A 333,034-nucleotide genomic window follows, 5' to 3' on the forward strand; every position below is an offset into this window, starting at 1 on the left:
CAGTTGCCGTACGGGGCGGGCGCGGTGCGCCTGGGCTCGGTGAAGCTGGACGGCCGCGTCCATTCGATCTTGGCTTCCTTGAAGTTGATGGCGGACCCGCCGGTGGGCGCCAGGGTGGCCAGCTGCACGGCCGCGCCGGCGCCGAGGACGGCGGACATGATGTTGTTGGCCGCCTTCAGGAAGTCCATGACGGCGTCGACGAACATCCCGACCGTGACGATGCAGCTCACTCCCACGAGCATCTTGGCGATCCTGGCGGGAACGCTCACCGCGGGGTGGGGCACCTTGGCCAGCGCCCACAGCGAGAACACCAGCGGGAGGACGGCGATCACGAGGCTGCCGATCGACGTCCAGTAGCTCATGTACATCTTGGCGACGCTCTCGACCGACGAGCCGACCGCCTCCGCGTGCTTGCGGACGGTCTCCACATGCACGATGAACTCGTCGACGGCGCGGGCGAACGCCTCCTGGTCCTCGGCGATCCAGTCCTTGCCCGAGTCGGTCGAGATCCCGCGCATGAGCTGGTTGGCGGGCTTGTCAAGCGGCCCGGAGATGCCGGTCCGCCAGTTCGCCGAGGCCTGGTACATGTCGGGAATGTGCGCGATTCCCAGCGCGGCCATGGCGGCGGCGATGACGAGCAGGTACTCCTTGCGGGCCACCTTCTTGAAGTTCTTCATGACGTCGTCCACGACCGAGGCCGCGTTGCCGGGAGCGCTGGGAGCGCCGGTCGGCGCGGGTGGACGGGGCGGCGGCATGGGCGCGCGGGGCGGGGCGGGCGGACGCGGTGGCCCCGGCGGACGCCCACCTGGCGGCGCCGGCGGACGCCCACCCGGCGGCGGGCCCTGACCGGGCGGCGGTCCTTGTCCGGGCGGGCCATAGGGGCCCGCAGGCTGGCCAGGGCCCGGCCCATACGGGCCCGGACCACCGGGACCAGGCCCACCCGGACCGGGACCGTATGGCCCAGGACCGCCCGGCCCTGGCCTCGGACCGTATGGGCCGGGGCCGGCTGGGCCTGGCGGCGGCCCCTGCGGGGCGGGTTGCGGCGGGGGGTTGTACGGCACGCGCGGGTCAGGTGGCCGGCTCCACGGGACGCGGGGGTCGGGAGGCCGGTTAGGTGTCGTCATCTGCCTTCGCTTTCACGCATGGCCGGGACGGCTGCGCCGGTTCGGAACATAAGACCTGGGAGGTGGAGGGACCGGGAGACGGGAGGGGTCGGGGCGATCGCCCCGGCACCGGCGATCACTGATAGACCGCGGGCCCGGTGATGCCGACGTTCTGCCCGTCCGGCCCTTCCACGACGGTGGGCTTGCTGTAGTCCTCCGCCGCCCGCCAGACCCTCTTGATGTCCTCCAGGCCGCCGCGCCACGCCTCCAGCACGTCGGTGGCGTCCTGCATGAAGCGCCGCATCTCGTCCTGGACGCCCTGGTAGGTGGGCGCCATGGCGATCATCCCGAGAAGGCCGAACCCCGGGAACGAGACATCGGTGTCGTCAACCCTTTTCTTTACGTCCTGGAAAAACGGCTTCGCCTCCTCCTGGAGGGTCGTCCGGATCTTTTCGATCCCCTCGGACGTGACGTACTTATCCTGCCCGCCAGGGGCCATATCGGCACCTCTCCCCGATGAGTCCGCCCGCAGCGCGGGCTGCGTACCGTTTCCCCTTCTACCGCATCCGCGCACGTCCGAACAAGCGGGTCACCGGACCGGTCGATCTTTCCCGCCCGATTCAAGAGATCAACACGTGCGCTTCGAGGACTATTTTCCTGTTCTTCATGTTGGGTTGGTCTACTGTATTTTCACCTCCGGAAAGGGCAGGCATGTTCGACTTCGACCCCGCGAACTTCCGAATCGAGGACCTCCACCGCCTTACGTCGCAGGCCGACGAGATGATGAAGCGCCTCAACGCGTCCGGCGAGGAGGTCGCGGAGATGGTCGGCGAGGGCGAGTCCGCCGACGGCCTGCTGCGCGCCACCGTCGACTCGGGCGGCCGGCTCAAGGAGCTCACCATCAACCCGCGGGCGATGCGGAAGGACAGCCAGACCCTGGCCGAGGAGCTGACCGCGGCGATCACGGCCGCGCAGGACGACGTGCAGGGCCGGTCCGAGGGGCTGATCAACGGCCTGCTGGCCGAGTACGGAATGCCGGCCAATCCCGACACCGACGAGGTCCTCGACCAGATCGAAACCTTCGGGCAGGGCGCCCAGCACAGTTTCCGGGAGCACCATGACGAGCTCGGCGAGATCCGCCGGAACATTCCCTGACCGTCCCGGAAAACGGCTTCCTGAATGCGAGAAAACGTTCCGGGCCGGGAGGTGAACAGCCGATGACAGGCCATGGACGCACCGAAAGAGGATGGCGACTGTCGGTGAGCCCGGAACGGAGTACCTGGATCCTCACCGCCCTGTACTGCGCCTTTCTGCTGGCTGCGGCCGGATACTTCACGATCGCGGCGGTGGCCGTCCTCGACGACGGCGGGTATCGGCTTATCCCCGGAATGTGGCTGGCGCTGGCCTGTATCAGCGTGGGATTCGCAGTGCAGAGCGTCGTCAAGGCATATAACGGCGCCTTCTGGCTGGACGGGACAGTGCTCACCGCGCGGCGCGTCGGAGGCGCCGTCCGCTGCGACCTCTCCCAGGCGTCGGTCGCCATGCGGCCCGGGGCGTTGGGGTTTGGCAGCCCCAAACTGGTCGTGAAGTCGCCGGGCATCCGGACGATCACCATGCCGCTGGTGCCGAACGGGACGACCCGCGTCCTGCCCCCGCGGGAACTGCACGCCCTGGCCGACGCGGTCCGCCGGGCGCAAGGCGCGGAGCCCGTCGCCCAGGAGTTGCGCCGGCTCGCCGGCGCACCGGCGAGCGGCACGCACGATTCGCCTACACCACCAGGCTGAGCAGGCCCGCGACGGCGAATCCGGTCACCGACAGGATCGTCTCCAGCACCGTCCAGGTCTTGAGGGTGTCCCGGACCGACATGTTGAAGTAGCGGGACACGATCCAGAATCCGCCGTCGTTCACGTGCGAGGCGATGATCGAACCGGCCGCGATGGAGACCGCGATCAGCGCCAGCTGCGGCTGGGAGCCCCTCCCCCTGAACCAGCGGCGCCACGATCCCGCCGGTGGTGACGATCGCGACGGTCGCCGAGCCCTGTGCCAGCCGCAGCCCGCAGCTGATCAGGTAGGCCAGGACGATCAGCGGCAGCCCGGCGTCCGACAGCGTCCCGGCCAGCGCCTTGCCCACGCCGGTCGCGGAGATGACCGCGCCGAAGAACGCGCCGCCCCCGACCACCAGCAGGAGCATGCCGATCGGCCGCAGCGAGCGGGTGGCCAGCTCGGACAGCTCGGCGGCCGGGACGCCGCGGCGCAGCCCCAGCAGCCACATCGCCAGCAGCACCGCGATGATCAGCAGGACCAGGGACAGCGCCGGCTCGGGCCGCGCCTTCTGCCCGCGGGTGGAAGTGGCGGGTCAGGCAGTGGTGCCGTCGGAGCGGCGGCGGAGGCTGCGGCCGGGCAGGGCGCCGGTGTGACGGCCGTCCTCGATGACGGCCACACCGCCGACCAGGACGTGCGGGATTCCCTGGGCCTGCCGCTTGGGCTCGTCGAAGGTGGCCGCGTCCCGTACCGTCGCGGGGTCGAACAGCACGAGGTCGGCGCGGTATCCGGGACGGACCAGGCCGCGGCCGGCGAGCCGGAGGCGCCGGGCGGGGCGGCCCGTTAGGTGCGCAACGCATTCCTCCAGGGACAGGACGCCCAGCTCGCGCGTGTAGTGGCCGAGATAGCGCGGGAACGTACCCCACGCGCGGGGATGGGGTTTGGCAGGGGCGAGCAGTCCGTCGCTACCGCCGGTGTGCGCGGGGTGCCGCATGATGGCCCGCACGTTGTCCTCGTCGCCGACGTGCTGGAGGATCGTGGTACCCAGGTCGTCGGCGAGAAGCCGTTCGCAGAAGACGTCGAACGCGAGGCGTCCCGATGCGTCGGCCAGTTCGGCGACGGTACGGCCGACAGACGATGCGGCCGCCGGCGCCCCGGCGATCTCGATGGTCTGCCACTCCACCGGTACGCCGTGGCAGCCGTCGGAGCCCTCGACCTCCATGACGTGCCGGATCCGCTCGCGGACGACCGGATCGGCCAGCCGCTCCAGGGTCGCTTTGGGTCCGCCCTCGGACGCCCAACTCGGAAGCAGTGCGGCGAGCGTGGTGGCACCGGGCAGGTAGGGATAGGTGTCGAGGCTTATGTCGCAGCCACCGGCGATCGCCTCGTCCAAGAGGTTGAGCAGTTCTGCGGCACGCCCCCGGTTGACCCCGAAGTTCAGTGTGGCGTGCGCCAGGTGGAGCGGGCAGCCGGACCGCCGTGAGACCTCCACCATGTCGGCGTACGCTTGCAACGCTCCAGCGCCGTACGAGCGGTGATGCGGTGAATAGAAGCCGCCGAGCGAGGCCACGACAAGGCACAGCTCGGTCAGCTCGTCGTCGTCGGCGTACATCCCCGGCACGTAGGTGAGCCCACTGGACATCCCGACCGCGCCTTCACGCATGCCGGTCGCGACAAGCTCGCGCTGCCGGTCCAGCTCGTCGGGCGTGGGAGGACGGTCCTCCCAGCCCATCGCCAGCATCCGTACCGATCCCTGTGGGACGAGGTAGCACGCGTTGACCGCGATACCCGCACTGTCGAGGCGGTCCAGGTATTCGCCGACGCTCCGCCAGTTCCAGTCGAAGTCGGATGGGTTGTTGTTCCAGCCCGCGATCGCCTGGCGGGTGGCGTCAAGCGTGGTGTCGTCCACGGGTGCGTAGGACAACCCGTCCTGACCGATCACTTCGCATGTCACGCCCTGGCTCACCTTGGCGAAATGATCGGGTTCCGCCAGGAGCGCCAGGTCGGAGTGCGCGTGCATGTCGATGAAGCCAGGCGCTAAGACGAGCCCGGAGGCGTCCAGTACGCGCCGTCCTGTAAGAGGAGGCCCCGTGCCGGTACTTGCGATTTCCTCAATGGTTCCGTCCGTTATGGCGACGTCGGCGATCCGCCCAGGGGCGCCGGTGCCGTCGACCACCGTGGCCCCACGGACCACCAGGTCGGCCATCAGAACCATGTCCTGACGAAATCGACCACGACGGGCCGTTCGGCGCTCGCATCGTCCACGACCGGGATCAGCGTCCACTTGTCGAACGCCGTGCACGGATGGGACAGGCCCAGCCGTACGACATCCCCTACGTCGACATCGGCTCCCCTGAGGAAGGCGTGCTGGTCGTTTAGGGCGGTCACACGTGCTCCTGCGGCCGGACCCGCACCGGGTAGCCCGCGCACGAATTGCGGCTCGGGAAACCCTTCGTCGAACGGCAGATCGCGTTTGCCCGCGTCCAGCAACGCCAGCTCTGCCTCGGGTCGCGAGACGACCCTCGCCCAACCGTGGATCGCCGAGCGCAACCGCTCGTCACCGAAACGAAGGCGCGCGAAGGGAGAGATCTGCCGGTAGAAGCCGTCGTCGTGCGCGATGTAAGCCCCCGACCGCAGTAGAAGGTGGCCGTCCAGCCCGCCCAGCACGTCCACCACCTGGTCGAAGAACGCGCTCCCGCCCGCGGTCACCACTGGTTCGTCGGTCTCGTACGCAAGGCGCTGATGCAGGGCGGCGATCCGCCTGAGGTAGGTGTCGACCGCCCCGAGCCCTTCCGTGGACGCGTCGTGGGCGAGTGCGCCTTCATAGCCCGCGGTCCCGACCAGCCTCAAAGTCGGTGCCTTGCGCACGGCCTCCGCTACAACGACGGCGTCGTCCTCATCTCGGACACCCGTGCGCCCATGGGGACCACCCAGTTCGACGCACACATCGACCTGTCGCTGCGCCCGCGCTGAACGCAACGCCTCATCCATCAGCTCGACAGAGCGGACTGAGTCGACCCAGGACAGGAACTCGAATTCCGAGTTGTGGTCCAGTTCCCCTGCCAGCCAGGTGAGCCCTGCTTCGTCCAGCAGCGAGTTGGCCAGCAGTACACGGCGCACACCGAACGCCCGTGCGACACGCACCTGGGGGAGGTTGGCCAGGGTGATGCCCCACGCGCCAGCGTCGAGCTGTCGCCGCCACAGCTGCGGAGCCATCGTGGTCTTGCCGTGTGGGGCGAGCCGTACGCCTGCGGAACGCGTCCAGCCTGCCATCAGGGCGATGTTGTGGTCGAGCGCACCCGCGTCGAGGGTCAGCAGCGGGGTACCGAAGTCGTCGAGCGGCCGCCGGGCGTCCGCGCACTCCAGCATGGTCATACCATGCGCCCAGGCCGGAATCGCCTTGAAGCGCCAGTCGAGGATCTCCTCGCCCAGCCCGTCGACCGCGACGTTGTCAATGGCGTCGACCATCATGACCTCCTAGGTTGCGTGATACGCAATGTGCATTGCGTCACACGCTGCTGCGGTTGTAACATCGCGCTGCGCCCCTGGTCAACGCCCCTTCGTCTGCCCCGGCCTCCCCTTCGCCCCCGCCCCCTTGAGGAGCCCGATGAGCCAGAGCCTCGCGCGGGCGCTGCGCATCCTCGTCGAACTCGGCGAGGGCCCCCGCACCCTGGACGAGCTGGCGGCCACCCTCGGCGTGCACAAGACCACGGTGCTGCGCCTGCTCCGCACCCTCGAAACGGAACGGTTCGCCTACCGCGACGACGCCCACCGCGTCCATCTGGGCTCGCGCCTGTTCTCGCTCTCCGGGGCCGCCCTCGAACAGCGCGGCATACGCGACGTCGCCGCACCCCACCTCGCCCGCTTGAACGAGCTCACCGGCCAAACCGTGCACTTGGGCGTGTACGAGGGCGGCGAGGTCGTCTACCTCGACAAGTACGACTCCAAGCAGGCCATCCGCATGTACTCGCGCGTCGGCCTGCGCATGCCACTGCACGCCACCGCCATCGCGAAGGTGTTGCTGGCCGATCTGCCCGTACCGAGCCGCCACCGCATCGCCGCGGACATCGCCTACACGCCGTTCACCGCGAACACCATCACCGACGCAGACGCACTGCTGAACGAGCTGTCCCGTGTAGCAGAGCAGGGGTACGCCGTGGACGACGCCGAACACGAGACGTTCATCCGCTGCATCGCCGCGCCGATACGTGACGCCGGGGGGCGGGCGATAGCGGCGGCGTCCATTTCCGTACCCGATGTGGTGCTGGGCCGCGAACAGGTCATGGGCCTACTGCCCGGCCTGCAAGCCACCGCCCGCGCCATATCCGCAGACTGCGGCTACACGGTTCCCTCCTAACAGCCTCTCCCAAACAGCACCCCTAGCGGGATGCTTCCCCGTCCACGAGACGCCCCGTCGCCACCAGTTCCAAGGTGACGACCACCGCGGCGGCCTCGATCGCAAGCAACCCGATCAGGACCAGCAACTGCGTGGCGCCGGCCTCGACCGGATCCGCTCCGCCCAGCAGCACCCCCACGAAAGCCCCCGGCAACGTGACCAGCCCGACCGTACGGGTCTGGTCCAGCACAGGCACCAGCGCCAGCGCCGCGGCCGAACGGCACACCTCCAGAGCGGCGTCGCGCGGGAGCAGGCCCAGTGCCAGCCCGCCCTCATACTCGCCGCGCCGCGTCCGCAACTCGTCCAGCGCCCGGCGGCCGGTCAGCGACGTCGCCGTCATCGCCCCGCCGATGAAGATGCCCGCGATCGGCAGCACCGCCACCGGACGCGCCGGCACCACCGTCGAGGCCACGAGCGCCCCCAGCACGGGCGCCACCCCCGCGACGATCGGCAGCAGCGTCCACCACCCGCGTCCGCGGAACGACCCGGTGACGCGGCGGCCCGACGTCATCGCCGCGACCACCACCATTCCGGCCACGAACACGGCGGTCCAACCCGCGCTCCGCAGCACCGCCGCGATCAGCAGCGACACCGCGGTCAGCTGCACCGCCGCCCGCGCCGCGGCCACCAGCACCTCGCGCGAAAGTCCGAGCCGGCCCAGCCGCACCAGCAGCGCGGCGACGGCCGCGAGCGCCAGGAGGACGACGGCCAGCAAGGGGCCGACCGAAGGTGCCGCGTTCATGATTGCGTCCTCCCCCGTTCAGCGGACGTGCGCACGCGACGGAAACGACGGTCCTAATTGACTTATTGTGATCATTTCGCCCGCGTTGACCCCATCGACACCGATAGCGTTGCTGTCGTGGGGGTAGTCGATTCCAGCGTCGCGTCGCGGCGCAAGGCTCTGTGGTTGATGGGTGCGGCCGGCTTCGCCTGCCTGGCCGCCGACAGCACGGGCAGCAATTCGCCTTTGAGCGCACGTCCGGGAACGGTGGCGCGCACAAGACCCGTTGTGCACAGACCCCGGCCCAAGCCGACACCTAAACCGACGCCAACGCCGCGGCCCGCTCCCTGGACGCCGACAAGGCTCACCGCGCTCAAGCCCAAGGAGCCCATCCGCGACCTGAAGGAACTCGTACCGCCGCCACCCGAACAGACGATCGCGCTCACCATCGACGACGGGCCCCACCCGGAGTGGACGCCCAAAGTCCTGGACCTGCTCGCCGAACACCAGGTGCGCGCCACGTTCTTCATCATCGGCGCCCAGGTCAAGGAGTTCCCTCAGCTGACCCAGCGGATCGCGGCGGCCGGGCACCAGATCTGCAACCACACCATGACGCACCCGCTGTCCTTCGACGACCTCTCGAAGAAGGAACTGAGGAAGGAGATCGGTGAGGCGCACGACCGCATCGCCCAGGTCTCCGGAGTCGTCCCGGTCTTCTTCCGCGCCCCCGGTGGCGCCTGGTCGCCCGCCGTCGTGGACGTGGTAGCCGAACACGGCATGCTCCCCATCGACTGGGCCGTCGACCCGCGCGACTGGGCGCGTCCAGGGGTCGGCAGCATCCGCAAGACGCTGACGGCCTCCGAGTCAGGGAACATCCTGCTCGTCCACGACGGAGGCGGCGACCGTTCCCAGACCGTCAAAGCCCTCAAGGGCGCCATCCCCAAGCTCAAGAAGCGGGGACTCTCCTTCGTGGCCCTGTAACCCCGCGCATCCGCACGGGGGTGTAGGAAACTACACCTCTGTTCGGGCCTGGGGCACACTGTGTCTGCAGGGGATCCACCGAACACTGGATTCCGTACGAAATCCAAAGTGCGGAGGAAGCGGTGGAAGGCGAACTGACCAGACAGACCTGGTTCGTGGAACGGACCCGCGCGCCGTGGCGCGGCTTCCAGCTGTGGCTGCTCACGTTCCCCACGACGCTCGTGATGTCGCTTGTGACCAGCGCCCTCTCGGCGCTCAGCTTCGGTGTGGGCATATTGCTCGTACCGCCCGCCGTGAGGGCAGCGCGCCGGCAACTGGACGTGAACCGCAGGCTGATCGGTGAATGGACCGGCCACCACATCGAACGCCCGTACCTGCCCGTCCCCGCCGCGGATCGCGGCGCATCCGACAAAGTGTCGTGCTTCCAACGGTACATGGCCGATCCGGCCACATGGCGCGACCTCGCCTGGATGGCGGCAGACCCGTTCGTGGCGCTGTTCACGGTGGCCCTGCCCGCCACCATGATCCTTTACGGCTTCTGGGGCTGGAACCTGACGCTCTGGGCCGGCGAGGCCATCGGCATTCTGGGCTGGACCGAATTCTACGGCTTCATCGCAGTCGACGTCGACTATTCGGACTCCCAGGCCAGCAAGGTCGGCACCGCGGTGCTCGGCACCATGTTCATAGTCGTCGGCTTCCTCATCGGTCCGAAAATGCTCGACGTCTACGGCCGCTGGGGCCGCTCACTGCTGGGCCCCACCGAGAAGTCCGAGCTCGCTCTGCGCGTCCAGCACCTCACCGAGACCCGTTCCGACGCCGTGGACGCCTCAGCCGCCGAACTTCGCCGCATCGAACGCGACCTGCATGACGGCGCACAGGCCCGGTTGGTCGCGATGGGCATGACCCTCGGCGCGATCGAACACCTGCTGGACAAGGACCCCGACAAGGCCCGGCTGCTGCTCGCCGAGACCCGCGCCTCGTCCACCAAAGCACTGGCCGAACTGCGCGACCTGGTCCGCGGCATCCACCCGCCCGTCCTCGCCGACCGCGGCATAGGCGACGCTGTGCGCGCACTGGCGCTGGACCACCCGCTTCCGGTGGAGGTCACCGTCGAACTGCCCGGCCGTCCCGAACCACCCGTGGAGTCCGCGGTCTATTTCGCCATCTCCGAGATGCTCACCAACACCGCCAAGCACGCACGGGCCCAGCGCGTATGGGTCGATCTCGTCCACCGCGACGGGACGCTGAAGGCCACCGTCACCGATGACGGCCAGGGCGGCGCGTCATTCGAGGGCGGAACGGGGCTGCGCGGCATCGAACGGCGTATCGGTAGCTTCGACGGAGTGCTCGCCCTGAACTCGCCCCCGGGCGGCCCGACCATCGTGACCCTGGAGGTGCCGTGCGCGATCCCCTCGTCCCCCCACCCCTGACAGTCCGCTGATGCGCGTCGTCCTGGCCGAGGACCTCGCTCTCCTACGGGAAGGGCTGGTCAGCCTGCTGGAGTCGCACGACTTCGAGATAGCGGCGGCCGTGGACAACGGCCCGTCCCTGGTCAAAGCCCTGCTCGACCACCGCCCGGACGTGGCGGTGGTCGACGTGCGGCTGCCGCCGTCGTTCACCGACGAGGGCCTGCAGGCCGCACTGCAGGCCCGCCGCCAGGTCCCGGGCCTGCCGGTGCTGGTGCTGTCGCAGTACGTCGAGCAGCTGTACGCGCGCGAACTGCTCGCGGACGGCACCGGCGGCATCGGCTACCTGCTGAAGGACAGGGTCTTCGACGCCGCCCAGTTCGTGGACGCCGTACGGCGCGTTGCGGGCGGCGGAACCGCGATGGACCCGGAGGTGATCTCCCGCCTGGTCGCCCGCAACACCAAGCAGGAACCTCTGGGCCGCCTAACACCCCGGGAGCTGCAAGTGCTCGAGCTCATGGCGCAGGGACGTTCCAACAGCGCCATAGCCCAGCAGCTCGTCATCACCGAACGGGCCATCACCAAGCACACCGCCAACATCTTCGCGAAACTCGACCTGGCGGTCTCCGACGACGACAACCGTCGCGTCCTGGCCGTACTCGCCTACCTCAACCACTGAGCCCCCAGAAGGGGCCCTTCAGGCCCGCTTCCTGGAAGTACGCGGCCGCCGCGGCCGGTTCCCTGCGCGTGTACCCGTAGTCGAGCCGTCCCGCATACCAGTGCTGGGCCAGGCGCCAGAGCGTGGGCAGGTCCATGACGTATCCACGCTCGTTGCCGGTTCGCTTGAGCCAGGCGTCCACGCAGCCCTCGTCGCGGAACAGCCGCTGGTTTCCACAGGTGTGGATAACGTCGTCCCACATATGGGCGACCGGGGTGAGGAAGTGCGCGACCTGCGTACCGGAGGGGGCCTAGAGCACAGGAAAGTACTTGCAAAAGTGGAAAGTAGTTGCCACACTTGCAGGTACCCGAAGGGAGACACACATGGACGACACCGACCCCCCGACCGTCGGCTCCGCGGCCACGGCGCTCGCCGAAGCGGACAAACTGCGCGCCACGGTGCAGCAGAGCTCCCGCTGGCTGATCCGCTTCCACCTGGCGTACGGCGCGGCGGCCGCCGTCGCCGTGCTGCTCCTCGGCCTGGTCAGCAGCCCCGCCGGCATCATGACCGTGACCGCCTGCTGGCTGGTCGTGATCGCCGCCCTGATCGGCTACGCCGTGCGGCAGCCGGTCTCCCACCGCGGCATGGCCCGCACCCACGGCTTCATGATCGCCGGCTGGACGGTCACCTATATGGCCGTCCTGATCCCCGGAGTCAACTGGTTCGAAGGCGACCTGATGTGGTGGCTGCCCGGCGCGGCCGTCGTCGCGGTGCCCTCCCTGCTGAGCGCTTACGTGACCGCCCGGCACCAACTCCGACCGCGATCCGCGGACTGACGATGAACCACCCGCGCCACGACCTGGACGAGGTCATCCACGCACCGGTCAGGTTCTCCATCATGGCGACACTGGCCGCCGCGGAGAAGGCCGAGTTCGCCTACGTCCGCGACACCGTCGAGGTCAGCGACTCGGCCCTCTCCAAGCAGACCGCCACCTTGGAAAAGGCCGGCTATGTCAAGGTGAGCAAGGGCTACGTGGGCAAACGCCCCCGCACCTGGCTCTCACTAACCCCCCAAGGCCGCCGCGCCTTCGAAGCACACTGCAACGCCCTCCGCGCCATAGCCGACCACCCCACCCCAGAAACAGCCGCCTGACCAAGACCCACTGGTGCTCCCCGTTAAAGGCTCGGGGCGTTCCAAGTGAAGTGGGGAGGGCGGCGCTCCTGGAAAGCGGCGACGCCCTCTTCCATGTCACCGTTCGGGGCGTGGGCCTCGGCCAGCCAGCGTCCGGTGACCGCTCCCGGGTCGGCTCCCGTGGCGATGGTGTCGACGATCTCCTTGGTCGCGCGCTGGGTCAGCAGCGAGCGGGAGGCCAGCGTGGCCGCGAAAGCCTCGACGCGCTTGTGCACGTCCTCGACGACCTCGTTGAGTAGACCGATGCGCAAGGCGTGCTCCGCGGGAATGAGGTCCGCCGAGTAGATGAGGTACTTGGCCGCGGAGGCGCCGACCTGCCGTACGAGCCGCTGCGTCGCCGAAGCCGGGTAGACGATCCCCAGCCGGGCCGGCGTGACACCGAAGCGAGCATCCGCAGAGGCGAAGCGCAGGTCGCAGGCCGTCGCGAGCTGGCAGCCGCCGCCGACGCAGAAGCCCTCGATCGCCGCGATCGTCGGCTTCGGGAACGCGGCCAGGGCCTCCTCGGCGAACGTCGAAGGGTGGGCGTCGCCTCGGCGCCCGATCCCGGTCAGCTCGCCGATGTCGGCGCCCGCGCAGAAGTTGCCCCCGGCCCCGGTCAGCACCACCACGCGCACGGCCGGGTCTGCGGCGAACATCTCCAGCAGTTCCGGCAGGTGGTGCCACATGGCCGTGGTCATGGCATTGCGTTTGTCCGGCCGGTCGATCGTGATCGTCCCGACCCCGCCGGCGACCTCGCCGCGCAGCCACCGCTCGGCCATCCCGCCCCCTCGTGTCGACGCGCCGCAATCGTACGAGGTGGACGATCCCGGGCCCGACTCCGCCCTGGGGACGACCCGCCTCCTCCGTCCGTACACCCGCGAGTGGTGTGCAAGACACCACTTACGGGTGACGAATTCATCGAGCTCCCGGCGGATTCTTGTTGTACGGGCGGCCCCGAGGATCGGAGTTCGTGGTGCCACAGAACACACGCACCCTTCCCCTCGACGACGCCCGGGCCACCTCCGCCGCACGCACTGGCCCCAAGGCGGCCAACCTGGCCCGGGCCGCACTGCACGACCTGCCTGTGCTGCCGGGCTTCGTCATCCCCATCCGGCCCGGCGCCGGTGACCTGCACGCCGCGTGGGCACGGCTCTCCGCACATGGCGAACGCACCCTGGTCGTCCGCTCGTCTTCCACACAGGAGGACGGCGCCGTCTCGTCCATGGCGGGCCGGTTCGTCTCGGTGCTGGACGTGCACGGCTGGCCGCCCTTCCTGGCCGCGATCGACGAGGTCATCGCCTCGGCCTCGGCGCCCGGCACGATGGCGGTGCTGGTGCAGCCGCAACTGGACGCGGTGGCAGGCGGTGTGATGTTCGGCGCCGACCCGGTCGACGGGCGCACCGACCGCGTCATCGTCTCCGCCACGCCCGGTGGCCCGCAGGCGCTGGTCGGCGGCGAGGTGAACGGCACCCGGTACGCGCTGACCCGGCGCGGACGGCTGGTCGGCGTCGAGCACGACGACGGGCCCGCCGAGGAGGAGGGCGGCCCCCTCACCCGTGTGCAGTTGCGTGCTCTCGCCCGCTTGGCCGTCCGCGCGGCGACGGTGTTCGGCGGCCCGCAGGACATCGAGTTCGCGTTCGACGAGGACGGGCGGCTGTGGCTGCTGCAGAGCCGCCCGGTGACCGCGCTCGCGCCCGTGCCGCCGCGCCGCGCGCCCCTGCTGGGACCGGGGCCGGTGGCCGAGACCCTGCCCGATCCACTCGCCCCGCTGGAGGAGGACCTCTGGCTCGTCCCGCTGAACAGCGGACTCGGTGAGGCCCTGGCCACTGCCGGGGCCGTGTCGCGAAGCGCGTTGCGCAGCAGGCCGACGGTCCTGACGGTCGGGGGCCGGGCCGCAGCTGACCTGCGCAGGTTGGGGGCTGCGCCCGGCAAGCGCTCACACTTGCAGCTGCTCAACCCCGCGCCCGCGATCCGCAAACTGGCGGTCGCCTGGCAGGTGGGCCGCCTCCGCGCCGACTTCCCCGACCTCGCCGCACGTACCGGCGACGAAGTGGACGCCGAACTCTCGGCTGTCCCGCCACTGGCGGAGCTGGCGGACGCCGAACTGGCCGCCGCGCTGCGGTGGACCCGCGCCGCCCTCACATCGCTCCACGGCCTTGAGGCCCTCGCCGGATCCCTGCTGACCCCAGAGGACAGCACGACCGCCGCCGCCCAGGGCCTGACCGCACTCACCGAAGCCCGCGCCCTCGGCCTGGAAGACGCCCAGATCCTCGCGGCCGCCCCGTCCGTCCTCGCCCTGATCCCACCGTCCATAGGCCCGACCCGCCTGCCTCCCACCCCCCTGCACGAGCCAGAAACGAGTCCGGCCTCAGCCGGCCCCCACCCACCCAAGCCATCAACGCCCCTCGCAGAACGACCAGGCACCGGGACGCGAGGAACGACGTCCGGACAGACGCGAGCAGTCACCAGGACTCAGCGAGTGGAGACCGGGGGAAGGGGGGCGGTTTCTGGGGTGGGGGCTGGGTTGGGGGCTCGGGAAGGGTTGCGGTTGCGGGTTCGGTGGGTGCAGGAGTTGGGGGCGCGGCTGGCCTGGGAGGCGGGTTTGCGGCTGGTGTCGGACGGTGCGCTGCCGCGTCCCGAACTTGTTCGTGTGCTCCGTTTTGACGAGTTGGTGGCGGCGTTCGAAGGCGGTTCCCTCCCGGCCGGCCTGGAACGGCGTCCCGCTCCGCCGCGGACCGCTCCGCTGCCGTCGGTGTTCCGGCTGGCGGGGGAGCGGATCGTGGCGGAGTCCGGGCCGCCCGGGGACGGTGCGCGTCCCGCGGGCGGCGGACGGGGGTCCGGGCCGGTGCATGCCGGCCCGGACGCTCCCCCGGCGGGTTCGGTGCTGGTGGTGCGGACCCTCGCCCCCTCGCTCGCCGCGCAGCTGCCGTCGCTGGCCGGGCTGGTCGCCGAGACCGGAAGCCCGCTGTCGCACCTGGCGATCCTCGCGCGGGAACTCGGGGTGCCGACGGTGGTGGGCCTGCGGGGCGCTCTCGACCGGTTCCCGCCGGGCACCGAGGTGCTGGTGGACGGCGACGCCGGCACCGTCACGGAGGGGGCGGCATGACCGAGCGAAGCGAGGGCATGAGCGCCGCTCTTGCCGGGGGGTACGGGGGGTCGTCCCCCCGCAAGAAGTCGTCCCCCTACAAGGAGGCGGCATGAGGCGTCTCGCTTATCTGGGGCTGGGGCTGATGGTTCTGGCCACGGGCGGATACACCGTGGTCTATCTGGTGCGATGGGAATGGCAGCGGTCGTTGATGGCGGGCGAGCTGCTGCTGGTGTGCCTGATCGTTCTGCTCGCGGTGGCGGGGGCGCAGCGGTTGCAGCGGATGGAGCAGCGGCTGGCCGCGCTGGTCGAGGGGCGGCCCGCGCCGCGCGCCGCCGAGGAGGTGCCGCGTTTCCGCTGGCTGGAGCCCGAACCGCACTCGTACAAGGTGTTCATTCCGGTGCTGCTCGGGGCGGGGATCGTGGCGTCGGGGCTGGCCGCGCTGGTCGAGCGGGTGGCGACCGCTTTGGGACGCGGACGGGGCGACGTGCGGGTTCCGGAGGCGTTGCGGCTTCCGTCCGGCGGGGTGCTGGACGGGGCGGCGGAGCCGGTCTCGCCGGGCCGCGGACGGAACGTTGTCTGGGCGGTCGTGGTGTTGCTGGTGGCGGCGGTCGCGGTCGTCGAGCTGGCCGAACGGACCCAGGACCGTTCCGATCCGCCGATGCGCGCCGTCGCGAGCACGCTGATCATCAAGGCGGAGACGAACGGCCGCAGCGGGGCGGTCGATCCGCTGGCCACCCGGCTGTGGGAGTACTGCCGGGGGTCCACCCGGCCGTACCTGCCGCGCGGCGGGCTGGTGCCGCTGGACGGGGCGCGGTTCGCGCTGGTCGTCCAGCCGGCGCTGGGCGAGCACGCGCTGCGCAGGCTGCGGGGCTGTCTGGAGGACGCGGTCGTTGATCATGGCCGGTTCACCGTCCAGTCCGTGCGGCATGGTTAGCCGGGCCGCCCCCTCCCCGCTCGGGGGCGGCCCACCTGCGTTTATGGCCGTGGGGAACTCGGAGGAGGTTAGGGGAGTCATACGGGGTGTCAGAGGAGCGACTCGGGGGGCTCGTTCGATGGAGCACGGGCGGGAATGCGGAGCGGGCCTTGTGTGCTGTACTGTCGTGACAGCGCCTTTGGACGCTGCCTGGTCGGGCGGCGAGGGCGTTTCCTTCCCCGCCCGGGTCATCTGAGCGCCCGGTGATTGTGTTCCCCCATTCGACCGAGTCCGGGGGTACGCGCGGATCCGCGTCCCGGACCACCGCACCAAGGGAGCCGTCGACAGCCCGGTGAGCCGAGCTGTATCTCTCATTCCTTCCGCGTACGCGCCACGCGAACCGTACGCGGGAACCGACTCCAGGCGCCGCGCGCTCGACCGCGGCCGCGCCTGAGAAGGGATCTCCATGCCCACCAGTACCTTGACGACAGAACGCACGGCCGCGCCCAAGCGGACCACGCGCCGCCGGACGGCGCGGGCCCCGCGGCGGGTCTCGGCCGAGAGCACCACCACCGCACAGCCGCCCGTCGAAGAGGCGGTCGTCCCGTTCCAGGGCGTGCTGTCCGTGGAGGACAAGCACGCGTTCGTACGGACGAACGGCTACCTGCCCGGCCCGTCCGACGTCTACCTCTCGCCGGCGCAGGCGAAGGCGGCACACCTGCGGCCGGGTGACATCGTCGCCGGGACGGCGCGCCCGCCGCGTTCGACCCGCGAGAAGCACAACTCCCTCGTGCAGGTCGAGGCCGTCAACGGGGCCGCGCCCGAGGACGCCGCGGCGCGGCCCGAGTTCGCGAAGCTGACCCCGCTGTTCCCCGAGGAGCGGCTGCGGCTGGACACCGGCGCGCTCGCGACCCGCGTGATCGACCTGGTCACGCCGGTCGGCAAGGGCCAGCGCGGCCTGATCGTGTCGCCGCCCAAGGTCGGCAAGACGATGATCCTGCAGGCCCTGGCCAACGCCATCAGCATCAACAACCCCGAATGCCACCTCATGGTCGTGCTCATCGACGAGCGGCCCGAAGAGGTCACCGACATGCAGCGGTCGGTGCGGGGCGAGGTGCTGCACTCGACGTTCGACCGTCCCGCCGAGGAGCACACGGCGCTGGCCGAGCTGGCCGTCGAGCGCGCGAAGCGGCTGGTGGAGCAGGGCCGGGACGTGGTCGTCCTGCTCGACTCCATCACCCGGCTGGGCCGCGCGTACAACCTCGCCGCGCCGTCCAGCAGCCGCATCCTGGCGGGCGGTGTGGCGACGACCGCGCTGTACCCGCCGAAGCGGTTCTTCGGCGCCGCCCGCAACATCGAGAACGGCGGGTCGCTGACCATTCTGGCGACCGCGCTGGTCGACACCGGGTCGCGGATGGACGACGTCTTCTTCGAGGAGTTCAAGGGCACCGGCAACATGGAGCTGAAGCTCGACCGGGGCCTGGCCGACCGGCGGATCTTTCCCGCGGTCGACATCGAGGCGTCCAGCACGCGCCGCGAGGAGCTGCTCATCCCCGGCGAGGAGCTGGAGCTGAACCGGCGGCTGCGCCGCGCCCTGCACGGCCTCGAACGGCAGCAGGCCATCGAGATGCTGCTGGACAAGATGAAGGGCACCACCTCCAACGCGGAGTTCCTGCTGCGGGTGCAGCAGACGACCTGACCGCGCCTTGCGTCAGCCGGTTCGGAAGGTCTCCAGGATCCGGTCGTAGCGCCGTTGTGCCGGTGTCCATTGGGCGTCGGGGGCTTGGAAGGAGAATTCGTATCCGGGCGTCCGGCTGTGCAGGACGTGCTTGCGCCAGTCCCCTTCCCCCCACGTGAATTCCCATTCCGCGACCGTCTCGCGCAGCGCCGGGACGGTTTCGAGCCGCAGCAGGCGGTAGCCGGGATAGGCGCCGGACGCCGCCGTGTCGTGTGCGGTCGCGCGCAGTCCGGCGAGCGGGTCGCCGGTGACGGGGGTGACGCGCAGCGCCTGCTCCTCCAGCGGGTCCTGCCATTGGACGCCGCCGCCGTGCCGTTCCCGCCGCCAGTCCGGCGGGATGTCGATCAGGTAGCCGCCGGAGCCGGCGAACTCGTGATAGGTGATCATTCTGGCTTCGCGGTGCAGGAGCCCTTTGGGGCCGCCGCCGCCCGCGACCGGCAGCATCGCGAGGGCCTCGCCCTTGCCGACCGAGTTCCAGCGCGCGCTCCAGGCGCCCAGCACGACGGCCGTCACGGCGATGGTCACGAAGCAGGCCGCCGCGGTCAGCGCGCGGGAGCGACGGCCTTGCGGCGCGCAATCGTTCACCACGAGTCCGATACGCGCGGGCCAGGGCTTGGGCGGTTGGCGGCGCCAGAGCGGGACCGGGGGCTCGGCAGGGCGCCCCGCCTCACCGAGCAGCCGTGCCGCTTCGGCGCCTTGCAAGCGCAATGCGGGGTCCTCCTGGAGCAGCCCCTCGATGACGGGTGCGAGCCGTCCCGCGTGCACGGGTGGCGGGTAGTCGCCCAGGAGCACCGCCAGCATCGACGCCAGCGCGTGGCGGCGCAGAAAGGGCGACACCCCCTCCACGGCCGTGTAGAGCGTGGCGCCGAGCGACCACAGGTCCGATTCGCGCCTGCCGGGTTCGCCGCGGACGCGTTCGGGCGGCATGTACGCGGGGGAGCCTTCCAGTCCCGCGACGAGCGTCGCCTCCGGTTCCTGAGCCCGGTCCATGTGCACGGCGAGACCGAAGTCGGTGAGCAGGATCCGGCCGTCGTCGCACAGCAGCACGTTGCTGGGTTTGACGTCCCGGTGCAGGATGCCCGCTTTGTGCGCGGCACGCAGCACGGACAGGACGCACTGGCCGATCCGGGCGGCGCGCTCCACCCGTACCGGGCCGCATTCGGCGATCTCCTGGTGCAGCGAGCGGGCGTTCAGTAGTTCCATGACGATCCACGGCCGCCCGTCCTCGATGACGACGTCGTGCACGTCGACGACGCCTGGATGCCGCAGCGCCGCCGTCGCGCGGGCCTCTTCGATGAACCTGCCGCACAGGAGACGGCGCTCGCCGTCGGTGAACCGTTCCGGGAGGCGCACCTCCTTCACCGCCACGTCGCGGTCCAGCATCTCGTCATGGGCGCGCCAGACGGTGCCCATGCCACCCCTGCCCACCACCGAGAGCAGGCGATACCGCTCCGCCAGCGGAATCAACCGATCTCTCCCCATGGGGTGGTTATGCGCGCGAAGTGCCCCAAGGCATGCTCCGAGACGCCAAATCCTTTCTTGACCGATCCCCGACCCGCCGCAGAGCCTTCAGGACACCACCGACTGCGGCGAAACCGGTTGCGGGGCGGGCGTTGCCGGTGGCAGGGGCGGCGGTGCCGGTGTTTCCGCACGGCGCGGCGGCGCGGCCGGGACGGGCCACATGTCGAGCGGGTGTTCCAGGACGGTCCCCGGCGGCAGGTCCCGGCGTACGAACCATTCCGTGCCCAGGACGAGCCGGAACACCGAGCGCGGCAACCACGACAGCGTCGTGAACGTGCAGACCGAATCGCCGCACAGCCGGTGCCTGACATGCGCGGCCATGACGGCTCTCTTGGCCCTGCTGTACTTGCGGACCCGTACCCGATGCGTGATTTCCCCGCGGGACGCGTACGCGTTCTCCAGCCCGACCGTCCTCGCAGAGGATGCGGCACGAAGCCCATGCACAAGCGCGCGCGGAAGCACCCCCAGAAGTGCGATCGGTCTAAGCGCGCGCACAAGGAGGTCGCGGTCGACGGTCGCTTCCAGCACGACAGGTGTGCCCGCCAGTTCGGCGGCCCTGATTCCCACACGATGCACCTGGACGTGGTCAGGATGCCCGTAGCCGCCTGCAGGGTCGTACACGGTCAGCAGGTCCGCGTCTTCCTCGCGGAGCAGTTCGGCCAGCTCGGCCGCGGCGAGGTCGACCTTCGTCCGCGAGAACCCGCCGAGCGCGGCGCCGTCGGGACCGGAGTCCTCGTAGCCCAGAAGCACCACGCGCGCGCACCCGAGCACGTGCGCCGACGCGTCCAGCACGTCGGTCCGGAGCCGGCCCGGCACCGGCGCGTCCAGGTCCACCGGGGCGTGCGCGGACGCGGCGACGACGAGCACCACCCGATGGCCCTCGGCCGCCAGGCGCGCCATCGTGCCGCCCGTCAGCAACGCCTCATCGTCGCGGTGGGCGTGGAAGAAGACGCAGGTCCTTCGCACGGCCTGTAGATGCCCCGCACCGGTTGAAGATCATTCCTCCGGCACGTCAAACCTGCGCCATACCCGCCCCGCCTTGCACGACTCGGCCCCGCGCCCGGTGCTAGGGCGCGTTTTGCGAATCTACGTTCTGTTGCGCGACGAACAAGACCTGGAAAACGCGCCCTAGGGCTCGCTGAGGACGGACTTGGCCCACTTGTAGTCGGACTTGCCCACGGCGGTGCGCTGTACCTCGTCCACGAGCGTGATCTGGCGCGGGAGCTTGTACCCGGCCAGGCGGCCCCGGCAGTGGCCGACCAGTTCCTCCAGGGTCGGGGACGTCCCGGGCCGGGCGGAGACCACGGCCGCCACGCGCTGGCCGTAGCGCTCGTCCGGCAGGCCGACGACGACTGCGTCGTACACGTCGGGGTGGTCCTTGAGGGCCACCTCGACCTCCTCCGGGTAGACCTTCTCGCCACCGGTGTTGATGACCAGGGAGCCGCGGCCGAGCAGCGTGATCGTGCCGTCCTCCTCCAGCGCCGCGAAGTCGCCGGGGACGGACCAGCGGGTGCCCTCGGCGTCGGTGAAGAACGTCGACGCGGTCTTCTCCGGGTCGTTGTAGTAGCCGATCGGAATGTGCCCGCTGCGGGCCAGCCTGCCGATCCCGCCGGGCCGCACGACGTTGAGGTCGTCGTCCAGGACGGTGACGCCCGGTTTCATCATGAACCGCGCGGTGCCCTCCTTGCCGCCGCCGACCGACGGACCGCACGCGCCGGTCTCGGACGCCCCGTAGTTGTCCAGGAACATGATGTCCGGCAGGAGCGCTTGCAGTTCGGCCCTGGCGCCCTCGGTCAGCGGCGCGCCGCCGGAGCCGATCGCGAAGAGGGAGGAGGTGTCGTGGTCGCCGGAGGCCAGCTCCTCGGCGACCGGGCGCGCCATGACGTCGCCGACCAGCATCAGCACGTTGGCCTGCTCGGCGGCCAGTATCCGCAGCGCTCCGGCCGCGTCGAAGGCGTGGTCGGTGTAGAGGATGACCTTGGTCCCGCTGAACAGGCCCATGAACGCCACCCACTGCCCGGCGCCGTGCATGACGGGCGCGCAGTCCAGGACCGCCATCGGGGGCTGCTCGGCGTTGGCGGCGATCGCCTCGGGGCTGGTGACCGGCTCGCCCAGGACGTTCCCGCCGCCGAGCGCGGCGAAGAAGATGTCCTCGCAGCGCCACTCGACGCCCTTGGGATGGCCGGTTGTGCCGCCGGTGTACATGACGTACCGGTCGTCGTTCGAGCGCTGCGGGAAGTCGTCGTCCGGGGAGGCGGCGGCCAGGGCCTTCTCGTACTCGGTGGCGCCGGGGACCGCGGCGTCCGAGCCGTCCTCCAGGACGACCACGTGCCGCAGCCGCGGCAGGCCGGCCCGCACCTCCTCGACCCTGGCCAGCAGGGACCGTTCGCCGATCAGCGCGACCGAGTCGGAGTCGGACAGCACGTGGTGCAGTTCGGCGGCGACGTAGCGGTAGTTGACCGGGATGGGGACGGCGCGGACCTTGAAGACGCCGAGCATGCTCTCGATCCACTCGGCCCGGTTGTAGGCCAGGATCGCGACGTGCTCGCCGGGCCGGACGCCCGCGGCGGCCAGGTGGTGCCCGACCCGGCTCGCGCGTTCGTTCAGCTCGCGGTAGGTGCGGCGCTCGTCCCCGGCGACGAGTGCGGGGCGGTCCGGGCCGGCGGCGGCCAGGATCTCGAGAAGGTCGGCCAGGTTGTAACTTCGCGCCATGCCACGTCCTCGCGTTCGGGGCCCTGCGGGTCCGTTCGATAATCCCTGGCGGCCGTCCAGGGCTCAATCGCTGCTGACAGGTCGTCCAATGTCGGTCGTATGTCACGCTGTCGATGAGGGATCGGTCACATCGACGCACTACACTGTTCCGCCCATACTCGCTGAACCACGACAAAACACCAGGTAAAGTCCGGTTTTCGGGTTGCGAACGGCACGGCACCGGTCGCCGCATCCGGCCAGGCCGAACGGTTCTTACACGGCTCTTATCTGGGTACCGGCATGCTTGGCCGTAACGATTTCGCATCAGACGGGGGTAGCGGTGAGCGCAGGCGCGATGGCGTGGACGCCTCCGACCTGGGAGGAGATCGTCAGCGAGCACTCCACCAGGGTGTTCAGGCTGGCGTACCGCCTGACCGGTAACCGGCACGACGCCGAGGACCTGACCCAGGACGTCTTCATCCGAGTCTTCCGATCCTTGTCCTCCTACAGCCCGGGCACCTTCGAGGGGTGGCTCCACCGGATCACCACCAACCTCTTCCTCGACCGCGCCCGCCGCAAGCAGCGCATCAGGTTCGACGCGCTCGCCGACGACGCGGCCGACCGGCTGCAAGGCCGCGAGCCGACGCCCGCGCAGGCCTACGACGACCGGCACCTGGACGCCGACATCCAGAGCGCGCTGGACGCACTGGCTCCCGAGTACCGCGCGGCCGTGGTGCTGTGCGACATCGAGGGCCTGACCTACGAGGAGATCGGCGCCTCGCTGGGCGTCAAGCTGGGCACCGTCCGCAGCCGCATCCACCGCGGCCGGGCACAGCTCCGCGCCGCCCTGGAGCACCGCCGCCCGCCCGAGCCCGCGCATTCCCCCGACCCCGTCCCCCGGCTGGACGGCGACACCGTCCCCACGTACTGAGCAAGCCCCCGCTCGGCTGTGAGCTGACCGGCCGGCGACTTCCGACCTACCCACGCCCCGTGGACAACGTCTTCGACCGCTGCGGCGGCGGACCCCGCTGGTGCCGCCGCAGGGCATCGGCCACCGACACCAGGTCCGACGCCGCGCGGGGTCCGTCCGGTGACGACCGCGTGGGGCACGCGGGACCGGCTGCCGCGTATGAGCCAGCCGTCCGCGCGACGCCCCGGAGCGAGGCCACGGCCCGGCCTCGACCGGACATTCCACCGTCAAGATCCAGAGGTTTGACATACCATTGAAAGCTCAACTAATCTGCCTTCCAGGCAAGTCGTTGAAACTTCAAGCAAATCTGGAGTGACCATGAGCATCGCCACCGCCGCTCCCGGCCTGACCGCCGGCACCTACAACATCGACCCCGCGCACTCCGAGGTCACCTTCGCGATCCGGCACCTGATGACCAAGGTCCGGGGCAGCTTCACAGACTTCTCCGGCACCCTCGAGATCGCCGACGACCTGGCCGCCTCCACCGCCAACGCCGAGATCAAGATGGCGTCCCTGGACACCCGCAACGCCGACCGCGACGCGCACGTCCGCTCCGCCGACGTCCTCGACATCGACAACCACCCGACGATGACGTTCAAGACCACGGGCGTCCGCTCCGAGGGCGGCGACAACTTCCTGGACGGCGAGCTGACCATCAAGGGCGTCACCCGTCCGGTCTCCCTCGAGGTCGAGTTCAGCGGCGTCGGCGAGGACCCGTGGGGCGGCTTCCGCGCCGGCTTCGCCGCGTCCACCACGATCAACCGCAAGGACTGGGGCATCGAGTTCAACGTCCCGCTGAAGGGCGACAAGGCCCTCCTCGGCGACAAGGTCGACCTCCACCTGGAGGTCCAGGCCGTCCGCGCCTGAAGATCCGCATCGCGCGAGTTCCCGCCTCCGGCCGGAAACGAAGCGGTACACGCCGAAGGGCCGTCCACATCTTGGGTTCACGCGGTCGTCGCAACACCTCGATTTGAGGAGTTGCGACGACCGTGTCGTTTGCGGAGGAGTTGGCGGCGCATGGCGAGCGGCTGAGGCGGTCAACCGACCAGCAGGAGCACCACGCTGAACACGGCGAAGAACCCCTGTATCCACGCCCAATGCTGGATGGGGATGCCGTACAGAGTGTGCTCGTTGTAGGCCCTGTTCATGACCCGTCCCACAACGACCAGGAGGACGGTGCCGATCCCCAGGGCCACCGTGGCGCCGATGGGCCCGACCAGCCCCTCGAGCACGACCGCTCCGACGATCCCGCCCCCCATCAGCAGCGGCACCACAAGAAGCCCCAGCCCAGTCCAAACGATCAGCACTTCGCACCCTCCAGAGCCACGCTCACAAGATGGCCTCTGCGCCACCGGGGGAGCTGGATGCGCCCATCTTGCGTTGCGCCGACCGTCCTGGTCCAGACCGTGCACCCGCCTTGGCACGACAGGCGCCGCACGCCGCGCTCAGTGCCGCTCCATCGCCGCCAGCGGATGATGACCGCGGCCACGAAGATCGCCACCGCCATGCCGAGGCCGGTCTGCCGGAGCAGCCGTTCCGGACTGAGCATGAAGGCGCCGAAGATCAACTGACCACGAACCAGCGCACACCAAGTTGCGCAACGTCTTCCGGCCACGCCGCAAGCTCGACCGCTGCAAACCCGGTCAGGTCGGCAGGCCGCCGGAATCCCGGGCGCCGAACACGCCGTCCCGGCCCGCGGCTCCCGCAGTTTGACCGGGCCTGCGCGCCCGGGCTAGCCTCCTCAGAGTTTAGACCTAAACTCTGAGGAGGTTCAGATGTCGAGGGTGGTTCTGGTCAGCGGAGGCGGTACGGGTATCGGGCGCGCGGTGGCGGCCGAGTTCGCCCTCGGCGGCGACCAGGTCGTGATCGTCGGCCGACGCGCCGAGGTGCTGCGGGACACGGCCGAAGCGATCGGCAAGCAGGCTCCGGACATGCTCCCGGTCGACGTCGTGGCCGCCGATCTGAGCGATCCCATGAGCGCCGAAGGGCTCCGGGCGACGATCGCCGAACGGTACGGCAGGCTGGATGTACTGGTGAACAACGCGGGCGGCAACACCGACATGGGCAGTGACCGGCCCGAAGGGCTCGCCGGTACGGCCGAGCGGTGGACGGACAACTTCCGTGCCAACGTGCTCACGACGGTGCTGCCGACCGAGGCACTGGCCGATCTGGTCACCTCGCGGGTGGTACTGATCAGTTCGATCGCCGCCTTGCGGGGGTCGGGCACAGGTTCGTACGGGCCGGCGAAGGCGGCCCTGCATCCTTACGCGTTCGACCTCGCCGGATCGCTGGGCCCACGTGGCATCACCGTCAACGTGGTGGCGCCCGGCTATATCGAGGACACCGAGTTCTTCGCCGGAGGGCTGCCGGAGGACAGGCGCCGCACGCTGATCGAGGAGACCGACACCGGGCGTCCGGGGCGTCCCGAGGATGTCGCGGCGACGGTGCACTGGCTCGCCTCGCCGGGCGCCGCGCAGGTCACCGGCCAGATCATCCAGGTGAACGGCGGCGCCGAACGTGGCCGGTGACGGCGCGGACGCCATCCAGGAGGCCTGGCGGCGCGAGCTGCCGGACGTCCCCGTCGACTCGATCGGGGTCATCACCCGCATCTGGTGGGCTGCCAAGATCTTCGGCGACGAGCGTCGTCGGCTACTCGCCGAGCTCGGCATCGACATGGCGACGCTCGACCTGCTGTCGACCCTGCGCCGCAGCGGCCCGCCCTACCGGATGAGCCCGAGCGAGCTCGCCTCCGCCTCGCTGGTGTCGCGCGGGGCGATCAGCCAGCGGGTGGAACGGGCGGCCAGCAGCGGACTGGTCACGCGGGAGAGGAGCGGCTCGGGCTTCCATACACACGCCGTCAGCCTCACCGACGAGGGGAACGCGCTGGTCGAACGGGCCGTCGCCGAACTGCTCGATCGAGAGCAGCGGCTCATCGGCCACCTGGGGGCCACCGAACAGGCCCAGCTCGCCGACTTGCTGCGCGGCCTCCTCGCCGGACTCACCGCAGGCAGGGACACCACCCTCGGCCAGGTGGGCGGCTAGTTCTCAGCACGCACCTCGTCTCCGAGCCATCAGCGTCAACCTGCTGATCGGACAGCGCAAACGGCATGTGGGCCGATGTCCCCCGGGACCCCGCAAACCCCGAGGAGCGAACGCCGCCGTGCAACGGTCTCGGGCAGGCCGAGTCCGGTAACGGCCTGAGTGAGCTGTCGTGGTGGTGCCTCGCGGGCGGGCGGACGTCGAGAGGCGCGGCGAAGGCCCAGGCGATGGCCGCAGCCATCGACCGGTTCAAGACCGGCGACGCCGGGTCGACGTCGGCGCCTTGCAGAGCGTGTCCAACGTGATCCTGCCGCTGGTCGTACGCGGGCTTCGGGACGAGCACCCCGGCTGTTCGGAAAGGAAACCGACCAGCCACAAGTCCAGGAGCTCGACCTGATGTTCCTCGACGGCCACGTCGGCGGCGACGTCGAACACCGCAAACTGCTCGACGATCCCTACCGGTCGGTGGCCCGCCGCGGCGCCTTCCCCGACGGTCCGGTGCGCCCGGCCCAACTCGACGGCGCATTGATGGTGGCGCAGCCGCCGATCCGCGACCAGGCCCGGATGGAGCAGGCGCTCGCACGCCGAGGCGTTCGGCCGCGAATCAGCCCTCCCGTCGACCTCCTTTCGGCTATCACGCGGCCCGCCCGCAGGCGGATCTTGGCAGCGTTTGGTTTCTGTGTGCGGTGACCGCCCACGGAGTGGGGCGGCCCTTTGACCTACTCGTCCAGGAAAAGCAGCCCCGTGATATGCACCGCAGCGATTCTCGGTGCGCCGGCAACGCGCAAACGCGGGGGGAATTGTGCACGCGTGATCACTCCCGGCAAGTGAACGCCGAATGGTGTGAGGGCCGCCGCGCGGCCGGCATGCTGCGTAGACCCCAGAAAGGAAAGATGATGCCGACAGCCGCTTCCACACCAAGTGACAATTCCTTCTGCGATCGATGAGCCGGACGCGTCGACCATTGGGGGTGGGCTGCCGCCCAATGCCGTTGGCACCCCGCAGTGGCGGGCTTCGCTCGTTGGCCGACGGCCTGTGGTCGATAACAAGCCGATCGGTTGCGTCGTACTGCTGCTGTCGGACTGTCATGGCTGACACCTGACCGACAGGTGCAGTTACCCCGAGAAAGAGGTTCTCATGACGTCTGCCACGCCTTCCGGCGAGCACCAGGCCATCAAGAACAAGGAGATCGCCAAGGCCGTGGAGCGGCTGATCGCCGCTTCCTTCGACCTGTTCCGGGCGTGCTCCCTGGCCGCGGTTTCCGTGGAGGCCGCGGAGATCGCCAACAAGGCCCGGGAGGTCGCCGGGACCTGCGACGAGATCGGCGCCCGCATCGCCTCCGGCGAGCTCTCCGGCGACAAGCTCGTGGCCGCCCTGGGGTACCTCAAGGCGGCGAACGAGTTCGCCACGGCGCTCAAGAACCCGGTCAGCGAGCCCAAGCCGTCTCGCTGATCTGCTGTAACCCGAGCCGGTCCTGACGAGATCCCTTCTCCAGGACCGACTTCCAGCACCCCGAGCCCCCCGGCCGCGCACTGACCGGGGGGCTTACTGCTCCAGGTGGCAAGCGTGTAGCAGAGCACGGATCCCCAGTCGTGCCAGATCATCCCGGGAATCAGAGAAATCAGGCTGCCCCCGCAACCCCTTCAGCAGCCTGGGGACCTAGCCGACGTCACCTCGGCCGTCCAAAGCTCATCCCAGGCAACGTGCTCCAACCCCACCGAACGGAGAAGGGGCATCCCGAACCCTCCCCGCTGGGGACGGCCCGTCCGCAGCGCGCCTCCAGACGCGTCGCGATGGCAGGTCACGCGAGTGGGAGGACGGCGACAACCATGATCGCCCTGTCGGTGGTCTCGCCGACAAGACGCCTTACGAGCGACAGACCCAGGTGCGTAACGAGCATTGCCTGTCACACAAAAGCGTAAAACCGGTGGGACGGGTAGGGCCGTTATAGACCAAGGAACTCGAAGGGAGAGGATCGACGTGGCGGCCCATGTGGAGGTCGAGCGCAAGTACGAGGCCGACAGCGGGTTCAGCCTTCCGGACCTACGAGACGTCCCCGGTCTGAGCAACGCCGCCGAGCCCCGGCACCATACCCTCATCGCCCATTACTACGACACGCACGACCTGCGGCTGGCGCGCCAAGGCATCACACTGCGGCGCCGTACGGGCGATACCGACGACGGCTGGCACCTCAAGCTGCCCAAGCCCAAGGGCGGACGGGAAGAGATCCAGCGGCCCGCCGGAGCCCCCGGCGATCCCCCGCCCGCCGAGCTCGCCGATCTGGTCCTGGCCTACACCCGCGGCGGTCCCCTGGTCGCGGTGGCCGAGGTACGCACAGACCGTACCGAGCGCGCACTGCTCGGCCAGGACGGCATCGTGCTGGCCGAACTCGCCGACGACAACGTCACCGGTATCCGGCTTGTGCCGAGTCCGGATGGTGCGACCACCTGGCGAGAACTGGAGGTCGAACTCGTCGACGGCGCGGAGGACGTGCTGAACTCCGTCGGCGACCACCTGATCGGCTTCGGAGCGCACGCCAGCGAGGCGCCGAACAAGCTGTCGATCGTGCTTGGCGCGGATGCCGCCCCTGAGGACCATCCCGCCGAGATGCGTACCACCGCACAGGTGATGTCCGCTTATCTCGGCGCACAAGCCGCGCGCATGCTGTCCTACGACCCTTGGGTACGGCTCGCCGACCACGACGACGACTCGGTGCACAAGATGCGTACCTCGATTCGCCGGTTCCGGAGCATCTTGCGCACTCACCGCAAGCTGGTCGACCGGGCCCGCACCGAGTCGCTGGACGCCGAGCTCAAGTGGCTGGCCGACGTGCTCGGCGAGGTCCGCGATCTGGAGGTGCTGCGGGCCCGCTTGTACGCCCAGCTCTTCGACCTTCCAGTTCCGCCCGCCGAGCCCGGTTGGCTGGTCGAGATGGAGCACCAGGAACGCCTGGCCCGCGAACGGCTGCGTGACGTCCTCAGCAGCAGGCGTTATCTCGCCCTGCTGGACCGTGTCGACGGCCTGGTGACCAACCCGCCGCTCCGCAAGCAGGCGCACAAGGCGGCGCGCAAGCAGCAACGCAAGGTCGTGACCAGGGCCTGGCGCAAAATGGTGGGCGCCTATGCGGAGGCGGGAAAGGCGACACAGGAGAGTGACCGGAACGCCGCCCTGCACAAGACCCGCAAGGCCGCCAAACGGCTTCGCTACACCGCCGAGGCCGCCGAGCCCGTCCTCGGCAAACCGGTCGGCAAGATCGCCAACCGCGCCCAGAAGCTGCAGGACGTCCTGGGCGACAACCAGGACAGGGTCGTCACCGCTGAGCGTCTCGCGCAGATCACCCCGGAACCCGGCAGCACCTCCGGCGCGTACGCACTCGGTGCGCTGGTGACCCTCCAGCGGTGCGGCGACCCCCTGGCCGACCTGCCCAAGACCTGGCGGAAGGCGGCCGACCGCAAGCTGATCAAGCAGTTGTGAGCAGACCGTCCCGGGTCGGTCATCCGCGAATTCCAGCGAACGTTCACACTGTCCCCCTGCTTGCACAGACGAGCGCTCCCGCTTGGTCGGCGCAGCCGTCGGCCGTTGACCACGGGTCCGGCCAAGGGGCAGGCAACCGTGGACCCGTGATGGTCTCGTGGTCACTCCTCGGACGCGTCCGCCGCGGATGAGCACTACGGAGTAAGGAGCGCCCGAGTGGTGGAGGCGCTGCAGCCCAGAGCGTGGGCCACGTCAACCCAGGTCATGCACAGCAGCCTTGACCCGCCAGGGGAAGGCACGCGGTCGGCAGCGGCAAGAGCGACCATGGGCCCGTCCGGGTCCTTGGAATCGCGGACGCCGACCACGTTCCCGCAGCGGGCGCTGTCGAACGAGTCGCGCACCGCCCCCAGGGCCGCCAACCTGGTCAGCCCGTGCGAGTGCCGTCCGGTCGGCAGCGACAACGACTCGTCGGCCGGACAGGCGTTCGAATTCCCGGGGCGCCCCAGGCGCAGCAAGTCACGGTCACCGTCCCGAACACCGAGGCCGGCGGTAGGTGGTGATCGGTCTCCAGGCCCCGTCCATTCCGCCACCGGCGTCGCGGGTGCAGGCGGCGGCCTGGCGTCTGGTCGACGGCCAGGACGACGAGGCGGCGTGGACGGCGGCACCCTACACCGACCGTTCCCGCGTCACCCGTGTCGTCCCACACCACGCCATCACGCCGAACCCGGCGAGCAGGCCGCCGATTCTTACACCTCGGGCCTGCTCGTGCAGATGTTCCAACACGCCCGCCTGGTCGACAGCCTGAACGTCCTCGACGTCGGAACCGGGTCCGGATACGGGACCGCCCTGCCGGCCACCCGTTCAGGCGAGGAGCATGTCACCTCTGTCGACGTCGATCCCCACAGGGCACTCCGAGGGCTGATGAGTCACCAACAGAAGTGATCGACGTGTGGCGGCTCGCCACCGACACGGCCACGTCTGAGCGCGCCGGCCAGGAAGCAGCAACGCTCGTTCACGCGTTGGGTGAACGACGGTGGGGTGTCCGTCCTGAAGACGTCGACGCTCTTCAGTAACGGTGGCTCGGCATGTCGTCGCTGTGCATGACCGAGGTCGAACCCGTTGCGTTCTCGAACTGGAGACCACTCGCAGGTGCACGGCCGCGTGCCCGGGCTGCCACAGCAATTCCGAGCCGGTCGGCGGCACCGGGCCACAGGGGCGATCGAGAGAAGCTCGTCGAGATGGGCAGGAAGCAGTTCCTTCTCGGAGAAGGTACTCAGTCGATCGTTGGACATGACCCGACCAAGGAGAAGTTCTTCTGCCGCGACTTTCGTTATCAGCGGATCCGCCAAGAGCTGACACGGGATGGCGTGGAAGGACTGACGCGCCATAGTGGGACCATGCCGAACCTCGACCACGCCGAAAGCCTCCGCGCAGCCGAACGGCGCCTCCAGGCCGCCCAGCTGACCTCCGATATCGATGCACTGACCGAGCTGCTCGACGATTCGGTGCGGTTCACCGGACCGGACGGAAATCTCTACTCCAAGCAGGACGATCTACGTATGCACGAAACCGGTCACCAAGTGCTGACCCGCGTCGAAGAGGAGGACCTCCAGGTGCTGGCCACCCCGCACACCGGCGTCACCTGGTTCCTCGGCACGCTGGAGGGCACCATCGGTGGCCGGCCGCTGGTCGCCCGGATGCGCTACACCCGAACCTGGATCCACGACCAGGCGGGTTGGAAGATCATCGCGGCCCACGCCATGTTCCTCACAGACGACCCCTTCGACGTCGGCGGCGTTACACAGGACGGCTGAGCCCGAGGGAGCGAGTTGATCAGGCCGTGTGGTCGTGGGTGTGGTGCACCCGGTGGTGTTCACGTGCGAGGTAGAACGCCTATGCGCAGGTCCCAGGCGGCGGCCCAGATCTTTCCAGGGCGTGGACGAAGTCGATGTCGATATGGATCGACCCTGCTCTTGGCGATGCTCGCGATCTGCCTCATCGCCGCGCATCTGTCGCGCGTCCGGGAGCGCAGGACCGTGTGACTTCCTCGCCTCGTCCGGCCGGGCGGTCCGTTCACGGGGAGCCGTCGGTGGACGAGTTCCGGTGCGGAGCCGTCGCCTTCCGCCTGGCTCAACCGCGTGTTGACCTCGAGTCCGGTTGAGGTTGCATGATCGGGTCCACGTTGGCGGACGGATTGGAGCGGGGCGCTATGCAGGTGGTTCAGGTGATGCGTTTCGGCGGTCCGGAGGTGCTGGTGCCGGGTGAGGCGCCGGACCCGGTGGCTGGGGCTGCCCAGGTCGTGGTCGAGGTGGCGGTCGCGGGCATGTCGTTCGTCGAGACGCAGATCCGGCGTGGTGTCGACAAATGGCATGCCAAGCCGTCGTTGCCGTATGTGCCGGGTGGTCTGGTGGCCGGACAGGTGAGCTCGGTCGGGCCACAGGTGGATCCGGCTTGGCTTGGGCGGCGTGTTGTCGCCGGTACCGGGGAGACCGGCGGCTTCGCCGAGCGGGCGGTGGCCGAGGTCGGGGAACTGTTTCCGGTCCCGGACGGACTGGGCTTGCCGGAAGCGATCGCCTTGTACAGCGACGGCAGCACTGCGCAGGGGCTGGCCGAGAATGCCAAGATCGCCCCCGGTGACCGGGTGCTGGTCGAAGCGGCGGCCGGTGGCGTTGGCAGCCTGCTGTTGCAGCTCGCCCGTGCGGCGGGCGCTCAGGTCGTCGGGGCCGCCCGCGGTGCGCGCAAGCTCGACCTGATCCGGGAACTGGGCGCTGACGCCGCGGTCGATTACTCCGAGCCGGACTGGACCGAGCGGGTGCTCGAAGTGACCGGCGGAGTAGGGCCGGACGTGGTGTTCGACGGCGTCGGCGGACAGATCGGGCGCGCCGCGTTCGAGGTGACGGCCCGCGGTGGCCGGTTCTCGGTGCATGGCGCTTCCAGCGGTGAGGCCACGCTCATCGACCCAGCGGAGGCACGGTCCAAGGGCGTGGACGTGCTCGGCATTGAGCAGCTCTTCGACTTCGGGCCGAACCTGGTGCGGTGGGCGGAACAGATGATGTCCCAGGCCGCCGCCGGGCTCGTCCGGCCGGTCATCGGGCAGACCTTCCCGCTGGAACGTGCCGCCGACGCACACGCCGCGATCGAGAACCGCACCGCCGTGGGGAAGACACTGCTGCTGATCTAACGGATCCTCACAGGGCATCCAGCTCTGCACTGAAGCAGTATCCGACAGGAGCCGTCGCCCGTCCGGACAAGACCGGTCGTGTCAGCGTGGACGGCTTCCTGGATGCGGTCACGCAGGCCGAGTTCGGTGAGCATGCTGCTGACGCGTATCTTGACGATCCGCTCGGCCAGGACGAGCACAGCACAAAACACCTGACCTCAGGTCACAGCTCGTTGGCCTTGACCCGCCGGATGAAGGAACGCCAGTCGGCGGCGGTAACAGCCAGCATGGGCCCGTCCGGATCCTTGGAGTCACGGACGCCGACCACGTGGGCCAAGTCTGCGACCTCAACGCACTCGCCGCCGTGCTGATCGCTGTGGCTGCTCTTGCGCCACGGGGCGTTCACCGCGTCGACGGAAGTGAGATCCGCAACCTCGACGCAAGCGCCGCCGTGATCGTCGCTGCGGCTGCTTTTGCGCCATCGGGGAGTTGGGGAGTCCATGCGGCCATCTTCCGTCGGCCCACAGCCTCGGTCCAGACCGCGGGCCAACGCAACCACGTCAGCCCAGGTCGTGCGCACCAGCCTTGATACGACGGGTGAACGCATCCCAAGCACTGGTACCGAAGGTCAGCTTGGGGCCATCGGGGTCCTTGGAATCACGGACGCCGATCACGGGGGCAAGATCGGCGACCTCGACGCAGTCGCCGCCGTGCTGATCGCTGCGGCTACTCTTGCGCCATTCGGTGCCTGACAGGTCGATCGTGCTCATAGTTCCTCCATCACGTTCCTAATCAAGGCACGTGACTCCTCGACAGGCAGTCCGTGGCCTCGCACCAAGTCATACCGTACGAGGTGACTTGCGACGCGGGAAGGCCGATTGATGAGCATGCCCTCTCCCGCAGACTCGGTGTAGGCGACGCTTGCTCCGTCCTTGAACCCGAGGATGGTGAAAGTTCCTCCCAGTCCGTCGTGGAAACCGACGCTGAGGGGCACGATCTGGACCATGTTGGTAGGGCGCTCACTGAATTCCAGGAGGTGAGCGAGTTGCTCGCGCATGATCTCCCGGCTCCCGATGATCCGGCGTAGGACTGCTTCGTCCATGGTGAACCAGGTGCGCGGCGGGTTCTCTCGGGCGAAGATCTCCTGGCGCTTCATGCGCTCGTGTACTCGTCGCTCGACGCTGTCGGGGACCTGATTGCTCTCGAGGATAGTACGTGCATAACCCTCGGCTTGGAGGAGCCCGTTCACGAGCGTCGGGTTGAAGTTGCGGATGGTGTCGGCGCGGGACTCGCAGTCGAGGTATTGCGGGAAGCCGGGTGGGAGCGTGGAGAGGTGGCGGGTCTCGTCGATCTGCTTCCAGAGGCGTTGGAAGAGGCCGTTCGTCTTGAAGTACGTGTCGAGGTCCTGAGCGAACTTCTCTGAGGGGACGTTCTTGCACAGTTCGACCTGGCCGACGTACGAGTCGCTGTAGCCGAGGGCCTTGGAGAGGCCCACCTTGGTGAGCCCGGCCTCGTTTCGCCATGCCTCCAGCTCGTTGGCGAACGTCGTGATCGCGGGGACGTCGCAGGGCTCGGGACGTGCGGGCATGAGGGCCTCCCGTATGTCGAACCTGATCGCCCGGGTGCGGACGATCTTGCTTGAGGTTCGTTGCTGGTGGTATTTATTCGCTTCCTTAGCGTAATCGGGTCTGGAAGTCTGGTCGCAGCATTTCCAGCAGAAGCAACACGAAGGTCTCTCGATGGACAGGTACTCGAACACAGAAGAAGGGGTTCTCGAACAGCTACGTGAAGAGTTCGAGGGTCATCGGATCTGGCGATCGGTCCGGGCTGACGGCCGGCTCGGTGAATGGGTGGCCAGCCTGCACGATCCAAAGGCCGGTATTACACCGACCCTCATGCACCCTACGCCCGAGGCATTGCGAACGGCGCTCGTGCAAGAGCGCGCGCGGGCGGAGGGCAGGAACCTATAGGCCCGGTGGCGGATTCCTGTAGCCGCCTATAGGAGCTCCTCTGGAAAAGACGGCGCGGCCTTTGGGCGGCCCCTGCGCGCATTGGCCGCGTCGTCGCCATCAAGGAAGTGAGGTGGAGCGGATGAGGTTTCGTAAGGGGCGGCATGCGGCTGCGTCTGGGTGGCGGCGTCGGCCGAACAACCGGCGGCGTGAGCATCTGGAGAGGCTTGGGCGGGCTGTCGAGGCCAGGTCCAGGTATGAGTGCCGCGTTGTCGAGAGGCGCGGGGTGCCCGTCCTGCATGTGGAGGGCGGTGACGCGCTGGAGGTCCTGTGTGACTACCGGGATGGACGGTGGTGGTTCGTCTGGGCGGATGGACGGGAGATCGCGTCCGTGGCCGACTTCTACGGGGCGGTGCGGGTCATCTGCGGGGTGAGGGCGTGAGTCAGGTGCCTGGGCTGGGCGAGATGGTGTTGGGTCTGCTCGCTTATGGGGGTGTCTGCCTGGCGTTCGGGTGGGTGATGGGGTTCATCGCCAGCGGGCGTTAGGGCTCGATGGTGATGTTCATGGCGGAGGCCAGGGCGTAGAGGAGGGCGTGGGCGTCGGGGGTGTTCACTATGGCGCCTTCGAAGCTCTGGATGCCGTTGACCCCGTACAGGTCGCAGTTCGACAGGCGGGTGCCCTGCATCTGGGCGCCGCTGAACTGGGCTCCGGTTAGTTTGCAGTCCTCGAATCGGGCCGATTTCAGGTCTGCGCCCTGGAAGTTCGCCTCGGACAGGTTGCAGCCGCGGAACACAACGTTCTTGAAGCGGGAGAAGCGGAACGAGGCCAGGTCGGCGCGGCACTCGTCGAAGAGGACGTCGCGGAAGCCGCAGTCGGTCATGATGAGGCCGGTCAGGCGGCTGCCGGTGATCGCGGTGTTGAACATCCGCGAGTCGAACATCCGGAGGTTGGCCAGGTCGCAATCCTTGAACATCACGTCGGCCAGGCCGGCTCGGCGCAGGGTCGTGCCCGCCAGGCGGGTTTCGTCGAAGCGGCAGCGTTCGAACTCTACGGACTCGACGTCCAGGCCGGACAGGTCGAGGGGGCCGTAGTGCAGGGAGAGGTGGGCGCCGTCGTCGGCGGGTTCGTCGTCCGGGTACACCGCCCGGGTGAGGGTGGACGGGAGCTTCGGCGCCACGGGCTCCTTAACGCGCATGGGCCCGCACCTTACGCGAGCGGGAGGGAGAGGGCGAAGCGGGCGCCTCGGGGGTGGTCCTCTATGCGGAGGGAGCCTCCGTGGGCTTGGGCGATCTCGCGGGCTATGGCCAGGCCCAGTCCGGTTCCTCCGGCGCTGCGGCTGCGGGCGGTGTCCAGGCGGGTGAAGCGCTCGAAGACGCGTTCGCGGTCCTCGACGGGGATTCCGGCGCCGTCGTCGGTGATGGTCAGGCGGGCGTGGCCGTCCAGGCCGGCGACCTCGATCTCGACCTTGCCGCCCGCGTACCGCTCGGCGTTGTCGAGCAGGTTGCCCAGCAGGCGGACGAGCTGCATCCGCACGCCGCGCACGACGACGCCGGACGCCAGGCGGGTGTGGACGGCCAGGTCGGAGCCGCGGCGGCGCAGTTCGGCGTCGGCGAGTTCGGCGAGGTCGATGGGTTCCTGGGCGGTGCTGCCGCCGGTGCCGATGCGGGCGAGGAGGAGCAGGTCGGTGACGATCGACTCCAGCCGGTCGGTGTCGCGCAGCGCCGAGGTGATGGTGCGCTCCAGGTCGGTGTCGTCGGGGTGCATCGAGGCGTCCTCGAGGTTGGCGCGCAGGCCGGCGATGGGGGTGCGCAGTTCGTGGGACGCGTCGGAGGCGAACTGGCGTTGCCGGGCGACCGCGCGTTCGAGCCGGTCGAGGGTCTCGTTGGCGGTGCGGGCCAGCTGGGCGATCTCGTCTTCGCCGGGCGGCTCGGGCACCCGGCGGCTCAGGTCGCTGGCGCTGATCTCGGCGAGCTGGACCCGGATCTGCTCGACCGGGCGGAGGGTGCGTCCGACGAACCGCCAGGTGATCCGGGCGACCAGGGCGGACAGCAGCAGGACGGCCAGGGCCAGGAGGGCCTCCAGGAGGCCGGTGACGAGGATCGAGGGCATCGGCCTGGCCGCGTACACGACGACGGAGTCGGGCGCGGTGGTGGTGCGGATGATCTCCAGCACCTCGCAGCGGCCGCCGGGCCCGATGTCGTGGCACTGGGTCAGGTCGATGATGCGCTGGTCGCGGGACGGCCACAGGTCGCTGAGCGGGGGCCGTCCGGCGGCGGCGGGGGTGGCGCCGACGACCTCGCCGCCCGGGGCGACGACCTGGATGAGGACGCGGCCGTGGGAGTCGTCGTGGATCCGGGGGCCGGCGAGGGAGCCGTCGCGGACGCCGGCGCTGACCCGGCGGGCGGCGCTCTGGGTCTCCTGGAGCAGTTCGGCGCCGACGGCGTAGCGCACCGCGAGGTCGGCGCCGACCGCGATCGCCCCGAAGGCGAGCGTCGCCAGGACGGCGGCGATCAGGGTGTCGCGTGCCCGGATCGACCGTGGGCGCAGCCGCATTCGTCCCCCTCGCTGCACGGTCCCCGGTCAGAGTGACACGGCCGTTCCGATACCGCTCGGACTACTCGCAGGTAACGGGTGTCGGGTGAACCGGATTCCGCATTCACGCCGGTCCGAAGCCCAACGGCCGGCCCGAAAGCCACTTCGGGGGTTTCACAACCGCCCATCTGGACATCCGTCTCATAGCACCACCAACCAGGAGCAGGGCGGGACATATGGGTAAGGATGTGAGCCCGACCACCATCAGCGGTGAGGACCGGCGCCGGTATCGGGACAAGGTCCGGAGCTGTCTCGACGTGCTCGCCCGGATGCTGGGCGAGTCCCAATTCGACTTCGAGCGCCCGCATATCGGCCTTGAGATCGAGCTGAACCTCATCGACGCACTGGGCGATCCGCTGATGCGCAACGCCGACGTGCTCAAGGCGATCGCCGACCCGGCCTGGGCCACCGAGCTGGGGCAGTTCAACCTGGAGATCAACATCCCGCCGCGGGAGCTGGGCGGCTCGGGCACCGGCGAGCTGGAGGCCGAGGTCCGCGACCATCTCAACCTGGCCGACGCGCGGGCCCGCGAGGTCGGCGCCCATCTGGTGATGATCGGGATCCTGCCCACGCTGCGGCGCACCGACATCGGCGAGGAGGTGATCTCGGCCAACGCCCGCTACAAGATGCTCAACGACCAGATCTTCGCCGCCCGGGGCGAGGAGATGCGGATCGCGGTGGACGGCCCGGAGCCGCTGCGCATGCACGCCGACACGATCATCCCCGAGGCCGCCTGCACCAGCGTCCAGTTCCACCTCCAGGTCAGCCCCGACCACTTCGGCGACTACTGGAACGCCGCCCAGGCCGTGGCCGGGCCGCAGGTCGCGCTGGCCGCCAACTCGCCGTTCCTGTTCGGGCACCGGCTCTGGCACGAGACCCGCATCACCCTCTTCGAGCAGGCCACCGACACCCGTCCGGACGAGCTGAAGACGCAGGGCGTGCGGCCCAGGGTGTGGTTCGGCGAACGGTGGATCACCTCCGTCTTCGACCTGTTCGAGGAGAACGCCCGCTACTTCCCGTCGCTGCTTCCGCTGTGCGACGAGGAGGACCCGGTGGAGGTGCTGGAGAGCGGCGGCATCCCGGAACTGGGCGAGCTGAGCCTGCACAACGGGACCGTCTACCGCTGGAACCGTCCCATCTACGCGGTCGTGAACGGGCGGCCGCATCTGCGCGTGGAGAACCGCGTGCTGCCCGCCGGCCCGACCGTCGCCGACATCGTCGCCAACGGCGCGTTCTACTACGGCCTGGTGCGGATGCTGGCCGAGGAGGAATGGCCGGTGTGGACGCGGATGTCGTTCCAGACCGCCGCGGCGAACCTGCACCGCGCCGCCCGCGACGGCCTGGACGCCATGCTCTACTGGCCCGGCATAGGGGAAGTGCCCGCCGGCGAGCTGGTGCAGCGGACGCTGCTGCCGATGGCGTACGAGGGCCTGGACCGCTGGGGCGTCGACCCGGTCCGCCGCGACCGGCTGCTGGGGATCATCGACCGGCGCTGCGCGACGGGGCGGACGGGCGCCTCCTGGCAGATCCAGACCGTCGAGGCGATCGAGGAGTCGTTCGGCACCGAACGGCACGAGGCGCTGCGGCTGATGACGCAGAGCTACGCGCGGCTGATGCACACCAACGAGCCCGTGCACAACTGGCCCATCGGCCCATGACCGCCTTCACATGATCCACACATCTCCCCCCGAAGTCGGACACCGTTTCTGCGTACAGTTCGGGCTGTGACAGCGAACCAGCGCATCCTGGTCGTCGAGGACGAGCCCACGATCGCCAAGGCGATGGCGGACCGGCTCACCGCCGAGGGCTTCACGATCGAGATCGCCGCCGACGGGCCGTCCGCCGTGGAACGGGCCCGCACCGGCCGTCCGGACCTGATCGTGCTCGACCTCATGCTGCCCGGCTTCGACGGGCTGGAGGTCTGCCGCCGCGTCCAGGCCGAACGGCCCGTGCCGGTGCTGATGCTGACCGCCCGGGACGACGAGACCGACCTCCTCGTCGGCCTGGGCGTCGGCGCCGACGACTACATCACCAAGCCGTTCAGCATGCGGGAACTGGCCGCCCGGATCCGCGCCGTCCTGCGCCGGGTCGAGCGGTCGGAGCCGGCGGCACCGGACACGCTGCGCGCCGGGCCGCTGGAGATCGACCCGAAGGCGCGGCGGGTGCGGCGGGACGGCCGCGAGGTGCACCTCACCCCCACCGAGTTCGAGCTGCTGGGCTGCCTGGCCCGCAACCAGGGCACCGTCCTGACCCGCGCCGTGCTGCTGGAACAGGTGTGGGACTGGGCCGACGCGTCCGGCACCCGGGCCGTCGACAGCCATGTCAAGGCGCTGCGCCGCAAGCTGGGCGCCGACCTGATCCGGACCGTGCACGGCGTCGGCTACTGCCTCGAGATCCCCGCGTGAGCCGCCCCGAAGACGCCCCCGGCGGCACCGTCCACAGGCTGTGGACGATCCTGCCGCGCCCGCTCGACCCGCTCCGCTCCATCAAGGTCAAGCTGGGGATCGTGACGTCGGTGATGGCGTGCACCGCCATCCTGATGGTGCTGTGGGGGTACGCGCTGGACCTGCGCGCCCGGCAGACGCTGCCGGCCGGCGTGCTGGTCTCCCTGGTCGTGACCCAGCTCCTCGCCCACGGGATGACGGCGCCGCTGCGCGAGATGACCGCCGCGGCGCGGGCGATGGCGCGCGGCGACTACAGCCGCCGGGTCCGGGCCACCTCGCGGGACGAGGTCGGCGAGCTGGCCCACGCGTTCAACCGGATGGCCGCCGACCTGGGCGAGGTGGAGCGGCAGCGGCGCGAGTTCGTGGCGAACGTCTCGCACGAGCTGCGGACCCCGATCAGCGCGCTGCGGGCCGTCCTGGAGAACGTCGCCGACGGCGTCACCCCGGCCACCCCCGAGGTCCTGGAATCGGCGCTCGACCAGACCGAGCGCCTCGGCCGGCTGGTCACCCAGCTGCTCGACCTGTCCCGGGTGGACGCGGGCGCGGCCCGGCTCGACCTGGCCCGGATCGACGTCGCGGCCTTCATCGGGGACGTCACCGCGGAGGCGGCGGCGGGGCGTCCCGAGACGGGCTTCGACATCGACGTGACGCCCGGGCTGCGTGCGGTCGCCGACCGCGACCGGCTCCACCAGGTGGTCGCCAACCTCCTGGACAACGCGGCCCGGCACAGCCCACCGGACACCCCGATCACCGTGACTGCCGCGCCGCTCGACGCGTCCGGCGGGCTGATCCTGGAGGTCGCCGACAAGGGGCCCGGCATCCCGCCGAGCGAGCGGGCGCGGGTCTTCGAACGCTTCTCCCGGGGCGCGGCCGCCGGCGACGTCCGGGCCCGCGTCGGCACGCCGGGCGGCGGGACGGGCCTGGGCCTGGCCATCGCCCGCTGGGCGGTCGACCTGCACGGCGGCGGCATCCACGTCGTCGACACCCCCAAGGGGTGCCGCATCCGCGTCACCCTGCCGTCGCCGTCCGGTCCGCGGGACGAGGTCAGCGGCGAAGATTCGTGACGACGGCGGACGGGCCGGAGTCGCCGCCCACGGCCTCGCCGGCCGGGGGCGGCACGCGGCGGTCGGCCCCGTCCGGGAGCAGCGCCCGCGCACGCAGCACGATCTCCAGGTCGAAGCGCAGGTCGGGGTCCATCAGCTGGTCGCCGAACAGGTCCTCCAGCTGCCGCAGCCGGTAGCGGACGGTCTGCGGGTGGACGTGCAGCCGCAACGCGACCTCGTTGGCGTTGCGTCCCGACTGCAGCCAGGCCAGCAGCGTCTCGGCCAGCCGGTCCTGCTGGCCGGCGCGCAGGTGGTCCAGCGGCGCCAGGCGCAGCTCGGCCAGCGAGGTGACCAGCTCCTCGTCCTGGAAGAGGATCAGCGTGGACATGTGCTCCACGCTGCGGATCACCCCGGCTCCGGCGGCGATCACGCCGCGTTCCGCCAGGCCGAGGGTCTTGCGGGCCCACTGGATCGACCGGGCCGCCTCGGCGACCGGGACGGTCGGGCCGATCGCCGCCAGGCCGCCGCTCAGCGACCGGTCCACCACGCCGGCCCGGCCGGGGCCGTCCGGATCCGGGACGAGCAGGCTCGGGGTGCGCCGGGTGAGGTCGACGAGCACGTCCGGCGGGAAGGCGGGCAGCCGGGCGTCGCGCTGGTGGCGGCGGGCCAGCGCGACCGCGGCGACCGTCCGGGGCACCGGCCAGCGCGCCGCCGCGGCCAGGTCGGCGATCGCCTCCGCGCCGACCGGCGGATCGGCGAACAGCAGGTCGAGCAGGCGCTTGCGGCGCCGCTGCATCTCCCCGGCCACGGCCGACCTGGCCTGCGAGAAGCCCTCCGCGGCGGCGGCCGCCAGCTCGTCCTGGAACTGCATGAGGACCTCGCCGACCGTGCCGAGCGTGCGCGGTGAGACCTCCAGCGCCGCGGCGCCCTCGCTGATCCGCCGCCAGGCGACCATGCCGCCGACCCGCATCGCCGACTGCATGGCGTCCAGGCTGCGGCCCTCGGCGGCCTCGCCGCGCCCGATCCCGCGGAAGAAGTCGGTGACCGGCCCGGAGTCGTGGTCGGGGTCGGCCACCCGGTCCACGAAGTAGTGCAGGACGCGCTCGACCGCCTGGCGGGTCGTCCCGGAGTAGGCGCCGTCGGCCGGACGGTCGTACTCGCTGACCCTGGCCCGGATGGTCTGGATCATGTCGTCGGCGACCTCGTCGAGGTGCGGTCTCATGTGATCGGCCAGTTCCCGGGGCAGCTCGTGCCAGGCCCGGTCGAGCCCGCCGGATCGCTCCTCGGCCACTGGCGCCTCCCGCGACGACGATCCCCCGCTGTCGCAGCTCAGACACACGGGGTAATTGCCTGCTTATGTGCCTTATGTGGTGAAAATCATGTCCCTTGATGGCCTTCTACGCAAAGCCCAGGGCGCAGGTTCGACCAGATTCGGTCTGCCCGGATGCCGGATGTCACATCTCCGGTCCCCGACGTGTCTGTACGGGTAGTGCGACATTGATGACGTACCACCGATGAGCAGGGTGGTCCCGGCGGGCCGCCCGTGCGGGAGGGTCAGCGTGGCCACACACGACGACGGCGACGACCCCCGTCCCCTCAAGGCGCTGGCCGGAACGGGCCGCGCGATCGACGACCGCCTCGGCGGCGCCCCGTTCGCCAGGAAGGCCATGCGCAAGGCCTTCCCCGACCACTGGAGCTTCCTGCTCGGCGAGATCGCGCTGTACTCGTTCGTGATCGTCCTGCTGACCGGGGTGTTCCTCACCCTCTTCTTCAAGCCCAGCATGAACGAGGTCGTCTACGACGGCTCCTTCCAGGCCCTGCGCGGCGTCCCGATGAGCGAGGCGTACGCCTCCACCCTGCACATCACCTTCGAGGTCCGCGGCGGCCTGCTCATGCGGCAGATCCACCACTGGGCGACCATCCTGTTCATGGCGGCGATCGTCGTCCACCTGCTCCGCAACTTCTTCACCGGCGCCTTCCGCAAACCGCGCGAGCTCAACTGGCTGATCGGCATCGTGCTGTTCATGCTGGTCATGGTGAACGGCCTGTTCGGCTACTCGCTCCCCGACGACCTGCTGTCCGGCACCGGCATCCGCATCCTGGAAGGCGTCCTGCTGGGCATCCCGGTGGTCGGCTCCTACGTCCAGATGTTCCTGTTCGGCGGCGAGTTCCCCGGCGACCTGATCATCCCCCGGCTGTACGTCGTCCACATCCTGCTCATCCCCGGCATCCTGCTCGCCCTCATCCCGCTGCACGCCGTCGTCCTGACCTGGCGGCAGACCCACACCCAGTTCCCCGGCAGGGGCAGCAGCAACCGGACCGTCCGCGGCTACCCGTTCTTCCCCGTCTTCATCGCCAAGACCACCGCCTTCTTCCTGTGGGTCTTCGGCGTCGTGGCACTGCTCGCCACCTTCTTCCAGATCAACCCGATCTGGCTGTTCGGCCCGTACGACCCCGGCGCGATCAGCGCGGGCTCCCAGCCCGACTGGTACATGGGATGGCTGGAGGGCGCGCTGCGCATCATGCCGGCCTGGGAGATCAACGCCCTGGGCCACACCGTCACCTTCAGCGTGATCGTCCCCGCCCTGGTCGTCCCGGGGATCCTGTTCACCGGCCTGGCCGTCTACCCGTTCCTGGAACGCTGGGTCACCGGCGACCACCAGGTCCACAACCTGCTGGACCGTCCGCGCGACGTCCCCGCCCGCACGGGCATCGGCTTCGGCGGCGTCGTCTTCTTCGGCGTCCTGTGGGCCGCCGGCGGCAACGACATCATCGCCTACAAGTTCGACATCCCGCTCTTCTGGACGACCTGGTTCTTCCGGATCGCGATCATCATGGGCCCGGTCCTGGCCTACGTCATCGCCTACCGGATCTGCCTGGGCCTCCAGAGCCGCGACCGCGCCCTGATCGAGCACGGCCTGGAGACCGGCATCATCCGCCGCGCCCCCGACGGCGAGTACACCGAGGTCGAACGCCCCCTCGCCCCCGAAGGGGCGGCCCCCATCACCGACGAGCGCCCGCCCGCGGCCATCGCCATGGGCCGTCCCGAACACCAGGGTGTGCAACCGCCCGAAGCCCGCAGCCGTCTAGGGAAGGTCCGCATAGCCCTGAACCGCCGCTTCACAACCGACCTGGCCACCCCGCCTCCGCACCCCAACGGCCACGAAGAAGAGAAAAAGAAGGCCATCGAACCCTGACAGATACCCATGCAAGATGGACATAAGGTGGCCTGCCCCAATCAGCTGGCAGAACAAAGATGGACGCACCTGTCTGACCTTGTAGACTCCGGAGATTGCCCGCTTCGACCGGTTCCCCCACTGCGGAGGAGTGCATCCTTTTGGCGGACTTCTCGAGCGGTGAACTCGACCGCATGCTGTCCGAGGCCCGCAAGGCGCTGGAGTCGATGCGGCAGGGCGACACGGCCGGGCCACCACCGGAACCCGTGGAGGCCGTCGGCGAGTCCGCCGACGGCCGCGTCACGGTGACCGCGACGACCGGCGGACGCATCACCGGCGTGGAGATCAATCCGCGCGCCATGCGGTTGTCCTCCCAGGAGCTCGGCGAGCAGATGGTGATCGCGATCAATGCCGCCCTGGACGAGCTGCGCGCCAAGGCGCCGACCGCGGAGAGCGAGCCCGCCGTCGACCCGGCCGCGCTCCAGACGCAGTTGGAGGAACTGCAGAACCAGGGCGTCCGTCAGATGGAGATGATCCGCCACGCGATCGGCGACACCCTCGCCCGGCTGGAGGGAGGACGATGACCCGCGAGCACGAGGTCACCAACACCCACCTGACGTCGGTCTCCGGCCGACTCCGCACCATCACCGACCAGCTCTCCGAGGCGGTCCGCTCGTTCCAGTCGGAGGTCTCGGGCTTCGGCGAACCCTGGGGCGGCGACGACATCGGGATGATCATCGGCATGGCGCACGGGGCGATCTTCGGCGCCGCCATGGAATCCTTCAACGGCTCCGCCGGGGAACTGGCCGGGCGCGCGGGAGAGCTGGTCGCGGCCGCCGACACCCACCGGAGCGCAGAGGACACCAGCACCGCCGGCGTCAACAGGATCAAGGAGTTGCTCAATGGGTCTGCAACTCCCGCCTGAGCTGGCCGGCTGGCTGGGGGTGCTCGGCTTCACCTGGCCCGAGGCCGACGAGACCAAGCTGTTCGAGCTCGGCAACACCTGGACCGGGTTCGCCTCCACGCTGCAGACGGCCGGCGACGAGGCCGACGCGCTCGTCCAGCAGGTGTGGACGGAGAACAAGGGCGCCGACTTCGAGGCACTCCAGCAGGCATGGGCCGACCCCGACGCCGCGGTCGCCAACCTGCGCACGGCGTCCCGCAGTTGCCTGGCCGCCGGGATCGGCCTGTTCATCGCCGCCTTGGTGGTGCTGGCACTCAAGATCATGGTGATCGTCCAGCTGATCATCCTGGTGATCCAGATCGCGCAGGCGATCGCCACCGCCATCGCCACCTTCGGGGCCTCCCTGCTCCAGATCCCGATCTTCAAGATGATCACCAAGGTGATCGTCGACATCCTCGTCGACCAGGCCGTCGGAGCCCTCCTCGGAGGGTGAAGCGGGCCGACCGAAACGGGCGATTCGGTGCATCCAGCTTGATCAGCGACGCGACACGTCATAAGCAGTAGACCAATAAGTCCGACATCGCCTACGACAGGGTTGACCTTGATGACGTCGGTTTCGGAAGAATCCCGAGGTGGCGCCCGGTGACCAGACGCGGCCCAGGAAACTCCGGCGGGGGCTCCGGACGAAACAACAACCAGATACCGGGCAACTCCACTCTGGTCAGAGCAGTGAATTCGACCGGCAGCTTTCCCCGAACCGTCTGGAAACCATCGAAATACCCCGGCCTGGTGTCGAGCAAGCCCGGAAAGACACCCTCCACGAACGCGCTGCGCGGAAGAATCGGAAATGACCTCGCGGTCGCGTCGGCGAAGAAGCGCGGCGAAAGAATCGTCGCCTCGGAGGTCAACATCCGCAAACCGGGAACGAAACTCAAGGGCAGCAGCAACATCGACCAAGTCGTCAAGGGAACGGACACGCGCTACCATGGCGTCGAGGTCAAGTCCGGCGACGGCAAGTTGCGGAAGGCCCAGGAAGAGCACTATCCAAAGGTCCCGAAGGGCGGCCTGGAAGTCGGATCGGACTCCTTGCGGGGTGAGGGCATGCCAAAGGGACATGTTCTCCGAGCGGGAGACATCACGTCGATGCGGGTCGAACGATGGGACATCGACTCGCTGCCGGCGGACACCAAGACGGCACTGGAGAACCATACCGTCGCCGACATTCTCGATGGGGCGGCCGGACCCGCTCGGCAACAGGAACTCGACCAATGGATGAGTTCGCCCGGCAGCCGGACCGTGGACAAACTCTGGACCTAGACGCCGTGACGAACAGGAGAACGCATTGACCGTCGAAGATCCGGACAGCATCGATCAGATCACCGCGAGCGAGGACGGGTCGTCCTACACACTGGTGATGGTCGAGACACGTTCGTTCTCCGGCTCGGAGGAGCAAAACGACCAGATCCTGGACAAAATCAACCTCTATCTGGAGGTGATCCAGACCGGACAGCTCCTGGAGCAATTCCCGGACATGCGCGGCAAAGAAGTCAAGGTCCGGCTTGTGTGCATGGACGAGCCGGACGACCCCCCTCTGGTGGAACTTCTCACCAGCGGCGCCGGCCTGTTCGCGAAGCACGGCGTGGACTTCGCGGTCGAGGTCGTCCCCCGCGAGTTCATCGAGAGGAATTGACGCCCTATTCCCGGCCCGCACTGTCGAGAAGCTTCTGAAGCTCCACGGCGAATCGATTGTCCGGTTCGTCGATCTCCTTGATCCCGGTGTTCCCGAACTGCCGGGTGAACTCGTTCAAGAGAGCTTGCGCCCGCTCTCGTCCACCGCGGAGATGCTCGATGACGGCCAGCGACCGGAGTCGCCCGGCCTCGGCGCTCGGGGTGGCCTGGGGTGTGCTGAGACTGTCGGCGACCGCGTCCAGACTCAGCTTGGACCGCATCCACGGAATGATCTGCTTCTCGACCATTTCCGTGGTCCTGGCGACAGCCTCTTCGACGCCCGCAAGATTCCCTGGATTAAGTTCCTGAAGTTCGAAAACCGTCGCCGCGGAAGGTATGTCGTACCAGCCTCCCGGAAGCGTCACCTGCTCCGGGGCCTTGGAGCCGGCACCGCTGAGTTCGCGGATCAACTCCTGGGCCGGGACATGGGAAAGGGCACAGCCCGGCGGGTGATAGAACACCGTCGTGGAGCCCCGATCGGCCTTCTTGGGCAGCACAATGGTTCCGAGCCATTCGTCGCCGAAGACGAGGTCGTACCGGTTGCCCGGCCTGGACTTGAAACCGAACGTGCCGAGCGCCTTCTTTTCTCTCCGCACCCACTCCTTCTTCAGTTCGCCACTGGTTTCCGGTTCCGCACTGCTCACCGTCGTCCTCCCAACACCAGGCCCCTCACCAGGAGGCACCCGCCCAGGCTATCGCCGGGCCGTCCGAGTGAACGCCCGGCCGGCTCGTCGACCTCCGCGCGTGGGCTGAGGAACTCGCCGAGAGCAGCACACGCATAACGCGGCCGCCGCGTTCCTCGCCCGAGCCCGGACGGGACGTCGCCTCGGCCATGCTCGAGTTGGGCCCGCTCCTAGGCGAGATGCGCCACAGGGAAGCTCTACCGCCTAGGCACGGGTCGCGAACCTGGTCCTGGGCATCCGCCGCTGACCGGGACGAGTCCTCAATTCTCCAACTCCAAGCGGCGGCCACTGCCAATGTGGATCTTTATCGGCTCACGGCAGGTCGCGTGACGAAGAGGATTGGTTTACAGCTGACCCGATCCGGCCAGCACAGTATTACTTTTGCACCTTTTGCTTGTGTCGCACCAAAACGTCGCTAAGCTGCGGGCTCATCGTTCTCCTCCGTCACACCGGATCTCGTACGGCGAGCGCCACCTCGTGCCGACCGCGCCGACGCGCGGCTCCCCCGCCAAGACCGGGGCGCGTCTCCCGCCCGCTGGAAACGACGGAGAGTCCCCTATCAGAGGAGAAAGGCATGCGCGCAACTCGCCTGGCCGCGACAGGACTCGCTGCGGGGGCCATGGTCCTGGGAATGGCGGCCCCCGCACTCGCCACTCCCGTCCCCAGCCCGGTCACTCCCGGCGCGTTCTGCAAGGACGAGCACCTCGGCCAGCGCGGTAAGACCAAGACCGGCGAGCTCATGATCTGCGTCAAGAAGCCCGGCGAGAAGCAAGGCCGCTGGCGGGACGCCGTCCCCGGTGACGACACCCCCGCCCCCGCTCCGCCTAAGCCGCGCTTCACGTTCGGGTACGACAAGGTGAAGCTGTCCAGCCGCCGCGTCGTCCCCGGCGGCTCGACCATGTTCACGGTGACCTGCCCGAACACGGTGAGCATCACCGGCAACGGCTTCACCCGCAGCCCGCTGACGGTGAAGAAGGCCGGGGCGAACCGCTGGACCGCCACGGGCACCTTCCGGTCGAGCCTGCCCGACCCCACGACCGCCACGGTGGTCTGCAAGGGCTTCGGCTCGGTCAAGTTCAGCACCAGCCCGGAAAAGAACGACGGCGGCATGAAGCCCAGCAAGCCGAAGATCCCCACCGGCCGGATCGACACCGGTGACGGCAGCACCCAGCGGGGCGACGGCTCGGCGCTGCCCGCGGCCGGTCTGGGCGCGTTCGCGCTCGCCGGGTTCGGCGCCTTCGCGCTGCGCCGCAGGACGGTCCGGGAGCGGCCGTAAGGTGCCCGCCCCGACCTCGGGTCGCCGCGCCCTCGGCGCGGCGACCGGCGCACTGCTCACCGGACTGCTGCTCGCCGGCTGCGGAGGGGACACCGCCGGCACGGCGGCTCCCAGCCCCGGCGGCACCACCGTCGCCGCGGCGAACACCGCGTCCCTGGCCGAGTCCGCGCCCACGAAGATCACCATCTCGAAGATCGGGGTCTCGGCCCCAGTGGGGCGGCTGGGGCTGCGGCCCGACGGGCGCATCGAGGAGCCGCCGCTGAGCCGTCCCAACCTGACCGGCTGGTACAAGGAGGGCCCCACGCCCGGTGAAGTCGGCCCGTCGGTCGTGCTCGGCCACGTCGACGCCAACGGCAAGGCGGCCGTCTTCGCCCGGTTGAAGGACCTCAAGCCCGGCGACCGGATCCAGGTGGGACGCCAGGACGGCTCCACCGCCACGTTCGCCGTGGAGCGTTCGGAGCGCGTGGACAAGAACGCCTTCCCGCACCAGAAGGTCTTCGGTGCGGACCTGGACCACGCGTCCCTCCGGCTGGTGACCTGCGGAGGCGCCTTCGACCGCGCATCCGGCCACTACAAGGACAACCTCATCGTCTACACCCGCCTGGTCACCGCCTGACCCCACCCACCCGAGGGCCTGATCCGTGGCCGCGGATCAGGCCCTCGGGCGTGAACGACGGTTAGACCGGGGACGGGTTGAGGCGGGCGAAGCCCTCTTGCCGCTGGTAGGGGAAGTACGGGTAGGGCGCGGTGAGCGCGCTTGCCGCGTCGAGTCTCGCAATGTGCTCGGGGTCCGGCGTCCAACTCGCGGCGTCCAGGTTCTGGCGGAGTTGCTCCTCGTTGCGGGCTCCGATGATGACGGACGCCACGGTGGGGCGCTGGAGCAACCAGTTGATGGCGATCTGCGGAACGGCCTTGCCGGTCTCGGCCGCGATCTCGTCCAGGACGTCCAGGACCCTGAACAGAACGTCGTCGTCGACGGGCGGCCCGTAGTCGGCCGTCCGATGCAGGCGGCTCTGGGACGGCAGCGGCCGTCCGCGGCGGACCTTGCCCGTGAGCCGTCCCCAGCCGAGCGGGCTCCAGACGAGCGCGCCGACGCCCTGGTCGAGGCCGAGCGGCATCAACTCCCATTCGTAGTCGCGCCCGGCCAGCGAGTAGTAGACCTGGTGGGCGACGTAACGCGGATGCCTGTTCCGGTCGGCGATGGCCAGGGATTTCATCAGCTGCCAACCCGCGAAGTTCGAGACGCCGAGATAGCGGACCTTTCCGGCCTGCACCAGGGCGTCGAGTGCGGCCAGCACTTCCTCGATGGGGGTTCCGGCGTCGAAGGCGTGCAGTTGGAACAGGTCGATGTGGTCGGTCCCGAGCCGGCGCAGGGCGTCCTCGCATGCCTTGATCAGCCGGGAGCGGGCGGATCCCGCGTCGTTGGGGCCGTCGCCCACCGGCAGTCCGGCCTTGGTGGAAAGGATCACCTGGTCGCGGCGGCCCCTGACGGCCTCGCCGAGCACTTCTTCGGACGCTCCCGCGGAGTAGACGTCGGCGGTGTCGAACATCGTGACGCCGGCGTCGAGGCAGATGTCCACCAGGCGGCGCGCCTCCCGTGCGCCGGTGTCGCCCCAGGCGCCGAACAGTTCGCCGCGGCCGCCGAACGTCCCGGCGCCGAAGCTCAGCGCGGGCACCTTGAGCCCGGACGCGCCCAGCCTTCGATATTCCATGATCGACCTTCCTTAATGGAACTATGGTCCCGTTAGATGCACGGTAGCATCAGTCGAGAGCTAACGGAACTGGAGGCCCTTTTGGGTGAGGAGACACGGCCGGGAACGCTCCGGCCCGGTGGGCGCACGGCACAGGTACGCGCCGCGGTACTCCAGGCCGCGGGCGACGCCTTGGCCGAACAGGGCTTCGCCCACTTGGACCTCGCCGAGATCGCGCGTCGCGCGGGCGTGGGCAAGACCACGGTCTACCGCCGCTGGGGATCGGTGCCCGGCCTGGTGGCCGACCTGCTCATGGACATGGCCGAGCAGTCACTGCCACGCGCGCGGACCGGTTCGCTCCTCGGCGACCTGAAGGCCAACTCCCGGCTCGTCCAGCGGACCCTCACCGATCCGCGCCAGGGCATGCTGTTCAAGGCGGTGATCGCGGCGGCCGTGTGCGACGCCCGGACGGCCGAGGCCCTGCACCGCTTCTACGACGCTCGCATCACAGAATGGGCCCCTTGTGTGCAGGAGGCCGTCGACCGGGGGGAACTGCCCACGGGCACCGACCCTCGGGAAGTGATCCGGGCCGTCTCCGCCCCCCTCTACTACCGCCTGCTGGCCAGCGGCGACCCTCTCGACGAGGCCGCCGCCGACCAAGCCGCCGAAGCCGCCACGGCCGCGGCCCGCTCTGGTGCGTACATCACGCCCTGATGTGGTTCGCGTCGCTGCTGTGCGAGGACCGGCCGTGAGGCCGATGCCCGACACCGGTGTGGACACCGGCCCGATGTAAGCCACCGCCGATGCCCACTCCGAACGTGATGCAGATGTTGGGCAGGCCCGGACGGTTTCTGATGGTGGCCTGTGGTTCTTATGGCCTGTCCAGGAGCCTTAGGCACCGTAAAAAACAAGAGCAAGAGAAGGAGAGCTAATGACTAGGTCTCGCGAACAGGCGGAGAGGCTGCAACGCCTCGACAGGAGTGACGAGATCCACCGCCAAGTCCTGGCCGAGGGCGGGTCCGAGGACGAGGCCAGGGAGGAATCCGAGAAGGTCCTCCCGGAGAAGTGACCGGGGCCCTCGTGGCCTCAGAATGAACCGGCGGCCCTCCTCCACGGAGGAGGGCCGCTGTACGCATGCTTCGAGGAGGCGTTCCGAGTCGCCATCGTCGGAGTAGACCACGCGGAACTACAAGGGGTGCGACAGTCGGCCGTGTTCCAGAATGGGCAAGCAAGAGCACGGGGGCGTTCGTCGCTGGACTGCGTGTCTGGACGTTGCATAGTTGGGGCTTGTGGGTGTTGATTGGGTTCGGATGCGGGTTCGGGGAAAGGTTGCTCGCGGGGAGCTTGGTCGGTTGGTCGAGGCTGAGGCGGACGCTTACGCGGCGCTGGGGAACTGGTACGAGGGGGAGTTCGACCATCTGATCGGCGAGACGCGGCCCGGGGGTGCGGTTGGGCTGCGCGAGTTCGTCGAGGTCAATGACGGGCCGGACAACTATCGGCGGGTCATGCTCTTCACGTTGAGTCCGGTGTTTCCGGCTGAGTGGCGGCTGGCTGCGTATCGGAGTTACCTGCCTGATGAGCTGCCCCAGGTGCTGGGGGCGTGGATGTCGCATCTTGAGGCGGTGCGAGAGGGTGCGCATCGTGCTTACCTGCGCGCCTGGTACCGGTATGCGAGCAGCCGGCAACTGGCCGTTGAGTGGTCGGCGCTGCGCGAGCGGGCCCTGGGAACTCGGGGACGGTCCAATGCTTGGGCGGGACGGGCTGAGCTGGTCGACGTGCGCGAGCGGATTCTGGCTCGGCCGGTTCCCGAGGTGGCGCCGGTTCCCTATTGGGACGCCCCTCTGCCCGAGGATGGGACGGCTCCGGATTTCGGTGGGCTCGTGGCGTTGGCGCGGGAGTGGAATTATCGGGTGCCGCGGAATCAGCGTGTTCGTGTGACGGATCCGGAGAGTTTTGACGAGTTTCTCCGGGGCGCGTTGGAATCCGAGGGTCTGGCCGATCTCCTGGGGTGGGTTCGGCGGTCTTGCGATGAGGGTTTCGGGCTGCTGCTGGACTGGTAGTCAGCGGCGGAAGAGGTTGAGGCGCTCCTCGCCTACGCGGTCGCGGAGGGCGTGGTCGGTGACGCCTTCGCCTTCCTTCGGGGTGCCGCACAGGACGGCGACCTTGCCCACGTGCCGGTTCGTCTGGACGGCCCGGGTGGCCGCCCCCGCCTCCTCCAGGGGGAAGACGGTCGAGAGCGTCGGGTGGATCATGCCCAGCGAGATCAGCCGGTTGGTCTCGACGGCCTCGTGGTAGTTGAAGCCGTGCGAGCCGATGATGCTCTTCAGCCGCATCCACAGGAAGCGGTTGTCGTACTCGTGCTTGTAGCCGGTCGAGGAGCCGCAGGTGATGATGGTGCCGCCGCGTTTGGCGACGTACACGGAGGCGCCGAAGGTTTCGCGGCCCAGATATTCGAAGACGATGCCGGGGTCCTCGCCGACCAGGCCGCGGATGGCCTCGCCCAAGACCCGGCCTGCCTTGGGGTGCCGCAGGCCCTGCTCGCCGAGGCCGAGTTCGTTGCGGTTGATGACGTGTTCGCAGCCCTGGGCCTGGACGAGGCCGGCCTTCTCGTCGGAGGAGACGACGGCGACGGGGACGCCGCCGCCGTTCTTGACCAGCTGCGTCGCGAACGACCCCAGGCCCCCGGTGGCGCCCCAGATCAGGACGACGTCGCCCTGCCTCATGCGGGCGCCGTGCCTGCCGACGAGCATCCGGTACGCGGTGGCGGCGCACAGGGTGTTGGAGCCGGCCTCCTCCCAGGTGAGGTGGGCGGGCTTGCGGATGAGCTGGTTGGCCTTGGCGACGCAGAACTCGCCGAGGGCGCCGAAGTTGGTCTCGAAGCCCCAGGCGAGCTGGGACTCGCTCATCATGCCGTCGTCGTAGGAGCCGTGGTCCTCCTCGTCGACGTAGGACGGGGAGAGGACCACGCGGTCGCCGGGCTTCCAGCCCTTCACGCCGGAGCCGCAGCGGACGACGACGCCGGCGGCGTCGGAGCCGAGGATGTGGTACGGCAGGTCGTGCCGGGCGCCGTGCCAGCCCTGCCGGCCGAACTTCTCCAGGAACGCGAAGGTGGGGACCGGCTCGAAGATCGCCGACCACACCGTGTTGAAGTTGATCGCCGCGGCCATCACCGCGACCACGACCTCGTCCGGGGCCAGTTCGGGCATCGCGACCTCGCCCACGTGCAGCGAGCGGCGCACGTCCTTGTCGGCCTGGCCGTCGAAGATGCCGACCTCGTCCTTCAGCGTGTGGGCGGCGCGGAAGGTGGACGGGAGGTCGAGGTCCAGCAGCTCCTGCTCGCCGGCGCCCGCGCGGGCGGCTTCGAGCAGGTCACTGGGATGAGCAGGCTGAGCCATGGGTCTCCTCCGGGAGGGACGGGGTCACGCGGGCGAGCAGGTCCTCCAGGTGCGCGGCCATGAACTCGACGCCGGGCGGGTCGAGCAGGTCGAGGTGGTGCGTCCCGGGAACGGTGACGATCTCCAGGTCGGCGCAGAGGTTCCCGAAGCCGTTGGTGCCGTCCAGGACGTAGCGGGCATCCTGCACCGACCACGGCGTCTCCTCGGGCGCCCGGTAGAGGACGACCCGTCCGCCGTAGGGCGCGGGGCGGTACGCCTCCAGGGAGCGGGTGTCCTGGTGTGCGGTGAGCTGGTGGGTGAGGGCGGCCGGGGGGATGTGCTCGGCGAGCGGTTCCGCCCGTTCCATGAGCAGCGCGAACTGGGACTCCTCGTCCAGGCCGGCCAGCTCGTCATAGGTGAGGCGGACGTCGAGGCCGTAGGTCTGGTTGATGTAGTCGGCGAACGCGGCGAACCGGCGGGCGAGGGTGTCGGACTCGTCCTCGACGGGCCGGGGGAGCCCGGCGTCGAACAGCGCGACCAGTTCGACGTCGCGGCCGGCGGCGGTGAGCCGTCGGGCGGTCTCGTACGCCAGGACGCCGCCGAACGACCAGCCGCCGAGCCGGAAGGCGCCCTCGGGCTGCGCCTCCGCCAGGTGCCGGGCGTAGCGGGCGGCGCGTTCCTCGACCGGCGGCGCGTCCTCGAACCTTTCCAGCCCGAATACGGGCTGGTCGTCGCCCAGGAGCCGGGTGAGGCCGCGGTAGCAGGCGGTGGTGCCGCCCGCGGGATGCGCGATGAAGATCGGGCGGCGGGTGCCGGACGGCTTCAGCGGCCGGACGGTCCGCCGGGCGCCCTCCTCGTCGGCGGCGCGGACGAACCCGGCGACGTGCTCGGCGGTGGGCGTCTCGAACAGCTCGCCGCGGGTGATCTCGCGGCCGAGTTCGGCGGCGACCTGCGCGACGATCCGGTCGGCCTGGTGCGTGCGGCCGCCGAGGTCGGCGTAGAAGTCGGCGGTGACGCCGACCCGGTCGAGGCCGAGGACGTCCTCGAAGAGCCGGACGGCGCGGCGCTCGGCGGCGTCGCGGGGCATGACGTAGCCGGATCCGGCGGTGTCGGCCGGGGGTGCGGCCGTGCCGGACAGGCCCAGCTCGCCGGCCGCCCACTCCTCGAACGCGCCGGCGCTGGCGCCCTGCAGCAGGACGGCGGCGGGCACGGTGAGGCCGAGGTCGTGCTCGACGCCGCTCTTGATCCGTACCGCGACCAGGGAGTCGAGGCCGAGGTCGGTGAGCGGTACGGACGGGTCGAGCCGGTCGGGGGCGAACCCGAGCACGGCGGCGATCCGGTTCCGGACCTGGGCGGCGACCATGCGGCGGGCGGTGGCCTGGTCCAGGTCGGCGAGCGCGGCCATGCCCGGCCAGTCGCCGTTCGTGCCGTTCGCGGCGGCCTCGGTGAGCGAGGCGAAGTACGGGATCCGGCCGATCTCGGGGAACAGGCTCACCGCGGCGGCGGCGTCGAAGCGCAGCACCCCGGTGGCGGGGCGGTCGAAGGCCAGCAGCGCCTCAAGGGCCTCGGCGCCCTCGTCCGGGCTGATCGGGTCGATGACGGCCAGGTCCAGCCCGGCGGCGCCGCCGATCCGGGACCAGGTGCCCCAGTTGATGGTCGTCCCGGCGCGGCCGTGCGCGCGGCGGTACGCGACGAGCGCGTCGATCGCGGCGTTGGCGGCGGCGTAGGCGGCCTGGCCCGGGGAGCCGAGCAGCGCGGCGGCCGAGGAGTGGACGGCGAACCAGTCCAGGCCGGCGTCCCAGGTGGCCGCGCTGAGCCGCCGGGCACCCTCGACCTTGGCGTGCCAGACCCGGTGCAGGTCGTCCGGGCCCAGGTCGGCGATCAGCCGGTCGTCGAGGGCGCCGGCGCCGTGCAGCACGCCGGCCAGCCGCCCGCCGCCCTCCCGGGCCACCGCGATCAGGCGTTCGGCGACGCCGGGTGCGGCGATGTCGCCGAGCACGACCGCGACGTCCGTGCCGCGCTCGCGCAGCCGGGCGATCACCTTCTCGGCGTCGGCGTCCGGGCCGGACCGTCCCGACAGCACGATCCGGCCGGCGCCGCGGGCGGCCAGCAGCTCGGCGGTGACCAGCCCGATGCCGCCGTAACCGCCGCTGATCACGTAAGCGCCGCCGCGGCGGACGATCCGGCGCCGCGCGGTGGAATCCCCGGCGTGCCGTCCGTCCGCAGCGGTCTTCTGCACGGGCGGCACGCCGGGGGGCGCGGGGGCGGACGGGTCGAGCGCGGCGCGGGCGAGCCGGGCGGTGCGGCGGCGGCCGCCGCGCCAGGCGACCTCGCGGGCGTCGCCGTCGCCGAGGATCTCGGTGACCAGGTCGGCCGGGCGGTCGACGTCGACGAGGGTGGCGCGCTGGACGGTCCGTTCGAACGCCAGCACCCGGGTCAGCGCGCCGACGAAGCCCTGCGCGGGCTCGCCCGCCTCGCCGTCCGGGACGGGCAGCACGGCCCGGGTCGCGACCCACAGCCGGGGTCCGTCCGGCAGCGAGCGGCTCACTCCGGCGACGGTGAGGACCAGGTCCTCGTCGACCAGGTCGGCGGGCGGGACGAGGACGACCGCGTCCGGGGGGTCGGCCATCGGCGGGTGCCCGTCCGGTGGCCGCTCGGTGAGGCGGTGCCGGACGACGCGGCGCCCGCGGGCGGCGAGCTCGGCCGCGGTGGCGGCGGCAAGCGCGTCGTCGTCCTCGGCGAGCAGCAGAAACGCGTGGTCGGACCGGGTGGGCTCGGGCGGCTCGGTCTCGTCCCAGACGACCTCGACGAGCTTGTCGCCCAGCGGGACGGGCACGTCGGCGCGCGCGACGCGGCGCAGCACGATCCCGGTGGCCTCGGCCAGAACGGCGCCGTCCGGGCCGAGGAGCCACACCGCCCCGGCAAGGTTCCCGTCGTCCGGTTCGTTCCGGACGACCCGGGCGCGGACATGGCCGCCGCGGTGCGCCGGCCCGTGCACGCGCAGGCTCCCGATCGTCTCGGCCAGCCAGACGCCGGGGCCGCCGTCGAGCGCCTCCGCCTCGGCCGACAGCACCGCCAGGCAGCGGTCGAACACCTCGGGGTGCAGGCGGTAGTGGCGGCTGCCGCGCGCGACGCCGGCGACCTCGGTGGACGCCCCGGCCGGCGGCTCGGCGGACCGGCGCCGATCGGCGCCGACATCGGCACTGGCCAGCCGGACCCAGGCGCCGGCGGGGGTCCGCGCGTGCGTCTCGACGCGCTGCTCGTCCTCGTCGAAGGTGGTCGTGACCACGGTGTGCTCGGCGAGCGCGAGCGGCCGCTCCAGCCACAGGCCGTTGACGCGGACCGCGTCCAGGCCGAGCGCCTCCGCGCCGGCGGCCAGCGCGATCTCGGCGAACGCCGCGACCGGCAGCACCCGCAGGCCGTGCACGCGGGCGCCGGCGGGCCAGTCCCACAGGGCGGCGCCCAGGTCGGCGCGCCAGGCGTGCCGCTCCTCGGCGGGCAGCTCGACGTGCGCGCCGAGCAGCGGGTGCTCGTCGCGGCTCCCGGACGGCCGCCGGGAATGGTCGACCCAGAACCGCTCGTGCCGCCACGGCGCCGGCGGCACGTCGATCACCGCGCCGCCGTCGGCGGGCGCCGCGACCGGCACGCCGTGCGCGGCGAGGGCGCCGAGCCGGGCGTGGAAGGTCAGGGAGTCGTCGGTCTCCCGGCCCTTGGGGGCGCGCTTGAGCGTGTGGGTGACGAACGCGCCGGTGCCCTCCAGGGTCTCCGCGAGGCCGTGCGCGAGGATCGGGTGCGCGTTGACCTCGATGAACGTCCGGAAGCCGTCCTCGGCGGCGGCGGCGACCGCGCCGGTGAGGCGGACCGGGTTGCGCAGGTTCGCGGCCCAGTACGCGGCGTCCGGCCGGGCACCGCCGTCGAGGGCGCGCGGGTCGTCCAGGGCGGTGGTGTAGAGGCGGATGCCCGCGGTGAGCGGGGTACCCGGTTCGGTCCCGACCCCGTCCAGCTCCGCGCGCAGGTCCGGCAGCAGCGGGTCCACTTGCGGGGAGTGCCCGGCGCCCTCGGCCTTCACCATGCGCGCCAGCCGGCCCTCCGCCTCGGCCCGCCCGACCACCGTCGCGATCTGGTCGGCGTCGCCCGTGACGACCGTCTGCCGCGGCGACGAGTGCACGGCGGCGTACACCTCGGGCAGGTCGTGCGCCAGCCGCGCGACCTCCTCGGCGGACGCGCCCAGCACGGCCATCGCCCCGCCGCCGACCAGCCGGTCCAGCAGCCGCGAACGCCGGCAGATGACCCGCACGCCGTCCTCGACGGTCAGCGCGCCCGCAACGACCGCCGCCGCGGCCTCGCCCATCGAGTGCCCGATCACCGCGCCCGGCGTCACCCCGTACGACCACAGGGTGCGGGCCAGCGCGACCTGCACGCCGAACAGCACCGGCATCGTCTCCACCGGGCCGCCGGGCTCGTCGCCGCGCTCCAGGATCGTCCAGAGTGGCGGGCCGCCCTCGTCCTGGAACAGCGTGTCGAGGTCGTCGATCGCCTCGGCGAACGCGGGCTCCTCCTCCAGCAGCCGCCGCGCCATGCCCGGACGCTGCGCGCCGTACCCGGAGAACACCCACACGGGACGGCCGGGCGCGCCCAGCGCGGTCCCGGTGACGACGGCCGGGTGCGGGCGGCCCTCCGCGAGTGCCAGGAGACCGTCCACCAAGGCGGCCCGGTCGCGGGCGGCGACGGCGGCGCGTGCCCGGCCGCGGGCGGCGCGGCGGTGCAGCGTGACGGCCAGATCGGACAGCCGCACGTCGTCATTCTCGGCGAGCCAGCGGGCCAGCAGCCCGGCATGGTCGCGGACGCGCTCGTCGTCGACGTCCGACAGCGGGAACGCGCGGACCGCCGCCGGATCGTCACCGGCCTTCCCCGGCGGCGCCTCCTCCAGGACGACATGCGCGTTCGTCCCGCCGAACCCGAAACCCGACACGCCCGCGCGGGCAGGACGGCCGCGGTCGGGCCAGGGCGTCTCCTCCGCCACCACCGACAGCCGCAGCTCCTCGAACGGGATGTGCGGGTTCGGCTCCTTGTAGTGGACGCTCGGCGGGATCGTCCGGTGGTGCAGCGCCAGCACGGTCTTGATCAGCCCGGCGATGCCCGCCGCCGACTCCATGTGCCCGAGGTTGGACTTGGCCGAGCCGAGCAGCAGCGGCGCGCCGGCGTCGCGTCCCGAGCCCGCGCCCAGCACCTCGCCGACCGCCTTCGCCTCGATCGGGTCGCCCAGCAGCGTGCCCGTGCCGTGCGCCTCCACGTAGTCGACCTCGCGCGGATCGACCCCGGCGGCGGCGTACACCTCGCGCAGCAGCGTCTTCTGCGCGTCGGAACTGGGCGCGACCAGCCCGTTGGAACGGCCGTCGGAGTTGACGCCCGAACCGCGGATCACGGCCAGCACGCGGTCGCCGTCGCGCAGCGCGTCCGGCAGCCGCTTGAGGACCACGGCACCGCAGCCCTCTGCCCGCACCATCCCGTCGGCGGACGCGTCGAACGCCTTGCAGCGGCCGTCGGCGGCGGTGCCCCCGGCACGGTCGAACGTCATCGTGATCGTCGGCGACAGCAGCAGGTTCACGCCCCCGGCCAGCGCCACGTCCGCCTCGCCGCGGCGCAGCGCCTGCACCGCCAGATGCGCGGCGACCAGCGACGACGAGCACGCGGTGTCCACGATCATGCTGGGCCCGCGCAGGTCCAGCAGGTACGACAGCCGGTTGGCGATGATGCTGAGCGCGGCGCCGGTCGCGGTGAACGCCTCCAGCGCCACCGGGTCGGACGCGGTGAAGGCCGCGTACTCGGGCGCCGACACGCCCACGAACACGCCGGTGCGGCTGCCGCGCAACGCCGCCGGGGCCAGGCCGGCGTGCTCGAACGCCTCCCAGGCCACCTCCAGCACCAGGCGCTGCTGCGGATCCATGACCGCCGCCTCGCGCGGCGTGATGCCGAAGAAGCGCGCGTCGAACGCGGCCACGTCGTCCAGGAAGCCGCCGAGCCGGGTGGTGCGGGCCAGCAGGTCGCCGACCTCGGGCGAGCCGTCGTCGAAGGCGTCCCAGCGGCCCTCGGGGACGTCCCGGATCGCGTCGCCGGAGCCGGTGAGGAACCGCCAGTAGTCGCCGGGGCCGGTCAGGTCGCGGTCGCCGCCCGGAAAGCGGCAGCCGATCCCGACGACGGCGACGGGCTCGCCGTCCCGGTACGCGCCGCCAGTGGTGGCGGGCACCGCCGTGGCCGCGGGAGCGCTCGCGGCGGGCTTGCCCGCGGCGAGCTCGGCCAGCGCGACGGAGAGCTTGCCGATCGTCGGGTACTCCCAGACGAGGGTGGCCGGGAGCGCGCGGCCGAGCATCCGCTCCAGCCCGCCGGCGACGGCCACCGCGTCCCGGGAGCCGAGCCCGAACTCCTCCAGCGGGCGGTCCGGGTCGATCTCGGCGGCGGTGATCCCGGCGCGGCGCGCGATCTCCTCGATCAGGTGCCGGCGAATCGCGTCCTCGCTGATCCGCGTCTGGTCCCGCGCATCGTGCGCGGCTCCGGAACGATCGTTGCTCTGCATGCGTGCGGCTCCTCCTGCGAAACGAGGATCGAAACCAAGCAAGCGTTCGGCGGAGGGACCACTTTGTCCCAGGCCGACCGGCTCACGATGCGCACGCAGACCACTTTTCTCAGCGACGGCTTGTCACGGTGATGACAAGACTCAGAAGTAAGCAATGTGGCCTGATGGGGTGGTCGAGGATCCCGCGAAATGGCCGGAGACCGTGACAGAACGCGAGCGAAAAGTAACCCCGCACTGAGCACCGGCGAGCAGTTACGGCGAGCGGACGAGCCCACTCACGAATAGGGGGGGAGCGGCGAATTCCAGCACCGGGCGGAACGCGCCGCGCGAACAGGTGACCCGGGGCCGATACGGATGGGCGCTGACGGTGGTCGCCATCAGCGCGTTCATGATCACCATGGACAACACGGTGGTCGCCAACGCGCTGCCCACCATGATCCGCGAGCTCGGCATGTCGAACTCGGCCAAGGACTGGGTGGCCACCGGCTACATTCTGATGTTCTCCTGCCTGATGATCGCCGGCGGCCGGCTCACCGACGTGTACGGCTGCCGCGTCACCTTCACCACCGGCATGGCGGTCTTCACCACCGCGTCCGCGGTGTGCGGGCTGGCCCCGGACGACATGGTGCTGATCCTCGCCCGGATCGTGCAGGGCGCCGGCGCCGCCCTGGCGCTGCCCGCCTCCCTCGTCATGGTCACCGTCGGGCGCACCGACAAGCAGCGCTCGGTCGGCACGATCGTGTGGGTGGGCGCCGCGTCCGCCGCCACCGCGCTCGGCCCCGCCATCGGCGGGCTCATCGTCTCGCACTGGCACTGGGGCTGGATCTTCCTGATCAACATCCCGGCCGGGATCCTGGTGATCGCGCTCGGCACCGCGGTGCTGACGGCCGAGGCCCCGAACACCTCGGCGCGCGTCGACCTGCCCGGCGTCCTCATCTCCGCGACCATGGTGTTCGCGCTGGCCTACGGCCTGGAGTCCGGACGCAAGCACGGCTGGACCGACCCGTCGGTACTCAGCGTCTTCGCGCTGGCCGCCATCGCGCTGCCGTGCTTCGTCGTGGTGGAGGCCTGGGCCCCCGACCCGATGATGAACCTGCGGTTCTTCCGCAACCGGGTGTTCGTCGGCGGGCTGCTGTCGCAGATGCTCTGGGGCATCGGCTTCAACGGCATGGTCTTCTACTCGGCGACGTTCCTGCAGACCTACCTGGGCTTCTCCCCGCCCAAGGCCGGCCTGGTCATGTTCCCCTCGGCGATCGCGGTCCTGGTGATGACACCCGTCGCGTTCTGGCTGGCCGCCAGGGCCGGACCGCGCACCGCCATCGGCGGCGGGATGGCGGCGATGGCCTTCGGCATGGTGCTGTTCTCCATGCTGCGCCGAGACGACGGCTTCGCCGACCTGATGCCCGGCGTCCTCGTCGTCGGGATCGGCGCGGCCATGTGCATGCCGCTGGCGATGTACGTGCTCAAGGCCGTGCCCGACGAGCAGGCCGGGCTGGCCGGCGGCATCCTCAACGTGATCCGCGAGGTGTCCGGGGCGTTCGGAATCGCGATCATCGGGCTGCTGATCCACGAGGTGCCCCGGCAGGACGCCTCCGCCGCCGAACTGGAGGCGTTCCGGCAGGGCACCGCCTCCGGCCTCATCATCGGCGCCGCCCTGGTCCTGATCGGCGGCGTCATCAGCGCGATGACGCTGCCCGCCCGCCGACCCCCCACCGCTCCGGAGGGCACAGCCGGGGCGCCGCAGCCCGCCGCGCCCGAACCCGCCCCGCCCGCGCCGCACCATACGGATCTCCTCGGCTCTTTCCGCAACCCTTGGGAGGGACTGGCCGTGACCACCTCGGGTCCTGCCTACACCGGGCCGCCCCGCTACCCCGCCTACCCCGCCGACTCCCCGCCCCCTGCCGACCAGCCGTCCCGCGAGACTCGTTCCGAGCCGCCGACCGTCAAGCACACGCTTGCGCCGCACGAGGAAGGGCGCAGCGACGACAGCGCGTGGCACCCCCCGCCCCCGCCGAAGGGCTGGTACCAGCCGTACGTGCCTGAGGATTCCCATTGACCAGAGGTCGCGTGAGTCGAACGGTCGTCATCATCGCGGCGGGTTCCCGGGGCGACATCCAGCCGTGCGTGGCACTCGCCCAGGCCATGGTGTCGTCCAGGGGCGACCACGTACGGCTGGTCGCCAGCGGACGGTACGCCTCGATGGCGACGAAGCCTGGGATCGAGCTTGCGCCGCTAACAGCCGACCCCACCGAAATCCTCGATTCGGAAGCCGGTCAAGAGCTTCTGGCCGGAGGACGCAACCCGATCAAGTTCCTAGGCGGATTCAGGCGAATCCTGGGACCGATGGCCGAGCGCCTCCTCACCGAGTGCCTGGACGCCTGCAAAGGGGCCGACCTCATCATCGGCCCCACGTTGGGCATGCTTCCCCAGCATCTGGGTGAGCACCTGGGCGTCCCGTGGGCGCTCGTCCACTTCCAGCCGAGCCACCCGACCGGGGCGTTCCCGCACCCGTTCGTCCCGCACACACGGTTCCTGGGAACGTGGGGCAACCGGCTCGGGTTCCTGGCCATCGACCAGATCGCATGGCAGCTCTCCCGGCCGTTCATCAACCCGTGGCGGCGCGACGTTTTAGGCCTGCACCCGCTCTCCTTACGAGGCCCCTTGCAGGACATCCGCCGCAAGGGACACCCAGTGCTGGCAGCCTTCAGCCAAGCTGTCGTCCCACGGCCTCGGGACTGGCCGCAGTACGTGCACCTGACCGGCTACTGGTTCCTCGACGAACCCGACTGGGAACCGCCCTCCGTCCTGGCCGACTTCCTGGGCTCAGGCCCGCCACCGGTGTATGTGGGGTTCGGCAGCATGCGCCCTAAGGACCCAGAGGCGACCGGCCGCATGGTTCGTGCGGCACTACGGAAGGCGGGGGTCCGGGGGATCGTGCAAGGTGCCGCTACTGGAACGTCCGACGACGACGTGCTCGCCGTGCGGGACGTACCGCATGCCTGGCTGTTCCCTCGAATGGCTGCGGTCGTCCACCACGGAGGGGCGGGAACAACCAGTGCAGGGCTGCGCGCCGGCGTTCCAACGGTCGTCTGCCCATTCTTCGGTGACCAGCCGTACTGGGGCGAACGGATCGCGGCCCTTAGCGCGGGCCCGGCACCGCTGCCGTTCCGCGAGATGAATCCGCACCGCTTGGCGCACGCCATACGGCAAGCCGTTCAGACACCCGCGATAGCCGACCGTGCCGCCGCGCTAGGACGCCGCATCGCCGCAGAGGACGGCACCGCACGCGCCTGCGCCATCCTCGACAACCTCACGTAGGACCTGTTTCGACGTGGCCTCAAGTACGGCGCGAGCGCGCTACCTGGCCGGTGATGCGATGCCGAAGGCAAGCCTCACCGGCCAGATCGCGAAGCGATGTGTGCGCTCGCACCAAGCACGGTCAGGGTGCGAGCCGCCAGGCGAGCACCCTGGGCCGGGATTGAATAAACACAGCCCGCCAGGCGAGCACCCTGGGCCGGGACTACGAAGACACAGCGCCGAGGGTCTTCATCATCACCGGCCAAGCGGTGTGCATCTCCCGCTTCCAGTACGGCCAGGCGTGCCTGCCGTCGCCGTAGATGTGCGCGGTGACCGGAACCCCCACCTGCTTCGCCCGCGCGGCGAACTCCCGCACCGTCGGGCCGATCGCCCGCTCGCTCAGGTAGCCGACGTCCCAGGGAGCGACGTTCGGCGAGTCCAGCGGACCGCGCCGGCCCGTGGTGCCGGACGAGACGTACAGGCGCGTGCCCTTCATCCTGGGCAGCAGCTTGATGGGGTCGTGCGCGTCCCAGTTGGCCTTGTCGATCCAGGGCAGGCCCCAGATCGCGTACGGGTCGTTGCCGTTGCCGCTGTTGGTGTACATCAGCAGCGACGGGATGCCGGGGGAGCTCATGGAGAGAATGCCGCTGAAGCACGCCGCGTACCGGAACATGCCCGGCGCCCTGCCCGCGTACGTGCACGCCCCCTGCGCACCGGACGAGATGCCCATCGCGGCCCGGGAACCGCCCGCGTGATAATTGCGCTCGACCAGCTGGCGCACCTCACGCAAATGGAAGTCCTCCCATCGGGGAGTGCCGCCCTTACCGCTGTTCCACCAGTTCGTGTACGAGCCGTTAGCCCCTTCGGGCATCACCACCATGACGCCCCACTTGCGGGACAGCGCTTCGATATCGGTGCTGTTCTTACGCGTCCACGACGTGTAATTGTCGTTGCCTCCGTGGTATGCGTACACCACGGGCCAACTCTGGTTCGAGTTGGACTTCCAGCCCTTCGGCAATAGCACCCGAACGTTCTGGGAACTGCCCAGGGCCGGGGACTTGACCGTGAAGTCGAAGGCCGTCTTCCCCTTGTTCAGCCAGCGGTACCCGGTGATGCTCGCGCCGTTGTCGGCCTTCTTGAACCCGACGGTCGCGCCGGCCGGAACGGCGGCCAGCGGCACCGCCGCCGCCCCCACCGCCGCGACGGCCAGCACCGCCCCGCCGCGCCTCGCGACCCGGCTGCGTGCGTCAGTTGACATGCTCACCCTTCACTGTCTCTCCAGCGCCACCCCGAACCGTCGGGGCCGGGGACTATCTCGCGCTTGCTGATGCTGTTGCGTTGTGGTCTAGGCTGCGGCTGCCCATTCGCCCACGGCGCCCAGGGAGCGCTCTGCCCTTCCCCCTGGGGCCGGGGCTCGTCCGGCGGCCTGAACGTCACGTCCGAGTCGCCCTGCTCCTCAGGCACGGGCTTTTTCCATTGGAGCGCGTACGGAACGGGTGACGGTGCTGCCTTGGGCGCGGTCGACGGGACGCCGTGTTCCCTCAGGTCCATGCGGGCGTGGAGCCCGGCCAGCGGGCGCGGGAGCCACCAGTTGGCGGCGCCCATGAAGCGCATGGTGGCCGGTACGAGCAGCGAGCGCACCAGCAGCGCGTCCACGACCACGGCGACGAACATGCCGACGCCGATGAGCTTCACGACCGTGATCCCGGCCGTGCTGAACGCGCCGATGACGACGAGGAAGAGCAGCGCCGCGCTGGTGATGATGCCGCCGGTGCGCTGCATGCCGACGGCGACCGCGGCGCGGTTGTCGCGAGTGCGGTCCCACTCCTCGCGGATCCGGCTGAGCAGGAAGACCTCGTAGTCCATGGACAGGCCGAACACCACGGCCAAGATGAGGATCATGCTAGTGGCCTCGACCCCGCCGGTCGGGGTGAAATCCAGCAGGCCCGCCAGGTGCCCGTACTGGAAGCCCCACACGATCGCGCCGAACGAGGCGCCGATGGACAGCACGTTCATCACGATCGCCTTGAGCGGCAGCACCACCGAGCCGAAGAACAAGAACAGCAGCACGAACGTGACGATGCCGACGGCGGTCGCCATCACCGGCAGCGTGCGCGTGAGGCTGGACATCAGGTCCATCTGCGCGGCCGTGCCGCCCCCGACGTCGATGTGCATCGGGTAGCCGTCCTTGGACAGGTCCATCGCGCGGACGCGCTTGACGAGGTCCTGTGCCTGCGGGGCCATCGGCCGGTACCGGTGCGTGATGGAGATGCGCACGCCGCCGTAGGTTCCGGAGTATCCGGTGAACTTGGCGTCGGTGACGCCCGGCAGCGCGGCGAGCCGCTTGCGGAAGCGCTCCAGGTACGGCGGGATGTTGTCGCCCGCGCGGGCGGGCCGCCAGTTGCGCGGGACGAGGTCACCGGACACGACCACGTCGATCGGCTCGGCGGAGCCGTTGGGGAAGTCGCGCTGGACGGTCTCCACCACACCGCGGGTCGCGCTGTCCTTGGGCAGCACGCGCGCGTCGACGCTGCTGAACTGCACGTTGAGGAACGGTCCGAACAGCACCCCGAGGATGACCAGCACGACAGCGAAGTACGGCAAGGGATGCTTCATGACGCTGTGGCCGAGCCGGTACCAGAAGCCGCTGTCGGGGTCTCGCCGCGCGCGCTTGGCACCGGGCCGCCGCCACGGCATGCGGCCGCCCTCGACCTTGGGGCCGAGGACGGCGAGGAGGGCCGGGAGCAGGACGGTCGCGCCGAACACCGCCACCATCACGGTGGCGATGCCGGCCAGGCCGATGGTGCGCAGGAACAGCTGCGGGAACAGCAGCAGGCCGCCGAGTGCCGCAGAGACGGTGACGCCGGAGACGACGATCGTGCGGCCCGCGGTGCTCATCGTGCGGGCGAGGGCGTCCCGCCGCACCGGGTCGAGAGCGCGCCTGTACGCCTTCCGGTCCGCCCTGCGTTCCTTGCGGTCGGCGAGGCGTTTCCAGGGCTTGCCCTGCGGCAGGCCCTTGGCCTCCATGCCGCGCGCCAGCTCCTCCCGGAAACGGGACACGATGAACAGCGAATAGTCGATCGCGAGGCCGACGCCCATCATCGTGACGACCTCGAGGGCGAACGAGGTCACGCCCGTGACATAGGTGACCGCGTGCAGCACCGCCAGCCCGCCCACGATGGAGAACAGCGCCACCACCTGCGGCAGCAGCGAGGCCACCAGCGCCCCGAACAGGATGATCAACAGTGCCAGCAGCGGCACCGCGGTGATCGTCTCGGCCCGGACGATGTCGGCCACCACCTGCTCGCCGAACTCCACGCCCAGCGGGACGTTGCCGCCCAGCTCGGTCCGGAGGCCGGGCGCCTCCAGCCGCTTCTCGATCGCCCGAAAGGCGGCCAGCTTGGCGGCGTCGTCCTCGCCCCGCAGCTTGATCGCCACGAAGGTCTTGCGCCGGTCGCGGCTGGCGAACGGCGCCGCGTCCTCGGCGTCGAACGACCAGTACGAGATCAGCTCGGCCACCTGCTGCCTGGGCAGCCGCGCCACCGTGGTGATCACCGCGCCCATGTAGCGCGGGTCGTCCACCGTCATCGTGTCGCTGCTGTAGAGGACCATCACATCGGGGTCGGTGCTGCCGAAGTAGCTCGCGCCCAGCTTGGCGACCAGCGTCGAGGACGCCTTGGGGTCCTCGAACCCGCCCTGCGCGAACTTGTCGAACACGCCCAGGCCCCACACCCCCGCGCCGGCGGTCAGCAGCAGGATCAGGACGAGGCCGGACCAGCGCCGTCGGTGGATGAGACGCCCCAGCCCGGCGAGCATGATCCTCCGCTTCAGCCGCGCCCGGCCAGCCGGCCCGCGCTGGCGGGCAGCTCCCCGTCCAGATACCTGCGCCGGGTCGCGGCGCGGGCGATCTTGCCGCTGGAGGTACGCGCCACCGAGCCCGGCTCCACCACCACGAAGTCCTGGACGCTCAACTCGTGCTCGACGGCCACCGCCGCCCGCACCGCCGACTCCACCTCCGCCAGATCCAGCCGCGCCAGCGGGACGCGGCGGTTGCGCTCGGCCACCAGCACCAGCCGCTCGGTGCCCTCGCCCGGCACCGCGAACGCGGCCACGTGGTCGGGCCGCACCGCCTGGTGCGCCTCCTGCACGGTCAGCTCGATGTCCTGCGGGTAGTGGTTGCGGCCGTCCACGATGATGAGGTCCTTCATCCGGCCCGTGACGTACAGCTCGTCCTCGTGGACCACGCCGTAGTCGCCGGTCCGCAACCACGGCCCGGCCGGGAGGACGCCCGCGTCGGCCAGTTCGGCGCCGAACACCTCCTGGCTGCGCTCGGTGTTGCGCCAGTAGCCGCGCGCGGTGTTGGGGCCGTGCACCCAGATCTCCCCGACCAGGCTGTCGGGCTGCTCGATCCGCGTCTCCGGATCGACGATCGCCACGTACTGCCCGACCGGACGCCCGCACGACACCAGCGGCCCGGACCGCTCGTCCCCCGCCGCGCACGCCCGCAGCAGGCCCCGCGCCAGCGCCTCGCGGTCCACCGTCACGATCTTCGGCGGGACGTCCTGCGCGGCGGCGGCCACGAACACCGTCGCCTCCGCCAGCCCGTACCCCGGCGCCTGCGCGCCGGGCCGCAGCCCGGCCGGCGCGAACGCGTCCGCGAACGCCGACAGCGTCGCCGGACGGATCGGCTCCGCCCCGTTCAGGCACGTCACCAGACCGCTCAGATCCAGCTCCGCCACCCGCTCCGGGACGGCCGTGGACGCCACGTACTCGTAGGCGAAGTTCGGCCCGGCCGTATAGACGTTCTTGTTCGGCCTTGACGCGATCAGCTCGACCCACCGCATCGGGTTCATGATGAACGAGACCGGATCGGTGTAGATCGCGTGATCGCCGCGCACCATCGGCAGCGCCATCGTCGCGATCAGCCCCATGTCGTGGAACAGCGGCAGCCAGCTCACCAGCTCCGGATGCGGCCCGTCCGGCGACCAGGCCGCCCAAAGCTGCGCCGCGTTCGCCGTGACGTTCCCGTGCGTGATCTCCACCCCGGCCGGGCGGCGGGTCGAACCCGAGGTGTACTGCAGGTACGCCAGATCGTCGAAGCCGATCGGCCCGCCCCGCCAGAACTCGGCCAGGCCCTCGTCGATCCCGTCCGCGAACATGATCTCCCGGGGCCGCGGCACGTCATGGTCGGCCAGGAACTTCTCCACATGCGGCAACGCGCCGCGGGACGTGACGATCAGCACGGGCTCGGCGTCGGTGTACGCGCCGATCAGCCGGTCGGCGTGCCCCGGCAGATCGGGGGAGAACAGCGGCACCGCCACCACCCGCGCGTACATCGCCCCGAGCATCGTCATCATGTACTCGAGGGTCTGCGGCAGCAGCAGCGCGACCCGTTCACCGGGCCCGGCCTTCTGCCGCAGCCGCGCCGCCGTGGCCCGGGCCCGCCGGTCCACTTCGGCCCAGGTCGCGGTGATCTCCGTCCCCGCGGGGTCCAGCGAGAAGTCGACGAAGGTGAAGGCGGGCGCGTCCGGCCGCTCCGCGGCCCAGCGGCCGACCCGCTCGATCAGCGGGGTACGGCCGGGGCCGCCGGGCTGGAGTTCGGGAAGCAGCGAGCCCAGTGCCATTGGTCCACTCCTGGCCTGAACGGTTCGACCGTGCAGCGTGAAGCTACCGGATGGTAGAACGCGAAGGCATCGGTCCAGACGCACATTCGGTCCGCGTCGCTTTATCACGACGGTGACAACCGGCCACGTCAGCGCTCTCGCGAAAGGCGCACCAGGGCCAAGCGGCGCCGCACCAGCAGGAGGCAGGTCAGCAGCCACAGCAGGGTGGCCTCGGTGACCAGCACAGCGGCGACCAGCGATGCCCAATTCCGTTGCTCGTCCTCCTGCAAGGACGGAGCGACCAGCTTCATGGCGCTGCCGCCCGTGGCCGGCCGCGACGCCACCGAAGGCGGAGGCACCAGCGAGGGCGCCGGCGGCAACGTCGGCGACACCGGCCCCAACGGCTCCTGCGGAGAGACGACCGGGAACTTCCCAGCAGGCGCCGCCCCATTCTCCAAACCCCCGCCTTGCACGGCCTTAGGCGGACCCCCACCTCCCTCGGGCCGCGGCGACTCGAAACCCTGCGGCCCCTGAGGAACCTGGGGCGGCTTACCAGCAAGCGGCGGCTTGACTACCGGCGAGTCAGGGACGTGCGGCGGGTTGGCACCGTGCGGCGCCTGAACAATATGCGGCGCCTTCGGCACGTACGGCGGCTTAGGAAGGTGGGGCGGCTTCGCAGCATGCGGCGGGTTGGCACCGTGCGGCGATTGAGCAATATGCGGCGGCTTCGGCGCGTACGGCGGTCCGACTGCATGCGGCACCTGAGGGAAGTGCGGTGGGTTAACTACATACGGCGGCTCAGGGATGTGCGGCGGCTTCGCCGCATGCCACGGGTTTGCACCGTGAGGCGCTCGAGGAATATGGGGCGGCTTCGCCACGTACGGCCACGCAGGTACGTCCGGCGGGTTAGCTCCATGCGGCACCTGAGCAACATGGGACGGCTTCGCCCCACGCGGCTCTTGAGGAATATGGGGCGGCTTCGGCCCACGCACCCCCTGAGACACCCGGAGCAGCTTCGCCACGTACGGCCACGCAGGAACGCGCGGCGGGTTAGCCCCATGCGGCGCCTGAACAACATGGGACGGCTTCGCCCCACGCGCCCCCTGAGAAACCTGAGGCGGCTTCGCTACGTACGGCCCCTCAGGAACGTGCGGCGCGTTAGCTCCATGCGGCACCTGAACAACATGGGACGGCTTCGCCCCACGCGGCCCTTGAGAAACCTGGGGCGGCTTCGCCACGTACGGCGGCGACTGAACAGCATGCGGCGTCTGAGGAGCTTGGGGCGGTCTGACCGCGTACGACGACTCAGGGACGTGCGGCTGCTTTGCAGCATGGGGTGGGGTCTGAGGCAGGTGGGGTGGTTCTAGGAGCTTTGATGGTGGGGCCACACCGCGTGGTGTCTTCGGTGCTGCGTGGGTCCACGGAACCGACATCGGCGGGCGCTGGGGACGGGGTGGCATCGCAGGTGGCTTGGGGGGCGACTCGAGCCTGGAAGGTCCGCCACGCGACTTCTGTCGGGGCTGGACCAGGAGGTGTGTTTTCTGAGGGACGTTGTCCGCGGCGAGGGTGGCCACGATGGCGGGGGGCCGTCGCGAGTGGGTGGCGACGTGGAGCGTGCGGGTTGCCCTGACGGTGCCCAAAGTGCAGCGCATGTCGGGACGGCACTGTGCCGGGCGGTGTTTCCAGATGACGGCGCCCTCGGGCGCCAAGCGCAGGGTGACACCTCTGGCCGCACCGCCCCTGGCGCGTATGCGGAAGGTGTAGGTGTGGGTTCCGCCTCGTTCTGTGGACGTGTATGAGGCCGACAGCCGTACCGGACCGCTGGCCAAGGCGGACGGGGCCGGGATGGTGAGGAGGGCCGTGCACGCCGCGGTGGCCCCGATGCGCTGGACGCTGCTCACGCGACCCCCCGTTGGCACTCGCTTCCCCTCTCACGGGGAACCGTCCGTAGGGAGTATTACCACTCGACCACGGAGCGTAATCATTGTGGTACGGCGGCGTCTTTCGCTAAGCGCGGGGCCTCGCTGAGTGAGCTTTCGTCAAGCGAAATCAAAACTCCGTAGAATGTGGGGATCGCGACGAGGGGAGGGGCCTGTGGCGGAGGCCGTACGGTCGCTGGAGCGTGCCTTCGAGCTGCTGGAGCATCTGGCGGACGCCGGGGGCGAGATGGCGCTCTCGGAGCTTACCGAGGTGTCCGGGTTGCCGATGCCGACCATCTACCGGCTGATGCGGACGCTGGTCAACCGCGGCTACGTCCGCCAGGAGCCGTCCAAGCGGTACGCGCTGGGCCCGCGGCTGATCAGGCTGGGCGAGAGTGCGGGCCGGCTGCTCGGGTCGTGGGCGCGTCCGGCGCTGACCCGGCTCGTGGACGAGGTGGGCGAGACCGCCAACATGGCGGTGCTGGAGGGCGACGAGGCGGTCTACGTCGCGCAGGTCCCGTCCCGGCATTCGATGCGGATGTTCACCGAGGTGGGACGGAGGGTGCGGCCCCACTGCACGGGCGTCGGCAAGGCGCTGCTGGCCCAGCTGCCCGAGGCGCGCGTCCGGCAGATCCTGGAGCGGACCGGGATGGAGCCGCAGACGCCCAAGACCTTCACCGATCCGGAGGCGCTGCTGGCCGAGCTGGGGCGGATCAGGGAGCGGGGCTACGCGGTGGACGACGAGGAGCAGGAGATCGGGGTCCGCTGCGTCGCCGTCCCGCTGCTCGGGGCGCCGATGCTGACCGCGTTGTCGGTGTCGGGGCCGTCGGCGCGGATGACCGGGGAGACGGTGAACGGTGTCGTGCCGGTCATGCGCGAGATCGCCGGGCGGTTCGCCGGTGAGCTGCGCCCCGCGGGCGACGGCGGTCCCGTCAGCCGATGACGTCGCCTGCGACGACGTCGGGACGGCCGCCGCGTTCCCACTTGACGTAGTCGCCCGCGGAGCGGACGAGGACGGTGGCCAGCCACAGGGCCACTCCGGTGTCGTCGGCGACGCCGAGCGGCACCAGGACGTCGGGGACGGCGTCCAGCGGCGACAGGATGTAGACCAGGCCCACCGCGAGCATGCCGAGCGTCTTGAACGACAGGCCCTTGTACTGCCCGCGCAGCGCCGACTTCAGCATGCGCGGGACGGCGCGCACGCGCTCGCCCATGCGCGGCGCGTCGGCCTCGAGGGTTTCGCTGTAGATGTTCCAGGCCTGCCCGGCGGCGGCAGCGCTACGCTTCCGGTCCACGGGTTCTCCTCTTCGAACGTTGAGGCGGACGCGCCCCCGCGACGCCCACGTTCATGTACGACGCAGCGGAGGCCCGGGTTGTTCCCTTCCACAAGGACCGAAATGCCTCGTTTGATGTCTTCGTAGTCGGTTGTCAGACTTCCTGCCTGCCCCGGGATGGTTCGTGCCCGACTCGCCTCGCGAGGGTCGCACGGTCTCACTTGGGTTACGACAGGTGAGGTCTTCATCACTCTCGTGGGCGAGCTGCGGGGATTCGGGCGCATTTTCAGCCGTCCCTTGAAAGCATGGGGAGGGAACCTCCGGGTCCACGGGGAGTGCGCCGGCTCTCTGAACCGACCGACGCCCGGAGCGGAGTACAGCCAGTGACGAGTTTCGGTCGGTCCACTTGTCCGGGGGAGCTGGGGGCTCATCCCTCCAGCAGCACAGACGAGTGCGATCCAGCACTATTGCCGAGCACAGCAGGAGCTGACCCAGAACATGAGCGGCGATCGCCCCACCCTGCCGGAAGCCGGAAGACCCGTCCACGGGACCGCCGCGGGCACCGCGTACCTCGCTCTCCCGCCCACCGCCGTCGACGCCCGCCCGTCCGGACCCACCCGTCTCATCCTCGCCTGGCCGGGCTTCGACCCGCCCCGCTCCGGGGCCGCGCTGGCCGCCGCGATGCCGCTGACCGGCGTGCCGACCTGGCGGGTCTACCTGGAGCTGTCGCCCGCGGACGGCGCGCCGCTTGAGGGCCTCGGCTCCGGCGCGCTGCTGGAGAGCCGGGGCATGGCGGCCTACGCGGCGGCGGTCGAGACCGCCGTCGACGGCCTGCCCGCCGTGCTCGCCGAGCTCCGCGCCGACCTCGGGCTCGAGGACGGGCCGGTCGGCCTGGCCGGGTTCTCGGTGGGCGCGTCGGTGGCGCTGCACGCGCTGGCCCGCGGCACCGTGCCGGTGAGCGCCGCCGCGCTGGTCACCCCCGTGCTGTCGCCCGCCCGCGCCGCCGCCTCGCTGGAGCGGCTCGCGGGCGGCGAGCGCGACTGGGACGACGCCGCGACCGCCGCCGCCGAACGCCTCGACCTCGCCCCGCGCGCCGCGGAGATCGCCGCCGGGGACGCCGCGGTGCTGCTGATCGCGGGCGCCAAGGACCGCGTGGTGTCGTCCCTGGAGATCACCGAGCTGCGCGACCGGCTCCGCGAGCACGGCCTCAACGCGGTCGAGGCCGCCACGTTCCGGATGGGCCACGCCATGGCGGCCCAGCCCGGCACCGACGCGCAGCCGCCGACCACCGAGGCGGTCCGGGTGGACGGGGTGCTCACCGACTGGTTCCGCGAGCGCGTGGCCGTGCTGACCGAGCCCGACGACGCCGGGGGGCCCGCGACCGAAGCGGTCGCGCCCGAGACTGGCACCCCCGCCGCGGACCTGGTGGAGGGCGTCCCGGTCGGACGGCCCCCCGAAGCGGTCACGCAGCCCGTGTACCGGCCGCCGGCCGGGTCCCTGACCGGCGGCCGCGAGCCGGGGTCCGAGACCGGCTTCGAGGCCGGGCTCGACGCCGGGCACGGCTTCCCGTCCGCGACCGGGGCCGGCGAGGGCCTGGCACCGGGTACGGGCATGGGCTTCGGTGCGGTCCGCAGCCCGATGGGCGAGCGGCCCGCGGGCCTGTCGCAGCCGCCGCCGACCGCGACCTCCTGGGCCGGCCGCGAGGGCACTGCGCCGGGCACGGCGCTGGTGCGCTTCGACGGATCCGCCCTGGAGGCCGCGGGGGGCGGCATGGGCCGCCGGAACTGACCCCGGACGCCCTGACGGCGGCTCAGGCGCGTTCGAGCACCTGGTAGCGGACCGGGATCACCCCGGCGCCGGTGCCGCGGACCTTCGTCATCGCCGCCTTGGACAGGTCCAGGCAGCGGCCGCCCGCGTACGGGCCCCGGTCGTTGATGCGGACGATGACCGAACGGCCGTTGTTCTTGTTGGTGACCCGCACCTTGGAGCCCAGCGGCAGCGTCTTGTGCGCGGCGGTGAGCGCGCCCGGGTCGAAGCGCTCGCCGCTGGCGGTCATCTGCCCCTGCCAGTAGTAGGAGGCCTTGCAGGAGCCGGACCTGACCACCTTGTACGAGGGCTTCTTCGGCTTCGCCTTCGCCTTGCGCTCCAACTTCGAGGACGCCGTGGCGGTCCGGCTCGGAGACGGCTCCGGGGTGGCCGTACGGTCGCCGTCCCGGCTGGCCCTGGACGGGACCGCCCGAGGCGGATCGGCCTGGGCCGCGGTGCCGTCCGGCGCGCCCTTCGTGGCGCCGGCGGAACCCGCGGAGCCGCCGGACGTGACCTCCGCGAGAGCCAATCCACCCGCCCCGAGCACGACCACGGCCGCGCCGGAGGCGACGAAGACGGAACGGTTGCGGATCTTGGGACGATGCTTTGCGGACTTACCCACAAAAAAGTCCTTTGGTCGGGGACAGGTCCCCGGACGCCCGGCGTTTGATCACCGCCGTCTCATTCGCACAGCGCGTCCGGGCGACGTCGTGTCCCCCGAACTCATGCGCCGCGCACGGGCCGGCCCACCGGGGAACAGTCCCGGGGCGCCCGTCGCCACGCCCCCGATAAGGGCGCCTTCCGCGTCATCGCGGTATTCGGCGTCCGGCCGGTGCGGCTTCCGGTCTCTTCACTTGAGCTCGAACATCGTCATATCGAAGCCGCACACAAGTCCCAGACCGTACGTCGAGTTCCAAGCGAACTCAGCAAATGTGCAGGAGTTTGTGGGGTTTGTCACCCCTATTTTTGCACTGCGGAGTTGATCGCGCACATTGGGTGATCATGCATGAAGATCGTCTTTACCGTCAAGCCGGTGTCGATCTCGGATCGATAAATCCAGCCGAAGTGATCATTTTCGGGAAATGCCGAAGGGGCGCCCCGCCGGATGCCGTGACATCCGCGGGACGCCCCTCGCGACGTCCTGACCTGCGAGCCCGCCGGCGGTGAGCCGGCGCCGGCGGGCCCGCCGCTCTGGGCTACCCGACCAGCGGCAGCCCCGGCGCGCCGCCGAGGATCCCGCCGGGCGCCGGCGGGACCGTCCCGGCGACCTGGCCCGGCATGCCGGTCACGGTGGTGGCGAGTTCATAGGGCAGCAGCCCGCCCGGCGCCGGGGCGTACGCGATCCGATGCGCGGGCCGGGGCTGGTTGCCCGCGTTGGCCGGACGCGGCGCGCCGGCGTGCGGCGCCTTCACCTCCGGCACCTTGGCCTGCGGCGCCTTCACCTTGGGAGACTTGGCCTTCGAGGTCTTGGCCTTCGGAGACTTGGCCTTCGGGCTCTTCGCCTTCGGAGACTTCGGCTTCGGCGGGCCCGCCGCGGGGCCGCCGCCGCCCTGCGGCGCACCGGCCGACGGGTCCTTGTGCGAGATGTCCGCCTTCGAGCCTCCCGACCCGGGCAGACCCGGGACACTGAACGCCTGCAGGCCCGGGATCTGCCCGAGCTGCGCGAGGCTGACCAGGTCGCCGAGCGACCGGATGGTGCGGTCGGTGAGCGACTCCTTCTCCTTCGGCTCGGGCCGCTTGCGGGCACCGGCACCGGTCACGTCCGCCCGAAGGTTGCCCGCGCAGCGGGCGACGCCGAAGTCGCGGGTGACCCCGGCCTGGTCGGTGATGCTGGCGCCGGTGACGGTGAGCGCGCCGGTGGCGTCGCGGACCTGCTTGTTCAGGGTGGCGGCGGGCCCCTTGGAGGCGAGCGGCACCCGGAAGTTGGCCGGCGGGGCGGTCGGCACCCGGGTCAGCGAGCCGGTCAGCGCGACCTCCGGGTCGATCTCGGTGACGCCGCGGACCACACCGTCCAGGCCCTTCTCGCAGCGCGCGGTCAGGCTCTTGAAGCGCAGGTCGCCGTGCGCGGTGCGGAGCGTGCCGGAGCCGAGCCGAGCCCTGGAGCCGCCGGGGTTGACCGAGGCCAGGCCGGGCTTGGCGTTGAGCACATCGTGCACGAGCGTCGCCGGGACCCGCACGAGCGGCTGGGCGGCGTCGGCCACCTGCCCGGGAAGGCTCCCGTTGACGGTCTTCTTGGAAAGGTCATTGGAGAGCTTGTCGACCGGACTCGCGTCGGCGGCGGCCGGAACGGCGGCGGTGAGCGCGGCGACCGCGATCGCGGCCGGCGCGATCACGGACACTCTCCGCAGATATGGCAGTGAACGGTTCATACTTCCCCCCGGGGATTTCCTGATGAGCTGCTGCGCGTCGTGCGGGGACGTTAGTACAGACCGGCGATGGGCACCGGGAATTGTGCAAGGAAATGGTGAACAGAAAGAACGATCTACGGAGGTGCACCGCAAATTACCGGCAGATGGCCGCATTTTCGGAACGAAAGAGGGACGCCCGGCCGGTCACCGCGACCGGCCGGGCGTCCCCGGCGGCGTCCGCCCCGCACGGCGGACGCCCAAGCCTCACTCCCGGCTCACCCCGGGCTCACCCGGACGCCTCGCCGAGCGCGATGGCCTCGCCGACCTCCTGCTTGCGCGCGGCCAGCTCGCGGGCGTACTTCTCCTCGTCGACCCGCTCCGCGATCTCCTCGTCCTGCCGCATGAGGGCCTCGAGGTCGGATTTGGCGTTGTCCAGCACGCCCATGTCGTCGTAGGCCGCCCGCACCTTGTCGCCCCACAGGCCGATATCGCGCACGCACGGAACGATCCGGCTGAACAGCAGCGACTGGTAGAGGGTGTACATCTCGGAGTTGTTGACGTACTCCATGCATTTGTCGACCGGCATGTCGAGCGTCTCGTAGATCTCGCGGCCCTTGAAACGGTCGCGCATCAGGTAGCAGCCCTCGACGACGAACTCCTCGCGTTCCGCCCGCTCCTTCTCGGTCAGCTCCGCGTAGTAGTCCTTGAGCGCCAGCCGGCCGAACGCGACGTGCCGCGCCTCGTCCTGCATGACGTACGCCAGCAGTTGCTTGACCAGCGGGTTGGTGGACATGTCGCGGTAGAGCCCGAACGCGGCCAGGGCCAGCCCCTCGATGAGCACCTGCATGCCGAGGTAGGGCAGGTCCCACCGGCTGTCCTCCAGCGACTCGGCGAGCAGCTTGGCCAGGTCCTGGTTGATCGGGTAGTACATCCCGATCTTCTCGTGCACGAACTTCGTGTAGAGCTCGACGTGCCGCGCCTCGTCCATGGTCTGGGTCGCGGCGTAGAACTTGGAGTCCAGGTCGGGCACCGACTGCACGATCCGGGCCGAGACGTTGAGCGCGCCCTGCTCGCCGTGCAGGAACTGGCTGAACAGCCAGGCGCCCTGGTGCCGGCCGAACTCCTCGCGCTCCTGCTCCGACATCCGGTCCCAGATCTCGGAGCCGAACAGCGGGTTGAAGCTCTCCGGCAGGCCGGCGACGTTGTTCCGGTCGACCTCCAGATCCCAGTCGATGCGCTTCTCCGCGTCCCACTGCTTGTCCTTGCCCTTCTGGTACAGGCTCAGCAGTCGGTCGCGGCCGCCGTCGTACTCCCAGGTGAAACGGGTGTCGCCGGCCATCGCGACGTTCCAGGTATCCCCTGGGACGGGGCTGGAGTAGAGGTGATGAGAACTCACGGGGGAAGCCTCCTCAACGATTCGGCGCCACGGTGCGCCGGGGGGTGCCGCACCGCCCACCGCTTTACATCCTTTCGTAACATGTAAAGACCCTTTTGGCCATACCCGAATGCGCACCGCGCCGCGCGCACGACCCGGACCGTACGATCGGACGATGCGACGTCCGCCCGCCGCCGCACTCGCCCTCGCCGCCCTCGCCCTCAGCGGCTGCACCGCGCTCCCAGGCGGGTCCGACGAACGGACCGAACGCGGTGCCGGCCGCGCCACAGCCCCGCCGCCGAGCGCACCCGCCGGACGCCGGACCGTCCCGAGCACGGGATGCCGCACGCCCGCACCCCCTTCCGCGACCGGACCGCTCACCTTCGGCGGCCGGTCGTACCTGCTGAAGCAGCCGAACGGCAACGGCCGCACGCCCGCCCCACTGATCCTCGACCTGCACGGGCTGCACTCCAACGCCTTCCAGCAAGCGGTCTACAGCCAGATGGCGAACGTCGGCTCCGCGCGCGGCTTCATCGTCGTCGAACCCGACAGCGCCCCCGGCCGGCAGGGCTGGAAGCTGCCCGGCATGCACGACGGCTCAGCTGACGTCGCCTACATGGGCCGGCTGCTCGACCACCTGGAGAGCACGCTGTGCGTCGACCGTTCGCGCGAGTTCGCCACCGGGTTCTCCAACGGAGCGGGCCTGTCGACCGCACTGGTCTGCGGCCTGAACGGACGGCTCGCGGGAGTCGCCCCGATCGCAGGCCTCAACCTGGCCAGGCCGTGTGCCGGCGCCCGTCCGACGACGATCGTGGCCTTCCACGGCACGGCCGACCGCATCATCCCGTACCAGGGCGGCGAGCCTTTCGGTGGAAACCGCGGCCAGATCCCGTTGTGGATGCGCCCAATCGACGGCGCCTTCGACCTGCCGCCCGTCACTGAGCTCGCCGCGCAGTGGGCGCGCGTCCTCGGCTGCGGGACGGGCAGCGTGCGCGCCGTACCCGGCGGCCGCGAGGTCACGCAGTTGAGCCACCCGGGTTGCAAGGGCGGCGTCCGGCTGGACCTCTACACCGTGGCAGGCGGCGGCCACACATGGCCGGGGACGCTTCCCCTCGGCCTGGGCCGCACCACCGCGCAAATCAACGCCACCACGACCATCCTGGACGCCTTCTCCCGCACACCCCCGTCCGCCACCCCGGTACCCAGCCGCGCAGCAGGCAGGGACTGAGCGGCGGCGCATCTCGCTGCTGCCGCCTCACTCCCCAATGCCCGCTAGCGCGACTGAAGCGCGTCCAGGGCGATGGCCTGGGCGATGACCAGGCGGCGGTCGAGATCCGGGTCCTTGATGTCGACGACGTACCGGTCGCGGAGGGAGAACTTCTTCCCCACCGAGAAGGCGGGCCGGTCGCCGGTGCGGAAGTCGAAGTGGTACGGCCACGCGAACGGCAGGCTGTCGACGTACGGGATGACGCCCCACACGCGCCGCACGACCGCCACGAACTTGTTGCGCTCGGTGCCGGTCGTCACCCGCCCGTCGGGCCGCTCCAGATGCCAGGTGGACGCGAGCAGGGAGCGCTTGAAGTCCTTGCGGAAGAGCCCGATGGGCCGCCCGCCCCCGTCGGTGACGTCGTAGGTCGCGGCGAGGTCGATCCGCTTGCGGGCCTTGAACCCGATGACGGGACGCGTCTTGGCGTCGTCGGCGTAAAGCGTGACCTGCTCCTTGAACGCCAGCCGCTTCTGCTGCGCGAACGCGACCAGTTCGCCCTCCGAGCCGCCGGGGTCCTCGGCTCGCACCTCGTACTGGTTGACCATCAGGCGCAGCCGCTGCCGGATCAGGAACCGGTTCTGTTCCTGGAGCCGTCCGTCGCCGCTCGTCGCGTCGTCCACCGTGTGCCCCCTCGTCAATCGTCGTGGATGTGCGCGGCGAGATACCCGTGCAGGAGCCGTTCAGCCTCCGCGAGGATCTCCGGATCGCCGTTCGGGTCGCGGCGGAAGGCCAGCTTGAGCACCGCGTCCCCGGCCTCCACCGAGATGGCCAGCGCCCGTGCCAGTTCAGGGGTGTCGGCGACGGCGAAGTTCTCCACGATCAGCTGCCGCAGCAGCCCGGCGACCACGGAGTTGTTGTCGCTGGCGGCGTCGAGCAGGTTGGTGTCGGCGACATCGCCGAAGCGCAGCTCGCGGAAGCCCGGAACGGTGCGGTGCATGTCGACGAAGATGTCGATGATGGCGCCGACCGTGTCCGTCCAGTCGGTGAAGCCGCCCTCGGCCAGCCGCCGCGCGATCCGCCGTCCGAACTCCTCCAGGTTGCGCAGCGCCAGCGCCTGCGCCACCGCCCGCTTGTCGGGGAAGAACTGGTAGACCGAGCCGATCGCGACCTCGGCGCGCTGCGCGATCCGGGTGGTGGTGAGCCCGTCGTAGCCGTTCTCGTCGAGGATCTCCGCGCACGCGTCGAGCATCCGCTGGACGCGTTCGGCGCTGCGGCGCTGGGCGGGGCGGCGGCGGAGCGGGGTGCGGATCTCGGTCACGCCCCCCATTGTCGCCTCTTCCGGGCCCGATACGGGACGATCGCCATCTCCGCCACCGCTGTCAATCTTCTGCCCGAACCGGCACCCGGACTGACTTCTGGTTATGAGCTTTCTTATAGTTAGCTCAGCACCGACGTCACGAAGGGACACCATGAGCCGGACCGCACTGATCACGGGAGCGGGCCGAGGAATCGGCGCCGCCACCGCGCGCGAACTCGCCCGCCGCGGCTTCCACACGATCGTCAACTACGTCCGCGACGCCGACTCCGCGGCCGCGGTGGTGAAGGACATCGAGGCCGCCGGCGGCACGGCCCGCGCCGTCCGGGCCGACGTGTGCGACCCCGTCCAGGTGGACGCCCTCCTCGACGCCTGCCCGCCCCTCGACGCGCTGGTCTGCAACGCCAACCAGCAGCCGCCGTTCGGACCGCTGGAGTCCATGACCTGGGAGATGTTCCACGGCAAGCTGCACGGCGAGCTGGCCGCCGCGTTCCATGTCAGCCGCCACGCGCTGGCCCAGATGCGCGAGCGCCGCGCCGGGACCATCGTGTACGTCTCCAGCGTCAGCGCCGCGCTCACCAGCCCCGGCGCCATCGCGCACTCGTCCGCCAAGGCGGCACTGGAGGCGTTCGCACGCCACGTGGCGCTGGAGGCGGCCCCGCACGGGATCACCGTCAACACGATCGCGCCCGCCGCGGTCGCCACCGAGGCCACCGCCGCGGTCCTCACACCCGAGCGGCGTGCCGCCATCGCCGGACGGTCCGTGCTGGGCCGTGTCCTCGAGCCCGAGGACGTCGCCAGGGCGATCGCCGCCGCGGTCGAGGGCGGACTCGACCGCGGCGGGCTCCAGGCCGTCACCGGGGCTCGGATCGCCGTCGACGGCGGCTACCTCCTCATGGCCGACTCGTCCTAGGGCCCTCAGGTCCCGCGCGAGCGCGCTACCTGGCCGGTGGGGCGACGCCGGAGGCGAGCCTCACCGGCCAGATCGCGAAGCGATGTCGCGCTCGCACCAAGCACGGTCAGGGTGCGAGCCGCCAGGCGAGCGCCCTGGGCCGGGATTGAAATAAACACAGCCCGCCAGGCGAGCGCCCTGGGCCGGGATTGAAATAAACACAGCCCGCCAGGCGAGCGCCCTGGGCCGGGATTGCAAAAAACACAGCCGTCAGTAGCCCAGCCGGTCGCGGAGGCCGTCGAGGATCTTCTGGGCGTTCTCCGGCGGCAGCGCCGCCACGGCGTCCACGACGGCCTCCGGGGGCAGCCCGGCCAGCACGCTCTGCGCGATCGCCGGCTGGGCGCCCGCCGGGGACTGCGCCGCCAGCGCCGCCACCGCGGCCTTGACCTGCTGGACGCTCGAATAGGTGTCGCGCACGATGTTCACGTGCCGCCACGTCGGGTTGCCGGCGGCGGAACCGCCCGGCGCCGGAGCGGTGTCGGTGTTCCACACGATGTCGCGGATCTTCTGCAGGTCCTCGTTGGACAGTGGCATGTCGTCCTCCTGGTAGTCCGGGCGCCCGAGGCCGGCGATCGCCGCTGAAGAGCGGACCCTGCGCAGGCACTGGTCGCTGGTGTTGCCCTCGATGGTCTGGAGCCGTCCGCCGCCGAGGACCTTCTCGACCACGCCCACGTGGTCGATGGCGCCGACGGAGTTGGACTCGCCCCAGTCGAAGAACACGATGTCGCCGGGACGGGCCTTGTCGACGTTGGCAGTGGTGCCGCTGTACCACTGGTCGATCTTCTGGAAGTCCTGTGCGTGCCAGACGGTGTAGGCGCGGTCGCCGGAGGGGAGCACGGCCTTGGCGTTGCCCGAGTGCCGCGCCCAGTAGGTGACCGCCATGTCGCACCAGGCGGCGCGCAGGAACTCGTCGCCGTGGCGGGAGGCGTATTCGCGCGTGATGGTGTTGGGACGCCCGGACATGCCCAGCGACTTGCGGGCCTCGGCGAGCATCCCGGCAGCGGAGGCCATCAGGCCGCCTCTCCCCGGAAGACGCCGTCGGCGTCAGGTTCGCCGTACAGCTCGCGCAGGATCTGTTCCTCGTCGGGCTCGGTGGCGCGATGCGCGTCCGGATTGCGGTCCACGTCGCGCTCGACCAGAGCGGCCTCGTTCTCGCTCATCTCTTCCACATCCCAGTTCGGAACCTCAATGTTCGGAATTCGATGCCGGCCTCCGATGCCGGACTTCACCCGGTCGCCCTTCGCGACTATCCGGCACGGCGCCGCGCATACCGGGGGGTACGGCTTACGCTCATCCGCCGTTCACCCACGAGTTCGGTCAGATACTCCACAACCGCAATAAATCGCCTTTCGACGCCATGCGGCGGCGGCCGACCGGCACATTGCCGATCGGCGCACCACACCCGGCCGGGGACGGCGGCGCCGGCGCAGCCGCCCCCCGGCCGGTCAGCGGTCCTGGCGGACGGTGATGCGGCCGGACACCGCGCGCGGCACCGGCCGGTCGCCGGGCGCGTCGCCCGCCGGGTACACCGCGATCGCGGCGTAAACGTGCTGCCCCTTGGTCAGCCCTTTACTCATCGACCCGGTGACGATCTGCACGCCCTGGGTCGCCGGGTGGTCGGCGTGGATCTCGTCCCAGCGGGCGGTGCTCTGCCCGTTCGCCCAGTCGTGCACCTCGTACCGGAGCTGGTACTCGTCGCCGGGCGCCAGACCCTCCACACGCACCGAGACGTTGAGGTCGGCCCACGAGGTCAGCGGCGCGACATAGCCGGGGAAGTTCCCGCCCCCGTGCGCGTTCGCCGGGTCGGCGTGCTCGGCGTCCCAGCTGAGGGCGACGAACTCGCCCCACCTCAGCTCCTGGGCCTGGGTCTTGCCGAGGCTGGTACGGAGCGGCATGTCATCCTCCTCGCCGGTCCCGAGGGCGAGCGCCCTCAGTTCGTTCAGGCTGTCGCGGTAGGCGTTGATGTCGCAGCGCCCGGAGATGCCCGGCACACTCGCGCTGCTGGAGAACTGCAGGACGCTGATCGGCTCGCCGCCGAAGGAGCTCCACCACGAGGCGGGGACCTTCTCGTACAGCGCCGAGGCCGAGCCGGTTCCCTCCACGTAGTGGCTCTGCCAGATCGTGTCGAAGAACGACAGGTCGGGCCGGCCCTGCTGCTCCCAGTACCAGCGGGGGAAGTAGCCGAACACCGGGTGGCCGCCGGTGCGGTCCTTGAACTCGGCGACCCAGGCGCGGGCTGTGGCCGCGTCGGCGCCGGACGCCTCGACGTCCAGCGCCACGGCCAGCCCGCTGACGTCACCCGCCTTGGACAGGAAGTAGCGCGCCTGTGCCGCGCCGCTGCCGCCGTGCAGGAAGTGGTAGGCGCCCGGCAGGAAGTCGTCGCCGAGCGCCAGCATCCCGGACCGGTTGTGGGCCCAGGTGGGATTGGTGTAGTCGGTGTCCTCGGTCACCTTGCTGAAGGCGAACCGGATCCCGGAGTCGTGCACCTTCGACCAGGACGGATTCCCCTGATATGAGGCCACGTCCACGCCGAAAAGCGGCATAGCGGTCCTCCCTTGTGTCGCGATGTCTTGGCGGGGCAGCCGCCACGATAGGGACCGCGACTGAGATCAGGGGGAGAAAAGGGAAAGGTCACACCTTCACGAGCATGGCGGGCTAACGGGAATGGCCAGTCCTACCTGGTCCGAAGGAATGTTTGGGAATCTTACGAAGGACGGGCCGACAGTCCGCTGCAGCCGCGCAGCGCCGTCCACCGCTTGGACTCGGCCGCCGCCGCGGCCCCGTTCAGGAGCCGGGGCAGGCCGCCGGAGATGCGGGCCGGCTTCCACTTGTCGGCCGTGACCTTGCCGTTCTGGACGCGCAGCACCAGCACGCCGGAGTTCGCGGTCGGGCCGCTGGCGGAGTAGAAGACGAAGTTGCCCAGCCCGTAGTGGACGTAGGTGCCGTGCATGTAGCCGCCGCCCTGCGGCACGTGCGCGTGCCCGCCGACGATCACGTCCGCGCCCGCCTCGGTGAGCCGCTGCGCCAGCTCCTTCTGCCGGGGCAGCGGGCACGTCGCCATCTCCTGCCCCCAGTGCAGGTGGACGATCACCACGTCGGAGCCCTTGCGCGCGTCCCGTACGGCCTGGACCATCCGCTCGACGTCCTTCGCCGAGGCCAGCCCGCCCTTGGTGTCGGTCGCCGTCCACGCCGGGATGAGGTGGTCGTCCAGCACCTGGGTGGCGCCGACGACGGCCAGCCGGTTGCCCTTCACGGTCGTCCGGTACGGCTTGTACGCCTCGGCGGCGTCCCGTCCGATGCCCACGGTCGGGAACCCGCTCGCCTTGATCGCCTTGAGCGAGTCGCGCAGCCCGGCCTCCATGTAGTCCATGCCGTGGTTGTTGGCCATGGACGCGACGTCGATCCCGGCCGCCTTCAGGGCCGCGAACGCCGACGGCGGCGCGCGGAAGGTGAACTCCTTGCCGGGCGCCTTCGTACCACCGGTCGTGATGGCGGTCTCCAGGTTGACCATGGCCAGGTCGGCGGCTTTGAGCGTGCGCGCGATCGGGCCGAGCGCGGTGGAGGGGGCGGCCAGCCGGGGCCGCAGGACGCCCTCGAAATGCACGTCACCGCCGAAAGCGAGGGTGATCGGCTGCTTGGCCGCGGGCGCGCCGGACCCGGCCACGGGTCCGCTCTTGATGGCGGGGGGCGTGCTCGCCCCGGTAGCGCCCTGGGCCTTCGGCGCGCCCGAGTCCCCGCCGCATCCCGCGGCGGCCACCGCCAGAAAGGCCGCTCCCCCGAGCGCCGTCGCCACGATGATGTTCCTGCGCATCCCGAGTCCCCCTCGTCATCGCTCGGGACAGCATCCCACGACGCGCCCGGCGGGGCCGCCCCCACCCGCGATCACCGTGCGTGAGCGTACCGGATCCACGTGAAACATCCGTGGCCGGTTCAGGACGGGCCCGGACGGACGTCGGCGCAGGTACGCAGCGATTCCCAGCGGGTCCGGGCATTCTGCGCCGCGGCCCCCGAAAGCGGCCGCGGCAGCCCGTTCGCGATCACAGCGGGTGCCCAGTCGGCCTTGCCGACCCGGCTCCGGCCGTCCCCTTCCGGCCGCGGGTCGAACGTCAGTGTGAGAACGCCGCTCTGCGCCGTACGCCCGGCCGAGTTGTAGAAGACGAAGTTGCCGAGCCCGTAATGGACGTAGGACTTCTTCAGGTAGCCACCGGCCTGGAGCACGTGCGCGTGGCTGCCGACGACGGCGTCCGCCCCCGCGTCCGCCAGCTGCGAGGCGAGCTGCCGCTGGACGGGCGTCGCACAGGAGTTCAGCTCCTGCCCCCAATGCAGGTTGACGATGACCACGTCCGCGTCCTTGCGCGCCGCCAGAACCGCCTGGACGAGCCGCGGCGCGTTCTTGGCCGAGGCGAGCCCCGCCTTGGCGTCGGTGGCGGTCCACGCCTGGACCAGGTTGTCGTCCAGCACCTGGGTGGCGCCGATGACCGCGACCTTGGCACCCTTCACCGTCGTCGTGTACGGCTTGTACGCCTCAGCGGCGTTGTTCCCGATCCCGACCAGCGGCATCCCGGCCTGGCGCCCGGCCGCCAGCGAGTCGCGCAGGCCGGTCTCGCCGAAGTCCATGCCGTGGTTGTTGGCCATCGTGGCCACGTCCACCCCGGCCGACTTGAGCGCGCGGAACGCGGTCGGCGGCGCCCGAAACGCGAACTGCTTGGGCGCCTGCGCGCCGCCCGCCGTGACCGCCGTCTCCAGGTTGACCATGGCCAGGTCGGCCCGCTTGAGCTGCTCGGCCACCGGCCCGAGCGCGGTGTCGGGTGCGGCGTCCAGCCGGGCCCGCAGCATCCCCTCGAAGTGCACGTCCCCGCCGAACGCGACGGTGAAGGGGGTCTTGGCGCCGGAGCCGCCCCCGCGGCCGTCCCCGCCCCCGTCCGCTCCGCCGCCGACGAGCAGAGTGACCGCGACGCCGCCGGCCAGCAGTGCCGTGCCGGTGACCAGCGCCAGCCCCGCCGCCAAGGCGGTCGACCGTCCCGTGCGACGGCGTCGCTCCCGCATCGCGGCCTCCCCCGGAGTCGATGACCGGTCTTGTACCGGTCGATGGCCGTTCGTCCGCTTGGATGCCGCCGATCACGGGGAAGTTCATGCCGCCCCCGGACACTCCGGTTCCGGCCAAACTGGAATCATTTGCTCTCTTGAATCATTCTGGTTTAGGCCGGTAGGTTGATCGCATGACCGCGTCCGGAACCCTGAACGCCGCCGATGAGCTGCGCGCGGCCGGCCTGCGGGTGACCGCCGCCAGGGTCGCGCTCCTGGAGACCGTCCGCGCCGGCGACCACCTCGGCGTCGAGGCGATCGCCGCCGGAGTGCGCGACCGCGTCGGCCACATCTCCCTCCAGGCGGTGTACGAGGCCCTCCACGCCCTGACCGCGGCCGGCCTGGTGCGCCGGATCGAGCCGGCGGGCGGCCCGGTCCGCTTCGAAGGCCGCGTCGGCGACGACCATCACCACCTCGCCTGCCGGAGCTGCGGAACGGTCGAGGACGTCGACCGCGTCATCGGTGAGGCGCCCTGCCTGGACGCGGCGAGCGCCACCGGCTTCATGGTCGACGTGGCCGAGGTCGTGTTCTGGGGCCTGTGCCCGGCCTGCCGCCCGGATCGAGGCTGACGGCGCTTGGCGCACCTTCGGAAAGCGCGCCATTATTAATACGGTCCCGGTCCCAAGGAGTGTCTCGATGGGCAGCCGTACGGCTTACCGCACGTGTCCCCTCTGTGAAGCCCTCTGCGGCCTGGAACTGACGCTCGACGACTCCGGTGCGGTGACCGGCGTGCGCGGCGACCGCGACGACCCGTTGAGCAAGGGATTCATCTGCCCCAAAGGCGCCACCCTGGGACGGCTCAACGGCGACCCTGACCGCCTGGACGCACCGCTGCTGCGCGACCCCGACGGAAGCCACGTCCCCGCCGCGGGCTGGGACGACGCGTTCACGGCCGTCCGGCGCGGCATCAGGCAGGTCGCGGAGCGGTACGGCAAAGACTCGGTCGCCGTGTACATCGGCAACCCCACCGCGCACTCCATCGCTGGGCCCCTCTACGTCGCGGCCATCATCAGGGGCCTCGGCACCCGCAACGTCTACAGCGCCAGCACCGCCGACCAGATGCCCAAGCACGTGAGCAGCGGCTACATGTTCGGCGACCCGCTGGCGATCCCCGTGCCCGACCTCGACCGCACCGACCACCTGCTGATGCTGGGCGCGAACCCGCTGGAGTCCAACGGCAGCCTGTGCTCGGCGCCCGACTTCCCCGGACGGCTCAAGGCCATCCGGGCGCGCGGCGGCAAGGTCACCGTCGTCGACCCGCGCCGCACCCGCACCGCCGCGCTCGCCGACGAGCACGTCTTCATCCGTCCGGGCACCGACGCGTACCTGCTGATGGCGCTGGTCCGCACGCTGTTCGCCGAGGAACTCGCCACCGAGCCCGCGCACCTGGCCGGCCGCATCCATGGTCTGGACGACCTGCGCGCCCTCGTCGTCGACTTCACACCCGAACGCGTCGCGCCCGTCACCGGCGTCCCCGCCCCCGTCATCCGCCGCATGGCACGCGAGCTCGCCGCCGCCGGCAGGGCCGCCGTCTACGGCCGCATCGGCACCTGCACCCAGGCGTACGGGACGCTCAACAGCTGGCTGGTGGACGTCCTCAACGTCATGACCGGGAACCTCGACCGGGAGGGCGGCGCGATGTTCCCCCGCCCCGCCCACACGGCCGTCTACCGCGCGCGGCGCCCGTTCACCACGGCCCGGTGGCGCAGCCGGGTCCGCGGCCTGCCCGAGGTCTTCGGCGAGCTGCCGGTCGCCACGCTGGCCGACGAGATCGAGACGCCGGGCGAAGGCCAGATCCGCGCGCTCATCACCATCGGCGGCAACCCCGTGCTGTCCACCCCGAACGGCACCCGGCTCGACCGGGCCCTGGACGGCCTGGAGTTCATGGTCAGCGTCGACCCGTACCTCAACGAGACCACCCGGCACGCCGACGTCGTGCTGCCGCCGCCCCGGCCCGTGCACACACCGCACTACGACCTGGCGCTGCTCGGCTTCGCCGTCCGCGACTACGTGCGCTACTCACCGCCCGCCGTGCCGCTGCCCGCCGGCCGTCCCGCCGAGTCGGACATCCTCGCCCAGCTGGTGGTGGCCGCCGCCGGACTGGACGACGACCCGGCCGCGCTCGACGAGATAGTCATCTTCGACACGCTGCACAAGGCCGTCAACGCACCCGGCTCCCCTGTGCACGGCCGCCGGCCCGAAGAACTGCGCAAGATGCTGAAGGACGGCGCGGCCACCAGAACCGAGCAGCGCCTCGACATGATGCTGCGGCTCGGCCCGTACGGCGACGGCTTCGGCGCCGACCCCGCCGGCCTCACCCTGACCCGCCTGCGCACCGAACACCCCCACGGGCTCGACCTGGGCGCCCTCAAACCGCGCCTGGACGAGGTGCTGTGCACCGCGTCCGGGCACATCGAGCTGTGCCCGCCGTCGTTCGCCGCCGACGCCGACCGGCTCCGCGCCGCACTCGACGGCGACCGCGACCGCGACCGCGACCCCGCCGCGATGCTGCTCATCGGCCGCCGCCACCTGCGCTCCAACAACAGCTGGCTGCACAACGTCCCCGAACTGGTGCGCGGATCCAACACCTGCACGCTGCAGCTCAACCCGTCCGACGCCGAACGCCTGGGCATCGGCGGCGGCGACGTCGTGCGGGTGGTGTCGCGCTCCGGCACGCTGGAAGCCGTCGCCGAGCCCACCGACACCGTGATGGCCGGAGTCGTGAGCCTGCCGCACGGCTGGGGCCACGACCTGTCCGGCACCCGGACCGAGGTGGCCCGGCAGCACGCGGGCGTCAACGTCAACGCCGTCACCGACGAACGCGAGATCGACCCCCTGTCGGGCACCGCCGTGTTCAACGGCGTCCCGGTGACGCTGCATTTATTCAACCCCGGCCCAGGGGGCTCGCCTGGCGGCTCGCCGCCTGACCGTGCTTGGTGCGAGCGCGACATCGCTTCGCGATCTGCCCAATGACGCTCGCCTTCGGCATCGCATCACCGGCCAGGTAGCGCGCTCGCGCGGTACCTGGGCCACGTCGAGACAGGCCCGCATAGGCTGGGGCCGACGCAGAGGGCTGCACCTGGCGGCGGATAGCAGGCGTCCGAAATGTGGGTTTAGGTCTCGCTACCTATAGGTAGGTATCCACCACTGTGGGTGCCCGGCGCCCGCCCTGAGACCGCACAAGACGTCCCCCGGGTGGCTACACGCCGACACGGGGGCTAGTGTCGCACCGAGCGTCCCATTACGGCCGTCCCCATCGACACAGGACGCGCACCCGAGGAGGGACATGAACCGAAGGGCGAGCAGGATCTTCCGGCGCGGTCCCCGGCCGCAGGCGCCAACGCACCCGGTGGATCTGGCCGAGAGCCTGGAGCACGCCCAGGGCCTGGATCGTGCCATCCGGACGATCTCGGCGACCGTCCAGCGGACGCTCCGCCCCGGCCCCGTCAAGGACGCGCTGCACGGCGTCCCGGTGGGCCATCCCGCCCACCCGCCGCTGACCGACCTGCCGATGGGCGCCTGGATCTCGGTCGCCGTCCTCGACCTGATCCCCGGCACCCAGCGGGCGTCCCAGGCCCTGGTCGCCGCGGGCCTGGCCGGGGCCGTGCCGACCGCGCTGACCGGCATCGCCGACTGGTCGGCCCTGCACCGCGAGCAGCAGCGGGTCGGCCTCGTGCACGCGATGAGCACCGCGGCCGCGAGCCTGCTCTACTCGGCGTCCTTCGTCGCCCGTTCCCGCGGCCGCGACGGCGCGGGCCGCGCCTTGGGCTACGCCGGCCTCACCGCCCTGCTCGCCGGCGGCTACCTCGGCGGCCACCTGGCCTTCCGGCAGGCCGCCGGCGCCAGCCACGCCGACCAGGTCGCGCACCTGGTCCCGCTGGGCTGGCACGACCTCTGCGAGGCCGCCGAGCTGCCCGACGGCTGGCCCGTCCTGCGCAGGCTCGGCTACATCAGCCTGTTCGTGCTGCGCCACGGCGAGGAGATCCACGTCCTCACCGACCGCTGCAGCCATCTCGCGGGCCCGCTCCACCAGGGCCGGATCGTCACCGACGACGACGCCGAACCGTGCGTGATCTGCCCGTGGCACGGCAGCACCTTCCGGGTACGGGACGGCTCGGTCGTGCACGGCCCCGCCACCGGCCGCCAGCCCTCGTTCGAGAGCCGCATCCTGGAAGACGGCACCGTCCAGGTCCGCCCCATAGCCTGACCCGCCGCTAGCCGGGTGGGAGGTGGGACGCGTCGCGGTGCCGGGGCTCGTCCGTGTAGCCCGACTCGTGCTCGTCGGAGATCGGGTGCTCGACCAGTGCCAGCACCCGGCTGGCCATGAACCGCGCGGTGCGCACGGGGGAACCGGTACGGGTGACCTCGCTGACCTCCACCACGCCGCGGCGATTGGTGATCTCGACCCGGCGGCCCGCCCGTGTCGCGCCGACCTCGTAGGTGCGGGTGCCCTCGCCCCCGGCGTCGATGACGATCTCGACCCTGTCGCCCTTCATCCGCATACCCCTTCGGGTCCTCGAACGTATATTCGAGTTATACCCCTCCAGAGCCTCTCCGAACCCCCCGGATCCCCTGGTCAGAACAGGAGTGTGTAGAGGGCGACGACGCCCACCAGGACGATGAACGCGCGCAGCGCCATGGGCGGGATCCGGCGCCCGACCCTGGCGCCGATCAGCCCGCCGATGGTCGCCCCGATCGCCACCAGCAGCACCGCGAGCCAGCTGATCCGGGTGTCGGAGAGCAGCCACATCCCGATGAACAGCACCGCGGCCGACCCGTTGACGATGGCCGCCAGCACGTTCTTGGCCGCGTTCACCCGCTGCAGCTCGTCGTCCAGGGCAATGCCCAGCAGCCCGATCAGCACGATGCCCTGCGCGGCCCCGAAGTAGCCGCCGTACACCCCGGCGAGCAGCACGCCCACCCACAGCCAGGGCCCGCCGTGCGGGTGGTGGTTCTCCCGGCGCGCCAGCAGCCACCGCTGCAGCCGCGGCTGGACGACCACCAGCACCAGCGAGAGCGCGATCAGCACGGGCACGATCACGTCGAACGCCCCGGACGGCAGGCCCAGCAGCAGCGCCCCGCCGACGAGCGCCCCGATCAGCGAGGCGCTGCCCAGGCGCAGCAGCCGGGGCTTCTGCCCTTTGAGCTCCTCGCGATAGCCGTAGGCGCCCGTCACCGAACCGGGCACCAGCCCGATGTTGTTGGACACGTTGGCGACGACCGGCGGGAAACCCAGCGCCAGCATCGTAGGGAAGGTGATCAGTGAGCCGGATCCGACGACCGTGTTGATGCCGCCCGCCGCGATCCCGGCCACGAGGATCGCGGCCGCGTCAAGCAGGTTCAAGTACGTCCCATCCACGCTCGGTCATTGGTCGACGGCGCAACGATCCTAGGCAACCGCGGTTCATGCCCCGACACCGGGCCCGAGACGGACGGAGCACGAATTCCTTCACCGGAAAGACGAATCCGGCCTTTTCGCCACCGAACCGATGTGACCATGATCTCAGCCATGGCCCCCTCCGACGCCGACACCCTGAGGGCAGCCCCCGCCCGCTCATCAGGAACGGACGAGGGCCGGACGCCCGCCGGAAGCAACCTAGAACATCGCGCGATGCCTGCCGACGTACCGGGGCCGCCGCCCCGCCACCACGCACGCCGCCGCGGACCCTGCCAGCAGGGCCGCGCCAACGACCATCGCGCTCACGAGCACGCTCATGCCCCCACCCCCTACGAGGTAGTGCAGCCGCGCACGCGCCCGTTGGCTGTCCCCTGTCCGTAGCGGGAATTCGGCCCACAACCGATCCTGCCGCACCGTCTCGCGCACGCACGCGTCGGCCGTGGGGCCGTAAACAGCCGTCTCCAGCCCGGCCACGCGTTCGCGGTCAGGCAGCGGGTATTGGAGTCGCGCGGTCCAGAACTCTCCTTGCTCGTCGTACTCCAATGGTTCCCACCGCCGCGACGCGGTGGCCGTAACCTTGTTGTCCATCGGGGCTCGACTCCTTTGCAGTCGGTTCCGTAGGCCCCGCGCGGCGCGTCCTCGTCGCGTGGGGCCGTCCTTGTCGTACCGACACGATACCCGGGCGACACCGAGTAGCACCGGGTAACCCGGCATTGCACGGGGGCACCCACCATGGGTGAGTGGAGTTCGATCTAGACCAGCCGCGCGCCGCGTATCTCATCATCGCCGACACCATTGAGGCTGAGATCCACGCGGGCAGGCTGCGTCCTGGCCAACGCGTCCCGTCCGCCCGCGAGATAGCCACCGAGGCGGGTGTCGGCATGCGGACCGCAGAGGCGGCTCTACGGCTGTTGCGCGAGAAAGGGCTGACGGTCGCGGTGGTGGGAAAGGCGACGTACGTCGCCGCGTCGAGGAGCGCTGCACAGGAGTCCGAGCAAAAGGAAAACGGGCCGGACGGCGATTAATTCAGCCGTCCAGCCCGTAGCTCTGCAATCGCGGGGCGCCAAGGGTCGGGCGGTGGCTGGCAGGCGCGGGGGCTGCTCCTGCGCTACGAGCTGGAGTTCGCGGCCACGACCACCATCACAACGGTCAGCGGGCGGCCCGCGCGTACCAGCGGCCGTTCTCACGTTCGACGCTGAGGGGAAGCCCGAAGCACTCGCTCAGCAGCTCGGGCGTGAACACCTCGTCGACCTTGCCCTGCGCGACGGCGCGGCCGCCGCGCAGCAGCAGCGCGTGGGTGAAGCCGTCCGGGACCTCCTCCACATGGTGCGTGACCACCGCCATCGTGGGGGCGGCCGGGTCGTCGGCCAGGCGGGCGAGGCGGGCGACCAGGTCTTCGCGGCCGCCGAGGTCGAGGCCGGCGGCGGGCTCGTCCAGCAGCAGCAGTTCCGGGTCGGGCATCAGCGCGCGGGCGATCTGGACGCGCTTGCGCTCGCCCTCCGACAGCGTGTCGAACCGCCGCCGGATGAGGTCGGCGCAGCCCAGCGCCTCCAGCAGCGCGACGGCGCGGCCGAGGTCGAGGGAGTCGTACTCCTCCTGCCAGCGGCCGAGGATGGCGTACGACGCGGTCAGCACCAGATCGATGACCGTCTCACCGGCCGGGACCTTCTCCGCGACGGCGGCGCTGGCGATGCCGATGCGCGGGCGCAGCTCGAAGACGTCCGTGCGGCCCAGCTCCTCGCCGAGGATCGCGGCCGAACCCTCCGTCGGATGCATCATGGCGGCGGCGACCTGCAGCAGCGTCGTCTTGCCCGCGCCGTTCGGGCCGACGATCACCCAACGCTCGTTCTCGTTCACCGTCCACGTGACCTCGCGCAGCAGGTCGGCGCCACCGCGCCTGACCCCCACGCCGCGAAGTCGCAGCACCTCACCGGTCATCGCGCGCCTTCGTCCCCAATCTCGCCTTGCCGGGTGATCCGTCCCCGGCGTTCTCAGGAGAGAACCTATGCGAACCTATGCGATTGCGAGCAGGGCGGCGAGGATCAGACGAAACCGCAGGTCACAACCGGGTGTGACCCCTTGAGCCGGATTCCGTGTCAACATCCTGTCACCTCATCGCGTTCATGCAGGTCAGGCGCGTGCAGGTTGACCGGCTGCACCGTCATCGGGATCGTCATCAGTGGCGAACGCCTCATCGATGACCCCTCGGGTGCGTCCGTCTTCCTGAGGGTACAGATGCCCGTAGGTGTCCGAAGTGATCGCGATGGAGGAGTGCCCCATCCGGTCACGAATGACCGTGAGATGCGTGCCTCCCGCGATCAGCAGCGACGCGTAGGTATGCCTCAGTACGTGGAAGGTCACCGAGGCAGCCAGACCGACAGCAGCCCGCGCCCGCACGAACGGCCTGCGCACATTGCCAGAGATCGCGGGAGTACCGTCGGGCCGAGTGAACACCAGCGCTGTCCGGTGCACCGTCTTGCCGTCCGCGTCAGGGACGTCCCGAACCACCGGCGGGAACGCTTCACGATGTGCCCGGAGCACCTCTGCGACCATGTCGGGCATCGGAACGACCCTCTTGGAACGCTTGCTCTTGACCGGCCCGAGCCGACGCTTTTGGGTCATCTGACGGTCTACGGTGACCGTGCGCGCTTCCAGGTCGATGCGGTCCCAGGTCAGCCCCATCACCTCGGAGATACGCAACCCGGTACCGGCTGCCAATGTCACCGCCGCCGACCACCGTTCAGGCATCTTGGCCGCCACCGCGCGAACCTGAGCCGCCGTCAGTACCTCCACCTCACGGTTCGGGAGTTCTGGCAGCGTGATGCCCACGCACGGCGTGGAGTGGATTATGCGGTCGAGTACCTGAGCGCTACGGAACAGGCCGACCGTCGTCCTGTACGCGCTGCGAATGGTGGTCGGAGCGAACCCGCGCCCCTCCAGGTCGTTGATCATTCTCTGAATGTCGCCACGGGTGACGGCCCGTACTTGACGGCCGCCAAGGGCCGGAACGATGTACAGCCGGACTCGCTTCTCATACTCCGCGTACGTCCCTGGCCGCTTCGCCTGAGCGGCCCGGAGCCACGTCTCCGAATACTCCTTGACCGAGATACGGCCAGCTTTCGCATCGATCACCATCCCCTCGTCACGCTGCCGCCGTACCTTGTTCCGGAACCGCACCGCAGCCGTATGCGTGGCGAACGTCTCCGAGGTCTGCTTTCCGTTCGCGTCCCGATAGGGCACCTTGAAGGAATACACGTCCTTCCCCGCTTGCTTGGAGGCCCGAGCGTTACGCACCTTGCGGATGCCGTCCCGCATTTCACCGTCCCGCCAATCCTGCTTTCCCATGAGGATCGAAATCCCTTCGTTGACGCCTGTTGACACCATTCTAAGGAGCCTGACCAGGAGAAACACGAATGCGACCACGACTTCACCGGCCACTAACAGCCAATCTTTTCCGCGAAAAAGGGTGGACGGTCAGGTTTCGGGGGTCCCGCCTTCCTTCCCCCGACCGCCCGCCCCGATAATCGAGCCGCATTCGCGGCCCTTTATTCTTTATGCGGCACGGCCGGCGGGGCCTGGGAAAGTTGTCGCAGGCCCCGCTCAGCCGATGAAACAGCCGTCAGTCCGCCGCTTTAGTCAGGCCATAGCCGCCGCACATCAGGCAGGCCATCCGGCGCGGCCCTGGCCTTCCGTCCGAGTCCAGTTCACGCAGGACCAGCAGTCGCCGCGGATGCACCCACTTGTAGCCGCGCCCGTCACAAGACACGCATCTCGCGTGTTCGCGTGTCCCGGTCAAGCAGCCTCATCTTCCGTGTGGTTCATTGCGCGGAGCGCCGCTCGAATTTCTGCCGGATCGAAACGCACTTGCTGTCCCACCTTGTAGTAGGGGAACAGTTCGCGGTAATGGTCGTACACCCATGATTTCGGTTTCCTGAGATAGTGCGCGAGTTCGGTGATGGTCCACAGCCGGTCGTTGGCGTTCACGCGCCTTCCCTTCGCTGCTCTTCGATGCGGCGGGCTGTGATAGCGCGCTGGCTGATGTGTCCGGCGAGGATTTCTTGGGCTTCGGTGTAGCCCTGTCCGGCGAATCGCCAGTGCGCCAGAACCTCGGTGGACTCCGGCCCCGGCAGCCCGTTCCGCTGACGCGATTCGGCCGTCTTGTGCTCGGCGCGGTCCTGGCGGAGGGTGCTCAGGGTGACCGAGTAGCGGCGGGATTTGGTGGCGAAGTGGCCCCGGAAACCCAGCATGTGCGCCCACGGCCGCAGCCGCAGTTCCTCCAGTTCCGGCCGCCCGCCCAGGTCCCAGCAGGTGCGGATCATTCGGCGAGCGTGCTCGGTGACTGGCAGCCGGTCCAGATCCAGGCCCCCGGCCGTCCCGACCCCGCCGCATCGCTTGCATACCGCCGGGCCGCGCGCCATGGTCACGGTCCCGACCCCCTTGCAGCGTCCGCACGAAAGGCGCCGGTCGATCGTTCCGGAGGACTCGGCGCCCTTGCTCGCGTACTTGGCGATGTATCCCGCGACCGCCTCATCCGACAGGCCACCCCCGTCCCCGCGCACAACGATCGCCCGGACGTCGATCTGGTCGCCCCAGGCCAAGACCCGCTGACCGTTTCCGGGATCAGGTGAGAGCACCTGGACGAGCCCGGCTGCCTCCGGGACCGCGTCGGCCAGCAATTGCGCCGTGGCCCAGCCCGGCGGGGGATCATCGTGCCCGCCCGGTCCATCCAGGCGGATCACCGCGTGAAAGTGCACCAGTCCGCGCCGCTGATACTCAGCCACCTTGGCGAACGACACCCGCACCAGCGCATCGAACCGGCGCCGTGACATGCCCGCCCGCCGCGCGAGCTGCCGCCGCAGCTCCAGGGTGAAGCGGTGCCACAGCCGCCCGGCGTGTGCCTGCCACAGCACCGCCCCCGCGTAGTCGTAGCAGTCCGGGCAGATCGGCTGCCCGACTCGGATATCAGCCCCGTCATGCCGGGCCCCGCAGCGCTCCGGCACCCCGTGACCGCACACCCCGCCGCCGCGCCGGGGACGGCACACCAGCGTCTTGCCGTTGCGTTCCCGCTGTGTGTGCACCGCTCCGAACGATGGCGCGGTGAGGGTGGCGAACACGCGGGGGTGCTCGCGCACTGCTTCGGGTACGCCCTTGCCGCCCGACAGGCCCGAGCGGATGAGGTGGAACACATCCCGCTGGTAGATGTGTGAGCAGGCCGGGCACACCGCCCCGCGCCGGTTTCCGCATGCCACCAGCAGATGCCCGGTCGGTTCGTCCGCCGTGCGGTAGATGTGCAGTACCTCGCCCGTGCCCGCATCGATCACCTGCGACTCGCCCACGAGTCGCACCGGGGCGCTGCACCCGCCCGTGGCCGCGACCTGCCGTGCCCACCGCTCGTATCCGGGCGCCGAGATCACCTCAGCCACCGCCCGCATCCATGCCGGGATCTCCGGCCGCCCGTGACTTTCTTCTTTCTTCTTCTCCTCGTGAGTCATCGCGCATCGCCTCCTCAGATGGCCGCCTAGACGTAGCACTACATGTCCTACATCTTTCCTCATGCTCGACACGTTACACGAGACGTGCTACATCTTGTAGGAACAAGTTGGCTTCAGAGGCGACTAATCGGCATCAGCCGAGGTCACGACCTTGAGGAAGGGCAGGCCATAGATGAGCGACAGCCCCGAGCAGACGGCCACCGAACACAGCCCCGCCGCCAAGCGCCCCCAGCCACGCCAGGACCAGGGCCAGGGACAGCGCGAGGACAAGGGCACCGCACGCTGGCGAGAGATCACCGACTTTTTGCGGTCCGACCTGCGTGACGGCCACTACCAACCGGGTCAGGCCCTGCCCGGCGAGACCGATTTGGCCAAGCTGTACGCCACCTCGCGGCCCACCGTCCGCAAGGCCATCGCCCAACTCACCGCCGAGGGACTCCTCAGTGCCTCCCACGGACGCGGCACCTTCGTGCGCCCACGCCCCGACCGCCGCCTCATCCTCACCGGCCAGGACGACGCGCATCTCGACCTGCTCAGCCCTGCCTACAACCTGCTTGCCTCAGGCTGGGAACCGGTCACCGTACCCAGCGACGCCGGACGCGCCGACCCAGCCGCCGCGCACGGCTTCCCGATGTTCAACTCCTGTGGCGTCGAGGAGGCCGAAATCCTCGGTGTCAGGCGCGGGCACCCGGTCATCTACCGGTACACCTTCTGGGAACACGCCTGGACCCGCGCCCGCATCTACATCGAGTCCAACATCCCCGCCGGATACCTCGGCACCGTCGGAGGCCAAGGAATCGACCGCCGCTTTGATCCAGACGTCGAGCCCGCCGACTACTTCCGGCACCTCTCCGACACGCGCGGCCCAATCCACTGGGTCACCACCGTGCACGCCACTATGCCCGCAGGCGATATGAACGAAGACCTCAACATGGAGCCCACCGGAACCCCCTTGCTCGCCATCCGCCGCATCATGCTCAGCGCCGATGACCGCCCCCTGGAATACACCCAGGTACTCGCCCCCGCCGACCGTTTCGAGGCCGCCAACGTCCACGACACCGCCAACACCGGCCTCGAAACCGGATACACCGCCCTCTCGCTGTGACCACAAGAGATCACCACATAGCACACAGTCACGATGGGCTCAGAGTTTCTTCACTGGTTCAAGGGCGCCGCTACGCGGCGCCGGGCGCGTGGCCGGGCCCGCCCACAGCAGGCCGCGCACTGTGGACGGCCGCCCGCGCTTTGCGCGTGCGGCCTTGGGGGCCGTTCGCAGCGCGGCGCCCGCCCACAGCCCCGGCAACGCCGTGGACGGCCTGCCACGGCCGCGCCCCACGGGGCCGGGCACCATCACTCTCAGCGCTCAGGTCGGAGCCATGCAGCGGTTTCGACCCGGGGCGCGCCCGAGCGCGGAAGGTGCCCCAGCTCGGCGCCGGCCGAACTCCCTCACGGTCGCCCCGCTGGGGTGGCCTACGACCATTCCACCGGCCCCGAGCCCACGTCATTCCGCAAGGCGTCTGAACGAAGGTGACCAGTTGCAGGGCTTCACAACGACGGCGCGGACCCCTCCTTGAAGGTCCCCGCGCCGCCCTTGCGAGTCTGAAGCTGATACTCCTAGAAATCGCTCCCCTTCCGGCCGTAGAAGCTGCCTTCCGACCTTGAGATTGGCCGTCCAGCAGTGCGGGGGTACGACGTCCGAGCCTCAACGGCACTTCCGGAGTTGATCTCACGGGCTGTGTGCCGACCCGGACGGCGCTTCCTGCCTCGCAGCCTCAGCCCGAGCCAGAGACCGCACATTCCACCCACCGAGACGCAGGCCACGCCGTAAATGACGGCCCACACGACGGACTCAATCAATGCGTCCGACGTGATCACAGGAGCGTGTTCCGGTAGGAGTGTTCACGTTCGGCCGCCTTGTACTCCGCGGCTCTCTCGTCTTCCTTGGCCGCCAGCTCCAGCAGCAGAGACTCAGACTCGGCCACGAGTGTCTGACTGAGGCCCGCCCGCTTCTCCGCGTCGGTCAGGACGTGCCGGGTGGAGCACGTCCACATGTAGCCATCGCCGATCTGGGTCAGATACGGCATCCCCCACCGGCCTTGAGGCTGGGGCGGTACGGGGAGCGGGTCTGTTGGCTCGATCCGCCCGACCGGGTCGTTTCTCGGAGTCATGTGTCACTCCCTTTGTCTGTGTTCTATGCCACAGACTGGACTCCGGCACGTACGCTGGCCACAGTTCCGAGTACTTCCGTGGAAGTCACGGAAGTGATCAAGAGATCGGCGGTTAACGCATGAGTCAGAAGGACGCAGCGGACCCACGATCGTCCATGTGGGGACTCATTGGCTTCTACCTGCGATTTCTCCGCACATCCAAGGGACTCAACGGACCCGACGTCGCCAAGATTGCTGGCTGTGCGCCGTCCACCATTTCCCGGATCGAGACCGGTGAGCAGAGGATGTCGGACAAGCACGCCGAGCGGATCGACAAGGCATGGAAGACGGGCGGCCTGTTCACCCTGTTGATCTACTACGCCCGCCGGGCCAGTGATCCCGCCTGGTTCAACTCGTTCACGAGCCAGGAACGGGAGGCAGACCGGATCAGGATGTTCGGAGGTCAGCACGTCCCTGGACTGCTCCAGACGCCCGAGTATGCGGAGGCCCTCCTGGCCGCTGGACGTGCGAAGGACAAGGAAGCCGCCCACCGGCGGCGCATGGCTCGGCAAGAGGTACTGACCAGGGCGAACCCGCCGGAACTCTGGGTGATCCTCGCCCAGCCCGTGCTTGAGTGGCCGGTCGGAGGGCACCATGTCCTGAAGGCGCAACTAGCCAGGTTGGTTGAACTTTCGGAACTTCCGCATGTGAGTATCCGTATAGTCCCGACCACGACGGGAGCCTACGAAGGGCTTGACGGACCGTTCATGATCCTCACAGGCAAGGAGGATGAAGTGGCGTTCGTCGAAGCGCCCAACGCAGGAAGGTTGGTCGCCGAGATGGAGGAGGTGAAGGACTTCGTGACCCGGTTCGACCGGATCGGGATGCTCGCCCTTCCCATCGGAGCATCCCGTGAGCTGATCAAGCAGATTATGGAGCAGATGCCGTGAGTTCCCCCGAATGGCGCAAGAGCAGCCGATCCACAGGCGGTACCGGCGGTGAGTGCGTCGAGTTGGCTCGCTTGGGCAAGAACGACGTTGGAATCCGGGACAGCAGGGCTCCAGAGACAGGGCATGTCACCCTGAAGCCCCGGGCCTTCGCGCTTCTTGTGAACCAGGTCAAGGTCGGTGAGCTGGACCTGTAAGACGCACCCACCAGACATCAGAGCCCCCGGCTTCTCGACGGGGGCTCTCTGTGTCCAACAGTGATCTGGGCTTCCTCATCTTCCGCTCCCTGACCCGCCCACCCGCCCGGACAGGCGCTCCAACGGGTCATCGGTCACACTGAAGGCATTCAGTCCAGCAGGGGGAGCCCATGAGCCAGGACGACCAGCAGGGGCGCGTGGACGAGCTGGCCACCGAGTGGAGCACTCCGCTACGTCGCACTGGTCATGTCCGCGTGCGGTTCGCCACCGAGAGCCAGCGCGATCTCTACCGCCGTGCCGGGCGCAAGGCCGGTCGGATCCTGGGGCGCCCTGTCCGGACTGTGGTCACCGGCGATCAGGTGCACGTGATGCTCGATGACTGGATGGACAATCCGCTAGAGCGTCAGGTTGAAGACCCGCGTACCCGCAAGGCGATCGATGCGGCGTTCGCCCACGCCGCCAACGAGCCCGAGCCTCCAATCGCGTCAGTGACCGAACTCCGTCCGCAGCGGCCTTGCGCCGATTGACGGCCCGGCCCTCCCCTACCTCGGCGGCTCACCCCAGGAGTGGATCTCCTTGCCGGGCAACGTCACCCTCACACTCCTGCGGCGCCTGCCCTGGAACCACACCACGCCCAGAGCGGGGGAACCGGTTGCCTTCCGCAGGTAGGCGTTCAAAGTGCGGGCGCATTGGTTCCCAACTAACCCCACCACCCAGCCCTTACATCCGTGCCGCTCCGCGACCAGTGCCCCAAACAGCGTGCGACCCTCACCGCGAACGCCACGCACCACCCCGCAGGCCGAACAGGATGCCCACGGCGAGGGTTGAGCGAGCGCACGGGCGGCCGGATGCGTCCTTGACCGGGGACCCCCAGCGGGCCGCACGACGGGCCGATGCGGGCAGCCCCACGGGCGCCCGTTCGCCGGGAGAGGCTACGCGACCCGCCGCCCCAATCAAGGCCGCATCCGCCCGCCCACCTGACGCCCTTGCGGCCCCTACCAACGGGCAGCGCCCCCGGTCGGACAGGGCGGACGTTTCAGCCGGTCACAGGCCCCATTCCGCATCATCAACGCGTCATCAACACGTCATCCGGAGGGGACCGAACGCCCCTTGCCGGGCCGGAACGGGCGCCAACCCCTCATCACGCTAAGACTCAAAAAATGCGGGTTGACCTGGGCGGACACCAGCACTCGGGAATATCCCGGAACAGGCAGGAACGCCCAGATCACCCACCGGTGAACCTATGCGATAGCGAGCACTTATGGTGGTCTGCATGTGCGCTGGGCTTCGACGGGACGCGACCGGCAACGACGCGGGCGACACGGCGACGGCTTTGGTCGCGTGGGGCAACGCGTGGCTGACCGGACACGTCGGTCTTGACGAGGGCGTGGACGCGGTCGAGAAGATCGCCGGCCCGCAGATCGTGAGCGGTGTCACGTTCGCGGTGGCCGGGTCCGGGGCCGCGCCGCCCGGCGAGGTGCAGCTCCGCAGCGGCCTGGGCGACCTGCGGGTGCACGGGCTGTCCGGACTGCGGCTGGCGCTGCCCGCGCCGGGCGATCCGCTCGGCCTGACCGGGCCGCCCGGCTTCAACCGGGCCGCCATCGACGCCGGGGCCGCGGTCATCGCGGTGCTGCCGGACCGCACGGTCGGGCTGGTGCCGGCCGAGGACCGCCGCGGCTCGTCCTACGTCGGGGTGCGCTGGGAGGCGCACGACACCGCGCCCGGCACCCCCGACGTCCCGGCGCTGCCCGACGCCGACCGGCAGCTGACGCTGGCGATGCGGGAGGCGACCGAGGTGCTGCTCACCGTGGACGACGTCGCCGGCGTGCCGCCCGAGATCACCGACACGCTGGCCGACCTGCGCGACCCCGACCGCGGCGACCATCCGCTCGCGCCCGGCTACCCGCAGCGCGCGCACCGGGTCGCCGCCCTCGCGGGACGGCTGGCGCTGGTCGTCGAGCTGGCCCGGAGCATGGACGACCAGGGACTGACCGCCGACCAGATGCGGCGGCGGGCGGAGGCGCTGCGGCTGCTCGACCGGGCCGTGCGGCGGGCCCGCGTCGCCGCGTGCAACAGCGCGTTCGACCCCGTCCCCTGAGCAGCGCCTGGCACCGCCCCGTTTGGATCGCTCCTTCCCGACCCGGCCGCGAACGCGAGTCGTGAAACGCGGAACGGGGCGCCCCCGCTCCGCCGGCCTCGGGGACCTTGCGGTCCCGTCGGCGCCGGATGCGAGGACGCCCCGTTCGTTACGTCGCGTCGGCCGGAAGTGTCAGCCGCGGACGACGATGGTGTTGCAGATCTTGTCGGCGAAGGTCTGCTTGCGCTCGTCCCACAGCGGCCAGAGGTAGCCGATGTAGCAGGCGAAGCTGTCCGCGGCGTGGGCGATCTTGCGCAGGAACGCCATGCCGAAGCCGACCGGCTGACCGGTCTGCGCGCTGACCAGGCGGATGCCCATCTGGCGCTTGCCGATCGTCTGCCCGGTGGTGCCCTCCTGGTAGATCAGCCACAGGCCGCCCGCGAAGGACACCAGACCGCCGACCAGCATGAGCAGGAGGCCGATCGCGGCGGCGCCGCCGCTGCCCGAGCCGATCAGCACGAGCACGAGGATGTACAGGAGGAAGAACGGCCCGGCGAAGATCAGACCGTCGATCAGGTAGGCGCCGACGCGCGAGCCCCACTCGGCGAGCTGGCCGGACGACCCGTAGTGGTGGTGGTGGACTTCCTGGTAGCCCGGCTGCGCCGGCTGCTGGCCGTAGCCCGGCTGCGCCGGGGGCTGCTGACCGTAACCGGGCTGCTGGCCGTAGCCCGGCTGCGCCGGCTGCTGGCCGTAACCCGGCTGAGCGGGCTGGCCGTAGCCCGGCTGCGCCGGGGGCTGCTGGCCATATCCGGGCTGCTGACCGTAGCCCGGCTGCTGACCGTACGGGTCGTAGGGGTTACCCACACTTGCTCCTTATTGATTGACCCTGTGGTTACTGTGACGCCCGCCGGACCCGGAGGGCTCCGCAAGTTTGACCGACGGAACTCGCGGCCTTCAAACCCGCAGGAGACCGAGCCGGACAAGCTGCCACAGCTCCGACCCCAAGAGGGCGGCGCCGAGCACCCACGCGCGGGTGTTCGGCCGGAGTGCCCACCACCGGTCTCCCAGCCCCAGCGGCGCGACCGCGAAGACGATCGCACCCGCGAAGGCCACCGGGTTCGCGAGCACGGCCTGGACCGGACGGCCCGAGCCGAGTTCGATGAACACGGTGGTCCCCCCGCACATGGGGCAGGGAATCCCGGTGAACGCCCTGAGGGGACAGAGCACGCCGGGGTCGTTGACACGATGGATCCATGCCGCGCCGATGGCCGCCGTGGCCATCGCCGCGACTCGCAGCACCACCCCGACAGGGCCGTGCCGCGCCGCGGTGAGGGTCCGGTCGACGAGACCGCCCAGCGCACCGCGTGGCGCGCCGGTGGCCGTCGCCCCGGGCACTCCCCCCAACGGATCCTCCGCCTCGATGACTTAGTCCGAGTGACCCGTATATCGGGTGCACCCCAAGGTGGGTCAAGTCTTGACGACGATCTGCGATCGGACCGTGACCTAGCGCGCGATCAACTCCACCTCTAGGGCAAGGGTAGGACAAAACACCACCAGGTGGGGCTGTCTTTATGGCCCCGCGGAGGCGGAGCCCAGGCCCGGGTGGCCGTGCGGGACGGGGCGCGCGGCGCTGTGCGGCGGGCGGGGCCGTGCTGGAAGGGTCCGGCGGTGAGGGCGTGCGAGCGTGGTGAAGATCTCGGAATGCCGTTGCCCGTCGCGGGCCGTCCCGGAAATGGGCGCCGCCGGATCATGGCCGGCGCGCGGGCGGGACGGGCGCGGAAAGCAGTCGGGGCCGGGGCGGGGATTCGTGCCGGGCCAGGCCGGGATCGAGGCCGGGCGGCGCGGATGAGGGCCGATCACCTGGCGGCGCGTACGCCGCCGAGCGCGTGCGGACGTGACCGTACAACGGGCGAACGGAACAGGCGGAACCGACGAAGCGGACGGAGCCCGGCGATCAGGTCTGGGTCTGCGCCGCCGCGCCGACGGTGACGGGCGGGACGGGCTCGGTGATGTGCCCGGCCTCGACCACGTCGGCGATCACGCCCGTGATGTTGTCCGGGCCGCCGCCCTCGCGGGCCAGCTCGATCAGCCGCTGCACCGCGCGCTGCGGATCGGCCTCGGCGACCAGCACCTCGTAGATCGTCTGCGCGTCCACGGGGCCGCTCAGCCCGTCCGAGCACAGCAGGTAGCGGTCGCCCAGCCGGGCCTCGCGCAGCCGCAGGTCGGGTTCGCGGTCCTCGCGGCCGTCCAGCACCCGGTACAGGACGTGCGACAGCCGCGACGCCTCGGCCGGGTCGGGGCCGGATCCGGCGCCCGACTGCTCGGCCTCGTGCTTGAGCAGCTCGTCCATGGTGTGGTCCTGGGTGATCTGGAACAGCTCGCCGTCACGCAGGAGGTAGCCGCGGGAGTCGCCGATGTGGGCGATCGCGACCGACGAACCGGCCCAGAGCATGGCGGTGAGCGTGGTGCCCATCCGGCTCAGGTCGGGGCGCTCCTCGCGGACGATGCGCAGCTTCTCGTTGGCCTCGCCGACGGCGCGTCCCAGGCACCCCGCCAGATCGTCGAACGGGGTGTCGGTGTCCAGCGAGCGCAGCGAGCCGATGACGGTGGAGCTGGCGACCTCGCCGCCCGCGTACCCGCCCATTCCGTCGGCGACCGCGATCAACCGCGCACCGGCATAACCCGAGTCCTCATTGTTCTCGCGGTTGCACCCGATGTCACTGCCTGCTGCGTATCTGATTGCTACGTTCATACCGATTTCGATGACGATCCTGTCAGAGGAGTTGTATCACTCGCCGGCCAGACCGTGGCGGACGGCGAACAGCGCCGCCTGCGTCCGGTCCTGCACTCCCAGTTTCATGAGCAGATTACTGACGTGGGTCTTCACGGTCTTCTCGGAGACCAGCAGGGCGCGGGCGATCTCCCGGTTGGACCTCCCCCGCGCGATCTGCACGAGCACCTCCTTCTCTCGTTCAGTCAGCACGGCCCGTTCTGCCGGCGCGGCCGGATCCGCCCGCACCATCGCCTCCGCCGCGTCCGGAGCGAAGAGGACATGCCCATCATGGACGGCCCTGATCGCCTGGACGAGCGCCTGCGGGTCGACATCCTTGTAGAGATACCCCGCCGCGCCCGCTTGTACGGCGGGCAGGACGTGTCCGCGTTCCGTCACGCTGGTGAGGACCAGGACCCGTGCCGTCACCCCACGAGCCCGCAGCTCCGTCAGCGCGGCCAAGCCGTCGGCGCCCGGCATCTTGAGGTCCATCAGCACGATATCGGGCCTGAGCGATTCGGCCAGCGACACGGCGGCCAGGCCGTCCTCCGCCTCGCCGACTACCTCAATGTCGTCCTGTATGCCCAGGAATGTCCGCAGGCCCTGCCGGACCACCGGATGGTCGTCGGCGATCAGCACCTTGATCACGGCGGCCTCCCCCGTGCGCTCGGCCGGAACCGCCCCAGCATGCCTCACAGCGGCACCTCCAGCCGTACGACCGTGCCGCACCCGGGCGCGGCGTCGATGGACAGGGCCGCGCCCACCGATTCGGCGCGGTCGCGCATGGACGCCAGGCCGAGCCCGCCGCCCTGCGACTCCGCCGCCGAGCCGTCGGCGGATCCGTTGACCGGCGGCTCGAATCCGGTGCCGTCGTCGGCGACCTCCAGCACCGCCGTTCCGCCCGTCGGCACCCCCGCCCGGACGCCCAGCCGGACCTCGACCGACCGGGCCGCGGCGTGCCGCAGCGCGTTGTGCAGCGCCTCCTGGGCGATCCGGAACAGCACCGCCTCCTGTTCCTCGGCCAGCGTGACGGCGTGGTCGGCGGTGAACCGCACCTCGGTCTCGTACGCGCGGTCGAGCACCTCCACGTGCTTGCGCAGCGAGGCGACGAGCCCGTCGGCCAGGTCGGCCGGGCGGAGCTCGAAGATCACGGCGCGCAGCTCGGCGAGGGCCTCGGCGGCGAGCCGTTCGACCTGCTCCAGCTCCCGCACCGCACGGGCGGGGTCGCGCTCGGCCAGCGCCGCCGCGGCCTGCGCGGTCAGCCGCAGCGAGAACAGCTTCTGCGCGACCGCGTCGTGCAGTTCCCGGGCGAGCCGGTTCCGCTCGGCCACCACGGTCAGCTCGCGGTTGTGCTCGTACAGCCGGGCGTTGGTCATGGCGATGGCGGCGTGCGCGGCGAAGAGCGTGAGCAGTTCCTGGTCCTCGGCGGTGAAGCCGCGCGGCCTGCCCTCGTGGCGGCGCCTGTTCGCCAGGAAGAGGATGCCGAGGACGTCCTCGCCGTCCCGGATCGGCACCCCGAGGAAGTCCTTCAGCACCGGATGCGCCACCGGCCAGCCCTCGAACTCCGGTTCGCGGCGGATGTCCTCCAGCCGCTTGGGGGCGTTGTCGCGCAGCATCGCGGCGAGCATGCCGTGCTGGCGGGGGAGCGGGCCGATGGCATCCCATTCCTCCTCGGAGACGCCCTCCACGACGAACTCGGCGAACGAGCCCTCCTCGTCCGGCACGCCCAGGGCGGCGTGGCGGGCGTCCAGCAGCCGCGCCGCGGCCCGCACGATCACCTGGAGGACCTCGTGCACCGAGAGGTGGCGGGTGACGGCGAGCACGGCGGAGCTGACCGCGCGCAGCGCGGCGTCGACCTCCCCGTCGGCGGCCGCGCCGCCGACGGAGGCCTCGTGCAGCCCGTGCCGGTCCATCCGGTGCCCCATCCCGCCGTTCCGGCCGACGGCGCGCGTCCACCCGGGGAATGCCCGGTACACGTCGTGACCAGAGTTCGTGATCGGTGTTCGTCATTCGTCGACGGGCGTGTCGCACCCATCTGAGAAAAACGTACTCCCCATACGGCGCCCACCGAATCAGCCTGGTGGCGTAGGTAATGCGCGGCGATGCCCTCCTACGGTCGGGGCCGCCCGCCAGACTCATCTCGCTCTGCCGGATTATTACCTTTTGCCGGGAATCATTTTGGGACTGCGCCGGAGGTCCTAGGACCAACGATCGAACGCACCCGGACCCGCTCGCCCGATGTGCCGCACCCCCGCGATTCCTAGCGTCGAAGGCATGACGGACATCGCAGACGACGCCGCCGTCGAGGGGGACGAGACCTGGGGCGGCTACGGGGCCACCAAGGCCGCGCTGGAGCAGCTGTCCCGCGTCCTGGCGGCCGAGGAGCCCGATCTCGGGGTCTGGTGGGCCGATCCGGGCGAGATGCGCACCGAGATGCTGCGCGCCGCCGGCGAGGACGTCGCCGCCGCCGCGCCGCCCGAAGAGGCCGCGGCGGCGCTGCACCGCCTGATCACCGGTCGCCGCCACCCCAGTGGCCGCTACCGGGCCGCCGATCTGGCGGACGAGCGATGAGCACCGCGACCGGCCCCGCGACACCCCCCACCGATCCCGCCTCGGAGGCATCGGAGCCCGTGCCAGAGGATCCGGCGGGGGTGCTCGGCCGCCGGTACCGCACCGCGACGCTCGGCGTCGTCCTGGTCGTCATGCTGATGGCCTTCGAGTCGATGGCGGTCACCACGGTCATGCCGGTGGTCGCCCGGGATCTGGACGGCCTGGCCCTGTACGCCTGGGGGTTCAGCGCGACGCTGATCGCGGGCGTCCCGGCGAACGTGCTGGCGGGCGGCTGGGTGGACCGTTCCGGTCCGACCCGGCCGATGCTGACCGGGCTGGCCGCGTTCGTGGCCGGGCTGGTGATCGCGGGTGTGGCCGCCGACATGTGGACCTTCGTGGCCGGACGGGCCGTTCAGGGGCTGGGCACAGGGATCGCGATGGTCGCCGTGTACGTGCTGATCGCCCGCGTCTACCCGGACCGGCTGCGCTCCCGGGTGTTCGCCGCGCTGTCGGCCGCCTGGGTGCTGCCGTCGCTGGTCGGCCCCGCGGTGGGCGGTGCGGCGGCCCAGCACCTGGGCTGGCGCTGGGTGTTCCTCGGCCTGGTCCCGCTGGTGGTCCCGCCGACGGTCATGCTGATCCCGGTGATGCGCGGCCTCCGCCGCTCCCGGCCGTCCGACGGCGCCGGGACGCGGGCGGGGCGGCGTTACCTGGGCGCGATCGCCGCCGCCGTGGGCGCCGCCGCGCTCCTGTACGGCCTCGACCACCCCGGCTGGGCGGTCGTCCCCCTGATCGCCGCGGGCCTGGCGGGGCTGGCCGCCGGGCTGCCGCCGCTGCTGCCCGCCGGGACGCTCCGGATGCGGCGCGGCCTGCCCAGCATCGTGCTGGTCAGGGGGCTGCTGTCGGGCGCGTTCCTCGGCATGGACGTGTTCATCCCGCTGGCGCTGACCTCGCTGCACGGCTTCAGCCCCACCAAGGCCGGGCTGGTCCTGACCGTCAGCGCGCTGGGCTGGACCGCGGCCTCGCAATTCCAGGGACGATCGAGCCGCCCCAGGGCGTTCTTCGTGCTGGTCGGCGCCGTGCTGCTCACCATGGGCATCGTCACCTCCACGCTCGTCCTGCAGGTCACGGGCTGGCCGTCCGCCCTCACCTGGACGATCGGCGGCGCCGGGATGGGCTTCGCGATCGGCAGCATCAGCGTTCTGCTACTGGACCTGTCGCCGGAGGAGGAGCAGGGCGCCAACTCCTCGGCGCTGCAGATCGCCGACACGCTCGGCGGGTCCCTGGTGGTCGGCGTCGCGGGGGCTCTGGTCACCGCGTTCGGCACCCACCGGCTCGCCCAGGCCCTGGGGGTGGCCGGGGCGCTCCTCGCAGCGATCGCCGTAGTCGGCATCATCGCGGCGCTCCGTTTGGAGGCTCGCGCAACCGGATTCGGCGCTCTTCGTACGCGCCTTGCACGGGGCGCACGCTCGGAAGGCTCATCATGAACGCCCCTGTCCCTCCTGGACACATCATCGATTTCACCCTCCCCAAGGCTCTGGAGGCCCACGAGCCCCCTGAAGCGCGTCCCGTCCAGTCCGGAGGTGGCCCGAAGGTCTTGCCGCTGCCAGAGGCGTCTGTGGGGCCTCGGCGCACGCGGGAGGATGTCAGGCTCCTGGTGGGACGGCGTAGCAGCGGAACAGTGAGCCATCACGCGTTCCGGGAACTGCCCGAACTGCTGCGCCCAGGGGACCTGCTCGTCGTCAACACCTCTGCCACGCTGCCCGCAGCCGTGCACCTGGACAAAATCGCCGTGCACTTCTCCACTCCCTCCCCAGAGGGGGACGATCGGGTGTGGCTGGTGGAGCTACGACTCCATACGGCAAAGGGCAGCGTCCCCTACCTCGGCGGCTCGCCCCAGGAGTGGATCCCCTTGCCGGGCAACGCCACCCTCACACTCTTGCGGCGCCAGACCGAACGGCTCTGGACGGCGCGGCTCTGCACCAGCGTCGTCCCGTACCTGCGCCGCTATGGCGTGCCCATCCGGTACGGATACGTGAACCGGAACTGGCCCGCTGCGGCGTACCAGACCGTCTTCGCCTACGACCAGAACGGCGACGCGGGAAGCGCGGAAATGCCCAGCGCCGCCCGTCCCTTCACCACCGACCTGGTGACCCGCCTGGTCTCACGAGGGGTGCTCATAGCGCCCATCACACTGCACACAGGAGTCGCCTCGCCTGAAGCCCACGAGCCCCCGTACGCCGAACGCTACGAAGTGCCGTCCACAACCGCCGCCCTAGTGGAACATGTGCGCGCCCGAGTCCCGAGGGGCCGCGTCATAGCCGTGGGCACCACCGCCGTACGGGCACTGGAAACCGCCGTTGACGCCGATGGTCACGTACAGGCGTCCAAGGGGTGGACCGAGCACATCGTGACCCCGCACCAGGACGGGAGAGTGCGAGTAGTGGACGGCCTTCTCACGGGCCTGCACGAGCCGAAGTCGTCCCACCTGATGATGCTCACCGCCATAGCGGGCCACGACCTTGTCAAGACCACCTACGAAGCCGCCTTGGCCGAACGTTACCTCTGGCACGAATTCGGAGATCTTAATCTCCTCGTTCCCTGACGGGCCCCTCACGCATACGCGCAGGCCATCGGCCGTACACGGAAACACCCCGCCGCAGGGGACTGCGCCGTCCGCATAGTGGACACGATGCGCAGTCCCTTGGCTCGGCCCGGTAGCGTTGTCAGAAGCATGGACGGGTCAGCACAGCGCACGCTGCTCATTACGCTCACCGGCCGCGACCGCCCCGGGGTGACATCGCGACTGTTCACGATGCTCTCGAAGTTCCCGCTCACGGTGGCGGACGTCGAGCAGGTCGTCATCCGCGGCCGGCTCGTCCTCGGCGTCCTGGTCACCTACTCCGAGGGCACCGACATCGGCCGGGTCTGGACCGCCGCGGAACGGGTGGCCACCGATCTCGACATGGAGATCGAGATGTCCACCGGCCGCGACAAGAGCATGCCGAGCCGCCGCGGCCGGCTGCACGTGACCGTCCTGGGCGCCCCGCTCCGCCCGGCCGCGATGGCCGGGATCGCGGGCCGGATCGCCGCCGGCGGCGCCAACATCGACCGCATCGAACGGCTCGCGCACTACCCCGTGACCTGCATCGAAATGGACGTCTCGGGCGCCGACCCGGAGGCGCTGCGGGCCGCGCTGGCGGTGGAGGCGGCCGAGCGGCAGGTCGATGTGGCCGTCCAGCAGAGCGGGCTGCACCGGCGCGCCAAGCGGCTGATCGTCATGGACGTCGACTCCACCCTCATCCAGGGCGAGGTCATCGAGCTGCTCGCCGGGCACGCCGGCTGCCTGGACGAGGTGGCCAAGGTCACCGAGGCCGCGATGCGCGGCGAACTGGACTTCGAGGGCTCGCTGCGGGAACGCGTCGCGCTGCTGGCCGGCCTGGACGCCGCCGCCATCGACGAGGTGCGCGGGCAGGTGCGGCTGGCCGCCGGCGCCCGCACGATGGTGCGCACCCTCAAGCGGCTCGACTACAAGTTCGCCATCGTCAGCGGCGGGTTCACCCAGGTCACCGACGTGCTGGTGAAGGACCTGGGGATCGACTACTCCGCGGCCAACACCCTGGAGATAGAGAACGGCAAGCTCACCGGGCGGATCGTCGGCCCGGTGATCGACCGGGCCGGGAAGGCCACCGCGCTGGAGCGGTTCGCCCGCGAGGCGGGGATCCCGATCAGCCAGACGGTCGCCATCGGCGATGGCGCCAACGACCTCGACATGCTCCAGGCGGCCGGGCTGGGCGTGGCCTACAACGCCAAGCCGGTGGTACGGCAGGCCGCGGACACCGCGGTCAACGTGCCCTACCTCGACACGATCCTGTTCCTGCTGGGCATCTCCCGGGACGAGATCGAAGCCGCCGACGCCGCCGACGCCGCCTCGTAAACCCCCGCGACCGCGAGAGGCCGGGCCCCCGCGGCCCGGCCGCGGTCCAGCGGCCCTGCCGCGCGCCCCGGACTATCGCGGACCCCCCGCACGGGTACATGCTGATCATCCGGACCGACAGAACACCAGGCCATGGGGGGCGATCAAGGGGTGCTGCGACGGGCGCGCGAAGCGTACGCCCGGGTAGAAGGGCGGACGACGCCCTTCTACGGGCTCGCGGCCGCCCTCGCGATGGCCCTGCCGCTGCTCGTCGGCACCCGCACCGGCCACGCCGCCCAGGGCGCGCTGATCGCGCTCGGCGCCTACCTGGTCGCGCTGCGCACCCCCGAGGGCCCCTACGGCGCCCGCGCCCGCAACCTCGCCAGCGCCGTGCTGGTGATCGCCGTCGGCGCGACCATCGGCGGCAACCTGAGCGGGCGCGACTGGATCTCGGTCATCGTGGTGCCGCCGATCGTCGCGCTCGGCAGCGCCGTCCCCTGGATCGGACCGACCGCAGGCCTCGCCGTGCTGCTGACGGCGATCCGCCCGCCCACCGGCGACGTCCTGTACGGCGGGTTCCTGGAACTGCTCGGCGGGCTGCTGACCACCGCGCTGCTACTGGCCCCCTGGCCGGCCCGCCGCCTCCGCCCGCTCCGCACGACGCTGGCCGAGGCCGCCGAGGCCGTCGCCGCCGCCCTGGACGCAGTCGCGGAGGACATCGGCACGCCCGACCCCGGCCCCCTGGAGGCCGTCGAGCTGACCGACCCCGGCCTCGCGTCGGTGGCCCGCAAACCCGACTGGGACGAACGCCGCCGCGCCGCCTCACAGGCCCTGACCGCGGCCCGCGCCACCTACGGCTTCTACCGTTCCGCCCGCGACCGCGAGGAGCCCACCCGCCCGGAACGGCTGATCGACGCCCTCGCCAGGATCATGCAGGAGACCGTCGCGCTGCGGGCGCTGGTCGAGGCCGCGCGCCGCCGCCCGCCGGACCGCGACTGGGAGCAGGAGGCCCGGATCGCGATCGCGGCGCTGGCCGCCCGGGTGCGGCTGGTCGCGGGCGCGATCGAGGCGACCGGCAAGGCGCCGCTGGGCACCCTGGAGTCCGCCGCGATCCGCCGGTTCGGACGGCAGAGCGAAATGATCAGGCGGGCCGGGCTGGCCGGCGACGAGGACCTGGTCGCCGTCGCGCTGATCGTGCAGATCCGGCGCTCGGTCGAACGGATCGCCGGCAGTGTCAACACCGCCCGGCGGCTCGCGGCCGGCGGCGTCCGGATCGGCTTCGGCCCGCCCCGCCCGCTGCTGGACGGCGCGGGCCCGACCGGCTCCTGGCAGCGGCTGAAGCGGGCCGTGCGATCCCGCTCCCCCGGATTCCGCGAGGTCGCCAGGGTCACGCTCATCGCGACGGTGGCCATGCTCGTGGCCACCGTGCTGGATCTGCCGCACGGCCAGTGGATGACGATCACCGCCATGTTCAGCCTGCGCGGCACCTACGGCCAGACGCTCGACCGGGTCGTCCAGCGGGTGGGCGGCACCGCCGTCGGATCGGTCATCGCTGCGCTGCTGCTCACCCTGGCCCCGGACCAGTCCGCCACCGCCATCATCATCTTCGTGTTCGGCCTGGTCAGCTTCACGCTGCGCGCGGTGAACTTCGCCTACTGGGAGCTGTTCAACACGGTGACGGCGCTGATGCTGCTGGGCTTCTCCACACAGTCGACCTGGGTGGACGCAGGCGAGCGCATCGGCCTCACCCTCGCGGGCGGGCTGCTGGCCTTCCTCGCCGTACGGCTGCTGTGGCCGACCGGCCATGTCGAACGGCTGCCGGTCCAGCTGGACCGGCTCCTGACCGTCCACGCCGACCTCGCGCGCTCGGTCACCGCCGTGGTGGAGGGCCAGGAGGAACGGGTCCCGCACGAGAAGCTGGTGGCCGCCGAACGGGCCGCCGAGTCGCTCACCGAGACCCGCACCCGGCTCGCCCACGAGCGCCTCCCCGACGACGAGCTGATCGCCCGTCTGGACGCCGCCGCCGACGCCGCCCACCGCGTCCGCGACCACCTCATCGCGATCGGCCGGATGACCCGCGAACAGGAGGTCGACGCCGGGCCGCTGCCGGAGATCCTGGAACGCCTGGCCGACCGTTTGGAAGAGGCGGCCGACACCTTGGACGAACCCGAACGCCTGGACGAGGCCCCCGCCGACGCCCCGTCCCCCGACGAACGGCTGGACGAGGAGTTCTCCAACCTGGACACCCACCTGTCGGCCCTGGCACGACGCCGCCGCGAAGAGGTCGAGCAAGGGGTGAGCGCCGACGAGTACACCCCGCTACGCCACGCCCTTCTCCAGTCCTCCGGCACGCGCTACGCCGTCCGCTCCCTACGCGCCGACACCGAAACCCTCATAGAGAACGCCCGGGCCACCCTGCCGCCAAGAACCGAACCCGAGCCCGTCTAGCTAGTGTCCCTTGGGGGTGTGGTAGGAGGCCAGGTCGCCCACGCCGGGTCGGATGTCGCTCCACTCCCCGGGGACATCGATCACGGCCAGCGCGCACGTCGGGAAGGTCTCCGGCGCGTCCCCGGTCAGGTCGTCCACGAACTGGTGCACCGACGGGTTGTGGCCGATGAGGAGGACCGTCCCGTTCTCGTCGCCGGCCTCCCGGACGAGGGTGAGCAGCGTGTCGGGGTCGTTGTCGTAGATCTGGGACTCGAACCGCACCTCATCCGTGGCCGGCGCGAGCCGCTCCAGCGTCTCCCGAGTCCGCACGGACGTCGAACACAGCACCAGGTCCGGTGTCAGGCCCTTGTGCCGCAACCACTTCCCGGCGGCCTTGGCATCGCGCCGCCCCCTGTCCGCGAGCGGACGGTCGATGTCGGCGAGCCCCAGCCCCGTGACGGCCTTGGCGTGGCGAAGAACGATGAGCGACGGCATGCCCGCCACCCTAGTCCGCCCCGCCGGACCCGCCGATCGGCAAACGAAGCCTTTGCGCGAACATCGCTCAGGGCGCGACCAAGGCCCCGATCCCCCACAGGATCAGCATGATCCCGAGCATTCCGCCCAGGATGATGGCAAAGCCCTTGGGCCCGGAAAGGGTGGACTTCCCGCCATCGCTCACAGCCATGTCTCCTACCCGCTCGAAGGGACGGTTCCTCGGATCAGCGTACGTCCGCCCCCGCCGAGCCCCGACACCGGTACTGGACATGCGGAAGGGGCCGGCGCGTCGCCGGCCCCTTCCAGTGAACGTCAGGCCTTGTTGGCCGAGGGCGCCTGACCCGAATCGGAGGACGCCTCGACGGCGCCCACGGACTCGGCCGGAGCGCCGGTCCGCGCGGCGGGCACCGCGTCGCCGGTGCCGCCCTTCACCGACGGCTCGGCGTCACCGCCGCCGAGCCCGCCGATCGGGTCGGCGCGCCGCTTGGAGACCACGATCGCGGCGACGACCACGCCCACCGCGGCCACGGTCACGCCGATCCGCAGCGGGACGTTCGCCGCGTACGTCACGACCGCGTCCGCGATCAGCAGCGCGACCAGGTTCATCACCTTGATCAGCGGGTTGATCGCGGGGCCTGCGGTGTCCTTGAACGGGTCGCCGACCGTGTCGCCGATCACCGTGGCCTCATGCGCCTCACTGCCCTTGCCGCCGAGGTTGCCCTCCTCGACGAGCTTCTTGGCGTTGTCCCAGGCGCCGCCGGAGTTGGACAGGAAGACCGCCATCAGCACCCCGGCCGCGATGGCCCCGCCGAGGAAGGCGCCCAGCGGCGCGTACCCCAGCGCGAAGCCGACCGCGATCGGGGTCATGATCGCCAGCAGGCCGGGCGTGGCCAGCTCGCGCTGCGCGTCCCGCGTGCAGATGTCGACGACCCGGTCGTAGTCGGGCTTCTCGGAGAAGTCCATGATCCCCGGCTTGGTGCGGAACTGCTCGCGCACCTCGACGACCACCCGGCCGGCCGCCCGGCCCACCGCCATGATCGCCAGCCCGGAGAACAGGAACACCACCGCGGCACCGACGATCAGCCCGATCAGCACGTTCGGGCTGTCGATCGACAGGCTGAAGGTGGCGAAGGTGCCGAGCGCGTCGCGGGCCTCGTTCGACGCGTCCGACAGCGCCGAGACGACCGTGGTGCGGAACGAGCCGAACAGCGCCGTCGCCGCCAGCACCGCCGTCGCGATCGCGATCCCCTTGGTGATCGCCTTGGTGGTGTTGCCGACCGCGTCCAGCCGCTCCAGCACCGCGGCGCCCTCGCCCTGCACGTCGCCCGACATCTCGGCGATGCCCTGGGCGTTGTCGGAGACCGGCCCGAAGGTGTCCATGGACACGATCACGCCGACCGTCGTGAGCAGACCGGTGCCGGCCATCGCCACCGCGAACAGCGCGACCGTGGTGTTGCCGAACCCGAGCAGGAACGCGCCGTACACCGCGCCGCCGATCACCAGCGCCGTGTAGACCGCCGACTCCAGGCCCAGCGAGATGCCCGAAAGGATCACCGTGGCCGGCCCGGTGCGGGCGCTGCCGGTGACCTCCTGCACGGGCTTGCGGTGGGTCTCGGTGAAGTAGCCGGTCAGCAGCTGGATCGCGCTGGCCAGCACGATCCCGATCAGCACCGCGCCGAACGCGACCACGCGCGGATCGGCGTCCAGGCCGCGGATCGCGTTGTCCGACACGCCGGTCAGCGCGCCGAACGACGAGGGCAGGTAGGCGAACGCCGCCACCGCCACCAGCACGGCGGAGATCGTCGCGGAGATGAAGAAGCCGCGGTTGATCGCCGACATCCCGGACCGGTCGCGGTCACGGGGCGCGACCGCGAAGATCCCGATCACCGCGGTGATCACACCGATCATCGGCACGATCAGCGGGAACACCAGACCCTCGGTACCGAACGCCGCGGTGCCCAGGATCAGCGCCGCGACCAGCATCACCGCGTACGACTCGAACAGGTCGGCCGCCATCCCGGCGCAGTCGCCCACGTTGTCGCCCACGTTGTCGGCGATGGTCGCGGCGTTGCGCGGGTCGTCCTCGGGGATGCCCTGCTCGACCTTGCCCACCAGGTCGGCGCCCACGTCCGCCGCCTTGGTGAAGATCCCGCCCCCGACCCGCATGAACATCGCCAGCAGCGCCGCGCCGAACCCGAAGCCCTCCAGCACCTTCGGCGCGTCCCCCTGGTAGGCCAGCACGACGACCGCCGCCCCGAACAGCCCCAGCCCCACGGTGAACATGCCGGCGACGCCGCCGGTTCGGAAGGCGATCCGCATCGCCCTCTTCTCGCCGCCCTCCTCGCGGGCCGCCGCGGCCACCCGGACGTTGCCGCGGACCGCCAGCCACATGCCGACGAACCCGGTGACCGCCGAGAACAGCGCGCCGACGATGAAGAACACCGAGCGCCCGATCCGTTCGCCGGTGGAGTCGGCGGGGAGCAGGAGCAGGACGAGCGGGATCAGGATCACGAAGATCGCGACCGTGCGGAACTGGCGTTGGAGATACGCGCTTGCGCCCTCTTGCACGGCCCGCGCGATGTTCTGCATCTTCTCGGTGCCCTGACCCGCGGCCAGTACCTCGCGTACCAGTCCGCCGGCGACGACCAGTGCCAACAGCGCGATCACGGCGACGACGACGACCAGTGAGAGGTCGCCGCCGCCGAGATCCACGTCTGCGCCGGCCGGGCTTGACAGGGAAAGCCCAGACATCCGTCCTCCTCGACAGGGGCGTTGCGATCTCGACCGTCTATGGACGATCTTTACCGCGTACCCACGCGGGTGGCGCTTTAGACGCCCGCACGGCAACGCGGGTTCGGGGAGTCTACGCAGGCAGACTGCGAAAGAGAAGACTTACCTTGCTTTAGTCGAGGAGTCAGGGAAGCGCAATCCCCGGTACGTCAGAATTTGCCCTAGAACCTGCCACCCATCGGATCACCGCAGGTGGCACCGGGTGCACCCCTCCGCGAATTCGATCTTGAAACTTGACCGCCCACACCACAGACGAGTCGCCCCTCCCTCACCACCCAGATACCTACCAACACAAATACCAATTACATTCGGACCAATATTCACCACCCTTTCAAGATCGTCGCAAAGAACATTCCATACCCCCCTCACCACTCCACCCCCACCCCCCGAAAACGAAGCGAGCACCCTCCAGGAGGCGCACAACAGAGCCACACCCACCTCAACCAGCACGACCAGCGCGGCGCAGCACCGGCCAGGCTCAGGCACCACCAAAGGCGGGCGGATCCGCCCCCAGCAGAACGAGGCACGAGCATCGCCGGACAAGACGCTGCCGCTGTCACGCACCACCAGAGCCAGGCGCCACCGGAGGCAAGCACCACCAAAGCCAAACACCACCGGGGTTGCGGACGCCGCCAGAGACAAGCACTGCCCGGGGTGGACGGCGTCGGGGGGAGGTGGCGTAGGGGGTGGGGGGTCAGGACGGCCCTGTCACGTCCTGCTCAGGTCCACGGGATGGGCCTGCCACGTCCCAACCCAGGTCCAGCGGCCGGGCCTCTCGGGGCGGAAAATGAGTTGCGGGACGGCTGGGCGGAATGTTTCGCTAGTAAGACATGGCAACCCACCATGTACCCGAGCCCCGGCCAGCCACGAACCTCGCTGACCACATCAGCCTCTACTGCGCGGCCTACGGCACGTCCGCTGAGGGACTTGACTCCCTCTACGAGGATCAGGCGCTCCTCGTGCCCCGTCCAGGCCACCCCGTCACCGGCACGGAACGCCTCGCGGCCCATCGCCACATGATCAGCATGGGGACGGCCCTGGAGGCGCAGGCTCGCCACACCTACGTTGTGGACGACATCGCGCTCCTGATCGTCGACTGGACGATGAAGGGCACCGCCCCCGACGGCCAAGACTTCCACTACCAAGGCACGGCGGCCGACGTGGCGCGCAAGGGCCAGGACGGCCGCTGGCGCTACGTCATAGACAACCCATTCGGCACAGCGGCCCTCTAGGCGGCTTAGGAACGTCCACGTCGAAGGGGGGAGGCTCCTAAGGCGTCTCCCCTCCCCGTGCAGTTTCTGCACTGGGCGCGTCACACGTCCGGCCGACGTCACGCTTGCAGGACGACGGGTACCGACCAACCCCACGCCGCTGAGTCGGGCCTGAACCACCCGCACGGCATCTGCCGGGGTTCGTGCATGCCCGATCGGCTTCTTGAGCCCCTGACGGCCTGTGAGACGCCAGAAGCGGAGCCCTCGGGCAACGGGACATAGCCCTTCAGGCGTTGTGGCGTAGCCCCCTGACGTCATGGCACGGGCGCACCATCCCGATCCTGGGTCAGACGCCGAACGGACCGCAGAAAAAGGCTCGCGGCCACCTCAGGGGTGGCCGCGAGCCTCATGTCGTCTTCAGTTCTCCCGGTCGGGGTCCGGGGTCCGGCGTCCGGTCAGGTGGACGGGGGGTTCCCTTCGGCCGGCCAGCTCATCCGGATCTGCATGCCCTTGGGGCCGGATGAGAAGTCCACGTCGTCGGCGAGGCTGGCGATCACGGCCAGGCCCAGCTCGGCGGTGTCATCGCCCCACATCCGTTCCATCACCTCGTCCGGCCCGCTCACCTCCGGCAGCCCGCTCACCTCGGGCGGCCCGCCCGTCTCCGCAAGGCCGCCTGCGGCGTCCTCGGCGGAAACGGCATCGCTGACCACGACCTCGAACCGGCCGTGCGCACTGCTCAACTCCAGCCGCACGGGCTCGTCCGGGCAGCGGCGGCGATGCGCCTCCACGGCCCTGGAGCACGCTTCGCCGACCGCCAGCCGCACCTCGTCCAGGAGGGCCTCGGCCACGCCGCTGCGGCGCGCCACCGCCGTGACGATCAGCCGGGCCGTCCGGACGTGCACCGGCAGCGCACTGAAAGAGAGTTCAACGGTCGCCATATTCCGCGGGCCGCTACTTGGCGCCCTTACGCTTCTCCTCGGCCTCCGCGATCGAGTCATGGATGCCGAAGACCTTGGTCAGTCCGGTGATACGGAAGATCTTGAGGATGCGCTCCTGGGTGCAGACGAGCTCCAGGGAGCCGTCGTGCGCGCGGACCCGCTTGAGCCCGCCCACCAGGACGCCAAGGCCGGTGGAGTCGAGGAACTCGACCTTCTCCATGTCAACGAGCAAGTGGAACTTGCCCTTGTTGACCAGATCGATGAGCTTCTCCCTAAGCTTCGGCGCCGTGTAGACGTCGATCTCGCCCTCCACGGTGATGACCGTGAGGCCATCTTCGGTGGTGCGGTCGTTCACCTTCAGGTCCACAGATCCTCCAGCGCCCTACAGCTCACTGTGCTATCGGAGCCGTCGTCCCCGCTGGACAACCGCCCGCGGTGACGCGACTCCGCCCGTGATTCAACCACGCTCCGGCGTCGCTTACGCAGATAATCGCCCACACAGGCGAAACTTCGCGCCATCCCGCTGACCTGCCGATCCGCTGGTCGGGGCGGGGGGTACGCAGCCGACGGCGCCGGGGCGTTCCACTTGTTCTGCCCATGCTGGCAGACTGAAAACCTGATGGCCGCCCAAAGATCTTCTTCTCCCCTGGACCGGCTGCTCGCCGATCCCACGCGCCGCGACAGGATCACTCATGTAGAGAGCGTTCCCGCACGTCAGGGGCGTCGTGCGGGGTGGCCCGCCTGGGCGCCCGAGCTGCTGGTGCAGCGGCTGGGCGCGGCCGGGATCGAGGCGCCCTGGACGCATCAGGCGGCCGCGGCCGAGCACGCCCACGACGGCCGTTCTGTGATCATTGCCACGGGCACGGCATCAGGGAAATCGCTGGCCTACCTGCTGCCGTCGGTCGCCGCGATCTATGAGGAGGACGAGCGCCGCGAGGGCACTGTGCTCTATCTCGCTCCGACGAAGGCTCTCGCAGCGGACCAGCTGCGTGCGCTACGGGCACTGCGGCTGACCCGTGTGCGCGCGGCGACGTACGACGGAGACACCCCGCGAGACGAGCGCGCCTGGGTGAGGCAGCACGCCAACTACGTCCTGACCAACCCCGACATGCTGCACCGCTCGATCCTGCCCAGCCATGCACGATGGACGTCTTTCCTACGGCGGCTGCGGTACGTCGTTATAGACGAGGCACACGGCTACAGGGGAGTGTTCGGCTCGCACGTGGCCCAGGTACTGCGCAGGCTCCGAAGGGTCTGCGCCCGTTACGGCGCCGAGCCCACCTTCATCCTTGCCTCGGCCACCACATCGGAACCAGCCGCCACCGCCTCACGCCTCACCGGCGTGGACGTGGTCGCGGTACATGACGACGCTTCACCGCGCGGCCCTGCGACGTTCGCGCTATGGGAGCCGCCCCTGACAGAGCTGCGCGGCGAGCGCGGGGCGCCCGTCCGCCGTACGGCGACGGCCGAAGCGGGTGATCTGCTCGCCGACCTTGTGGTGGAGGACGTGCAGACCTTGGCTTTCGTACGGTCCCGCCGCGGCGCCGAGTCGGTCGCCCTCGGCGCCAAGCGCGCGCTACACGAAGCCGCCCCCGAACTGGCCGGCCAGGTCGCGGCCTACCGGGCGGGCTACCTGCCCGAAGAACGACGTGCCCTGGAAGAATCCCTGCGTTCGCGCTCGATCATCGGCCTGGCCAGCACCAACGCCCTTGAGCTAGGAGTGGACGTCTCGGGCCTGGACGCCGTTGTCGTCTGCGGCTGGCCAGGGACACGCGCCTCCCTATGGCAGCAAGCAGGCCGGGCAGGCCGTTCGGGCCAGGCGGCACTCGCAGTCCTGGTCGCCAGGGACGACCCCCTCGACACCTTCCTCGTCCACCACCCGGAGGCCATTTTCGGCACGCCGGTAGAGGCGACCGTCCTCGACCCTGACAACCCCTACGTCCTCGAGCCCCACCTCTGTGCCGCGGCCTCCGAGATACCGCTCACCGAGGCCGACATAGAGCTGTTCGGCCCGTCCACAACGGACCTCCTGCCAGACCTCGTCCGCCGGGGCTTCCTCCGCCGCCGCCCCGCCGGCTGGTACTGGACGCGCCGCGACAAGGCCGCCGACCTCGCCGACATACGCGGCGCCGGTGGTACCCCCATCCAGGTCGTGGAGGCCACGACAGGCCGCCTGCTGGGCACCGTCGACGAAGCCTCGGCCCACACTCACGTCCACGAAGGGGCCGTCTACATCCACCAGGGCGAGTCGTACCTCGTCCAAACCCTGGACCTGGACGACTCCGTTGCCTTGGTCGAGTCCGCCGCCCCCGACTACTCGACCACCGCCCGCGACATCACCGACATCAGAATCGTCGAACAACTCCGCTCCACCGCCTGGGGCGAAGCAATGCTTTGCTACGGCACGGTCGAGGTGACCCGGCAGGTCGTCGCCTACCAGATGCGACGCCTCCAGACGGGCGAGATGCTGGGCGAGAAGCCCCTGGAACTGCCTCCCCGTACCCTCCGCACCCGAGCCGTATGGTGGACGCTCTCCGAAGAGCAGATCGAAGGGCTCGGCGACCTCGACCTGGCCGGCTCGGCCCACGCCGCCGAACACGCCTCAATCGGCTTGCTCCCCCTGTTCGCCACCTGCGACCGCTGGGACATCGGCGGGGTCTCTACGGCCGTCCACCCCGACACGGGCCTGCTCACCGTCTTCGTGTACGACGGCCATGAGGGAGGAGCAGGCTTCGCAGAACGCGGCTACGTCGACGCCGTCGAATGGCTCCGCGCCACTAGCGACGTCATCGCCGCCTGCGAATGCGAATCGGGCTGCCCGTCCTGTATCCAGTCCCCGAAGTGCGGTAACGGCAACGATCCTCTGGACAAGCAGGGCGCCCTGGTGCTCCTGGCCGAACTCCTCCACCAAGCCCCCGACCTCTAACTTGAGATCGCCTCGCAACGCACCGGGCACCTGGCGACGCAACCACGTCCACAACCGCCCCTGAGTTCTAGAGGCCGTCGCGACACCTGGCCTGTCGGGGAAGAGTCGACCCGCGCCGCTCACGACCAAACGTGATCAATACCTTCGCCTCATGGCGCAGGGGTGAGCAACTCGGCCGCGCTGCGACGCGCAGGTCGCGTGGTGCGCGAGCGGACCCGCCGTGTCGCGGGCGGGCATCCGCCCGCGACGTGGGCGTCAACCGCGGACGGAAGCTGGGCACGCGCCACGGCGATGCGTGGGACGGGCCAGCGGTCGGCCAGCACGAGGGCGGGCATCGACCTGAATCCGGCCGTGGTGGTCGCCGCCGACGGAACCGGCAGCGATTTGGCCGCCGAGGCTTCACCGTCGCCCCACCGCAGCGTGATCCGGCGGGTGACCGGCTGGATGGTCTGGCCGCCCGGGTGGTGGACCGCGTCCGCGCCGGCGGGCCCAGGTGCCCACTCGATGTCGCGGCTACCTGAAGAGCGACATCGCTCCGGCGCCGCTGCTCAACGAACGCTGGACGTCGCCACCGGACGCGCGAATTCCGCAAGCTGGGCAGCTCTACGGAAAGCCGGGCACGAACCCTCGTCATGTTCTCGGCGGTCGACAGCCGAACCAGGCCGCCGACTCCTCCCGATGCGAGGTGCGTTCCTGGACGACCTAGCTCGAAGACTGCAGAGGCGCGTTGCGGCGAGCCTGCGCCAGCTCACGCTGCAACTGCCGCTTCTCCAGCTCCAGCGTCTGCATCGACACCTCGTGCTCGTCCCGAAGCTCGCGCAGCTCGCGCCGGACCCCGATGGCCCGCTTGAAACCGAAGGTCGCGATGGTCATCCCCGCCATGAACACGATCGCCACGACCGCGCCGGCCATGAAGACCTGCCACTCGGACGTGATGCCGGGGACCTTGTCTCCGAAGGCGGTCAGCTCGACCGCTTCCGTGTTGTCCAGGACGACGGCCGCGCCGGTCACGATGGCGGCGACCGCGAGCACCAGCCCCAAGAAGATCATGCGGAGGGTCTCCTCTCCGAATCCTGGAGATCTTGGCTGGCAAGGGAGCCTAGACCCTCCCCGTTCAGAAAAACCACCCCATCCCCGAACAGCGCCCAGACGATCACGCAACGTTCACTCGGCACCGGGTCCGCGTCTCGATCGCACGGTCCTTGCCGATCTTGAACGTCCGCAGCGGAGTCCACGCGGTGGTGGTCTACTTGCGCCGGTGTCCCCATCGGCCCGCGTGGCGTTTGCGACCGCTTGCCGCCTCGCGCCGTGTACCGCCGCTGGGCTGTGCGATGCGGACGCTCACTCCGCTCGAGCCGCGCCCCAGCGTGGCAGGACGACGGTTGCCCCGCGGAGCGGCAGAGGCAGCGGTGTCGCCGCTCCGAGGTGCTCGGTGTGCGGTCGGTTTCGCCACCGCCGCCAGAGGTTCGGCCAGCTCACTGGTCTTGGCGACCGCCTCTGCCCGTGCGATCTGCTCGCGCGCCCTGCGGACCCGGGTACGGCCACTGCCACCCCGGGCCGTCCGGACCGCCTTCCCCCGAGTGCTCACCCCGGCCTGAGCCACGCGCAGGCGACGGGTCCACGTCCCCAAGTGCGCGGCGACGACCAGAAGTACCAAGGCAATGCCCACGCTCTTGCCCCACTGCAGGCTGTCGATCGCAGAGGCGTTCGCCGACTTGGGCGAGACCTGCTTGGCCACCTGCGGCGTCGGATAGGTGAAGCCGCGGGCGGCACCGTCCGGCTGTACTGAAGGCAGCGTGACGGGCGAGTCATTATTGAACGGCGTGAGCGGCGCGGTGCCATTCGCCGGAGGGGTGCCGGGGGCCGAGGCCGAGGGCGGCACCGAGCCCAGCGAACCCGAGGACGCGGCGCTCCCGACCGAAGCGCTGGTCGACGCGGTGCCCGAGAGGACTGAGCCGCCCACTCCGTCGGGACGCTTGGCGCGGACCTTGACCGGAACCGAGCCACGGGCTCCGGACGGGACGTTCAGGGTCACTTTGCAACTCGTCCCCGAGCACAGGGAACGGGCCGAGCCGCTCTTGGCCCCGGCGGAACTGGCGCTCACGGTGTACCCGGAGATGTCGTCCTCGAGGCCGAGGTTCCACCGCACAACGATCTTGCCGCCGGAAGACTTCGCCGAGACGCCGCCCGGCTGGGCCGGCGGGATCCGCACCGTGAAGGTGTTCGAGTCGTAGACGTGGCCGGTGATCCCGCCCTTCATGTACACGGTGTACCGGCCGTTGCGGCGCAGCGGGATGGGCGCGGACATGTCACCCGCGAAATTCCGCTTGGTCAGGAAAGTGTCACCCGACCCCGGAATGCTGGCGCGCAACTGCATGTCCACGGCGAAGTCGAAGTGAGCGCGAGCCGTCACCTCGGAACCGCTCTTGATCACGGCGCCGTTCTTGGGAGCGAGCACGGTCGTGGCCGCCGCCTCGGCGGGCACCGACGCACCGAGGACCGGGAAACCCATCGCAAGGGGTGCTGCCAGCACGAGTGCACCAGTCCTGCGAATCCTGGTCACGGCCTCAATCCCTTCATCGAACGACCCGCCGACCGTTCGCGCTCCCTGCCGCCCTGGTGCATCCACCGGGCTCGGAGGCGAGTGGCCGTTGAAGCCGCCGTGTCGAGTGGTACCTGTGCGCTTACGGCAGGGTAACGTACCACTTGGTAGCAAGAATCACAGGAATGTGACAAAGATAGGGCCGCTCGGGCTCACCGTTGTTCAGGACGCCTATTGACACACAGTTCAATGAGCTGCCGGACGTGAGGCTACGCCCTCCTGCTCGACCGGCCCGGCCCTGGCCCGTGAGACGACCTTCAGCCCGTCCGTCTCGAACGGCACTCGCAGAACCATCTCCACCGAGACCTCTGCGATCCGCCCGTGCAACGAGCACGCCGCCAGCCGTCCGCCCGAGTTCCTCACCACCCCTGCCGCCGCCCGGCAGGCCATCTCCCTCCCTTCCACCGCGCGTGCCGCGGCTCCGAGCGCCGCCAGATCCGCTGCGGCATCGGCCCGGTGCCTGGTCACCCGAGCCGACCCCAGGGTCATGGCCGCCACCGCGGCGACCCAGAGCAACGCCATGAACGCCACCACCCACACAGTTCCAGCCCCCCGATCACCCCGCCGCTGCACCAACCTCCCCTTCCACCTCGCCCGCCGCCCCGTAGCGCAACGCTTGTCCCCTAAATCAAGCCCTCGCGCCACACCAGGCCCCCGATCAATCAAGACCGCATCGCCACACCAAAACCGCCCGTCCAGACGCCCGGTACCGGCCTACTCCTGGGCCGCCGGCCAGGCCCGCGGCGGGCTCCCCCAGGCGTTGGCCGGCTCGGGGGTGACGCTGCTCGCGCGCCACACCAAGCCCCTTGGGCACATCAAGCCCCGTGCCACCTAGTTCCCCCCTATCAACAACTCGGGCTGCCGACGAGAGTTGGGACGGGTGCGTTGTCACCCGGCCTTGGTGGCGTCAATGAATCGCTGACCGCGACCGGGTACCGCTGTTCTCCTGAGCCTCGCGGGGTGCCGTGCACATTCGACCGGTGTCTCGGGTTCTACTCACCGACGCCGGGTTCCGTGACGGCCGTGGCGCGTGCACGAATCATGAGTGGGGGAAGCTCGGCACCCGCGGGTGCCTTGACCGGCACGACGATCTCGATTCGGGAAGTATGCGAATCTCGCCGCACCGACACGGACGCCCCTGCGGGCACAGAGCGGGCGACAAGAGCTCTCACCGCGTTCATGGACTCTCCTCGGGCCGCGGCCCGAGCACCGCTTCGCGCCGCGTCCGTACACGCGAGTTGCGTGGAAGCAGCGGTCACACCCCAGATGGACAACGCGGTCACGAGCACGAGCGCCGGCAGCGCCACGGCGATTTCCGCCGTAACCATTCCGTGCTGCCGCCGGCCTCGAGTACTCACGCGACGCTTTGCAAGGCGCTCTTGACAACGGTCATGAGCAGGCTCTTCACGTCCGAGCTTGTGATGACCTTCAGCAGCACACCGGCGAACGCCACCGCAGCCACCACTCCGACCGCGTACTCCGCCGTGGACATCCCGAGATCTCGGGCGTCGCTGCGCCACCGTCTCGCCATCGCCGTCCTGGCCAGTGGCCGCACCAGCATCCTCATGACTCGCATACGCACTCCTTTCGCCTGCGGGCATGGATCGCGCCCACATCAAGCCTCAACCTCCGACACGCTGAGCAACAGGCGAATGACGTTCTGTGGATAACCGTGAGGTACACCAACTCGATGCTGTGACCAGCGAGAACGCTTCGATAGGAGTTCCGGGTCGTCCGCCCCCGAATCCGCCGGATCGAAAACGCACGCACGGGCACGCAAATGGCGATCGCAGATACCGACCACCCAACACTGTTCGCTCCAGGCTGGGCGAGCGCGAACTGCCGACCGCGATACAGGAGGCCACCAGCTCTGAGGCGTGTCCGTGGATCACGTTCTGCTATGTGACGCTCACAACGAACAAGATCCACAAAGCACGTCCCAGTCCGACGCCCTCCGGCAAGTCGACGCGCCCTCTCAGTCGCCCGGATCCGGCCTGCACCTCGCAGCGTTGCCTGTGCTGCGGCACACCGAACGGGCCAACCGGCCCACTCGGAATCGCTTTCGCCATCGTCGGTGCGGCCTCGCTGGGCCTCCTGACCACATCACCGGCGTCAACCTCGCTCAGCGAGGGGCCACAGCGTTCAACGCGCCCGATCCGGACCCCGCGCATAGCGCAGACCGGTAGATGTGGCCCGTGACCGTCCTGCCGTTGGGGACATAAGCAAGCCTTATCAGCGCTGAGCCAACAAGCTCCTTAGGGCCGAGTAGTTGACGCTGGTCGGCGCTGGCCGACTCCCTCTTGGGGAGGCATGCTCTTCCATGGTCAGGGTGCGTGTGCGGCTCGCAGCGTTGGAGGTCTCCGGGCGGTGTTCACCGTGGCAGGAGGATCGTCGAGGCGATTCCGGCGATGGCAGGAACGACCCCCAGCAGGACGAAGGCCGGAAGGAAGCATGCGCCCAGTGGGGCCAACGCTTTGACGCCTGCGGAACGGGCACGCTTGGCAGCCGCCGTTCGCGCATTGCGTCGTTGGTCACGAGCAAGGCGAGCAAGCGGGGCGGCGGGTGCGGCACCGCTCTGGAGTGCTCGGACCGCAGTACGAGCGAGGGGCGCGAGCGTCCCGTCGTCTGCCAAGGCGAGCCAGGCCGCCGCAGGGTCCGCGCCCAGCCGGATTTGAGCGGCCACATGGTCCAGCTCATCGCCGAGCGGGCCGCCGACAGCCCCGGCGACAGCCTCCGCCGCTTGGCTCCAGGGTGTACCGCCACGCAGGCAAGCCGCGAGCAGGTCGACGGCGACGGGGAGATCCGCGGCCAGCCTCGATTGTCGTTTCTGTCGCTTCGCACGCTCTGCACGGGTGAACGATCGATAGACAGCCGCCCCGAGCAGAAGGCCGGCCGTGATTCCGATGAGCCCGCCAAGGAACACCGCACAGCTCACTCCGATCGTGACCGCCGCGATGCGACGACGGAGGCGCTCCCGTGCTGGACGAGATCGTGTGGGCTCGGCCGGGTGTGTCGGTGCTTCTCCCGCCCGTGGCAAGTGACGTCGGTTGGGGATCAAGGCGGAGCCGTGCTGAGTGCGGTCCGGACCTGTCGCTGCGCGCAAGGCCTTGGGGCGCTGATCTGGTGCGCCTCCACGCAATCTCGAAAGTCTGGGCGTTCGTGAACGCGATGGAGTGAGTTGGCGCCTCAACCTTCGGGTGGCGGGTGCGGTCGGACTGGCGAGAAGCAATCCGCAACCAGCCATGCACAACCCCGCCAGCATGATCAGCATGTTGGCCTCCAAAGAGCTTGTCAGTGGCGCGCGAGAGGCGTCATCGCAGTTGTTCTGCTCCCTCGGCCAGCCGGTGCGTCCACCAGAACCCGGTCAGGTTGAGCGCGATGCCGGTGAACAAACAGCCCAGGCCTGGGATGGTGCCGAGAAGAAACGACAGGGGGTTGGCACCCAGCACGGCCGCCATGCCGATGCCCACGAGCGGTAGTGCCGCCAGCAATCGCGCCGTCGCACGCGGGCCGGCGAGGTGTGCGGCGACCTCCTGGCGCTGGGTCTCCTCATCACGTAGCGCCATGGCCAATCCGTCGAGGACAGTGGCCAGCGTGCCGCCCCGCTCGGCGCCGATCCTCCAGCCCGCCGCCAACAATCGAAGCCCCTCGGCTCCGCGCTGGTCGGCCAGTTGCTCCAGGCGGTCGATTGGCGAGACCTCGTCAAGGTGGGCGGTGTTCGGCCCATCGGCGTGAGGCTGCCCTCTTGGATCAGTGAGAGCTTGCCGAAGAGCACTGAGAACACGCGCTGGCCCTCCTGAACAGTGCGCCCTCCTGTGAGGGCCGTCATTTCGCTGGGTGGCGGGGGTACCCAGCAACGCCATGGCGACGTGAGGATCCAGCAGGGCGGCTGTAATTCTGAATGCCTCGTCAGGTGACCTGCCGGCTGCCAGCTCGGATGCCATCCCGTCGCAGAGCTCGATGACCGCCTCACGCCAACGTTGCTCCCGCCGTCTTCGTTCACGAACGCCCTCGCACCGTGCCTTTGCGGCGTGAAGTAGCCGCTCGACACGGCTGGGCATGTGCTCGTGACGGAGTAAACGGCTCAAGCGCTGGCTTGCCTTGCCGGGCTTGTACACCGTCCACACGAGCACGGCTGCACAGCAAGCAGCCAGCACTGCTGTCCCCGACACGGCTCCCCTTCCCCGAAGTGACCGTCCTTGACGGCCCTGCGAGTTGACCCCAACCGCTGGCCGTCCGCCCGGTGAGAGGGCCCGCGAATGAGCACGCCAAACCCCGAGCGCGGTGGCGAAGCAGCGGGCACGTCCGCGTGCGATGCGGACACGTCCGAACGCGGCAGGCAAGTGCGCGGGAGCCTCATGCCGGGCACGCGCGATCGCGGCGGCGGATATGGGGAGTGAGATGTGGGCATGTCCGAGCGCGGTGGGCAGGCGGGGTTGAGTTTGGTGTGGGGATGTTTGGGGCAGGGCCGGGTCTTCATTCCGGGTTCCATAGGTGGTTCAGCCGGGCGGCCAGGGTGGTGGCGCCAGGGGCCAGGACTGCCTCGGCGGTTGAGGTGAACGAAACGGCCGGGACGACGCCGACCAGGCCGTTGGGGGCGCGGCGCAGTAGGCAGATCTCCGCGACTCGTCGTGTTCCGTTCGGAGGGGCGCGTACCAGGTGGACGACGATCTCCAGCGCGGCGGCGAGTTGGCTGTGGACGGCCTCGCGGCTGAGCCCCGCGGCGCATGCCAGGGCCTCCAAGCGCGCGGGTACGTCGGCGGCGGCGTTGGCGTGCAGTGTGCCGCAGCCTCCTTCGTGACCCGTGTTGAGAGCGTTCAGTAGAACTGTGACCTCAGGACCTCGCACCTCCCCCACGACGAGCCGGTCGGGACGCATTCGCAGGGCTTGGCGGACCAGGTCGTGCAGGGTGACACCGCCAGCGCCCTCCACATTGGGAGGACGGGCCTCCAGCCTTACGACATGAGGGTGGTCCGGTCTCAGCTCGGCGGAGTCCTCCACCATGACGAGCCGTTCGGCCGGGTCGGCCAGCGACAGCAGGCAGCTCAGGAGGGTCGTCTTGCCGGTACCTGTGCCGCCGGTGATGAGGAAGGGAGCCCTGGCCGCCACGAGGGCTGCGAGCAGCTCGGCGCCGGCGGGTGGGACTGTGCCGGCGGCCACCAGCTCGTCGAGCGTGAACGCGTGGCGGCGGGGGAGGCGAAGTGAGAGGCAGGTGCCGTTCGGGGCGATCGGCGGCAGTACGGCGTGCAGTCGGATGCCGCCGGGGAGGCGGGCGTCGGCGTAGGGCGAGGCGTCGTCGAGCCGACGGCCGGCGGCGGCGGTGAGCCGCTGGGCCAGCCGGCGCAGCGAAGCCTCGTCCGGGAACCGGGTCGTGGTACGGGTCAGGCCGGCCCCCGCATCGACCCAGACCTCGTCGGGGCCGTTGACGAGGACGTCGGTGACGTGGGGGGAGCGCAGCAGCGGCTCCAGCGGGCCGGCTCCGACGAACTCGGCCCGTAATTGGTCGGCCAGCTCGAGGACTTCCCGATCGCCCAGTAGTCGCTCTTCTGCGCGCACTGCGGTGGCCAGCCGTCCGGCGGTGGGCTCGGCTCTGGTGCTGGCCAGGCGGTCTCGTACGGCTTCTGAGAGGCGGTTCATGGTGCTGGTCTCCTGGTCAGGCGGCCTGGGCCTCTTGCTGCTGCGGCTCGATGCCGAGGGTGGTGAGGATGTCGACGCACAGATCGGCGAGAGAGCTGCCCCGCAGTGCGCGTACCAGATCGCCCGTCTCGACAGCCTTGGGGAGCCGGTGGTCGCGTTCCAGGACTCCTGCGAGGGGGAGGCCCAGGGACCGGGCGACGACCTCGGGGGTGACGTCACCGGGCGCCGGAGCGCGAACGATCACTCTCATGTCGGAGGAGGCGTCGCGAAGGGCGGCCACGAGCGAGTCGGCCGCCAGCGTCGCGCGGACCTCGGCCGGAACGACGACCAGGGTGGTGTCGGCGACGCGCAGCCCCGGCCGGCCCACCTCGCCCTGGTAGCGCGGAACGTCGATGATGACCAGGTCGAACGCGCGCACCCCGGCGTCGATCAGGGCGGGGGCCGCGTCGTCGGTGACGGTCGAGAGGGTGCCGCGTTCCGCCGAGAGCACGGAGAGGTCGCCCAGGCGGGGCAGGGCCTCGTAGAGGTTGGTGGCGCTGAGGCGGCCCGAGCGGGCGGCGAAGTCGGGCCAGCGCGCTCCCTGGTGCTCCTCGATGCCCACGACGAGGTCGATGCCGCCACCGTAGGGGTCGCCGTCGATGAGCAGCGTGCGCAGGCCGCTGCGGGCCGCGGTGACGCCGAGCGCCGCCGACAGGACGCTGGCGCCGACGCCGCCCGTGGCGCCCAGGACACAGACCAGGGTGCCCAGGCCCCTGGGCTCCGAAGCGGCGGCCATGGCGTCGATAATCCAGGACTCGTCGCCGGGGAGCCGGGCGACGTCCTGCGCGCCGAGCCGGACGGCCCTGCGGTAGACCTGCTCGGCGTCCTCGGGCCCGGTGACCACGACGACGCCTTGGCGCCGCTCCGGCGCCTCGGCGGCTATCGCTTCGGCTAGATCGTTCCCGACCAGGATGAGCGTGGGCCACTGCCAGCCCTGCCGGGCCTGCTCCGCGTCGTGGACGAGCTCGATATCGGTGTCGGCGGCGGCGGCCAGCCTCAGCAGGTCGTCGGTGAGTGAAGGGTCGCCGGTCGCGATCATCGCGGCGATGGTCATCAGTGCCTCCCTGGCGGGTCGGGGTGTCCACGATGCTCCGGGACGGGGCGGGGGTGGAACCCCTTCGAGGAACTGTGGATAACTCTGGGAGCAGCACGCCTACCAGGAAGAATATGAATTATGGGTGCTTTGCCAGATAGGTCGTCCTTTTGGGGATGGGAAAGGACGGCCTTCCAGTGGCCGGGCGGCTCATCGGGGCGCACCTTCGGGCTGGTTTCCCAGGCCCAGGTGCTGCACGGGCGGGCTGCCGAAGTCCTGGCGCGGGACGGGCGGTGGCTTTACTCGCTCTGATCTGCGCCTGCTTGCGCCGGGCTGGATCGCCGACGGGGGTCTGCCGGCGGGCGGCCCGGCAGTGGCTTGTTTCGCGGGGCAGAGGAGGCATCTGGGGTGGGTCGGGGGGCGGGGCCGCGTGGTGGGCGGGCCCGCCCCCCGACCGCCTCAGGAACAGGGCGACCCCCGCCGGGGGGGATAGCGGGGGTCGCCGAACGGTCCGGCTCCGGGGGGGTAGAGCCGGCCCGTTTCCCAAGAAAGTCTCGGGGGAGATCACACTAAGCCGGGCGCTAGTTTGATCTATAGGGGAGGCAAAGTGTCGCCTCCAGTCTAGGCAGATACAACATATGCTGCCCGATCGTCGAGACTTCCGTCGAGCGGCAAAGTGGTCCGACAGGTCACGTTTTTTCTCACCTGGTGGAGAAGGTCCCACTCCGGAGAGTGGGGCGACACCGCCGGTCCTTCGCCGCCCCCGCCGGGGATCCGGTGGGAAAGCCACGGGACGAGAGTGGGAGCGTACAGCAGATCTAAAGATCCTTCCGGCACGGCACGAGATCACCGACATAAAGAATCGATCACACTGCGTGATCGATTCGGCGATGTGCCAGAGAAGCCCTGATACCTCCTGAATGCTGCAACGTTCAGTGCGGAGGCCCCGGCTGCGCCGGGCGCGCGGCGGCCGGACGGTTCACGGGCCACCCCTTTGGGACTCTCACATTCTCCAAATAGGGGCTTGTCAGCAGGGCAAATAAGGCGTAGACAGGAGCTACGGACCAAGTGTCCGGGCACGGCAGCCGGGCACCCACGCGCGACCAGCCGCGGGAGGCGCGTCGCGGCGGGCTTGTCCCGCTTCGACGATTATGAGGTGCACGCTTGGTAACCCGGTGTGACGTGGTCGGCGACGGCGCCCCAGAGTGAGGGGCGCCGTTCGCTGTGCGGACGTCATATGCCCGGTCAGCCGCGTTGAAAGGCTTCGCAGATGGCCTGGGAGTCTCGGGCGGCGGCGGCGACCGCGTCCGCACAATGGCGGATCCAGTCGGCCACGCCCTCGGGAGTGCCGGTGATGTAGCCCCGCAAGGACTTGGCGTAACCGTCGGCCAGTTCGGCGTGGCCGATCTCTGGGGCCGTCAGGGACTTGGGGTCGAGGCCACGGGAGACCAGGGTGAGGCGTTCCGCGGCACGGGCGATGATGCCGTCTCCCCAGCCGAACGGGCGGAGGGTGAGGAGTTCGCCGTGCACGACGGCGGCGACCACCAGGGCGGGAGCTTTGGTAGGGCCGGTCAGCAGGCCACTGAGCATGTCCAGGCGGCCGGCGACCTCCGCAGGAACAGGCGGGGGCTGGAGGCCGAGGATTTCCCTGGTGGACTGCCCTTCGGAGCGTGGCCGGCCCAGTTCGGCGCTGTCGACGACGTCCGCAGCGGTCAGAACGTGGAGGCGGGCCAGCACTTGCCTGGGAGCCTGCCGCCAGGTCTCGACAAGGGCTCCCAGTTCTGCGGAGACCCGGAGTGCCCCGTGGACGATGGGGTCTGTGGGGCCTTCGGTGCTGCGGAGCTCGTCCAGGGTCACCGCGGCGCCCTCTAGGGCGGCTGAGGCGCGGGCCCCGCGCAATGCGGATTCGGTGGAGACCTCGGCGCTCCGCCGTCGCAGGATGCGATGTCCTAGGAGGCGATCCACCGCGGTACGGGCATCGGCCACCGCGTCAGCCACTCCAGGCAGATTCGCTACATGGGCCAGGGCATCGGCTTCGGTCACGGGCATGACCCTATGTGGTCGTCCCTAGGGCTCTGTTCGGACCCCCGTGCAGCGAATCGCTTCCGGATGGACGGGGTGGGAACGAGCCGCTGTGGTGGGCCATCACCTAGCATCCGATCCGGAGCCAGAAGCGCAGGGGCGTCCGAGGTGTGCGCGCGAGAAGACTTGTGGGGCGGCACCGTCCCTGGTGAAGTGGGCTTACCGGGCGCCTTCCTCTCGCAAGCAAGGAGTACGCGTTGAGCCAGAGTCAAGAAACACTGTCGAACCTGTTGCAGGAGACGCGGCGCTTCCCCCCTCCCGCCGAGCTCGCCGAGTCCGCGAACGTCCAGGCCGGCGCGTACGACGAGGCCGCGGCCGACCGGCTGGCCTTCTGGGCCCGCCAGGCGGAGCGGCTGACGTGGTCCAAGCCGTGGGCCGAAGTCCTGGACTGGAGCAACCCGCCGTTCGCGAAGTGGTTCGTGGGCGGCGAACTGAACGTCGCGTACAACTGCGTGGACAGGCACGTGGAGGCCGGTAAGGGCGCCAAGGTGGCCTTCCATTGGGAGGGCGAGCCCGGGGACAGCCGTACCCTCACCTACGCCGACCTGCAGCGGGAGGTGAACAAGGCGTCCAACGCCCTGCTGGAGCTGGGCGTGCGCAAGGGCGACCGGGTCGCCATCTACCTCCCGATGATCCCCGAACTGCCGATCTCGATGCTGGCGTGCGCGCGCATCGGCGCCACCCACTCGGTGGTGTTCGGCGGGTTCTCGGCGGACGCGCTCCGCACCCGCATCAACGACGCCGAGGCCAAGGTGGTCGTCACGTCGGACGGGGGCTTCCGGCGGGGCAAGCCGTCGGCGCTCAAGTCGATCGTGGACGAGGCGGTCGAGGGCACCCCGTCGATCGAGCATGTGCTGGTCGTCCGGCGCACGGGCGAGGAGGTCGCGGAGAACTCCCGGGACGTGTGGTGGAACGACATCGTCGAGCGGCAGAGCGAGGAGCACACCGCCGAGCCGCACGACGCGGAACACCCGCTGTACATCCTCTACACGTCCGGCACGACGGGTAAGCCCAAGGGCATCCTGCACACGACCGGGGGTTACCTGACGCAGGTGGCCTACACCCATCACGCGGTGTTCGACCTGAAGCCGGAGACGGACGTCTACTGGTGCTCGGCCGACATCGGCTGGGTGACGGGGCACTCGTACATCGTGTACGGGCCGCTGGCCAACGGCGCCACCAGCGTCATCTACGAGGGCACCCCGGACACCCCGCACAAGGGGCGTTGGTGGGAGACCATCCAGAAGTACAAGGTGACCCTCTTCTACACGGCGCCGACGGCCATCCGGACGTGCATGAAGTGGGGGGACGAGATCCCGGCGGAGTTCGACCTGTCGTCGCTGCGGGTGCTCGGCAGCGTCGGCGAGCCGATCAACCCGGAGGCCTACGTCTGGTACCGCGAGCACATCGGCGCCAACCGGACCCCGGTCGTGGACACCTGGTGGCAGACCGAGACCGGCGCCATCATGATCAGCCCGCTGCCGGGCGTGACCTCGGGCAAGCCGGGCGCGGCGATGACCCCGCTGCCGGGCGTGGTCGCGGACGTGGTGGACGACCAGGGCCGGTCGGTGCCGAACGGCGGCGGCGGGTTCCTGGTGGTCAAGGAGCCGTGGCCGGCGATGCTGCGCACCATCTGGGGCGATGACGAGCGGTTCGTCAAGACCTACTGGTCGCGGTTCGAGGGCTTGTACTTCGCCGGCGACGGGGCCAAGAAGGACGAGGACGGCGACTTCTGGCTGCTGGGCCGGGTGGACGACGTCATGCTGGTGTCGGGTCACAACATCTCGACCACGGAGGTCGAGTCGGCGCTGGTGTCGCACCCGAAAGTGGCCGAGGCCGCCGTGGTGGGCGCGACGGATCCGGTGACCGGGCAGGGCATCGTGGCGTTCGTGATCCCGCGGGGCGGCGCCGGCGGCGAGGTCGAGGGCGAGGAGTTCCTGAAGGAGCTGCGCGACCACGTGGCCAAGACGCTGGGGCCGATCGCCAAGCCCCGGCAGATCATGGTGGTTCCGGAGCTGCCGAAGACCCGGTCCGGGAAGATCATGCGTCGGCTGCTGCGGGACGTGGCCGAGAACCGCAGCATCGGGGACGTCACCACGCTGGCCGACAGCACGGTGATGGATCTGATCTCCGAGAAGCTCCCGAGCGCCAAGTCCGAGGACTGACGCGAGGCTGCCGACCGCTCGGCAGGCCCCTGTGGGACGACTGATGGTCTCCGTGGGTGGGCCGGTCGGTTGCTTCTGGGTGACCCCGGGGCGCGTTAGGCGCGACCCGGGGTCGCCGCGTTCCTGCGCGACCTTCTGCACGCCTTACGGCGTGCCTCGGGGGTGTCCGATGCGGCCCGCGGCGGAGCCCTCCAGGTAGGGTCTGACTATTGGTGTGCCGGGAAGTCTGGTCGGCAGTGAGTCGGGCCGTCCCGGGGCAGCGTGGACGGGTCGGCCAAGGGCCTTACCGCTTACCGCTGCCGCCCGGAGGTTCCATGCCGCGCCGTGTCGCCACCATCTGGCCGTTCCGTCCCACCGTCCGGTACAGCGGCCAGGTCGCTGAAGCGCTGCGGGCCGAGACGGTCGGCGGGGTGGTCATGCTCCTCGCCACCCTTGCCGCCTTGGTGTGGGCCAACAGCCCTTGGGTGGACGCGTACAAAGCCCTTCAGCACTACGAGTTCAGTCCCGAGTGGCTGCGTCTGGGGTCGATGGACCTCCAGCACTGGGCTTCGGGTGGATTGCTCGCCGTCTTCTTCTTCATCGCAGGGCTGGAGTTGCGCGAGGAACTCACCCATGGGGAGCTGCGCAACCCGCGTGACGCTGCGCTACCGGTCGTCGCAGCGATGGCAGGCGTGGCGCTCCCCGCGCTGATATTTCTGGCTGTGAGCGCGGGTGAGCCAGGGGCGCTCAAGGGGTGGGCCATTCCCACTGCCACCGACATCGCTTTCGCATTGGCGGTGTTGGCGGTGACCTTCTCGACTTGCCCGGCTCCCCTTCGCGCGTTCCTGCTGACCCTTGCGGTCGTGGACGACCTTATCGCCATTACGGTGATCGCGCTGTTCTACACCGAGCGGCTCGATCCGGCCCCCTTGCTGGGGGGTGTGTTGCTCATCGCCTTGTACGCGTTGCTGCAGGCCAAGGGGTTCAGGTCACCCTGGGTGTACGGGCCGTTGGCGCTGCTGGCGTGGTTCTTCGTGCACAAGAGCGGGATTCACGCCACCGTCGCTGGAGTAGCCCTCGGCATGCTCACATCGTCTAAGGAAAACAGCGACGAACGGCCGACGAACGCGGAACGGACCGATCACGTACTGCGTCCCTTCTCCGCAGGGGTCTGCGTTCCCGTTTTCGCGTTCCTCTCCGCGGGTGTCACGCTGAACGGGTCCGCGCTGGGAGGGGTGTTCACAGACAGGGTGGCCCTGGGTGTGATCGCAGGGTTGTTGATCGGTAAGTTCGTGGGCGTCTTCGGCGGGGCCTGGCTTGCCGTGCGAGCCGGCCTGGCCACGCTGGGGAACGAACTGCGGTGGCGGGAGATCGCAGGAGTCAGCATGCTGGCCGGGGTCGGTTTCACCGTTTCACTGCTGATCGGCGGTTTGGCCTATACCGACCCCGCACAATTCGAGAGAGTGACGACAGCGGTCCTGATCGCGAGCCTGCTCGCCTCGGTGGCCGCCACCGTCGTCTTCCGGAGGCGGGTGCGTCACCGGGCGCGGGCCGCCGCCCCCCACGGCTGAGGGGCGAACCGCCCGACCGCCCGACCGGCGCACCGCATAACCGGCCGACCGCCGGACCGGCGCACCGCCCAACCGGCGCGCCGCCGACCCGGCGGGGCACCCGAGGTGCCGTGCCCCGGGAGCGGACGGTCGGTGCGGACGGTGTGCATAAGGACACATCCGGATCACTGATGGCGGTACCGGGTGGCTTGACCGATCGCCCGGCTGACAGGCTGTGAGGCCCGTCCTGCTGGCCGGGGCCCTGGAAGGAGAGAGCGAATGTCCGAGGCACTGCCGGGTGAGCGCACCGAGGACAAATCCCTCGGCGAGCTGGTCGCGCTGGCGTCGAGCAACGTCTCCGACCTGGTCAGAGCGGAAATCGATCTGGCCAAGCTGGAAATGAAGGCCGATGCCAAGAAGGCCGCGTGGGGCGGGGTGATGTTCAGCATCGCCGCGCTGATCGCCGGCCTGATCGTGATCCTGCTGTCGATCGCCGCCGCGTACGGCCTGGTCGCGGTCGGCATCTGGCACTGGGCCGCGTTCCTGATCGTGGCCGGGGTCTACCTGCTGCTGGCGCTGGCCCTGCTCGGCATCGGCTACCTGCGCATCAAGAAGATCGACGGGGCCAAGCGGACCCGCAAGACGCTGAAGGACGACCTGACCATGCTGCGCCATCGCGGCGATGCGGACACCCCCGCGCTGACGGACTGACCGGCCATGGCCGGGCACGACGCGTCGCTCGTCGAAGTCGACGGACCTTGGGCCCACCGGGCGGTCAGCGCCGGGGGCACGCGCTTCCATGTCGCAGAGGCGGGTGAGGGTCCCCTCGTGCTGCTGCTGCACGGCTTCCCCGAGTTCTGGTGGTCGTGGCACAACCAGTTGGTCTCGCTGTCCGAAGCGGGTTACCGTGCCGCCGCCGTGGATCTGCGCGGGTACGGGGGGAGCGACAAGCCGCCCCGTGGGTACGACCTGGTCACCCTGGCCGGGGACGCCGCCGGGCTCGTCCGGGCACTCGGTGAGGCGAACGCCATCGTCGTCGGGCACGACTGGGGTGGTCTCCTGGCCTGGACCATGGCGGTCTACCACCCGAAGGTCGTCCAGCGGCTCGCCGTAGTGAGCGCACCCCACCCGTTGCGGTTGCGGCAGGCCGTGCGGAGCGATCCGCGCGGGCAGGGCTGGGCCGCACGGCACACCTTCGGCTACCAGCTGCCCATGTGGCCCGAACGGCGTCTCGTACGGGACGACGCAGCGCTCGTGGGGCAGCTCCTACACGCGTGGTCCGGCCCCGGATGGCCCGATGAACGCACCGAACGCCTCGTACGGCGGGCCATGCAGATCCCTGGCACGGTGCACTGCGCCCTGGAGTACCACCGGTGGTTCATCCGTTCGCAGCCGCGCCCTGACGGCATCCGGTACGCGCACCGCATGCGCACCCCCGTCCAGGTGCCGACCCTGCAGTTGCACGGTTCCCTGGACCCGTGCATGCTCCCGGCCAGCGCCCAGGGCTCGGGCCGGTACGTGACCGCCCCCTACCGGTGGAAACTCATCGACGGCGCCGGCCACTTCCCCCACCAAGAACAACCGCAGGACTTCGACACCCAACTCCTGGGCTGGATGAAGGATCCCGAGCCCGAGCACTGATGCCGATGAAGGCGATCGGGACGCGTGGGCGACAGACACGTGAGCGACAATGGATCCATGCGGGATCGGGACGAAGCGGGGCGGCCTCGTAGCGCTCGGCCGCGGGACGCGTACGGCCGCCCCCTGCCGCGGGGCGCCTCCGGGGTACCGACGATGCCCGACGACCTGTCCGTGACGCCCACAGAGGCTCTGGAGGAGGCTCAGCGGCTTCTGGACGAGGACAGGCCGTTCCATGCCCATGAAGTCCTGGAGGCCGCCTGGAAGGCCGCACCGCCCCCTGAACGGGAGCTGTGGCGCGGTCTGGCCCAGATCGCCGTGGGAATCACCCACGTACGCCGGGGCAATCCCCGCGGGGCGCGGGCGCTCCTAGGGCGGGCCGCCGACCGCATCGAGACCTACAGCGGCGAAGAGGCCCCGTACGACATCGACGTCCCGGGCATCGTCGAGGAGGTCCGGGAGATAGCCGAACAGGCCGAACGGGCCGACGAAGGCCCGTCCATGCCGATCCGCCTCCACCTCACCCGCCGATCCGCCGGCCCGCCAGGCTGACATCCTCCGGCCGGCCGACGTTCCCCAGGCCCCTTCGGCATGTCCACGGATCTACGTTCTGTTGCGCGACACCCCAGGCACACAACTCGCCGCGTTGTCATCGGTCGACAGCCGAACCAGGGCTGACTCCCTCCCCCGCCTTACGGTGCACGCACCTGGACCCCGCTCACGACGAACAAGACCCATCAGACACGCCCTAGTCGGAGCAGTTCTGGGTGTTCACAGCGGCGGTGGCGGCGGCGCCCGCGCGGGCGTCCGAGGCGACCTCACCGGCGGTCAGCGCATAGCCGGTCGCGGGGGCGTCCAGGGCGGCGGCGAAGATGACGCCGTAGACGCTGCCGTCGCGGGCGAGGAGCGGTCCCCCGGAGTTGCCCGGCTCGACCGTGCCCCGGATGGCGTAGATCTCCCGGTTGACCTGGCCGGTGTGGTAGATGTCCGGGCCCTTGGCGGTCTGCCGGGCGCGGATCCGGGCGGCGCCGGCGGTGAACGGGTGGTTCTTGGGGAAGCCCGCGATGATCGCGTCGTCCCGGACCCGGGCGGGCCCGGCGAACTTCAGCGGCGGCGCCTGCAGGCCGGGGACGTGCAGCACGGCGATGTCGCGCTTGGGGTCGTACAGGACGACCCGGCCGCGGTCGCGGGAGCCGCTCAGCGAGGAGATCACCGACGGGCCGCGGGCGCCCGCCACCACGTGCGCGTTGGTCATGACGCGCTCGGGCGCGTACACGAACCCGGTGCCCTCGATCTTGCGCTGGCACTGCGGGGCGGTGCTGGTCACCTTGACGATGCTGCGCTTGGCGTCGCGCAGCGCCTGGGTGTCGAGGATGGCGTCGTTGGGCGGCGGCACCTCGACCACCGACTCGCCGCCGAGGCCGTTGAAGACCTGCGGGAACTCGCTGCTCTTCACGAACCCCTGGAAGGAGGCGAACCAGGTCTGGGCCTGCGGCGGCATCATGTCGTTGATGCCGTTGATGACCGTGGAGGCCTTGACCTGGGTGCGCACCGGCCGGAACTCGGAGTTGGCGACCAGGGTGCCGAAGAACCAGGCGACGATCAGCAGCGACAGCGCGCTGACCACGGCGCCGCCGGCCGCGTCCGCCGCTCGCGCGTTGTCGCCGGTCACCCGGTTGCGCAGCACCGCGCCCAGGGAGGAGGCGACCAGCTGCCCGAGCGTGGCGGCCAGGAACGCGGTGACGATCGCCAGCAGCGCCTGCTGCGCGGCGCCGTCCACGGCCGCCTCGGCGATCGGCGGGGCGATGAGGACGCCCACGATGCCGCCGCCGACGAAGCCGCCGAAGCTCAGCAGGCTCACGATGAAGCCCTGCCGGTAGCCCGAGACCGCGAACAGCACAAGGAGCACGAGCAGTATCAGGTCCAGAAGGTGGTCGCCCAGCACCGCTTCACCGTATAGCGCGCGGCCCCCTGCGCACGTCCCCTCGGTGTACCAGATTGCGTGGACGCGTATAGCCGTGCGGAGTGACACGCCCCCTTCGCCCGTCGCGCGGCGGGACGAGATCGCCGGTCACGGCGCGGTTCGTGCCCGATCATGGATGGCGCGGAGCGGCTCGCCGGCCCGCCCGATCGTTTCACCGAAATCCTGCCAGGGGCACCGGCCGTCCCGGTTCGGGGCGGCCGAGGCTGCCGGCACCGGGTTCGGGTTCAGTCTCGGGCGGCGAGGTCGAGGGCTTCGGACGGCAGGTCCTCTACGCGATCGGTGTCCCAGGGGAGCTCCCAGCCGCCCGCTTCGAGCACCTGGGTGAGCACGCCGGCGGTGAAGCCCCACACGAGCATGTCCCGGACGCGGAAGGCCGGGCCCATCTTGAGCCCCGAGGGGTGCCGGATGGTCAGGCGGTTCGACGGGTCGACGAGTTCGGCGATCGGCACCCGGGCCACCGTCGCGACCTCTCCCGGGTGGCCGGGGGCGATCTCGGACGGCTCGCGCCACCAGGCGGCCACTGGCGTTACACGGTGGCCGCTGTGGGCGAGGTACAGCTCGGGGAGCGTGGTCAGGACGTGCACGCCCGCCGGCTTCACCCCTGCCTCTTCCCAAGCCTCGCGCAGGGCGGCCCCAACAGGCCCGTCGTCTTCGGGGTCGATGCGGCCTCCGGGGAACGCTGGCTGCCCTGCGTGCTTGGCGAGCGTGGCTGCGCGTTCTGTGAGGAGGACGTCCGGCCCCTCCGGGCCGTCCCCGAACAGGATGAGCACCGCCGCCGCGCGCGCGCCGTTGACGGGCCGCATCATTGGCGGGACGGTGAAGTCCTGGGCTCGGGCACGGAACCGGTCAAGCCAGACGGGGGGCTCGGAGAGGAGATCGGTCACCCTTTAGCCAACCCCAATAGACCGCAGTTCCTTCCCGGGTGCCGGCCGGGACTGCTTCCCGAACGACTGCCCCAGCGGCGTTCCGGAAGCCTTTTCCCAGCTCACGTCCCAGCTCACGTCCCAGCTCACAGCTCAGCTCGCGGGGCTCACGAGAAGGGCCCCTCCTTGACCAGCTTGCGGGCCGTGGCCTCGTCGGTCGGGCCCTCGCCGTACGCCGGGCACAGCCGGACCAGCGGGCAGACGCCGCAGGCCGGACGGCGGGCATGGCAGATCCGGCGGCCGTGCCAGATCAGCCGGTGCGACAGGATCGACCACTCCTTGCGGGGGATCAGGGCGCCGACCTCGTGCTCCACCTTCACCGGATCGGTGTCGGCCGTCCACCCGAAACGCCTGGCCAGCCGGCCGAAGTGGGTGTCGACGGTGATCCCCGGGACGCCGAAGGCGTTGCCGAGCACCACATTGGCGGTCTTGCGCCCCACCCCGGCCAGCGTGACCAGTTCGTCGAGAGTGCCCGGAACCTCGCCGTCGAAGCGTTCGCACAGGTCATGCCCGAGTTTCATAATATTGTTGGTCTTGGCCCGGAAGAATCCGGTCGACTGGATCATCCGCTCGAGTTCCTCACGGTCCGCGGCGGCATAGTCCTCGGCGGTCCGGTACCGGGCGAAGAGAGCCGGTGTGACCGCGTTCACCCGGCGGTCCGTACACTGGGCGGACAAAATCGTGGCGACCAGCAGCTCAAGCGGACTGGTGAAGTCCAGCTCGCAGTGTGCGTCGGGGTAGAGCGCGGCCAGCTCGCGGTTGATCCGCCGGGCACGGCGGACGAGTGCGAGGCGCGTCTCCACCCGGGGCCGGGGCTTGCGGGGCGCCGTCACGGGGGCGGGACTACCGTTGCGAGGCACGTGGGCAAGGGTACGTCCTCAGGCCCCCGCGATCGGCGCGTCGCAGACCCTAACCTTCGTACGCGGTGGGACGTACGTCACACTATGTATGTAGGTTTTTGAGGAGGAGAAGGCGTGACCGACCGCGACGTGGACGTACTGAGCAGAGCCCCGCTATTCGAGGCACTCGACGAGCAGGGCGCCAAGGCGCTGCGCGCCAACGTGACGGAGGTGCGGCTGGCGCGCGGCCAGACGCTGTTCAACGAGGGCGAGACCGGCGACCGGCTGTACGTCGTCCTGGACGGCAAGATCAAACTGACCAGGGCGGCCCCGGACGGCCGGGAGAACCTGCTGAGCGTGCTCGGCCCCAGCGAGATGTTCGGCGAGCTGTCGCTGTTCGACCCGCGGCCCCGCACGGCCAGCGCCATCGCGGTGACCGAGTGCCGGCTGGCCGGGCTCGGCCATGACGATCTGCGTCCCTGGCTGACCGGGCACCCGGAGGTGGCCGTCCAGTTGCTGCGGGCCCTGGCCCAGCGGCTGCGCAGGACCAACGACGTGATGGCCGACCTGGTCTTCACCGACGTCCCCGGACGGGTGGCCAAGCAGTTGCTCGACCTGGCGGAGCGATTCGGCCAGCCGTCGGAGGCCGGGCTGCACGTCCACCACGACCTCACCCAGGAGGAGCTGGCGCAGCTGGTCGGCGCGTCCCGGGAGACGGTCAACAAGGCCCTGGCCGACTTCGCGCAGCGCAACTGGCTGCGGATCGAGGCGCGGGCCGTGGTGATTCTTGACATCGAAAGGCTCCGCAAGCGCTCCAAGTGACCCGGGCCCCCTCCGGCACGATCACATCCGCCCCCCGTGATCGTGCGGTCGCCCTTACCCCCGAGACTCCCAGGGACCACTGGCACCGCACGGCCTCGGAAAACGCTCCGGTCTGCCCCTCCCAAACCCGCCTTTCCCCTCCGCCCCCACATCGCCGAGCCGCCGGACGGCGCTCAGGAGCGTTCGTTCAGGTACTCGAGCTGGGCCTTGACGGACCACTCGGCCGCGGGCCAGAGCGACTTGTCCACGTCCGAGTACACGCGCGCGACCACCTCCTTGGCCGTACGCGCGCCTGCCGCGACCGCGTCCTCGACCTGCGCGAGGCGTTCGCGCCTGTGGCCGATGTAGTAGTCGAGCGCGCCGATCGGGTCGTCGAGCTTGGGGCCGTGCCCGGGAAGGATCGTGGCGGCCTCGACGTCCTCGGAGAACTTCCGCAGCCGGTCCAGGGAGCCGAGATAGTCGCCGAGCTTGCCTTCGAGGACGGTCGTCCCGTACCCGAGGACGGTGTCCCCGGTCAGCACGGCGCGGTCGGCGGGGAGCCAGAAGGTGAGCGAGTCGTTGGAGTGGCCGGGAGTCTCCATCACGCGCAGCTCCAGGCCGCCCGTGGTGATCACGTCGCCCTCGGCCAGGCCCTCGTCGCCGAGCCGGTGGCGGGGATCCAGGGCCCGTACGGGCACGCCGCCGGCCCGCGATCCGCCGGACGTCCCAGCGGCCGCGGCCGCGGCGAGCTCGGAGAACCTCGCGGCCCCCGCCGAATGATCGGGATGCCCGTGCGTGAGGATCACCAGCCCGACCCGGCGGCCCTGCGCCGCGATCCCGTCCACGACCCGCTTGAGGTGGACGCCGTCCTTGGGCCCCGGATCGACGACCACGACCTCTTCCGCACCGGGCTCGCCGATGACCCAGGTGTTGGTCCCGTCCAGCGTCATCGCGGACGGATTCGGCGCCAGCCAGCAGGTCGCCCGTTCCGTCCCGATCCCGTCGATCTCGCTCATTCGTCCCATCCTGCCCGACCGCAGATCGGGGTGGCGGACGGGGTTCCAGCCCAGCCGCTCCAGGTGCCGCAGCGCCGAGGTCCCCGCCAGCCGCCACATGACGGCCCGCGAGAGCGGCGCGCCGCCGCGGCGCGGGGACATGGCCGTCACCCCTTCGGGTAGTACTCCTCGGCGCCCTCCGGCAGGACGAGATACGCGTCCCCGTCGATGATCTTCGCCCGGGGCTCGTGCACCACGATCTCGCGGGGCGCGGCGAGCACGTCGGCGACGGTCTCGTACCCGGCCAGCTCCGACAGGGTGGCCAGGGTCGGCGGCATCATGAACCACTCGCCGCGGACGGCCCGCTCGACCGCCTCGGCCGGCCGCACCCAGAGCACCCGGTCGGCCTCCGTGCTGACGTCGCGGGCCCGCTGCCCGGCGGGCATCCCGGCCACGAAGAACCGGGTGTCGTACCGCTTGGGCTCGATGGACGGGGTGATCCAGTGCGCCCAGGGGCGCAGCAGGTCGGTGCGGAGGACCAGGCCGCGCCGGTCCAGGAACCGCCCGAACGACAGGGAGCGGTCCAGCAGCGCCTGCCGGTCGGCCTCCCAGTCCTCGCCCCTGGTGTCGTCCACGACCGTGCTCTCGGTGGGACCGGCCAGCAGGACCAGCGTCTCCTCGAACGTCTCGCGGAGCGCGGCGCAGACCAGCTCGCGCGCGAGCGTCTCGTCCGCCTTGAACGCCGTGCCCCATTCGGCGGGGGAGGGCCCCGACCAGGCGAGCGCCGTCTCGCCGTCCCGCGGGTCCACCGAACCGCCGGGGAAGACGTAGGCGCCGGGGGCGAAGGCCATGGACGCGACGCGCCGCAGCAGGAACGCCTGCAACCCGTGCCGCTCGTGGTCGCGCAGGACGACGACGGTGGCCGAGTCCCGGGCGGGGGCCGGCTCGATCTTGCCGGCCGCGATGTCCTCGGCCCGCTCCCGCAACTGCTGGGGGAGCTTCAGCCCGGTCACCATCGCCCGCTCCCGCGTGTGGTCCTCATGGCGGCCAATTCGGACATACCGAATGGCGTTCCGTCAAGCCCGCCGGTGCCGCGGCGGGCGGACACGGCCCGCCGTGAGATCGGCGTACGACCCGGACGCGACCTCACGGTGGGCACCCGCGGACGGCGCGTCGTCCGCGCTGGTCCCGGCGTGCCCGGCGCCCACCGGACGCGGCACACCGGGACGTCAGGAGAGTTCGGCGATCAGTTCCACCTCGACCGGCACGTTCCTGGGCAGCACGGCCACGCCGACCGCGCTGCGGGCGTGCCGGCCCGCCGCGCCGAAGATCTCGCCCAGCAGATCGCTGGCTCCGTTGATCACCTGGGGCTGGCCGTGGAAGTCCGGAGCGCTGGCGACGAACCCGACGACCTTGACGATCCTGACGATCCTGGACAGCTCGCCCACCTCGGCCTTGAGCGCCGCGACGCAGTTGAGTGCGCAGATCCGGGCCTGCTCGACGGCCTCGTCGAGACCGACCTCGGCACCCACCTTGCCGAAGACGCGCAGCTCGCCATTGACGAACGGGACCTGCCCGGAGGTGTAGACCAGGTTCCCGGTCCGCATGGTCGGCACGTAGGAGGCCACCGGCTTGGCGACCGCGGGCAGCTCCAGACCCAGCTCGCCGATGCGCTCCTCGGGGGTGCTCACCTTCACTTCTCCAGTTCGCGCTTGAAGTAGGCCACGAGGTTCTCCGGGTTGGGCCCGGGCAGAACCGTGACGAGTTCCCACCCGTCCTGGCCCCAGTTGTCAAGGATCTGCTTGGTCGCGTGGACCAGCAGCGGAACGGTCGCGTACTCCCACTTCTTCATAGCGCTCAGCCTAGAGGTCCCGGCCTACGGCGCTCGTCTACCGGGCCGGGGCAGCGCGACATCGCGCTCGCGCCGCACCCGAGGCCACTTCGAGACAGGCCTTGACCCGGCTTGGCCGGGCCCACGGCCGGGCCCTTGCCCCCGCAAAGCGGACGGTCAAGCCTTGTGGTCCGGGGGCTCGGCGGCCTGCCCGTCCTGGCCGGATGTGAGGCCCGGGACGTGATCGGGCTGCTCGTTCGTGCCCACCTCGCGCTGGGCCTCCGCATCCGCGCCCTGGCCTCGTTCGAGACCGGGTGCCCGCTCGTGCTCCTTCTCCTGCTTGGGCGCGTCCAGTCCGATCACCGGCGGCACGTCCTCGGCCGCTTCGAGCGTGGACGGCCGCTCCGCCGCCTTGGCCAGCTCCTGCTCTGCCTTGGCGAGCCGTTCGCCCAGGTCCAGCCGCTCCTTCTCGGCGCCGGCGGCGGGCGCGGCAGGGGCGCCGCCCGACATGCGGTCGAAGAACCTCAGCACCTCCACCGGAAGCGGCATGACCAGTGTGCTGTTCTTCTCCGCGGACACCTCCACCACCGTCTGCAGCAGCCGCAGTTGCAGCGCGGCCGGGTCCTGGGACATGATCTCGGCGGCCGCGGCCAGCCGCTTGGACGCCTGGAACTCGCCGTCCGCGGTGATGATCCGCGCGCGCCGCTCCCGTTCCGCCTCCGCCTGCCGGGCCATCGAACGCTTCATGCCCTCGGGCAGCGAGACGTCCTTGATCTCCACCCGTTCGATCAGGATCCCCCACGGTTCCTGGGTGATCTCGTCGATGATCTTGCGCAGTTTCTGGTTGATCTTCTCTCGCTCGCCCAGCAGCTCCTGCATGTCCGCCTGGCCGATGACCGAACGCAGCGAGGTCTGCGCCACCTGGGAGACCGCGTAGCCGTAGTTCTGCACGTTGACGATGGCCTTCACGGGGTCGATCACCCGGAAGTACACGACGGCGTCAACGCGCACGCTCACATTGTCTTGGGTGATGCCGTCCTGACCGGGGACCCCCATCGTGACGGTCTGCTGGTTGACCTTCTGCATCCGTTCCATGACCGGGACGATGAAGGTCAGCCCGGGGCTTCGTACCGCCCCTGGACGCAGCTGCCCGGCCGCCTGTACCCGGCCGAACCGGAACACGATGCCGTGCTCGAACTGCTGGACGACCCGTACCGCCGAAGCCACCCCGATCAATGCCAGGATGCCGAGGACGAGGATGAGGAGTGCTGCCGCTTCCATAGCGGCCACCTTTCACGCGACGACCGGTTCCACGTTTTCCAGCTAACCTCGCGGGCACGGCGGAGAACAGGGGGCGGAAGCCTCCCTGTGCGGAATGGTTCCCGCATCGTGTCAGGAATCACTTGCATGAGGCGGGGGCACCCTCTGAAGTCCTTGCCGAGCGAACGATATGGTCGATCGGGTGAGCGCGAGAGACACCGACTGGGACGGCGTACGCCTCCACGTGGTCACGGGCAAGGGCGGGACCGGCAAGACCACGGTCGCCGCCGCGCTGGCCCTTGCGCTGGCCGCCGGCGGCCGGAAGGTGCTCCTGGTGGAGGTCGAGGGCCGGCAGGGCATCGCCCAGCTGTTCGACTGCCCGCCGCTGCCGTACGAGGAGCGCCGGGTCGCGGTCGCCCCCGACGGCGGCGACGTCTACGCGCTCGCCATCGACACCGAAGAGGCGCTCCTCGAGTACCTCGAGATGTTCTACAGCCTCAAGCGCGCCGGCAAGGCGATGACCAAGCTCGGCGTGGTCGACTTCGTCACCACCATCGCGCCCGGCCTGCGCGACGTGATCCTCACCGGCAAGACCAGCGAGTCCGTGCGGCGCCGCGACAAAGACGGCTCGTTCCGCTACGACGCCGTCGTCATGGACGCCCCGCCCACGGGCCGGATCACCAAGTTCCTGAACGTCAACGAGGAGGTCTCCGGCCTGGCGAAGGTCGGCCCGGTCCGCAATCACGCCGACACCGTGATGAAGGTCGTGCGCAGCCCCGAGACCGCGGTCCACTTCGTCACGCTCCTGGAGGAGATGCCCGTCCAGGAGACGATGGACGGCATCCGCGACCTCACCGAGGTCGGCCTCCCCGTCGGCGGCGTCCTGATCAACATGGCGCATCCGCCGATGCTCGAGGCGGACGAGCTGGCGGCCGCGGCCGCGGGCGCGCTCGACACCGACGAGATCGTCCGCGGGGTGAAGGCCGCCGGCCTGGAGCACGACACGGAGGCGATCGCCGCGGCGCTGGCCGCCGAGGCCTCGGAGCACGCGCGCCGCACCGCGGCCCAAGGCCGCGAGAAGGAGCGCCTGGAGTCGATCGACCGTCCCCGCTACACCCTGCCCCTGCTGTCGGACGGCATGGACCTGGCCGGCCTGTACGACCTGGCCGAGGCCCTGCGCGCCCAGGGCGCGGCATGACACCCGCGCGCACGAGGCCTACTGGCGCCCCGCCGCAATCGAGGAGCCGGAGCGCCGCCGACGGCGTCCCGGCGGCGAACGGAAGACGCAGCCTGAGATGAGCCCGACCGCCAAGACCCCGCCCGCCCTGGACGTGGACGCGCTGCTCGACGACCCCCGCACGAAGATCATCGTGTGCTGCGGCTCCGGCGGCGTCGGCAAGACGACCACGGCCGCCGCGCTGGGCGTCCGCGCCGCCGAACGGGGCCGCGACGTCGTCGTCCTCACCGTCGACCCGGCCCGCCGGCTGGCGCAGTCGATGGGGCTGTCGGAGCTGGACAACAACCCGCGCCGGATCGAGATCGACGGCGACGGCGAGCTGCACGCCATGATGCTCGACATGAAGCGCACCTTCGATGAGATCGTCGAGGCGCACGCCGACCCCGACCGGGCCAAGCAGATCCTGGCCAACCCCTTCTACCAGTCGCTGTCGTCCAGCCTGTCGGGCACGCAGGAGTACATGGCGATGGAGAAGCTCGGGCAGCTGCACCGCTCGGGCGCCTGGGACCTCATCATCGTGGACACCCCGCCGTCCCGGAACGCGCTGGACTTCCTGGACGCCCCAGAGCGCATGGGCCGCTTCCTGGACGGCCGGTTCATGAGGCTCCTGGCCGCACCCGCCAAGACCGGCGGCCGCTTCGGCGTGAAGGTCCTCAGCGCGGGCTTCGGGATGTTCACCGGGGTCATCAACAAGGTGCTGGGCGTCCAGCTGCTGCGCGACGTGCAGACGTTCGTGGCGGCCTTCGACACGATGTTCGGCGGCTTCCGGGAGCGCGCGGAGAAGACCTTCAAGCTCCTGCAGACCCCCGGCACCGCGTTCCTCGTGGTCGCCGCCCCGGAGCCGGACGCGCTTCGGGAGGCGTCCTACTTCGTGGAGCGTCTCGCCGAGGAACGGATGCCGCTGGCCGGACTGGTCGTCAACCGCGTGCACGAGTCCGCGGACGATGTGCTGTCGGCCGCGCGCAGCCAGGCCGCCGCCGAGACGCTTGAGGAGCGCGGCGAACACAAGCTGACCGCCGTCCTGCTGCGGATGCACACCGCCCGCATGCAACTGGCCGCCCGTGAGGAACGCCTCCGCGAGCACTTCGCCTCTACGCATCCGACGGTGCCCATCACCGCCGTCCCCGCACAGGCCGAGGACGTCCACGACCTGGACGGCCTGCGCCGCGTAGGCGAAGACCTCTCCACCAAGGCCGCCTGACCGTCCCGCGAACTCCAGCGGGACGAGGCAACCACCGGTCTGCTGACAACCCACCGTTTGACGTCCACCACTCCCAAGAGGAGCGCGATCTGGTCGATCTGCAGGGCGGCGGGACCGGTGTCCTTCTTCTTCGAGGTCGCGACCTTGCAAATCGTCCCGTCCGAGGCGCGTACGACGCCGCCGTAGCCCCAGAAACCCTTCGTGGCCGGCTTCAGCGTCGTGGCGCCGGCGTCGACGGCGGCGCCGATGAAGGCGTCGACGTTGCCCGGCTGCGATCTCCGACATCGACGTCGACCAGGTGCTCATGGGCAGCGTCCGGTTCCTCGACGCGTGGCGGCGGGCCGGCAGCCCTGCCAGTTCAGCCCTCGGCCCGGCGGTGGCCGCGGTGGCGATGGTCCACCGCCTCCGCGACGACCACGACACGCGGCGCGAATGGGCGGCGGTCCTGGAGCAGTTCGGCACCCCACCGGCGCTTGTCCACGGCTACGGGGCGGTCTTCGACGCGATGCCTCTGCTCCACCACGGGCAGGCACCGGAGGCGCTGGAGCGGATGGCTCCTGAGCCCGGCGAGGTGTGGAAATGGGTCACCTGGATCTGGCTCCACTGGTACGTGGCACTGCGCGCGGAGGCCACCGTGCTCGCCGGGAACCCCGACGCTCGCGACCACCTGGCCGACGCCCGGACCGTCACGGCCGGAAACCTGGTCGCCGGCGCCATCGTGGAGCGGGCCGAGGCGCTGCTCGACAATGACCGGGAGCGACTGCTCGCCACGGCAGCCGCCTTCGACGCCGCCGGCTGCCGGTACCAGTCGGCGCGGACCCTGGTGCTCGCCGGCGGCGACCATGCCGCCCGCGGCGCCGCCGCGCTCACCGATCTCGGCCTCACCCCGATGGCCCCACCGCAACACCCGAGCTGACCTCGGTTGTGGGTCACCGCGGCGAGGTCACGGCTTCATCGGGGTGCGGGCTTACCGCTCCATGCGTGCTCGGCCGTAGGAGGCGTCCGCCGGCGCTCGATGCTCCACAGCTTCATCACGCCGGTCTGGATCCCCCGCTTCTGAAAACCCCGCACCCGGCGGCCCGTGGCGCGGCTTGCCGGACTGGGACATAAGCCGTCAAAGCCGCAGCCACCAACTAAACGGACGAGGCTTGGCCGGATGCGGTCATGGACGGTTACGGAACGAGGCGGCTCCCCATACGGACGGACCGATACGGAGTGGAGCGAGGGACGTCCAGGCATGGCTGTGGGCCCGTACCCATCGTGTGGATACGGGCCCACTACTCACTCAAGACCTTGAACCTCGCCGGGCCCTGCCGTTCGCCCCTCAGGGCCGGATCCGCCCGCCGCCGGTGGTGCCGGTCAGCTGGCGACGAGCTCGCTCTCGCTCTCTTCGGGATCGACCGAACGCTCGTACTCCTCCTTGGCGGTCTCCAGCAGGTCGCGCCACGAGCGCACATCCGGGCGCCGCCGCAGCAGAGCGCGACGCTCCCGCTCCGTCATACCGCCCCACACACCGAACTCGATCCGATTGTCGAGAGCATCGGCTAGACACTCCGTACGCACCGGGCAGCCACGGCAGATGAGCTTGGCTCGGTTCTGCGCCGCTCCCTGCACGAACAGTGCGTCAGGATCCGCGTTACGGCAGGCGGCGCGGGCGGTCCAATCCGTGATCCACATCTTGGCCCCACTCCCCTAGGGTCTGTGTCGATTTGCGCTCCTTGGCCAGACGGGCGCGGACGTCAGGCCGCCAAACGAAAGCCGTGGGGAAGAACTTACGGAAGCGAGGGGGGATTCAACAGTCCCCGATGGGCCCATTCTCGAAATAGCCCTCCAGGGCCATACAGCCGGAACGGACTAGTTACCTCTAGTTGACGCGCGAGCCGCCCGCCCGGTTGACGCGAGACCGGGGATCGTTCGGATGAGCCGGGCGTACACCTCCAAACCGCGCGCGACGGCCCCGCATCCGGCACCGCATCGCCGCGACCGCCCAATAGTCCCGCACCCGCGCCTCGCACGACGGGCAAACCGGCGATCCGGCCGTCCACCCAACGTTCAGGATGGACATACCACTACGAAACAGTTAGATCGGGCATGTCGTCCGCGGCCCGCAACCCACCGCCGACCAGGGATCATCCGCCCCGCGCCGGCCCCGCGGCCGCGTCACATGAACAACGACTGCGCGAGGTGTCCCGTATGCACTGGTCATCCCGGCGTACCCTAGAGCGCGTGCACGGTGCAAAAGAAGATCGGCGGCGGACGTTCTCCACCCTGTTCCGGCTGCTCGGAGCGGGCGTCGTCGCGGGCGTCCTGGTCGCGTTCATCGCGTTGCCCGGCGTCGGGAGCGCGGGACTCACCACGCGCGACGCCGCCAACAACTTCAAGAGCATGGAAGGCGAGCTGAAGACGTCGCCGCCGTCGGAGAAGACGGTGATGTACGACGCCAACGGCAAGGAGTTCGCCCGGTTCTTCGACAAGTACCGCGAGTCGGTCCGCCTCGACCAGGTCAACCAGGTCATGCGGCAGGCCATCATCGACATCGAGGACTCGCGCTTCTACCAGCACGGCGCGCTCGACCTCAAGGGCACCATCCGCGCGTTGGCGTCCAACGCCAACTCCGACCAGACGCAGGGCGGCTCCACGCTCACGCAGCAGTACGTGAAGAACCTCCTGGTCGACAACGCCAAGACCGAGGAGGAGTACCTCGACGCCACCGCGCCCACGGTCGGCCGCAAGCTGCGCGAACTGCGCTACGCGCTCGACGTCGAACAGCGGCTCTCCAAGGACCAGATCCTCGAGGGCTACCTGAACGTCGCCTACTTCGGCGCCGGCGCGTACGGCGTGCAGGCCGCGTCCAAGCGGTACTTCAGCAAGCCCGCCAGCAAGCTCACCCTGGACCAGGCCGCGCTGCTGGCCGGCATCACGCAGAACCCCACCGCGTACGACCCGATCCGCAACCCGGCCGACGCCCGCAAGCGCCGCGACATCGTCCTCTACCGGATGGTGCAGCTGCAGCACATCACCAAGGCGCAGGCCGACGCCGCGGCCGCCAAGCCCATCGAGCTCAACAAGACCGAGCCGGAAGGCGGCTGCGAGACCAGCAAGTCGCCGTACTTCTGCGAGTACGTGAAGTACGACATGCTGCAGATCCTGTCCGGCGGCAAGTACTGGCAGCTCAAGCCGAAGCAGCGCCAGGACATCGTCAACAAGCTCAACCGCGGCGGCTACACGATCCGCACCACGCTCGACATGAACGCGCAGAACGCGGTCGACAAGGCGCTGCGCGGGAACGTCCCGCCCGGCGGCAACCGGGTCGGCGCGGAGGCGATGGTCGAGCCCGGCACGGGCCGCGTCAAGGCCATCGGCCTGAGCAAGCGGTTCGGCGCCGGCGACGGCCGCACCACCATCAACCTGCCGGCCGACTCGTCGCACGGCGGCGGCACCGGCGTGTCCGCGGGCTCGACGTTCAAGGTGTTCACGCTGGCGGCCGCGCTCGACCAGGGCATCCCGGTCAGCACCAGCATCAACTCGCCCGAGACGACGAGCATCTCCGGCTTCCAGCCGTGCAAGTACACCGGCACGTTCAACGGCAAGAAGTACGACAACGAGATGCTGGGCGGCGGCCCGTGGCCCTCGGTGTCCAACGCGGGCGACAGCGAGGCCGGCAACTTCAACCTCAAGACCGGCACCTGGCACTCGGTGAACACCTTCTACGCCCACCTGCAGAAGCGGGTCGGGGTGTGCAACGCGGTGAAGATGGCCGAGAAGTTCGGCATGAAGCGCGCCGACGGCAACCCGATCGCGCCGCTTCCGTCCCAGGTCCTCGGCGTGAACGACATCGACATGGTGCACCTCGCCGCCGCGTACGCCGGCTTCGCCGCCCGCGGCCGGTACTGCGCCCCGGTCTCGGTCGTCGACGTGGTCGACTCCGAGGGCAAGAAGGTCAAGCTGCCCAAGCCGGACTGCCGCCAGGTCATCGACGAGGCCGTGGCCGACAAGGTGAACAACATCCTGCAGGGCGTCCTCTCCCAGGGCACCGCCAAGGGACGCGGCCTCGGCCGTCCCGCCGCCGCCAAGACCGGCACGTGCGAGGCGCACAGCTGCGCGGTCTTCGCCGGCCACACCCCCAACATGGCGGCCGCCACCGCGTACTGGGACTTCCGCGGCCCCTGGCGCTACAAGGTGTACGGCGTGTACGGCGCCGACACCCCCGGCGCGATGTGGCAGCAGAGCATGCGCAGCGCCCTGGCCGGCAAGCCCGCGCCCGGGTTCGCCCGTCCGACCCGCGACTTCGGCGACACCATCAAGGTGCCGGACGTGAAGGGCATGTCGATCGGCGCGGCCACGGCCCGGCTCAAGGCGGCGGAACTGGAAGTGAAGGTGTCGCCGCGGCCGGTCGAGTCCGACGCGCCCAAGGGCTCGGTGGCCTCCACCTCACCCGGCGCGCAGACCGAGGTCGGCCCCGGCAGCACCGTGATCCTCTACCCGAGCAACGGCAAACGCGGCGGCCGCGACCGTCCGGACGGGCGCCCAGGCGGACCGCCCCCCTTCCGCTGGCCCTGGGAGAACTGACTGAGAAAGGGCGCCCATCTGGGCGCCCTTTCTCAGTCACTCGGCAAGCTGCCGCTTGACCTCGGCGGCCACCCGTCCCCCCTCGGCCCGGCCCGCAACCTTCGGGTTCACCGCCTTCATCACCTGGCCCATCGCCCGCGGCCCCTCCGCACCCGTCGCGGCGATCGCGTCGGCGACCAGCGCGGCCAGCTCGTCGTCACCGAGCTGGGCGGGCAGGTAGTCCTCCAGGACCGCGCCCTCGTCCCGCTCGGCCCGCGCCTGCTCGTCCCGCCCGGCGTCGTCGAACGCCGTCGCGGCCTCGCGGCGCTTCTTGGCCTCCCGGGTCAGCACCTTGACGATGTCGTCGTCGGACAGCACGCGGGCCTGCTTACCGGCGACCTCCTCGGTCTTCACCGCGGTCAGCGCCATGCGCAGGGTGCGGGTGCGCACCTCGTCACGCGCTCTCATCGCGTCCGAAAGGTCGGTCTCCAGCTTTTCCTTCAGGGCACTCATGCACACAATCATGCCCGGACGGCCATCCAGGACTCACCAGGATTACCGTCGTACGCGACACTGCCCGATTCTGGGAGCATATGAGGCGTCGGGTTCTGTGCCTCGGAGGGAGAACCGTGCGAAAGCTCTACGCCCTACCCCTTGGGCTGGCGGGCGCCGGCGCGGCCACGTTCGGCTACGCGTCGGTCATCGAGCGGAACTGGTTCCGCCTGCGCCGCTTCGACGTGCCCGTCCTGGCCCCGGGACGCCCCTCCGTCAAGATCCTGCACATCTCCGACGCGCACCTCACCCCGGGCCGGAGACGCCTGATCAACTGGGTCCGCTCCCTGGACGCCCTGGAGCCCGACCTGGTCGTCAACACCGGCGACACCCTGGGGCACCGCGACGCGATCGGCCCGTTCCTGGACGCCCTCGGCCCCCTTCTCGACCGTCCGGGCGTCTTCGTGTACGGCTCCAACGACCTCTACTCGCCGATCTTCAAGAACCCCACCCGCTACATCTGGCGCACCAGCAAGTCCGACTACAAAAAGCGCCGCCGCGAGCCCGACCTGCCCTACCGCGAACTGGGCTCCTCCCTCCAGGCCGCCGGCTGGCTCGACCTCAACAACCGGATCGGCCGCCTCAAGGTCGGCGACCTGGACGTGGAGTTCGGCGGCATCGACGACTCCCACATCAACCGCGACCGCTACGACAAGATCGCCGGCCCGGTCGACCCGCAGGCCGACGTCCACCTGGGCGTCATGCACTCCCCCGAACCCCGCAACATGGACCGCTTCGTCGTGGACGGCTACGACCTCCTCCTGGCCGGCCACACCCACGGCGGCCAGGTCTGCGTCCCCTTCTACGGCGCCCTGGCCACCAACTGCGGCCTCGACCGCCCCCGCGTCAAGGGCCTGCACCGCCACCGCGGCGCCTGGCTGCACGTCTCCGCCGGCCTGGGCACCTCCCCCATGGCCCCGATCCGCTTCTGCTGCCCACCCGAAGCGTCCCTCCTCACCCTCGTCCCCCGTTAATTAGGGACGCAGCACCCCCAGACATCCGCTAAAGTGGACGAGGCGCCGGGAGCACGTACGACTCCCGGGCAGCCACCACCGGGGTGTAGCGCAGCTTGGCAGCGCGCTTCGTTCGGGACGAAGAGGTCGTGGGTTCAAATCCCGCCACCCCGACACAAAGGTGCAGGTCAGAGGCCGGTTCTCCAAACAGGAGACCGGCCTCACGATCTTTTGTCCGCGATCCGTCCGCGAACCAACCCCCCACCCACGGACACCGTCCGTCCCGGACCAGCACCGAGCGAACTCCCCCCACCGCCCCCAGGTTCAGATCCGAGGCCACCGTCCGCGGACGTCCACACCTCACCCGGCCCCCACCAGACCAGATCCGTCCTCTCGATCGTCTCCGACCCGGCCCGCTACTTGAGACTGTTGCGACGGGCGCGTACAGAGTACTCACGCACCTTGCCATCCCCACTGGTGCTGCTGCCCCAGCCACGGCTGGTGGCGATGTCCCAGCCCTGCTGCTCCCGCATCTGTGCGGCGAACGTTCGGAGATCTCGAATCTCGCAGCCGCAGTCAAGCCAGACGTTGATCCCGATCCACGCGCCAGCCGAGTCGCCCGCGAAACGATCGATCGCCCACCTCACCTCGTGAGCGTGCTCGCTGAGCCCGGTCCGCTCCTCGTCATGGACGATGCCGAACGCCTTTGCGTACTGATCAAGATCATCGATGGCGAACAGGTCGCTCTTCCACTTCCCCGGCCAGACAGCGAAGAGCCTCGACTCCCCGTCGCGGGCTCGCTGATAGGTCCCGGCGTCCCTGCCATGGGTGACCGTGCCGTCGCTACGGACCTCGATGTAACACATCGTTGAAAGTCCATAGGGGAAGTCCAGCCCCATTGCTCCCGCGCTCCTCGGCTCCATCATGCTCCCGTCCGCTGGGCCTGTACACATGACATCTGTGAGACGCACGGAGGCCACCGGTGGTCGACAGGTTGACACGATAAGTGCGAAGGACCAGGTACTCATCACCTCCGTGACGATCCGACTATTCGGAGGCGCGGAGACGGATCCCAATCCCTTGAGGTTCACCCAGCATCCCGACCACGAGATCATCAGCAGCTTTCTCGGTACCTGGGAACGGTGAAGGACCTGTTCTCGCGCCGGAGCACCTGGCCGACGGACTACGAGAAGGCGTTCAGCCCCTTTGCCTTCCGAAGATTGGACGTGGCCCAGATCCGGCCAGGTGTTGGGCCAATCAGCGTCACGAGGGCCCTCACAACTCTGTTATCAGCACCGTCTTGCTTCGGCCTCCCAGGCGGTGTGGCGGGAGCGGGCCTCGGTGAGGAGGAGTCTGCATAGCCGTTCGCGGGTCTGGCCGCGAGTCTTGATGGCGTGGCAGTTGGGGCACAGCGCGATCATCTGGCTGGGATGGTCGCGGCCCCAGTTCGCACGGTCCTCGACGTGGTCGACTTCCAGGATGGGCTCGCCGCGGTCGGTGAGGTCGTCGGGCTGGCCGGTGCACACGGGATTCTCGCAGCGGCCGCGGCTGCGCATGAGCACGGCCTTGACCGCAGTCGCGGATCGAACGGGACGTTCGCTGGTCGTACGGCTGGCGCGGTCATGGTCGCCGCGCGCCTCGGCGGCCTCGACGCTACGACAAAGGCGCCGATAGGCCTCGAAGTCGCTGTGGTCCTGTCGCGTGGGAAGGCTTGTGTGTGCGGGCTGAAGCCCCACGTCGTTGAGCAGCACCGGAGGGATCGCACCGCCGAAGAAGCGTTGGCCGAGTTCCGCGATGGCTTCGGCGCGTGCCTCCTCGGAGGAGGCTGCCAGATCGTACGCCCAGGGCGACAGACCGCTGTGCGGGTTGTGCTCCTCCATCCACCCGAGGGGCTCGCCGTGCGCGGCTGGAACGGCCCCAGTGTGACCATGTAGCTCCCACAGGTCTGTGTGGGCCAGAGCGAGGATCGGGAACTCCGGCCGGGGCCTCGAACGCGGCTGGCCGTACTCGTGCAGGAGCCCACGCAGCTCGACGTGAGCCACGTTCCACGAAACGAGGCGCGGGTCGCGGTGGGCGGCGCGTCCCAGCGCCCACAGCAGAGTGATCGGCTGATGCCTGGCCGGTCCGTCTGCGCTACTGGCGACGCGCAGCCCCTTCAACTGCTCCACAAGCCGTTGAAGAGGCGGGAGAGGCTCGTCGGTGACCACTTCGAATCCCAGCCGGGTAAGGAGCCGTCCGACGGTCTGGCGTCCGCCGGAGAACTCCCGGGCGCTCAGCGGCCGACCCGCGACGGAACGGTAGGCCACGCCCACGATGGCCTTGGAGTCGTAATAGACGCCGTTGTAGTGCAGCAAGTACCGACGGGCAGGGTCGAAGCCGTACTCCTTGAGGAAGCGGTCCCGCCCCAAGCGGTCGCACTCTGCGATCGCATTCAACACGGCCTCACGCGTGATGGGCGACAGATCCATGAATGGATGCTATGCCCGAGTAGTGACAGTTCGCCTTCAGCCTGAAAAGAATGAGCCAGCCCCACATCCCCACGGCGCATGAGGACGCCGACACCACAAGGACTGACCGTCCACCGGACTACAACGAACGCCGGGTGAGTCCACGGAGGTGGTGTACGAGTTTGGCCAGCTCAAAGGGCATGGCGTCGTGCGTGAGGCGGCCACGGCATGATCCGTCGAACGGCCTGGCAAGATCCTCCAAGGTCGCTGCCGTTGGCCAGAGGTGGTAACGGACAACGTGTCACATGCGAGACGCAGCCCCTCCCCACACAAGTGGATCAGCAGTCCACTCCTTGCGCCACCACATCGGACGCACAACACGGACCGCGCTCGGTTGAGAACCCGTAAGTGTTACTTACACCATTTCTTGCTCCGCGCCAGCGGGTCCTGTCCGAGGACACTCCGAGACCCCTGTCCAAGGTTGGCGACTCAGGAGAAGAGTTCCTTCATGCACACGTAACCGAGGGTGTCCACGCCTTCGGCGACGTACAAGCTCTCTGCGGCGCTACCGACAGCTGCTTGAAGCACTTTGTAGGCGGCGCCGTTGCGGCGGCCCCAGCCCATAGCGGCCCGCCACAGAGCTCGGCCGTGGCCGCGGTGGCGGTAGTCGGGATGGACGGCGAAGTACTGGGGTGGTTGCTGTCGCCTACCGGTGGCGTCGAGCATCGTTGATAGCGGGCCGATGGCTCCCACGATGCGGTGGTCTTCCACGACCACCAGGACGGGGCCGTCGTCCAGCCCGGCTTCACGGCGCCAGTGAAGGAACGCGAACCCGTCCACACCGAGTTGCATGGCGAAAGCCTTGAATGTGTCGGCGTGCTCGCACTCGTCGAGTGTGAGGACGGGCCGCGGGTCTTCGTCGTGGCCGGTGAAGGTCTTGAGCATGAGCCGGGTACGCGCGCCGTCCGGAGTTTCTTGTAGCCAGATGAGTCGACCGCCGCGCCGTGTTCCGTAAGTGCTGTTCCACTTGTGCGCCCACTCGGCGACCTCAGCCAGGTCTGGGAGATGACCGCTGTAGTAGTGGATCTTCAGTGTCATCTGGCCTCGGGTGGACAGTGTGGGGATCACGGTGATGCCCTGCCGGTGGACGATCTCCTGGACGAGAACATGTTCCTCTTTGCGGTCCGCCCAGCGCTTGTCCTTGTCGTAGGGCAGGAAGCATCCAGTGCCAGCGACATCGGCCACGGCGGCGAACAGGTCGGCCGAAACTACATCAGGGTGGACGGGCCCGAGCGCGGGGACGTAAGGGGCGGTCACCACTGGGCTCAACCAGTCCCACCGGAAGCGCATGGACTGCAGCGTAACAACCACGAGGCAAGCATCAGGCCCCGACGCGAGAACGTGTCGGGGCCTGATTCTTCCTGCTCAGAACGGGTTGTCATCTCCAGCGGCGCACGAGCACACGTCGCTCTCCGAAAGCGTGTCCAGGTCCGTGACGAGTTCGATCTCGTCCGGCTGGGCCGTCTCGGCGCGACGAGGCTTGAGCTCGATGTCAATGATCATCTGGCTTCCTCTCTCCTGGGTTCTCGGTGCTGGCAGTAGGTGGCCATTGGCGCCTGTGCCTTGCGGTAGAGCTGGACCAACGGCATGCATGTCCCGCAGGTGCCGCTGAGTGTGCATCCGGTGCATCCGCCCTGCCGCAGCAGAAGACCGTCGGCTATCTCGCTGAGCCGGCTCAAACCGTCCAGCCCTTCGTCCATGAGTGAGATGGAGGGATCTCGACCGACCTTGCAGATGCTCGCCTGACCGTGCGGGTCGACGTGGAAGAAGGAATGGCCGGCGTTGCAGCCGGTGAAGGGCTTGCGCTTGCGCAAGTGCCGCTTCGACTGGGCGGGGAGGCTCTCGCCGCTACCGTAGATGGTCGGCACCATGTTGACGTACTCATCGAAAGGCAGCCCGAGATGCTCGGCCAGGCCCCGCATCTGGTCGACTTCGTGTGCGTTGTGGCGAGTGACGATCATGCTGAGGGCAAGAGGCAGTCCGGCCGCGTGCGCTGCGTAGAGCCCCTTCTCGAAGAGCCGGAAGGCGCCCTTGCGGCGGGTCAGGCCGTCGTAGCTCTCGGCAGTCGCGCCGTAGACGCTGAGGGTGATCCGGTACGGGCGGCGCGCCGTCAGCAGCTCCAGAACCTTCGGGTTCGACATGCGTGAGCCGTTGGACAGGATCGACAGCATCATGCCGAGTTCATAGGCCAGGGCGTACGTCTCGCAGAACAGCCTGTCGATCACCGGCTCGCCGCCGGTCAACTGGAGCCACAGCACCCCGGCGTCCCGGAGAACGTGCAGCAGGCGTTCACGCTCTGCCCACTGGAGCCCTTCGAAACGCTTCAGGCCGAGGTAGCAATGTTCGCAGTCGTAGTTGCAGCCGAGGTTGAGTTCGTAGGAAGCACGACCGAACCTGTACGGCGACTCCGGACGGACCAAGACGGTGTCTGCCACTGACCGGCGTGACAGGTCCAGCTTCCAAGCACGGTCGGAGCTTTCCAGAAGCCAAGCGGGAAGGCCTGCGTCCGGAGAGAGGGCGGCCAGCTCTCGGTACCTGGTGCACGGAATCCTGAGGCCGTTCCGGCTGCCTGGCCGTACCAGCAGGTAGTCGCCGAGGAAGGGGCTGGCAATCACCTCGTGCATGGGCTTTTCTCCCTGGGACCGGTGGCGTGCATACCAACCGTGACGCTAGGAAGTCAGGAGGCTGCGGGTCCATGACGTTGCCCAACGTTGCCCCCTGCTCTATTCGAGCGCCTCCAGTGCGTCGTCTATCAAGGCCCTGGCTGCGGCGCCGTACACTGCGATCCCGGCCAGCTCTTGGAAGTCCCGCAGGTACATGGCAACTTCGGCCGGCTGCGTCACCGAGAGGACTCCCGAGACGAGTTCCACACTCACCAGCTCGGTGTCGAACATGGCGAACGGCTCGCGTGCCAGTACCCGCCGCCGGTCGGTGGCCAACGGAATGACTCCGATTGATACGGCGGGGAGCCGCATCGCTTGATTGAGATGGTCTAACTGGCCGCGCAGGGTCTCGGCCTCGCATACTCGATAGCGCAACACAGCTTCTTCGAGGACGAAGACGAATCGGTGCCCGGCCTGATGTAGCACTCGCTGCCGGTCCATGCGCTCCGTCACCGCCTCGGCGAGGTCGTCCTTACGCACTCCCTGACGGCTGCGGGCACTCTCCAAAATCACGGTCGTGTAGGCGGCAGTCTGGAGCAGACCAGGAACGATCTTGCCTTGATAGGAGCGAACGAGTTCGACCCGCTCGAACAGAGGACGCACGGACTCCTGCGCCTTACGGAGGCCGGCTCTATTCAACCGCCTGTACGACATCCACATGCCTGCGGCCGCCCGCTGTTCGGCGAGGAGTTCTTCCGTTCGTTCGGGCGACACCCCGCACGCGCGGCACCATTCCCGGATGTCGTCCGCGGAAGCGGGCCGCCTGCCGTGCTCGATCTTGGAGATCTTCGAGTTGCCGTGCCATCCTGCGGTCTCCGCGAGAGCCTTGCCGCTCAGGCCCGCATCGAGCCGAATCTCCCGAAGCTGGTCGGCAAGATGCTGCCGGGCCTGCTGCGCACTGGATGACGACGAGGACGGCACGGGTCGAGGGTGAGCTGGTCAGACGTTGTACTCGCCGTGCGGCGTCGCGTTCTCCCAGACGGCTTCGAACGCCGACATGCAGAGCTTGATCACCTCGGGATCTTCGCTGTACTGGTGACCGTGGACTTCACCGTCCCCTCCGAAAAGAGAGAAACGGACGAGCCGCTCATCGAAGACCCAGTAGGGGTTACCTGGCAACGCAAGCGTGGAAGCCAGTGACCGCGGGAGCCAGCGCACCTTTTCACCTGCGGCGATGTTGACGGGCTCGGTGAGCGAATGCTCCCAGCGGACGTAGTCCGACACCGGCTCCGACACGATCCTCGCCCGGCGGATCACCACACCACGTGCGACAGCATCCGAAACGAGCCGGGTGTAGCTCTGGTACTGCTCCTGTGGAGCCTGTCGTGGAGGCTGCCCGACAAGCCATGCCTGATACGCCGGGTCCGACGTCATGTGCTGATCATGCATCTCCAGATGCACGGCCGACGTCCCGGTTGTGGCCAGCAGCTCAGCGAACGTCGGCTCCTGCTCCTTCGGCACGGCTACGGACGTCCTCATCCGGCCTCGGGTGCTGTCCTGTTGAGAATCTGCGCCGCCCCGGTTCGTAGGTGCCATTGACCGCCTCCAGGATGATCGCCGCCATGCGTCTGGGCAGCTTGACGACCGATTCTCCCGGCATGATCCGGCTGTCGGAGTTGATCCATGCCAAGGTCTCAGGATCGGTGACCGTTTCGCCCTGCATGTAGAAGTCCCCGGACTCCGCATCGACGAACACCGCGGGGCACTCGTCGGTGGGATTGTCGGGGTCCACTCCCACAAAATCTAGTGCCACGCCATCCTCCAGCGTTCTTCGTTTGCCTGAGGTTGCCCCCCTGACCGTCCCCCGCCGCAGGGGACCGGTCAAGGCAGGCAACAGTGTCGGACAGACACTCAAGTGACCCTCAGCAGGACCCCGCAACACCTGCTCAGAAACCGACTGAAGAAGCCATCACACAGGTGACCTGGCGCTGCATGGGCTGGCCCCGACGGAGTCGCCGAGGGATGCCTCTGCCCACTCGAGAGTTCCCGGGCTCCATCAAGCAGCACACGAAGGCGCGGGTCTTCCCGCTTCGCGTGGCGATCCTCGGCCGCCTGATTACGGGCTTGCTCAAGCATCGTGTGGATACGTCGGGCAAGCTCCGAAGCGTTCTTCGACTCCACCAGCTGACCGGACAACATGGCCCACAGGGAGCCCGTGTACTCGCCCCACCACAGGCAGATGCCAGGAAACCTGCGCCGCAATTCGTCCACGACCTGATCAAGATCGGTCTCGATCGCCAAGCGATCTGAGGCCCAGGAGTCCTGGCCTCGCTCGGCAGCAAAGTTGCGGGGTGGCCTGCGAGGTCGGAAATCAAGTCCTTGGGAAGTCACTACGTCACCTCCGAAATAAACGCGGCAAGCACGCCCATCAAGTGAAGGTCGGGCCACGAGAGCCCGTCGAGGGTCGTACGGCCGGCGAGGCCGGAGGGACAATCACCGGCCGCACGACATCCGGCCAGGACGGCCGGCGAAGGACGTACCCGGCCGCCCGACGGTGACGACGGGCAGGAGGTGCGTCCGAGATTCAGCGGTTGATAAGCGCCCAGGCAGCGTGACCGCCGGGAGCATCCCAGTGACCAACCGCATCTGCGTATGCATCGGCGAGGACCAGCCCCCGTCCGTGCTCGTCGAAGTCGTCAGGTATCCGATCGGAACCCAGGGCTGAGGGGCCGTCGTCCCGCACCACCAGTTGCACCTGGTCGGCACCGACGCAGAGCTCCACCTCGATCCGGCCGCCGGGCCTACCGCTGGCGCTGTGCCACAGCGCGTTCGTACCGTACTCACTAACGATCAGCTCGAACGCCTCGGCCAGTTCCGGCTCATCGACGAGCAATAGCCGAACCCAGTGGCGCACCAGGGGAATCGCCTCGTTCATACCGGGCACGTCCACGCGCCACACGCGATCGTCTCCAGCTGACGTCGCCTTCGTCGAGGCGGCGAAGTCAGGGGTGAGACTCCGGGCCGTCGCGGTCTCGGAGACGACGCGCATGCCGTCTGCCTCTGCTGCGGCGGATGACTCGTCCGAACGGGCGGTCCCCACCAAATGCGAGGAACCGCTGGCGTCCTGGAGAGAGGACGGTACTGGCGTCCTCGGAGCTATCCTCATCTCGTCTCCCGTCGAGGGGGATGGAAGCCGCGCGGCCGGGCCAGGGGCTCCAATCCGCAGCCCGGCCGCGCGACGATTTCATGGAGAACCAGCACGCTGCCCCTTGGAGCTCTGCCGAAGCTTCAGGGCGCTGCTGTGACCCTCACACTCCATCTCTGACTGTGATCTCTCGGCTGCACTGCGTTGCCAGGACATAATGACTCTGTACAGTTCATGATCACAATGTTCTTCGCATATTTCCCTCGCGAACTTGCCCCGAACACCCTGCTCCCGCTGCAAGAGAGAAGGCAGACTGCCGCTCATGGTCCAGGCACACAGTCCAACCGTTCGCGGCCGACGTCTTGCCAGGGAGTTGCGCGAACTACGTGAGGATGCCGATCTCCGCCCTGAAGATGTCGCCAAGCGACTGGGATGGAGCCGCCAGAAGGTCATGCGGATCGAGCGCGCTCTCACCAAGGCCAGCGGCAACGACCTCAGCGCGATCATGGATCTCTACGGCGTTACCAGTCCCAAGCGCGACGCCCTCCTCCAGCTCGCCAAGGACGCCTGGAAGCGCGGCTGGTGGACGGCCTACCGCGACATTTTCGCCGGCACCTACCTGTCCTTGGAGGACGAGGCGTCCCAGATCCGCGATTGGCAACCCCAGGTCGTGCCGGGCCTGCTCCAGACTCCCGACTATGCGCGGGAGGTCGTCATGGCCCTCACCACAGAGGCCACGGACATCGAACGCCACGTTGCCGCACGCATGACCAGACGATCGATCCTGAGTCGTCCCAACGCTCCCGAACTCCACGTCGTCCTCGACGAGGCCGTCCTGTACCGCAGGATGGGCGGCGCCGAGGCCATGCGAGCCCAGTTCGACTCCTTGCTCACCGACGCCCGCCGCCCACACGTGAGCCTGCAGGTGCTGCCGTTCAGTCGAGGTCGGCATCCCGGCCTCAACGGAGGCTTCGCCGTCCTGACCTTCGAGGTCGGCATCGACCCCGATATCGCCTACCTGGAAACGCCAGGCGGCGACATCTACCTCGAGTCCGAAGATGACGTGACCCGTCGTAGGGTGGTCTTCGACGAACTATCCGAAATGGCGATGTGTCCGGACGAGTCACAGGCGCGCATCGAACGTGCCGCTAGGGAGATCACAGCAGATGGGTGAAGTCCCCCGGTTCGCATGGCGCCGCTCCTCCCACAGCACCAGCGAGAACTGTGTGGAAGTCGCCGCCCTGACGCCTCGGGTCGGGGTCCGGGACTCCAAGGACCCGGACGGCCCCAAGCTGATCTTTGAAACCATGGCTTGGAATGCGTTCCTCCGCCAGGTCAAGGACCGTGCAAGCGATCAAGCTGAGCTAGACGGAAATGATCGCGAGCACCCCTAACGCGGGGGAGCGAGGCCGCCTTGTACACCCATCGATCACTGACCTCCTGGCAGATCTACCCTGTCGGCACGCACCTCTGGGTGAGGTACGCCGCGGGGACCTGCTCCTGCTCTCCGGAATCTAGGTCCTTGACCGCAACGCCCCCCGCTTCCTTGTCGCCCACCCCGTAGATCAGCGCGAATCGCGCCTTGCGGTCGGCCGCCCACTTCAACTGCTTGGCCAACTTGCGGCTCGCAGCCAGATACACCTCAGTGCGAAGCCCAGCGTCCCGAAGGACGGCAGCGAATCCCATCACGTCGGCGGCGGTCTCTTCGGCGATCACCGTGAGCGCGACATCCGTCCGCTCGTCATGCGCGGCGGCATCCCCCAGCAGCCCGATGATGCGCTCCACTCCGAGAGAACCGCCGCAGGCCGGGACGTCCGGACCGCCCAACGCAGCGATCAGCCCGTCATAACGGCCACCGCTGGCAATCGAGCCGGGCATGCCCTCGGCAACCACCTCAAAGATGACGCCGGTGTAATAGCCCAGGCCACGCACCAGGCTGGTTGCGGTCGCCCCCGGTCATGGCCCCCTATGGTCAAGGGATCGCGAACCGGGACGGGATCGTCAGGTGGCATCGGTCGGTACTTTTGTGGCGACTCGCCGGATCACGTCGCTGGGTAGCGCGCAGGTCTGGGCGCTGAATAGGGTCGCCGAGGCCATCGAGCATGCCAGTCCGGTTCTCGCTCGGCAGGTGGATGTCGTGTGCTCGCCCGCAGGCCAGGATGGCTGGCGGGTGCGGCGCACGGTGTTGTCGGTGGTGCGTTATGTGCTGCGGATGCGGGGCGGGCGACACCTTTCGGTTTGTTCGCTGGGGTCGCTCCCGCCACGTTCGGGGCCCAGACCGCGGTGGAGTGGGGGAGGAGCATTACGCTGTCGCCCGGGCCGACTCCTCCTGGGTGAGCGAGGTGATCGCCCGGCTGGAGAGCTGCCCGGAGCTGCTGGGGCGGCTGCCAGTGATGGCGAACTCGCTGGTGTTTGTGCGGGGCGGCAGGTTGATCGTGCCCTACCCCGTCCCGGCGGCGGGGGGCTGGAGGGCTCAAGCCCCTCTGCGCACGTGGCCTTGCAACGGTCGAACCGGCGGCCACCCGCATCACTCCGGGCCGGCTCGCCGGGAACTGCCGCGGGCGCGCCTTTTGGATGCGCGGGACGTTGAATGCTCCCTCGACGACGGTTCAGCGGTCGCCAGCCCTGATGCTGCCGTTCATGCCAGCCGCGTTGCTGAAGACCGCGCCGGGCAACTCCATCACCGGGATGGACGGGGGTCCGATCGGCCCGGTCTCTCGATCATGGCGATCGGCGTTGGCGACATGATGATCAGACATGGGAACGGCTCCTGCTTTGGGTCGTCACGCGGTTCTCCGCATGTGCGCTCCACGGCCTACAGCACTCACACAGCCGCGACCCTCATACAGGACGTCACGGCGATCGCGACGGTCCTCGTCTTGGGCGCGATCTTGCGCCGACCGGCCGCAGCGCTCAGATGGCCGTGAGACAGCCGCTCGTATGGTCAATCTGCGGAATCGTGCCGGGGCTGTCGTGGTTGGGAACGACATGAAGAAGATCGGCTTTCTCTCGTTCGGCCACTGGTCCTCCGGCGCGGGCTCACAGACCCGGTCGGCCGCGGACGCGCTGTCGCAGGCGATCGATCTGGCCGTGGCCGCGGAGGAGCTCGGTGCCGATGGTGCCTACTTCCGGGTGCACCATTTCGCGAGGCAGCTGGCGTCGCCGTTCCCGCTGCTGTCGGCGATCGGCGCGAAGACCTCGCGGCTCGAGATCGGCACGGGCGTGATCGACATGCGTTACGAGAACCCGATGTACTTCGCCGAGGACGCCGGAGCCGCCGACCTGATCTCCGGTGGACGGCTGCAGCTCGGGATCAGCCGGGGGTCACCGGAGCAGGTGATCGACGGCTGGCGGTACTTCGGGTTCGAGCCGTCCGAGGGCGACACCGACGCCGACATGGCACGCAAGCACTCCGAGGTGCTGCTCATGGTGCTGCAAGGCAAGGGCTTCGCCCAGCCGAACCCGCGGCCGATGTTTCCCAACCCGCCCGGGCTGCTGCGCGTCGAACCGCATTCCGAGGGGCTGCGCGAGCGCATCTGGTGGGGCTCGGGTTCCAACGCCACCGCCGTGTGGGCGGCCGAGCTGGGCATGAACCTGCAGAGCTCCACGCTCAAGGACGACGAGACCGGGGAGCCGCTGCACGTCCAGCAGCGCAAGCAGATCGAGGCATACCGGCAGGCATGGCGGGAGGCCGGACATTCGCGCGAGCCGCGCGTGTCGGTCAGCCGCAGCATCTTCGCGCTGACCAGCGACCAGGACCGCGCCTACTTCGGCCAGAACACCGATTCCAGCGACCAGATCGGGATGATCGACGAGAACACCAGGGCTATCTTCGGGCGTTCCTACGCGGCCGAGCCGGACGTGCTGGTCAAGCAGCTCGCCGAGGACGAGGCCATCCAGGCCGCCGACACGCTGCTGCTCACAGTCCCCAACCAGCTAGGCGTGGATTACAACGCGCACGTCCTTGAGAACATCCTGACCCAAGTAGCCCCGGAACTCGGCTGGCGCTGAGCCCGCTAAGGCCGCAGCCAATTCCGGGCCGACGCCGTGGCGGACGACGCCGTGGCGGACCACGCCGTGGCGGACGACGCCGTGGCGGACGACGCCATCAAGCTCGTGCATGCGGACAGCAAGCAAATGATCGTGCGTCCTGGCACGCCTTCCCACGGAAGTCAGTAGGTGCCTATGCAGGCTCGCTTCAGCAGCCGCGCAAACGCCAGCTTCGTCGTTCCTCGCCGCCCAGCCAGGAGCTCCAGCTCCTCATCGAGCCGCAGAACAAAGGGGCAGGAAGGCCCGCGAGAAAGATCGGACCGAGTTTTTGGCAGTAGCTGGATCGGCTCCGCCTTTCACGAGCCGGTGCCCCTCCCGCAACCGGAACGGGTCGGCTGCCATCGGGCTACGGTTGCTCCGCATGACGCATGCCGAGATTGAGATCACCGCGGAGCTGGTGCGGGATCTGCTGCGCGACCAGCACCCCGACCTGGCCGATCACCCTGTGAGGCTCGGTGCGCGTGGCTGGGACAACCAGCTTTGGCGGCTCGGCGACGACCTCGCTGTCCGGTTGCCCTGGGCGACGGAGTCTGCAGACGCGCTGCTGTGCAAGGAGCACGCCTGGCTGCCCGCCCTCGCCCCGCGCCTTCCGCTGCCGGTTCCCGTCCCGCAACGCCTCGGTGAGCCCTCCGCGCGCTTTCCGCGACCCTGGATCGTCACCACCTGGGTGCCGGGCGCGCCGGCCGATCGCGCCCCCGTCACGCGTGCTGCGGAGGCGGCCACCGCCTTGGCCGCCTTCCTGACGGCACTTCACCAACCTGCCCCCGAGCAGGCGCCCGCCGGCCGGGACCGCGGCGGGCCGCTGGCCGACCACTCCGAGGGGTTCGCCAAGCAGCTCGCCTCGGCCACCGAACTGGGCCTCATCCCCGACCCGGACGCCGTCCGCGCGGTCTGGGAGGATGCCGCCGCCGCGCCCGCCTGGGCCGGCCCGGCACTATGGCTCCACGGCGACCTGCATCCGGCCAACGTCCTCACCGCGGACGGCGCCATCTGCGGCGTGATCGACTTCGGCGACCTCTTCGCGGGCGACCCGGCCTGCGACCTCGCCGCCGCCTGGACTCTCCTGCCGGACGACACGGCCGACCGCTTCCATGCCGCCTACCAGCCGACCCCGGACACCGCGACCCTGCGCCGCGCCCGCGGATGGGCGGTAGGCCGCGCCCTCGCCGGCATTCTCATTGGAGAGGCCAGCGTCCACGGCCGGCCCGGCGGCAAGCCCACATGGGGCCCACCCGCCCACGCCGCACTGCGACGCCTCATCGCGACGACCCAGCACTGATCAACCGCTTCCCCACGCGCCAAAAGACCATCGCGCCGGTCCCGGCCATGCTGGCGTCTACTCGCCTGACATGCCTGAACGACTTCCATGTCAGCTGACCAGCAAGTTCGTTTGACAACCCAACACCTCCTGAGGGAGCGCGGCCGCGCATCCGGTCCAGCAGTTTCGGGGTCCGCGATGATCAGCAACGACGACTTCGAAAAATACTGGACGTTCCATCTCCGGCAAGAACGCCACCGTGTCCATCCGACCCCCTACCAGGCTGGATACCAACTCGCGGCCTGATCACCTCTGCCCTTGAGAGGATCTGCACCCATCGACTAATCCGCCGGCCAGCGTCCTTCCATGTACAGCTGGACAAGCGCGGCGTGGGATAGCGGCTTGGTCAGGTCTGTGACGTCGCCGTTGACGGTGTAGTCGAGAAGGACGACATCTGTCTTGTCGCTGAGCTCGCGGAGCTGCTCCGTCAGGTCCTTGACGCGGTTGTCCAGGACCCATCTGTAGGACGGCAGATAGATCAGACGGCGGGCCGTCTCGTAGCCGAGCAGACGGTCACCATCCAGTCCGGCGCGATGGCCCCGCACGGATCCGTACCGGCGCACGGTCCGCTTGAGATTCCTCATCGTGGTGATTTCCAGTTTGGTGGGGTCGACGCCTGCGTGTTCAAAGACTTTGAGAGCCTGCCAGATCCCCTCGACTGACTCGCTCATCACGCTCTGCCCCTCGGAGAAGGGAACCGGGATGCCGCCGTGTGGGTAGAACGGGCTCAGCCGTATCCAGGGATCCGCCGCCTTCGAGGTCACGTCGATGATCTGTGCACCTGGGAAATCGGCGCTCAGCGACGCCACCTTACGACGACGACTCGCGACATGGAGCGACACAGGCGTTCCCCTTCCTGACGATCGCCCAAGCATCCTCGAGACCTCCGACATTCCTGAAGGCCTGGGACGATCGACGGCCGGCAAGGCGATGCACGTGCTCGGCCGCTGGCCAGCGACGGCGGCCGACGCCTCGAAACGGCCATGCGCCGGTTGATCAGGCAGTGCCAGGCTACTGGCTCTGCTCCCGTCGGAGACAGGCTCAATCAATCGACTACCGAGCCAAGCGGCGCAGAGACTCTCGCAGACCCGCGCGGGTCGGCAGTCGCGTTCCAGAACCACAGGCACAAATGCCCAGGTCAGGCAACTCTGCCATGCAACGTTCGAGATGCTCGGACGCGAACGATCAAGTGTCTTGTGCGCTCCGTGGCCGCGGTCTGGACCCAGCACCCTTGGCGGCCATCGGCCATCGATGCGTACCCGGCTGCACGGGCACGTTCTTCGAACTGTTGGCGTCGGGCCTGTTGGTCCTGTCCGATGGTGCGCTGACCTGCTGCCTGCCGGGCCTGCCGCACCTCGGGTAGATCATTGGTGCCTTTACGGGCCTGGGCAGAGCGGCCCGCCAGCTCCCTCCGAGGGAGCGCGGCCGCGCACATCCGGTCCAGCAATTTCGGGGTCCTCGGTGATTCGCTGCCCGTCGCACGGCCGATAGATCGGCGCGCATCGCTGGGGCCATCAGTGCAGCGCTGGCGGGCAGGTGGTGCTCGGCCCGGTACTCGGAGCGCTCACCTGTTGAACGCACCCCAGAAGCTGGCCCAGCGACCGGAACCGGCGTCCGCACGACAGACAGGTGACCAGACCATCGGCGTCGGCGCCGTCTGGCCGCCGTGACCACCTGGAGGACCCGTCCGTGGGGGCAGCCGCGGCGCGCAACTCACCCAGGTCCCATAGCAGGGCGCGGTCACGCCGCCAGCACGCCACCGGCTCGGGTCAGCGGCCCTCGCTGCTGCGGCATGAGCGTCCTGAGGCTGCCCGGCGCGCAGCCGTGAACTGGGTCGACCTCCCGCCGTGTGACCAGGCGGGAGGCGCGGCCGGTGGACAGCACGGTCTCGACGCGCATCCCTCAGCGGCGTCCGTCGCGGATCTGGTAAAGGCGCGGCACCGACACCCCCGTCTCAGCGGCGATGGCCTCCCCCGGGGGGCATCGCGTGGCGGATCGCCTCGTGCAGCTCGGCCTCCAACCGTTCGACCTGGGCGCGGGCGGGCTCCAAGCGGCCGCGGGCCTCGGAGATGTTCTGCAGCGCCAGGTGCAGGGACTGGGCGCTGCTGGTGGGCGGCCCGGGTGTTGGCGTTGAGGGCGTCGGCCAGCACCTGCCAGATGTGCTCGGCAGGCTCATCGCCGTCCCAGTCCTGGCCGTCGATGCCGGAGCTGCCCATCAGGACCGCGAACACCAAGGTTGTGAGAGGGGGTCTGCGAATGGCGGCCTGACCCAACTCCTCGCCGGGCGCGCGGCGCGCTGACCTCGCACAACCGATCATTCATGAGAGTACGGAGCGTCAACATCACGCAGAGTGGCTTTGGGACCCGCCGTTCCGAGCCGAGAAAGGCCTGGTGAACAAACCGTATCCCCACGGCATGTAATCGATTCAATACTGTTTGTTTAGGCTAGTGGGGCAGCCCGACTGTTCGAAGAGAGTCCCCATGATCAAGCTTTTCGCCCCAGCCCTGGTGGCGGCGGCCCTGCTCGGCGTTCCCGCCACCGCTGCTCACGCCGCCCCGGTGGGCGACAGCGTCGACCTGTTCGGCGGCCAGTCCCACCTCCTGCCTGTAAAGAACGTGCAAGCCGGTCCGGGCGGGGGATGCACGCCCCTGGACCAACTGTTCACCACCGGCTCTGCGTGGAACCACTCCGCCAGCTACACCGCCTACCTGTACTCCGGCGCGAGCTGTGACGGAAGTGTCCAGGCCGTGCTGAGCCCCGGCGCCAACACGAACTACAGCCCCGCCTTCGAGGTCGGATCGGTCCTGTTCGGGACGGGCTGAGCGGGCGGCACTCCTGACGGGCCACTTCTTCGCCGGGGCCACCGTGCCGCTCAAGCCATCTCCCCAGCTACGTGGTCAGGGCCGAGGAGCCATGATCACCTCCACGGCCCTATTCCAGTTGACGTTAAGCGGATCAAGCTGGACGGCTACGGGCGCGCCAACCTCGATCTCCTGCGCAAACGGACCCTGCTCCGCAACTGAGCCCACATTACAAGGTCGAGGTCCGTGACAGAGCCCTGCACGCCGACGATTCGATATGTGGCGTCATTTTCGGGTGGTTGAGCGGTTGCGGGTTCTGGCTAGGGCTTCGAGGGCGGTTTCGTCGGCGTCGGGGAGGGTGTGTAGGTAGCGCTCGGTTGTTGCGATCGAGGCGTGGCCCAGGCGTTCCTTGACTACCTGGAGGTCGGCGCCGCCGTTGAGGAGCCAGGAGGCGTGGGCGTGGCGTAGGTCGCGCATGGTGGGTCTGAAATTGAGGCCGGCGGCGGGCAAGGCCGGGCACCAGATGTTGCGGCGGAACCAGTCGTTGGGGATGTGGCCGTCGGTCTCACGGGCGCGACGAGGACGAGGGGTGTCTTTTCCTTCGGAGCGGCGCTTGGCCCGGTAGAGCGTGAAGGCGCCTCGGCAGTAGTCGCAGCGGCATCTCCCTGCGGTGTAGGCGCTGAGGGTGCCGTGGTTGTAGGTGCGACCCTTCTCGTTCGGTTCCGTGCAGCCGAGCGTTTCTGGGTCTGGAATCTCGGTGATGCGGGCTCGAGGCTTGTCCTGGGGTGGCATCTGGAAGAGGAGGTCGTCCTGGGTCAGCTTGGCGGTTCGGACGTGGTCTTCGATCTTCTCGGTGATCTGGGTGCTGAGCTTGAAGCGGCGGTACTCCTTGTCCTTCGGGTAGTCCTTGACCAGGAAGTGGCGGCCTTCCGGGTGGAACTTCGGGTTCAGCTCGACGACGGTGCGGCTGACCGTGAGGATGCGGGTTCTGAGATTGACGTCCTTCACGCGTAGCTCGCTGAGTTCGCCCCAGCGGAGGCCGCTCTCGATCTCGGTTTCGGCGAGGAGTCGGAAGCTTCCCTCGGGGAGTGCGTGGTAGACGTCGTCGAACTGCTCGGGGGTGATGATTTCGAGGGGCTTGCGGACGACCGGGGGCGTCCTCACGCCGCGGCAGGGGTGGATGAAGGTGACCTGGTCGTCCATCGCCGTGGTGAAGATGGCGCTGAGGATGATCTTGTTGTAGCGGATGGTCACCGGTCTCATGCCCTGGTTCTTGAGGGCCGTGATCCACTCGCGGACGTGCTCGGGGAGGATGTCGATCATCCGCATGGAGCCGAACGTCGGCATGATGTGCCTGTAGATCGCGTACGTGTAGCTCTCACGGGTGGTGACCTCGACCTGGTGGTTCGGCAGCCAGACGTCCTCTACGTAATCCTTGAACCGCTGCCTTCCGCGGGCCGGATCTCCTGTTCGCCCCCTGGAGACCTCGACCTCTGCTCGTTGCCATGCTTTGTCCGCTTCCTTCTTGTTGGTGAATGTCCCGGCTGACCGCAGTCGACCTTTGATGTCGACATAGCAGGCCGTATAGCGGTACTTCCCATTCTTGCCTTTGCGCTTCTTTGTATATCCCAAGGAGCGACTCTCCGAGATCATCCGTCCGTGATTTGTCCGTGGACGGCGGCGAACTGGTCATCCTTGTCCCTGACCATCTGGCACCACAACAGGCCGTCTACCTGGGATTTTACAGCGGATCCTCTTTACTCGCCGCACCTTGGAATGGGCGCTATTTGGGGTTCGAGACGAAGAGGCTGTGGGTTCAAATCCCGCGACAAAGATCAGAGGCCATTCCAATTATGGGATCGGCCTCTTCTGGGTTTGATACAGCAGCCTGCTCCGGACAGCGCAGGCCCACCGGCGCCCGACAAGGTGACCACCTGCTCGACGCGCTCGCCAACGACGGCGGCGGCGCTGGAACTTTGCGAACGGCGGAGGCGTCACAGTGGCTGTGAACTTCGCTGAGGACCCAGGCCAGGGCGGCCTTCCCGACGTCGGCCGGCTCGATGGGCTCTATCTGGACGAGGACGGCGGAATCGACTTCTCCGGCGCCCTCAAGCGTGATCTGCGTGCCCGGGCTGACGAGTTCTCCCATCAACCGGTCGTCGATGACAACCGGCTCACCGTCGTCTGGCTGGCACAGCGGCTCCTTGCCGGGGCGGCGGACGACGATCCGGCGCTGCTCCTCGCCCTGTATGTGATGACCCCGTTCGGTGCGGGTGAGCAGGGGTGGATGGGGCCGGAGATCGTCACGCTGTGCCGTGAGGCGTTCGCCACCATCGACGACGCTGCGCTGAACGCGCCCTGCCCACACGACGACTCCGGGCATCCCGGCGAACCGGCCTTCGAGCACTGGCCGTCCGTCATCGAAGCCGTCGCGTATGGCGAGGACGGCTGGAGCGAGTTGGAGGATTGGCTGGAGGAACGCGCCTACGCCGAGGAGGACGGCGAGGACATGGAGGAGTACGACGAGGACAACCCGCGCCCGACGGTTGCGGGCTGGGACTGTCCTAAGCACCTTGCGGAGCTTGCAGCGAACGCCCTGCGGCGGCTGGCTCCACCAGGCTGACCGGCAGAGCGGGCAGTCCCTCGGTACTCAACAGAGCGACCGTTGCCGAGTATCGGGCCAACTCGGTCGGAGCTGCGCGGACTCCGGCGAGGGCGGTAGCGCCTGTATGGCCCTCCGGGCATGGTCGCGGAATCGAAGCGGGTGAGGGCGTACAGCGGATGGCGTGCTCGGCGCCAGGCAGGGGGCACAGGCAGCCGGAGTCCTTCTGCTGGATTTGATCATCCAGATTTCGCGCTCTGCGGCGTTGCTGTCGAACGGGACGCCCGTAGGCAGTCGTTGTGGTGGTCCAGGAGCCGCGGGCGTTCTGGTCTTCCTTCAGGTTGGTGCGCGGTCATCTGGACGCCGAGGCGGGCGGCGGACCGGGGGTGCTTGGCCTCGGACATCGTGGCCCGATCAAGGGTGTGCAGGGTGCCGTCGCGGGCGAGGGCCTTCTCCACCGGGCGTTTCATGGTGCGGGGTGCGTCGGCCTGTTCCAGCACCAGTTGTCCCCGCCTCTGGTCGATGGCGGCTCGTATTTCACGGGGGACGTGGGCGTTGCAGTGCGCATACCTCGCTTGTCCTTGCCGTTGGGGCGGCGAGCGGTTCCGTAGTTGGTGCTCGGTAGTAGTCGCGGCCGTGAGCCGTGCTTGTGGTTCCTTTTCTTTGGGTCAGGCCGAGTTCGTCTGGTCCGGGACGGCGGGTGCGGGGTCTTCGTGGGGTGGCATCTGGAAGAGGGGATCGTCTCGGCGGAGCTTGTCGACGATCTGGGCGCAGCTTGAAGCGACGGTGCGGCCAGCCTCACGGTGAGCTCCACGACCGTGCGGCTCACCGTGAGGACGCGGAGCGGACGCCCCTGAGACGGAGGTCTTCAGGGGCGTCCGCGACCGCTCAGTGACCGCCGGTGTCAGATGTGCTCGGCGGGGTTGGCGGGCAGGTAGAAGTTCCAACTGCCTCCGCCGTCATGGGCACCACCGGCAGGGCAGTGGCCGTTGGTAGGTGCGCCGTTCCACCACAGGCCGAAGCACTTACGGCAGTGCCGCCAATTGTCCTGCTGGGTCGTCGGGCCCGCACCTGCGACTGCGGCGCTCTCGGGGGGTGGTGTCACTGTCCATGAACCATCTCCTTTCGGGCGATTGCTCCATTTCTGGCCAGGTGCCGCGGTCGTGAGTGATCACGACGGTCCGCCCTGCCAGCCTCAAGGTTCACCCGAACAGCAGGCGCGAAGGTATCCCCAAAGTTGGGAGGTTGCCGATAGAGACGACTTCAGATAGTGCCCCCGAAGCTTCTAGAAACGTAGAGAGTGTTCCGGATGCCCCTCTCAGCGGAACAGCGTTACAGAACAACCCACAATGATCGTTCTCAGGGATCATCGCTGTTCCTGGATTCCTCAACCCGAATTTCGTACCGGCAACGGGGATGTCTAGCGAGACGTCCTGTCCGCGTGGTGACCTGGGCTTTCTCGGCTGGCCTGAAGACCCGCTGAGAATGACCAGGGGCGTCTTCCGCGGTGACGGCGTCCCGAGCAGTCGCGTGGGCGTGGCGGTTCCTGTGGGTGCGCTCGCCTTGTCTCGGCCCGGGCGACAGCGTTAGGGCGAAGAACGGACACATGGAGGTAGACGCGGGGACTCGTTCGTGGCGTGAGGAGGTCGGTTTGGCGAACACGGGGAGCCTTGCGGTGCACGGCTCTGACAGCGTCTCGTCCGGCTGCCCCTTGACGGGCGCAACTGTCCTGCGAGCTTCGGTGTTCGCTCCTTCGTCGGCTCGATCGCGAGCCCGGGCCCGCCCCTTGGGCGAAGACGAGAGGATGGCGATGACCGAGTTCGCTGCGCATCATGTCCCAGCTGAGATCCGGATGACGCCCCGGCAGCGGTTGACTTTGGTGTTGTTGCTGGGCGCCCAGTTCATGCTTGCGGTCGACTTCTCAGTGCTCAACATCGCCGTGCCCGCGATCGGCAAGGACCTGGGCTTCGAACACGGCGACCTGCAGTGGATCGTAACGGGATTCATGCTGCCCGCGGCCGGCTTCACGCTGCTGTTCGGCCGGATCGCGGACCTCTTCGGTCGGCGCAATCTCTTCCTGGCCGGCATGGCGCTGCTCGGCGTGGCCTCGCTCGTCGGCGGGCTCGCGCAGACTCCCGGAATGCTCCTGGCCGGTCGTGTCGGACAGGGATTGGCCACCGCCATGGCGACGCCTGCCGCGATGTCCCTGCTGACGACTTCGTTCCCGGAGGGGCCGCTCCGTCGGCGGGCGCTGGGCCTCAACGGCACGCTGCTCACCGGCGGCTTCGCGCTCGGCTCGGTGCTGGGCGGCCTGCTGACCGAACTGTTCAGCTGGCGCTGGGCATTCCTGATCAACCTGCCGGTCGTCCTGGTCGTGCTGGCCACCGCCCCGCGGGTCCTGACCGACAAGGGGGACCGGGCGCGCAGCAAGCTCGACGTCCTCGGTGCCGTCACGGTGACGGGCGGTCTGCTGAGTCTCGTCTACGGCATCACCGCCGCGGAGCGGGACGGGTGGGGCGCGCCGCTCGTACTCGGGGCGCTGAGCCTTGCCGCCGTGCTGCTGGTCGCCTTCTGGTACGTGGAGTCGCGCAGCCCCAACCCGCTCGCACCGGTCCACGTCCTCAAGCGACCCACGGTGCGGTGGGGCAACTTCGCCGGTCTCATCGTCGTCGGCATGCCGAGCGCGGTGGTCTTCCAGATGACTCTGTATCTGCAGGACGTGCTCGCCTACGAGGCGCTGGCCTCGGGTCTGGCGTTCGGCGGTGCCAGCGTCGCGGCCATCGTCGGTGGTCTGCTGACCCCCAAGATCATCGGCTCGATCGGGAGCAAGCGATCCCTGGTCGCGGCGCTGACCGTTCAAGGGCTGGGCATTCTCGGCCTGCAGATGGTGGGCGAGAGCGGCAACGGGATCTATGTAGTGCTCGGTGCGGTGTCGGTGGCCTTCTTCGGGCACGCCATGGGGCTCGTCTCGTACACCGTCATCGCGACGTCCGGCCTGGCCGACGAGGAGCAGGGGCTGGCGACAGGGCTCAGCACGATGAGCCAGCAGATCGCCCTGACCCTGGGCACCCCGGTGCTGGCCGCGGTCGCTCTGGCGGGCACCGACGTGGCCAACGGCGTGGACGGTATGCGCTTGGCAGTGCTGGTCGGCTCGGTCGCCAGCCTCGCGACGGCGGCTCTCGTAGCGCTGTTCTTCCGCACAGCCAAGGTGCCCTCCAGGCACGCGGCTCCAATTGAGACTCCGGTGGCCTGACCGCACCCCTGCGACCAGTGCCCGCCGGTCAGGGTCTGCCTGGCGCCTGGTTCGGCTTGAGGACGTGCTCGTCGTAGTGCCATGCCGTGGGCCGCTTCTCCGGGTCCGCGGGCGGCTCTCCTGGTACTGCCTTCCGTTCTTTCGCCATGCGCATGACCTCGGCTACTGCCATTCGCGCTCGCGTCCCCGAGCAGCTCGTAGTCCTCACCGGGCCTGGGAAGACGGCCGAATCGAACCTCCTTCGGGATGCTGACCCCGGCCTTGCACCAGGAGTCGCCGGAGTCCGCCCGCCGTTGAGTTGCTGGAGCCGAGTCCGGACGGGCCGGCAGCAGGTTCGCGCGGACGGTCCCGCGCCAGGCCCCGACGACCAGGCTCTGCGGGGCCGCCTTCAGCCGCAGGTCCACGTCCATTCCGTGGGCGGCGAAGTCCTTGCGGTGGCGCTGCGGATCGGCGTCCGGGTCCAGGATCCGGACCTCGACGCGATCGCGACGAGCAGGCGCCGCGCCTTCGAAGTCGGGTGGCGCGTTCCGATGACACGTTGGCTCCGCTTCGTCCACGCGCACGTGTCGGAATACGGGTGCGCCGAGCACGCCGCTGACGACCCCGACGGGCAGTTCCGTGCCTGGAATGACGGTGCGGGCGATCAGGTCGGAGCCGACGACGACCAGCCCACCGGTCAGTGCCGAGGTGATCGGCGGCGGCCAGGCGGTGCCGCCCAGTCGTTGGGCGATCTGCGGGGCCATCAGGGCGACGAAGGCGATCGGCACCGCGGCCGCGGTGCCGAAGCCGATCAACCCCACCCCGGTGAGCATCACCCCGAGACGGGCCCGTTGCACGTGCGTGCCCAGCCCGGCGGCGACCTCGTCACCGAGTTGGAGCGTGCGCAGCAGGCGGCCGAGCCCGAGCCCGGCCGGGACGAGCACGGTCATGGCGAGCGCCAGCGGCAGTGTCTCCGCCCAGTCCCGGCCGTTGAGGTTGCCGACCAGCCAGCCGACCGCGGCCTGCGCCTGGAACTGGCCGCCTCGGGCGAGCAGGAAGTCGGTCGCGCTCGTGCACATCCACGAGATCCCGATGCCCACCAGGATGATCCGGTACCCCGTGGTGCCGGCCCGCCAGGCCAGCGCGTACACCAGGAGCGCGGAGGCGAGCCCGCCGAGCAGGCCGAGCGCCTGCAGGCCGATGCCGCCGTCCCAGCCCAGCACGATCGCCGCCACCACGGCCGTGGCCGACCCCTGGGTCAGGCCGATCACGTCGGGGCTGGCCAGCGGGTTGCGGGTCATGGTCTGGAAGAGCGCACCGGACAGGGCGAAGGCGATGCCCGCGAGCAGGCCGGTGAGGACCCGCGGCAGCCTCGGCTCCCGGACCACCAGTTCGTCGCCCGGATCGCCCGTTCCGACGACGGCCTTGACCGCGGTCCGGGCCGCGCCCCGCCCACCGCGCCAGTACCCGCGCGATCTGCGGGACGACCAGGCCGAGGAACACGATCGGGCCGATCATCGCGACCGTCGCCCCGGTCAGCAGCATGATGGCCAGCATGCCCTGCAGCCTGATCACGCCGGTCCGCCGTCCCAGCGAGGCGGCCACGTCCTCGCCGAGCGCCAGGGCGTTGAGCGCGGGCGCGCCGGCCAGCGCGAGGGCCGCGCCGGCCAGGATGAACGGCAGGATGTCGACCACCATGCCGCCGTCCACGTCGGCGAGCGAGCCCGCCGACGGCCCGCACCGACCACACCACGTTGTCGACCAGGCGGCTCGGCGGTCTGCCGGCCAGGGTGTCCGCGACCCGTTCCAGCGGCACGCTGAGCGCGCCGAGCGAAAGCGACAGCGGGCAGAGCAGGGCCAGGCCCCCGGTCAGTCCCACCAGCAGCAGGACCGGGCGCAGACGGCCCCCGGTCACCGAAGGCATTGGTGTCAGCTCGCCGGCTGCGCGACCTTGGTGCCGGTGTCCCCGTCAATGGCCGCCTTGAGCTGGGGGACCAACCGGTCGAGGAGGAACGGCACGCTGAGCACGGTCTGGAACGAGTACGCCACCCCATAGGGGGTGTTCTCGCCGACGAACACCTCCCTGCCTTGCTCGACGACGTTCAGCCCGGTGTAGAGCTTGTCCGCGTGCAGCTTGGGCATCTCCTTGGCCACGTCCGCCACGGTCCAGACGATGACGTTCTGGTCGAGCAGGTCCGTCCGCTCCTTGCTGATGCTGACGCCGAACTTGTCCTTGCCGACCACCCTGTCCAGGTCCGCGGGCAGGGTGAAGCCGAGCGAGGCGAGTGTCCGCGACCTCAGGTCCTGGGTGCCGTAGACGAAGTAGCCCTCGTAGGGCGTGGCCGTGACCGCGGTCTTGCCGGCGAACTCCGGGTTGTCCTTCTTGGCCTTGGCGAACCGCTGCTCGAGGCCGGTCACGAGCTTGTCCGCCTCCGTTTCCTTCCCCAGCGCCTTGCCGATGGTCTTCGTCTGCTCCTGCCACGGGATGCCGTAGTCGGCGTACTGCTTCGGCTGGGCCACGACCGGCGCGAACTTTGAGAGCGTCCGGTACTGCTTGTCGGTCAATCCCGCGTACAGCGCCACAATCAGGTCGGGCTTGAGGGCCGCGATCTTCTCCACCTGCGGGCCGGTCCCGGTGTCCTTGAGCACGGTCGGAACGGGCGCGCCCTTGAGCCTGTCGGTGGCCCAGGGGCCGATCGCCCCGGCATACCCGCCGAACCAGTCGGTGGTCGCCACCGGCACCTTGCCCAGCGCCAGCACGGCGTCCTGGTCGGTGAGCCCGACCGTCACGATCCGCTTCGGCTCGGCCTTGACGGTCGTCGCACCGTACTTGTGCGCGATGGTCACGGGGAACGCGCCGCCCGCGGGGCCCGCCGCGGCCGGCGCGTCGGTCTCGTCGGATCCGCACGCGGCGACCGGAACGGTGGCGAGGAGAAGCGAGGCGAACGCCGCGATCAGACGCGCGGCCCTGCTGGCTGTGGGCATGATCCCTCTAAAGTTAGGCTTGCCTAATTTAGGTGAGCCTATCTTAAGTTGATCTATGACAACAGTGGCCGTCGGGGGCCTCGCGCCATTCCGCCGGCACGTCAGCGCCGGGCGTCCCCTCGTCGTCCGGGACGATTACTCCAGGGTTTTGGTGGTCTGTCTGGTCAGGAGGTCCTGGAGGAGGGTTCGGGACTCTTCTGGGGAGAGGGCCGACTTGGTCTCTATGGTGGTCCACGCGTCGCTGAGGTCGCAGTGGGAGATTCCTATGCCCAGGGCGGTGTGGACCAGGCAGATGCGGTCGCTGATCCCCGGGAACTCCAGGACGTCGAACGGGTAGGCGCGCGCCTCGTAGAAGGCGGCGGCGCGGGGGACGATCCGTACCCGCGAGTCCGGGTGGTCGCCCAGGGCCAGCAGGTGGCGGAGCTGGGCGGCCATCACGTGCGGGTCCTGGATGGGCAGGGTCACCGCGAGTTCGTCGACGATCACGTCGAGGAAGCGGCGGCGGCCGCCGGGGCGGAAGCGCTGGCGGTCGTCCAGGAGCTTCCACTCGGCCTCCACGTCGCATTCCATGATCTGCACGGAGGCGAGGAAGCGGGCATACGGCTCCGCCTGCGCCAGTTCCGGCACCTTCTGGACGGCATAGGTGCGGATGACCGACGCCTCCGACTCGGAGATCAGGGCGTCGCGGGCCTCGGCCTTCAGGTCGAGTCCGGCCAGCCAGGCGGGGCCGTGCGGACGGTGCGCAAGGTCGATCATCAGCTCGGCCACCTTGGCCTCGCGGACCTGGTAGCGCTCGAGCAGCCGCTCCACCTGGACGGGCGCGGGCGTCTCGAAGCCGGTCTCCACGCGGACCAGCCACTCCGACTCGCACCCGCCCTGGACCGCCGCCTCCTCGTACGACAGGCCCAGGACCTCCCGGGTGTGCTGCAGGTACAGCCCAAGGCGCCGAGCGTTGATGTTCGGCCCCCGATAATCGCCAGACATCCGTACCTCCCGCCGTACATCTTGCGTTACGAGACCGGGAGGCGGGTCCTTTTCTCGAAAAGATCCGTTGGATTTTGGGCGGAATATCTTGTTATGTATGGCTAATGGAATTACTTCTATTTCTAGGGGCCGGGACTCGTCGCGACGCAGTGCCGGCGCGCGGGCATATCGGGCGTTCTGTCAGGCCAGACCCTACCTGTCGGGGTTCATCTAATTTGTTCCTTTAGAGGGGGGACAGGACCATCAGGACTTCGTCCTGCCTCTCGTTCGGGCCGAGGTGGAGGGCCTTGGGCCAGCGGCCGGCCTCGCGCCAGCCCAGGCGCGAACAGAAATGCTCCAATCCCAGTCCGCCGCGGGCCGCGAGGTGGAGTTGGTCGAGGTGCATTTCTTCCCGGGCGATGCGGTGCAGGCGGGTCATGAGCGCCGTTCCGACGCCGCGTTTGCGGTGGGATGGACGGGTCTGGAGGTGGTTCACGCTGCCCCAGTGCGTGATCAGGGGGTTGGGGTCGCGGGTGAGCGTGACCCATCCGGTGAGGGCCGCACCGGAGAGGGCGAGGAGGAGTCGTTCGCGGTCGGGGTGCAGGCGGGTGATGATCGCGTCCAGGACCGGGGCGAGGCCGGTCCCGCCGCCGGTCACCTCGGTCCAACAGTCGATGAGGCCTCGGCGCAGGGCCGGGGTGACGTCCGAACGGTCGGTGAGCTGGATCAGGTCGGGCATTCAGGGGGCCGCCTCTCACGCTGTTGATCTCATGATCCCTGCGCGAAAGGCGTTGTGGAATGGGTGCTTTAGCCCGTTTTGGGGCTCTCGGGGTCATAGGGAGGTCGCCACCGGGACCACGTCCCGCGTCGATCGCGGACGGTCGAGCTCCGCCCCCTCGATGTCGAGGTCGGGAAGGACGCGGTCCAGCGGGCGCGGCAGCCACCAGGCGCCCCTGCCGACCAGCGCGAGCACCGCGGGGACCAGGGTCATCCGTACCAGGAAGGCGTCGGCGAGGACGCCCACGGCCAGGCCGAGCGCGATGGGCTTGAGGGTGAGGTCCTCGGTGGTCACGAAGCCGACGAAGACCGCGAACATGATCAGTGCGGCGGCCGTGATGACCCTGGTGCCGTACCGGGCGCCGGTGCGGACGGCCTCGCGCGCCCGGCCGGTGCGCACGTACTCCTCGCGGATCCGCGACACCAGGAAGACCTGGTAGTCCATCGCGAGCCCGAACAGCACCGCGATGACGACGATCGGCATGAAGCTGAACACCGGTCCGGTGGTGGCGACGCCGAACAGGCCGGCGAACCATCCCCACTGGAAGACGGCCACGACCGCGCCGAACGCCGCGCCGGCCGAGAGCAGGAAGCCGGCCGCGGCCTTGACCGGTACGACGAGCGAGCGGAAGACCAGCAGCAGGAGCAGCAGCGAGAGCCCGACCACGACCGCGGTGAAAGGCGGCAGCGAGGCCTTGAGCCGGTCGGAGACGTCGATCGCGGCGGGCGTGGAGCCGGTGACCAGGACCTTGGCGTTCGCGGCGGCGCCGAGGGCGGGCGTGCGGGCGCGGATGTCGAGGACGAGCCGCTCGGTCGCCTTGGCCCGCGGGCCCTCCTTCGGGACGAGGTTGAGCACGGCCGTGCGGCCGTCCTCGCCCGGTTCCGGCTCGCTGACGGACACCACGCCGGGCAGGTCCAGCCCGGTCGCGATCTTGGCCGCGGCCGCCACCGGGTCGCCGCCGCGGGTCTGGACGAGGACGAGCAGCCGTCCGTTGTTACCGGGCCCGAAGGCGTCGGAGATCAGGTCGTACGCCTTGCGCTGGGTCGATTCGGGCGCGGCGGTTCCGTTGTCGGGCATCGCCAGGTTCAGCTGGAGCGCCGGGACGGCCATCGCGGCCAGGGCGAGCAGGACCACCGGCAGGGTGATGAGGGGACGCCTGGTGACCAGGCGGGCCCAGCGCAGTCCGGCGGCCCCGGCCCGTTCGGGACGGGCGGCGCGCGAGCCCGGTCCGGGCCGCAGGCGTTCCCCGGCGAGGCCGAGCAGGGCGGGCAGCAGGCTGATCGCCGCGGCCACCGCCATCAGGACGGTCAGCGCGGCGGCCAGTCCCATGACGCTGAGGAACGGGATGCCGACGACGGTCAGCCCGGCCAGCGCGATGATCACGGTCACCCCGGCGAAGACCACCGCGCCGCCGGCGGTCGCGGTGGCGCGGGCCGCCGACTCCTCGGCGTCCATCCCGGCGGCCAGTTGGGAGCGGTGCCGGGACAGGATGAACAGGGCGTAGTCGATGCCCACGGCCAGGCCGACCATCAGGGCCAGGCTCGGCGCGGTGGAGGAGACGGTGGCCACGTTCGACACCAGCATCAGGCCGAGCAGCCCGATGACCAGCCCGGCCAGGGCGGTCAGGAGCGTCAGTCCGGCGGCGAGCATGGAGCCGAAGGTGAGCACCAGGACGATCACGGCGACGGCGACGCCGATCGCCTCCCCGGTGCCGACGGGCACCCCGTCGGTGCTGTAGATCGTCCCGCCGACCTCGGCGCGCAGGCCGTTCGTGCGGGCCGCGGCGGCGACGCCCTCCAGCGCGGTGACGCTGCCGTCGCGCAGCACGTCTCGCTTGATCGGGTAGAGCACCTGGGCGAGCGCCGTGCGGCGGTCGGCGGAGATGTTCCCGGTCTCGAAGGGGTCGGTCGCCTCGGCGACCTGCGGCGCCGAGGAGGCCGCCCGCACCGCCTTCTGGATGGCGGACCGGTGTGCCGGGGCGTCGACGGTCGAGCCGGGCGGGGCGACGAGGACGAGTTGCGCCGTGACCCCGGTCGCCGCGGGCAGGGAACGTTCCAGGACGTTGATGCCCTCCTGTGACTGCGAGCCGGGAATGGTGGCCTCGCTGTCGAGGTGCGAGCCGAAGGCCGCGAATCCGCCCCCGACCAGGAAGAGCACCAGGAGCCATCCGGCCAGGAAGCGGAATCGGCGGCGGAAGGCGGTCCGGCCGAGCCGGTGGAGCAGGGTTGCCAACAGGGGTCCCCTCAGAGGTTCTCGGACGGAGGCAGCAGGGCTTTCAGGACGGCTCGGAACGCCTCCTCGATCACGTCGGACGTGATCGCTTCGGGGTCGGCCAGGTGCTCGTTGACCAGACCGTTGGTGAGGCAGTGCACGATCAGGCCGGCCAGTTCGGGAGGGATCGCCGGGCGGGTGCCGGTGCGTTCGGCGGCCTCGGTGACCGAGCGGGCCGCGGCGTCCCGCTGGGCGCGGCGCATCGGGGTGAGGACGGCCCGGGTCCGCTCGTCCCGGGCGGCGCGGGCGGCGAATTCCAGGCCGAGCTGGCCGTGCCCGGTGTCCGCGACGATCCGGGCGGTGATCGTGCGGGCGACCCGGTCGATCATCGTGGCGGCGTCGCCGGCGTCCTCCAGTTCGGCGGTCACGGTGGCGAGCTCGTCCTCGGCGCCGCCGCCGAGGACGGCCCCGAAGAGTTCCTGCTTGCCGCCGAAGTTGGAGTAGACGGCGCCCTTTGTGAAGCCGGCCGCGTGCGCGATGTCCTCCAGCCGCGCGTCGGCGTAGCCGCGTTCGGTGAACGTCCGTACGGCCTCGGCCAGCAGCCGGCGCCGCACCTCCTCGCGTGGGACCCGCCGGGCGGGTCCTGGATTCTCGGTCATGCGGCGGAGCGTAGCATACCCAAAGTACTGAATACTTTGAGTATCGTAGCTGGTCTTCGCATCCCGCATCTGGAGGACACCGTTGATCACCTCGTACCGCCGGCCCCTGGTCCGTACCGCCGGCGCGCTGCTCGCGCTCGCATCGCTCACCGCATGCGGCGCCTCCGCCGACGACGCCGCCCCCGAGCAGCGCGACTTCGGCCCGGTCGGCGACCGGCTCACGATCGTCATGGACAACGGCGACCTGGACGTACGTCCCGCCGACGTCGACAGGGTGCGGGTGACGCGCCGGTTCACCCGCTGGTCGGTGGTCGGGACGAAGCCGGCGGCGAAGTGGACGATCAACGGCGACCGGCTCACCCTGGCCACCGACTGCGGCGGTCTGATCGGCGGCTGCGAGGTGCGCTACCGGGTGCTGGTGCCCAGGAAGGCGGCACTGAGCATCGAGGGGGAGAACGGAAAGATCTCGGCCACCGGGTTCGGCACCGCGCTGCGGATCCGCGGCGACAACGGCGCGATCACCGTCAACGGCAGCACCGGCCCGCTCGACCTGGGCAGCGAGAACGGGGAACTGCGCGCCACCGCGACCAGGTCGGCGCGCGTCTCCGCCACGTCGCAGAGCGGCAAGGTGACGCTTTCGTTCGACGCCGTCCCGCAGCAGGTGCTGACGACGACCGAGAACGGCGAGGTGACGGTGGAGGTGCCCCGCGCCACCTACAAGGTCACGACCACCACCGACAGCGGCGAAGTCCGCGCCGGCGTGCCCGCGGACCCCGCCAGCCCGCGCACGATCACCGCCCGGACCGAGAACGGGTCGATCACCCTGAACACCAGGCGCTGAAACCGCCGGGCATCGTCGCCGCGTGTGCCCTCCGCCCGACCACCCGGCCGCGGAGCCCTGTGGCTCGGGCGGCCGCCACGTCCTTCATGGTCACATCCGCGTCAGGGCATTCCCCGACACAAGGGCAACCAGGTAAAAAATCCGCCAGACCTTGGTCAACTGGAAGCATCCGACCCCGGAGTCGTGTTGGGACCACTAACGCCACTGGGGGGAGCCCCAGGACAGATGGGGGTTTTCCCCGATGGCGATAAGTTGGCCGAACCGTCAAAGTCTTAACTAGCAGTAGGGGCTAGGAGGCCCCTCCGACGGAAGAAGGCACACGATGCCGAACACGTTGAGCCTCACCTCGCTGAACGCTTCCGACCTGGCCCGGATCCTGTTCGCCTCGCCGCTCCAGGCGTCCGACGACCCCACCGCCGAGCAGATCCGGACCGCGATCGACGAAGAGCTGTGCGCCTGCGCCGGCGACCACGCCGCGTGCGCCGCCTACGTCGCGCAGGAGGCGGGCGACCACCCCGAGTGCTACGCCACCCGGATGCGCTGGGCCCTCCGCACCGTCAACCACGTCTTCCCCACCTACGCCACCGCCGCCTGACCCCGCTCCAGAACGTCCAGGACCACAGGAACCGAGCGCAGAGGAGGCATCAGATGCGCTCCCGATTCGCCGACCAGCCTGAACAGATCGTGCCGCGTTCGCTCAAACAGCTGCTCATGAGCGAGGACGCCCAGCGGTCAACCCGTCCCAAGGAAAACGCGCGCCGCCGCAGACCGCGCAAGACCCAGGCCCTGCGCAAAAGCGCATAGCCGGGTCACTTGGACTTCCGCTTGCTCTTCTGCTTCTTGTGCTTCATCTTCTTCTTGCTGCCGGACTCCCACTCGTAGCCCGGCGTGTTCTTCTCGCAGTAGCTGTCGCTGACCACGGTGTCGGTCGCGTCCTGCTCGCACCAGCGCTTCGAGGAGCAGGAGACCACTCCGAGTCCCGATACCAGCACGACCGCCGCGAGCACCGCGGACGACTTCCTGGGCATGAACGATCACCCTTCCGGGGCCAAAATCACCGATTGAGACCGGCCGACATTAGCCCACCGGAGGTCGCTCCCTGACGTCGCCCCCGAGGAACGACCGGTACCGGGACGATGAACGAGCCTTCAGGACACCCCCGGACATCGGACCCACGCCCTGACCGGTCCCGCTTCCATGCCGATTACGCAGTGTGCGGGGACCCTGCCGAACTATGCTTGCGCCGTGAGCGACAAGCCGGCGGAGGGAAACGGGGGCCGTCCCCCGACAGGCGAACCGATCACCAGCACCGACCTGTCTCCACCGCGGCCCGCGCGGGAGTACCGGATCGCCGAGCTCGCCCAGGCCGCCGGCGTGCCCGTCCGGACGCTCCGTTACTACCAGGAGCGCAAGCTGCTCCCCCCGCCCCGCCGCGAGGGCCGCATCGGCCTGTACTCCGAGGACCACCTCGCCCGCCTCCGCATGATCGCCAACCTGCTGGAACGCGGCCACACCCTCGAAGGCATCCGCGAGCTGCTGTCGGCCTGGGAGCAGGGACACGACATCGAGACCGTGCTGGGCGTCGAGAAGGCCGTCACCACGCCCTGGTCGAACGAGACCCCGGTCACCATGACGCTGGACCAGCTCGCCGAGCTGTTCCCCGGCCAGGTCGACCCGCCGTCGATCGAACGGGCCGTGCGGCTGGGCCACCTCGAGATCGACGGCGACCGCGTCACGCACTGGAGCCGGCGCCAGCTGGACGCCACGATCACGCTCGTCCGGGCGGGCGTGCCGCTGGCGGAGGTCCTGTCGGCGAGCCAGGAACTGCAGCGCCGCATGGACGAGGTCGCCGCCGTCTTCATCGGCTTGATCAGCACGCATGTGGTCGGCCCGATGGCCGGCCAGGACCTCGCCGGCCTCACCGGCGTCCTGGCCGAACTGCGCCCCGGCGCCCAGGTCGCGGTGGAGGCCGGCTTCGCGCGGGCCATGGACCGGCGGGTGCGGGCGGAGATCGACCAGCTGCTCGGCCGCCTCGCCGGCCCGTCCGACGACCGCGTCTCACCGTAACGTTCCGCTCACCCCGGCCGGGCGGCTCCGCCTGGCCCGATGCCTGGTCGAGGACGGCCGGCCGCTTCGGCACGCCGCCGCGCGCTTCCAGACCACGGCGGGCCCGCGGTCCGTCGCACGTCGCCGCTTCGGCGCGAGGGTGCCGGGCGCGGCGGCATACTTGACGGCATGGTCGATGAAGAGCGCTGGAAGGCCCGGTTCCGAGCCGCCCGTGTGAGCCTGCCCGGCTGGGCCCTCGACGCCCCGCACCGCTCCACCTACCGGTCGAACGTCACCGGCACCTGGGAGATCTACGCCTGGGACCGGACGACCGGCGCGCGGCGGCAGATCACCGACCGTCCCAACGGCACCTGGATGGGCCGCCTCGACCGGGCCGGCGAGTGGATCTGGTGGTTCGCCGACACCGACGGCGACGAGTTCGGCATCTGGCGGCGGACCCCGTTCGACGGCACCGGCGACGCGACGGCCCCCGGGGAGGGCAGCGTGCCCGCCGTGCCCGGCCTGGAGCCGTCCTACCCGTCCGGTCTGGCGCTGGGATCCAGCGGGCTCGCGCTCGTCGGCCGGACGACCGAGGGCGGCAACAGCGTCCACCTGTGCCGTCCGGGCGCCGAACCCGAGGTGCTGTACGAGCACGCGGAAGACGCCCACGTCGCCGCCCTCTCCCGGGACGAATCCCTGATCGCCATCGGCCACAGCGAGCACGGCGACAGCAGGCACATGGCGCTGCGCGTCGTGCGCCCCGACGGAACCACGGTCGCCGACCTGTGGGACGGCCCCGGCAAGGGCGTGTACGGCGCCGGGTTCGCGCCCGTCGCCGGCGACCCGCGGCTGCTGGTCAACCACGAACGGCGCGGCCGCGACGAGATGCTGATCTGGGACCCGGTCGCGGGCACCGAGCACGAGATCGTCCTGGACCTGCCGGGCGAGATCGGCGCCGACTGGTACCCCGACGGTTCCGCGCTGCTGATCCGCCACTCGCACGAGGCCCGCGACGAGCTCTACCGCTACGACCTGACCGGCGCCGGCGCGCTGACCCGCATCGACACGCCGCGCGGAGTCATCGGCGGCGCCACCGCCAGGCCGGACGGGACCGTCGAGTTCTACTGGTCGTCGTCCGCCGAACCGCCCGTGGTGCGGTCCACGTCCGGCGCCGTGGTGCTCACCCCGCCCGGCCCGGCCGCGCCGCCGTCGGTCCCGGTCGAGGACGTCTGGGTGGACGGCCCCGGCGGCAAGGTGCACGCCCTGATCAGCAGGCCGATCGAGGGCGGCGGGCCGTTCCCGACCGTGTTCGACGTGCACGGCGGGCCCACCGCCCAGGACGAGGACTCCTTCGTCCCGGACGCCGCGGCCTGGATCGACCACGGCTTCGCGGTCGTCCGGGTCAACTACCGCGGCTCGACCGGCTACGGCTCGCGGTGGCGGGACGCCATCGAGGGCCGGGTCGGGCTGACCGAGCTGGAGGACATCAAGGCGGTGCGCGACCTGGTGGTCTCCACCGGCCTCGCCGACCCCGGCAAGCTGGTGCTGACCGGCGGATCGTGGGGCGGGTTCCTCACCCTGCTGGGCATCGGCACCCAGCCCGGCGACTGGACGGTCGCGATCGCCGCCGTCCCGGTCGCGGACTACTTCGCCGCCTACGAGGACGAGATGGAAGGGCTCCAGGCCTTCGACCGCTCCCTGTTCGGCGGCTCGCCCGCTGAGGTCCCCGACCGCTACCGGGAGTCGTCCCCGCTCACCTACATCGAGAACGTGAAGGCGCCCGTCCTGATCCTCGCGGGGGAGAACGACCCGCGCTGCCCCATCCGGCAGATCGACAACTACCTGAACCGGCTGGCGGAGCTGGACCGGCCGCACGAGGTCTACCGGTACGACGCCGGGCACGGCTCGCTGGTCGTCGAGGAGCGCATCAAGCAGAAGCAGGCGGAGATCACCTTCGCCCGCAAGCACCTGGGCCTGACCTGACGCTGTGTTTATTTCAATCCCGGCCCAGGGATACTCGCCTGGCGGCTCGCATCCCTGACCGTGCTTGGGCGAGCGCGACATCGCTTCGCGATCTGGCCGGTGAGGCCCGCCTCCGGCATCGCCTCCCCGGCCAGGTAGCGCGCTCGCGCGGTACCTGAGGCCACTTCGAGGCCCCGGGCCCGGGCTGGGCTTGAGCCGGCTCGGCACGGGCCTTCGCCCGGTCGGTGCCGCCGGTCTCCTCAGGCGCGGACGTCGCGGATGATGCCGACCAGCTCGCGCGTGACCGACTTGAACCCGGGCAGCCGGGACATCGCGACCATGCGGTTGACCAGCGGCACCGTCCGATCGACCAGGAGGTAGGTCTTGCGGCAACCGGGCGAGCTGTCGTGCACCCAGTACAGGACGATGCCCATCGAGTAGAGCCACAGCAGCTCGGGCAGCTCCTTGCGGAACTCCTCGTCGATCTTCAGGGTGGAGCCGTCCACGACCTGGCGGTAGATGGCGACCGCCGCGTCCCGCGCCGGGCCCGCGTCGGCGCTGAACGGGTTGAGCGGGCTGGTGGGCTCGGCGGCGAACTTGAAGAACTTCCCGGCGAACTCGTGGTACGGCACCATCGTGTCGACCCGGGCCTTCAGCACGCCCAGCAGCCGCGCCGCGAAGTCCTTCTCCGCATCCAGCACCGCCCGGCAGGCCTTGAGGTGGTCCTCCTGGAGCTCGTCGTAGTACGCCTGGATCAGCTCCTCCTTGGAGCCGAAGTAGTAGTAGGCGTTACCGACCGAGACCCCGGCCTCCTTCGCGATCGCCCGCATCGTCGTCGCCTCGTACCCGCGTTCGCGGAAGAGCCGCAGCGCCGTCTGGACGATCAGTGCACGCGTCTGCTCCGACTTCACCGCCTTCATCTCGGTCACGTACGCCACTTTAAAGGGTGGAAGGCGGCCCTCCACTGCCCGTACGGGGACACCCCGCGCACCCTGGACGGGCCGCGCGTTCGTCCGGCCCCGGCCCGGTTTTGGGCCGGGCCCGGACGAACGCGGACTGACGAATGAGGCGGCCGCCCGCGGATCAGCGGCCGGTGCCTCCGTAGACCACGGCCTCGACCTGCTCGGCGTCCAGGTCGAAGGCGCGGTGCGCGGCGGCGACGGCGGTGTCGATGTCGTCCTGGGCCACCACGACCGAGATCCGGATCTCCGACGTGGAGATCATCTCGATGTTGACGCCGGCGTCGGCGATCGCGGCGAAGAAGGCCGCGGTGACGCCGGGGTGCGAGCGCATCCCGGCGCCGATCAGCGAGACCTTGCCGACCCGGTCGTCGTAGCGCAGCGACTCGAACCCGATCCGCTCCTTGACCTTGTTCAGCGCGCTCAGCGCCGCCTGCCCGTCGCTGGCCGGAAGGGTGAAGGAGATGTCGGTGCGACCGGTCGAGGCCGCCGACACGTTCTGCACGATCATGTCGATGTTGATCTCGGCCTCGGAGAGCACCGTGAAGATCGAGGCGGCCTCACCGACCTTGTCCGGCACGCCCACAACGGTGATCTTGGCCTCGCTGCGGTCGTGCGCGACCCCGGAGATGATCGCCTGCTCCACGTTCTGCTCCCCCTTGCCCTCGATCTCGCTGCTGTCGACGACCCAGGTGCCCTCCTTCTGACTGAAGGACGACCGCACATGGATCGGAAGATTGTAGCGGCGCGCGTACTCGACGCAGCGCAGATGCAGGATCTTGGCCCCGCTGGCGGCCATCTCCAGCATCTCCTCGTAGGAGATGCGCGGGATGCGGCGCGCGGCCGGGACGATCCGCGGATCGGCGGTGAACACGCCGTCGACGTCGGTGTAGATCTCGCACACGTCGGCGTCCAGCGCCGCGGCCAGTGCGACCGCGGTGGTGTCGGAGCCGCCGCGGCCAAGGGTCGTGATGTCCTTGGTGCCCTGCGAGACGCCCTGGAACCCGGCCACGATGCAGATCGAGCCCTCGTCCAGCGCGGTGCGGATCCGTCCCGGCGTCACGTCGATGATCTTGGCTTTGCCGTGCGCGCCGTCGGTGATCACTCCGGCCTGGGAGCCGGTGAACGAGCGGGCCTCATGGCCCAGGTTGGCGATGGCCATGGCCAGCAGCGCCATCGAGATCCGCTCGCCGGCGGTGAGCAGCATGTCCAGCTCACGCACCGGAGGCAGGGGGCTGACCTGCTTGGCCTTGTCGATGAGATCGTCCGTCGTGTCACCCATGGCGGACACCACGACGACGACGTCGTTGCCCGCCTTCTTGTTCGCGACGATGCGCTGGGCGACCGCCTTGATGCGCTCGGCATCGGCGACGGAGGAGCCACCGTACTTCTGCACCACGAGAGCCACGAGTGGGCGCTCCTCGGATAGGGATCAGGCGTACCTGGCCGAGTCTACCGAGACGGCTCGAATGCGTTACGACCAGGTAACTCCCCGACCGCCGATCAGGTGACCGGCGCGGCCTCCGCGGCCGTCATATCCTCGGCGACGTCGAGCCGCGCCCCGGCGACCACCGCGTGCAGGGCCCGCAGCGCGGCGCCGGCGTGGTTGCCCCAGTGGTTGAAGTAGGAGTACTGCCACCACCACAGCGCCTCCAGCGGACGGTCGTGCTGGTAGTGGCGCAGCCCGTGGACGAGATCGCTGGCGACGTCGACCAGGTCGTCCGACAGCCGGTAGGAGGTCGTCTCGTCGTCCTTATACGGATCGAAGACCTCGGTGTACTCGTCCACCGCGATGAGCCGCTCGGACAGCCCGACTCGGATCTCGTCCAGATCCGGGTCCTCGCCGACCTCCGGCTCCCAGTTGTCCGGCAGGATCACGTCGGCGCTGGCGCCCAGCTGCGCGCCGGCCAGGATGACCTGCGACACCTCCAGGAGCAGCAGCGGCACGGTGTGGCGACCGCCATCGCCTCGGGCCACGGCCTCGAGCCCGTTCAGGTAGTTCTCCACATGGCGGGCCACCCGCTCGGCGAGGGCGTTCCAGTCCTGTGGGCTGTTGGAGTCAGACATCGAGCAGCCTCCGTCCTTCGAATGCGCGGCCCAGCGTCACCTCGTCGGCGTACTCCAGATCCCCGCCCACCGGCAGACCGCTGGCCAGCCGGGTGACGGTCAGCCCCATGGGTTTCACGAGGCGGGCCAGGTACGTCGCGGTGGCCTCGCCCTCCAGATTGGGATCGGTGGCGAGGATCAGCTCGTTCACGGTGCCGTCGGCGAGCCGCTGCATCAGCTCCCGGATGCGCAGATCCTCAGGGCCCACGCCCTCGATGGGGCTGATCGCCCCGCCGAGCACGTGGTAGCGGCCGCGGAACTCACGGGTCTTCTCGATGGCGACGACGTCCTTGGACTCCTCGACCACGCAGATGACCTGGGGATCGCGGCGCGCGTCCCGGCAGATCCGGCACTCCTCCTCCTCGGCGACGTTGCCGCAGGTCTTGCAGAAACGGACCTTGTCCTTGACCTCCTTGAGGGCCTTGCCCAGCCGTTCGACGTCCGCGGGATCGGCGGCGAGGAGGTGGAAGGCGATCCGCTGCGCGCTCTTGGGGCCGACGCCGGGCAGCCTGCCCAGTTCGTCGATGAGATTCTGGACGACCCCTTCGTACAACGGTCCCTTCCTTTCACGCTAGTGACGATGACCGACCACGATACGACTCCGTGCACGAAGACGACACTGTGCGGCACTCGCCCGGCGTGGCCCGCGCCCCCGCGCCCGGCGCCCGGAGATCAACTGCCCGGCTTCCCGCCCTGCTCGTCGTCCTCTTCCTTCTCAGGCGCCCCGGCACCTGGAGTCCCGGGGAACCCCGGGAACCCGGGCATGCCCGGCAGGCCGGACAGGTCCGGCAGGCCGGGGAGGCCGCCCCCTCCGGCGCCACCGAGGCCCGGCAGCCCGCCCCCCATCGCGGCGAGCGGCCCCATCGCCGACTGCTGCATCTCCTGGACGGCCCGTCCCGCGTCACGGATCGCCGCGAGCACCAGGTCCGCCAGGGTCTCAGCGGTCTCGGCCGGATCGTCGGCATCGATCGCCTCCGGGTCGATGGACAGGCCGGTCACCTCACCCAGGCCATTGACCGTCGCGGTGACGAGCCCGCCTCCCGAGGTACCGGACACCTCGGCCTCCGTGAGCTCTTGCTGCGCAGTGAAGATCTTCTGCGCCTGCTGAAGAAGCTCCTGGAAGTTCACCTGACCACCGGGTTCCACGGCGTGCTCCGTTTCCTCTCGCCCCCGAAGGGCCCGTACTCGGCGGATCCGCCGACCATTGGACGTCTGTCTTCCCGAGACTACGGCTTCCGCCCGCGTTCCGGTACGTACTGGCGCCGTGTCCAGAATCCCACCCACACCCACCGGAAGCAGCACGATTCTCAGTCTTACGAACAATGCGCGCGACCTGCCACACCTCCTCCCGCCGCCACGGCCGCTGGGAGCGGCGGCGCCTGTGGCGGCGCTGCCCTGACCCTTCCATGCGCCCAGGCGGGCGTCGTACTCACGCGGGGACGCTGAGCGGCTACCAGGCTGCGCCGTCGCGGAGAGGAGCGGGCGGCGGGGGTCAGGTGTTGTCGATCTCGCGGATGATCTGGCCGCCCAGCTCGCGCTGGATGAGCGCCATGCCGCTGGCCTCGGCCTCGGCACCGTCCGCGTCGGCGTCCCCTTCCGGGTCGACCTCCTCGCTCTCGTCCACGGGAGGCGGCTCGGGCGGCGGGGGCGGCTCGTCGGACGGCGGCGGCTCAGGGGCAACGTCGGACGTGGGTGATGGAGGCGACGGCGCGCGTGCGGGCTCCGGCTGAGGAGGCCCTGGACGAGGAGCGGGCGTGGAAGCACCGGCGAAACCGGACGGCGCGGCCGCTCCCGGGCCGCCGCCCCCAGGCCCGGAACGTCCCGGGGACCGGCCGGCGCCCGGACGCCCGCCGCCGCCGGAGGGCGCCGCGCCGCCGAGGACCGTGTCGATCCTCCAGTCGACGCCCATGCGCTCCCGCAGCACCTCGCGGAGCACCACGTCCCGGCCGCCGTTGGTGAAGTTGGTCCGCGCACCCTCCGCCTCGAACGACAGGGTGAGCAGGTTGTGGTCCAGCGAGATCGGCCGCACCCCGGACATGATCGCCATCCAGGCGACCTTGCTCTTGACCTTGACGGCCTCGATGATGTCCGGCCAGTACCGCTGCACCATCGATACGTCCATACCCCCCTCAGCCTGGGCCGACGACGCGGCAGGCGCGGCCTGGGGAGGCCGCGCCGAAGAGGGCGCAGGCGCAGGGGCGGGCGCAGGAGCAGGGGGCGCGGGACGGCCCGCACCGGAGCCACCACCCGAACGGTTATCCACAGAACCCCGTTCGCCTTCTCCGGCCCCACCACCCCCCTCGACAATGGCCGCGGAAGGGGCTCCGGCATCGCCGGTACCCGCGGCCACCGGGCGAGGAGGAAGCGTTGCCGCATCCCCGAACGCGGGCGCCGGCCCGGCGGGCCCGCCCCCGGCGAAGCCGCCTTCCGCCGCCTGCCGCTCCAGGCGGTCCAGCCGGGCGAACATCGACGCCTCGTCCTCGTACGCGGCGGGCAGGAGGATCCGTGCGCAGATCAGTTCCAGCAGCAGCCGCGGCGACGTCGCCCCGCGCATCTCCGTCAGCCCGGTGTGCAGCAGGTCGGCGGCGCGCGTCAGCTCCCCCGGCCCCATCGACGCGGCCTGCCGCCGCATCTGCTCCAGCTCGTCGGGCGGCACGTTCAGGAGCCCGGTCCCGCCCGCCTCCGGCACGTTCGAAAGGATCACCAGGTCCCGGACCCGCTCGAGCAGGTCGGCGGTGAACCGGCGGGGGTCCTGCCCGCTCTCGACCACCCGGTCGATCGCGGCGAACACCGCGCCGCCGTCCCGGGCCGCGAAGGCCGCGATCACCTCGTCCAGCAGCGCCGAGTCGGTGTAGCCCAGCAGCGACACGGCCCGCGCGTAGGTGATGCCCTGCTCGTCCGACCCGGCCAGCAGCTGGTCCAGGATCGACAGCGTGTCCCGGGCCGAGCCGGCGCCCGCCCGTACCGCCAGCGGCAGCGCCGCCTCCTCGTACGGGACCTTCTCCGACCGCAGGATCTCCTCGACGAGGTCCTGCAGCACGCCCGGAGGGATCAACCGGAACGGGTAGTGGTGGGTCCGCGACCGGATCGTCCCGATGACCTTCTCCGGCTCGGTGGTCGCGAACACGAACTTCAGGTGCGGGGGCGGCTCCTCGACCAGCTTCAGCAGGGCGTTGAAGCCCTCCCGGGTGACCATGTGCGCCTCGTCGATGATGTACACCTTGAAGCGCGCCGAGACGGGCGCGAAGAACGCGCGTTCCCGCAGGTCGCGGGCGTCGTCGACACCACCGTGGGAAGCGGCGTCGATCTCGATGACGTCGATGTGGCCGGTTCCTGTGGGGCCGAGCGCGACGCAGGAGTCGCAGCTCCCGCACGGCTCGGGCGTCGGCCCCTGCTCGCAGTTCAGCGAGCGGGCCAGGATCCGGGCGCTGGAGGTCTTGCCGCAGCCCCGCGGTCCGCTGAAGAGGTAGGCGTGGTTGATCCGCCCGTTCCGGAGCGCCTGCTGAAGGGGCTCCGCGACGTGCTCCTGCCCCTTGAGCTCGGCGAACGTCGCCGGCCGGTACTTGCGGTACAGCGCCAGGGTCATCGGGGGTCCGCCCTCCTCGAGAAGCAGAGCGTTAGAAGCGCAGGTGTCGCCTTCAAACCAAGGGACCCCCCGCACACCCGCCAGAGCCTGCTTATCCTTGCTGCCTTCCGGCCCTGGGGAGGTTCACAGGATGACGCCGTGCGAGGGGTCTGCCCCGAGTCTATGGCATGCGAGGAGCTCCGTAAGCCGCTTACGAACCTCCTCGCGTAGGCTCCCGCCCTATGCCCTCCGCCGAAGCCCCGCCTCCGCAGGAGACTCTCCTCCACATCGCCGAGCGCCGGCACTGGGAATCGGCCCGCGCCACGGGTGTGTCGTACACCATGTCCACCCTGGGCCGGACGCTCGACGAGGAGGGCTTCATCCACTGCTCGTCCGACCTCGCCCAGCTGGAAGGCGTCCTGTCCCGCTTCTACGAGGGCATCGACCGCACGACTCTGGTCCTCCTGGTCATCGACACCGCCCAACTCCAGGCCCCGGTCCGCTACGAGCCCGCCGGTGACGAACTCTTCCCCCACGTCTACGGCCCGATCCCGCTCCCGGCCGTTATTGATGTCCGGTCAGTGCCCGAGAACCGGTAGGCTCTCCTGCGGAGGATTCGCCTAGTGGCCTAGGGCGCACGCTTGGAAAGCGTGTTGGGTTCACGCCCTCGCGAGTTCGAATCTCGCATCCTCCGCCAGCCTGACCAGGCAAAACACGTCGAGGGCGGCACCCGTACGGGCGCCGCCCTCAGTCTCTTCTGGTCTCATCCAGCCTTTCAGGCCGCCCTGAGACCTCCGCCGGACCATCCTGGTCGCCGTCAGCGGGCCGTCCCTGAGCCTCCCCAAGGAGGCCGCCAACGCGCCTCGCGACGCACGGGCTCGGTCGGGATCATCGATCCGGCGGGGAACTCTCCGCCGAGGATCGGCCGCGTAGATCCTCGGCGGCCTTGATGTCACCGGACGCCAGTCGCGCCCCAGCATCGTTCAGGGCCGCGCCGCCTCGTCCGCGCTGTGGGCGGGCCGCGGCCTTGAGGGGGAGGTGCCCGTTCCTCAGCGGCCCCCGAGGCCGCTCCGGAACCTCGTGGCCCCTTACTCGATCTCCGCGATCGGTATCGAACTCGACCGCATCATGGACGAATTGACGGTTCGACCTCGCCGTGATTCTCGAAATCGAAGCCGTCTCCACGTCGACATCAAAGAGCGTGCAGTGGAGTTCTCCGAGGTCACCCTTACCGGCGATCGCCACGAGATCATCTACGCGCCAAGGCTTATAAGCTGGCGCCATGTCCTGCATCTCAATCATCACCCCCTGCTACGAGCCGGACGTGAAACATCTAAATGAGGCGTATGAATCTGTGGTCAACCAAGAACTTCCCGAAGGGTGGGAGCTGGAATGGGTAATCCAGGAGGACGGGACGACCGGCGTTCCTGAGACGATGATCCCGCAAGATCCGCGAGTGAAGTTCGGCGCTGGGCGCCGAGGCGGAACCGGGATAACAAGGAATCTCGCCCTGGCTCGTTCTCAAGGCGTCCTGATCAAGAGCCTCGACCAGGACGACATCCTCACACCAGGAGTACTTGCACGGGACATAGAGGTTCTCGCCGAGAACCCTGATGTTCAGTGGACCACTTCCCGCGCACTCGACTTGCTGCCCGACCGTTCGACCGTTGGGGCTGAGAGCGACCCGCTGGCCGGAAGGATCGAGCCTGGCTTTGTCTTCGAGTACTGGAAGGCGCACAACTACCGACTGCCCGTCCATCCCGCGACCGTCTGCATCAGGCGCCCCCTCATTGTCTCCCTTGGGGGATGGATGGGCGTACCGGGATCGGACGATACGGGGATGCTGGTTGCCGCGTCGATGCTCAGTGTCGGGTACTTCCATGACGAGGTGGGCCTCTTGTATCGCAAGTGGCCGGGCCAGGAATCCACCAAGCCCCGACACACCGAGCCTACGGAATGGAACTTGCGCATGGACCTTATCCGCGAACGCACCGAGTCCATTCAGGAGGTATGGGGGATGCGTTCTCACGGACCGCGCCTTCCGTCTATTTAGACCGGAACGGCATATCAGCGTGATAATGCGTGCTACCGCGTCTTCTGAGACGCCACGTTCGGCTACTCGCGCGGTTCCGTGGTCGGCCGGGCGAGCGAGCGGGGAGGGACCGCTCGCCCGGTCGGGGCACGGTACGAAGGTCAGGCCAGGGTGGCGTTCTGGAGGTTGGTCAGGAGGCCGGGGGTCTGCCAGTTGTCGACGATGAGGAGTTTCGAGACGGGCAGGTAGACCGTCCGCTGGACGAAGGTGTCCTTCGAGACCTGGCTCGTCTTGTCCTTACAGGTGAACAGCCATTCCCGGTAATTGGCCTTGCGGCTGCCGACCGGGGCGAGGCCCGCCTTGCGGGGAGCGGACGGCATCGTCTGGAGGCTCGACGGGTCGTTCGGGCACGGCTGGGCGTCCGAGGCGGGGTAGTACGGGCTGCTCACCTTGTACGGGCCCATCTCGTGGCCCTGGGAGATGTCCTCCTCGCCGAAGATCCAGAATCCTGGGCAGGTGTCGGCCTGAGGGTAGCCGCTCTTGCCGCACGAGCCCCTGGTGACGACATGCCAGCGGCCGTCGCCCTCGGATCGGGCCTTCCAGGACGACGGGAGCTTCATCGTCAGGGCACCGGCCTTCACGGTGGTGTCCTGGCCGCCTTGCGTGTCGGGGTTCTCGCTGCCGGTGCTCGACCCCGTGCCGGACGAGCCGTCGCCCGCCTCGATGACGCAGCCGGTCAGCGGCAGGACGGCGCAGGCCGCGAGGGCCAGGACGGCGATTCGGCGTTGTGTGGACAATGTGGGGACTTCCTCTCTCGTCGGAGACCGGCCCCTTTGGACCGGTCCCACACCCAGCGGCCATTCGACTCTCCGTGACCGGTCATGCGTTCCACGTTCTCCCGACCGCCTCGCGGTCGGCGCGTTCAAGGGTGGACGGCCCGCCGACCGGGAATAGTGGGGCCGGAGAACCACCTGGTCAGGACGGGGTGCTGGATGGACGGCGGAAGAAGCGGCGAGCTCTGCCTGGTCACGGGCGCCACCGGGTACATCGGGGGGCGGCTCGTACCGGAGTTGCTCGACGCCGGGTACGCGGTGCGCTGCCTGGTCCGGACGCCCGAGAAGCTGCGCGACCACCCGTGGGCGCACCGGGTCGAGATCATGCAGGGCGACGTCACCGATCCCGAGTCGGTCGCCGTCGCGATGAAGGGCGTCGCGGTCGCCTACTACCTCGTCCACGCGCTCGGCACGAGCCGGGACTTCGAGCGGACCGACCGCCGCGCCGCCGAGACCTTCGCCGCCGGTGCCGCGCGGGCGGGCGTGCGCCGGATCGTCTACCTGGGCGGCCCCATGCCGACGGGGACCGAAGAGCGGGACCTGTCCCCGCACCTGCGCTCGCGCGCCGAGGTCGGGCGGATCCTGGGCTCGTCGGACGTCCCGACCGCGGTGCTGCGCGCCGCCGTGATCATCGGCTCGGGGTCGGCGTCGTTCGAGATGCTGCGCTACCTGACCGAGCGGTTGCCGGTGATGGTGACCCCGCGCTGGGTGCGGACCCGGGTCCAGCCGATCGCGGTCCGGGACGTGCTGCGCTACCTGGTCGGATCCGCCTCGCTCCCGGCCTCGGTGGACCGTTCCTTCGACATCGGCGGCCCGGACGTCCTGTCATACCGGGACATGATGCAGCGGTACGCGTGGGTCGCCCGCCTGCCGCGCCGCCTGATCATGCCCGTGCCCGTGCTGACGACCCGGCTCTCCAGCCTGTGGGTGGGGCTGGTGACGCCCGTCCCGCCGTCCATCGCCCGCCCGCTGGCCGACTCGCTGCGGCACGAGGTGGTCTGCCGCGAGGACGACATCACCCGGTACATCCCGGATCCGCCCGAGGGGCGGGTCGGTTTCGAACGCGCGGTGGAACTGGCGCTCCAGCGGATCCGGGAGGCGGACGTCAGCACCCGCTGGTCCTCGGCCTCCGTGCCCGGCGCGCCGAGCGACCCGCTGCCCACCGATCCGGGCTGGGCGGGCGGCTCCCTCTACATCGACCGCCGCGCCCGCGTCGTGGACGCGACGCCCGACGATCTGTGGCGGGTCGTCGAAGGGATCGGCGGGGAGAACGGCTGGTACTCGTTCCCGTCGGCCTGGGCCGTGCGGGGCTGGCTGGACCGGCTGGCCGGCGGCGTGGGCCTGCGCCGCGGGCGCCGGGACGCGGCCCGCCTGCGCGCCGGCGACTCGCTGGACTTCTGGCGGGTCGAGGAGATCGAACCGGGCAGGCTGCTGCGGCTGCGCGCGGAGATGCGGCTGCCCGGGCTCGCCTGGCTGGAACTGATGATCGGCCAGGACCGCCAGGGGCGCACGGTCTACCTGCAACGGGCCCTGTTCCACCCGCACGGACTGGCGGGACACGCGTACTGGTGGGCCGTCTCCCCGTTCCATACCGCGGTCTTCGGCGGCATGGCCCGCAACATCGCCCTGGCCGCCGAATCCCGCGAGTGAACGTGCACAACCTCTGAGCAGCGGCGCCTTCACTGACCGTCGGCCCGCGGTCACGTGACACGAGCGGTTGCGCCGCTTCTCTGGCCCCACCCGACCCCGTAGACTCAGGGGGTGATCTTCAAGGCGGTGCGTGACGGGCGGCCCTATCCCGAGCACGGCCTGACGTCCAGTGACTGGGCCAAGATCCCGCCCCGCCAGGTCCGGCTGGACCAGCTCATCAGCACCAAGCGCGAGCTGGACCTTCAGTCGCTGCTGTCCAAGGACTCCACGTTCTACGGCGACCTGTTCCCGCATGTCGTCCTGTGGCAGGGCGAGCTCTACCTAGAAGACGGCCTGCACCGCGCCCTCCGCGCGGCCCTTCACCAGCGCCTCGTCCTGCACGCCCGCGTCTTCGACATGGACGCGAACCAGCCCTAGGTGTGCTGTCCCGAGACGTTGGTGCCACGCGAACGCCTTACCTGGCCCGGTCAGACGCGAGCCGCCGGGCAAGCGCCTAGGCCGGGACGTGGAAACGCGGCCAGGGCTTGTCTCGAAGTGGCCCTAGGTGCCACGCGAGCGCGCTACCTGGCCGGTGGGGCGACGCCGGAGGCGAGCTACACCGGCCAGATCGCGAAGCGATGTCGCGCTCGCACCAAGCTCGGTCAGGGTGCGAGCCGCCAGGCGAGCACCCTGGGCCGGGCTTGAATAAACACAGCGCCTTAGAGCGCGGCGGTGCGTTCCGGGGTCGGCGCCCTGGGGACGTTCTTGGGCTCGATCAGGTGCTCGACGGCCTTCGGCGGGACGGGGTCCAGGCGCACGAAGCCGGGACGGGCGGCCAGCCAGCCGAAGACCAGTTCGGGAACGACCAGCGCCAGGAGCAGTCCCAGGGAGACCTGCCAGCCGCCGGTGGCGCTGTGCAGCACGCCGACCGCCAGCGGGCCGAGTCCCGCCAGGAGGTAGCCGCCGCACTGGGCCATGCCGGACAGCCGCGCCGCGACCGTGGGGCTCGGCGAACGCAGGCTCAGCAGGGTGAATCCGAGCGGGAACGCGCTGCCGGTGGCAGTTCCCAGCACCGCGACCCACACCCAGGCCGCCCCGGGGAACATCAGGAGTCCGGCGAGCCCGGCCGCCATGATGACGGTGATGGCCGTGACCAGCGGCCGCTGGTCGCGCACCCGGGCGGCGAGCACCGGGACGAAGAAGCCCAGCGGGATACCGATGATCATCATGACCGAGACCATGCTTCCGGCGGTGGCGGGCGGCTGCCCGTGGTCGCGCATGATCTGCGGCAGCCACGACATCAGCACGTAGAACATGAGCGCGGCCAGCCCCATGAACGCCGTGATGTGCCAGGCGAGCGGCGAGCGCAGCAGCGATCCCTGATCGGCAGGCGCGGACGCCGTGGCCCCGGACGGGCCGTCCGACGCGGCGCGGGTGCGGCGGTGGCCGCCGACGGCCAGCGGTCCCCAGGCGAGGGCGGCGACCAGCGAGGGCACGGCCCAGATCGCGAGCGCCCAGCGCCAGCCGGCCGTGTCGTTCATCGGCACGGCGAGGCCGGCGGCGATCGCGCCGCTGGTCGCCATCAGCATCATCGCCATGCCGGTGAGCGACCCGACCCGGCGCGGGAACACCCGCTTGATCACGGCGGGCATGAGCACGTTCCCCATCGCGATGCCCGCGCCGGCGAGGACCGTCCCGGCGAACAGGGCGGCGCGCGCCGGGACGACCCGGAGCACGATCCCGGCCGTGATCAGCAGCAGCGAGACGGCGATCGCGGGCTCGGCGCCCAGCCTGCGCGCCAGGACGGGCGCCAGGGTGGCGAACAGCCCCAGGCACAGGACGGGCAGCGTGGTCAGGACGCTCACCTCGATGCCGGAGAGCCCGAACACCTCGCGCAGGTCGCCGAGCATGGGGGAGATGCCGGTGATGGCGGCGCGCAGGTTGACCGTCAGGAGCACCAGCCCGATGAACGTCCACACGGCGGTGGCACGGTTGATACGCGGAGAGGAAGTCATTTCGCCTTCGTCAGTCGGGCCGGGCAGGAGAGCATGTGGAACGAGGGGGTTATAGGGCACGGTCGGAGGCGACCCGGGGCACGCGAGGTCTTCGACCGCCGCAGGAGGCGGAGGTTTCCTGGTTAGGAAGGGGCCGGGGGGCGGGTCTCCGCGGAGCGGATGATCCCGTCCAGACAGGAGCGGGCCGCCTGGGCGGCGGCCTCCGCGTCGCCCGCTTTGATCGCCGCGGCGATGGGGCCGTGCGGTACGTCCGCCTGCCGCGGCCCGGGTCCGGCGGCTCCGATGCTCGCCCGCAGGCCCGCGCCGAAGTCGCGGTACAGCTCGATGAGCACCCGGTTGTGCGTCGCCTCGACGACCGCCGTGTGGAAGGCGGTGTCGGCCTCCACGAACTCGGCGTGCGCCCCGGCGGCCCAGGCCGCGTCCCGGCGGGCCAGGGCGTCGTCGATGGCGGCCATGTCGGCGCCGGTACGGTGCGCGGCGGCCAGCCTGGCCGCCTCGACCTCGAAGCCGCGCCGGACCTGGAGGATCTCGATCAGCTCGGCGGTCTGCAGCCGGCGCCGTACCGCCCCGGACAGCTCGCTGGTCGCCCGCACGTACGTGCCGTCGCCCTGGCGGCACTCCAGGAGGCCGGCATGGGTGAGCGCCCGGACGGCCTCGCGAACGGTGTTGCGGCCGACGCCCAGGTTCTCGGAGAGGACGGGCTCGGGCGGAATCTTGGCTCCCACGGGCCACACTCCCGTCGCGATCTCATCCCTGAGCTGGTCGATCACCTGCTCGACCAGGGACGAGCGGCGGGCGGTGCGCAGCGTCACGACTCCCCCAAACGATCATGGTGGCCGGATTCCACCAATCATCCTACGTTTCTAGGTCCAGTGCTTTTCTCTGGTGAGAACAAAGCGCGACGCGTCCCACAACATTCCCGGCGCAGCGTGTCGGCCAGATCACGCTCGAAGACCGGACGGCCCGCCGCCCTGGAGCCTGTCTGTGGCCCAGCTATCGCGCGAGCGCGTTGCCTGGCCGGTGGGGCGATGCCGGAGGAGAGCGTCACCGGCCAGATCGCGAAGCGATGTCGCGCTCGCACCAAACCCGGTCAGGGTGCGAGCCGCCAGGCGAGCCCCTGGGCCGGGATTGCAAAAAACACAGCCTCAGACCCTTCCCAGGTCCGCCGCGTGGGAGCGGGCCGGGCGCAGGCCGGTGGCTTCCAAGGCCTGCCGGTAGGCGCTGGTGGCATCCTTGGCGTCGCCGGCCAGTTCGAACAGCTCGCCCAGTTCCCTGAACAGCTGCGCGACCTGGCGTTCCGGGGCCAGGCGCCTCAGGTCGCCCACGGCCGCGCGCAGGACGACCAGCGCGGCGGTCGGGTCGCCCTGGGCGAGGCGGGCCCGGGCCAGGACCATGCGGGCCTGCGTGGCCTTGCGCACGCGGGCGGTGCGGTCGGCTCCGGGACGGGCGTCCACCTGCGGCGGGATCTCGCTGACGGGCGCGGCCAGGGCCAGGCCCGTGTCGAGGAAGTCCTCCAGCATCGCGATCGCCTGCTCGGGACGGCCGACGAGGACGAGGGCGCGGGCCTTCTCGATCGTGCTCTCGGTGGCCTCGATGCCTTCGAGGACGGACGTGCCGCCGAGCAGTTCGAGCGCCTCCTCGGCCGCGGCCGTGCGGGCGGCCTCGTTCCGCTGCCAGCCCGGGCCCGCGGGACGGCTCGGCAGGGGGCCGCCGACGGCCGCCTCCTCCGCGTCCGGGACGACGTCCTGCTGCGGCAGGGACGGGAGGTGGTCCAACTCGGAGCCGAAGGGGGCGACGCCGCGCAGCAGCGCCTTGGCGCCGGCCAGGTCGAGCCGGGCCTGCGCCAGGATGGAGGTGGCGCCGTGGAAGGCGGAGAGGGCCTGGTCGGCGAGGTAGAGGGCATCGCCGACGGCGCCTTCGGCCAGCGCATGCGAGCTGGCCTGCTGGTAACCGGCGGCGGGCTCCCGCCCTTTTTCAGACTCGGCGGGGACGCCCTCCGCGGGCGCCAGCATGCGGCGTCCGAGCGCGTGCGCGCGGACGGGATCGGCCCGGTCGACGTAGGCCAGGAGCAGGATCCGCCCGACCTCGGTGTATTCGTGGCCGACGCCGAGGCCCAGATGGCGGAGCCGGGTCAGGGCGCGTTCGCCCAGCGCCACGGCTTGGCCGAGGTCGCCGACGGCGTGGTAGCAGCGCGCCAGCGCGATCACGGGCGGCAGCCAGCTGGCCCGTCCCGGATCGCGTTCGGCCTGCTCGCGCAGCTCCTCGAAGAGCGCGATGGCCTCTTCGGTGCGGCCGAGCTCCTCCAGCGCGCGGGCGCGGCCCCAGCGGGCCCGGGAGGTGAGGTCGGGATCGTCGCTACGGGCGATCACATCGTCGAATCCGCCCTCCGCCGTGGCCGGGTCGCCGGCCAGCAGCGCCAGGTGCGCGTGCCGTTCCCGGACCTCCAGGTGGGCGCGCTGTTCCGGCTCGACGCCCTCGGCGAGGTACTCCGGGGTGCAGCCGAGGCGTTCGGCGAGCATCCGCAACACCGTCGGCGTGGGCGTTCGCTTTCCGGACTCGATCAACGAGATATAGCTGTCGGAGAGGTCGTGCCCGGCGAGCTGGGCCTGCGACAAACGTCTGGTCAGGCGCAGGTTGCGGACACGTTCGCCAACGTTGCCTGGACCCGGCATGTGGACTCACTTAGCGGAAGTAATCAGGCGGCTGGGGTGCCGACATGATTGCACAAAGCGGGTAAATACACATCGAGAGTAACGAAGCGGCACGACATACGACCACCTGGTCGGCTCCGGCCCCAGCCCGTCACCGGTGTACGACGGGCGATCGCGCGACGCCGGTTCGGCCCCGGGATCACCCGCGCACTCAGGGGATCTTCTCTTACCGTAGCCGCTCGCGTGCCGCTCGGTCGGCGATGCCCCTAATTCACGCCCATCGGGCCCGAAAATCCCCTACAAAACGTCCAAACCGCCCGGTTTGCTACCGGTCAGTATGACCAAGCCCGCGGACGGACGCGCGGCGGTCAGTCGTCCGAGGGGTTCTTGTTCGGGAAGATCATCTCGCAGACCTCGAGGTAGAGCTGCTCGGGGTAGGGCAGGTAGTCCACCGTGTCCAGGGCCTGGTCCTGGCCCGCCGACTCCAGGACGAACTCCCCGTACCCCAGCAGCCGGCCCGTGATCGTCCGGCGGAAGCTCATGTCGGTGACCTTGGCCAGCGGCATCATCGCCACCTTGCGGGTGATCAGCCCGGTGGTCAGCAGCATCCGCTGGTTGGTGATCACGAAGTAGTCGACCGACCACTCGGCCACCCGCCAGACGAACCAGGCGAGCAGGATCAGCCAGCCCCACCAGATCCAGCTGGTCGCCTGCGTGACGGTGTTGCTCAGCACGCCCGCGATGATCAGCCCGGCCAGCACCAGGCCGACCGGGACCATGAGCACCGCCGGATGCCGCCGCACCGTGATGACCTGGTTCTCGTGTGGGAGCAGGTACTTGTTCACCGATGCCGGGGCGGAGTCGCCGGGCGTCACCAGCCTCATCCCGAACCCCTCAGGCCAGCGCGTTGACGAAGGTGACCAGGGATCCCGCGGCCGAGGCGAGGCCCGACGCCGCGTCGTTCAGCGACTGGGCCGCCCCGTCGGGTTGCTTGACGACGTAGAACGTCACGAAGGCCGCAGCGGCCCACGCGATGTACTTCTTGGCGGGCACAGTGCCTCCCGGAGGATGATGACCCACGAACCCCAGGTCAGTTTCGCACAGGCCCGATGCACGGCAAAGTAAGGCCTATGGCGCGTTGTGACGACCGCACATCGCCCCATGGCCACGTCAGGAACACGACCGCGCCGGCACGGGCAGGGAGCCCGACCGCCCCCGCGCCGCAGCGTTCGCGATGCGTTGTGGACGTCGCGCCCCGACCCCCTCGGATGCGGCGGCGTCCAGAGTTTTGATCAGGGGGCGTTGCCCAGGGATGGGCGGGATGCCTGGCGGCGCTTCTCCGCGGCCACGATCGCCAGCACCTGGAGGTGCTTGCGGGCGATCCGTTCCACCAGGTCCGGGGCGGCCGCCCCGGTGACCTCCTGCGCGCCGTGCCGTGCCGCGGCGACGCAGCGCGCCACCGTCGCGGACGGATGGACGCCGGCGAACTCCTCGGTGAGGCGGTCGCCGACCTCTTCGTACCCCGATTCATAGCGTGGCGGTCGGTTGTCCCCGTAGTGAGCCATGACGTTTCCTCGAGCCTCGCTCGCACCGCCCCGGTCCCTGACGGTCCCCTGTTGCCGGGACGGCGGAGGGGAACGATCACTGCGTTCCGTAGCTGCTTATTACCCACGGTGACTCATCCGCGAACATCAAGCCCCTATAACAGCCAGGAGCACGAGGCGTCCCACGCGAGTGGGATATGTCACACCCTCGGGGAAAGGGGCCGTCAGACCACGCCGTATAGGCGGTCCCCCGCGTCGCCCAGGCCCGGCATGATGAACCCCTGGTCGTTGAGGTGCGAGTCGACGGCGGCGGTGACGACGCGGACCGGGGCCCGCGTCCCCTCGAACTCCTGCTCCATGTGCTTCAGCCCCTCCGGGGCGGCCAGCAGGCAGATCGCCGTCACGTCGTCGGCGCCGCGCTCGAACAGCAGCTTGACGGCCGCGGCCAGGGTGCCGCCGGTCGCGAGCATCGGGTCCAGGACGTAGCACTGGCGGCCCGAGAGGTCCTCGGGCAGGCGCGTCGCGTACGTCTGCGCCTGCAGCGAGCCCTCGTCGCGGATCATCCCGAGGAACCCGACCTCGGCGGTGGGCAGCAGGCGGGTCATCCCGTCCAGCATGCCCAGGCCGGCGCGCAGGATCGGCACGACCAGCGGCTTGGGGCTCGCCAGCTGGACGCCCTGCGCGGGCACCAGCGGCGTCTCCACGGTGACCTCGGCGACCCGGACGTCCCGGGTGGCCTCGTAGGCCAGCAGCGTGACGAGCTCGTCGGCCAGGCGGCGGAACGTCGGCGAGTCGGTGTGCACGTCCCGCAGCATGGTGAGCTTGTGCGCGATGAGGGGGTGGTCGACGGCGAGGGTCTCCATGCGCACACCGTACCGGCGCGGCCTTCTCGGGACCGCCCCGCCGATCACCGCACCGGCCGCGACCTCGTACGGTGGAGGTGACCGTCCCGCCACGGACGGCTTGCGCCCTACCCGCAAGAGGATAGGAGCCCGCCGAGCGGGGCACGATGCCGATATGACCCGAGATCGCGACCAGCAGCCGAAACGCCCCCCGTCGGCCGATGACGCCTTCCTAGAGGTCACCGGGGCGCGGGCGAGAGACGTGGGGCCACGGGCGAGGGGCGCGGCGGCGGACGCCGCCGTCCAGGACGACGCCGAGGAGCCCCACGAGAGCACCGTCTCCCCCGAGGAGGTCCGCGACCATCTGCGCCGCCGCGCGATCTTCCTGCGCGAGCTCGCGGAGGCGCGCGAGCTGCGCCGCCGGGTGACGCCGCACCGGTCCCGGCGCGCCCAGATCCACGCGGCGCTGCGCCGCCGCACCTTCCGGATGAACTGATCCCTGATCGAGTAGATTCGTCGAGGCGCCCCGAGGCGCCCTCCGCTCGCCAGGAAGGCCAGTTTGGCGGTGGGGGACACGAGGGCGTGCCGCATCTGCGACCATGCCCAGGCAGGAACCGCGCCGGTGGGGTGGAGATGACGGATGTGGACGCGACGGACTTCGCCGTCGTGGTGTACCGGGAGGACGAGCGCTGGGAGGCGGAGATCCTCCCCGTAGCGCTGACCGAGGACCTCGAAGGGCTGATCCACGCCCTGCGGCAGCAGCCGAGCCTGGGCGGCACGATCGGGCTGGTGTCGGTCGGCGACGACTTCTTCGTCGCCATCCGGCTGCTCGGCGACGAGGTGATGGTCTTCCTCTCGGACGTGACCGCGTCCGTGGACTGGCCACTGGCCGGCCAGGTGCTGGACCACCTGGACATCCCGATCCCCGAGGACGAGGAGCTCGACCAGGTCCTGCCGGTGGGCGACATGTCGATCTTCGCCGAGCTGGGGCTGGACGAGATGGAACTCGGCGCGATCTCCGGCGACCTGGAGCTCTACCCGGACGAGATGCTCCTCAGCATCGCCGGCCGGGTCGGTTTCGCCCCCGCCTTCGAACGCGCACTGGACGCCGTCACCTGACTGGTCCCGCGGCGATCTCGTGGGTCACAATGAGCAGGTGTCCTACTTCGCCGCCGTCTTCGCCCGGACCCCCCAGGGCTGGGTGGGGACCGAGGCCGTGCTCGCCGAGGCCGAGGGCGTCGACGACGTCGCCGACCTGATGCGCGAGGCCGCCGTGGAATCGTACGGCGATCCGGTGCTGCTCCTGATCGAGCAGGACGACGACTGGTTCGCCGTTCTCCGCCTGGACGGCGAGGGCGAGCCGCGCGCCTTCGTCTCCACCGTCCGCGAGGACGGGCTGGGCGGCCTGTTCTACCAGCTGGTGGGCGAGGTCCCGGAAGGCGACTCGGGCGGCGACCCCGAGCTCCTGGAGGACCTCGGCGTCGACGGCAAGCGCCTCAGCGACCTGGGCGACCGGGCCCTCCCCGCCGACGCCCTGCTGACGGTCGCCGAGCTGGCCGGGTTCGGCGAGGAGTTCGACCGCCTCCGTGATTGAAGCCGAGTTCGGCCCGGCGATGCGCGCGGCCCTCGCCGAGGCACGGCGCGCGGGCGAGGCCGGGGACGTCCCGGTGGGCGCCGTCGTCCTGGACGCGTCCGGGACGATCATCGGGACCGGTCACAACGACCGCGAGCGCACCGCCGACCCCACCGGCCACGCCGAGATCGTCGCGATGCGCGCCGCGGCCGCCGCACGCGGTGCTTGGCGCCTCGACGGCTGCACCCTGGTCGTGACCCTGGAACCGTGCACGATGTGCGCCGGAGCCGCCGTACAGGCCCGTGTGGACCGCATCGTGTACGGCGCGGCCGACCCGAAGGCGGGCGCCGTGGGCTCGCTGTGGGACGTCGTGCGGGACCGCCGTCTGAACCACCGTCCCGAGGTGATCGCCGAGGTCCTGGCCGACGAATGCGGCTCCCTCCTCGTCGAGTTCTTCACGCGCCGCAGAGTCAGGTAGGCTTCCCCGCGGTGGTGTCGCCTAGTGGACGAGGGCGCACGCCTCGAAAGCGTGTGAAGGGCAACCTTCCGTGGGTTCGAATCCCACCACCACCGCCACTTGACCAGGAAGACGCTGATGGGGCGGCACGCGTGCGTGCCGCCCCATCAGCGTCTGGTCTCAATCTGGGTCTCAGGTGGCCTCTCGGCTGGAATCGGAGCCCGCCTCCGAGGCGTCGTCCTCGCACGGCGAGTCCGTCAGCAGCCGCGGCGGGAAGGTCCCCGCTTCTTTGGGTTGTCTTCTAACGAATGCTGCGGACAGTTCCTGACGTGCGGGGTTTCAGGCCCCTCCCGTGTATCCGCGAACAACGTATATAGGAGCAACTCATGTCCCAGAAGGACACCCCTGACTTCGTGCTGTTCGAGACCGAGGACGGCGGGGTCGGCAGTCTCCCCCTGGCTTCCGACTCGACCGGCACCGCCGAGACTTCCGAGGCCCCCGGCTCCGTGCTGTTCGAGACCGAGGACGGCGGGAGCATCAGGTTCCTGCCGGCTTCCGACTCGACCGGCACCGCCGAGACCTCCGAGGCCCCCGACTCCGTGCTGGTCGAAACCGAGGACGGCGCGGGCATCAGGTTCCTGCTGTAGTAGCTCGGCAGAGCTGCCAGAAGGGCGCGTATGACCAGCTGGCCCCTTCCCCGAAGCTTCGGGGAAGGGGCCTGTTCATATCTGGCGTGTCAGGGCAGGATTGGGCGTCTCATGCCTTGAGCGGGCACAACTGACGGTCGATAAGGTCGCCGGGCTCGTCCAGCCACACCCTGTGTGCTTCGGGAGTGACGGTGATCCCGAATCGGGTGATGTCGGGCGTCCCCACTTGATCCGCTGGAGATGGGCGGCCTCGGTCTCGTCCCGCACCCAGCATCGTCATACTGCCGTGACCTGCACACTCACCAGATCATCGGGACTTTGCCAACGCCCTGAGGCTTTCCCAGTCCTGCCGGTGGGCCGCCCGCCCTGTCGGCGCTTCCAGCGGACGAACGGCCACGGGCTTTCCAGGGTCTCCGATCTCCGCTCCTTGGCTGTGCCGCCAGCGCACGGGCGGAGACACCTTGTCGAAGTCCTCCCGGTAGATCGCGATGATCTTCAGTTCGCGATCAATCTCAGTCGCGTACAGCAAGCCACCGTAGGAGCCGGCCGTAGCGGAACTGTCATCTCCGATGTATCCGCCGTACAGAGCACCCCAGGACGGATGGCGGTACTCGGCGACCAAGAAGAGAGACCGACGAGTCACATCCATGTCCTCTGCGAACTCTGCCAGCTCATCGGCCGGCAAGTCCCGCCCCCTTCCGAACAACGGGGACATGATGACGCCTGGAACGGCATGCACAAATTCCATACTTGCGGCTCGGCGCTCGTCCAGCACCGCATCCGATTCCGAATACACCGCCACGGTACCCGCACAGTAGATGTCCAGGAAGGAATTAAAGAACTTCACGACATCTTCCATTTGAGCCATCAGGTCGCGCTCCTCCTGTTGAACAACCAATCGTCGGATCCGATGCGGATGGGCCGCGGCTTCCGATTCCGCATCACCCATTATCACCTCAACTCACCGAGGACCGAGCCGCGTTCGCCCAACGGCTCTACGATCGGCGAGAGAAGACCGTCCAGCAGATCGCCGACATGTTCGGCGTGCCCCCTGTTGCCCTGACCGACCGCCGGCGTCTGCGTGCAAAGATGCGGACGGCTCGCCGGACAGGCGTGGACCGCGCTCGTCACCGGGATCAAGAACGGCGAATACGGGCTTCCGTAGTCTCGGCGCGTCTGGGAGCGGGTAGTCGCGGAACATGACGGGCACGAGTCGACTGCGCCTTGGGGTCTGCCTCTCCCTGACGGGCAGGCACGCTCGCTTCGGCAGGCAAGCACGCGCCGGTCTTGAGGTCTGGAACGGCTTCGAGCCGGCCGTCGACCTCTTCATTGAAGATGATCAGAGCGATCCCAGGGGGTTCGGGGCGGTTTTCCGGCGCCTCGCTTCCAAATGCGACATCCTGCTCGGCCCCTACTCGACACAGCTCATGCGCCGAGCCGGAGACGCCGCCGCAGAGCTCGACCGGCTCGTCTGGAACCATGGCGGAGCCGGGGATGACGTCCAGGCGGCCCATCCGGGCCACGTTGTTTCAGTGCTCACCCCGACCAGCCGGTACGCGGAGCGGTTCCTCCTCCATCTCGCGAGGAGTCGGACGTCCGACCGGCTCTGGATCGTCCGAGGCAAGGGGAGTTTTGGCCGACAAGTAGCGGACGGCGCCGGGTCCATGGCGCGCGAATTCGGAATCGACACGGGGTATCCAGGCAGGGGCGAGGGCATTCCTGTCGGGACGGGCTGGAGTCTCTTGTGCGCCGGCTCTTTTGAGGAAGACGTGAGCGCCGTCGAGTGGGCGCGAGGCCTGCCCACGCCGCCGAGGACGATTTGCGCCGTCGCGGCCGGAGTGCTCGATTTCGGGGAAGCCGTCAGCCGGCCGGAAGGTGTCTACGGCATTGGACAGTGGTTCCCTGGGGCCAGAGGTCGCGCCGAGCTGGGGCTGGACGAATCCGTTTTCCTTGCGGGCTACCGGGAACGGGCAGGCGCACTCCCCGACTACCCGGCGGCGCAGGCGGCGGCTACGGCGGCGGTCGCGACGCACTGCGCCCGGCTGGCCGGGAGCACGTCACGGGATTCATTGTGGGAAGCGGCCTCGGAACTCGACACGACCACGTTCTTCGGCCGCTTCAAGATCGACCCGTACAGCGGCGTCCAGGTCGGCCATGAACCCGGCCTCGTCCGCTGGGGATCACATTCAGCCTATGGTCACCAGGGCGACGCCGGCGGCGGCCACGGCCAGGCCCAGGCGTTGGACGACGCGTAGCCGCTCGCTGTAGGTGATCCTGGCCAGCAGGACGGTGATGGCCGGGTACAGCGAGGTCAGGACGGCCACGAGGCTGAGCATGCCCTTCTGTGCGGCGACGAAGTAGAGGGCGTTGGCGGAGGCGTCCAGGACGCCCGACAGCACCGCCAGGCCGATCAGCAGCCGTCCCTTCACGGGAGGACCCGGGTCTTCGGTACGGGAGCGGACCATGATGAGCAGGGCCGCGCCGATCACGCACAGGTTGCCGGCGCGGGCGGCGACGAGCGGCCAGAGGCCGCCGCCGTCCCCGGCGGCCTTGAGCAGGGTGAAGAAGATCCCGAAGCAGATCCCGGACACCCCGGCGAGCAGCGGTCCGTTGTCGGCGAGGCTCGCGGAGCGTTGCGGCGCGGCGTCGTTGTTCTCCATGCTCACCAGGGCGATGGCGACCAGGCAGAGCAGCACCCCGGCGAGGACCGTGGCGTCGAGGCGTTCGCCGCGCAGCAGGCCGACGCCCACGGGCAGGACGGCGGCGGCGAGGGCGGACACCGGGGCGATCACGCTCATCGGGCCGCGGGCCAGCGCCCGGTAGAAGGTGATCAGGCCGATGCCGCCCGCGAATCCGGCGCCGAAGCCCCAGGCCACGGACGTCCAGGTGAACCTGCCGCCGACGATCACGGCGGCGGTCAGGACCACGATCAGGCCTACCGGGACGCACCAGGCCAGCGCCTTCAGCGCGGTGGAGCGGCGGGAGACGGCGCCGCCGAGGAAGTCGGCGACGCCGTAGGCGAGGGCGGCGGCCAGTGCCAGCAGTGCCGCCATCAGTCGATCAGCCGGTTCTGGATCCGGACGTCCGGGCTGATGGCGCGCAGCTTGGCGGCCAGGTCGTCGCCGGCCTCGCGGAGCCTGTCCAGCGGGTAGGGGGCGAGCCGTTCGAGGAGGAACAGCGCGTTCACCGTGGACTCGGTGATGCGGGTGCGGACGCACTGCCGCCAGTTCCAGCGCCGGCAGGTGACGCCCTCGTCGTCGCGCCACACGACTTCGCCGGCGAGCGGGTGCTCCACGGCCGGTTCGCCGCCCGCGACGGTGTCGAACGGCTCGTCCCCGGTGGCGCGGACGAGCCGTGCGGCGCCCCGGTAGGCGTCGAGATCCTCGCCGCCGACCGGCAGCGCGTACTCGACGCTGATCGCGTTGTAGGCGTCGACGACCTTGTTGATCTGGGGGAGCGCGTCGGCCCGGCGCAGCAGGGCGTCCACGGACGGGCGGGTACGCTGTGGTTTGGCGCCGAATGCGCGGTATGCCTCGCGCCAGGCGTCCAGGTGCGGGTCGTCGGCGGACCGGTCGGCGCTCTTGGCGGCCATCGCCAGCCAGTCCGCGGTGACGGCGTCGCCCGGGCCGTTGGCCAGGCCCTCGGCTGTGATGGCGAGCACCGTGGCGTCCGGGCGCAACTCCCGGACGGCCTCGTCGATGGTGATCCGCTCCAGCATTCCAGCTTCCCCTTCGGTCATTTTAATGAACTCTGTATATCATCATACTGACCGAAGCAAGGAGGGACGTCGTGAGCGATCAGGAAGCCATCGGCGAGGCCGTCGCCCGGACCGTCCGGGCACTCCGCGCCGGGCACGGCTGGAGCCTGGACGAGCTGGCCGGCCGCGCCGGGGTGAGCAAGGGCGTCCTGGTCGGGCTGGAGCAAGGCCGCGGTAACCCCAACCTGGGCACGCTCATCCGCATCTCGGACGCCCTAGGCGTGCCGTTGACCAGGCTCGTCCAGGTGGAGGAGCAGCCCCCGGTCAGGCTGTTCCCGCCGGAACGACACGTCGTGCTGTGGGAGGGGACGTTCGGGGGCACCGGCACGCTCCTGGGCGGCAGCGACCCCCGGCCGTCCCTGGAACTGTGGCGCTGGGAGCTGCGGCCGGGAGAGGTCAGGGAAAGCGACCCGCACGTCCCCGGTACCAAGGAGATCGTGTACGTGGAGGAAGGCGTCCTCACCCTGAGTGTGGACGGCCGCAACGACCTGCTCGAGACCGGCACGGCGGCGGTGTTCGTCGGCGACCGGCCGCACGCCTACGGCAACGCCGGGCGGCACGACCTGCGATTCATCCTCGCCGTCCTGGACCTCTGAGGCCGTCTTCGAGTTCGGGGGACGCTGAGGCGGAGGCACAACCCTGGAACGAGCCACGCTCTTCGATGCGTTGAAGGAGTGTGAGGATGCTTGTCAGGAAGCCTCCTGACAGTCGATGATCCCACCCGACGGGATTCGTCTCAGTTGAGAGGCCGTCACGGTGAACCCACAAGAGACCCATGGCCGTTCCGGGGTCACGGGCGCGGTCATGGCGCTCTCTGGCGGCACCCCTTGGCAGGTCGTCTCCCCCACCGTCGTCGAAGGCTCCTACCTGCTCGCAGGGGTCGCGGTGGCGTCCCCTGAGGAGGTGTGGGTGGCGGGGCACGCCCAGCAGCATCCCCTCGTCGCCCTTTGGGACGGCGCGCGCTGGACCGTCCCGCCCGGTCCGCCGCCCTCGGCAAACCACGTCGGCGCCGGCTTCCGGGGAATCGCTCTGGCTCCGGAACGTCCGGTTCAGGCCATCGCCGTAGGCGGCGCCTTCGACCGGGTGCGCGGGGTCGAGGTCCCGCTCATCCACCACTGGGACGGCTCCTCCTGGGACGCCTGGAACGACGCCCCGTTAGGCCAGGGCTGCATCCTGACCGACGTCACGCTCATCGGCGAAGAGGCGTGGGCGGTCGGCCACGGGTTCCCCTGGGGCGGCCCACCCGGTCCTGTGGCGCTGCACTGGCGCGAAGGGAACTGGCACGCGGCCGAGATGCCGCCGATCGCCAAAGGAAAACTGCTCGCCGTCTCCGGCACGGCCGACGACGACGTGTGGGCCGTGGGCGCCGCCGATCGCGTCGGGCTGGTGATGCATTACGACGGGCGGTCATGGAGCCGCGTGCCGAGCCCGTCCACCCGGTTCCCGCTCACCGATGTGGCGGCGCTCTCCCGGTCGGACGTCTGGGCCGTCGGACGCGACCGCGTCCTGCACTGGGACGGCCGCAAGTGGCGCAAGGCGAAGGCGCCCGTGACGGCCGCCAACACGGTCACCGCCCCCGCCCCCGACGACGTGTGGGTCGCCGGTGGACGCGGCGAACTCGCCCACTTCGACGGCCACCGCTGGACGTCGGCGTCGTCCCCCCAGCCGCTCGGCGACGACGCCGTCTGGCTGGCCTCCGCGTCCCTGCCCTCCCCGGAGACGGGTGGCGTGTGGCTGGCCGGCTCCCACCAGGTCTCCCGAACCGGCGGCGTGGGCACCGCCCCCAGCGTCACGGCCCACTCCAGCGACCCCTGACCCGCCCCCGGCGCCTGGGCCGCAGGACGGGCCGCGGCGGGCACGGCGGCCGGACAGCCCCGACGGCCGGAGGGGCGGTTGCGCCGGCTTAGATGAGGAACAGGCGCCACGGCCCAGGCCGGTTCGGAGTCGGCAAGGTGACGTCTCCATCGCTGGAGACGGCCAGGTCGTATCCGTTGGCGAGGGCATCCACCGTGGTGAACCATGTGGTGGGCCGCCCCACCTCAAGCGACGCCACCTCCGTTGGTCGGTGACGGGCATGGAGTAAACGCGCCGCCTTCCCTGTTGTAACACCTATTACATTGATTACACGGGGTAAGGAGGGACGGGAGCCGATGAGCCTTCGTCAGTACGAGTACGCCCTGGCCATTGCCGAGGAGGGCTCGGTGACGGCGGCGGCGGAGCTGCTGCACGTCGCTCAACCGTCGATGTCCCAGCAGATTCGCAGCCTGGAGCGGGAACTCGGCGTGAAACTGTTCGCCCGCACGCCGACCGGACTGGTGCCCACCGTGGTCGGTCGCGCGTTCCTGCGGGAGGCGGAGGTCGCGGTGAACGCGGCGCGGCGGGCGAGGGCGACGGCGCGGGCCGGTACCGATGAGCTGGTGGGCGAGCTGGTGGTCGCGGTGCAGATGGGCTTTGGCACGCGGCAGCTGCCGGGCGCGCTGGGCGCGCTGCGTCGCCGCTTCCCGCGGCTGGAGGTCACCGTCCTCGAGGAGTCGAGTTCCGCCGAGCTGGAGCGGCTGTGTCGTCGGGGCGTGGTGGACCTCGCCCTGATGGCGGCGTGCGAGCGGAGCCCCGCCGACGCCCACCACCTCGGCGACGAGGAGTTCGTCGTGGTGCTGGGCACCGGGCACCGGCTGCTCGCCGCGGACCGGGTCGAGCTGCGCGAACTGGAGGGGGAGCCGTGGGTGAGGTTCGACCGCGACAGCGCGCTCGACGGCGTGCTGTTGGAGGTGCTGCAGGGCAACGATCTGGCCCCGGCCACGGTCGCCCGCGTTTCCCAGACGGCGACGGCCGTGCGCTGGGCCGCCCATGGGCTGGGGGTGACGCTCGTCCCGGCCTGCGCGGTGCCCCACGGTCACGAGCACCTCGTTCGTCCGGTGTTCCCGGTCGTGTCCCAGCCCGTCATCGCCGTGGTCCGGCCCGGCACGGGCCCGGCGGAGACGGCCCTGCTCGACCTCCTGCGTCAGGAGACCTGGCACAACACGGCCTCCTTCTCACCGGTGTCCTGACGGCTGAGAAGGGGAGTGGCCCGAGGACAACGTCACCGTGGCCGACGGCGGCGATGTCGACGGGTCGGTCGTAGCCGGGCCTGAACCCTTGGCGGAACGGCTGGACAAGCTCAGAGCTGGGTAGCGCCTCCGTCCACGACGAACTCGGCGCCGGTGGTGTAAGTGGCGTCGAAGGCGAGGAAGGCGGCCGCCCTGGCGACCTCGTCGAGGGTACCGAAACGCTGCATGGGGTTGTCCGCGACCCGCTGCGCCTTGAACTCCGCGGCGGCCTCTTCGGTCATCGTATTCTCCAGAATTCCCGTGTCGATGGGACCGGGGCTGATCGCGTTGACACGGATTTCGCGCGGAAGCAGCTCGCGGGAGAGGCTGCGGGCCATCGAGCGCAGCGCCGCTTTGCCGGCCGCATAGACACTGGTCTCCAGCATGCCTATGACGTTCGCGATCGAAGTGGTGAGGACGACTCCGGCGCCCGTGCTCAGCAGCGGGGCGAGCTTCTGCACAGTGAAGAAGGCGCCCTTGACGTTGATCGCGAACAGCTCGTCGTACACCTCCTCGGTCGTCGACTCGAAGGGCGTGAGGGGTGCGATGCCGGCGTTGACGAACAGGGCCTCGATCGTGCCGAGTTCGCCCTTCACACGGTCGGCCAGAGCATCCAGGTCGGACAATGAGGCCACATTGCCTCGGACTGCCACCGCGTTCTCGCCGAGCCGCTCCCGCGCGGCGTCGAGCGTGGCCTGAGAACGGCCGGTGATCACCACGCGGGCTCCGCCGTCCGCCAGCAGCTTCGCCATCCCGAACCCTATGCCGCTGCCACCACCCGTGATCACTACATTCTTGTCGCTGTACTTGCCCATGTGCCAGAATTCCTTCGTTCTTTCTCTCAAAACGCGGTGATGCGTCCTGGCTCAAGTCAATGAATGCTGCTGTCGAAACCGGCGTTCCGGAATGCCGTAGGCGTCAGCCCATGGGGAATTCGCCGCCGTCCACGATGAGATTCCTCCCGGTCAGCCAGCTCGCCCGGTCGGACACGAGGAACAGCACCGCGTGGGCGATGTCGTCGGGCTGGCCATCGCGCCCCAGCGGCGGGGTGTCTTCGGCGTTGGTCTCTGCCGGCGCCGCGCCCATGCGCGCGGATACCTCCGCCCACTGCTCCCGGGTTGCTTCGCCGCCGGGGGTGGCGGTTCTGCCGGGAGCCACGGCGTTGACCTGGATTCCGAACGGGGCCAGCTCCAAGGCCAGGCCCCGGCTGTAGTTCTCCAACGCCGCCTTCGCCGTGGTGTAGTGCAGGAACGGTCCTACCGGGGTGAGGACCGCAGCCGAGGAGACGTGCACGATCGCCCCCGAACGCCGTTCCCGCATCGCCGGTACCAGCAGCGAGTCCAGCCGCACCGACGCCAGGTAGTTCAGGTCCAGCGCGTCCTGCCACACCTCGTCGGGGATGGCCGAGCTGCCCGCGTACGGTCGCGCCCCACCCGCGTTGTGGACCAGGATGTCCACCCCGCCGAGCACCTCCTGCGCGGCCGCGGCGAGCGCCTCCGCTCCAGCCCGTGTCCGCACGTCGGCCGCCACGAAGGCGGCCCCCTCCGGCACCGTGCTCGTCGCCGACCTGGCTGTCGTGAGCACCTCGGCGCCCGCGTCCAGGAGTTGGCGCACGATGGCCGATCCGATTCCGCGAGAACCGCCTGTGACCAGGGCCCTCTTTCCCGCGAGTTCTCGCCTTCCCGGTCCGTTTCCGATCGTGGTCATGCCACCGGTCCTCTCGAATCCGTGTTCGTCCGCTCGACGGAAGAAGGATCAACGTGCGCAGAGCGCGAATCTTCGGAGAAATCGCGGTGAGCGCCCCGTCGAGCTATTTGACAGTACGTCCGGAAAAGAACGAGAGGCAAAGACGAAATGTCAGCAGGCGCCATAGGGAATTCCTATGGCACCCCAACCCCCTCCGCCCGTGACCGGTGCAGGAAGCGGCCGGGGAGGCATGGCCGGATCGCGAAGCGATGTCGCGCTCGCCAAGGACCGGTCAGGGGCGAGCCGCCAGGCGAGCGCCGTGGGCCGGACTTCGAAACGCAGCGTCAGGTTGAGAGGCGGACGGGCATGGCCAGGTAGCGGAAACCTGTGTCGCCTCCGGGGTCCGCGGGTGCCTCCTCCTCGGATTCCTCCTTGGCGTCCTTCTCCTTGTCGGGGACGGCGGTCAGGAGGGCGGCCTTGGTGGGGCCGGTGCACTGCAGGCGGGCGTACTCGGTGTGGATGCCGGACAGGCCGTCGAGCAGGTACTGCGGGCTGAAGGCGATGTCGACCTCGTCGCCGTCCAGGAGGGCGGGCAGGCTCTCGTTGGCGCGGGCGGAGTCTCCCGAGGCGGCGCGGACGCGCACCTCGCCGCGGGTGAAGGCGAGCCGGACGGGGGTGTTGCGCTCGGTCACCAGCGCCACCCGCTTGATCGCCTCGACGAACGGGCCGGTACGGACGCGGGCGGTGGAGGCCCAGTCGCCGGTGAGGCGGGAGCGGTAGTCGATGAACTGGTCGTCCAGGAGCCGGGTGGTCATGCTGCGGCCGCCGCCGGAGACGCCGATGAGGACGTCGCCGGTGCCGGTCAGGTCGAGTGCCACCTCGGCGCCGGGCCTGATCGCCTTCGCGGTGTCGGCGAGGGTGCGGGCGGGCACCACGACGCCGGCGGTGAAGCCTTCGCGGGACGGCGTCCAGGACAGTTCGCGGGCGGCGATGCGGTAGCGGTCGGTGCACGCCAGCCGCATGGTGCCGCCTTCGAGGTCGATGCGGACGCCGGTGAGCATGGGGAGGGTGTCGTCGCGGCCGGCGGCCGGGGTGACCTGGGCGACCGCAGCGGCGAACGCCTCGCCCGGGACGGTGCCGGCGCGGGCTGGCGGCTCGGGCAGGGTGGGGTAGTCCTCGACCGGGAGCGGCAGCAGCCCGAACTCGGCGCTGCCGCAGCTCACCACGACCTCCGCGCCCTTCAGCGCGACATCGACCGGGTGCGGCGGCAGGTTGCGGACGATCTCGGCCAGCAGCCGCCCCGGCACCAGCGCCCGGCCGGGCTCGGACACCGCGAGACCGCCCTCCGCGGCGGTGATACGGGACTGCGCGGACACCTCGTAGTCGAAGGCCGCCAGCGTCAGCCGGCCGTCACCTGTGGCTTCGACGAGCATGCCCGCCAGGACGGGCAGTGCGGGCCGCGACGGCAGCGTGCGCGCCGCCCACGCGACCGCGTCGGCCAGTGCCTGTCGATCGACCCGGAACTCCATCCGTTCTGCCCCTCCGCCCTGATGGGAACTGCGCAACGGCCACGTTAGCCGCCGGGTCCGACAGTCCGGTCAGAAGAGGGTGGAGTCGCTCTTGACGCGGCGTTCGAAGTCGAGCAGGTAGCGCTTGCGCTCCAGGCCACCGCCGTATCCGGTGAGGCCTCCGGACGCCCCCACGACGCGGTGGCACGGGACGATCACGCTGATCGGGTTGCGGCCGTTGGCGAGCCCGACCGCGCGCGACGCGGTCGGGCTGCCGATCTCCTCGGCGAGGTGGCCGTACGAGACGGTCTCGCCGTACGGGATCTCCTGGAGCGCGTCCCACACCCGCTTCTGGAACGGGGTGCCGCGCATCGACAGCGGCAGTTCGAACCGCGTCAGGTCGCCCGCGAAGTAGGCCTTGAGCTGCTCGGCCACCTCCCTGAAGGGCGTGGCGTCGGCGGACTCGGCCGGGTCGCCGAAGGTCTCCTGGGCCGGGCGGTGCCGTTGCAGGTCCATGTAGAGCCCGGCCAGGCCCCCGTCCGACACGACGGCGGTGAGCGGGCCGATGGGGCTGTCCAGGACGGCGTGCTCCATGCTCATCGAGCTTTCCTTTCAGGCGGCGGGGAGGCGGTTGATGGCGTGGTCGCCGGTCGCCCACAGGTACTGCACCGCGTACGCCCGCCAGGGGCGCCAGGCGGCGGCGCGCCGGGTCAGCGCCACGGGCGTGCCGGGCAGGTCGAGCTCGCGGGCGGCGGCCCGGATCCCGAGGTCGGTGGCGGTGAACGCGTCGGGGTCGCCGAGAGCGCGCATGGCGATCGTCTCGACCGTCCAGGGCCCGATGCCGGGGAGCGCGGCGAGCCGGGTGCGGGCCTCGTCCCAGTCGCTGCCGGCGCCGAGGTCGATCTCCTCCCCGGCCAGGGCGGCGACGAGGGAGGTCAGGGTGGTGCGGCGCGTCCGCGGGAAGGCGAGCGTGGTCGGGTCCAGTTCGGCGAGCGCGGCGGGGCTCGGGAACAGGTGGGTGAGGCCGGTGGACCGGCCGGACGGGTCGGTGATCTGCTCGCCGTGCGCGGCGACCAGCCGGGCGGCGTGGGTGCGGGCCGCCGCGGTGGACACCTGCTGTCCCAGCACGGCCCGGACGGCGAACTCGGCCGGGTCGACGGTGCGCGGGACGCGCCGTCCGGGTGCCTTGTCCACCAGGGGCGCCAGGTCCGGGTCGGCGCGCAGCAGGTCGTCGACCGCGATCGGGTCCGCGTCGAGGTCGAGCAGGCGGCGGCAGCGGCTGATCGCGATGGTCAGGTCGCGCGGGTCGGTGAGGGCCAGCGAGCAGGCGACGTGCTCGGGGTGCGGGCGCAGCGCGACGACGGCGTGCCCGTGCGGGAGGCGCATCGTCCGGCGGTACGCGCCGTCGCGCCATTCCTCCACGCCCGGGACCGCGGTGGCGGCCAGGTGGCCGAACAGGTTGTCCGGGCACAGCGGGGCGCGGAACGGCAGCCGCAGCGACAGCGCCCCGGAGGCCGCGGCCGGGTGCCCGCGTGCCACCCGGTCGCGCAGGCCGCTGGGGGTGAGCGCGAAGACCTCGCGGACGGTGTCGTTGAACGCGCGGATGCTGGCGAACCCGGCGGCGAAGGCGATGTCGCCCATCGGCAGCGCGGTGGTCTCGATCAGCAGCCGGGCGGTTTGGGCGCGCTGGGCGCGGGCGAGTGCGAGCGGGCCGGCGCCGAGTTCGGCGCGCAGTTGCCGTTCGATCTGCCGGGTGCTGTAGCCGAGGCGCGCGGCCAGGCCCGGGACGCCCTCGCGGTCGACGACGCCGTCGGCGATCAGCCGCATCGCGCGGGCCACGATGTCGGCGCGGTGGTTCCACTCGGGGGAGCCGGGGCTGGCGTCGGGGCGGCAGCGCTTGCAGGCCCGGAATCCGGCCTGCTGGGCGGCCGCGGCGCTGGGGTAGAAGCGCATATTCTCCGGTTTGGGGGGCACCACGGGGCAGCTGGGCCGACAATAGATGCCGGTGGTGATCACCGCGCCGTAGAACCACCCGTCGAAACGGGCGTCCTTCGACTGCACCGCCCGCACGCACCGTTCCACGTCCTCATGCATATCGTCCAGCATCGTCGACGGTCACCGGGTTGTACTAGCGAAAATTCGACATCATCCTCGGCGCCGGACGGGCGGCGGGGCGGCCCGCCAAGTCGAATACGATCGACCGACGACAGGCGGATGGCGGTCCCTTGACCTTCTCCCCCTCGTGAACGAGGGGGATTCCAACCCGTGGCCTCAGGAAAGGAGGACAGGTTGAGGTTCGCGGTTCGTCCGCCCCGGCGATCCGGAGCGTCCCCGCGCAGCGGCGGCCGGTCCGGCCGTCGTGGCCACCAATCCGAGTCTGGTCTCGTGGGCGATGTTGCGTGCCGCGTTCACATCGGCGTTGCCGGCGTGGCCGCAGGACCGGCACCGGAAACGCGCTTGGCTCTCGCGCGCCTCCCGATCCGTGGTCCCGCACGCCGAGCAGCGCTGCGAGGTGTACGCGGGATCGATCTTGTGCACGCGGCCGGGGGCCTTGTGCTCCAGCCGCTCGACCAGCATGCCCCAACCGGCGGCCAGGATGCCCCGGTTCAGCCCCGCCTTGGCGGCGACGTTGCGTCCCGGCCGCTCGATGGTGCCCTTCGCCGAACGGGTCATGCCCCCGATGCGCAGGTCCTCGACACCGATCACCTCGAACCCGCGGGCCAGCATCGTGGAGGTCTGCTCCACCCAGTTCTTGCGCCGGTCGCTCTCGCGGGCCTTGAGCCGGGCGAGCGCGGCCCTGAGCCGCGCGCGGCGGCCGGAACCGCGCCGGGCACGCCCCAGCCTGCGGGCCAGCAACTCCAGGCGCCGCGCCTCCCCGGGAGTGAGGCCGGGGACCTTCAGCAGGTCCCCGGTCGACAGGGCCGCGCTGACGGCCACGCCCCGGTCCACCCCGACCACGGTCCCATCGCCGGGGCCGGGTACCGGGGACGGGACGTGCGCGAACGCCACATGCCAGCGCCCGACCCGATCACAGGTCACCCGGTAGGACTTCACGCCCTCCGGCACCGGCCGCGACAGGCGGAACCGCACCCATCCGCACTTGGGCACCAGCACCGCACCCCACTTGCGCGACAACCGCTCGACCTGGTGCGGTTTGACGCCGACCTGCCGGAACCCCTCATGCACACCCTGCTTGCGCCACGTGGGCCGCTTGTGCGTCCCGGCAAAGAAATTGCTCATCGCCTGCGCGAAATCACGCAGCGCCTGCTGCTACACGGTCTGGGAACCGGCCCGCAACCACTCGAACTCGGCACGGGCCGCGGTGAGCTGCCGGGACTGCTCGGTGTAGCCCGGTGCCCCGCCCCGGTACCGGGACCAGAAGCCGTGCTGCTCCACGGCCAGGTTCCACACGTACCGGGCATGCGCGCAATGCCAGAGCAGGGCTTGCTCCTGCTCGGGCGTGGGGTCCAGGCGGTAGCGCGGCACAGGAGTGAGCGTAGCGTGCACGATCGAACACAAGGACGAAAACGTGCGTGATGGTGCCTGGTCAACCGACATTCGCCCGGGGGGTGAATGTCCTTTCCTGCCCTGCTCCGCAGGGGGCCGATTCCTCCCCGGCCTGAAGGCCGGGGTTTCCTCGGAGGTTCTTCGATGAACGGTCGGCGCGGAAGGCGGGCGGCACGTCCCGCGGCTGGCGAGGAGATCGTCCACTGGCCCGGCGAAGGCGGCGGAGAGCTTTCGGCGCGGTGGCGGTCTGAGAGCGGCTCGCTACCGCCCCGGCGCGTGGTGGTGGCCGACGATCAGACCAAGGCCGACGAAGCGTACCGCCTTGCCTGCGAGGGCACCGCGCTGCTGTGGCAGGGCGATTTCCAGAACGCGCGGCAGTTGCTCCAGGCGATGATGCGGCGGGCCGACCGTCCGCCCAAGCGCGCGCAGCGCAAGCATCAAGCGGAGCCGTCGCCCGCCCAGGCGTTCCATCTGCACCGTCAGGCCCAGTCGCAGCGCGCCCGCACGCTGGGCATGCTGTTGGTGCCGGTGGAGCCCGGCCATGTCATCCCACTGCGGCGCGCACCCGACGTGGGTCAGGCATGCGCCGAGGCATACGGATCGGCCGACGAGCCGTATGTGGTGTCGCTGCGGGAGCTGCTGGGCGTCATCGGCGCACACGAATGGCGCGCGAAGGGCGTCGTCGTCCCTGCGCTGGGCGGCGACCGTGTCCATCCGCACTACGGGGTTTTCTCTCCCGTACGGGGCGAGTACCTGTCCTTGGTCGCCGAGGCCCCACTGCCCGCGTCCAAGGCCCTTGCGTACGACATCGGCACAGGTACGGGAGTGCTCGCCGTAGTCCTGGCCCGTCGAGGCATGGAACGTGTCGTCGCCACCGACCAGGACCCGCGCGCGCTTGCCTGCGCCCGCGAGAACATCGTCCGGCTAGGGGTGACCGACCGGGTCGAGGTCGTGGAAGCCGATCTCTGGCCACCGCCGTCGGACTCGCCTGGCCGGGCAACGCTCGTCGTGTGCAATCCACCCTGGGTGCCTGCTCGTCCAAGCTCACCCTTGGAGCACGCGGTGTACGACCCTGACAGCCGTATGCTGCGCGCGTTCCTGGACGGTCTGGCACGCCAGCTCGCCCCCGGCGGCGAGGGCTGGCTGATCCTTTCCGACCTCGCCGAGCATCTCGGGCTGCGGACCCGCGCCGAGCTCCTCGCCGCGTTCGAGGCCGGCGGCCTGGAGGTCGCGGGACGGCTGGACGCCAGGCCCGAGCACCCCCGCGTCTCCGACTCCGGCGACCGGCTGCACGCGGCCCGCGCGGCCGAAGTGACCTCCCTCTGGCGGCTGGTCCGAGCCATTACCGCCTGACCTGCAGCAATTCCCGATTCGGCCGGCTGTCCGGGCCGTCGACTATAGTAAACGAACATACATTTACTAATTCGGGAGGCCAGATGGGGCAGCTCCAGCACACAGTCGCCCTCGTCGCCGGAGCCACCCGCGGCGCCGGCCGGGGGATCGCCACCGAGCTGGGCGCGGCGGGCGCGACCGTCTACGCCACCGGCCGCACGTCCCGCGCCGGCGGCCGGTCCGACCTCGACCGACCGGAGACGATCGAGGAGACCGCCGAACTCGTCACCGCGCGCGGCGGCACCGGCATCCCGGTGCGGTGCGACCACTCCGACCCCGAGCAGGTGCGGGCGCTGATCCGGCGCATCGCGGACGACCACGGGCGGCTCGACCTGCTCGTCAACGACGTCTGGGGCGGCGACGCGCTCACCGAATGGGGCAGGCCGCTCTGGGAGCACGACCTCGGCAAGGGCCTGAAACTGCTGCACCGCGCGATCGACACCCACATCATCACCAGCCACTTCGCGCTGCCGCTGATGATCGGCCAGGGCCGCGGGCTGGTCATCGAGATCACCGACGGCACCGAGCGATTCGTCGAGGAGCTGCTGGACGGCTACCGCACCTCGTTCTTCTACGACCTCGCCAAGAGCTCGGTCATCCGGCTCGCCCGCAACCAGGCCGCCGAGCTCAAGCCGCACGGCGTCGCCGCGCTCTCCCTCACCCCCGGCTTCCTGCGGTCGGAGGCGATGCTCGACCACTTCGGCGTCACCGAGGACGACTGGCGCGACGGCGCCGCCAAGGACGAGCACTTCGCGCAGTCCGAGACGCCCGCCTACATCGGACGCGCCGTGGCCGCCCTCGCGTCCGACCCGGAGATCATGTCCAAGACGGGCGGCTCGTACGACACCGGCGGCCTCTCCAAGGAGTACGGGTTCACGGACCTGAACGGCACCCGTCCCGACTTCGCCGAGTACTACCGCGACTTCCTCTCGAAGTCCGGCTCCTGACGCAGGGCCGCAGGCCCGACCGGCCGGGGCGGCAGCCCCGGCCGGTTCGCCGTGCGCGTGGCCTGCGGCGTGGTGGTCATCCCGGACGTCATGAGACCTGCCGATACTGCCCGGACCGCGTACCTGGTGGCGTGCGACGTGCGCCCTGCTCATTGAAGATCAACTTAGAAAAGTTAAGGTTCGTGCGTTGAGATCTTAAGAAAATCAAGGTACAACTGAGGGGTAGGCAGGCGCGTCACCGAGCGGAAGCGAGCTGAGGGTGGACTGGCAGGAACTGACGGACCTGACGCACGGACAGCCGTTCGTGGTGGAGCGGGTCCGTCTCGCCGGCAGCGGCATCGTGGTCGAGGGTCAGTTCGAGCCGCCGCAGTTGGCCCAGCTCAGCGTCGACGACCAGGTGTTCGTCGCCGCGTTCGTACGGGCGCACGGTTCGATCAAGGAGATGGAGCGGATCTTCGGGGTGAGCTACCCGACGGTCAAGTCCCGGCTGAACCGGATCGCCGAACACCTCGACTTCGTCGACACCGACCCGGCGCCCACCGGCGCCGACGTCGTCGACCGCCTGCAGCGGGGGGAGATCAGCGTCCAGGAGGCGCTGGCCGAGCTGGAGAGGTCCAGATGATCCCGCAACTGGTGACGGTACGCCATCGCCGTCCCAACGGCCGCCGACTGCGGCTGTACATCCCTGTCCTGCCGGTGCTGCTGGCGCTGTCACCGCTGCTGCTGCTCGCCGTATCGGCCGGACTGGTCGCATGCCTCACCTTCCGGGTGAGTCCAGTGGGCGCGCTGCGCGGCGCCGGGCGACTGCTGTGGGCGCTGCCCGGCACCCGGGTCGAGTTCGAGCAGGGCCGGACGGCCGTGCTGGTCAGCGTCAGATGAGAAGGAGCGACAATGAACGAGCAACGCCGCCAGGTCCTGCGGATGCTGACCGAGGGCAAGATCACCGCGGACGAGGCCGAGCGGCTGATCGACGCCCTCGAACCAGAACGGCCCGAGTCGCCGCCGGGAACCGCGCCCCGCCCGAAACCCCGGCCCAAGTACCTGCGCGTGATGGTGAGCTGGGCGGACGGCGGCGGCGACGGGCCGGGCCGGATCAACGTCCGGGTCCCGCTGCAACTGCTGCGCGCCGGGGTCCGCCTCACGAGCCTCGTCCCTCCGCAGGCGCTCACCCGGGCCAACGCGGAGCTGGACAAGTCAGGGGTGCCGATCGACCTCACCGAGCTCAAGCCGCAGCACCTCGAGGACCTCATCGAGCACCTCGACGACGTCACCGTCGACGTCGACGACCCCGGCTCCAAGGTGCAGGTGTTCTGCGAGTGACACCGCCACGGGGCCGGACGCCTGCCCGGCCCTGAGGCGGACGGCCGTCCGGCCGAGGGCGTCAACCCCGTCGCGGCAATCCGCAGTCGATATAGATGCGGTCTGCGGCCACGACAATGGCGGCCAGTTGCTCGATCTGGACTTCGACGTCCGACGGCGGCATTGACCTCGGCGAGGTGGCCTGCGGTTCGGTCGTGCTCGGGACCGCGCGCGGTGATCTGCTGGTCGGCATCCGCGAAGGGCACCGCCGCCTGGCTCGACGTCAGCTCCGACCACGGGCAGGTACGCGACACGGCTCGCCGTCTGCGCGGCCCCGGCGAGGTCCGCGCCCAGGCCCCGCGGACTCGCCTACTCCCCATTCCCTTCAGCCTTCGAACGGAGGGCTCCGTACCTTCTCCGGTCGCCGTTCGTGACCGGGCCCGCACGAGCACACCCGCACTGACAAGCGGAACGCCGCATACCCCATCGTCCACGGCGACCGCCCAGTGATGGCCCTTGCCGGCCTCGATACCGACCCAGATCCGGGTCCACGGCCCGTTCCGCCGTGACCTACATCGTCGCTGTCCCCGACCAGCGATGTCCGCAGCTCTCAATCAGCGGTCGGAGCGTCCTGAACGCCTCGCATGCCATGCCAATGGCAGACACACCCGGTCCTGCGGGACCGCCCACATTCTTAGGGAGCCCTCATGAGCGACGCGATCACAGCCGAAGGACTGGTCAAGAGATACGGCGAGGTGACGGCCCTGGACGAGCTGTCCTTCTCCGTCCCGCAAGGGACGGTGCTGGCGCTGCTCGGTCCGAACGGCGCCGGGAAGACCACGGCGGTGCGGGTGCTGACCACGCTGCTGCGGCCGGACGGGGGCCGCGCCACGGTCGCGGGCTGCGATGTCGTCGGTGACGCCCGGCGGCTGCGCTCGTTCATCGGGCTGTCCGGCCAGTACGCCGCCGTCGACGAGCACCTCACCGGTGCGGAGAACCTGGAGATGGTCGGGCGGCTGTACCACCTGGGCGCCAAGCGCAGCAGGGCCCGCGCCCGCGAGCTGCTGGAGCGCTTCGACCTCGCCGACGCCGCCGACCGTCCGGTGAAGGGCTACTCCGGCGGCATGCGCCGCCGCATCGACCTGGCCGGCGCGCTGGTCGCCGACCCGCCGGTGCTGTTCCTGGACGAACCCACCACCGGCCTGGACCCCCGCGCCCGCGCCGCGCTGTGGAACACCATCTCCGAACTCGTCGCGGGCGGCAGCACACTGCTGCTGACCACCCAGTACATGGAAGAGGCCGACCGCCTCGCCGACCAGGTCATGGTGGTCGACCACGGCCGCGCCATCGCCCGCGGCACCGCCGACGAGCTCAAGGACCAGGTCGGCGGCAACCGCATCGAGGTGACCGTGACCGACGCCGCCGAGCTGGAGACCGCCCGGCAGACGCTGGCCTGGGTCGCCGTCGGCGCCATGCGCACCGTGCCGGAATCGCTCCAGATCACCGTCCCGGTCACCGACGGCCCCGAAGCCCTCCGCCAGGCCCTCGGCCGGCTCGCCGACGAGAGGATCCGGGTGCGGGACGCCGGGCTGCGGCGGCCCACCCTCGACGACGTCTACCTCACCCTGACCGGACACCAGGCGTCCGGCGCCGACGAGCAGGCCCAGGAGGCCACCCGATGAACGCCATCACCATGTCCATCGCCGACGGCTGGACCATCGCCAAGCGCGACGCCCTGAAGATCAGGCGGTCACCGGACATGCTCGGCGGCGCCATCATCCTCCCGGTCATGCTCGTGCTGCTGTTCTCCTACGTCTTCGGCAGCGCCATCGAAATCCCGGGCATGTCCTACAAGGAATTCCTGCTCCCCGGCATCTTCGTCCAAGCCGTGATCATCAGCGCGCAGCTCACCGGCTACACGCTGACCCTCGACCTGCAAAAGGGCATCTTCGACCGGTTCCGCTCGCTGCCGATGGCCCCGTCCGCGGTGCTGACCGGCCAGACCATCAGCGACCTGCTGCTGAACCTCGCCAGCCTGGTCATCATGGCGCTGATGGGACTGATCGTCGGCTGGCGGGTGCACTCCTCACCCGGCGAGGCCGTCCTCGGCTTCGGGCTGCTGCTGCTGTTCGCCTACGCGTTCTCCTGGTTCACCGCGACCGTCGCACTGGCCCTGCGCACCCCGGAAAGCTTCGGCAGCATCGCCAACACGGTCTCGCTCCCGCTCGTGTTCGTCTCCAACGCCTTCCTCGACGCCTCCAGACTGCCCACGCCGCTGCGCGTCGTCGCCGAGTGGAACCCTGTCTCCACCTTCACCCAGGCCGCGCGCGAACTCTTCGGCAACACCAGCACCGCGATGAAGCCCTCCGACGCCTGGCCCATCCAGCACGCCGTCCCTGTGTCACTGCTCTGGATCGCCGTCATGCTGATCGTGTTCATCCCGCTGGCTACCCGCCTCTACAAGAAGACATTCAGCACCTGACCACCGGCTCAACGCAAAGGCGCCCCACCCGCCAACCCGCGGCAGAGGGGGCGCCTTCAGCGACATCCAAACCTGGGATGTCCCGGCCGCGCCTCGCCGCCCGCCCCAGCGAGAGCGGCGAGGCACCGAACGACCGTTTCGCCTCCGGCCCGGAGGCCGTCCATGGATCAGTCGAACGGCAGTTTGGCCGGGGGCTTCGGCTTGGTGTCGGTCCACTGCGCCGAGCGAACGGCCGAATAGTCGATGACGAAGCCCGGCTTCATCTCCGCATATTGGCCACCCGGCTGTGTCAGCTCCTCCTGCCGGGACAGCAACGCGCCAGTGCGCTCATCGAAGATGGCCACTGAGCGGGACCGGTAGGTCCCCTGCTGGACCTTCGGCGTGCCGAACTCGCCGGTGACCGTCGTGGTGCGTTCGCCGGTGGCCAGTGCGACACCCGTGCGGCCCAGCGGGTCAGTGGCGCGGCCGATCTCGCGGATCCCCTCCTGGGCGGCCAGCGCCCGCATCAGACCCGCCCGGACCTTCGGCGGTACCGGAGAGCCTCCCAGGAGCGACGACACCCTCATCATCTTGGCGAAGGCGTCTGCCTGCCCGGACCGCGGATGATTCGGCGGGACGCCCAACATCTTGCTCATCTCAGTCGGGCTCAGAAACTTCGCTTCGAGCTGGGCCGGGTCGGTCGGCAGGTTCTGCAGATCCTCTATCGACCCCTCGGAAAACTTCCCGCCACCACGGGGTTCGATTCCTCTCTCCGGGCCGTCCGACTGCCACTTCGTCGCCTTGGCGGTGTAGGTGTAGTAGTGATCGCTCGACCAGACGCGGAAGCTCGATGGCGCCCCGGCCTTGCGCCACAGCACCGCGTCCTGCGCGGTCTGCGGGCGGGCCGGGAGGTCGCGCCCGTAGTACGCCTCACCCATGCCGGACTTCGCGCCCTTCCACGTGAACGACTCGGTGAGCGCACCGGTGATCGCGTAGGTCCCCGTCTTCGGACGCATGATGTACGCCTGGCCCTGGACGTGGCCGGCGTACCAGTACTTGCCGGTCGGCTGCTCTTCCGCCTTCTCCGCCGCCGCGAGGACCGCCCCCTTCTCGCCCGGCTTCACCGGGCCGGACGGGGCGGACGGGTCCCCCCCGACGAGCGTGATCGCCACGGTCGCCGCCGCGCCCGCCGCCACCACGCCGGCCAGCGGCCACCGCAGCCGGGGCAGCGAACGCCGCGGCGGCTGCTCCAGCAGAGCCTTCGCCCGGGCGATCGCCTGGGCGGTGGGCGGCGCGGGCTCGGTGTAGCCGTCCCGGACCATCCGCACCTCATCCATGATTCTCCTCCAAAATGAGCATCGGATTGGTCCCGCCCAGCGCCTTGCGCAGCTTGATTCGGGCACGGTTCAGCCGGGATCCGACCGTGCCATAGGAGATCCCCAACGCCGCCGCGACCTCGTCGTGGCTGAGCTCGGCGAGAGCCACCAGCAGCAGCACGTCGCGCTGCCCAGGCGGCAGCTCCGCGATCGCACCGGCGAGCTCGACGCGCAGGCCCTCGGCACTGACCCGCGAATCGACCCGCTCGTGGTGCTCCTCCGCGTGGCGGCCCGGGCCGAGACGGGCACGCGCCCGCAGCGCCCGCGTCTCAGCCCGCTTGTGCCTCCCGACCACCTTGGTCGCGATGCCGAACAGCCAGGTGCGCACGTTCCCGCGTTCCGGGTCGTAGCGCCGGCGCTGCCGGAACGCCTCCAGGAACGTCTGCGCCGCGACATCGTCGGCGGCGTCCGGACCGAGCCGCTTGGCCGCGTACCGGTGGATCTCGGCGAAGTAGACATCGAAGACCTCGTCGAAATCCTCGGCCGGGCGGGGCGGGGGATCCCCTGTCATGTGGAGCCTTTCCGTGGCGCGGATGGCGGTCACATAGGTATCAACCGCAACGGCCTTCCGCTTTCCCTCCGCGTGAACCCGTCCGACCGACCGGCCGCTTCACGTCGTCGCCCCGCGCCCGGCAACACGGTGCCCGCGCGGCCTCGGCGCGGTCGGCTCAGTCAGTCGTCCAGCTGAGCCAACCCGCGAGCGGCGGCGTTGCGGACGCGGCGCGTCCTTCCCTTGGTGGCGAGGACGGCCAGGGCGTTCCGCGAGGTCACCTTCTGCGCCGCGGCGCGCTGGAGCCAGTCAGAGGAGGCGACGAGATCCTCCGCCGTCCACGGAGCGCCGACACTGATCTCCACAGCCTTGAGCCCGTCGACCGCCAGACGTGCACGCCAAAGCCGCCGGAGTGCGACCGCGTGGCCAACAGGTCCGCACGGGATGTCCTACTGGGCCATGTCCACGAAACGGCTGTAATGGCCCTGGAATGCCACGGTCACGGTCGCGGTGGGGCCGTTCCGGTGCTTGGCCACGATCAGATCGGCCTCACCCGCACGCGGGGACTCCTTCTCGTACGCGTCCTCACGATGCAACAGGACCACCATGTCCGCGTCCTGCTCGATCGAATTGTGGATTGATACGCCATTGGCGACAAAATTGTGCAACCCCAGGACGGTGGCGTCGTACACCTCTTGCTCGCCAACGCTCTCGATGGTGACGATCTCATCCCAGAAGACATCATTCGTCGCCAGCAGGTTCAGCTCAGCGCTGTCGAGTGCGGTGGCAACACGTCCGACGCGCTGCCGACTGGGAGATCGTTTCCACATCGCGCTACCACAGAACCGGCTTCCGATCGACGCGGAGAACTCCCGATGTGTCATGTCCTTTTCCGCGAGGATTCGCCGGACGTCGGCCCAGACTTCACGGGGGACCGTGTCTCGGTTGGTGTTCGAACGCACCATGCAAAGCTGTTCGGCAGCGGTTGCCGCTACCGCACCTCGCGCGCCGTGCACCTGAATGTTCCTGAAGAAAGCGAGTTGATCCTGTGCACCGTACACATCCAGTTGATACCCCGGACGGTAATCTCGCTTGTGGACCGTCTTTATTCTCGACGGGATGCCGAAACGCAGGAGGAGTTGGGACACGCCCTCCACAAGCCGACGACTGGTGGAGGCGTAATAAACTCGGCAACGGTTGCGCGTGGCATCCCAGTGAACACAGCCGTCGGTGGCCCACAAATGGCGCAGGAACAAGGCCACCTGTTCCTTGGGCAAACTGAACACCGCCGCTGGTACGAATTTCTCGTGTGAACGCAGTCCGAACAAGCCAAGGCCGTCCAGCCATTCCGCGATCGGATTCCGGCGGCCGTGCGTCAACCGGTAGGGAGCCGGAAGTCGAAGCGTGCTGACCCGGGCGGCTTCACTGTCGTCCCTGACGGCGCTGACGCCGAAATGCCGGGACGCGTCCGTCACCGCCGCCAGGCACGCCTCATCTGTGCTGGCATAACGGATCGGTTGATGCTTGACGAACGAGCCGTCACCGATGAGATGCGCCAGAAGAACGACACGTTCTTCAGGCCAGACGGTAGGGGACAGCGGCGGCGGCACATGGCGGGACACGGCGATCCGTGACCCCTGGGCAAGCTCTCGCAAGGGCGTCCAACCCTGGTAGGTGAGGAAGGGGTGGTTATCCGTCGCCTCGATCACCTTGCCGGACGCGAGCGTGACCCTGAAGACCTCCTTACGCCCGCTGGAAAAGGCGTGAGTCATCGTTCTCGGCACATATTTCAGGCGTTCGTCCAGCGCCCACACGGGGATCTCACGGGCGCCGCTCTCGACAAGTTCACCGATCGTGACCTCGGCATTGGTGTCAGCGCGTAGGATCCGGGTGGATGCTGGCACGCACCCCGACTCACGCAGGTCGGACACCATGGGCTTCTTGTCGGTTCGTTGTTCGGGGCCTCGGTTGAGTTGCGACAGCGCGATGACGGGCACGCCGAGTTCCTTCGCCAGCAGCTTCAGCGAACGGGAGAACTCCGAGACCTCGACCTGGCGGCTCTCCACCCGCTTGCCGGACGACATCAGCTGCAGATAGTCGATGATGACCAGCCGCAGATCGTGCTGCTGCTTGAGCCGCCGGCACTTGGCCCGGATCTCCATCATCGACATGTTCGGCGAATCGTCGATGAACAGCGGAGCCTCGGCCACCTCGCTCATCCGCCGGGCCAGCCGAGTCCAGTCCTCGTCCTGCATGGTGCCCGAACGCATCGCGTGCAGCGCCACCCGCGCCTCGGCGGACAGCAGCCGCATCGTGATCTCGTTACGGCCCATCTCCAGACTGAAGAAGGCCGAGGTCAGCCCGTGCTTGATCGAGGCGGCACGGGCGAAGTCGAGCGCGAGCGTCGAATTGTGCGTCGGGACGCAGGAACGCCCGGCCAGATACATGTGATCGCTGTTGTCGACCTGAACGCACCGTACCGGCACGCTCTCCACAGGCCGCACATCGACGATGTACCGGACCCGGGCCTTTGGGTCCACCCTCTTGCGCTGCCGCTCCAACTTGCGCGGAAGCCGGAACACCGGCTCGACCGGGGTGAAATTGATCCGGTAGAAGGTCGAGGCCTCCGGAGAACGCCCCTGGACCTGCTTGGTGGTCATGGTCGCTCGGCAACCGAGGCTGAGGATCAGCTCGTGCGCCCCCTCGGCCAGCCGCCTGTTCACGAACGCGAGCTGGACCTGACCGATCTTCGAGACGTACCCGTCGGTGTCGAGCATCCCGGCCAGCAGAGCGCGCCGCTGCTCCTCGGACGCCCGCAGATAAGCCTCCGGGATGTGCTTGTTCCGCCGGACCCCCAGCTCCTTGAGCTGCCTGTGAAGGCCGGGGAGGCCGAACTGGCCTGGAGTCTTGCGCCGGAGGACGGGCTGCCCGGCCGCTTCGATCTGGTCCAGGATCTCCTCGTCGAAACACGTGATGCTTCCGGACCAGCTGGCACCATCACCGAGCCACGCCCCCAGAACGTAGGGATCGATGGGCAATTCTGCCTGGGGAAGCTGGAAGGGTGCTGCCACCTCGACCGCATGGTTGGGACGGTTGTCACCGCCACAGCGCAGGGTCGCCGCGATCTCTTCCGTCGTCTTGATCGGCCGGTGCTGTGCGGTGGTCGCGAAGTTCTTCGGACGGACGGCACGTTGCAGCAGCCCCCGGTAGAGGGTTGCGCACTCATAGCGGTTCTGCCGCTTGGAGATGCTCGTGTCGGCCTCGCCACGGTGGCCCAGCTGCTTGGTGACCTCGCGGAGCGCGTGTGTGAACTCCGTGCCGACCTCCGCCACCGCCTGGCGGTGCGAGATGAGCCGGGCGGGCTGCTCGTTCGCGTCCGCCCACCGGACGCGGTTGATCGCCTCGTGGGACCAGTAGTAGGCCGTCGCGCGAGCCCCCTCCTGGCGGCGGCTCGCGCGGGTGGTCGTCCGCCACTGGTGCTGGGCGTCGGCGACGATCACTTCGCCGTCGGAGAACTCGATCTCGTAGCAGGGGCGGCCGTGCATGACCTCCGTGGCGGCAACGACGCGGGTCGGTTTTCCGTCGGCTCCGATCAGGTAGTCCCCGACCTCGACCTCCCCCATCGTTGTCCAACCTGTGGGGGTTGGTAGGGGTGTATCAGTCTTTGTCGCCTTACCCATGGCAGGGCGAGCAGCGACCACAATCATCTGGCCGGGGTGCAGGCCGTTGGTAAGGGCGTCGAAGTCGGCGAAGCCGGTGGGGACGCCGGTCATCTGGCCGCCGCGGCTGCCGATGGCCTCGATCTCGTCCAGCGCGCCCGGCATGATCTCGCTCAGCGGGACGTAGTCCTCGCCGGAGCGCTTCTCGGCGATGGCGAAGACCTCGGCCTGGGCGCGGTCGAGCACGTCGTCGGCGTCCGCGCCGTCGGCCGCGTAGCCCATCTGGACGATGCGGGTGCCGGTCTCGACCAGCTTGCGCAGCACCGAGCGCTCGCGGACGATCTTGGCGTAGTAGCCGGCGTTGGCGGCGGTCGGCACCGAGGAGATCAGGGTGTGCAGGTAGGGGGCGCCGCCGATCCGGCCGATCTCGCCGCGCTTGGTCAGTTCGCCCGCGACGGTGACGGCGTCGGCGGGGTCGCCGCGGCCGTACAGGTCGAGGACGGTGTCGAAGATGATCTGGTGCGCGGGACGGTAGAAGTCCTGGGTGCGCAGGATCTCGACGACCTCGGCGATGGCGTCCTGGGAGAGCAGCATGCCGCCGACGACGCCCTGCTCGGCGGAGATGTCGTGCGGTGGAGTGCGCTCGAACTCCTGCTCGTTCGGGCCGAGCTCGGTCACACTCATTCCTGCGCCCCCCTGGCCTCGGCCGTCACGGCAGCCTAGTCCGGCTCCTCTAGGTTCCGTTCATCTCACGTGCGTCTGACATTTTCCGAGCCGGACACGCCTCAGGGCAAAGTCGGCTGTGGACGGTCCTGTGGAGGCGCTGTGCAGACACGCGAGGATCGTTGTGCACGACCTGTGGACAACCCTGGGGATAACTGTGGACGGGTTGCCGATATAGCGCTGTGACCTGGGGTGATTCAATCCACCGGCTGTGTGTGAAAGAAAGTTGGCCTTTCCCGTCCCGCATCCGGCCTCGCCGCCCCCCAAACCGACGTAATCGACAAATTTCCCATATCCCTTACATCTTGCTAGCCTGGCCAGGATCATGGCCCGCTCCCCCCTGCGTGCGAACAAGCACGACCGCGAGATCCTCCGCCTCGCCGTGCCCGCGTTCGGCGCGCTGGTGGCCGAGCCGCTCTTCCTGCTGTCCGACAGCGCGATCGTCGGCCATCTGGGCACCGCGCAGCTCGGCGGGCTCGGAGTCGCCGGACAGGCCCTGGCCACGCTCGTCTACCTGTGCGTCTTCCTCGCCTACGGGACGACCGCGGGGGTCGCCCGGCAGGTCGGCGCCGGTGACCTGCGGTCGGCGGTGCGGCAGGGCATCGACGGCATGTGGCTGGCGCTGGGGATCGGCCTCGCGCTCATCGCGGTGTGCTGGCCCCTCGTCCCGTGGCTGGTGGACCTCTTCGGCGCGTCCCCGGCGGTCGACCCGTACGCCCGCACGTACCTCAAGGTCAGCCTGATCGGCATTCCGGGGATGCTGATCGTCCTCGCCGGGACCGGGGTGCTGCGCGGCCTCCAGGACACCCGCACACCGCTCCTGGTGTCCATCGGCGGTTTCGGCGCCAACCTCGTCCTGAACGTGGTGTTCGTGCTCTGGCTGGGGTTCGGCGTGGCCGGGTCGGCCTGGGGCACGGTGATCGCGCAGACCGGCAGCGCGGTCGTGTACGTGGTCATGGTGCTGCGTGCGGCGCGGCGGCACGGCGCCCCGGTGCGGCCCGACGTGGCCGGACTGCGCGGTGCGGCCACCGCCGGGGCGCACCTGGTGCTTCGCACGGCGGCGCTGCGGGTGGTGCTGATCGTCGGCACCTCTATCGCGGCCCGGATGGGCGACCCTGAGATCGCCGCATATCAGGTGGGGTTCCAGGTCTGGAACCTGCTGGTGTTCGCCCTGGACGCGATCGCGATCGCCGGGCAGGCCATCACCGGACGCCATCTCGGCGCGTCCGACGTTCCGGCGACGCGCTCGGCCACCCGGCGCATGGTGCAGTGGGGGGTGGTCTGCGGGATCGTCTTCGGCATCGTCGTCCTCGCGGTGCGTCCGTGGCTTCCCGCGCTGTTCACCGCCGACGGGCAGGTGCGGGATCTGCTGCTCGGCTCGCTGATCATGGTGGCGCTGCTGCAGCCGATCGCCGGCGTCGTGTTCGTCTTGGACGGGATCCTGATCGGTGCCGGTGACGGCCCGTACCTCGCGGTGACCTCGGTGGTCGCCACGCTGGCGTTCCTGCCCGCCGCGCTGCTGGCCTACTGGACGGACGCCGGTCTCGTCGGGCTGTGGCTCGCGATCGGCGTGTGGATGGCGGTCCGGCTGGTCACGCTGAGCCTCCGTGCCAGGGGCGACGCCTGGCTGGTCACCGGCGCGGTGCGGCGCTGAAATCGGCGAAGCCCACGCGTCCCACCTGCCACTCTCGCTAGTATTCGAACATGTGTTCCACACACGGCGAGCGGATGGCCCGCCTCACACAGGCGATCGACGACCTGGCGGCCGAGGGGCTGGCCGGGTTGCCGCCGGAGACCCTGGTCGAACGGGTCGCGGGCATCTGGTCCCTGGTCGAGGGGATCGACCCGGAGATCGCCCGCCGCCGTACGCGCTACACCACTCTGGAGTCCTGAGCTCATCCAAGCCTGGCGGCGGCCCTCTCGGCCTCGGACTCCTCGTCGTCCGAGAGGTCCAGTGCCAGGCGCGCTGCGACGGCGGCGCGCAGCTCGGGGAGCCGTGCGTAGAGGACGTCGCCCGGACAGTCGGTGGTCACGAGGTCCCGGTGTCCCACGATGGCGCGGATCGGATCCAGGCGATACTCCGTGCAGAGCCAGGCGCACGTCCCCACCAGGGAGGCCCACAGCTTCCCGGGCACGGCCGCCCTGCCGTAGTTCCCCTCGTTCTCGATCCCGATGGTGTGGGTGTTGTGGTGCAGCGCCTGGGCGCCTTGCACGAGCCTGCCGCCGCGAATGGCGGAAAGGCTTCGATTGCGTCCTTCCATGACATGGCCGCCCCGGCTGATGGTGAGCTGCTGGCCGGTGTCGTCCCACCCTCGGGTGCGCATATGGAATTTCTGTATCTGCCGGGACAGCCGGTAGGCGTGGGAGACCGAGTAGTCCTTGGAGTTCGCGGTGGCGGTGTGATGTACGACGATGCGGTCGGGCGCCTGTTTCAGCACCTTGGCGGGCCTGCGCGGAGACGCCGCCTTCCAGTCCGCGCGGGTGTGGACGCGCGGCGACGGGCCGCTCTCCGCGGCGACCTCGTCGGCCACGAGCAGATCAAGGAGCCCCAATCCGACCATTCCCGCCAGGCCCCGGCGGGTGAGCCGACCATACGGATGCGTGGACACACCGCCCCCTCCCTTGATCATCTCCGTAAGGACGGTAATCACAGGTCGGTGCATGATCCAAAGACAGGGCGTTTCACAGGCGTTTCACATGAAACCCCGCCCACCCCCACCAAAACCAAGCCCCCACTCTCGATCACGCTGACAGGCACCGACCCCGTCCTCGCACGCCAGAAGGCCCGCCCAACGTCGCGATGACGACGCAAATGGCCGCGCTGCAGGACGCTGGGCCCACCGTGCCGCGGCTGCATGGAACGAAGGAGCCGTTCGGCCTTGGGAGACGGCGTTGGTGGCCATGTAGGAGCGGTTCTGCGCCGGCCTGGCGGGCTGAGGTTTGGCGGTCGACGCTGTGGAACGCCGACGGCCCAGGCGATCCCTCGGGGATCGCCTGGGCCGTGCTGGGGCTTTAGGCCTCGACGACGTCGACGTCGATGGTGGCGTTGACGTCCGAGTGCAGCCGGATGCTGACCCGGTGGGTGCCGACGGTCTTGATCGGGTTGCCGATCTCGATGCGGCGGCGGTCGAGGTCGGGGCCGTCGGCGGCCTTGACGGCCTCGGCGATGTCGGCGGCGGTGACCGCGCCGAACAGCCGGCCGTTGCTGCCGGTGCGGGTGCGCAGGGTCACCTTCAGCGCCTGCAGCACACCGGCGACCTCCTTGGCGTGCTCGACCGTCGCGATCTCGCGGGCCGAACGCGCCTTCTTGATCGACTCGATCTGGCGTTCCGCGCCGCGGGTCCACTTGATCGCGAACCCGCGGGGGACGAGGTAGTTGCGGCCGTAGCCGTCGCGGACCTCGATCACGTCGCCGGGCTCACCGAGCCCGGAGACCTGCTGAGTGAGGATGAGCTTCATGGTCTTCGGTCCCCCTCTCAGCGCGCGGTGCTGGTGTACGGCAGCAGCGCCATCTCACGAGCGTTCTTGATCGCCGTGGCGACGTCCCGCTGGTGCTGGGTGCAGTTGCCGGTCACCCGGCGCGCCCGGATCTTGCCGCGGTCGGAGATGAACTTCCGCAGCAGACCGGTGTCCTTGTAGTCGACGTAGGAGATCTTCTCCTGGCAGAAAACGCAAACCTTCTTCTTGGGCTTGCGGGGAGGTGGCTTCGCCATCGTGGTGCTCCTTTATGAGAGCCCCGCTCACGCGGGAATGGACTGTGTTGGTGTGGTCGCCTAGAACGGCGGGTCGTCGGAGTATCCGCCACCACCGCCGCCGGAGCCGCCGGTGGCCCAGGGGTCGTTGGGCGGGGCGCCGCCGCCGGGGCCGCCCTGCTGGCCGCCGCCGAAACCGCCGCCACCGCCGCCGGGACCGTCCTGCTGGCCGCCGAAGCCGCCACCGCCGCCACCGCCGAAGCCGCCACCGCCCTGCCGCTGGGTCTTGTTGACCTTGGCGGTGGCGTTGCGCAGCGAGGGACCGACCTCTTCGACCTCGATCTCGAAGACGGTCCGCTTCTCACCCTGCTGGGTCTCGTACGAGCGCTGCTGGAGGCGGCCCTGCACGATCACGCGCATGCCGCGCTGCAGGGTCTCGGCCACGTTCTCGGCCGCCTGCCGCCAGACGTTGCAGGTCAGGAAGAGCGCCTCGCGGTCCTTCCACTCACCCGACTGGCGGTCGAAGTACCGCGGGGTCGAGGCGATGCGGAAGGAGGCGACCGCCTGGCCGCTCGTGGTGAAACGTAGGTTCGGGTCCTCCACGAGGTTCCCGACGATCGTGATTACGGTGTCGCCTGCCATGGGCTCGCTCCGGCTGGTGTGAGGGCCTGAGCCTGGCTCAGTGGACCTCGGGGCGGATGACCTTCGTGCGGAGGATCGACTCGCTCAGGTTGAGCTGCCGGTCGAGCTCCTTGACCGTGGCAGGCTCGGCCGAGAGGTCGACCACCGCGTAGATGCCTTCGGACTTCTTCTGGATCTCGTAGGCGAGGCGCCTGCGGCCCCAGACGTCGACCTTCTCGACGGTGCCGCCGCCGTCCTTGACGACCTTCAGGAACGGGTCGAGCGAAGCGGTTGCGGTGCGCTCGTCGATGGCGGGGTCGAGAATGGCCATGAGTTCGTAACGACGCATGCTGTGTCCCTACCTCCTCTGGACTGGTGCGGTCACGGTCTCTCCGTGACAGGAGGGCTGTTGCGTCTCTCGGGGCCGCGCGGCACCGGCCAGGGTGGCCGTGCACCGGCCGCGAGACCGATACAGGCTACCAAGAGTCGGCAGCGTAAAAGCCGGTTCCGGGGGGTGGACGGGCGCCCGGACGGCCGTCCGGGCTCGCCGTGACGGGCCGGCCGGACGCACGTTTTCCGGTTTGCCTGTTTTGTAAGCACCACCGCAAACCCTTGGTCACCGAAGTGATCTCACCGGGGACGCTTCTCATGGCATCGCTCCTCGTCAGTCGGTCGGACGGTCCGCCCGGCGGTGCGCCTCGCGAGCCGTGGGCTCCCTTGGGAGACGGCGCGGGCCGTGGGCTCCCTTGGGAGACGGCGCGGGCCGTTGCGTGGTCTGTGGCGCTGCACCCGCGGGACGTGGGGTCGCGGAGCACGCCCAAGGCCGTGTTCTGCGGGTCTTGTTCGTGTCGCAAGGCGCAGGAGCGGCTGTCGACCGACGGCAACGCGGCGAGGTGCGTGCCTGGGCGTCGCGCAACAGAACGTAGATCCACAAAGCACGCCCTAGCGTCCGCCCGGTGCGGCGGCCGCTCTTGCGGCGCAGCGGCGGCGTTCCAGCTCGGCCATGATGTCGGCCATGCGGGCGCGCATGCGGGCGGTCTGGGTCGTCAGCAGCGACAGCTCTTCCACGAGCTCCGCGTCGCCGATGACCGCGAGTTCACTCTGCCTCAACTCAAGCACCTCCTGACTCGCCCCGCTTCCCCTCGGGACGGATCGGGACCGACGTTCTCGAATCCATGTTCGACGGTACCGGGTGCCTCCGACAAATTCCGGGCGGCCGTGGCCGAATGATCACTCGTTCGCCTGGGCATCCTTCTACGACGTGCGGCCATGCCGCCCGTGCGGGACGGTGCGTCCCGATGGCAGCGACCCGCAGGAGGTGTCCCGATGTCCCAGGAGGCAGCCGGGAAGAAGCGGCCGGTCCTTACCCTCAACACCGACGGCGAGCGCCACCCCGTGGAGAACTCCCTCGCGGTCGCGTCGATCACCCTCGGGCTGCTCGCCCTGGTGCTGGGGTTCATCCCCGCCACCCACTTCTTCGGCGCCCTGGCGGGGGTGATCGGGCTTCCGCTCTCGCTCTACTCCCAGCTGGTGTCGGCGACGACCGGCGAGCGCTGGCTGAACGTCGTCGGCATGGTGGCTTCGTTCGTCGGGGCCGCCTTCGCGCTCAGCCACGGCGGCTTCTCCATCTGACCGGATCCGATGCGGATACCCTCGGAGGCATGCGCATCGGAGCCCACGTCGACCAGACCGACCCGCTGGAGCACGCCCGCGCTCGCGAGGCCGACGTCGTGCAGTTCTTCCTGGGGGATCCGCAGGGCTGGAAGAAGCCGGTGATCCCCGAGGGGGCGCGCACCGTCCAGGAGTCCGACGTGGACGTGTTCGTGCACGCGCCGTACACGGTCAACGTGGCGACCTCCAACAACCGGATCCGGATCCCGAGCCGCAAGATCCTGGAGCAGCAGTTGGAGGCCGCGGCCTCGATCGGGGCCAAGGCGCTGATCGTCCACGGCGGTCACGTCTTGAAGGACGACGACCCCGAGTCCGGGTTCGAGAACTGGCGGAAGGTCTTTGAACGGATTGAATGTCCGATCCCGGTCTTCATCGAGAACACCGCGGGCGGCGGCAACGCGATGGCGCGCAGGTTCGAGCGGATCGCCCGGCTGTGGGAGGTCCTCTCCGGCGTGGCCGGGCTGGAGTCCAAGCTCGGCTTCTGCCTGGACACCTGCCACGCGCACGCCGCCGGCGAGGAGCTGATCGACGCCGTCGACCGGATCAAGGCGATCACCGGCCGGATCGACCTGGTGCACTGCAACGACAGCCGGGACGCGTTCGGTTCCGGCGCCGACCGGCACGCGAACCTGGGCGCGGGCACGATCGATCCCGATCTGATCCTCGGCGTCGTGCGGGCGGCGGGCGCGCCGGTGATCGTGGAGACGCCCGGGGACGGGCAGGCCGCCGACATCGCCTGGCTGAGGTCCAAGCTGACCTGATCGACGCGGGGCGTTCACCGCGGATTGCGAACGGTCACCGCATTTTCCCGTCGTTCACCCGGAACCTGGGGCACGGTCGCGGCATCTAACTTCGGCAGCACGACAAAGCACAGTCGGTAGCACACTGGCATAATCCGGAACACACCTCAGCCGCAGCGCACGCGCGCGAGACCATGCGACGGGCGGGCGCCGAACGATCGGGAAGTCAATGGCACAACCCCCTTACGACCCGTACGGCGGTTACGGGCATTTCGACCCCTACCAGCAGCCCGTCCCGGTTCAGCATCACTACTACGGCGGCGGCCCCCCGGTCGCGCCGCGCAACAACGGCATGGCGATCACGTCGATGGTGCTCGGCATCATCGGGGTCGTCACCTGCGGCGGCATTCTCTTCTCGGTCGGCGCGATCATCTTCGGGCATGTGGCGCAGAGCCAGATCCGGCGGACGGGCGAGCAGGGCGGCGGAATGGCCGTCGCCGGCCTGGTGCTGGGTTACATCTTCGCCCTCATCGGGCTGATCTACTGGATCGTGATCGTCGGCATTTACGGGGCCGCGATCTGGAGCCTCAACGAGAGCGGCGGCACCACCTACTGATCCGGCCTGTGCTCCTGGGATGTGCGGCGGCTTCAGCCGAGTTTGGGGACGCCCGCCACCTCCACGCCGATGCTCGACAGCAGCACGGTCATGGGGGTGGCGGTGTCCTGCCAGGCCGTGACGGCGCCGGAGAAGACGTCGAGCGCCGTGCGGAACGCGCGCTGGTCGGCCTCGGCCAGTTCCGCCCACGCCTCGTACAGGACGAGGTAGCCGCGTCCGGTGGGCGCCCAGGACAGGTCCCGGAGGCAGTCCTCGAACGCGTCCCAGTTGCCGCCGTACCATTCGGGGAAGTGGAACACCTCCGCGACGAGTTGTAGGAAAGCGTCCTTGTCGCGTGCGCGGCGGCCGTTCAGGTAGAAGGTCCGCCACCCTTTCTCCTCCGCCCGGGCCGGCCAGTCGGCCCCGGCGACGCCCGCCCCCGGGGCCGCGGGGGCCCGCCACTGGTAGACGCCCGGCTTCAGCCGTCCCTCGATCAGGTCGGTCAGCGCGCGGTTCTCGCCCACGTCATCTCCCGGCACCGTCTCACCTCCGGTACGGATCGGTTCGCCGATCCTTTCGCCGTTGGCGGGGTCTCCTGCCCGTCCCGCGAGCGATCATGCGGTGGACGGGCGGTCGGGATCCCGCACCGCATATTCTCCGCCCAGGTCAAGCCCTGGCCGCGCATCCAGGTGGGGCCCTGCGCGTCCCGTCGCGGATACCCCGGGACAAAAGGGCTTGAGTCTCCACCGACTGGAGGCCGGAAGGTGAAGGACATGGACGGCGACACCCTCTACACGATCGGCGAACTGGCCCGCCGGACCGGCCTGCCGGTGCGGACGATCCGGTTCTACTCCGACGCGGGCGTGGTGCCGCCGACCGATCGCACCGACACCGGCTACCGGCTGTACGACGTGACCGCCGTGGCGCGCCTCGATCTGGTGCGCACGCTGCGCGAGCTGGGCGTGGATCTGGCGACGGTCCAGCGCGTTCTGGCGCGCGAGATCACGGTGCCGGAGGTCGCCGCGGCGCACGCCGAGGCGCTGGACGTCCAGATCAGCACGCTGCGGCTGCGCAGGGCGGTCATGCGGGCGGTGGCCAAGCGCGGATCCAGTCCCGAGGAGATGGAACTCATGCACAAGCTCGCCAAGCTCTCCGACGAGGAGCGCCGGCGCATCATCACCGACTTCATCGACCAGGCCTACGCGGGCCTGGACGCCGATCCGGCGTTCGAGGCCAAGCTGCGCTCGGCCATGCCGGAGCTGCCCGACGATCCCTCGCCCGAGCAGGTGGACGCCTGGGTGGAGCTCGCCGAGCTGGTCCAGGACGCCGGTTTCAAGGCGCGGATCCGGCAGATGATCGAGTACCAGGCCGCCCAGCCGGCTCAGCCGGAGGAGGCGGGATACGCCGAGCTCATCGAGATCACGCGGGAGCGGGTGGAGGCCGCGCACACCGGGGGCATCGCTCCCGAGTCGGCCGCGGCCGGTCCGGTCGTCGACGCCGTCGCGGCCGCCTATGCCGCGGCGTACGGCCGTACGGACGGCGCGGAGTTCAGGGGCTGGCTGCTGGAGCGGATGGAGGCCGGCAACGACCGGCGCGCGGAGCGTTACTGGCAGCTCCTCGGAACGATCAACGGCTGGCCGGCCATGCCGCCGACCCTGACGCCGGTGTTCGAGTGGTTCATCGCCGCGCTGCGGGCCCATTCGTAGGGCGTGTCGTATGGGTCTTGTCCGTCGTGAGCGGGCGCAACAGAACGTAGATCCATAAGACACGCCCAGGGGACGGAATCGGCCCCGGCCGCGCTCGCGGCCGGGGCCGTGCCCGTCGGCGGCGCGGGTCAACGGAAGCCCCAGTCGAGGACTCGGGCGGCGTCGGAGAAGCGGGCCTGGCGCTGGGTGCGGGAGCTGTCGAGGACGATCCCGAACAGGGTGCGGCCCTTGCGGCGGGCGGCGAAGAGGAGGCTGTACCCCGCGGCGGAGGTGTAGCCGCTCTTGATGCCGATCATGCCCGGGTACGTGCCGAGGAGCTGGTTGGTGCTGTGCCACACGTACCGCTGGTGGCGGTGGTCGGCGGGCAGCATGTGCTGTTTGCGCCGGACGACCTGGCGGAAGGCGCTGAAGCGCATCGCGTACCGTCCGAGCTTGACCTGGTCGCGCGCGGTGGAGTGCCCTGGGGTCGGCGGCAGGCCGGCGGGGTCGTCGTAGCGGGTTCGGGTGAGGCCGAGGGCACGGGCGGTGGCGTTCATCTTGCGGACGAAGCGGCTCGGGCCCGGGCCGTAGGTGTCGGCGAGGGCCGCGGCGGCGTCGCAGCCGGACGGCAGCAGCAGGGCGTTCAGCAGTTCGCGGGTCGTGAGCCGGTCGCCTGCGCGCAGCCGGGCCGTGGAGCCGTTGCGCCGGGCGGCGTAGGCCAGGTGGCGCGGCCGGATGGTGATCGTGCGGTCGAGGCTGCCGGAGCGGAGCACGACGACGGCGGTCATGACCTTGGTGATGCTGCCGATGGCGCGGCGGTCGTGGGGGCGCCTGGCCCAGAGGGTGCGGCCCGTCCGGCCGTCGGTGAGGTAGGCGGAGCGGGCCTGGACGGCCTTCGGCGCTGATGCCGCGCCGGCTCCGGCGGGGCCCGGCAGCGCCCCGGTCGTGCCCGCGGGAGTGGCAACGGGCTGTCCGACGGACGCGGGCGCGGGCGCGCGCACGCGGGGTGCGCCGGATGCGTTGGAGACCGGTGAGACCAGCGTGATGACGCAGGTCAGAGCTACCGCGGTGACGAAAGTGATCCGCATGGTCCGGTGATCTACCCAACCCGCCCGATGATCGATCCCCGCATGGCGAGATCTTGACCTGGCGCCGCCCTTCGGAGAAGGTCGCGGCCGGCTCCGGCGCTGCCCGGCCGCCCACTGCTCGGGGACGTCCGCCGGTACGCCGGAGCGGGGAACATCCTCACCAGCCGACGTCCGAGGGCTCCTCCGTCCTGCGGGACGAGGAGCGCTGACCGGACGCGAGCGGCTTCAGGCTGTCGCGGGAGAAGCGGCGTGCCGCCTTTTCCGCAGCGTTCCCAGGGAGAGCACGTCAGGCGCGTTGTCGAGTACGCCCCCGGCCGGGTCGTCCACGCCGTCCTTCCGGACGATGTCATCGGACGGGCGCAAGATGTCCCACACGACCAGGATCGCAAGCATGGCCACCGTCAGGAAGCGTGCCAGCAGGGCCACGGAGTACGCGTTCTGGTCGATGCCTTCCGCCGGTAGCTCGAAGCCCATCAGCGTGGAAATGAGGCCCGACAGGTTGGTGCCCTCCACGCGGAGCGTGACCGACAGCAGGTACCACCAGATCCCGAAGAAATACAGGATCTCGCCGATCTGCCACACGATGAACGCGGGCAGCTTGGGGCGTGCCAAGGCGACCAGTGGCAGCAACCACAGCACGTACTGCGGCGACCAGACCTTGTTGGGGAGCATGAAGGCGACGAGCACCAGGAACAGCAACTGGGGCAGGCGCGGGCGGCGCGGTGCGGCCAGGGTGAGTACGGCGATGCCCAGGGCGAGGACGAGGAACGTCCCGGTGCCGAGCAGGTTGAGCTTCTCGGTGTCGTCCAGTCCGGAAAGGCCACGGTCCTGCAGGAAGAAGAAGATGGATCCCCAGTCGACGCCCCGCTCCTGGCTGAACCTGTAGAACTCGATCCACCCGTCCCATGCGAAGAGCATGACGGGGAGGTTCACGGCCAGCCAGGCGCCTGCCGTACCGGCGAGAAGGCGTCCCATGGCGCGCCACTGTCCCGCCCTGATGCACAGCAGGACGAGCGGGCCGAGGAAGAGCAGCGGGTAGAACTTCGCCGCGATCGCCAAGCCGAGCAGTACCCCGGCCCATGTCGGACGCCGGCTCGCCCAGGCGAACACGGCCAGTGCGGACAGTCCGACCGCGAGCAGGTCCCAGTTGATGTACGCGGTCAGCAGCAGCGCCGGAGACAAGGCCACCATCAGGCCGACCCGCAGTGAACGCTTCCCGGCCACATAAGCGGTGGCCAGGACCGTCACCACGGCGAGCAGCCCGACCAGCAACGCGGTGACGTTGAAGAAGGCCATGCCGCGGGAGTCTTCGCCGAACGGCTGAACCAGCGCGTTCACCACGTGCATCAAGGCACCGCTCAACACCGGGTACTCGACGTAGTGGATGTCGCCGCCGTTGAAGGTGTCGAAGTAGGGGACCTTGTTCTCGTTCAATCCGCGCACGTAGTAGAGCGGATAGATGTCGGTGTAGCAGGCGCGGGTCGTCGTCTTGATGAAGTCGAACGAGGTGGACGCGCACGGCTGCTTCTGCACCCAGCCGAGCACGGCCGTCAGCGCGGTCAGTCCCGTCAGCAGCGGCGCCATGCGTGCCAGCCGCCCGTGTTCGTCCCGCTCCTCGTCCCCTTTGCCCGGGACGGCGTCATCGGCGTCGGCATCGGACATCGTGAGCCCGTCAGGGTCGGCAGCGGTCCCGTCGGCAGGGGCGATCCCCTGGTCGGCAGCGGATCCGGCATCGGGAGCGGGCCCGGAATCGGCGGAGGACGACGACATGGCAGCAGACTATTGGGCGTCCGCAACCCGGCGAACGCTCCGACCGGCACGACGGTGAAATTTGGCAGGCCGTCCGCTACACCCGGTAATGTCGCTCACGCTCCGCGACGCCCGGCGCCGGCGTCAGTCGGTCCCCGCGCGGGGCCTGCCGGGGTAGCCGCCCGGAGCGCACTGCGGATGGCCCGGGTTGCGGTCGCACCACCACGTGGGCGGCGGATCGCTGGGCGGCGTGTTCGGGTCGCAGCCGAGCGGCATGCCGAAGCGGTCGCACGGCACGCCGCCGCCACCCGGCGGCCCCGTCGGCCCCGTCGGCGGAACGCCGGGCGTGGGCCCGGGCGCCCCGGGAACGCACGGATCGCCGTCGGGCTGCCCTGGCTGCCCCGGCAGTCCCGGCGTCGGAACCCCCGGGGTGCACGACGGATCGGGCGTCGGCGACGGCGGCTCGGTCGGCGACGGCTCGGGCTTCGGCACGGCCCAGGGCGCCACCGTCCCGACGTTCCCGGGCGGGCCGAACTGCTCCATCGGCTCCCCCTCCAACGCCTGGTTCATGAACCGCTGGAAGAGGTCCGCGGGGACCGTGCCGCCGTAGATCTGGTCGTAGCCGCCGATGCCCTGCAGGGACTTCAGGCCGCCGTCCTCGCCCTGGCGCCACATCGCGACCGACGTGGACAGCTGCGGGGTGTACCCGACGAACCACGCCGACTTGTTCTCCTCCGTCGTCCCCGTCTTGCCGGCGACCGGACGGGCACCCAGGCTCGCCCGGGTGCCGGTGCCCGAGCGGACCACCGCCTGCATCGCCGCGGTGGCGTCCCTGGCGACCTCCGGCGAGAACACCTCGTCGGCCTTGTTCGGCACCTTCTTGACGGTCTTGCCGAGCTCCGTCCGCACCGGGTCGCCGTCCCTGTCGGTGACCTGGCTGATCACGTGCGTGGGGGAGTGCCTGCCCTCGGCCGCGAACGTGGAGTACACCGACGCCATGGTGACCGGGCTGACCGACACGGTGCCGAGCGGCAGGCTGGTGAACTCGGAGTCCAGATCCTTGGTACCGGCAGGGATGCCCATCTTCTTCGCCATCTCCGCCACGTTCTCCAGGCCGACCTTCTGGCCGAGATCCACATACGCGGTGTTGATCGACATCTCGGTCATCTGGGTGAGGTCGTAGACGCCGTTCTCGCTGCGGGCGTCGTTGGTGAAGGTGGCGCCGTTGATCGTCCGCTCGTACGCGCCGTCCAGCCTGGTGCGCAGGCTGATGCCCTGGTCGAGCGCGGTGGCCAGCACGATCGGCTTGAACGACGATCCCGGCTGGACCTTGCCGTCGAAGGAGTCGTCGAACTGCTGCTTGCTGAAGGACGGCCCCCCGTACGCGGCCACGACCCCGCCCGTCTTCGGGTCCACGGCGGCCAGCCCGAAGTGCACGTCCGAGTCCAGGTTCTTCTCCTGCCGCATCTGCTTGACGAGCGTGGCGGTGTGGTCCTGGAGCTTCTTGTCGAACGTGGTGGTGATGCGCAGCCCGCCGGTCTCCAGCATCTCCTCGGAGACGCCGAGCTGCTTCAGCTCCTTCAGCACCCGCTCCCTGAGGTAGCCGGCCTGGGAGGTGTCGGGGACGTCGCTCCAGTTGCGCTTGGTGGTGGGGAAGGTCTGCCTGGACCGTTCGTCGCGCGACAGCCAGCCCTCCTCGACCATGCCGTTCAGGACGTAGTTCCAGCGGTCGATCAAGGCCTTCTTCTGCGGCTGGGTGTCGGGGCCGGTGGTGACGAAGTAGCCGGGCCGCTGGATCAGCGCGGCCAGCATCGCCGCCTCGCTCGCCGTGAGCCGGCGGACGTCCTTGTGGAAGTACGCGCGGGCGGCGGCCTGGATGCCGTACGCCTGGCGGCCGAAGCTCACCGTGTTGAGGTAGAGCCCGAGGATCTCGTCCTTCTCGCGTTCGCCGTCGAGCCGGATCGAGATCAGGATCTCCTTGAGCTTGCGGCTGACCGTGCGATCCCGGCTGAGGCCCTGGTAGTAGTTGCGGGCCAGCTGCTGGGTGATGGTGGAGCCGCCCTGCACGTCGCCGCCGGTAGCGGTCTTGAACAGGGCGCGGGCGACGCCGGTGGGCGAGACACCGTGCTCGCTCTCGAAGTTGCGGTCCTCGGCGGCCAGCACCGCGTGCCGGACGACGGGCGGGATCCGGCTGATCGGGACGCTCTCGCGGTGCATGCCGATCCGCGCGATGGGCGTCTTGCCGTCCCGGTAGTAGATGACCGACTCCTGGGCGACGGCCTCCGCCTGCGCCTCGCTCGGGATCGGGGTGTTGGCGTAGGCGACGCCGAAGAGGGTGGCGGCGCCGAGGATCAGCAGGCCGGTGACCGCGGCGACGGTCTTCCAGGACGGCACGTACCGCCGCCGGCCGGTCCGGGCGCGACGGGCCCTGCGCCGTCGGCCGCGGCCGCCACCGCCTCCGCCAAAGCCGTCGCCGCCACCGCCGAACTGCTCCGGGAGCGTGCTGTGGCCCGCGGACGCGTGCCTGCCGCGGCCCGCGGCCCCACCGCTGATGGGGTCACTTGCGCCCGGGTCTTCCTGGGCATGTCGCCCGAACTGGCCTGGGTAACTCACGCGCGACCTCACCCCTGGAGTACGGCTGTGCGTCGTCCGAGGGTAACGCGCAGGTAGCGGCGGCGGGGGTCACCGGGTGACTCCATGAACCACTTCAGGCGAGCGGACCGGCGTGTCGCACGGGTTTAACACGCTTAACGTGATATCAGCCGTTCGTCCGGGATGTCGGGCACAAAGAACGGCGGCCGGCCCCGCCCACGAGGGGCGAGACCGGCCGCCGCCGGATCGTCACACGGTCACCTCAGTGCCGTCCAGGTCCCGTGTCGACTCTTCGAGCCATTCGGGGCCCTCCGAGCCTCCTTAGTCGTCCTCTATCCGGACGGCTTGCTGTTGCTGCGGCCAACCGGGCCCCGGGTTGGGGTCGTTGGGGTCGTCGTCCTTGCCCTCGTCACGGCAGCGCGGGTCCTGCTGGTGCGACTCGCACCACCAGCTGTCGTCCTGCGGGTTGGGTTCCGGCGGCTTGTTCGGGTCGCAGCCGGTCTGGATCACCGGCGACGTGCAGGGCGGCAGGTCGCCGCTGGGCTCCGGGTCCGGCTGGTTCTGGTCCTTGCACCGCGGGTGGTCCTTGAACCGAGGGTCGTTACAGAACTCCGGGCGCTTGTCCTCTTCTTCCTTCGGCTTCTTGGTCTGCTTCGGCTTGGGCGGCGTAGCCCACTGCTGCTGCGCGCCGCCCCACGCCGGCGGCTGGAACTGCTCGGGCGGCATGCCGTTGGTCGCCCTCGTCATGTAGGCGTTCCAGGTCTTGGCGGTGAGGCCACCACCGGAGATCTCGGACTGACCGTCCAGGGCCAGCGTCTTCTTCTTGTCGTTGAACAGCGTCACCGAGGTGGAGATCTTCGGGATGTAGCCGACGAACCAGGTCGCCACGTTCTTCTCGGTCGTACCGGTCTTGCCGGCGACCGGCCGGTCCGCGAGCTTGGCCGACGGCGCCGTGCCGCCCTGCGACACGACCCCCTGCAGGGCGTAGGTGACGTCACGGGTCACCGTGGACGGGAAGACGTTCTTCGTCTCCGCCCAGTCCAGTTCCTTGAACTTGGCCGTGCCCTCCTTGTTGCGAACCTCCTTCACCACGTGCGGCTGGTAATAGGTGCCGCCGTTGGCGAAGACCGCGTACGCCGCCGCCTGCTCGATCGGGCGGATGTCGTTGATGCCCAGGGCGAGACCGGCCTGTTGCTTGTACGGCTCCACCATGTCGGAGGCGACGCCCATCTTCTCGACGTTCCCTGCGACGGTGGGCACGCCGACCTTCAGCGCCAGTTGCACGAAGCCGGTGTTGGACGACTCCTTGGTCGCCTTGAGGAGGTCGATGCCCCCGGGTGCGTTGTGGCTGTTGCGGATCGGTGCGAGCGCGCCCGGAGTGCCGTTGGGCACGACCTTGCCGGTGCCGTCGAAGGACACACCGGAACGCCCGTCGACCTGGCTCTTGAGGCTGTAGCCCTTCTGGAGTGCCGAGGCCAGCACGTAGGGCTTCATCGCCGACCCGGCCTGCGCCGAGCCCGCCCAGACGTTGTCGAAGGTCTGTTTCAGATAGTCGGGCCCGCCGTAGATGGCCTGGACCTCGCCGTTCTGGGTGTTGACCGAGGCGAGCCCAACGCGGATGTTCTTCTTCTTGAGCAGCGCGGCCTCGTCGCCCGGGATGGTGTCCGTCACCGCCTTCTTGGCGGCGGCCATCTTGTTGAAGTCGAAGGTCGTGGTGATCCGCAGACCGTTGTTGAGGACCTGCTCCTCGGGGATGCCCTGGCGTCCCAGCTCCTTCATGGCCCGCTTGATCATGTAGCCGCGCTGGCCGCCGAAGGTCTCGTACCCGCCCAGCTCCTTGGTCTTGGGCAGGGTGTTGAAGTACTTGGCGTAGTCGGCCTCGCTGATCTTGCCGGTCTTGCGCATCCCCTCCAGCACGTACTGGTAGCGCGCCTGGGTCTGCTTGACCAGATCGGGGTCATCGCTGGCCGGGTCGAACCGGCCCGGCTGCTGGATGATCGCAGCGAGCAGGGCGCCCTCGCCCGGGTTCAGGCTCCCCACGGGCTTGCCGTAGAAGGCCCTGGACGCGGACTGGATGCCGTAGGCGTTGCGGCCGAAGTAGATGGTGTTGAGGTACTGCTCGAGGATCTTCTCCTTGCTGCCCAGCTTGTCCTCGAGCTTGAGCGAGATGAACATCTCCTTGAACTTGCGGCTCATCGTCCGCTCGTCCGTCAGGTAGTAGTTCTTCGCCAGCTGCTGGGTGATCGTCGAACCGCCCTGGGTGGAGCCGCCCTTGAGGTTGACGAACACCGCGCGGGACAGGCCCTTGGGCGAGAACCCGCTGTCGGTCCAGAAGCTGCGGTTCTCCGCCGCGATCACGGCCTCCCGGACGTGCGGGGGCACCTTGTCCAGTTTGACTATCTCGCGGTTCTTGCCGAGCCGCCCGATCTCCGTCTTGCCGTCGGCGTAGAAGAAGATCGCGGCCGTCTTCTTGGCGTCCTCGTTGCCGGTCGGCACCGGGGTCTGCGCGTACGCGACGCCGATCAGGGTGAGGAAGGCGAAGAAGCCGAGGGCCAGCACACCGGTGACGATCTTCCAGTTGGGGACGTACCGGCGCCAGCCGGTGCGCTCCTTGCCCGAACCGGTGCCGTCGCCGCCGCGCCGCCGGCGGCCGGGGCCCTTGCCGCCTTCATCGCCGGCGCCGTCCCAAAAACCCTGGGGGCCGCCGCCACCGCGACCACCGCCGCGACCGCCTGGCCCGCCCGGTCCACCGGGACCGGCAGGTCCGCCGGGACCGCGGCGTCCGCCGCCGCCTCCCGGGGCACCGCCACGTGGACCTCCTGGGGCGCCGCCGCCGCGGGGCCCGCCGGGCGCACCGCCGCGCGGACCGCCCGGCATTCCACCTCGGGGGCCGCCTGGACGGCCCGGACCTGGCGGGCCGCCCGCGGCGCGGCGCGCCGAGGGCCGGCCCGGCTGGGCCATGCCTGTGGAAACTCCCGCCCGGTTGCGGGCGGGTCTGCCGGAACGGGGGGTGCTCTGCCCGCCCGGCCGCATCGACCTGGGTTCCGGTCGGGGCTGGCTTGGATTACTCACGCGACCTCATCAACGGGGTTAACGGCTGGTGCGTCGTCCGAAGAGTACTGGCAGGCGGGTGAGCGGGAGACCGCCGTGCAAGGCCGACACTCTCCCCCGCCCCGTGGTAGACCCCGCCGGCTGCGGGGCCGCCATGACGTCCCCGCCGGGGGGCGGGAAGCGTCGTCGTGGCCGAGGACGTACGACACTGTCTAGGTGGTTCCTAGCGGCAACCTTGACACACTTCGGCCACCTAGACCCTGAATTCTCCGCATTTGCACGGGTTGACCGCAAGCGCACAGGTCACCCCCACACGCCGAGTCACGGGCTCTGTCACGTGCGGAGTCGCATGCGGAGTCACGTCCGCGCCCATGGCCGGGGTCGCGCCGTAGAGCCATGGGCCAAATCACATCAAGTGTGGCGCCCCGCACGGCTCGGCGGGGCCGGTTTCACTGACGTTCCCCGGGGACTTGCGAGGAATCGGCACTCTACGTATCTTGTCGATGTATCGGGTCGATACATTGGCTCGATACATCAAGGAAACACATCGGGCCGATACGTCGGCCCGGCACATCGAGCGGGGCACCGGTTCCGCGGAAGTGGAGAAGGCATGGGAGGCAGGAAGGGTGCGGGAGTGCTCGAGCTCGCCGTCCTCGGCCTGCTCCACGAGTCCCCCATGCACGGCTACGAGCTGCGCAAACGGCTCAACGCCCTGCTGGGCATGTTCCGCGCCTTCTCCTACGGCTCCCTCTACCCGTGCCTCAAGCAGCTCCTCGCCAAGGGGCTCATCGTCGAGGACCGGCCCGAGGAGCCGAACACGGCCCTGGCCTTGCAGAGCCGCCGCTCGAAGATCGTTTACAAGCTCACCGCGGACGGCAAGGAGCGGCTCCAGCAGCTGCTCACCGAGGCCGGCCCGGCGGCCTGGGAGGACGAGGGGTTCGGCGTCCACTTCGCCTTCTTCTCGCACACCCGCGCCGACGTGCGGCTGCGGATCCTCGAAGGCCGGCGCAGCCGGCTCGAGGAACGGCTCGACCGGCTGCGCGCCGCACTGGCGCGCACCCGCGAACGGGTCGACAGCTACACCCTCGAACTGCAGAACCACGGGCTCGAATCCGTCGAGCGCGAGGTCCGCTGGCTCAACGAGCTGATCGGCCGCGAGCGGGCCGAGCAGGAGCAGGAACAGGCACAGTCCAGGGCCGACCGTGCCGACAAGACCCCGAACAAGTCTCAGGACACCCCCGGCGAGCAGGACCGCTGACCGCGGCCGCCGGGACGGTGACCGACACAGAAGAAGGAGCAACCGGATGGGTTCGGTGCGCGTCGCCATCGTCGGTGTGGGCAACTGCGCCGCTTCGCTCGTCCAGGGCGTCGAGTATTACAAGGACGCCGACCCGGAGACACGCGTCCCGGGCCTCATGCACGTCCAGTTCGGCGACTACCACGTCGGCGACGTGGAGTTCGTCGCCGCCTTCGACGTGGACGCCAAGAAGGTCGGCATGGACCTGTCCGAGGCCATCGTCGCGAGCGAGAACAACACCATCAAGATCTGCGACGTCCCGCCGACCGGCGTGACCGTCCAGCGCGGCCACACCTACGACGGCCTCGGCGAGTACTACCGCGAGATCATCGAGGAGTCCGGCGCGCGGCCGGTCGACGTCGTCCAGGCGCTCAAGGACGCCCGGGTCGACGTGCTGGTGTCCTACCTGCCGGTGGGCTCGGAGGAGGCCGACCGCTTCTACGCCCAGTGCGCCATCGACGCCGGCGTCGGCTTCGTCAACGCCCTGCCGGTCTTCATCGCCTCCGACCCCGAGTGGGCCGAGAAGTTCACCAAGGCGGGCGTGCCGATCGTCGGCGACGACATCAAGTCGCAGGTCGGCGCCACCATCACGCACCGGGTCATGGCCCGGCTGTTCGAGGACCGCGGGGTCGAGCTGCTGCGCACCTACCAGCTCAACTTCGGCGGCAACATGGACTTCATGAACATGCTGGAGCGCAAGCGCCTGCAGTCCAAGAAGATCTCCAAGACGCAGTCGGTGACCTCCCAGATCCCGCACGAGATGGCCAAGGCCGACGTGCACATCGGCCCGTCCGACCACGTGCCGTGGCTGGACGACCGCAAGTGGGCCTACGTCCGCCTGGAGGGCAGGTCCTTCGGCGACACCCCGCTCAACCTGGAGTACAAGCTGGAGGTCTGGGACTCCCCGAACTCCGCCGGCGTCATCATCGACGCCGTCCGCGCCGCCAAGATCGCCAAGGACCGCGGCATCGGCGGCCCGATCCTGTCGGCCAGCTCCTACTTCATGAAGTCGCCGCCCGAGCAGTACAGCGACGACGACGCGCGGGACGCCGTGGAGAAGTTCATCCGCGGCGAGGTCGAGCGCTGACCTGAGCTCCCAAGACGCCCCGGCGGTGGACCTCCACCGCCGGGGCGTCTTTACATCCCTAGGGAAAATGCCGATGTTGAGGTGGTTGTTACGCTCTGGCTCTAACCTGGCACCGCCAGTAATGGTGTGTGAGTGTCAGGGTTGAGCAGAGGAGAGGCATGGCACGCGAGGCGCTCAGGATGACGGCGGGTTTTGCCGGACTCGCACTCGGCCTCGCCGGATGCGGGGCCGGCGGCGGCCCCAGCGGCGTCCCCACCGGCCCGCCCCGGGAGGGCGGGACGCTCCGGGTCGTGGGCTCCTCCGACATCGAGCACCTCGACACCGCCAGCGCCAACAGCGTCGGCGCGTACGGCCTCACCCGCTCCTTCGCCCGCACCCTTTTCGGCACCAAGGCGTCCAACGACTTCAACGAGACCATCCCGCTGCAGGCCGACATGGCCACCGAACTGCCCACCAAGGAGAACGGCGGCATCGGCAAGGACGGCCGCACGTACACGGTGAAGCTGCGCCAAGGCGTCAACTGGAACACCGAGCCGCCCCGTCCCGTCACCGCGGCCGACTTCGTCCGCGGCTTCAAGCGGCTGTGCAACCCCGCCTCCCCCTCCAGCGGCAAGGGCTATTACATCTCCACCCTCGAAGGCATGGACGGCTACTGCGACGGTTTCGAAAAGGTCGACGCCAAGAGCGCCGAGGCCATCGCGGGCTACCAGAACGGCCACGACATCGAGGGCGTCGAGGCCAAGGACGACCACACCCTGGTCTTCCGGCTCAAGGAGCCCGCCAGCGACTTCCTCAACCTGCTCTCCCTCCAGTTCACCGCCGCCGCGCCGCAGGAATACGACCGGTACGTCCCCGACAGCGCCGAGTTCCGGCAGCACACCGTCTCCAACGGGCCGTACCAGATCACCGAGTACCGGCCCAGCGGCTCCTACACCCTCGGCCGCAACCCCGCCTGGAAACGCGAGACCGACCCCCTCCGCGGCGGGCACGTCGACAGGATCCAGATCACCCTGGGCCAGGACTCGCCCCAGGCCGTCCAGCAGCAACTCGAAGTGGGCACCGCCGATCTCGCCTGGGACCACCCGGTGCCGACCTCGGCCATCCCCCGCCTGCGCCGCGCCCGCGACCCCCGCTTCGCCATCCGCGAGACGCCCGGCAACAGCCCCTACGTGGTCTTCAACACCCGCAGCCCGAACAACAACGGCGCCTTGGGCGACCGCGCCGTCCGGCAGGCCATGCAGTACGCCGTCGACCGCACCGCCCTCATCAAGATCGTCGGCGGTCCGGACATCGCCGCCCCCCTGCACACCGTCATCCCGCCCGGCAGCTCCGGCCACGCCCCCGCCGACCCGTACCCGACCCCCGGCGAATCCGGCGACCCCGCCCGCTGCCGCCGGCTGCTCGCCGACGCCGGCCACCCCGGCGGCCTGGAACTGAAGTTCCCGTACCGCACCAACAGCGTCCACAAGCTGATCGCCGAATCCCTCAAGGCCAACCTGGCGGCCTGCGGTGTCAAGGCCGAACTGTCCCCGGACGCCGGCGGCACCTTCTACGCCAAGACGATCTCGTCCACCGACAAGACCCGCGACGGCGCCTGGGACATCGCCGCCCCCGGCTGGACCCCCGACTGGTACGGCAACAACGGCCGCTCCATCATCCAGCCCCTCTTCGACGGCCGCGCCTACGGCCCCGGCTCCACCAACTACGGCGGCTACGACAACTTCCAGGTCAACGGCCTCATCGACGCCGCCCTGACCGCCCCCGACACCGCGCACGCGGCCGGCTACTGGCGCCTCGCCGACCAGAAGATCATGGAAGACGCCGCCATCATCCCGCTCCTCAACCGAGCCCAGCCCATCTTCCACTCGTCCCGGGTAGGCGGCGCCCGCTTCCTACCGACGGCCGCGGGTTACGACTACACCCAAGCTTGGCTGGCCCAATAACCCCCTGGGGGAGCCACCACAGACCCCAGGCGGGGCGGCCGTGATCCAGCGCACATGACCCTCCACATACTGTTGAGTCCGTGAATAGTGGGTTGCTTGTCGTTCTGCGGGGGCGGGATTTTCGGCGGCTGTACGCCACGCGGTTGACTTCGCAGCTCACCGATGGGGTTTTCCAGGTGGCGCTGGCGGGTTATGTGTTCTTCTCGCCGGAGCGGCAGGCCTCGGCGGGGGAGGCGGCGGCGGCGTTCGCGGTGACGTTGCTGCCCTATTCGGCGCTGGGGCCGTTCGCCGGGGTGTTCATCGACCGGTGGCAGCGGCGGCAGATCCTGGTGTGGACGCCGGTGCTGCGGGCGGTGCTGGTGGCCGTGGTCGCCGCGCTGGTCGGGGCCGGGCAGGACGGAGCGTTCTTCTACGTCGGCGTGTTGATGGTGCTGGGCGTCAACCGGTTCTTTCTGGCGGCGCTCTCGGCGGGGCTCCCGCATGTGGTGCCGCGTGAGCATCTGGTGACGGCGAACGCTTTCGCGGTGACGTCGGGGACGGTCATCGCATTCGTGGGCGCGGGTGTGGGTTACGGGTTGCGGCAGGTGTTCGGGGCGGGGAATTCGGGGACGGCGCTGATTCTGGTCGCCGCGGGCGGATTGTTCTTGTCGGCGGGATTGGTCGCGACGTCGTTGCCGCGACTCGTGCTGGGGCCTCATCTGGAGGAGGCGCCGGCGCGGACGCGGGAGGAACTGGGGAACGTCCTGCACGGTCTGGTGGACGGTGCTCGGCATATCGTGCGGCGGCGGCCGGCGGCGCTGGGGCTGGCGGCCATCTCGTTCCACCGGTTCCTGTACGGGATCGTCCTCATCATGACGCTGCTGCTGTGCCGCAACCGGTTCAATCAGAACGCGGAGGACGGGCTGGCGACGTTCGCGTTGATGCTCGGTGTTTCGGGGGCGGGGTTCTTCGCCGCGGCGCTGATCACGCCGTTGGTGGTACGGCGGATCAGCAAGCAGGCGTGGATTTCGTGGCTGCTGGGGTCGGGCGGGGTGCTGCTGCTCGTGTTCGGGACGCCGTTCACCGAGATGCCATGGGCGGTGGGCGCGTTCGGGTTGGGCGTGGTGTCGCAGGGCGTGAAGCTCTGCGTGGACACGATCCTGCAGGAGTCGATCGACGACGCCTATCGGGGACGGGTGTTCGCCGTGTACGACATGCTCTTCAACGCCACGTTCGCGGCGGCGGCGGCGCTGGCGGCCGCGTGGCTGCCGCTGGACGGCGTTTCGTACCCGACGCTGGCGATCGTGATCGCCGCGTACGGGATCGGTGCTCTGGTCTACTGGGTGGCGTCGTCGCGCGCGTCAGCGGCGGTCGCGCGACAGGACGTAGATCCGCGAAGCGCGCCCTAGAGGGACGCGGCGATGGCGTACATGGCGTCGGCGATGTGCCCCGTCTCGTCTTCGGTGCAGACGTACGGCGGCATCGTGTAGACGAGTTTGCCGAAGGGGCGCAGCCAGACGCCGTGGTCCATGGCGATTTCCTGGACGGCGGTGACGTCGACGGGTTCGCGTGCCTCGATCACGCCGATCGCGCCCAGGACGCGGGCGTCGGCCACTCCCGGAAGCTCCCGGGTGCCTTCGAGTCCGGCGGTGAGGACGGCCTCGATGGCGTCGACCTCGTCCCGCCAGTCGCGCGACAGCAGCAGGTCGATCGAGGCGGCCGCGACCGATGCCGCCAGGGGGTTGGCCATGTAGGTGGGGCCGTGCATGAGCGCGCCGCCCTCGCCGGCGGAGATCGTCTCGGCGATGCGGTCGGTGCACAGGGTCGCGGCCATCGTCATGTAGCCGCCGGTGAGCGCCTTGCCGAGGCACATGATGTCGGGGGCGATCTCCGCGTGGTCGCAGCCCCACAGCTCGCCGGTGCGGCCGAAGCCGGTGGCGATCTCGTCGAGGATCAGCGGCAGGTCGTGCTCGTCGGCCAGGTCGCGGAGGGCGCGCAGGTATTCGGGGGCGTAGAAGCGCATGCCGCCGGCGCCCTGGACGATCGGCTCGACGATGATCCCGGCGAGTTCGTGCGCGTGCGCGGCGCACAGCTTGGCCAGTTCGGCCAGGTAGGCGTCGTCGGGGTCGGCCGAGTAGCCGAGCGGGGGCGGCGGCGCGAACACGTGCCGGGCGAGCAGGTCGGTGAACATGTGGTGCATGCCGTTGACGGGGTCGCAGACGGCCATGTCGCCGAAGGTGTCGCCGTGGTAGCCGCCGCGGACGGTGAGCAGCCGGTGCCGTTCGGGCCGGCCCTGGGCCCGCCAGTACTGCACCGCCATCTTGATCGCGACCTCGACCGCGACCGAGCCGGAGTCGGCGAAGAACACCTTGGTCAGCGGCTCGGGGGAGTGCTCGACCAGCCGTTCGGCCAGCCGCACCGCGGGCGGGTGGGTGAGGCCGCCGAACATCACGTGCGCCATCTTCCCGAGCTGCGCGGTCACGGCCTTGTTCAGGACGGGGTGGTCGTAGCCGTGCACGGCGGCCCACCACGACGACATGCCGTCGATCAGCTCGGTGCCGTCGGCGAGGGTGAGCCGCACGCCGGACGCCGACACGACGGGCTGGACGGGCGCGGTCGCGGGCATCGGCGCGTACGGGTGCCAGATGTGGTCACGGTCGAAGGCGAGGAGCCGCTCGGTCTCGCGCGGGCTCATCCGGCCCAGGGTCAGCTCGATCACGAGGCCGCCTCGTCTCCGGGGAGGACGCCTTGCTCCCGGCCCCAGCGGCGCAGTTCCGCGGCGGCGGCGTCCTTGCCGATCGGGCCGCGGTCCAGGCGCAGGTCGAGCAGGAACTTGTAGGCCTTGCCCACCAGCGGTCCGGGCTTGATGCCGAGGATCTCCTGGATCTCGTTGCCGTCGATCTCGGGACGGATCGCGGCGAGCTCCTCCGCTTCGGCGAGCCGCTCGATCCGCTTCTCCAGGTCGTCGTAGGTGCGGCGCAGCCGGTCGGCCTTGCGCTTGTTGCGGGTGGTGCAGTCGGCGCGGGTGAGCTTGTGCAGGCGGGCCAGCAGGGGGCCGGCGTCGCGCACGTAGCGGCGCACCGCCGAGTCGGTCCACTCGCCGGTGCCGTAGCCGTGGAAGCGCAGGTGCAGCTCGACCAGGCGGGACACGTCCGCGATGACGTCCTTGGGGTAGCGGAGCTCGGTGAGGCGCTTGCGGGTCATCTTGGCGCCGACGACCTCGTGGTGGTGGAAGGAGACGCGGCCGCCGTCCTCGAACCGCCGGGTCTTGGGCTTGCCGATGTCGTGCAGCAGCGCCGCGAGCCGCAGCACCAGGTCCGGGCCCTCTTCCTCCTGGGCGATCGCCTGCTCCAGGACGATCAGCGAGTGCTCGTAGACGTCCTTGTGCCGGTGGTGCTCGTCGATCTCCAGCCGGAGCTTGGGCAGCTCGGGCAGGACGTGCCCGGCCAGCCCGGTGTCGACCAGCAGCGCCAGGCCCTGCCGCGGGTGCTCGCCGCAGACCAGCTTGGACAGCTCGTCGCGGATCCGCTCGGCCGACACGATCTCGATCCGGGCGGCCATGTCCTTCATCGCGGCGACGACGTCGGGCGCGACGGTGAAGCCGAGCTGGGAGGCGAACCGGGCGGCGCGCAGCATCCGCAGCGGGTCGTCGCCGAAGGAGTCCTCGGGACGGCCCGGCGTGCGCAGCACCTTGTCGCGCAGGTCGGTCAGGCCGCCGAACGGGTCGACGAACTCATGCCCGGGCAGCCGGGCGGCCATGGCGTTCACCGCGAAGTCGCGGCGCCGCAGGTCCTCCTTCAGCGACGTGCCGTACCGCACCTCCGGCTTGCGGGAGCGCGGGTCGTACGACTCGCTGCGGTAGGTGGTGATCTCCAGCTGGTGGTCGCCCTTGCGCAGGCCGACGGTGCCGAACTCGATCCCGATCGTCCAGACGTGGTCGGCCCAGCCCTTGATGATCTCCAGGACCTGTTCGGGCGGCGCGTCGGTGGTGAGGTCGACGTCCTTGCCGGGACGGCGCAGCAGCGCGTCCCGGACCGGGCCGCCGACCAGTGCCAGCTCGTGACCAGCGGCCTCGAACCGGGCGCCGAGCTCGTCCGCCACGGGGGCGACCTGGCGCAGCAGCTCGGCGATCGCGACACGCTGTGGCTGCTGCAGCGGCGTCGGGTCTGGGGTCACTTGGTGATTGGGCACGGCCATCCAGCGTATTTCCTTGTGAAGCGGCTGACAAAGGACTTTGGGGCGGTCCCGGAGGTCCCTGCGAAAGAGAGGTAAGAGAGCACTTCACATGGCGCGATCCCCGGGTTACGTTCTGGACACCCCGATGACGCCCCCGCGCGATCCGCCGGTGAGGCCTCCCGTCAGACGGTCAACGGTAGCGGGGACCACCGGGGCGCGCTAAACCGCGTCACACGCGGCCCGTATTACGCCATGGATGAAGACGGGCACTGGGGGTATGTGAGGGCTCTCGCCGGCCCGGCGGGGACCTCGCGACCGCCCGTCCAGGGGACCGATGCCGGAAACGGGGGGTTGCGGGGAGGATCCCCGCGGGACGGAGCTGACATGAAGGACGCCCTCACCATCCACCGCGCGCTCCTCGAACGCGAGACGCAGCACGAGATCGTCCGGCTGCCGATCGCGATCGCCCGTGCCGACGACCTGCCCAGGGCGCTCGGCCTGCCCACGGAACGGTGCCTGGTGACCCGCGTCCTGGCCTGCAACGACGTCCAGCGCGGCCGGCGCTTCCTGGTCGGCGTGATCGTGCCCGCCGGGACGGTCCCGCCCGCCGAGGTGGTGCGGCACGCCGTCGGCGCCCGGCTGATCCGCCCCGCCCGGGCGGACCTGGTCAACGCCGTCACCGAGTACGCCGCGGACCTGGTCTGCCCGCTGCTGCTGCCCGAGAGCATGCCGGTCCTGATCGACCGGGCGATCGTCGACGCGCACCCCCTGGACGAGGTCGTCTACACCGCGACGGGTGAGGCGTCGACGGCGCTGGGGATCCGCGCCCTCGACCTGTACGCGCTGAGCCGCGCCCGGCCCGTCCGGCTCAGCGGGCGGCGCGCCGAGCGGCCGCAGGCCCCGGCTCCGGCTCCGGCTCCGCGCGAACCCGTCCAACACCTGGGTGAGATGCGTACAACACAGGGCGAACAGGAACTCTTTATGTAAACGTGAGATGCCACCCGGCAGGGTGGGACGAGAACAGGCGGCGCGGCGTTACGCCACGCGGGGACGTCACACGAACTTCTGGGGGTGCCCGATGGACCGGACGGATCGGCCGGAACCCGGCTCGATCCCGGGCTGCGGCCCGCCGGTACGGCCTTATGGCACCGCCGCCGGGACTACGATCGAGCCCGTGATGCGGGAAAGCGACGCCAGCTGTCCACAGGCGGCCTGCTCGCCGCGGGCGGACATGGCGTGAGAACCGTCCTACGCGCGGTCGCGGCGGCGGCCTTGCTCTCCTGCGTCACGGTCGGCACGGCCCCGGCCGTCGGGGCGCTGCCCACCGAGCCCGCGGCCCGCGGCCAGTCGCGCGAACGGTCCCCGGTGTCGCTGGTGCTCGGCCAGGTCACCCCCAAGACCGCCGGCCCGACCGGCGCCCAGTCCAAGATCACCCTGACCGGGACGGTCGAGAACCGCTCCGGCCAGGCCCTGCCCGGCCTGTCGGTCCGCCTGCGCACCTCCGCGCAGCGGATGACCAGCCGCAACCAGCTGGCCCAGTACGCCGCCGGGCAGCCGTCCTGGCTACAGGGCCGGCCCGCGCAGAAGCCGCTCCCGCAGGCCGCCGGCGCAGGCGGCAAGGCCCCGTTCTCGCTCGGCACCACCACCACGGCGATCGGCCTGCAGTCCTTCGGCGTCTACCCGATCGGTGTGGAGGTCGTGAACCAGGCCGGCCAGGTCCTCGCCGGCGTCAACACCTTCATCACCTTCGTCGGGAAGCAGCGCGACTTCAAGGCGCTGTCGGTCGGCTGGGTCTGGCCGATGGTCGACCGGCAGCACCGCGCCACCGACGACACCTTCCTCGACGACCGGCTCGCCACCGACCTGGCCCCGGGCGGCCGGCTGAGCGGTCTGGTCGACGCCGCCCAGCAGACCAACACGCCGGTCACCTGGTCGATCGACCCGGCACTGATCGACGACGTCCAGACGATGGCCGCCGGACCGTACCGGGTCAAGGGGCCGCGCAGCACCGAGAGCACCCGCAAGCCCAAGAGCACCGTCGCCGCCACCTGGTTGAACTCGCTGAAGACCGCGTCCAGGACCGACCCGTACTCCGTGCTGCCCTACGCCGACCCGGACGCGGTCGCGCTCGTCCGCAACAAGATGTCCAACCATCTGGGGATCGCCTACGCCAACAGCAGCGTCGCGAGCCAGGCCCTCGGCCGCCCGCCCGTGCAGATGGCCTGGCCGCCGTCCGGAATGGCCGGCCCCGACACCCTCAACGAGCTGAGCAAGCTGGGCCGGCTGGGCAACGGCACGTTCCTGATGAGCAGCGCCGCGTTCGCCGACCCGACCCAGGGCTACACGCCGAGCGCCACCACCCGGCTGCAGACCAAGGAGGGCCCCAAGCGCACCGTCGTGTACGACGAGACGCTCAACAGGATCGTCAGCGCCGACACCCGGTCGCCGGGCGCCGCCGTGCTGGCCGAACAGCGGTTCCTGGCGGAGACCGCGATGATCACCGCGGAGGCGCCGGTGCTGGCGCGGTCCCTGGTCATCGTCCCGGACCGGCGCTGGAACCCCTCGCCGGCGTTCGCCAAGAACCTGCTGAACTACACGGCCAAAGCGGACTGGATGGCCGAGACCCCGCTGGACCGGATCGCGAACGCGGCCCCGCAGCAGCGGGTCTACCGCAACTACCCCGACGAGATGGAGGCCTACGAGCTGGGCAAGTCCTATCTCGACCGGGTGGCCGAGATCTCCCGGCGCGCGGCCCGCTTCTCCTCGGTCATGGTGGAACCGGTCACGATGACGTACCGGCGCGCCGTGCTCCGCATGGAGTCCACCGCCTGGCGGGGCCGCAACTACAAGCGCGCGGTCATGGCCCGGCAGGCGCTGTCGGAACGCCTCGACAGCGACATCGGCAAGGTCCGCATCATCACCACCGGCAACAGCCGGGTCTCGCTGGCGGGCAGCTCCGGCCGGATCCCCATCACCGTCGTCAACGACCTGCCGAACCAGGCGATCAGGGTGCGGCTGGAGGTCGTCCCGGAGAACAGCGCCCGGCTGCAGATCGGGCGGCGGGACGAGCAGGACGAGGTGATCGAGCTCGCCCCCGGGCAGAAGCAGACCCGCGGGATCCCGGTGCGGGCGGCCGGCAACGGCAACGTGCGGGTGAACGTGCGGCTGCGGTCGGACGACAACCGCGCCTTCCACAGCAAGGTCATCACGGTCCGCGTCACCGGCTACGGGCAGCTGGCGCTGCTCATCACCGGCGGCGGACTTGCCGTACTCTTCGTGGGCGTCGGAGTGCGGGCCATGAGAGCAAGGCGCCGCCGGAAAGCGGAGGCAGCCGGTGACGGATCGACCGGAGTGGAACCAGCGGCGACCGGAGAACCCGGAGGACCGTCCACCGGCTCCGGGCCGGCACCCTTCGGGCCCCCCTCCGGCGGAAGGCCAGGAGACACGGCAATGGCCCCAGCCCCCTCAGGGCCCCCCGGATCCATCCCACCGTCCGGCCCCGCAGGGGACACCGCCGCCGACGGGCCAGGGGTACCCCCCGAGGCCGCCGGGGACCCCGACCGGACCACCGGCCGGCACCGAAGCGGCAACTCGCACTGACTTCCCCCTCCCTGGAGGCGGCAGCCCCTGGGAAAGCCCTCAGGTCCCCCCACCCCCAGGAAGCCAGACCACCTGGAGCACCCCGAGCCCCCACCCTGCCCCCGGCGGCCCACAAGGCCTGAGGCCCCAAGGTGGGCCCGGCGGGCAGGCCGGTCCAGGCGGTCACCCTGGTCCCGGCGGCCCCGGCGGCCAAGGTGGCTGGCAAGGCCCGGGCCCGCAGAGCGGGCCCGGCGGGCAGGTTGGTCCGGGCGGGCATCCTGGCCCCGGCGGCGGCCAGGGTGGGCCTGAGAGGGCTGAGACGTTTGCTTGGCCGTCCACGCATCCTGGTACGCCGCCCGAGCCGTATTCCGGTGCGCCGGACGCGGCGGCGGAGTCGGGCACCCCTGACACGCCTCCCGAGCCCGCGGGCGGCGGCGGGCGGGCGTCCGGGCTGCTGCGGTCTGGCGCGATCATGGCGGTCGGCACGCTCGCGTCCCGCGTCACCGGGTTCCTGCGCACCGCGATGCTGGTCGCGGCGCTCGGCACCGGCGCGCTCGCGGACGCCTACAACACCGCCAACACGGTCCCGTTCATCGTCTACGACCTGCTCCTCGGCGGCATTCTGACGGCCGTCGTCGTGCCGCTGATCGTGCGGGCCCGGGAGCGGGACGAGGCGTACGGCGACCGCTACGAGCAGCGCCTGTTCACCCTCGCCGTCCTCGGCCTGGCGCTGATGACCGCCGCGGCCGTGGCGCTCGGTCCGGTCTTCATCTCCATCTACGGCGACGCGATGGAGGGGGCGCAACGCGATCTGGCGGTGCTGTTCGCCCGCCTGTTCGCGGTGCAGATCTTCTTCCTGGGCGTCAGCGCGTTCTCCGGCGCGATCCTCAACACGCGCAAGCGGTTCGCCGCGCCGATGTGGGCGCCGATCCTCAACAACATCGTCATCTGCTGCACCGCCGCCGCGTTCCTGCTGGTCGCCAGCGGCCGGGTGTCGCCGGACTCGATCACGGACGGGCAGGTGGCGCTGCTGGCCGGCGGCACCATCGGCGGCATGACGCTGCAGACGCTGGCGCTGTGGCCGTCGCTGCGCGGCTCCGGGTTCCGCTGGCGGCCGCGGCTGGACTTCAAGAAGGGCGAGCTGGGCCAGATCCGGAAGATGGCGGTCTGGACGCTGACCTACGTCGTCATCACGCAGATCGGGTTCGCGGTGACGACCCGGCTGGCGAACGCGGCAGGCGTGCTGGGCCGCAAGGAGGGCTTGGGCGACGTCGGGTACACCCCGTACTTCAACGCCTACCAGCTCTTCCAGCTGCCGTACGCGATCATCGGCGTTTCGGTGATCACCGCGCTGCTGCCGCGGATGAGCGAGCACGCCGCCGGCGGCCGGATGGCCGAGGTCCGCGACGACTTCTCCAGCGGGCTGCGGCTGTGCTCGGTGGTCATCCTGCCCGCCGCCGGGCTGATGGGCGTGCTGGCCTCGGAGATCGCCGTGGTGCTGTTCGCGCACGGGCAGACCACCGAGGCCAACGCGCAGGTGATCGCGGACGTGCTGCGGATGTTCGCGATCGCGCTGGTGCCGTTCGCCGCGTACCAGCTGATGCTGCGCGTCTTCTACTCGATGCAGGACACCCGCACGCCCACGTTCATCGGGGTCGGCGTGGTGATCACCAACATCGCGATGGCGCTGACCGCCTACTCCGTGCTGCCCACCGAGAAGATCATCGTGGGGATCGCGGGCGGCTTCGCGATCGCGCAGACCACCGGCGCGGTGCTCGGCTGGGCGGTCCTGCGGCGCCGGCTGGGCGGCATGGACGGGCGCCGGATCTTCGTCTCGTACCTGAAGGTGGTGGTCGCGCTGTGGCCGCTGATCGGGTTCGCGTACGCGACGCACGCGGTCCTGGACGCGGCGTTCGGCACGGGCCTGTTCACCGGCCTGGTCGCGCTCGTGGTCGGCAGCGCCGGCGGCGGCCTGCTCTATCTCGCCTTCGCCCGGATGCTGCGGGTGGAGGAGGTCGGCTCCATGCTTTCGATGGTGACACGCAGGTTGCCCGGACGGGGTTGACCCAGGTCGCCGGGGGGACGCCTGGCAAAGTACACAGGACGCGCCCCGATAAGGCAGCCGTCGAACAGAGTAAGCACTACCATGTTGGAGACTACGGCTTGCGGGGCGACACCCTGGGGAACGCAAAAGGAGGGTCGGAGGCGTAAGCTGCCACGCCACGAACATGGGATCTGACCACCTGTGCAGGATGCTGTGAGCACGTCCGTCATCGAGCCAGGCACACGCCTCGCCGGTCGCTACCGTCTCGAGGAGCGCATCAGCGACTCGGGCGGCTCCTGTCTCTGGAAGGCCATCGACGAGATCCTGGCTCGCGCCGTGGCCGTCCGGACCTTCGACCAAGACTTCCCTCGCATCGCCGAGGTGGTCACCTCCGCCCGCGCCGCCAGCCGGCTCACCGACCCCCGCCTCACCCAGGTGTTCGACGCCGACGACAGCGGCGAGAGCGCCTACGTGGTGAGCGAGTGGGTCGCCGGCGAGACCCTGGAGCAGATGCTCGGCAAGGCCCCGCTGGAGCCGGGCCGCGCCGCGACGCTGCTGTACGAGGCGGCCGAGGCGATCACCGCGGCGCACGAGGCGGGCCTGGCCCACCTGTGCCTGTCCCCGCGCGATCTGGTCTGGACGACCGGCGGCACCGTCAAGGTGCTCGGCATCGCCACCGACGCCGTCCTGGCCGACCGCGACGCCGACGATCCCGCCGCTCAGGACGTCCGCGGACTCGGCGCGATGCTGTACGCCGCGCTCACCGCGCACTGGCCGGGCGAGCCGGAGCGGTCGTCGCTGCCCGCCGCCCCGCCGGCGTCCCCGGGGGGATCGGGGGAGGACGGCGAGCCGCCCATGGCGCCCCGGCAGGTGCAGGCGGGCGTGCCGTTCGCCGTCGACTCGATCGTCTGCCGCTGCCTGGGCATCGAGGTGCCCGGGCAGGAGCCGCTGACCGAGCCCGCCGAGCTCGCCAAGGCGCTGCGGGGCGTGCCGCGCACGCCGCTGCCGCTGTTCGCCGGGCTGGCCAACAACCATCCCGCGCCGCCGGCGCCGAGGGCGGGCGATGACGAGGGCGCCCAGCGCACCCGCCGGCTCGACGGCCCGCCCACGCGTCCCCGCGAGCAGCCCAACCGGCAGCGCCAGCAGCGCCCGTCCCGCCAGGAGCAGCGCCGGCACGCGATGCCGCAGCCCGCTCCGGCGCCCCAGCGCACCGCTCCCGCGCAGCACGCCGGGCACGGTATCCACGCGGCCCGGCCCCCTGCGCGCTCAAGCAACCGGGCGCTCCTGGGCGTCGCCGCGGCCGCGCTCACCGTCATCGTCGGTCTCGGCGCCTGGGCGCTGACGAGCGGCGACGGCGACAAGGGCGGCGCCACCCCGCCGGGCACCGGCAAGGGCCGGCAGTCCCAGGCCGCGAAGCCGCAGCCCACCAAGCTCACCGTGCAGAACGTCACCGCGGCCCAGCAGTCGAAGCGGGGCCGCACCGACACCACCATCGGAAAGCGCCTCGACGCGATCAACGACGGCCGTACCGGCAAGACGTGGGACACCCAGTCCTATGCCGACGTCAACTTCGGCAACCTCGCCGAGGGCCTGGGCGTCACCCTCGACATGGGCCGTCCCGTCCAGGTCAGCAGCGTCAAGGTCAACGTCCCCGACGGCGGCGGCATCCTGCAGGTGAAGATCGGCGACCAGGACACCCCGAGCGCCCTCACTCCGGCGGGGAGCCATACGACCATCCCGGGCGAGAACACGATCAACGTCAAGGCGCAGGCCCGCGGCCGCTACGTGCTGGTCTGGTTCACCAAGCTCCCGTCCAGCCTGAAGGGCAAGATCAGCGAGATCGCGGTCTACGGCTCCGCCGGGGGCTGACGCCGGTCCGCGGCCGAGGGAATTCATCCGCACCGAAGCACGAGGAGCGTAGATCACCGTAGGTACGGGACATTGCGCGGGCAGTGATCATCTGCCTGGTTGTCGCGTGCCCGCCGCCCGCGGCGGCGCGACGACGGCGGAACCGTACCCGCGACCACCGGTTCGCAGGAAGCCGGCGCACCCGCGAAAGCCCTTCGGAGCGCCGCCGGACGGCCGCCGGGGCACGGAAAAGCCCTGTTCCCCGTCGTATGATCTGTCCCGGGAAGTGTCGCATGTCGGTATCGTGCCTGTGAGCATCATGTCCCCTCCCCACAGGATTTCAGCGGTGTCGACGCGACCAGGCAAGATCGATCGCAGGTACCCGGCGTTGCCCGGCTCGCGCGCACGCGAGGACGGCCGCTCATGACGTCAGTGAGCATGCGGCACGTGGACGGGGTTCCCGACAAGGAACTGCTCGCGCGCCACTCCCAGGGGGATCCGCACGCGTTCGCCACCCTCGTCCAGCGGCATCGCGACCGGATGTGGGCGGTCGCGCTGCGCACGCTCGGCGACCCGGAGGAGGCCGCCGACGCGCTCCAGGACGCCTGCCTCTCGGCGTTCCGCGCGGCCGGCCGGTTCCGCGGCGACGCCGCCGTCACCACCTGGCTGCACCGCATCGTGGTGAACGCCTGCCTCGACCGGATCCGCCGCAAGTCCGTACGGCCCGCCACTCCCATGGGCGACGACGCCACCTTCGACGCCGTCGCGCCGAAGATGCCCGACCCGACCGACGCGCACGGGGTCTCACTGGACGTGCACGCCGCGCTGGCCAAGCTGCCGTTCGAGCAGCGCGCCGCGCTGATCCTGGTCGACATGATGGGCTACTCGGTCGACGACGCCGCCCAGGTGCTGGAGGTACCACCCGGAACGATCAAGAGCCGGTGCGCGCGCGGGCGCGCCAGGCTGGCCCCCCTTCTGACGCACCACAGGAACCGTAGGGACCCCAGGAACGTCGGAGGTGTGGAAGGAGGTGGCATGCCTTAATGAACCCCGCGCATTATGACTACGAGACCCTGGCCGACTTGGCCGAGGGACTCCTCGAAGACGATATGGCCGCCTCCGTCAGCGAGCACCTCGATGCCTGCGCCGAGTGCCGGGAACGATCCGCCGACCTTGCGGACGTCTCCCAGCTCTTGGCGGAGGCACCCGTCCCGTCCATGCCCGCCGAGCTGGCGTCACGCATCGATTCGGCCATCGCGGCCGAGTCGCTGAACAACGCCACCGTGGTGAGCCTGGAACGCAGACGCGGCCGACGGCATTGGCGGATCATGTCGGCCGCGGCCGCGACGGTGATCGTGCTCGGTGGCGGTGGAATGATCGGCTCCCTGGTCCTGGGCGGCTCGAACGAGCACCAGGGCACGGCCGGCGCCCCGATCTCGGACAACAACGACCGTGGCTCCGGCCAGAACGAGAAAAAGCCGACCAAGAGCACCCTGGTGGCTCCCCCCGACGGTCCTGCGTCCGCGCAGACCGGCTACCAGGTCTCCCGTACCGGCACCCACTACCGCGCCGCCACCCTCGACCGCCAGGTCGACGGCGTCCTGAAGAAGCAGCACGGCGAGCAACGCGCCAAGACCGGCCGTCCACCCGACGGCGCCCTGACCGGATGCGTCGGCAAGATCGCACCGGGCCGGTCGCCCAGCCTGGTGGACGCCGCGAAGTACGAAGGAGCCCCCGCGACCGTGATAGCGGCCCCTGGATCGTCGTCGAACACCCTCGACATCTGGGTCGTCGGGCCGGGTTGCTCCGCCCAGGACGCCAAGCTCCTGAAACGACTGACGGCGACCCGCCGCGGCTGACCGTCCACGCCGGAGCGGCCGAAGGGCCGTCCGTGGAACGGTGTCACCGCCCCCATGTGACCCCGTCTCCCTCCTAGCGTGCGTGCGCGCCGCCGTCCCGCATGAAGTCTCGTGTGGGACGGCGGCCGCGCGGCCCGGCCGCCCGAATCCGCGCGGCCGGTATATGTCAAGGCGTACCCCTGCCGAGCGTCATGGCCATCGGCCCAGGGCACGCTCGGAAAATCCACCCAAGCGATCCCCTCATGACCGGCCTACGGGCGAGCGGTCACCGCGGGACCTCCCTATGACCACTCCGTGAACGATCGATCACGCTACCGGACGGCGGCGGTCCCAGTACAGGTCACAGATCCGCTAGAAAGCCCAGGGCGATCGTCCAGGCACGCTCGGCGGCCTCGGCGTCGTGGTCGGGCAGGTCCGGGTCGGTGAACAGGTGGCCCGCGCCCCGGTAGCGGAAGACCTCCACGTCCGCCCCGGCCCGGCGCATCCGGAGATACCAGGCGTTGAGCCAGTCGACGGGCTCGTAGGTGTCGGGGTCGGCCACGTGCAGCTGCACCGGGATCTCGGTGGACGCGTCGTCCGCGAGATCGGACGTGCCGTGCATGAGCAGCAGGCCGCGCGCCTTGCCGTCGGCGAGCGCGAGGTTCTGCGCGATCGAGCCGCCCAGCGAGAACCCCGCGTAGACCAGGCCCTGGTCGGCGTGCGGCGCGGCGGCCGCCACCGCGCGGCGCAGCAGCTCGTCCCGGCCGATCTCCTCCTTGAGCTCGATGCCCGCCTCGGGGGTGTCGACGACGCGGCCGTCGTACAGGTCGGGGACGTGCACCTCGTGCCCGGCCGCCCGCAGCCGCCCGGCCGCGTCATGCACGGCGGGCCGCAGGCCGTACATCGAATGGAGGAGGAGAATCGACGCCATGGGCTCAGCCTACGGCGGGTCTCGGAGGCGTCCGAACCGCGCCGAAGGGCCCAGGGCGTGTCTCAATGTCAGGCCTCAGGTGCCGCGCGAGCGCGTTGCCTGGCCGGTGGGGCGATGCCGGAGGCGCGAGCGTCATCGGGCAGATCGCGAAGCGATGTCGCGCTCGCCAAGGCCCGGTTAGGGGCGAGCCGCCAGGCGAGCACCGTAGGCCGGGACTTTGAAACACGGCCTGGTCGGGCAGGTCGGGAATCACCGGGCCCTAGTATCGGTTGACGCGACTGGCAGGCCGGGGCGCACGGGAGGCGGAACGCCCCCGCGGCGGCCGTGAAGAGTCGGCCGGCAGGTGAACAGAGGAGAGGCACAGAACAGTGAGCGACGTCCGCAACGTCATCATCATCGGCTCGGGCCCCGCCGGCTACACCGCCGCCGTCTACGCCGCCCGGGGTGATCTGCGGCCGCTGGTGTTCGAGGGTTCGGTGACCGCCGGGGGCGCGCTGATGAACACCACCGACGTGGAGAACTTCCCCGGTTTCCCGGACGGGATCATGGGCCCGGACCTGATGGACAACCTGCGCAAGCAGGCCGAGCGGTTCGGCGCCGAGCTGATCGCCGACGACGTCACCGAGGTCGATCTGGCCGCCGACCCGAAGGTCGTCAAGGTCGGGGAGGACGTCTACCGCGCCCGCACCGTGATCATCGCGACCGGGTCGGGCTACCGCGAACTCGGGCTGGAGAACGAGAAGCGGCTGTCCGGCCGGGGCGTGTCGTGGTGCGCCACGTGCGACGGCTTCTTCTTCCGCGAGCAGGACATCGCCGTGGTGGGCGGGGGCGACACCGCGATGGAAGAGGCGATCTTCCTGACCAAGTTCGCCCGCTCGGTGACCGTGGTGCACCGCCGCGACTCCCTCCGCGCCAGCAAGATCATGCAGGATCGGGCGCTGGCCAACGAGAAGATCACCTTCCGGTGGAACAGCGAGGTCGTCGAGGTGCACGGCGACGACCGCGTCACCGGCGTCCAGCTGCGCGACACCGTCACCGGCGAGGAGAGCCGGCTGGACGTGACCGGGCTGTTCATCGCGATCGGGCACGACCCGCGCAGCGAGCTGTTCGCCGGCCAGCTGGACACCGACGCCGACGGCTACCTGCTGGTCGAGGCCCCGACCACCAAGACCAAGATCCCCGGGGTGTTCGCCTCCGGCGACGTGGTCGACCACATCTACCGCCAGGCCGTCACCGCCGCGGGCAGCGGCTGTGCCGCCGCCATCGACGCCGAACGCTGGCTGCAGGACCGGGACGCCGCCGAGACGGTGCCGCAGCCCCCCAAGGAACTGTCCCACCAGGGCTGACCAGGCCCGGCGGACGGGGATCCGCCCGCCGGGAAACACAGTGAGGAGATGTCATGAAGGCCGTGACCGACGCCGACTTCGAGGCCGAGGTGCTCAAGAGCGACAAGCCCGTCCTGGTGGACTTCTGGGCGGAGTGGTGCGGACCGTGCCGCATGATCGCCCCGATCCTGGAGGAGATCGCCGCCGAGCACGGGGACAAGCTCGAGATCGTCAAGCTCAACATCGACGAGAACCCTGAGGTCCCGGCCAAATACCAGATCCTCGGCATCCCGACGCTGAACGTCTACAAGGACGGCGAGGTCGTCAAGCAGATCCAGGGCGTGAAGCCCAAGGCCGCGCTGCTGCGCGAGCTCGGCGAGTTCGTCTGACCCGTCCCGTCTCTCCTCTCCGCTTCGCGACCTCGTCCTCCCGCGGCGAGCGCGATTCCGCAGGGCCCGTGCCACCACAGGCACGGGCCCTGCGCTCTTTCCACGAGAGCGCCCGTTGCGCCGTCCCCGGCTGAAGCAGGGGATTGATCTTCCTGCTTCACCGCCGGCAGCCGACCCGAGCCAACGGCAAGGGACGGCGGCTTGGACGGACGGCCGTGGCCGAACACGGGGCGGGGGCCTCTGGGAGGGACTGAGCGGGCCTCAGACGGGACGGAGAGCGCCTTCCGGGGTCATGGAGCCAAGGAGACGTTCCAAGGCCACCTCGACGTCCTCACGCCACGAGAGTGCCGACTTGAGCTCCAGCCGGAGGCGGGGGTATCGGTGGTGCGGCCGGACGGTCTTGAACCCGACCGAAAGCAGGTAGTCGGCGGGGACCATGCACCCGCCCTCCTCGCCCTTGAGATCCCCGAACGCCTCGATGGCCTTCACCGCGCGGCGGGTGAGGTCCTTGGCCACCCCCTGGACGAGCATCCGGCCGAGCCCGCCGCCCGCGAACTCGGGCACGATGTGCCCGGTCATCAGCAGCACCGCGTCGGCGCTCACCGGGCTGGTCGGGAAGGCCACCGAGCGCGGGACGTACAGCGGCGGCGCGTAGAGCACGAAACCCGCCGGCACGTCGTCCACATAAACGATCTTGCCGCAGCTGCCCCACTCCAGCAGCGTGGAGGAGATCCACGCCTCCTTCTCCAGGTCCGGGTCGCCGGCCCCGACGGCGCGGTCCCCGCTCACCGGATCCAGCTCCCAGAAGACGCAGCGGCGGCAACGGTGCGGTAGATCGTCCAGATTGTCCAGTGTGATGTTGACGAGGCGACGCGACACCGGATCTGCACCCCCCTGAGGCCCCACCCGTCCGTCCCGCGTCCTCGGTGGCGCGTGAGCGGGGACCGGCGGGCGAGCTCTTCTGGTGTACGTGAGTTCTCGCGCGGAGCGCCACATCGCGGAATTCCCGGCGACACTCCGGGACCCTCGGGCATCGTATCGGACAGGGGGCTTTCCCCCGGCGGGCGGCACGGACGCGCGAAAGCCTCCCATCAGGGCCCAGGGCGGTCGCCGCAACGGTAAAGAATGCGCCCCATCTGGAGGCGGCGGTCGTCCCCGGCCCGGACATGGGCGTCCAAGGAAGAAGCAGAGAGATGGGGCGGAGCCTTACAAGCGGGGCGCCGCCCGTCGCACTGACAGCAATGTCGTAGTTTGCAATGACGTCCGAACACCCTTGGAGGTGCCTCGTGAACCAGCACTCGCGTACAGACGCCTATACCGATCGCTACGCCGCCCGTGCCGCAGGCATGGTGGCCTCGGAGATCCGGGCTCTGTTCGCGGTCGCTTCGCGCCCCGAGGTGGTCTCCCTGGCGGGCGGCATGCCCTACGTCTCGGCGCTGCCCTTGGACGCCGTAGGGGAGATGGTCGGAGAACTGGTGGCGCGCAACGGCGCCGAGGTCCTCCAGTACGCCTCCGCCCAGGGCGACCCGCTGCTGCGCGAACGCATCTGCGAGGTCATGGCGCTGGAGGGCGTCCAAGCGTCCGCGGACGACGTCGTCGTGACCGTGGGGGCGCAGCAGGCACTCGACCTCATCACCCGCATCTTCGTGGACCCGGGCGACGTCGTCCTGGCGGAGGCGCCGTCCTACGTGGGCGCGCTGGGCACCTTCGCGTCCTACCAGGCGGACATCGTGCACGTCCCCCTGGACGACGGCGGCCTCATCCCCTCCGCCCTGCGCGAGACCCTGGAACGGCTCCGCCGCGAAGGACGCCGCGTCAAGTTCCTCTACACCGTGCCCACATTCCAGAACCCCGCGGGCGTCACCCTCACCACCGCCAGGCGCGCCCAGATCCTGGACATCTGCACCGAGTACGACGTGCTCATCATCGAGGACAACCCCTACGGGCTCCTCGGCTTCGACGGCGAACCCATGCGCGCCCTCCGCGCCGACGACCCCGACCGGGTCCTCTACCTCGGCTCGTTCTCCAAGACGATCGCCTCCGGGCTGCGCGTGGGGTGGGCGCTCGCGCCGCACGCCATCCGCGCCAAGCTCGTCCTGGCCGCCGAGTCGGCGATCCTGTGCCACCCCAGCTTCTCCCAGTTCGCCGTCCGCGAGTACCTCGGCACCCAGCCGTGGCGCGAGCAGATCAAGGACTTCTGCGAGCTGTACCGCGATCGCCGCGACGCCATGCTCGAAGCGCTCGAGGCGATGATGCCCGAAGGCTGCACCTGGACGCGGCCCGCCGGGGGCTTCTTCGTCTGGCTGACCCTCCCCGAAGGCCTGGACGCCAAGGCGATGGCCCCCCGGGCCATCGCGGACCGCGTCGCCTACGTGCCCGGGACGGGCTTCTACGCCGACGGCTCGGGACACCGGCACATGCGGCTGTCCTACTGCTACCCCGAACCGAACCGCATCCGCGAAGGCGTCCGCCGCCTCGCCGCCGTCGTCGAGCAGGAGATCCAGCTGCGGGACACTTTCGGCGGAGTCGAGGCGACCTCCCCCACCGGCGTCGACACCCCTGGTCCCGGAGTCGTCTGAAGGTTCAAAAGACGCGCCGGCTCCCCCATCCTGGAGCCGGCGCGTTTCTACGTGAACCATCGGTGGAAGGCTGAGATTCCCAGCACCAGCCAAGTCGCGTCCTCTGGGACGCCTGTTACGCAAGGGGCTTCGATTGGAACTCGGGCATGTGGTCGTCCTGGCCGGCGGTCTGTCGTACGAGCGGGAGGTCTCGCTGCGCTCGGGCCGCCGGGTCGCGGACGCGCTGCGCGCCGCCGAGGTCCCCGTCGAACTCCGCGACGCCGACGCGACGCTCCTGGACGCCCTCTCCCAGGACCCTCCGGACGCTGTCTTCCCCGTACTCCACGGCGCGGCGGGCGAGGACGGAGCGATCCGCGACGTCCTGGAACTCCTCGGCATCCCCTACGTCGGCGCCCGTCCCGACGCCTGCCGGGTCGCCTGGGACAAGCCGAGCGCCAAGTCGGTCGTCCGCAGGGCGGGGCTGAGCACGCCCGCGTCCGTCGCCCTCCCCAAGGAGGTCTTCCACGACCTCGGGGCGTCATCCGTCCTCGACCACATCGTGCGCCGGCTCGGACTCCCCTTGTTCGTGAAGCCCACCCGCGGCGGCTCCGCCCTCGGCGGCTCCGTCGTACGGCAGGCCGGCGAGCTCCCCGCCGCGATGGTCGGCTGCTTCGCGTACGGCGATGCCGCCCTCGTCGAACAGTACGTTGCCGGCACCGAGGTCGCCGTCAGCGTCATCGAACACGCGGGGGAGCCGCGGGCCCTCCCCGCGGTAGAGATCGTCGCCCCGGGCGGCCGCTACGACTACACCGCCCGCTACGACTCCGGCGACACCGAGTTCGTCACCCCGGCCCGCCTCACCCCCGAGGCCGCCGAACGCGCCACCCTCGCCGCCGTCACCGCCCACCGCGCCCTGGGCCTCCGCGACCTCTCCCGTACCGACCTGATCGTGGACGAGTCCGGCGAGGCACACTTCCTCGAAGTCAACGTCGCCCCCGGCATGACCGAGACCAGCCTCCTCCCCTTGGCGGTCTCAGCCGCCGACCTGGATCTGGGCACCGTCTGCCGCGACCTCCTGCTGGCACGTTTCCCGTGAAACATCGCGGTAGGCATTGACCAAGCAGAACTTCATGCCCGAACGACGCCACCCAAGGAAGCCCCCCTCGTAAGCCGAGCCAACCTTCTCAAGAGGCACCGTCCAATACGGCACCAACACCACATCCGCCTGGTCTCCCCGGGGAAATGCTGCCCCACCCACCAACCTGGCGGCCGCCGACCAGAATCGCGAACACGACCTTCCAGAGACACCCACCGGGGCTTCACAACGTCGAGCTTCCACGGGACAACATGACCAAGCCCGCGCCCCGCCCTCCCCCACGTACTCGCGAGCGCTGACCCCTGACGTTGAGCTCCATCGCAGACACCCCAGCGACCGCCCCTCCGGGGCAGCTGCCCGGGACACCCCACAACCGGGCCGCCGTCGCGCTGAGCGCGATCTTCACCGTCACAGGCCTCCTCCATAGTGCGCTCGCCGCGACCCGGCCGCTCGCGACGTTGCTGCCCCCGCGGAACCAGCCGCTCCCCGGAGCGTGTTGCTAGGCGAACCCGCCAACTTAGAGGCAGCCGGCACGACCGCGCTGGCACGGACCGTGTTTCGGGGGCCAGGCACGGACGCCGACGGGCAAGCCGGGAGTCTGACCCGGCGGCAGCACCTGATACGGGTTCCGGCCGGGGATGGGGCCGGTCGCTTCGCGGCCCTGGGAGTCGGCGGGCGACCACGCGAGGCCGACCGGGTGGCCCGTCGTGACCAAGCGAAGAGGCGACGCAGATCGTTCTCTGTGCCGGGCCAGAGGGCCTCTTTATGGTTGGCGGTGACGGGGGCACCGCGAGAGTCAGGCAACATCTGAGGCGTCCGCAAAACCAAGGAGACGCCCCGCCAGCCCGCCCGTGTGGCGGCCTTAAGGGCAGCGGCCAATGGGTCGCCGGGCCGTGGCCAGTCCCGCCCACTCGGCGTGGGGTCGCCTTTGGGGGCGGCCAGGGCTCAGGCTCTCCGGTTCTGGGCGAGAGCGACACCCGCCAATGGGCGCCCGGGGAGCGGACGTCGGGTCTCAGGGAGGGGGTGTTTCACGTGAAACGGGGGCGAGTGGCGGCGATGTTTCACGGGAAACAGTGGGGGAGCGCGGTGCCGTCCATCAGCCGTGGCTTCTCGTGCCAGGCCCGGGCTGGCCACAGGGCGGCCGCCACAGCACCCGGGCCCAGCGCGCAGGTGCCGGTTGTACTCCGACTGGCAGGGCAGCTGCCCGATCCGGGCCTGCGGCACCGGGACGCAGACCGGCTCGGCATAGGTCGGCAGCCGGGCGTCCCTGTCTTCACGCACTGATCATGGGCGTACTCATGGCCGCTCCAGCGATATCCCGTCAACGATCGAGGCGTGAGGCTCGGCGGGGAGTCATGCCGGCGTTTGATTCGCCGCTTCAGCGTGCCTTGCGGGCAGGGGAGGGGTCTTAGGAGCGTGCGGCGGTGGTTGAAGGGGTGGCGGCATGCGAACGCCCCGGGGCCGGATGGCCTCGGGGCGTTCGGCTGGAGAGGGCTAGAGGTCGTCCTCGGCGAGGTTCTCGTCGGGTGCCATCGCCTTGATGATGCGGTGCAGGTCCTCCCGCGTGGCGAACTCCACGACGATCTTGCCCTTCTTGTGGCCGAGGTCGACCCGGACCCTGGTGTCGTAACGATCGGACAGGAGGTCCGCCAGCTCCTGCAGGGCGGGCTCTACGGACTTGCGGCGGCGGCCCCCGCGCAGTGCCTTCGGCTCGTTCTCGTCCTCGTGCTCGACCTCGCGCATCGCGATGATCTCTTGCACGGTCCGGACCGCGATGATCTCTTCGACGGTCCGGACCGACAGGCCCTCCGACACGATGCGCTGCGCCAACACCTCCTGCGCCTCGACATTCTTGAGGGGGACCAGTGCGCGGGCGTGGCCCGCCGACAGGACGCCGGCGCTGACGCGTTTCTGGACGACGGGCGGCAGGTTCAGCAGCCGCAGCGTGTTCGTGATGTGCGGACGGGAGCGGCCGATCCGGGACGCGAGCTGCTCGTGGGTGGCGCCGAAGTCCTCCAGGAGCTGGTGGTACGCGGCCGCCTCCTCCAGCGGGTTGAGCTGCTGGCGGTGGAGGTTCTCCATGAGCGCGTCGCGGAGCATGGCCTGGTTGCCGGTCTCCCGGACGATCGCGGGAATCGCGTCCAGGCCGGCGATGCCGGCCGCGCGCAGTCGGCGCTCGCCCATGACGAGCTCGTAGTCGTGCTCTTCCCCGGTGAGTCGGCGAACGACGATCGGCTGGAGCAGCCCGACGATGCCGATCGACTCGGCCAGTTCCTCCAGCGCGTCCGAGTCGAAGTGCTGTCGAGGCTGGCGCGGATTGGGCCGGATCGAGCCGACCTGGATCTCGGCGAAATGCGCCCCGGCGACGGTCTGCATCTCCTGGCCGGACGTCTCGCCGCTCGGCGCGTTGGACGTGCCGGCGGTCCCGTTCGGCGAGCCGGGGGCGTCCCCCGGATCGGGAGCGGGAGGGACGGGCGGGGCCGTCGGGATGAGCGCACCGAGCCCCTTCCCCAGTCCGCGTCGCTGCTGGCTCACTCGGGCGCTCCCCGGTGGGCCATCTCGGAGGCGGCCTCACTGTAGGCGAGCGCTCCGGAGGAGCCCGGGTCGTAGGTGATGACCGACTGCCCGTAGCTGGGCGCCTCGGACACTCGGACGCTGCGCGGGATGACGGTGTTGAGGACGACGTCGCCGAAGTGGTTGCGGACGTCCTCGGCGACCTGCGCCGCCAGCCGGGTGCGCGCGTCGTACATCGTGAGCAGGATGGTGGAGACGTTCAGCCCCGGGTTGAGGTGGGCCTTCACCAGGTCGACGGTACGGATGAGCTGGCCGAGGCCTTCCAGCGCGTAGTACTCGCACTGGATCGGGATGAGCAGTTCGTCCCCGCCGACGAGGGCGTTCACGGTGAGCAGGCCGAGCGAGGGCGGGCAGTCGATGAGGACGTAGTCGAACTTGTCGGTGTCGTAGGAGTCCAGCGAGCGGCGCAGCCGGGACTCGCGGGCCACCTTGGACACCAGCTCGATCTCCGCGCCGGCCAGGTTGAGGTTGGCGGGGGCGCAGTGCAGGTTCGGGATCTCGGGGGCCGGGACGACGATGTCGCCCACGGGCAGGTCCTCGATGAGGACTTCGTAGATCGAGGGGACGTCCGCGTGGTGCTCCACGCCGAGCGCCGTGGAGGCGTTGCCCTGCGGGTCGAGGTCGACCACGAGCACCTGGGCGCCGTGCATCGCCAGCGAGGCGGCGAGGTTGACCGAGGTGGTGGTCTTGCCCACGCCGCCCTTCTGGTTGGCGATGGTGATCACCCGGCAGCCGTCCGGCCGGGGCCATTCCTTCTCGCGCCGCTCGGGTCTGACCCGTACGGCGGTTTCACGTGAAACCTTCGCGTCCTTGAGCGCCTCACGCACCAGTTCTGACTCCCCCTGAGATGGTCCGCTGCGCGGGCCGGGCGGCTGTGTGACGCCGCCGTTCGTCGGCACGTAGCCGACGGTCTCCGCGGTTCCGGACGTCGTGCTTCCCCACATTGCGTGTCCAGAGGGGGGCGCCTCCCCCTCCTCGCCGGTCTGCTGCGCCGCCGCTTCGTCCGCGGCGGGCAGGCTCGGACCGGTCGGTTCTTCGTCGGGGGATTCGCTGGAGCGGTCAGGCCCGGGGGGCCTGTGGGAGGAGCCCAGTCCTGGTCCCGTGCTCATGAAGACCTCTTCTTCCTCGACCCTTTGGCGCGTCGGGGCGCGCTTTCGGCGACCACACGGACAAGCGTTGTCGGCGGGTCGACCTTACCGCGCCCGACTTGGAGCAGTTCGGCCGTACGGACACCGAAGCGCTTGAGGACGGGCTGTGCCTCTTCCAGTTCGACCGCGGCACGCTCCCCTTTGAGCGCCAGCAGCTGCCCGCCCGGCCGCAAGAGCGGCAGGGCCCACTTTGCCAGGCGTTCCAGCGGTGCGACAGCGCGGGCGGTCGCGACGTCCATGGCGAATTCCTGGACGACCTCCTCCGCCCGCGCCCGGCGCACTTCGACGTTCGGCAGTTCGAGCAGCTCCACGCACTCGTTGAGGAACGTCGTCCGGCGCAGCAGCGGCTCCAGCAGCGTCACCGACAGATCCGGCCGGACGATCGCCAGCACGATCCCGGGCAGCCCCGCGCCGGAGCCGATGTCGACGACCCTGGCCTTGTCCGGGACGGCCTCGGCCACCACGGCGCAGTTGATCAGGTGGCGTTCCCAGAGCCGATCGACCTCGCGCGGTCCGATCAGTCCGCGCTCCACCCCGGCGTCGGCGAGGAAGGCCGCGTAGCGTTCCGCGACCGGCAGCGCGTCCCCGAAAACCTCACTCTCGATCCCCACCGAACGAATCGTTCCACAGATGCCGGGGACAGCGCACAAGCACGCGGACGGAGCCCACTGGAACCTCGTGGATCCGCAGGCCGCGGGGGCTCCATGAATACTCCGGGCCCACCGGGTACAGGGACGGGAGTGCCGTTCGCCTTACCCCCGGAACGGAAGGAGGCTCCGAAACCATGGGGATCGGAGTCAGTCTCGCTTTCATCGCCACCGGCGCCATCCTCGCCTTCGCCCTCAACGTCGATCTCAGCGGTGTCAACATCCAGCTGGTCGGCTGGATCCTGATCCTGGTCGGTCTCGTGAGCATGTGGTTCACGGTGAAGTACACGCGGCCGCGCCGGCGCGCGAGCCTGATGTCGGGTACCGATCCGGGCTACGTGGAGGAGGAGGTCGAGCCGGAGCCGGTCGTCCAGGAGGAGCGGATCATCGAGCGCCCCGTGGAGCGGGTCGAACGTGTGATTGAGCGTCCCGTCCAGTCCGATGCCACGGGCCACTCCGCGCAGGACCCCGCGGTGGCGCAGGATCCTGCGGTCGCGCAGGACCCCGCGAAGGAGAACCTCACGCGCACCGGATCACGCCGCCGCTCCCCGTTCCGCCGCTGACCGCAAGGTCGGAGCATCCGCATCGGCCTTGAGGGTGTTCAGGTTGTTCGACACAAAACGATCCTGGACACCCTCACCGCATGTCCGCGGCCGGATCCTTTGAGATCAAGCGTCTAGGACCGGTCTTCCACTTCGGCCTTGGCCACCGTTGCCGACGGCTGATGTCTCCCGTCCGCGGTGTCCTCGGCCTCGAAGCGCAGCAGGTCTCCCGGCTGGCAGTCGAGCGCCTCGCAGAGCGCGGCGAGTGTCGCGAAGCGCACCGCCTTGGCGCGGCCGTTCTTGAGTACCGCCAGGTTGGCGGGGGTGATCCCGACGCGGTCGGCGAGTTCGCCCACCGACAGCTTCCGCTTGGCCAGCATCACGTCGATGTCGACGGTGATCGGCATCAGATCACCTCGTCCAGCTCGGCCTGCATCTGCGTCGCTTCGATGTCGCGCGCGACGGCCTGGGCGAGCAGCATCCGCAGTACGAGCACGATGAGCGCGCCCCCCAGGACCGCCATGCCGATCCCGCCCATGATGACGGTCACGCCCGGGTCGTCCCGTTGCTCTGGTGCCAGGAGGGCCGTGAGCGCGAACCACAGGAGGGCGGCTGCCGCGATCGCGCCGATCACGACGTCCACGTACCGGAAGGCGGCGTGGGAGAACACGGTTCCGCGTCGCACCATCGTCACCAGCCGCCATACGCAGACCACGACGACCTGGGCCGCCACGACGCCCAGGAGCACGATCACGCGGAGCGGGGTCAGTGGGAGCGACCCGTCCTCCGGGTCGCTCCCACTGACCAACACCCACACCAGCACTGCCTGCACGAACACGGTGCTGGCGAGCACCCCTGCGAGCACGACGCGCAGCGCACGCACTGTCAGCTCTCCCACGATGACTCCTTCGATCGATTCACGATCAGAATCTATCGATATTCGATAGATATGGCAAGGGTCGGCCGAGGAGGCAGGACTTCGGTACAGACCTGTGAACCAGCGCTCCGGCTCCAGGCCGGGATGAGCACGGCCGTGCCCGATGTCACCCCGTCGGAAGCCGCAGACAAGGGATCTGGCGAATCTCCCAGCGGACCGCGAGCGGCCGGACCGCATCCACCGGTACCTCAAGGAGCACGAAGGCCCGGCGCGCGGGTCGGCGGGCAACGCCTGGTCGCCGGTCTCCCGGACGCTCGCGGGGATCACGTCCAGGCCGGCGAGGTGTGTCCCTGGGCGTGGCGCAACAGAACGCGGCTCCGCAAGGCGCGCCGGGTGGCTGGGCGTGCCGGGTCCCCTACGACGTGGCAGCGGCGCGGGCAAGGAACTCGTTCAGCCCAACGGCAAAGGCCCCGCCCCCTGGTCAGGGGCGGGGCCTCGGTCGCGTTCGGGGTCAGGACGGGTGGACGACCACGTAGCGCTCGGGCTCCTCGCCCTCGGACTCGCTGCGCAGCCCGGCGGCCGCCACCGCATCGTGGACGATCTTGCGCTCGAACGGGGTCATCGGCGCCAGCGGCTTGGCCTCGCCGCTCTGCTTGACCTCGGCCGAGATGTCCTGGCCGAGCTTGGTGAGCTCGGCGCGGCGGCGCTCCCGGTAGCCGCCGATGTCGAGCATCAGCCGGGTGCGGTTGCCGGTCTGGCGGTGCACGGCCAGGCGGGTGAGCTCCTGCAGCGCTTCCAGCACCTCGCCGCGCTTGCCGACGAGCTCGTCCAGGGCACCGCCGACCACGGCGACGACGGCGCGCTCGCCCTCGACGTCCATGTCGATGTCGCCGTCGTAGTCACCGATGTCCAGCAGGCCCTCGATGTAGTCGGCGGCGATCTCGCCTTCCTGCTCGAGCGCCTGGACGTCGACCTCAGTGGTGTCGGTCTGGCTCAACGGGATCTCCTTCTTCGACAAGGACTGAAGTCAAAACTAGCGCTTCTGGCTGCCGCTGCGCTTGCTCCGCGGCTTGCGGGTCGGCTGGTTGCGCACGACCTTGGCCTTGGGCTCCGGCTCGGGAGCGGGCTCGGGCTCCTTCTTCAGCTTGGCCTTGATGCCGGAGGAGTTCGCCGTGGTCTTCGCGCTGCCCTTGCCCGCGGGTGCCTTGCCCTTGGCCGGGCCGCCCTTGGCGGGCGTGGCGCCGTTGTCGCCCTGGACGCTCAGCGGCGGGTACTTGGAGTAGATGTAGTGCTGCTGGACGAGGGTCCAGCTGTTGGACGTCACCCAGTACATCAGGACGCCCAGCGGAAAGCCGAGGCCGAAGAGGCCGAACAGCGGCGCCAGGAAGACCATCATCTTCTGCGCCTGCATCATCGGGTTGTTCTCGTCGGTGACCGGCTGCCGCTTCATGCTGGCCCGGACCGTGAAGAACGTGGTGCAGGAGCTGATCACCACGGCGATGGCGGTGACGGTGATGGCGCTCCAGTTGCGCGGGTCGGTGCCCCAGGCGGTCAGGAACGTGTCGGGGATGTGCGCGCCGAAGATGTTGGCCTTCTGGGCGCTCTGCACCAGGTCGGGGGTGACCGCGAAGACGCCCTTGCCGGGGTTGGCGTCCGAGATCTGCTTGAGGACCTGGAAGAGGCCGATGAACACCGGCATCTGCACCAGGATCGGCAGGCAGCCCGACAGCGGGTTGGCGCCGTTCTCCTGGTAGAGCTTCATGACCTCCTGGTTCATGCGCTGCTTGTCGTTCTTGTACTTCTTGCGCAGCGCCTGGACCTTGGGGTTCAGTTCCTGCATCTTGCGGGAGGCGTGGATCTGCTTGACGAACAGCGGCACCATCAGCAGCCGCAGCAGCACGGTCAGAAGAATGATCGAGCCGCCCCAGGCCCAGCCGCTGTCCTTGGGGACGACCACGCTCAGCCCAGTGTGAATCCATACGATCAACTGGGCGACGATCGAATACAGCCAATCAAGCACCGGGCAGCTCCTTGGGCTCTGCTTGGGCGGGGCCGCTCTCCGCGCGGCCGAAGGTGGAGGAGGGGGCAGCGCCCTTCGCCGGCGGCACTGGGTCGAAGCCGCCGCGGTTGAACGGCTGGCACCGGGCGATCCGGCGAACGGTCAGCCAGCTGCCGCGCAGGGCGCCGTGCACCTGGAGGGCTTCCAGGCCGTACGCGCTGCAGGTGGGCTGGAATCGGCATTGCTGGCCGAGCAGGGGACTCAAGAAGCGGCGGTAGGCGCGGACGAACAGGATCAGCACACGGGCCACGGGGCCGATGCGCCCGGCCCCGGGCTCGGAGGGGGCGTGCCCCTCTGGCTGGCTCGTCATCTCCGCCCCTTGGAGGTTGGCCGCAGCAGCCGGTCGAGCGCCGACTCCAGGTCCGCGGCCAGTTCATCGTTGCGCGCCGTTCCCGCTGCGGGATTGGCGCGCACTACGAGCAGGCTACCCTCCGGCAGACGGTCGAGGTGCCCGCGGGCCAGGTGCCTCAGCCGGCGCTGGACGCGGTTGCGGACGACGGCGTTGCCGACCGTCCGGGCCACGATGAAGCCGACCAGCGGGGTCGCCGCCTCGCCGGGACCGGGGTCCCGGCGGAGCAGGTGCACGACGACGGTTGGCCGTCCCGCGCGGCGCCCGCGCCGGACGGCCAGGGTGAAGTCCTCCCGCCGCCGCATCCGGTGACCGGACGGCAGCATGTGAGGGGGCTGGTCAGACCGCGATGCGGGAGCGGCCCTTGCCGCGCCGCGAGGAAAGGATGGCGCGCCCGGCGCGGGTGCGCATGCGCAGCCGGAAGCCGTGCTTCTTGTGCCGGCGGCGGTTGTTCGGCTGGAAAGTACGCTTGCTCACTCGAGGCTCCAGTGCTGCGGTCGGTCTGATCCGGTCTGATCTTGAGGCGCGATGTCTCGCATCGAGGGACGCGTCCGGTCCCCCGCAGCGGGGGCCCACCCGTGCTCGCCCGCTGCGACGCAGTAGAGAAAAGGGGCGAGACGGCGGGCACGCGTCATCTCCGTCGATGCGACTCGACCTCAGAACGTTACGGGCTATCAGGGTCCCTGGTCAAACGGAGACGCCCCGCCCGGCGCGCTCCAGAACTCTGCGGACGGGGCATGCACAGCCGGTTTACGGGCCGGTACGGGAGAAGTGTGGGGAGGGCCACGTGCGAGGGCGGACCTCTGGGATGCGTGTTGCGAGTGCCGCCCGGCGGGCGCTAGTGTCTCCTGGGCGAGCCGATCGGCGCTTGCGGCGTACGCGTCGGCCCCACATCCTCCTGAAGTCCCACCCCGAATTTCGTCTTCGCCGGCAGGGACTCACCCCCTGAACGTCATCCCTGGTCTGTGCGCACCATCCCCTCGTTCACCGACTTTTGCACAGGCTCCGATGGTCATGCACAGCGTGTGGACAACTCTGTGGACAACTCGTGAGAGAGTAAGGCTTCCGCGACTCCGCGAGCTCCTGGAGACGGGTCGCGTACGTGGGGAAGCTGGGCAGTCAGGTGCTCCGGGGACGGAGTGATGGGGAGGGGACCTTGCGCATGGACGGTCAGGATCTCGCGTCGGTCTGGACCCGCACGCTGACCGCCCTCTCCGAGGGGGAGCTTCCCCCGAGCTACCGCGCTTGGCTTCCTCTGGTCCGACCGCTGGCCCTGGTCGAGGGCACCGCGCTGCTGGCCGCGCCCAACGAGTTCGCCAAGGACGCCCTGGAAACGAGGCTGCGGAATCTCATCACGCAGGCGCTGTCGCACGAGCTGGGCCGGGAGATCCGCGTCGCTGTGACGGTGCAGCCGGAACCTCCGGCGGCGTCCGGTGGCGACCCGTCCTATGGGGAACGGCCGTACGGGGACCAGTCCTATAAGGACTCCTACGACGACCGGCCTTTCGAAGACCGCTCTTATAGGGAGCAGCCTTACGGGGATCGTTCTTACCCTGAGCAGGGGTACGGGGGCCGTCCACAGCCTGGCTCTATCCACAGCCCCGGGGCTCCCGGTGGATATCCCCTTCCGGATGAGGATCGGGGATGGCCGCAGCGCGAGGGCGAGCACGGTGGCGGGTATCCGGCCGCCCCCCGTCCTCCTTCCTACGGAGGGCCCGGTGGCCGTACGGGGCCCTCCCCGTTCGACAGGCGTGGTCCCCAGGGCGGTGACTCGCAGGTGGGTGGACCGCAGGGCGGCGGTTACCCCGGGATGGGTCGGCCCAACGGACCCGGTCCTGGGCCTGGCTCCGGTCCAGGAGGGCCCGGCGGTCAGAGTGGTCCCGGTGGGCCGGGCGGTTCCGGCCCTGGAATGGGTGCGGGGCACGACTCAGAAGGCTTCGGTTCCCCTGGAGAGTCGCGCGGACGGCACGGCGGTGGCCCGCAAACGGGTCCGCAAGGGGGGCAAGGGGGATCGCCCCAAGGGCCTCAAGGTCATGCACCTTCACATCTGAACGACCGCACGCTGGGCGCCCCGCGTCCAGGGCGCGGAGAGCCGTCCCAGCCGCTGGGCGGTGAGGGCCAGAACGAGCCGCCGCGCGGTCGTCCAGAGGACTCCTTCGCCTCTGCCTCCGCGGCCGATCCCTACCGCGGCGACGAGTCTCCATATAGAGGAGACAACAGAGGGGAGGGCGGCTTCCGTGACGAGGAGGCGGCGCCCCCGCCCGAGGCCCGTGGCGTCCATACGCACTCCGGTGCCGGCCACAACGCGGGAGGTGCGGGCGCCGGCAGCGGTCCCGCCCCCGGCGCGGAGCATGCACGGCTCAACCCGAAGTACACGTTCGAGACGTTCGTCATCGGGTCGTCGAATCGCTTCGCCCACGCGGCCGCCGTCGCGGTGGCCGAGCAACCCGCCAAGGCGTACAACCCCTTGTTCATCTATGGGGACTCCGGGCTGGGCAAGACCCACCTTCTGCACGCCATAGGCCACTACGCGCAGAGCCTCTTCAACGGGGCGCGGGTGCGGTACGTGAGCTCGGAGGAGTTCACCAACGACTTCATCAACTCGATCCGCGACGGAAAGGCCGACGGCTTCCGCAGGCGGTATCGGGACGTGGATATTCTCCTCGTCGACGACATCCAGTTCCTTGAGGGGAAGGAACAGACGCAGGAGGAGTTCTTCCACACTTTCAACACCCTGCACAACGCGAGCAAGCAGATCGTTATCTCCAGTGATCGGCCGCCCAAAGAGTTGGTGACGTTGGAGGATCGGCTGCGCAACCGGTTCGAGTGGGGGCTGACCACCGACGTCCAGCCGCCCGAGTTGGAGACCCGGATCGCGATCCTGCAGAAGAAGGCGCGGCAGGAGGGCCTGGCGGCGCCGCCGGACGTGCTGGAGTTCATCGCCTCGCAGATCGCGACCAACATCCGCGAGCTGGAGGGGGCACTGATCCGGGTGACCGCGTTCGCCAGCCTCAACCGGCAGTCGGTGGACATGAAGCTGGCGGAGATCGTCCTGAAGGACCTGATCCCCAACGACACCGGCCCGGAGATCACCGCTGGGATGATCATGGCTCAGACGGTGGAGTACTTCGGCACCACGATCGAGGACCTGTGCGGCCCGTCGCGGTCCCGGATGCTGGTGACCGCCCGGCAGATCGCGATGTACCTGTGCCGGGAGCTGACCGAGCTGTCGCTGCCGAAGATCGGGCAGCAGTTCGGCGGCCGCGACCACACCACGGTCATGCACGCCGAACGGAAGATCCGCTCCCTGATGGCCGAGCGCCGCGCCATCTACAACCAGGTGACCGAGCTCACCGGGCGGATCAAGCACCAGGCGCGCAAGCGCTGACCGCACGGCGGGCAGTCCGCCGGCGGCAGTCCGCACGCGCCGGGGCCCTTCGCGGCGCCCGCCGCCCTTCCGGCCGATGCGACCGGCCCGTCATCGGGCGCCCGCGCGCCGAACCCTACCCACAGGTTGTGGAAAACACTGGGGATCCGAGTGGAAAAGCCCGTGGACAACCTGCGGAGAACCTGAGGACAGATCGTGGATGGTTTGTGGATGGGTTGGGGACCGGCGGTGGACGACGACCGGCATCATGGGGACGACTCCGTGGAAAGCCTGGGGAACACCTGGGGACGTGCTGGGGACGGCGCGTCCGGCGGGTACCCCTCGACGGCGTCCGGCGGCGGCCGCCCGGCGACCGGCGGGAGAACCTGCGGAAAACTCGTGGACAACCGGGGGATGAGGTGAGGATTACGTGTGGGGATCGTTTCGCCGTCCTCAGGCCGACGCCGCCCGTCCACGGCCAATGCACAGCGCCGGTGGACAAAAACAGGGCCTCGACCTGCGAGGACACCTGATGTCCACACTATCCACGGCCCCTATGACGAGTACTACCCCTTATCTCTACTCAAGAAAAGATCCAGTTCAACTCAGGGCCTGGGGATCCCGGGTCCCGGGCGCCCCAGACGATCAGTTCCACCTCACCCTTGAGCCGACACCTTCAGGAGGCGGGTCCCCATGAAGTTCCGCATCGACAGAGACGCCCTCGCCGACGCCGTGGCGTGGACCGCACGGACGCTCCCGGTGCGGCCGCCGGTGGCCGTGCTGGCGGGCATGCACCTGGAGGTGACCGACCGGCTGAAACTGTCGGCCTTCGACTACGAGGTGTCGGCCCAGGTGTCCACGGACATCGACGTGGAGGAGCCGGGCAGCGCCCTGGTGTCGGGACGGCTGCTGGCCGAGATCTCGCGCGCCCTTCCCCCACACCCTGTGGAGGTGACGACGGACGGCGCCAAGGTGATGGTCCGCTGCGGCAGCGCGAAGTTCACACTCCTGACCATGCCTGTGGAGGACTACCCGACGCTGCCGGAGATGCCGCCGGCCGCCGGGGCGGTGGGCAGCGACGAGTTCGCCGCGGCGGTCAACCAGGTCGCGATCGCCGCCGGCAAGGACGACACCATCCCGATGCTGACCGGCGTGCGCGTGGAGATCGAGGGCGAGACCGTCACGCTGGCCGCCACCGACCGCTACCGGCTGGCGGTGCGGGAGATGCACTGGAAGCCGGACCGTCCCGACTTCGCATCGGTGGCCCTGGTGCCCGCCAAGACCCTCGCGGACACGGCCAAGTCGCTGACCGCGGGCGCGGAGGTGTCCATCGCGCTCGGCGGCACCGGCGGCGGGGGCGGCGAAGGCATGATCGGGTTCGAGGGCGGCGGCCGCCGCACCACCTCCCGGCTGCTGGACGGCGACTTCGTCAAGTACCGGTCGCTGCTGCCGAGCGAGTACGCGGGGCTCGCCGAGGTGCAGACCGCGTCGTTCATCGAGGCGGTCAAGCGGGTGTCCCTGGTCGCCGAGCGGAACACCCCTGTGCGGCTCTCGTTCAGCCAGGGAGAGGTCGTCCTGGAGGCCGGGACCGGTGATGAGGCTCAGGCCGTCGAGGCGCTTGAGGCGACGCTGGAGGGCGAGGACATCGACATCGCGTTCAACCCCCAGTTCCTGCTCGACGGGCTGGCGGCGATCGGCTCGGACGTGGCCAGGCTGTCGTTCACGACGCCGACCAAGCCGGCGGTGCTCACGGGCAAGCCGCCGCAGGACGGCGAGAACCCCAACTACCGCTACCTGATCATGCCGGTGCGCCTGTCCGGATGAGCCGTCCGGCCGGCGGGCGCGACGCGGGTGCACCGCCGGCGCGGGCCGGGTGCACACAGGCGGTGGACGCGCGCGGTACGCGTAGACGCGCGTGAACGGGTACGCCTATGCGCGGACAAAAGGCGCGGATGTGGACGGCACAGAGCCAGGGTCACCGCATCACGCGCACGGCGCGGCGGTTCTGCGTGCTCGCGCGCGGGTCCCGTTACCCGCATGCGGGCCGGCCGCCCTGTACAGGAACGATGTAGGCAGCACGACACGTACGGCGAAGACGCCGCGTACAGGGGAGTGAGCATGGAGCTGGGGATCATCGGCCTGGGCAAGATGGGCGCCAACATGGCCGAGCGCCTGCGCCGGGGCGGGCACACGATCGTGGGATACGACCGCAACCCCGAGGTCAGTGACGTCTCCTCGGTGCGGGAACTGGTCGACCGGCTGCAGGCGCCCCGCGCGGTGTGGGTGATGGTCCCGGCCGGTGGGCCGACCCATGACACTATCCACAGGCTTGGGGAAATCCTCGAACCTGGGGATATCATCGTCGACGGCGGCAACTCCCACTATGTGGACGACCAGAAGCACGGCGAAGAGCTCGCCGCCAAGGGCGTCGGTTTCCTCGACTGCGGCGTCAGCGGCGGGGTGTGGGGGCTGCAGAACGGCTACGCGCTCATGGTCGGCGGCGACGAGGAGAACGTGAAGCGCCTCATGCCGATCTTCGAGACGCTGAAGCCGGAGGGCGAGTACGGGTTCGTCCACTCGGGCAAGGTCGGCGCCGGCCACTTCGTGAAGATGGTCCACAACGGCGTCGAGTACGCGATGATGCAGGCTTTCGGCGAGGGCTGGGAGCTGATCGAGGCCAGCGACCTGGTGACCAACGTGCCCGAGACGTTCCGCAGCTGGGAGCAGGGCACCGTCATCCGCTCCTGGCTGCTCGACCTGATGAACCGGGCGCTGGTGGACGATCCACACCTCGAGGAGATCCGTGGATACGCCAACGACTCCGGTGAGGGGCGCTGGACCGTCAAGGCGGCCGTCGACCACGCGGTGCCCCTGCCCGCCATCACCGCCTCGCTTTACGCCCGGTTCGCCTCGCGCCAGGACGACTCCCCCGCGATGAAGGTCGTGGCGGCCTTGCGCAGCCAGTTCGGCGGTCACGCGGTGGAGTCCGCCAAGGGCGCCGACTCCCCCGGCGCCGACGTCGAACCGCCCGAGCTGTAAGGCGTGAGGGGCGAGGCGGGGTAGGAGTCCCCGGAAGGCTCTACGCTCGTGTCTCGTGCACGTCGCCCACCTGTCGCTCCAGGACTTCCGCTCGTACGCCACCGCCGAGGTCGCGCTCGAGCCGGGTGTCACCGCGTTCGTGGGCCCCAACGGCCAGGGCAAGACCAACCTGGTGGAGGCGATCGGGTACGTCGCGTCGCACGGCAGCCACCGCGCGGCCACCGACGCCCCCCTGGTCCGCCACGGGGCCCCGCGCGCGATCGTGCGGGCCGGGGTGGTGAAGGACGACCGCAAGGCGCTGATCGAGTTGGAGATCAACCCGGGCAAGGCCAACCGGGCGCGCCTCAACCGTTCGCCCATCCCCAGGCCCCGCGAGATCCTGGGGATGCTGCGCACCGTGCTGTTCGCCCCGGAGGACCTGGCCCTGGTCAAGGGCGACCCAGGGGAGCGCCGCCGTTTCATGGACGAGCTGTTGACGGCGCGCGCGCCCAGGTTCGCCGGTGTGCGGTCCGACTATGACCGCGCCCTGAAGCAGCGCAATGCCCTGCTCAAGTCGGCCGCCGCTCATAGACGTTCCCCTGGGCCGGAGGTGTTGGCGACCCTCGACGTATGGGATTCGCATCTGGCCCGTACGGGAGCGGAGTTGCTGGCGGCCAGGCTGGAACTGGTGGGCGCGCTGCGTCCCCTGGTGGCCCGCGCGTATGCGGCGCTGGCTCCCGGGAGCGATGCCGCCGACCTCATCTACAGGAGTTCCTTGGGTGAGGTGGAGTTGTCCACAGACCGTGCAAAACTCGCGGAGCAACTCCTCGCGGGCGTGGCCAATGCGCGGCGGCAGGAACTGGAACGCGGTGTCAGCCTGATCGGCCCGCACCGGGACGAACTCGTCCTGCGTCTGGGGGAGCTGCCCGCGCGCGGGTACGCGAGCCATGGCGAGTCCTGGTCGTTCGCGCTCGGGCTGCGGCTGGCCGCCTTCGACCTGCTGCGCGCGGACGGCGACGATCCCGTGCTCATCCTGGACGACGTGTTCGCCGAGCTGGACACCGGCCGCCGCAGCCGCCTGGCGGAGATGGTGGCGCCGGCCGAGCAGGTCCTGATCACGGCGGCCGTGCCCGCCGACGTCCCCGCCGAGCTGACGGGCGGTTCGTACACTGTCGCCGATGGGCTGGTGACGCGTGAGTGATCCCAGAGACGGAGGGGGAGAGCGGTGAACGATCGTCCACAGGGTGTGGATAACTCCTCCGGGGAAGAGGGATCTGCCTCATCCACAAGTCCTTCTGGGGCTGACGGTTCCAACGGCCCGAACGGTTCGCAGGCTCCCCCGGCCAAGTCCGGGATCGAGCTGGCACGGGAGGCCTTGGCCCAGGCCAAGTCCGACGCCCGCAAGAGGGGTTCTGTACCGGGGCAGGGCGGCAAGCGTAAGAACGCTCGCCAGGTAGTGGTGCGTGACCCTGGACGTGGGGGCGACCCCAAGGCGTTTGGCGCGGCCATACGCGACCTGCTTGCCACCCGGGGGTGGGAGCAGCGCGCGGCCGTAGGCGGCGTCTTCGGCAACTGGCCCGGCATCGTGGGCCCGGAGCTGGCCGAGCACACCCGTCCCGAACGCTTCGAGGACGGCGTCCTCACCGTGGTCGCCGACTCCACGACGTGGGCGACCCAGCTGCGGCTGCTCGCGTCCACCCTGGTCAGGCGGCTGAACGAGGAGCTGGGGCACGGCACCGTGCGCCAGGTGAAGGTGCTCGGCCCGTCCTCGGGCCCGCGCCGTTCCGGCGCCTGGCGCGTCCGCTGACCGTGATCCCAAGGGCCGTCCACAGGCCCTGAGAGACATGCCAGGCGGCATGCCGGCCGGTCGCGGCGGCCTGTTGATCAGTGTCTTTCCGGTCGTCCGGCCGCCCGGCGCAGGGATGGGCGGAGGACGAGACCGGCCCGGCCCACGAACTGTCAGTGGCATGTGGAAGTCTCCGAACCGGTCGACAGACCACCACAAGAGAAGACATGGACCGCGCACGGAACGTGACCGCCCCGGTGCGGGCGGCGTCCGGAAGGGTGGGAACATCTGTTCGGTGGGGCGCCAGATGAATTTCGCTGCGAGCGCGCCGTAGGCCAGAGAACCCCCCAGGGTCTATGGGGGGATGCATCTCCTCGCCCTTCCGCCCGCCACGCGCGCACACAGAGCCCGTCAGTGCCACTTTTTGGCTCACGACCCGGTAGAATGAAGTCGGGTTCAGGATGCTGCGCCGCCATGGGTCGCCCGGGTCGCTGGTCGACTGACCAGAGCCGGCGGGCGCCCATACGTGTGTTACGGGGCACACCGCGTTCTCCGAACGGGCGCGGGTGACGAGCATCCCCGGCAGGAGGATCTCCTTTGGCGTACGACGCTAGTTCGATCACTGTCCTTGAAGGTCTCGAGGCGGTGCGCAAGCGCCCGGGCATGTACATCGGCTCGACCGGGGAAAGGGGCCTGCACCACCTCGTCTACGAGATCGTCGACAACTCGGTCGACGAGGCGCTGGCCGGCTATGCCGACGACATCCAGGTGACGCTGCTCGCCGACGGCGGGGTGCGGGTGCGCGACAACGGGCGCGGCATCCCGGTGGGCGAGCACCCGGTGGAGAAGCGCCCGGCCATCGAGCTGGTGCTGACCACGCTGCACGCGGGCGGCAAGTTCGACGGCAAGTCGTACGCGGTCTCCGGCGGTCTGCACGGGGTGGGCTCTGCGGTGGTCAACGCGCTGTCCCGCCGGCTGGAGGCCGAGGTCAAGGTGGACGGCCATGTGTGGCGGCAGTCCTACACCTGGGAGGGCCCGGAGGCCCCGCTGGCCAAGGGCGAGCCGACCGACGAGACGGGCACCACGATCACCTTCTGGCCCGACGGGACCATCTTCGAGACCCTCGAGTGGAACTTCGAGACCCTCTCCCGGCGCATGCAGGAGATGGCGTTCCTCAACCGCGGGCTGTCGATCACGCTGCGCGACGAGCGGCCGAGCCACGCCGAGGGGGAGCCGGGCGAGCCCGGTGAGCCGCGCCAGGTCCGCTACCACTACGAGGGCGGCATCGAGGACTTCGTCCACTACATCAACAGCAAGAAGGACGCCGTCCACGACTCGGTGGTCTACTTCGGCGACGACACCGAGGGCATGTCGGTGGAGATCGCGATGCAGTGGAACTCCTCCTACGCCGAGTCGGTGCACACCTTCGCCAACACCATCAACACGGCCGAGGGCGGCACCCACGAGGAGGGCTTCCGGGCGGCGCTGACCACCATCGTCAACCGGTACGCCAAGGAGCAGAAGCTCCTCAAGGAGGGCAAGGACGACAACCTCACCGGTGAGGACGTCCGCGAGGGTCTGACCGCGATCATCTCGATCAAGCTGGCCGACCCGCAGTTCGAGGGGCAGACCAAGACCAAGCTGGGCAACACCGAGGCCAAGTCGTTCGTGCAGAAGGCCTGCCACGAGCATCTGCGCGACTGGTTCGAGCGCAACCCGGGCGAGGCCAAGGAGATCATCAACAAGGCCACGCAGGCGGCGCGGGCGCGGATCGCGGCGCGGCAGGCGCGCGACCTGACCCGCCGCAAGAGCCTGCTGGAGTCGACCTCGCTGCCCGGCAAGCTGTCGGACTGCCAGTCCACCGACCCCTCGAAGTCCGAGCTCTACATCGTGGAGGGCGACTCGGCGGGCGGCTCGGCCAAGGGCGGCCGCAACCCGCACTTCCAGGCGATCCTGCCGATCCGCGGCAAGATCCTGAACGTGGAGAAGTCGCGGATCGACCGCATCCTCAAGAACAACGAGGTGCAGGCGATCATCACCGCGCTGGGCACCGGGGTGCACGACGAGTTCGACATCTCCAAGCTCCGCTACCACAAGATCATCCTGATGTCGGACGCCGACGTGGACGGCCACCACATCAACACTCTGCTGCTGACCCTGCTGTTCCGGTTCATGAAGCCGCTGATCGAGGCCGGCCACGTCTACCTGTCCCAGCCCCCGCTCTACAAGATCAAGTGGGACGCCCGCGGGTCGGACGTCGACTACGCCTACTCCGACCGCGAGCGCGACGCGATCATCGAGGCGGGCGTGGCGGCCGGCAAGCGCGACCCACGCCCCCGCGACCTGGTGCAGCGCTTCAAGGGCCTGGGCGAGATGAACCCGCAGGAGCTGTGGGACACCACGATGGATCCCGACAACCGGGTCCTGCTGCAGGTCACGCTGGACGACGCGGCGCAGGCCGACGAGCTGTTCAGCGTGCTGATGGGCGAAGAGGTCGAGCCGCGCCGCGAGTTCATCCAGCGCAACGCCAAGGACGTCCGCTTCCTGGACATCTGAGATGGACGCGTTCCGCCCGGAGCGGTCGAACTTCTTTACCACTACCTAGAAGAGGTCTTTCAGAGTGACGGATGTGACCACAGAGGGCGGGCACCCCGGCGAGCGGATCGAACCCGTCGACATCCAGGTCGAGATGCAGCGCAGCTACCTCGACTACGCGATGTCGGTCATCGTGGCGCGCGCGCTGCCCGAGGTGCGCGACGGGCTCAAACCGGTGCACCGCCGCGTGCTGTACGCGATGTACGACGGCGGCTACCGGCCCGACCGGGGCTACTTCAAGTGCGCCCGCGTCGTCGGCGACGTCATGGGTAACTACCACCCCCACGGCGACTCGGCCATCTACGACGCCCTGGTCCGTCTGGCCCAGCCCTGGTCGATGCGCTACCCCCTTGTCGACGGCAACGGCAACTTCGGCTCCCGCGGGAACGACCCCGCCGCGGCCATGCGGTACACCGAGTGCCGCATGGCGCCCCTGGCGATGGAGCTGCTGCGCGACATCGACAAGGAGACCGTCGACTTCTCCCCCAACTACGACGGCCGCTCCCAGGAGCCGGACGTCCTGCCGTCCCGGTACCCGAACCTGCTGGTGAACGGCTCGGCCGGGATCGCGGTCGGCATGGCCACCAACATCCCGCCGCACAACCTGCGGGAGGTGGCCGCGGGCGTCCAGTGGTTCCTGGAGAACTACGGCGCCACTGACGAGGAACTCCTCGACGCGCTGATCGAGCGGGTCAAGGGCCCCGACTTCCCCACCAGCGGCCTGATCGTCGGCCGCAAGGGCATCGAGGAGGCGTACCGCACCGGCCGCGGCTCCATCACCATGCGGGCGGTCGTCGAGGTCGAGGAGATCCAGGGCCGCACCTGCCTGGTCGTCACCGAGCTGCCGTACCAGGTCAACCCCGACAACCTGGCGTTGAAGATCGCCGAGCTGGTCAAGGACGGCAAGCTCGACGGCGTCGCCGACGTCCGGGACGAGACCTCCGGCCGCACCGGCCAGCGGCTGGTGATCGTGCTCAAGCGGGACGCGGTCGCCAAGGTCGTCCTCAACAACCTCTACAAGCACACCCAGCTGCAGGAGACCTTCGGCGCGAACATGCTCGCGCTGGTCGACGGGGTGCCGCGCACGCTGCGCCTCGACCAGTTCGTGCGGTACTGGGTGGCGCACCAGATCGACGTCGTCGTCCGCCGCACCCGGTTCCTGCTCCGCAAGGCCGAGGAGCGGGCGCACATCCTGCGCGCGCTGCTCAAGGCGCTGGACCGGATCGACGAGGTCATCGCGCTGATCCGGCGGTCCCCGTCGGCGCAGCAGGCGCAGCAGGGCCTGATGGGCCTGCTGGAGATCGACGAGATCCAGGCGCAGGCCATCCTCGACATGCAGCTGCGCAAGCTGGCCGCCCTGGAGCGCCAGCAGATCACCGACGAGTACGACAAGCTCATGGCGGAGATCGCCGACTACAACGACATCCTCGGCTCGCCCGAGCGGCAGCGCCGGATCGTCGGCGACGAGCTGGCCCCGATCGTCGAGAAGTTCGGCGACGAGCGGCGCACCGAGATCATCCCCTTCGACGGCGACGTCTCCTACGAGGACCTCATCGCCGAAGAGGACGTGGTCGTCACCATCACCCGCGGCGGCTACGCCAAGCGCACCAAGACCGACCTCTACCGGGCGCAGCGGCGCGGCGGCAAGGGCGTGCGCGGCGCGCAGCTCAAGCAGGACGACATCGTCGACCAGTTCTTCGTCACCACGACGCACCACTGGATCCTGTTCTTCACCAACAAGGGCCGGGTCTACCGCGCCAAGGCCTACGAGCTGCCCGACTCCGGCCGCGACTCGCGCGGCCAGCACGTGGCCAACCTGCTGGCCTTCCAGCCGGACGAGCACATCGCCCAGGTGATGGACCTGCGCGACTACGACGTCGCGCCCTACCTGGTGCTGGCGACCAAGAAGGGCCGGGTCAAGAAGACCGCGCTGCGCGACTTCGACTCGCCCCGCACCGGCGGGATCATCGCGATCAACCTGGTCGACGACGACGAGGTGATCGCGGCCCGGCTGGTGTCGCCCGACGACTACCTGCTGATGGTGTCCACCGGCGCGATGGCGATCCGGTTCCGCGCCGACGACGAGTCGCTGCGCCCGATGGGCCGGGCCACCAGCGGCGTGATCGGAATGCGTTTCGACGACGACCACGACGTGCTGAACATGCTAGTGGCGCAGCAGGATGCGCACGATGTGCTCGTGGCCACCGAGGGCGGGTACGCGAAGCGCACGCCGATCGAGCAGTATCCGGTCCAGGGCCGGGGAGGTAAGGGCGTTCTCACCGCTAAGATCGTGCAAACTCGCGGCAGGCTGGTGGGGGCACTGATGGTGGGCCCTGACGACGAGGTGTTCGCGATGACGTCCAACGGCGGCGTCATCCGCACCACCGCGGCGGAGATCAAGCAGTCCGGCCGGCAGACCATGGGGGTCCGTCTGATGAACCTCGCCGAAGGGGACAGCGTCGTCGCCATCGCGCGAAACGTAGAGTCCATGGAGGACTCGGACGGCGAGGCGGACGAGGAGGGCGACGGTGAATGACGCCTCCGGATCCGCCGGTGAGCCACCGGGGCGGGCACGCCCGCTCCGCGCCGCGGCCCATGGACCCAGGAAAGCCCTAGGCCAGGAGGACACGTGAGCAGCCAGCCCGGCAAGAACGAGGCGCAGCGGGGCGGCGATTCCCCGGCTGGCGAGCAATCCGAGAAGGTCAAGCAGACGGTGGCGGCCTCGGCCTCCAAGCCCGGCCGGGACGAGGCCGTCGCGGAGAGCACCTCGGCCGAGGAGACCAAGGCCGACCTCCCCAGGATCGAGGAGGAGAAGCCGGGCTGGAGCCGGCCCGCCGAGCCCGCGGCCTCGGTCTCCAGCGGCCGCGCGGAGGGCGCGGGCATGTCCTTCGGCGCTCCGGAGAGCTCGGTCGACCATCCGGTGGCGGGCTCCGGCGCCGCCGCCGGCCCCGGTAATGCCCCGTCGGCGCCCAAGCCCGGCCCTGGCACGTCCCGGTTCGGCAACGTCCTGAAGAACCGGCAGGCGCGGTCCGGCGCCGCCGGGTCCGCGGGAGGCGCCAAGGGCGCCCGCAAGGCCCAGCTTCAGCTCGCCCGCCTGGAGCCGTGGTCGGTCATGAAGTTCAGCTTCGTGATGTCGCTGGTGTGCTTCGTGGTGCTGCTGGTCGCGGTGATCGTGCTGTACGCGATCCTGTCCGGCCTCGGCGTCTTCTCCGCGATCACCGACACCGTCTCCGACCTCACCCGCCGCCAGGGCGAGACCAGCGGCGGCCTGGACGCGGGCAGCTGGTTCTCCTTCGCCCGCGTGTTCGGCTACACGGTGCTGGTCGGGGCGCTGAACGTGCTGCTCATCACCGCGCTGTCCACGGTCGGCTCGGTCATCTACAATCTGGCCGCCGACCTGGTCGGAGGCGTCGAGGTCACCCTCAAGGAGGCCGAGTGACGACCGGCTGACCGACACCGCCGCCGCCCCGCGTTTATCGATTTCCGGTTGCCCCTCCGGATGCGGTAATCTCTCGATGCGCCGCGAGGGCGGCGGCACAACCCGGGCCTGTAGCTCAGTCGGTTAGAGCGCATCCCTGATAAGGATGAGGCCGGAGGTTCAAGTCCTCCCAGGCCCACCACCTCAAAAGCCCCCACCGGGTATCCGGTGGGGGCTTTTGAGGTGGTGGTGACGGCAACGGGTCAGCCGTCGGCGACCCAGTCCATGTGCTCGATCCAGTGGTCGAACAGTGCCCGATCCCCCTGCAGGTCCAGCGTAGGAGCCGCATCCAGCGGGCGACGCCTGCTGAGCACGAGCAGTAGTTCGGTGGCTGGGCCGCGTACCGCGACGTCTGCCTTGGTGTGCGTGTGTTCCAGGACGACCATGTCCGGTTCCCGGCGTGCCAGCCACTCTCCGGGCGCGTCGGTTGCGTGGAAATGCAGGGTCTGGCCGTCGCCGCGCATTGCATCGGCGAAGTCCGGCCTGTTCTCCCAGTAGCCGCGGGAAGTCATCGTGTCCAGCCAGTCCTCGATGGCCGCAACGGCAGGCTCCGGCTCCAGCTCGTATCGCATGCCGCACGCCGCAGCCGCGTCCGCGCGATGCACGCAAGCCTCGCCGAACAGCCGACGTGACCAGAACGGCACGCCTGCGGCGCCGCCGGACGGATCCCACACCGGCGTGTCATCGGCGATCGATTCGAACGCCTGCTTCGCCTCGGCCGCGCCGTCGGTCAGCCAGGCGCGCCACTGGGCCGAATCGGTCGGACCCGGAACGTAGCCGGCGAACGCCCTGCTCGGCTCGGTCATCCGCTCACCCACGAGCATTGCCACCATGCGCTGTGTCGCGCCGACATGGTCGACAAGATCGGCCAGCGTCCACTTCGGACATGTCGGCACCGGGGCCGCCGCGTCCCGGCCGTGTACCCAATCGGCGAACGTGTTCGTCTGTTCGACAACAGCCTGCAAATACGCGGACGTGTCCATCGCTGCACCTCCAGGTGCTCCGTTGATGCCTTCTAGAAGATGTGTCATGCCACGGACAGCCAGGCCGTCGCCAGTACGAGAGCGTACGTGGGGCGATTGATCCGCGACTGTTCCGCGGAGCGTCCAACTATCACAGCCGTCACGCTAGCCCTCGGGTCCAGTTCCTCCCAGGGCCGGAGGGGGGCTTCTCGTCGTCAGCTCAGGCTTGCGCGATCCGGCTCACCTCCAGCGGCAAGCCTCGGCGATCACCAGCCAGCACGTCCACATGACACGGCTAACGGCGGTCACGGGGCGCACGCGGTCAGGAGCTCGCATTCCCCGAGTCGGAGACGTCCACGGGGTGGAAATAGACGGTCACGCTGACCCACGGGCCATCATCGGTGATCTCTGAGTGAAGGACGAGGTCTTGCACTTCAACCGGTTCAAACCCTTCGATCGAGTCAGCGACCCGCGTAGGAGCGCAGGAACGTCGCTCTGCCCAGGCCCCTTGGGGTTCGCTTGGCTGAAGTGTCTGACCGGCCACGAGCTCGTCATGTGAGCATCATGCCGGGACCCGTCGCGCCCGTCCCTGTATTTCAAGATCCGGAGCATGGGCGGAACGGCCTACCTGACTTGGGACCGCCGGTCGAGCGTCCGCTCAGGTCGACGACGGTGTCGAGGGAGATGGGAGCTGCGCCCTCCGGAGCCGTATGGGCTGACAGCAACACCAGAGGATGAGGCCGGAGGTCCAAGTCCTCCCGGGCCCACCACCTCAAACGCCCCCACCGGGGTATCTGGTGAGGGCTTTCGCGTGCAACGCGGAAGCAAGCGGGATCCGGCTCTGGCCGCTCAGTGGTAGTAGCAGATGAGGTCGCGGTTCGAGTTCACGCAGGTGCGCAGCCAGGATTCGATCTGGCGGATGGCATCGAGCGCCCCGTACTCGGTGACCATGTCGGCGTCCATGCCTTCGAACTTCGCCAGGATCGCGGGCATCTCGGCCCGTCCGAGGTGGCCGATATTGGGGAAGCCGCCGGTGGGCGGCAGCCGGACCGGGGAGCCGCCGAAGATCAGGTCCAAGGGGTCGAAGTCGACGCCGGCCGCCTTCAGCTCGCTCGCGACCGTCTCGAACCAGCCGAACCGCATCCCCGACCAGCCGTTGTTGGAGAGGAAGTCGGTGTCCGCCCGGGCCGCCAGGAAGATCTTGAGGCAGTAGGCGTAGATGAACCCGACGCGGTCGTCGTACTCCTCGCCCATCACCATGTGCCTGAGCGCGGTCTGCGCGGACGTGACGTCCGCGCCGCCCTGGCCCACGTCGTCGCGGAGCCCGTCGTAGTCTTCGAGGTCGCGCGCCCAGCCGGAGAGCAGCGTCTTCAGGAGCTTCTCACTCCTGGAACCGATCATCGAGGTGACGCCGTCCAGGTTCACGGCGTAAGGCATGATCGCGTAACTCATGGACGTTCGACGGGCCCTGGCGCCACACCGTTCCCGTGAAGGCGGCGGAGCATGCGGGCGTCGCCGAAGCCGACGGTACAGACGTTGACGAGGGTGCCGTCCGCCGCGTGGTGGTCGCGCAGGCAGCGGAACGATCCGGTCATGAGCCTTGGGTACCGCGGCGGAGGTAGTCCAGGAGGCGCTCGGCCTGATCGGCGTCGGTGGCGGCGAGCGCGATGCCGTGCGCGGCGGAGATCAGGTCGGCGACGTCGATCGTCGCGGTGGTGCGGGCGAGCAGGGCGGACGCGGTGGAGATCATGGCGTCGTGCCAGCGGTCGAACAGCTCCGAGCGTTCGCCGTTGCGATCGTCCGGGATGGCCATGAGCAGTTCGCGCTTGCCGGCGACATGCTCGACGAAGGCCCGCAGCCAGGTGAAGAGGGCGTCCCCGGGGGACTCCGCGCTGAGGAGGGCGCGGCCGTCCGCGCAGAGCCGTTCCACTTCGTCCGCGTACACCGCGATGATCATGTCACGGCGGGTCGGGAAGTGCCGGTACATGGTGGCGTTCCCCACCCCGGCGCGGCGGGCGATCTCGTCGAGGGGGGCGCCCGCGCCGCGTTCCTCGAACAGTTCCCGGGCCATCGCCAGCAGCCGCTCGTGGTTGCGCCGCGCGTCCGCTCTGCGCGGGGGGTCGGGGCGCAGCGCGCCCTGCTGCCAGGGGGCGGCACCGGACGGCATGACACTCCTCGTTGACGGTGAATTCCCAGATCAGGGTACTGCCCGCCGGATGCTCGCGGTCCCGGTGCGGCCAGGGGCGGACGGAACGAGCGGATTTATGTTTCGTCCGGGGAAGCGGGTGATAGCGGGGAAGCCTTTCGCGGTTCGCGCGTCGCGGGACCGTTCCCGGCATGTGAGGCTGGGGATATCGCTGCGGACAACGGACGGGGCAGTGCGGCCCGCACCTGTGGAGCGAGTTATCCACAGGTTGTGGACGAAGTCTGTGAGTACGCCTCTTCTAGCAGGTCAGCCGGGGTAAAGGTGGTTGAGCTGCGGACAAGGCACCGGGGATGAACGGTGGATCGCGGCGGGACCCGGCCGTGCACACCTGTGGACCGGCATCGTCCACAGGGTCGCGGTCCACATCGCCGGGCCCGCCGTGAAACGGATCCCCACCGCCGCCCGTCTGTTAGGGAGCGGCGGAGAGCGGACGAACATCGCACTCCGCTCGAAGATCACCCGAACGGACGGAGGAGAGCGGTGAGCGAAGAGCTCGACCAGGTGTTCGGCCGGCTGGTGAGGCGCAGCTGGCAGCGGTTCGACGAGCAGAAGCAGACGCGCGAGATCGACGACCTGCTGGTCGGCGCGGTGATCGTCGCGATGGTGGCCGAGGGCAACTCCCTCATCGACCTGAACTCCGACGGCAACCACCACCATCTGCGGTTCGAGCGTCCACAGGACAAGCAGCGCGTCATGTTCCGGCTCACGCACATGACCGGCAACGTCACCGCGGCCAAGACGCTCGGGCACTACGCCTCGGTGCAGATGGGCTACGGCGAGCGCGTGGAGGACACCCGCACCGTATGGCAGGCGCTCAAGTCGGAGGTCAAGAGCGGCTTCCTGGACGTCGGCGAGCCCGGCGTGATGACGGTGGACGCCGACCTGATCGCCGGCTACGTGTACGTGCAGGTGGAGTTGCTGCTCGACCTGGAACCCTACTTCGCCGACAACTACACCGTCCGCTACCCCGTGCTGCAGCAGCATTTGTCGGCCGTCCGCCAGGCGCTGGCCAAGTACCTGCACGGGCGGCTGGCCGCGAACGCCCGCGCCTGACCCACGACCACTACTTCTTCAGGAGGTCTCGATGCTGTCGATGCTGTCGAAGTTCAAGAACAACGCCGAGGCGCGGGAGAGCAAGGACGAGGTCCTGATCGGCGAGATGGTGTTCGCCATGGCGCACCTGGGATGCCCCGCCATCGGCTTCCACGCCGGGACCGATATGCAGTACGTGAGGTTCAAGCCGGTCAAGGACGACGTGCTCTACAGCATGACGATCGTCCTGGACCGCAAGACCGGTGACAGCGCCTTGCAGCAGGCCGTCATCGGGAGCAAGGCCACGCTGCAGTTCGTGGGCGAGGTGAAGAACCACCTCGCCGACCCCGACGACCTGGTGGCGATGTTCAAGACCGACATGGCCAACCTGTTCCGCAACCCGTGGCTGGGCGACATCAAGCTTGACCACCAGCTCAACTCGGTCACCGCGACCAAGAAGCAGATCATCGACATCGACAGGTTCCTCGGCGCCGACCCGACCAGCCGGGAGCAGCTCAGCGGGATGCTGCACGGGACGATGCTCGAACTGCGAGAGCAGCTCGTCCCTTACAAGAAGTGAGACCGGGTGGTGTTTCAAAGTCCCGGCCTACGGGCTCGCCTGGCGGCTCGCTCTTGACCGGGCCTGGGCGAACGCGACATCGCTTCGCGATCTGGCCGGTGACGCTCGCCTGCGGTTCCTGCCCGGTGTCGCCCGCCCGAATGGTCGGGCGGGCGAGATCGGCCTCACGCCCGGGAACGCGTCGTCCCCTGAGTGGACGAAACACGTCCGGTGATCGTGGGGTGTCGGGACGGCTGTCGTAGGCGGCCGCTAGATTGCGCGTCATGCCGACTGAATCCCCTTTCGCCGAACTTCCCGACGGGCTTCCTCCGGGTGCGCTGGTCGAGCCCGACCCCGACTACTTCGACGACGAGACGTTGGCCGGCCGCGACGTCCTGTGGGTGTCGGACAAGCACCTCACGGACGCGGCGGACCACTGGCGGCGGCTGTACGAGCGCCGCGTCGAGACAGGGCTCTACCCGCTGCTGCTCGACACGCTGGACGAGTCCGGCCGGCCGTGGCATGCCGGTGAGTTCAGCCCCACGCCCGTGGGCACCATCGACGTGCTGTCGGCCGGCGGGGTCCTGCGCCGTTTCTGGAACGGGTTGATCGAGGAGGATGCCTCGGGCCTCCTGTCCGGTGCCTGGCCGGGCCTGGCGGAGCCGGGCGAGGGCGGGCGGGATCCCGAAACAGTGGCGGGCTCGATCGCGGAGGCGGTCGAGGATTCCGGTGATCGGCTGCTCGGCCTGGTCCCGGCCGATCGCGGCGCGGACACCCTGACGGTGGTCGGGTGGGACGGACCGGTCAACCACACCGGCTGCACGGAGGAACTGTCGGCGGTCGTGCGCTCCTGGGAGGAGCGCTTCGGAGCACGGGTGATCGCGGTCGGCTTCGCCACGCTCGACCTGTCCGTCGCGGCGCCGCCGGCGACGTTCGACCATGCGCTGAAGGTGGCCGCTGAGCACTACGCGTTCTGCCCGGACATCCTCGCGATGGGCGAGGAGGGCACGTTGGAGGAGTACGCCGAGTCCCTCGTAGACGCCCCGCGATGGTCGTTCTGGTGGGACTGATGACACTTGTCCACAGCCTGTGGACAAGTGTGGGTCAGGTGGAGGTGGGCCTTCCCCGACTGTGAAGTCTCACCCGCTGGGTTGTCGGCGGGCCGGCGATGGTCGTTGAGCTTGGCAAGCTATTCAAATTTGACTAGCTCGCGGCGCGAGCCTACTCTCGGAGGATGGGCGAGACGACAACCCCGATCTTTCCGTGCCGTTCGATCGACCGGACCTGGGAGTTCTACGAGGCGCTCGGCTTCGAACTACAGCTCAGGCAGACCCGTCCCAACCACTTCATTGCCGTGGCCCGTGGCGACCTGGCATTGCAGTTCTACGGCTGGAAGCAGCACGACCCGGCGGCCTCCATGCACATGTGCTACGTGGGCACCGCCGACGTGGACGCGCTGCACGAGGCGTTCCGCGCGGGCCTCAAGGCGCACTTCGGGCGCATACCGAGTCGCGGCCTGCCCCGGCTCGGCCCGCTGAAGGACATGTCGTACGGCGTGCGGCAGTTCCTCATGACCGACCCCGACGGCATCCAGCTGCGAGTGGGGCAGCCGATATCCGACAACTTCGAGCACATCGATCCACCCAAGGAGAAGGTGGCCAGGGCACTGCACACGGCGGAGCTCCTAGCTGACTCCAAGGAAGACCCCCAGGCGGCGGTCAAAGTCCTGGACCACCTGCTGCGCATGGACGACCCCGCGCCGACCTCGGCGCAACGCCTCACGGCACTGGTGATGCGCACGGACATGGCCGTTCGCATGGACGACCTGCCGCGTGCACGGGCTTGCCTGGCAGAGGCACGAAACCTCGACCTCACCCAGGACGAACGCGCCGCCGTGCAAGACAACCTCGCGCGCCTGGCCGAGTTGGAGGAGACGGTAGCCGCCCCCTGAGTCGTCATACGGTGTCGGCGCCGAACGCGGCTTTGAGTTCGCTTTTCAGCGCCGTGCTTGAGGTGACGTAGTACCGGGCGTCGATGCGCATGAGGACGTCCCCCTCCGGCCTGGTCAGCTTGATGCGCACCTCGGTCGGGCCTGGGTGGGCCAGGAGGATCTCCTTGAGGCGGGAGACGAGCGGGAGGGTGACCCGCATTTCCGCGAACGTGAGGGTGAGCGGTCCGGTGCCGGACGAGGCCGCGAGGTCGGGGACCTCCATGTCCATGACCATCAGCCGGGGGACGTCCTCGCGCTTGTCCAACCGCCCCTTCACCAGCACGATGCGGTCCTCGGTGAGCTGCGGACCGGCCAGCGCGTAGGCGGACGGGAAGAACAGGCAGTCGATCGTCCCGCCGAGGTCCTCGACCGTGGCGATCGCCCACGGCTTGCCCTGCTTGGTCATCTTCCGCTGCAGCCCGGAGATGATCCCGCCCGCGGTGACGACCGCACCGTCCGGGAGGCGCTCGTCGCCGACCAGGGCGGCGATGGAGTGGTCGGTCCGGGCTTGCAGCGCGCTCTCCAGGCCGAGCAGCGGATGGTCGGAGACGTACAACCCGAGCATGTCGCGCTCCTGGGCGAGACGCTGGGGCTTGTCCCATTCGTCCGTGGAGAATTCCAGACCCAGGTTGAACGCCGGTTCGCCGTCGGCCACCTCGGGTCCGGCGAGGTCGAAGAGGTCGTGCTGGCCGTACGCGCGGCTCCGCTTCACCCCGATCACCGCGTCGACGGCCTGCTCGTGCTGCTCGGCCAGCCCCTTGCGGGTGTGGCCGAGCGAGTCGTACGCGCCCGCCTTGATCAGCGACTCGACGGTGCGCTTGTTGCAGACGACGGCCTCCACCTTGTCCAGGAAATCCGGGAACGAACCGAACCGTCCCCGCTCCGCGCGGGTGGCCAGGATCGACTCGACCACGTTGGTGCCGACGTTGCGGACGGCGGCCAGCCCGAAGCGGATCTGGCCGTAGTCCCGCGGGGTGAAATCGGCGTCGGACTCGTTGACATCGGGCGGCAGGACGCGGATGCCCATCCGGCGGCACTCGCCGAGATAGACCGCCATCTTGTCCTTGTCGTCCTTGACGCTGGTGAGTAGAGCCGCCATGTACTCGGCCGGGTGGTTGGCCTTGAGGTAGGCCGTCCAATAGGAGACGAGCGCGTACGCCGCCGCGTGCGCCTTGTTGTAGGCGTAGCCCGCGAACGGCACCATCACGTCCCACACCGCCTGGATGGCCTCATCGGAGTAGCCGCGCTCCCTGCACCCCTTCTGGAACGGGATGAACTCCTTCTCGAGGATTTCCTTCTTCTTCTTGCCCATGGCACGACGCAGTAGGTCGGCCTGCCCCAGCGTGTAGCCGGCGAGCTTCTGAGCCGCGCGCTGCACCTGCTCTTGGTAGACCACGAGCCCGTACGTCTCACCCAGGACGTCGCTTAGCGGTTCCTCCAACTCGGGGTGGATCGGGGTCACCTCCTGCTGGCCGTTCTTACGCAGGGCGTAGTTCGTGTGCGAGTTCATCCCCATCGGCCCCGGCCGGTAGAGGGCGGTCACGGCGGTGATGTCGGCGAAGGTGTCCGGCCGCATCATCCGCAGCAGCGACCGCATCGCCGCGCCGTCGAACTGGAACACGCCCAGCGTGTCCCCGCGCGCGAACAGCTCGTACGTCGGCCTGTCCTCGAGGGGAAGGTCCAGCAGGTTCAGGTCGACACCCCGGTGGCGGCGGATCGCCTTCACCGCGTCGTCCATGATGGTCAGATTGCGGAGCCCCAGGAAATCCATCTTCAGCAGCCCCAGCGACTCGCACGTCGGATAGTCGAACTGCGTGATGACCACCCCGTCCTGCGGCCGCATGAACACCGGCACATGGTCGGTCAGCGACTCTGCCGACATGATCACACCGGCCGCGTGCACCCCGGTCTGCCGGATCAGCCCCTCCAGCCCGCGCGCCGTGTCGATCACCTCGCGGACCTCGGCGTCGCCCTCGTACAGCGCGCGGACCTCCACCGCCTCCGCGTACCGTGGATGCGTGGAATCGGAAATGCCCGACAGCGGGATGCCCTTGCCGCCCACCTCCACGGGCATCGCCTTGGTGATCCGGTCCCCGAGCGCGTACGGATGCCCCAGCACGCGGCACGCGTCCTTCACCGCGGCCTTGGCCTTGATGACGCCGAACGTCACGATCTGCGAGACCTTGTCCGACCCCCATTTGCCGGTGACGTACCGGATGACCTCGCCGCGCCGCCGTTCGTCGAAATCCACGTCGATGTCGGGCATCGAGACGCGCTCGGGATTGAGGAACCGCTCGAAGATGAGGCCGTGCGGGAGCGGGTCCAGGTCGGTGATGCCCAGCGCGTACGCCACCAGCGAGCCGGCCGCCGAACCGCGTCCCGGCCCCACCGCGATCCCGTTCTCCTTGGCCCACACGATGAAGTCCGCGACGACGAGAAAGTACGACGGGAAACCCATCTTGGCGATGACGCCGATCTCGAACTCGGCGCGCTCCCGGTACTCGTCGCCGTACCCGCCCGGAAACCGCCGCTCCAGCCCCCGCCACACCTCGCGGCGGAACCAGCTCTCCTCCGTCTCCCCCGCCGGGACGGGGAAACGCGGCATCAGATCCTTCCGGTCGAACATGCCCGCCGTGTCGACCCGCTGCGCGATGAGCGCGGTGTTCCGGCACCCGGACTGCCACGCCTCCGACGAATCGATCGCGTACATCTGCTCCGGCGACTTCAGGAAATAACCCGTCCCCTCGAACTGGAACGCCGGCTCGTCCAGCCGCGAACCCGTCTGCACGCACAGCAGCGCCGAGTGTGCCGTCGACTCGTGCTCGTAGGTGTAATGCGAGTCGTTGGTGACGACGAACGGCGCGCCGAGCCGCGCCGCCACCCGCTCCAGACCCGCGCGCGCCCGCCGGTCGATGTCGATCCCGTGGTCCATCAGTTCGACGAAGAAATCGTCCGCGCCGAAGATGTCCTGGAACTCGCCGGCCGCCCGCAGCGCCTCGTCGTCCTGGCCGAGACGGATGCGCGTCGCCACCTCGCCCGAGGGGCATCCGGTCGTCGCCATCAGCCCGTCCGCGTACTGCGCGAGCAGCTCCCGGTCCATGCGCGGCTTCCGAAAATATCCCTCCAGCGCCGCCCGCGACTGGAGCCGGAAAAGGTTGTGCAACCCGGTCGCGTTGTACGCCCAGATGGTCATGTGCGTGTACGCCCCGGCGCCGGAAACGTCGTCGCCCTTCTGCGCCGGGGTGCCCCACCGCACGGGCTTCTGCGTCCGACGGTCCGCCGGCGCGAGGTAAGCCTCGATCCCCAGCACGGGCGTGACGCCCGCGGCGACGGCCTGCCCGTAGAACTCGTACAGTCCGTGCAGGTTCCCGTGGTCGGTCATGGCGAGCGAATCCATGCCGAGGTCGCCGACCGCCTGGAACAGATCCTTGAGCCGCGCGGCCCCGTCCAGCATGGAGTACTCGGTGTGCACATGCAGGTGTGCGAACTCCCTGCCTTTCACGCTTTGCACCTCCGGTGGCTCGCTAGCCGGACTGATCGGTGGAACGGACGCTGGTGACCATGGCCTGGAGGCCGAGCATCACCTCGTCCGCGGACGGCGCGTTCTCCGGATCGACCAGCCATTGGAGCGAGAGGCCTGCGATCAGGGCCGAATACACGGACCCGACCGCCCGCGCCGTCCGCTCCCCGTCGGAACCGGCACCGTACGGTTCCCCTCCGTGCGCTTCCGCACCGTGCGGCAGCGCCCCGTGTGGTTCCGCCCCGTGTGGTTCCGTGCCGTCCGGCTCGACCTTGCGCGGCTGCACCCCCTGTGGCGCCGCCCCTTGGGGCGCCGCCCCCTGTGGTGCGGCCCACTGTGGGTTCGCCGTGGGGGGTCTTGTGCCTTGTAGTTGCCTACCCAGTGGGACGCGTGAACGTTCGTAGGCGGCGGCGAGTTGCTCGCGCACCCGGGGGAGCCGTTCCGCCTGCGCGAAAGCCTCAACGGCCGCGACGATCATCGCGCGCTCGGTGGTGAACGACTCGATCACCTCGTCCCACAGGCGCGCCAGCCGCTCCCGGGCGGCGTCGGGCGCGGCGGTCTCGCCCGACGGGGCGGCGGCCGGGGCGGAGACGATCTTGTCGCCCCAGGAGTCGACGGTCTCCATCAGGGCGGCCGTCAGGAGCTCCTCCTTGGAGCCGTAGTGGTAGTTGATGGACGCGATGTTGGCCTCGGCGGCCGCGGCGAGGTCGCGCGAGGTGGTGCGGGCGTAGCCCTGCTCCTGCACGAGGCGCCGGGCCGCGGCCATCAGGCGTTCACGTTGTCCCATGGCGCCCGACCCTACCGCAGATTCAAGCATACGTTTAAAACGCTTGTTTAATTGCTGGACCCTTGACCGGACAGGTTCGTCTGCCTAGCGTGTGGGCGGGCAGACAGACCTGTCTGTCTGAACGGGGAGGAGGCGGCCTGATCCATGAGAATCGTTGTGATCGGTGCGAGCGGCGTCATCGGCTCGGCGGTCGCGGACGCGCTGGAGAAGGACCACGAGGTGGTGCGGGCGTCGCGGCGCGGGCAGGTGCGCGTGGACATGAACGACACCGCCTCGGTCGACGCGCTCTTCCAGTCCGTCCCGGACGTGGACGCGGTCGTGTGCTGTGCCGCGAACGCCCCGCTCACGCCTCTGGACGCGGGCGTGGACGCCGAGGACGTCGTGCGGCCGAAGCTGTTCGGGCAGGTTCACCTCGTCCGGGAGGCGGCCCGGCATGTGCGTGACGGCGGCTCCGTCACGCTCACGAGCGGCGCGTTCGACCGTCCGATGGCCGGTGGCGCGTTCGGTGCGATGGTCAACGCGGGGCTGGAGGCGTTCGTCGCAGGTGCGGCGCTTGAGATGCCGCGCGGGCTGCGCCTGAACACGGTCAGCCCGGGCTGGGTGGCGGAGACGCTGGAGACCCTGGGGATGGACGCTTCCGAGGGCACTCCGGTCAGCGAGGTGGCCGGCGCCTACGTCGTCGCTGTGGAAGGGGACGACCGCGGCAAGACGTTCCGGCCGTCCAGATGACGGGTGGTGAGGCCAAGAGTGGAGCACGTGAACCGGCCCGCGACCGCATCCTTCGGACGGCGACCGACCTCTTCTACACGTACGGCATCCGCGGTGTCGGGATCGACCGGATCATCGCCGAGTCGGGCGTGGCCAAGGCGACGCTGTACGCGCATTTCCGCTCCAAAGACGAGTTGGTGCTGGCCTACCTCCGGCGGGCGGACGCGAAGTGGCGCCGGATGCTGCGCGATGCCGCGGCGGCGGCCGGCGACGATCCACGGGACCAGCTGGTCGGCATGTTCGACGCCATCGGCGGGGACGGCGGTTTCCGTGGCTGCGCGTTCATCAACTCGGCGAGCGAGTCGCTGCCGGGGACGCCGGTGCGCGCGGCGACAGTCGAGCACAAGCGCCTCGTCCGGGAATGGGTGCGCGAACTGGCCGCGAAGGCCGGAGCGGCCGATCCCGCGCTCCTCGCCCGCCAGCTCACCGTCCTTCTGGACGGCGCGATGTCGGCCGCCTCGATCGAGCCCGTCCCCGATGTCGTCCCGGCCGCCCGCACAAGCGCCCGCGCCTTGGTCGCCCAGTCCTGCGGCGGGCGATGATTCGCCCTTCCCGCCATCGTTCCGAGCTGCGATTCGGCGCGCACCCCGATGAGCGCGACCCGCTGGCGGGGACCCGGCGAGACGCCCGCGCCGCACAGTGCGCGGAAGACCGCCGATGTCCACGTCGCGAAGTACGTCCGGTGCCGCTCGGTCGACGCGCGTGGACTTCCGGTGACGTCTTGGCCGTGTGTCGGCGGCGGTGCTCGCCTGCATCACCTGTCCCTCAGCGGTTCTCCCTGCGTGCGTCCGATTTGCCGGTGTGTCGGCTGGAGTTCGGGCAAGGCCTGCCGTGAAGGTGTTTCCCACAGGTGGCTCGGCTGTTGACGCGTCTGGGGACGAGCGGTGGGCAACGACGATCCACCGTTTCCCAAGGCTGTGGAGCGAGAGTGTCCACAGGCTGTGAACGGTCTGTGGGCACTGTGTCGCTCAGCGTGTCATTGGTGCTGGTCAGCGCGTTCTCCACGGGGTGGATAACCGGCGTTGAGGGATGGGGACGGGCGGTGGACAACGGCGGTGCGGCATGACCCACACCTTGTGGGACGTCATTATCCACAGGCTGTGGACTATGAGGGAAAACGTTCGGCGGCGTGTTGCGTCCACAGCGTGGTGCACGTGCAGCCGCGGTGACCCCGAAAGGGCCGCCTTCCTGGGGATTCCGCTGTGGAATCATGCTCCGATCATGCCTCCGAGCAGGGACTCCGGCAGGTGTGCGAAGTTGCCCCCAGCCTGTGGATAACCTCGGCTCAGCGGCGGGTCGCGGCCGCCAGGAAGATCGGGACGGCGACCAGCGCCCGTCCGGCCCGGGCCCGGTCCCGCTGCTCGGCGAGCCAGGCGGCGGCGTCCGCGTCCGTGATCGCGTTCTCCGTGCGGCCGGCCTCCAGGGCGGTGGTCAGCAGCGGCAGCGCCGTCTCGTCAGTGAACACGGCGACTCCGGCCTCCACGGTCACGTCGCCGAACCCGCCGTCCAGGAGGAGGCGGCGTTGGGCGCGGGCGGCGCGGGGCGAGGCGGTCCGGTCGGCACTGGCCTGGACGAGGGTCCGGGTGAGCGCGGGCCGATCGGAGTCGAGCATGATGCCGTCCCAGTCCTGGCCTACCAGCACCGCGCGCCCGCCCGGCGCCAGCACGCGCCGCGCCTCGGCGATGGCCCGTTCCGGCTCGGGCAGGTCGTGCAGCACTCTTTCGGCCCGGTAACCGGTGAGCTCGCCGTCGCCGAACGGGAGCGCGCAGGCGTCGCCGACCCGAAACGCGTCCGCCTGCCCGGGATGGCGCCGCCGCGCCGCCGCGATCATCTGCTCGCTGAGGTCGACACCGATGGCCTGGACGCCGCGGTCGGCCAGTTCCGCGACGGCGCGTCCGGATCCGCACCCCACGTCCGCCACGACCTGTGTCCCGGGCGTGCGGAGCAGATCGTACGAGCGGGTGCGGAGCGCCGTGGCGTCGGGCCGGGCGTCGGCCAGATCGAGCCGGTGGATCAGCTCGTCGAAGGTAGAAGTGGACATGCCGGAGATGCTGCGACTTAATGTCGACATGAAGTCAAGTGCCGGGATGAGCATCGGTGCGGCCGCCGCCCGCTTCGGCCTGGCGGCGCACGTCCTGCGGCATTGGGAGGCGGTGGGGTTGCTCGCGCCGGCGCGGGCGGCCGGCGACCGGCGCCGGTACGGCACCGCCGACCTGCACCGGATCGCGATCATCGTCCGGGCCAAGGAGGCGGGGCTCGGGCTGGACGACATCCGCGGCATGTTCACCGCGGCGGATCCGGCCGAGCGCCGTGCCGTGCTGCGCGAGCGGCGGGCCGAGTTGCGCCGCCGGATCGCCGCGGCGCGCGCGTCCCTGGAGATCGTCGAATGCGCGCTGGACTGCGACCGCGAGGACTTCATCCGATGCGCCCATTTCCAGTCCGCGATCGCCGAACGAGCGGGTCTGCCCGCGCCACGCCCGGACTCGCCGATCCCCGGCGCGGGCGCGCCCGCGGCCCTAACGTGAGTGCCCGGGAGCGCGCCGGGAATGCCGCCCCCACCTGCGAACACCAGTTCGAATCGATGCTAGGCTCGCGGACTCATGGGGCACCTTCTGAACGAGCCGATCCGGGCCGAGCACGACCCCGCCGGCAGGCTGACGGCGTACGAGTGGCGGGGCGCGCGCTATGCCGTGGACGAGGTCCTGAAGACCTACGGAACGTCCCCGGACGCGCTGGTCTACCGGGTCAGGATCAACGGTGACGACGACGTCGCCATCGCGGAGCTCAGCCGTGACGCCGACCGCTGGCGCATCCGGCACCTCTTCTCCGCCTGACCCCGACCGGGCGGTCTGGACGCGGATCGAGGGGATCCAGGGCGCACCTCTCGATCTGATGGCCGCGCGCATCGGGCGCCGTCACTACGCGCCGCACGCGCACGACGAGTTCGCCATCGGGGTGTGCACGGACGGGCTGGAGGTCATCGACTACCGGGGCGGTCGCCGGCGTTCGGGGCCGGGCAGCGTGGTGGTCGTGGAACCGGGCGAGCCGCACACCGGCGGTCCGGCGGACGAGCACGGTTTCTCCTACCGCGTCCTGTACCCCGCGGTGGATCTGCTGGCCGAGGCCGGCGCCGGGAAGGGCCCGCCGCACTTCCGGGACCCGATCATCGACGACCCCGACCTCGGCCGCCGGATCTGGGCCGTCCACCGCGCCCTGACCGGCCCCGGCGCGGAGCCGGAGCCGCTGGTACGCGAGTCGATGCTGCTGTCGATGCTGAGCGACCTGGTGCAACGGCATGCCGAGCGTGCGGGCGCCGCGCATGCGGCGCGGGACGCAGGCGACACCGCGGCGGCGTGGATCGCACGGACGGTGTCCGCCAGGCTCGCGGACGAGCTGGCCGCCCCTCCCACGCTCAACGAACTGGCCGCCGAGATCGGGATGTCGCGGTACCGGCTGCTGCGCGGGTTCCGCGAGGTGATGGGCATGCCGCCGTACGCGTGGCTGGCGCAGTACCGGGTCGCCCGTGCCCGCGCGCTGCTGGACGCGGGGCTCCGCCCGGCCGAGGCCGCGACGCTCGTCGGGTTCGCCGACCAGGCCCATCTGACCCGCTGGTTCCGGCGCGTGGTCGGGGTCACGCCGGGCGCGTACCGCAACAGCGTTCAAGACGGCTCCCGTCCGGTTCGCCCAGACTGACCGAAAGATGGTCGAGGCCGGGTACCGGAGACCCGGGGGCTGACGGAGGACCTGGTGAGTCGTCGGGGCTGGGTGCTGTTCGCGCTGATGGGCGTGCTGTGGGGGATCCCCTACCTCATGATCAAGGTGGCGGTGGAGGGCGGCGTCGCGGTGCCCGTCGTGGTGTTCGCGCGCACCGCGCTGGGCGCCCTCGTGCTCCTCCCCCTGGTGCTGTGGGGCGGGGCCGGAGGAACCGGCGGCGGGCTCGGCACGCTGCGCCGGCACTGGAAGCCGATCCTCGCCTTCGCCGCCCTGGAGATCCTCGGCCCGTGGGCGCTGCTCGTGGACGCCGAGCGCCACCTGTCCTCCTCGATGACCGGGCTGCTGATCGCGGCCGTCCCGATCGCGGGCGTGCTGATCGCCCGCCTCGCCGAGAGCCGGCCCAGGCCGCGGAACCCCGGTGCCTCGCCGGCCGAGGCCGCCGGCGAACGGCTCGACGCGGGACGCTGGATCGGGCTGCTGCTGGGTCTGGCCGGGGTGGCGGTGCTGGCGGTGCCGCATCTGGAGGGCGGCAGCGCCTGGGCGATCGGCGAGATGATGCTGGTGGTGCTGGGCTACTCGATCGCTCCGATGATCGCGGCGCGGCGGCTGGGTGAGGTGCCGAGCCTGCAGATGACCGTCGCGTGCCTCACCCTGGCCGCACTCGTCTACGCCGGGCCCGCGGCCGCCACCTGGCCGGCCTCGATGCCGGACGGGAAGGTCCTGGCGGCGCTCGCCGGGCTCGGGATCGTGTGCACCGCGCTGGCCTTCGTGGTCTTCTTCGAGCTGATCCGGGAGGCCGGAACGTCCCGCGCCATGGTCTTCACGTACGTGAACCCGGCCGTGGCCGTTTCAGCCGGGGTCCTCTTCCTGGACGAGCCGCTCACCGGGACGATCCTCGCCGCCTTCGCGCTGATCCTCTGCGGCTCCGTCCTGGCGACGGGCCGACGCCGGAACGCCGACACCGTCCGACCCGTCGAGCCCGTGCAGGCGGCTGAGCCGAGCACGTGACCCCCAAAGGACTCAGCGCAGTGTGGCGATGAACTTGCGCGGCTCGCCGACGTTTCCGGCCGCGTCGATGGCGCGGTACTCGATGGTGTGCCGGCCCTTGCCGATCCCGCCGTACGAGAGGTGGTCGATGACCGTGCCCTTGTCGGTGAACAGGAACGGGGCCGCGGAGTCGGTCGGCCAGCCGAAGTAGTTGTACCAGCCGTCGCCGTCCACGCGGAACTCCCCCACGACGGTGCCCGGACGGTCGTCGGACGTGGTCAGCCGCATCGTGAACGACCCGTCGAAGACGTACTCGGGCGGGCGCCCGGGACGCCGCCGGACCTCGGACGCCTTCGACAACTCATAGGCCGCCGCCGGCCGGCCCGCGTCGATCGTCCACTCGCGCACCGGGCGAGCAGGGTTTGTCGCCGTCGAAATCGCACGAAAACGGGCGGCGCTTCCGCGGTGTCAGGCCAGCTTGTCCAGCTCCGCGACCTCGTCCGGCGAGAGCGAGATCGCGGCCGCGGCGAGGTTGTCCTCCAGGTGGGCGACCTTGGACGTGCCCGGGATCGGCAGCATCACCGGCGACCGGTGCAGCAGCCAGGCCAGCGCGAGCTGCGCCGGGGTGGCGTCATGACGACTCGCGACGCCGGCCAGCAGGCCGCCCGGCTCGGCCAGCTTGCCGGTCGCCAGCGGGAACCACGGAATGAACGCGATCCCTTCCGCCTCGCACCGCTCCAGCACGTCCTGCGACTTGTGGTAGGTCAGGTTGTAGAGGTTCTGCACCGAGACGATCGGGACGTGCCGGCGGCACTCCTCCAGCTCGTCCACCGAGACCTCGGAGAGCCCGATGTGGCGGATCTTGCCCTCGTCCCGCATGTCGCCGAGCACGCCGAGCTGCTCGTCCAGCGGCACTTCGGGGTCGATGCGGTGCAGCTGGTAAAGGTCGATCCGGTCAAGCCGCAGCCGCCGCAGGCTCATCTCCACGCACTGCCGCAGGTATTCCGGACGCCCCACCGGAAGCCACTCGCCCGGCCCCGGCCTGGTCAGCCCGCCCTTGGTGGCGATCACCAGATCGTCCGGGTACGGGTGCAGCGCCTCGGCGATCAGCTCCTCGCTGACGAACGGCCCGTACGAGTCGGCGGTGTCGATCAGCGTGACGCCCAGCTCCACGGCGCGCCGCAGCACCCGGACCGCCTCGTCGCGGTCCTGGGGCTCGCCCCAGACGCCCGGCCCGGTGATCTGCATGGCGCCGTACCCGAGCCGGCGCACCGGCAGGTCGCCGCCGATCTCGAAGGTGCCGCTGCGCGCGGCGGTCGTATCGCTCATGACTGCTCCCACAGAATCTCGTCTCTCCCTGCGCTTCCATTCGATCACTTCCGCGGAAACGGACGAGGAGGAGGAGCGTTCAAGGAAGGTTCAACGCTTGCCGCGCTGGCCCTCCGCCAGTCCCTGCGTGATCCTGCCGGCGCCGGCCCGGCGCTGGACGGCGGCGGCCAGCGCCGGTGCCGCACCGCCGAGGAGGGCACCCACCCGGAGCCCGAACGGCGCCACGTCGATCTCGGCCGCGTTCCGCTCGATGGCCCGGACGGTCGCGCGCGCCACGTCCGCCGGGGTGCGCGTGCCGACACCGCGCGGCAGCGTCACGCCGGCGTCCGCGAACATGCCCGCGTCCCGGATGAAGCCGGGGAAGACGGTCGACACCCCGACGCCGTGCTCGCGCAGATCCTCGCGCAGCCCCAGCGCGAACCCGCGCATGCCGAACTTGGTCGCGTTGTAGAGCGAGGCCCGTCCGGAGGCGGTCTTTCCAGAGAGTGACGATATGAAGACCAGATGGCCACGACGGCGTTCGGCCATCCGCTCGCCGGCGAGCTTGGCCATCATGATCGGGGCGCGCAGGTTGACCTCCAGCGCCCGGTCGATCTCGTCGACGGTGTAGTCGCCGAGCAGCCCCGAGGCGGGCAGTGCCGCGTTCGCGACCAGGACGTCGATGTCGCCCGCCCGTTCCAGCAGGTCCCGGTGCGCGTCGCGGTCGGCGAGATCGGCGGTGAGCGCGAACGCCCCGGCCCCGCCCCGCGCGTTGATCCGCTCGGCGAGCGATTCGAGGACGTCGGCGCGCCGGCCGCTGAGGACGACCTCGGCGCCGCGCGCGGCGAGGGCCATCGCCAGCGCCCGGCCGATACCGCCGGTCGCTCCGGTCAGCAGTGCTCTGGTGCCGCGCAGTTCCATGGCGGCGATGATCGCATGTCACAGCCCTGGGGCGGTGTATTCGGAGCCGTGCCGTTCGCGCGCACCGGCATGGCCGCAATCGGACGGGCATGAGATTTGACCAGATAAATCCTTTTCAGTGGCCGGATCTTTGAGCGCTCGGGACGGGCGTCCGACCCGGAACCGGAGTTCCGGACGAGCACGATCACGTCCCTTGACCGGCGCGGAGGCTCGCATGACCCGCCGGAGGGATCACATCCCGGCCCGCCACAGAAGCAGGATGATCGAGGAAAGGATCAGCCCGGCGGCGCCCAACGGCGCCTGGCCAAGGGTGATGAGCGCCGTGCAGCCCGCCGCGGTCAGTGCGGCGACCAGCACCATGCCCCGGCCCCCGCCACCCGCCTGCTTGGGCGGAGGGCTTTCCAGTTCCCGCTCCCAGAGGCCGAAGTCATCCTCTGCGCTCATGTTGCGGATTATCCGACCGATCGGCGCGTCTTGCGAGATGGCCGGACGGCCACAGCATCCGCACCACCCGGTGTTTCCGATCACATTCGTTCAGGGAATTTGGACGATGGGTCCGATACCACGGTCGAGGTGCGGACCGACCGGCATCGGTTGCTAGGCTGCGGAGAGCCTGGGGGAGCAATGCACCTGATCCGAACGTCCCCGGGCTTGGCTTCATAGTCGAGGTGAAGGGGTCCCCACCGTGAAGAAGCTGATTGTTCTCGCTGTAGTCGCTCTCGGTGGCTTCGTTGTCTGGCGTCGGCTCCAGCAGGACCGTGCCGAGCTGGACCTGTGGACCGAGGCGACGTCCACCGACAGCTAAGGAGCGATCCCGTCGCGAACGGGAGAACGACTTCGAGGGAGGGCCCGGCGTGACCGGTGCGGAGCGGATCACCATCGCCTGCCTCGATCTCGCCGGGACCACGCTCGTCGACGGCGATGCCGTGGAGACGGCTTTCGCCGAGGCGATCGCGACCGTCGGAGTCGTGCCCGGAACGGCGGCGCACGAGCGCGCGATGGCGCGCGTCCGCGAGTTCCGCGGCCGCCAGAAGATCGACATATTCCGCGCGCTGCTCGCCGGTGACGAGGCGCGAGCACAGGCGGCGAACCTGTCGTTCGAGCGGTCCTACGACCTGGTCGTCGACCGCCGCGGACTGGCGCCCGTGCCCGGTGCCGAGACCGCGATCGAGCGACTGCGCGGCGCCGGCGTACGGGTGTGCCTGACCACCGGTTTCAGCCGCCGCACGCTCGGCCGGGTGCTGGACGCGCTCGGCTGGTGGAACCGCGTCGATCTCGCCCTGTGCCCGGAGGACGGCGGCGGCCGCGGCCGCCCGCACCCGGACCTGGTCCTGTCCGCCGCCCTGCGGCTGGGCGTGGACGACGTCCGGCACATCGCCGTCTGCGGCGACACCGAGAACGACATCCTGTCCGGACGCCGCGCCGGCGCCTCCATCGCGGCCGGCGTCCTGACCGGTGCACACTCCCAGGCGCAGCTCGTGGGCGCGGGCGCGACACACGTGCTGGACAGCGTGAAGGAGTTCCCGGACCTCGTCCTGCCCGCCACCGTGGCGCCCGATACCGCTCGCACGGTGCGATAGCCTCTACAGGACACGTCCCGGGGTCATAGCTCAGTTGGTAGAGCGCCGCCCTTGCAAGGCGGAGGTCTGGGGTTCGACTCCCCATGGCTCCACAACCGCGGTAACGACCGCACCCTCCCCCCCCCGATCAGCGCTGGCGGGTGTCGTAGCGATGGCGGGACGATTCGATCTCGTCGTTGTGATCGGTGGCCCACTGGACGAAGGCGTAGGCGGTCTCCCGCATCCCTTCGCCCAGGGCAGTGAGCTGGTATTCGACGCGGGGCGGCATCTCGGGGTAGGAGGTGCGGGTGAGCAGCCCGTCGCGTTCCAGGCGGCGCAGGGTGAGGGTGAGCATCCGCTGGGAGACACCGGGGATCTGGTCGTACAGGGCGCCGAAACGCAGGGGTCCGGCCGCGAGAAGGCCGATCACGAGGATGGACCACTTGTCGCCGACGCGGTCGAGGGTGTCGCGGATGCCTTGGCCGTTGTCGGGCCAGGACGCGCACGGGTGCGGCGGGATCCGGGTCGCCGCCATGCGCGGGTCTGGATCTTGGCTTGCGAACATTGATGTGCCTTTTGTAAGGGTCCGAACGGTTTCCTATCGTGGAGTTACTTACAGATCGTAACGAATGGGGGCAGCTGCATGTCTTCCACCATCGCCGTCGTCGGGGCCGGGCAAGGCCTGGGCCGGGCGATCGCCCGCCGGTTCGGTGCGGCCGGGCACCCGGTCGCGCTGATCTCCCGGAACCGGGCCAACCTCCAGCCGATCGCCGACTCCCTGACCGCCGAGGGGATCACCGCCGGGGTGTACCCGGCCGACGTCACCGACGGTGCCGCTCTGACCGCCGCGCTGGAGGCCGCGGCCGCCGACCTCGGCCGGATCGGTGTCCTGTCCTACAGCCCCGCTCCCGTCTGGAACCACAGTGCCGGGCCCGACATCGCGGCGATGGGGTTCACCGCCGCGCTGGAGACCACCCCGGCCTCGGCCCGCGCCCAGTTCGACCTGATCGTCGGTGGCGCGCTCACCGCCGCGGCGGCGGTCCTGCCCGAGATGCGCAAGGCCGGCGACGGGGCGCTGCTGTTCACCACCGGCGCCTCGGCGATCACTCCGATCCCGATGCTCGGCAACGCCGGCATCGCCCAAGCGGGCCTGCGCAACTGGGCCGGCGCCATCCGCGAAGACCTGGCCGCCGAAGGCGTCTACGTCGGGCACCTGTCCATCGGCGTGCCGATCGTCCCCGGCGCGGGCGACGGAGACCCTGACGCCATCGCCGACCGCTGGTACCGGTTGGCCCAGACCCGCGACACCTTCGAGACCACCATCGGCTTCTGACTGGACGCTGCGGTCCACCCGCCCCGGCGAGCTTCCCGCCTGAACGCCCCCCGTCCGGCGGGCGCGGCTTCCCGGATCGGGGAGCTACGCCTACCGCTCCGGTGGAGCTAGGTCCGCTGATTCTTCGCGGCCGCGTTCCTAGGTTGAGGGCAACCTGACCGAGGAGCCCTGATGACCGAGGGAACCGGAAGACCCGAGCACACCAGAAGGAACGTCCTGCGCGGCGGCCTGGCTGCGACGGCGGCGGGCATCGCCGTCCCCGCCGTGGGAGCCGGCCCCGCCGGAGCGGACCCCGGCGAGGCCGGCTGCCCGCTCCCGCCCGGCCCCGCCAAGGTCGGACGCGACGACCCGCGCCACCGATCCCTGGCCTCCCGCGGCCACAACCGGCGGTTCGTGGGCCGGCCCGAGCACGTGTGGGTGGTCGGCACGACCGAGCACGTCGTCCGGGCCGTGCAGGAGGCGGTCGACGGCGGCAAGAGGGTCACGGTCCGCAGCGGCGGCCACTGCTTCGAGGACTTCACCGCCGACCCCGCGGTGCAGGTCGTCATCGACACCTCCGCCATGACCGACGTCTACTACGACCCGGGCCGCCGCGCGTTCGCCGTGGAGGCGGGCGCCCTGCTGGGCGAGGTGTACCGCAGGCTCTACCTGGGCTGGGGCGTGACGATCCCCGCCGGGTGGTGCCCCACCGTGGGCGTCGGCGGGCATGTCCTGGGCGGCGGCTTCGGCGCGCTGTCGCGGACGATGGGCCTGGTCGTCGACCACCTCCACGCGGTCGAGGTCGTCGTGGTGGACCGAACGGGCAGGGCCCGCAGCGTCGTCGCCACCCGCGAGGCCGCGGACCCGAACCGGGACCTGTGGTGGGCGCACACCGGCGGCGGGGGCGGCAGCTTCGGCATCGTCACCCGCTACTGGTTCCGCACGCCCGGCGCGCGCGGCGACGACCCCGCCCGGCTGCTGCCCGCGCCGCCGCCGACCGTGCTGAGCTTCACCATCACCTGGGACTGGGACGGGTTCGACACGGCATCCTTCGCCCGGATGGTGCGCAATTACGGCGAATGGGTCGAGCGCAACAGCGCGCCGGACTCCCCGTCCACCCGGCTCTACAGCGAGCTCCAGCTCAACCGCCGGCGGCTCGGGACGCTCGGCATGATCGGCCAGGTGTCCGCCGCGTCCGGCGCCGAACGGCTGCTGGACGATCACCTGGCCGTGATCAACCGCGGCGTCCCGGTCACCCCGGTCCGCCAGGTGAGGAACCAGCCCTGGCTGGCCTCCGCCCTGGCCGGACCGCCGGGCGAACCCGGCCCCGTCTGGCGGCTGAAGGCCAAGTCGGCGTACCTGCGCCGCCGCCTGAGCGACCGGCAGATCGACGTCCTGCACCACCATCTCACCCGGACCGACTACGACTACCAGGGCGGCATGGCCAACCTCTTCTCCTTCGGCGGCCGGGTCAACACCGTCGCCCCGGACGCGACGGCGACGCCGCACCGCGACAAGATCATGAAGATCCTCCTGATCAACGGGTGGGAGGACCCCGCCGACGACCACCGGCACATCACCTGGCTGCGGGAGCTCTACCACGACCTGTACGCCGACACCGGCGGCGTCCCGGCACCCGGCGACGGCGCGTTCATCAACTACCCCGACGCCGACCTGGCCGACCCCGCCTGGAACAAGGGCGCGCCCTGGCACACCCTCTACTACCGGGACAACTACGCCCGGCTCCAGCAGGTCAAGGCCAGGTGGGACCCGCGCGACGTCTTCCGCCACGCCCTCTCGGTGCGGCCCGCCTAGCTGCGGATGCGCGGCAGGTGGACATGCCGGTGCTTCAGCACCACCGTGCGCCCGAACTGCTGGACCCGTTGAGCCAGCGGTTCGGCCACGGCACCGACCTGTCGTGCCCCTGTGAGCACCCCACAGCGATCGCCGTGACGGTGGAGGAGCGCGCGGCCGAGATCGCGGCGCTGCTGACCTCGGCGGGGGAGCGCTGAGGTCGAGACAGTTACCGCTCCCGGACTGCGTAGGCCAGGTGGGTCACCCGCTGCGTCGGCTCCGCGCGGACCGGCTCCAGGGCCACGCGGCCCGCGTCCACGCCCTCGAACAGGCGGATTCCGGAGCCGAACAGCACGGGTGAGAGCGCGATCGAGAACTCGTCGATCAGGCCGGCGTTCACGTACTCCAGGATCGTTGCGCCGCCGCCCGCGATGCGGACGTCTCGGTCGCCGGCGGCCTCGCGGGCCTGGTCGAGCGCGGTCTCGATGCCGTCGTTGACGAAGTGGAAGGTGGTCCCACCCGGCCGCTCCCAGGGGTCACGCTTCTCGTGCGTCACGACGAACACCGGCGTGTGGAACGGCGCCTCCTCCGGCCACGCCTGCTCGCCGAGGTCGAACATGCGCTTGCCCATCACGCTCGCGCCGGTGCGTTCGAACGTCTCCCGCACGATGTCGTTGTCGCGCCCTTCCTCGCCGCCCTCGCCGAGCTTCAGGTTCTCCCGGAAGAACCGCTGCGGGAAGATCCACTGCTGCAGTTCCATCCACTGCGCCATCCAGTGCTGGACCTGCGGGTCGTCCTGCTTCTCGGGCGCGAAGAAGTCCGCAACGGGCACGGACTCGGGCGCGATGAACCCGTCCAGCGACATCGACACGCTGAAGAACACCTTCCCGGCCATCAGCCCTCGGCTCCCTTCCGAACGGTCTCGGTGACGTAGGCGGCCAGGTTGCTCAGGGTCTGCTGGCCGCCCTCGATCGCGTGGTACTTCTCGACCGCCTCGTCGCGCAGCTCCTTGGTGGGGAACACCGTGCGCATCTCGATCCGGGTCGCCGCCCCTTCGGGCGCGAACGTGATGACCGACTCGAAGGCGTTCGGGTCGCCGCGGGACTCACCGTGCAGCAGCGCGATCCCCTCCGGCGGGGCGATCTCGGTCCAGGAGATCCACTCCTGGTAGTCCGTCCCGTCCGGTCCGTGCATCACGAAGTCCCACTCCCCGCCGACGCGGAACTCGAAGGACCGCGTGGTGGTGGTGAACCCCTCCGGCCCCCACCACCGCGACAGGTGCCGGACTTCGGTGAACGCCTCGAACACCAGCTCCCGTGGGGCGTCGATGACCCGGGAGATCACGATCTCGCGGTCGGCCGTCGCGGACTGCGCCGGCGCTCCTCGTCCCGTCACGCTCATCAGCTACTCCTCCTGCCTTGCCTGCTTGAGGTCCTGCACGTACGCGTCCAGCCGGTCGAAGCTCTCGTTCCAGAACCGCTCGAACCCGCCGGTCCACTCGTGGACCGGTCGCAGCCCAAGGGCGTCAAGGCCGTACAGGCGCTGCTTGCCTGCCTTGCGGTCCCGCACCAGCCCGACCTCCCGGAGCACCCGCAGGTGTTTGGACGCCCCCGGCTGGGTCATCCCCAGCTCCTGAGCCAACTCGGTAACCGGCCGCTCACCCGCCCGCAGCAGCACCAGGATCTCCCGGCGCTGCGGCTCGGCGATCGCGTTGAAGACGTCCGACGTCGTCGCTGCTCGTGCCATGGGCGCCATCATATTCCGATATCGGCATGCGTCAAGCCGGAGCAATCAGACGGGTCTTGTCCGATGACGATCGTGACCCTTTGTCAGCGGCTGCGGAAACGCGTATCCCGGAGATCGCACGGGCGCCGGGGAGGGCGATGGGTGAGCAGCACGCCAACGGCCCGCGGGTGAGCCGCCACCGCCTGGTGGCCGACGCCACGGTCGGCGGCATCGCCAACCCGATGTCGGGCCGCGACATCCGGCGGCTCGTCGCGAGCGCGGAACCTCCGCGTGTTCCCGGGACGGGGCTGTGGCTCGGGCGGTGTCGCTGGGATGGTTACCGTCCGCCCATTACGTGCGGAGTCTGCTAGGGCCGAGGTCATTCCGGCCGCGGTCGTCTCCACAGCAGCGTGACCGCCAGGAGGGCTGCCAGGCAGGGCCATCCCGGCCCAGCCCAGCGTCGGGGGCAGGCCGGTGTCGCCGGAGGTGTCCTTGGTGAGCAGCCCGGCCAGCCCGACGCTTGTGCCGAGCACGAGCATCACAGTCGCGGCGGGGCGGGCCCACCGCTTGCCCGCCTTGACGGCGCACGTCGTCCAGAGCCAGGCAATGACGCCGAGCGCTCCGATGACCGACAGCAGGACCAGTCACGGCCGAGTCGACTTGCGCCTGGGGGTGGGCGGGGTAGCCGGCCCGGATGTGGTCGTCCAGCAGACGGGTGGTGGCACGGTCGGAGTACGGGGCGATCGTCGCGAGGACGGTGAGCCCAAGACCCGCGTACATTGCTCCGATTGCCCATCGCTCATGGGGTGTCTTCGTCATCAAGGTGCCTTCCCTTGTGCGGGGGATCTCGACGATCTGACCGAGGAGTTCCTCGTTCACTCCGTCGCCGTGGTGCGCATCTTCGCCAGGGCTGCGCGGAGGAACTCAAGGATCACCACCCGCGCGGCCTCGGCTCTCGGCTCCACGCGCGGCATGGCGAGGAACCGTGCTTGGCTCCGGGGTATTCGGTCAGCCGCACGGATGTCCCGGCCGCCCGCAGCCGCTCGGCGTATCGGCGTCCGTGATCGGCCACCGCGTCCTGGGTCGGTACCACGAGCAGCGCGGGGGCGAGCCCCCTCAGGTCGTCCGCGTACAGCGGCGAGCTGCCTCCGTGCACATGGACCACCAGTGGGCAGGTCGACGACACCGGCCGGTACACCCGGACCGGGAGGTCGCGGCCGGGCAGCGCGACCTCCTGTCAACCGATCGCGGCGCCGGGATCTGGATCCCCGGTGATCGCCCGCATCGCGTCGGAGGCCCGAAAGCGGTTCTCCGCCTCGCGGTAGGCGACCAACTCCTCGTCCGTCATCGCCGACCGGTCCGGCTCCGGCGGCCGCTCCATTGCAGTGACCTCACTCATGCCTTCTCCTCGCTTAGAGAGTTGTACGTTCTGCCAGGCCCGATCCCCCAGGGGTTCGGGTGTCTGACGAGGTCGGCGCGTTCCGGACGGGCCGTGTCAGCCGGGCCGCCAACTCCAGGACCTGTTCGGGACGCGGGTTGGCACCGGTCAGCACTGTCGCCGCCAGGCCCGCCGCCCCCGCCGGTTCCAGGACGAGGGGGCGCCTTCGGCGTTGACCCCCACGATCCGGGTGCGTGTCGCGACGTCGACCGCGATCGTCAGATCCGCGCGAACTGTGACCCCAGAATCCAGCAGCGCCATCACATCCAGCGGGTGAGTACGACCTCACCGCCTGATCAACTCCGCCGCCGCCCCGGCAGACAGAGCGCCATTTCAGCGATTACGTGGGGGGTAATCGCCGCGGGGTAGGTGGTGCTGTCAAGGTTGGCTCGTCCGGCCCGGTTGTGGATCTGAGGAGGCCAGCCATGTCCGTTATTGCTACGCCTACGAGCACGCGCGCAGTGGTGGAGGAGCTGCTGCGCCGGATTGGTGAAGGCGACCCGGAACAGATTGCTGCGATGTACGCCGAGCACAGCGACTGGAAGTTGGATTGGCCCGAAACGGAGCACGGCCGTACCGCTACACCCTGGATCCGGCACCGGTCCAGCCGTGCTGATGCCGCTGCCCACTTCGGGGAAATCGCCGAGCATCACGTTCCTGAGCAGGCCGGCACTCAAGTGGAGCACATTCTGGTGGACGGTGATGACGCGGTGGTGCTGGGGGAAATCCGGCAGACGGCCCGGCCCACCGGGCGCGCCTATCGTGCCCGGTTCGCCCTGCACCTCACGGTCGAGAACGGCCTCGTCACCCGACACCACGTCTACGAAGACAGCCTCGCCGTCGCCCAGGCCTTCACGCGCTGATCAGCAACAGCGGCCTTCCCGCCCATCGGCACCCCCACCTCGACCGCGAACACCATGCCACAACCAGGACGAGCACGACCTCACCACTTGATCAGCTCCGCTCCCTCAGAAGGAGCGGGGGTATCTCTTGAGGTTGCAAGCTCGGGACGACCCCGCGCGCTCGGTTGAGACGTCAGTTTCCGATCAGTTGTTCGATGAGCGTGCGGCTGATCTCTTGCAGCTTTTCGTCGTTGTCGATGCTGTTGTATCTGGGTGTGGTGCAGTTCGGAGCGGAGTTGGGGCAGGGCGGGTCGTGCGGCAGGGCCCATGCGGTCCAGGCATGCGACGACATGATTGGCGGTCGAAGGGTTCTGTCCCCAGGCTTGGAGGAGCGTGTCCAGCACGGCTGGCGCCTCGGCGTCGCCGCCGATTTCCCAAAGGGCGGTCGCGCAGGGGACCCGGACCCATTCGTAGCTGTGGGTCAGCAGGTCCCGCAGGTGAGGCAGTGCTTCTTGCGCGGGAGGGCCGATATCGGCGAGTACGTCGGCCGCCTGGTTGATCCGGAACGGGACTGAGTCGTCGAGCAGGTCGAGCAACGGCTGCATGACTTCGTCCGGGTCGCCGACTATGGCCCACAGAGCGGCGACGGCGGCGGGACGCACATGTGCGTCGGAGGCCGTGATCAGGCACCGGATCGTTTGCAGGGCGGGGCGGGCTGACGGGCCGAACGCTTCCAAGGCCGAGCAGGCGGTCGACCACAGCTCATGAGGCAATGCCGTAGCGAGGGTCTCGATGATCACGCCGATTGCGCTGCCGTCGGCGAGGCCGGCCAGGGCCGACAGGACGGAGCGCGCGCTCACCTCCCACAATTCCTGGGTGGAGTGGCCGCACAGGCGGGGTACGAGCTGGTCAGCGGCTTGCGGGAGTGTTCCAGCGACCTGCATCGCCCGCCAGGCGTCGTCTCCCCTGTCCAGGGCCGTGAGGATGCTCGGCACCGCTCGCACATCACCCAGACGGGCCAGCGTTTGGACGGCCTATTGATGACTCCTGCGCAGGTGCGGCTGGGGCGTGAACCAGACATCCGGCCCGTACGTGGCGTACTGCGCGGCGACGTGCGCCGCCAGGGCCTCGCGGGCCGGTTCGGCGATCGCATCCAGAGGTGTCCAGGGCAGCGGCAGAGGCTGTGGCAGCGGTCGTCCCTCGCCGACCACAGACGAGAACAGCCACCAACGTGATCTCATTCGCGGACCGCCGCAACAGGCGCAGCAAACACGCAGGGTAACCAAGTCCGAGAGGGCCGGCACCCCACACCAGCGGGCCATGTGCACACCAGGCCCGAAGAATCGGACATCTGAGACGCGACAGGGACTTCGTCCAGATCGAGATCTTGAACGAAGTCCCTGGTCAGGAGCGGAGGATCGGGGATTTGAACCCCGGATGGGCGGTAAACCCAAACCGCATTAGCAGTGCGGCGCCATAGACCGGACTAGGCGAATCCTCCAGAAGCCATCAGGCTCCCGATAGGTTACCGGTCCGCAGGCCGACCGGCAAAGCGTGATTCGGCCCGGCGGAGGCCCGGCCCTGAAGCGGGCCCCCGCCGGCCGGTCACATGCCGGAGAAACCGCAGGCGCGACCGAGGTCAGCGGCGTCCTTGATGAACGTGCTGGTGCCCGTGGTGCTGCCCGAGCCGGGGTTGCTCATGCTGCCGGCCAGGCTCTCGAGACCGGTGGCGACCTTCCCGGCGGCCGTCTCCACGTCCCCGCCTGCCTTCTGTCCCTCGCTGCGGATCTTGCTGGCGGTGTCCCGGAAGGTCTGGGCGTTGGCGGCGGAGCTGGCGCCCGGGTTGCTCACGTCCGGCGAAGCGATCTTGCTCTGCACGGAGCTCAGTTCGGTCCGGATGTTCTTGCACGCGGCATCCTTGTCGCCGCCGCCGGTGATGGCGCTGAGCGGGCCGCAGGCGGTCGAAGTGAGCAGCGCGCCACCGATGGCGAGGACACCGACCAGCTTGGTGGCAGACATGTGCATGGGGGTTCTCCTTAGGCGGGGTTGAACGTGGATGAGCGTAGACCTCGTCTGTCACTTGTGTCTCGCTCGCTACCTTTGGCGCACCACACACGCGATCGGTTCCATCACCCTGAGCAAACCTTGTCAGGCCCGGCGGTGCCGATCATGAGAAGCCTTCGGTGTCAGGCCAACCGCTGACATGCCCTACACTGGGAGCGGCCGGGCGCCGAGATCAGTTGCTCAACAGCGATGTACGAGCTGCTAGACTCTGGCCGTCCGACAAACCCCCTGGTGATAGCCAGGAAACCGGCAGCCGTAGCTCAATGGATAGAGCATCTGACTACGGATCAGAAGGTTGGGGGTTCGAATCCCTCCGGCTGCGCCCCAGGTCAAAGGCCACTTTCCATCTGGAAAGTGGCCTTTTGAATGCGCCATGGGAGCCACGGTGGGAGCCACGGCCTTACAGGAGCCGAATAGACCCCCGCTCATCGCCTCAGCCGCCGCCCGCTTGTCGTCGACCAGCAGATGTAATGGTGACGTCGGGTATTGGAACTGTCTGAATGCCTCGGGGATCGGTGCGGTCAGCGGTGGGGGCTCTGGCCGGTAGGGCGGATGACGATCTCGTTGACGTCGATGCTCCTTGGTTGGTCTAGGGCAAACAAGACGGTCCGCGCGATGTCGCCGGAAGCGACTTTGGGGTCGGCATGGCGGTCGGGTGACGCGGCTGCGGTGTCGACGAGGTCGGGTTGAATCACGGTGACTCGGATGCCGGTGGCAGCGGCTTCGGCTCGGATGGACTGGGCCATGGCTGTGACGGCCCACTTCGTGGCGGAGTAGAGCTGGCCGGGGATGGTGACGCGGCCGGTGACCGATCCGGTGAGGATGAGGTGGCCACGGTGCTTTTGCAGCGATGGCAGCGTCGCGCGGGCGACGAGAGCCGTGCCGTAGACGTTGGTCAGGACCATTTCACGCCACTGCTCGGGGGTTCCGGTGCCGTGGAGAAAGGATGTATCGGCCCAGTAGCCGGCGTTCGCGAAGACCGCGTCGAGACGTCCGAAGGCGGTCCGGGCGAGTTCGGGCAGGGTACTGACCTGGTTCCATTCGGTCGTGTCGCAGGGTGCTGAAATGGCGGTTGCGGGTCCGCCGAGCTCGTCGGCGAGGTCTGCTTAACGGCGGGTCTGGACGGGCCTGGACGGCGGTGGAACCCAGGGGTGCCCGGGAAGGCTGCCAAGCAGGTCAACGGACAGGTCTGGACGGGTGTGGATCTTGCTCGTGAGACTCGTGATGAAGGGCTCCGTTGCTCAATTGAGCTGCTTGGAATGAACGCTCGGATGTAGCTTCCAAGGCGTCAGCCGGTACCGGGGAGGGCGAACCGCTGGGCGAACGCGGACATCTCGTCCCGCTGCCGTTCCGGTTCCGTCGCGGTGGGGCTGACAACGATACGGGTTACGCCTTGCGCGGCGAACGCCTCGACCCGTTCGGCGGACATGTCGATCGACCCCCATCGGGTGTACTCCAGCATGTCGGGATCGCGGCCGACCTCGACGGCGGCGGCCCTGGCCACTTCCAACTGGCTCGCGCGTTCCTCGGGGGTGAGAGCGCCGCCGGGG

316 protein-coding genes, 7 tRNA genes, 1 other RNA gene and 9 pseudogenes (1 of these 333 only partly in view) are annotated in these 333,034 nt (G+C 69.9%); 155 read left to right on the forward strand and 178 right to left on the reverse strand.

The genetic code is table 11. The annotated features are described in order from the left end of the window. Both ABD340_RS33320 and ABD340_RS33325 read right to left on the reverse strand, forming a co-directional pair. Positions 1 to 755, reverse strand: partial view of a hypothetical protein gene (locus ABD340_RS33320; RefSeq protein WP_344594441.1) — the 5' portion only. Its footprint begins 1 nt before the window's first position; only the first 755 of its 756 coding nucleotides appear in the window; the start codon lies at positions 753 to 755; its stop codon straddles the left edge of the window (only 2 of its three bases are visible, at positions 1 to 2). 484 nt (positions 756 to 1,239) lie between these two features. Further along, a complete protein-coding gene (locus ABD340_RS33325) occupies positions 1,240 to 1,602 on the reverse strand; it encodes a hypothetical protein (RefSeq protein WP_344594443.1) in 363 nt (120 codons plus the stop codon). Positions 1,603 to 1,814: 212 nt separating this feature from the next. Between ABD340_RS33325 and ABD340_RS33330 the strand changes: the two genes are divergently transcribed. Continuing rightward, positions 1,815 to 2,258: a YbaB/EbfC family nucleoid-associated protein gene (locus tag ABD340_RS33330; protein ID WP_344594444.1), complete on the forward strand. Its 444-nt coding sequence runs from the start codon at positions 1,815 to 1,817 to the stop codon at positions 2,256 to 2,258. Positions 2,259 to 2,362: 104 nt separating this feature from the next. Beyond that, the gene (locus tag ABD340_RS33335) at positions 2,363 to 2,887 is read left to right on the forward strand and encodes a hypothetical protein (RefSeq protein ID WP_344594446.1); all 525 of its coding nucleotides are present in this window, start codon (positions 2,363 to 2,365) and stop codon (positions 2,885 to 2,887) included. Here the strand turns inward: ABD340_RS33335 and ABD340_RS33340 are convergent. The 4 genes and pseudogenes from ABD340_RS33340 to ABD340_RS33355 form a co-directional block, all read right to left on the reverse strand. Continuing rightward, entirely contained in the window at positions 2,871 to 3,011 is a 141-nt protein-coding gene (locus ABD340_RS33340; protein WP_344594448.1) for a GntT/GntP/DsdX family permease, read from the reverse strand. The genes ABD340_RS33335 and ABD340_RS33340 overlap by 17 nt on opposite strands. 133 nt (positions 3,012 to 3,144) lie before the next feature. Continuing rightward, positions 3,145 to 3,375 (reverse strand): annotated as a pseudogene (locus ABD340_RS33345) (GntT/GntP/DsdX family permease); the annotation flags it as partial. 84 nt (positions 3,376 to 3,459) lie between these two features. Next, a complete protein-coding gene (locus tag ABD340_RS33350; RefSeq protein WP_344594450.1) occupies positions 3,460 to 5,079 on the reverse strand; it encodes an N-acyl-D-amino-acid deacylase family protein in 1,620 nt (539 codons plus the stop codon). After that, on the reverse strand, positions 5,070 to 6,335 hold the full coding sequence (locus ABD340_RS33355; protein ID WP_344594451.1) for a type III PLP-dependent enzyme domain-containing protein: 1,266 nt from the start codon (positions 6,333 to 6,335) through the stop codon (positions 5,070 to 5,072). Before ABD340_RS33355 ends, ABD340_RS33350 begins: the two co-directional genes overlap by 10 nt. A gap of 136 nt (positions 6,336 to 6,471) precedes the next feature. Between ABD340_RS33355 and ABD340_RS33360 the strand changes: the two genes are divergently transcribed. After that, positions 6,472 to 7,221 (forward strand): IclR family transcriptional regulator, encoded by a 750-nt coding sequence (locus tag ABD340_RS33360; protein WP_344594452.1) that lies wholly within the window; start codon positions 6,472 to 6,474, stop codon positions 7,219 to 7,221. Positions 7,222 to 7,243: 22 nt separating this feature from the next. Here the strand turns inward: ABD340_RS33360 and ABD340_RS33365 are convergent, their stop codons facing one another. After that, on the reverse strand, positions 7,244 to 8,002 hold the full coding sequence (locus ABD340_RS33365) for an ABC transporter permease (protein WP_344594453.1): 759 nt from the start codon (positions 8,000 to 8,002) through the stop codon (positions 7,244 to 7,246). A gap of 117 nt (positions 8,003 to 8,119) precedes the next feature. Between ABD340_RS33365 and ABD340_RS33370 the strand changes: the two genes are divergently transcribed. The 3 genes from ABD340_RS33370 (at position 8,120) to ABD340_RS33380 (ending at position 11,047) form a co-directional block, all read left to right on the forward strand. After that, the gene (locus ABD340_RS33370) at positions 8,120 to 8,962 is read left to right on the forward strand and encodes a polysaccharide deacetylase family protein (RefSeq protein ID WP_344594454.1); all 843 of its coding nucleotides are present in this window, start codon (positions 8,120 to 8,122) and stop codon (positions 8,960 to 8,962) included. 122 nt (positions 8,963 to 9,084) lie between these two features. Continuing rightward, on the forward strand, positions 9,085 to 10,392 hold the full coding sequence (locus ABD340_RS33375) for a sensor histidine kinase (RefSeq protein ID WP_344594455.1): 1,308 nt from the start codon (positions 9,085 to 9,087) through the stop codon (positions 10,390 to 10,392). A 10-nt stretch (positions 10,393 to 10,402) separates the two neighbouring features. Continuing rightward, positions 10,403 to 11,047: a LuxR C-terminal-related transcriptional regulator gene (locus ABD340_RS33380; RefSeq protein ID WP_344594456.1), complete on the forward strand. Its 645-nt coding sequence runs from the start codon at positions 10,403 to 10,405 to the stop codon at positions 11,045 to 11,047. Here the strand turns inward: ABD340_RS33380 and merB are convergent. After that, a pseudogene (gene merB, locus ABD340_RS33385) lies at positions 11,037 to 11,315 on the reverse strand (organomercurial lyase); the annotation flags it as partial. The gene ABD340_RS33380 and the pseudogene merB sit on opposite strands and share 11 nt — an antisense overlap. A 94-nt stretch (positions 11,316 to 11,409) precedes the next feature. Here merB and ABD340_RS33390 point away from each other — a divergent pair. Then, a complete protein-coding gene (locus ABD340_RS33390; RefSeq protein ID WP_344594458.1) occupies positions 11,410 to 11,862 on the forward strand; it encodes a hypothetical protein in 453 nt (150 codons plus the stop codon). Between the two features lie 2 nt (positions 11,863 to 11,864). Beyond that, a complete protein-coding gene (locus tag ABD340_RS33395) occupies positions 11,865 to 12,179 on the forward strand; it encodes a winged helix-turn-helix domain-containing protein (RefSeq protein WP_344594460.1) in 315 nt (104 codons plus the stop codon). A 23-nt stretch (positions 12,180 to 12,202) separates the two neighbouring features. Here the strand turns inward: ABD340_RS33395 and ABD340_RS33400 are convergent, their stop codons facing one another. Beyond that, the gene (locus ABD340_RS33400; protein ID WP_344594461.1) at positions 12,203 to 12,976 is read right to left on the reverse strand and encodes an enoyl-CoA hydratase/isomerase family protein; all 774 of its coding nucleotides are present in this window, start codon (positions 12,974 to 12,976) and stop codon (positions 12,203 to 12,205) included. A gap of 194 nt (positions 12,977 to 13,170) precedes the next feature. Here ABD340_RS33400 and ABD340_RS33405 point away from each other — a divergent pair, with 194 nt between their 5' ends. The 3 genes from ABD340_RS33405 (at position 13,171) to rho (ending at position 17,897) form a co-directional block, all read left to right on the forward strand. After that, positions 13,171 to 15,303 (forward strand): PEP/pyruvate-binding domain-containing protein, encoded by a 2,133-nt coding sequence (locus ABD340_RS33405; protein WP_344594462.1) that lies wholly within the window; start codon positions 13,171 to 13,173, stop codon positions 15,301 to 15,303. Positions 15,304 to 15,394: 91 nt separating this feature from the next. Further along, positions 15,395 to 16,219, forward strand: a complete 825-nt coding sequence (locus ABD340_RS33410) for a hypothetical protein (RefSeq protein ID WP_344594464.1) — start codon at positions 15,395 to 15,397, stop codon at positions 16,217 to 16,219. Between the two features lie 445 nt (positions 16,220 to 16,664). Continuing rightward, on the forward strand, positions 16,665 to 17,897 hold the full coding sequence (gene rho, locus ABD340_RS33415) for a transcription termination factor Rho (RefSeq protein WP_425547496.1): 1,233 nt from the start codon (positions 16,665 to 16,667) through the stop codon (positions 17,895 to 17,897). 12 nt (positions 17,898 to 17,909) lie between these two features. Here the strand turns inward: rho and ABD340_RS33420 are convergent, their stop codons facing one another. From ABD340_RS33420 to ABD340_RS33430, 3 genes are all read right to left on the reverse strand, one after another. Continuing rightward, complete coding sequence (locus ABD340_RS33420) at positions 17,910 to 19,403, reverse strand: serine/threonine-protein kinase (protein ID WP_344594466.1); 1,494 nt, start codon at positions 19,401 to 19,403, stop codon at positions 17,910 to 17,912. Between the two features lie 102 nt (positions 19,404 to 19,505). Continuing rightward, a complete protein-coding gene (locus ABD340_RS33425) occupies positions 19,506 to 20,423 on the reverse strand; it encodes a PIG-L family deacetylase (protein ID WP_344594468.1) in 918 nt (305 codons plus the stop codon). A 162-nt stretch (positions 20,424 to 20,585) separates the two neighbouring features. Beyond that, a complete protein-coding gene (locus tag ABD340_RS33430) occupies positions 20,586 to 22,169 on the reverse strand; it encodes an acyl-CoA synthetase (RefSeq protein WP_344594469.1) in 1,584 nt (527 codons plus the stop codon). A 334-nt stretch (positions 22,170 to 22,503) separates the two neighbouring features. On the opposite strand from ABD340_RS33430, the gene sigE reads away from it, so the two are divergent. Both sigE and ABD340_RS33440 read left to right on the forward strand, forming a co-directional pair. Next, positions 22,504 to 23,079 (forward strand): RNA polymerase sigma factor SigE, encoded by a 576-nt coding sequence (gene sigE, locus ABD340_RS33435; protein WP_344594889.1) that lies wholly within the window; start codon positions 22,504 to 22,506, stop codon positions 23,077 to 23,079. 357 nt (positions 23,080 to 23,436) lie between these two features. After that, a complete protein-coding gene (locus ABD340_RS33440) occupies positions 23,437 to 23,985 on the forward strand; it encodes a YceI family protein (RefSeq protein WP_344594471.1) in 549 nt (182 codons plus the stop codon). A 170-nt stretch (positions 23,986 to 24,155) separates the two neighbouring features. Here the strand turns inward: ABD340_RS33440 and ABD340_RS33445 are convergent, their stop codons facing one another. Then, on the reverse strand, positions 24,156 to 24,425 hold the full coding sequence (locus ABD340_RS33445) for a hypothetical protein (RefSeq protein ID WP_344594472.1): 270 nt from the start codon (positions 24,423 to 24,425) through the stop codon (positions 24,156 to 24,158). Between the two features lie 468 nt (positions 24,426 to 24,893). Here ABD340_RS33445 and ABD340_RS33450 point away from each other — a divergent pair, with 468 nt between their 5' ends. The 7 genes from ABD340_RS33450 to ABD340_RS33480 all read left to right on the forward strand — a co-directional run bounded on the left by ABD340_RS33450 (position 24,894) and on the right by ABD340_RS33480 (position 32,812). Continuing rightward, positions 24,894 to 25,646, forward strand: a complete 753-nt coding sequence (locus ABD340_RS33450; protein WP_344594474.1) for an SDR family NAD(P)-dependent oxidoreductase — start codon at positions 24,894 to 24,896, stop codon at positions 25,644 to 25,646. Further along, positions 25,636 to 26,160 carry a MarR family winged helix-turn-helix transcriptional regulator gene (locus tag ABD340_RS33455; protein ID WP_344594475.1) on the forward strand — a complete coding sequence of 175 codons (525 nt, stop codon included), beginning with the start codon at positions 25,636 to 25,638 and terminating at the stop codon, positions 26,158 to 26,160. Before ABD340_RS33450 ends, ABD340_RS33455 begins: the two co-directional genes overlap by 11 nt. A gap of 393 nt (positions 26,161 to 26,553) precedes the next feature. Further along, entirely contained in the window at positions 26,554 to 26,847 is a 294-nt protein-coding gene (locus tag ABD340_RS33460) for a hypothetical protein (protein WP_344594476.1), read from the forward strand. Between the two features lie 447 nt (positions 26,848 to 27,294). Continuing rightward, positions 27,295 to 27,609 (forward strand): hypothetical protein, encoded by a 315-nt coding sequence (locus ABD340_RS33465; RefSeq protein WP_344594477.1) that lies wholly within the window; start codon positions 27,295 to 27,297, stop codon positions 27,607 to 27,609. A 528-nt stretch (positions 27,610 to 28,137) separates the two neighbouring features. Then, complete coding sequence (locus ABD340_RS33470) at positions 28,138 to 29,631, forward strand: CYTH and CHAD domain-containing protein (RefSeq protein ID WP_344594479.1); 1,494 nt, start codon at positions 28,138 to 28,140, stop codon at positions 29,629 to 29,631. 1,100 nt (positions 29,632 to 30,731) lie between these two features. Beyond that, positions 30,732 to 31,445, forward strand: a complete 714-nt coding sequence (locus ABD340_RS33475; protein WP_344594480.1) for a nuclear transport factor 2 family protein — start codon at positions 30,732 to 30,734, stop codon at positions 31,443 to 31,445. A 395-nt stretch (positions 31,446 to 31,840) separates the two neighbouring features. Beyond that, a complete protein-coding gene (locus ABD340_RS33480; RefSeq protein WP_344594481.1) occupies positions 31,841 to 32,812 on the forward strand; it encodes a zinc-binding dehydrogenase in 972 nt (323 codons plus the stop codon). 202 nt (positions 32,813 to 33,014) lie between these two features. Here ABD340_RS33480 and ABD340_RS33485 read toward each other — a convergent pair whose 3' ends face one another. Genes ABD340_RS33485 through ABD340_RS33495 form a run of 3 tightly spaced genes read right to left on the reverse strand, consistent with a single transcriptional unit; the run spans position 33,015 to position 34,550 of the window. Then, positions 33,015 to 33,293 (reverse strand): DUF397 domain-containing protein, encoded by a 279-nt coding sequence (locus tag ABD340_RS33485; protein WP_344594482.1) that lies wholly within the window; start codon positions 33,291 to 33,293, stop codon positions 33,015 to 33,017. 58 nt (positions 33,294 to 33,351) lie between these two features. Next, positions 33,352 to 33,561 (reverse strand): DUF397 domain-containing protein, encoded by a 210-nt coding sequence (locus tag ABD340_RS33490; RefSeq protein WP_344594483.1) that lies wholly within the window; start codon positions 33,559 to 33,561, stop codon positions 33,352 to 33,354. Next, the gene (locus ABD340_RS33495) at positions 33,558 to 34,550 is read right to left on the reverse strand and encodes a helix-turn-helix domain-containing protein (protein ID WP_344594485.1); all 993 of its coding nucleotides are present in this window, start codon (positions 34,548 to 34,550) and stop codon (positions 33,558 to 33,560) included. The genes ABD340_RS33490 and ABD340_RS33495 overlap by 4 nt, the downstream gene beginning before the upstream one ends. Before the next feature lie 476 nt (positions 34,551 to 35,026). On the opposite strand from ABD340_RS33495, the gene ABD340_RS33500 reads away from it, so the two are divergent. Continuing rightward, a complete protein-coding gene (locus ABD340_RS33500; protein ID WP_344594487.1) occupies positions 35,027 to 35,182 on the forward strand; it encodes a hypothetical protein in 156 nt (51 codons plus the stop codon). A gap of 100 nt (positions 35,183 to 35,282) precedes the next feature. Here ABD340_RS33500 and ABD340_RS33505 read toward each other — a convergent pair whose 3' ends face one another. Then, entirely contained in the window at positions 35,283 to 35,936 is a 654-nt protein-coding gene (locus tag ABD340_RS33505; RefSeq protein ID WP_344594488.1) for a pentapeptide repeat-containing protein, read from the reverse strand. 11 nt (positions 35,937 to 35,947) lie between these two features. Beyond that, entirely contained in the window at positions 35,948 to 37,294 is a 1,347-nt protein-coding gene (locus ABD340_RS33510) for a sensor histidine kinase (RefSeq protein WP_344594489.1), read from the reverse strand. Positions 37,295 to 37,521: 227 nt separating this feature from the next. On the opposite strand from ABD340_RS33510, the gene ABD340_RS33515 reads away from it, so the two are divergent. From ABD340_RS33515 to ABD340_RS33525, 3 genes are all read left to right on the forward strand, one after another. Next, a complete protein-coding gene (locus ABD340_RS33515; protein ID WP_344594490.1) occupies positions 37,522 to 38,991 on the forward strand; it encodes a glutamate-cysteine ligase family protein in 1,470 nt (489 codons plus the stop codon). Between the two features lie 66 nt (positions 38,992 to 39,057). Further along, the gene (locus ABD340_RS33520; protein ID WP_344594491.1) at positions 39,058 to 39,738 is read left to right on the forward strand and encodes a response regulator transcription factor; all 681 of its coding nucleotides are present in this window, start codon (positions 39,058 to 39,060) and stop codon (positions 39,736 to 39,738) included. After that, on the forward strand, positions 39,735 to 40,841 hold the full coding sequence (locus ABD340_RS33525) for a sensor histidine kinase (RefSeq protein WP_344594492.1): 1,107 nt from the start codon (positions 39,735 to 39,737) through the stop codon (positions 40,839 to 40,841). Before ABD340_RS33520 ends, ABD340_RS33525 begins: the two co-directional genes overlap by 4 nt. Here ABD340_RS33525 and ABD340_RS33530 read toward each other — a convergent pair. Then, positions 40,822 to 42,111 (reverse strand): PucR family transcriptional regulator, encoded by a 1,290-nt coding sequence (locus tag ABD340_RS33530; protein WP_344594493.1) that lies wholly within the window; start codon positions 42,109 to 42,111, stop codon positions 40,822 to 40,824. The genes ABD340_RS33525 and ABD340_RS33530 overlap by 20 nt on opposite strands. 268 nt (positions 42,112 to 42,379) lie before the next feature. Between ABD340_RS33530 and qcrB the strand changes: the two genes are divergently transcribed. The 6 genes from qcrB to ABD340_RS33560 all read left to right on the forward strand — a co-directional run bounded on the left by qcrB (position 42,380) and on the right by ABD340_RS33560 (position 46,590). Next, entirely contained in the window at positions 42,380 to 44,017 is a 1,638-nt protein-coding gene (gene qcrB, locus ABD340_RS33535) for a cytochrome bc1 complex cytochrome b subunit (RefSeq protein ID WP_344594494.1), read from the forward strand. Positions 44,018 to 44,157: 140 nt separating this feature from the next. Next, the gene (locus tag ABD340_RS33540; protein ID WP_344594496.1) at positions 44,158 to 44,580 is read left to right on the forward strand and encodes a YbaB/EbfC family nucleoid-associated protein; all 423 of its coding nucleotides are present in this window, start codon (positions 44,158 to 44,160) and stop codon (positions 44,578 to 44,580) included. Continuing rightward, complete coding sequence (locus tag ABD340_RS33545; RefSeq protein ID WP_344594497.1) at positions 44,577 to 44,921, forward strand: hypothetical protein; 345 nt, start codon at positions 44,577 to 44,579, stop codon at positions 44,919 to 44,921. The genes ABD340_RS33540 and ABD340_RS33545 overlap by 4 nt, the downstream gene beginning before the upstream one ends. Continuing rightward, a complete protein-coding gene (locus ABD340_RS33550; protein ID WP_344594498.1) occupies positions 44,899 to 45,393 on the forward strand; it encodes a WXG100-like domain-containing protein in 495 nt (164 codons plus the stop codon). Before ABD340_RS33545 ends, ABD340_RS33550 begins: the two co-directional genes overlap by 23 nt. A 236-nt stretch (positions 45,394 to 45,629) precedes the next feature. Continuing rightward, positions 45,630 to 46,217, forward strand: coding sequence for a PD-(D/E)XK nuclease family protein (locus ABD340_RS33555; protein ID WP_344594499.1), 588 nt, complete (start codon positions 45,630 to 45,632; stop codon positions 46,215 to 46,217). A gap of 25 nt (positions 46,218 to 46,242) precedes the next feature. Continuing rightward, on the forward strand, positions 46,243 to 46,590 hold the full coding sequence (locus tag ABD340_RS33560; RefSeq protein WP_344594501.1) for a DUF6572 domain-containing protein: 348 nt from the start codon (positions 46,243 to 46,245) through the stop codon (positions 46,588 to 46,590). A 4-nt stretch (positions 46,591 to 46,594) separates the two neighbouring features. On the opposite strand, the gene ABD340_RS33565 is transcribed toward ABD340_RS33560, so the two are convergent. Further along, positions 46,595 to 47,272 (reverse strand): hypothetical protein, encoded by a 678-nt coding sequence (locus tag ABD340_RS33565; RefSeq protein ID WP_344594502.1) that lies wholly within the window; start codon positions 47,270 to 47,272, stop codon positions 46,595 to 46,597. A 613-nt stretch (positions 47,273 to 47,885) separates the two neighbouring features. On the opposite strand from ABD340_RS33565, the gene ABD340_RS33570 reads away from it, so the two are divergent. Together ABD340_RS33570 and ABD340_RS33575 are read left to right on the forward strand one after the other, a co-directional pair. Further along, on the forward strand, positions 47,886 to 48,587 hold the full coding sequence (locus ABD340_RS33570; protein WP_344594503.1) for a hypothetical protein: 702 nt from the start codon (positions 47,886 to 47,888) through the stop codon (positions 48,585 to 48,587). A 1-nt stretch (position 48,588) separates the two neighbouring features. Continuing rightward, on the forward strand, positions 48,589 to 49,203 hold the full coding sequence (locus tag ABD340_RS33575) for a class F sortase (RefSeq protein ID WP_344594505.1): 615 nt from the start codon (positions 48,589 to 48,591) through the stop codon (positions 49,201 to 49,203). Positions 49,204 to 49,264: 61 nt separating this feature from the next. Here the strand turns inward: ABD340_RS33575 and ABD340_RS33580 are convergent, their stop codons facing one another. Beyond that, the gene (locus ABD340_RS33580) at positions 49,265 to 50,299 is read right to left on the reverse strand and encodes an aldo/keto reductase (protein ID WP_344594506.1); all 1,035 of its coding nucleotides are present in this window, start codon (positions 50,297 to 50,299) and stop codon (positions 49,265 to 49,267) included. Positions 50,300 to 50,380: 81 nt separating this feature from the next. On the opposite strand from ABD340_RS33580, the gene ABD340_RS33585 reads away from it, so the two are divergent. The 3 genes from ABD340_RS33585 to ABD340_RS33595 all read left to right on the forward strand — a co-directional run bounded on the left by ABD340_RS33585 (position 50,381) and on the right by ABD340_RS33595 (position 52,338). Next, a complete protein-coding gene (locus ABD340_RS33585; RefSeq protein WP_344594508.1) occupies positions 50,381 to 50,992 on the forward strand; it encodes a TetR/AcrR family transcriptional regulator in 612 nt (203 codons plus the stop codon). Between the two features lie 217 nt (positions 50,993 to 51,209). After that, on the forward strand, positions 51,210 to 51,347 hold the full coding sequence (locus ABD340_RS33590) for a hypothetical protein (RefSeq protein ID WP_344594510.1): 138 nt from the start codon (positions 51,210 to 51,212) through the stop codon (positions 51,345 to 51,347). Positions 51,348 to 51,630: 283 nt separating this feature from the next. After that, a complete protein-coding gene (locus tag ABD340_RS33595; RefSeq protein ID WP_344594512.1) occupies positions 51,631 to 52,338 on the forward strand; it encodes a hypothetical protein in 708 nt (235 codons plus the stop codon). Here the strand turns inward: ABD340_RS33595 and ccrA are convergent, their stop codons facing one another. Continuing rightward, entirely contained in the window at positions 52,339 to 53,673 is a 1,335-nt protein-coding gene (gene ccrA, locus ABD340_RS33600) for a crotonyl-CoA carboxylase/reductase (protein WP_344594513.1), read from the reverse strand. Continuing rightward, positions 53,648 to 60,226, reverse strand: coding sequence for an SDR family NAD(P)-dependent oxidoreductase (locus ABD340_RS33605; RefSeq protein ID WP_344594516.1), 6,579 nt, complete (start codon positions 60,224 to 60,226; stop codon positions 53,648 to 53,650). The genes ccrA and ABD340_RS33605 overlap by 26 nt, the downstream gene beginning before the upstream one ends. 397 nt (positions 60,227 to 60,623) lie before the next feature. Here ABD340_RS33605 and ABD340_RS33610 point away from each other — a divergent pair, with 397 nt between their 5' ends. Further along, positions 60,624 to 62,282, forward strand: coding sequence for an MFS transporter (locus tag ABD340_RS33610; RefSeq protein WP_425547502.1), 1,659 nt, complete (start codon positions 60,624 to 60,626; stop codon positions 62,280 to 62,282). A gap of 11 nt (positions 62,283 to 62,293) precedes the next feature. Next, positions 62,294 to 63,544 (forward strand): glycosyltransferase, encoded by a 1,251-nt coding sequence (locus tag ABD340_RS33615; RefSeq protein ID WP_344594519.1) that lies wholly within the window; start codon positions 62,294 to 62,296, stop codon positions 63,542 to 63,544. 202 nt (positions 63,545 to 63,746) lie between these two features. On the opposite strand, the gene ABD340_RS33620 is transcribed toward ABD340_RS33615, so the two are convergent. The 4 genes from ABD340_RS33620 to ABD340_RS33635 all read right to left on the reverse strand — a co-directional run bounded on the left by ABD340_RS33620 (position 63,747) and on the right by ABD340_RS33635 (position 69,518). Beyond that, positions 63,747 to 64,781: an alpha/beta hydrolase gene (locus ABD340_RS33620; protein ID WP_344594521.1), complete on the reverse strand. Its 1,035-nt coding sequence runs from the start codon at positions 64,779 to 64,781 to the stop codon at positions 63,747 to 63,749. Positions 64,782 to 64,783: 2 nt separating this feature from the next. Further along, on the reverse strand, positions 64,784 to 67,339 hold the full coding sequence (locus ABD340_RS33625) for an MMPL family transporter (protein ID WP_344594522.1): 2,556 nt from the start codon (positions 67,337 to 67,339) through the stop codon (positions 64,784 to 64,786). An 11-nt stretch (positions 67,340 to 67,350) separates the two neighbouring features. Further along, complete coding sequence (locus ABD340_RS33630; protein WP_344594523.1) at positions 67,351 to 69,147, reverse strand: fatty acyl-AMP ligase; 1,797 nt, start codon at positions 69,145 to 69,147, stop codon at positions 67,351 to 67,353. Positions 69,148 to 69,275: 128 nt separating this feature from the next. Further along, the gene (locus ABD340_RS33635; RefSeq protein ID WP_344594524.1) at positions 69,276 to 69,518 is read right to left on the reverse strand and encodes a hypothetical protein; all 243 of its coding nucleotides are present in this window, start codon (positions 69,516 to 69,518) and stop codon (positions 69,276 to 69,278) included. Between the two features lie 1,702 nt (positions 69,519 to 71,220). Between ABD340_RS33635 and ABD340_RS33640 the strand changes: the two genes are divergently transcribed. After that, positions 71,221 to 71,988, forward strand: a complete 768-nt coding sequence (locus ABD340_RS33640; RefSeq protein WP_344594525.1) for an IclR family transcriptional regulator — start codon at positions 71,221 to 71,223, stop codon at positions 71,986 to 71,988. On the opposite strand, the gene ABD340_RS33645 is transcribed toward ABD340_RS33640, so the two are convergent. Continuing rightward, complete coding sequence (locus tag ABD340_RS33645) at positions 71,978 to 72,340, reverse strand: YkvA family protein (RefSeq protein WP_344594526.1); 363 nt, start codon at positions 72,338 to 72,340, stop codon at positions 71,978 to 71,980. The genes ABD340_RS33640 and ABD340_RS33645 overlap by 11 nt on opposite strands. A gap of 477 nt (positions 72,341 to 72,817) precedes the next feature. Between ABD340_RS33645 and ABD340_RS33650 the strand changes: the two genes are divergently transcribed. After that, positions 72,818 to 74,107 carry an alpha/beta hydrolase gene (locus ABD340_RS33650; RefSeq protein WP_344594528.1) on the forward strand — a complete coding sequence of 430 codons (1,290 nt, stop codon included), beginning with the start codon at positions 72,818 to 72,820 and terminating at the stop codon, positions 74,105 to 74,107. A 22-nt stretch (positions 74,108 to 74,129) separates the two neighbouring features. On the opposite strand, the gene ABD340_RS33655 is transcribed toward ABD340_RS33650, so the two are convergent. The 3 genes from ABD340_RS33655 to ABD340_RS33665 form a co-directional block, all read right to left on the reverse strand. Further along, positions 74,130 to 74,747: a septal ring lytic transglycosylase RlpA family protein gene (locus tag ABD340_RS33655; protein WP_344594529.1), complete on the reverse strand. Its 618-nt coding sequence runs from the start codon at positions 74,745 to 74,747 to the stop codon at positions 74,130 to 74,132. 574 nt (positions 74,748 to 75,321) lie between these two features. Next, positions 75,322 to 76,458, reverse strand: coding sequence for a hypothetical protein (locus ABD340_RS33660; protein ID WP_344594530.1), 1,137 nt, complete (start codon positions 76,456 to 76,458; stop codon positions 75,322 to 75,324). 301 nt (positions 76,459 to 76,759) lie between these two features. Then, complete coding sequence (locus ABD340_RS33665; protein WP_344594531.1) at positions 76,760 to 77,869, reverse strand: ferritin-like domain-containing protein; 1,110 nt, start codon at positions 77,867 to 77,869, stop codon at positions 76,760 to 76,762. Positions 77,870 to 78,023: 154 nt separating this feature from the next. On the opposite strand from ABD340_RS33665, the gene ABD340_RS33670 reads away from it, so the two are divergent. Next, positions 78,024 to 79,076, forward strand: a complete 1,053-nt coding sequence (locus tag ABD340_RS33670) for a CE1 family esterase (protein ID WP_344594533.1) — start codon at positions 78,024 to 78,026, stop codon at positions 79,074 to 79,076. 44 nt (positions 79,077 to 79,120) lie between these two features. Here the strand turns inward: ABD340_RS33670 and ABD340_RS33675 are convergent, their stop codons facing one another. Beyond that, entirely contained in the window at positions 79,121 to 79,735 is a 615-nt protein-coding gene (locus ABD340_RS33675) for an LURP-one-related family protein (protein ID WP_344594534.1), read from the reverse strand. 14 nt (positions 79,736 to 79,749) lie between these two features. Next, positions 79,750 to 80,373, reverse strand: coding sequence for a TetR/AcrR family transcriptional regulator (locus ABD340_RS33680; protein WP_344594536.1), 624 nt, complete (start codon positions 80,371 to 80,373; stop codon positions 79,750 to 79,752). 151 nt (positions 80,374 to 80,524) lie between these two features. Between ABD340_RS33680 and ABD340_RS33685 the strand changes: the two genes are divergently transcribed. Then, positions 80,525 to 81,283 carry an SDR family NAD(P)-dependent oxidoreductase gene (locus ABD340_RS33685; RefSeq protein ID WP_344594538.1) on the forward strand — a complete coding sequence of 253 codons (759 nt, stop codon included), beginning with the start codon at positions 80,525 to 80,527 and terminating at the stop codon, positions 81,281 to 81,283. A 249-nt stretch (positions 81,284 to 81,532) separates the two neighbouring features. Here the strand turns inward: ABD340_RS33685 and ABD340_RS33690 are convergent, their stop codons facing one another. The 5 genes from ABD340_RS33690 to ABD340_RS33710 form a co-directional block, all read right to left on the reverse strand. Further along, a complete protein-coding gene (locus tag ABD340_RS33690; protein ID WP_344594539.1) occupies positions 81,533 to 82,333 on the reverse strand; it encodes a CHAP domain-containing protein in 801 nt (266 codons plus the stop codon). After that, positions 82,333 to 82,482, reverse strand: coding sequence for an SH3 domain-containing protein (locus ABD340_RS33695; RefSeq protein WP_344594540.1), 150 nt, complete (start codon positions 82,480 to 82,482; stop codon positions 82,333 to 82,335). Before ABD340_RS33695 ends, ABD340_RS33690 begins: the two co-directional genes overlap by 1 nt. Before the next feature lie 285 nt (positions 82,483 to 82,767). Then, entirely contained in the window at positions 82,768 to 83,865 is a 1,098-nt protein-coding gene (locus ABD340_RS33700) for a glycoside hydrolase family 25 protein (protein WP_344594541.1), read from the reverse strand. Between the two features lie 161 nt (positions 83,866 to 84,026). Then, positions 84,027 to 85,133, reverse strand: a complete 1,107-nt coding sequence (locus ABD340_RS33705) for a CapA family protein (RefSeq protein WP_344594543.1) — start codon at positions 85,131 to 85,133, stop codon at positions 84,027 to 84,029. A gap of 119 nt (positions 85,134 to 85,252) precedes the next feature. Next, entirely contained in the window at positions 85,253 to 86,368 is a 1,116-nt protein-coding gene (locus ABD340_RS33710) for a CapA family protein (RefSeq protein ID WP_344594544.1), read from the reverse strand. Positions 86,369 to 86,541: 173 nt separating this feature from the next. On the opposite strand from ABD340_RS33710, the gene ABD340_RS33715 reads away from it, so the two are divergent. The 3 genes from ABD340_RS33715 (at position 86,542) to ABD340_RS33725 (ending at position 90,614) form a co-directional block, all read left to right on the forward strand. Continuing rightward, positions 86,542 to 86,976, forward strand: a complete 435-nt coding sequence (locus ABD340_RS33715; RefSeq protein ID WP_344594545.1) for a Fur family transcriptional regulator — start codon at positions 86,542 to 86,544, stop codon at positions 86,974 to 86,976. A gap of 67 nt (positions 86,977 to 87,043) precedes the next feature. Then, positions 87,044 to 89,380, forward strand: a complete 2,337-nt coding sequence (locus ABD340_RS33720; protein ID WP_344594547.1) for a molybdopterin-dependent oxidoreductase — start codon at positions 87,044 to 87,046, stop codon at positions 89,378 to 89,380. Positions 89,381 to 89,693: 313 nt separating this feature from the next. Beyond that, positions 89,694 to 90,614, forward strand: coding sequence for a Rieske (2Fe-2S) protein (locus ABD340_RS33725; protein ID WP_344594549.1), 921 nt, complete (start codon positions 89,694 to 89,696; stop codon positions 90,612 to 90,614). Positions 90,615 to 90,621: 7 nt separating this feature from the next. Here ABD340_RS33725 and ABD340_RS33730 read toward each other — a convergent pair whose 3' ends face one another. The 3 genes from ABD340_RS33730 to ABD340_RS33740 form a co-directional block, all read right to left on the reverse strand. Further along, positions 90,622 to 90,903 (reverse strand): hypothetical protein, encoded by a 282-nt coding sequence (locus ABD340_RS33730; protein WP_344594550.1) that lies wholly within the window; start codon positions 90,901 to 90,903, stop codon positions 90,622 to 90,624. An 80-nt stretch (positions 90,904 to 90,983) separates the two neighbouring features. Beyond that, positions 90,984 to 91,751 (reverse strand): sulfite exporter TauE/SafE family protein, encoded by a 768-nt coding sequence (locus tag ABD340_RS33735; protein WP_344594552.1) that lies wholly within the window; start codon positions 91,749 to 91,751, stop codon positions 90,984 to 90,986. 252 nt (positions 91,752 to 92,003) lie between these two features. Beyond that, positions 92,004 to 92,393, reverse strand: a complete 390-nt coding sequence (locus ABD340_RS33740; RefSeq protein ID WP_344594554.1) for a hypothetical protein — start codon at positions 92,391 to 92,393, stop codon at positions 92,004 to 92,006. Between the two features lie 152 nt (positions 92,394 to 92,545). Between ABD340_RS33740 and ABD340_RS33745 the strand changes: the two genes are divergently transcribed. Further along, positions 92,546 to 92,830, forward strand: coding sequence for a GntR family transcriptional regulator (locus ABD340_RS33745; protein WP_344594555.1), 285 nt, complete (start codon positions 92,546 to 92,548; stop codon positions 92,828 to 92,830). A gap of 124 nt (positions 92,831 to 92,954) precedes the next feature. Here the strand turns inward: ABD340_RS33745 and ABD340_RS33750 are convergent, their stop codons facing one another. The 4 genes from ABD340_RS33750 to ABD340_RS33765 all read right to left on the reverse strand — a co-directional run bounded on the left by ABD340_RS33750 (position 92,955) and on the right by ABD340_RS33765 (position 97,237). Continuing rightward, entirely contained in the window at positions 92,955 to 93,743 is a 789-nt protein-coding gene (locus tag ABD340_RS33750) for an ABC transporter ATP-binding protein (RefSeq protein WP_344594557.1), read from the reverse strand. A 192-nt stretch (positions 93,744 to 93,935) separates the two neighbouring features. Beyond that, entirely contained in the window at positions 93,936 to 95,243 is a 1,308-nt protein-coding gene (locus ABD340_RS33755) for a tyrosine-type recombinase/integrase (RefSeq protein ID WP_344594558.1), read from the reverse strand. 354 nt (positions 95,244 to 95,597) lie between these two features. Then, positions 95,598 to 95,789 carry a helix-turn-helix domain-containing protein gene (locus ABD340_RS33760; RefSeq protein ID WP_344594559.1) on the reverse strand — a complete coding sequence of 64 codons (192 nt, stop codon included), beginning with the start codon at positions 95,787 to 95,789 and terminating at the stop codon, positions 95,598 to 95,600. Beyond that, on the reverse strand, positions 95,786 to 97,237 hold the full coding sequence (locus ABD340_RS33765; protein WP_344594890.1) for a replication initiator: 1,452 nt from the start codon (positions 97,235 to 97,237) through the stop codon (positions 95,786 to 95,788). Before ABD340_RS33765 ends, ABD340_RS33760 begins: the two co-directional genes overlap by 4 nt. A gap of 232 nt (positions 97,238 to 97,469) precedes the next feature. Between ABD340_RS33765 and ABD340_RS33770 the strand changes: the two genes are divergently transcribed. After that, complete coding sequence (locus ABD340_RS33770; protein WP_344594560.1) at positions 97,470 to 98,402, forward strand: GntR family transcriptional regulator; 933 nt, start codon at positions 97,470 to 97,472, stop codon at positions 98,400 to 98,402. A gap of 766 nt (positions 98,403 to 99,168) precedes the next feature. Here ABD340_RS33770 and ABD340_RS33775 read toward each other — a convergent pair. Next, positions 99,169 to 99,465: a hypothetical protein gene (locus ABD340_RS33775; protein WP_344594561.1), complete on the reverse strand. Its 297-nt coding sequence runs from the start codon at positions 99,463 to 99,465 to the stop codon at positions 99,169 to 99,171. A gap of 119 nt (positions 99,466 to 99,584) precedes the next feature. Here ABD340_RS33775 and ABD340_RS33780 point away from each other — a divergent pair, with 119 nt between their 5' ends. The 4 genes from ABD340_RS33780 (at position 99,585) to ABD340_RS33795 (ending at position 102,686) form a co-directional block, all read left to right on the forward strand. Beyond that, positions 99,585 to 100,394, forward strand: coding sequence for a helix-turn-helix domain-containing protein (locus tag ABD340_RS33780; RefSeq protein ID WP_344594563.1), 810 nt, complete (start codon positions 99,585 to 99,587; stop codon positions 100,392 to 100,394). Next, positions 100,391 to 100,588 (forward strand): DUF397 domain-containing protein, encoded by a 198-nt coding sequence (locus ABD340_RS33785; RefSeq protein WP_344594564.1) that lies wholly within the window; start codon positions 100,391 to 100,393, stop codon positions 100,586 to 100,588. Before ABD340_RS33780 ends, ABD340_RS33785 begins: the two co-directional genes overlap by 4 nt. Positions 100,589 to 100,758: 170 nt before the next feature. After that, positions 100,759 to 101,115, forward strand: a complete 357-nt coding sequence (locus ABD340_RS33790) for a hypothetical protein (RefSeq protein ID WP_344594566.1) — start codon at positions 100,759 to 100,761, stop codon at positions 101,113 to 101,115. A gap of 746 nt (positions 101,116 to 101,861) precedes the next feature. Then, a complete protein-coding gene (locus ABD340_RS33795) occupies positions 101,862 to 102,686 on the forward strand; it encodes a hypothetical protein (RefSeq protein ID WP_344594568.1) in 825 nt (274 codons plus the stop codon). Positions 102,687 to 102,857: 171 nt separating this feature from the next. Here ABD340_RS33795 and ABD340_RS33800 read toward each other — a convergent pair whose 3' ends face one another. From ABD340_RS33800 to ABD340_RS33820, 5 genes are all read right to left on the reverse strand, one after another. Then, positions 102,858 to 103,529: an RDD family protein gene (locus tag ABD340_RS33800; protein WP_344594569.1), complete on the reverse strand. Its 672-nt coding sequence runs from the start codon at positions 103,527 to 103,529 to the stop codon at positions 102,858 to 102,860. Positions 103,530 to 103,619: 90 nt separating this feature from the next. Continuing rightward, positions 103,620 to 104,060, reverse strand: coding sequence for a DUF2752 domain-containing protein (locus tag ABD340_RS33805; RefSeq protein WP_344594570.1), 441 nt, complete (start codon positions 104,058 to 104,060; stop codon positions 103,620 to 103,622). A gap of 559 nt (positions 104,061 to 104,619) precedes the next feature. Then, a complete protein-coding gene (locus ABD340_RS33810; RefSeq protein WP_344594572.1) occupies positions 104,620 to 105,417 on the reverse strand; it encodes a PP2C family protein-serine/threonine phosphatase in 798 nt (265 codons plus the stop codon). A gap of 36 nt (positions 105,418 to 105,453) precedes the next feature. Next, positions 105,454 to 106,083 carry a response regulator gene (locus tag ABD340_RS33815; RefSeq protein ID WP_344594891.1) on the reverse strand — a complete coding sequence of 210 codons (630 nt, stop codon included), beginning with the start codon at positions 106,081 to 106,083 and terminating at the stop codon, positions 105,454 to 105,456. A 44-nt stretch (positions 106,084 to 106,127) separates the two neighbouring features. Then, the gene (locus tag ABD340_RS33820) at positions 106,128 to 107,411 is read right to left on the reverse strand and encodes a GAF domain-containing sensor histidine kinase (RefSeq protein WP_344594574.1); all 1,284 of its coding nucleotides are present in this window, start codon (positions 107,409 to 107,411) and stop codon (positions 106,128 to 106,130) included. Positions 107,412 to 107,709: 298 nt separating this feature from the next. Here ABD340_RS33820 and ABD340_RS33825 point away from each other — a divergent pair, with 298 nt between their 5' ends. From ABD340_RS33825 to ABD340_RS33845, 5 genes are all read left to right on the forward strand, one after another. Further along, a complete protein-coding gene (locus ABD340_RS33825; RefSeq protein WP_344594575.1) occupies positions 107,710 to 108,006 on the forward strand; it encodes a Rossmann-fold NAD(P)-binding domain-containing protein in 297 nt (98 codons plus the stop codon). Further along, positions 108,003 to 109,469: an MFS transporter gene (locus tag ABD340_RS33830; protein WP_344594577.1), complete on the forward strand. Its 1,467-nt coding sequence runs from the start codon at positions 108,003 to 108,005 to the stop codon at positions 109,467 to 109,469. The genes ABD340_RS33825 and ABD340_RS33830 overlap by 4 nt, the downstream gene beginning before the upstream one ends. Next, the gene (locus tag ABD340_RS33835; protein ID WP_344594578.1) at positions 109,466 to 110,587 is read left to right on the forward strand and encodes an S-adenosylmethionine:tRNA ribosyltransferase-isomerase; all 1,122 of its coding nucleotides are present in this window, start codon (positions 109,466 to 109,468) and stop codon (positions 110,585 to 110,587) included. Before ABD340_RS33830 ends, ABD340_RS33835 begins: the two co-directional genes overlap by 4 nt. Before the next feature lie 129 nt (positions 110,588 to 110,716). Continuing rightward, complete coding sequence (gene serB / locus ABD340_RS33840; protein WP_344594580.1) at positions 110,717 to 111,919, forward strand: phosphoserine phosphatase SerB; 1,203 nt, start codon at positions 110,717 to 110,719, stop codon at positions 111,917 to 111,919. 132 nt (positions 111,920 to 112,051) lie between these two features. Beyond that, on the forward strand, positions 112,052 to 114,346 hold the full coding sequence (locus tag ABD340_RS33845) for an FUSC family protein (RefSeq protein ID WP_344594582.1): 2,295 nt from the start codon (positions 112,052 to 112,054) through the stop codon (positions 114,344 to 114,346). Here the strand turns inward: ABD340_RS33845 and ABD340_RS33850 are convergent, their stop codons facing one another. The 3 genes from ABD340_RS33850 to ABD340_RS33860 form a co-directional block, all read right to left on the reverse strand. Then, positions 114,347 to 114,820: a SixA phosphatase family protein gene (locus tag ABD340_RS33850; RefSeq protein WP_344594583.1), complete on the reverse strand. Its 474-nt coding sequence runs from the start codon at positions 114,818 to 114,820 to the stop codon at positions 114,347 to 114,349. A 67-nt stretch (positions 114,821 to 114,887) separates the two neighbouring features. Continuing rightward, a complete protein-coding gene (locus ABD340_RS33855) occupies positions 114,888 to 115,010 on the reverse strand; it encodes a hypothetical protein (protein WP_344594584.1) in 123 nt (40 codons plus the stop codon). Positions 115,011 to 115,132: 122 nt separating this feature from the next. Then, on the reverse strand, positions 115,133 to 117,571 hold the full coding sequence (locus ABD340_RS33860; RefSeq protein ID WP_344594585.1) for a sodium-translocating pyrophosphatase: 2,439 nt from the start codon (positions 117,569 to 117,571) through the stop codon (positions 115,133 to 115,135). Between the two features lie 869 nt (positions 117,572 to 118,440). Here ABD340_RS33860 and ABD340_RS33865 point away from each other — a divergent pair. After that, positions 118,441 to 118,842, forward strand: a complete 402-nt coding sequence (locus ABD340_RS33865) for a YybH family protein (RefSeq protein WP_344594587.1) — start codon at positions 118,441 to 118,443, stop codon at positions 118,840 to 118,842. Between the two features lie 434 nt (positions 118,843 to 119,276). Here the strand turns inward: ABD340_RS33865 and ABD340_RS33870 are convergent, their stop codons facing one another. Together ABD340_RS33870 and ABD340_RS33875 are read right to left on the reverse strand one after the other, a co-directional pair. Then, positions 119,277 to 119,759: an ATP-binding protein gene (locus tag ABD340_RS33870; protein ID WP_344594589.1), complete on the reverse strand. Its 483-nt coding sequence runs from the start codon at positions 119,757 to 119,759 to the stop codon at positions 119,277 to 119,279. A 13-nt stretch (positions 119,760 to 119,772) separates the two neighbouring features. Beyond that, complete coding sequence (locus tag ABD340_RS33875; protein ID WP_344594590.1) at positions 119,773 to 120,126, reverse strand: STAS domain-containing protein; 354 nt, start codon at positions 120,124 to 120,126, stop codon at positions 119,773 to 119,775. 252 nt (positions 120,127 to 120,378) lie between these two features. On the opposite strand from ABD340_RS33875, the gene ABD340_RS33880 reads away from it, so the two are divergent. Further along, entirely contained in the window at positions 120,379 to 122,685 is a 2,307-nt protein-coding gene (locus ABD340_RS33880; protein ID WP_344594591.1) for a DEAD/DEAH box helicase, read from the forward strand. A gap of 702 nt (positions 122,686 to 123,387) precedes the next feature. Here the strand turns inward: ABD340_RS33880 and ABD340_RS33885 are convergent. The 10 genes from ABD340_RS33885 to ABD340_RS33930 all read right to left on the reverse strand — a co-directional run bounded on the left by ABD340_RS33885 (position 123,388) and on the right by ABD340_RS33930 (position 134,045). Further along, positions 123,388 to 123,735, reverse strand: coding sequence for a hypothetical protein (locus ABD340_RS33885; RefSeq protein WP_344594592.1), 348 nt, complete (start codon positions 123,733 to 123,735; stop codon positions 123,388 to 123,390). A 196-nt stretch (positions 123,736 to 123,931) separates the two neighbouring features. Beyond that, the gene (locus ABD340_RS33890; RefSeq protein ID WP_344594594.1) at positions 123,932 to 125,248 is read right to left on the reverse strand and encodes a hypothetical protein; all 1,317 of its coding nucleotides are present in this window, start codon (positions 125,246 to 125,248) and stop codon (positions 123,932 to 123,934) included. Positions 125,249 to 125,473: 225 nt separating this feature from the next. Next, entirely contained in the window at positions 125,474 to 125,932 is a 459-nt protein-coding gene (locus ABD340_RS33895) for an Rv3654c family TadE-like protein (protein WP_425547498.1), read from the reverse strand. A gap of 347 nt (positions 125,933 to 126,279) precedes the next feature. Beyond that, entirely contained in the window at positions 126,280 to 126,615 is a 336-nt protein-coding gene (locus ABD340_RS33900) for a TadE family type IV pilus minor pilin (RefSeq protein WP_344594598.1), read from the reverse strand. Positions 126,616 to 126,641: 26 nt separating this feature from the next. Further along, a complete protein-coding gene (locus ABD340_RS33905; RefSeq protein WP_344594600.1) occupies positions 126,642 to 126,854 on the reverse strand; it encodes a DUF4244 domain-containing protein in 213 nt (70 codons plus the stop codon). A gap of 804 nt (positions 126,855 to 127,658) precedes the next feature. Then, the gene (locus tag ABD340_RS33910) at positions 127,659 to 128,558 is read right to left on the reverse strand and encodes a type II secretion system F family protein (protein ID WP_344594602.1); all 900 of its coding nucleotides are present in this window, start codon (positions 128,556 to 128,558) and stop codon (positions 127,659 to 127,661) included. 40 nt (positions 128,559 to 128,598) lie between these two features. Continuing rightward, positions 128,599 to 129,348 carry a type II secretion system F family protein gene (locus ABD340_RS48170; RefSeq protein ID WP_425547503.1) on the reverse strand — a complete coding sequence of 250 codons (750 nt, stop codon included), beginning with the start codon at positions 129,346 to 129,348 and terminating at the stop codon, positions 128,599 to 128,601. Positions 129,349 to 129,763: 415 nt separating this feature from the next. Continuing rightward, a complete protein-coding gene (locus tag ABD340_RS33920; protein ID WP_344594605.1) occupies positions 129,764 to 130,924 on the reverse strand; it encodes a TadA family conjugal transfer-associated ATPase in 1,161 nt (386 codons plus the stop codon). A 16-nt stretch (positions 130,925 to 130,940) separates the two neighbouring features. Then, positions 130,941 to 132,017, reverse strand: coding sequence for a septum site-determining protein Ssd (gene ssd / locus ABD340_RS33925; protein ID WP_344594607.1), 1,077 nt, complete (start codon positions 132,015 to 132,017; stop codon positions 130,941 to 130,943). A 1,224-nt stretch (positions 132,018 to 133,241) separates the two neighbouring features. Continuing rightward, positions 133,242 to 134,045 carry a Fic family protein gene (locus ABD340_RS33930; protein ID WP_344594608.1) on the reverse strand — a complete coding sequence of 268 codons (804 nt, stop codon included), beginning with the start codon at positions 134,043 to 134,045 and terminating at the stop codon, positions 133,242 to 133,244. 230 nt (positions 134,046 to 134,275) lie between these two features. Between ABD340_RS33930 and acs the strand changes: the two genes are divergently transcribed. The 5 genes from acs to ABD340_RS33955 all read left to right on the forward strand — a co-directional run bounded on the left by acs (position 134,276) and on the right by ABD340_RS33955 (position 139,962). Further along, entirely contained in the window at positions 134,276 to 136,243 is a 1,968-nt protein-coding gene (acs, locus tag ABD340_RS33935; protein WP_344594609.1) for an acetate--CoA ligase, read from the forward strand. 314 nt (positions 136,244 to 136,557) lie between these two features. Next, positions 136,558 to 137,793 carry a Na+/H+ antiporter NhaA gene (gene nhaA, locus ABD340_RS33940; protein WP_344594611.1) on the forward strand — a complete coding sequence of 412 codons (1,236 nt, stop codon included), beginning with the start codon at positions 136,558 to 136,560 and terminating at the stop codon, positions 137,791 to 137,793. Between the two features lie 258 nt (positions 137,794 to 138,051). Then, positions 138,052 to 138,483 carry a phage holin family protein gene (locus ABD340_RS33945; RefSeq protein WP_344594612.1) on the forward strand — a complete coding sequence of 144 codons (432 nt, stop codon included), beginning with the start codon at positions 138,052 to 138,054 and terminating at the stop codon, positions 138,481 to 138,483. A gap of 6 nt (positions 138,484 to 138,489) precedes the next feature. Next, positions 138,490 to 139,413 (forward strand): alpha/beta fold hydrolase, encoded by a 924-nt coding sequence (locus ABD340_RS33950; RefSeq protein ID WP_344594614.1) that lies wholly within the window; start codon positions 138,490 to 138,492, stop codon positions 139,411 to 139,413. A gap of 153 nt (positions 139,414 to 139,566) precedes the next feature. Next, complete coding sequence (locus tag ABD340_RS33955) at positions 139,567 to 139,962, forward strand: DUF309 domain-containing protein (RefSeq protein WP_344594615.1); 396 nt, start codon at positions 139,567 to 139,569, stop codon at positions 139,960 to 139,962. Between the two features lie 196 nt (positions 139,963 to 140,158). Here the strand turns inward: ABD340_RS33955 and ABD340_RS33960 are convergent, their stop codons facing one another. The 3 genes from ABD340_RS33960 to nth all read right to left on the reverse strand — a co-directional run bounded on the left by ABD340_RS33960 (position 140,159) and on the right by nth (position 143,177). Beyond that, a complete protein-coding gene (locus ABD340_RS33960; RefSeq protein WP_344594617.1) occupies positions 140,159 to 141,355 on the reverse strand; it encodes a MarP family serine protease in 1,197 nt (398 codons plus the stop codon). A 263-nt stretch (positions 141,356 to 141,618) separates the two neighbouring features. Then, positions 141,619 to 142,278 (reverse strand): NUDIX hydrolase, encoded by a 660-nt coding sequence (locus ABD340_RS33965; protein ID WP_344594619.1) that lies wholly within the window; start codon positions 142,276 to 142,278, stop codon positions 141,619 to 141,621. Between the two features lie 146 nt (positions 142,279 to 142,424). Further along, positions 142,425 to 143,177: an endonuclease III gene (nth, locus tag ABD340_RS33970; protein WP_344594621.1), complete on the reverse strand. Its 753-nt coding sequence runs from the start codon at positions 143,175 to 143,177 to the stop codon at positions 142,425 to 142,427. 114 nt (positions 143,178 to 143,291) lie between these two features. Here nth and ABD340_RS33975 point away from each other — a divergent pair, with 114 nt between their 5' ends. Further along, positions 143,292 to 143,978, forward strand: coding sequence for a Crp/Fnr family transcriptional regulator (locus ABD340_RS33975; RefSeq protein ID WP_344594623.1), 687 nt, complete (start codon positions 143,292 to 143,294; stop codon positions 143,976 to 143,978). 173 nt (positions 143,979 to 144,151) lie between these two features. Here the strand turns inward: ABD340_RS33975 and ABD340_RS33980 are convergent, their stop codons facing one another. The 5 genes from ABD340_RS33980 to ABD340_RS34000 all read right to left on the reverse strand — a co-directional run bounded on the left by ABD340_RS33980 (position 144,152) and on the right by ABD340_RS34000 (position 148,064). Then, entirely contained in the window at positions 144,152 to 145,114 is a 963-nt protein-coding gene (locus ABD340_RS33980) for an MBL fold metallo-hydrolase (RefSeq protein ID WP_344594624.1), read from the reverse strand. A 5-nt stretch (positions 145,115 to 145,119) separates the two neighbouring features. Next, the gene (locus tag ABD340_RS33985) at positions 145,120 to 145,968 is read right to left on the reverse strand and encodes an NUDIX hydrolase (RefSeq protein ID WP_344594625.1); all 849 of its coding nucleotides are present in this window, start codon (positions 145,966 to 145,968) and stop codon (positions 145,120 to 145,122) included. Positions 145,969 to 146,181: 213 nt separating this feature from the next. Then, positions 146,182 to 146,643, reverse strand: coding sequence for a RidA family protein (locus tag ABD340_RS33990; RefSeq protein WP_344594626.1), 462 nt, complete (start codon positions 146,641 to 146,643; stop codon positions 146,182 to 146,184). 2 nt (positions 146,644 to 146,645) lie between these two features. Next, positions 146,646 to 146,804 (reverse strand): Sp36 family protein, encoded by a 159-nt coding sequence (gene sp36, locus ABD340_RS33995; protein WP_285700350.1) that lies wholly within the window; start codon positions 146,802 to 146,804, stop codon positions 146,646 to 146,648. Between the two features lie 156 nt (positions 146,805 to 146,960). After that, positions 146,961 to 148,064, reverse strand: coding sequence for a slipin family protein (locus tag ABD340_RS34000; protein WP_344594628.1), 1,104 nt, complete (start codon positions 148,062 to 148,064; stop codon positions 146,961 to 146,963). A 181-nt stretch (positions 148,065 to 148,245) separates the two neighbouring features. On the opposite strand from ABD340_RS34000, the gene bagA reads away from it, so the two are divergent. From bagA to ABD340_RS34015, 3 genes are all read left to right on the forward strand, one after another. Continuing rightward, a complete protein-coding gene (gene bagA / locus ABD340_RS34005; RefSeq protein ID WP_344594630.1) occupies positions 148,246 to 149,241 on the forward strand; it encodes an ATPase BagA in 996 nt (331 codons plus the stop codon). Positions 149,242 to 149,338: 97 nt separating this feature from the next. Further along, on the forward strand, positions 149,339 to 150,481 hold the full coding sequence (bagB, locus tag ABD340_RS34010; protein WP_344594632.1) for an ATPase BagB: 1,143 nt from the start codon (positions 149,339 to 149,341) through the stop codon (positions 150,479 to 150,481). Positions 150,482 to 150,785: 304 nt separating this feature from the next. Beyond that, the gene (locus ABD340_RS34015) at positions 150,786 to 151,397 is read left to right on the forward strand and encodes a hypothetical protein (protein WP_344594633.1); all 612 of its coding nucleotides are present in this window, start codon (positions 150,786 to 150,788) and stop codon (positions 151,395 to 151,397) included. A 443-nt stretch (positions 151,398 to 151,840) separates the two neighbouring features. Here ABD340_RS34015 and ABD340_RS34020 read toward each other — a convergent pair whose 3' ends face one another. After that, positions 151,841 to 152,158 (reverse strand): WhiB family transcriptional regulator, encoded by a 318-nt coding sequence (locus ABD340_RS34020; RefSeq protein WP_344594635.1) that lies wholly within the window; start codon positions 152,156 to 152,158, stop codon positions 151,841 to 151,843. A 549-nt stretch (positions 152,159 to 152,707) separates the two neighbouring features. On the opposite strand from ABD340_RS34020, the gene ABD340_RS34025 reads away from it, so the two are divergent. Next, the gene (locus ABD340_RS34025) at positions 152,708 to 155,050 is read left to right on the forward strand and encodes a penicillin-binding protein (RefSeq protein WP_344594636.1); all 2,343 of its coding nucleotides are present in this window, start codon (positions 152,708 to 152,710) and stop codon (positions 155,048 to 155,050) included. Between the two features lie 36 nt (positions 155,051 to 155,086). Here ABD340_RS34025 and ABD340_RS34030 read toward each other — a convergent pair whose 3' ends face one another. Continuing rightward, positions 155,087 to 155,542: a GatB/YqeY domain-containing protein gene (locus ABD340_RS34030; protein WP_344594637.1), complete on the reverse strand. Its 456-nt coding sequence runs from the start codon at positions 155,540 to 155,542 to the stop codon at positions 155,087 to 155,089. A gap of 116 nt (positions 155,543 to 155,658) precedes the next feature. Between ABD340_RS34030 and ABD340_RS34035 the strand changes: the two genes are divergently transcribed. Both ABD340_RS34035 and ABD340_RS34040 read left to right on the forward strand, forming a co-directional pair. Continuing rightward, positions 155,659 to 156,555, forward strand: a complete 897-nt coding sequence (locus tag ABD340_RS34035) for a metallophosphoesterase (protein WP_344594638.1) — start codon at positions 155,659 to 155,661, stop codon at positions 156,553 to 156,555. A gap of 79 nt (positions 156,556 to 156,634) precedes the next feature. Continuing rightward, a tRNA-Pro gene (locus tag ABD340_RS34040) sits at positions 156,635 to 156,708 on the forward strand. A 242-nt stretch (positions 156,709 to 156,950) separates the two neighbouring features. Here the strand turns inward: ABD340_RS34040 and ABD340_RS34045 are convergent. The 8 genes from ABD340_RS34045 to ABD340_RS34080 all read right to left on the reverse strand — a co-directional run bounded on the left by ABD340_RS34045 (position 156,951) and on the right by ABD340_RS34080 (position 163,436). Then, the gene (locus ABD340_RS34045; protein ID WP_344594639.1) at positions 156,951 to 157,433 is read right to left on the reverse strand and encodes a hypothetical protein; all 483 of its coding nucleotides are present in this window, start codon (positions 157,431 to 157,433) and stop codon (positions 156,951 to 156,953) included. 390 nt (positions 157,434 to 157,823) lie between these two features. Continuing rightward, complete coding sequence (locus ABD340_RS34050; RefSeq protein WP_344594640.1) at positions 157,824 to 159,002, reverse strand: phosphorothioated DNA-binding restriction endonuclease family protein; 1,179 nt, start codon at positions 159,000 to 159,002, stop codon at positions 157,824 to 157,826. Between the two features lie 468 nt (positions 159,003 to 159,470). Next, a complete protein-coding gene (locus tag ABD340_RS34055; RefSeq protein ID WP_344594641.1) occupies positions 159,471 to 160,331 on the reverse strand; it encodes a GNAT family N-acetyltransferase in 861 nt (286 codons plus the stop codon). 75 nt (positions 160,332 to 160,406) lie between these two features. After that, the gene (locus ABD340_RS34060; RefSeq protein ID WP_344594642.1) at positions 160,407 to 160,544 is read right to left on the reverse strand and encodes a hypothetical protein; all 138 of its coding nucleotides are present in this window, start codon (positions 160,542 to 160,544) and stop codon (positions 160,407 to 160,409) included. Further along, positions 160,541 to 161,665, reverse strand: coding sequence for a radical SAM protein (locus ABD340_RS34065; RefSeq protein WP_344594643.1), 1,125 nt, complete (start codon positions 161,663 to 161,665; stop codon positions 160,541 to 160,543). Before ABD340_RS34065 ends, ABD340_RS34060 begins: the two co-directional genes overlap by 4 nt. A gap of 99 nt (positions 161,666 to 161,764) precedes the next feature. Then, on the reverse strand, positions 161,765 to 162,625 hold the full coding sequence (locus ABD340_RS34070; protein ID WP_344594644.1) for a helix-turn-helix domain-containing protein: 861 nt from the start codon (positions 162,623 to 162,625) through the stop codon (positions 161,765 to 161,767). An 18-nt stretch (positions 162,626 to 162,643) separates the two neighbouring features. Beyond that, entirely contained in the window at positions 162,644 to 163,165 is a 522-nt protein-coding gene (locus ABD340_RS34075) for a DUF6879 family protein (RefSeq protein ID WP_344594645.1), read from the reverse strand. Then, positions 163,134 to 163,436 carry an RNA-binding protein gene (locus tag ABD340_RS34080; RefSeq protein ID WP_344594647.1) on the reverse strand — a complete coding sequence of 101 codons (303 nt, stop codon included), beginning with the start codon at positions 163,434 to 163,436 and terminating at the stop codon, positions 163,134 to 163,136. Before ABD340_RS34080 ends, ABD340_RS34075 begins: the two co-directional genes overlap by 32 nt. A 230-nt stretch (positions 163,437 to 163,666) precedes the next feature. Between ABD340_RS34080 and ABD340_RS34085 the strand changes: the two genes are divergently transcribed. Continuing rightward, complete coding sequence (locus ABD340_RS34085; protein ID WP_344594648.1) at positions 163,667 to 163,954, forward strand: hypothetical protein; 288 nt, start codon at positions 163,667 to 163,669, stop codon at positions 163,952 to 163,954. Between the two features lie 274 nt (positions 163,955 to 164,228). Here the strand turns inward: ABD340_RS34085 and ABD340_RS34090 are convergent, their stop codons facing one another. Next, a complete protein-coding gene (locus ABD340_RS34090) occupies positions 164,229 to 164,693 on the reverse strand; it encodes an ATP-binding protein (protein ID WP_344594649.1) in 465 nt (154 codons plus the stop codon). 418 nt (positions 164,694 to 165,111) lie between these two features. Here ABD340_RS34090 and ABD340_RS34095 point away from each other — a divergent pair, with 418 nt between their 5' ends. Beyond that, positions 165,112 to 165,963 (forward strand): helix-turn-helix domain-containing protein, encoded by an 852-nt coding sequence (locus tag ABD340_RS34095; protein WP_344594651.1) that lies wholly within the window; start codon positions 165,112 to 165,114, stop codon positions 165,961 to 165,963. Continuing rightward, entirely contained in the window at positions 165,956 to 166,183 is a 228-nt protein-coding gene (locus tag ABD340_RS34100; RefSeq protein ID WP_344594652.1) for a DUF397 domain-containing protein, read from the forward strand. The genes ABD340_RS34095 and ABD340_RS34100 overlap by 8 nt, the downstream gene beginning before the upstream one ends. A 55-nt stretch (positions 166,184 to 166,238) precedes the next feature. On the opposite strand, the gene ABD340_RS34105 is transcribed toward ABD340_RS34100, so the two are convergent. Next, complete coding sequence (locus ABD340_RS34105; protein WP_344594654.1) at positions 166,239 to 166,721, reverse strand: ATP phosphoribosyltransferase regulatory subunit; 483 nt, start codon at positions 166,719 to 166,721, stop codon at positions 166,239 to 166,241. 94 nt (positions 166,722 to 166,815) lie between these two features. Here ABD340_RS34105 and ABD340_RS48175 point away from each other — a divergent pair. Both ABD340_RS48175 and ABD340_RS48180 read left to right on the forward strand, forming a co-directional pair. Then, positions 166,816 to 167,126, forward strand: a pseudogene (locus tag ABD340_RS48175) (lantibiotic dehydratase). Then, positions 167,078 to 167,230 (forward strand): annotated as a pseudogene (locus ABD340_RS48180) (lantibiotic dehydratase); the annotation flags it as partial. The pseudogenes ABD340_RS48175 and ABD340_RS48180, both read left to right, overlap by 49 nt. Before the next feature lie 168 nt (positions 167,231 to 167,398). On the opposite strand, the gene ABD340_RS34110 reads toward ABD340_RS48180, so the two are convergent. Then, complete coding sequence (locus tag ABD340_RS34110; RefSeq protein WP_344594655.1) at positions 167,399 to 167,548, reverse strand: hypothetical protein; 150 nt, start codon at positions 167,546 to 167,548, stop codon at positions 167,399 to 167,401. A 229-nt stretch (positions 167,549 to 167,777) separates the two neighbouring features. Between ABD340_RS34110 and ABD340_RS34115 the strand changes: the two genes are divergently transcribed. Then, a complete protein-coding gene (locus ABD340_RS34115) occupies positions 167,778 to 168,800 on the forward strand; it encodes an LLM class flavin-dependent oxidoreductase (RefSeq protein WP_344594656.1) in 1,023 nt (340 codons plus the stop codon). A 400-nt stretch (positions 168,801 to 169,200) separates the two neighbouring features. Then, the gene (locus ABD340_RS34120; protein WP_344594657.1) at positions 169,201 to 170,118 is read left to right on the forward strand and encodes a phosphotransferase; all 918 of its coding nucleotides are present in this window, start codon (positions 169,201 to 169,203) and stop codon (positions 170,116 to 170,118) included. Between the two features lie 320 nt (positions 170,119 to 170,438). On the opposite strand, the gene ABD340_RS34125 is transcribed toward ABD340_RS34120, so the two are convergent. The 3 genes from ABD340_RS34125 to ABD340_RS34135 all read right to left on the reverse strand — a co-directional run bounded on the left by ABD340_RS34125 (position 170,439) and on the right by ABD340_RS34135 (position 172,333). Further along, on the reverse strand, positions 170,439 to 170,999 hold the full coding sequence (locus tag ABD340_RS34125) for a DUF6939 family protein (protein ID WP_344594659.1): 561 nt from the start codon (positions 170,997 to 170,999) through the stop codon (positions 170,439 to 170,441). An 898-nt stretch (positions 171,000 to 171,897) separates the two neighbouring features. Further along, positions 171,898 to 172,056: a hypothetical protein gene (locus ABD340_RS34130; protein WP_344594660.1), complete on the reverse strand. Its 159-nt coding sequence runs from the start codon at positions 172,054 to 172,056 to the stop codon at positions 171,898 to 171,900. A 55-nt stretch (positions 172,057 to 172,111) separates the two neighbouring features. Further along, complete coding sequence (locus ABD340_RS34135) at positions 172,112 to 172,333, reverse strand: hypothetical protein (RefSeq protein ID WP_344594662.1); 222 nt, start codon at positions 172,331 to 172,333, stop codon at positions 172,112 to 172,114. 305 nt (positions 172,334 to 172,638) lie between these two features. On the opposite strand from ABD340_RS34135, the gene ABD340_RS34140 reads away from it, so the two are divergent. Next, on the forward strand, positions 172,639 to 172,980 hold the full coding sequence (locus ABD340_RS34140) for a hypothetical protein (protein WP_344594664.1): 342 nt from the start codon (positions 172,639 to 172,641) through the stop codon (positions 172,978 to 172,980). 264 nt (positions 172,981 to 173,244) lie between these two features. On the opposite strand, the gene ABD340_RS34145 is transcribed toward ABD340_RS34140, so the two are convergent. Then, positions 173,245 to 174,612 carry a tyrosine-type recombinase/integrase gene (locus ABD340_RS34145; protein ID WP_344594665.1) on the reverse strand — a complete coding sequence of 456 codons (1,368 nt, stop codon included), beginning with the start codon at positions 174,610 to 174,612 and terminating at the stop codon, positions 173,245 to 173,247. A gap of 352 nt (positions 174,613 to 174,964) precedes the next feature. On the opposite strand from ABD340_RS34145, the gene ABD340_RS34150 reads away from it, so the two are divergent. Next, positions 174,965 to 175,582: a hypothetical protein gene (locus ABD340_RS34150; RefSeq protein WP_344594666.1), complete on the forward strand. Its 618-nt coding sequence runs from the start codon at positions 174,965 to 174,967 to the stop codon at positions 175,580 to 175,582. Positions 175,583 to 175,800: 218 nt separating this feature from the next. Here the strand turns inward: ABD340_RS34150 and ABD340_RS34155 are convergent, their stop codons facing one another. Together ABD340_RS34155 and ABD340_RS34160 are read right to left on the reverse strand one after the other, a co-directional pair. Continuing rightward, entirely contained in the window at positions 175,801 to 176,061 is a 261-nt protein-coding gene (locus ABD340_RS34155) for a hypothetical protein (protein WP_344594668.1), read from the reverse strand. Between the two features lie 404 nt (positions 176,062 to 176,465). Then, positions 176,466 to 176,666: a hypothetical protein gene (locus ABD340_RS34160; RefSeq protein WP_344594669.1), complete on the reverse strand. Its 201-nt coding sequence runs from the start codon at positions 176,664 to 176,666 to the stop codon at positions 176,466 to 176,468. Positions 176,667 to 177,371: 705 nt separating this feature from the next. Here ABD340_RS34160 and ABD340_RS34165 point away from each other — a divergent pair. Continuing rightward, positions 177,372 to 178,814: an MFS transporter gene (locus tag ABD340_RS34165; protein WP_344594670.1), complete on the forward strand. Its 1,443-nt coding sequence runs from the start codon at positions 177,372 to 177,374 to the stop codon at positions 178,812 to 178,814. A gap of 581 nt (positions 178,815 to 179,395) precedes the next feature. Here the strand turns inward: ABD340_RS34165 and ABD340_RS34170 are convergent. The 7 genes and pseudogenes from ABD340_RS34170 to ABD340_RS34200 form a co-directional block, all read right to left on the reverse strand. Then, positions 179,396 to 180,214: pseudogene (locus tag ABD340_RS34170) on the reverse strand (FecCD family ABC transporter permease); the annotation flags it as partial. Positions 180,215 to 180,311: 97 nt separating this feature from the next. After that, positions 180,312 to 180,491, reverse strand: a pseudogene (locus tag ABD340_RS34175) (iron chelate uptake ABC transporter family permease subunit); the annotation flags it as partial. Positions 180,492 to 180,722: 231 nt separating this feature from the next. Continuing rightward, complete coding sequence (locus ABD340_RS34180) at positions 180,723 to 181,778, reverse strand: iron-siderophore ABC transporter substrate-binding protein (protein WP_344594672.1); 1,056 nt, start codon at positions 181,776 to 181,778, stop codon at positions 180,723 to 180,725. A 135-nt stretch (positions 181,779 to 181,913) separates the two neighbouring features. Next, complete coding sequence (locus tag ABD340_RS34185) at positions 181,914 to 182,762, reverse strand: Scr1 family TA system antitoxin-like transcriptional regulator (RefSeq protein ID WP_344594674.1); 849 nt, start codon at positions 182,760 to 182,762, stop codon at positions 181,914 to 181,916. A 223-nt stretch (positions 182,763 to 182,985) separates the two neighbouring features. After that, the gene (locus tag ABD340_RS34190; RefSeq protein WP_344594676.1) at positions 182,986 to 183,480 is read right to left on the reverse strand and encodes a GNAT family N-acetyltransferase; all 495 of its coding nucleotides are present in this window, start codon (positions 183,478 to 183,480) and stop codon (positions 182,986 to 182,988) included. Between the two features lie 93 nt (positions 183,481 to 183,573). After that, the gene (locus ABD340_RS34195) at positions 183,574 to 185,751 is read right to left on the reverse strand and encodes an MMPL family transporter (RefSeq protein ID WP_344594677.1); all 2,178 of its coding nucleotides are present in this window, start codon (positions 185,749 to 185,751) and stop codon (positions 183,574 to 183,576) included. An 11-nt stretch (positions 185,752 to 185,762) separates the two neighbouring features. Then, a complete protein-coding gene (locus ABD340_RS34200) occupies positions 185,763 to 186,389 on the reverse strand; it encodes a TetR/AcrR family transcriptional regulator (protein WP_344594679.1) in 627 nt (208 codons plus the stop codon). Positions 186,390 to 186,471: 82 nt separating this feature from the next. Here ABD340_RS34200 and ABD340_RS34205 point away from each other — a divergent pair, with 82 nt between their 5' ends. From ABD340_RS34205 to ABD340_RS34215, 3 genes are all read left to right on the forward strand, one after another. After that, the gene (locus ABD340_RS34205) at positions 186,472 to 187,230 is read left to right on the forward strand and encodes a DUF4097 family beta strand repeat-containing protein (protein ID WP_344594681.1); all 759 of its coding nucleotides are present in this window, start codon (positions 186,472 to 186,474) and stop codon (positions 187,228 to 187,230) included. A gap of 322 nt (positions 187,231 to 187,552) precedes the next feature. Beyond that, positions 187,553 to 187,825, forward strand: a complete 273-nt coding sequence (locus ABD340_RS34210) for a hypothetical protein (RefSeq protein ID WP_344594683.1) — start codon at positions 187,553 to 187,555, stop codon at positions 187,823 to 187,825. A gap of 53 nt (positions 187,826 to 187,878) precedes the next feature. Then, positions 187,879 to 188,034 (forward strand): hypothetical protein, encoded by a 156-nt coding sequence (locus ABD340_RS34215; protein ID WP_344594684.1) that lies wholly within the window; start codon positions 187,879 to 187,881, stop codon positions 188,032 to 188,034. Between the two features lie 5 nt (positions 188,035 to 188,039). On the opposite strand, the gene ABD340_RS34220 is transcribed toward ABD340_RS34215, so the two are convergent. Next, the gene (locus ABD340_RS34220) at positions 188,040 to 188,258 is read right to left on the reverse strand and encodes a hypothetical protein (RefSeq protein ID WP_344594686.1); all 219 of its coding nucleotides are present in this window, start codon (positions 188,256 to 188,258) and stop codon (positions 188,040 to 188,042) included. A 217-nt stretch (positions 188,259 to 188,475) separates the two neighbouring features. On the opposite strand from ABD340_RS34220, the gene ABD340_RS34225 reads away from it, so the two are divergent. Next, positions 188,476 to 189,297 carry a MerR family transcriptional regulator gene (locus ABD340_RS34225; RefSeq protein ID WP_344594688.1) on the forward strand — a complete coding sequence of 274 codons (822 nt, stop codon included), beginning with the start codon at positions 188,476 to 188,478 and terminating at the stop codon, positions 189,295 to 189,297. Between the two features lie 168 nt (positions 189,298 to 189,465). Continuing rightward, positions 189,466 to 191,259: a S9 family peptidase gene (locus ABD340_RS34235; RefSeq protein ID WP_344594690.1), complete on the forward strand. Its 1,794-nt coding sequence runs from the start codon at positions 189,466 to 189,468 to the stop codon at positions 191,257 to 191,259. Between the two features lie 239 nt (positions 191,260 to 191,498). Here ABD340_RS34235 and ABD340_RS34240 read toward each other — a convergent pair whose 3' ends face one another. The 7 genes and pseudogenes from ABD340_RS34240 to ffs all read right to left on the reverse strand — a co-directional run bounded on the left by ABD340_RS34240 (position 191,499) and on the right by ffs (position 198,042). Continuing rightward, a complete protein-coding gene (locus ABD340_RS34240; RefSeq protein WP_344594893.1) occupies positions 191,499 to 192,158 on the reverse strand; it encodes a TetR/AcrR family transcriptional regulator in 660 nt (219 codons plus the stop codon). Between the two features lie 163 nt (positions 192,159 to 192,321). Further along, the gene (locus ABD340_RS34245) at positions 192,322 to 193,605 is read right to left on the reverse strand and encodes an aspartate kinase (protein WP_344594691.1); all 1,284 of its coding nucleotides are present in this window, start codon (positions 193,603 to 193,605) and stop codon (positions 192,322 to 192,324) included. A gap of 95 nt (positions 193,606 to 193,700) precedes the next feature. Beyond that, the gene (locus ABD340_RS34250; RefSeq protein WP_344594693.1) at positions 193,701 to 194,264 is read right to left on the reverse strand and encodes a DUF5063 domain-containing protein; all 564 of its coding nucleotides are present in this window, start codon (positions 194,262 to 194,264) and stop codon (positions 193,701 to 193,703) included. After that, positions 194,257 to 194,856, reverse strand: a complete 600-nt coding sequence (gene recR, locus ABD340_RS34255) for a recombination mediator RecR (protein ID WP_344594694.1) — start codon at positions 194,854 to 194,856, stop codon at positions 194,257 to 194,259. The genes ABD340_RS34250 and recR overlap by 8 nt, the downstream gene beginning before the upstream one ends. A 227-nt stretch (positions 194,857 to 195,083) precedes the next feature. After that, positions 195,084 to 195,431: pseudogene (locus ABD340_RS34260) on the reverse strand (YbaB/EbfC family nucleoid-associated protein); the annotation flags it as partial. 364 nt (positions 195,432 to 195,795) lie between these two features. Then, positions 195,796 to 197,889, reverse strand: coding sequence for a DNA polymerase III subunit gamma and tau (locus ABD340_RS34265; RefSeq protein WP_344594695.1), 2,094 nt, complete (start codon positions 197,887 to 197,889; stop codon positions 195,796 to 195,798). 57 nt (positions 197,890 to 197,946) lie between these two features. Continuing rightward, positions 197,947 to 198,042: signal recognition particle sRNA small type (gene ffs, locus ABD340_RS34270), an RNA gene on the reverse strand. A gap of 68 nt (positions 198,043 to 198,110) precedes the next feature. Here ffs and ABD340_RS34275 point away from each other — a divergent pair. After that, positions 198,111 to 198,467 carry a DUF952 domain-containing protein gene (locus tag ABD340_RS34275; RefSeq protein WP_344594696.1) on the forward strand — a complete coding sequence of 119 codons (357 nt, stop codon included), beginning with the start codon at positions 198,111 to 198,113 and terminating at the stop codon, positions 198,465 to 198,467. 10 nt (positions 198,468 to 198,477) lie between these two features. Then, a tRNA-Ser gene (locus ABD340_RS34280) sits at positions 198,478 to 198,565 on the forward strand. Positions 198,566 to 198,756: 191 nt separating this feature from the next. Here the strand turns inward: ABD340_RS34280 and ABD340_RS34285 are convergent. After that, positions 198,757 to 199,170, reverse strand: coding sequence for a hypothetical protein (locus ABD340_RS34285; RefSeq protein ID WP_344594698.1), 414 nt, complete (start codon positions 199,168 to 199,170; stop codon positions 198,757 to 198,759). On the opposite strand from ABD340_RS34285, the gene ABD340_RS34290 reads away from it, so the two are divergent. Beyond that, positions 199,151 to 199,921 (forward strand): glycosyltransferase, encoded by a 771-nt coding sequence (locus tag ABD340_RS34290; protein WP_344594700.1) that lies wholly within the window; start codon positions 199,151 to 199,153, stop codon positions 199,919 to 199,921. The two genes, ABD340_RS34285 and ABD340_RS34290, sit on opposite strands and share 20 nt — an antisense overlap. A gap of 140 nt (positions 199,922 to 200,061) precedes the next feature. On the opposite strand, the gene ABD340_RS34295 is transcribed toward ABD340_RS34290, so the two are convergent. Next, positions 200,062 to 200,697 (reverse strand): hypothetical protein, encoded by a 636-nt coding sequence (locus ABD340_RS34295; protein WP_344594702.1) that lies wholly within the window; start codon positions 200,695 to 200,697, stop codon positions 200,062 to 200,064. Between the two features lie 195 nt (positions 200,698 to 200,892). On the opposite strand from ABD340_RS34295, the gene ABD340_RS34300 reads away from it, so the two are divergent. Both ABD340_RS34300 and ABD340_RS34305 read left to right on the forward strand, forming a co-directional pair. Beyond that, positions 200,893 to 202,383, forward strand: coding sequence for an SDR family oxidoreductase (locus tag ABD340_RS34300; protein ID WP_344594704.1), 1,491 nt, complete (start codon positions 200,893 to 200,895; stop codon positions 202,381 to 202,383). 111 nt (positions 202,384 to 202,494) lie between these two features. Continuing rightward, positions 202,495 to 202,800, forward strand: a complete 306-nt coding sequence (locus tag ABD340_RS34305) for a type II toxin-antitoxin system VapB family antitoxin (RefSeq protein ID WP_344594705.1) — start codon at positions 202,495 to 202,497, stop codon at positions 202,798 to 202,800. A 281-nt stretch (positions 202,801 to 203,081) separates the two neighbouring features. Here ABD340_RS34305 and ABD340_RS34310 read toward each other — a convergent pair whose 3' ends face one another. The 7 genes from ABD340_RS34310 to upp form a co-directional block, all read right to left on the reverse strand. Next, a complete protein-coding gene (locus ABD340_RS34310; RefSeq protein WP_344594706.1) occupies positions 203,082 to 204,377 on the reverse strand; it encodes a CynX/NimT family MFS transporter in 1,296 nt (431 codons plus the stop codon). Positions 204,378 to 204,499: 122 nt separating this feature from the next. Beyond that, on the reverse strand, positions 204,500 to 205,189 hold the full coding sequence (locus ABD340_RS34315; protein WP_344594707.1) for a FadR/GntR family transcriptional regulator: 690 nt from the start codon (positions 205,187 to 205,189) through the stop codon (positions 204,500 to 204,502). A 333-nt stretch (positions 205,190 to 205,522) separates the two neighbouring features. Beyond that, complete coding sequence (locus tag ABD340_RS34320; protein WP_344594708.1) at positions 205,523 to 207,049, reverse strand: helix-turn-helix domain-containing protein; 1,527 nt, start codon at positions 207,047 to 207,049, stop codon at positions 205,523 to 205,525. A gap of 347 nt (positions 207,050 to 207,396) precedes the next feature. Then, positions 207,397 to 207,912: a PH domain-containing protein gene (locus tag ABD340_RS34325; RefSeq protein ID WP_344594710.1), complete on the reverse strand. Its 516-nt coding sequence runs from the start codon at positions 207,910 to 207,912 to the stop codon at positions 207,397 to 207,399. Positions 207,913 to 207,922: 10 nt separating this feature from the next. Beyond that, positions 207,923 to 208,081: a hypothetical protein gene (locus tag ABD340_RS34330; RefSeq protein ID WP_344594712.1), complete on the reverse strand. Its 159-nt coding sequence runs from the start codon at positions 208,079 to 208,081 to the stop codon at positions 207,923 to 207,925. Positions 208,082 to 208,320: 239 nt separating this feature from the next. Continuing rightward, complete coding sequence (locus ABD340_RS34335) at positions 208,321 to 208,593, reverse strand: hypothetical protein (RefSeq protein ID WP_344594714.1); 273 nt, start codon at positions 208,591 to 208,593, stop codon at positions 208,321 to 208,323. Between the two features lie 203 nt (positions 208,594 to 208,796). Next, a complete protein-coding gene (gene upp / locus ABD340_RS34340; RefSeq protein WP_344594715.1) occupies positions 208,797 to 209,435 on the reverse strand; it encodes a uracil phosphoribosyltransferase in 639 nt (212 codons plus the stop codon). Between the two features lie 154 nt (positions 209,436 to 209,589). Here upp and ABD340_RS34345 point away from each other — a divergent pair, with 154 nt between their 5' ends. The 6 genes from ABD340_RS34345 (at position 209,590) to ABD340_RS34370 (ending at position 212,091) form a co-directional block, all read left to right on the forward strand. After that, the gene (locus ABD340_RS34345) at positions 209,590 to 209,910 is read left to right on the forward strand and encodes a hypothetical protein (protein WP_344594717.1); all 321 of its coding nucleotides are present in this window, start codon (positions 209,590 to 209,592) and stop codon (positions 209,908 to 209,910) included. Positions 209,911 to 210,047: 137 nt separating this feature from the next. Then, complete coding sequence (locus tag ABD340_RS34350) at positions 210,048 to 210,533, forward strand: tRNA adenosine deaminase-associated protein (protein WP_344594719.1); 486 nt, start codon at positions 210,048 to 210,050, stop codon at positions 210,531 to 210,533. Between the two features lie 37 nt (positions 210,534 to 210,570). Then, on the forward strand, positions 210,571 to 211,008 hold the full coding sequence (locus ABD340_RS34355; RefSeq protein WP_344594720.1) for a tRNA adenosine deaminase-associated protein: 438 nt from the start codon (positions 210,571 to 210,573) through the stop codon (positions 211,006 to 211,008). A 19-nt stretch (positions 211,009 to 211,027) separates the two neighbouring features. Then, the gene (gene tadA, locus ABD340_RS34360) at positions 211,028 to 211,465 is read left to right on the forward strand and encodes a tRNA adenosine(34) deaminase TadA (protein ID WP_344594894.1); all 438 of its coding nucleotides are present in this window, start codon (positions 211,028 to 211,030) and stop codon (positions 211,463 to 211,465) included. A 10-nt stretch (positions 211,466 to 211,475) separates the two neighbouring features. Beyond that, positions 211,476 to 211,563: transfer RNA gene (locus ABD340_RS34365), tRNA-Ser, on the forward strand. Positions 211,564 to 211,830: 267 nt separating this feature from the next. Then, positions 211,831 to 212,091: a hypothetical protein gene (locus ABD340_RS34370; protein WP_344594721.1), complete on the forward strand. Its 261-nt coding sequence runs from the start codon at positions 211,831 to 211,833 to the stop codon at positions 212,089 to 212,091. 307 nt (positions 212,092 to 212,398) lie between these two features. Here the strand turns inward: ABD340_RS34370 and ABD340_RS34375 are convergent, their stop codons facing one another. After that, complete coding sequence (locus ABD340_RS34375) at positions 212,399 to 213,040, reverse strand: hypothetical protein (RefSeq protein WP_344594723.1); 642 nt, start codon at positions 213,038 to 213,040, stop codon at positions 212,399 to 212,401. A gap of 250 nt (positions 213,041 to 213,290) precedes the next feature. Between ABD340_RS34375 and ABD340_RS34380 the strand changes: the two genes are divergently transcribed. Then, entirely contained in the window at positions 213,291 to 214,346 is a 1,056-nt protein-coding gene (locus ABD340_RS34380) for an ABC transporter substrate-binding protein (RefSeq protein WP_344594725.1), read from the forward strand. On the opposite strand, the gene ABD340_RS34385 is transcribed toward ABD340_RS34380, so the two are convergent. Both ABD340_RS34385 and ABD340_RS34390 read right to left on the reverse strand, forming a co-directional pair. Beyond that, the gene (locus ABD340_RS34385) at positions 214,278 to 215,144 is read right to left on the reverse strand and encodes an EamA family transporter (protein WP_344594726.1); all 867 of its coding nucleotides are present in this window, start codon (positions 215,142 to 215,144) and stop codon (positions 214,278 to 214,280) included. The two genes, ABD340_RS34380 and ABD340_RS34385, sit on opposite strands and share 69 nt — an antisense overlap. Beyond that, positions 215,144 to 215,830 (reverse strand): B3/B4 domain-containing protein, encoded by a 687-nt coding sequence (locus ABD340_RS34390; RefSeq protein WP_344594728.1) that lies wholly within the window; start codon positions 215,828 to 215,830, stop codon positions 215,144 to 215,146. The genes ABD340_RS34385 and ABD340_RS34390 overlap by 1 nt, the downstream gene beginning before the upstream one ends. Positions 215,831 to 215,880: 50 nt before the next feature. Here ABD340_RS34390 and ABD340_RS34395 point away from each other — a divergent pair, with 50 nt between their 5' ends. The 3 genes from ABD340_RS34395 (at position 215,881) to ABD340_RS34405 (ending at position 218,895) form a co-directional block, all read left to right on the forward strand. Next, positions 215,881 to 216,444, forward strand: coding sequence for a helix-turn-helix domain-containing protein (locus ABD340_RS34395; RefSeq protein WP_344594730.1), 564 nt, complete (start codon positions 215,881 to 215,883; stop codon positions 216,442 to 216,444). Positions 216,445 to 216,604: 160 nt separating this feature from the next. Next, positions 216,605 to 217,663, forward strand: a complete 1,059-nt coding sequence (locus tag ABD340_RS34400) for a beta propeller repeat protein (RefSeq protein WP_344594731.1) — start codon at positions 216,605 to 216,607, stop codon at positions 217,661 to 217,663. Between the two features lie 335 nt (positions 217,664 to 217,998). Next, complete coding sequence (locus ABD340_RS34405) at positions 217,999 to 218,895, forward strand: LysR family transcriptional regulator (RefSeq protein WP_344594733.1); 897 nt, start codon at positions 217,999 to 218,001, stop codon at positions 218,893 to 218,895. Between the two features lie 110 nt (positions 218,896 to 219,005). Here ABD340_RS34405 and ABD340_RS34410 read toward each other — a convergent pair whose 3' ends face one another. The 7 genes from ABD340_RS34410 to ABD340_RS34440 all read right to left on the reverse strand — a co-directional run bounded on the left by ABD340_RS34410 (position 219,006) and on the right by ABD340_RS34440 (position 225,614). After that, positions 219,006 to 219,749: an SDR family oxidoreductase gene (locus ABD340_RS34410; protein WP_344594735.1), complete on the reverse strand. Its 744-nt coding sequence runs from the start codon at positions 219,747 to 219,749 to the stop codon at positions 219,006 to 219,008. A 103-nt stretch (positions 219,750 to 219,852) separates the two neighbouring features. Then, positions 219,853 to 220,641, reverse strand: coding sequence for an oxidoreductase (locus ABD340_RS34415; RefSeq protein WP_344594737.1), 789 nt, complete (start codon positions 220,639 to 220,641; stop codon positions 219,853 to 219,855). A gap of 323 nt (positions 220,642 to 220,964) precedes the next feature. Continuing rightward, positions 220,965 to 222,149: a DNA polymerase III subunit beta gene (gene dnaN / locus ABD340_RS34420; protein ID WP_344594739.1), complete on the reverse strand. Its 1,185-nt coding sequence runs from the start codon at positions 222,147 to 222,149 to the stop codon at positions 220,965 to 220,967. 69 nt (positions 222,150 to 222,218) lie between these two features. Beyond that, positions 222,219 to 222,728 carry a methylated-DNA--[protein]-cysteine S-methyltransferase gene (locus tag ABD340_RS34425; RefSeq protein WP_344594740.1) on the reverse strand — a complete coding sequence of 170 codons (510 nt, stop codon included), beginning with the start codon at positions 222,726 to 222,728 and terminating at the stop codon, positions 222,219 to 222,221. Between the two features lie 12 nt (positions 222,729 to 222,740). Further along, positions 222,741 to 224,222, reverse strand: coding sequence for an AlkA N-terminal domain-containing protein (locus ABD340_RS34430; RefSeq protein WP_344594742.1), 1,482 nt, complete (start codon positions 224,220 to 224,222; stop codon positions 222,741 to 222,743). Positions 224,223 to 224,399: 177 nt separating this feature from the next. After that, positions 224,400 to 225,389, reverse strand: a complete 990-nt coding sequence (locus ABD340_RS34435) for an RNA-guided endonuclease InsQ/TnpB family protein (protein ID WP_344594895.1) — start codon at positions 225,387 to 225,389, stop codon at positions 224,400 to 224,402. Between the two features lie 9 nt (positions 225,390 to 225,398). Then, the gene (locus tag ABD340_RS34440; RefSeq protein ID WP_344594743.1) at positions 225,399 to 225,614 is read right to left on the reverse strand and encodes a helix-turn-helix domain-containing protein; all 216 of its coding nucleotides are present in this window, start codon (positions 225,612 to 225,614) and stop codon (positions 225,399 to 225,401) included. 165 nt (positions 225,615 to 225,779) lie between these two features. On the opposite strand from ABD340_RS34440, the gene ABD340_RS34445 reads away from it, so the two are divergent. The 7 genes from ABD340_RS34445 to ABD340_RS34475 all read left to right on the forward strand — a co-directional run bounded on the left by ABD340_RS34445 (position 225,780) and on the right by ABD340_RS34475 (position 231,755). Further along, positions 225,780 to 226,988, forward strand: a complete 1,209-nt coding sequence (locus tag ABD340_RS34445; protein ID WP_344594744.1) for a methyltransferase — start codon at positions 225,780 to 225,782, stop codon at positions 226,986 to 226,988. Between the two features lie 83 nt (positions 226,989 to 227,071). Further along, positions 227,072 to 227,974, forward strand: a complete 903-nt coding sequence (locus tag ABD340_RS34450; RefSeq protein WP_344594746.1) for an SDR family oxidoreductase — start codon at positions 227,072 to 227,074, stop codon at positions 227,972 to 227,974. 259 nt (positions 227,975 to 228,233) lie between these two features. Next, entirely contained in the window at positions 228,234 to 228,596 is a 363-nt protein-coding gene (locus ABD340_RS34455; RefSeq protein ID WP_344594748.1) for a DUF2089 domain-containing protein, read from the forward strand. After that, a complete protein-coding gene (locus tag ABD340_RS34460) occupies positions 228,593 to 228,853 on the forward strand; it encodes a hypothetical protein (protein ID WP_344594749.1) in 261 nt (86 codons plus the stop codon). Before ABD340_RS34455 ends, ABD340_RS34460 begins: the two co-directional genes overlap by 4 nt. Before the next feature lie 12 nt (positions 228,854 to 228,865). After that, the gene (locus ABD340_RS34465) at positions 228,866 to 229,294 is read left to right on the forward strand and encodes an SHOCT-like domain-containing protein (protein ID WP_344594750.1); all 429 of its coding nucleotides are present in this window, start codon (positions 228,866 to 228,868) and stop codon (positions 229,292 to 229,294) included. Positions 229,295 to 229,980: 686 nt separating this feature from the next. Further along, entirely contained in the window at positions 229,981 to 230,955 is a 975-nt protein-coding gene (locus ABD340_RS34470; RefSeq protein ID WP_344594752.1) for an ATP-binding cassette domain-containing protein, read from the forward strand. Beyond that, positions 230,952 to 231,755 (forward strand): ABC transporter permease, encoded by an 804-nt coding sequence (locus tag ABD340_RS34475; protein ID WP_344594753.1) that lies wholly within the window; start codon positions 230,952 to 230,954, stop codon positions 231,753 to 231,755. The genes ABD340_RS34470 and ABD340_RS34475 overlap by 4 nt, the downstream gene beginning before the upstream one ends. A 167-nt stretch (positions 231,756 to 231,922) precedes the next feature. Here the strand turns inward: ABD340_RS34475 and ABD340_RS34480 are convergent, their stop codons facing one another. The 4 genes from ABD340_RS34480 to ABD340_RS34495 all read right to left on the reverse strand — a co-directional run bounded on the left by ABD340_RS34480 (position 231,923) and on the right by ABD340_RS34495 (position 237,937). Next, a complete protein-coding gene (locus ABD340_RS34480; protein WP_344594755.1) occupies positions 231,923 to 233,071 on the reverse strand; it encodes a CU044_5270 family protein in 1,149 nt (382 codons plus the stop codon). After that, positions 233,064 to 233,621, reverse strand: coding sequence for an RNA polymerase sigma factor (locus ABD340_RS34485; RefSeq protein WP_344594756.1), 558 nt, complete (start codon positions 233,619 to 233,621; stop codon positions 233,064 to 233,066). Before ABD340_RS34485 ends, ABD340_RS34480 begins: the two co-directional genes overlap by 8 nt. A 161-nt stretch (positions 233,622 to 233,782) precedes the next feature. After that, positions 233,783 to 233,965, reverse strand: a complete 183-nt coding sequence (locus tag ABD340_RS34490) for a hypothetical protein (protein ID WP_344594757.1) — start codon at positions 233,963 to 233,965, stop codon at positions 233,783 to 233,785. Positions 233,966 to 234,049: 84 nt separating this feature from the next. After that, positions 234,050 to 237,937, reverse strand: a complete 3,888-nt coding sequence (locus ABD340_RS34495) for a replicative DNA helicase (protein WP_486303567.1) — start codon at positions 237,935 to 237,937, stop codon at positions 234,050 to 234,052. A gap of 370 nt (positions 237,938 to 238,307) precedes the next feature. Between ABD340_RS34495 and ABD340_RS34500 the strand changes: the two genes are divergently transcribed. After that, a complete protein-coding gene (locus tag ABD340_RS34500) occupies positions 238,308 to 239,636 on the forward strand; it encodes an MATE family efflux transporter (protein WP_344594760.1) in 1,329 nt (442 codons plus the stop codon). Positions 239,637 to 239,686: 50 nt separating this feature from the next. Then, the gene (locus ABD340_RS34505; protein WP_197014510.1) at positions 239,687 to 239,875 is read left to right on the forward strand and encodes a hypothetical protein; all 189 of its coding nucleotides are present in this window, start codon (positions 239,687 to 239,689) and stop codon (positions 239,873 to 239,875) included. A 2-nt stretch (positions 239,876 to 239,877) separates the two neighbouring features. Here ABD340_RS34505 and ABD340_RS34510 read toward each other — a convergent pair whose 3' ends face one another. From ABD340_RS34510 to ABD340_RS34535, 6 genes are all read right to left on the reverse strand, one after another. Beyond that, complete coding sequence (locus tag ABD340_RS34510; protein ID WP_425547499.1) at positions 239,878 to 240,591, reverse strand: peptidoglycan recognition protein family protein; 714 nt, start codon at positions 240,589 to 240,591, stop codon at positions 239,878 to 239,880. A 403-nt stretch (positions 240,592 to 240,994) separates the two neighbouring features. Continuing rightward, positions 240,995 to 241,441: a 50S ribosomal protein L9 gene (gene rplI, locus ABD340_RS34515; RefSeq protein ID WP_344594762.1), complete on the reverse strand. Its 447-nt coding sequence runs from the start codon at positions 241,439 to 241,441 to the stop codon at positions 240,995 to 240,997. 17 nt (positions 241,442 to 241,458) lie between these two features. Then, on the reverse strand, positions 241,459 to 241,695 hold the full coding sequence (gene rpsR / locus ABD340_RS34520) for a 30S ribosomal protein S18 (protein ID WP_019631633.1): 237 nt from the start codon (positions 241,693 to 241,695) through the stop codon (positions 241,459 to 241,461). 60 nt (positions 241,696 to 241,755) lie between these two features. Further along, positions 241,756 to 242,316 carry a single-stranded DNA-binding protein gene (locus tag ABD340_RS34525; RefSeq protein ID WP_344594764.1) on the reverse strand — a complete coding sequence of 187 codons (561 nt, stop codon included), beginning with the start codon at positions 242,314 to 242,316 and terminating at the stop codon, positions 241,756 to 241,758. Between the two features lie 37 nt (positions 242,317 to 242,353). Then, positions 242,354 to 242,644, reverse strand: a complete 291-nt coding sequence (gene rpsF, locus ABD340_RS34530) for a 30S ribosomal protein S6 (protein ID WP_344594766.1) — start codon at positions 242,642 to 242,644, stop codon at positions 242,354 to 242,356. A 593-nt stretch (positions 242,645 to 243,237) separates the two neighbouring features. Continuing rightward, complete coding sequence (locus tag ABD340_RS34535; RefSeq protein ID WP_344594767.1) at positions 243,238 to 243,405, reverse strand: hypothetical protein; 168 nt, start codon at positions 243,403 to 243,405, stop codon at positions 243,238 to 243,240. Between the two features lie 216 nt (positions 243,406 to 243,621). On the opposite strand from ABD340_RS34535, the gene ABD340_RS34540 reads away from it, so the two are divergent. The 3 genes from ABD340_RS34540 to ABD340_RS34550 all read left to right on the forward strand — a co-directional run bounded on the left by ABD340_RS34540 (position 243,622) and on the right by ABD340_RS34550 (position 245,322). Next, positions 243,622 to 243,927, forward strand: a complete 306-nt coding sequence (locus tag ABD340_RS34540) for a hypothetical protein (protein WP_344594768.1) — start codon at positions 243,622 to 243,624, stop codon at positions 243,925 to 243,927. A gap of 29 nt (positions 243,928 to 243,956) precedes the next feature. Then, on the forward strand, positions 243,957 to 244,727 hold the full coding sequence (locus ABD340_RS34545) for a deoxyribonuclease IV (protein WP_344594770.1): 771 nt from the start codon (positions 243,957 to 243,959) through the stop codon (positions 244,725 to 244,727). Positions 244,728 to 244,935: 208 nt separating this feature from the next. After that, on the forward strand, positions 244,936 to 245,322 hold the full coding sequence (locus ABD340_RS34550; RefSeq protein WP_344594771.1) for a DUF4190 domain-containing protein: 387 nt from the start codon (positions 244,936 to 244,938) through the stop codon (positions 245,320 to 245,322). Positions 245,323 to 245,354: 32 nt separating this feature from the next. Here the strand turns inward: ABD340_RS34550 and ABD340_RS34555 are convergent, their stop codons facing one another. Continuing rightward, positions 245,355 to 245,840 (reverse strand): barstar family protein, encoded by a 486-nt coding sequence (locus tag ABD340_RS34555; protein ID WP_344594773.1) that lies wholly within the window; start codon positions 245,838 to 245,840, stop codon positions 245,355 to 245,357. A gap of 234 nt (positions 245,841 to 246,074) precedes the next feature. Here ABD340_RS34555 and ABD340_RS34560 point away from each other — a divergent pair, with 234 nt between their 5' ends. Further along, entirely contained in the window at positions 246,075 to 247,007 is a 933-nt protein-coding gene (locus ABD340_RS34560; protein WP_344594774.1) for a helix-turn-helix domain-containing protein, read from the forward strand. A gap of 128 nt (positions 247,008 to 247,135) precedes the next feature. Here ABD340_RS34560 and ABD340_RS34565 read toward each other — a convergent pair whose 3' ends face one another. The 4 genes from ABD340_RS34565 to ABD340_RS34580 all read right to left on the reverse strand — a co-directional run bounded on the left by ABD340_RS34565 (position 247,136) and on the right by ABD340_RS34580 (position 255,292). Next, positions 247,136 to 248,074: a D-alanyl-D-alanine carboxypeptidase family protein gene (locus ABD340_RS34565; RefSeq protein ID WP_344594775.1), complete on the reverse strand. Its 939-nt coding sequence runs from the start codon at positions 248,072 to 248,074 to the stop codon at positions 247,136 to 247,138. Positions 248,075 to 248,299: 225 nt separating this feature from the next. Continuing rightward, positions 248,300 to 249,844 (reverse strand): glycosyltransferase family 87 protein, encoded by a 1,545-nt coding sequence (locus ABD340_RS34570; protein WP_344594777.1) that lies wholly within the window; start codon positions 249,842 to 249,844, stop codon positions 248,300 to 248,302. Positions 249,845 to 249,967: 123 nt separating this feature from the next. Then, complete coding sequence (locus ABD340_RS34575) at positions 249,968 to 252,217, reverse strand: transglycosylase domain-containing protein (RefSeq protein ID WP_344594779.1); 2,250 nt, start codon at positions 252,215 to 252,217, stop codon at positions 249,968 to 249,970. 519 nt (positions 252,218 to 252,736) lie between these two features. Further along, positions 252,737 to 255,292, reverse strand: a complete 2,556-nt coding sequence (locus tag ABD340_RS34580; protein ID WP_344594780.1) for a transglycosylase domain-containing protein — start codon at positions 255,290 to 255,292, stop codon at positions 252,737 to 252,739. A gap of 784 nt (positions 255,293 to 256,076) precedes the next feature. On the opposite strand from ABD340_RS34580, the gene ABD340_RS34585 reads away from it, so the two are divergent. From ABD340_RS34585 to ABD340_RS34600, 4 genes are all read left to right on the forward strand, one after another. Beyond that, the gene (locus ABD340_RS34585; RefSeq protein ID WP_344594782.1) at positions 256,077 to 256,724 is read left to right on the forward strand and encodes a PadR family transcriptional regulator; all 648 of its coding nucleotides are present in this window, start codon (positions 256,077 to 256,079) and stop codon (positions 256,722 to 256,724) included. Positions 256,725 to 256,770: 46 nt separating this feature from the next. Beyond that, positions 256,771 to 257,850: an inositol-3-phosphate synthase gene (locus ABD340_RS34590; RefSeq protein ID WP_344594784.1), complete on the forward strand. Its 1,080-nt coding sequence runs from the start codon at positions 256,771 to 256,773 to the stop codon at positions 257,848 to 257,850. 158 nt (positions 257,851 to 258,008) lie between these two features. Then, on the forward strand, positions 258,009 to 259,793 hold the full coding sequence (locus ABD340_RS34595) for an ABC transporter substrate-binding protein (RefSeq protein WP_344594785.1): 1,785 nt from the start codon (positions 258,009 to 258,011) through the stop codon (positions 259,791 to 259,793). A 143-nt stretch (positions 259,794 to 259,936) separates the two neighbouring features. Next, on the forward strand, positions 259,937 to 261,181 hold the full coding sequence (locus ABD340_RS34600) for an MFS transporter (RefSeq protein WP_344594786.1): 1,245 nt from the start codon (positions 259,937 to 259,939) through the stop codon (positions 261,179 to 261,181). Here the strand turns inward: ABD340_RS34600 and ABD340_RS34605 are convergent. Together ABD340_RS34605 and ABD340_RS34610 are read right to left on the reverse strand one after the other, a co-directional pair. After that, positions 261,178 to 262,491 (reverse strand): adenosylmethionine--8-amino-7-oxononanoate transaminase, encoded by a 1,314-nt coding sequence (locus ABD340_RS34605; protein WP_344594787.1) that lies wholly within the window; start codon positions 262,489 to 262,491, stop codon positions 261,178 to 261,180. The two genes, ABD340_RS34600 and ABD340_RS34605, sit on opposite strands and share 4 nt — an antisense overlap. After that, positions 262,488 to 263,969: a CCA tRNA nucleotidyltransferase gene (locus ABD340_RS34610; RefSeq protein ID WP_425547500.1), complete on the reverse strand. Its 1,482-nt coding sequence runs from the start codon at positions 263,967 to 263,969 to the stop codon at positions 262,488 to 262,490. Before ABD340_RS34610 ends, ABD340_RS34605 begins: the two co-directional genes overlap by 4 nt. A gap of 363 nt (positions 263,970 to 264,332) precedes the next feature. Here ABD340_RS34610 and ABD340_RS34615 point away from each other — a divergent pair, with 363 nt between their 5' ends. From ABD340_RS34615 to ABD340_RS34640, 6 genes are all read left to right on the forward strand, one after another. Continuing rightward, on the forward strand, positions 264,333 to 264,935 hold the full coding sequence (locus tag ABD340_RS34615; protein ID WP_344594789.1) for an aminoacyl-tRNA deacylase: 603 nt from the start codon (positions 264,333 to 264,335) through the stop codon (positions 264,933 to 264,935). Positions 264,936 to 265,184: 249 nt separating this feature from the next. Then, complete coding sequence (locus ABD340_RS34620; protein ID WP_344594791.1) at positions 265,185 to 267,548, forward strand: DUF6049 family protein; 2,364 nt, start codon at positions 265,185 to 265,187, stop codon at positions 267,546 to 267,548. A gap of 433 nt (positions 267,549 to 267,981) precedes the next feature. Beyond that, complete coding sequence (gene murJ / locus ABD340_RS34625) at positions 267,982 to 269,592, forward strand: murein biosynthesis integral membrane protein MurJ (protein WP_344594899.1); 1,611 nt, start codon at positions 267,982 to 267,984, stop codon at positions 269,590 to 269,592. Positions 269,593 to 269,784: 192 nt separating this feature from the next. Further along, complete coding sequence (locus ABD340_RS34630) at positions 269,785 to 271,440, forward strand: protein kinase family protein (RefSeq protein WP_344594793.1); 1,656 nt, start codon at positions 269,785 to 269,787, stop codon at positions 271,438 to 271,440. Positions 271,441 to 271,842: 402 nt separating this feature from the next. Next, on the forward strand, positions 271,843 to 272,463 hold the full coding sequence (gene sigM / locus ABD340_RS34635; protein ID WP_344594794.1) for an RNA polymerase sigma factor SigM: 621 nt from the start codon (positions 271,843 to 271,845) through the stop codon (positions 272,461 to 272,463). Further along, positions 272,463 to 273,278, forward strand: coding sequence for an anti-sigma factor family protein (locus tag ABD340_RS34640; RefSeq protein WP_344594796.1), 816 nt, complete (start codon positions 272,463 to 272,465; stop codon positions 273,276 to 273,278). The genes sigM and ABD340_RS34640 overlap by 1 nt, the downstream gene beginning before the upstream one ends. A gap of 340 nt (positions 273,279 to 273,618) precedes the next feature. Here the strand turns inward: ABD340_RS34640 and ABD340_RS34645 are convergent, their stop codons facing one another. Further along, entirely contained in the window at positions 273,619 to 274,188 is a 570-nt protein-coding gene (locus ABD340_RS34645) for a dienelactone hydrolase family protein (protein ID WP_344594797.1), read from the reverse strand. Between the two features lie 368 nt (positions 274,189 to 274,556). Between ABD340_RS34645 and trxB the strand changes: the two genes are divergently transcribed. Next, complete coding sequence (gene trxB / locus ABD340_RS34650) at positions 274,557 to 275,534, forward strand: thioredoxin-disulfide reductase (RefSeq protein WP_344594798.1); 978 nt, start codon at positions 274,557 to 274,559, stop codon at positions 275,532 to 275,534. A gap of 53 nt (positions 275,535 to 275,587) precedes the next feature. Then, positions 275,588 to 275,902, forward strand: coding sequence for a thioredoxin (gene trxA, locus ABD340_RS34655; RefSeq protein ID WP_344594800.1), 315 nt, complete (start codon positions 275,588 to 275,590; stop codon positions 275,900 to 275,902). Between the two features lie 261 nt (positions 275,903 to 276,163). Here trxA and ABD340_RS34660 read toward each other — a convergent pair whose 3' ends face one another. After that, positions 276,164 to 276,781, reverse strand: coding sequence for a GNAT family N-acetyltransferase (locus tag ABD340_RS34660; protein ID WP_344594802.1), 618 nt, complete (start codon positions 276,779 to 276,781; stop codon positions 276,164 to 276,166). Positions 276,782 to 277,158: 377 nt separating this feature from the next. Here ABD340_RS34660 and ABD340_RS34665 point away from each other — a divergent pair, with 377 nt between their 5' ends. Beyond that, the gene (locus tag ABD340_RS34665; RefSeq protein WP_344594804.1) at positions 277,159 to 278,481 is read left to right on the forward strand and encodes an aminotransferase-like domain-containing protein; all 1,323 of its coding nucleotides are present in this window, start codon (positions 277,159 to 277,161) and stop codon (positions 278,479 to 278,481) included. Positions 278,482 to 278,614: 133 nt separating this feature from the next. Then, positions 278,615 to 279,556, forward strand: coding sequence for a D-alanine--D-alanine ligase family protein (locus tag ABD340_RS34670; protein ID WP_344594805.1), 942 nt, complete (start codon positions 278,615 to 278,617; stop codon positions 279,554 to 279,556). Between the two features lie 1,494 nt (positions 279,557 to 281,050). On the opposite strand, the gene ABD340_RS34675 is transcribed toward ABD340_RS34670, so the two are convergent. The 3 genes from ABD340_RS34675 to rsmG all read right to left on the reverse strand — a co-directional run bounded on the left by ABD340_RS34675 (position 281,051) and on the right by rsmG (position 283,889). Beyond that, a complete protein-coding gene (locus ABD340_RS34675; protein ID WP_344594807.1) occupies positions 281,051 to 282,091 on the reverse strand; it encodes a ParB/RepB/Spo0J family partition protein in 1,041 nt (346 codons plus the stop codon). Beyond that, entirely contained in the window at positions 282,088 to 282,957 is an 870-nt protein-coding gene (locus ABD340_RS34680) for a ParA family protein (RefSeq protein ID WP_344594900.1), read from the reverse strand. The genes ABD340_RS34675 and ABD340_RS34680 overlap by 4 nt, the downstream gene beginning before the upstream one ends. 278 nt (positions 282,958 to 283,235) lie before the next feature. Further along, positions 283,236 to 283,889 (reverse strand): 16S rRNA (guanine(527)-N(7))-methyltransferase RsmG, encoded by a 654-nt coding sequence (gene rsmG, locus ABD340_RS34685; RefSeq protein ID WP_344594809.1) that lies wholly within the window; start codon positions 283,887 to 283,889, stop codon positions 283,236 to 283,238. 173 nt (positions 283,890 to 284,062) lie between these two features. Here rsmG and ABD340_RS34690 point away from each other — a divergent pair, with 173 nt between their 5' ends. After that, positions 284,063 to 284,488, forward strand: a complete 426-nt coding sequence (locus ABD340_RS34690) for a DUF6458 family protein (RefSeq protein ID WP_344594811.1) — start codon at positions 284,063 to 284,065, stop codon at positions 284,486 to 284,488. A gap of 113 nt (positions 284,489 to 284,601) precedes the next feature. On the opposite strand, the gene ABD340_RS34695 is transcribed toward ABD340_RS34690, so the two are convergent. The 7 genes from ABD340_RS34695 to rpmH all read right to left on the reverse strand — a co-directional run bounded on the left by ABD340_RS34695 (position 284,602) and on the right by rpmH (position 288,229). Further along, complete coding sequence (locus ABD340_RS34695) at positions 284,602 to 284,874, reverse strand: helix-turn-helix domain-containing protein (protein ID WP_344594812.1); 273 nt, start codon at positions 284,872 to 284,874, stop codon at positions 284,602 to 284,604. After that, the gene (locus ABD340_RS34700) at positions 284,874 to 285,365 is read right to left on the reverse strand and encodes a DUF2975 domain-containing protein (protein WP_344594813.1); all 492 of its coding nucleotides are present in this window, start codon (positions 285,363 to 285,365) and stop codon (positions 284,874 to 284,876) included. Before ABD340_RS34700 ends, ABD340_RS34695 begins: the two co-directional genes overlap by 1 nt. A 490-nt stretch (positions 285,366 to 285,855) precedes the next feature. Further along, a complete protein-coding gene (locus ABD340_RS34705) occupies positions 285,856 to 286,341 on the reverse strand; it encodes a Jag family protein (RefSeq protein WP_344594814.1) in 486 nt (161 codons plus the stop codon). A 36-nt stretch (positions 286,342 to 286,377) separates the two neighbouring features. Continuing rightward, positions 286,378 to 287,364 carry a membrane protein insertase YidC gene (gene yidC / locus ABD340_RS34710; protein WP_344594816.1) on the reverse strand — a complete coding sequence of 329 codons (987 nt, stop codon included), beginning with the start codon at positions 287,362 to 287,364 and terminating at the stop codon, positions 286,378 to 286,380. Continuing rightward, positions 287,357 to 287,713, reverse strand: coding sequence for a membrane protein insertion efficiency factor YidD (gene yidD, locus ABD340_RS34715; protein ID WP_344594817.1), 357 nt, complete (start codon positions 287,711 to 287,713; stop codon positions 287,357 to 287,359). The genes yidC and yidD overlap by 8 nt, the downstream gene beginning before the upstream one ends. After that, the gene (gene rnpA / locus ABD340_RS34720) at positions 287,710 to 288,078 is read right to left on the reverse strand and encodes a ribonuclease P protein component (RefSeq protein WP_344594818.1); all 369 of its coding nucleotides are present in this window, start codon (positions 288,076 to 288,078) and stop codon (positions 287,710 to 287,712) included. The genes yidD and rnpA overlap by 4 nt, the downstream gene beginning before the upstream one ends. 13 nt (positions 288,079 to 288,091) lie before the next feature. Beyond that, a complete protein-coding gene (gene rpmH / locus ABD340_RS34725; RefSeq protein ID WP_132177956.1) occupies positions 288,092 to 288,229 on the reverse strand; it encodes a 50S ribosomal protein L34 in 138 nt (45 codons plus the stop codon). A gap of 685 nt (positions 288,230 to 288,914) precedes the next feature. On the opposite strand from rpmH, the gene dnaA reads away from it, so the two are divergent. The 9 genes from dnaA (at position 288,915) to ABD340_RS34770 (ending at position 302,138) form a co-directional block, all read left to right on the forward strand. After that, a complete protein-coding gene (gene dnaA / locus ABD340_RS34730; protein WP_344594822.1) occupies positions 288,915 to 291,140 on the forward strand; it encodes a chromosomal replication initiator protein DnaA in 2,226 nt (741 codons plus the stop codon). Positions 291,141 to 291,812: 672 nt separating this feature from the next. Beyond that, the gene (gene dnaN / locus ABD340_RS34735; protein WP_344594823.1) at positions 291,813 to 292,943 is read left to right on the forward strand and encodes a DNA polymerase III subunit beta; all 1,131 of its coding nucleotides are present in this window, start codon (positions 291,813 to 291,815) and stop codon (positions 292,941 to 292,943) included. A gap of 213 nt (positions 292,944 to 293,156) precedes the next feature. Then, positions 293,157 to 294,158, forward strand: coding sequence for a phosphogluconate dehydrogenase (NAD(+)-dependent, decarboxylating) (gene gnd, locus ABD340_RS34740; RefSeq protein ID WP_344594825.1), 1,002 nt, complete (start codon positions 293,157 to 293,159; stop codon positions 294,156 to 294,158). A gap of 55 nt (positions 294,159 to 294,213) precedes the next feature. Continuing rightward, entirely contained in the window at positions 294,214 to 295,338 is a 1,125-nt protein-coding gene (gene recF / locus ABD340_RS34745) for a DNA replication/repair protein RecF (RefSeq protein WP_344594826.1), read from the forward strand. A 258-nt stretch (positions 295,339 to 295,596) separates the two neighbouring features. After that, positions 295,597 to 295,944 carry a DciA family protein gene (locus ABD340_RS34750; protein ID WP_344594828.1) on the forward strand — a complete coding sequence of 116 codons (348 nt, stop codon included), beginning with the start codon at positions 295,597 to 295,599 and terminating at the stop codon, positions 295,942 to 295,944. Between the two features lie 576 nt (positions 295,945 to 296,520). Further along, positions 296,521 to 298,479, forward strand: a complete 1,959-nt coding sequence (gene gyrB, locus ABD340_RS34755) for a DNA topoisomerase (ATP-hydrolyzing) subunit B (protein WP_344594830.1) — start codon at positions 296,521 to 296,523, stop codon at positions 298,477 to 298,479. Positions 298,480 to 298,543: 64 nt separating this feature from the next. Continuing rightward, on the forward strand, positions 298,544 to 301,054 hold the full coding sequence (gene gyrA / locus ABD340_RS34760) for a DNA gyrase subunit A (RefSeq protein ID WP_344594831.1): 2,511 nt from the start codon (positions 298,544 to 298,546) through the stop codon (positions 301,052 to 301,054). Positions 301,055 to 301,147: 93 nt separating this feature from the next. Then, the gene (locus ABD340_RS34765) at positions 301,148 to 301,957 is read left to right on the forward strand and encodes a DUF3566 domain-containing protein (protein WP_344594833.1); all 810 of its coding nucleotides are present in this window, start codon (positions 301,148 to 301,150) and stop codon (positions 301,955 to 301,957) included. Between the two features lie 104 nt (positions 301,958 to 302,061). Continuing rightward, positions 302,062 to 302,138, forward strand: a tRNA-Ile gene (locus ABD340_RS34770). Positions 302,139 to 302,199: 61 nt separating this feature from the next. On the opposite strand, the gene ABD340_RS34775 is transcribed toward ABD340_RS34770, so the two are convergent. The 4 genes from ABD340_RS34775 to ABD340_RS34790 all read right to left on the reverse strand — a co-directional run bounded on the left by ABD340_RS34775 (position 302,200) and on the right by ABD340_RS34790 (position 305,125). After that, positions 302,200 to 302,979 (reverse strand): maleylpyruvate isomerase family mycothiol-dependent enzyme, encoded by a 780-nt coding sequence (locus ABD340_RS34775; RefSeq protein WP_344594834.1) that lies wholly within the window; start codon positions 302,977 to 302,979, stop codon positions 302,200 to 302,202. Positions 302,980 to 303,807: 828 nt separating this feature from the next. Next, the gene (locus tag ABD340_RS34780) at positions 303,808 to 304,395 is read right to left on the reverse strand and encodes a DUF7691 family protein (RefSeq protein WP_344594835.1); all 588 of its coding nucleotides are present in this window, start codon (positions 304,393 to 304,395) and stop codon (positions 303,808 to 303,810) included. A gap of 11 nt (positions 304,396 to 304,406) precedes the next feature. After that, a complete protein-coding gene (locus ABD340_RS34785) occupies positions 304,407 to 304,553 on the reverse strand; it encodes a hypothetical protein (protein WP_344594836.1) in 147 nt (48 codons plus the stop codon). Next, the gene (locus ABD340_RS34790; protein ID WP_344594837.1) at positions 304,550 to 305,125 is read right to left on the reverse strand and encodes a TetR/AcrR family transcriptional regulator; all 576 of its coding nucleotides are present in this window, start codon (positions 305,123 to 305,125) and stop codon (positions 304,550 to 304,552) included. The genes ABD340_RS34785 and ABD340_RS34790 overlap by 4 nt, the downstream gene beginning before the upstream one ends. A gap of 519 nt (positions 305,126 to 305,644) precedes the next feature. On the opposite strand from ABD340_RS34790, the gene ABD340_RS34795 reads away from it, so the two are divergent. The 4 genes from ABD340_RS34795 (at position 305,645) to ABD340_RS34810 (ending at position 308,706) form a co-directional block, all read left to right on the forward strand. Further along, positions 305,645 to 306,217 (forward strand): hypothetical protein, encoded by a 573-nt coding sequence (locus tag ABD340_RS34795; RefSeq protein WP_344594838.1) that lies wholly within the window; start codon positions 305,645 to 305,647, stop codon positions 306,215 to 306,217. Between the two features lie 31 nt (positions 306,218 to 306,248). Then, positions 306,249 to 306,776: a hypothetical protein gene (locus ABD340_RS34800; RefSeq protein WP_344594840.1), complete on the forward strand. Its 528-nt coding sequence runs from the start codon at positions 306,249 to 306,251 to the stop codon at positions 306,774 to 306,776. 263 nt (positions 306,777 to 307,039) lie between these two features. Further along, positions 307,040 to 307,825, forward strand: coding sequence for a DUF4253 domain-containing protein (locus tag ABD340_RS34805; protein ID WP_344594841.1), 786 nt, complete (start codon positions 307,040 to 307,042; stop codon positions 307,823 to 307,825). A 164-nt stretch (positions 307,826 to 307,989) separates the two neighbouring features. Beyond that, positions 307,990 to 308,706, forward strand: a complete 717-nt coding sequence (locus tag ABD340_RS34810; RefSeq protein ID WP_344594843.1) for a bleomycin resistance protein — start codon at positions 307,990 to 307,992, stop codon at positions 308,704 to 308,706. Between the two features lie 4 nt (positions 308,707 to 308,710). Here the strand turns inward: ABD340_RS34810 and dnaE are convergent, their stop codons facing one another. After that, entirely contained in the window at positions 308,711 to 312,247 is a 3,537-nt protein-coding gene (dnaE, locus tag ABD340_RS34815) for a DNA polymerase III subunit alpha (RefSeq protein ID WP_344594845.1), read from the reverse strand. Between the two features lie 22 nt (positions 312,248 to 312,269). Continuing rightward, entirely contained in the window at positions 312,270 to 313,052 is a 783-nt protein-coding gene (locus ABD340_RS34820) for a TetR/AcrR family transcriptional regulator (RefSeq protein WP_344594846.1), read from the reverse strand. A gap of 144 nt (positions 313,053 to 313,196) precedes the next feature. Here ABD340_RS34820 and ABD340_RS34825 point away from each other — a divergent pair, with 144 nt between their 5' ends. Together ABD340_RS34825 and ABD340_RS34830 are read left to right on the forward strand one after the other, a co-directional pair. Continuing rightward, complete coding sequence (locus ABD340_RS34825; RefSeq protein WP_344594848.1) at positions 313,197 to 313,781, forward strand: short chain dehydrogenase; 585 nt, start codon at positions 313,197 to 313,199, stop codon at positions 313,779 to 313,781. After that, positions 313,778 to 314,362, forward strand: a complete 585-nt coding sequence (locus ABD340_RS34830; protein WP_344594849.1) for a TetR/AcrR family transcriptional regulator — start codon at positions 313,778 to 313,780, stop codon at positions 314,360 to 314,362. Before ABD340_RS34825 ends, ABD340_RS34830 begins: the two co-directional genes overlap by 4 nt. 743 nt (positions 314,363 to 315,105) lie before the next feature. On the opposite strand, the gene ABD340_RS34835 is transcribed toward ABD340_RS34830, so the two are convergent. After that, positions 315,106 to 315,861 carry a methyltransferase domain-containing protein gene (locus ABD340_RS34835; RefSeq protein ID WP_344594851.1) on the reverse strand — a complete coding sequence of 252 codons (756 nt, stop codon included), beginning with the start codon at positions 315,859 to 315,861 and terminating at the stop codon, positions 315,106 to 315,108. Between the two features lie 46 nt (positions 315,862 to 315,907). Here ABD340_RS34835 and ABD340_RS34840 point away from each other — a divergent pair, with 46 nt between their 5' ends. From ABD340_RS34840 to ABD340_RS34855, 4 genes are all read left to right on the forward strand, one after another. Continuing rightward, entirely contained in the window at positions 315,908 to 316,345 is a 438-nt protein-coding gene (locus ABD340_RS34840) for a MerR family transcriptional regulator (protein WP_344594852.1), read from the forward strand. Positions 316,346 to 316,420: 75 nt separating this feature from the next. Continuing rightward, complete coding sequence (locus tag ABD340_RS34845) at positions 316,421 to 316,654, forward strand: hypothetical protein (protein WP_344594854.1); 234 nt, start codon at positions 316,421 to 316,423, stop codon at positions 316,652 to 316,654. Beyond that, entirely contained in the window at positions 316,611 to 317,513 is a 903-nt protein-coding gene (locus ABD340_RS34850) for a helix-turn-helix domain-containing protein (RefSeq protein ID WP_344594856.1), read from the forward strand. The genes ABD340_RS34845 and ABD340_RS34850 overlap by 44 nt, the downstream gene beginning before the upstream one ends. Before the next feature lie 54 nt (positions 317,514 to 317,567). Beyond that, positions 317,568 to 318,542, forward strand: a complete 975-nt coding sequence (locus tag ABD340_RS34855) for a DMT family transporter (protein WP_344594857.1) — start codon at positions 317,568 to 317,570, stop codon at positions 318,540 to 318,542. Between the two features lie 12 nt (positions 318,543 to 318,554). Here ABD340_RS34855 and ABD340_RS34860 read toward each other — a convergent pair whose 3' ends face one another. The 4 genes from ABD340_RS34860 to ABD340_RS34875 form a co-directional block, all read right to left on the reverse strand. Beyond that, the gene (locus ABD340_RS34860; RefSeq protein ID WP_344594858.1) at positions 318,555 to 318,929 is read right to left on the reverse strand and encodes a S8/S53 family peptidase; all 375 of its coding nucleotides are present in this window, start codon (positions 318,927 to 318,929) and stop codon (positions 318,555 to 318,557) included. 60 nt (positions 318,930 to 318,989) lie between these two features. Beyond that, on the reverse strand, positions 318,990 to 319,850 hold the full coding sequence (locus ABD340_RS34865) for an aldo/keto reductase (protein ID WP_344594860.1): 861 nt from the start codon (positions 319,848 to 319,850) through the stop codon (positions 318,990 to 318,992). Between the two features lie 90 nt (positions 319,851 to 319,940). Further along, the gene (locus ABD340_RS34870) at positions 319,941 to 320,750 is read right to left on the reverse strand and encodes an SDR family NAD(P)-dependent oxidoreductase (protein WP_344594862.1); all 810 of its coding nucleotides are present in this window, start codon (positions 320,748 to 320,750) and stop codon (positions 319,941 to 319,943) included. Between the two features lie 231 nt (positions 320,751 to 320,981). Then, positions 320,982 to 321,194, reverse strand: a complete 213-nt coding sequence (locus tag ABD340_RS34875; protein ID WP_344594864.1) for a hypothetical protein — start codon at positions 321,192 to 321,194, stop codon at positions 320,982 to 320,984. Between the two features lie 241 nt (positions 321,195 to 321,435). On the opposite strand from ABD340_RS34875, the gene ABD340_RS34880 reads away from it, so the two are divergent. From ABD340_RS34880 to ABD340_RS34890, 3 genes are all read left to right on the forward strand, one after another. Continuing rightward, on the forward strand, positions 321,436 to 321,555 hold the full coding sequence (locus tag ABD340_RS34880) for a DLW-39 family protein (protein ID WP_307829246.1): 120 nt from the start codon (positions 321,436 to 321,438) through the stop codon (positions 321,553 to 321,555). A 49-nt stretch (positions 321,556 to 321,604) separates the two neighbouring features. Next, positions 321,605 to 322,330, forward strand: a complete 726-nt coding sequence (locus tag ABD340_RS34885) for an HAD-IA family hydrolase (protein ID WP_344594867.1) — start codon at positions 321,605 to 321,607, stop codon at positions 322,328 to 322,330. Between the two features lie 19 nt (positions 322,331 to 322,349). Further along, positions 322,350 to 322,422: transfer RNA gene (locus ABD340_RS34890), tRNA-Ala, on the forward strand. 35 nt (positions 322,423 to 322,457) lie between these two features. On the opposite strand, the gene ABD340_RS34895 is transcribed toward ABD340_RS34890, so the two are convergent. Next, the gene (locus ABD340_RS34895) at positions 322,458 to 322,844 is read right to left on the reverse strand and encodes a winged helix-turn-helix transcriptional regulator (RefSeq protein WP_344594868.1); all 387 of its coding nucleotides are present in this window, start codon (positions 322,842 to 322,844) and stop codon (positions 322,458 to 322,460) included. Between the two features lie 108 nt (positions 322,845 to 322,952). On the opposite strand from ABD340_RS34895, the gene ABD340_RS34900 reads away from it, so the two are divergent. The 3 genes from ABD340_RS34900 to ABD340_RS34910 all read left to right on the forward strand — a co-directional run bounded on the left by ABD340_RS34900 (position 322,953) and on the right by ABD340_RS34910 (position 325,633). Next, a complete protein-coding gene (locus ABD340_RS34900) occupies positions 322,953 to 323,642 on the forward strand; it encodes an SDR family NAD(P)-dependent oxidoreductase (RefSeq protein WP_344594869.1) in 690 nt (229 codons plus the stop codon). A 171-nt stretch (positions 323,643 to 323,813) separates the two neighbouring features. Beyond that, complete coding sequence (locus tag ABD340_RS34905) at positions 323,814 to 325,436, forward strand: FAD-binding oxidoreductase (RefSeq protein WP_344594871.1); 1,623 nt, start codon at positions 323,814 to 323,816, stop codon at positions 325,434 to 325,436. A 23-nt stretch (positions 325,437 to 325,459) separates the two neighbouring features. After that, positions 325,460 to 325,633, forward strand: coding sequence for a hypothetical protein (locus tag ABD340_RS34910; RefSeq protein ID WP_344594872.1), 174 nt, complete (start codon positions 325,460 to 325,462; stop codon positions 325,631 to 325,633). An 11-nt stretch (positions 325,634 to 325,644) separates the two neighbouring features. On the opposite strand, the gene ABD340_RS34915 is transcribed toward ABD340_RS34910, so the two are convergent. From ABD340_RS34915 to ABD340_RS34925, 3 genes are read right to left on the reverse strand one after another with little or no spacing between them, the layout of a single operon-like run. Beyond that, complete coding sequence (locus ABD340_RS34915; RefSeq protein WP_344594874.1) at positions 325,645 to 326,310, reverse strand: dihydrofolate reductase family protein; 666 nt, start codon at positions 326,308 to 326,310, stop codon at positions 325,645 to 325,647. Next, on the reverse strand, positions 326,310 to 326,816 hold the full coding sequence (locus ABD340_RS34920) for an SRPBCC family protein (protein WP_344594876.1): 507 nt from the start codon (positions 326,814 to 326,816) through the stop codon (positions 326,310 to 326,312). Before ABD340_RS34920 ends, ABD340_RS34915 begins: the two co-directional genes overlap by 1 nt. 3 nt (positions 326,817 to 326,819) lie before the next feature. Further along, complete coding sequence (locus ABD340_RS34925) at positions 326,820 to 327,161, reverse strand: ArsR/SmtB family transcription factor (protein WP_344594877.1); 342 nt, start codon at positions 327,159 to 327,161, stop codon at positions 326,820 to 326,822. 137 nt (positions 327,162 to 327,298) lie between these two features. Here ABD340_RS34925 and ABD340_RS34930 point away from each other — a divergent pair, with 137 nt between their 5' ends. Beyond that, on the forward strand, positions 327,299 to 327,511 hold the full coding sequence (locus ABD340_RS34930) for a hypothetical protein (RefSeq protein ID WP_344594879.1): 213 nt from the start codon (positions 327,299 to 327,301) through the stop codon (positions 327,509 to 327,511). Between the two features lie 560 nt (positions 327,512 to 328,071). Here ABD340_RS34930 and ABD340_RS34935 read toward each other — a convergent pair. Together ABD340_RS34935 and ABD340_RS34940 are read right to left on the reverse strand one after the other, a co-directional pair. Continuing rightward, positions 328,072 to 328,338 carry an alpha/beta hydrolase fold domain-containing protein gene (locus ABD340_RS34935; RefSeq protein WP_344594881.1) on the reverse strand — a complete coding sequence of 89 codons (267 nt, stop codon included), beginning with the start codon at positions 328,336 to 328,338 and terminating at the stop codon, positions 328,072 to 328,074. Positions 328,339 to 328,377: 39 nt separating this feature from the next. Next, complete coding sequence (locus ABD340_RS34940; RefSeq protein WP_344594883.1) at positions 328,378 to 328,539, reverse strand: hypothetical protein; 162 nt, start codon at positions 328,537 to 328,539, stop codon at positions 328,378 to 328,380. A gap of 500 nt (positions 328,540 to 329,039) precedes the next feature. On the opposite strand from ABD340_RS34940, the gene ABD340_RS34945 reads away from it, so the two are divergent. Beyond that, positions 329,040 to 329,441 (forward strand): nuclear transport factor 2 family protein, encoded by a 402-nt coding sequence (locus ABD340_RS34945; RefSeq protein ID WP_344594884.1) that lies wholly within the window; start codon positions 329,040 to 329,042, stop codon positions 329,439 to 329,441. Positions 329,442 to 329,521: 80 nt separating this feature from the next. On the opposite strand, the gene ABD340_RS34950 is transcribed toward ABD340_RS34945, so the two are convergent. From ABD340_RS34950 to ABD340_RS34960, 3 genes are all read right to left on the reverse strand, one after another. Then, entirely contained in the window at positions 329,522 to 330,280 is a 759-nt protein-coding gene (locus ABD340_RS34950) for a HEAT repeat domain-containing protein (protein ID WP_344594885.1), read from the reverse strand. Positions 330,281 to 330,831: 551 nt separating this feature from the next. After that, positions 330,832 to 330,921 (reverse strand) — tRNA-Ser (locus ABD340_RS34955). Between the two features lie 104 nt (positions 330,922 to 331,025). Beyond that, positions 331,026 to 331,445, reverse strand: coding sequence for a hypothetical protein (locus tag ABD340_RS34960; protein ID WP_344594886.1), 420 nt, complete (start codon positions 331,443 to 331,445; stop codon positions 331,026 to 331,028). 288 nt (positions 331,446 to 331,733) lie between these two features. On the opposite strand from ABD340_RS34960, the gene ABD340_RS34965 reads away from it, so the two are divergent. Further along, positions 331,734 to 331,806 (forward strand) — tRNA-Arg (locus tag ABD340_RS34965). Between the two features lie 199 nt (positions 331,807 to 332,005). Here ABD340_RS34965 and ABD340_RS34970 read toward each other — a convergent pair. Then, positions 332,006 to 332,572, reverse strand: a pseudogene (locus tag ABD340_RS34970) (SDR family oxidoreductase); the annotation flags it as partial. A gap of 200 nt (positions 332,573 to 332,772) precedes the next feature. Then, positions 332,773 to 333,034 (reverse strand): annotated as a pseudogene (locus ABD340_RS34975) (LLM class F420-dependent oxidoreductase); the annotation flags it as partial.

Source organism: Actinomadura vinacea (genome assembly GCF_039532545.1).
GTDB lineage: Bacteria > Actinomycetota > Actinomycetes > Streptosporangiales > Streptosporangiaceae > Spirillospora > Spirillospora vinacea.

Excerpts from the sequence above, each read along its gene's own strand:
- ABD340_RS34505 (WP_197014510.1), top strand. The coding sequence starts at position 239,687 with ATGTGTTCCACACACGGCGAGCGGATGGCCCGCCTCACACAGGCGATC.
- ABD340_RS34690 (WP_344594811.1), top strand. The coding sequence starts at position 284,063 with ATGGGGATCGGAGTCAGTCTCGCTTTCATCGCCACCGGCGCCATCCTC.
- ABD340_RS33720 (WP_344594547.1), top strand. The coding sequence starts at position 87,044 with ATGGGCAGCCGTACGGCTTACCGCACGTGTCCCCTCTGTGAAGCCCTC.
- ABD340_RS33765 (WP_344594890.1), bottom strand. The coding sequence starts at position 97,237 with ATGCGGGCGGTGGCTGAGGTGATCTCGGCGCCCGGATACGAGCGGTGG.
- ABD340_RS34460 (WP_344594749.1), top strand. The coding sequence starts at position 228,593 with ATGATCCCGCAACTGGTGACGGTACGCCATCGCCGTCCCAACGGCCGC.
- ABD340_RS33725 (WP_344594549.1), top strand. The coding sequence starts at position 89,694 with ATGAACCGAAGGGCGAGCAGGATCTTCCGGCGCGGTCCCCGGCCGCAG.
- ABD340_RS33650 (WP_344594528.1), top strand. The coding sequence starts at position 72,818 with ATGAGCGGCGATCGCCCCACCCTGCCGGAAGCCGGAAGACCCGTCCAC.
- ABD340_RS34235 (WP_344594690.1), top strand. The coding sequence starts at position 189,466 with ATGGTCGATGAAGAGCGCTGGAAGGCCCGGTTCCGAGCCGCCCGTGTG.
- ABD340_RS34595 (WP_344594785.1), top strand. The coding sequence starts at position 258,009 with ATGGCACGCGAGGCGCTCAGGATGACGGCGGGTTTTGCCGGACTCGCA.
- ABD340_RS34090 (WP_344594649.1), bottom strand. The coding sequence starts at position 164,693 with ATGCGCGTCGTCTCCGAGACCGCGACGGCCCGGAGTCTCACCCCTGAC.
- ABD340_RS34835 (WP_344594851.1), bottom strand. The coding sequence starts at position 315,861 with ATGTCCACTTCTACCTTCGACGAGCTGATCCACCGGCTCGATCTGGCC.
- ABD340_RS34165 (WP_344594670.1), top strand. The coding sequence starts at position 177,372 with ATGACCGAGTTCGCTGCGCATCATGTCCCAGCTGAGATCCGGATGACG.
- ABD340_RS33740 (WP_344594554.1), bottom strand. The coding sequence starts at position 92,393 with ATGGACAACAAGGTTACGGCCACCGCGTCGCGGCGGTGGGAACCATTG.
- ABD340_RS34910 (WP_344594872.1), top strand. The coding sequence starts at position 325,460 with ATGCCGGTGCTTCAGCACCACCGTGCGCCCGAACTGCTGGACCCGTTG.
- ABD340_RS34290 (WP_344594700.1), top strand. The coding sequence starts at position 199,151 with ATGTCCTGCATCTCAATCATCACCCCCTGCTACGAGCCGGACGTGAAA.
- ABD340_RS34135 (WP_344594662.1), bottom strand. The coding sequence starts at position 172,333 with ATGAGCCTGCCGAGCACATCTGGCAGGTGCTGGCCGACGCCCTCAACG.
- ABD340_RS34285 (WP_344594698.1), bottom strand. The coding sequence starts at position 199,170 with ATGATTGAGATGCAGGACATGGCGCCAGCTTATAAGCCTTGGCGCGTA.
- ABD340_RS34430 (WP_344594742.1), bottom strand. The coding sequence starts at position 224,222 with ATGCATGAGGACGTGGAACGGTGCGTGCGGGCGGTGCAGTCGAAGGAC.
- ABD340_RS33355 (WP_344594451.1), bottom strand. The coding sequence starts at position 6,335 with ATGATGGTCGACGCCATTGACAACGTCGCGGTCGACGGGCTGGGCGAG.
- ABD340_RS33350 (WP_344594450.1), bottom strand. The coding sequence starts at position 5,079 with ATGGTTCTGATGGCCGACCTGGTGGTCCGTGGGGCCACGGTGGTCGAC.
- ABD340_RS33550 (WP_344594498.1), top strand. The coding sequence starts at position 44,899 with ATGGGTCTGCAACTCCCGCCTGAGCTGGCCGGCTGGCTGGGGGTGCTC.
- ABD340_RS34475 (WP_344594753.1), top strand. The coding sequence starts at position 230,952 with ATGAACGCCATCACCATGTCCATCGCCGACGGCTGGACCATCGCCAAG.
- ssd (WP_344594607.1), bottom strand. The coding sequence starts at position 132,017 with ATGACCATCGCCGCGATGATCGCGACCGGCGACCCTTCACTCACCGAC.
- dnaN (WP_344594739.1), bottom strand. The coding sequence starts at position 222,149 with ATGGAGTTCCGGGTCGATCGACAGGCACTGGCCGACGCGGTCGCGTGG.
- ABD340_RS34000 (WP_344594628.1), bottom strand. The coding sequence starts at position 148,064 with ATGGAAGCGGCAGCACTCCTCATCCTCGTCCTCGGCATCCTGGCATTG.
- ABD340_RS34615 (WP_344594789.1), top strand. The coding sequence starts at position 264,333 with ATGAAGGACGCCCTCACCATCCACCGCGCGCTCCTCGAACGCGAGACG.
- ABD340_RS48170 (WP_425547503.1), bottom strand. The coding sequence starts at position 129,348 with ATGCCCAGCCGTGTCGAGCGGCTACTTCACGCCGCAAAGGCACGGTGC.
- ABD340_RS34560 (WP_344594774.1), top strand. The coding sequence starts at position 246,075 with ATGGACGGCGACACCCTCTACACGATCGGCGAACTGGCCCGCCGGACC.
- ABD340_RS34310 (WP_344594706.1), bottom strand. The coding sequence starts at position 204,377 with ATGACTTCCTCTCCGCGTATCAACCGTGCCACCGCCGTGTGGACGTTC.
- ABD340_RS33485 (WP_344594482.1), bottom strand. The coding sequence starts at position 33,293 with ATGGACTCCCCAACTCCCCGATGGCGCAAAAGCAGCCGCAGCGACGAT.
- ABD340_RS33325 (WP_344594443.1), bottom strand. The coding sequence starts at position 1,602 with ATGGCCCCTGGCGGGCAGGATAAGTACGTCACGTCCGAGGGGATCGAA.
- ABD340_RS34610 (WP_425547500.1), bottom strand. The coding sequence starts at position 263,969 with ATGGCCGTGCCCAATCACCAAGTGACCCCAGACCCGACGCCGCTGCAG.
- nhaA (WP_344594611.1), top strand. The coding sequence starts at position 136,558 with ATGCCGCGCCGTGTCGCCACCATCTGGCCGTTCCGTCCCACCGTCCGG.
- ABD340_RS34100 (WP_344594652.1), top strand. The coding sequence starts at position 165,956 with ATGGGTGAAGTCCCCCGGTTCGCATGGCGCCGCTCCTCCCACAGCACC.
- ABD340_RS33710 (WP_344594544.1), bottom strand. The coding sequence starts at position 86,368 with ATGCGGGAGCGACGCCGTCGCACGGGACGGTCGACCGCCTTGGCGGCG.
- ABD340_RS33625 (WP_344594522.1), bottom strand. The coding sequence starts at position 67,339 with ATGCTCGCCGGGCTGGGGCGTCTCATCCACCGACGGCGCTGGTCCGGC.
- ABD340_RS33810 (WP_344594572.1), bottom strand. The coding sequence starts at position 105,417 with ATGAACGTAGCAATCAGATACGCAGCAGGCAGTGACATCGGGTGCAAC.
- ABD340_RS34640 (WP_344594796.1), top strand. The coding sequence starts at position 272,463 with ATGAACCCCGCGCATTATGACTACGAGACCCTGGCCGACTTGGCCGAG.
- ABD340_RS33905 (WP_344594600.1), bottom strand. The coding sequence starts at position 126,854 with ATGAGGATGCTGGTGCGGCCACTGGCCAGGACGGCGATGGCGAGACGG.
- ABD340_RS34775 (WP_344594834.1), bottom strand. The coding sequence starts at position 302,979 with ATGGACACGTCCGCGTATTTGCAGGCTGTTGTCGAACAGACGAACACG.
- serB (WP_344594580.1), top strand. The coding sequence starts at position 110,717 with ATGGACGGGTCAGCACAGCGCACGCTGCTCATTACGCTCACCGGCCGC.
- ABD340_RS34055 (WP_344594641.1), bottom strand. The coding sequence starts at position 160,331 with ATGCGCTTCCGGTGGGACTGGTTGAGCCCAGTGGTGACCGCCCCTTAC.
- ABD340_RS33440 (WP_344594471.1), top strand. The coding sequence starts at position 23,437 with ATGAGCATCGCCACCGCCGCTCCCGGCCTGACCGCCGGCACCTACAAC.
- ABD340_RS33430 (WP_344594469.1), bottom strand. The coding sequence starts at position 22,169 with ATGGCGCGAAGTTACAACCTGGCCGACCTTCTCGAGATCCTGGCCGCC.
- sp36 (WP_285700350.1), bottom strand. The coding sequence starts at position 146,804 with ATGAAGAAGTGGGAGTACGCGACCGTTCCGCTGCTGGTCCACGCGACC.
- ABD340_RS34110 (WP_344594655.1), bottom strand. The coding sequence starts at position 167,548 with ATGTCTGATCATCATGTCGCCAACGCCGATCGCCATGATCGAGAGACC.
- ABD340_RS34130 (WP_344594660.1), bottom strand. The coding sequence starts at position 172,056 with ATGCGCGTCGAGACCGTGCTGTCCACCGGCCGCGCCTCCCGCCTGGTC.
- ABD340_RS33475 (WP_344594480.1), top strand. The coding sequence starts at position 30,732 with ATGACCGAGGTCGAACCCGTTGCGTTCTCGAACTGGAGACCACTCGCA.
- ABD340_RS34785 (WP_344594836.1), bottom strand. The coding sequence starts at position 304,553 with ATGACCGGATCGTTCCGCTGCCTGCGCGACCACCACGCGGCGGACGGC.
- ABD340_RS33715 (WP_344594545.1), top strand. The coding sequence starts at position 86,542 with ATGACCGCGTCCGGAACCCTGAACGCCGCCGATGAGCTGCGCGCGGCC.
- ABD340_RS34585 (WP_344594782.1), top strand. The coding sequence starts at position 256,077 with ATGGGAGGCAGGAAGGGTGCGGGAGTGCTCGAGCTCGCCGTCCTCGGC.
- ABD340_RS33835 (WP_344594578.1), top strand. The coding sequence starts at position 109,466 with ATGAACGCCCCTGTCCCTCCTGGACACATCATCGATTTCACCCTCCCC.
- ABD340_RS34085 (WP_344594648.1), top strand. The coding sequence starts at position 163,667 with ATGCCTCTGCCCACTCGAGAGTTCCCGGGCTCCATCAAGCAGCACACG.
- ABD340_RS34840 (WP_344594852.1), top strand. The coding sequence starts at position 315,908 with ATGAGCATCGGTGCGGCCGCCGCCCGCTTCGGCCTGGCGGCGCACGTC.
- ABD340_RS34580 (WP_344594780.1), bottom strand. The coding sequence starts at position 255,292 with ATGCCGGGCGGTCCGCGCGGCGGTGCGCCCGGCGGGCCCCGCGGCGGC.
- ABD340_RS34185 (WP_344594674.1), bottom strand. The coding sequence starts at position 182,762 with ATGTCTGGCGATTATCGGGGGCCGAACATCAACGCTCGGCGCCTTGGG.
- ABD340_RS33870 (WP_344594589.1), bottom strand. The coding sequence starts at position 119,759 with ATGGCGACCGTTGAACTCTCTTTCAGTGCGCTGCCGGTGCACGTCCGG.
- dnaA (WP_344594822.1), top strand. The coding sequence starts at position 288,915 with ATGGACGGTCAGGATCTCGCGTCGGTCTGGACCCGCACGCTGACCGCC.
- ABD340_RS34380 (WP_344594725.1), top strand. The coding sequence starts at position 213,291 with ATGACGGGCACGAGTCGACTGCGCCTTGGGGTCTGCCTCTCCCTGACG.
- upp (WP_344594715.1), bottom strand. The coding sequence starts at position 209,435 with ATGGAGACCCTCGCCGTCGACCACCCCCTCATCGCGCACAAGCTCACC.
- ABD340_RS33795 (WP_344594568.1), top strand. The coding sequence starts at position 101,862 with ATGTGCGCTGGGCTTCGACGGGACGCGACCGGCAACGACGCGGGCGAC.
- ABD340_RS33705 (WP_344594543.1), bottom strand. The coding sequence starts at position 85,133 with ATGCGCAGGAACATCATCGTGGCGACGGCGCTCGGGGGAGCGGCCTTT.
- ABD340_RS34540 (WP_344594768.1), top strand. The coding sequence starts at position 243,622 with ATGTCCCAGGAGGCAGCCGGGAAGAAGCGGCCGGTCCTTACCCTCAAC.
- ABD340_RS34415 (WP_344594737.1), bottom strand. The coding sequence starts at position 220,641 with ATGACCACGATCGGAAACGGACCGGGAAGGCGAGAACTCGCGGGAAAG.
- ABD340_RS33380 (WP_344594456.1), top strand. The coding sequence starts at position 10,403 with ATGCGCGTCGTCCTGGCCGAGGACCTCGCTCTCCTACGGGAAGGGCTG.
- ABD340_RS34370 (WP_344594721.1), top strand. The coding sequence starts at position 211,831 with ATGTCCCAGAAGGACACCCCTGACTTCGTGCTGTTCGAGACCGAGGAC.
- rnpA (WP_344594818.1), bottom strand. The coding sequence starts at position 288,078 with ATGCTGCCGTCCGGTCACCGGATGCGGCGGCGGGAGGACTTCACCCTG.
- ABD340_RS34250 (WP_344594693.1), bottom strand. The coding sequence starts at position 194,264 with ATGTCTGACTCCAACAGCCCACAGGACTGGAACGCCCTCGCCGAGCGG.
- ABD340_RS34445 (WP_344594744.1), top strand. The coding sequence starts at position 225,780 with ATGAACGGTCGGCGCGGAAGGCGGGCGGCACGTCCCGCGGCTGGCGAG.
- sigM (WP_344594794.1), top strand. The coding sequence starts at position 271,843 with ATGACGTCAGTGAGCATGCGGCACGTGGACGGGGTTCCCGACAAGGAA.
- ABD340_RS34915 (WP_344594874.1), bottom strand. The coding sequence starts at position 326,310 with ATGGCCGGGAAGGTGTTCTTCAGCGTGTCGATGTCGCTGGACGGGTTC.
- ABD340_RS33460 (WP_344594476.1), top strand. The coding sequence starts at position 26,554 with ATGTTCCTCGACGGCCACGTCGGCGGCGACGTCGAACACCGCAAACTG.
- ABD340_RS34545 (WP_344594770.1), top strand. The coding sequence starts at position 243,957 with ATGCGCATCGGAGCCCACGTCGACCAGACCGACCCGCTGGAGCACGCC.
- ABD340_RS34845 (WP_344594854.1), top strand. The coding sequence starts at position 316,421 with ATGGGGCACCTTCTGAACGAGCCGATCCGGGCCGAGCACGACCCCGCC.
- yidD (WP_344594817.1), bottom strand. The coding sequence starts at position 287,713 with ATGACGAGCCAGCCAGAGGGGCACGCCCCCTCCGAGCCCGGGGCCGGG.
- ABD340_RS34425 (WP_344594740.1), bottom strand. The coding sequence starts at position 222,728 with ATGAGCATGGAGCACGCCGTCCTGGACAGCCCCATCGGCCCGCTCACC.
- ABD340_RS33825 (WP_344594575.1), top strand. The coding sequence starts at position 107,710 with ATGACGGACATCGCAGACGACGCCGCCGTCGAGGGGGACGAGACCTGG.
- ABD340_RS34500 (WP_344594760.1), top strand. The coding sequence starts at position 238,308 with ATGGCCCGCTCCCCCCTGCGTGCGAACAAGCACGACCGCGAGATCCTC.
- ABD340_RS33685 (WP_344594538.1), top strand. The coding sequence starts at position 80,525 with ATGAGCCGGACCGCACTGATCACGGGAGCGGGCCGAGGAATCGGCGCC.
- ABD340_RS34265 (WP_344594695.1), bottom strand. The coding sequence starts at position 197,889 with ATGACCCTGGCGCTGTACCGCAAGTACCGGCCGGCGACGTTCGCCGAG.
- dnaN (WP_344594823.1), top strand. The coding sequence starts at position 291,813 with ATGAAGTTCCGCATCGACAGAGACGCCCTCGCCGACGCCGTGGCGTGG.
- ABD340_RS34015 (WP_344594633.1), top strand. The coding sequence starts at position 150,786 with ATGGGCAGCGTCCGGTTCCTCGACGCGTGGCGGCGGGCCGGCAGCCCT.
- ABD340_RS33400 (WP_344594461.1), bottom strand. The coding sequence starts at position 12,976 with ATGGCCGAGCGGTGGCTGCGCGGCGAGGTCGCCGGCGGGGTCGGGACG.
- ABD340_RS34925 (WP_344594877.1), bottom strand. The coding sequence starts at position 327,161 with ATGGCACGAGCAGCGACGACGTCGGACGTCTTCAACGCGATCGCCGAG.
- ABD340_RS33330 (WP_344594444.1), top strand. The coding sequence starts at position 1,815 with ATGTTCGACTTCGACCCCGCGAACTTCCGAATCGAGGACCTCCACCGC.
- ABD340_RS33610 (WP_425547502.1), top strand. The coding sequence starts at position 60,624 with ATGGACAACACGGTGGTCGCCAACGCGCTGCCCACCATGATCCGCGAG.
- ABD340_RS33850 (WP_344594583.1), bottom strand. The coding sequence starts at position 114,820 with ATGCCGTCGCTCATCGTTCTTCGCCACGCCAAGGCCGTCACGGGGCTG.
- ABD340_RS33450 (WP_344594474.1), top strand. The coding sequence starts at position 24,894 with ATGTCGAGGGTGGTTCTGGTCAGCGGAGGCGGTACGGGTATCGGGCGC.
- ABD340_RS34930 (WP_344594879.1), top strand. The coding sequence starts at position 327,299 with ATGGGTGAGCAGCACGCCAACGGCCCGCGGGTGAGCCGCCACCGCCTG.
- ABD340_RS33360 (WP_344594452.1), top strand. The coding sequence starts at position 6,472 with ATGAGCCAGAGCCTCGCGCGGGCGCTGCGCATCCTCGTCGAACTCGGC.
- ABD340_RS34960 (WP_344594886.1), bottom strand. The coding sequence starts at position 331,445 with ATGCACATGTCTGCCACCAAGCTGGTCGGTGTCCTCGCCATCGGTGGC.
- ABD340_RS33570 (WP_344594503.1), top strand. The coding sequence starts at position 47,886 with ATGCGCGCAACTCGCCTGGCCGCGACAGGACTCGCTGCGGGGGCCATG.
- ABD340_RS33980 (WP_344594624.1), bottom strand. The coding sequence starts at position 145,114 with ATGTCCCCGCGCCGCGGCGGCGCGCCGCTCTCGCGGGCCGTCATGTGG.
- ABD340_RS34470 (WP_344594752.1), top strand. The coding sequence starts at position 229,981 with ATGAGCGACGCGATCACAGCCGAAGGACTGGTCAAGAGATACGGCGAG.
- ABD340_RS34645 (WP_344594797.1), bottom strand. The coding sequence starts at position 274,188 with ATGGCGTCGATTCTCCTCCTCCATTCGATGTACGGCCTGCGGCCCGCC.
- ABD340_RS34450 (WP_344594746.1), top strand. The coding sequence starts at position 227,072 with ATGGGGCAGCTCCAGCACACAGTCGCCCTCGTCGCCGGAGCCACCCGC.
- ABD340_RS33900 (WP_344594598.1), bottom strand. The coding sequence starts at position 126,615 with ATGGTTACGGCGGAAATCGCCGTGGCGCTGCCGGCGCTCGTGCTCGTG.
- ABD340_RS34865 (WP_344594860.1), bottom strand. The coding sequence starts at position 319,850 with ATGAGCGATACGACCGCCGCGCGCAGCGGCACCTTCGAGATCGGCGGC.
- ABD340_RS34870 (WP_344594862.1), bottom strand. The coding sequence starts at position 320,750 with ATGGAACTGCGCGGCACCAGAGCACTGCTGACCGGAGCGACCGGCGGT.
- ABD340_RS33620 (WP_344594521.1), bottom strand. The coding sequence starts at position 64,781 with ATGTCAACTGACGCACGCAGCCGGGTCGCGAGGCGCGGCGGGGCGGTG.
- ABD340_RS34095 (WP_344594651.1), top strand. The coding sequence starts at position 165,112 with ATGGTCCAGGCACACAGTCCAACCGTTCGCGGCCGACGTCTTGCCAGG.
- ABD340_RS34905 (WP_344594871.1), top strand. The coding sequence starts at position 323,814 with ATGACCGAGGGAACCGGAAGACCCGAGCACACCAGAAGGAACGTCCTG.
- ABD340_RS34800 (WP_344594840.1), top strand. The coding sequence starts at position 306,249 with ATGCTGTCGATGCTGTCGAAGTTCAAGAACAACGCCGAGGCGCGGGAG.
- ABD340_RS33690 (WP_344594539.1), bottom strand. The coding sequence starts at position 82,333 with ATGGCCTCCGCTGCCGGGATGCTCGCCGAGGCCCGCAAGTCGCTGGGC.
- ABD340_RS34465 (WP_344594750.1), top strand. The coding sequence starts at position 228,866 with ATGAACGAGCAACGCCGCCAGGTCCTGCGGATGCTGACCGAGGGCAAG.
- ABD340_RS33410 (WP_344594464.1), top strand. The coding sequence starts at position 15,395 with ATGAGGCGTCTCGCTTATCTGGGGCTGGGGCTGATGGTTCTGGCCACG.
- ABD340_RS34550 (WP_344594771.1), top strand. The coding sequence starts at position 244,936 with ATGGCACAACCCCCTTACGACCCGTACGGCGGTTACGGGCATTTCGAC.
- ABD340_RS33910 (WP_344594602.1), bottom strand. The coding sequence starts at position 128,558 with ATGCTGATCATGCTGGCGGGGTTGTGCATGGCTGGTTGCGGATTGCTT.
- ABD340_RS34210 (WP_344594683.1), top strand. The coding sequence starts at position 187,553 with ATGCCGAACACGTTGAGCCTCACCTCGCTGAACGCTTCCGACCTGGCC.
- ABD340_RS34120 (WP_344594657.1), top strand. The coding sequence starts at position 169,201 with ATGACGCATGCCGAGATTGAGATCACCGCGGAGCTGGTGCGGGATCTG.
- ABD340_RS34385 (WP_344594726.1), bottom strand. The coding sequence starts at position 215,144 with ATGGCGGCACTGCTGGCACTGGCCGCCGCCCTCGCCTACGGCGTCGCC.
- ABD340_RS33930 (WP_344594608.1), bottom strand. The coding sequence starts at position 134,045 with ATGCCCGTGACCGAAGCCGATGCCCTGGCCCATGTAGCGAATCTGCCT.
- ABD340_RS34115 (WP_344594656.1), top strand. The coding sequence starts at position 167,778 with ATGAAGAAGATCGGCTTTCTCTCGTTCGGCCACTGGTCCTCCGGCGCG.
- ABD340_RS34275 (WP_344594696.1), top strand. The coding sequence starts at position 198,111 with ATGCCCTCCGCCGAAGCCCCGCCTCCGCAGGAGACTCTCCTCCACATC.
- ABD340_RS34335 (WP_344594714.1), bottom strand. The coding sequence starts at position 208,593 with ATGGCTCACTACGGGGACAACCGACCGCCACGCTATGAATCGGGGTAC.
- ABD340_RS34405 (WP_344594733.1), top strand. The coding sequence starts at position 217,999 with ATGAGCCTTCGTCAGTACGAGTACGCCCTGGCCATTGCCGAGGAGGGC.
- ABD340_RS33670 (WP_344594533.1), top strand. The coding sequence starts at position 78,024 with ATGCGACGTCCGCCCGCCGCCGCACTCGCCCTCGCCGCCCTCGCCCTC.
- ABD340_RS34200 (WP_344594679.1), bottom strand. The coding sequence starts at position 186,389 with ATGACCGAGAATCCAGGACCCGCCCGGCGGGTCCCACGCGAGGAGGTG.
- ABD340_RS34695 (WP_344594812.1), bottom strand. The coding sequence starts at position 284,874 with ATGCCGATCACCGTCGACATCGACGTGATGCTGGCCAAGCGGAAGCTG.
- ccrA (WP_344594513.1), bottom strand. The coding sequence starts at position 53,673 with ATGGCTCAGCCTGCTCATCCCAGTGACCTGCTCGAAGCCGCCCGCGCG.
- ABD340_RS34410 (WP_344594735.1), bottom strand. The coding sequence starts at position 219,749 with ATGGGCAAGTACAGCGACAAGAATGTAGTGATCACGGGTGGTGGCAGC.
- ABD340_RS33730 (WP_344594550.1), bottom strand. The coding sequence starts at position 90,903 with ATGAAGGGCGACAGGGTCGAGATCGTCATCGACGCCGGGGGCGAGGGC.
- ABD340_RS34485 (WP_344594756.1), bottom strand. The coding sequence starts at position 233,621 with ATGACAGGGGATCCCCCGCCCCGCCCGGCCGAGGATTTCGACGAGGTC.
- ABD340_RS33630 (WP_344594523.1), bottom strand. The coding sequence starts at position 69,147 with ATGGCACTGGGCTCGCTGCTTCCCGAACTCCAGCCCGGCGGCCCCGGC.
- ABD340_RS34140 (WP_344594664.1), top strand. The coding sequence starts at position 172,639 with ATGATCAAGCTTTTCGCCCCAGCCCTGGTGGCGGCGGCCCTGCTCGGC.
- ABD340_RS34240 (WP_344594893.1), bottom strand. The coding sequence starts at position 192,158 with ATGAAGGCGGTGAAGTCGGAGCAGACGCGTGCACTGATCGTCCAGACG.
- ABD340_RS34020 (WP_344594635.1), bottom strand. The coding sequence starts at position 152,158 with ATGTGGATCACGGATTGGACCGCCCGCGCCGCCTGCCGTAACGCGGAT.
- ABD340_RS34825 (WP_344594848.1), top strand. The coding sequence starts at position 313,197 with ATGAGAATCGTTGTGATCGGTGCGAGCGGCGTCATCGGCTCGGCGGTC.
- ABD340_RS34350 (WP_344594719.1), top strand. The coding sequence starts at position 210,048 with ATGACGGATGTGGACGCGACGGACTTCGCCGTCGTGGTGTACCGGGAG.
- ABD340_RS33510 (WP_344594489.1), bottom strand. The coding sequence starts at position 37,294 with ATGCGGCTGCGCCCACGGTCGATCCGGGCACGCGACACCCTGATCGCC.
- rho (WP_425547496.1), top strand. The coding sequence starts at position 16,665 with ATGCCCACCAGTACCTTGACGACAGAACGCACGGCCGCGCCCAAGCGG.
- ABD340_RS34390 (WP_344594728.1), bottom strand. The coding sequence starts at position 215,830 with ATGACCGAAGGGGAAGCTGGAATGCTGGAGCGGATCACCATCGACGAG.
- ABD340_RS33790 (WP_344594566.1), top strand. The coding sequence starts at position 100,759 with ATGAGCCAGGACGACCAGCAGGGGCGCGTGGACGAGCTGGCCACCGAG.
- ABD340_RS34215 (WP_344594684.1), top strand. The coding sequence starts at position 187,879 with ATGCGCTCCCGATTCGCCGACCAGCCTGAACAGATCGTGCCGCGTTCG.
- ABD340_RS34050 (WP_344594640.1), bottom strand. The coding sequence starts at position 159,002 with ATGGATCTGTCGCCCATCACGCGTGAGGCCGTGTTGAATGCGATCGCA.
- ABD340_RS34830 (WP_344594849.1), top strand. The coding sequence starts at position 313,778 with ATGACGGGTGGTGAGGCCAAGAGTGGAGCACGTGAACCGGCCCGCGAC.
- ABD340_RS34300 (WP_344594704.1), top strand. The coding sequence starts at position 200,893 with ATGGACGGCGGAAGAAGCGGCGAGCTCTGCCTGGTCACGGGCGCCACC.
- ABD340_RS33950 (WP_344594614.1), top strand. The coding sequence starts at position 138,490 with ATGGCCGGGCACGACGCGTCGCTCGTCGAAGTCGACGGACCTTGGGCC.
- ABD340_RS33855 (WP_344594584.1), bottom strand. The coding sequence starts at position 115,010 with ATGGCTGTGAGCGATGGCGGGAAGTCCACCCTTTCCGGGCCCAAGGGC.
- ABD340_RS33395 (WP_344594460.1), top strand. The coding sequence starts at position 11,865 with ATGAACCACCCGCGCCACGACCTGGACGAGGTCATCCACGCACCGGTC.
- trxA (WP_344594800.1), top strand. The coding sequence starts at position 275,588 with ATGAAGGCCGTGACCGACGCCGACTTCGAGGCCGAGGTGCTCAAGAGC.
- ABD340_RS34565 (WP_344594775.1), bottom strand. The coding sequence starts at position 248,074 with ATGCGGATCACTTTCGTCACCGCGGTAGCTCTGACCTGCGTCATCACG.
- ABD340_RS34190 (WP_344594676.1), bottom strand. The coding sequence starts at position 183,480 with ATGCCCGACCTGATCCAGCTCACCGACCGTTCGGACGTCACCCCGGCC.
- ABD340_RS33780 (WP_344594563.1), top strand. The coding sequence starts at position 99,585 with ATGAGTCAGAAGGACGCAGCGGACCCACGATCGTCCATGTGGGGACTC.
- ABD340_RS34525 (WP_344594764.1), bottom strand. The coding sequence starts at position 242,316 with ATGGCAGGCGACACCGTAATCACGATCGTCGGGAACCTCGTGGAGGAC.
- ABD340_RS34030 (WP_344594637.1), bottom strand. The coding sequence starts at position 155,542 with ATGAGTGCCCTGAAGGAAAAGCTGGAGACCGACCTTTCGGACGCGATG.
- ABD340_RS33830 (WP_344594577.1), top strand. The coding sequence starts at position 108,003 with ATGAGCACCGCGACCGGCCCCGCGACACCCCCCACCGATCCCGCCTCG.
- rplI (WP_344594762.1), bottom strand. The coding sequence starts at position 241,441 with ATGAAGCTCATCCTCACTCAGCAGGTCTCCGGGCTCGGTGAGCCCGGC.
- ABD340_RS34065 (WP_344594643.1), bottom strand. The coding sequence starts at position 161,665 with ATGCACGAGGTGATTGCCAGCCCCTTCCTCGGCGACTACCTGCTGGTA.
- rpsR (WP_019631633.1), bottom strand. The coding sequence starts at position 241,695 with ATGGCGAAGCCACCTCCCCGCAAGCCCAAGAAGAAGGTTTGCGTTTTC.
- ABD340_RS34900 (WP_344594869.1), top strand. The coding sequence starts at position 322,953 with ATGTCTTCCACCATCGCCGTCGTCGGGGCCGGGCAAGGCCTGGGCCGG.
- ABD340_RS34480 (WP_344594755.1), bottom strand. The coding sequence starts at position 233,071 with ATGGATGAGGTGCGGATGGTCCGGGACGGCTACACCGAGCCCGCGCCG.
- ABD340_RS34375 (WP_344594723.1), bottom strand. The coding sequence starts at position 213,040 with ATGGGTGATGCGGAATCGGAAGCCGCGGCCCATCCGCATCGGATCCGA.
- ABD340_RS33465 (WP_344594477.1), top strand. The coding sequence starts at position 27,295 with ATGACGTCTGCCACGCCTTCCGGCGAGCACCAGGCCATCAAGAACAAG.
- ABD340_RS34895 (WP_344594868.1), bottom strand. The coding sequence starts at position 322,844 with ATGGCGGCGACCCGGATCCCGCCGCACCCGTGCGCGTCCTGGCCCGAC.
- sigE (WP_344594889.1), top strand. The coding sequence starts at position 22,504 with ATGGCGTGGACGCCTCCGACCTGGGAGGAGATCGTCAGCGAGCACTCC.
- ABD340_RS34045 (WP_344594639.1), bottom strand. The coding sequence starts at position 157,433 with ATGGGGCTGGACTTCCCCTATGGACTTTCAACGATGTGTTACATCGAG.
- ABD340_RS34220 (WP_344594686.1), bottom strand. The coding sequence starts at position 188,258 with ATGCCCAGGAAGTCGTCCGCGGTGCTCGCGGCGGTCGTGCTGGTATCG.
- rpsF (WP_344594766.1), bottom strand. The coding sequence starts at position 242,644 with ATGCGTCGTTACGAACTCATGGCCATTCTCGACCCCGCCATCGACGAG.
- ABD340_RS34320 (WP_344594708.1), bottom strand. The coding sequence starts at position 207,049 with ATGCCGGGTCCAGGCAACGTTGGCGAACGTGTCCGCAACCTGCGCCTG.
- ABD340_RS34810 (WP_344594843.1), top strand. The coding sequence starts at position 307,990 with ATGGGCGAGACGACAACCCCGATCTTTCCGTGCCGTTCGATCGACCGG.
- ABD340_RS34940 (WP_344594883.1), bottom strand. The coding sequence starts at position 328,539 with ATGAGTGAGGTCACTGCAATGGAGCGGCCGCCGGAGCCGGACCGGTCG.
- ABD340_RS33955 (WP_344594615.1), top strand. The coding sequence starts at position 139,567 with ATGCCCGACGACCTGTCCGTGACGCCCACAGAGGCTCTGGAGGAGGCT.
- ABD340_RS33945 (WP_344594612.1), top strand. The coding sequence starts at position 138,052 with ATGTCCGAGGCACTGCCGGGTGAGCGCACCGAGGACAAATCCCTCGGC.
- bagB (WP_344594632.1), top strand. The coding sequence starts at position 149,339 with ATGAGCCCGACCGCCAAGACCCCGCCCGCCCTGGACGTGGACGCGCTG.
- ABD340_RS33480 (WP_344594481.1), top strand. The coding sequence starts at position 31,841 with ATGCAGGTGGTTCAGGTGATGCGTTTCGGCGGTCCGGAGGTGCTGGTG.
- ABD340_RS33580 (WP_344594506.1), bottom strand. The coding sequence starts at position 50,299 with ATGGAATATCGAAGGCTGGGCGCGTCCGGGCTCAAGGTGCCCGCGCTG.
- ABD340_RS33505 (WP_344594488.1), bottom strand. The coding sequence starts at position 35,936 with ATGCGCGTTAAGGAGCCCGTGGCGCCGAAGCTCCCGTCCACCCTCACC.
- ABD340_RS34665 (WP_344594804.1), top strand. The coding sequence starts at position 277,159 with ATGACGTCCGAACACCCTTGGAGGTGCCTCGTGAACCAGCACTCGCGT.
- ABD340_RS34060 (WP_344594642.1), bottom strand. The coding sequence starts at position 160,544 with ATGATCATTGACATCGAGCTCAAGCCTCGTCGCGCCGAGACGGCCCAG.
- ABD340_RS33545 (WP_344594497.1), top strand. The coding sequence starts at position 44,577 with ATGACCCGCGAGCACGAGGTCACCAACACCCACCTGACGTCGGTCTCC.
- ABD340_RS33770 (WP_344594560.1), top strand. The coding sequence starts at position 97,470 with ATGAGCGACAGCCCCGAGCAGACGGCCACCGAACACAGCCCCGCCGCC.
- ABD340_RS34790 (WP_344594837.1), bottom strand. The coding sequence starts at position 305,125 with ATGCCGTCCGGTGCCGCCCCCTGGCAGCAGGGCGCGCTGCGCCCCGAC.
- ABD340_RS33860 (WP_344594585.1), bottom strand. The coding sequence starts at position 117,571 with ATGTCTGGGCTTTCCCTGTCAAGCCCGGCCGGCGCAGACGTGGATCTC.
- ABD340_RS33390 (WP_344594458.1), top strand. The coding sequence starts at position 11,410 with ATGGACGACACCGACCCCCCGACCGTCGGCTCCGCGGCCACGGCGCTC.
- ABD340_RS34875 (WP_344594864.1), bottom strand. The coding sequence starts at position 321,194 with ATGAGCGCAGAGGATGACTTCGGCCTCTGGGAGCGGGAACTGGAAAGC.
- ABD340_RS34180 (WP_344594672.1), bottom strand. The coding sequence starts at position 181,778 with ATGCCCACAGCCAGCAGGGCCGCGCGTCTGATCGCGGCGTTCGCCTCG.
- ABD340_RS33590 (WP_344594510.1), top strand. The coding sequence starts at position 51,210 with ATGACTAGGTCTCGCGAACAGGCGGAGAGGCTGCAACGCCTCGACAGG.
- ABD340_RS33365 (WP_344594453.1), bottom strand. The coding sequence starts at position 8,002 with ATGAACGCGGCACCTTCGGTCGGCCCCTTGCTGGCCGTCGTCCTCCTG.
- ABD340_RS33695 (WP_344594540.1), bottom strand. The coding sequence starts at position 82,482 with ATGAGCGAGAACGAGGCCGCTCTGGTCGAGCGCGACGTGGACCGCAAT.
- ABD340_RS34570 (WP_344594777.1), bottom strand. The coding sequence starts at position 249,844 with ATGTCGTCGTCCTCCGCCGATTCCGGGCCCGCTCCCGATGCCGGATCC.
- ABD340_RS33490 (WP_344594483.1), bottom strand. The coding sequence starts at position 33,561 with ATGAGCACGATCGACCTGTCAGGCACCGAATGGCGCAAGAGTAGCCGC.
- ABD340_RS34145 (WP_344594665.1), bottom strand. The coding sequence starts at position 174,612 with ATGATCTCGGAGAGTCGCTCCTTGGGATATACAAAGAAGCGCAAAGGC.
- ABD340_RS33985 (WP_344594625.1), bottom strand. The coding sequence starts at position 145,968 with ATGGTGACCGGGCTGAAGCTCCCCCAGCAGTTGCGGGAGCGGGCCGAG.
- ABD340_RS33605 (WP_344594516.1), bottom strand. The coding sequence starts at position 60,226 with ATGCAGAGCAACGATCGTTCCGGAGCCGCGCACGATGCGCGGGACCAG.
- ABD340_RS33880 (WP_344594591.1), top strand. The coding sequence starts at position 120,379 with ATGGCCGCCCAAAGATCTTCTTCTCCCCTGGACCGGCTGCTCGCCGAT.
- ABD340_RS34325 (WP_344594710.1), bottom strand. The coding sequence starts at position 207,912 with ATGAGGCTGGTGACGCCCGGCGACTCCGCCCCGGCATCGGTGAACAAG.
- ABD340_RS33750 (WP_344594557.1), bottom strand. The coding sequence starts at position 93,743 with ATGACCGGTGAGGTGCTGCGACTTCGCGGCGTGGGGGTCAGGCGCGGT.
- tadA (WP_344594894.1), top strand. The coding sequence starts at position 211,028 with ATGCGCGCGGCCCTCGCCGAGGCACGGCGCGCGGGCGAGGCCGGGGAC.
- gnd (WP_344594825.1), top strand. The coding sequence starts at position 293,157 with ATGCGGGCCGGCCGCCCTGTACAGGAACGATGTAGGCAGCACGACACG.
- ABD340_RS33885 (WP_344594592.1), bottom strand. The coding sequence starts at position 123,735 with ATGATCTTCTTGGGGCTGGTGCTCGCGGTCGCCGCCATCGTGACCGGC.
- ABD340_RS34820 (WP_344594846.1), bottom strand. The coding sequence starts at position 313,052 with ATGGGACAACGTGAACGCCTGATGGCCGCGGCCCGGCGCCTCGTGCAG.
- ABD340_RS34345 (WP_344594717.1), top strand. The coding sequence starts at position 209,590 with ATGACCCGAGATCGCGACCAGCAGCCGAAACGCCCCCCGTCGGCCGAT.
- ABD340_RS34920 (WP_344594876.1), bottom strand. The coding sequence starts at position 326,816 with ATGAGCGTGACGGGACGAGGAGCGCCGGCGCAGTCCGCGACGGCCGAC.
- ABD340_RS33700 (WP_344594541.1), bottom strand. The coding sequence starts at position 83,865 with ATGCCGCTTTTCGGCGTGGACGTGGCCTCATATCAGGGGAATCCGTCC.
- ABD340_RS33865 (WP_344594587.1), top strand. The coding sequence starts at position 118,441 with ATGGCAACCCACCATGTACCCGAGCCCCGGCCAGCCACGAACCTCGCT.
- ABD340_RS34805 (WP_344594841.1), top strand. The coding sequence starts at position 307,040 with ATGCCGACTGAATCCCCTTTCGCCGAACTTCCCGACGGGCTTCCTCCG.
- ABD340_RS33920 (WP_344594605.1), bottom strand. The coding sequence starts at position 130,924 with ATGAACCGCCTCTCAGAAGCCGTACGAGACCGCCTGGCCAGCACCAGA.
- ABD340_RS34780 (WP_344594835.1), bottom strand. The coding sequence starts at position 304,395 with ATGCCTTACGCCGTGAACCTGGACGGCGTCACCTCGATGATCGGTTCC.
- ABD340_RS34590 (WP_344594784.1), top strand. The coding sequence starts at position 256,771 with ATGGGTTCGGTGCGCGTCGCCATCGTCGGTGTGGGCAACTGCGCCGCT.
- ABD340_RS33845 (WP_344594582.1), top strand. The coding sequence starts at position 112,052 with ATGGGGGGCGATCAAGGGGTGCTGCGACGGGCGCGCGAAGCGTACGCC.
- ABD340_RS33775 (WP_344594561.1), bottom strand. The coding sequence starts at position 99,465 with ATGACTCCGAGAAACGACCCGGTCGGGCGGATCGAGCCAACAGACCCG.